The sequence below is a fragment of the Streptomyces sp. NPDC002784 genome (assembly GCF_053592135.1).
Genome location: NZ_JBSFVD010000005.1, coordinates 113,953 through 443,058, shown reverse-complemented (window position 1 = coordinate 443,058; position 329,106 = coordinate 113,953). Strand labels below are relative to the sequence as shown.

Below are 329,106 nucleotides of genomic sequence, written 5' to 3'. Positions count from 1 at the left end.
CCCGGGTGGTCGCTCTGCGGTCGGCTGCGATCCGGGACGAACTGGCCGGTCGTGGCGGGATGTTGTCGCTGGCGACCGGCCCGGAGCAGGCATCGGTGTGGGTGTCGTCGTATGGCGAGCGGGTGTCGATAGCCGTCTACAACGGTCCCGATGCCACGGTGGTGGCCGGTGATCCGGAAGCCCTCGACGAGATCTCGGCGAGGGCGGAGGCCGCTGGTGTACGGGCGCGGCGGGTCCCGGTCGATTACGCCTCGCACTCCGCCCATGTCGAGGACATCAAGGCCAAGCTGCTGGAAGCCCTCGCCCCGGTGGCACCGCAGACCTCCCGTATCCCGATGATCTCCACGGTGACTGGCGGGGTGTTGGACACCGAGACCATGGGTGCCGCGTACTGGTACGAGGGTCTGCGTCAGCCGGTGCGCTTCACCGAAGCGGTCCAAGTGGCCCTTGAACAAGGCCATTCCCGCTTCAGCGAGGTCAGCGCTCACCCCGTCCTCATCATGGGCGTGCAGTCGATCGCGGAGGCGGCGGAGAAGCCTGTCACCGTCGTCGGCACTCTGCGCCGGGGCGAGGACGAGAACGCCCGCTTCCTGGCGAGCGCGGCCGAACTGTGGGTCCACGGAACCGACATCGACTGGTCCGCCGTCTATGCCGGCCGTGCCGTGAACCGCGTCGATCTGCCCACCTACGCCTTCCAGCACCAGCGTTACTGGCTGGAGTCCGGTGGTACAGGCACCGTCGATGTCAGCGGCGCGGGTCTGGCCGCCGCGGATCACCCGTTGCTGGGGGCCGCGGTGAGCCTCGCCGCTGACGGAGGGCTGGTCCTGACCGGCCGACTGTCTCTGCGTACGCACCCTTGGCTCGCGGATCACGCCGTTGCGGGCAGTGTTCTCCTCCCCGGTACCGGGTTCGTCGAGCTGGCGATCCGCGCCGGGGACGAGGTGGGCTGCGGCCACCTCACCGAACTCACCCTCCAAGCCCCGCTCCTCCTCCCCGAGCAAGGCGCCGTCCACCTTCAAGTCGTCGTCAGTGCCCCCAGCGCCCAAGGGGAGCGCGGACTTACGGTCTACTCCCGGCCCGAAGGCTCCGCGTCCGACCAGGAATGGGCACTCCACGCCGAGGGCCTGCTCAGCCCGGAGCCGGTCAACTCGTCCGGCGCCGGTCTCACCGCATGGCCGCCCCCGGGTGCCGAAATTGTCGACATCTCCGGCTTCTACGCGGGCGTAGAGGCGGCTGCTTACGGCTATGGCCCTGCGTTCCAGGGTCTGCGCGCGGTGTGGAGGCGCGGTGGCGAGGTGTTCGCCGAGGTTGAGCTGGGTGAGTCGGAGCGGGCGGAAGCGGCACGCTTCGGGATCCATCCCGCGTTGTTGGATGCGGCGTTGCATGCCAATGGTTATGGGGACTTCGGTGGTGGCGGGGAGGTGTTGCGGCTGCCGTTCGCCTGGACGGGTGTTTCGCTGTTCGCGGCGGGGGCTGACCGGTTGCGGGTGCGGATCAGCGCGGCCGGTGAGGACGCGCTGGCTGTGGAGGTGGCCGACGGTACGGGGCAGCCGGTTGCCGAGGTGCGCTCGTTGGTGCTGCGCCCGGTTTCGGCGGCTGCGTTGGGCAGCGGCCGGGGCGCGGAGGACGACGATCTCTACCGTGTGGACTGGGCGCCGTTGCCGGTTCCCGAGGAGGTCACCGGGGCCGGGGTGTGGGCGGTGCTCGGGGCGGAGGACCGGTACAACGTCGGTGCTGCCGTCCAAGGAGCCGGGCTCGCCGTCGACTCCTATCTGGACATCGAGGGGCTGCGCGCGGTTCTCGACGCCGGGGTTCCGGCACCCGGGGTCGTCCTGGTCTGCGTCCCGTCGGCGGACGGCGGGGAGGGGCTGGCCGAGAGCGCTCGCCAGGCGGCGGCGGATGCGCTGGCCTTGGTGCAGGAGTGGCTGGCCGTCGATGCGTTGGCCGACACCCGGCTGGTGGTGGTGACGCGGGGCGCTGTCGCGGCTCGTGTGGGTGAGGACGTACGGGATCTGGTGGCCGCTCCGGTGTGGGGGCTGGTCCGGTCGGCGCAGTCGGAGAACCCGGGGCGCTTCCTGCTGCTGGACCTCGATCCGTCGTCGGAGTTGGGTGCTGATCTTGTCGCCGAGGGCGTGTCGGCGGCGCTGGAGGCGGGGGAGTGGCAGCTCGCGGTGCGGGGCGGGGACGTCCTTGTGCCGAGGCTGGCGCGCGCTTCTTCCGGTGCTGCGCTGGTTCCGCCGGCGGGTGAGCGGGCCTGGCGGCTGGACACCGTGGCCTCCGGCACGTTGGAAGGGCTCACTCTTCTGCCGGTCCCCGAGGCGACCGCGCCGCTTGCCGCCGGACAGGTGCGGATCGCCGTTCGGGCCGCGGGCCTCAACTTCCGGGACGTCCTCATCGGCCTGGGTATGGTGCCCGGTCAGACCGTGATGGGGAGCGAATGCGCGGGCGTGGTGGCCGAGGTCGGCAAGGGCGTCACTCATCTCGCCGCCGGCGACCGTGTCATGGGCTTCGTGACGGGCGGCCTGGGGCCGTTCGCGGTCACCGACGCCCGGGTGGTGGTGCCTGTTCCCGAGGGGTGGTCGTTCGAGCAGGCGGCCTCGGTCCCGGTGGTGTTCCTGACGGCGTACTACGGCCTGGTAGACCTTGCCGCCGTCCAGCAGGGCGACACCGTGCTGGTGCATGCGGGTGCGGGTGGGGTCGGCATGGCGGCGATCCAGCTGGCCCGGCACTTCGGCGCCGAAGTCCTCGCCACGGCCAGTCCCGGGAAGTGGGATGTGCTGCGGGGGCTGGGGCTGACGGACGACCGGATCGCCTCCTCCCGAGACCTGGGCTTCCGGGAGAAGTTCAGTGCCGAGCGCGTGGACGTCGTCCTGAACTCCCTTGCCCGCGAGTTCGTCGACGCCTCCCTCGATCTGCTGCCTCGCGGTGGCCGGTTCCTGGAGCTGGGCAAGACCGACATCCGGGATGCCGAAGAGGTCGCCTCCGAGCGCTCAGGTGTCATCTACCGCGCCTACAGCCCCGGTGACGGCGGCCTGGACCGCGCGAGCGAGATCCTGCGGACCGTCGTCTCCCTCTTCGAGTCGGGTGTGCTGGAGCCGTTGCCGGTGCGGACGTGGGATGTGCGCAGGGCGCCGGAAGCCTTCCGGTTCATGAGCCAGGCCAAGCACGTCGGCAAGGTGGTGCTCACCATGCCCCCGGCCCTCGACCCCGAGGGAACGGTCCTGATCACGGGCGGTACCGGCACACTCGGCGCGCTCCTGGCTCGCCACCTGGTGACCGAGCACGGCGTACGGAACCTGCTGCTGACCAGCCGCACCGGAACGGATGCACCGGGCGCTCAGCAACTCATCACCGAACTAGAGGAGTTGGGAGCCCGCACGACTGTCGCCGCCTGTGACGCCGCCGACCGCGATCAGCTCGCCGCCCTGCTGGACGGCCGTACGCTCACCGGTGTCGTCCACGCGGCCGGCGTCCTGGCCGATGGCGTGCTGACCTCGCTCACCCCGGAACAGCTGGCCACGGTCTGGCGGCCGAAGGTCGAGGCCGCCGTGAACCTGCACGAGCTGACCCAGGGCTCCGACCTTGCCCTGTTCGCTCTCTACTCCTCCGCCTCCGGCGTCTTCGGCGCCCCGGGCCAGGCAAACTACGCGGCGGCGAACGTCTTCCTGGACGCGCTCGCCCAGCACCGCCGAGCCCAGGGCCTGCCCGCCACCTCCCTGGCTTGGGGGTACTGGGAGCAGGCCAGCGCCATGACCGGCCACATGGAGAACCGCGACCGCGCCCGCCTCTCCCAAGGCGGCCTGATCGCACTCTCCTCCGCGCACGGCCTGGCCCTCTTCGACCGGGCCCACACCTTGGACGAAGGTCTGCTCCTCGCCAGCCCGCTGGACCTTGCGGAGCTGCGCGCCCACGCGGCGAGTGGTGCGCTGCCGACGTTGCTGCGGGGCTTGGTTCGTGCGCCGGCCGTGACTCGGCGGGTGGCGGCCTCGGCGGGGGCGGCCGGGGATGCGAGTTCGCTCGCGGAGCGGCTGGCTGGCCTGAGCGAGCCCGAACGGGAGCGCTTCCTGCTGGACTTGGTCCGTTCGCACGTCGCGGCGGTGTTGGGCCACGCCAACCCGCAGGCCGTCGACGCCGAACGCCCCTTCAGGGACCTCGGCTTCGACTCCCTCACCGCGGTGGAACTGCGCAACCGCCTCAACACCGCCACCGGCCTCCGCCTGCCCGCGACCCTCGTCTTCGACCACCCCACCCCCACCGCCCTCACCCGACAGATCCGTTCGGAGATATCCGGGCTGCCCGCCGCTCAGGCGCCTGGCGCCGTCGCTCGCCCGGCGGTCACCGGTGGCCTGGCGGACGAGCCGATCGCGATCGTCGGCATGGCCTGCCGCTTCCCCGGCGGTATCGAGTCCCCGGAGGAACTGTGGCGGCTGGTGCGCGCCGGGGAGGACGCCATCACCGCCTTCCCGCAGGACCGTGACTGGGACGACGACCTCTACGACCCCGACCCCGAGGCCCAGGGCAAGACGTATGTCCGGGGCGGCGGGTTCGTGGCGGACGCGGCCGGGTTCGACGCCGCGTTCTTCGGGATCTCACCGCGCGAGGCGCTGGCGATGGACCCGCAGCAGCGGCTCCTCCTCGAAGCCTCCTGGGAGGCCGTGGAGCGCGCGGGCATCGCCCCCGGCTCCCTGCGCGGCACCCGGACCGGCGTCTTCGCCGGGGCCTTGGCCTCCGAGTACGTGGCGCGACTCAACGCCGTACCGGACGGCATCGAGGGTTTCCTCGGCACCGGCAACATGTCCAGCGTCACCTCCGGCCGCGTCGCCTACCAACTCGGCCTGGAGGGACCGGCGGTGACCGTCGACACGGCCTGTTCGTCGTCGCTGGTGGCGCTGCATCTGGCCGTGCAGTCGCTGCGCCAGGATGAGTGCGACATGGCGCTCGCGGGCGGTGTGACGGTGATGTGCACGCCCACGGGATTCGTGGAACTGAGCCGTCAGCGCGGGCTCTCGGCGGACGGCCGCTGCAAGGCGTTCGCGGCGGCGGCCGACGGCTTCGGCCCGGCGGAGGGTGTCGGCGTTCTCGTGGTCGAGCGGCTCTCCGACGCCCTCGCCAAGGGGCACCGGGTCCTCGCCGTGGTGCGGGGTTCGGCGATCAACCAGGACGGTGCGTCCAACGGCCTCACGGCGCCCAACGGTCCGTCCCAGCAGCGCGTCATCCGTGCCGCACTCGGCAACGTGGGTCTTTCGCCCACCGACATCGACGTGGTGGAGGCGCACGGCACGGGCACGACGCTGGGCGACCCGATCGAGGCGCAGGCGCTGCTGGCCACCTACGGCCAGGGCCGGGACGCCGACCGGCCGTTGTGGCTGGGATCGGTGAAGTCCAACATCGGGCACACCCAGGCCGCCGCGGGCGTCGCCGGCGTGATCAAGATGGTGATGGCGATGCGGGCGGGCGTGCTGCCCCGCACCCTGCACGTGGACGAGCCGAGCCCGCACGTCGACTGGACGACGGGTGAGGTCAGGCTGCTGACCGAGGAGCAGGACTGGGCGGCGAACGGCCACCCGCGCCGGGCCGGTGTGTCGTCCTTCGGCATCTCCGGGACCAACGCGCACGTGATCCTGGAGGAGGCGCCCGCCGAGTCGGAACCGCGACCCGTGGTGGTGTCCGGCCCGGAAGGGCTGTCGGGCTCACCGGTGGTGCCGTGGCTGCTGTCCGGGCGAAGTGCGGGGGCGCTGGCCGTGCAGGCGGGTCGGCTGGCGGGAGTCACGGGTGAGCCCGTGGACGTGGGGTGGCAACTGGTCTCGGGGCGTACGGCCATGGAACACCGGGCGGTCGTCTGGGGCCGGGAGACCGCCGAACTGACGGCAGGGCTGGAAGCGCTGGCCTCCGGTGCTGCCGCACCCCATGCCGTTACGGGCACGGCTGTTGCCTCGGGCGCGCCGGTGTTCGTGTTCCCGGGGCAGGGGTCGCAGTGGCTGGGGATGGGACGGGGACTCCTCGACTCCTCGCCGGTGTTCGCGGCGCGGATCGGTGAGTGCGAGGCGGCGCTCGGGCCCTTCGTGGACTGGTCATTGACCGAGGTGCTGACGAGTGACGATGACGCCTGGATGCAGCGGGTGGACATGGTCCAGCCCGTTCTGTGGGCCGTGATGGTGTCACTGGCGGCCGTTTGGGAGTCGTTGGGCATCGAGCCCGCCGCTGTCATCGGTCACTCGCAGGGCGAGATCGCCGCGGCTGCGGTGGTGGGTGCGTTGAGTCTGGAGGATGCGGCCCGGGTGGTCGCTCTGCGGTCGGCTGCGATCCGGGACGAACTGGCCGGTCGTGGTGGGATGTTGTCGCTGGCGACCGGCCCGGAGCAGGCATCGCAGTGGGTGTCGTCGTATGGCGAGCGGGTCTCGATAGCCGTCTACAACGGCCCCGATGCCACGGTCGTCGCGGGTGACCCCGAGGCCCTGGATGAGATCGCGTCGGTGGCGGAGACCGCTGGTGTACGGGCGCGGCGGGTGCCGGTCGATTACGCCTCACACTCCGCCCATGTCGAGGACATCAAGGCCAAGCTGCTGGAAGCCCTCGTCCCGGTGGCACCGCAGACCTCCCGCATCCCGCTCATTTCTACTGTCACCGGTGCCGTGTTGGACACCGAGACCATGGGTGCCGCGTACTGGTACGAGGGTCTGCGTCAGCCGGTGCGCTTCACCGAAGCGGTCCAAGTAGCGCTCGAACAAGGCCATTCCCGCTTCAGCGAGGTCAGCGCCCACCCCGTGCTCATCATGGGCGTGCAGTCGATCGCGGAGGCGGCGGAGAAGCCGGTCACCGTCGTCGGCACTCTGCGCCGGGACGAGGACGAGAACGCCCGCTTCCTCGCCAGCGCCGCCGAACTGTGGGTCCACGGCACCGACATCGACTGGTCCGCCGTCTACGCGGGCCGCGTCGTAAGCCATGTCGACCTGCCCACCTACGCCTTCCAGCACCAGCGCTATTGGCTCGAAGCGGCGGGATCCACCGGCGACCCCGCCGAGCTGGGTCTGGGCGCCGCAGAGCACCCGCTGCTCGGTGCCGCGGTGAGCCTCGCCGCCGATGGAGGGCTGGTCCTGACCGGCCGGCTGTCTCTGCGGACGCACCCCTGGCTCGCCGACCACGCCGTAACCGGCACGGTCCTCTTCCCCGGTACCGGGTTCGTCGAGCTGGCGATCAGGGCCGGGGACGAGGTGGGCTGCGGCCACCTCACCGAACTCACCCTGCACGCACCGCTCCTCCTCCCCGAGCGTGGCGCCATCCACCTCCAAGTGGTGGTCGGCGCACCGGACGAGAGCGGGGACCGGACCGTGACCGTGCACTCCCGCGCGGAGGGCGCGGAGCCGGACGCCCCGTGGACGTGGCACGCCGAGGGGGTGCTCGGAGCGAAGGCGGTCGAGCCACTTGCGACCGACCTCACCGTCTGGCCCCCGCAGGGTGCGGACCCGCTCGATGTGTCCGGCTTCTACGCGGGCGCCGAGGCTGCCGGTTACGGCTATGGCCCCGCGTTCCAGGGTCTGCGCACGGCTTGGAAGCGTGGCGGCGAGGTGTTCGCCGAGGTTGAGCTGGATGAGTCGGAGCGGGCGGAAGCGGCACGCTTCGGGATTCATCCCGCGTTGTTGGATGCGGCGTTGCATGCCAATGGTTACGGGGACTTCGGTGGTGGCGGGGAGGTGTTGCGGCTGCCGTTCGCCTGGACAGGTGTTTCGCTGTTCGCGGCGGGGGCTGACCGTCTGCGGGTGCGGATCAGTGCGGCGGGTGAGGACTCGCTGGCTGTGGAGGTGGCCGACGGTACGGGGCAGCCGGTTGCCGAGGTGCGCTCGCTGGTACTGCGCCCGGCTACGGCGCTGGGCGACGCCCGGGGCGGGGAGGCAGACGACCTCTTCCGTATGGACTGGGTGTCCTTGCCGGTTCCCGAGGAGGTCACCGGGGGTGGGGTGTGGGCGGTGCTCGGTGCGGAGGATCCGTACGGCGTCGGCGCTGCCGTCCAGGGCGCCGGAATGGCCGTGGACTCGTACCCCGATCTTGGCGGGGTGCGGGTCGGGATGGAGGCCGGTGTACCGGCGCCCGAGTTGGTGTTCGTCTGCGTTCCGCAGGTGGACGGGGCTGACGGGCTCGCCGGGGCCGCGCAACAGGTGGCGGCGGACGTTCTGGCGCTGCTGCGGGACTGGCTGGCGGACGAGGGCCTGAGCGACACCCGGCTGGTGGTGGTGACGCGGGGCGCTGTCGCGGCACGTGAGGGTGAGGACGTACGCGACCTGGTGGCCGCTCCCGTGTGGGGGCTGGTCCGGTCGGCGCAGTCGGAGAACCCGGGGCGCTTCCTCCTCCTTGACCTGGACCCGGCCTCGGAATTGGGCGCCGATCTTGTCGCCGAGGGCGTGTCGGCGGCGCTGGAGGCGGGGGAGTGGCAGCTTGCGGTACGGGGCGGGGACGTCCTGGTGCCCAGGCTGGCGCGCGCTTCTTCCGGTGCTGCGCTGGTTCCGCCGGCCGGGGAGCGGGCGTGGCGGCTGGACACCGTGGCCTCCGGCACGCTCGACGGGCTGGCGCTGGTGCCGGCTCCGGAGGCGACCGAGCCGCTTGCCGCCGGGCAGGTCCGCATCGCCGTCCGGGCCGCTGGAATGAACTTCCGCGACGTCCTGATCAGTCTCGGGATGTACCCGGGACAGCCCATCCTGGGCAGCGAGGGCGCGGGAGTGGTGGTCGAGGTCGGGGAGGGCGTCACCCACGTCGCCCCGGGCGACCGAGTCATGGGTGTCGTCCCCCATGCCTTCGCCCCGTTGGTCGTCGCCGACGCCCGGCTCGTCGTACCGATCCCCGAGGGGTGGTCGTTCGAGCAGGCGGCGTCGGTCCCGGTGGTCTTCCTGACGGCGTACTACGGCCTGGTCGACCTCGGTGGCCTCAAGCGGGGTGACACTGTGCTGGTGCATGCGGGTGCGGGTGGGGTCGGCATGGCGGCGATCCAGCTGGCCCGGCATTTCGGCGCTGAAGTCCTAGCTACTGCCAGTCCCGGGAAGTGGGATGTGCTGCGCGGGCTGGGGCTGACGGACGACCGGATCGCCTCCTCCCGAGACCTGGACTTCCGGGAGAAGTTCAGTGCCGAGCGCGTGGACGTCGTCCTGAACTCCCTCGCCCGCGAGTTCGTCGACGCCTCCCTCGAACTCCTCGCTCCCCAGGGCCGGTTCGTGGAGATGGGCAAGACGGATCTGCGTGACGCCGAGCAGTTGGCGCAGGCCAATCCGGGCATGACGTATGCGCCCTTCGAGCTGGGCGAGGCGGGGCCGCAACGGATGGGCGAAATCCTGGCCGAGGTGATGTCCCTCTTCGAGTCGGGTGTGCTGGAGCCGTTGCCGGTGCGGACGTGGGATGTGCGCAGGGCGCCGGAAGCCTTCCGGTTCATGAGCCAGGCCAAGCACGTCGGCAAGGTGGTGCTCACCATGCCCCCGGCCCTCGACCCCGAGGGAACGGTCCTGATCACGGGCGGTACCGGCACCCTCGGCGCGCTCCTCGCTCGCCACCTGGTGACCGAGTACGGCGTACGGAACCTGCTGCTGACCAGCCGCACCGGACCGGATGCCCCGGGCGCTCAGCAACTCATCACCGAGATGCAGGAGTTGGGAGCCCGCACGACCGTCGCCGCCTGTGACGCCGCCGACCGCGACCAGCTCGCCGCCCTGCTGGACGGCCGTACGCTCACCGGTGTCGTCCACGCGGCCGGCGTACTGGCCGATGGCGTGCTGACCTCGCTCACCCCGGAACAGCTGGCCACGGTCTGGCGGCCGAAGGTCGAGGCCGCCGTGAACCTGCACGAGCTGACCCAGGGCTCCGACCTCGCCCTGTTCGCTCTCTACTCCTCCGCCTCGGGCCTCTTCGGCGCCCCGGGCCAGGCAAACTACGCGGCGGCTAACGTCTTCCTGGACGCGCTCGCCCAGCACCGCCGATCAAAGGGCCTGCCCGCCACCTCCCTGGCTTGGGGTTACTGGGAACAGGCCAGTGCCATGACCGGCCACATGGAGAACCGCGACCGCGCCCGCCTCTCCCAAGGCGGACTCGTCCCGCTCTCCTCCGCGCACGGCCTCGCCCTCTTCGACGAGGCCCTGCGCCTAGACGAGGGGCTGCTGGTGGCCAGTGGCATCGATCTCGCTGAACTCCGTTCCCTCGCCGCCCGCGGTGTGCTGCCGGGGCTGTTGCGGGGGTTGGTTCGTGCGCCGGCCGTGACTCGGCGGGTGGCGGCCTCGGCGGGGGCGGCCGGGGATGCGAGTTCGCTCGCGGAGCGGCTGGCCGGCCTGAGCGAGCCCGAACGGGAGCGCTTCCTGCTGGACTTGGTCCGCTCACACGTTGCCGCAGTCCTCGGCCACGCCAACCCGCAGGCCGTCGACGCCGAACGCCCCTTCAAGGACCTCGGCTTCGACTCCCTCACCGCGGTGGAACTGCGCAACCGCCTCAACACCGCCACCGGCCTCCGCCTGCCCGCGACCCTCGTCTTCGACCACCCCACCCCCACCGCCCTCACCCGACAGATCCGCTCCCAGCTCCCCCTCGCCGAGGCGGCCGACACCGCGCCGACCCTCGCGGCGGAGCTGGAGCGGCTGGAGCGGGTCATCGGTGCGGCCGACTCCGACGACGTCGTCAGCCACCGTGTCACCGACCGGCTCCGGGCGCTGCTGGCGGCCCTGGAGGGCGCGGCGACCGCCGCCGACCCGGCGGATGACGACGACCTGGACGGCGCCACGGACGACGAACTGTTCGACCTCCTCGACAGCGAGTTGGGGACAGCGTGAACCGATCCAGCCGACTCGACGCGCCCACGGGAGACCTCCGATGAACAACGAGCAGAAACTCCGCGACTACCTCAAGCGGGCGACTGCCGACCTCCGCCAGGCCCGCCGTCGCATCAAGCAGCTGGAGGAGCAGCCCCCCGTCGCGATCGTCGGCATGGCCTGCCGCTACCCGGGTGGCGTCGCCTCTCCGGAGGACCTCTGGCGGCTCGTCCTCGAAGGCGAGGACGCCATCGGACCCTTCCCCGAGGACCGCGACTGGGACCTCGACGGCCTCTACGACCCCGACCCGGACGCCGAGGGCAAGACCTACGTCAAAGGCGGCGGCTTCCTGCGGTCCGTCGGTGACTTCGACGCCGAGCTGTTCGGGATCTCACCGCGTGAGGCGCTGGCGATGGACCCGCAGCAGCGGCTGCTGCTCGAAGCGTCCTGGGAGGCCGTCGAGCGGGCGCGCATCGACCCGCACAGCCTGCGCGCGACCCCGACCGGCGTGTTCACCGGCGCCCCGTCGTCCGAGTACGTGTCCCGGCTGAACAGCCTGCCCGACGGCCTTGAGGGCTACATCAGCATCGGCAACGCCGTCAGCGTGGCCTCCGGACGGGTCGCCTACACCCTCGGCCTGGAAGGCCCGGCCGTCTCCGTCGACACCGCCTGCTCCTCCTCACTGGTCGCCCTGCACCTGGCGATCCAGGCACTCCGCAACGGGGAGTGCACCCTGGCGCTCGCGGGTGGCGTCACCGTCATGCCGACCCCCGCCACCTTCGTGGAGTTCGGCCGCCAGCGCGGGCTGGCCGAGGACGGCCGCTGCAAGGCGTTCGCGGCGGCGGCCGACGGCTTCGGACCCGCGGAGGGCGTCGGCGTCCTCGTCGTGGAACGGCTCACGGACGCCGTCCGCAACGGCCACCCCGTCCTCGCGGTGGTCCGTGGCTCGGCCGTCAACCAGGACGGCGCCTCCAACGGCCTCACCGCCCCCAACGGCCCCTCCCAGCAGCGTGTCATCCAGCAGGCCCTCGCCAACGCGGGAGTGGCCGCCGCCGACATCGACGTGGTGGAGGCGCACGGCACGGGTACGACGCTCGGCGACCCGATCGAGGCGCAGGCGCTGCTGGCCACCTACGGAGTGGACCGGGACGCGGACCGGCCGCTCTGGCTCGGATCCGTGAAGTCCAACATCGGGCACACCCAGGCCGCGGCGGGCGTCGCGGGCGTCATCAAGATGGTGATGGCGATGCGTGCGGGTGTCCTGCCGAAGACCCTCCACGTCGACGAACCCACCCCCCATGTCGACTGGACGACGGGCGAGGTCAAGCTCCTCACAGAGGCCCGCACGTGGACCACGGCCGACGAACGGCCCCGCCGCGCCGCCGTCTCCTCCTTCGGCATCTCCGGGACGAACGCCCACGTCGTCCTGGAACAGGCCCCCGCCGACGAGCACCCCGTACCCGAGCCGGTCCCGGCCGACGGTGGCCTCGCCGGTTCCCCGCTGATCCCCTGGCTGGTCTCGGCGCGTACCGCCGAGGCACTGGCCGCCCAGGCGGAGCGCCTCGCGGATGCCGTGGCCGACACCGACCCGATCGACGTGGGGTGGAGTCTGCTGACCTCCCGCGCCACACTCAACCACCGTGCGGCGGTGTGGGGTTCGAGGACGGAGGAGCTGACCTCCGGCCTGCGCACCCTGGCCTCGGCCGGAGTCGCGCCCAATGTCGTGACAGGTGCGGCGGACACGGGCGGCTCCGGCGTCGTGTTCGTCTTCCCTGGCCAGGGATCGCAGTGGCTGGGGATGGGGCGGGGACTCCTGGACTCCTCGCCGGTGTTCGCGGCGCGGATCGGGGAGTGCGAGGCGGCGCTCGGGCCGTTCGTCGACTGGTCGTTGACCGACGTACTGAAGGGCGATGACGACGCCTGGATGCGGCGGGTGGACATGGTCCAGCCGGTGCTGTGGGCGGTCATGGTCTCCCTGGCGGCGGCCTGGGAGTCATTGGGCATCGAACCTGCCGCCGTCATCGGCCATTCGCAGGGCGAGATCGCGGCCGCCGCGGTGGTCGGTGCGCTGGGTCTGGAGGACGCCGCCCGGGTGGTCGCCCTGCGCTCGGCCGCGATCCGGGACGAACTGGCGGGTTGGGGTGGCATGTTGTCGCTGGCGACCGGCCCGGAGCAGGCATCGGCGTGGGTGTCGCCGTATGGCGACCGGGTGTCCATAGCCGTCTACAACGGTCCCGATGCCACGGTGGTTGCGGGCGATCCCGAGGCCCTGGAGGAGATCGCCTCGGTGGCGGAGGCCGCCGGTGTCCGCGCCCGGCGGGTCCCGGTGGACTACGCCTCGCACTCCGCCCATGTCGAGGACATCAAGGCCAAGCTGCTGGAAGCACTCGCCCCGGTGGCACCGCAGCCCTCCCGTGTCCCGGTCATCTCCACCGTCACCGGCGGGGTGCTGGACACGACGACGATGGATGCCACCTACTGGTACGAGGGCCTGCGTCGGCCGGTCCGCTTCACCGAGGCGATCACCACCGCGCTCACCACCGGCCACACCCGCCTGGTCGAGGTCAGCGCGCACCCGGTGCTCACCATGGGCGTGCAGGCCATCGCGGAAGCCGCGGAACAGCCGGTCACCGTCGTCGGCACCCTGCGCCGGGACGAGAACGAGAACGCCCGCTTCCTCGCCGGCGCCGCCGAACTGTGGGTCCACGGCACCGACATCGACTGGTCCGCCGTCTACGCGGGCCGCCCCGCACACCGCGTCGACCTGCCCACCTACGCCTTCCAGCACCGCCGCTACTGGCTGGACGCGGGTTCCGCCGAAGCCGATGTCGTCGGCGCCGGACTGATTCCCACCGGTCATCCGCTGCTGGGAGCCGCCGCCGGGCTTGCCGCGGACGGCGGAGTCGTGCTCACCGGGCGGCTCTCCACGCGCACCCATCCCTGGCTGGCGGACCACGCCGTCGCGGGCACGGTCCTCTTCCCCGGTACCGGGTTCGTGGAGTTGGCGATCCGCGCCGGGGACGAGGTCGGCTGCGGGCATCTCGCCGAACTCACCCTCCAGGCCCCGCTGGTTTTCCCCGAGCAGGGCGCGGTACAGGTGCAGGTGTTCGTGGAACTGCCCGACGGCTCCGGGCGGCGTGCCGTTTGCGTGCACTCCCGGCCCGAGGGCTCCGAGGGCGCCGACGCCGCCGCGGAGGAGTGGACCTTGCACGCGGAGGGCGCCCTGCTGCCCGAACAGCCCGCCCCTGCCGAGCCGTTCGGAGAGGTGTGGCCCCCGGCGGGCGCGGAGCCGGTGGACGTCTCCGGCTTCTACACCGCCGCGGCCGACGCCGGCTACTCGTACGGGCCCGCGTTCCAGGGCCTGCGCGCCGTGTGGCGGCGCGGTGCCGACCTCTTCGCCGAAGTGGCGCTGCCCGAGGGCCAGAAGGGCGACGCCGCCCGCTTCGGCCTGCACCCGGCGCTGCTGGACGCCGCCCTGCACGCCCACGGCTGCGCTCCCGCACCGGAGGAGGCCGCAGGACCGCACGGGACGCTGCGGCTGCCCTTCGCGTGGAACGGGGTGACCCTCTTCGCCACGGGCGCCGACCGGCTGCGCGTCCGGCTCCGCGCCGAGGCCGCCGACGCCGTACGCCTCGACCTCGCCGACGGTACCGGCGCGCCGGTCGCCTCCGTCGACTCCCTGCTGGTCCGCCCGGTGACGGCGGCCCAGCTCGCGGCGGCCCGGACGCCGCGGACGAACGACATGTTCCGGGTCCGCTGGACCCCGGTGCCCTGCGATCCGGAGGCCGTACGCCACGCCACCTGGGCCGTGGTCGGGGACGACCCCTACGGCTTGGGCGCGGCGGTGCAGGGCGCAGGGCTGGCGGCCGACGCCTACCTCGACGTGGCGGGGGTCCGTGGCGTCCTGGAGTGGGGGGTGCCCGCCCCGCACGTCACCCTGCTCGCGGTGCCCCCGGCCGCTGACCCGGCCCCCGGCGACCCGGCGAGCGCGGCCCAGGAGACGGCGGAGCGGATCCTCGCCGTCGTCCAGGAGTGGCTGGCCGAGGAAGGACTGGCCGACTCCCGGCTGGTGTTCGTCACCCGGGGCGCCGTGCCCGCGGGCGGCGACGACACGCTGACCGACCTGACCGGCGCCCCGGTATGGGGTCTGATCCGCTCCGCGCAGTCGGAACACCCGAACCGGTTCCTGCTGGTCGACCTGGACCCGGCCGAGCAGCCGGGCGGCCCGGACGCCGATCTGCTGCCGGCGGCGGTCACGGCCGCGCTGGACACCGGTGAGGGACAGATCGCGGTGCGCGGCGGGACGACCCTGGTGCCCCGGCTGGTGCGGCCCGGCGCCGAGGAGGCCCTGGTGCCGCCCGCGGACGCGGATGCCTGGCGGCTGGACGCCACGGGCAGCGGCACCCCGGACGGACTGACCCTGGTGCCCGCCCCCGAGGCGGACGCCCCGCTGGCGCCGGGCGAGATCCGGGTCGCCGTGCGTGCCGCCGGTGTCAACTTCCGCGACGTGCTGCTGACCCTGGGCATGTACCCGGGCCGGCCGATCCTCGGCAGTGAGGCGGCCGGGGTGGTCCTGGAGGTCGGCGCCGACGTCACCGGCATCACCCCGGGGGACCGGGTCATGGGCCTGATGACGGAGGGCTTCGGCCCGCGGGTGGTGACGGACGCCCGGCTCGTGGTGCCGGTCCCCGACGGCTGGAGCTTCGAACAAGCCGCGTCGGTCCTGGTGGTGTTCCTGACGGCGTACTACGGCCTGGTCGACCTCGGTGGCCTCAAGCGGGGTGACACCGTGCTGGTGCATGCGGGTGCGGGTGGGGTCGGCATGGCGGCGATCCAGCTGGCCCGGCATTTCGGCGCTGAAGTCCTCGCTACTGCCAGTCCCGGGAAGTGGGATGTGCTGCGGGGGCTGGGGCTGACGGACGACCGGATCGCCTCCTCCCGAGACCTGGGCTTCCGGGAGAAGTTCAGTGCCGAGCGCGTGGACGTCGTCCTGAACTCGCTGGCCCGCGAGTTCGTCGACGCCTCCCTCGAACTCCTCGCTCCCCAGGGCCGGTTCTTGGAGATGGGCAAGACGGATCTGCGTGACCCCGAGCAGTTGAGGCAGACGTACCCCGGACTGACGTATGCGCCCTTCGAGCTGAGTGACGCCGGCGCCGAGCGGATCCAGGAGACCCTGGGCGAGCTCATGCGGTTGTTCGAGTCGGGTGTGCTGGAGCCGTTGCCGGTGCGGGCGTGGGATGTGCGCAGGGCGCCGGATGCCTTCCGGTTCATCAGCCAGGCGAAACATGTCGGCAAGGTCGCTCTGACCATGCCCGTGCCGGTGGATCCGGACGGCACCGTCCTGATCACCGGCGGCACCGGCACCCTCGGCTCACTCCTGGCCCGGCACCTCGTGACCGAGCACGGCGTACGGAACCTCCTCCTCACCAGCCGCAGCGGACCGGAAGCACCGGGCGCTCAGGAACTCATCGCCCAAATACAAGAGTTGGGGGCGACGATCCAAGTCGTCGCCTGTGACGCCGCCGACCGCGACCAACTCGCGGCCCTGCTGGACGGCCGTACGCTCACCGGTGTCGTCCACGCGGCCGGTGTCCTTGCCGACGGGCTGGTCACCGCCCTCACCCCGGAGCAACTGGCCACCGTCTGGCGCCCCAAGGCCCAGGCCGCCCTGCACCTGCACGAACTCACCCAAGACGCAGACCTCGCCTTCTTCGCGCTGTACTCCTCCGCCTCCGGCGTCTTCGGCGGCGCCGGACAGGCCAACTACGCCGCCGCCAACACCTTCCTCGACGCCCTCGCCCATCACCGCCGCGCCCAAGGACTGCCCGCAACCTCCCTCGCCTGGGGCTTCTGGGCCGAGACCAGCGCCCTGACCAGCAACCTCGGAGAGACCGAACAGGCCCGGATGACCCAGGGCGGGATGCTGCCGCTCACCACCGCGCGCGGGCTCGCCGTCTTCGACGCGGCCACCGGCTCGGACGGCGCTGTGGCCGTGGCCGCCGCTCTCGACACGGGCGGGCTGCGCGATCGGGCCCCCCAGCACGTGCCGCCGTTCCTGCGGGAGTTGGTCACCGTGACCCGGCGGCGGCGCGGCACCGCGGCCAACGAGGTCGTCGAATCGGCCTCCGGGCTGGCCAGGCGGCTCGCCGGACTGGACCCGGCCGGCCGGGACGAGGCGCTGCGCGAGCTGGTGCGGAGCCATGTCGCCGTGGTCCTCGGCCACTCGGATGCCGCCGCCCTCGACATGGCACGGGAGTTCGTCGCCCTGGGCTTCGACTCACTCACCGCCGTCGAACTGCGCAACCGGCTCGGCACCGCCACCGGTCTGGCACTCCCGGCGACGCTGATCTTCGACCACCGCACGCCGGAGGCGCTGGCCCGGTACCTCTCCAATGAGTTGGCGGGCAGCGGCGAGGCGGCGGACGGGGGACCGGTCGCCGCCGTCACCGCGGAGTCCCGGCCCGCGGACCCCGACTCGCTCAGCGGGATCTTCCTGCGCGCCTGCCGCGAGGGCCGGTTCGCGGAGATCAGCACGGTGCTGCGGACGGCGGCCGACTTCCGTGAGAACTTCAGCGGCCCGGCGGAGCTGGCCAAGCTGCCGCAGCTCACCCCACTGGGCCGGGGCGCCCGGACACCCCAGCTGATCTGCTTCCCGACCTTCGCCTGGAAGCCGAGCGTCTACCAGTACCTGCCGTTCGCCTCCGCGCTCAGCGGCACCCGTACCGTCTCCGCCCTCTCTCTTCCGGGGTTCATGACCGGCGAGGCGATCCCGGCCGACCTGGACGCACTGGTGCGGACGCTGGCCGAGGCGATCCGGCAGAACGCCGGGGACGAGCCGTACGCCCTGCTCGGCTACTCCAGCGGCGGCCTGATCGCCAGCGCGGTTGCCCGGCATCTGGAGGAGGCGGGTTCCGGTCCGGCGGCACTGGTGATGGTGGACACCCACTGGTGGGACACGGCGGGCGGTTTCGACCTCGATCCGTGGGCGAACAGCGTCCTCAGCGGGCTGCTGGACCGGGTCGGGGAGAGCGAGCACCAGGGGGAGAACTGGGGCGACGCCTGGGTCACCGCGCGCGCCCGCTACCTGTATCTGGACTTCCACCAGACGGAGTTGGCGGCCCCCACGCTACTGGTGCGGGCGACCGGCTCGCTCGGTCCGGAGGGCTCACGGCGGCGCGCCGACTGGGGCTACGACCACACCGCCGTCGAGGTGCCGGGCGACCACTTCACCTTGATGGAGGGGGAGTTCGCCGCCGGGACCGCCGATGCCGTGGACAGCTGGCTGCGGGCGCTGCCTGGCAACGAATGACCAGCGCCCGTTTTCACCGTCCTTCATCACCCCATCGACCACCACCCCATACACCACACGCACAGGAGAGGAGACGCGGTGTTCGAACTCGCGGGACGGACCGCCTTCATCACCGGCGGCGCCCAGGGCATCGGACTGGGCCTGGCCCGGGCGCTCGCCAAGGAGGGCGTACGGCTCGCCCTCGCCGACATCGACACGGAGGCGCTCGCCGCGGCCGACGCCGAGCTGTCGGCGCTGACCGGGGTGGCCACCTTCACCCTGGACGTCACCGACCGCGCCGCCTGTACCCGGGTGGCCGACGAGGCGGAGGAACGCCTCGGTCCGGTGACGCTGCTCTGCAACAACGCGGGCGTCGGCGGCAGTTACCCGGTCACCGCGATGAGCTACGAACTGTGGGACCTGTTCCTCGGTGTCAACATCGGCGGGGTGGTGAACGGTCTGCAGACCTTCCTGCCCCGCATGATCGCCCGCGGGGAGCCGGCGCACATCGTCAACACCGCCTCCACCGCTGGGCTGGCGCCCCAGGGCGGGCAGGCGGGCTACATGTACGAGGGGACCAAGGCCGGGGTGATCGGTCTGTCCGAGGGGCTTTCCCGGCAGTTGGCGCACGAGGGGCATCCCATCGGGGTGACCGTGTTCTGTCCGGGCCTGGTGGCCACCAACATGGTCGCCACCGGCCGGGCCGCGCGCCGCCGGATCGGCGGTGACCTCGGCCTCACCGCCGAGCAGGAGGAGGACCGGGAGCGGCTCCTCACCGAGCAGGACTTCTATCTGCGCCAGCTCGGGCACTCCCCGGACGCCGTGGGGGAGATGCTGGTGGAGGGGCTGCGGTCCGGAAAGCCGTACGTGATCACCGATCGGGGGGCGGCGGAGCCGCTGGCCGCCCGCTCGAAGGCCCTGTTCACGGCGCTGCCGCCGGAGACGGAGCACGACCGGCGGATCGCCCGCCATGTCGCGGCACAGCTGCGGGAGGCCGCCCGCTCGGGCAGCAAGACCCACTGAGTCGCCCGTGCGGAGGGGGCCACCGCGCGCGGCGGACTTGCCTGCGTGGTGGCCCCTTGCCGTTGCGGCGGCAGCGGCGGGGATGCCCGGGGTCGGACGCCGGGCGGTGCCCGGGGTCAGGCGACGTCGCGCCGCCTGAAGCCGCTCAGCCCCGCCGCGATCAGCGCGGCGGCCAGCAGCACCAGCAACAGCAGCGGGGTCGCCCGGAAGTCCGCCGACGGCAGATCGGGGACATGGGTGAACGGGGACAGGTTCATGACCATCTGGTCGAGCTTGAGCACCTCACCGAACTGGCCGATGACCAGGACGACGGCCAGCACCCCCCAGGCGACGGCCGTGTAGCGGGGCAGCAGCCCGAAGAGCAGCGCGCACAGGCCGATCAGCGTCCATACCGCGGGCACCTGCGCCAGGGCGGCGCCCAGCACCCGGGGCACCTCACCGGCCACGTCACCGCTGTTGATGCCGTGGGCCAGGCCGGCCGAGAGTCCCGCCGAGGTGAGCATGACGACCGAGCCGAGCGCGGCGACGCTGAGATGACTGCCCGCCCAGCTCAGCCGGTTGACGGCCGTGCTCAGCACCGGGTCGATCCGGTGGGCGGACTCCTCGCCGGACAGGCGCAGCGCCGACTGGACGGCGTAGGCGCCGACGACGACTGCGATGAGCGAGGTGATGGTGGCCAGGAAGACGTCCACGATGCTGCCGCTGCCGCCGAGGTCGCGCAGCAGCTCGTCGATGTTCGGGTTGTCCTCCGCGACGTCGACCATGCCGTCCGCGACCCCGCCGAACGCGGCGCCGACGACCACGAAGGCGAGCGCCCAGCCCAGCATGGCACCGCGCTGGAGCCGCCAGGCGAGCGCGAAGGGGGAGCGCAGCGCGGGGGTCGCCTCGGTGGGTCCGAGCGAGGGCGGCAGCACACCCGCGCCTACGTCCCGCCGGCCGATGAGCACGCCGACCGCGGCGACGAGGACGGCCGCGGCGGCGACGAACAGCAGGGCCACCGCCCAGTTCTCGTCGGTGTACGGGCGCATCATCTGGGCCCAGCCGATGGGGGAGAGCCAGGTCAGCCACGACAGGCCGCCGTCGGAGGCGCTGGCCGCGTCACCCGTGGCGCGCAGCAGGTAGGCGAGGCCGAGGACGGTGGCCGCGATGCCGTTGGCGGAGCGGGCGTGGTCGGTGAGCTGGGCGGCGATCCCCGCCACGAGCGCGAAGAAGATGCCGACCCCGGCGCAGCCGAGCGCGAAGGCCCAGGAGCCCGTCGCGGGCAGATCGGTGTTCTGCAGGCCGAGTCCGAGGAGCAGCGCGATGACCAGGTTCATCCCGGTGACCAGCAGCAGCGAGCTGGCGAGCCATGCCTTGCGGCCGAGGACCGCCGAACCGGCCAGTTCCGCGCGGCCGCTCTCCTCCTCGGCGCGGGTGTGCCGCACCACCATGAAGATGCTCATCAGGCCGATGATCGTGGCCATGAAGGCGACCAGCTGATAGGCGTTGACGCCGCCGGTCGTGGTCAGGTCGAAGGCGCGGCCGCCGAGGGCGAGCATCGCCGGGTTGGTCTCGACCGTCTCGGCGAGCTTCTCCCGCTCCTCGGCCGTGCCGTACAGGTCGTTGTTGCTCTGGGCCGATGCCGTGGTGAACAGCACGATGCCCAGGATCCACGCCGTGGCGCGGACCCGGTCGAGCCGGAGGGCGAGCCGCAGCAGCGTCCCGGTGCCTGCGTAGTCCCTCACCGCGCGGCCTCCGCCCGGTCGTCGGCGTCCTGGGCGTCTTCCTTGTCCTGCGCGGTGGTGTAGTGGCGCATGAACAGGTCCTCGAGCGTGGGCGGCCGGCTGACGAGGCCCCGCAGGCCCAGCGTCGTCAGATGCTGCACGGCGGTGTTGAGGTCGCCGGCGTCCACGTCGAAGGTGACGGTGTGGCCGTCCTCGCTGCCGATCCGCACGTCGTGCACGCCCGGGAGGCGGGAGAGGTCGCGGACGGGCTCGGTCAGTTCGGCGCGGATCGAGGTGCGGGTGAGGTGGCGCAGCTCGGTGAGGGTGCCGGACTCCACCGTACGGCCGCCGCGGATGATGCTGACCCGGTCGCACAACCGCTCGACCTCGGACAGGATGTGGCTGGACAGCAGCACGGTCCGGCCCCGGCCGCGCTCCTCGTCGATGCAGTCCTGGAAGACGGACTCCATCAACGGGTCCAGGCCCGAGGTGGGTTCGTCGAAGATGAGCAGTTCGACGTCGGAGGCGAGGGCGGCCACCAGGGCGACCTTCTGCCGGTTGCCCTTGGAGTAGGCGCGGCCCTTCTTCTTCGGGTCCAGCTCGAACCGCTCGATCAGCTCGTCCCGGCGCTTCTTGCTCGCCCCGCCGCGCAGCCGCCCCAGCAGGTCGATGACCTCACCGCCGGAGAGGGCGGGCCAGAGCGTCACGTCACCGGGGACGTAGGCGAGCCGCTTGTGCAGCTCCACGGCGTCCGCCCACGGATCTCCGCCGAGTAAGGACAGCCGGCCGCTGTCGGACCGCATGAGCCCCAGCAGGATGCGGATGGTCGTGGTCTTGCCGGAGCCGTTCGGGCCGAGGAATCCGTGCACCTCCCCGGCCTCCACGCTGAGGTCCAGCCCGTCGAGAGCCCGGACGGGGCCGAACGTCTTGACCAGTGAGGAGATTGAGATGGGTGGCGTCATGATTTTAAGAGTACTTGAACATTTCGAAATTTGCGAGAACTGGAAGAAGCTTGAATGGCCGGTTAAGGTGGCTGCAGGAGGTGCAGAACACGTGTCCACAGGCAGAGCAGAGTCAGCGAGCGAGGCGTCCACGGGACCGGAGGGGCCGGCCGGAGGCGAGAGCAGGGCCGTGGAGCGGCTCGCGAGCCGGTTCGCCGAGACGGGCCTGCCCCGTATGTCCGCACGCGTCTTCGCCGCTGTGCTGGTGTCCCCGAGCGGCGCGCTCACGGCGGCCGAGATCGGCCAGTTTCTTTCCATCAGCTCCGGCACCGTCTCCACGGCCCTGCAGAGCCTCGTCCGGATCGGCCTGATCAACCGGGAGAACCAGCCCGGCTCCCGCCGGGACCTCTACCGGGTGCGGGAGGACCCCTGGCCCGACGTCTTCGCCATCCGCAGCCTGTGGCTGCGGGAGTTCGCGAAGGGGGCCATGGAGGACATGGAACTGCTCGACGAGTCCAACACCGGCGGCCGCGCGCGCCTGATGGACATGCGGGACTTCGGGCTCTTCGTCATGCCCAAGCTGGAACAGATCGTCGTCGACTGGCGCGAGCACCGGGCCTCCGGCGCCGACGACGCCGGAGGCGCCCCCGTCTGACCGGCCCGTTCGGGGGAGGGGGCGACTCGCAGGCGCGCGCACTCTGTGCCACGGTGAGGAAGGAGCGGTGTTCGCCGTCTGCATGGCCGGCACCACGCTCCCGACCCCCCTCTACGGCCCGTACCAGCAGAAGTTCGACTTCTCCGAGCTCACCGTCACGGTCGTCTACGCGGTGTACGCCTTCGGGGTCATCGGCGTGCTGCTGCTCGCGGGCAACGCCTCGGACGCCGTGGGCAGACGCCCGGTGCTGTGGTGGGGCCTGGCCTTCGCGGCCGCCGGCGCCGTCTGCTTCCTGTGCGCCACCGCCCTGGGCCGGCTGTACGCCGGACGGCTGCTGTCGGGCCTGTCCGCGGGCCTGTTCACCGGGGCGGCCTCGGCCTACGTCCTCGAACTGGCACCGCCCGGCGCCTCCCGGGCCACCTTCGTGGCGACCGCCGCGAACATGGGCGGCCTGGGCTGCGGCCCGCTGCTCGCCGGAGTCCTCGCCGATACGCCGACCGGCCGCTGTACTTGCCGTTCGTCGTCCATCTCGCCCTGGTGGCCTGCTCGGCCGTCGTCCTCCTGCGGGTTCCCGAGACGGTCCGGGAGCGCCGGCCGCTGACCGCCGTACGGCCGCGGAAACCCGGGCTGCCGCCACGAGTGCGGGCTGTCTTCGGGCCGGCGGCGGCCGCCTCCTTCGTGGGCTTCGCCCTGTTCGGGGTGTTCACCTCGGTCAGCCCGTCCTTCCTCGCGTACTCCCTGGACGGGCACAACCTCGCTGTGAGCGGCCTGGTCGTCGCGCTGGTCTTCTTCGCCTCCACGGGGGGGCCAACTGGCCGTCGGCCGGCTCGGCGTGGCCCGGTCACTGCCGCTGGGCTGCGCCGCGCTCCTCGCGGGGCTCGCGTTGCCGGCGGGCGCGCTCCACTGGGATCTGCTGTCCCTGGTGGTGCTGAGCGCGCTCGTCGGCGGCGTCGGGCAGGGCCTGTCGTTCCGCGGCGCGCTGTCCGCGGTGGCCAGGGTGTCCGAGGAGGACGAGCGCGCGGCCGTGATCTCGGCGCTGTTCGTGGTCGCCTACACGGGCATCTCGGTACCGGTCATCGGCGTGGGCCTGCTGGTCGGGCCGATCGGTCTGGAGGGCGCGGGGCTGGTGTTCATCGCGTGCATGGCGCTGCCGGTGACGACGGCCGGCCTCTACCTGCTGCGCCGCCCCGTCCCGCGGAGCGAGGCCGAAGGCGTGCGCTAGCGTCCGCCCTCGGCCGACGGCCAGGTCTTCCGGACGAGCTCCAGCCGGTCGTACGCGTCGTCGAACCAGGAGTCCACCAGCGGCACGGTCACCGTGACCGACGTCAGGGATCCCGACGTGTCCCTGACGGTGACCCGCGCCCGCTCCTCCTCGCCGTCGCGCTCGACGCACAGGGCGGGCCCGCGCGCGAACTCCCGCCACGCGATGTCCTGCCCGGCGTCGAGCGCGTCCAGCGCCTCCTGCCACTCCCGCAGGTCCCGGGGGAGGACCCACAGGTCGAGACTGCCCTTCACGAACCGTGTCTCGACGACGAGGACACCGGTCAGGACACCGTCCGGGGCGCCCCCCGAGGAGTCCGTCCCGGTGATCCTCAGGACGACGCTGTTCCCGCCGCCCTCCAGCCGTACCAGGTCGACCGGCCCGTCCGTCATGCGTGCCCCGTTCGCTCACCTGGCCGAAGAGTAGCCGGGGGTGGCGGTGTCAGGGGACCGGAGGCATGTCGCTCGGGCGGGAGTCCAGGCCCGTGCGGTGCTTGACCCAGGAACCGCGGGTGAAGTCGGGGACCGCCACCGGACGGCCGCCCGCCGCGAGGGACTTGACGCTCAGCGGGATCGGGGAGCACCAGACCGCGCCGTCGTAGACGTCCATGTCGGGGACCAGTCCGGCGCGCATCAGCTGGACGGTGCGCCACTGCAGGACGTAGTCCATGCCGCCGTGGCCGCCGTTGTTGGCCGCGTCGTCGCCGATCTTCAGCCACAGCCAGTGGTCGAACTCCTTGCGGTAGGCGTCGAACGCCCGCCAGGTGTGGCCGCTGTGGTCGGGTTCGAGATAGATCCGGCCGCCGCCCGCGGACGTCACGCCCGCGTAGTCCTCGAAGATGCCGCGGCTGCCGGCGAGCGAGTTGATACGGCTGTACGGCCGCGGTGAGCTCACCTCGTGCTCGGCGCGGATCACCCGGCCCTCGGCGGTGTCGATCAGGCAGGTGACGAGGTCACCGTTGATGTACGTCTCCTTCCAGCTCGGGTGGGACTTGGGGACGAAGCGCTCCCGGTAGTCGGCCAGGCCCCGGGGCTCGGTGGCGGTGGCCCGCAGCGTCGTCATGCGGTCGCCGCGGTTGATGTCCATCGCCGCCGCGATCGGGGCCAGGCCGTGCATGGCGTAGAAGGACGCGGTGCTGCGGGTGTGCCACAGCCTCCGCCAGGAGTCGGTGTAGTAGGTGTCCGAGAACAGCAGGGCCCGCAGGTCGTGCAGATAGCCGCCGTGGCCGTTGGTCACCTCGCCGAACAGGCCGTCGTGGGCCATCTTCAGCATCGCCAGCTCGTTGCGGCCGTAGGAGCAGTTCTCGGAGAGGATCAGATGGCGTCGGGTGCGCTCGCTGGTGTCCACGAGGTCCCACAGTTCGTCCAGCTCGGTGGCGATGGGCAGTTCGACCAGCGCGTGCTTGCCGGCGAGCAGGGCGGCGCGGCCCTGCTCGTAGTGGAACTCCCAGGGCGTCGCGATGTACACGAGGTCGATGTCGTCGCGGCGCAGCATGCGCGCGTAGGCGTCGGCCGAGCCGCCGTACTCGGCCGGGCGGGGGCGGCCCTCGGCGACGAGCCGGTCGGCGGTGCGTCTGGCGCGGTCGGCGCGGATGTCGCACACGGCCGTCACCGTGCAGCCCGGGACCGCGGCCCAGCCCGAGGACATCCCGTGGCCCCGGTTCCCGAGCCCGATCAGGCCGACGCGGACGGTCGGGTACGCGCCGAACGGCACGTCGATCATCGATTTCTGCCCCGGACGCCGCGACGGGGTCACGTCGGCGGTCGGGGCCGTGGGGGCGGCGGAGGCCTGGGTGCCGAGTCCGGCGACGACGGCTCCGGAGGCCAGGGCACCGCCCATGAGGGTACGGCGTGAGACAGCAGGGATTTCAGGCATGGCGCGGATCGCTCCCTTATGCGTGGCGGCCGGCTGCTCTTGCTGCCGCATGACTTTGTCCACGCGAGCGCCCTGTGTCAATAGGTGCTTGAAAAGTTCGTGTTGCGAGCAGAAACGAGCATGCGGTTCTCAAGTGGCCGAAGTTCGCCGGTCCTTGCGGGCAACGCGAAGGCCCCGTCGCCGGTCGGTGACCGGTGACCGGTGACCGGTGACCGGTGAACGGGGCCTGCCTGCGGGCCGGTGGGGCCCGCCGTGCGGGGGTCAGCGGGCGAGTACGTCCCTGATCCGGCCGTGGATCACGTGCCGCGCGTCCGCGGGAAGCGCGCCGAGGTCCGTGTTCTCGATGGCGTGCAGGACCGTTTCGACGTCGGTGTCGCAGGCGGTGGTCGCGGTGAGGAACTCGTAGCCGTCGCGGACGGCGACGCGCAGGCGCCTGGTGCTGTCGGGCTCCGCGTGCACCGCGGTGGCGACGACGAACGGCGGCGGGCCGCCCGGGTCGCCCTCCTGCTTCAGGTAGCCGCTGACCAGCGGGGTGCGCCAGGTGATGCCCAGCAGGACGGGGCGCTTGGCCAGGAGTTCGGTCAGATCGGTCTCGTAGACGCCCGTCGTGTCCAGGACCGTCGCACGGGTGTCCAGGACGAGCGCGGCGGGGAGCAGACAACGCAGGGTGCTGCCCACGATGTTGCCGCCGACCGTGGCGGCGCGGCGCACGGCGCCGGTGCCTATGCCGCCGGCCGCCCGGCGCAGCACCTCCGGCACCCGGTCGTCGATCCGCTGGAGCACCACGGCCGAGCCCAGGGTCTCAGGCCCGAGGGCGTTCGCCTCCGGCAGGTTGCGCAGGGACATGGCCCGGTCGGGGAAGCCGTCGCGCTGGAAGGCCGCCCAGACGAGCGTCGCCCCGCCGATCGGCAACGCCCCCTCGGCGATGTGCTGCTGGACCTCGGACACGGATGTGGGCAGATGCAACAACACGGAGCGGCCTGCTTTCGCGACGGGTCTTCGGCACACGCGTATCGCATTCTCCCCGCCGGGCAGGGGGCGCATGCAGGGTTCACCGGGGCACTCCGCGCGCCCCTGATGCTGGACTTTCTGTATAGCGTCTGGACATGTAGTCTAGAAGCAGGCGGACGGACAGGAGTGAGCGATGGCGGGCGAACCGGGCCTGGATGCCGAGCGGGACGCGATCATCTCGGCGCTGACGCCGGTCGTGGACGGGCTCGTGGCGACCTTCGGGCCGCTGTGCGAGGTCGTGCTGCACGACTACCGCCGGCCCGAGCGATCCGTCGTCGCGGTCGCCGGTACGGTGACCGGGCGGACCGTCGGCGGGGCGATGAGCGAGATCGGCATGCGGATCGTCGCCCGCGGCGCCGCGGCGGACGACGACCTGAACTACGTCACCCGCACCCGGACCGGGAAGCTGGTCAAGGCGTCCACCCTGGTGCTGCGGGACTCCACCGGCGAGGTCTTCGGCGCCCTGTGCGTCAACCTCGACGTCACCGCCGTCAACGAGGCCCACGCCCTGCTCGGCGCCCTCGCCGGCGTCGGCCGGGACAGCGCCGAGGCACCGGTCACCACCTTCGGCAACGACATCGACTCCGTCGTCGACGCCATCCTCGACGCCCACCAGCTCCGCCAGAACCGCGGCTGGGCGGAGCTGGACCGCGCCCAGCGCCTGGAACTCTTCCGCGGCCTCGACGGCCGCGGCGTCTTCGCCGTGCGGCGCGCCGTCGAGCAGGTCGCCGCCCGGCTCGGCATCTCCCGCGCCTCCGCCTACCACTACCTCGCCCAGGCGCGCGCCGCGACCGGCCCGGCTTCCGACCCCGATGGAGGACCCGCGTGACCAGCACCCCGCCCCTCACCCCCGACGACGTCCGGGACGCGGCCGCACGCCTCAAGGGCGTCGCCCACCGCACACCGGTGCTGCGCTCGCGCACCCTCGACGGCCTCGTCGGCGCCGAGGTCTTCCTCAAGTGCGAGAACTTCCAGCGCGTGGGCGCCTTCAAGTTCCGCGGCGCCTACAACGCCGCCTCCCGGCTGACCCCGGACCAGCTCACCCGGGGCATCGCCACCTACTCCTCCGGCAACCACGCCCAGGCCGTCGCCCTCGCCGCCCGGGAACTGGGCACCACCGCCGTCATCGTCATGCCCGCGGACGCCCCGCCCTCCAAGCGGCGGGCCACCGAGGGCTACGGCGCCGAGATCGTCACCTACGACCGCTACACCGGCGACCGGGTCGCCCTCGCCGAGTCCCTGGCCGCCGAGCGGGGCCTCACCGTCATCCCGCCCTACGAACACCCCCACGTCATGGCCGGGCAGGGCACGGCCGCGCTCGAACTCCTGGAAGACGTCGGGCCGTTGGACGCGCTGCTGACCCCGGTCGGCGGCGGCGGGCTCATCGCCGGGAGCGGCACCGTCGCCAAGGCGCTGTACCCGCGGCTGCGGTTGATCGGCGTCGAGCCCGAGGCCGGGGACGACACCAAGCGGTCCCTCGAGGCCGGCCGGCGCATCGAGATCCCGGTGCCCAGGACCATCGCCGACGGCCAGGCCCTGCACACACCGGGCGAACTCACCTTCTCCGTCAACCGACGGCTCGTCGACGCCATCGCCCTGGTCGGCGACGACGAGATCCGGGACGCGATGCGCTTCGCCTTCGAGCGCCTGAAGATCGTCGTCGAACCGAGCGGCGCCACCCCCCTGGCCGCGCTCCTCTCCGGCCGCCTGGGCGCGCTGCCGCGCCGGGTCGGAGTCATCGTCTCCGGGGGCAACGTCGACGCCGAGCGGTTCGCCCGGCTGTGCGCGCCCGCCGGCTGACACCCGGGCCGTGCGACCGCCGTACCGCCGTCACCCGCATGGCGGCGCCGACTGGACAGGCAGACGATGGAGGGGTGGGGTCCGGCCCCCGCCGGGGCCGCTCGGCAGCGGTCGGGAGACGGAGACCGGCCCCGGCCGTTCCGACGCGGCCGGAAGGAGATCCGTGATGATCGAAGTGAAGACGCTCGACAAGCCGGACGAGCGGCGCGATTTCCCCAGGGGACACCTGGAGGCCGTCCACCTGACCGGACTCGACTTCGCCGTGGGCACCTTCGAGCCCGGCTGGCGCTGGTCGGAGTCCGTGGCCCCGATCGCGGGCACCGAGAGCTGCGAGGTCCACCACAACGGCTACGTCGTCCAGGGCCGTCTGCACGTCACGATGGACGACGGCGGCGAGGCCGAGGTCGGCCCGGGCGATGTCTTCGTGGTCCCGCCGGGTCACGACGCCTGGGTCGTGGGCGACGAACAGGTCGTCGTGTACGACTTCGCGGGCACCATGGCCACGGAGTACGCGAAGGCCAAGGAGTAGCGAGGAGGAGCGACGCTCAGACGGTGACGACGATCTTCGCGCGCGCGTGCTCCACCTCCAGGTGGCGGATCGCCTCGGCCGCCTCACTGAGCGGATACGTCCGCTCGACGACCGGCGCGATCCGCCCGGCCTCGGCCAGCTCCTTGAGGGTTGCGAGGTTCTCCCTGCTCTGGCGGGCGGGGAGTTCGAGCAGCCGCTGCCGTGTGAAGGGCGCCGCCAGCCGCCGCTTGAGGAACAGTCCCATGGGGCCGACGATGCTGCCGCCGTCGTAGACCCCGCCGCCGGACAGCACCAGGGTGCCGGTGGGGGTGAGCGCGCGCCGCAACGCCCGCAGTGAGTGGTTGCCGACCAGGTCCAGCACCACGTCGTAGCGCCGGCTCGCGCGGGTGAAGTCCTCGCGTGCGTAGTCGATGACATGGTCCGCGCCCAGCGAGCGGGCCATGTCCGCGTTGCGCGCGCTGCACACCGCGGTCACCTCCGCGCCGTACGCCTTGCCGAGCTGCACGGCGAAGGTGCCGACGCCGCCCGAGGCGCCGTTGACCAGCAGCGTCTGCCCCTGCCGGACACCGCCCACGTCCCGGACGCCGATCAGGGCCGTGTTCCCGGCGAGGGGTATCGCGGCGGCCTGCTCGAAGGTGAGGTTGGACGGCTTCGGGCCCACCGCGTCGCCCGGCGCGCACACGAACTCCGCGAAGGCGCCGTCGGCCTCGCCGAACACCTCGTCACCGGGCCCGAGATCGGTGATCCCGTCGCCCACCGCCGCCACCCGGCCCGCGAAGTCCCGGCCCCTGACCCGCGCCTTGGGTCCGCGCAGCCCCATCATCGCGCGCGCCACCTTCGGGTCGCCGTGCATGAAATGCCAGTCGTAGGCGTTGACCGACGCGGCGTGCACCCGCACCAGCACCTCGCCGGGCCCCGGCACCGGCCGCTCGATGTCCCGGAACTCCAGCACGTCCGCCGGGCCGTACCGGTCCTGCACCACTGCCTTCATGATCTCCCCCTTCACCGCTTTCGAGGCTACGGATCCGGGCCGGTCAGGGGCATCAGGGACGAACCCTGATTCTTCCCGGGGAGCGGAGCCCACGACCACCACCGAAGCTTCCCTCGCCCTGGTCACCGGCGGCAGCCGCGGGACCGGCCTCGCCGCGGACCTCGCCGCGCTCCACCCGCAGCTCGCGGCCTGAGGGCCCGTGTCACGGGCCCCGGTCACACCGGCAGCAGCCGGGACACCAGGTCGCTGAGCTGGCGGGCGTTGCGGCACTCGTGCATCTCCACCAGCTCGGCGTAGTCCGGCGCGGCGGAGTCGCCCGTGCCCCAGCTCGTGGCCTGCTCCGGGTTCAACCAGTAGACACGGCGGGCCCGTTCGGCGATCTGCCGCACGGCCGGGAGGTTCGCGTCGCTCATGTTGGTGCGCGCGTCGCCGAGCACGAACACCGTGGTGCGCGGGCCGACCGCGTCGCCGTACCGCTCGGCGAACTCGCCCAGCGCCACGCCGTAGTCGCTGCTGCCGTGCCAGCCCGTCAGGGTGGCCTCGGCCCGGATGCGGTCCCCGAGACCCTCCGGGTCCGCCGTGCCGTGCACGAGCAGGCCGGTCACCTCGTCGATGCGGTTGACGAACGCGAACACCCGCACCTTGCTGAACTGGTCGTGCAGCGCCTGCACCAGCAGCATGGTGAAGTCCGAGAACCCGGACACCGAACCCGACACGTCGCACAGCAGCACCAGTTCGGGCCGCACCGGCCGCCGCCTGCGCAGCACCGGCTTCATCGGCACCCCGCCCGTCGACAGCGAACCGCGCAGGGTCCGCCGTAGATCGATCGAACCGCGCGCGGCCCGGCGCCGGCGGGCCGCCAGCCGGGTGGCGAGCTTGCGGGCGAGCGGCGACACGGTCCGGCGCAGCTCGGCCAGTTGGGCCTTGCCCGCGAAGAGGAAGTCCGCCCGGTCGGCGCTCGGCGCCACCGCCCGCCGGGCGATCTCGTCCCGGCCGCGCCGCTCCGCCACCCGGCGCCGCGCCTCCGCGGTGACCAGGGCCCGGAACGCCTCGATGCGCCGCCGGATCTCGTCCTCCAGCAGCCGGCCGGCGAAGCCCGAACCGCCGCCCCGCGCCCGCACGTCGTCGCGGACCCGGGCCAGCAGCGTCTGCGGACGGAGCCGGTCGAGGGTCTGGTACGACGACCAGCCGTCCGACCCCGGGGAGGAGCCGTAGCCGCCGAAGCCGTCGACCGCCTCCACCGCCAGCCGGCCCAGCAGCGCCCGGTCGTTCGCCGCCAGCGCCGACGCCAGCCGGTCGCGCAGGTCCTCCCGCCCCGCCGCCTCCTGCTCCGGCGCGCCGACGCCCCGCGGGAAGTACAGGTCGAAGACCGGGTCGAACACCGGCCGTTGGGCCGTACCGTGCAACAAGGTCGCCGCCAGGCCCTCGCGCAGCCGCTCCCGGTCCGTCAGACCGAGCGCCGCCACGGCCTGCGCCGCGTCCACGGTCTCGCCGGTGCCGATCCGGATGCCGTGCGCGCGCAGGGCGGCCACCAGCGACGTCAGCCGCTCGGCGACCCCCGCGGGGATGGTCACAGGGCGTCCAGGTCGAGCTTGGCGGTGGCCTTCAGCACGTCCTCCTGGTGCTTGAGGAGGACGCCGAGACTGTCCCGTACGACGGTCTCGTCCAGGGTGTCGGCGCCGAGCGCGAGCAGGGTGCGGGCCCAGTCGATGGTCTCGGCGACCGACGGCAGCTTCCGCAGGTCCATGGCGCGCAGCGCGCCCACCACCCGTACCACCGAGCGGGCCAGCGCCTCGTCGAGCTCGGGCACCTTCAGCCGGACGATCCGGCGCTCCAACTCCTCTTCGGGAAAGCCGATGTGGAGGAAGAGGCAGCGGCGGCGCAGCGCCTCGGACAGCTCGCGGCTGGCGTTGGAGGTGAGGACGACGAAGGGGCGGCGGGTGGCGGTGACGGTGCCGAGTTCGGGGACCGTGACCTGGAAGTCGCTGAGCACCTCCAGCAGCAGGCCCTCCACCTCGACGTCCGCCTTGTCCGTCTCGTCGATCAGCAGCACCTTGGGGTCGTCGCCGCGGATCGCCGTGAGCAGCGGACGGGGGAGCAGGAACTCCTCGCTGAAGATGTCCGTGCGCGCCTCGTCCCAGGTTTCGTCGCGGCCCGCGCTGATGCGCAGCAACTGCTTGGCGTGGTTCCACTCGTACAGCGCGCGGGACTCGTCCACGCCCTCGTAACACTGGAGCCGGACGAGCCGGGCCCCGGCGACCTGGGCGACGGCCTTGGCCAGCTCCGTCTTGCCGACCCCGGCGGGGCCCTCGACCAGCAGGGGCTTGCCGAGGCGGTCGGCGAGGAAGACGGTCGTGGCGACCGCGGGCGAGGCGAGGTAGCCGGTCTCGGCCAGCCGCGCGGCGACGTCGTCGACGGAAGTGAACAACGGGGCCTCCAGGTCGGATACTGCGACCTATCTAAGCGCTTGTTCACCGCTTGTGTCACGGCGTCGAGGAGGCTCGCCGCCTGGAATGCGCTGAGCCCCCGCCATCCGTCACCCCACCGCGACCGCCGCCACCGCCGGAGTCCGCAGCACCCGGCGGGTCGTGACCAGGCTGGTGCCCAGGGTGGTCGCGGCTGCTACGGCGATGACCGCGGCGGCGATGCCGTAGAACTCGGTGGGCAGGAGCCCGTCGGAGCGGACCAGGGTGAAGGGGATGATGCCCGCCAGCGCCGCCAGCGTCCCGCACACCACTCCGGTCAGCGTGAGGATCAGTCCCTCGGCGCCCACCATCCCCAGCACCTGACCGGGCGTCGCCCCCGCCAGGCGCTGCTGGCCGAACTCCCGGACCCGGTACGTGGTCGCCGCGTACAGCGAGTTGACCAGCATCACGCAGACGAAGACCACGATGATGCCGACGACCGTGTAGTTGAGCGTCTCCAGGTTCTTCGCGTCGACCGACTTCACCGCGCCCGAGGCCGCGAGGGCGTCGCTCTCCACGGCCTGCACGGTGACCGTGGCCGTGGACACCGCCGTGAAGAGGATCAGCGACATCAGCGTCCCCGCCAGGTCGGCCACCCGACGGCGCAGATTCCGCACCGCCAGCCAGCCGCTCGCCCCCCGCGGCGCCAGCCGGTCCAGCACGCCCCCGAGCAGCCGGGGCGCCCGCAGCGCGAACCCCACCGACAGCAGGATCGCCCCGTACACGGCCGGCGCCATCAGCGCCTCGTCCGTCGCCGAGAACGCGAAGGTGGCGCTCGCCGACAGGGCACCGGCCGCGAGTGCCGCGTACCCGAGATACGTCCGCGCCCTGCCCGGCCGCCGGGACCCGCGCGTGGCCCGCCGTACGGCGAGGAACGCCGCGCCCGCCGACGCGAGCAGCGTGATGCCGACGCCGGTCACGAGCGCGACCGGGCCGAAGACGTGGTCGACGGAACCGGCCACCTGGCCACTGTCCTGGAAGACGTCCAGCAGCGCCCGCCCGCCGAGCATCGCCGCGCCGACCGCCGGCACCGCGCCCACCAGCGCCACCGCCACCGCCTCACCCACCACCATCCGCCGCAGCTGCCCCGGCGCCGCCCCCGAGCAGCGCAGCAGCTCCAACTCCGCCGTCCGCTGACGGACGTTGACCGTCAGCGTCGAGGCCACGGCGAAGAACACCAGCAGGCTGCCGTAGCCGCCGACGACACTCGCCGCCGTCGTCAACGTCCCCGCGCTCGTCGCGTCGACGCCGTCCCGCCCCGCGGTGTCGTGCAGGGAGTTGAACGTCATGATGATCGTCGCGCCCAGGAAGGCGGCGAGCAGCGTCGCCAGGAACCGTCCGGGCCGCTGCCGGATCGACCGCATCGCCAGCAGGAACATCGCTCACACCTCCGTCGCCACGGCGTCGCCCAGGTGCGCGAGGCGCTCGGCCACCGCGTCCGGGGTCGGCGCGTCCATCCGGCCCGCGAGCCGCCCGTCCGCCAGGAACAGCACGGAGTCGGCGTAGGAGGCGGCGACCGGGTCGTGCGTCACCATCACCACCGTCCGCCCGAGCCCCCGCACCGCGTGCTGGAGCAGCGTGAGGACGTCCCGCGCGCTGCGCGTGTCCAGGGCGCCGGTCGGTTCGTCCGCGAAGATCACCCGAGGTTCGGTGACCAGCGCCCGCGCGATCGCGACACGCTGCCGCTGGCCACCGGAGAGCTGGTCGGGACGGTGGCCGAGCCGGTCGCCGAGACCGACCGAGGCCAGCACCTCCCGGACCCGCCGCTTGTCCACCCGCCGCCCGGCCAGCTTCAGCGGCAGCACCGTGTTCTGCGCGACGGTCAGCGTCTCCAGCAGGTTGTACTGCTGGAACACGAACCCGATCCGGCCGCGCCGGAACTTCGTCAGCGCCGTCTCGTCCCCGGCCGTCAGCTCGGTGCCGTCCACCCGCACGATCCCGCTGTCCGGCCGGTCCAGACCCGCCGCGCAGTGCAGCAGCGTCGTCTTGCCGGAGCCGGACGGACCCATCACCGCGGTGAAGGTGCCGCTCCCGAGCCCCAGGGTGACCTCGCGCAGGGCGGTCACCGCGCTGTCGTCCGTGCCGTAGGTCCTGGTGACCTTGACCAGCCGCAGCGCCTCGGCGGCGGGTCCCTCGTCGTGCGCGGGTGTGCCCCTGCGGAACATCGTCATCACTCCCCGGTGGGCCACTCCCTGTGCCCCCGACCACGAACCTACGGAGACGGCAGGCGCGGCACATGGGGCGCAGAACCCGTATCGGGGGGTGTACTCAGGGACACCACGGCCCCGTCTCCAGGGCAGTGGCCCGCCGACGTGACACACCGGTGCCGAGTGGACGAGCGGCGGCGCCGCCCGGACTGCCGGGCCGCGTGGATCCACCCGGCGCCCCCCGGATACGGCCTCGCGCTGACCTGCGCATTCGCCTGACCGCCGGTCCGTCGTGTGGCCGGGCCCGTCCGGGGAACCCGGCCGTCATGGACGATCAGGCCCGCACCCGTAAGTCGCACTGGATCGAGACGGCGCCGCCCGGCGACCTCGCGCCCCCGCCGGACGGTGACCTCACCGTCGAGGTGGCCGTCGTGGGCGCGGGCATCGCCGGGATCAGTACGGCCTGGGAGCTGGCCCGGCGGGGCCACGGCGTCGCCCTGCTGGAGGCGGACCGGATCGCCACCGGCGTCACCGGGCACACCACGGCCAAGCTGAGCGCCCAGCACACCCTGATCTACGACCGGCTCCGCCGCACCCGCGGCCGGGACGGGGCACGGCTGTACGCGGCCTCCCAGATGGACGCGATCCGGCACGCCGCCGAGACCGCCGAGGAACTCGGCGTGGACTGCGACTGGGAGGCCACGGCGGCCTACACCTGGGCCGAGGACGCCGGCCGCACCGACGAACTGCGGGCCGAGGCCGCCGCCGCCCGGGAGGCGGGGCTGCCCGCGCAGTACGTGACCGAGACGGATCTGCCGTTCCCGGTCGCGGGAGCGGTCCGGGTGGAGGAACAGGCCCAGTTCCACCCCCGCAAGTACCTGCTGGCGCTGGTCGAGGACCTGCGGCGGCTGGGCGGTCGCGTGTACGAGCACACCCGGGTCGTCGGGCTCTCCGAGGGCGATCGCTGTGTGCTCACGACCGAGGACGGCGTGAAGGTGACGGCGCGGTCCGTCGTGGTCGCCACCCACTATCCGATCTTCGACCGGGCGCTGCTGTTCACCCGCCTCACGCCCCGCCGGGAACTCGTCGTCACCGCTCCCGTCGACGCGGCCACCGCTCCGACCGGCATGTACATCACCACCGAGCAGAACACCCGCTCCGTCCGCACGGCGCCCTACGACGACGGCAGGCGCCTGCTCCTCGTCACCGGGGAGCACTTCACCCCCGGCGCGGGCGGCGATGTCGAGGCCCGCTTCGAGACCCTGTCCGCCTGGGCCCGGGAACGCTTCGGGGACCTCGACTTCACCCACCGCTGGGCCACGCAGGACAACGACCCCACCGACTCCGTACCGCTCGTCGGACCCCTGCACCCCGGGAGCAAGCACGTCTACGTGGCCACCGGCTTCGGCGGCTGGGGAATGGCCAGCGGAATCATGTCGGGCCGCCTGCTGTGCGACCTGATCACCGGCCGGGACAACGCGTGGAGCGACCTGTACGACCCGCGCCGGGTGGCGCCCGTCCTGCGGGAGGGGATGGACTTCCTCAAGCACCAGGCCGACGTGGCACGGCACTTCGTCGGTGACCGGCTCCAGCACCTGCCGGGCCCCTCGGCCACGTCCGTGGACGAGATCGCCCCCGGGGACGGCGCCATCGTCCATGTGTCGGGCAAGCGTTGCGCCGTCCACCGCGACGAGGACGGCAAGGTGCACGCCGTCTCCGCCAAGTGCACGCACATGGGCTGTCTCGTGGCGTTCAACCGCGCGGAGCAGGCCTGGGAGTGCCCGTGCCACGGCTCCCGTTTCGCCCCGGACGGCCGCGTGGTCCAGGGGCCCGCGGTGCGGCCCCTGGAGCAACGGGACATCTGAGCCCGCCCCCTCAGCCGACCAGGATCACCTCCAGGGTGCGCGGCCCGTGCACCCCCTCGACCCGGTCGAGTTCGATGTCGCTGGTCGCCGAAGGGCCGGAGATCCAGGTCAACGGGCGGACGGGGTCGAGCCGTTCGAGGGCCTGCGGCACGGAGGAGACGACCTGGTCCGGCACCCGTACGACGCAGATGTGATGGTCGGGGACGAGCGTGATGCGGCGCCTGCCCTGGTCGGGGCCGCCGTCCAGGACGAGGGTGCCGGTCTCGGCGACGGCCACCGCGCACGCCGTGACCACGCTGTCGACGCGGTCCAGCTCGTGCGGGGTGCTCTCGACCCGGTCCGGGACCTGCTCGGCATCGGCCACCGCCAGCCACGACGGCTCCAGAGCGGGCGGCACGAGCACCGTCCTCGCCCCCCGCGCGGCCAGCAGCCCGGCGATCGTCGCCGGCAGGTCGTCGGGGGAGCAACGGTGCACGATCGCCCGGTAGTCGGCCAGGTTCTCGGCGAGCAGGACGATCGTCTCCTCGGCACTCCGCTCCCCGTGCTGCCGCAGATACGCGCGCTCGACCGGCCTGTCCTCGTCCGGTCCTACGTCCGCCAGCGCGCGCCGCACCCGCCCGAGGATCCGTTCCCTGCTGCTCACTTGGCGCCGTCCTTTCCGCCGTTCGTCCGCTGCCACCAGTCCCGGAACGGCTCCCGGGGCACCGCGGGCAGTTCCCGGGTGCCGCTCCACGCCTTCCCGGGCCCCGGCAGGCTCCGGGGATGCAGGCGCCGGGTGCGGGAGGCGAGCCGCTGGCCGGTGCGCAGGGCGGCCGGGTAGGTGAACGCCCAGCGGGCCGCCCGCATCGCCGCCCGTTCCGCCGCGTGTCCCTTGGCGGGCTTGAGCACGACCTTGTTGCCGCCCCGGGTCACGGGACCGCCCTGCACGACCCGCTCCCGCAGATGCACCAGCACCTCCGGGATGTCGATGGCCACCGGGCACACCTCGTAGCAGGCGCCGCACAGGGAGGAGGCGTACGGCAGGGAGGCGTCGATCTCGCTTGCCGTTCCCCGCAGTTGGGGACTGAGGATGGCACCGATCGGGCCCGGGTAGACCGAGCCGTACGCGTGGCCGCCCGCCCGCTCGTACACCGGGCAGACATTGAGGCAGGCGGAGCAGCGGATGCAGCGCAGGGCCTGGCGGCCGACCTCGTCGGCGAGGGTGTCGGTGCGGCCGTTGTCGAGGAGCACGAGATGGAAGGTCCGCGGCCCGTCCGCCGTCCCGGAGTCCGTGGTTCCCGTCCACATGCTCGTGTAGGGGTTCATGCGCTCGGCGGTGGAGGAGCGGGGGAGGGTCTGCAGGAACACCTCCAGGTCCTGCCAGGACGGCACGACCTTCTCGATGCCGACGACCGAGATCAGCGTCTCGGGCAGGGTCAGGCACATCCGGCCGTTGCCCTCGGACTCCACGACCACCATGGTCCCGGTCTCGGCGACCATGAAGTTGGCGCCCGAGATGCCGACCTTGGCGCGCAGGAACTTCTCCCGCAGATGCACCCGGGCGGCCTCGGCGAGTGCGGCCGGGGTGTCGGTCAGCCCATCGGGGGCCGGCCGGCCCCACTGGCTCATCTCCCGGGCGAAGATGTCCCGGATCTCGCCGCGGTTGCGGTGGATCGCCGGCACCAGGATGTGGGAGGGCCGGTCCTTGCCCAACTGCACGATCAGTTCGGCGAGATCGGTCTCGTAGGCGCGGATGCCCGCCGCCTCCAGCGCCTCGTTGAGCCCGATCTCCTGCGTGGCCATCGACTTGACCTTGACGACCTCCGACTCCCCGGTCGCCTTGACGAGTTGGGTGACGATCCGGTTGGCCTCGTCGGCGTCGGCGGCCCAGTGCACGGTGCCGCCCGCGGCGGTCACCGACTCCTCCAACTGCACCAGGTAGCGGTCCAGATGGCGCAGCGCACGGTCCTTGATCCGCGCTCCCGCGTCGCGCAGCGCGTCCCAGTCGGACACCTCCGCCACGGCCGCGGCCCGCTTGCCGCGGATGGTGTGCGTGGCGTGGCGGAGATTGCCGCGCAGGGTCTGGTCGTGCACGGCCTCGTGCGCGGCCTTCGGGAAGGCCGGCATCCCTACGAACGTCCCGCTCATCGGGCCGGTTCCTCCTCCGTGCTCGCCAGGATCTCGGCGATGTGGACGGGCCGCATCCCGGTCCTGAGCCGGGCCATGGTGCCGCCGATGTGCATCAGGCACGAGTTGTCGGCCGAGCAGAGCACGTCCGCGCCCGTGGACTCGGCGTTGCGCACCTTGTCCGCGCCCATCGCCGCCGAGACATCGGAGTTCTTCACGGCGAAGGTGCCGCCGAAACCGCAGCACTCGTCGGCACCCGGCAACTCGATCAGCTCAAGTCCCTTCACCGCCCGCAGCAGCCGCTGGGGCTTGTCACCGAGCCCCAGCCCGCGCAGCCCGTGACAGGCCGGGTGGTAGGTCACCGTGTGCGGGTAGTACGCCCCGACGTCCGTCACCCCCAGCATGTCCACCAGGAACTCCGTCAGCTCGTACGTCTTCGGCACCACGGGCGCGAGGGTGGCGGCGAGCGCGTCCCCGCGCCCCTCCGCCCGCGCCCGCTCGCCCATCCGCGGGTACAGCTCGCGCACCATCGCCCCGCACGACCCGGAGGGCGTCACGATCGCCTCGTACTCCCCGAAGACATCGGAGAAATGCCGGGCCAGTGGCTCCGCACCATGCCGGTAGCCGGTGTTGTAGTGCGCCTGCCCGCAGCAGGTCTGCGCCATCGGGAAGTCGACCTCGACGCCCAGCCTGGTCAGCAGCTTCACCACGGCGCGCCCGGTGTCCGGATAGAGCGTGTCGTTGACACAGGTCAGGAACAGAGCGACACGCATCGCGGCTCCTTGTCGTCGATCATCGGATGAGTGCAGGGTAGTGCGGGGCATCGGCCCGGGGGAGTCCCGCTCACCCGCGGGCGAGCCGGGCCTCGGCCTCGCGCCACCGGGCGGTGTCGCCCCGTGGCTCGTAGCGGGTCAACGGCTGGGTACGGGTGAGCAGTTGACGTCCGTCCGTGAGATCCCGGACCAGGCCGTGCGGGCGGGCCTGGACCAGGACGTTGCCGAGGGCCGCGGCCTCCGTCGGGCCCGCCACCACCGGCAGCCCGCAGGCGTCGGCGGTGAGCTGGCACAGCAGGGCGTTGCGGGTGCCGCCCCCGACGACGTACACGACGTCGACCGGCCGGTCGGCCAGCCGCCGGCCGTCCGCGACCGCCCTGCGGTGGGCGAGGGCGAGCGAGTCGAGGATGCAGCGCGTGACCTCGGCGGGCGACTCGGGCACCGGCTGCCCGGAGGCCCGGCACGCCTCGGCGATCCGCTGCGGCATCCGCCCCGGCGCGAGGAACGCCGCGTCGCCCGCGTCCACCACCGACCGCAGCGCCGGCGCCTTGGCCGCCCTCAGCAGCAGCCCGCCCAGATCCGGCTCGTCCCACACGCGCAGGCACTCCTGGAGCAGCCACAGGCCCATGATGTTGCGCAGATAGCGGACCGTGCCGTCCAGCCCCAGCTCATTGGTGAAGTTGGCGGCCCGGCTCTCCTCGGTCAGCACCGGCGCGTCCAGCTCCAGACCGGCCAGCGACCAGGTCCCCGTGCAGATGTACGCGAAGTGCTCACCGGCGCCGGCCGGGACCGCGGCCACCGCGGAGGCGGTGTCGTGCGAGCCGACGGCGGTCACCGGCACGGGTCCGGTGAGCCCGGTGTCGTCCAAAACCTCGGGCCGCAGCAGACCGGCCGGATCCCCGGGCTGCCGCAGCGGCGCGAACAGGTCCAGGTCGACACCGAGCCGGGCGGCGACGTCGGTGGCCCACTGCCGGGTCCGCGGGTCGATCAGCTGGGTGGTCGAGGCGTTGGTCAGCTCGGTGCCCTGCTCACCGGTGAGCCAGTACGTCAGCAGGTCGGGGATGAGCAACAGGCGCCGGGCACGGGCGAGTTGGTCCGTACCGCGGGCGGCCATGAGCTGGTACAGGGTGTTGAAGGGCGCGTACTGCAGCCCGGTCGCCCCGTACAGCTCCTCGGCGGGCACGGTCGCCCACACCTTCTCCGCGACCCCGTCCGTACGGGAGTCGCGGTAGTGGACGGGGTTGCCGAGCAGCGCCCCGTCGGCGTCCAGCAGGCCGTAGTCGACGGCCCAGCTGTCGATGCCGACGGAGTCGACCCGCCCGGCGGCCCGCAGGCCCTCCAGCACCCCCGCGTACAGCCCGAGCACGTCCCAGCGCAGCCCTTCCGGAACGCGCACCGGCCGGTTCACGAACCGGTGCGCCTCCGCCAGCTGGAGACTGTCGGGCCCCACGCGGCCGACCATGACCCGTCCGCTGGACGCGCCGAGATCGACCGCGGCGTACGACTTCACGGACCCGCTCACCGCAGGAAGGCGGCCGCGACGCCGGCGTCGACCGGGACGTGCAGTCCCGTGGTGTGCGTCAGCTCCCCGCCGGTGAGGGCGAAGACGGCGTTGGCGACATGCGCGGGCAGCACCTCCCGCTTGAGGATGGTCCGCTGGGCGTAGAACTCGCCCAGCTTGTCCTCCTCCACCCCGTACACGGCGGCCCGCTGGGCGCCCCAGCCACCGGCGAAGATCCCCGAGCCGCGCACCACGCCGTCCGGGTTGACGCCGTTGACGCGGATGCCGTGCTCGCCCAGCTCGGCGGCCAGCAGCCGCACCTGGTGGGCCTGGTCGGCCTTGGTGGCGGAGTAGGCGATGTTGTTCGGGCCGGCGAAGACGGCGTTCTTGGAGGCGATGTAGACGATGTCACCGCCAAGACCCTGGGTGATCATCACCCGTGCCGCCTCCCTCGACACGAGGAAGGAACCGCGCGCCATGATGTCGTGCTGCAGGTCCCAGTCCTTGGCCGACGTCTCCAGCAGCGGCTTGGAGATGGAGATCCCGGCGTTGTTCACGACGAGGTCGACCCCGCCGAAGGCGAGCACGGCGGCCTCGAAGGCGTCGGCGATCTGCTCCTCGGAGGTGACGTCCACCGTCACCGCGACCGCCTTGTCGGGCCCGCCCAGCTCCTCGGCGACGGCGGCGGCGTTCCCGGCGTCGAGATCGGCGACGACCACACAGGCGCCTTCGGCGACCAGCCGCTGGGCGATGGCCTTGCCGATCCCGCTGCCGGCCCCGGTCACCAGCGCGACCCGGGTGGCGAGCGGCTTGGGCTTCGGCATCCGCTGCAGTTTGGCCTCCTCCAGGGCCCAGTACTCGATGCGGAACTTCTCGGACTCCTCGATGGGCGCGTACGCCGAGACGGCCTCGGCGCCGCGCATCACGTTGATGGCGTTGACGTAGAACTCGCCCGCGACCCGGGCGGTCTGCTTGTCCTTGCCGAAGGAGAACATGCCGACGCCGGGGACCAGCACGATCGCCGGGTCCGCCCCGCGCATCGCGGGGGAGTCGGGCAGGGCGTGCCGCTGGTAGTAGGCGGCGTACTCCTCGCGGTAGGCGGCGTGCAGCTCCTTCAGCCGCGCCACCGCCTCCTCCAGGGGCGCCGTGGGCGGCAGGTCCAGCACCAGCGGCCGCACCTTGGTGCGCAGGAAGTGGTCGGGGCAGGAGGTGCCGAGGGCGGCGAGCCGGGGGTGCTCGGCGCGGGCGAGGAAGTCGAGGACGACGTCGGAGTCGTCGAAGTGCCCGACCTGCGCCCGGTCCTGGGAGGCGACGGCACGCACGTGCGGCGCGAGAGCCGCGGCCCGCTCCCGCCGCTCGCCCTCGTCGAGGGCCTCGTACCCCTCGATGACGGGACCGAAGGGCTCGGCCTTGCCCTTCTCCGCCAGGAACGCCTCGGCGGTGCGGATGATGTGCAGCGAGTTGCGCTCGCACTCCTCGGAGGTGTCACCCCAGGCGGTGATCCCGTGCCCGCCGAGCACGCACCCGATGGCCTGGGGGTTGGCCTTCTTCACCGCGGCGATGTCGAGTCCGAGCTGGAACCCGGGGCGCCGCCAGGGCACCCACACCACGGTGTCGCCGAAGCACTCGGCGGTCAGCTTCTCGCCGTCGGCGGCACAGGCGAGCGCGATACCGGAGTCGGGGTGCAGATGATCGACGTGGGCGGCCTCGACGAGCCCGTGCATGGCGGTGTCGATGGAGGGCGCGGCACCCCCCTTGCCGTGCAGGCAGTAGTCGAACGCGGCGACCATCTCGTCCTCGCGCTCCACGCCCGGGTAGACGTCGACGAGCGCCCGCATCCGGTCCAGCCGCAGCACCGCCAGCCCCGCCTCGGTGAGCGTCCCGAGATCACCACCGGACCCCTTGACCCACATCAGCTCGACATCACCCCCCGTGACGGGATCGATGCCGGTGCCCTTGGCGGAGGCGTTGCCGCCGGCGTAGTTGGTGTTACGGGGATCGGAGCCGAGCCGACGGGACCGGGCGAGGAGAGCGGCGGCTTCGGGATTCACAGCCATGGAAAATTCCTTACTTCTCAAAAAACGGCGAGTGCACTTCCCAAGGGGCGCGGGGAACTGCGCAACCAGCCACAAACGGCCCGCACCCCGCGACGAACAGAACCCGGCAGACGCTCACGCCCCCCAACCGGCCTGCTCCCCACCGACTCGCTCAGCAACGATCTTCTCGGCCCACCCGGACCGGGCATACGCGGCAAGGGGCTCGGGGTCCAGCCCCATCTCCTCCCGCACCTCCCGCAGCAGCGGCCGCACATCGGTGTTGTACGCGTCCATGACCACGGCATTCGCGGCCAGCACGTCCCCGGCGGCCTGCGCCTGGCCAAGAGAGACGCGATCCACCAGGAGCGCCTTCGCCGTGGCCTCCTGCACGTTCATCACCGACCGGATGATCGCCGGGATCTTCGCCTCGATGTTGTGGCACTGATCGAGCATGAACGCGACCTCGGGGCTGAAGCCCCCGCCGCGGATCACCTCGTACATGATCCGGAACAGCTGGAAGGGATCCGCCGCGCCCACCATCAGGTCGTCGTCGGCGTAGAAGCGCGAGTTGAAGTCGAACCCGCCGAGCTTCCCCTCCCGCAGCAGCGTGGCGACGATGAACTCGATGTTGGTGCCCGGCGCATGGTGCCCGGTGTCGACGACGACCTGGGCCTTCGGCCCGAGCTTGAGGCAGTGGGCGTACGCCGTCCCCCAGTCCGGGACGTCCGTCGTGTAGAAGGCAGGCTCGAAGAACTTGTACTCCAGCAGCATCCGCTGCCCGTCCCCGAGCCGCTCGTAGACCTCGGCCAGACCCTCGGCCAGGCGGTCCTGGCGCCCGCGGATGTCGTCCTGCCCGGGATAGTTCGTGCCGTCGGCGAACCACAGCTTCAGGTCGGTGGAGCCGGTCGCGTCCATGATGTCGACGCACTCCAGCAGATGGTCGACGGCCTTGCGGCGCACCGCCGCCTCGGGGTGGCAGATGCTGCCGAGCTTGTAGTCGTCGTCCTGGAACGTGTTGGAGTTGATCGCCCCCAGCTTCACCCCCCGCTCCTCGGCGAACTTGGCGAGAGCCGCGTAGTCCTCGACCCTGTCCCAGGGGATGTGCAGGGCCACCGTCGGCGCCACCCCCGTGAACGCGTGCACCTGCGCCGCGTCCTCCAGCTTCTCCTGGGGTGTCCGGGGCACCCCCGGTTGCGCGAACACCTTGAACCGGGTCCCGGAGTTCCCGTACGCCCACGACGGCGTCTCGACGGCCTGGGTCTTGAGCGCGGCCTTCACCGCGGCGAGGTCGGTCACTTCGGGCTCCTGTGACGTCGGGGCGGAAAGTCTTCAGAAACGCATCACTGTGAAACGATTCAAGACGGGAAGCTATGAGCCCCCCGAAGGGGTGTCAACCCCCAGGCCCAAGCCTGTTGCTCGTGACCCGGCCGTGACCTTCGTTCATCGAAACTTTTTCGACACGGACCCATTGACGTGACATGCGTCGCATGCCTAACGTCCCGGCAACCAAGTTGAAACCTTTCACGACGTCGCGAGGGCCGTCCCGCCGACGTCGTCGAGGAGCCCCCATGACCCACCCGTCCACCACGGGTCCGGCCCCGGTACTCGCGCTCAGGGACGTGTCGAAGTCCTTCGGCGCGGTCCGCGCCCTGCGGGACGTCTCCCTGGAGCTGTTCCCCGGGGAGGTGCACGCCCTCGCCGGAGAGAACGGCGCGGGCAAGTCGACCCTCATCAAAACGCTCGCCGGAGTGCACCGGCCGGACGCCGGCCAGGTGCTGCTCGACGGCGAACCCGTCGTCTTCCACGGCCCCGGCGACGCCCGGGACGCCGGTATCGCCGTGATCTACCAGGAGCCGACCCTCTTCCCCGACCTGTCGATCGCCGAGAACATCTTCATGGGCCGCAGGCCCCGGCGCGCGTTCGGCCGGATCGATCACAAGGCCACCCACGCCGCCACGCTGGCCCTGATGCGGCGCCTCGGCGTCGAGCTCGACCCCGACCGCCCGGCGCGCGGTCTGCCCATCGCCGATCAGCAGATCGTCGAGATCGCCAAGGCGCTCTCCTTCGACGCCCGGGTCCTGATCATGGACGAGCCGACCGCCGCCCTCACCGGCAGCGAGGTCGCCCGCCTCTTCGGCGTCGTCCGCACCCTGCGCGACCAGGGCGCCGCCGTGCTGTTCATCTCCCACCGGCTGGAGGAGATCTTCCAGATCTGCCGACGGGTCACCACCCTGCGCGACGGCGCCTGGATCGCCGGCGAGCCGATCGATGGCATGACCGAGGACGACCTGGTCCGCCGCATGGTCGGCCGCGACCTGGACGAGCTGTACCCCAAGCAGGACGTCACCCCGGGCGAGGTCGCCCTGAGCGTGCGCCGCCTCACCCGCGAGGGCGTCTTCACCGACGTCTCCTTCGACGTCCGGCGCGGCGAGATCGTGGGCCTCGCGGGGCTCGTCGGCGCCGGCCGCACCGAGGTCGCCCGGGCCGTCTTCGGCATCGACCGCTGGGACGCCGGTGAGGTGTCCGTCGGCGGGAAAGCCCTCGTCAACGGCGCCCCCTCCACCGCGATGGCCGCCGGTCTCGCCCTGGTCCCCGAGGACCGGCGCGCCCAGGGCCTGGTGATGGACATGTCCATCGAGCGCAACATCGGACTCACCGGCCTGCGCACGACCGTCCGGGCCGGCCTGATGGACCGCGGGGCCGAGCGCAGCCGCTCCCTCGACTGGGCCGTCAAGCTCCAGGTGAAGTACGCCCGGCTCGCCGACACCGTCTCCACCCTCTCCGGCGGCAACCAGCAGAAGGTCGTCCTCGCCAAGTGGCTCGCCACCCGGCCCGACGTGCTCATCGTCGACGAGCCCACCCGCGGTATCGACGTCGGCACCAAGGCCGAGGTGCACCGGCTGCTCAGCGGGCTCGCCGCCGACGGGGTCGCCGTCCTGATGATCTCCTCCGACCTGCCCGAGATCCTCGGCATGGCCGACCGCGTGCTGGTGATGCACGAAGGGCGGCTCACCGCCGAGATCGCACGCTCCGAAGCCACCGAGGAAACCGTGATGGCCGCAGCCACGGGGAGGGCCGCCGCATGACGGTGACCACCCCCCAGCAAGCCCCCGCCCCAGAGGTGCCCAAGGCGGGCGCGACCCGACTGGTCGACCGCGTCTTCAAGATGCGCGAACTGGCCATCCTGGTCGTCTTCCTGGCGATGATCGCCCTCACCCAGGCCGGCAACAGCGAGTTCCTCACCGAACAGGGCATCAAGGACCTCCTGCTCAACGCGACGATCCTGGTGCTGGTCGCCGTCGGACAGTCCCTGGTCGTCATCACCCGCAACGTCGACCTGTCGGTCGGCTCGACCCTGGGCATCAGCGCCTTCGCCGCCGGTACCTACCTCCAGGGCGGCGGCAACCCGGTCGTGGCCGTGCTGCTCGCGGTCCTGATGGGCATCGGCTTCGGCCTGCTCAACGGCCTGCTCGTCAGCCTCGGCCAGGTGCCGGCGCTCGTCGTCACCCTCGGCACGCTGTACATCATCCGCGGCATCGACTCCATCTGGGTCGGCTCCCGGCAGATCACCGCGGCCGACCTGCCGGACGGCTTCGTCGACTTCGGCTCCGGCGGCATCTCCGCGGTGCCGTGGCTGGCGCTGATCGCCCTCGTGGTGCTGGTGGCCACCGCCTACTACCTCAAGCACTACGGCAGCGGACGCGAACTGTACGCCCTCGGCTCCAACCCCGAGGCCGCCCGCCTCGCCGGAATCCCGGTACGCAAGCGCATCCTCGCCGCCTACACCTTCTGCGGGGCGCTGGCCGGGCTCGCCGGGGCGATGTACCTGGCGCGGTTCGGGAACGTCGACTCCGGCACCGGCAACGGCTACGAACTCACGGTCGTGAGCGCCGTCGTGGTCGGTGGCGTCGTCTTCACCGGCGGCTCCGGCAGCGTCTACGGCGCCGCCCTGGGCGCCCTGCTGCTGACCTCCATCAACAGTGTGCTGCCCGCCCTCGGCGTCAGCTCCGTCTGGGTGCTCGCCATCAACGGCATCCTGCTCATCCTCGCCATCGCGGTCGACCGGGTCGTCGCGCTGCGCGTGGCCTCGGCCCTGAAGAAGAGGAACGCCCGCCATGCCTGAGTCCCTGCTGCGCGCGGTCCGCTGGGACACGGTGGTCGGCGCCCTGTTGATCGTGGTGCTCCTGCTGTCCTTCGGATTCGTGGACGGTTTCGGAAACGCGCTCAACCTGTCGTTCCTGATCGGGAACACCCTTCCGATCGCCCTGATCGCGCTGCCCATGACCCTGCTGGTCGTCTCGGGCGAGATCGATCTCTCGGTCGCCTCGACCGCCGGACTGTCCGGAGCGGTCATGGGCGCCCTGTGGAACCAGGGCATGACGATCGAGGCGATCATTCCGGTCTGCCTGCTGCTCGGGGTGGTGTGCGGACTGATCAACGGGCTGCTGGTGACCCGGCTCGGGCTGCCCTCCCTCGCCGTCACCATCGGCACACTGGCCGCCTACCGGGGCATCGCGCAGATCGTGCTCGGCTCCGACGCGGTCACCGACTTCCCCACCCCGTACCTGGACTTCGCGTCCGGACGGATCGGCGACACCTTCATCCCGTACGCCCTCCTGCCCTTCCTGGTGCTGCTGGCCATCGCGTTGGTCGCCCTGCACGCCACCCCGTTCGGGCGGTCGCTGTTCGCCATCGGCGCCAGCCAGGAGGCGGCCCGGTTCGCCGGGATCCGGGTCAGGCGGCAGAAGCTCATCCTGTTCACGGTGACGGGCTTCATGGCCTCCCTCACCGGCATCTTCTGGGCCCTGCACTACGCCAGCGCCCGCTACGACAACGCCACCGGGCTCGAACTCTCCGTCGTCGCCGCCGTGCTGCTCGGCGGCATCGACTTCGACGGCGGCAAGGGAACGCTCGGCGGCGCGATCGCCGGTGTCTTCCTGCTCGGCGCGCTGCAGAACGTGATGAGCCTTCAGGACGTCTCCGCCCAGTCGCAGATCCTCGTCACCGGAGTGCTGCTGGTGCTCTCCGTGCTCGGACCCCGCGTCGCACGGCAGATCGCCGTCGCCCGCGCCGGACGCAGAGCCGCGGCCATGAAAACCCCCACCCCGACCTCGTAAATCCCCGTTACCCCAGCCTCCCCAAGGAAGAGCCCTCATGCGCAAGTCATCGCTCCGCCGTGCCTCCGCGGCCGTCGCCGCCGCCACCTCCCTCGCTCTCGCCCTCACCGCCTGCGGCGGCACCACCAAGGAGGACGTGGCCAACGAGGACGCCTCCGCCGCCACCGCCGGAAAGGCCGACCCGAACGCCGAACTCGAGAAGGGCCTGACCGTCGGCTTCCTGCCCAAGCAGGTCAACAACCCCTACTTCACCTCCGCCGGCAAGGGCGGCGAGACGGCCCTCGCGGAACTGGGCTCCAGCTACAAGGAGGTCGGCCCGTCCAGCGCCACCGACACCGCCGGGCAGGTCAGTTACGTCAACACGCTCACCCAGCAGCAGGTCGACGCCATGGCCGTCTCCGCGCAGGACCCCGGCGCCCTGTGCACCGCGCTCAAGCAGGCCATGAAGAACGACATCAAGGTCGTCACCTACGACTCCGACACCAAGGCCGACTGCCGCAACGCCTTCGTCTCGCAGGCCTCCGCCGAGGACCTCGGCCGCACCGAGGTGCAACTGCTCGCCGAACAGATCGGCTACAAGGGCGAGATCGCGATCCTGTCCGCCGCGCAGACCGCGACCAACCAGAACGCGTGGATCGAGTTCATGAAGGACGAGCTCGAGGACCCGAAGTACAAGGACATGAAGCTGGTGAAGGTCGCCTACGGCAATGACGACGCCCAGCAGTCCTTCCAGCAGACCCAGGGCCTGCTCCAGGAGCACCCGAACCTGAAGGGGATCATCTCCCCGACCACCGTCGGCATCAAGGCCGCCGCCCAGTACCTGTCGGGCTCCAAGTACAAGGGCAAGGTCAAGCTGACCGGCCTCGGCACCCCGAACGACATGCGCAAGTACGTCAAGAACGGCACCGTCGAGGCGTTCGAGCTGTGGGACCCGGCCAAGCTCGGCGAGCTGGCCGCCCGTACCGCCGTCGCGCTGGTGTCCGGGCAGATCACGGGCAAGGAGGGCGAGACCTTCACCGCCGGCGACATGGGCGAGTACACCATCGGCGAGGACGGCGTGATCAGCCTCGGCAAGCCGACCGTGTTCAGCAAGGACAACATCGACCAGTTCGACTTCTGAGCGACAGGGGGCTGTTGATGCACCGCGTGTGCTTTCTGCTGAAGGTCCGGGCGGACCGCCTCGACGAGTACCGCGAGCGGCACGCCGCCGTATGGCCGGAGATGCTCGACGCGCTCTCGGCCACCGGCTGGCACAACTACTCGCTCTTCCTGCGGGACGACGGCCTGCTGGTCGGCTACCTGGAGACCGAGGACTTCGCCGCCGCCCAGGCCGGCATGGCAGCCACCGAGGTCAACGCCCGCTGGCAGGCGGAGATGGCGCCGTTCTTCGAGTCGCTGGACGGCGCCCGACCCGACGAAGCGATGAAACCCCTCACCGAAGTCTTCCATCTAGCCTGAGCCGGAGTTGCCTCCATGAGAAGACGCACTGTCCTGGCCACCGCGCTGCTGGCCGCGGTGGCCACCCCGGGCACGGCGCGGGCCGCCGATCCCGGCCCCTCCGTCACCCTCACCGGCACCACCACGCTCGACTCCCAAGCCATCTTCTTCGTCTCCTACGACGGCCTGGTCAACAACAACTCCTTCCAGAAGAACGGCCTGTTGACCTACAAGGGATACCAGTACGCCGTCTGGTACACCGCCGACCGCAACGCCGTCGTCGGGCGGCGCGCGCTCGGCGCGAGCACCTGGTCGACCGTCAAGGTCGGCCACACGCTCCGCTACAACGACTCCCACAACGTCATCTCCATGGGCGTCTCCCGGGTCGACGGCCGACTGCACCTGAACATGGACTCGCACAGCGACGGCTTCACCTACGTCAAGTCGGTGGCCGGGCTGATGGACAACCCGGCCGGGCTCTCCTGGACCACCGCCCGCTTCGGCGCACCCCAAGCCACGCTGGACGGCCTGGCGTTGACCAGCCAGTTCACCTACCCGCAGTTCATCGCCACCCCCGAGGGCCGGCTCCAGCTCAGCTACCGGGTCGCCGTCTCCGGCAACGGCCGCAACGCCCTCGCCGAGTACGACGGCACCAAGTGGACCGCGCTGGGGGAGTGGACCAGCTCCACCGGCACGTACACCAGCGAGCACGGCTCCTCGACCGCCCGCAACATGTACCTGCACGGCATCGACTACGACCGGGGCGGCCGGCTGCACTCCTTCTTCACCTGGCGCGAACAGAACGGCGCCGTGATGTGCGCCGGCGGCGGCATCACCAACCACGACACCGGCTACGTCTACTCCGACGACCGCGGCCGCACCTGGCGCACCGACGCGGGCACGGTGGTCGGCACCACCGGCGGCTCCGACAAGGTGTCCGTCACCGACGCCGGCCTGGTCGTGGACCCGCTCAACGCGGACCACTCCCTGATGAACCAGGAGAGCCAGTTCACCGACTCCGCCGGCCGGCCGCACGCGATCATCTCCTACGTCCCCGGCCGCTTCGGGCAGTGCACCACGAACTACGTCGCCGACCGCACCGCCAACGGCCGCGCCTTCCACCTCCGCAAGAACGCCTCGGGCAGCTGGCAGAAGACCGAGATCCCGGTCCCGCTCAACTCCAGCCAGCGCACCAGACTGGTCCTCGACACGTACGACAACGCGTACGCGGTCCTCCCGTTCGGCCGGATCGCCGGCGCCTCCAAGGCGTCCGGCTACAGCGACTGGACACTGCTCTACGACGGCGCCGGGCTGAACGCCTTCGGCGAGGTCGTGATCGACGAGACGCGGATCGCGCAGGACCACGTCCTGTCCGTGATGTACCAGGTGAAGTCCAGCGGTACGACGCCCTCGGCACTGCGCGTCGTCGACTTCCGGCTCCCTGCCTGACCGATGCCGTCCCCGGGCGGCGTGACGGTAATGTGAAGACCCGCCCGCCGCCCCTCGTTCCCCCGGAGGTTCCTGCCTGATGGCCCAGTCGGTGGGTATCAAGGACGTCGCCCGCGCCGCCGGAGTCTCCGTCGGCACCGTCTCGAACGTCATCAACCGTCCGGACTCGGTCGCCACCGAGACCCGGGCCCGGGTGCTGTCGGCGATCGACCGGCTGGGCTATGTCCGCAGCGAGTCCGCGCGCCAGCTGCGCGCGGGCCGCAGCCGCATCATGGGGCTGCTCGTCCTCGACATGGGCAACCCCTTCTTCGTCGACGTGGCGCGCGGCGCGGAACGGGCCGCGCGCGAGGCCGGACTCGGCGTGATGGTCTGCAACAGCGCGCAGAGCGCCTCCGAGGAGGCCGACTACCTCTCCCTCTTCGCCGAGCAGCGGGTGCGCGGGGTGCTGCTCACCCCGGCGGACGCCACCGGGCGCAACATCGGCGCCTTCCGGCGGCACGGCATCCCCTTCGTCCTCGTCGACCGGGTCGCCGAGGGCGCCACCGAGTGCTCGGTCTCCGTCGACGACGTCGCGGGCGGCGCGCTCGCCGTCCGGCACCTCGTCGACGCCGGGCACCGCTCCATCGCCTACGTCAGCGGCCCGCCCAGCCTCAACCAGGTCCGCGACCGCCGTACCGGCGCGCTGTCCGCGCTCGCCGAGGCCGGCCTCGCCCCCGAGGTGCTGCGCGAGCTGCCCACCGAGCGGCTCGACGTCGCCGCGGGCCGGGACGCCGGCGCCCGGCTGCTCGGCCTCGCCGACCGCCCCACCGCCGTCTTCTGCGCCAACGACCTGCTCGCCCTCGGCGTCCTGCAGGCGATGTACGCGGCCGGGGTCAGCGTCCCCGACGACCTCGCCATCGTCGGCTACGACGACATCGAGTTCGCCGCCGCCGCGGCCGTCCCGCTCACCTCGGTCCGGCAGCCCGCGGTCACCATGGGCGCCCTCGCCGCCGAGCTGCTGCTGGAGGAGACGGAGGACGAGGGCGGCACGCGGGGCCACGAGCACCGCAGGGTCGTGCTCCAGCCCGAGCTGGTGGTCCGGCGCTCCAGCCTGTCCACCCGCTGACCGGAGATTCAGTACGATCTCATGATCCCGGGGAGCGGACAGCGGACGGACCTGTGCTGAACTGGGTCGCGTCCCGCACATCCGTCCGTCCCGGGAGCCCTGTTGACCGCGTCCTACCGCCAGCCCGGCGTCGTTCTCACCGACCGCCGCTTCACCGTGCCCCTCGACCACGACGACCCGGCGGGCGAGACCATCGAGCTCTACGCCCGTGAGGTCGTCGCCACGGAACGCGCGCACCAGCGTCTGCCGTGGCTGGTCTACCTCCAGGGCGGCCCCGGCTTCGGGGCGAACCGGTTCGTCGGCCGGGAAGCCTGGCTGAAGCGGGCGCTGACGGAATTCCGGGTGCTGCTCCTGGACCAGCGCGGCACCGGCGCCTCCACCCCGGCCAACCGCCAGACGCTCCCGCTGCGCGGCGGCCCCGCCGCACAGGCCGGCTACCTCGCGCACTTCCGCGCCGACTCCATCGTCCGTGACTGCGAGGCCGTCCGCCGCCAGGTCACCGGCGGTGCCCCCTGGACCGTCCTCGGGCAGAGCTTCGGCGGCTTCTGCACCGTGACCTATCTGTCCCTCGCGCCGGAGGGCCTGAGCACCGCCCTCATCACCGGCGGACTGCCCTCCCTCGACGCGACCGCCGCCGACGTCTACCGGGCCGCCTACCCGCGCATCGAACGCAAGGTCGCCGCCCACTACGCCCGTTACCCGCAGGACGTCGAGCGGGCCCGGCAGATCGCCGAGCACCTGCTCCAGCACGACGTCGTCCTGCCGAACGGCTACCGGTTCACCGTGGAGGCCTTCCAGTCCCTGGGCATCCTCCTCGGCCGCGGGGACGGCAGCCACCGGCTGCACTTCCTGCTGGAGGACGCCTTCGTCCGCACCCCGCAGGGCACCGCCCTCGCCGACTCCTTCCAGGAGGAGGTCCAGGGGCTGCTGTCGTACGCCGGCCATCCCCTGTACGCGCTGCTGCACGAGGCGATCTACGGCCAGGACCAGGGCGCCACGGACTGGGCCGCGGAGCGGGTGCGCGGCGAGTTCCCGCAGTTCGACGCCGCGAAGGCCCTGGCCGGTGACGGCCCGCTGCTGTTCACGGGAGAATCCGTGCACCCCTGGATGTTCGACAACGACCCGGCCCTGCGCCCGCTGCGCGAGACCGCGCAGGCCCTGGCCGGGAACCAGGGCTGGCCGCCCCTGTACGACCCCGCCCGCCTCGCCGCCAACGACGTCCCGGTCGCGGCGGCCGTCTACCACGACGACATGTACGTCGACACGGCCCACTCCCTGGCCACCGCCCGCGCCGTCCGCGGCCTGCGTACCTGGGTCACCGACGAGTTCGAGCACGACGGCGTACGCGCGGGCGGCCCGCGCGTCCTGGACCGCCTGCTGGCGCTGGCACGCGACGAGGTGTGACGACGCGCCGCAACCCGCCGCGCGCCTGTCCCGGCCGAGGCGGACGGCCCACGGCCACGGCTAGTCTGCGGACATGAGCGATCCGTCGATCACACCCCTGCGCCCCATGCCCGAGGACTGGCAGCGCGCCCTCGCCGTCGTCGCGCACCCGGACGATCTGGAGTACGGCTGCTCGGCGGCCGTCGCCGCCTGGACCGACCAGGGCCGTGAGATCTCCTACCTCCTGGCATCCCGGGGGGAGGCGGGCATCGACACCCTGGAGCCCGCCGAGTGCGGACCACTGCGGGAACAGGAGCAGCGGGCGAGCGCGGCGGTCGTCGGGGTGTCGGTGGTGGAGTTCCTGGACCACCGGGACGGTGTGATCGAGTACGGCACCGCGCTGCGCCGGGACATCGCGGCGGCCGTCCGCCGCCATCGGCCCGAGCTGGTGATCACCCTGAACCACCGGGACACCTGGGGCGGCGTCGCCTGGAACACCCCCGACCATGTGGCCGTCGGCCGCGCCACGCTGGACGCGGCCGGGGACGCCGGGAACCGGTGGATCTTCCCCGAGCTGACCGAGCAGGGCCTGGAGCCCTGGAACGGCGTCCGCTGGGTCGCCGTCGCCGGATCCAGCACCCCCACACACGCCGTCGACGCCACGGCGGGCCTGGACCGGGCAGTACGCTCACTGCTCGAACACCGCACGTACATCCAGGCGTTGACCGACGAGAATGTTGGCAAAGGACGTATGTCAGCTGAGGAGTACTGCCGGAACTTCCTGACTCAGCAGGCAGAGGCTGCTGCGCCGCGGTTCGGCGGGCGGCCAGCGGTCGCTTTCGAACTCTTCGGCCGGTGAGCGGCGTAGATATGCGACAGCGCCCCCGATCTGACGACCAGGGGCGCCGCAGCCCTGCCCCCACCGCGTGGCAGCTGGCATAGGGGCGGGCTGTCTTGGAGGGCCATTTCCGGCGAGTTACCCGCACCACTTCAAGATCATACAAAGCTGATTGGATTCAGCCGACAAGTTTTTGGGTCCCGTCAAGCGTTAGCGGGATGCAAGATCTACCCGAAGATGACACCTGGCTGATCGAGCGGCTACAGGCAATGGGCGAACGATTCCGAGCTGAGCGGCTTCACCAGAACCTCACGCAGGAAGCCGTCTACCTCGCCGCCGGCATCGACCGGCTGACGCTCCAAAACCTGGGTGCCGGCCGCGGCAACCCAACATGCCGAGTGCTGCTGCGGGTAGCTCACGTGCTGGGTGTTCCGCTCTCCCAACTCAGTGAGTGACCACTCGATGGGGAGCTGCGGGGCCCCGCCCGTCCGCCGCGGGGGACGCGGACGGGCGGGGCCGGTTCAGATGTCCCAGGCCTCCGTCGGCTGGTCGAGCCAGGCACGCTGGCTGTCCTGGGTGATGGTCAGCCCGAATCGTTCGTATCCGGGCTCGCCGGCCTTCCGCCACCAGTCAAGCGCGGCGGTCACTTCATCGAAGAGCCTGCGCGGTCCGGATTGCCAGACCTGGGCTTCCGCATCGCCGTCACGCAACATCACACATGCCCAGGACCGGTCGCCGAGGCCGTAGAACCACACGGGCCGGCTGCCATTCCGCTCCGCGGCCACTTGGCGGTAGCAGTCCCGAACGCGCAGCCCCACAGCGAACGAGCTGACGGCGAACTGGTCGCCGCCGAGCAGCTGCTCCTCCGTGACATCCGTGGTGGAGCGGTCCGCGCCGCTGACGCCGTCCGGAACGTAGAGGTCGTGCCCGGCGAACGGCAGGCGGTGAGAGCGCAGCTTCATGAACTCCACGGGCCCCGTGAACGCCCCCGAGGCGCTCTTGCCGTCCTCGGCGACCTGGAGGCGGACGAGGGCGTCCTGGTTGGTGTAGTGCGTGCCCCAGGGCGCCAGGATCAGTCCGCCGGGCCGTACCTGTGAGATCCAAGCGGGCGGGACGCTCCGCAGGCCGGCCGTTGCGATGATCCGGTCGTACGGTGCGCCCGGCTCGTCACCTTCGACGCCGTCCCGGGACAGGACTTGGGGCCACAGCCCCAGGCAGGCGAGCCGGTCACGTGCCGCGGCCGCCACCGTTGCATCGATCTCGATGCTGACGACGTTGTCCGCTCCGAGCCGGTGAGCGAGCAGGGCCGCGTTCCAACCGGTACCCGTGCCGATCTCCAGCACCCGCTGCCCGGCCCGCACGTCCAGGTCCCGCAGCATCCGGAAGACGACAGACGGCATCGACACCGACGACGTCGGCACTTCGCCGCGTTCCTCACCGGTGCGGTCGTCCCACTGCGTGACGATCGGCATGTCGAGGTCGGCGTACGAGCGCCACAGCTCCGGCTCCTGGCGCCAGTCAACGGCGACGGTGGTTCCGGAGTCCATGTCGTAGGGCCACATCAGCTCGGGCAGGAAGTCCGCCCGGGGCACGGCCGTGAACGACGGGATCCAGTCCGATGTCAGGACCTTGCGCTCCAGGAGGGAGCGGCCCAGTTCGGACCGCCCCTCGTCCAGTCCAGTGAACGTCATGTCAGCCGCAGGCCTTCGGTCCGCCGTCGGGGGACGGGGGCTCCTGCGGGCCGGGCCACGGCTCGCCTGGCAGGCTGTCGCCGCCGTCCCCGCCTCCGTCGCCTCCGGCCATTCGGTCGGTCACATCTGCCTTCATCGCGCTCTCCTCGAACGTGTCGGATTCATCGTGCTCACCGCCGTCCCCTCACGGAAGACAGCGGGCTGGCCCGCCCCCAGAGGAGCCTTCGGAACCTCCCCAGGGGGCGGGGGTTTGTGGGTGCGACCCTGTCCCGATTCGGTCGCCTGGGCCCCTCTATGCGCCGGGGAGGCGCCGCCGGTCAGCGGATGCGGACGGTGTTGCAGCAGCGTTCGTGGATCCGGCCGGAGACCGCCGAGCCCCCCGACTGGCTGCCCTGGTCGAACGGGCGCGTCGCCTCGCCCGGCTTGATGGGCTGATCGCAGGCCAGGCACATGCGCAGGCCGGTGAGCGTCTCGTAGTGGTCGCACAGCGCCAGGAGCGACCGGCCAAGTCTCCGCACGTGCGCGACGGCGTCGTAAGGCATTAGTCCGGGGCGGGCGGCCAGCTTCATGCTGGCTTCGCGGACACAGGCGAGCGCGCAGTAGCGCGGGACGTCGTCGGCGGGCAGCCCCACGGCGGCCTGCTCGATCTCCGGGATGAGCAGCTGCATGTGGCTGACCAGCAGGCCAGTCAGCGTCTCCAGCGTGCTGAGGTCGACGGGGGTCACATCCGGCGGCAGCACCTCGGCGACAGTCGCGCGCATCGTGACGGTGTCCACCGCGGGGGCACCCGTCGCGGTGCGGGTCTTGGTCACGACTTCACCTCGTCCTTGGTTCTGGCCACGGGCGGTCATGGCGGCATCACTCCCACTACGCTGAGTTGCCCGGTTGTCACCCACGACAGTAGGTATGCGTGATTACCGCTTGTAGTGACTGTGGGTACGGGTAAGGGCCCGCCGTGGGCGGGCAAGGGGACGCCATGGGGCAGCAGGCGAACGGAACCCTGACCGGTGGTCAGGTAACACCCGGGCGAGGGCGCGCGGGCACCATCTCGGGCTACGTCTTCCGGGTCATACGGGAGCAGTTGGGGCACACGCAGGACAGCCTTGCGGAGCTGTTCGGGGTGGCGCCGGACACGGTCGCTGGTTGGGAGACGGGGCGCCGGCCGCTGACCTCCCTGCCGGTGGGACAGATGCTGATGCATCGCCATCGGCTCATGCAGATGGGCACGGCGCCTTCCCTGCTCGCCGCCCTCGAACGTGCGATGGAGACTGACATGCTGCTGGCCAGAGCGCTGGAGGACGAGGCGCCCGCAGGGCCCAATCCGCTCGGCGCCTGGGTCATGCAGCGCGACCTCGTAGAGTTCCTGACCTGGCCGCTGAACGGCGTGCCGCCCACCCCTGTGCGCGACCTCCCGGCGCCGCCTCGTCCGCGCCGCGGCCCGGTGCCGACGGCGCCGGAACTGCCCACGGTCGACCGGCGCCGATTCTTCAGTCGCATGCGGGAGACGGCCGAGCAGGCCCGAGGAGGCCAGGACTTCCTGCTGCGCCGACAGGCCCTCTACCTCGCTGGGTTCGACCAGGACGCCGATACGTCCGAGTGGCTGGCGCACCAGCAGCGGACCGAGCGGCCGGACGACTGGCTGACGCAGTGGCTCAACTCGCGCTCCGTGGCCGCAGTGGCCACGCGCCAGGGCGACCGGGACCGTATGGCCCACTTCATCGGCCGCACCCTGGGCGACGACGACCAGGCCGAGGCGGCGAACCTGAACTACTGGGCGTACTGGGTCGGGGAGTCTGCGCACATTCAGCTGTCGGACGACTTCATTGGCGAGGCGCCCGGGCCCTGGCATGGCGACCGGCTGATGGCCCACCTGGTCCGCGGCCTCACGCCGCGGCACGGCTTCTTTGACCTCAACGTCCACACCCTCTGGACGCTGCTCGCCGCGCGCCCGAACCTGCTGCGCGCGCGGTCAGCTGCCGGGCGGGCCCTGCGCGAACGCCTGCCGGTGATGTTGGATGACTCCGAGCTTCGCCGCAGGCTCGGCGGGAGCTGGAGGGCATCCGGTACGCAATCCGCCTCGCCGAGGCGTGAAAGGGGACACCAGTGGGTGACCAGGACCTGGCGGACGTGGCGCACTTCCTGTGGGAGGCGGGCACGTTGAAGACGGCCCGACGAACGGGCTGGTGGATGGCGGGCGTTCGTGACCCCGAGAGTGTCGCCGAGCACGCATGGCGCACGTCCGTCATCGCCTCGGTCATCGCCACTCTGGAGGGCGCCGACGCCGCGCGGGCCGCGCACCTGGCGGTGTGGCACGACTCGCAGGAGACGCGTACGGGCGACGTGAACCACCTGGGGAAGAAGTACGCGGCCCCTGGCGACCCCGTGGCGGTGACGGAGGACCAGACGACTGGCATGCCCGAGGTCCTGCGCTCCGCGGTCCGTGCGGTCGTCGCCGAGTACGAGGCGCGCGAGACTCCGGAGGCCATCTGCGCGCGTGACGCGGACAAGCTGGAGTGCATGTTGCAGGGCCTGGAGTACAAGGCCCAGGGGTACGAGGCGGCCCAGCGATGGGTCGACAACAGCCGGGCCCGGATCGTCACCAAGTCCGGCCAGCTGCTCGCCGACCAGCTGCTGGCCCAGGCCCCGCTCGACTGGTTGCGCGCGGCCATGAGCGAGCGAGGCTGATCCGGAGACGACGAAACGGCCCCGCCCTCCCGAGGGAGGACGGGGCTGTGTTCATGATCCGTTGCCGTGAAGGAGTCTCAGCCGGTCGCCTACCGCATGCTCGGCTCGCCGCCGAGGTGGAGGACTTGTCCACGGCGACCTCGGCATGGTCAACGAGCCTGACGGCAGGCCGATGTCGATCATCAGGCTCACCATCGCCGACGGCCGCGTCACCGGGACGTACATCCTCGCCACCCCGAGCGGCCGGCCCCGCTGTACCTGCCTGACCTGCGGCACCGAGCGGCCGCAGCCGCCCGTAGGCTGGTCGGTATGCAAGACCTCACCCTCGACGCGGCCGGCCTGCGCGGTGACTGCGCGAACTGTTTCGGGCTGTGCTGCGTCGCCCTGCCCTTCGCCCGCTCCGCCGACTTCGCGGGCGACAAGCAGGCCGGGACGCCCTGCCGCAACCTCCAGGACGACCACCGCTGCGGTATCCACACCCGGCTGCGCAAGGAGGGCTTCAGCGGCTGCACGGTCTACGACTGCTTCGGCGCCGGACAGCGGGTCTCGCAGGTCACCTTCGGCGGGGAGGACTGGCGTGCCGGGCCGGCCGAGCGCGCCCGGAGCATGTTCGAGGTGTTCCCGGTGGTCCGCCAGCTCCATGAGCTGCTCCGGTACCTCACCGAGGCGCTGACGCTGCCCGCCGCCCGCCCGGTCCACGCGGATCTGCGCCGGATGCTGCGCACGACCGAGGAACTGGCCGGGGGCAGCCCCGAGGAGCTGTCCCGGCTGGATGTGGGCGCGCACCGGCAGGAGGTCGGCCCGCTCCTGCTGCGGGCCGGCGAGCTGACCCGGGCACCTGTGCGCGGCCGCCGGAAGGACCGCCGCGGCGCGGACCTGATGGGCGCCCGCCTCAAGGGCGCTGACCTGCGCGGGGTGAGCCTGCGCGGCGCCTGCCTGATCGCCGCCGACCTCACCGGCGCGGACCTGCGCGCCGCCGATCTCCTCGGCACGGACCTCCGCAACGCCGACTTGACCGACGCCGACCTGACCGACGCCCTCTTCCTCACCCAGCCCCAGCTGAACGCGGCCAGGGGGAGCACCGGGACCGCTCTGCCGGGGACGCTGACCCGGCCCGCGCACTGGGCGGCTGAGGTCTGAGGGCTGGGCCGGTTGCGGCGCGGGTCGCAGGGGGCACCGGTGCCTGGCCGGTTGCAGCCGGTTGCAGCCGGTCGCGCGGTGGCCGGTACTGTTCGCCCCTCGTGACCGGCCGGTTCGGGTCAGTCGCCCGTCCCGCCCACCGGATGCGGTTGTTCCCGGGCCGCCGGGTCCACCGCGGTGCGGCGCTCCAGGCCCATCCGCAGGCCCTCCGGCATGAGGGTGAGGCGTTCCGTCACCCGGAGCCGGTACGCGGGGTCCGGGCGCAGGGTGTAGCGGCGCAGCAGCAGGCCGAGGACCAGCGTGGCCTCGTGCAGCGCGAACTGGCGGCCGATGCACGCCCGCGCGCCGGTGCCCCACGGCTTGAAGGCATGCGGGGGCCGGGAGCGTACCGCCTTGGGGTCGAAGCGGTCCGGATCGAAGTGCTCGGCGTCGGCGCCCCACACCTCGGGGTCGCGGTGCAGCATCGGCGTCAGCACCAGCGCCCAGGCGCCCCGCCGCATGGGATGCTCCCCGGCCAGCACCGTGTCCTCGCGGGCCTCCCGGGCGAAGGCGGGCGCGGTCGGCCACAGCCGCAGCGACTCGTCCAGCACCCGCCGCAGAAAGCGCAGCTTGGCCACCTGGTCGTAGCCGGGCCGGTCCGTGTCGCCCCAGACGCGGTCCACCTCGGCGCGGGCGCGGGCGGCGACGTCCGGATGGCGGGCGAGGTAGTACAGGGCGAAGGAGAGCGCGCCCGAGGTGGTCTCGTGCCCGGCCACCAGGAAGGTGATGACCTGACGCCGGACGTTCTCGGCCGACAGCCGTTCCCCGGTCTCGGGGTGGGCGGTCTCCAGCATCCGGTCCAGCAGATCACCGTCCCCGCTCGTCGTACGGCGGGCCCGGACCAACTCGTCGACCGTGCGGTTGAGATACGCGATGTCGGCCTCGTTGCGCCGCGCGGAGCGGCGGGTGAGGAACGCCGCCGGGACGGTGTTCAGCCGCTGCGCGTGGGCGAGCGTCCCCACCATCGCGGTCACGAAGGGGTGCGGCCGTGCGCGTTCGAAGGAGCCGAAGTCGTGCCCGAACCCGGTGCGCGCGATGGTCTCCAGGGTCAGCTTCGTCATGTCGCCGGGCACGTCCACCGTCCGCCCGGACAGGGCCGCACGGTCCCAGTGGCCGGTGAGCCGCCCGGCCACGTCCAGCATCGCCGTGTGGTAGCCCGCCATGGCCTCCCGGCTGAACCCGGGGGCCAGAACGTCGTGCGCGAGCTGCCAGTTGGGCTCGTGGTGGTAGGCGGTGAACAGCGCGTCCCCGACGACCGGCCGCAGATTGGCGATGCCGAGGCCCACGTGCTTGGCGAACCGCGACTCGTCCGCGAGGTCGGCGGTCAGGTCCGCGCCCCACACGAACACGAACTCCTTGCCGAACGCCTTGCGCCGGAAGATCGGCCCCAGTCGGCGGGCGAGGCGCAGGGAGTCCTGGAGCGGTGTCGTCCGGCTCGCGCCCAGGAGGTCGCCCAGCAGCGGGATCCGGTGGGGCGGGTGCGGGATGCGGTGCAACTCGGGCCAGCCCTGCTCGGCGCCGCGGAAACCCTTGGGCAGCGCGGACCCGGTCGTCGTCTCCGCCATGACGCGATCTCCCTTGATCCTGCGGCACATTGAGAAGGCAGCGCGTGTTGTACGCCGGTTCAATAGCGCGTTTCAGTCTGGTCCGGTTGTTGAACCGGCGTCAAGTAAGGTGCGGACATGAGCGCGAACCAGGGCGAGCGCACGCGCCGTCGGCTCAGCACCGAGGAGCGCCGGGAGCAGCTTCTCGCCGTCGGGGCGCGGCTGTTCTCGGAGAGCCCGTACGACGAGGTGCGCATCGAGCGGGTCGCCGAGATCGCCGGGGTCTCGCGCGGGCTGCTCTACCACTACTTCCCGGCCAAGCGGGACTTCTTCGCCGCCGTGGTGGACCGCGAGAGCGCGCGCATGCTGCGGATGACGGCCGCCGTCCCCGGCCTTCCGGTGCGCGAGCAGCTCACCGCAAACCTCGACAGGTATCTGGCGTACGTCGAGGAACACGCCCACGGCTTCCGCGCCTTCCACCGCGCCGACGCGTCCGGCGACCGGGCCGTGCGCAAGGTCTACCGGCAGGCCCTGGCCGCCCAGGAGAAGCAGATCCTCGCGGCGGTGGCGGCGGACCCCGAGTTCGGCCCCGCCGTCGAGCGGCGCCCCGACCTCCGGTACGCGGTGCGCGGCTGGCTGGCGTTCACCACCGCCGTCTGTCTGGAGTGGCTGCGCGGCCCGGAGGAGTTGACCCGGGACCAGGTGCGCGACCTGTGCGCCCGCGCGCTGCTGGGCGTCGTCGCCCCCTGAACGCGTCCCCGTGACTCCGTGCGCGAGGGCGGGTGGTGTTGGCGTGCGCCCCGATCTTCGATAGGTTAGGCAAGGCTTACCTTAGGAGGTTCGGAATGGGTGACAGCCGGAGCTGGACGGCCACGCCTGCCGCGGCGGAACGCGCCCGGTCGGTGCTCGCCACCGCGTGGTCCTGCGCGGTGACCGCGGAGGGCGGCCGGGAGGAGTTCGTCGGCGCGCACAGCGTGGCCGAGGACGGCCGGGTGCTCCTGCACGTGCCCGAGGACAGCGCCCTGGTGACGGCCGCGATCTGCGCGCCGCGCGGAGAACCCTCCGCGGTGCTGGAGTTCGCCGACGTCGCGCCCGTCCCGGTCCGCCACCGCATCCGGACCCGGCTGTGGATCGCCGGCTGGTTCGGTGCCGAGGAGGACCATCTCGCCTTCCGGGCCACCCGCGTGGTGCTGCGGGAGCCGGGCGGAGCCGTCGTCGTCGACCTCGACGAGTTCGCCGCCGCCGCACCCGACCCGCTGGCCACGGCCGAGGCCCGGCTGCTCACCCACCTCGCCGACTGCCACCCCGACGCGGTCGAGCGGCTCACGCGGCTCGTCGAGCCCGAGAACCTGCACGGCGCGGTCCGGGTCCAGCCCCTGGCCGTGGACCGGCACGGACTGACCCTGCGCATCGAGCGCACCCGCGCCCACGGCGACGTGCGCCTGCCCTTCCACCGGCCCGCCGACGACGTCGCCCAGCTCACCGAGCGCATGCACGTGCTGCTCGGACAGGCGAGCGCCGCCTCCTGCCCGCGGGCGCTACAGCGGCAGCGCACAGACCGCGACGGGTGACGCGAACGGCTCACCCGCGCGCCGCAGCTCACCGCTGTCCTCGTCGACGCGGAAGACGCTGACGGTGCCCGACCGCTGGTTCGCCGTGAAGAGCAGCCCGCCGTCCGGCGAGAGGGCGAGCTGGCGCGGGAAGTCGCCGCCCACCGGCACCGTGCCGAGCAGCCGGAGCCGGGCCCCGTCCGCCTCCACCGCGTACCGGGACAGGCTGTTGTCGCCCCGGTTGGCCAGCCAGGCGTACCGGCCGTTCGGGGTGACCACGAGCTGCGCCGGGTAGCTGGTGCCGGGCCCGGTGCCCGTGGACTGCGCGTCGCCGACGGACATACGGCCGGTTGCCGGGTCGTAGGCGCAGACGGCGACGGTGTTGTCGACCTCGTTGGCGAGATACGCGTACCGGCCGCCGGGATGGAACGTCAGATGGCGCGGCCCCGCACCCGGGCGCGTCCGCGCCCGGGAGACCTCCGCGAGCGTGCCCTTCGCCGTGTCGAGCCGGTAGGTGTACACCGTGTCCGTGCCCAGGTCGACGGCGAGGACATGGCCGCCGTCGGGACTGGTGACGACCTGGTGGGCGTGCGGTCCGTCCTGGCCCGGACCCGGCGCCGGATCGGCGTGCGTGACCAGGTCGGTGCGCTCCCCGAGCGCCCCCGAGGCGGCCACCGGGTGCACGGCGACACTGCCGGTGCCGTAGTTCGCGCTGAACAGCCAGCGCCCGCTCGGATGCACCGACAGATGGCACGGTGCCTGCCCGCCGGTGCTCCGGCTGCCCAGGACCTCGCGGTCGGACAGCCGTACGGCGGTCACGGCACCGTCCGCGCGCTCGTTCACGGCATACAGCGTGCGGCCGTCCGGATGGACCGCGAGATACGACGGGTCGGCGACATCCGCGAGGATGCCCGCACCGGTGACCCGGCCCGTGCCCGGGTCGTACGACGCGACCCCGACGCCCTTCCCGCCGCCCTCCGCCGAGGTGTACGTGCCGAGGAACAGCGGGCGGGGGCCGGAGGGGCTCGCGGATCCGGGCGAGGTGCTCGGGTCCGCCTCGGGGGCCGCCGGTGCCGACGCCTCGTCGCACCCCGGGAGCGCCAGCACGGCGGCGGCACCCGCGACGGCGCCGACGAACCGGCGCCTGCTCACGCCACCCCTGCCCATGCCCACACCCTCCGCTCGTCCGTCGCCGCGACAGCCACCCTGACGCGGATCACCCGGCCGGTGCAACCGAGGACGCCCGGCCCGCCGCCTCGGTCACCGGGAACGGCGGACCGAGGCGAGGCGCTTGCGGCCCACCCGCACGCTGTCCTGCACGCGGGTCAGCCGCGGCATCCGCTCGCGCTGCTCGCTGGAGACGCGGTCCAGCTCCTCCAGCAGCCGGCGTGAGCGGTGCTCGGTGTCCAGCTCGTCGAGGATGCGGTTGACCTCGGTCAGCACCGCGCCGTGCAGCTGCCACTGGCGGGCGTCGCGCTGGACCTCCGCCAGCAGCAGCTGGGCGAGCTTGTCGCGGGTGGCGGCGGCATGGCGCAGATCGGAGGTGAGCCGCTCCTCCGCCGACTCGGCGTCATCGCTGACATGGGCGGTGACCAGCACCGCGAAGCTCACCATCGCGTCCGCGATCTCGGACAGCAGCTGTTCCACCGCGGCGCCGATCTCCGGTGTGAACAGCGGGTCGGGATCGCGTTCCTTGGCCAGGTCGGTGAGGGTGCGGGCGATCACCCGCAGCACCACGGTGCAGATCTCCAGGGTGTCCAGGCCGGTGCGCAGCACCACCCGGTGCAGCAGGCCCTCGCGGACCCGTGGATTGAGCCGCAGGCTGTCCTCGGCCTGCCGCAGCGCCGCGTCCACCTCGACGATGTGGTGGTCGAGCCGCCGCGCCTCGTGCAGCCGGGCCGCGGCCCGCTCGAAGGGCGTGCGGCCCGCGGCCTCCTCACCCATGCGCAGCATCAACTGGCGCACCCGGCGCGCCAGATCCTCGATGGACGCACCCGCCTCACCCACCCACACGGGCGGGGCCAGCAGCAGATTGCAGGCCAGGCCGACCACCGCGCCGATCAGGGTTTCCAGGACGCGCGCCCACGCGTAGTCGCCGACGGCCGTCACGCCGAGCACCAGCATCGCGCTGATCGCCACCTCGGGCACGTACTCGTCCACCCGGACCAGATGACCGACGGCCAGCGAGGCCAGGATCAGCAGGCCCAGACTCCACCAGGTCAGACCCACCAGCAGACTGAAGGCGATGGCGACGAAGACTCCGGCCACCACGGCGTTCACCCGGCGCACGCCGTTGGTGAGCGTCGCGTAGAGGGTGACCTGGACCACCAGCAGCGCGGTCAGGGGGGCGGTCAGCGGGGCCGCCTCGGGGCTCAGATGCAGCGCGATGACGTAGGCCACCGTGGCCGCGGCCGCCGACCGCACGGTCTGGACGATCACGGGGTCCCGGCGCAGCCTCACCAGCCGCTCCCGCGACACCCGCCACTCACATACGTCTTGCATCCTTGCGCTGTTCCCCTCTCACGGGGCGACGAACATGATCACCGCGACCGACTTTGCGGATCGCAACGGTCCGCCGCCCCTGCTCATCATCCTCGGCGCCCCGACGCCCGTCCTGCCGGCGGCCGGCCCCGTCCGCTGCCCAGGGGAAGGCTCGGGCCCCATCCGCTGCCCGGGGACGGCTCAGGCGTACAGCTTGTCCAGGAAGGCCGTGAGGTTGGCCTCGGTCCGTGCCACCTGTTCCGCCTGCGTGAGGCTCTCCTCGATCCGGGCCCCCGAGTCGGGGACCTTCTTGCCGCGGAGGTAGAGGGAGCAGGCGAGGTCGGTGCACATGTAAAGGCCGACGGAGTTGCCCTCGCGCCCGGCGGCACCGGCTTTGCGCGCGGTCATCAGGGACACCCCGCCGCCCCGGTGGGTCGTCAGGCACAGCGAGCACATGCTGCGGTGCAGGAACCCGCGCTGGGAGGACGGGAAGCGGAGCGTGATGCCGACGAGCCGTCCGTCCCGCTCGGTGACCAGATAGCTGCGGTCGGGCGCCCCCGGATCTCGCCAGCCCAGGAAGTCCAGGTCGGCCCAGGGCAGCCGGTCCAGGTCGCGGGGCACGGCGAGGCGCTTGGCCTCGCCCTTGGAGCAGTTGACGAACGAGGTGCGGATCTCCGGCTCGGTGAGGGGTCGCATGGGGGCCTCCTGGGGTGCTGTCCTTACGTGAACCTAGTGTCCCTAGGTTTCTGGCTAAGGCTAAGCGCGGTTCTCCGGGAGGGGCCAGTGAATTAGTTTCCGTAGGCTGTGCCGCGAGCGCACGGGGGTGCGCGGGGCGGCCGACCGAGGGGGCGAAGTGCCGGACTCATGGGAGCGGGCCGGACAGATCCTGAGCGTGGCGGGGCTGCCTCCGGGCGACCTCACCGGGGTCCGCCCGCTGACCGGCGGGACCTACAACACCGTGGAAGAACTCCTGCTCGCCGACGGCAGCCGGTACGTACTGAAGGTGCCGCCCGCTCCGACCGTGCCGGGGCTGCGGCACGAGCGGGACCTTCTCCTCTCCGAGGCGGAGTTCTACCGCGCGGCGGCGACCGTCGGCGTGACGGCTCCGCGGGTGGTGGCCGCCACCCCGGGCGAGCTGCTGATGACGGCCTGCCCCGGCGACGGCTGGGACGACTCGCTCACGGACGCCGAAGAGCAGCAGCTGCGCGCCGAGCTGGGCCGCCAGGTGGCCCCGCTGCACCGGGTCAGCGGGCCGGGCCACGGCTATCCCTCCGGCGCCCTCGGTCCGCTCGCCGCCGACTGGCGGACCGCCTTCACCGGCATGCTCGACGCCGTCCTCGACGACGCCCGCCGCTATCGCCCCTGGCTGCCCCGCCCCGTCGAGGACACGGCCCGCACCCTCCGGGCCGGATACGGCGCACTCGACGCGATCACCGTCCCCCGACTGGTCCACTTCGACCTGTGGCGCGGCAACATCCTGGTCGACCGCTCGACCGGCACGCCCCGCATCGGCGGGCTCATCGACGGCGAGCGGATGTTCTGGGGCGACCCGGTCGCCGACTTCGTCTCCCTGGCGCTGCTCGGGGACATCGAGAAGGACGAGGCGTTCCTCGCCGGCTACCGGGAGGCCGGGGGACTGGTCGAGTTCGACACGCCCACCCGGCTGCGGCTCGCCCTGTACCGGGCCTACCTGTACCTGATCATGCTCACGGAGACCGTGCCGCGTGCCGTCGACGCCGGGCGGCTGCGATGGACGCGCGAGACCGTCGGACCCGAACTGGTGGCCGCGCTCGACGAGATCGCCGAGCTGGGACGCTGAGCCGGTATCTTCCAGGTCGGACGGCGGGGCGAAGGGGGAGCCAGATGGTGGGCCGGAACAGGCGAACGGTACGTGATCTCCGACGGGCCAACCGCGCGGTCGTCCTCCAGTGCCTCTACTTCGACGGCCCCCTCAGCCGCTTCGAGCTCGGCCCGGCCACCGGGCTCAGCTCCGGCTCGGTCAGCAACGTCGTCGCCGACCTGCTCGCGGACGGCGTGCTGGAGGAGGCCGGAAACGTCGACTCCGACGGCGGACGGCCCCGCACCCTGCTCAGGGTGGCGCCCGCCAGCGGCCACATGATCGGCGTCGACGTCGGCGAAACCCGGGTCCGGGTCGAGCTGTTCGACGTCGCACTGACCGAACTCGCCCGCGCCGAAAGGCCGTTGGGGCCCGAGGGGTATGAGGTGGATGTCGTCGTCGGGCACATCCGGGACGCCGTCGCCGAGGTGCTCACCGCCGCGGACCTCGCCCCGGAGCGGCTGCTCGGCGTCGGCATCGGCGTCCCCGGCATCGTGGAGCACACCCCGGACCGCGGGGCCGTGGTGCACGGGCAGACCATCGGCTGGGACGCCGTGGCCCTGGAGTCGCTCCTCCGCGAGCGGTGCGAACTGCCCACTTCCGTCCCGTACTTCATCGACAACGGCGCCCGGACCCTCGGCCAGGCGGAGATGTGGTTCGGGGCCGGACGCGGCGCCCGCAGCGCGATCGTGGTGCTCTTCGGCTCCGGCGTCGGGGCCTGTGCCGTCACCCCGGAGGCCGAGGACGGACGGGCCGTGGAGGGCGGGCATCTGACCGTACGGGTCGGGGGCCGCCGCTGCCGGTGCGGCGCGCTCGGCTGCCTGGAGGCCTACGCCGGTGCGGAGGGCCTGCTCGAACGGTGGCGCGAGCAGGGCGGGCGCCCGCCGGAGGGCTCGGGGCAGGAGAGCGCCCTGGCCGCCCTGGTCGCCGATCCCGGGGCGCGCGCCCTGCTGGACGAGACCGCCGAGTACATCGGGGCCGGGCTGGCGGACCTGATCAACCTGTTCCAGCCCGAGCGCATCCTGATCGGCGGCTGGGCCGGGCTGCGGCTCGGCCCCGCGCTGCTGCCCGGCATCCGGCGCCACGCGGTGGCGTACGCGCTGCGGCACCCCGCCGGGCGGGTCACCATCGACCTCGGCGGGCTGGGCCCGGACGCGGTCACCGTGGGCGCCGCGATCCTGCCGCTCGCGGACTTCTTCGCCCACGGCGGCAGCCGCGCCGCCCCGGCCCCCGAGAGCCCGCGGCCGGCCTGGCAGACGGCGCTGGAGGAACGTACCCCGCGCTGACGTTTCGCCGCACGGCCCGGAGGTACTCGCGTGACCTTGGCCATGTGAGGGAAGGAGGACGCCGTGACCGACGAGAACGGCGGGCCCGTCCCGCGCGATCTGCCGGATCAGCAGGCGGGCGAGGGGGAGGACCACTGGGACGCGGACCCGGCCCCCGAGGACGTGGAACAGGGCGAGGACGTCCCGGAGTCCGACGAGGCCGGCGGCCGCCGCGGCGACACAGCCCCGTTGACCGATGACCCGGAGCCGGAGCAGTCGACGGCCTGAGACTTCGGAGCGCTGAGATCCGAGAGAGCGGGACGACCAATACTGGTCGTCCCGCTCTCGGCTAGCTGGCCTTACGACCCAGCAGGGGCGCCGTGTCCGCGCCCGCACCGTGCTGAAGGCCGTGCAGGAACTCCTCCAGGACCTCGGTCGTCGTGTGCCGGGGGCTCCAGCCCAGTTCCGTGCGAGCGCGGGTGCTGTCCATCAGGGGCAGCCGCAGCACGGCGTCGAACAGATGCGGCGAGGCCGGCAGCAGACGCAGCCCCCAGGCGGCGGCGATCGCCGAGCGGGCGGCCGTGCGCGGCAGCCGTACCGGACGGGCGTGGAACATCTCGCTCAGCAGGTGCGCGTCCACCGGCGGATCGGCCGCCAGGTTGAAGGCGCCGCGCACGTCCGAGCCGATCGCGAGCCGGTACGCCTCGGCCGCGTCGTCGGTGTGCAGCGCCTGCACGCGCAGGCCCGGGATGTCGGGCAGGAAGGGCAGCAGCTCCGGGCGCGCCAGCGGCCCCGGCAGGAAGCGGCCGCCGAAGATCCTGCGCTGCTCGCTCGCCGACTCCCGCTTGAACAGGAAGGCCGGCCGCATCCGCACCACGCGCACCTTCGGGTGCGCCCGGTCGAAGGCGTCCAGCGTCCGCTCCAGATACGCCTTCTCCCGGCAGTACGCGGCGTCCGGCCAGCCGTGCGTCGGCCACGACTCGTCCACCGGGTGGTCCTTCGGACCGGGGGAGTAGGCGCCGACCGACGAGGCGTGCACCAAGGTCGGCACCTTCGCCGCGGCCACCGCCTCGAACACGCGGATGCTGCCCAGGACGTTGGTCCGCCAGGTCACCGCCGGATCGTGCGTGGGCTGGAACGCCCAGGCCAGATGGACCACGGCCGTGGCGCCGTCGAAGACCTTCACCAGATCGGTCTGCGCGGACGCCAGATCGACCGCCGCCCACTCCGTCTTCGGCGGCGACCACTCGGGAACCCTGCGGGCCAGCCCCAGTACGGAGCCGACCTCCGGATCCTCGGAAAGCAGCCGCACCACACTCGTACCGACGTTCCCCGTGGCGCCGGTGACGACGATCCTGCTGCCGTGTGTGCTGGTCACCTTCGGCTCCTCTCGGCCGCTGCGGGGGAGTACCGAGTACCCGGAAATGCGCGAGGACACGAAGAGGACACAAAAAGGGGCCCCGACCGCGACGGGGGAATCACGATCGGGGCGATCAGGGGCGGCTGCCAGGGCGGTCGCCGGGGGTGTCACCTCACGCGAACGGGCCGTGCTCGAGGGAGGCCAGCAGGTGCGCGGGATCGTCGTAGACCTCGTCCGCGCCCGCCTCCACCAGGTCGGACCGCGGAATGCCCCCGCACAGCACGGCGACGCACCGCACCCCGGCGCGGGTGCCCGCGCGCATGTCCCACACGGTGTCCCCGACGAACACCGCCCGCTCGGCGGGCACCCCGGCCAGTTCCAGCGCGTGCTCCACCGGCTCGGGCGCGGGTTTGCCCTGTTCTACGTCGTCCGCGCTCGCCGTCGCGGCGATCGCGTCGTCCGCGTCGATCGCCCGTCGCAGCGCGCCCAGCTCGCCGCCGCCGGCCGAGGTGGCCAGCACCACCGTCCAGCCGTCCTGGTGCAGCCGCCGCAGCAGCCGTCCGGCGTCCGCCAGCGCGGGCAGCCGGTCGAAGTACTGCCCGTACAGCGCCTTGTGCGCGGCGCTCAGCTCCTCGTCGGCCTCCTTGTCCCGGTCGTCACCGAGGAGGTGGGCGATCAGGTCGTCGGAGCCGAGTCCGATCGCCCGGTGGATGGCGTGCATGGGCACCGTGTGGCCCGCCTGCCGGAGGGCTTCCCACCAGGTCACCGCGTGCAGGTGGTTGGTGTCGACGAGCGTGCCGTCGACGTCGAACACGGCCGCGCGTCCCATGCGCCGTCCCTTCGTCGTCCATACGTCCCGGAAGTTGTCGAGTACCACGTCAGGAGCCCGCCAAGCGTGCCGGCAGGCGCCCCTGCCGGGTCCAGGCCAGCAGGTCCTCCAGCGGCCAGGTGGTGACCACCCGGTCCGCGGGCACCCCGCACTCCTCGGCCCGGGCGCAGCCGAGGACCTGCCAGTCCAGCTGGCCGGGCGCGTGGGCGTCGGTGTCGATCGAGAACAGCACCCCCGCCTCCACCGCCCGCCGCAGCAGCCGCCGGGGCGGGTCCAGCCGCTCGGGCCTGCTGTTGATCTCCACCGCGGTGCCGCTCTCCGCGCAGGCGCCGAACACCTCGTCCGCGTCGAACTGGGACTCCGGCCGCCCCCGCCCGGTGACCAGCCGCCCGGTGCAGTGCCCGAGCACGTCGGCATGCGGATTGCGGACGGCGGCCACCATGCGGCGGGTCATCGAGCGGGCGTCCATCCGCAGCTTGGAGTGGACCGAGACCACCACCACGTCCAGCCGGTCCAGCAGCTCCGGCTCCTGGTCGAGCGAGCCGTCGTCGAGGATGTCGCACTCGATGCCGGTCAGCAGCCGGAACGGCGCCCAGGCCTCGTTCAGTGCCGCCACCACGTCCAGTTGCTCGCGCAGCCGGTCCGCCGACAGGCCGCGGGCCACCGTCAGCCGCGGGGAGTGGTCGGTCAGCACCGCCCACTCGTGCCCGAGACCGGCCGCCGTCCGGCCCATCTCCTCGATCGGGCTGCCGCCGTCCGACCAGTCGGAGTGCAGATGGCAGTCCCCGCGCAGCAGCGCCCGCAGTCCGGTGCGGTCCGCCCCGGACGGCGCCTCCGCCTCCAGCTTCTCCAGATAGCCGGGGACCTGCCCGGCCAGCGCCTCCCGCGCCACCTGTGCTGTCTTCGGGCCGACACCGCCGAGCGCCTCCAGCGTCCCGGCGGCGGCCCGCTCGCGCAGTTCCGCCTGCGGCAGCGCCGCCAGCACCCGGGCCGCGGTGCGGAAGGCGCGTACCCGGTAGGTCGGCGCCAAGGATCGCTCCAGCAGGAAGGCGATCCGCTCCAGTGCCTCGACGGGATCCATCGCCACCTCCGCCTCCAGGGTTCCCCAGCGGGGCGGCAGCCGCACGGCGGGCCCACCGTTTGCGCGCCACCCGCCCGGGTACTGCGATGCGCAACTTTCGTCCGCCCGAGGATCCGCCCGAGGATCCGTCCGAGGAAGAGGTCCGATATGTCCCTCCCCACCGAGTCCACCGGCAAGGTGGCCGTGATCACCGGCGCCGACTCCGGCATCGGCCGGGCCACGGCGGTCCGTCTCGCACAGGCGGGACTGGACATCGGCATCACCTGGCACGGCGACCGGCGGGGCGCCGAGGAGACCGCCGAGGAGGTCCGCGCACAGGGCCGGCGGGCCGCCGTGGCGCAGATGGACCTCACCCGGCTGCCCGAGGCGGCCGACATCGTCGACGAGCTGTGCGACCGGCTCGGCCGGCTGGACGTCCTGGTCAACAACGCCGGCATCGGCACCAGCACGCCCTTCCTCGACCTGAAGCTCGACGACGTCCGCGAGGTCCTCGACGTGGACCTGGTCGGGCCCTTCCTGTGCGGGCAGAAGGCGGCCCGGCACATGATCCGGCAGGGCGACGGCGGCCGGATCGTCAACGTCACCTCCGTCCACGAGCATCAGCCGCGGGTCGGCGCGGCACCGTACTGCGCGGCCAAGGGCGGCCTGGGCCTGCTGACCCAGGTGATGGCCCTGGAGCTGGCCGAGCACGGCATCACCGTCAACGCGGTCGCGCCCGGCGAGATCGCCACGCCGATGACCGGCCAGGAGGACACCGACCCGCACACCGAGCGCCGCCCCGGCGTGCCGCTCGGGCGGCCCGGGGACGCCCGGGAGGTCGCCGCCGTGATCGCCTTCCTCGCCGGACCGGACGCGTCCTACGTCACCGGTGCCTCCTGGAGCGTCGACGGCGGCATGCTGCGCATGGGACCGCAGGCCGGTTCGCACCTGACCGCGGACGACTGGCGGCGGCCGTGAACGGGCGGCCCTGCGCTCCTCACGTGCCGACCGGGTGACCTGCGAGGTTCGCGAACCCCGGATGCGATTTACGCTCTATTGCATGACCGAAATCGCGAGCCCGTACATCTCCCATCCACGGATCATGGTGCTCGGGGTCCAGCCGGGCACGCCCCCGTTCCGCATCATGGAGATCGACGGCATTGTGGTCGGGGAGGCGAAAGCCGTCACCGACGTCCTGTCCACCGCCGCCGCGTTCGGCATCACCGTCCATGACCTGGACGACCCGGACGTGGTGCGCTGGGTGGGCGGCGACAAGTTCACCTGGACCCGGCACTAGCCCATTCAACCGACCGTCCACTTCTGGTTGGCGGCGCCGGTGCAGGACCAGATCTGGAGCCGGGTGCCGTTGGCCGCGTTGTGGCCGGTCACGTCCAGGCATTTGTTCGCCTGCGGGTTGACGATGTCGCGGGCCGCGGTGACCGTCCACCGCTGGGCGGCGGTGCCATTGCAGTCCCACAGCTGTACGGGGGTGCCGTCGGCGGTGCCCGCCCCGGTGACGTCCAGACACTTGCCGAGCGCCCGGATCGTGCCGTCCGCGCCGACCGTCCAGCGCTGGGCGGCGGTGCCGTTGCAGTCGTAGAGCTGTACGGGGGTGCCGTCGGCGGTGTTCGCCCCGGCCACGTCGACGCACTTGCCCGCCAGGCCCCTGATCGCGCCGCCCGCGGGTGTGTCGCCCGTGGTCACGGTCACGTGGTCGACCAGCATCTGCTGCGGGAAGACGGTGGAGCCGTCCGGGTCGCCGGGCCAGTAGCCGCCGACCGCGAGGTTCAGGATCAGGAAGAAGGGCTTGTTGAAGACCCAGGCGCGGCCGCCCAGGTCGGCCGGGGTGCGCCGCTGGTAGACGTTGCCGTCCACGGACCAGGTGATCGAGTCGGGCGCCCAGTCGACGGCGAAGGTGTGGAAGGCGTCGGCGAAGGCCTGCCCGCCCGGGAGGGAGTAGCCCGCGCCGATGCCGCCCGCGCCGGAGTAGCCGGGGCCGTGGATCGTGCCGTGCACCGTGGAGGGCTCGAAGCCGACGTTCTCCATGATGTCGATCTCGCCCGAGTCCGGCCAGTTCACCGGGGTGCCGAGCATCCAGAACGCGGGCCACATGCCCTGCCCGCGCGGCACCTTGATGCGCGCCTCGATGTGCCCGTACTGTGCGGTGAACTTCCCCGCGGTGTTCAGCCGGGCCGAGGTGTACTGGCAGGTCCCGTACCAGCACTGGTAGTTGGCGGGGTTCTCGCGCCGGGCCGTGATGACCAGATTGCCCTGGCCGTCGAGGGCGGCGTTGCGGTTGCCGGCCGTGTAGTACTGCCGCTCGTGGTTGTTGACGTTGTCGCCGGTCTCCATCTGCCACTTCGAGGAGTCGACCGCCGATCCGGCGGGCCCGTCGAAGGTGTCGGAGAACGTCACCGCGGTGACGCCGGCGTCCGCGTCGGTGTCGGCCCGGGCGGGGCCGGTCGCGGCGGTCGCGACCAGTACGGCCGACAGGGCGGCCAGCAGCCAGGCGCGGGGACCGCGGGGTCTGCGCAATCTGCGGGATCTACGGGAAGAGGGCACGACTCTCCCTTCTGTCGGCGCCCCCCGGGGGGTGGGGGAGCCGAACCGAGGTGGGGGGTGAAGGTGTCGCCTCTTGATTTAAGGACTGAGGTAACGGGGCGTCAATACCTTGGTACGGACCAAGAGTTGACGCTACCGGCTACCGGCTACCGGCTACCGGCTACCGGGCGTGCACCGCCCGGCCCATCCGCCGGCCCAGCAGCAGGTAGCCGATGAGCGCGCCCGTGGTGTTCAGGATGACGTCGTCGATGTCGAAGGCGCGGCCGGTGATCATGGCGCCCTGGGCGAACTCGACCAGGAGCATCACCGTCGCGGTGAGCAGCAGCACCCGGATCACCCCGCGGGTCTTGGGGGCGAGGACCGGGGCGAGCACTCCGAAGGGGATGCCCAGGAGCAGGTTCCCGCCGATCTGCTTGACCGCGTCGCGCAGTTCGGGCTGGTCCAGATAGGCCCTGAGCGACCGGCCCGGACGCAGGTTGGTGTGCGTCAGGGATTCCGAGGCGGGGGACGGTTCGAGCGTCAGCTTGGCCAGCACCACCGCGAAGGCCACCATGAGCGTGAACGCGCACAGCATCGCCAGCATCCGGCCGAGGAAGCGGAGCGGGTGGGCGGAGCGCCGGGGCGTCCTCTCGGGTTCGGTCACCGGCGGGGGCTTGCGCGGGCGCGGCCGGAACATCTCGGCGCGGGATCGAAAGGCTGCACGGGCCATGCGTTTGGTCCTCCGGTCTTCCACGTCCCTTTGTCGCAAGGCGGTTACCCGCTGTCTGCCCGAGGATGCCGCCGAGCCTCCCTCGAACCCGAGGCCGCCGCCCGCGCCCTGAACGGCCGACCGCTCACGGCGGTCGTGATCCGCGGCACCGCGACCGAGCACGAGACGACCGCTCGCGACACGGCCGCTCACCACGAGCGCGGCGCCCGCGTCGCGCACGAGGCCGAGCCGGAGGACACCGCGACCGCCTCCGCCCACGGGACGCTGACTCCCACGCTGCGGGGCCCGGCGTCGCCCTCTGCCTCCCGCCGCGCTCACCACCCGCCGCACCGACCCACCAGAGCCAGCCCACCCGAGCCGGGTCGCCGCACCGGCCCTGCCGCACTGGCCTGGGCGGTCGGCTCAAGTGCCGGCAGCAACGTGCTCGCCGCCGCCGCGGTGGCGCCCGGCTTGCCGCAGCGGGCCCTGGGCGGATCTGCTGAGGCGTCTTCAGTCCGGCCCTCGCGGCCCGCCGCGGCAGCCCACCCGTACCGACCGGGGCGCTCCGCTCAGGTGCCGGTAGCAACATGCTCCCCGCCGTCGCGGTGGCTCGCCCGGGCCGGGCTTGCCGCGGCGGTTCGGGCGGCAGGTCGACCACCGGCCCTGCCCCGAGCCGGCTCGCCGCACCGGCTCCCCCGCACCGGCCTGGGCGGCCGGCTCAGGTGCCAGTAGCAACGTGATCGCCGCCGTCGCGGTGGCCCGCCCGGGCCGAGCTTGCCGCAGAGGCCCGGGCGGCTCCGCTAAGGCGCCTTCACGTCAGTGCCGGTGGGGACCGCTTGACCTGGTTGATCGGTGCTCTGCACAGGGCTCGGGGCACAGGGCTCGGGGCACAGGGCTCGGGTGTCCGGTCACGTGCTGCCGAAGACGACCTTCACCTCCTTGAAGCCGAGCGAGCGCAGCAGACCCTTGAGCATGCCCGTGGTGTTGCCCTCGGCGCGTCGGGTCAGCTCGCTCTCCTTCGCGGCGTCGCCGATGTGCTTCGCGGCGAGCTTCTGCACCGCCTGCTCGCTGTTGGGGTTGTCCGAGAACAGGTCCCCGAACCGGTCGAGCAGCCCGCGCTGCTTGGAGACGGCGTAGGAGCGGTCGGGGTCGAGCGCGGGCTCGCCGAGTGCCGCGTGCGGCAGCCGGATCGTGGCCGACGTCCGGTCCTCGTTGACCTTGACGTCGCCCTCGCCGACCTTGCCGAGGTCGACATAGGCGTCCACGGTGCCCGCCCCGACGTACAGCGTGCGCGAGCCGCGGATCGCGTCGGGCAGGTACTTGGCGTCCTTCTCCAGGTCCACCACGACCTGGAAGTTGCCCGAGGCGGCGTCGTAGCGGCTGATGTCCTGGATGGACTGCAGCAGCGCGGGCCCCGATCGGTCATGGGTCTCGGTGCCGAAGAGGTCCTTCAGGCCCGGGAGCACGGTCAGCCCGATCCCGGCGAACAGCACGGCCAGCACCAGCACTACGGCGCTCACGGCCTTCGCCCAGCCGGGCATGCGCCTGGGGAGGCGTCTGATGGGAGTCGACATGGCGACGGCCCTCCTTCCTACCGTTCGAATGCCCCCCAAAAGCCGTGCGAGACCCGGGGCTTGGCGTGAAGGGCACACCCGGTGGAGGCAGGCGGGGGCGCAGGGGCGCGAAGCCGCTCAGTAGCATGAGGCGCGCCAGCCGGAGTGATCATGCGAGGAGCGGTTCGTGCGAGACATCGCGGTGTTCAGCGGTAACGCCCACCCCGACCTGGCGGCGGAGGTCTGCGCGCACCTGGGCGTGCCGCTCAGCCCCACCCGGGTCAGCCGGTTCGCCAACGACTGCCTGGAGGTGCAACTCCAGGCCAACTGCCGCGAACGGGACGTCTTTCTCATCCAGCCGCTGGTCGCTCCGGTCCAGGAACACCTCGTGGAACTGCTGCTGATGTGCGACGCGGCCCGCGGGGCGTCCGCCGGCCGGATCACCGTCGTCATGCCGCACTACTCCTACGCCCGCTCCGACAAGAAGGACGCGCCCCGGATCTCGCTCGGCGGGCGTCTGGTCGCCGACCTGATGGTCGCGGCCGGGGCGAGCCGGGTGCTCGCCATGACGCTGCACTCGCCCCAGGTGCACGGCTTCTTCTCGGTACCCGTCGACCACCTGCACGCCCTGCGCGAACTGGCCGCCCACTTCCGCCACCACGACCTGTCCCGCACGACCGTCGTCTCGCCCGACCTCGGCAACGCCAAGGAGGCCGCCGCGTTCGCCCGGATGCTCGGCGCCCAGGTCGCCGCAGGCGCCAAGCAGCGCTTCGCGGACGACCGGGTCAGCATCAACTCCGTGATCGGTGAGGTCGCCGGCCGCGATGTCATCGTGCTGGACGACGAGATCGCCAAGGGCAGCACGGTCCTCGAACTCCTGGACCGGCTGCGGGAGCTGGGGGCGCGGTCCATCCGAGTGGCCTGCACCCATGGCCTGTTCACGTCCGGCGCGCTCAAGCGGATCGGTGAGCAGCCCGACGTACTGGAGATCGTGTGCACCAACACCGTGCCGGTCCCGGACGAGGAACGCACCGACAAGCTGCGGGTGCTGACCGTCGCCCCGCAGCTCGCCGAGGCCGTACGGCGCATTCACAACGGTGAGTCCGTCAGCGCCCTGTTCGACGCGCCGCGGAGCGAATAGACAGGAAGCAGCATCTCGATCGTGCACGTCGAGTACCGGACGGAACACCGGCACTACGCCCACGTCGACTGTCCGGGGCACGCCGACTACATCAAGAACATGATCACGGGTGCGGCCCAGATGGACGGCGCGATCCTCGTCGTCGCGGCGACCGACGGGCCGATGCCGCAGACCAAGGAGCATGTGCTGCTGGCCCGTCAGGTGGGCGTACCCTGCATCGTCGTCGCGCTGAACAAGACGGACCTGGTGGACGACGAGGAGATCCTGGAACTCGTCGAGCTGGAGGTGCGCGCGCTGCTCACCGCCTACGAGTTCCCGGGCGACGAGGTGCCGGAGGACGTGTTCACCATCACCGAACAAGAAGACGAGGACGACGGTCACCGGCATCGAGATGTTCCGCAAGATCGGTCATGCCCCCAGTTCTACTTCCGCACCACCGACGTCACGGGTGTGGTGACCCTGCCCAAGGGCACCGACATGGTGATGCCGGGCGACGACACCACCAGGTACGTCCGGTTGATCCAGCCGGTCGCGATGGAGGAGGGGCTGAAGTTCGCCATCCGCGAGGGCGGCGGACCGTGGACGCCGGACAGGTCACCAGGGTCGTGACGTAGCCGCCCGGTCACACCGAGCCGGACGTGGCCTCGGGCCGGCCCAGGGCCGCGTCCAGCGTCGGATGCGGAGGCAGCAGCCGGGAGAGCCCGGTCAGCCGCAGCACGCGCAGGGTGAGCGGATGGACGCAGACCAGGAAGAGCTGCCCGCCGTGGTCGAGGACCCGGCCGCGCGCCCGGTACAGCAGCCGCAGCCCTGAGCAGTCGAAGAACTCCGCGGGCCGCAGGTCGATCACGATCCGCGGGTGCGGTCCGGCCGTCAACCGGTCCAGCCAGGGGAGGAGTTCGACCGCCGCGGCGATGTCGATCTCGCCGTGGAACTCCAGGACCGTGTGCCCCCGGTCCTGGCGGACGCGCAGGTGGCGGGTGAGCGGCGCAGGCTCCTGCTGCACGACGACATCGCCTCCAACTTGCGGCCAGGGCGGCGGGGTTGCGGGTGGACCGAAAGCGTTCCCGCACTGCAAGTTACCCTCGATGGCGTGCATTTGAGCATGTTCGATTGACATATGTCTTTGAATCGCGCGCCGGAGTACGCCGGGTGGCACAGCCGACGGCTGAAACCGCACCGCCCGATCGGTGGCCGCCCGTTCGCGGACCTCGGTCAGGCGGTGCGGGAGACGAGCGCGCGGGCAGCGGCGATCAAGCCGGCGCCGCTGGTCCGGGCCCGGTCACTCGCCGAGCAGGACCAGCTTTCCGGTGGTCCGGCCCGTGTCGCCGAGCCGGTGCGCCTCGGCGGCGTCCGCCAGCGGGAAGGACCCGGCGATCGTGGCCCGCAGGGCCCCCCGCTCGACCAGGTCCGCGACGGCCCTCATCCCGGAGTGCGAGGCGTCGACGAGCATCCGCAGGGCGCGCACGCCCAGCCGCTCCGCCTCCTGGTACAGCTCGTCCGAGCCGACCGGCAGGATCGACACCAGCAGTCCCCCCGGGCGCAGCACCCGCAGCGAGCGCAGGCTGTAGTCGTCACCGACGGTGTCCAGGACGACATCGACGTCCCGCACGGCCTCGACGAAGTCCGTCGACCGGTAGTCGATCAGCTCGTCCACGCCGAGCTTGCGCAGGAAGCCGTGCTTGCCCTCGCTCGCCGTGCCGATGACGTAGGCGCCGCGCGCCTTGGCGATCTGCACGGCCACGTGCCCCACCCCGCCGGCCGCCGCGTGGATCAGCACCCGCTGCCCGGCCTGCAGGTCGGCCGTCTCGGCCAGCGCCTGCCACGCGGTCAGCGAGACCAGCGGCAGCGCGCCCGCCTGGGCGTGGTCGATCACGGCGGGCTTCAGGGCGAAGGCGCGGGCCGGACCGGTGACGAACTCGGCGTGCGAGCCATGGCCGAAGGGGTACGGCAGCATGCCGAAGACCTCGTCGCCGGGCCGGAAGCGGGCGACGCCGATGCCGACCTCCTCGACCACTCCGGAGACGTCCCAGCCGAGGACGAAGGGCGGCCGGCCCAGGAAGCCGCCGTTGGCGCGGTGCTTCCAGTCGGTGGGGTTGATCCCGGCTGCCCGCATCCGGACCAGGATCTCGTTGGGGCGCGGCGACGGCCGCGGCAGCTCGACTTCCTTGAGGACCTCGGGACCGCCGAGGACGTCCTGACCGATGGCGCGCATGGTGTTCACAGTGCTCATGGTCATCCAGCCTGGCGGGTGCCGCCCGTCCGGACAATGGCAACATTGCCACCGTTCGATAGGATCGTGCCATGCAGCGAGAACATGCGGAGCGGGGCGTGGAGCGGGTCGTCGTCCTGGCGCTGGAGGGTGTCTACCCCTTCGAGCTGGGCATCCCGGCCCGGATCCTGGGCGCAGCGGACGGCCGGTACGAGGTGCTGACGTGCAGCGTCGACGGACAGCCGGTGCGCACCAGCGCCGACTTCACCATCGGCGTCGCCCACGGTCCGGAGATCCTGGCCACCGCCGACACCGTGGTGATCGCCGCGATCGAGCCGGCGCACATCCCCGACGAGCTCCCGGACGAGCTCGGCGCCGCCCTGGCGCTGATCCGCCCCGAGGCGCGCGTGCTCTCCATCTGCACCGGCGCCTTCGTGCTCGCCGCGGCCGGACTGCTCGACGGCCGCAGGGCCACCACCCACTGGCAGGTGGCCGACTGGTTCCGCCGCAGATTCCCGCGGGTCGACGTCGACCCCGATGTGCTGTTCGTCGACGACGGCCGCATGCTCACCTCGGCCGGTGCCGCCTCCGGCGTCGACATCTGTCTGCACCTGGTCCGCAAGGACCACGGCAGCGAGCTGGCCAACCGTGTCGCCCGCCGCTGTGTCGTGCCGCCCTTCCGGGACGGCGGCCAGGCCCAGTACATCGAGCAGCCGGTCCCCGACCAGGGCGCCGCCGGCACCGCGGCCACCCGGGCCTGGGCCCTGGAGCGGCTCGGCGAGCCGCTGACGCTGGCCGACCTCGCCGCCCACGCCCGGATGAGCCGGCGTACCTTCGCCCGTCGCTTCAACGACGAGGTGGGCCTCAGCCCCGGCCGCTGGCTGATCCAGCAACGGGTCGCCCGGGCCCGTCATCTGCTGGAGGCCAGCGATCTGCCGGTGGACCACATCGCCGGCGAGGTCGGCTTCGCCACGGGCGCCTCCCTGCGCCAGCATCTGCACGCGGCGATCGGCGTCTCACCCCAGGCCTACCGGCGCACGTTCCAGGAATCGCGCCGCGCCTGAACGTTCCCGGTGCGGCGTGCTTCGAGACCGAGCAGCCGAATGTGCCTCGCACCGGCTACCGCGAGGTCGGCGGGGTGCCTTACCCAAGCCGGTTCCTGCTTACTCCCCTTGAGCCGCGTAGACTCGCGCGCCTCCCACATAGGTCCGTGCCACCCGGGCGTGCGCGATCTCCTCCGGCGGCCCGGCGAACGGGTCGCGGTCCAGGACCACGAGATCCGCCAGCGCCCCCGGCCGCACCGCACCGGTGTCGTCGAGATGGTTCACATACGCCGATCCGGCTGTGTAGGCGGTCAACGCCTGGGCGAGCCCGATGCGTTCGGCGGGCAGGAACACCGGCCCGGTGCCGCCGGGTGCCACCCGGTTCGCCGCCACATGGATGCCCTCCAGCGGGTCGGGGCTGCTGACCGGCCAGTCGCTGCCCGCCGCGAGCCGGGCGCCGGAGCGCAGCAGCGCACCGAACGGGTACTGCCATCCGGCCCGTTCGGGCCCGAGGAAGGGAATGGTCAGCTCGTCCATCTGCGGTTCGTGCGCCGCCCACAGCGGCTGGATGTTCGCCGTGGCCCCGAGCGCCGCGAACCGCGGTACGTCATCGGGGTGCACGACCTGGAGATGGGCCAGGTGAGGCCGTGTGTCGCTCGGCCCGTTCGCCCCGCGGGCCGCCTCGATGGCGTCCAGGGCGTCGCGTACGGCCCGGTCGCCCAGCGCGTGGAAATGGCACTGGAAGCCGAGCGCGTCCAACTCGGTCACGTACGCCGGGAGTCGGCCGGGGTCGATGAAGCTGGTGCCCCGGTTGGCGGTGGCGCAGCCGCACCGGTCCAGGTAGGGGTCGAGCAGGGCCGCGGTGCCGTTCTCGGCGACCCCGTCCAGCATCAGCTTCACGGTGCCGGCCCGGAACCGTCCGTGACTCAACTCGGCTCGGCGCTCGACGAGTTCGGGGATCTGCTCGGCGCCGCGTCCGCGGTCCCACCACAGGGCGCCGACGACGCGCGCGGTCAGCGAGCCGTCGCGGGCGGCCGCCAGGTACGCCTCGGCCGGGTCGTCCATGCCGAGGAAATCCCCGACGAGCGCGTCCTGCCAGGCGGTGATGCCGAGGGAGTGCAGATGGCGCTGGGCGTGCAGCAGCGCGGCGAGCCGGTCCCCGGGCGTGGCGGGCGGGGTGAGCCGGCCGACCAGGTGCATCGCCCCCTCCTGCAAGGTCCCGCTCGGCTCGCCGGAGGCGTCCCGCTCGATCCGCCCGTCGGCCGGGTCGGGCGTGTCACGGGTGACCCCGGCCAGTTCCAGGGCGCGGCTGTTGACCCACGCGCCGTGGTGGTCGCGGTTGGGCAGATACACCGGCCGGTCGGGCACCACCGCGTCCAGCAGCGCCTTGGCCGGCGTACCGCCCTCGAACGCCTCCATGGACCAGCCGCCCCCGGTGATCCACTCCCGCTCGGGGTGCGCCTCGGCGTACGCGCGCACGGCGGCGACCGAGTCGGCCGCGGTCTTCGCCCGGGTCAGATCGCACTGGGTGAGTTCGAGCCCGGCCGGTACCGGATGGACGTGCGCGTCCTGGAAGCCGGGCAGCAGCAGCCGTCCGGCCAGCTCCACCACCTCGGTGCGCGGCCCGGCGAGTTCCCGGACCTCGTCCCCTCCTACGGCGGTGACGCGGTCGCGGGTGACGGCCACGGCGGTGGCGGTGCGGCCCTCGGGGGTGAGGACGGGGCCGCCGGTGAAGAGCAGATCTGCGTGCATGCGGGTTCCTTGCAACTAGGAGGGTGACAGCGCCGCCTCAGGGGCGCGGGGAACTGCGCGACCGGCCCACCCGCACATAGCCGTTGCCCGCGTTCGGCTCGACGCGGTTGAGCCGGGAGCAGGCACCCGCAGCGCGGGCGGGTCCCCGGCTGGGGGAGTGACGGTCATGACGGGCTCCGCTCGCACCAGCGGGCCACGGCAGGCCCGGTCACCGCATATGAAACTGGCCGCCCGCTTCACAGGTCAACGGTGTTGTCATAAGGTGCGCCCGCCAGCCCGCCAGCCCGCCAGCCCGCCAGCCCGCCAGCCCGCCAGCCCGCCAGCCCGCCAGCCCGCCAGCCCGCCAGCCCGCCAGCCCGCCAGGCCCCGGCCCCCCGGCCGCCAGCCCACCAGGCCCCCCGGCCCCCCCAGGAGGAGGCACCCATGAGCGGCGACCGTGTCGTCCCCGCCGCCGACCGTCGGCGTCGGCGCCCGACCAAACAGGGCGTCGTGCTGTCCGAGGAGCTGATCGTCGCCACCGCGCTCCGGCTGATCGAGGAGCACGGCGCCGACGCGCTGTCCGTACGCCGGCTCGGCCGCGCCCTGGGCGCCGACCCCAGCTCCCTGTACCGCTACTTCCGGCACGCCGACGACCTGATGCTCGCCATCGCCGACGAGCTGATCGGCCGCACCCTGCGGACCTGGCGGCCGACCGGCGACTGGCGCGCCGACCTGCGCGACCTGGGCCTGCGCGTGCACGCGGGGGCACTCGCCCACCCCCGGGCCGCGGTGCTCAGCGCCTACCGGGTGACCGGGCGGGTGCACGAGATCCAGGCCGTGGAGACCATCCTCGGCGTGCTGCGGGGAGCCGGCTTCCCCGACCCCGACGCGGTGCGCGTCTACCACGCCTTCGTCGACCAGGCCCTCGCCTTCGGCGCCCTGGACTCGGCGAGCACCGCCCTGCCGAAGGCCGCCCGGGACGCCGAGAGCGCCGTCTGGGAGGCCACGTACGCCCGGCTGCCCGCCGACACCCACCCGCACATCGCCGCGACCGTCCGCCATCTCGTCGCCGACATGCGACGCAGCTCCTATCCGGCCGCGCTGGACCTGCTGCTCGGCGCGGCGGCGGCCCGGCTCGCGGAAATCCGGGGACGTACTTGATCACCCGCTGTCACACTGGCCCGCACCGACCGACGTCCCGCCAGGAGGCTGTCCCCGATGACCCCGCCGCCCGCACGTCCCGCGAAGCAGCGCAAGCTCGACACCCTGCACCGCCTGGAGCACGACGAGGACCTGTGGGTCGCCACCGCCGGCGCCGAGGCGGGAGCGCCGTACCTCGTGCCGCTGTCCTTCCTGTGGGACGGGGAGACGCTGCTCCTCGCGACGCCCGCCGCCAGTCCCACCGGGCGGAACCTCAAGGCCACCGGCACCGTGCGGATCGGCCTCGGGCCGACCCGGGACGTGGTGATGATCGACGGCACCGTCGACGCGCTCACGGCCGACGGACTCCGGGCGGGGGAGGGGGACGGGTTCGCCGCCCGGACCGGCTTCGACCCGCGCGAACTCACCACCGAGTACCTGTACTTCCGGGTGCGGCCGCAGCGCGTGCAGGCCTGGCGCGAGGCGAACGAGCTCGCCGGGCGGGAGCTGATGCGCGACGGGGAGTGGCTGGTCGCGGACTGATTTCCGCGGGCGGGGATATCCGAACGGGTAAGGGCGGCGGGGCAGTTCGGCTCCGCGCCCGCGACCGTACGGAGGAGACATGGCACTGGTGAAAGCGGGGGTCTTGGTGCTCGACTGCGCCGAGCCCGAGAAGCTCGCGGTGTTCTACAAGGAGCTGCTGGAGGCCGAGCAGACCGATGCGAACGCCAACCGGGTGGAGATCAGGGGCGCCGACGGCACCCGGCTGGCCTTCCGCCGCGACGTGAACGCGACCCCGCCGAGCTGGCCCCGCCCGGAGAACTCCCTCCAGACGCATCTGGACTTCGTGGTGGAGGACCTGGACGAGGCCGAGCGCAGGGTGATCGGCCTGGGCGGCCGTCCGCTGGAGACCAAGGACGCCTCGGGCCCCTTCGAGGAACGCGGATACGCCGACCCGGCCGGCCACTCCTTCACCCTGCGCCTGGTGACGCCGACGGCGCCGAAACAGGGTTAGGGGTTGTTGCCGTCCTTGTTGACGTCGGACGGCCACACTCCAGTGGTCCGTTCGACGGCCTTCGCGCCCGTACGGTTCAGGGCGCTGCGCACCACCGCGAAGATGGCGCCCTGAAGCGCGGAGGCCAGCAGGATCTCGCCCCAGCCGCGCTCCCGGTCCAGGGCGTCGGGAGCGTCGTCCTCGTCCCGGATCGCCTTCCACGTCTTCTGGAAGGCGAGGCCCGCGAGCGCGCCGCCCGCCCAGCCGATCGCGAACCCGAGGGGCTTGTAGGCGAGCGGAAGGTTCAGCTTCTTTGCCTTCTTCTTGGCCACGTCTGTCTCCTAAAGGGTCAGGTCCGGAACCTGCTCGGCCGCGGGCACCGGCCCGGGCGGGGTGCCGGTGCCGAAGGGCCGGCCGCCCAGCCTCTCCCGCCCGTGCGGGGCGCGCCAGCCGGACAGGCCCGGGCCGAGCGGCACGATGCCGGTCGGATTGATGCCGGTGTGCACCTGGTGGTAGTGCCGTTTGATGTGATCGAAGTCGACGGTGTCACCGAACCCGGGCGTCTGGTAGAGATCGCGGGCGTACGCCCACAGCACCGGGTTCTCCGCCAGCTTCCACAGGTTGCACTTGAAGTGACCGTGATAGACCGCGTCGAAACGCACCAGCGTGGTGAACAGCCGGATGTCCGCCTCGGTGATCGTGTCGCCGACCAGGTACCGCTGCCCCTCCAGCCGCCGGGACAACAGCTCCAGCCGCCGGAACACCCCCGCGCAGGCCGCCTCGTACTCCTTCTGGTCCGTGGCGAACCCGGCCGCGTACACGCCGTTGTTGACGTCCCGGTAGACCTCCGCCATGACCGTGTCGATCTCCTCCCGCGACTCGCGCGGGTACAGGTCCGGCGCCCCGTCCCGGTGCAGGGCCGTCCACTCGGTGGCGAAGTCCAGGGTGATGCGCTGGTAGTCGTTGGTGACCAGCTGCCCGCTCGGCACGTCCACGAGCGCGGGCACGCTCACCCCGCCGGGAGCGTCCTTCTCGCGCGCGTCGTAGGCCTCGGCGAGGAAGCGGATGCCGAGGACGGGGTCGCGGCCGTCCGGGTCGAGGGTGAAGCGCCAGCTGCGGTCGTCCTGGATCGGGTCGGTGACGGCCATCGACAGGACGTCCTCCAGGCCCAGCAGGCGCCGGGAGATCACCGCCCGGCTCGCCCACGGGCAGGCACGGCTGACGACCAGTCGGTACCGGCCCGCCTCCACCGGCCAGCCGTCCCGGCCGTCGGCGGTGACCCGGTCGGCGAAATGGCCCGCGGACCGGGTGAACGACTTGTGGCCGTAGGCGGCGTTGCCGTCGTCGGGCATCGCGCCCCTCCTCTCCTGTCGGACCTCCACCGGGTCCCCCGATTTCGCCGGACGGCACCGTGTGATCGGCCCGGTCCCGGGCATCCGCCGAAGCATGAGTGGCACGACTACAGAAGCGGACCGCAGGATTACGGAAGCGGACCACAGGACGCGGGTCACGGTGCTGGTGGCGCTCGCGGCCAATCTCGTCATCGCGGTGGCCAAGGCGCTGGGCGGGCTGGCCGCGCAGTCACCGGCGCTGCTGTCGGAGGCGGCGCACTCGGTGGCCGACAGCGTGAACGAGGTCTTCCTCCTCGCCGCGCTGCGCCGCAGCCGCCGCCCCGCGGACCGCCGGCACCCCTTCGGCTACGGCAAGGAACGCTTCTTCTGGTCGCTGCTCGCCGCCGTCGGGATCTTCGTCATGGGCGGCTGCTTCTCCTTCTACCAGGGCGTCGAGGCCCTCCGGAGCGGCACCGAGGAGGAGAACCTGGAGGGCTATGTGGCTGGCCTGATCGTGCTGGCCCTCGCCCTGCTCGCCGAGGGTGCCTCGCTGGCCCGGGCGCTGTACCAGGCGCACCGGCAGGGCGGCCTCGACGGCGGGCTGCGCGACCCGGCGCTGCGCACGGTCGTCGCCGAGGACGGCACCGCGGTGCTCGGCGTGACCCTCGCCCTGACCGGCATGGTCCTGCACATGGTCACCGGCCAGGTCGTCTACGAGGCGGCCGCCTCCCTCGCCATCGGCGCCCTGCTGGTCTACGTCGCCTACCGGCTGGGCCGCGAGGCACGCGACCAGCTGATCGGCGAGGCGGCCGACCCCGAGGCGGCCGAGCGGATCCGGGCGCTGCTCTGCGAACAGCCCGAGATCGACAGCGTGGAGGCGCTGTTCACCATGAAGACGGGCCTGGAGAGCGCGCTGGTCGCCGCGCGGGTCGATCTGGTGCCGGGCCTGGACAGCGAAGAGGTCGAGCAGGTCGCCGTACGGATCAAGCGGGCCGTCGGCGAGGCCGTGCCGGAGGCGGAGCAGATCTTCCTGGACATCACCGACCGGGCCGCCCAGGAGGCACGGCAAAGCCCCGCCGCGACGGGGGAGCGCGGCGGGGCCTGACGCTCGGGTGCCCGGCGGGCGGGGGTTCATGCGTCCCGGAGAAGAAATCTCCCGCGAGGCCACGATCCTGGAGATGCCGGAACTCCCGACCTGTACAAGGCTGACGGTCATGCACATCGACATCGACAAGGACGTCTGCATCGGCGCCGGCCAGTGCGCCCTGGCCGCGCCCGGCGTCTTCACCCAGGACGACGACGGCTTCAGCCTCCTGCTCCCCGGCCACGACACCGGCTCGGGCGACCCGGTGCTCCGCGACCCGATGCTCCGCGAGGCGGCCCGCGCCTGCCCGGTCGGCGCGATCACCGTGTCCGGCTGAGCCGCGGCGGACCGAGCACACCCGCCTCAACCCGGCTGAGCCGCGGCGGACCGAACACACCCACCTCCACAAGGCTGAGCCGGTCCGGGCCGGCGATCACCTCGTAGGAGCCGATCCGCTCGCCCTCGACGGTGACCCTCAGGGCCAGCAGCAGCCGTCCCTCCGGGGCGACGACGATCCCGGCACGCCCGTCGACGAGGGCCACCGCCGCATACCGGGAGCGCTCCCGCAGCAGTAGCGTCCCCTCCGCCACGGCGCGGGCGCCGCGCAGCTCGGGTGCCGTCCCGGGCGGCAGGGCCGCGGGGTCCGCGCGGCGCACCACGTCGGGGGCCAGCACATCGAGCAGCGCACCCATGTCCCCGCCCCGCGCGGCGGCCAGGAACGCCTCGACGACCCGTCGGTGCCGGTCGAGTTCGGCGCCGGACACCGCCGGTGTGCCGCGCACCTTGTGCCGGGCCCGGCTGGCCAGCTTCTTCGCGGCGGGCCTGGACCGGCCCACGACGGGGGCGATCCGGTCGAAGGGCACGCCGAAGAGATCGTGCAGCACGAAGGCGACCCGCTCGGCCGGGCCCAGCCGGTCCAGGACCACCAGCAGGGCGAGCCCCACCGAATCGCCGAGCAGCACCGAGTCCTCGGGGCCGTCCGCGGCGCGGTCCCGTTCCGGCGGCTGCTGCCCGTACGGCTCCTCCCGCCGGGCCGAGGGCGCCCGCAGCATGTCGAGGCAGATCCGGGAGACGACCGTGGTCAGCCAGGCCGGGAGGTTGTCGATGCCGTCGCCGCCGGTGCGGAACAGCCGTAGCCAGGCCTCCTGCACGGCGTCGTCCGCCTCGTCGGGCGAGCCGAGCATCCGGTGCGCGACGGCCCGCAGCCGCCCGCGCTCCGCCTCGAAGCGCCGCGCCAGCGTCTCGTCCCCGGCCATGGGTCACCTTTCCTCGTCGCGTGCCGTCACCCCTGTGACGCATCCCGGCCCACAGAGGTGACCGACATGAACCTGCTGCACATCGACTCCAGTGCCGACACCGCCGACGACTCGGTGACCAGGCGGCTGACCGCGCTGTTCGCGACCACCTGGCGCGCCGCCCACCGCACCGAACACCACCGTTACCGCGACCTGTGCGCCGACCCGGTGCCCCCGCTGACCGCGGCCCAGGCCGCCCTCGGCCGACGCGTGGAACTGGCGGGCTTCGTCGCGCCGGAGAAGGTTCCCGCGCTCGTCGAGAACCCCGCCGAGGAACACGCGTGGGCGCTGACCCGCCCCCTGATCGAGGAGGTGCGCACCGCGGACACCCTGCTGCTCGGCGTGCCGATGTACAACTTCTCGGTGCCCGCCTCGCTGAAGGCGTGGATCGACCGCGTCACCTTCCCCGGCGCCTTCACCGACCCCGGCACCGGCGAGAGCCTGCTGCGGGAGCTGCGGGTGGTGGTGGTCATGGCCCGCGGCGGGGGCTACGGCCCGGGCACCCCGCGCGAGCACGACGACTTCCAGACGCCGTACCTGCGGGCCTACTTCGGCCATCTCGGCGTACGACCGGAGAACCTTCACCTCGTCGCCGCCGAGCTGACGCTGGCCGGGCTGCTGCCGCACCTGGCCCCTTTCGCGCCCCTCGCGCAGGACTCCCTGGCACGGGCCCGTGAGGCGGTGACGGCGCTCGCCGCCGCCTGACCTCAGCGGGACTCCAGCAGCCGCCGCGCCGCCTCGCGGGCCTCGGCCGCGGGCTGTGCGCTGCCCGTGATGCCCGCCGTCACCATGGCGCCCTCGGCCAGCAGGAACAGCGGCCCCGTCAGCTCGTCCGGCAGGCCCGCGTCGGCCACGAGGGCGCCGAGGTAGTGGCGGAACGCCCGCTTGTGCGCCCGGACCTGCTCCGCCACCCGGTGCGAGCCGGCGCCGAGTTCGCCGTAGGAGTTGATCCAGGCGCAGCCGCGGAAGCCGTCCTCGGCGAACCACCGTTCCAGCCAGTCGAAGACGGCGAGGACCCGCCGGGCGGGGTCCGGCTCGCGTTCCACCTGGGCGGCGAGCCGGCCGCGCCAGCGCCCGTCGCGCCGCTCCAGGTAGGCCTCGACCAGCTGCTCCTTGGCGGGGAAGAGCTGGTAGAGCCGCTTGAGGGAGACGCCCGAGGCGCCGCGCAGCTCGTCCATGCCGACCGACTGGATGCCCCGGCGGTAGAACAGCTCCTCCGCGGCGTCCAGGGCCCGCTCCCGGGCGGTTGCGCTGTCCATGTCCGGCCACTCCCCGTCCGACGGCTCCTTGACGCGAGAACGTGCGTTCTCCTACCGTGCCGAGCGTAACGGAGAACGCTCGTTCTCCCGTAGTCAGGAGGCCCCGTGCCCGACCGCCCGCCCCTGCCCCCGTTCACCCGCGAGAGCGCCGCGCGGAAGGTGCGCGCCGCCGAGGACGCCTGGAACACCCGCGACCCGCACCGGGTGGCGCTCGCCTACTCCGAGGACTCCGTCTGGCGCAACCGCGACACCTTCCTCACCGGCCGGGCGCGGATCGTCGAGTTCCTCACCGCGAAGTGGGCCCGGGAGCGCGCGTACGCCCTGCGCAAGGACCTGTGGGCCTTCGACGGCAACCGCATCGCGGTCCGCTTCCAGTACGAGTGCCAGGACGCCGACGGCCAGTGGTGGCGGTCGTACGGCAATGAGCTCTGGGAGTTCGACGCGCACGGTCTGATGACCCGGCGGGAGGCCAGCATCAACGACCTGCGCATCGAGGAGCACGAGCGCCGGATCCCCGGCCCGCGTCGCGAGGAGCCGCTGCCCGTTCAGTAGGGTTCCGGGATGACCGAACAGGCCGGGAGACCCTTCCTCTACGTCATCGTCTGCGCCGCCGGAATCGCCGCCGGCGTCGGTGAACTCGTCCTCGCCGCACGGCAGCGGGGCTGGGAGGTCGGGGTCATCGCGACGCCCGTGGCGATGAACGGCTTCTTCGACACGACCGCCGTGGAGACGCTCACCGGCCGCCCGATCCGCTCCGCCTGGCGCACCCCCGGCGATCCGCGCCCCTTCCCGCCGCCGGACGCGGTCGTGGTCGCGCCCGCCACCTTCAACACCGTCAACAAGTGGGCGCGGGGCCTGGCCGACACCCTCGCCGTGGCCACCCTGTGCGAGGCCCCCGGCCTGGGCGTCCCGGTCGCCGCCCTGCCCTGCGTGGCCGACGCGCTCGCCGCCCATCCCGCGTACCGGGAGAGCCTGAACCGGCTGCGCGGGATGGGCGTCCGCTTCGGCGAGCCGTACACCGGCGACCCCCGACCGGACGGTGAGCGGCCGGAGTTCGGATGGGAGCGCGCGCTGGACCTGCTGGAGATGCCGTAGCGCGGGAAGCAAGTTGCCGAAATTTGCAGCAAGTTGTTGCAGCTACGGTGCCGGGCTGTTTGACTCGCCTCTCCGAGCCGAGAGGAACGACGCAACGCCATGAGCACCGAGACCGACGTCCTGGTCCTGGGCGGCGCGGGCGTGGACACGATCGTCCACGTCCCCGAACTGCCCCTGCCCTACGCCGACAGCTACATGATCCGGCCCGGCATCACCAGCCGCGCGGGGCAGAGCGGGGACTTCGTCGCGCTCGGCCTGACCGCCCTGGGCCTGCGCACCCACCACCTCGACATGCTCGGCGAGGACCCGGAGGGGGATCTGGTCCGTGCCCTCCACCGCGACCACGGCATCCCGCTGACCGCCGTACCGCAGCCCGCGGGCACCAAGCGCGCGGTCAACCTGGTCGACCCCGACGGCCGACGGCTGTCCCTGTACGACGACACCCGCTCCCGGGAGGCCGACCGCTTCCCGGCGGAGACCGTGCGCGCCCTGGCGGCCGCCGCCCGCCACGTGCACGTCGTCATCACCCACCCCTGCGCCCACGCCCTGCCCCTGCTGCGGGAGTCGGGCCTGACCCTCTCCACCGACCTGCACGACTGGGACGGCGCCAACCCCTATCACGAGCCCTTCGCCCTCACCGCCGACGTCGTCTTCCTGTCGACCACCGCCCTGTTGGACCATGAGCGCACCATGCGGGACATCGCCGCCCGCGGCCGGGCCCGGGTCGTCGTCGCCACCGCCGGGGCCGAGGGCGCCCACCTGCTGAGCGCCGGCACCCTCACCCACATCCCCGCCGTGCCCCCGTCGGCCCCGGTCGTCGACTCCAACGGCGCGGGCGACGCCTTCGCCGCCGGCTTCCTGCTCGGCTGGCTGAACGGCGAGGACCCCGTCCGGTGCGCCCGGTACGGAGCCGTCGCCGGGGCGTACGCCTGCACCGTGCCCGCCACCCGCGCCGACGCCATCGGCCGCGCCGAACTCCTCGCCCGCGTCGAGGAGTTGGCCGCGGACCGGGTATGACGCGGGAAGGTCAGACGCAGTCGACCGTCGGCCCCGCCAGCATGCCGCCGGTGTAGAGCGCCTGCCCCTGCGGCATCCAGTAGCCGAGCTTGGAGACGACCGTGGAGCAGGCGTCCCGCAGGGCGACCCGGACGACCACGGTGGCCGGGTGGCCCGGCTGCAGGTCGGTCAGTGCGCAGTCGAGGGCGTACCGGTTGCGGCTCGTCGAGGGGTGCCGGCCGACCAGCGGGTTGACGCAGCGGGCGTCGCCCGTGGCGAGCACCACCCCCGATGCCTCCTCGCCGATCAGCCCGAACCGCGCGCTGCCGTCCCCCCGTTCGCTGTCCCGGTGCACGGTGTACGTCAGCGTCGTCGCCGCACCGCGCCGCAGCGTCGACCGGTCCACCTCGACACGGTGCGTGGGCGCCGCCTTGGGCGCGCTGAGCGTGAGGGTGGCCCGGACCGTGCCGGTCAGGTCCACACCGGCGGGATCGGAACGGACCCGGACCTCGGCCTCCATGTCGTAGGTGCCGGGACCGGGGTACTCCCGCGACCCGGGCAGCGTCCCGGAGGCGACGGTCGCGCCGTTCCGCCGGGCGGTCCAGGAGCCCGAGGTCAGACAGGCCGTCCGCGCGGACGAACCGGCCCGCCGGCAGGTCGCGGGCGCCGAGACCGCCATCATCGGCGTACCGCTGCCCAGGCACAGGGACACCGAGGCCCGCTGCCCCTCCGAGCCGTGCAGCACCCCGGCGGGCGCGCACAGCGTGGCCGGGCCCGCGACGGCCGGCGCCGGGGGCGGGTCCGGCAGTCCCCACGCGGGTGCCACGAGCCCCAGCGGCAGCACCAGGGCCGCTCCGAGCAGAGTCCTCAGCCTGTCAAGACGCACCGCATTCCTCCCGCAGGGCCGTGACCGGCCGGTGGCCGGTCCTCTGCGCCGAGAATGCGGGAGCGATCCGGCCCGCGAGCCGCTCCCACGCCGCACGGTCACCTGCGGGCAGCAAAGCGCGGCCCGTCCGCGTCGTACGCTCCCTCTGATACCGACCCCGAAGGCAGGAGCAGCAACGATGCAGTACGTGAAGCTCGGTTCGACGGGCCTGGACGTGTCGCGGATCTGTCTGGGCTGCATGACCTACGGGCTGCCCGACCGAGGTGTGCACGAGTGGACACTCGACGAGGAGGCGTCCCGCCCGCTGATCCGGCAGGCGCTGGAGGCGGGCATCAACTTCTTCGACACCGCGAACGTCTACTCCGACGGCACCAGCGAGGAGATCGTGGGCCGGGCGCTCGCCGACTTCGCCCGGCGCGACGAGTATGTGCTGGCCACCAAGGTGAACGGCCGGATGCGGCCCGGCGCCAACGGTGCGGGCCTGTCCCGCAAGGTGATCATGACGGAGATCGACCACAGCCTCAGCCGCCTGGGCACCGACTACGTCGACCTGTACCAGATCCACCGCTTCGACCCGCACACCCCGGTCGAGGAGACCATGGAGGCGCTGCACGACCTGGTGAAGCCGGCAAGGTCCGCTACATCGGCGCGAGTTCGATGTACGCCTGGCAGTTCTCCAAGATGCAGTACACGGCGCGGCTCAACGGCTGGACCAGGTTCATCTCCATGCAGAACCACTACAACCTCCTCTACCGCGAGGAGGAGCGCGAGATGCTGCCGCTCTGCGCGGACCAGGGTGTGGGTGTCCTGCCCTGGAGCCCGCTGGCCCGCGGCCGCCTCACCCGCGACTGGGGCACCGTCACCGGCCGCAGCGCGACCGACGACTTCGGTGGCCGCCTGTACCGGGAGAGCGACCGCGCGATCGTCGAGGCGGTCACCCGGGTGGCGAACGACCGGGGCGTCCCCCGCGCCCAGGTGGCCCTCGCCTGGCTCCTGCACCGGGAGACCGTGGCGGCCCCGATCGTCGGCGCGGCCAGGCCCGGGCACATCGAGGACGCGGCCGCCGCGGTCGAACTCACGCTGAGTGACAAGGAGATCGAGGAACTGGAACAGCCGTACACGGCCCGGGACATCGTCGGCCACTGACACCCTGCGGTCGTGAGGTCCGTGCGGGACGCCGGTCCAGGTTCCGCACGGACCGTTCCTTTTTCACTTCAACAAAGTGTTCAACACCTTTATTGACGCGTATTCAATTGCCGCGGTGCGCACGCAATGCACGGAACCGCAGAAACTCTTGTTCCCTGTCGCTGACCTGTGCAAAGGTGAACCTCGCCCCCTCACCTCGCATGATGCCGCATGCCCTCCGGAGGAATGCCGCGTGCACGACGCAGGCTTGCCGAATTCCCCAGGAAACGCCCGCCTTCTCGAATTGACCGACGCGCAACTGAGCGCCGAACTCAAGAAGTGGACGGGCGCGTCACCCGCGCTCCAGCCCGTGGGTGAACTCCTCGACCGGCACTGGGCCGCGGGCTTCGCCTACGCGCGGCTGTGCACGAGTACGGCCCGCGCCGCCGGCATGCTCACCACCGCGGCGTTCACCAGGCTCTTCGGACAGACCCTGCGGCAGACCGGTCCGACCTCCGCCTGGCGCCCCCACCTCCTGGTCACCGTGCGGCGGGTGGCGGGGGAGTGGGACACCGACCAGCGGCGCGAACTGCTCCACCCCGAGCTGCGCTCCGACGCCCCCGGCGGCGAGCGTGTCGCCGCCCGACTGCTGCCGCCGGCCCACCGCCGTCTGCTGTCCGGCGCCTTCCAGCGGCTGCCCCAGTCGGCCCGCTGCCTGCTGTGGCACACCGAGGTCGAGGCCGAACCCCTGGAGACACCCGCGGGGCTGCTGGGCCTGGACGTGGAAGGCGCCCGCGTCGAACTCGGCCGCGCCCGCGACCGGTTGCGCGAGGAGTGCCTCCAGCTCCACCGCGAACTCGCCCCCGACCAGGACTGCCGCCGCTACCTGCGGCTGCTCGACGTCACCTACCGGCGCGGCGCGGTCGACGTGGACCCCGATCTCCGTGCCCACCTGGAGGGGTGCAAGCACTGCCGGGACACCGCCGGCCAGCTGGCCTGCTTCCCCCACGGACTCGGGCCGGCGCTGGCGGAGGCCGTCCTCGGGTGGGGAGCACGGGAGTACGTCGAGTCCCGGGCGCGCAGCGCGGACGACGAGAGCGCGCCGGTGGCTCGGGCGGCGACCGTCCTGGGCGAGGACTTCGGCGCCGGACAGGCACCCGAGGCACCCGCCGGGCCCGCCCCCGAGTCCTCCCCGGCGGTCTCGCGGCCCGGGTGCAGCCGTCGGGCCCGCAAGGCCGCCCGCCGTGCCGTGCGCCGACGCCATCTCACCGTCGCCGGGGCGGCCGTCGGCGCGCTGGTCGTGGTCCCCGTGGTGCTGTGGTCCGCCCTGGGCCCGAAGGACGGCACCGCCCCCACCGGCCGCGGCTCCGAGCCCGCCGGTTCCGAGGGCCCGACCCCGACGAGGGGGCCCTCGTGGGCCGGGGCCGAGGAGGCCGCGCAGGGCACGCTGACCGGGCGGCTGCACAACCTCGCCTCCGGGCTCTGCGTCGGCATCGTCGGCGGCGCGGTCCTCAAGGGCGCCGAGACCGGGCTCGCGGAGTGCTCCGCACAGGCCGGCCAGCAGTGGGTGTACGAGACCGACGGCCGCCTGCGCAGCGCCGCCGAGCCCGATCTCTGCCTGGACTCCCGTCTCGGCTACTCGGTACGGCTCGCGCCCTGCACGGACACCAAAGAGGTCCGCTACGACTTCACGCTCCAGGGCACCCTCGTCCCGCGCCGGGACCAGGAGCTGGCGCTGACGCCCGCCGCGACCGACGGCTCCGGCGCACTGGTCCTCAAGACCCGCACGGACGACCCGGCCCAGCGCTGGGTGATCGACACCTCCACGCCCGAGCTGCAGCTGAAGGCCGTCAACTGGGCCGAACCCACGACCCCGGCGGCGCCCACACCGAAACCGGCCCCCACCCCGTCGAAGCCCCCGAAGGCAACCGCCTCCCCGGCCCCGTCGCCCACCCCGACGCCCTCCGTCACGGACGACTGCGCCGCGGACCCGTACGCCTGCCGGGGCGACGACGACCACGACGGCTGGGGCGGCCACGGCCACGGCGGCGGACGCCGCTGACCTCGGGAGGGCCGGGCCGTCAGGGCCCCGAGCCCGGCGCGAGCACCGTCAAGGACACCGACGACGCGTTCCCGGCCACGGGCACCGCACCCGCCGTCCAGGGCACCTCGATCGGCTCCCGCTCGTCCGGCGGGGTCACCAGCAGCGCCGCCGGGCGAGCGGTGCGCGCCCCGCTGACCTCCGGACTGGAGTACGACAGACCCGCCCAGGCACTCTCCCCGGGGGCCAGCGTCACCCGCGCCGGTGAGCCGGGAGCGCGCTCGGGGTCCGGGCCGAGCTGCTCGCCGGACGCGTCGACGAACGCGGCGCCCGGATAGCCGTAGACCGTGCAGGTGCGCGCGGAGGTGTTGGTCAGGACGACCGGGAAGTTCCGCTGGCCCGCTCCGGGGTCCATGCGGCCGACCTCGGCGCGCAGTTCGCCGGTGCGGCAGCGGCCCGACTGCCGGTCCGCGGTCGTGGACGGCGCCGGTTCGGTCGTAGTGGCGGGTTGTTCGCCGGGAGCGGTTCGGTCGCTCCGGGCGGGCGGCTGCCGGGGCGCGGTCGCCGTGCCGTCCGCGCTGCCGCAGGCGGTCAGTGCGCCGAGCGTCACGACCGCACCGGCGAGCAGGGCGGCCCGGCGTCCGGAGGAGGAGGTGTTCGCCATGGTGTGCACGCTCCTGATGGTTCGTCATCTGCCCGGGTGTCCGCCGTGCGTACGGGGAAACGCGGGGAGCCCGCGCCCGCTCAGCCCTCGTCGAGCAGGGCGATGTCCGCCCAGATCGTCTTGCCCTGCGCGGTGTGCCGGCTGCCCCAGCGCTGGGTGAGCTGGGCGACCAGCAGCAGCCCCCGGCCGCCCTCGTCCCAGGTCTTGGCCCGGCGCAGATGCGGGGCCGTGTGACTGGAGTCGGACACCTCGCAGATCAGCATGGCCGCGTCATGGATGAGCCGCAGCCGGATCGGCTTCGAGCCGTACCGGATGGCGTTGGTGACCAGTTCGCTCACCACCAGTTCGGCCGTGAACGACGCCTCGCTCAGCCGCCAGGAGCCGAGCTGGTCGACGACCTGCTTGCGGATCGGCGCCACCAGCGCCGGATCGGCCGGGATGTCCCAGGTGGCGACCTGGGAGGCGGGCAGGCCCCGGGTGCGGGCCAGCAGCAGGGCCACGTCGTCGGAGGCCCCGCCGGGCGGCAGCAGCGTGCGCAGGACCCGGTCGCAGATCTCGTCCAGCGAGTCGTCGGCGGTCGTGAGCGCGTCGAGCAGCAGGGCGTGACTGGCGTCGACGTCGCGTTCGCGGTGCTCCAGCAGACCGTCGGTGAAGAACCCCAGCACACTGCCCTCGGGCAGATCCAGCTCGGCCGGCTCGAAGGGCAGCCCGCCGAGGCCCAGCGGTGGCCCGGCGGGCAGGTCGACCGACCGGGGCGCCCCGGTCGGCGGGACCAGCACGGGCGGGGGATGGCCGGCCCGGGCCAGGGTGCAGCGCCGCGACACCGGGTCGTAGACGGCGTACAGGCAGGTGGCGCCGACCTCACCGGGGCTGCCCTCGCCGCCGGCCTCCTCGGAGAGCCGTACGACCAGGTCGTCGAGGTGGGTGAGGAGTTCGTCCGGAGCCAGGTCGATGTCGGCGAGGGTGCGGACGGCGGTGCGCAGCCGGCCCATGGTCGCCGACGCCTGGACGCCGTGGCCGACCACGTCCCCGACGCACAGGGCGACCCGCATCCCGGACAGCGGGATCACGTCGAACCAGTCGCCGCCCACACCGGAGCGGGCGGCCGGGAGGTAGCGGGAGGCCGCGTCCACGGCGGGGGTGCGCGGAAGCCCCTGGGGGAGCAGGCTCCGCTGGAGGGCGAGGGCGGTCTCGCGCTCGCGGGAGTAGCGGCGGGCGTTGTCCACGCACACGGCCGCGCGGGCCGTGATCTCCTCGGCGAGCAGCACATCGTCGGGGGTGAAGGGGTCGGGGCGCCGGAACCGGGTGAGCACCGCGACGCCGAGGGTCACCCCGCGCGCCTGGATCGGCACGGACATCGTGGAGTGGATGCCGTGCTCCCGGACCCGGGCGCTGCGCTTGCGGTCCCAGCTCAGCCACGCGTCGAGATCGCCGGAGGGCACCGAGGCGACGACGGTGCGGCCCGCCGTCAGGGAGGCGGCCTGCGGGGACTCGGCCGGGTACAGCTCCAGACGGCCCGGCTCGACCACGGCCTCCGGGCTGCCGGGGCTGATCGACCGGTGCGCGGCGCGGCGCAGCCCTACCGGCGCGGTGATCGGCGCGGTCGCGGTCGTGCCCTCGTCGTCGGGGTCGAGCAGGTCGACGCTGACGAAGTCGCCGAGCGCGGGCACACACACATCGGCGAGTTCCTGTGCGGTGCGGGTGACGTCGAGAGTGGTGCCGATGCGCACGCTGGCCGCGTTGACCAGCTGGAGCCGTTCCCGGGAGAGGTAGTTCTCGGTGAAGTCGTGGGCGGCCAGGCACACTCCCCGCACCCGGCCCTCGGCGTCGGTGACGGGTGCCATCCGGGCCAGCCAGGCGTGCGCGCGGCTCTCGCCGCCGGTGCGCATGTACGTCTGCACGTCCCGGGGCCGGCCGGTGGCCAGCACGCCGGCCATGTGCTCCTCCAGCTCCTCGCTCTGCGCCCGGCCGCCGATCTCGGAGATCCTGAGCCCCTGGATGCGTTCCTCGGGCAGGCCGAGCACCTCGGCCATGGCGTCGTTGATCCGGCTCAGCCGCAGCCGCTCGTCGTAGACGGCGACGGCGCACGGCGACTGGGTGAGCGCGGCTGTGGCCAGCGGGTCGCCGGGGGAGCGGGGGCCTTCCGCCTCCAGCGGGGTGACCACCAGCCAGTGCGCCGGGCGGTCCTCGCCCGGCGGCCGGTGGTGGGCCAGCAGCCACACCCGGACCCGGTGGCCGTCCTGGTGACGCAAGGGGAGCGTGCCGTCCCAGCGCGGGCCCGCCGGGACGGGCACCGAGCCGTCGGCCAGCAGCTCGGCGGCCGGGCGCCCCACGACGTCGGCGGCGGACCAGCCCAGCAGCCGCCGGGCACCGGCGTTCCACTCCACCAGGGTGCCGTGCTCGTCGATGACGGCCCGAGCCGTCGCGGCGTCGTCGATCGGGTCGTGCGGGGTCATCGTCGCCACTCCAACGCGGACACTCACAGTGACCGGTGGTCACATGCGTTCCAGCGTAGTGCGTCCGCGCCCGGGACGGACCAGGAACCCCGGTGCGGGCGTCCGGAACCGTCAAGGCCGCATTCCGGCCGTTGTCCGGACGGTCCCCGGGGGCAGGGCAGTTGGACGAGCTCTGTCCGGACCGTTGACGGGATCTCGCGGCTGCCACAAGCTGTCCCCCGACCGTTTTGGGAGCGCTCCCATGGGAGCGCTCCCGCACCTCCGCCGAGGAGCGCAGACGTGAAACGAAGCAGAACCGCCGTGCTGTCCCTGACGACCCTGCTCGGAGCGGCCCTGGTCGCGCTGCCCGCCCCCGTGGCCGGCGCCGAGGAGATCGAGCAGGTCAAGAACGGCACCTTCGACACCACCGCGGAACCGTGGTGGACGAGCAATGTCACCGCGGGCCTGTCCGACGGACAGCTCTGCGCGGACGTGCCCGGCGGCACCACCAACCGCTGGGACGCGGCCATCGGCCAGAACGACATCACCCTGGTCAAGGGGGAGTCGTACCGCTTCTCCTTCACCGCCTCCGGGCTGCCCGACGCGCATGTCGTGCGCGCCATCGTCGGCCTCCAAGTGGCGCCGTACGACACCTACTTCGAGGTGTCGCCGCAGCTCAGCGTCTCCGGGAACCGCTACTCGTACACCTTCACCGCACCCGCCGACACCGCTCAGGGCCAGGTCGGCCTCCAGGTCGGCGGCAGCGCCGACCCGTGGCGGTTCTGCCTGGACGACGTCTCGCTGCTGGGCGGGGTGCAGCCGGAGCCGTACGAGCCCGACACCGGGCCCCGGATGCGGGTGAACCAGGTCGCCTATCTGCCCGCGGGGCCCAAGAACGCCACCCTCGTCACCGACGCCACCGAGCGGCTGCCGTGGCAGCTCCGCCGGGCCGACGGAACCGTGGCCGCCCGCGGCTGGACCGTGCCGCGCGGCACCGACGCCTCCTCCGGGCAGAACGTCCACTCCCTCGACTTCGGCTCCTACCGCACCCGCGGCACCGGCCTCACCCTGGTCGCCGACGGCGAGACCAGCCGCCCCTTCGACATCGACGCGAGCGCCTACGAGCGGCTGCGCCTGGACGCGGCGAAGTACTACTACACCCAGCGCAGCGGCATCGCCATACGCGATGACCTGCGGCCCGGTTACGGCCGCCCCGCGGGCCATGTGGACGTCGCGCCGAACCAGGGCGACGGGGACGTGCCCTGCCAGCCCGGCGTGTGCGACTACACCCTCGACGTCACCGGCGGCTGGTACGACGCCGGCGACCACGGCAAGTACGTGGTCAACGGCGGCATATCGGTCTGGGAGCTGCTCAGCACCTATGAGCGCGCGCTGCACGCCCGCACCGGGGACCCGGCGAAGCTGGGCGACCGCACCCTCGCCATCCCCGAGAGCGGCAACAAGGTGCCCGACCTCCTCGACGAGGTCCGCTGGGAGCTGGAGTTCCTGCTGAAGATGCAGGTGCCGGAGGGGCAGCCGCTGGCCGGCATGGCCCACCACAAGATCCACGACGAGAAGTGGACGGGGCTGCCGCTGCTGCCGAGCGACGACCCGCAAAAGCGCGAGCTGCACCCGCCGTCGACCGCGGCGACCCTGAACCTCGCGGCGACGGCCGCGCAGGCCGCCCGCCTGTACAAGCCGTACGACCGGGAGTTCGCCGCCGAGGCGCTGGCCGCCGCGCGCAAGGCATGGGCGGCCGCGCTCGCGCACCCCGACCGGTACGCCTCGGAGAGCGACGGCATCGGCGGCGGCGCCTACGCCGACAACAACGTCACCGACGAGTTCTACTGGGCCGCCGCCGAGCTGTACCTCAGCACCGGCGAGGCGAAGTTCCGGGACCGCGTCCTCAACTCCCCGGTCCACACCGCCGACATCTTCGGCCCCCTCGGCTACGACTGGGCCCGGACGGCGGCGGCGGCCCGGCTCGACCTGGCGACCGTGCCGAGCGCACTGCCCGGCCGGGACAAGGTGCGCCAGTCCGTCCTCAAGGGCGCCGACGGCTACCTGGCCACGCTGAGGGCACACCCCTACGGCATGCCGTACGCCCCCGAGGACAACCGCTACGACTGGGGCTCCAACCACCAGTTGCTGCACAACGCGGTGGTCATCGCGACCGCGTACGACATCTCGGGAGCCTCGAAATACCGGGACGGCGCACTGCAGAGCATGGACTACGTGTTCGGCCGCAACGCGCTGAACATCTCGTACGTGACCGGCTACGGCGAGGTCAACGCCAAGAACCAGCACGCCCGTTGGTACGCCAACCAGCTCGACCCGAACCAGCCGAACCCGCCGGTCGGCACGCTCGCCGGAGGGCCCAACTCGAGCATCCAGGACCCCTTCGCGCAGAGCAAACTCCAGGGCTGCGTCGGCCAGTTCTGCTACATCGACGACATCCAGTCCTGGTCGACCAACGAGCACACCATCAACTGGAACTCGGCGCTGACCCGGATGGCCTCCTTCGTGGCGGACCAAGGATGACCCGCTGAGGCCGCTCGGGCGGCACACTGGGCGCATGAACCCGCCCGCACCGCAAGCCGATCCCCGTCGCACGACCGTCGTCGTGGTGGGCGTCGACGCCTACGAGGCGGGGGCGCGCTGGGCACTCGACGGACCCGTGTCCGACGCGCTGCGGTTCGCGGACTGGTTCCTCGCCCGGGGTGTGCCGCCCGAGCGGATCACCGCGCTGCTGTCCGCGCCGCCCGAGCGGACCGGAGCCGCACACCAGGCGCCGTACACCGTCCTCGGCGCGGACCGGGCCACCGTGCACCACACCCTGCTGCGGACCGTCGCCGCCGAGCAGAGCGAGCTGCTGTGGGTGGTCTGGGGCGGGCACGGCGTGCTGGACGCGGAGGGCAGACGGCGGCTCTTCTACGCGGACGCCACCGCGGAGGACCCGCTCAACCTGGACTTCGACGCGCTCCTGGCGTACTACCGCGCCGTGCCCCGCCACCCGCGCCAGATCTGGCTGGTCGACGCCTGCCAGCTCCTGCACAACCCCTGGCGCGGCCGGCGCCATCTGCCGCGCGAGGACTACGGCACCCCGATGCCGCGCACCGCCCGCGACCAGGCGGTGCTCTTCGCGGCCCGCCCGGGAGAGGCCGCGACCAACCTGCGCGGTAACGGGACCGGCCTGTTCAGCCGGGAGACGCTGGACGTCCTCACCGGCGACCCGACGATCGGCACGGGCTGGCCACCGGACCCCGGCGCGGTCATGGACCGCCTGCGGGAGCGGTTCACCCGGCTTCGCGCCGAGGGCCGCGCCTCCCAGACCCCCACCTACCTGTGGTCCCGCACCTGGGACGGCGACGAGGGCCAGCTGCTGTCCCGCGGCGGCCCCGACCCCACGACCGCTTTCCACTCCGACCTGCCCCCCGAACGGCTCCGCGCCCTGACCGACGCGCTCCTGGCGGTGGAGGAGTTCGTGGAGCCGCAGGGCCGCGAGGAGATCCTCGGCCTGCTCAGGATCGGCGTCCGAGCCGCCATCCCCCGGCACAGCCGCCCCCGCATGGACACCATCAGCATCCTGCGCACCTGCGCCCGCCGCCCCGGCGCGCTCAGGGAGTTGGCGGAGGCGGTCCTGTTGTGCGCGGGGGGGAGTCCGCAGGCGGAGACGGCACACGAACTGATCGTCCAGGCGTCTGCGTGAGCCGTCCCGCTTCCCCTGCGATCGGGCCTCATGTACGAGTCCTGTGCTGCGGCTCAGGGCCGCCATGATGCCGGGGATCACCAGGATGTGCAGCGCGTAGAAGCGCGCCACGATGTCGTCACCGGGGAACTCCCCGCCGAACAGGAACATCGACAGGTACGTCCCCACGATCGGCACCGCCAGCAGGGCGCCGTTGACGAACCTCAGCCCGGTGCCGGAGAGCAGGTCGTCGGGCAGCGAGTAGCCGAACAGGCCCTCGAACATGCCGAGGAAGAGCAGCAGCCAGCCGAACAGCCAGTTCACCTCGCGGGGTTTGCGGTACGAGCCGGTGAAGAAGTGCCGCATCATGTGCGTGAGCATCCCGCCCACGAAGACCAGCGCCGCCCAGTGGTGCAGCTGCCGGATGAGCAGTCCGCCGCGCACCTCGAAGCTGATGTCGAGGGTGGAGGCGTACGCCTCCGACATCCGCACGCCGTTGAGCGGGACGTAACTGCCCTGGTAGGTGACCTCGTTCATGGACGGGTGGAAGAAGAAGGTGAGCCAGACGCCGGTCAGGATCAGCACCGCGAAGCTGTACAGGCAGATCTCGCCGAGCAGGAACGACCAGTGGTCGGGGAAGACCTTGCGCAGGTACTTGCGGCCGAGCGCGTGGATGCCGAGGCGCCCGTCGAACCAGTCGGCGACGCGTTCGCCGCGGGACGCCTGCTTCATGCCCCCTCCTCCGCCCCGCCCCGCTCGACGTGTGCGAGCTTGTCGGGGTTGCTGACGATGTAGACGCCCGAGATCCGGTCGCCCTCCGGGGTGAGGTCCATGACCATCACGGCGAACGGCGAGTCGCCCTCGAACAGCACCGCCGCGTCGTCGCCGTTGACGCGCCGGTAGCGCACGTCCAGGGCGCTCACGTCCGGCCGGGCCCCGTGCCCGGTGAGCAGCCGCACCACCTTGTCCCGGCCGTGCACCGGGCGCAGTCCCGACGGTTTGCGGTTGCCGCCGCCGTCCGACCACACGGTGACGTCCGGCGCGAGGATCTCCATCAGGGCGGCGATGTCCCCGCCGAGCGCGGCCCGGACGAACCGTTCCGTCGCCTCCCTGCGCACCCGTGGATGCGCCTGGTAGAGCGGCCGGCGCGCGTGCACATGGGCGCGGGCGCGCCGGGCCAGCTGCCGTACCGCCGCCGGGGTGCGGTCGAGGATGTCCGCGATCTCGGTGTGCGGGTAGCCGAACACCTCGTTCAGGACGAACACCGCGCGCTCCAGCGGGGACAGCGACTCCAGCACCACCAGCAGCGCCAGGGACACGGACTCGGTGCGCAGTGCCGGGTCGTCCGCGCCGTCGTCGGACGCGACCAGCGGCTCGGGCAGCCAGGGGCCGACGTAGGTCTCCTGGCGGCGGCTGATCGTGGCACGCCGGCGCAGGGCGTGGTTGACGGCGACGCGGACGAGGTACGCCCGCGGATTGTCGACCCCGGCCAAGGGGTCGCCGCCACCCCGGGCGGTCCAGGACAGCCAGGTCTCCTGGAGGACGTCCTCGGTGTCGGCGACGCTGCCCAGGACGTTGTAGACGACGCCGAACAGCAGCTCGCGATGGTCGACGAAGACGCCGGTGGCCTGGTCCAACCGGTCGTCGGTGTCGGGAAGGGGTGTCTCGGACATGACGGTGGCCTCCGCTGCGGTGCGCTCACCCCTGGGAGGCCACGAGGGGGTCCGTTTGTGACACCCGGGCGGGGTAATGTGACCCAGCTCTCACGCGGCGTCGGGGAAGACGAGTCACGCCGCGGCGGAGAAGACGATCCCGAGCGCGTGCCGGCGGCCCGAGCGGACGGTGCTCACCCCGTGCCGCATCGCCCCCGCCGACCAGCCCCGCCGGGTGCGCACGGGGCGCTCACGGGTGGTGAGGACCGGCAAGACGTGGCCCTGCCGCAGCGGCGTCCTGCGTCCCGCCGGGTACCGTTGCACACCACATCTGACCTGGTCGTATTTACGGGTAAGTACCCGCGCGGTACCGTGAAGTCATGCCAGCTCTCAACGTGGAGTTCAGCGACCGCGAACTTGAGGATCTGCGGCAGATCGCCAAGGAGCGGGGTACGTCGATGAAGGCGCTCGTACGGGAGGCCGCGGCGGCCGACATCGCCCGGCACCGGGCACTCCAGGAGGGCGCGGAAGCCTTCCGCCGGTTCTTCTCCGCGCACGCCGACGAGTTCGCCGCCGCGTTCCCGGAGGACGAACCACCCGTCAAGGGCGAGGGGCGGGCCGCCTGAGTGATGGCAGCCGTCATCCACATCGACGTGCCCTGGCTGCTCCAGCGGCACGAGGAGGTCCTGCCGGACCAGCCCGTCATCAACGACTTCTCCGCGCTGGTCGCCGCCGTGGCCCGGCACCGCGTCGACCCGCCGCGGCTCGGCGTGGACTCCGACCCGGCCTGGCGGGCGGCCGCGCTGCTGCACACCCTGGCCCTGCTCAAGCCGCTGCCCTCGGCCAACGCCCGGTTCGCCTGCGCCACGGCCGTGGCGTACATGTTCGTCAGCGGCGTCGGCATCGATCCGCCGTACGGCGCGCTGGTCGACCTCGCCCGGGACCTGATCGACGGCAGGGCCGATGTGTTCGGCGCCGCCGACCGGCTGCGGTCCTGGCAGATCTGAGGTTCAGGGGCCACCGGCCGGGCCCGCCCCCCTCGGCCCGCCCCCTCGGGCCCGCCCCTCGGGGCCGCCGACCGAGGGCGGGAGGAATGGGGTCGGCGGCCCTCGCGCACAGGAGCCGCTGTCCTGCGCGGGGCCTTCCGAGGGGCCGCTCCCAGTGCACCGCGCGCTCGTGCACGCCGGGAGCGTGCGTGGCGCTCCGGCGCGGGTGCGTGATTCACACGGGGTGCGGGGCAAAGCCGAAAGCCGGTGCGGGTGAGGGGAGTTGCCACTGTTTCTGACTTTCTTTCAACGATGCGGATGTTGCCCGAGTGCCTTGTTGGGCGTGAGTGGGTTGTGCGAGGGTTAAGTGCCCGTGCGGGGGGTTAAAAGCCGGGTCGCATTCGTACCGATGGGGGAATCGGGACCGGATGAGAAGTGGTGAATTCACGCTCCCCGCGCTGATCTCCGCGTGTGGGAAGGAATCCGCTCAGTGCCCACCCCCCACCCCCCTCGCCCCCCTTACCCCCCGCCCGCCGGCGCCCCCGAGGAATCGGACGACGGCCTCGCCGCCCGCCTCAGAGGCAGACCGGACGGCGCGACCTCCCCTACGGTCGCCCTGCTGATGGCGCGCCACTGGCGCCCGGCCCAGGAATACGCGGTGATCTGCCTGGCCTCCCGCGCGGAGGCCGCCGCGATGGTCACCTCCGCCGCCTTCCACCAGGTCCTCGACCGGCTGGCGCTCGGCGAACCGGGCACGGCGCTGCGGCCCCGGCTGCTGGTCGCCGTACGGGACACGGTCCGGGTATGGGCCGCCGAGGAACGGATATCGGCCGTTCTGCCGGACCTCGGGAAACCGGCCGGCGGTCGCGGTATACGGGCCGCGAAGTCGATGACCGCGGAAAATCGGAAGCTGGCCGGACGTTCATTCCACGCCCTTCCGGGACTGGCCCGGTGTCTGCTGTGGCACACCGAGGTGGAGGCGGAAGCGATAACCGTGCCCGCGGGACTGCTGGGCATGGATACCGACACCGCGTCGGTCGCGCTCGAACAGGCGCGTGAAAAATTCCGTGAAGGCTGTGTCCTCGCGCATCGGGAACTCGCCCCGACGAAAGACTGCCGCTTCTACAACCGTCTGCTCGATGTCCCCATGCGGCGCGGCGGAGCCCTGCTGCCGGACGTCCAGCAGCATCTCGCCCAGTGCCGCTACTGCCGTTCCGCCGCCGAACAACTGAGCCATTTCGAGGGTGGCTTGGGCACCCTGCTCGCGGAATCCGTGCTCGGCTGGGGCGCCCGCCGCTATCTGGACTCCCGCCCGGGCCGCACCCGGCCGAGCCCCCGTCCCCGCGGTCCGGCCCGGCACGGCGGCGGACGCCGGCGCCTGCTGCCCCGGGTCCCCCCGCAACTGCGCGGGGCGGCGGGCGGACCGCGTCCGTCCCGGGCGCTGCTCACCGGTGTGGGGATCGCCTCCGCCGGGCTGCTCGCGTCCGTCCTCGCCGCCAGTGTCTGGTCCGACGACGACGGCTCCGCTCCCCCCGGCTTCGCGACCGACGGCGGCACCGGCACCCAGGCCCCGCCCACCGTCTCCACCGCACCCCCGGGCACCGCCCAACTCCCCGTCCCGCCACGGCGGACCGGGCTGCGCAACGCCGCCGCCGACCTGTGCCTGGACATCCGCGACCCGCCGAAGCCCGGCGCCGGCACCGAGCTGGCCGTCTGCTCGGCGGCGGACACCCAGCAGTGGTCGTACGAGGAGGACGGGCTGCTGCGCAGCGCGGCGCAGCCCGGCCTGTGCCTGGACTCGAAGGTGGACGCCGGGGTCGTCGTCCTCGGGCGGTGCGCCGACGAGGACGACGACCGGGCCGACGACGTGCGCTACGACCTGACCGTACAGGGCGAGTTGCTGCCCCGCTGGGACGAACGGCTCGCCCTCACCTCCACCTACGGCACGGCGGGCGCCGACATCGTCGTCAAGGTCCGGGACGGCACCGACGCCCAGCGCTGGCTCGCCGATCCGGGCCGGTCGGCGCCCGCGGACCCGCTGTCGGTCGCCGCGCCGTCGGCTAGGGCTGACTGACCACGTCCCGGGGCGGCTCGCCCGACAGGAACCCGGTCACGTTCTGTACGGCGGCCAGGGCGATCCGCACCAGGGTCTCCCGGGTGACGCCGCCGGCGTGCGGGGAGAGCACCACGTTCGGGGCGCGCAGCAACCGCAGGGCCGGGGTGGGCGGTTCGGGCTCGAAGACATCGATGCCCGCCCCGGCCAGGGCGCCCTTCTCCAGGGCGTCGGCGAGGGCGTCCTGGTCGATCAGGGCGCCCCGCGCGGTGTTCACCACGAACGCCGTCGGCTTCATCAGCGCGAGCCGGGAGGCGTCCAGGAGGTGCCGGGTGCCGTCGGTGAGCGGGGCGTGCAGGGAGACGTAGTCCGAGGTGCGCAGCAGGTCGTCCAGCGGGAGATGGCGGGCGCCGCCGAGCCGGGCCTCCGTGCCGGGGTCGGCCCGGGTGCGTCCGGCGTAGACGACGGTCATGTCGAAGGCCACCGCGCGGCGGGCGACTTCGCGGCCGATCCCGCCGAGGCCCACGATGCCGAGCGTCTTGCCGGACAGCTCGGTCAGGGAGCCCTGGAGGCGGGGAAGGGCCCAGTCGGCTTCGGTGAGCGCGGTGTGGGCGGGGATCAGCTGCTTGGCGAGGGCGAGCATCAGGGCGAAGGTCTGCTCGGCGACGTTCTGTGCCTCCGCGCCGCTGGACCCGATGGTGCACACCCGCACGCCCCGCTCCCGGGCGGCGGCCAGATCGACGTAGTCGAAGCCATGGCTCGCGCACTGCACGAGCTGCAACTGCGGTGCGGCAGCGAGGTGTTCGGCGGTCACCGGGGCAAGGCCCGTGATGATCGCATGGGCCGCGCGCAGGGCGTCCGGGTCCTCGCCGGTGCTCTCCACGACGGTGACGTTCGCCTCGGCGGGGAAGAGCGTGGCGAGCCCCGCCCCGGTCCTGCGGCCCCCGACGTGCGCGGAGATGACGGCGAGGACGTTGCGCGGGGCGGTCATACGGACTCCTCGACGAGGTCGGCCGGGCTCAGGGAGGCCGGGCCCGCGTGTCCCGACAGCGCGAGGGTGAGGTCGAGTTCGGCGAGCAGACAGCGGATGACGTGCTCGACGCCGGCCTGTCCGTCCAGGCCCAGCCCGTACACGTACGGCCGGCCGACCAGCACCGCCCGCGCGCCGAGGGCGAGGGCCTTGACGATGTCGTCGCCGGTGCGGATCCCGCTGTCGAAGAGGACGGTGAGCCGGTCGCCGACCGCCGCCACCACCCCGGGCAGCGCGTCGGCCGCGGCGACGGAACCGGCCACCTGCCGGCCGCCGTGGTTGGAGACGACGACGCCGTCCATCCCGGCGTCGGCCGCCGCACGCGCGTCGTCGGGGTGCAGGACGCCCTTCAGGACGATCGGGCCGTCCCAGTGCTCCCGCAGGAACGCCAGGTCCGGCCAGGTCTTGCCGGGGTCGGCGAACATGCCCACGAAGTGCGTCACGGCGGCGTTCGGGTCCTCGTGCACCGGCTTGGCCAGGCCCGCCAGGAAGGCCGGGTCGGTGAAGTAGTTGGCGGTGCCCACCCCGTGCAGGAACGGCAGGTACGCCTGGTCCAGGTCGCGGGGCCGCCACGCCAGCAGCGGGGTGTCCAGGGTGACGACGAGGGCGGTGTACCCGGCCGCCTTCACCCGGTCCAGGAAACTCAGCGCCACTTCGGGGTCCTTGGGCCAGTACAGCTGGAACCAGCGCTCGGCGTCCCCCATGGCCTCGGCGACCTGCTCCAGGGGCGTGCTGGAGGCCGAGGACAGGATGTACGGCACGCCCTGCGCGGCGGCGGCCCGGGCGGCGGCAGGCTCGGCGTCCGGATGCATGATCGACAGCACGCCGACCGGGGCCAGCGCCAGCGGTGCGGGCAGGGCGCGGCCCAGCACCTCGACGGACAGGTCCCGTTCGTGCACGTCCCGCAGCATGCGCGGCACGATCCGGCGGCGCTTGAGGGCGGCCCGGTTGGCGCGGGCGGTACTGCCGTCCCCGGCGCTGCCCGCGACGTAACCGACCGGACCCGGGCCGAGGCGCTGCTCGGTCAGCTCCTCCAGCCGGGTCAGATCGGTGGGCAGCCGGGGTACGGCACCGGTCATGCCGTTGAGATAGATCTCGTACTGGAAGTCCGCCCAGTGCTTGGCCATGTCGTCCATCCCGCCTCTCGTCGCTGAGAACGCGCAGTACGCAGACCATACCGACCAGTAGGGAGGCGGGGTCGGTCAGGCTCCCCGCGCGGACTGCGCCAGGATTGCGGCGAGTTGGCGCGGGCGCGAGACCATCGGCGCGTGCCCGGTGCCGAGGTTGACCGAATTCCGTCCACCTCGCCCCCCGCCCGCGTACCCAGCCACCGGCACGACGTGCGTCAGGCCCGCACCGTGGCCGAAGGGTCCGGCAGCGGCCCCTCGGCGCCGGGTCCGGTGACGGGCGGCACCGGGACGTCCACGGTGCGGGCCAGTCGCGCGCCCTCGGGCCCGTAGACGGCCCGGGGTTCGGGGAACAGCCGCAGCAGCGTCAGGAACAGCACGGCGGCCACGGCCATGGACAGCGGCAGGCTGATGTCGACGCCGTCGGCGAGGTCGCCGAAGGGGCCGACGAACTGCCCGGGGACGTTGGTGAAGAGCACCCCGAGCAGCGCGGCGACCCACCAGGCGGTCAGGCCGCGCCAGTTCCAGCCGTGCGCGAACCAGTAACGGCCGCCGCGCTGACGGCGGTTGAACACCTGGAGCGCCTCCGGGTCGTACCAGCCGCGCCGGGTCCAGAAGCCCAGCATCATCACGACCATCCACGGGGTGGTGCAGGTGATGATCACCGTGGCGAAGGTGGAGATCGACTGCACCAGGTTGAGGCCGAACCGCCCGACGAAGATGAACGCGATGGCGAGCGCGCCGACCAGCACCGTCGCCTGCACCCGGGACAGCCGCGGGAACACCGAGGAGAAGTCCAGCCCGGTGCCGTACAGGGCCGTGGTGCCGGTCGACATGCCGCCGATCAGCGCGATCAGGCACACCGGAAGGAAGAACCAGCCCGGTGAGACGGCGAGGAGACCGCCGACGAAGTCCGGGGCGGCCGGATCGACGTACTCGGGCGCCTTGTTCGCGATGATGCTCGCGGTCGCCAGACCGAACACGAACGGCAGCAGGGTCGCGATCTGCGACAGGAACGCGGCGGCGATCACCTTGCGGCGCGGGGTGCTCGCCGGGATGTACCGCGACCAGTCGCCGAGGAACGCCCCGAACGACACCGGGTTGGACAGCACGATCAGGGCCGCGCCGATGAAGGACGGCCAGAACAGCGCCTGGGTCCCGGCGTCGGCGGAGTCGGTGAACACCCCCGCGTACGAGGGGTCGAAGTCCCCGGCGAAGGCCACCGCGCCGAGCACGAACAGCGCGCTCGCCGAGATCACCGCGAGCTTGTTGACGAACAGCATGAACCGGAAGCCGTAGACGCACACCGCGAGGACGAGCCCGGCGAACAGCGCGTAGGCCACGACGTACGACAGATCGCCGCGGCCCAGGCCGAAGAGCCGGTGCGCGCCGCCGACCAGGGCGTCGCCGGAGCTCCACACGGAGATCGAGAAGAAGGCGACGGCGGTCAGCAGGGAGAGGAACGAGCCGACCACGCGGCCGTGCACCCCGAGGTGCGCGGAGGAGGAGACGGCGTTGTTGGTGCCGTTGACCGGGCCGAACACGGCCATCGGGCACAGGATCAGCGCGCCCGCGACCACGCCGAGGAGGGTGGCGGCCAGGCCCTGCCAGAAGGAGAGACCGAACAGGATCGGGAAGGCGCCGAGCACGCAGGTGGAGAAGGTGTTGGCACCGCCGAAGGCCAGCCGGAACAGGTCCAGCGGGGTGGCGGTGCGGTCGGCGTCGGGGATGCGGTCCACGCCGTGGGACTCGACCTCGGTCAGGGACGGGGGAGTTGACGGCGACGGGGGAGTCGGGGACAAGGCGGGCTCCAGCGGGGACGGGGTCTGCCGACCGTACGGCCATGGTCAAGTCCCGTACCAGGTGGCGGTTCATCCATCTTTCGCTGCGTCAATGGATGAATCCTCCACGGCCTCCAGGGGCGGTTTCGATGTCAGGAAGTGATCGAGCGAGGGCGGAATCGGAATGTTTCAGGCCTATTGCAGAGCGCGGGGTATTCGGCCAGTTGGCTGCTTCGGGCGATCAAGATCCGGCCGTTGCAAGGGTTGGAACGTTCGAATTCCGTTACTTCACGCCACTGATTCAATACGCAAGGTTACTGAAACACATGGGGTCGATGTGTGTTCCGGCGGCGGACTCGGCAGACTCGCGGTCGCCGGTTCCGGCCCGATCGGGCGGCCTCCGGCACACCCCCGAATCGAGCGGAAGGATGCACACAATGCGGAACACCGCGCGCTGGACAGCAACCCTGGGCCTGACGGCGGCAGCCGTCTGCGGCCCTCTCGCCGGAGCCGCCCCCGCGGCCCCCGGCAACGCGCCCGGCTCGCTCTACGCCCCCTCCGCGCTCGTGCTCACCGTGGCGCACGGTGAGAGCGCGGCGCTCGCCGCACCGGAGCGCGCCGTGACCCTCGTCTGCACGCCAGCGCCCTCCGGCACGCACCCGGCGGCCGGCCGGGCCTGCGCCGAACTGCGCGCGGCCCAAGGAGACTTCGACGCGCTCGCGAGCGACGACGACATCCTGTGCACCAGGGAGTACGACCCCGTCGTCGTCACCGTCGACGGTGTCTGGCGCGGAGAGCGCGTCTCCTACGAGCGCACCTTCTCCAACGAGTGCGTGAAGAGCTCCCTCGGAGCGAGCGTCTTCGCGTTCTGAGGGACCGGGATCGCATGGCCGGCGTGATCATGTGCAGCGGCCCGTGACTGGGGAGTGCGAGTCCTGTCACAGTGGCCTGCGATCTCGTATCGGGGGCCGGCCGGGCGGAGTGGGGCCGCCCGGCCGGCACCTCGTGTGTTCAGCTCTTGACGGGGGTGAGCACCACGAAGTCCGCGCCCGCCGGGTCGACGCACACCGCGAGCCGGCCCACGCCCTCGGCGTCCTCGGGGCCCATCTGCACACTGCCGCCGTTCCCGGTGACCCGGGCGACCGCGGCGTCGCAGTCCTCGACGTCGAAGACGGGGTGCCAGTACGGCTTCCCGCCGGCCAGGGCGAGGGCCTCCGTGGGCAGGCCCATGATGCCGCCCTGCATCCGCTCCTCGGGCAGGTCCGCCGGGGTGATCAGGGAGTACGTGCCCCCGCCGCCCGGCAGTTCCATGTCGCTGTACCACCAGCCGAAGACATCGCCGTAGAACTTCTTCGCGCCCTCGGGGTCGCTCGTGTACAGCTCGGTCCACGACAGGGCGCCCGGGGCGTCCACCAGCTCCACGCCGCCGTCCGTGCCGGGCTGCCAGATGGCGAACTGGCCGCCGAGCGGGTCGCTGAGCTGTGCCATCCGGCCCCACTCGCCGAGGTCCCGGGGTGCCACCCGGACCGTGCCGCCCGCCTTCTCGACCGCCTGGGTGGTGGCGTCCGCGTCGGTGACGTTGTAGTAGATCATCCAGGCCGAGCGGGCGCCCTCCTCGGTGAGCTTGCCCAGACCGGCGACGACCTTGCCGTCCTTGCGGAACATGCCGCCTTCCATGTCCTCGGCGCCTTCCGTCTCCTCGCCGCCCTGCATGGCCTCGTACTCCCAGCCGAGCACGCTGCCGTAGAAGGCCGCGGCGGCCCGCACGTCAGGGGCGCCGAGGTCGAGGAAACACGGCACGCCGTGGACGGGGTCGGTGGTGATCATGAGGTTTCCCTTCGCAGGTCCGTTCCCGTCAGCCTGGCACCGGCCCGTCGGCCGCGCACGGCGGACGGGTGGCCAGGCTGACGCGTGTGCCTTACGAAGGGATGGACCCCGCGCGCCCGCGGAACTCATCGGTGGGCGGGAAACTCAGGCCTTCTTGCGGTGACTGGTGTCGCACCAGGGATAGCGCCGACTGCGCCGGCAGGTGCACAGGGCGACACGGAAGCGGTCGGAGACGACGGTGCTGCCGTCCTCCAGCTCGATCTCCACGGGCCCTTCCATCATCAGGGGGCCCGCGCGCTGGACCTTCACCCGGCGGGGCGGCTCAGACGGTGCGTTCGGCACGGACGACCACCAGCTCTTCCTTCTCGTCGGCGGCGGACAGCAGCCCCCGCTCCCGCAGCCACTCCTCACGGGCACGCATCACCGGCCCGAACGGGATCCGGCACCGCCGGGACACGGCGGCCTTCAGCCCGGCCGCCCGCAGCCACTCCACGGTCCGGTCGGGACCGCTGAGCGAGGAATGCACCAGCAGCAGGACCCCGCCGGGCCGCAGCAGCTCGGGCCCCTCCCGGCAGATGCGGTCCAGGACGAGCCGGCCGTCGTGGCCCGCGTCCCAGGCCCGGGCGCTGCCGCGCGGCTCGGCGTCCGCGGCGGGCGTCGGCATGTACGGCGGATTGGCCAGGATGAGGTCGTACGACCGTCCGCGCACGGGCTCGAACAGGTCGCCGTGCAGGAACCGCACCGGAAGGCGGGTCCGCCAGGCGTTCAGCCGTGCCGTGCACACCGCCCGCCACGACACGTCCACGGCGGTCACGCGCGCGCCGCGCCGTGCCGCCTTCAGGGCCAGTGCGCCGGAGCCGGTTCCCACTTCGAGGACCTCGGCGCCGGTCGGCAGCGGTTCGTCGGCCAGGGCACCGGCCAGCAGCTCGGTGTCCTCCTGTGGGGCGTAGACGCCCGGTAGCACCAGAAAGTTCACAGCGCTCGAGTACCCCGACATTCAGGAGATAAGGGAGGTTTTGGATGTTTGCGGGCGCCCTTCGGCGTCCAGCGGCTCGCGCAGCGCCGACCGGCCGGCCCGCCAGTGGGTGAGCAGGCGTTCGCCGAGCCGGTCCTCCAGATAGCCGGTGACGTCGATGCCGAAGGCGATGTCCGGCGCCAGATGCGGCTCGTCGGTCAGCAGGCCGTCGATGACCTCGTGCCGGACGACCTGCTCGTGCACCGCGTCCGCCTCGACGTGCTCGTCGTAGAAGTGCTCGGCGGCGGGTCCGGCGCCCGTGCGGCGCATCGCCTCGGCCAGCCGCCGGGAGCCCGGCGAGGAAGTGATCTCCACGGCGGCGAAGTGGCCGACGAGGGCGCCCCGGAGCCTTCGCTGCAGACCGAACAGGGACATCATGTTGACCGTGGCCAGCGTCTCGGCGTCCGCCGCGTCCAGGTAGTGGCCGTACGTCGTGTCCAGGCCGAGGTCGGTCATCAGGTCGGCGAAGAGACGGGCGTGCACCCGCTCGGCGCGTCCACCGCCGAACTCGTCGAACTCCACCGCCGCCATGGCCGCCTTGGCCCGCCCCCACAGCCGGGGCAGCACCCAGGCGTGCGGGTCGGCCTCCTTGAGGTGGTACAGGGAGCGCAGCGCCGCGTACTCGCGCAGCTGCCACAGCTCACCCTCGTCGCGCAGGAAGTAGGAGACGCCCGTGCCGTCGACCGGCTCGACCAGCAGGTCGTCGATCGCGTCCGGTACGCCGTCGTGGGCGGGGGTGTCCGAGCGCAGGGCGGACTCGAAGCGGTGCTCCAGCACCGCGCGGGTCCGCAGCAGGTCGGGGTCCCATTCACGGTCGGCGGACAGGCCGGCGAAACCGCGGTAGTGCAGCTCGTAGCAGACGTACAGGGCGAGCTGGAGATCGTCGCCGTAGACGTCGGCGCTCGCCAGGTCGTCCTCGCCGGGCAGGGGGCCCGTCCCCCGCAGATACCGGATCACCGCTTCGGAGACCGGGCCGCGGGCAGCGGGCAGACGTGGTGTGTCGTGCTGGTGTGGCATGTGGGCCCGGGTACCCGCGTGGGGCGCGGCCATCCGTGCCAGAACCATTACGGCGTGGCGCGCCCCGCGCGAAGCGGTCCCTCAGCCGCCCTCGGACTCCTCCTGGGCCTCGGACATCTCGCGCAGGACCTCGTCCAGCGCCGTCTCGGACTCCTGCGGAGCGTCGTGCCGGTCGTCGCGTACGGGATTCCCCTTGGCTCCGGTCCCGGTGCTCAGCCGCTCGCGCCCGCCATGCCGTTCGATCCCGCGAGGCGCAGCGGCACCGGTTCGGGCGGCGCGGGCTCCTCGCCGGCCCGGGCGACCCGCGTCCACCAGGACGCGCCGTCCTCGATGTGGCGCAGCAGGATTCCCTCCCGGATCGCCCAGGGGCAGACGGTGACCGTCCGCAGCCCCGTGAGCTTCATCGCGGTGTGCGCGACGACCGCCCCGGCCAGGCTCTGCGCGGCCCGGGGCGCGGAGATGCCGGGCAGCCGGGAGCGCTCGGCCGCGGGCAGCGCGGCCAGCCGTTCCACCGCCCCGCGCAGGTCGCGGCTGTGCAGCGGCCGTTCCACGAAGGGGCCGTTGCGGCCGGGCGCCGCCCCGCACAACCGACCCAGCTGCTGGAACGTCCGCGAGGTCGCGACCGCCGTACGCGGTCCCTCCCAGCGGATCCGGGCCGCGACGTCCCGCAGCTGATGACGCACCCGGCGGCGCAGCGCCCGCACCTGCTCGGGCGAGGGCGGGTCGTCGTCGCCGAAGAACTCATGGGTCAGCCGCCCCGCGCCGAGCGGCAGGGAGGCCGCGAAATCCGGCAGCCGGCCCCGGCCGAAGGCCACCTCCAGCGAGCCGCCGCCGATGTCCAGCAGGGCGAGCGGTCCCGCCCGCCAGCCCATCCACCGCCGCGCCCCGAGGAACGTCAGCTCGGCCTCCAGCTCGCCGGGCAGGGTGCACAGATCCACTCCGGTGCGGGCCCGGACCGCGCCCAGTACCTCGCGCCGGTTCGGGGCGGCCCGCACCACGGCCGTGGCGAAGGCCACGGGGTCGGTCGCCCGCCACCGGGCGGCGGTTCTGCTCGCCTCGGCGACCGCGTCGACCAGCCGTTCGACCGCCTCTTCCGGAATCGCGTCCCCCGGTCTGACGTGCTGGGACAGCCGTAGTCGCCATTTGGCGGTGTGCACCGGGAGCGGTACGCCGTCATTGGCGTCGGCCACCACCAGACGGACCGTATTGGAGCCCACATCCACCACGCTGATTCGCATGGCGGCGTGTGTACCCGTTTTCCCCGCGAACGAACGGGGAAACGCCGTCTCCCAGCGGACCGGGGTCGTACTTCGGCCAGTGCCGCGAACCGTCAGGCCAGCTGGCGTCGGACCAGCTCGCGCAGGCGTCCGCCGGTGTCCGCCAGGAGCTGCGCGGGCGGCCCCTGCTGGGCCACCTTGCCGTCCTCCATCACGATCACCCGGTCCGCGTCCAGCACCGTCGACAGCCGGTGCGCGATCACGATGCGCGTCGCCGCCAGCGCCTTCGTGCTCTCGATCACCGTGCGCTGGGTCTCGTTGTCCAGCGCGCTGGTCGCCTCGTCGAAGAACAGGATCCGCGGGCGGCGGATCAGCGCCTGCGCGATCATCAGGCGCTGGCGCTGGCCGCCGGAGACCGCCCCGCTGCCCGAGACGATCGTGTGCAGTCCCATCGGCATCCGCTTGATGTCCTCGGCGAGCCCCGCCATCTCGGCCGCCGCCATCGCCTCCTCCGGCGTGTACGGCTCCGTGCCGCAGATGACGTCCAGGATCGAACCGGTGAACGGCTGCGCGTGCTGGAGCACCACCCCGCACTGGCGGCGTACGGCGGACTGGTCCAGCGCGGCCAGATCCTGGCCGTCGTACAGGACGCTGCCGGAGACCGGCCTGTCGAAGCCGATCAGCAGCCGCAGCAGCGTCGACTTGCCGCAGCCGCTCGGGCCGACGATCGCCACGAACTCGCCCTGCCGGACCGAGAAGGAGACATCGTCCAGGACCAGGGGCCCGTCGTCGGAGTAGCGGAAGGACAGGCGACGGGCCTCGATCGCGCCGGTCAGCGGGCCGGGGCGGGTGCTCGCCGCGCGGACCTCCGGGGTCGCGTCCAGCACCGGCTTGATCTCCTCGAACAGCGGCAGCGCGGCCACCGCCGAGACGAACGCGCCGGTGAGCTGGGTGACCGAGGTCAGCAGCATCGTCACCGAGGTGTTGAAGGTGAGGAACGCCGCCGCCGACATCGAGCCGCGCGCCGGGCCCGCCAGCAGCATGAACATCAGCAGCGTGCACAGCGGGAGATAGACCGCGCCCAGCACCGCGGTGAGGTTCTTGATCCGGCCCACCTTCTGCTGGAGCTCGCGGCTGCGGGCGAACTGCGCGGCCCAGGCGGCGTACGCGTAGTTCTCGGCGGCCGCCACGCGCAGCTTGGGCAGTCCGCGCAGGGTCTGGAAGGCCTGGTTGTTCAGCTTGTTGCCGAGCACCACCAGTCGCCGCTGCCAGCGCACCTGCCACAGCCCGAGCCCCAGGAACACCGCGGCGATGACCACCAGCATGCCGATCGCCGCGAGCGCCATCGGGACGCTGAACCACAGCAGCAGCCCCAGGTTCATCGCGCCGACGGTGACCGACTGGGCGACCGTGGGTCCGACCCCCGCCAGCAGCCGCCGGATCGCGCTCACGCCCATCGCCGCGCTCGCCAGCTCGCCGGTGGACCGCTCGGTGAAGAACTTCGTCGGCAGCCGCAGCAGCCGGTCCCAGACGGCCGGCTGGAGAATCGCCTCGATACGGCCCTCCAGGCGCAGGATCGTCAGGTTCTGCAGCAGCATGAAGGCGGCGGCCACCACACTGCTGACCAGCACCGCCAGGCACACCTGCACGATCAGATCCGTCTGCGCCTTCGGCACGAACTGGCCGAGCACCTTGCCGGTCGCGACCGGCACCAGCGCCCCGATCGCGACCGTCACCAGGCCGCTCAGCAGCAGGTTCGTCAGATCCCCGGCGGTGCCGCGCAGGCAGAACCTGAGCAGCCGCAGCGGGCTGAGCGCACGGTCGGGCAGGGGCCGGTAGAACATCACCGCGCGCGGCTCGAACTCCTCCGCGTTGGCCTTCTCGACGGGTGTCTCGCGGCCCGTCGCCGGGTGCACGGCGACATATCCGCCGCGCCGCCACAGCAGCGCCACCGGCGCCCCGGACAGGGCCCGGCGGCCCACCAGCGGGCCGACGTTCTCCCGCCACCAGCGGCCGTCGAGACGGACCGCCCGGGTGCGGACGCGGGAGGCGAGGGCCACCCGCTCGACCGGGTCGAGCCGGTCGCTCTCGGTGCCGCTGTGCGCGGGGTCGGCCAGCGTGATCCCGGCCGCCTCGGCGACCAGCTTGCACGCCGCGTGACTGGCGTCCGCGTCGGCGGCCGTGGCCCGCGTGCCGCCGCGCTTGCCGATCGACGCCAGCAGCGTCCGGTCGGCCTGGGCGCGCACCGCCTCACCGGCCCTGATGCCCGCCGCGGTGCGCGTCTCGTGGGTGCGCTCCAGCTGCTCGATCCAGCGGTCCAGGGTGGTCAGCAGGCGGTACTGCTGGTCGACCATGGACTGCCAGACCGCCGGGTCCATCAGCAGGTCGGCGGCGGCTTCCTGGCCGTACAGGGAGCCGTACTGGACGCTGCCGGGCGGGACCTGCATCCAGAGGACGTCGTCGTCGGTGATCTCGGCGGCGCGTTCGGTGGCCATCGGGGCCTGGAAGAGGATGGACAGGCTGCGGCCGACACCGAGGGCGAGGGCGTACTCCAGCGGGCTCGTCGTCGGCGGGACGTACCGCGGGTTGCCGTACTCGTCGTAGGACCAGGTCTGGGTGGGGGCGGGCTGGTACAGCTCGCGCAGGCCGATGCGGTGCACGACGCAGTCACGCAACGGGCGTGCCACCAGGGTGTGGTGCGGGCCCGCGACCGGGCCCAGCAGCAGCGAGCCCGCCTCCAGGCGGCCCAGATGGTGCCAGTGGCCCTGCTGTCCGGCGTCCACCGCGAACAGGTCCACGGCCCCGGACGCCACCAGCCACAGCACCTGCGGGCCTTCGAGGTCGAGCCGGCTGAACCCGGCGCAGTCGATACGGCTGCCCATCGAACCGAGGGCGTTCAGGACGAGGTCGCCCTCGTGCACGGAGGTCATCTCACCGCTCCCTGACCAGTGTCGCGTAGGCGCCGCCGCGCGCGACGAGGTCCTCGTGCCGGCCGCGCTCCACGATCGTGCCGTGCTCCAGTACGACGATCTCGTCGCTGTCGCGCACGGTGCTCAGCCGGTGCGCGATGACCACACAGGCGCAGCCGCGCTTGCGCAGGTTGTCCATCACGGTCAGCTCGGTCTCCGCGTCCAGCGCGCTGGTCACCTCGTCGAGGACGAGGATGCTGGGCCGGCGCACCAACGCCCGCGCGATCTCCAGGCGTTGGCGCTGGCCGCCGGAGAAGTTGCGGCCGTCCTGCTCGACCCTGCTGTGGATACCGCCGGGGCGGCGCACGACCACGTCGTACAGGGCCGCGTCCCGCAGGGCCTCGGTCACCGCGTCGTCCGGGACGGAGGGGTCCCACAGCGCGACGTTGTCGCGGACGGTGCCCTCGAAGAGGAACACCTCCTGGTCCACGAAGGAGACCGAGGCCGCGAGCGCGCCGCGCGGGATGTCCTCCAGCCGCTGTCCGTCGATACGGATCACGCCTTCCCAGGGCGTGTACAGGCCCGAGATCAGCCGGGACACGGTGGACTTGCCGCTGCCCGAGCCGCCGACCAGGGCCACCTGCTGACCGGGACCGACGGTGAGGTCGAACCCCGTCAACAGCGGCTTGTCCAGCGGGTTGTAGCCGAAGGTGATGTTCTGGAGCTCCACGTGCCCGTGCAGCCTGCGGGTGGAGTCGGCGCCGCCGGGGCGGTCGTAGAGCGGGTCCGCCCGGAAGTTCTCCACGTCCTTGAGGCGGGCCACGTCGGCCGCGAAGTCCTGGATGCGGCCCGCGACGCCGTTGAGACGGGTCAGCGGGGCGGTGAACCGGGTGACCAGGGCCTGGAAGGCGACCAGCAGGCCGACGGAGATATGGCCCTCGACCGCGCGCATGCCGCCGATCCACAGGATCAGCGCGCTGTTCAGGGTGGCCAGCGTGGGCGCGACCACACCGAGCCAGGCGCTCGGCACCCCGAGGCGCTGCTGCTCCTCCAGGGTGGTGGCGTGCTGTCCGGCCCATTTGCGGAAGTAGCCGTCCTCGCCGCCGGTCGCCTTCATCGTCTCGATCAGCTGAAGGCCGGTGTAGGCGGTGTTGGTGAGCCGGGCGCTGTCCGCGCGCAGCTTCGCCGTACGTGTCGCGCGCAGCCGGATCACCACCCGCATCGCCACGATGTTCAGCAGCGCGACCCCGATGCCGACGACGGTGAGCTGGGGGTCGTAGGTGTACAGCAGCAGCGCGTACAGGACGACGACCACCGCGTCCACGCCCGCCGCCGCCAGGTCGCGGGCCAGGGTCTCGGCCACCGCGTCGTTGGACTGCAGCCGCTGCACCAGGTCGGCCGGGCTGCGCTGGGAGAAGAAGGTCACCGGCAGGCGCAGCAGATGGCGCAGGAAGCGGGCGCTGGAGAGGGTGGAGGAGATGATCCGGCCGTGCAGCAGGTTGGCCTGTTGCAGCCAGGTCAGCACCACCGTGAGCAGGACGGACGCCCCCATCGACGCGAACAGCACGCCGAGCAGGGAGGTCTGGCCCCCGATCAGGAACATGTCGATGTAGGTACGGCTGAGCGCGGGCACCGCCGCGCCGACCATCACCAGCAGCAGGCTCGCCAGCACCGCCGCGGGCAGCGTGCCCGCGGTGCCGCGCAGCCGGGCCGGCATGGCGCCGAGGACGCCCGGTTTGCGGCCGCCCCTGCTGAAGCCCTCGCCGGGCTCCATCACCAGTACGACACCGGTGAAGCTGCCGTCGAAGTCCTCCATGGGCACGAAGCGGCGGCCCTTGCCGGGGTCGTTGATGTACACCCCGCGGCGGCCGAAGCGGCGGCCCATGCCGTCGTAGACGACGTAGTGGTTGAACTCCCAGAACAGTACGGCCGGGGTCCGCACCTCGGCGAGGGCGGCCGTGTCCATCTGCATGCCCTTGGCCGTGAGGCCGTAACTGCGGGCGGCCTTGAGGAGGTTGCTGGCCCGCGAGCCGTCGCGGGAGACACCGCAGGCGATCCGCAGCTCCTCCAGCGGGACGTGCTTGCCGTAGTGGCCGAGGACCATGGCGAGCGAGGCGGCGCCGCACTCCACGGCCTCCATCTGGAGCACCGTCGGCGTACGGACCGTCTTCGCCCCGCCCTTGGGCACGGGTCTCTTCGGCGGGGCGGCGCGGCGGCGGCCCCGGGTGTCCTGGGCGGCGCTCACGGCAGCAGCCAGTCGACGGGACGCTCGTCGGCGAGCCGGACGGAGGCGTCGGCCAGGGTCATCGAGGTGAGGGCGAAGGGCGGACCGTCCGCGGACGACCAGCGGTAACCGCTCTTCGTCGTACGGGACTTGTCCAGCTTCACCAGCACCGCCACCGGCCTGCCGTCCTTCGTGAACTGTTCGCCGAGCTGGCTGTCGCCGAGGAAGGAGGTGATGGACTGCGCGGACTGGGCGCCGCGGTCCACCGACGCCACCCGGCCGCGCAGCACGCCGTACTCCTCGGTGGGCACCGACTGGACGGTGAGGTCGACGGCGGCGCCGTCGGGGACGGCGGCCGCGTTCTCGGCGGGCACGTACACCGTCGCGTACAGCGGATCCCCGGCGTGGGCGACCTTCTCCACCGCGGCGACGTTGGCGCCGGTCCGGATGATCTGCCCGATGGTGGCGGCGAGCGCGGTGACCCGGCCCGCGGCGACCGTGCGCACGATCGTGTCGCCGTCGGCCGTACGGACCTTCAGGACGGGGGAGTCGGCGGGCAGCCGCTCGCCCTGCTCGGCGAGGACCGCGGTGACCTGGCCCGCTACCGGGCTCTGCAGGAGGTAGCTGCCCTGCCCGTGGGTGAGGATCGCGGGCGCGCCGACCGTGGAGGCGACCGAGCCGGTCACCGCCCACACGGAGGCCGCCGCCATGACGACGATCGTCACGGACAGCGTGAGCCAGCCCTGCGGACGGGCGAAGCGCACCGGAAGATCGAGCTCCTCCGGCGACTGGAGCCTGGCGAGGGCCTGTTGGCGGAACTGCAAGGAACTTCCCTCACCTGTGCGGGAGAGCTGTTACGGCATACGGGAGAGCTGTTACGGCATTTACGGGAGCGCTGTGGCACCCGAAGAGCCCGGAGCCGGGGGCGGCTCCGGGACTCGACGTCACAAAAAGGCGCGATCAGAGACCGGCGACCAGGTTCGTGACCGGGGCGGTGTTCAGGCCGGTGGCACCCTCGACCGTGCCGACGACCGTGTTGACCAGGCCGGAGACCGGGGCGATGCCGTCCACCATGCCGGTGACGGTGCCGAGGGCGTTCACGGAAAGGCCGCCGGAGACGTTGTCCAGCTCGGCGTCGGAGATCTCGACGGTCTCAACCTGGGGGGTGGAGTTCATGATGGAACTTCCCTTCGTATGGGTATTTCACAAGGGGGGAGCGGCCCCCTCTGGGGACAGATGACGGCCGCGACCGCAGGGCGCTCGACGCCCGTTCCCGGGTGCCGTGGCGGCTCCCGCGGTGCGATGGATCAAAGCACGCAGCCGGTCCGCGCTTCCAATCAACCCACTGCCCCACCTGGGCACTTGAGCCTCAGGGGCGGTCATCCGTGACGGTGCGGGCACGGCTTGTCGGCGACTTCTTCACATCGGTCACGGCATCGGCTCGTGCCCGCTCTTGCGGGGCGGGAGGCGAAAGCGACACTCCCGCCCCAATGGTGTGACCGGCGGTAGCGGGTTGTGGGGGAGTCCGGCCCCCGGTGACGTGGTTGGGCATTCGATGTGCAGATTCGCTGAAGCAAGGATTCCGCTCCCTGGCCGCAGCGAAGCGTCACTGAACGGATGCGGTGCGTGTCAGCCCAGAATCGCGTAGATCGTGCTCACGTGGGCCGCGATCTCGCCCGTGGTGCCGTCGGTCATCGTGATGTCGGCGAACGCCATCCGGCGGCCCAGCTTGGTGACCACCGCCTCGATCAGGACATCCGAGCCGGACACCGCCCGCTGGAACGAGGTCGACTGCTGCACCGTCGTCATCGGCCCGTAGGCCCCGCGCGCCGCCGACACGGCGATCACCGTCGCGGTGTCGGCCGCCGCCATCAGGGCCTGCCCCGACATCGCCCCGCCCTCCCGGGCCAGCCGGTCCGACCAGGGCAGCCGCAGGATCGCGCGCCGGTCGTCCAGCCCCTCCACGGTCAGACCCAGTTCGAGGACCCAGGCAGCGAAATTGTCGGCGAGGATCTTGTCGGCTTCGGCGGTGGTCATCGTCATGAGGCGAGTGTTCCCGGCCCCGGCCGCCGGGACGCGGACCGTGGCCGGATCCGCGTTTCGAGTGGGGCGCGCGGCAACGGAATTGAACGCCCCGAGTGACCCGTGCGTACCACTGGCCATCCAGGCGCCCCGAACAGCCGTCGCACGCAAGGCGGCACGGACCCCGTCCCCCCAGGAGGTCGAGAAGGTTGAGTCACAAGCGAATGCCGAAGCGCAAGGCCGCGATAGCGGCGGGCGGTGTGGCGGCGCTCGGAGCGGCGGCCATCCTGCTGCCCCAAGCCAACGCGTCCCAGGACGGCGCCTCGGACGACTCCGCAGCGCCCCGGACCCTGAAGGCGGCGGACGCCTCGGACCTCGCCTCACAGCTCGCCGGACTCCTCGGCGACGCCTTCGCCGGTTCGTACTACGACGCCGGCAGCCGGCAGTTGGTCGTCAATGTCGTCCCCGGTGACAACAACAACGTCATCGTCCAGGCGAAGAAGACGGGCGCGAAGGTCCGCGAGGTCGACAACAGCCTGGCCGAACTCGACGCCGGCGCGCGGACCCTGACGTCCGAGGCGACCATCCCGGGCACCGCCTGGGCCGTCGACCCCCGGACCAACAAGATCCTGGTCACCGCCGACAGCACCGTCACCGGCGCCAAGTGGGACCGGCTGGAGTCGACCGTGCAGGGCCTCGGCTCGGGCATGGCGACCATCAAGAAGTCCCAGGGCACCTTCAAGACCTTCCTCTCCGGCGGCGACGCCATCTTCGCGGGCGGTGCCCGCTGCTCGGCCGGCTTCAACGTCACCGCGGGTGACGGCGCCCCGGCGTTCCTGACGGCGGGTCACTGCGGGGTCGCCGCCGCCGAGTGGTCCGACGCCCAGGGAGGAGCCCCGATCGCCACCGTCGACGCGGCCACCGCCACCTTCCCCGGCGCGGGCGACTTCGCCCTGGTCAAGTACGACGACCCGGCCACCGAGGCGCCGAGCGAGGTCAACGTGGGTGGCGGTCGGACCGTCCAGATCAGCCAGGCCGCGGAGGCGGAGGTCGGCCTCCAGGTCTTCCGGATGGGCAGCACCACCGGCCTGAGCGACGGTCAGGTCCTCGGCCTCGACGCCACCGTCAACTACCCCGAGGGCACCGTCACCGGGCTCATCCAGACGAACGTCTGCGCCGAGCCCGGCGACAGCGGCGGTTCGCTCTTCACCCAGGACGGTCTCGCGATCGGCCTGACCTCGGGCGGCAGCGGCGACTGCACGGTGGGCGGCGAGACATTCTTCCAGCCGGTCACGACCGCGCTCGAAGCGGTCGGCGCGACCCTCGGCGCGGGTGACGCGGCGGGCGGCGACGCCGGGGCGGGCGAGGAGGCGGGTGCCGGTGAGGAAGCGGGTGTCGGTGAAGACGCGGGCGTCGGTGAAGACGCGGGCGTCGGCGAGGACGCCGGTGCCGGTGCCGGTGGAGCGGACGACTCCGGGCTGACCGAGACGCACTGACCCCCGTCACCGTATGACCCCGGGTGGCCGGCCCTTCGGCGGGAGGGCCGGCCATCCGGATATGACGTAATCCTTACGCCCACCCGCGAGGGACTGACGTGGACGGATCCAGCGGTGTGAACTCTTGATCGATACGATCGTCGATCTTGCGATGGAGCACTCATGAGATGGATGCGTTACGTGGTCGCCGTGGCCGCGGGCCTGGCCACCGCCCTCCCTCGGTCTTCCGGGCGCCGCGTGGGCCACGAGTGCAACGGCACCGGCGCCCAGCTCTGGAAGCAGCTCACCCCGGCCTGACCACGCGCGCCCCGGGTCCGCGCGTCGTCCGCTTCATCCCCGGGCCCGGGCCCGCAGCAACAGCACCGCCACGTCGTCGATCCGGCCCCAGGGTGTCGCGCAGGACTCCACCAGATGGTCGGCCAGCTCGTCCAGCGGAAGATCACCCGCCTCAGCCAGCACCCGCCCGAGATCGGCGAGCGCGTCCTCGATGTCGGTGCCCGGCGACTCGATCAGCCCGTCGGTGTACAGGACGAGCACGGAGCCGGGCGCGAGATCGACCTCCGTCGTCTGGTACGTGGCCGAGCCGTCGATGCCCAGCAGCGGACCCCCGGCCAGGTCCAGCACCCGAACCCGCCCGTCCGGCCGTCTCAGCAGCGGCGGCGGATGACCCGCCCGGGCCATCACGGCCCGCCCGTGCTCCGGGTCCAGCCGCAGATACAGACAGCTCGCGAAGAGATCGGCGCCCAGGTCGATCAGCAGCCGATTGGTGCTGCGCATGACCTCCCCGGGCGACTGCCCGACGGTCGTGTACGCCCGTACGGCCGTGCGGATCTGCCCCATCAGACCGGCCGCCGTCACGTTGTGTCCCTGCACGTCCCCGATCACCGCCGCGGCCTGTCCCTGCGCGGGCACCAGATCGTAGAAGTCGCCGCCGATGTCCATGCCCTGAGTGGCCGGCAGATAGCGGGCGGCCGCTTCGATGCCGGGCAGCCGCGGCAGCGAGTGCGGCAGCAGCGCCGCCTGGAGGCCATGGGCGACGTGGTGCTTGGCGTCGTAGAGCACCGCCCGCTCCAGGGCCTGCGCGATCAGCCCGCCCAGACTCGTCAGCACCGCCCGCTCGTCGGCCGGGAACGGATGCGGCTCGGCGTAGGCGAGCACCAGCGTGCCCACCGGACGGCCGGAGGCGATCAGCGGCAGATAGGCCCAGGCGGCGAACCCGTCGGGCGTGGCCTGGCGCACCGGGTACAGCCGCTGCAACTCCTCCTCGTCCTCGTAGAACGCGGGCACCCCGGTGGTCAGGGCCTGGGTGCCAGGGGTCCGTTCCTGAAGCGGCAGCCCGTCGAACCGCTCGACCACGCGCGGGTCGGGATAGCCCTGGTGGCCCAGCACATGGAGGCGGCCCGCCCGGGAACCGAGCATCACCAGGGCCTGGCTGCCCACGGCGGGGGCGATCTGGTCCGCGACCAGCTGGACGACGTCCTGCACACTCACCGCCTCGGTGAGCGCCCCGGCCAGGCTCAGCACCTGGGAGATGGTGACCAGCCGGCTCGGGGCGCCGCCGGCCGCCGGGCGGTGCGCGCGGTTCATCTCGGTCACCGCCCGCGCCCGGGTGACCCGGACGGTGAGCCCGCTGGTGCTCGGGTACAGCCGGAACGACAGCCAGTCGCCCGGCGGACGCAGCGCCACGAACGAGGTGGACTGCTGACTGAACAGCGCGGCCCGGTAGCGGTCCTCGTAGACCGGGTCGTTGAGCCACGGCACCGACGCCCACAGCTGGGTGCCCAGCAACTGGCTCACCGGTACGCCGATCAGCTCGGCCGCCGCCGCGTTGGCGAACGAGATCCGGCCGTGCAGATCGAGCGAGCAGAGCCCGTACGGCAGCCGCGCCACCATCCGCGCCGACTCGACCGTGCCGAGGGTGCCGGCGGCACCGGCCAGGACGGGGGCGGCGAGCAGATCGGGCTCCGGCAGCAGCGGGACGCTCTCCTGCAGGGCCCGGGACAGCCGGGCGGCGAGCCGGTCGCAGGCGGCGCTCAGCGTGGTGCGCTCCCGGTCCGACAGCTCGGGCGGGTGCGAACCCGGCCAGGTCACGAAGACCGCGCCGTACGCCGTGGACTCGGTGGCCACCGGCAGCGCCGCGAGCGAGAAGGGGTAGGGCAGCACCACGGAGATCCGCGGATACAGGCGGGCCATCTCCTCCTCGCCGCCCACCCAGACCAGCCGCCGTTCGCGCAGTGCGTCGGCCACCGGGATCGGCGCGCTCAGCCCCACCCGCTCCCAGGGCGCCGCGAACGCCCGGGGGAGTCCCGCCATCACCGCCATCTCCAGGACCGGCTCCTGGGGCGCCAGCAGATAGACCGCGCCGGAGTGCGCGTGGACCTCGTCCATCATCGAGGCCAGCGCGAGCGAGAGCAGCGGCCGGCCGACCCGCGTCCTGGCGGTCGCCGGTGCCTGGTGGGACGGTTGCCCGTCGGACACGTCGACCACCTCCTCGCACGGCTGGCGACGGGTCCCAGAGGTCAAATCTGCCCCTTCGCGGCTGATACCGCACGGCGAGAGCCCTCGGCGGCGAGGAGCCGGGGCGCGCATGGACGCCCGTGCAGGGGGAGGCGCGCGTGATACCCCGTTGCCGTGAGCCCATGCCCCTACATTCGATGCGCGCGGTGGGGCGCGTGAGCCGGGTGTGCGCCCCCGCGCACCCCGATGGCCGGTTCTGCGCGCACGGGAGGTGTGAGGGCCGCTAAGAATGGGACACGCGCTCAACACCGAGAACCGGCGACACATGTTGAAGGGGCGGTAGTGATCACGGTGCTTCTGGTGCACGACGCGTGTCTGGTGCGGTCGGTCCTGGCGGAGTGGCTGTGCCGGGAGCCGGACCTCAGTGTGTTCGACAGTCCTTGGGGGAGCGCTCCCACGCATGTGAAATCCCTGCGGCCGGACGTCTGCGCGGTCGATCTGGAGTGCGCGGACACGTACGGCATCCCGCCACTCGGCGAGTTATGCGTGCGCGGCTCCGACCCGGTGCACCCGAGGCTGCTGGTCCTGGCCACCGCGAACCGGCCCGGGCTGCTGAAACGGGCGGTCGAGGCGGGGGCGCTCGGCTACGTCGACAAGGAAGGCTCGCCGGAGAACCTGGTCGACGGCATACGCCGGGTCGCCAAGGGCGAACGCTTCGTCAACGACTCGCTGGGCTACGGATTCCTCAAGGCCGCGCAGATGCCGCTGACCAGGAGAGAACTGAGCGTGTTGTCCCTGGCCGCCGGGGGCGCCTCGATCGCCGAGATCGCCGGGAGCCTGCATCTGTCCAGCGGGACCGTGCGCAACTACATGGCGGCCATCACCCGCAAGACCGGGGCCCGCAACCGTATCGAGGCCATCCGCATCTCGCAGGGCGAGGGCTGGCTCTGAGCGCCCGGCGGGCACGGCGGTCCAGTCGCCGGCGAGGTCCCGGTACGGCGCCGAGCGGGCCATCAGCTCCTCGTCGATTCCGTAGGCCGTGTGCCGGCCGTCCAGGACGAGGACCCGGTCCGCCCGGCGCGCCGAGCTGATGCGGTGCGCGACGACCACCAGCGTGCCGCCCCCACGGGCCGCGAAGGCCCGTTCCGCGCGTGCCTCCGCCGTCGCGTCCAGATGGCAGGCCGCCTCGTCGAGCAGCATGAGGGGCGCGGGCGACAGATAGGCCCGGGTCAGCGCGACGAGTTGCCGCTCGCCCGCCGACAGGGCCGCCGGGTCGACCGTCGCCCGCAGCCCGCAGCCCGCAGCCCGCAGCCCGCAGCCCGCAGCCCGCAGCCCGCATTGTGCCGCCCGCAGCCCGCCGAGCGTCTTCAGCAGCGGGGTCGGCCCCACCGCCCGCCCGCGCCGCGGCGAGCAGCTCCGCCTCGGGTACCGGGCTAGGGCTCCCCGGTGTCCGGGGAAGGCCAGTCGGCCCCGGCAGGGCATGGCGAACCAGCCGCGCCCGGTGAGCTGCTCGGCGAGCGGCTGGTCGCCGGTGCCGGGGGCGGTGGTGCGGGCCAGACGGAGGATCATTCCGGCGCGGCCCCGGAGGAAACGAGGCTTCGCGCCAGCACCAGCCCGAGGCCGGCGAGGCCGCCGTGCAGGTCGGAGGCGAGGTTCTGCCGGCGCTCGCTCGGGGTCGTCTCGACCACGTCGGGGCCCGCTGCCGGTGGCCGAGCCGTTCCAGGACGTGGGCGACGCCCCTGAGAGAGCGTCGTAGAGGCCGAGCGGGGTGCCGACAGGTGGCGACGCGGTACGGGCCGGCGGCCGGTCGCTCGCCCTCCTCCTACCGCTCGGCGCTGACCGCGTCCAGCGCGAGCCGCACACCCGACGCCGAACGACCCTCCCGGGTGCACGCGGCCTCGGTTACCCGTGCGTACTGCATGGGCGAGAGGTGACAGCGGCGACTGTCGGGGCCCTCCCGGCCCGTGACAACGTCGTTCCGTCACCGACCGAGGGAGTGCGTTGTGAACAAGGGGTACGCGGTCTTCTGCGACGCCGACCGTCACTTCTACGACGCGCCGCACCGTCTCGTCTTCGCCGACGGAGCGGGCGAGTCCCTCTACCCGGCCGCCACCCTCCCCGTGCCCGAAGGGTGGACCAGCCATCGCACGGGTGACTGGCTCGCCCTGCGTCCGGTGGGCTGCACGCTCCCGTCGCAGGGCTGGAAGATCCACGTCGCGGCCTGTCTCGACAACGCGGAGCGGGTCCTCGCAACGGTCCGGGAGTACTGTCTGCGGCACGAGGTGGCGTTCAAGTTCGTCCCGAGCCGGTACCTGCTGCACCAGCGGAACGCCAAGTACGCCGACCGGGCGGCCAGTGGCAAGTTCATCACGGTCTACCCGGCCGACGACGAGCAGTGCGAGCGCCTGGCGACCGACCTCGCGCGGCTGCTCGACGGCGAGCCGGGCCCGTACATCCTCAGCGACCTTCGCTGGGGGAAGGGCCCCGTGCACCTGCGGTACGGCAGCTTCACCCGCCGCCACTGCTACGACGAGCACGGTGAGCTGCGGCCGGCCATGGAGGACGGCTCCGGCACCCTCGTACCCGACCGGCGCGGGCCCGTCTTCCGCGTGCCCGACTGGGTCACTCCTCCGCCGTTCCTGCGACCGCACCTCGATGCGAGAGCCGCGGTGACGGTGGGGGAGATGCCGTACGAGATCGACAAGGCCCTGCACTTCTCCAACGGCGGGGGCGTGTACGAGGCGCGGCACCGCGAGACCGGACGGCGGGTCGTCCTCAAGGAGGCGCGCCCGTACGCCGGCCTGGCCGCAGACGGGGCGGACGCCGTGACCCGGCTGCACCGCGAACGTACCGCGCTGGAACAGCTGTCCGGGCTCGCCTGCACTCCGGAGGTCCTCGACAGCTTCACCGTCGGCGACCATCACTTCCTGGTCCTCGAGTTCGTGGAGGGCAGCTCGCTCAACACGTTCTTCGCCCGCAGGCATCCGCTGATGGAGTCCGACCCCCCGGCGGAGCGGCTCGCCGAGTACACGGACTGGGCCCTGCGGATCCACGGTCTGGTCGAGCAGGCCGTCGCCGCGGTGCACGCCCGGGGGATCGTCTTCAACGACCTGCATCTGTTCAACATCATGGTCTCCGAGGACGAGAGCTCCGTGGTGCTCCTGGACTTCGAGGCGGCCCAGCCGGCGGCGGAGGGCGGGCGGCAGACCGTCGCCAACCCGGCGTTCGTCGCACCCGCCGACCGGCGCGGCTTCGACGTGGACCGGTACGCCCTCGCCTGCCTGCGGATCGCGCTGTTCGTCCCGCTCACCAGTCTGCTCGCCGTGGACCGCGGCAAGGCCGCCCACCTGGCCGAGGTCGCGGCCGCGCAGTTCCCCGTGCCCCCGGGCTTCCTGGACGAGGCGGTGCGGGAGATCCTGCGGGAGCCCGGCGTCGCCTCCTCCCGCGTCCCCGCACGTCGCGCGACCGCGCCCGGCAGCGGTGTCCCGTTCCTGCCCGTGGAGCCGGGACAGTGGCCGGACAGCCGCGACTCGATGGTCCGCGCGATCCTCGCGTCCGCCACGCCCGACCGGGAGGACCGCTTCTTCCCCGGCGACATCGCCCAGTTCGCCACGGCCGGGGGCGGCATGTCCGTCGGCCACGGCACCGCCGGGGTCCTCCATGCCCTGCACGAGAGCGGGGCGGCGCGGATCCCCGCGGCGGAGGAAAGGCTCCTTCGGTTCGCCAAGCAGCCCGAGTCCGGCACACCGCTCGGCTTCTACGACGGGCTCACGGGCATCGCGTGGACCCTCCAGCGACTCGGGCACACGGCGTCCGCCCTCGAACTGGCCGAGCTCGTCCTCGCAGAGGACCACGACGCGCTCGCGTCGGACCTTTTCGGCGGTACGGCCGGAATGGGCCTCGCCCTGGACGCCCTCGCCGGCGCCACCGGCGAGTCCGGCCTGCACGCGGCGGCGCTGAGGTGCGCCGAACTGGCGGCCCGGCCGCCCAGTGCGCCGACGCGGTCCGCCCTGCCCGCGTCGCAGGGCCGGGTGCGTACCGGGCTGCTGCACGGTGCGGCGGGCCGAGCCCTGCTGTTCGTACGGCTCTACGAACGCACCCGGGACACCGCGCTCCTCGACCTCGCCGCCGAAGCGCTCCACGACGACCTCACCCGCTGCGTGCGCGGAGCCTCCGGCACCTTGCAGGTCGACGAGGGCTGGCGCACGATGCCGTACCTCGGCGCCGGCAGCGTGGGCATCGGCATGGTGATCGACGACTACCTCCTCCACCGCCACGACGAGGATCTCGACCGGGCCCGGCGCGACATCGTGCAGGCGGCGCAGGCCACCTTCTACGCCCAGCCGGGCCTCTTCCGCGGCGTCGCGGGCATGGTCCTGCACCTCGCCCGCACCCACGCCGACGGGCCCGGCACGGCGCCCGAGGACGTACGCCGTCAGGTCGGCTGCCTGACCTGGCACGCCATGTCCTACGACGGCCACCTCGCCTTCCCCGGCGAACAGATGATGCGGCTCTCGATGGACCTCGCCACCGGCACGGCGGGCGTCCTGCTGGCCCTCTCGGCAGCCCTGGGCGACCGCCCGGCGCAGCTGCCCTTCCTCCCGCCGCTCCGGCGGGCCCACGAACCGGCCCCACTTCGGGGTCGCACCGCACCACCGTCCCCTAACGAAAGGAAACGATCATGAACCTGTTCGACCTGCAGTCGCTGGAGACCCCCAAGGACGAGGCCATCGGCGACGTCGAGTCCGGCAGCCGCGCGAGCCTGCTCCTCTGCGGCGACAGCAGCCTCAGCGTGACGACCTGCAACTGACCTGATCCGACTCCGCGAACGGCCCGTCGAGGCGCCGGCGCGTAGTCACGGTGCCCCGGGAGCCCAGCTCCCGGGGCACCGGTCATCGCGCCACCGGCCGCCGTGGCGGGCGGCGCGGGAGCCCGGGCCGGGCCGCCCGCGACGATCGTGCCTGGCGCACTCGTCAGGAGAAAGGGCATCGGATGGCCTCCCCGACCGGGTCCGACCGGCTGCTGCGCGGCGCCGCACGGCACACCGCCGGCAGCACAGCGGCGCTTCTCGTCTGCTCGGTCGCCGGTGCGGCCTGCGCGCTCGCCGTCCCGGCGGTGGTCGGCCGCACGCTGGACCTGCTGCTGCATCACCATCCCGCCGGGGGTCGGTGGTTGGCCTGGGCCGCCGTACTGCTCGCTGTGGAAGTCCTGCTGGAGACCGCTTCGGTCCTGCTGACACAGCTCACCACCGCCCGCGCCACCGCCTGGGTCCGCCTCCGCGCGCTGACCGGTCTGCTGGGCACGGCCCCCCACCGGGCCGCACCGTACTCGGGCGGCGACGTCGCCGCCCGGCTGTGCGTCAACGCCTCGGACAGCGGCGCCGCCCCGGCCGCCCTCGCGACCTCGGTGTCCTCCGTCCTCGTCCCGGCCGGCGCCCTCGTCGCCCTGGCCCTGATCGACCCCTGGACCGCCGCCGTCTTCGTGGCCGGCCTGCCGCTGCTCCTGATGCTGCTGCGGACGTTCGCGCACCAGTCGTCCGACTCGGTCGGCCGGTACCAGCAGGCTCAGGGAGCCATCGCCGCCCGGCTCACCGAGGCGCTGAGCGGCGCGCGTACCATCGCCGCCGCCCACACGGCGCGCCGCGAGGAGGAACGCATCCTCGCCCCGCTGGAGGACATGACGCGGTACGGCACGCGCATGTGGCTCGTCCACGGCCGCGCGGTGGCACGCAGCGGCGTCCTTCTTCCGCTGCTCACCACGGCCGTCGTGGCGGTGGCCGGGGCCAGGCTGGCCGCCGGACAGCTCAGCGTCGGCGACCTGCTCGCCGCCTCGCGGTACGCCGCCCTCGCCGCGGGAATCGGAGGCATCGCGGCACCGCTCGGCACGCTGGTCCGCGCCCGCAACGCGGGCCGCCGTACGGCCGCACTCGCCGATCTGCCACCCATGGCCCACGGCCTCGCCGCCCTGCCGGCCGACGGGCCCGGCCGGCTGGAACTGAGAGGGGTGGGGGTGGTGCGCGACGGCGTCCCACTGCTCACGGACGTGACGCTCGCGATCGACGGCGGCTCGACGGTCGCCGTCGTGGGCCGCTCCGGCGCCGGGAAGTCCACCTTGGCCGCCGTCGCGGGCCGGCTGACGGACCCCGACGAGGGGCGCGTTCTCCTCGACGGGACGGACCTGGCCGAGCTGGCCCGCGCGCAGCTGCGCGGGGCGACGGCCTACGCCTTCGCGCGTCCCGCCTTCGACAGCGGCGCCACGCCCACGGTCCGCCGCGCGATCGCCGCAGGGCGCGGGCCCACCGCGCGCACCGCCGAGGACGGGGCGGAGGAGGTCCGTCACGCCGCGGTGGCCGCGAGCGCCGACTCCTTCGTCGGCCTTCTCCCCCAGGGGTACGACACTCCCCTGGCCGACGCGCCACTCTCCGGCGGCGAGAGTCAACGCCTGGGCCTGGCGCGGGCGTTCATCGGCGCCGGGCGGCTGATGATCCTGGACGACGCGACGTCGAGCCTGGACACCGCGACGGAGCGGCAGGTGGAACTCGCGCTCGCCTCGTCGCTGCGGCCGTGCACCAAGCTCGTCGTGGCCCACCGGGTCTCCACGGCGGCCCGCGCGGACCAGGTGGTCTGGCTGGAGGCGGGACGAGTACGCAGATGCGCACCGCACCGCCTGCTCTGGGAGGACCCGGACTACCGCGCGGTGTTCCTGGCCGAGTCCTCTCCGGTGCCCCCGGGGAGGGCCGGGAGTGAGGCGGTGGCTCCGGGAGCGGCGGTCGCGCAGGACACCCCTCGTGCCGGGCGGCCCGCCCACGACGACACCGGGAGCGGCACATGACGTCTGCGGCGGAGGCGGGCCGGACGACGACGGGCCCGAAGCCCCACCCGGGCACGGAAGGAAGCGGACCGGCTCCCCGCCCGAAGCCCCAGCCGGCCACGGGAGGCCCCGGGCCGGCGCCGGGCGGACCCGGGACGGGGGCCGGCGAGCCGGGGCCGGGCCCGGTGGCGGCCGAGACGACCTCAGCCGACCCGGGCCCGGTCACCGGCCGGACGTCCCGGCGGGTCATGGCCTCGGGGCGTACGTTCCTCGGGCGCCGTAAGCGCGTCCTGGCCAGACTGGCGGCATGGTCCGCGGCCGAGTCGGCGCAGACCTTCCTCGGCGGCTACTGCGTGGCCCGGTCGCTGGACGACGGATTCCTGCGGGGCAGCACCGCCACCGGTCTGCTGTGGCTCACGGCGGCGGCCGTGGTCATCCTGCTCGGCGCGCCGGTCGTCCGCGGAGTCTTCGCCCAACTCCCGCATCTCACCGAACCGTTGCGGGACCACCTGGTCCGTCGCTCGGTCGTGCGCGCGCTGCGCGTGACCACCGCCGGGGGCGGGACCGTGGACACCACCGCGGTCTCCCGGCTGACGAGCCAGACGGAGATCGCCCGGGACAGCTTCGCCGGGCTGGTGCTCGCGGCCCGCTCCTTCGTCTTCGTCGCCGCCGGAGCCCTGGTCGGCCTGGTGTCCCTCGCGCCGCAGTTCCTCCTCGTGGTCCTCCCGCCGCTCGTGCTGGGCGTCGCCCTGTTCACCGCCTCGCTGCGTCCCATGGCACGGGCCCAGCACCGCTACCTCGACGCGGACGAGGCCGTGGGACGGCGCGCGGAGATCACCCGTACCGCCCTGCGCGACATCGTCGCGTGCGGCGCCCAGGAGCCGACGGCCGCACGGAACCGCCGTGCGGTCGAGGAGGCCGCCGCCGCCCAGCGCGCCCTGGCCCGCTGGGCGGCGGTCCGTACGCTCTCCGTGGCGACGGCGGGGCAGTTGCCCGTGTTCCTGCTCCTGGCCGCGACACCGTGGCTCCTGCGCCAAGGCGTGACGGCCGGGGCGCTCGTGGGCGCGCTCACCTACGTCCTCCAGGCGCTGCTGCCGGCCCTGCACACGCTGATGACCGTCCTGGGTGCCGCGGGGGCGCGTCTCTTCGTCATCCTCGACCGGCTCACCGGGCCGCTCCCCGTCCCGTCGGCCACCCTCTCGGCACCTCCCCCCGCCGCGCCCGGCGAACACGGACACACCCCTGCGGCTCCGGCGACGGCGGCGCTGCGGCTGCGCGGCGTCCGAGCCGCGTACGGCCCGGGCGCCCGTGCCGTCCTCGACGCGCTGGACCTGACCGTCGAGAACGGGGAACACATCGCGGTGGTCGGTCCGAGCGGCATCGGCAAGTCGACTCTCCTGCAGGTCGCGGCGGGCGTGCTGGCGCCGGACCGGGGCGAGGTGCTCCTCTCCGGCCGGCCCGTCGGCTGCCTCCCGCCGTCCGAACTCGCCGCCCTGCGCATACTGATCCCCCAGGAGGCGTACGTCTTCACGGGCAGCCTGCGGGACAACCTCCGCTACCTGCGACCCGACGCCCGCCCGTCCGATGTCGACGACGCCGTACGGGCCCTCGCGCTCGAACGGCTGGTCGAGCGCGTCGGCGGGCTCGACGGACAGGTCCGGCCGGACGCCCTGTCACTCGGCGAACGGCAGCTCATCGCCCTCGCGCGCGCCCACCTCTGCGCCGCCCCGCTGCTGCTGCTCGACGAGGCGACCTGCCACCTGGATCCGGTCGCGGAGGCACGGGCCGAACACGCCCTGCAAACCCGGCCCGGGACCTTGGTCGTCGTCGCCCACCGGTTGTCATCGGCGTTGCGCGCGGACCGGATCCTCGTCCTGGACGGCACTCGCGCCCAGTACGGTACCCACGAGGACCTGCTCGTACGGTCGGCTCTCTACCGCGATCTGGTAGGGCACTGGAACGACGTCCAGCGCTGAGGCGGGGATCCGCCCGCGGAGACGTCACACACGGCGTCGTGGCGATCTCACCGACCGGGGCGCCCTCGGCGGCCAGCGAGAGCACGCTCAGCTCGCGCCGGGTGAGGGGCATCTCCGCGGCCTGGAGGAACCCGAGGGCGAGCGTGTCGTCGATGAAGCGCTCGCCGTCGGCGACGCGGTGCACTCCGCCCCGGAGGGCGTCGGCGACGTACACGTCCGGCGCAGGTTCGACGGCCTCCGAACCCGGTGGCCAGTGGGAGACCGCGAAGACGACCAGGACCTCGTCGTCCGACCGCAGCAGATCCACCAAAGCGACGCAGAAGCTGCGCCTCGTACACGACCGTCACTCTGAATCATTCCCAGCCCTTCGGTCTGCGTCACGCCCCCGGGGGCGTAGCGCGATCGGCCCCTCCCTCGGGCCACCCGGGTGCGGGGCCGGCAGTCGCGACCCGGAAATGTCCGGATCCCATCTCACCCACGTGGGCGTCTGCGGGTCGGGGTGCCGGGGCGTCGAGAAGGGGCCCCGCCGACGTCCGAGCCCTGGGACCGTACGGCGTTGAGCGGTCACAGGGGCTGCGCCGGTGTCTCATTAGCGCTGTAATGGCCAACGTGGGCGGTGAGGACGGGACGGGACGCAGATCGCGAAGGCAGCGTGCCGACGATGCCCTCATCACGGTCGGCGACGCCCCCGACGCCCCCGACCGGCTGCGCCGCATCCTGGAGCAGGCGCTCGTCTTCGCCCACGCGTCCCTCGCGGCCGTGTACACGCTGACCGAGGACGGCGAGCTGCTGTGCCTGGTGGAGTGGGCCGGCGCTCCGCGCACCCAGTACGGCCTGCGCGACAGCTACGCCGCCACCGGGGGCTCCGTGGTCGCCGACGCACACCACACCGGGCGGCCCGCCTTCCTCGGGCCGAAGGAACTCGCCGAGCGGGCCCAGTCCCGGCGGGCGACGGCGGGCGACTTCCAGCTGGCGGTGCTGCCCGCGCGGGGCCAGGACGGCGGTGGCTGTCTGGTCGCTGTGAGCGAGCACGCGGACGGGTTCGACGCCGAGGACCGCCGCTGTCTGGATCTGATCGCCCGCGCCCTCGCCTACCCCGTGCCGGTCCCGCGCGCCGAGGGCGGCGAGCTGCCCTCCAACGCCTTCAGCCTCGCCATGGACACCGGCCGCGTGGAGGTCGGCGACGACATCCTGGACCTGTTCGCGATCCCCCCGGACGCGTTCGACGGCAAGGTGGAGACCCTGCTGGGCCTGACCGTGCCGGAGGACCTGCCCTCGCTGATGTCCGTGGTGGAGGCCGACCACATGTCCATCGGCGACCGGGAGCTGGAGTTCCGGGTGCTGCAGCCGGCCGGCCCGCCGAAGTGGCTCAGGCTGCACGGGCGGCTGGTGCCCGGCGGCGAGGGCCGGCCCGCCCGGCTGGAGGGCACCGTCGCCGACGCCTCCAAGCTGCGCTCCGACGTCACCGACGTGGCCCGCGTCCAGCGCCTGGCCGCCGCCCTGGCCACCGCCGGCACCGTCCGCGACGTCAGCCATGCCGTGGTCGCCGCCCTGCGCGCCCCCCTGCGCGCCGACCGGATCGCACTGGCGGAGCTGGAGAACGACCGGCTCGTCGTCACCGTCCTCGACCCGCCCGCACCCGAGTCCTGGCCCGAGCTGTGGCGGCTGGAGTGGCGCACCGAGTGGCCCGACGCGCCGCTGCGCGCGATGCCCACCCTCGCCACCGCCCTGCGCGAGGGCCGCGCCCAGATCTGGCCCGCCGGCGCCACGCTGGAACCCGCCCTCGCCGAGGTCGGCCCCGGCGGTCTGGCGGTCCTGCCGCTGCCCGCCGGGGGCCGGATGGCGGGCGCCTGTCTGATCGGCTGGGACGCCCCGCACCACTTCGGCCCCGACGAACGCGCCCTGCTCACCGCCTCCGCCGGGCTCGCCGGGCAGGCCCTGATGCGCGCCCACGCCTTCGACGCCGAGCACGAGCTCGTCGGCATGCTCCAGCGCCAGCTGCTGCCGCGCAGACTGCCCCGGCTGCCCGGCGCGGAGGCCGTCGCCCGCTATCTGCCGAGCACCGCGGGGCTCGAACTGGGCGGCGACTGGTACGACGTGATCCCACTGCCCGACAACCACGTCGCCCTCGTCATCGGCGACGTGCAGGGCCACAGCGCGGCCGCCGCCACCCTGATGGGCCAGATGCGCACCGCCCTGCGCGCCTACGCCGCCGAGGGCCACCCGCCCGACGTGGTGGTCTCGCACGCCAACCGGCTGCTGATGGAGCTGGAGACCGACCTCTTCGCCACCTGCGCCTATGTCGACGTCGACCTGGAGGAGGGCACCGCCTGGGCGGTGCGCGCCGGACACCTGCCGCCGGTGCTGCGGCATCCGGACGGCAGCACGGACATCGCCGAGGCCGAGGGCGGCCCGCCGCTCGGTGTGATGACGCAGGCCGAGTTCCCGATGAGCCCGCTCAGGCTCCAGCCCGGCACCCTGATCGCGCTGACCACCGACGGACTGGTGGAGTCCGTCGAGGCCGACATCGACGCGGGCATGGACCGCTTCGCCCGCGAACTGGCCGCCGCCGACCCCGCCCACCTCGGCCTGGTCGCCGACGCCCTGCTCGGCAACGCCCGCCGCAGCGACGACGTCGCCCTGCTGCTGATGCGCTACGACGGGATGGCGCTGCGCCCGCTGCGGGAGAGCTGGACCGTGTGGCGGGTGCCCGAGGCGGTCGGCCACGCCCGCCGCTTCACCCGGCGCGCCCTGCGCTCCTGGGGCCTGACCGGTGACCGGGACGCCGTCCTCCTGGTGGTCTCCGAACTCGTCACCAACGCCCTGGTGCACACCGAGGGACAGGTCCGCCTCGACCTCACCCTGATCAACGGCCGGCTGCGGGTCGCCGTCGCCGACACCTCCCCGCGCAGCCCGGTCAAACCCACCAGCATCGGCTGGGAGGCCACCGGAGGGCGCGGCATCCTCCTGGTCGAGGCCATGTCGGATTCCTGGGGCACGCTCCCGGTCAGCGGCGGCAAACAGGTCTGGAGCGAGATTCAGCTGAACCGCTGAGGGGCGGGTACTCGGAGGTTCACGTCCCTTCGACGAAGGAGTACGTCATGACCCAGCACGTCCGCGACATCATGACCGCCGCCCCGGCGACGGTGGAACCGCAGGCCTCCGTGGCGTCGGTGGCCCGCCTCATGCGCGACGAGGATCTCGGCGCCGTCCTGGTGGTGGACGACGACCGGCTGCGCGGCCTGGTGACCGACCGCGACCTGGTGGTCAGGTCCGTCTGCGAGGGCGGTGACCCCGAGCAGACCACCGTGGCCGGAGCGTGCAGCGACGACCTCGTGACCGTCGGGCCCGACGAGGACCTGGACATCGCGGTGGGGCTGATGCGCGAGCACGCCGTACGCCGTATCCCGGTCGTCGACGACGGCCGCCCCGTGGGGATCGTCTCGCTCGGGGACCTGGCCATGGAGCGCGACCCGGAGTCGGCGCTCGGTGACATCAGCGTGGCCCGGCCCAACACCTGACCGTTCGGTTACGCCGGAACGGCGCTATGGTGAACCAGATGAAGGCTCTCGTGCTGTCCGGCGGAGCCGGCACACGGCTGCGGCCGATCACCCACACATCGGCCAAACAGCTGGTCCCGGTCGCCAACAAGGCTGTGTTGTTCTACGGACTGGAATCCATCGCCGAAGCCGGCATCACCGATGTCGGGGTCATCGTCGGCGACACCGCCGCGGAGATCGAGGACGCGGTGGGCGACGGCTCGAAGTTCGGTCTCCGGGTCACCTACATCCCTCAGGAACACCCCCTGGGCCTGGCCCACGCGGTGCTGATCGCCCGGGACTACCTCGGTGACGACGACTTCGTGATGTACCTCGGCGACAACTTCATCGTCGGCGGCATCAGCGCCCTGGTGGAGGAGTTCCGCCGCCATCGCCCCGACGCGCAGATCCTGCTCACCCGCGTCCCCGACCCCCGCGCCTTCGGCGTCGCCGAACTCGACGGCGCGGGGCAGGTGGTGGGCCTGGAGGAGAAACCAGAACACCCCAAGAGCGACCTCGCGCTGGTCGGCGTCTACCTCTTCACCCCCGCGATCCATGAGGCGGTGCGCGCCATCGAGCCGTCCTGGCGCGGCGAGTTGGAGATCACCCACGCCATCCAGCACCTCATCGACGCCCGCGCCGACGTCCGGTGCACCGTCATCAAGGGCTACTGGAAGGACACCGGGAACGTCGAGGACATGCTGGAGGTCAACCGGACGGTCCTGGAAGGGCTCGACCGGCGGATCGACGGCGAGGTCGACGAGGTGTCCGAGACGGTCGGCCGGGTGATCGTCGAGGAGGGCGCCCGGATCGTGAACTCCCGCATCGTCGGGCCCGCCGTCATCGGCGCCGGGTCGCTCGTGGCCAACTCCTACGTCGGCCCGTTCACCTCCATCGCCGAGAACTGCCGGATCACCGACAGCGAGCTGGAGTTCTCCATCGTGCTGCGGGACTCCTCGATCACCGGCGTGGGCCGCATCGAGTCCTCCCTGATCGGCCGGCACGCCGAGGTGACCCCGGCGCACCACGTCCCCAGTGCCCACCGTTTCGTCCTCGGCGACCACAGCAAGGTGCAGATCCATACATGAACCTTCTCGTGACCGGTGCCGCCGGGTTCATCGGCTCGGCCTACGTCCGCATGCTGCTCGCCGCCGACGCTCCCGGCGCGCGGCGGATCACCGTGCTGGACAAGCTGACCTACGCCGGCAGCCTCGACAACCTCCCCCTGGACCATCCGCGCCTGGAGTTCGTGCAGGGCGACATCCGCGACGCCGAACTCGTCGGCAAGCTCACCTCCCAGGCCGACCAGGTGGTGCACTTCGCCGCCGAGTCCCATGTGGACCGATCGATCACCGGGGCGTCCGACTTCGTACTGACCAATGTGGTGGGCACCCAGACCCTGCTGGAGGGCGCGCTGCGCGGCGGCGTCGCGACCTTCGTGCACATCTCCACCGACGAGGTGTACGGCTCGGTCGACACCGGCTCCGCCACGGAGGAGTACCTGCTGCGGCCCAGTTCGCCGTACTCCGCCTCCAAGGCATCCTCCGACCTGCTCGCCCTGGCCTACCACCGCACCCACGGCCTGGACGTGCGGGTCACCCGCTGCTCCAACAACTACGGTCCGCGCCAGTTCCCCGAGAAGGTCATCCCGCTCTTCGTCACCAACCTCCTCGACGGCCACCCGGTCCCGCTCTACGGCGAAGGCCGCAACGTCCGCGACTGGCTGCACGTCGACGACCACTGCCGCGCTGTCGAACTCGTGCGCACCAAGGGCCGGCCCGGCGAGGTCTACAACATCGGCGGCGGCACCGAGCTGAGCAACAAGGACCTCACCGGACTGCTCCTTCAGGCGTGCGGGGCGGACTGGGACCGGGTGACGCGGGTCGAGGACCGCAAGGGGCACGATCTGCGCTACTCGGTCGACTGGAGCAAGGCCCGCACCGAACTCGGCTACCGTCCCCGGCACGACTTCCGCGCCGGGCTGGCCGCGACCGTCGACTGGTACCGGGACCACCGGGCGTGGTGGGAGCCGCTCAAGCGACGCGTGGGTGAGGAGCACGGATGAGGTGGCTGGTCACCGGAGCGAGCGGGATGCTCGGTCACGACGTCGTCGGCGAACTGCGCGGCCGCGGCGCCGACGTGACCGGCCTCGGCCACACGGCCCTGGACATCACCGAACCGCACTCCGTGGAGCGGGCGTTCACCGCGCACCGCCCGGAGACCGTCGTCAACTGCGCCGCCTACACGGCCGTGGACGACGCGGAGTCCGACGAGGCCACCGCCCTGCGCGTCAACGGCGACGGCCCCCGCCTGCTGGCCCGCGCCTGCGCCGCGCACGGCGCCCGCCTGATCCACGTCTCCACCGACTACGTCTTCTCCGGCAAGGGCCGCACCACCCCCTACCCCGAGGACCACCCGCCCGCCCCGCGCACCGCCTACGGCCGCACCAAACTCGCCGGCGAGCGGGCGGTGCTGGAGGAACTGCCGGGCGCGAGCGCGGTGGTGCGCACCGCCTGGCTCTACGGCGTCCACGGCCGGAACTTCGTCCGCACGATGATCGGCATCGAGGCGAGCCGCCCCACCGTCGACGTCGTCGACAACCAGACCGGCCAGCCCACCTGGTGCGCCGACGTCGCCGCCCGCATCGCCGACCTCGGCCCGCGCGTCGGCCCGGACGCGCACGGCGTCTTCCACGCCACCAGTTCCGGCGAGGCCACCTGGTGCGAGCTGGCCCGGGAGGTGTTCCGCCAACTCGGCGCCGATCCCGAGCGGGTGCGCCCCACCGACACCACGCCCTGGCCGCGGCCCGCCCCGCGCCCCGAGTACAGCGCCCTCGCGCACGACCGCTGGCAGAGCCTCGGCCTGCCCCCGCTGCGCGACTGGCGTACCGCCCTGCACGAGGCACTTCCCCGCATCCGCAAGGAGTCCCCTGCGTGAAACGCCACGAGTTCCTGAGGGAACTGCACAAGGTCACCGCCAACCGCAACTACCTGGAGATCGGCGTCAACGACGGCCGCAGCCTGAGGCTGTCCCGGGTGCCCAGCATCGCGATCGACCCCGCGTTCAAGGTGGTCACCGAGATCCGCTGCGACGTCCACCTGGTGAAGGCCACCAGCGACGACTTCTTCGCCCGCGCCAACCCCCTCGCCCACCTCAAGGGCGGCCGCCACCCGGTCCGGAACCTGCGCCGTGGCCGCAGCCCGGTCGGCCACTGGCGGCGCACCACCCTCGACCTGGCGTTCATCGACGGCATGCACCTGTTCGAGTACGCGCTGCGGGACTTCATCAACGTCGAGAAGTACTCCGACTGGGCCAGCGTGATCGTCTTCGACGACATGCTGCCCCGCAATCTCGACGAGGCGGCCCGCGACCGCCACACCGGCGCCTGGACGGGCGACGTCTACAAGCTCACCGAGATCCTCGCCCGCCACCGCCCCGACCTGGTCACCGTCCTGGTCGACACCCAGCCGACCGGTCAGCTCGTGGTGTTCGGCGCCGACCCGCACAACACCGTGCTGCGCGACAAGTACGACGAGATCGTCGCCGAGTACGACGTGCCCGACCCGCAGAAGGTGCCCGAGGCGATCCTGGACCGCACCCGAGCGGTACGCCCCGAGACGCTGCTGGGCGCGGCCTTCTGGCGTCCGCTGGCCCGTGCCCGGAACATCGGCGTACGGCGCTCCCGGGGCTGGGAGCCGCTGCGGCGCGCCCTGGAGGAGGTCACCGGCCGCTGATCAGCGGGGGACCGCCTCCAGTACCTGGAAGTGAGTGGGCGTCAGGGGAGCGCCCACCGAGGTCAGTTCGAGGCCCGCCGAGTCGAGCAGGGCGGCGTACTCCGCCTCGGTGCGTTCCCGGCCTCCGGCCATGACCAGCATGTTCAGGTCGCTCAGCACGACGCTGAGGTCGGCGGCGGGGCCGTTCTCGTCGGGCAGGACCGGCTCGACCAGGAGCAGCTTCGCCCGGTCGGGCATGGCCTCGCGGCAGCGCCGCAGGACGGTGCGCGCCCGCTCGTCGTCCCAGTCGTGGACGACGCTCTTGAGGACGTACGCGTCGCCGCCGCCCGGTACGGCGGTGAAGAAGTCGCCCGTGGTGATCTCGCAGCGGTCGGCGACGCCGGCGTCCGCGAGCACCTTGGCCGCCTCCCGCACCCCGGTCGGCGTGTCGAAGAGGACGCCCCGGCTGCCGGGGTCCGCGGTGAGCAGGGCCGCGAGGAGGGTGCCGTTGCCGCCGCCGACGTCCACGACCGTGGGGAAGCGGGAGAAGTCGTAGCCGGCCGCCACCACGTCGGCCGCGCCCTGTGCCGTCTCCGCCATCGCCTTGTTGAACAGGGCGGACAGCTCCGGCCGTTGGCCGATGTAGGCGAAGGCCGGCATGCCGAAGACCGCCTCGAACGCCGTCCGGCCGGTGCGCACGCTGTGGTGCAGCTCGCCCCAGGGCCGCCACACCGCCGGGGAGGTGAACAGGTCGGCGAGCGCGTGGGCCGGTGCGTCGGAGCCGGAGCGCAGGACCTGGCCGAAGGAGGTGAGCGCGAACCGGTCGGTGCGGCCGGGGCGTTCCACCAGGCCCAGCGTCTCCAGGGCCCGCAGCAGCCGGCGCAGCGCGTCCTGGTCGGTGGCGGTGGCCGCGGCCAGTTCGGCGCAGCTCTTCGGGCTCTCGGCGAGCACGTCGGGGATGTTCAGGCGGACGGCGGCGCCGAGTGCCTGGGAGGCCATGTAGCCGTGCACCAACTGCAGGGCCCGGGCCTGGTGCGATGCGCTGTCGGTCACTGCCGTGTGTCCTTTCGGGCCGGGCGCTCGCTGGCCGCCGTCACCAGGCGACGTGCAGGGCGACGGGGGCGTGGTCGACGAACTGCCGTGCCATACGGACCTCGGTGCCGGGCACCAGGCGCAGTCCCGGCAGCCGGGTGGTCAGGGCCTCCAGCGTCACCGCGAGCTGGAGCCGGGCCAGCCGGGCGCCCACGCAGGCGTGCACACCGTGGCCGAAGGTCAGATGCCGGGTCATCTGCCGGGTGATGTCGAACGTCTCGGGCCGGTCGAACTCCTCGGGGTCCCGGTTGGCCGCGCTGTAGAGCGCCACCACGTCGGCCCCCTGAGGCAGGGTCCGCCCGCCCAGCGTCACCTCACGGGTGGTCACCCGGAAGAAGGCGTGCACGGGGGTGTCGTAGCGGGCGATCTCCTCCACGGCGCCCGCGATCAACTCCGGCCGCCGGCACAGTAGTTCCCACTGCTCTGGGTGGGAGAGCAGATGCCACAGGCCGTTGCCCAGCAGGGCGGTGGTGGTCGAGTGCCCGGCGGTGATCAGCCCGATGAACGTCCACACCAGCTCGGCGAGCTGCTCGTCGTCGATCGGCCCCGGGGGCGCGAGCACACCGGCGATCTCGCTGAAGGCGTCCGCCCCCGGCCGGTCCCTGCGCTCGCGCACATACCGCGCCATGACCTGCTGGAACTCCAGGAAGAGCTCGGCCGCCTCGACCTCTTCCTCGCGGGAGGCGCCGCCGGTGATGACCGCGACGCAGGCGTAGGCGCCGTCCCGGATGATCGCCCGGTCCTCGGCGTCGATGCCGCACATGTCGCTGATGGTCTCCACGGGCAGCACGCGCGCGTACTGGCTCATCAACTCGGCCGAGCCGTTGGCCGCGAGAGCGTCGACGAGCCCCGTCGCCCGCTTGCGGATCTCCGGCTCCATGGCGGCGACGGCGTCCGTGCCGAGCCGCTTGGCGAGCGGCGCCCGCACTGCCAGGTGCCGTTCGCCGTTGACGTTGATGATGGCGGAGGAGGGCGGGAAGCCGCGCTGCAGGACGGCGAGGGCGTCCGGGTGCAGCGGGAGCGGGGAGCGCAGGGCGTTCGCCGTCGAGAACGTCTCGTGCCGCTGCAGGACGGCGCGCACGTCGTCGAACCGCGTCACCACCCAGGCCCGCAGTACCTCGGAGTAGAAGACCGGCTCCTGCTCCCGGGCCAGCGCCAGGAAGGGGTAGGGGTCCTGCAGATGTGTGCCGAGGGGGTCGTACGCCGCACCGACGGAGCTCGTCATCGGGCCCGCCTCCTCACTGAGAATGGGCCAACACGCCGCGTCGACGGTGCCGCACCCCGCTCGCGGGAGGCTCGGACTCCGGTGGTGGGCCGGTGCTAGGCGCCTCGCAGCGACCTGTAGTGGGCGGCGCAGTCCTCGTAGGACGGCAGGAGCCCGGTGCGCAGGGCCTGGGCCAGGGACGGCGACTCGGCGTCCTTGGGGGAGAGCACCGGCTCCACGTCCGCGGGCCAGGGCAGGGCCAGGCCGGGGTCGAGGGGGTGCACGCCGTGCTCGCGGTCCGGGGCGTAGCCGGTGGAGCACAGGTAGATCACGGTGGCGTCGTCGGTGAGGGCCATGAAGGCGTGTCCGAGGCCCTCGGCGAGGAACACCGCGTGCCGGGTGTCGTCGTCGAGGCGGACCGCCTCCCACTGCCCGAACGCCGGGGAACCGGTGCGCAGATCGACCACGACGTCCAGGACGGCGCCCCGCACGCAGGTCACGTACTTGGCCTGACCGGGCGGCACGTCGGAGAAGTGCACGCCGCGCACCACGCCCCGCCGGGAGACGGAGCAGTTGGCCTGCGCGAGGGTCAGGTCGTAGCCGGTGGCCTCGCGGAACTCCTCGCCGTGGTACCACTCGTGGAAGGTGCCCCGGTCGTCCGGGAACACCTTGGGCTCCAGCAGCCAGGCACCGTCGATCCCCAGTGGGCGCACTCCGTCACCTCCGTCGGGCCCTGAGCAGGGCCTTCGCCTTGCGTCCCAGGCGGCGCAGCATCCCGGGCCGGGGAGTGCGCCGCACCCGCACCCCGTGCGCCCCGGCGCGCAGCGCGAACGGCAGTGCCAGCAGCCGCTGTTCGGCCGCGTCCGGGACGGGGACCAGCGCGGTCCGCCAGGTGGTGCCGCCCATCACCAGGGCGGGCAGGGCCGCCGTCAGCAGCGCCCCGGAGCCGTCGGGCGCCGCGCGGAGCGTGCCGTTGGCGTCCAGTGCCTCGCCCCGCGCGGTCAGCCGCACGAGTACGTCCGTGTCGTGCGGCACGTACAGCGGCACCGGGGCGCTGAGCCGGTCGTCCGTGACCGTGACCGACTCCGGCGCGACCCGGCCGAGCCCGAGGCTGCGGCTCGCGCGGTCGACGTCCAGGGCGAGCGAGAGGTGCCGCGCGGTCCAGTACGGCAGCACCACCCGCCCGGCGACGACTCCGGCGGGCACCGTGGGGCGTTCGGCGCGCGGGGCCGGGGCGAGCCGGCACTCCTTGGTCCAGCCGCCCAGCCTGACCCGGACCACGGCGTCCCACAGACCGCCGGCCGGCGGGGCGCCCTCGGCGGCCCGCGCCGGGTCCACGGTGGCCGTGGCCCGCAGCATCAGCCGGAAGCGTCCCGGGTCCTCGGTCGGCACGGTCTCCCGGGTGAACTGCACCGGCTGGAAGTACTGGGCGGCGTCGGAGCGCCGGCGCAGCAGCAGGTCCGCGGTCGCGGCACCGAACCGGGAGACGGTGTCGGCGCTCACCCAGGCGATGGCCTCGGTGACGTCCTTCGGCGGGGCCTGGAGCGGACCGCCGCCGCCCGGGGCGCCGAACGTCAGCGGCGCCCCGCCGGAGTGGTACTCCGCGGCGAAGGAGACCCGCAGCGTGCCGTCCGCCCACTGCAGCCCTTCCGGGACGGCCTTGAGGACGATGCCCGCCTCCCACTCGGCGAACGCCTCCACGTCGTCGTAGCGGTCGGCGGCGATCAGCGCCGCCACGACCTGCTGCGTGGGCTGCAGTCCGGCCGCCACCCCGGCCCCGAACCGCTCGACGACGACGGAGTGGATCTCCCGGAACAGCTCCTTGCGGTAGTCGGGGGGCAGCGCCAGCAGCCGCTTGCCGCGCATCCGTTCGACCATCTCCACCCGCAGCCAGCGGCGGAAGAGGCGGTCGCGCAGCGGTCCCGGCTCGGTGTGCCGCTCGACGACGTCCAGGGCCTCGCGCAGGTTCTTGAAGTAGCCGACCGGGTCGAAGCGCTGGAAGCCCGCGTTGGCGTCGTCGTCCCGGCGGACGTGGTAGTAGCAGACGTAGTCGCTGAGCACCGAGACGTTGTCCGCCCGCAGGAAGGCCTCGGTGACGAAGACGTGGTCCTCCAGGCGCCGTCTGCCCTCGGGGAAGCGCAGGCCGATGCGGTCCAGGAAGGCGCGGCGGAACATCTTGTGCGGGGTGAGGCTGTCGATCAGCGGCGCGCTCTCCACGGTGGCCCGCGGATGGTTGCGGCGGAACAGTTCCACCGGCACGCCACGGCCTTGGCCGGCCATCTTCCCCACGACGACGTCGGCGGCGTTGGCCACGCCGTAGTCGTACATCCGCTCCAGAGCCTCGTCGCCGAGGTGGTCGTCGTTGTCCACGAACATCACGTACTCGCCGCGCGAGGCGGCGATGCCGACGTTGCGGGGCTTGCCCGCCCAGCCGGAGTTCTCCTGGTGCACGACGGTCACCCGGGGTTCCTCGGCGGCGAGTTCGTCGAGCCGGCCGGGTGTGTCGTCGGTGGAACCGTCGTCGACGAAGATCACTTCGTACTCGTCGGGGGGCAGGGACTGTCGCAGCAGCGAGGAGATGCAGTCCTCGATGTACGCCCCCGGGTTGTACACGGGAACGATGACGCTGACCTTGACCGGCATCGCGCTCCAAGTCCCCTCGGGTCGTCGCCTGCGTCTGCTGGGTGCGGCACGGTGCGCCTCCCGATGCTAACCCGCTCCCCGGCGCTTGCCACCTTCCGCCCGGCCCGAGTCGTAGCCTGGCGGGGTGCGTCTGCTGCTGATGTCCGACACCCACCTGCCCAAGCGCGCCCGCGCCCTTCCCGGTCCGCTCCTCGCCCAACTCCCGGACGCCGACGTGGTGATCCACGCCGGGGACTGGGTCGACACGGCCACCCTCGACCTGCTGGAGAGCCGCAGCCGCCGGCTGATCGCGGTGTACGGCAACAACGACGGCCCCGAACTGCGCGCCCGGCTCCCCGAGGTGGCCCGTGCCGACCTCGGCGGCCTGCGCTTCGGCGTCGTACACGAGACCGGCGCCGCCCAGGGCCGTGAGGCACGCTGCGCCGCCCGCTTCCCGGACCTGGACGTGCTGGTGTTCGGGCACAGCCACATCCCCTGGGACACCACCGCGCCGACCGGGCTGCGCCTGCTCAACCCGGGCTCCCCGACCGACCGCCGCCGTCAGCCGCACTGCACCTACCTCACCGCGACGGTCGCCGACGGCTCCCTCACGGACGTGGAGCTGCACCGCCTGCCACCGCGCTGACGGGGCGGCTCTCGGGCGGGGTGTCAGGGTGCCGTATGGATCGCCCCTTCCGTCGCGGTCAGCGGGGCGCCGGTGCCGCCCCAGCGCAGGGCGACGATCTCGGCGGCGACCGACACGGCGACCTCCTCGGGCGTACGGGCCCCCAGGTCGAGTCCCACCGGTGAGCGCAGCCGGGACAGCTCGGCCCCGGTGAGCCCGGCCGCGGCCAGCCGCCGCATCCGGTCGTCGTGGGTACGGCGGCTGCCCATCGCCCCGATGTAGGCGGCGGGTCCGCGCAGCGCCTCCTCCAGCAGGGGCACGTCGAACTTGGGGTCGTGGGTGAGGACGCAGATCACCGTGCGGCCGTCGGTGTCCGTGCCGTTCAGATAGCGGTGCGGCCAGTCCACGACGACCTCCACGCCCTCCGGGAAGCGCTTCGGGGTGGCGAAGAGGGGGCGGGCGTCGCAGACGGTGACCCGGTAGCCGAGGAAGTCGCCGATCCGGGCGACGGCGGCCGCGTAGTCGATCGCGCCGAAGACCAGCATCCGCGGCGGCGGCGCGAAGGAGTGCAGGAACACGGCGACGGCGTCCTCGCGGCGCTCTCCGTGCGGCCCGTAGTGGCGCAGTGCCGTGACACCGAGGGCGAGTTCGCCGCGCGCGTCCGCGGTGACCGCCGCGTCGAGTCCCGCCGCGCCCAGGGTGCCGAGGACCCGGTCGGGCCAGACCGCGAGGGTCGCCCCGCGCGGCGCGGGCCCGTCGGTCACCGAGGCCACGGTGACCGGCTCGCCGGCGGCGACGGACCGCGCGACCGCGCCGAAGGACGGGTCGAGGGCGGCCGTCACCGGACGGACGAGCAGGGTGATCTCGCCGCCGCAGGTCAGCCCCACCGCGAACGCGTCCTCGGTGCTGTAGCCGAAGGTCTCCAGGCGCGCCTCGCCGCTCGCCACCACCTCCTGGGCCAGCTCGAACACCGCTGCCTCGACACAGCCGCCCGACGCACTGCCCACGACCTCGTCGTCCGGGCCCACGGCCATCGCGGCCCCCGGATCGCGCGGCGCGCTGCGGCTCGTCGCGACGACCGTGGCCAGGCCGAAGGGCGATCCCGCCGCGTACCAGGCGCCCAGCACCGGAAGTACGTCACGCATGGCCGGCTCCTTTCGCCTCCCGCCCCACCGAGTACCCCGCCAGAGGTCGTTGAACGTTAATCCATTGCCGGTGCGGGGCCGTTGCTGCTGCACTGCACAGGCCCGACATCGCACCACGAGGAGCTTCCATGCGCACTGCGTTCATGTCCCCCCAGGAAGGAATCACCACCTCATCGAAGGACATGACGCTTCGTGCCGTTGCTCAACCTCGGAATCCTCGCCCATGTCGACGCCGGTAAGACCAGCCTGACCGAGCGGCTGCTGCACTCGGTCGGGGTCACCGACGAGATCGGCAGCGTCGACGCCGGGACCACCCGGACCGACACCCTCGCCCTGGAACGCCGGCGCGGGATCACCATTAAGTCCGCCGTCGTCTCCTTCCCCGTCGACGACGTGACCGTCAACCTCATCGACACCCCCGGCCACCCGGACTTCATCGCCGAGGTGGAGCGGGTGCTCGGCGTCCTCGACGGGGCCGTCCTCGTCGTCTCCGCCGTCGAGGGAGTCCAGGCGCAGACCCGGGTCCTGATGCGGACCCTGCGCAGGCTGCGCATCCCCACCCTGATCTTCGTCAACAAGATCGACCGGCGCGGGGCCCGGGAGCGGGAGCTGCTGCGAGCGCTCACCCGGCGGCTGGGCGTCGCCGTGGCGCCGATGGGACGCGCCAACGGGCTCGGCACCCGCGAGGCCGCCTTCACGCCGGGGCTCGGCCCGTCCGCGCTCGACGTGCTCGCCGACCACGACGACGACCTGCTCACCGCGTACGTCGAGGACACCGTCGGCACCGACCGCCTGCGCGCCGCCCTCCTCGACCAGACCCGGCAGTGCCTCGTCCACCCGGTGTACTTCGGCTCGGCCGTGACCGGAGCGGGCGTGGACGCGCTGATCGGCGGTATCAAGGAGCTGCTGCCCCCGGCCGAGGGGGACCCCTCGGGCCCGGTCTCGGGCACCGTCTTCAAGGTGGAGCGCGGCCCGGCGGGGGAGAAGATCGCCTACGCCCGGATGTTCTCCGGAACGCTGCGCGTCCGCGTCCCCGTCCTGTTCGGCGCCGCCCGCCAGGACGGCAAGGTCACCGCGGCGAGCGTCTTCGAGCACGGCAGCGACGTCCGCCGCGACGAGGTCCCGGCGGGCCGGATCGCCAAGCTGTGGGGCCTCGCCGACATCAGGATCGGCGACGCGCTCGGGCGGCCCCGCACGGCGGAGAGCCACTTCTTCGCCCCGCCCACCCTGGAGACGGTCGTCGTGCCCGCCCCGGGCACCGACCCCAGGGCCCTGCATGTCGCGCTCACCCAGCTCGCCGAACAGGACCCGCTGATCGGCCTGCGCCACGACGAGGTGCGCCGGGAGACCTCGGTCTCGCTCTACGGCGAGGTGCAGAAGGAGGTCGTCCAGGCCACGCTCGCCGACGACTACGGCCTGGAGGTCACCTTCCGGGAGACGACCCCGCTGTGCATCGAGCGGCCGGTCGGATCGGGGGCGGCCGTCGAGTTCAACCAGAAGGACGCCAACCCCTTCCTGGCCACGGTCGGCCTGCGCGTCGACCCCGCCCCGGCCGGAACCGGCGTCACGTTCGCCCTGGAGGTGGAGCTCGGCTCCATGCCGTACGCCTTCTTCAAGGCCGTCGAGGACACCGTCCGCGAGACCCTCGGCCAGGGCCTGCACGGCTGGCGGATCCCCGACTGCGCGGTCACCATGACGCACTGCGGCTACTCGCCCCGGCAGAGCCACGCCCACCAGGGCTTCGACAAGAGCATGTCCAGCACCGGCTACGACTTCCGCGGTCTGACCCCGCTGGTCCTGATCGAGGCGCTGCGCCGGGCGGGCACCCGGGTGTACGAGCCGATGCACCGCTTCCGCGTCGAGGCCCCGGCGGACACCCTCGGGGCTCTGCTGCCGGTGCTGGCCGCGCTCGGCGCGGTGCCGGGGTCCACCGAGACCCGCGGGGCGGCCTGTCTCCTCGACGGGGCGGTGCCCGCGGCGCGGGTGCATGAGCTGGAGCAGCGGCTGCCGGGGCTCACCCGGGGCGAGGGCGAGCTGGAGAGCGCCTTCGACCACTACGCGCCGGTCACCCGCGGCACGGTCCCCGAGCGGGCGCGCACCGACCACAACCCGCTGAACCGGAAGGAGTACCTGCTGAACGTGACGCGCCGAGTGAGCTGACCGATAGTCAACTTACTTACGAGTCAGAAGTGTTGACGGCGCCCCGGAATCACCGGACCGTAGTGAACATGCCGACTACACGTGCGCGTGTGCTCGTTGTGCTGGTCCTCCTCCTCGGATGCCTGACGGTGACCGGCCCCCGGCCGGCCACCGCCGCCCCCGCCCTCCCCGACTCCCTGTGGTTCGACGAGACGGCCCTGACCGTGCGCAACGGCCGCTTCACCGACGGCCACGGCCGCGAGGTCGTGCTGCGCGGCTACAACGTCTCCGGCGAGACCAAGCTCGCCGAGAACAACGGCCTGCCCTTCGCCTCCGTCGCCGACGCGCGCAAGTCCGCCACCGCGCTGCGCGCTCTCGGCGGCGGCAACACCGTCCGCTTCCTGCTCTCCTGGGCCTACGCCGAACCGGTGCGCGGGCAGGTGGACCCCGCCTACCTGTCCGCCGCCACGGCCCAGATCCGTGCCTTCCTCGACGCCGGCATCCGCGTCTACCCCGACTTCCACCAGGACCTCTACTCCCGCCACCTGTTCGACGCGGACAGCTGGTACACCGGCGACGGCGCCCCCAAGTGGGCGGTCGACGCGGGTAGTTACCCGGACGAGTTCTGCGGCATCTGCCTGTTCTGGGGCCAGAACATCACCCAGAACGAGGCCGTCAAGCGGGCGACCTACGACTTCTGGCACAACGCCTACGGCCTCCAGGACGCCTTCCTCACCAGCGCGCAGACGACCATGGCGTACATCCGGCAGAACGTCAGCGCCGCGCAGTTCACCGGCATCGTCGGCTTCGACCCCTACAACGAACCGCACGCGGGCGTCTTCGACTCCGGGCAGACCAGCCGCACGTGGGAACGGGACGTGCTGTGGCCGTTCTACGAGCGGTTCCGGGCGCGCATGGACGCGGCCGGCTGGCAGGACAAGCCCGCCTTCGTGGAACCGAACCTCTTCTGGAACGCCAACCTCGACTTCCAGAAGCAGGAGGGCGGCCTGCTGGACGCCGGGCGGCTCGGACCGCGCTACGTCTTCAACACCCACTTCTACGACCAGAAGGCCATCTCCGGGGTGTTCATGTGGGGCAAGGCCCAGGACGGGCAGTACACGGGCGACTTCGGCACCGTCCGCGACCGGGCCGCGGCGGCCGGGACGCCCGCGATCGTCAGCGAGTTCGGGCATCCGCTCGCCGGGTCGGTCTCCGACAAGGCGCCGACCGTCCTCAAGGCGATGTACCAGGCCCTCGACTCCCGGGTGAAGGGCGCGAGTTGGTGGTCCGACCCGACCGGCTCCGGTCCCGTCCTGTCCGGCAGCCAGTGGCAGTGGGACATCTACCACGGCCGGCACCACGAGCTGATGAACGGCAACCCCGACAAGGTGCTCACCGCCGGCGACGCCTGGAACGACGAGGACCTGTCCGCCGTACGCCTCGACGACGCCGGCACCCCCGTCCTGCGCCAGGACGCCCGCCTCCTGGACCGCGTCTACCCGAGCGCCACCTCGGGCACCACCGTCGCCTTCACCTACGAGGACCGCTCCCGCGACGGCTCCACGACCCTGACCTGGAACCCCGTGCCCAGCTCGCTGCCCCAGGTGGCGCGGCTGGTCGGGACGGGCCAGTACGGTCTGCTGATGTGGCGCTCGGACAGCGGCTCGGCGCCCACCGAACTCCACCTGCCCGCGTCCTTCCCGACCGCCTCCACCACGGTCGTCTCCGACCTGGGCACGGCGTACGCGCCGCCGTCGTACACCCCCTCGGCCCCCGTCGCCACGGCCCCCGAACCCGGCGGCACCGGCAGCCGACGCCTGCTCCTCACGGACCGGGACTCCGGCGTCCTGCACTACGCCCTGGTGACCAACGGCGCCTCGGCGCCCTCCCCGGAACTGCTGACCGCGGCCCGCGCCGAGCTGTCGGCGTGGGCCGCCGGGCGGTGACCGGGCGCGTTCGCCAACTGCCGGCCATGCTGCGGCCGGCGGGGCGGGAGGCGGGATAGCGGCGACCTGGGTTCCTCCCCCGGCCTCGAACGGTGCCTCGCGGTCTCAGCCGCCCGCGATCGGGTTGCCGCCGCTGTCGCGTTGGATGTCCCACGTCACCCGCTTCTTCCGCGGGCCGCGCACGAAGCCCACGGATTCGGCGAACATGGCGGCCAGCGCGTTGAGCGTCCAGTACGCGAGGGGATAGAACGGCTCCAGCAGGTAGGACCTGGCCAGCACCGGGTCGCGGCGCAGGACGATGATCGCGGCCACGGTGAGCTGGATCGTGGACATCACGGCGATGCCCACACCCCAGCTCAGCGTCCACCACATCTCGGTCGCCTCCTGGAGGACGATCATCCGGACGATCTCGTAGAGGGTGGTGCCCAGCAGCGTCAGCACCCACAGGAACGACAGCAGCGCCTCCCCCGCGATCGGCCACAGGCCCAGGTGGCGTGGCTGGAAGACGGTGGTTCCGTGGGTGCGCAGTACCTCGCCCTGTCCTCGTGACCACCGGGCACGCTGTTTCCACAGGCTGCGCACGGTGACCGGGACCTCCATGCCCACCAGGGCATTGGGCTCGAAGCTGGTCCGGTACCCGTGCAGCAGCAGCCGCCAGGTGAGTTCGATGTCCTCGGTCGCCATCCTGGCGTCGTAACCGCCGACAGCCAGCACGGCCTCGCGGCGGAACAGGCCCAGCACTCCGGCGACGGTGCCGACCCGGCCGACCAGCGCGTGGGTGCGGCGCATCAGCCCGATCAGCGACGCCGTCTCCAGTACCTGCATCGCACTGATCAGCTTGCCGCGGTTGGTCACGAGCGGGCAGCCGGCCACGGCGGCGTACCGGCGGGACCGGGAGATCCGCGCGACCAGGTACTTCAGGGCCTGGGGGTGCACATGGGTGTCCGCGTCCGTCACCATCACCAGGTCGTGCCGCGCCCGCCGCATCCCGTCGTTGAGCCGGTCCGCCTTGCCGAGGTTGGTGCCGTCGTCCAGCACCGTCACGCGTGGATCGTCACCGGCCGCCTTCCGTGCCACGGCCACCGTGTCGTCACGGGAACCGTCATTGAGGATCAGCAACTCCAGCACCGGGTAGTCCATGCGGCGCAGGGCCTCGACACAGCGGGAGATCACCAACTCCTCGTTGTACGCCGGTACCAGCACCGTCACCCCGGGCCAGCCGCCGGGCGGGGTCAGGATCCTTTGCCGCTCCTCCAGCAACCGGAAGAGGATTCCCCCGGCGATCCACACGGCGGCGGTGGCCACCGGGTAGAAGACGATGAAGTCGAAGACCAGCAGTTCACCGGGGTTCACGGCGCTCCTCGCGTCGTCTCAGCCACACCCCGCCGAGCAGGACGGTCCACGCGACGGCGAAGGAGACCCCGGCGACGAGGAAGATCTGCTCAAGGATGTGCTGACGCCCCAGGAGCCGCAGCGCAAGCCAGATCGCCACGACCCACATGACGAGAGCGAGAGCGGTCAGCACCAGCGTCCCCTTCAGGGAGACGAGACGCGTGGGCTGGAACCTGATGTCGTAGTGCTCCTGCGCCCGCCCCATGCCGCACTCCGTTCCGTGTGCCGACCGGCCCGCAGCCGGTTCCAGGTAGGCCACCGGATCTGCCGGGGGTGGTCTCCTGACAAGGTAGACAGCCCCTCGCCCGGCGGCGACAGGACCGAGCGATACGGGTGAGACGCCCCGGCCCGCACGGCAGCATCACGCAGGGAGCGCCGTCCCAGAGCCGCACCGCCCCCGGCCGGGCGGGTGAACCGAGGTCGGCAGCCGGGTGCATCTCGAGCGCTGACCCGGGCGGAGCGCACCCGGACGGGTGGAACAGCGTGTGTGGGCGGCGGTGAACGGGGACCACTGGGCTTGACCAAGCACCACCGCGAGAGGAATCCCATGCGTATTCGTTCCGCTTTGGCCGTCATCGCCCTGACCGCCGCCGTGACCGCAACGGGTGCGGCGACCGCCGCGGCCGACGACAACGGCTCCAAGGACCGTGACCACGTCGCGTGCAGCCCGTACTTCGGTACGCTCGAGGCCGAGACCGCCGAGATCAAGTGGGGCGGCGCGGTCTGCCACAACGGCCCGTTCGACATCTGAGCCGGACAGGTCCGACGCTCCGACGGACCGGGGCCCCTCGCCGTGCACGAGGGGCCCCGGTCCGTTCACGCCAACAGCGGGAACTCGCCGCCTGCTCGAGAAGCCTGAGGCCCCGCTCGAGCGCCGCTCTGCGGGCTGAGGCCCCCGCGCCCTACCCCGCCAGCCGTTCCACCGCCGCCAGCACCGGTGCCGTGCCGTCCTCCGCGCGGATCCGTACGCCCAGCGTCCGCGCCCGCTCCCGGTGGCCGGGATCGCGTACGGCCCGGTCGAGGGCCGGGGCCAGGGCGTCCTCCGTCAGGCCGCGCAGCGGCACCGGGCGGGGCGCCACGCCCAGGGCGACCAGCCGCTCCGCCCAGAAGCCCTCGTCGAACTGGACCGGCACCGGCACGGCGGGCACCCCGGCGCGCAGTCCCGCCGCCGTCGTCCCGGCACCCGCGTGATGCACCACGGCGGCCATCCGGGGGAACAGCACGGAGTGCGGCAGCTCGCCGACGGTCAGCATGTCCTCGCCGTCCGCCGCCGCCAGCCCGCCCCAGCCGCGCTGGATCACCCCGCGCAGCCCGGCCCGCCGCAGCGCCCGCACGATCCGGGCGCTGAGCCCGCGAGGGTCGGGCACGGTGGCGCTGCCCAGACCCACGAAGACCGGCGGCTCCCCGGCGCCGAGGAAGTGCTCGACCTCGGCGGGGAGCCGGGTGTCGACGTCGTACGGCCACCAGTAGCCGGTCACCTCCAGTTCCGGCCGCCAGTCGCGGGGGCGGGGCACCACGAGCGGGCTGAAGCCGTGGAGGACCGGCAGGACACCGGCGCCGCCCGTACGCGGCAGCCCCAGCCGGGTCCGCACCGAGGGCACCGTGGACGCGAAGATCCGGTCCATCACCAGGTTCACCCCGTGTCCGGCGACCCGGTTGCCCACGGCGCCCCAGGAACCGCCTCCGAGCACCGGGGGTGCGAACTCCCCGGTGGGAGCGAGCGGTTGGAGGTAGACGCCGATGCCGGGCAGCCGAAGCCCTTCGGCGATCGTCCGCCCGAGCGGCGCGAGCGAGCTGGAGAGCAGCAGGACGTCACTGCGGCGCGCCGCCGCCACCAGATCGTCCGTCATCCTCCCCACCAGCGCCCGCGCCAGCGCGGACACCCGCATCAGCTTCCCCGCACCGGTCGCACTGCGGTGCAGCCCCCGTCCGCGGGCGGACTCCAACTCCGCCCGCGGATCGACGGGCAGCGGATGGAAACCGAGCCCCGACCCGGCCACCAGCCGCTCGAAACAGCCATGGGTGACCAGAGTGACCTCATGTCCCGCCCGGGCCACCGCATGCCCCAGACCGGTGTAGGGCGCCACATCGCCCCGGGACCCCGCCGTCATGATCGCTACGCGCACGGCCGCCAGTATGGCCCAGGGAACCGTCACCGCGTGCTCACGCCGCGGGGCCGCCCGCCCCGTTACTCGTCCCAGGCCTGGATCATCGTCTGCTCGACGATCTTGCCGTCCCGCACGGACGCCATCGACTCGGCGAGCACGCGTACCCCGTCCGCGTACTGGCACGACTCGGTGAAGGCGACGGTGTCGCCCTCGACGACGCACCGCTCCAGCTTGTGGGACATGTCGCGGCTGTAGACGTCCTCCAGCAACTCGCCGATCTCGTCCCGGCCGTGCAGCACCCGGGGACTGCTGGGCTGGGTGTTGCGGTCCACGACGCGCAGTTCGGCGTCGTCCGCGTACAGCGACATGAGCGTGGTCGCCGTGTGTCCCTCGATGCCCCGGCGCAGTGCTTCGGTGTCGAAGCCGGGGCCTGCCGCGCTGCCCATGGTGACCTCCTCGAAGGCCCGCGGCCTCGGGAGCGTGCCGCGAGAGCCTCTCCTTCGAGGCTCCTCCGCCCCGGCGGCCTCGGCAAGCCCAGCCGCGGCGGTCCGCCTGACGGGTGAGCCGCGCCCCGCGGCCGTGTCCGGCGGGGCCCCCGCGGCGTTGCTCCCGACATGATCTCAACACGACGTATCGTCGCCGCCGTCGGTCTGGCCGCCGCTGCCACCGGCTTCGCCGCTCCGCTGGCGAGCGCGGCCGAGGCGGAGGCCCCGCGTGCCGGGCTCAGCCCGACGAGGATGCTGGACTCGCTCACCGTGAGCGACATCCCCGAGGAGTACAAGACGGAGATCCCGCGGCCCTCCGTGCAGCTGAAGCAGCTCAACCGGGTCCGGGACCTGCAGCAGTTGCACCAGGTCACCGGCATGGCCGCCCCGCTCACGGGGCTGCTGCCCGGCATCAGGTCCTGACCCGCCGTACCCCCGAGGGCCGCCCGGACCGCCGGGCGGCCCTCGGCATGTCCTCCCGGAAGGGCGTGAGCCATGCCGCAGCCACCGGACCGGTCGGTGCACTGGCAGCCCGGCTTCCCCGTCGACGCCCGCCTGACCCTGAGCAGCCTGCGCCGGGGCCCGCGCGACCCCACGTACCGGCTGGAGCCCGACGGCACGCTGTGGCGCACCGCGCTGACCGCCTCCGGACCGGTCACCTACCGCATCCGCCAGCACCGCCTGGACGACCTCCGCATCGACGCCTGGGGGCCCGGAGCGGCCGAACTCGCCGACTCCGTGCGCCGCGAACTGGGCGCGGACGACCGGCCCGAGCTGTTCCGGACCGGCCACCCGGTCCTGCGCGGCGCCGTGCGCCGGCTGCCCGGTCTGCGGGTCCCGTGCACCGGACGCCTCTTCGAGGCCCTGGTGCCCGCCGTGCTGGAACAACGCGTCGTCGGCCTGGACGCCTTCGCGTCCTTCGCCCGCCTGGTCCGGCGGTACGGCGATCCGCCGCCCGGCCCCGCCCCCGACGGCATGCGCCTGCCCCCGCCCCCCGAGACCTGGCGGACCGTGCCCAGCTGGGAGTGGCGCCGGGCGGGCGTGGACCTGCACCGGTCCGCCACCCTCGTCGAGGCCGCCCGTCACGCGGCGCGGCTGGAGCGGGCGGCCGGTGACCCGGCACGCGCCTACGACCTGATGGCGAAGCTGCCCGGCGTCGGCGTCTGGACCGCCGCCCAGGTCGGCCACCGGGCCCTGGGCGACGCGGACGCGCTGCCGCTGGGCGACTACCACCTCGCCACCATGACCGGCCTGGCCCTCCTCGGCCGCCCCCTGGCGGACGACGAGGTCGAGACGTTCTACGACCCCTTCCGCCCGCACCGCTACCGCGTCGTCCGCCTCCTCGAACTCAGCCCCGGCACGGCTCCGCGCAGGGGCCCGCGCGCACCCCGTCCCGGGCCGTTCGCCTAGCCGGCCCTCCGGCGAGCGGGCCGCAGCGTGTCATCTCCGTCCGGCCGCACACCTGTCTGATACGGATCGATGGCCCCCTCGCCCCCGCAAGGAGAGTCACCATGGCCCCCACCTACGCCGTCACCGGCGCCTCCGGCCGCCTGGGCGGACGGATCGCCCGCCGCCTGGCCGCCGCCAAGATCCCCCAGACCCTCCTCGTCCGCACCCCCGCCCGCGCCCCCGAACTCCCCCTCGCCACCGCGGTACCCGGCGCCTACGACGACCACGACGCCGTCGCACGCGCCCTGCGCCCCACCGACCGCGTCCTGATGGTCTCCGCCTCGGAGACCCCCGACCGCGTCCGGCAGCACCGCACCTTCATCGACGCCGCCGCGGCCGCCGGGGTCGCCCACCTCGTGTACGTCTCCTTCTACGGCGCCGCCCCCGACGCCACCTTCACCCTGGCCCGCGACCACTGGCACACCGAGCAGCACCTGCGCGCCAGCGGGGTGCCGTTCACCTTCCTGCGGGACAACCTGTACGCCGACTTCATGCCCGCCCTGGTCGGTGAGGACGGCGTCATCCGTGGTCCGGCCGGCGACGGACACGCCGCCGTGGTCGCCCAGGACGACATCGCCGACGCCGCCGTCGCGGTCCTGCGCGACCCGGCCGGACACGTGGGCCGTACCTGGGAACTGACCGGGCCCGAGGCGCTCGGGCTCACCGACATCGCGGCCACGATCGCCGCCGTCACCGGCCGCCCCGTCTCCTACGCGCCGGAGACGGTCGAGGAGGCCTACGCCTCCCGCAAGGGTCACGGCGCCCCGGACTGGCAGCTCGACGCCTGGGTCTCCACCTACACGGCCATCGCCGACGGTTCCCTGGCCGGGGTGACCACCGCGATCGAGGAGCTGACCGGCCACCCCGCCACGTCGCTGGAACAGGTACTGCGGGGCTGAGCCGGATCCCGCGGTCGCGTGCCGTTTCCGATCAGTCACGCGTAGGGTCGGAAAGACGGACACCGCTTGAGGGAAGAGGGGTCGCCACCATGGCTCAGCAGGTACGCGGCGTGATCGCACCGGGCAAGGACGAACCGGTACGGGTGGAGACGATCGTCGTCCCCGACCCCGGTCCCGGCGAGGCCGTCGTACGGATCCAGGCCTGCGGTGTCTGCCACACCGATCTGCACTACAAACAGGGCGGAATCTCCGACGACTTCCCCTTCCTGCTCGGTCACGAGGCCGCGGGCGTGGTCGAGTCGGTCGGCGACGACGTCACCGAGGTCGCACCCGGCGACTTCGTCGTCCTCAACTGGCGTGCGGTGTGCGGGCGTTGCCGGGCCTGTCGACGGGGGCGGCCCTGGTACTGCTTCGACACCCACAACGCCGGGCAGCGGATGACGCTGACCGACGGCACCGAACTCTCCCCGGCTCTCGGCATCGGCGCCTTCGCGGAGAAGACGCTGGTCGCCGCGGGGCAGTGCACCAAGGTGGACCCGGCGGTGTCCCCGCAGGTCGCGGGGTTGCTGGGGTGCGGGGTGATGGCCGGCATCGGGGCCGCGATCAACACCGGGAACGTGGGCCGGGGCGACACGGTCGCGGTCATCGGCTGCGGGGGCGTCGGGGACGCGGCCGTCGCCGGGGCGAACCTGGCCGGCGCCGCGAAGATCATCGCCGTGGACATCGACGACCGCAAACTCGACAAGGCCCGCACCATGGGCGCCACCCACACCGTCAACTCCCGTACCACCGACCCGGTCGAGGCGATCCGCGAACTCACCGGCGGCTTCGGCGCCGACGTCGTCATCGAGGCCGTGGGCCGCCCCGAGACCTACCGGCAGGCCTTCTACGCCCGGGACCTGGCCGGCACGGTCGTCCTGGTCGGCGTCCCCACCCCCGAGATGAAGCTCGAACTCCCGCTCCTCGACGTCTTCGGCCGCGGCGGCGCCCTGAAGTCCTCCTGGTACGGCGACTGCCTGCCCTCCCGGGACTTCCCGATGCTGATCGACCTGCATCTCCAGGGCCGCCTCGACCTGGAGGCGTTCGTGACCGAGACCATCGAACTCACCGATGTGGAGAAGGCGTTCGAGCGGATGCACGAAGGCGACGTCCTGCGCTCGGTGGTGGTGCTGTGATGGCCGCCCGCATCGAACGTCTCGTCACCTCCGGTCAGTTCAGCCTCGACGGCGGCACCTGGGACGTCGACAACAACGTCTGGCTCGTCGGCGACGACCACGAGGTCGTCGTCATCGACGCCGCCCATGACGCCGACGCCATCGCCGAGGCCGTCGGAGACCGCCGGCTGACCGCCATCGTGTGCACGCACGCCCACAACGACCACATCGACGCCGCGCCCGCCCTCGCCGAGCGCACCGGCGCCACCATCTGGCTGCACCCCGACGACCTGCCGCTGTGGAAGCAGACCCACCCCGACCGCGACCCCGACGCCCACCTCCTGGACGGACAGGTCATCGAGGCGGCCGGCGCCGACCTGCGCGTCCTGCACACCCCCGGGCACGCGCCCGGCGCGGTCTGCCTGTACGACCCCGGACTCGGCACCGTCTTCACCGGCGACACCCTCTTCAAGGGCGGCCCCGGCGCCACCGGCCGCTCCTTCTCCCACTTCCCGACGATCATCGACTCGATCCGCGACCGCCTCCTGGCGCTCCCACCCGAGACGAAGGTCCTCACCGGCCACGGCGACCCCACGACGATCGGCGCCGAGGCCCCGCACCTGGAGGAGTGGATCACCCGGGGCCACTGACGGCACAGGTGTGACCCGCCGTAAAAGGTGACAGGAGATGTCCGGCTTGCCGGGGAGGGTGGAAGCAAAGCCGACACACGGAAGGCCGGACATGTCACAGCAGTCACTCAAGGACAAGGTCGCCCTCGTCGCCGGAGCGACCCGCGGGGCGGGGCGGGGCATCGCCGTCGAACTCGGTGCCGCCGGGGCGACCGTCTACGTCACCGGGCGCACCACCCGCGAGCGGCGCTCCGAGTACGACCGCCCGGAGACCATCGAGGACACCGCCGACCTGGTCACCGAGGCGGGCGGCCACGGGATCGCCGTACCCACCGACCATCTCGAACCCGACCGGGTCCGCGCCCTGGTCGAGCGCATCGCGGACGAACAGGGCCGGCTGGACGTGCTCGTCAACGACGTCTGGGGCGGGGAGAACCTCTTCGGCTGGGACACCCCGCTCTGGGAGCACGACCTCGACAAGGGCCTGCGGCTGCTGCGGCTCGCGGTCGAGACCCACGCCATCACCAGCCACCACGCCCTGCCCCTGCTGCTGCGCCACCCCGGCGGCCTGGTCGTGGAGATGACCGACGGCACGGCCGACTACAACCGCGACCGCTACCGCACCTCCTTCTTCTACGACCTCGCCAAGTCCTCCGTCCTGCGCATGGCCTTCTCCCTCGGCCATGAACTCGGCCCGCGCGGCGCCACGGCCCTGGCGCTCACCCCGGGCTGGCTGCGCTCGGAGATGATGCTCGACGCCTTCGGGGTGCGCGAGGACAACTGGCGCGACGCCCTCGACCGTGTCCCGCACTTCGCCATCTCGGAGACCCCGCGCTACGTCGGCCGCGCCGTCGCCGCCCTCGCCGCCGACCCGGGCGTGGCCCGCTTCAACGGCGCGTCCCTCTCCAGCGGCGGCCTGGCCCAGGAGTACGGCTTCACGGACCTGGACGGCAGCCGCCCCGACGCCTGGCGCTACCTGGTCGAGGTCCAGGACCCGGGCAAACCGGCCGACACGACCGGCTACCGCTGAGGCGGCACCGGCTCCGTCACCGGCAGCCGCCAGCGCGCCGAGTGGCCCGGCGGCAGGCCCAGGTCCCGCCGCACCGCCGTGTAGTAGCCCTCACGGCCGGCGCGCTGCCGTACCAGCAGCGCCTGCCACGCGTCCGGATCCCGCTCGCCCTCGCGCACGAACCGTTCCATCTCCATCACCGTCACGACCCAGGCGCGTGCCTTGTCCACCACCTCGACACTGCCCAGCATGAGCAGTGCCTCGCCCGACGGATCCCGTCCGTTGTTCGCCTCGGCCAGCAGGGGCTTGGCCTCCTCCAGCGGGAGGGGGTCGGGGTGTGTGCCGCAGTCCAGCGCGGCGGCGACCCGGTACGTCACCGTGACGGTCTTCTTCACCGACCGGGCGTAGTCGGAGTACACCGCGAGCCGCCGCTCCTCCCACCGCGCCGCCTCCTCCCGCCGGAACCGGGCCTGGTCGCTGCGGACGAGGGCCAGATACGAGCCGAGGGCCCCGATCACCACGCCTATCAGAGCGGGCAGTTGCTGGAGGAAGGCAGACATGGGTGCACGGTATCTGCCGAGTTGATCTCGACGGCATTACGGTGCTGCCATGACCGACACAACACGCTTTGAGGGGTACGCGGTTCTCGTCACCGGCGCCGCCCGCGGCATCGGCGCGGCCACCGCCCGCCGGTTCGCCGCGGAGGGCGCGCGGGTGCTGGTGACCGACGTGGACGAGGAGGAGGCCGAGCGCACGGCGGCCTCGCTGCGGGAGCAGGGCCTTACGGCCAAGGCGTACGTGTGCGACGTGGGGGACCGGGCGTCCGTCGAGTCGGCCGTGGCCCACGCGGTGACGGCCTTCGGCTCCCTGGACGTGCTGGTGAACAACGCCTACGGCTGCACCCCCGACGCGCCCCTCTTCGAGGACGAACCGGACGAGGTGTGGGCCCGCGACCTCGACCTCACCCTGACCGGCGCCTACCGCTGCTGCCGGGCCGCCCTGCCCCACCTGGTGGCCTCCGGCCGCGGCGCGATCGTCACCATCGGGTCCGTCAACGGCATCCAGAGCTTCGGCAACCACGCCTACAGCGCCGCCAAGGCGGGCCTCGGATCCCTCACCCGCACCCTCGCCGGGCACGCGGCGCCCCGGGGAGTCCGCGTCAACCTGGTGGCCCCCGGCACGGTACGCACCACGGCGTGGGCGGGCCGCGAGGACCAGCTCGAAGCGTTCCGCCAGGTGTATCCCCTGGGCCGGGTGGGCGAACCGGAGGACATCGCGTCCGCGGTGACCTTCCTCGCCTCCCGCGACGCCTCCTGGATCACGGGCACGACCCTGGTCGTCGACGGCGGCCTCACGTCGGTCAACACGGGCTTCCGGTCGGCCGTGCCGGCGGACGACCAGGAGTGAGTTCCGCCACCCGCAGGCGCGTCCCGAAGTTCACCGTTTCGTCACAGCCGGGTTCGCCCTACAACCTCCGCGCCCGCGCGCCTGTCTAGCTGGCAGAGATCGCGGGAGAGCGCGATGCACCGGCGAAAGGGAATGGTCGACCATGGGGGACATTCGCAGACGAGCAGCCGTCATCCTCGGTATCACCGCGCTGACGGCACCGCTGACGTTCGCGCTCGGGGCCGCGCCGGCGCAGGCCGCGAGCTGCACCTCGCAGACCGGGCCGTACCAGAAGCAGGTGGAGAAGTTCCTCGGGCTGCCCGTCGACGGCAAGCAGTCCAGCTCCGACTGCAAGGTCATCCAGGCCTTCCAGACCAAGCACGGCATCACGCCGAACGCCGGCTACGCGGGGCCCGTCACCTGGGGTGTGATGGACCTCATGAACAAGCAGAAGGCGGTCGGGAGCACGCCCAACAAGGACGGCAAGTGCCCGGTCAACAAGGGCCGGATCGCCTGCGTCAACCTCACCCTCCAGCTCAGCTGGATCCAGGACGGCGACAAGCTCGTCCACGGCCCCGTGCCGGTGCGTACCGGCCGTGACGGCGACGAGACCCGCACCGGCCTGACGAAGATCTACTGGCGCAACATCGACCACGTCTCGTCCCTCTACAACGTGCCGATGCCCTACGCCCAGTTCTTCGACGGGGGCCAGGCCTTCCACTCGGCCAGTGTCAGCATGTGGAACCCGCCCGGCTCCCGCGGCTGCGTCAACATGACCAAGACCACAGCCCAGAAGTACTGGTCCCTGCTGAAGAAGGGCGACGACGTCTTCGTGTACGGCCGCAAGCCGGGCACCTGAGCCGGTCCAGGGCACAAGCGGGGGAGTGGGGCTTGACGTATGGCCGTGATCGGACGTGATCAGCAACACGGTCCGTTATGTCCGAATTGGGCGTGCTTACTCACATGGCCTTCACCTCCGTGGCCGTATGCTTCACAGCATGTCCACCAGTGTTGAACCCGTTTCCGATCGATCGGCTGACGAGGTCAACGAGGAGATCCGGGCCCTGTGGCGCCGGGCGGGCGGGACACTGAGCGTCGAGGAGCGCGAGGAATACCAGCGACTCGTCCTGGAGTGGGCCGCAGTGGCCCCGTAGCCGGTACACACGGCCGGGCGCTCCCCGAGGACCGCTAAGCCTCGAAGACCCCCTGGGCACCCTGAGACACCACGGGGTGCCCCTTCACTTTTCCCTGCGGCCTTCTCCCGACGGCCTCATCCCCAAGTCGCCGAGTAGTACCGCTGATACGCCTTGCGGTCCTGCTCCGCCCGGAGGAACCGCGTCGCGACCAGGGCCACCAGCGACCCCGCGACGATCAGCAGCCCCGGGCCCACATTGCGCGGATCGGCCAGCCGTGCCAGCAACTGCGCCCCCTCGCCCCCGCCACCGACCGGCGCCGAGGAACCCGGCGTGGCCGCGCCGGGTGCCGCCGCGCCCTGCGGGTCCGACGGCTCCGGCGAGGGTGCCGTGCCCTGCTGCCCCGCGCCCTGGGGGGCCGTGATCAGCTGGACGCCGACCTCGGCCATCGCCTTCGTCACCGGCTGGAAGAAGGTCGTGCCGCCCGAGGCGCAGTCCCCGCTGCCGCCCGAGGTCAGGCCGAGCGCGATGCCCTCCGAGAACATCGGCCCGCCGCTGTCCCCGGGTTCCGCGCACACGTTCGTCTCGATCAGCCCGGTCACCGTGCCCTCGGGGTAGTTCACCGTCGCGTTCAGCGCGGTCACCGTGCCGTCGCGCAGCCCGCTGGTGCTGCCGCTGCGGAACACCCGCTGCCCGACCGACGGCTCACCCGCTCCGGTGATCCGCACCCCCTGACCGTCCCCGATGGCGACCACGTCGGCGCCCGCCCCGGCATCCCCGTCCTCGTACCGCACCAGCGAGAAGTCCGCGCCGGGAAAGTTCTGCCGGACCGTGCTGCCGACCTGGTCCCGGCCGCGGTTGTCGGCGAACCAGACCGAGCCGTTCGGGCCGCAGTGCCCGGCGGTGAGGATGAAGTCCCGCTGCCTGTCGGTGACGTTGAACCCCGCCGAGCAGCGCCCGGCGGTCGACAGGATGGGCAGCGCGCCGTTCAGACGGGTGGTGAAGGTGCCCTCGGTGCGCTCCATGCGGACGAAGGCGCCGATACCGCCCGCCACGTGGGTCAGCTTCGACCAGTCGCCCGCGGAGACGGTGCCGTCGCCGCGTACCACCACCTGGTTGGACCGGTAGTCCAGTGCCCAGGCCGTACCGGGCACCCGGGGCGCGGAACCCAGCGTCCGCGTCGCCGACTTGAGTTCGTTCATGCTGTGCGACACCGTCTTCGGCCGGCCGCCCGCGCGGCGTACCTCGGCGGCGGCCTCCTCGTCGGTCACCGCGACGACCGGCCGCCCGTCGGCGCCGAGCCAGCTGCCCGCCGTACGGGAGCCGCCCAGCCGTTCGACGAGCGCGGCGGCCGTGTCGCCCGCCGACCGCACGGTCGAGCCCTGGGCGGCGGAGGGGCCGGGAGGCTCGCTCGCGACGGCGCGGGTCACCATCGCCGAGCCGAGCAGCAGTCCGCCGACGGCCGCCAGCCGCGTCACTCGCCGGACGATCCGTCGTCGTGCGTGCCTCATGCCTGGCTCCCGAACCCGAGCAGCGCGGTGGCAACACCGCGAGGCACTCCTGGAGTTGAGCGCCCGCACTCCATACGTGGCCGGGAGCGGCCGCGTTCACCGCGCGAGGTCCGTGACGTTGCTGCCTAGACTGCCGCCCATGGACGACACGCCGCTGGAGCGGCTCGGCAAGGGTCAGTACCTGCTGATCACCACCTACCGCAAGAACGGCACCCCCGTCCCCACCCCGGTGTGGGTGGTGCGCGACGGGGACGCCCTCGGGGCGTGGACCGTCGCCGACTCCTGGAAGGTCAAGCGCATCCGGGCCCGCGCCGACGTCCTGGTCGGCCCCTGCGACCTGCGCGGCAAGCCCACCGGCGAGCAGATCCCGGCCACCGCGGAGATCACCGACCGGGACACCGTCGCCCGCTACCGCAAGCTGATCGCCCGCAAGTACGGGATCGTCGGTCGCCTCACCCTGCTCGGCAGCCGGATCCGCAGGGGAGCGGACGGCACGGTCGGCATCCGCGTCACGCTCGCACCGTAGTCACCCTGGGGGGCCTGACCGGCTCTCAGGTCCAGGCGCGGTAGGGCTCGTCGACCAGCTGGAAGACGGGCTCGCCCCGGACCGGGTCCTTCGCCTGCGAGAGCCGGACCCGGTCCCCGCTGTGGATGCCGATCGGGGGGCCCATCACCCGGCCCCGCACCACGAATCCCTCGGCCATCTCGATCAGCGACACATTGCGCGCGGCCGGGCTGTTGCGGTGCACCACCGTGGAGTGCCGCACCGTGCCGGTGCCCTGGCTGCGCTCCGTGCGCAGATCGCTGCCCTGGCAGACCGGACACAGCAGGCGGTGGTACATCGCGGTGCCGCACCAGGTGCAGCGCTGGAACATCATGGCGTCCGAGTCCTGGGCCGCGCCGGTTGCCTCCAGCACGCCGACCGCGGAACCGGCTGTCGGACGAGCAACGCTTCCTGAGTGGTGGTACACGCTGGTCAACTCCCTGCGCTCGGCCGGAAATCCACGCACGCGGGACGGCCGCGCACGCACGTGCCCGGTCGCTGTGCCACCGTGCACGCGGTCAGCGTATGGCACTCAGTGCCACAGGTAAAGGCACTGCGTACCCTCAATCTGCGGTGGTTCCGAGGGTGGTCTCGATCTCCTGGACGATGCGCCACAGGGGCGCGCCGCGGCGCGAGACCACGACCACCACGTCCTCGGGCTGTTCGTCGGCGCGGGGCGCGGACGGGGGTGGGGACGGGGCCGTGGCGCCGAAGGCGGACTGCACATAGCCGAGGGCGTGGTCGACAGTGGCGCTCGCGTCGCTGCGGCCGTCCGAGCGCAGCCAGGAGCGCAGCGCGTTGTTGTGCGCCGCCACCACGGCTGCCGCGATCACATCGGCCTGGAGCGTGCCCTCGCGCCGGGCGGCGAAGCGGGCCCGCAGATACTCGGCGAGCGCGCGCTCGTAGCGCCACACCACCGACAGCTCGTAGGCGCGCAGGCCCGGCACCTGCTTGGTGAGGCGGTAGCGCTGCACGGAGAAGGTCGGGTTCTCCGCGTACATGCGCAGCACCAGCCGGGCCGCGTCGCACACCCGGCCCACCGGCTCGGCGTCCGGCTCGCTGGCGGCCAGGAAGGCCGTCATGTCGGCGAGGCACCGCTCGTGGTCCGGGAAGACCACGTCCTCCTTGGACGGGAAGTACCGGAAGAACGACCGCCGCCCGACCCCGGCCAGCGCCACGATGTCGTCCACCGTGGTCTGCTCGTACCCCCGCTCCAGGAACAGCCGGAACGCCGCCGTGACCAGCGCCTCCCGCATCGGCGGCTTCGCGGCCGCCTGGTCCTTTCCCTCGCGGCCGGGCGCCGCACTGCTGGAGCTCATGGCCCGGAACGTAGCACCTGAGCACGGCGCGCATGGCACTCAGTGCTGCCCGGGAGCGGAACTGAGTGCAATGGGTCTGGACAGGCGAAAATGAAGCCCCTGCCGTCCGACCCCGGGTGGAGCGATGTGCTGGAGCGCGGAGGCCGACCTCGTCGCGGGCGTCGGCATCGCCGCCGTGGGCGTGGCGTGTGTGGCACGGGCGCGCCGCGTCCGGGACCTGCCACTGGCGGCACTGCCGTTGCTGCTGGGCGCCCACCAGATGGTCGAAGCGGCGGTATGGGCCCGGGACGGCGGTACGGGACCTGCCACCGCGCTCTGGGCGGTCATCGCCCTTCCCCTCCTACCGCTGTGGGTGCCGGCGGGCGTCCTCGCCGCCGCGCCCCGCCGGGCCCGGCGGCGGCTGCTCCTGCCGCTGGCCGTCGGCCTCGTGACTACGGCGGCGCTCTCCGTCGCCCTGGCCACGCGCCCGGTCAGGGCGGAGGTCCGCGGCCACACGATCGGCTACGTGGTGGATCTCCCGTACGCCGAAGGAGTGATCGCGGGCTATCTGCTCGCCACCATCGGCTCGCTCCTCCTCTCCGGCGACCGGGGGCTGGTCCGCCTCGGGTACCTGGTGGCCGTGGGGGCGCTGATCTGTGTGGGGCTGTGGCGGACGGAGTTCATCTCCACGTGGTGCGCCGTCGCGGCGGTGTGCTCGGTGGTGCTGTACGGGTGGGTGCGCGGGGGGCGGGGCCGGGGCGGGGTTGCGGGTCCTGTGGCGTGAGGGGCGCCGAAGCGGGTGGCTGGGCGGGGCCGGCCGCATCCCGGCTTGGCGGTAATCCGGGGTGGATGCTGCGGAGTGGGTGGGTGGGTGCGCGGAGGTTGGGGCCCAGGTTGCCGGTTTCTCGGCGTGCATGGCGCCGCGGTCATTGGGATGTGCGGGGCCGGGGCCTGGCTGCTGGTCCTTCGGCGGTGAATGGCGGGGGTACGCGGTGGCGGGCCGGGGCAGCCCGCAGGGGGGCGCATTCCGGCAACTGGTTCCTTGGCGCGCATGCCGCCTGGGTGCGTGGGGCAGGGCCGGGGCGGCCGGACCCTATGGGTGAGTACTGCCGGAGTCGGTGGGTGCGCGGCGGTCGGAGTGCGGTGCCAGTCCCACGGTGTGAGTGCTGCCGGAGTTGGTGGGCGCGTGGCCCTGGGGGTGCGGGGGCGGATCCCACGGTGTGCGTGCGCCGGAGTCGGTGAGTTCGCGGCGGTCGGAGTGCGGAGGCAGGTCCCGCGGTGTGCGTCGCCCGGAGTCGGTCCGGTGTGCGGCTCAAGGACCCCGGCGTGAAGGTCGGCGCAGCCGGGTACTCGGGGCCGCATCCCAGGCAGCACCTGCCCTGACCGGGGGCGATGCCCGGGACCGGCGTACCGCGAGGGAGAGACCATGACGCAGCAGAACGGTGAAAGCCCGACGCCCACCCGGCGGGCGGCGATCCCCGGGTTCCGCCCGGTCGGGGAGGGCGCGCCGCGCGAACCGGCCGCGCAGGAGACCGTACTGCTGCCGGTACACGGTCTGCCGGCCTCCGCCCCGCAGCAACCGCCGCACGACAGAAGCCAGGCCATCCTGGAGGCGACCAAGCAGATCGCGGCGCTGCTCAAACGCGGCGACCACCTGTTCGCCCTGGCCGGAAGCGTGGCCGCCTACGCCCACGGCGCCGGCGCGCGGCTCCGGCACGACGTCGACTTCTGCGTCCGGCGCGAGGACACCGAAGCGGTCACCAGGACGCTGGCCGAAGCCGGTCTGACCGTTCGCACACCGCCCGAGGACTGGCTGATGAAGACCACCTGCCTGGGTCAGGAGGTCGACATCATCTTCGAGCTGGCGCACCGGCCGGTCACGACGGAGATGCTCGGCCGGGCCGAAGAACTCGCGGTCGACTCGGTGCACATGCCGGTGCTCGCCCCGACCGACCTGATGCGGGGCCTGATGGAGGCCTTCTCCGAGCACTACTGCGACTTCGGGTCCGCGCTCGCCGTGGCCCGCGCCCTGCGCGAGAAGGTCCACTGGGAGGACGTACGACGGGACTGCGGGGACGATCCCATGCCCGCGGCGTTCTTCTTCCTCCTGGAGCGCCTGAACGTCATCGAACCCCCGAAGGAGGAGCGATGAACCACCCCCGCACCGAGCCCTCTCCCGGCCCCGGCCGAGCGCACCAGCTGGACTACCGGGTCGCCCACCTCAACGACCACCTCGCGGCCGGCCCCCTCGCCGAACTGGGCGTACGGATCGAGATCCGGGGCGGGGCGGTGCTGCTGACCGGTACGGTCCCCTCCGCCGACTGCCGCGACGAGGTGGTCCGGCTGGCCCGTGAGGAACTGCCGGACTGCCCCGTCCACGCCGACCTGGTGGTCGCGGACGCGTCCGTGCCCGACCACGCGGAGGAGCTCCAGTGATCCGGGTCGCGGCCGTCGGTGACATCCATCTGGGCCCCGAGAGCCACGGCGCTCTGCGGCCCTCCTTCGAGACACTGCCCGAGACCGCCGACGTGCTGCTGCTCGCCGGGGACCTCACCCGGCACGGCACCGTGGCGGAGGCCCGGGTGGTCGCCGGGGAGATCGAGGACCTCGGCGTGCCGGTGGTCGCGGTGCTGGGCAACCACGACCACCACGACGACCGCCCCGAGGAGGTCAGCGCCGTGCTCCGGGACGCGGGCGCGCACGTCCTGGAGGGCGAGTCGACGGTGGTCGCCGTCAATGGCGCGCGGATCGGGGTGGCCGGTACGAAGGGGTTCGGGGGCGGGTTCGTCGGCCGCTGCGCCGGGGAGTTCGGCGAGCCGATCATGAAGGAGTTCGTCCGGTATTCGCGCCGCTGCGCCGACTCCCTGTGCCGGTCCCTGGAAGACCTCGGTGAGCGGGACTGCGACGTACGGGTCGCCCTCACCCACTTCTCGCCGGTGCCGGACACCCTGGCGGGGGAGCCGCCGGAGATCTTCCCCTTCCTCGGCAGCTACCTGCTGGCCGAGGCGATCGACACGGCCGGCGCCGACCTGGCCGTGCACGGACACGCCCACCTGGGCACCGAGCACGGCATGACCAGCGGCGGGGTGAAGGTGCGCAACGTGGCCCAGCCGGTGATCGGCCGGGCCTTCCACGTGTACCACCTGCCGGTGCGCGAGCGGGGCGCTGGTGCGGACGACGACCGGGTCGGAGCGGCGGTGCCGGGGGTGTCTTGAGTGCGCAGATCGCCTGGCTCGGGCGGGGGCTGCCGGGTCGGCCCCGTGGCGCGTGAGGCGGGCCGCCATGCAGGGCAGGCCGAGGCCGGGTGGCGGCGCCCGGGGTGTTTTGAGTGCGCAGGTGGCCTGGCAACGGCCGGGCGGGTTGTCGGGCCGTGGTGCGTGCCCTGCCGGTGCCCGCATGGCCCCGGCCGTGAGTGATGATCGCCCGCAGGTCGCCCGGCTCGGGCGGCGGGCCGCCGCGTCGGCCCCCGTGGTGAGCGGGGGGCCAGTCATGCAGGGCAGGCCGGGGCCCGGTGGCGGCACCGACGGCTTCGTGAGCATGCAGATGGCGTGGCTTGGCCGGGTGGGTTGTCGGCCGTCCGTCGGCTGGCCGGAGAGGAGCGTGGGTGCCAGCGTTCAGGCGGCCGTGCCCAGGGCTTCCTGGGCTCGTAGGTCGCCCGGCTTTGTCGGGAGGATCGTCGGGGAGGGCAGTCGGCGGGTGCGCCTCAGCAGGCCCGCGCCGATCGTGGCCGCGATGATCAGCCCGCCCGCCACCAGCGCCCCGCGCGCTCCGGCCAGCTCCATGAGCAGCCCGAGGGCGGGCGGGCCGCCGAGGCCCCACACCGTGCCGATGCTGCCCCAGACGCCGAGCACGCGTCCGCGCAGGTGGGCGGGCGGGTCGGTTTGCAGGACGGCGGTTCCGGCGGTGTCGGAGACGGACTCCACGACGGCCATCGGCAGGACGAGAATCAGCAGTACCACCAGTGACGGGGACAGGCCCGCCGCCGCCTGGAGCAGACCGCCCGCGGCGGCCAGGGTGCCCACCAGCCGCACCGAGGGCCGGCGCAGCCGGGCCCCGAGCACCGCGCCGAGGATGCCGCCGACGGCGAGGACCGTGGAGACCGTGCCGAAGGCACCCGCACCGCCCGCGAGCGGCCCGGTGACCAGCACGGCCAGGGTGAGGCCGTAGTTGCGGCCGAAGACCGAGCTGAGCCCGGTGACGGCGGCGAGGGCGACCAGGCGGGGCCGGCGGGCGAAGAAGAGCAGGCCCTGGCGCACGGTCAGGTCGGTTTCGGCCGTCCCGCCCCGCACCTCGGGGGAGGGGGCCGGGGTCCGGTCGGCGTGGCGTACCGCGCCGGGGGCCGGGCGCAGGAACGGGATGACCGTGGCCACGAAGAGGAACGACAGACCGTTCGCGGCGTACGCGGCGGCCGTGCCGAGGAAGGCGACCGTCACCCCGGCCAGGGCGGTGCCCACGAGCCGGCCCGCGTTGTGCACCAGCGCGCCGACGCCGATGGCGGAGGGCACGTCCTCCACCGGCACGAGGTCGTTGCCCAGCAGGGCGCACGCCGGTCCGTCGACCGTGGCAATCATGCCGGTCACCGCGGCCAGCACCATCAGCGTGGTCATGTCGAGCCGGTCCAGGGCCACCAGCGCCGCGGTGGTGAAGGCGACCGCGCCGAGCAGCGCCTGGCTCACGGAGGCGGTCAGCTTCAGCGGCCAGCGGTCCACGAGCCTGCCGCCCAGCAGGCTCATGAACAGGGCGGGCGCGGCCTGCACGGACATCGAAAGACCCGTGGCCGCGGCGGAGCCGGTGATCTGCAGGACGAGCAGGTTCTGCACCGTCAGCTGCATCCAGGTGCCGGCGTTGGACAGGAAGTTGGCGACGGACCACCAGCGCATGGCGCGGTACCGCAGCGAGCGCCACGGCGAGCGGGAGGCTTTGGGCGCAGGGGAGGTCAGGGCGGGGGAGGCAGACACAGTGCGGTACTCGAACCAGGGGTCGGGGGAGGACCTGGGGAACGGAGTCACCGGCTGCGTTGCACGGTTTGTTCCACCGAATCGGTCACGGCGCGGACCATCGTGACAGACGCGGTCCCCGAGACGACCGGCCCGAGCCCCGCCGTCCGGCCCACCGGGGGCTGTCTGCGCAGGTGGGGGCCGCTGTCAGGGGTTCGAGTGCGGTTGCTCACAGCACGCTGAGCGGGCCCGTCGCCCCGAAGGCGTACGGGCCCGCTCAGCGGTTCGGCGGCACAGTGGGCCGCGCGGGAGTCAGTCCGTCTTGCCGCGTCCGCTCAGCGCGTCGCGCAGCCGGTCGACCAGGCCGACACCGGGCGCCAGCAGCTTGTTGGCGGGCGGCTTGTCCGGAGCGGAGGGGTGCGGGCGGGTGGGGGCCGTCTTCTTCGCCTGGCGGACCTTGTCGCCGAGCTCGTCCAGGGCCTCGGCGGGGCACGTCGCGCGCAGCTGCGGGAAGAGGTTCTCCTCCTCGTCCGCGATGTGGGCGCGGATCTCGGTCATGAGCATGCCGATCAGCCGGTCGAACTCGTGGTCGCCCGGGTCGCAGCTCTCCAGGTCCTTCATGATCTGTTCGGCCTTGGCGTGGTCCTCGAGCTCCTGGTCGGCCAGTGCGTCGCCGCCCACGAGGTGTTCCCGCACGGCGGGGTAGAGGTAGGCCTCCTCGGCCACCGAGTGCCGCACCAGCTCCATCGTGACCTGATCCGCGTACACCTTGCGGTTCTTGTCCCCGGGGGGCAGCGCCTCGATCTTGCCGAAGAGCTCCTCGACCTCCCCGTGATCGGTCATCAGCTCCTCGATCACGTTTCCACCGTGACCCATGTCCTTCACCTCCTGCCTGAGACGGCGGCCCGGTCGGACGCGCCGCGGGCTCCGAGTGCCCGCCCGCGGAGGGATCACACAGGAGTCGCGCTCATCCGGCTCACCCCGCACAGTAGGAATCAACATGTGAAACCAACTGTTCCCGGAAGACCGGAAGACCGACAGCCCAGCTTCATCCGGTGACCTGTTCTTTCACCCCTGACAACAGCTCGGAACAGCTCTCCGACGCCTTCGGTGGCTTTCCGCATCACTCCTGTGCCGCGCCGAACGGTGTGTGCCGGGGCCTGCCGCCCCCCGCCGTCGCGCGCGGACGAAGGACACTCCATGACTGCAATCTCGTCGTGTGCATGGCGGCGTGCCCTGGTGACCGGCGGCGCCGGATTCCTCGGCAGCCATCTGTGTGAACGCCTGCTGGATTCAGAGGTCGAAGTCGACTGCGCCGACAACCTCTGCTCCGGGACGCGCGAGAACATCGCCCATCTGGCGGACCGGCGCGGATTCCGCTTCGTCGAGTGCGACGTCTCCGCCCCCGACGCCCCCCGGCTGCTGTCCGGGCCGTACGACCTCGTCCTGCACTTCGCCTGCCCCGCCTCCCCGGCCGACTACCTCCGGCTGCCCCTGCAGACCCTCGACGTCGGCAGCCTGGGCACCCGCAACATGCTGGCCGTGACGGAGCGGGACGGCGCCCGCTTCCTGCTCGCCTCCACCTCCGAGGTGTACGGCGACCCGCTGGCCCACCCGCAGCGCGAGGACTACTGGGGCAACGTCAACCCGGTCGGCCCGCGCAGCGTGTACGACGAGTCCAAGCGGTTCGCCGAGGCGCTGGTCACCGCCCACGCCGGGACCAAGGGCACCGACGCGGGCATCGTGCGCCTGTTCAACACGTACGGGCCCCGGATGCGGGCGCACGACGGGCGTGCCGTGCCCACCTTCGTCACTCAGGCCCTGGCCGGTGAACCGCTGACGGTGGCCGGCGACGGCCGGCAGACCCGGTCCCTGTGCTACGTCGACGACACCGTCGACGGGATCCTGCTGGTCGCGGCGAGCCATTCGGTGCGGCCCGTCAACATCGGCGGCAGCGACGAGGTGACCGTCCGCGAGATCGCCGACCGGGTGGTCGAGCTGACCGGATCCTCCTCGCGGATCGTGTACGTCGACCGCCCCACCGACGACCCGCAGCGCCGCCGCCCCGACACCACCCTCGCGCGCGAACTGCTGGGCTGGTCGCCCCGCGTGCCGTGGGAGGAGGGCATCAAGCAGACCATCGCCCACTTCGCCGCGGCGCAGCCGGCCGGCGACCGGGTCCCGTAGCGCGGGACCGCCCGCTCCCGTACGCCGCTCGGAGGCATCGCATGCGTGTCCTGGGAATCAACGCTCTCTTCCACGACCCCGCCGCCGCTCTCGTCGTGGACGGCCGGATCGTGGCAGCGGCGGAAGAGGAGCGCTTCAGCCGGCGCAAGCACGGCAAGCGCCCCGTCCCCTTCTCCGCCTGGGAACTGCCCGAACTGTCCGCCCGCTGGTGTCTGGACCAGGCCGGCCTGAGCCCGGCGGACCTGGACGCGGTGGCCTACTCCTACGACCCCGAACTCGCCCGTCCGGCAGACCAGCTGGGACTGCACGACCCCTGGGACGCGCTGCGGCAGGAATACGCCCGCCGCGCCCCCGAGTTCCTCGCCGAGGCGCTGCCCGGCCTCGACGCCGGCAAGGTCCGCTTCGTCGCGCACCACGTGGCCCACGCCGCCTCCGCCGGGCAGGCGGCCCCGTACCCCGACAGCGCGGTCCTGGTGCTGGACGGGCGCGGCGAATGCGGCTCCCATCTCGCGGGCCGCTACGCCAACCGCGAGCTGACGATCCTCGGCTCCCAGTCCCTGCCCGACTCCATGGGCCTGTTCTACGAGGACCTCACCCAGCACCTCGGATTCCTGCGCAGCAGCGACGAGTTCAAGGTGATGGCCCTGGCCTCCTACGGCGAGCCCCGCTTCCTGGACCGGCTGCGCGCCTACGTCCACCTGGACGGCGAGGGCGGGTTCAGGGCCCGTCCCGTGCCCTGGGAGGAGCTGGTGCCGGAGCGGGCGAAGGGCGGCGGCTGGACGCAGGACCACGCCGACATCGCCGCCAGCGCCCAGGCCTGCCTGGAGGAGGTCATGCTCGGACTCGCCCGGTGGCTGCACGACCGTACCGGCGAGGACGTCCTGACCATGGCCGGCGGTGTCGCGCTCAACTGCGTCGCCAACACCCGCCTGTACCGGGAGACCCCCTTCCGGCACATCTGGGTGCAGCCCGCCGCCGGGGACGCGGGCACCGCGCTCGGCGCCGCGCTCCATGTCGCCCATCAGAAGGAGACCGTGGAGCCGATGCCCACCGCGGCCCTCGGGCGTGGCTGGAGCGACGCCGAACTGCGGGCCTGGCTGGAGAGCGCGGCCGTGCCCTACGAGGAGCCCGACGACATCGCCGAGACCGTCGCCGCCGCCCTCGCCGAGGACGCCGTCGTGGCCTGGTTCCAGGGCCGCAGCGAGTACGGCCCGCGCGCCCTCGGCCATCGCTCCCTGCTCGCCCACCCCGGCCGCGCCGGGAACCTGGAACGCCTCAACGCCGTGAAGGGACGCGAGGAGTTCCGCCCGGTCGCCCCGATGGTGCTCGCGGAACGGGCCGCGGAGCTGTTCGACGGGCCGCTGCCCAGCCCGCACATGCTGTTCGTGCACGAGGTCGCCGCCGCCTGGCGCGACCGCATCCCGGCCGTGGTCCACGTGGACGGCACGGCCCGCATCCAGACCGTGGACCGGCGCGACGAACCGCTCGTGGCCCGCATGATCGACGGATTCGAGCGCCGTACCGGCCTGCCCGTCGTCGTCAACACCAGCCTCAACACGGCGGGCCGCCCCATGGTCGACGACCCCCGGGACGCCCTGGAGTGCTTCGGCTCCGCACCCGTGGACCTGCTCGCCCTCGGCCCGTACGCGATCCGCCGCAAGGAGGTGTTCGCATGACCGGCGAACCCGCCTACTCCGTCGTCATCCCGACGATCGGCCGCCCCTGCCTGGCCGACTGCCTGCGCGCGCTCGCCGCGGCCGGCGACCACCCGCCCGAGGAGGTCGTCCTGGTCGACGACCGTCCGTCCCCCGCCGCCGAACTGCCGCGGGAAGCGGCCGGGGTGCTGTGGAGCCGGGTCCGCACCCTGCGCACCGGCGGCCGCGGCCCGGCCGCCGCGCGCAACGCCGGATGGCGCACCGTCAGCAGCCCGTGGACGGTCTTCCTCGACGACGACGTCCAGGTGCTGCCCGACTGGTCGCGCCGCCTCGCCGACGACCTCGCCGCGGCCGACGCCGGCACCGGCGGCGTCCAGGGACGGCTCTGCGTACCCCTGCCCGACGACCGGCGGCCCACCGACTGGGAACGCGGCACGGCCGGACTGGAGAACGCGGCCTGGGCCACCGCCGACATGGCCTACCGCACGGCGGCCCTCGTCGAGGTCGGCGGGTTCGACGAGCGGTTCGGCCGCGCCTTCCGCGAGGACGCCGACCTGGCCCTGCGGGTGCGCGACGCCGGCTGGACGCTGCACCGGGGCGAGCGCACCACCCGCCACCCGGTACGCCCCGAGGGCGCCTGGGCGTCGGTGCGGGCCCAGCGCGGCAACGCCGACGACGCCCTGATGACCCGGCTGCACGGCCCCGACTGGTGGTCCCGTGCCGAGGCCCCGCGCGGACGCCTGCCCCGGCACGCCCTGCTCACCTCCCTGGCGCTCACCGCCCCCGTGCTCGCGCTGGCCGGCCGGCGGCGCGCCGCGCGGATCGCCGGGACGCTGTGGGCGCTGGGCACCGCCGAGTTCGCGCTCGCCCGCATCCGGCCGGGACCGTGCACGGCCCGGGAGATCACCACCATGGTCTCCACCAGCGTGGTCATCCCGCCGCTCGCGGTGCGTTACTGGCTGCACGGGCTGGTACGCCACCGCCGGGCCACGGCCCTCAGGAGCACCCCGTGAACACCCGGCACCGCGACCCGAACCGGCCCGCCGCCGTCCTCTTCGACCGCGACGGCACCCTCGTCGAGGACGTCCCCTACAACGCCGACCCCGACCGGGTGCGCCCGCTGCCCGGCGCCCGGCAGGCCCTGGACCTGCTGCGCGCCGCGGGCATCGCGACCGGCGTGGTCAGCAACCAGTCCGGCATCGGCCGCGGCCTGCTCACCCACGCCGACGTCCACCGCGTCAACGACCGCGCCGACGCCCTCCTCGGCGGCCTGGACACCTGGGTGTACTGCCCGCACGCGCCCGACGCCGGCTGCGACTGCCGCAAGCCCCGCCCCGGACTCGTCGTCGAAGCCGCCCGGCGGCTGCGGGTGGCGCCCGCCGACTGCGTGGTGATCGGCGACATCGGCGCCGACGTCCAGGCCGCGCACGCCGCGGGCGCCCGGGCCGTACTCGTACCCAACGCCGCCACCCGGCCGCAGGAGACCGCGACCGCCCCCAGCACCGCCCCCGACCTGCTCACGGCCGTGCGCCGGCTGCTCGGCGAAGGGCCGGGTGATCGCCGGTGAAGGCCCTGGTCGTCCGGCTCGACAGCTTCGGCGACGTGCTGCTCGCCGGGCCGGCGGTGCGCGCGGTCGCGGCGCACTGCTCCGAGGTGACCATGCTGTGCGGCCCGCGCGGCGAACCCGCCGCCCGGCTGCTGCCCGGCGTCACCGACGTCATGGTGTGGGAGGCCCCCTGGGAGGGCTTCGACCCGCCCACCGTGGCGGCGGCCGACACCGAGGGCCTGATCCGGCGCCTGCGGGACGCGGCGTTCGACACCGCCCTCGTCCTCACCTCCTTCCACCAGAGCCCCCTGCCCACCGCCCTGCTGCTGCGCCTGGCCGGGGTGGCACGCATCGGCGCCGACAGCGTCGACCACCCCGGCCGCCTGCTCGACGTCCGCCACCAGCGGCTGCCCGGCCGCCACGAGGCCGAGGCCGCCCTCGACACCGCCGCCGCCATGGGCTGGCTCCCGCCGCCCGGCGACGACGGCCGGCTGCGCGTCGTCCCCACCCCCGACACCATCGCGCTCACCGGCAACGGCCCCTACGTCGTCGTCCACCCCGGCGCGAGCGCCCCCGCCCGCGCCTGGAGCCCCGACCGCTGCGCGGAGGCCGTGGAACTCCTCGGCGAGGCGGGCCACCGCGTCGTCGTCACCGGCGGACCCGACGAGGTGGGCCTGACCCGCGAGGTCAGCGGCGACACCGCCGTGGACCTGGGCGGCAGGACCGACCCGCGGACCCTCGCCGGTGTCCTGCGCATCGCCGACGCCGTCGTCTGCGGCAACACCGGCCCCGCCCACCTGGCCGCGGCCGTGGGCACTCCGGTCGTCTCCCTGTTCGCGCCGGTCGTACCGGCCGGGCGGTGGGCGCCGTACGGGGTGCCCTGCGTCCTCCTCGGCGACCAGCGAGCGCCGTGCGCGGACAGCAGGGCCCGCCGGTGCCCCGTACCGGACCACCCCTGCCTGGACGAGGTGACGGGCCAGGACGTGGTGGCCGCGGTGCACAAACTCCTTGAGGAGAGCCCATGAACATCCTCGTCTGGCATGTGCACGGATCCTGGCTGACGGCGTTCGTGCAGGGCCCCTACACCTTCCTGGTCCCGGTCACCCCCGACCGCGGACCCGACGGCCTCGGGCGGGCCCGCACCTGGCAATGGCCGTCCACCGTGCGGGAACTGAGCCCCGACGGACTGCGCGAGGCCGACATCGACCTGATGGTGCTGCAACGGCCGCACGAACTCGACCTCGCCCGGCACTGGACCGGCCGCCGCCCCGGCATCGACGTCCCCGCCGTCTACGTCGAGCACAACAGCCCGCACGAGTCGGCCGTGGACACCCGCCACCCCCTGGCCGGCCGCGGCGACATCCCCGTCGTCCATGTCACCCACTTCAACCGCCTGATGTGGGACAACGGCAAGGCACCGAGCACCGTGATCGAGCACGGGATCATCGACCCCGGGCACCTGTGGACCGGCGAGGAGCCGCGCGCCGCGGTCGTCGTCAACGAACCCCTGCGCCGCGGCCGTACGACCGGAACCGACCTGCTGCCGGAGTTCGCCCGCGCCGTGCCGCTCGACGTGTTCGGCATGCGCACCGAAGGGCTCGCCGGCCAGCTCGGTCTGCCGCCCGACCTCCTGCGCAGCCGCGACCTGCCGCAGAGCGCGCTGCACCGGCAGATGGCGCGCTGCCGCATGTACCTCCACCCCGTCCGCTGGACATCCCTCGGACTGTCCCTGCTGGAGGCGATGTTCCTGGGGATGCCCGTCGTGGCCCTCGACACCACCGAGGTGCGCGAGGCCGTCCCCGAGGGGGCCGGGGTGGTGTCCAACCGGCTCGACGTCCTGCGGGACGCCCTGCGCGGATTCCTCGCGGATCCCGTGGACGCCCGCCTGACAGGGGAGGCCGCCAGGTCCGCGGCACAGGCCCGCTACGGAGAACGGCGCTTCCGGGACGACTGGGAACGCCTGATCAAGGAGGTCACCCGATGAGTGCCAGCCACCCTCCGGCCCGCCGGGTCGCCATGGTGTCCGAGCACGCGAGCCCCCTGGCCGCCCTCGGCGGCCCCGACGCGGGCGGCCAGAACGTGTACGTGGCACAACTCGCCGGCCGGCTGGCCCGCCGGGGCTACGACGTGGTCGTGTACACCCGCCGGGACGACCCCCGGCTCCCGGACCACGTCACCACACCCGACGGGTTCCGCGTCGTCCATGTGCCCGCCGGACCGCCCGCCCCGGTCCCCAAGGACGAACTGCCGCCCTGCATACCGGCGTTCGGCGAGTTCCTGGCCCGCCAGTGGGCGGCCGCACCCCCCGACGTGGTCCACGCCCACTTCTGGATGTCGGGATGGGCCGCGCTCACCGGGGCGAAGGGCCTCGGGGTGCCCGTCGTGCAGACCTACCACGCGCTGGGCACCGTGAAGCGGCGCCACCAGGGCGCCGCCGACACCAGCCCGCCCGAACGCGTCGCGATCGAGACGGCCGTCGGCCGCGCGGCCGGCCTGATCCTCGCCACCTGCCGGGACGAGGTGGCCGAACTCGTCGCCATGGGCCTGCCCCGGCACCGGATCACGGTCGTACCCTGCGGAGTCGACCCCGACCGGTTCGCGCCGGTCGCCGACGCCCGGCGGTCCGCCGCCGCCCCCCGGCGGCTCCTCGCCGTCGGCCGGCTCGTGCCCCGCAAGGGCTTCGACCGGGCGATCCGCGCCCTGGCCGGCGTCCCCGACGCCGAACTCCTCATCGCGGGCGGCCCCGACCCCGCCCTCCTGGCCGCCGAACCGGAGGCCGAGCGGCTGCGCGCCCTCGCCGAGGAGCACGGCGTGGCCGACCGGGTCACCCTGCTCGGCGGGGTGAGCCCCGACCGGATGCCCCAGCTGATGTCCAGCGCGGACCTGGTGCTGTCCCTGCCCCGCTACGAACCGTTCGGCATCGTCCCGGTCGAGGCGATGGCCTGTCGCGCCCCCGTCCTCGCCACGGCCGTCGGCGGCCAGCTCGACACCGTCGTGCACGGCGTCACCGGCGAACTGGTCCCGCCCGACGGCGACCACGACCTCAGCGGCACGATCCGCCGCCTCCTGGACGAGCCGGACCTGCTCGCCCACTACGGCGAACGGGGACGGCGCCGGGTGCTGGACCACTTCACCTGGGACCGCGTGGCCGACGGGGTGACCCGGGCCTACGGCGCTGTCTCCTCCGTCCCCTCGCTCTCGGGAGCCGTCCGATGACACTCGCCACCGACGTCACCCACTGCGACGCCCTGATCAGGGCCCTCGAAGGGTTCCGCGACTACGGCGGCCCGCGCCTGGAACGCTGGGGCACCGACCTGGCCACCCGCCTCGGCGCGGGCTCCCGGCTGCTCGTCGCCGGCAACGGCGGCAGCGCCGCCCAGGCCCAGCACCTGACCGCCGAACTGGTCGGCCGCTACCGCGACGACCGGCCACCGTTCTCCGCGCTCGCCCTGCACGCCGACACCTCCTCCACCACCGCCATCGCCAACGACTACGGCGTCCAGGAGATCTTCGCCCGGCAGGTGGCGGCGCACGGCCGCTCCGGTGACGTGCTGATGCTGCTGTCCACCAGCGGTGCCAGCGACAACCTCCTCGTCGCGGCGAGCGAGGCACACCGCCACGGCATGACGGTGTGGGCGCTCACCGGCCCCGCCCCCAACCCCCTGGCCGACGCCGCCGACGACACCCTGTGCGTGGCCGCGGCGACGTCGGCCACCGTCCAGGAACTGCACCTGGTCGCCGTCCACATGCTCTGCGAGTACTTCGACCGGACCGTCGGAGCGCCCCGGCACGCGGAGCCCTGGGCCTTCGTCACCCAGGACGCGGCGGGGGAGGTCACATGAGCGCCCCCGCCGCCCTGCTGGTCGTCGGGGACGCCCTCCTCGACCACGACATCCGCGGCCGGGTCGAGCGCCTGGCCCCCGACGCGCCCGTGCCCGTCGTCTCCGACACCCGGCGCGCCACCCGCCCCGGCGGAGCGGCACTCGCCGCCTGCCTGGCCGCCGCCGACGGCCGGCCGGTCACCCTGGTCACCGCGCTGGGCGACGACCCCGCCAGCGCCACCCTGCGCCGGCTGCTGGCCGGCCGGGTCCACCTGGTGGAACTGCCGCTCACCGGATCCCTGTCCAGCAAGACCCGCGTCCTCGCCGACGACCGGCCCCTGCTGCGCCTGGACGACGGCGACGGCCGGACCCGCGAGAGCACCCGGCAGGCGTGCCAGGCCGTCGCCGAGGCGCCGGCCGTCCTCGTCGCCGACTACGGCCGCGGCACCGCCGACGCCCTGCGCGATCCCCTCACCGACGCGGCCGCGCGGGTCCCCGTCGTCTGGGATCCGCACCCGCGCGGGCATCAGCCGGTGGCGGGCGTACGGCTCGCGACACCCTCGGCGAGCGAGGCGCGGGCCTTCGCCCGCCGCGACGCCGAGGCCCGGCCGGGCGGCGAGCTGCACGCCGCCGCCCAGGACGCCGACCGGCTCGTGCACCTGTGGCGGGCCGCCTCGGTGGCCGTCACGCTGGGCGGCCGCGGCGCCCTGCTCTCGCACGGCGGCACCCCCCTGCTGGTGCCGTCGCCGGTCACCGCGGAGGGCGACGCCTGCGGCGCGGGGGACCGGTTCGCGGCGACCGCCGCCGGACTCCTCGCGGACGGCGAGATCGTCGAGACGGCCGTACGGGGTGCCGTGCACGCCGCCACCCGGTACGTCGCCGAAGGCGGCGCCGGATCCGTCCACGTGACCCCGGACCCCGCCGCCCGCCCCGCCGAGGCGGAACCGACGGACGACGCGCTGCGCACCGCCGCCCGGGTACGGGCCGCCGGCGGCACCGTGGTGGCCGCCGGCGGCTGCTTCGACCTCCTGCACGCCGGGCATGTCGCCCTGCTGCAGGCCGCCCGGCGCACCGGCGACTGCCTGGTGGTGTGCGTCAACTCGGACGCGTCCGTGCGCCGTCGCAAGGGCGGGGGACGCCCCTTCGTCCCGGTCGCCGACCGGGTCCGGGTCCTGCGCGCCCTGGAGTGCGTGGACGCGGTCGCCGTCTTCGACGAGGACACCCCCGAACGCCTCCTCGGCGAACTGCGCCCGCACATCTGGGCCAAGGGCGGCGACTACGCCCGCACCCCGCTGCCGGAGACCCCGCTGGTGGAGAGCTGGGGCGGCCAGGTCGTCCTGTTCCCCTACCTCGACGGCCGCTCCACCACCGGCATCGCCGAACGGGCGGCCCTGACCCCCTCCACCGCCACCCCGGCACGGAGACGACGGTGACCGGGCGCCCCGGATCCGCGCGGCGCGAGGGGGTTCCGGGCGCGGGGGTCGAGAGAAGCGGCGGAAGGAGGGCGGGGGAGGTGGGGGACGTGGGGGAGATGGGGGGCGCGCCGCGTCCGGGGGCGGCGGTGGCTCCGGGTTCGTGGCGGTCGGGTGGGGTGGGGGGTATGGGGGGCGCGCCGCGTCCAGGGTTGTCGGGGGCTGCCCCGGGGGTGGCGGAGGCGGGCAGTGGTGCGGGGCCGTCGGGTGGGGTGGGGGACATGGAGGGCGCGCCGCGTCCGGGGTCGTCGGAGGCGGGCGGTGGTGCGGGGCCTTCGGGTGGGCCGGGGCATGTGCGGAGGGCGGCTCGTCCGGCCGCGCCCGGCCGAGGCGGCGGTACGCCCTCGCGGCCCCGCCTGCTCGTGCTGCGGGCGCTCGGCCTCGGGGACCTGCTCGCCGCCGTGCCCGCACTGCGGGGGATACGGCGGGCCTTCGCCGGGCACCACGTCGTGCTGGCGCTGCCTCCCGCGCTCCGCGAGGCGGCGCTGGCCACCGGTGCCGTCGACGACGTCCTCCCCGCCGAGGCGCCGGGCCGGGCGGTGCCGTCGCTGGACCACTGGTCCGGGCCGCCGCCGGACATCGCCATCGACCTGCACGGCAACGGCCCGGCCAGCCGCGACGCGCTCGCCGCCCTCACCCCCCGCCGGCTCCTGGCCCACGCCGACCCCACCCGGCCCCCCGTGTGGCGGCCCGACGAACACGAGCGGCACCGATGGTGCCGCTTCCTGGCCTCCTACGGCATCGCCGCCGACCCCGGCGACCTGCGGCTGCCCGCCCCCGCCACCCCTCCCCCGGCGCCGGGAGCGGTCGTCGTCCACCCGGGCGCGGAGGCCGCCGCACGCCGCTGGCCGCGCGAGCGGTACGCCGAGGTGGCACACCGACTGCGCGCCGCCGGGCACCGCGTGGTCGTCACCGGCGGGCCCGCCGAGGGCGCCCTGGTCGCCGACGTCGCCCGAGGCGCGGGGCTGCCCCGGCGCGACGTACTGAGCGGGGGCCTGCCCTACGGCGAGCTCTCCGCGCTCATCGCCGGGTCGCCGCTCGTCATCAGCGGCGACACCGGACTCGCCCACCTGGCCGTGGCCCACGGCACGCCCTCGGTGACGCTCTTCGGACCGGTGGCGCCCCACCTGTGGGGACCGCCGCCCCTCGCCCGCCACATCGCCCTGTGGAAACCGGGCCCGCCCGGCGATCCGCACGGCGAGGTGCCCGACCCCCAACTGCTGCGGATCACCACCGGCGAGGTCGCCGCGGCGGCACTGACCCTGCTGCACGCCGACGCGCTGGACGAAGAGGCGCAGACCCGGGTCGACCCGCACGGGATGGCCGTACCGCCACCGGGGTGATCCCTGTTCCGCACGGATGCCAAGGGATATGACCCGGCATCGTCCCCGCGGGGCGGGTACCCGCCGAGAATCCGCCGCCGCGGAAAGGACGCGCGGCACATTGCCACCCATACTGTCCCTAAGGCCGCACCGCTGTCGGCCAGGCCCGCCGTCACGTTTTTCCCGCAGCGCCCGGGCAACCGGGCCCGACGCCATGAGGGCGTGCTTCGACCACCGGACCCAGCCGCAGCCACGTGCCCGGCCCCCCGGGTCCCGCACCTCCGTCGTAACAGGAGCTCCGGATGACCTACGACCACCTCGAGCCGACTGCTCCGCCCGACCTGCGGATCGGCCTGCTCGGCAGTTACGGCGGCTGCAACACCGGCGACGAGGCGATCCTCAAGTGCATCATGAGCTGCCTGCGCGCCCACCGCCCGCACGCGCGGCTCGTCGTCTTCAGCCGCAACGCAGAGCACACCCGCACCCACCAGCCGCAGGCCGACGAGGTCGTGGACTGGGAGGGCGTCCCGCAAAAGCCCGTGCTCGACACCCTCGGCAGCCTGGACCTGCTGGTCCTCGGCGGCGGCGGCATCCTCTACGACGGCGAGGCGCGCCGCTATCTGCGCCTGGTACGGGCGGCGCACGAACGCGGGGTGCCCACCTTCGCCTACGCCGTCGGCGCCGGCCCCCTGCGCGACGCCGACGACCGGGAGGCCGTCCGCGCCGTCATCCCGGAGATGACCGGCATCGTGGTCCGCGACGAGGAGTCCCGCCTGGTCCTGGAGGAGGTCGGCATCGAGCGGGACCTCACCGTCACCGCCGACCCGGCACTGCTCCTGCCGCCGGAGCCCTTCACCGAGCAGATGATGCGGCAGGAAGGGCTGCCCCTGGACGCCCGGCTGGTCGGCATGTCCGTACGGGAACCCGGCAGAGCGGCCGAGAAGCTCGACGAGGCCGACTACCACGCCCTGCTCGCCGACGTCGCCGACTTCCTGGCCCGGCGCCTGGAGGCGCACGTCGTCTTCGTCCCGATGGAACGCCAGGACGTACGGCACGCCCACGGTGTGCTGTCCCGGATGAGCGCCCCGGACCGCGGACGCATCCTCAACAACTCCTACAGCCCCGGCGAGATCCTCGGCTTCATGAGCCACCTGGACATCGTCGTCGGCATGCGCCTGCACGTCGTGATCTTCGCCGCGCTCACCGGGCTCCCCGTGCTGCCGCTGCCGTACTCGGGCAAGGTCTTCGACTTCGCCCGCCGTACCGGCGCGCCCGCCCTGGTCGGCGTGGCGCGGGAGCAGGCCGGACTGCTGCTGGCGGAGGTGGACCGGCTCTGGGACGAGTTCCCGCTGCGCCAGGACGACCTGCGGAACCGGGTGCAGGGCCTGCAGACGCTGGCCCGGGAGACCTGCGTGCGCTGCGGGACCCTGCTGGACAGCCTCGACGGCGGCACGGGCGGCGCACAGCACGCCGAGCACGCCCATCTGAGCCTGACCGGCCCGCAGGCGCCACCGGCCTGACCGCCCCCGACGGGAGCCCCCATGCCGATCCTCACCCCGCCCGAGCCCGACCGGACCGTCACCCTCCCGCCCCGCCCGGCCCGCCACGGCGGCCGGACGGACGTGCTGGTCGTCGGCGGCGGACCGGCCGGGACCGCGGCGGCGTACGCGGCGGCGGAGGCCGGCGCCGACGTCGTCCTCGTGGAGCGCTACGGCTTTCTCGGCGGCAACGCCACCGTGGCGCTCGTCATGCCGCTGATGTCGTTCCACAACGAGCAGAAGCAGGCCGTCTTCGACGACACCGGGCGGCTCGGCCGGCTGCTGCCCACCGACCACGGCGAGGGCGAGGCCGTGGTGGCGGGCTTCCTGTGGGTACTGCTGGACCGGCTCACCGCCCGCGGCGGCTGTGTGCCGCCGTCGCCCGAGACCGGCTACACCGTCCCCTTCGACCCGGAGATCTACAAACTCGTCCTCCTCGACCTGCTCGACGAGGCGGGCGTGCGGATGCTCTTCCACTCGTTCGCCTCCACCGCGCTGCCCCTCGACGACGGCTGGCGCGTGGTCTTCGAGACCAAGTCGGGCCCGGTCGTGATCGACGCCGGGATCGTCATCGACGGCACGGGGGACGGCGACATCGCCGCCGCCTGCGGGGCGCCGTACGAGATCGGACGTCCGGAGGACGGGCTCGTCCAGCCGATGACGCTCATGTTCCGCGTCGTCGACTTCCTCCAGCCGCGGTTCGCCGAGTACGTCCAGGACCATCCCGGCCAGTGGCGGGGCGTGCACGGGCTGTGGGACCTGGTGCGGGAGGCCACCGAGGCCGGTGAACTGCGCCTGCCCCGCGAGGACATGCTCTTCTTCGGCACCCCGCACCCCCATGAGGTCAGCGTCAACAGCACCCGCGTCACCCGGGCGCTGGGCACCGACGTGTGGGACCTCAGCCGCGCCGAGTTCCTGGCCCGCCGTCAACTCGCCCAGATCGACCGCTTCCTGCGCCGGCGCGTGCCCGGCTTCGAGGACTCCTACATCGCGCAGAGCGGCGTCCAGATCGGCGTGCGCGAGACCCGCCGCATCCTCGGTGACTACCACCTCACCGGCCACGACATCCTCGCGGCGCGGGCCTTCCCCGACGCCGTCGCGCACGGCGCCTATCCCGTGGACATCCACAACCCCCGGGGCAGCGGCACCGTCCTCAAGCGCGTCCCGCGCGGCAGCTTCTACGACATCCCCCTGCGCTGTCTGCTGCCCCGGGACACCGAACGCCTGCTGGTCGCCGGGCGCTGCATCTCCGGCTCCCACGTGGCCCACTCGTCCTACCGCGTCATGCCGATCGCCATGGCGACCGGCCAGGCCGCCGGCGCCTGCGCCGCCCTCGCCGTCCGCCTCGGCCGCACTCCCCGCGCGGTACCCCACCACCTCGTCCAGCGCACCCTCCTGCGCCAGGGCGCCCATCTGCGCCTCCAGCCGAGGGAACCGGCCCCGAGCGAGGACTAGACACGGCGGCGGGCCACCACGCTCTCGCCCCGGAACGGGCACCTCCTCTGATCGTTTGATCGCAAACGATCGATACGATGATGGGCGTAGAGTAAGGCACTCCGGGATCATGCCGCCGCCCGGATCTGTCACCGACCAGGGGGAACCCCATGCGACTCCATGTCGACCAGCGTCATGAGCGGGTGCTCGAGCTCGTCCGCGAACGGCGCAGCATCCGGGTCGCGGAACTCGCCGCCGAACTCGGCGTCTCCGCGGTCACGTTGAGACGGGACGTCGAGGCGCTGGCCGCCCAGGGGCGGGTCCACCGGCTGCACGGCGCGGTGGTGTGGCCGGAGGACACGGCGGTCGGGCCGCGCGAGCACCCCGAGGGTGCCGAGGGCGCGGTGATCGGAATGATCGTGCCGACCACGAACTACATCTTCGCCGACATCGTCCGCGGTGCCCGGGAGGCCGTCACGGCCCAGGGCGGACGGCTGGTCCTCGGGGTGTCCGGGTACGTCGACGCGGAGGACTCCGTCCAGGCCGAACACCTCATCGCCGGGGGAGCACAGGGGCTGCTCGTCGCGCCCAGCTGGTTCGGCGGCGTGCCCGAGGGCGGCCAGGAGAAGTGGCTGCTGGAGCATGACGTCCCGGCCGTGCTGGTCGAGCGCTCGGCCCCGCCCGGCAACCCCGCCGCCGTCCTGGACCGGGTCCGCACCGACCGCGCGCACGGCGCCGCCGTGGCCGTCGGCCACTTCGCCTCCCTCGGTCACCGGAAGATCACCGCCGTGCTCCAGGAGGGCCCGCACGCGGTGCAGATCTCCGCCGGATTCCGTTCCGCGGTGCAGGCGTTGGGGCTCGGCATCGACATCGACGCCCCCGCGGTGCGCGAGCACGGCGACTACGAGGCGAGCGTCGACCACCTCGTCGACGCCGTGCACAAGCGGGGCGTCACGGCGGCTCTGGTGCACAGCGACGAGGACGCGATCGTGCTGGTGCCGCGGCTCCAGGCCGCCGGGGTACGGGTCCCGGACGACCTCGCGCTCATCGCCTACGACGACGAGGTCGCCGGCATGTCCGACGTGCCGCTCACCGCGATCGCCCCGCCCAAGCGCTCGGTCGGGGAACTGGCCGCCAAGCTGCTGCTCCAGCGGCTCGCCGAGCGCCGGAACGAACAGCCGCCCGGCCCCGGCCAGCACCTCGATCTGCTCCCGGTGCTGAGAGTCAGGTCGTCCTGCGGCGGCGAAGCGATCACTCCGTGAGCGTTACGTTCGTTGCGCGATCGTTTTGATTGTCTTGGTCGAACGCTCTTGACGTCGATCGTCCTGACCCAAAAGATGTCCTGCGACCGCCTCTTTCCGTACGAGGTCTCGTAGGAGACGTGCCATGACGCGCACTACCCGTTCGTTCCGCAGCACCGCCGCACTCGCCGCCGTCGCCGCCCTCGGCCTGCTCGCCACCGCCTGTGGCGGCGACGGCGACTCGACCGACACCGCCGCCGACGGCAAGCCGGTCACCCTCACCTACTGGACCTGGACCCTCGGGGCCAAGTCGACCGTCGACGCGTTCAACAAGACGCACAAGGACATCAAGGTCGAGCTCACCGAGATACCGAGCGGCACCGAGGGCTACAGCAAGCTGGCCAACGCCGTGAAGGCGGGCAACGCGCCCGACGTGGCCAACATCGAGTACCAGATGGTTCCCGAGTTCGCCAGCCAGGGCAATCTGATCGACCTGACCGAGTACGCGGGCGAAACGGTCAAGACGAAGTTCCCGCAGGGGATCCAGGACCTGGTGACCTTCGGCGGCAAGACCTGGACCGTCCCCTACGACGCGGCCCCGCAGCTCTACTACTACCGCACCGACCTGTTCAAGAAGTTCGGCATCGAAGTCCCCAAGACCTGGGACGAGTTCAAGGCCGCCGCCGCGAAGGTCAAGAAGCAGGACAAGAGCGTCCGCCTCGCCTCCATGCCGAAGAACGACCCCGCCCTGCTGGCCGCCCTGTCCTGGCAGGCGGGCGCGAAGTGGTTCTCCGTCGAGGGCGACGCCTGGAAGCCCGCCGTGGACGACGCCGCGACCAACAAGGTCACCTCCTACTGGGACGGTCTCATCGAGGACGACCTCGTGCAGTCCTACACCGGTTACAGCCCCGAGGAGACCAAGGCCCGCACCTCCGGCAAGACCCTCTCCTTCCTCGGCGCCTCCTGGTCCGCGGGCGGCATGAAGACCGCGATGCCCGACCTCGCCGGAAAGTGGGCCGTCGCCCCCCTGCCCAACTGGGGCACCCCCGCCACCGGCAACTACGGCGGCACCTCCTACGGCGTCCTCAAGGGCAGCGACACCCCCGAGGCCGCCGCCGAGTTCATCACCTGGCTCACCACCGACAAGGCCGGCGTCCAGGCCCGCCTCGCCGACCTGGAGTCGCCCAGCAGCGCCCTGCCGGCCAACCCCGGGATGCGGGAGGTGGCCGCGGCGAAGTTCGACACCGGTTACCTGAACGGCCAGGACCTCTACGCCCTCGCCTCCGAGCAGGCCGAGACCATCGTGCCCGGCTGGACCTGGGGCCCGAACCAGATGGACGTCTACACCGCGGTCCAGGACGAGACCGCCAAGTCCGACTTCACCTCGGGCGTCAAGGCCGGCCAGCAGAAGGCCGAGTCCGGCATCACCGAGCGCGGCCTGAAGCTCGCGAAGTAGTCACACGGCCGCGGCCCGACGACGGCACCGCCGGGGCCCCCACCGTCCCGGCGGCCCGCGCCCCTCCGCCCCCACACCCCCGCCCGGCGACCCCAGGCACCCCGGGCCCGCCACCACCCGCCCGACGACCCCGGGCACCCCCGCACCACCCGACCCACGAGGCCGAGCCACATCCGCCCCACTCCGTGGCCGAGCCACCTCGCCCGAATCACCTCCACCGCCCAATCCCGCCACCCGTCCACCTCGGCAGTCTCGGCCCCGCGGCCGAGCCACCTCCGCCCAACTCCGAGGCCGAGCCACCTCCACCGCCCAGCCCCGCAGCCGAGCCACCGCCGCCCAACCCCGGGGCCGGACAACCCCCACCGCCCAGCCCCGCGGCCGGACAACCCCCGCCGCCCAATCCCGCGGCCACTCACCCCGCCGTCCACCAACCCCCCGCCCACCCGCCACACCCCCGCCAAGGAGCCCCTGTGGCAGCACCGTCCGCCCCAGTCGTGCGTCCCGTGGCCGTACGCGCGTCCGCGCCCCGGCCCCCGGCCGCCACCCGACTCCGGCGCAGTCAGCGCCGCGCCGCCGCCCTGTTCATCGTCCCGTTCTTCGTGCTGTTCGCCGTGGTCATGGCGGCCCCCATCGCCTACGCGGTGTGGATGAGCCTGTTCCAGGAGCGCTCCTCCGGACTCGGCTTCGGCGGCACCGAGCGGGTGTTCGCGGGCCTGGGCAACTACACCAAGGCCCTGGCCGACTCCGGCTTCCGCGCCTCCTTCTCCCACATCGCGCTCTACTGCGCCCTGTACATCCCGGTCATGATCGGCGGCTCACTCGCGCTGGCGCTGCTGGTGGACTCCGCGCTCGCCCGCGCCAAGCGGTTCTTCCAGCTCGCCCTGTTCCTGCCGCACGCGATCCCCGGACTGATCGCCTCGATCATCTGGATCTACCTGTACACGCCCGGTCTGAGCCCGGTGCTCGACTGGATCGGCGCGCTCGGCGGCTCCTGGGACTTCTACAGCAACGACCATGTGCTCAGCTCGCTGGTCAATCTGACCGCCTGGCAGTGGACCGGCTACAACATGGTCATCTTCTACGCCGCCCTCCAGGCCGTTCCGCGCGAAGTGATCGAAGCGGCCGTCGTGGACGGAGCCGGCGCCCTGCGCACCGCCCTCCAGATCAAGGTGCCGATGATCGCCTCCGCGGTCGTGATGACCGTGTTGTTCACCTGCGTCGGCGCGATCCAGATCTTCACCGAACCCAAGCTCCTCAACCAGCGCGGAGCCTCCTCCATCGACACCGAGTGGTCCCCGACCCTGTACATCTGGAAGGCCGGTTTCGTGCAGCACGACTACGGCCTGGCCGCCGCCGCGTCGCTGATGCTCGCCGCCCTCGGCGTCGCCCTGTCCTACCTCGTCACCCGGATCGGCAACCGGTGGAAGGCCGCGCAATGAGCACCCTCACCCAGGACACCGCACCCACCACCCGCCCCGAGGCACCCGCGAAGCGCGCACCGGCCACCCGCCGCCGGGGCCCCTCCGGCGCCCTGCTCTCCAAGGGCGTCGTCAACGGAGTGCTGATCGTCGCCGCGTTCTACACCCTGATGCCCATCAGCTGGCTGCTCTTCGCCGCCACCAAGAACCACCGCGACCTGTTCGCCACCTCCGGCTTCGCCTTCGGCGACTTCAACCTCTTCGCCAACCTCGAACGCGTCTTCACCTTCAACGATGGCATCTATTTGCGCTGGTTCGGCAACAGCATCCTCTACTCCGTCGTCGGCTCCGCCGTCTCCACCTTCATCTGCGTCGCCACCGGCTACGCCTTCGACAAGTACGACTTCCGCGGCAAGGAGAAACTGTTCGGCCTGGTCCTGGGCGGCGTCCTCGTCCCGACCACGGTCATCCAGCTGCCGATGTACCTGCTGGCCACCAAGGCCGGTGTCGTCAACACCTACTGGGCGCTGCTGCTGCCCGCCCTGGTCAACCCCTTCGGCGTCTACCTGGCGCGGGTCTTCTCGGAGGGCTATGTCCCCGGCGAGGTCCTGGAGGCCGCCCGGGTCGACGGCGCCGGCGAGATACGCACCTTCGCCCGCATCGGACTGCCCATGCTGGCACCGGGGTTCATGACCATCTTCCTGTTCTCGTTCACCGCCAGCTGGAACAACTTCTTCGGCGCCCTGGTGATGCTCAACGACGAAGAGCTCTACCCGGTCAACCTCGGCCTGTTCATGTGGAACAGCGTCACCCAGCAGCAGCCCGAGTTCTACTCGCTCGTCATCACCGGCTCCCTCGTCGCCGTCGTCCCGCTGATCGTCGCCTTCGTCTGCCTCCAGCGCTTCTGGCGCTCCGGGCTGACCGCCGGCGCGGTGAAGTGACGATGCCCGCACCGGAAGGCACCCCCCTGAACAGCATCCCCCGCCCCCACACGGTCCTGGCCATGGGCGCCGGCATCCACCGCCAGCTCCTCGACGGGACCGCCCTCACCCGGCTGCACGCGGTGGCGCACGTGGACACGACCACCGCGGTCACCGACCTCGCCACCGCCGACCCCCGGCAACTCGCCGCCGTCGAGGTCCTCTTCACCCACTGGGGCGCCCCCCTGCTCACCGAGGACGCGCTGGACCTGATGCCCCGGCTGCGCGCGGTCGTGCACGCCGCGGGCTCCGTCAAGCACCACGTCACCGACGCCGTCTGGCAGCGCGGCATCACGGTCTCCTCCGCGGCCGCCGCCAACGCCCTGCCCGTCGCCGAGTTCACCCTCGCAGCCATCCTCTTCGCCAACAAACGCGTCCTCGACGTCGCCCGCGTCTACGCCGACACCCGCGCCCACCCCGACCTGCTGCCGTACTACAGCGGCCACGGCAACTACCACCGCACCGTCGGCATCGTCGGCGCCTCCCGCATCGGCCGCCGCGTCATCGAACTGCTGCGCCCCTTCGACCTCGACGTCCTGCTCTACGACCCCTATGTCGACGCCCACGAGGCCCGCGCCCTCGGTGTCGAGCTCGTCGGTCTCGACGAACTGGCCCGGCGCGGCGACGTGGTGTCGATCCACGCGCCCCAACTGCCAGAGACCCACCACATGTTCGACGCCCGCCGCATCGCCCTCCTCAAGGACGGCGCCACCCTCGTCAACACCGCCCGCGGCAACCTCGTCGACACCGACGCGCTCCTCGCCCACCTGGTCACCGGCCGCGTCCACGCCGTCCTGGACGTCACCGAACCGGACGTGCCCCCGGCCGACTCGCCGCTGTACACGCTGCCCAACGTCCTGCTCACCCCGCACATCGCCGGCTCCCTGGGCAACGAACTCGGCCGGATGACCGACTGGGCCGTCGACGAGGTCGCCCGCTACGCCCAGGGCCTGCCCCTGGCGTACGAGGTCGCCCCCGACGAACTGATCCGCTCGGCCTGAACACCCCCCGCGAGAAAGGTCCTTCATGTCCGGCGCCGCACACCGCGTCCTGGTCGTAGGCATCGACGGCGTACGCCTCGACACCCTGAACCGGCTCGCCACCCCGCACCTCGACGCGCTGGCCGCCGAGGGGTTCCTCGCGCCGATCGAGGTGGACGAGGAGACGCCCACCATGTCGGGCCCGTGCTGGGCGACCGTCGTCACCGGCGTCACGGTCGCCCGGCACGGCGTGTGGAGCAACGACTTCACCGGCCACCGCCTCGACGTCTTCCCCGACTTCACGACCCGGCTCGCCGTCCAGGACGGCCTGCGCACCTTCGTCGCCGCCGGCTGGGAGCCCCTGCTGCAGTCCCGCGCCGGCGGCCCCCTCTTCGCCGCCCCCTCCCGGTCCGTGTACGTCTCACCGACGGCCGACACCGCCGAGGCCTGGGAGCGCTGCGACGAACAGGTCACCGAGGCGGCGGTACGCGTCCTCGCCGACACCTCCGACGATCCGGTCGCCTCCTTCGTCTACCTCGGCGCACCCGACGAGACCGCGCACATCCTGGGCTGCGGCGAGGTCTACGAGGCCGCGATCCGCCGGGCCGACGCACGCCTGGGCCGCCTGCTGGACGCCGTCCGCTCCCGGCCGTCGTACGCCGACGAACGCTGGACCGTCCTGGTCGTCACCGACCACGGCCACGTCGACGCGGGCGGCCACGGCGGCCGTACGGCCGTGGAGCGCACGGCGTGGCTGGCCGCCGCGGGCCCCGGCATCGGCACCCCCGCCCGGACGCTGCGCCACGCCGACGTCGCCGCCCAGGCGTTCGCCGCCCTCGGCCGCCACCCCGACCGGCACTGGACCCTCGACGGGGTGCCCTTCGCTGCCGCCCCGCACGCCGTGCTCCTGGACATGGACGGCACCCTCGTGGACACCGAGTCGCTGTGGCTGCGCACGGTCCGCGAGGCCGCGCCGGGCATCGAGGCGGACGACCTGTTCCAGGCCCTGGGCCGCTCGGCCGCCGACACCGCGGCCCTGCTGCGCCCCGAGGACCCGCGGACCCTGGCCGAGGAACTCGAGGCCCGCTTCCTGACCGCCGTCCAGCGCGAGACCACCGCACTGCCCGGCGCCCTCGCCCTCCTCGACCTGCTCCAGGAGCTGGACATTCCGGCCGCCCTGGTCTCGGCGTCCTCGCGCCCGGTCGTGGACGCGGTCCTGAAGACGCTCGGCGCCGACCGGTTCCGCACCACGGTCGCCGAGGGCGAGACGCCGCGCACCAAGCCCGCCGCCGACCCCTACCTCGCCGCCGCCCGCACCCTCGGCGTCGACCCCGCCGCCTGTCTCGCCGTGGAGGACTCGGCCACAGGCGTCGCCGCCGCCGAGGCCGCCGGCTGCCGCGTCCTCGCCGTCCCCTCGTACACGCCGATCGCGCCGGGGGTCCGGCGCACCGTACGCCGGGGCCTGGAGGGAATCGGCAGGCGGGAGCTGTGGGCGGCGGGACTGTGACGCCGTAACCCGACATTTGTTCGGGGCGTGGGGGCGTGCCTACGATCGCCTCCCGCCCGCCCCGAGGAGCCCGTATGCCGTCCGCCCGCCGCCGTCTGCTGTACGTCACCGACCTGGCCTATCCGGCCCGCGGGCGCCGGTACTGCGACGAGGACATCCACCTCACCTCCCGGCTGCGCGAGGACTTCGACCTCGCGCTGTGCCATCCGCGGGAGGCGGTGGCGCTGATGGACGGCTTCGACGCCGTCGTGGTGCGCAACAGCGGGCCGGTCCTGGAGTACCCGCAGGCCTATCAGGCGTTCCGCGAGCACGCGGCCGGCACCGGGGCGCTCGTCTACAACGAGCTGACCGGGCGGGGCGACATGGCGGGCAAGCGGTATCTGCTCGACCTGACCGCCGCGGGCTTCCCGGTCATCCCGACCGTGGACCGCGCCCAGGACCTGGACCGGCTGCCGGCGGCCGAGCGGTATGTCGTCAAGCCCAAGCTCGGCGCGGACTCCATCGGCCTGGAGATCGTCTCCGCCGGGCGGGCCCGCGAGCTGGCCGACAGCAGCGTCCTCGTCCAGCCCTGTATCGACTTCTCCTACGAGGTCTCCTTCTACTTCGTCGACCACGACTTCCAGTACGCCCTGTACGCCCCGGACCCGAAGCGGCGCTGGGAGCTCCAGCCGTACGAAGCCACCGGCGCCGACCTGGAGTTCGCCCGCCGCTTCATCGACTGGAACGCCATCGGCCACGGCATCCAGCGCGTCGACGCCTGCCGCGCCCCGGGCGGGGAGCTGCTGCTGGTGGAGCTGGAGGACCTCAACCCGTATCTGTCGCTGGACGCGCTGAGCGAGGAGCGCAGGGACGCCTTCGTGGTGGCGCTGAAGGCGTCCCTGCACGGGATGTTCAGGCGAGCCTGACGGTGATCCGCTGGGTGGCGCCCGCGGTGCCGCTCAGGTCGCCGAAGGTGAGCCGGAGGGAGGAGCCGGTCGTCGCCGAGGTCACGGTGGCCGGCTTGGACGTCACCGAGGCGACCGCGCGGTTCCAGGTGAGGGTCAGGCCGGTGCGCATCCGCATCGGATCGCTGACGCAGATCACCGCGGTGCCGTCACTGCGCTCATTGATCATCACGCAGCACGGGTCGCTCGCGACGAGGTTCCCCGCGGTGCCGCCGAACCAGAAGTTGACGGCGGTGAAGCCGAGCGAGGGAACGGCCACGCCCTGCTGGTCGTTGGTGTTGGCGAGGACGGTGAGCCAGCCGGTGGCGGCGGCCCGCGCCTGGGTCTGCGCCGCCGTGGCGCCCGGCATGAGCAGATAGGCGTAGCTGCCGGCGGTCGGGTCGGTGCCGTGGTCGACGTACATCGTCAGGTACTTGCGGTTGAGTACGGCCGTGGAGCCGCCCCGGTTGATGTCGCTCCAGCGGCCGTCGCGCGCCTCGCGCAGCGCCTTGACGGTCGCCCCGCCGGGGAAGACGTACCCGGCGTGGCCGCCGATGTGCGCCCAGCGGGCGCCGGTGAGCGTCTCCGACCAGGGGTAGGTGAGCGGCTTGGTGGTGCCGTCCACGGTGAAGGAGGTGTTGCCGGTGGGGCCGAGGTTGCGGTTCTCGACGGTGGTCTCCACGGCGGTGCCGTCGGTGCAGCGGATGCCGGCGCCGAGGCAGACCACGGTGTCGTCGAGGAAGAACCACGACTTCTTCGCCAGCAGCGTGGACTGCAGCCCCTTCAGGTACTGTCCGATCGCCGCCCGCTGCCCGTCCGTGGCGCCGCCCACCCAGTGCACGTCGGGCAGGGAGGCGCCCCAGTCGCCGCCCGCCGCGTCCGCGAGGACCTTGCGCGAGGCGGTGGTGCCGGGCAGCCGGTAGGGGTCGACGGTGGGCCAGAAGGCGTCGCTGTACTGGCCGTTGCCGAAGGTGTCGCCCCACCAGGAGAGCATGCCGGAGCCGGTGTGCCAGCCGCGCAGGTTCTCGCCGTTGCCGGTCTCGTAGTAGGTGATCCTGCGGTCCGCCATGCTGAGCGAGGCCGCCCAGCCGGGTCTGCGGTGGGTGGCCCGGGCCATGTTGGGGAAGAGCCGGTGGCCGGTCGGTTCGGCGAGCGGGGTGATCGTCGTGTCGTCCAGGACGGACTTCAGGCGGGCCAGGTTCGTCAGCCCGAGGGAGGGGTTGCTCATCGGCGGGCTGTAGTAGTCCCGCTGGAGCCAGCCCTTCACCAGCCCCCGCCAGCGCGTGTTCTCGGTGGCGCTCGCGCCCTGTCCGAGCAGCACGATCGACGCGAGGATCGGATGACCGCGCAGGTGATCGTCCTGCTGGATCCGCTTGCTGTCGGAGGCGGCCACCCCCCGGCTGATCGCCCGGCCGGACACGGAGTCCATCACCAGGCCGTTGTAGAGGAAGGGCGCCCAGGCGTTCTCCACGGCGTCGAACACGATCTGCCGCTTGGCGTCGGTGACCGCCCAGCTCGACCCGTTCAGCAGCGCGAACAGCATCCCGAGCCCGCCGAGCAGGACCGAGCCGTAGGAGCCGGTGTAGGGCACGGTGGTGTGCTGGACGAACGATCCGTCGGTGTACAGCCCGTCCCCGCTGGTGACGTACGGGAAGACGGGGGACAGGGCGTCCCGGGCGAGCGCCACCTTGGCGGCGCTGCCCCCGACGATGCCGCGCAGCGCCAGCACCCGGCACAGGTCGACGCGGTTGGCCCCGGTGCTCGTCCCCGAGTAGTTCGCGACCGCGGAGTCGGGCACGAAGTGGTCGACGGCCGCGCAGTACTGGGCGAGCTGCGTGGCGGTGAGCGAGGAGTACATCAGCACGCAGACGTCCAGCAGCGCCTGCGGGGCGCCGATCTGCCAGCTGTACCAGTTGCCGTAGCGGGTCTGGTTCGCGTTGTACACCTCGGCGTGGAGGTGGTCGAGGCCGGTCAGCACGGCGGTCCGGAGGGACGCGTTGCCGGTCAGTCCGGTGCCGGGCTGGCAGTACGCCTGGGCGAGCGTGAGGAGCCGGTAGTAGCTGGCGGCCAGGTTGCCCGAGTAGCCGTAGGACTCCTGGTCGGTGTCGGGTTCGGGGTCCGCGTAGACCAGGTCCGGCCACAGTGAGCCGGCGGCCGGGGCCATGGAGGACTGCAACTGGCTCGCGGTGCTGCCCAGTTCCGCGAGCCGGCTCTTGAAGGGCTCGGCGGTGGGGCTGAACCCCTCACCGAGCAGCAGGGTGCGCCACTTGGCCCGCAGGGTCGCGAACTCGTCGGCCTCGGCGGCGGCGCCGGCCGGAGCGGAGAGCGTGAGAGCGAGGGCGGTGGCGGTGCTCGCGGTCAGAAAGCCGCGACGGGACCAACGAGTCGTCATGACGGCGGTTTCTAGCACGCCATCGATCAAACGCTCAACAATTCTGACTGAATTGAGCGTTCCGATCGCTTTACGGGCCGGGGTCGGGTGAACCTCGGAGGCGGCCCTCCCGTATCACTCGGCGCAGTGCTGTCGCCCCCGCTCACGGGACGGAAGGAAGCGAACCGTGGAGCACAACGGCTCACCCCTGGAACCGGCCCGAGTCCTGCGCCCCCGCCGCACCGACACCCTCGCCGAGCTGTTCCGCGAGCCGGGCCGCGACCCCGCCGACTACGAGACCGTCGCCCCGCCCTGCGGCTCCGAGACCGTCTCCCCGCCCTGCGGCTCCGAGGACGACACCCAGGAACTGCCGCCCGTCCCCGCCGGCCCCGGCACCCCGCGACGCTCCCGGCGCCCCCTGCCCCGAGCCGCCGTCGCGGCGGCCCTGACCGCCGCGGCCCTGATCGGCTTCGGCAGCGCCCTCGTCCTGCCGCACGACCAGGACGACCGCCAGGACAGTAGCGCCGCGCCCCCGTCACCCCCGGCCGCGGCACAGCCCCCCGCCGCCTCCCTCTCGGCCGCCCCCGACCCCGACGGCCCCGGCACCCTTCGCGAGGGCGACACCGGCCCCGAGGTCACCGAGCTCCAGCAGCGCCTGCGGACCGTCCCGGACGTCTACGCCCCCGGCCCCACCACCGGCCGCTACGACGCCGGCCTCACCCGGGCCGTGGCCCGCTTCCAGTCTGGTACGGCATCCGCGGCGACGAGACCGGCGTGTACGGCGACGACACCCGCCTCGCACTGGAGTCCCGCACGGCGGCGTTCGGAAACTGACGCGCCCCGGCCGGCCCCCTCGAACGCCGGGCAAGGGGTACGGAAAACGGCGCGGCCCAAAGAGCGGCGGGCGTCAGCATGGGCAGCGGGCCCCGCGCACCCGGCGCCCGGCCCGCTCCGACCCGAAGGCCCTGCCGATGAACGGCTCCCGCATCCCGGGCCTGGTGCTGCCCGTCGTCTTCCTGCTGGCCGTCGTCGTGGGTGCCGTCTGGTACTGGCGGCACCGCCACGACGACTGACCGCGCCCGGACGTCAGCGCCGCTCGGCCAGGGCCTGGGAAACCGCCCGCACGCTGCGCGCGATGTGCTGCAGCTGCATGACCTCCGCCGCGTACAGCTTGATCGTGTGCTCGATGACCGACTCCGGCATGCCCAGGGCGGGAAGGTCGGCGCGCGCGGTCTGCAGCGCGGTGCGGGCGACCCGGATCTCCTGCTGGACCTGGAGCTGGGCATGGCGGGCGAGCAGCACGGGGTGGCGGATCAGCGCGGGGTAGCTGGCGTAGCGGGCCGGCACCAGTTCGCGCAGCCACTTGGCGGCCGAGCGCTCCCAGTCGTAGGTGCCGGGCATCTTGACCTGGCAGGGCCAGTCCGACGTGATCCGCGTGGTCATCAGGGTCATGGTGATCGCTTCCGGTGTGCGGCGTCGTGAGGGTGGTCCGACGAGGTCGGGGCGGCCCCGGCCTAGGGGATGACCGGGACCGCCCGGCCGAGCACCCTGGGCGCCGACGCGGGTAGGAGACGGCGGCTGCGGGTGCCCGTCGCGGAGCCCGCGGGGCTGACGGCGTGCGCACGGCGGATGGGGTGACGTGCGCGGAGCGGACCATCGGCTTGCCGCGGGCGGTGCGGCGTGGAGCAGTATTTATATATGCCGTCCGCTTTGCAAGACGTATGAAAACATTCATGCTCGAAAAGGGGTGGCTGCGGCCCCTGTGGCACGGTTTGGCGAGGGCCGTCGGGGAGGCCCGTGGGCCGTGGGCCCGGTCAGTCCCGGAGGAAGAACTGGTGCTGGTCGGAGATCTGCTCGTACTCCTCCAGCCGGGCCTGGGTGCGCTCCGGGTCGGCGTCGGTCATGGCCTGGAGCAGCGCGGCGGCCATCACGCCGGGCGCGGCGTAGGAGTCGAAGACGAGCCGTGATCCGGTGCCGGTGGCGAAGACGACGTCGGCCGCGTCGGCCACCGGGCCGAGCGCCAGGTCGGTGACGAGCGCGATCCGCAGCCCCGCGCTGCGCGCCACCCGCACGGCCGTGAGCGTCTCCTGCGCGTGCCGCGGCATCGAGAACGCCAGTACCCAGGTGCCGCCCGCCTCGCGCGACTGGAGCAGCGCGTCGTAGGCGACGCTGCCGCCCCGGGTCACCAGCCGGACGTCGGGGTGGATGCGGCGCGCCGCGTAGGCGAAGTACTCGGCGAGGGACGCCGAGATGCGCAGGCCCAGCAGGGTCAGCGGGGTCGAGCGGGACAGCTCGCGGCCGACCTCGATCACCTGGTCGGGGTTGCCGAAGTCGCGCCGCAGGTTCTCCAGGTTGTCGATCTCGGCGTCGACGGCCGCCTGGAGTTCGTTGCTGCCGTTCTCCTCGGCCGCGCCCCCGGCCAGGGCGCCGAGCGCGATCGACTGGAGCTTCTCCCGTAGCGCCGGGTAACCGCTGAAGCCGACCGCCCCGGCGAAGCGGGTGACCGAGGGCTGGCTGACCCCGACCCGCTCGGCGAGATCGGTGATCGACAAGAACGCGGCCTCGGTGATGTTCTCGATCAGGTACTGGGCGACGCGCCGCTGTCCCGGGGACAGATGAGGGCCGTCGAAGAGGGCTCTGAGCTGGGAAGTCGGGGATGCCTCCGCCTCTGCGCCGGTTTTCCCCGAGGTGATCGCGGATGCCTGTGCGCGTGCCTGCTGCGGCGATGGCACCGGTGCGCCTCCTTTGTCTTCCACAGTGCCTCAACATAGCTCACACACTGTGCTGGCCAGGAGGTTGGAAGCGGGCACCGGGGAAGCGGAAGGCGCATGCGGGGCGACGGATGCGCGGGACGAGCCGGATCGATCACCATGCTCATCGGCGGTAAATGGTGATCGAATGACCAACCGTGTCGATCGGACGACCGCTGCCGATCAACTCGGCGAGCCGGCCGGTCGCCTTGGCCACCGACGAGTCCGACACGACCAGCAGCCCGCGGACCTCCCGAGGGGGCACCGTCCGCGGATCGGTCGCCTCGATGCCGTAGTACGACGGCACACCGCTGCCCTTGTACACGAGCCAGATCCGCTCGCCCCGGTACCGCTCACGCAGCCGGTCCGCCAGCCGCCCCAGATCCTGCCCCCAGTCCACGGCGGCGTCGTGCAGCCGCAGATGCGTCTTGGCCGGCCCGCCGAACGCCTCATTGGAGTACGGCAGATAGTAGGGAAACGCCCGCAGCGAGCTGACCGCCACGAACACCACCGCGACCGCCGTCATCACCGCCGCGCGCACCCGCACCCGGCCGCTTCCCATCACCGGCACACAACCCGCCGCCACCGCCAGGAACATGGGCACGAACACGGCGTACCGCGTCCCGAAGTCCCGCGACCCCTGCATGGCCGCGGCCAGCAACACCGCCGTCGGCACGAGCAGATACGGCGCCGCGGGCCGCAACCGCCGTACCGCGACGACCGCCACCGCGCCCGCGGCCCACAACGCCAGCATGCCGAGCGGGGTCTTCACCAGCAGCGCGGCCGGCAGGTAGTACCAGAGCGAGCCGGTGTAGAGCCGCCCGAACAGGAACCCCTGCCACCGCTGGTTCTCGAAGGCGAACTGGATCCGCATCCCGTCCCGGTACGCCTCCGGGAACGGCAGCAGTTCGACGACCAGGCCCCGCAGCCCGTGCACGGCGGGCACGGGCTGCTCGGGCGCCCAGCGCAGCCGCGGATCGACCACCAGGTACGCGGCCCACACGACGGCCACCGCGGCCAGCAGCACGACCCCCGCGCCCCCCACGGCCCGCCCGAGCGCCACGCGCCGCCGCCGGGGCTCCGACGCCGCACCCCACACGGACACCGCCGCGAGAGCCGTCAGCACCGGTACCGCGGGCAGCGCGCTCATCTTCGTGGCCAGCGCCGCCCCGAGGGCCGCTCCGGCGAGGGGGAGGTACAGCCGTGGCCGCAGGCGCGCCCGCCACAGCAGCCACACCGACGTCAGCAGGAAGCCCGCCGCCGGTACGTCCAGCGTGGCCAGTGAGCCGTGGGCGATGAGGTCGGGGGAGAAGCAGTACAGGGCCAGCGCGGTCAGCGCTGCCGCCGCCCCCGCCAGTTCCCGGGCGAAGGCGAACACCACCAGCCCGAACAGCAGCGTCAGCACGATCACCGGCAGGCGCGCGAGCAGCATCAGCCGCCAGGGGTCGTTGCCCGACTCGTACAGCAGATGCCGCCCGACCTCACCCTGGTCGCCCTTGAAGGACGCGTCGTGGCGCGGGTCGGCGAGCGCCACCCCGGCCGCCACGACCAGCTTCCCCAGCGGGGGGTGTTCCGGGTTGAGACGCAGGCTGTGCTCGTGGAGGTAGACGGCGGCCGTGCCCACGTAGACCGGTTCGTCGATGGTCGGCGTCTGCCGCACGGCCGTCGTCACCATCGCGACGGCCATCTGGGCGAGCAGGACGGTCACCAGGAGCGGCACGAGCCAGGGCCGACGGGCCGTGGGCGGCGGCTCATGGGCCGCCGGGCGGGTCTCCAGGAGCTGGCGTGCCATCATCCGCCCACTGTGCATCAGCTCTCGCCGCCGGGTTGGTCACCGCGTCCGTGGAGGGATACGGCACGTGGCCGGTCGCGGTTCAGCTCGCCGAGCGATTTCTCGTCCGACGCGATGTTCCGTCCTTCCCGCCGGGGCCGTCATCGCCTCTGCGGGCCTGGGCCGTACGGGGGACTGCCTCGGCGCATATGAGAAGCCCCAGACCGTAGGGCCTGGGGCTGCCTCGTGGAGCGGGAGAACCGGTGGAGCTCAGGCTGCCTCGGTCCCCGCCCCGCGCATGCCCGGTTCGGGTGCCTGGGCATCCGTGAGCTGCGCGGTCTCGTCCTCCCCGAAGTCCGGGGACTGGAAGGGATTGGTCGTGGGAGGGGGCAGTGCTGCGGTGGAGCTGCGGGTCTGCCCTTCCAGCGAGGAGAACAGCGAGGTCAGGTCGATGAGAGGTCTCTCTTTCGGTACAGGTCCCCGGAGGGGCCTGGCGTGCCGTGTTGGTGCACGGCGGTCCTAGAGCTTGGTCATCTTGGAGTAGGGGCTCAAGATCCGCATTTGCGCGGAGCCGAAATCCACGAGGGCCGCGATTCCGTCCTCGATGCCGATCACCCGGCCGAGGCCGTAGACGTCGTGAGTGACCTGGTCACCCACGGCGAAGTGCTTGGGAGCCGGTGCCACCGGGGCCTTGAAAGGGCTGGTGGGCAGATGACGCTTCGGAGCAGCATGCTTTGTCATTGCTTCCCAGTATGTACCCAGGGCGGCCATCAGTTGTGTTGCAGTTTGGCTCACACGAGGCTCCGGCAGGTTGAAATGTCCGCATATGGGAGGTTTTGGATCGAAGGTTGGGACGCACGCCACCCCTCGCGCGGGGCGTCTCAGGCGTCCGCGTCCACCCTCGGCATCGCCTCGACCGGAACCACCAGATCCGCCCGGCCCCGGGTCCCCTCCACCAATTCGGCGTTCCGCTGGTCCGTCCGCAGCACCCAGGCCACCGCTTCCTGGTGGCTCTTGCCGAACTCCTCGTGGCGGGCGATCAGACGGCGCAGCCGTTCGTCCTCGTCCGGCTCGCAGAACCACACCTCGTCCAGCTGCGGACGTACCCGGGCCCAGGAGCCCGTGCCCAGCAGGAGGTAGTTGCCCTCGGTCACCACCAGGCGGGCCGTCGGCGGTACCGGGATCATGCCCGCGACCGGCTGTTCCAGGACCCGTTCGAACCCCGGGGCGTACACCACGTCCTCGTCCGTCTCCTCGCGCAGGCGCCGCAGCAGCGCCGCGTACCCCGCCGCGTCGAAGGTGTCGGGTGCGCCCTTGCGGTCGCGCAGGCCGAGCCGGTCCAGTTCGGCGTCGGCGAGGTGGAAGCCGTCCATGGGGACATGGGCGGCCCAGGGCGCCCCCGGGCCGTTCAGTTCCCGTACGAGGTGCTCGGCGAGCGTCGTCTTGCCCGATCCGGGGCTGCCCGCGATGCCGAGGATCGCGCGGTGGCCGCGGGACGTCAGCGAGCGGGCCCGGGCGAGGAGGTCGTCGAATGTCTGCGGCACGCGAGGAGTCTGCCATTCGCGGGTCACCGGACGCGGCCCGTCGCCGATGACTCGCGCCCGACGGGGCAGTAGCCATGGTGGAGGGGAAAGGAGGCGTGCCATGGGGCGTGAGGGGTGTCCGGGGCCGGGCCGTGAGAGGTGGCCGGGACCGGGCCGCGCACCTGGCCGAACCCGGCGCTGCGCTCCCGCCATCACGGCGTTAGTTTGTCCCTGTTTTCTCCGTTTCCCTGGCTGCCTGCTCCGGCCCGCCGGGCTGTGGGGTCGTAGCAGCCCTACGACGCGTAGCGGTAAGGGGTGGACGATGGCCCACGGCACCAACGCCCTGCTCGTCGGCAGGGGGCGACGCCACACGGCGGCCGTGTCCGGCAGGTCGCGGTGGATGCGCGGCACCGCCCTGCTCGCGGCCGTCTCCGGTGCCTTCACCGCCGCTCAACTCCTCCTCGTCCCGCCGTCCATGGGCCTCGGCTGGGACGAGGCGGTCTACGTCAGCCAGGTCGGCGACCAGGCCCCGCCCGCCTTCTTCAGCGCCCCCCGCGCCCGCGGCGTCTCCCTCCTGGTGGCCCCGATCGCCTCCTGGTCGTCGTCCACCGGCCTGCTGCGGGTGTATCTCGCCGTGCTCTCCGGCGCCGTCCTCTTCCTCGCCCTGCACGCCTGGCGAGGGCTCTTCCCGGCCCGCGTCCTGGCCGCCGCCGGCGCCCTGTTCGCCTCCCTGTGGGTGACCCTCTTCTACGCCCCCCAGGCCATGCCCAACCTCTGGGTCGCCCTCGGCGCCCTCCTCGCCGTCGGCTGCTTCCTGCGCGCCCGTGCCGCGGACCGCCCCGACCGGCGGGCCCTGTGGGGCGTGGCGGCCGGCGCCGCGCTCATGGCGGTGATGCGCCCGACCGACGCCGTCTGGGTCGCCCTCCCGCTGCTGGCCGCCGCCGCGGCCGTACGGCACTGGCGGCTCGGCCTCGTCACCGCCGCGGGCCTCGTGGCCGGTGCCCTCCCCTGGGTGGCCGAGGCGTACACGTCCTACGGCGGCCTGCGCGAGCGGCTGGCCGAGGCATCCCGGGTCCAGGGCGGCCTCGGGTGGCACTTCGCCGTCGACGACCAGATGCGCGGGCTGATCGGACGTACCCTGTGCCGGCCGTGCACCGGCTCCCTGCCCCACCCGGTGATCACCGCGTGGTGGTTCCTGCTGCCGCTGCTCGCCGTCCTCGGGCTGGTGATCGCCGTACGGGCCCGGCGCACCGCACGCACCCTGATCCCGCTCGCCTGCGCCGCCACCGCCGCCCTGCCGTACCTGTTCCTCATCGGGTACGCGGCTCCCCGCTTCCTGCTGCCCGCGTACGCCCTGCTGGCCGTCCCCGTCGCCGACGCCCTGCTGCACCTGGTCACCGCGCCGGACGGGCGATGGCGGCCGGTCGCCGTGTCCCTGCTCGCCGTCGGCCTCGCCGGGCATCTCGCGGTGCAGTACGTCGTCCTGGACCGCACCGCCGACCGCACCGCCGCCGACCGCCGCGCCTGGGCCAGGACCGCCGACGCGCTGCACGGCCTGGGCGTGCGCCCGCCCTGTCTGCTCACCGGGCACGAGGCGATCCCGCTCGCCTACTACGCCGGCTGCTCCTCCGGCGCGATCCGCGGCAACAACGCCAACACCACCACCGCGCAGATCCTGGCCACCGCACGCCGGGAACCGGTCGCCGTCCTCAGCGTGCCCGGCGGCCGGCCGCCCGCCTACGCCCGCGGCTGGCAGCTGCACCGGCTCGACGCGGTGGACGTCCGGATCGCGCCCTCGCCGCGCGCGGGCGGCACCGCATGACCCCCGAGCCCCTGCCCGCCGTCCCCACCCGCAGACGGGCCGCCTACGGGCACACCGCGCTCAGCCTCACCGTCCTCGTCGTCGCGATCTGGCTCGCCCGGCGGCACTGGCCGGTCCTGGAGACCGGAGCGGTGCGGCTCGCCGTGGCCGACCAGGGCTGGCTGCTGGTGGCCGGGACCGCCGCGATCGGCACCTGGCTGTGCGCCGCCCTCGCCCAGCAGGGCGCCGTGCCCGAGCGGCTGCCCCCGGGGCGGCTCGTCGCCGCGCAGTTCGCCGCCTCGGCCGCCAACCACGTGCTGCCCGCCGGACTCGGCGCGGGCGCGGTCAACCTGCGCTTCCTCATGCGCCGCGGACTGCCGGCCGCCCGCGCGGCCACCGGCGTGGCCGTCAAGGGCGCCGCCGGCGTGATCGTCCGGGCCGTCCTGATCGCCTCGCTCACCGTGGCCTGCCCGGGCGTGCTGCGGGCTCCGGAGGTCTCCCCGGCCGTCCTCGCCGCGGCGGCCGGCGCCCTCGGCGTCGTCGCGCTGCTGGCCGGGCCGCTGCGCCGACGCCGCCGGCGCCTCCTCGGCCCGGCCCTCGCCGACATCAGGGCCGTGCACGCCCGGCCCCAGCGGGCGGCGGCGCTGTGGGGCGGCTCGCTCGCCTTCGCCGTACTGCACTGCGTGGTGCTGATCTCCGTCACCCAGGCCGTCGACCTGCAACAGCCGCCGCTGCGAGTGGCGTTGCTCTACCTCGCCGCCAGCAGCGCGGCCGTCCTGCTGCCCACGCCCGGCGGCCTCGGCTCCCTCGACGCCGCCCTCGCCCTCGCCCTCACCGCGGCCGGGGCGCCCGCGGCCGGGGCAGCCTCCGCCGTCCTCGGATACCGGCTGCTGACCATGTGGCTGCCGCTGCTGCCGGGACTGCTGGTGCTCGGGGTGCTGATCCGGCGCAAGGCCCTGTGACCCGCACGGAGTTTCCGGTGCGGGAGGTTCAGGTAGGACTCCCGTTGTCGGCGGCGGACGAGGGGGAGACGGATGACGCAGGGCGAGTACGGCGGGGGACTGGGTGAGGAGTTCTTCACCCCGGGGTCGTCCTCCTTCACGGAGTTCCTCGCGGCCCACCGCCCGGAGCTGCTGATCACCCGCCGGGTCCTGCCGGACGGCGTCCGGACCGCACCCGGCCAGGTGCCGCACGGCACCACCGTGCTGGCCCTCGCCTACCGCGACGGCGTGCTGATCGCCGGGGACCGGCGGGCCACCATGGGCAACCTCATCGCCCAGCGCGACCTGGAGAAGGTGCATCCGGCGGACGATCTCAGCGCCGTCGCCTTCGCCGGGACCGTCGGTCTCGCGCTCGACATGGTCAAGCTCTACCAGGTGGAGCTCACCCACTTCGAGAAGATCGAGGGCACCCCGATGACCCTCAACGCCAAGGCGCGCCGCCTGGCGGGCATGATCCGCGAGAACCTCGGACAGGCCATGCAGGGACTGGCCGTCGTCCCCCTCCTCACCGGCTACGACCCGTCGAAGCCGGAAGGAGAGCGCGGGCGCATCTTCAGCTTCGACATCGCCGGAGGACTGTACGAGAAGCGGGACTTCCACGCCGAGGGGTCCGGGTCCCCTTACGCGCGGGGCGCGTTGAAGAAGCTGTTCCACCGGGGCATGTCCCGCCGCGAGGCGTCCCTGGCGGCGCTCCACGCCCTGTACGACGCGGCAGACGACGACTCCGCGACCGGCGGCCCGGACCTCAACCGCCGTATCTACCCCATCGTTTCGGTCATCACGGAGGACGGCTTCGAGCGGCTGGGCGAGTCCGAGACGGAGGAGCTGAGCCGTGAGATGGTCGAGCAGCGCACCAGCCGCCCCGGCGGGCCGACCGGCACCGCCTGAGGTCAGTCCTTCGGCGTCATTTCCTTGTGCCATTTGGTCAGTTGCCTGACCGGGTCACCGGTGTACGACCACGGGGTGCGGGTCGCCCGCCGCCCCGCCATCCGCAGCAGCGCGCCGCCCATGTCGGGCAGCCCCGCGAGACAGGCGGCATGGGCGAGGCAGTGCAGGTCGCGCAGTTCACCGGGGACGACCGCTGCCGAGGTGCGGCGGCCCATGATCCAGCGTTCCCAGGTGCGCCGTACGTCGCCGACCGCGCCGTCGTGGTCCCAGTGCTGGCCGAGGCCCATGGCGGCGGACTGGCCGTGGGCGGTGTCCAGGGCGTGGCGGTACTCCTCGACGCGGGCGTACTGGACCAGGACCGGCAGCGGGCAGCCCGGCGAGGCCGCACCGGCGGCGTCGCGCGCGAAGTCGTACATCAGGCCGTGCGTGCCGTGCCAGCGCGCCGAGTAGTAGTGCAGCACCTGAAGGTGCCCCTCCACGCTGTACGGGTCGCGCCGGTGCAACTCGTCCCACCAGAGCGCCAGTTCCCGCCGCCCCACCCCGGACGGGTACAGACGCGCCACCGAGATCAGCGAGATCCACGGCGTGGGATCCTCCGGGTACGCCTCGGCGGCCCGCAGACACGCCCGTACGGCCAGGTCGATGCGGTGCTGGTCGATGGGGACGCCCCGGCCCGCGGCGATGGCCACGGTGAACGCCCGGGCCGTCTCGGTGGCCGCCCGCAGCACCAGCGCGTCGGCGCTGTCCGGCTCGGCCGCCAGCCAGGACTCCATCGCCGAACTGTCCGCGCAGGCCTGCGCCAGGGTGCGCACCCGGTGGCCCCGGGAGAGCCAGTCGGGTCCGGTGGTCCGCAGCAGGTCGCGCAGCCCCTGCCAGCGTCCGATGACGATGTCCTGGCGGGCGGCGGTCAGGGGCGCGTCCCCGCAGGCGGGGTCGAAGTCGAAGGTGAACCGGTCTCGCGCCATCACGGGCCCCTCAGAAGTCGGTGGGCAGGCCCTCGTGGACGCGGTCATGCTCGGGCGGGCGGCCCGCGGGAACGTAGTCGGACGCGATCGTGTGGGAGGCGTCGAGCTTCGCGGGCCGGTAGTAGTCGCTGCCCCGGCGCCAGTACCAGAGCATCGGGACCAGTCCGGCCGCCAGCCCGCCGATGCCGATCGCGATCGCGGCGGGGGACAGTTCGGCGAGGGACTCCAGGAACACCCAGAACATGAACAGGGCGCCGAACAGCGGCCACACCCCGCCGAAGACGAAGTTGGCCGGGGACTTCAGCAGCATCTTGCGGTACGCGACCACCACCGCGATGCCGGTCAGGCCGTAGTAGACGGCGATCTGCAGACCGATCGCCGAGATCGCGTCGGAGAGGATCTCACCGACCGAGCCGAGCGCGTTGGAGGCGACGAACATCGCCAGCGCCACCGCGCCCACCACGGCGACGGCCACCCAGGGCGTGTTCCACGTGGGGTGCACCTTGCCCAGCGCGGCGGGCATCGTGCGGTCGCGGCCCATCGCGAACAGTGAGCGGGTGACCTGGATGAGCGTGGTCTCCAGGGTGGCGACCGTGGACAGCATCACCGCGACGATCAGCAGCCGGCCGCCCCAGCCCGGCCAGATCTCCTCGCCGAGGACGGCCAGCACGTTGGCCTCGTCGGACCGGATCCGGTCCGAGGAGAGGACGACGTTCACCGCGATCGTGAACACCTCGAACAGCAGGAAGACCACCCCGAGCCCGATCAGGCCGGCGAATCCGGCCGTACGACGGCTGTTGCGGGTCTCCTCGCTGAGGTTGCTGGTGACGTCCCAGCCCCAGTAGTAGAACGCGGCGATCAGCGCGCCCGAGGCGAAGCCCGACACGCCGTCGAAGTGGCCGAGGCCGAGCCAGGACCAGTCGAAGGCGCGGGCGTTGCCGGTGTGGAGGACGGCGAGCACCGCGAACAGGGCGAGCAGGGCGAGTTCGACGCCGGACATGATGAGCTGCGCGCGGACGGTGAGCCGGGCGCCGCCCAGCACCACCAGCAGCATCAGCAGGAACCAGCCCGCGCCCACCACCGTGGACAGCGCGGTGTTCGCGGCGAGTTCGGCGTCGAACAGGGCGAGCGTCATCGACCCGGCGGGCAGCGAACCGGCCACCATGAAGATGGTCGCCGACACCACCAGCGCCCAGCCGCTGAGAAATCCCAGGAAGGGATGGAGAGTTCGCCCCACCCAGGAGTAACTGGCGCCCGCGTTCACATCGATGCGCCCCAGGTAGCTGAAGGCCAGCGCGATGCCGAGCATGGGGATCGCGCAGTACAGCAGCGCGGCCGGACTGGCCGTCCCCACCGCACCGACCAGGACCGCGGTGGTCGCGGCGAGCGAGTACGCCGGAGCGCTGCCCGCGACGGCCATCACCACCGTGTCGAACGTACCGAGGGCCCCTGGCTGGAGTCCTCTGCCCCTGTTGTTGCTCATGGCCTGTGCTGCTTTCCGTCGTGCACGCCGCCGGGACGGCGACGGGCCCGGACGGCGTATGTGGGGGTGTGGGGGGACGCACCCGCCCCGGCCGGACGAGGACGACCTCGGCCGCGGGGCGGCGAAAACCAGCGAGCGGTGGCGCTCGTGCAGCCGCAGAGTCGGCAGACGATCACACCGTGTGCAAGTGATGAGTGATGATAGCCGTCCCCGCCGACCGCCCAGGACACGCCTGGTGGTTGGCTCGCGCGGAACGGGAAACGCGACAGGAGAGCACTGGAGAGGAACCAGCGCACACGAGGGAACCCAGGAGGTACGCATGGGCACCGACCGCAGCACCCCCGAGCCGATGGCGGACGACGCCTACCAGCCCACCGGCGGCAACGAGGAGCAGGAGGACGCCGCGCCCCTGGACCTGCAGAACGCGGTGGACGAGCGGACCTACGACGACACCCTCGACGAGGGCTACTCGCCGCCGGAGAAGCCCCTCGGCGTCACCGCGCACGGGACCACCGCGGCCGAGCAGCAGGAGGGCGAGAGCCTCGACGACCGGCTCGCCCGGGAGGTGCCCGACGTGTCCCCGCCGGTCGGTGACGGCGTGGGCGACACGCCCGACGGCGAGGGTGAGCCCGTCGACCCCGAGGCTGGCGGCGAACGGGCCGGCCGGCTGGTCGCCCCCGACGAGGGGGCGCACGGCGTCGCCACCAAGGAGGAGGTGGCCTTCGACCGGGGCGTGGACGGCGGAGCCGCTGGCGCCGAGGAGGCCGCCATGCACATCGTCGAGGACGACACCCTGCTGCCGGACGAGGAGGACGGGACCACCTGACGGGACGGACGGTCCCGTCAGGCGGACGCGGGGCCCGGCGCCCCGCGGCTACTCGCCCATTTGGTCGACGTGCCGGAGCCGGTTGGTCGCGTCGAGGGCGGCGACCTTGTAGGACTCGGCGAGCGTCGGGTAGTTGAACACCGCGTCGACCAGATAGTCGACGGTGCCCCCGCAGCCCATCACCGACTGGCCGATGTGGATCAGCTCGGTCGCCCCGGAGCCGAAGCAGTGCACGCCGAGCAGCGTGCGGTCCTCGGGGGAGACCAGCAGCTTCAGCATGCCGTGCGAGTCGCCGATGATCTGCCCGCGGGCCAGCTCGCGGTAGCGGGAGATGCCCACCTCGAACGGCACCCGGTCCTCGGTGAGCCGGTCCTCGGTACGGCCCACGAAGCTGATCTCCGGGATGGTGTAGATGCCGATCGGCTGCAGGTGGTGCATCCGGCCGACCGGCTCACCGAAGGCGTGGTACGCGGCGCTGCGGCCCTGCTCCATCGAGGTCGCCGCGAGGGCCGGGAAGCCGATCACGTCGCCGACGGCGTAGATGTGCGGCACCTCGGTGCGGTAGTGCTCGTCGACCGTGATCCGGCCGCGCGGATCGGCCGAGAGGCCGGCCTTGTCGAGGTCGAGTTCGTCGGTGAGGCCCTGCCGGCCCGCGGAGTACATCACCGCGTCGGCGGGGATCTTCTTGCCGCTCTCCAGGACGGTGAGCGTGCCGCGGGGGTGCCGCTCCACCGCGGCGACCGTCTCCCCGAACCGGAACGTCACCGCCAGGTCCCGCAGGTGGTACTTGAGCGACTCCACGATCTCGACGTCGCACATGTCGAGCATCCCGGCGCGCTTCTCCACCACGGTGATCTTGCTGCCGAGGGCGGCGAACATGGAGGCGTACTCCATGCCGATGACCCCCGCGCCGACGATCACCATCGAGCGTGGCACCCGTTCCAGGGCGAGAACATTGTCCGAGTCCATGATCGTGCGCCCGTCGAACTCGACGCTGGCGGGCCGGGCGGGCCGGGTGCCGGTGGCGATCACGATGTGCTCGGCGCTGAGCAGGCGTTCCTGCCCGGTCACCTCGCGCAGGGCGACCGTGTGATCGTCGACGAACCGGCCCGTGCCGGCGAACAGGGCGACCTGGTTGCGGGACAGCTGGCTGCGGATGACGTCGACCTCGCGGCCCACCACGTGCTGGGTGCGCGAGATCAGGTCGGAGACGGTGATGTCCTCCTTCAGGCGGTAACTCTGGCCGTACAGATCGCGCTGGGTGAGGCCGGTGAGGTACAGCACCGCCTCGCGCAAGGTCTTGGAGGGGATGGTTCCGGTGTGGATGGAGACCCCACCGACCATGTCGGGGCGGTCGATGACGGCCACCCGGCGGCCCAGCTTGGCCGCGGCGATGGCGGCCTTCTGGCCGCCCGGACCGGATCCGAGGACGAGCATGTCGAAGTCGGGCACCCTTGGGAGTCTGGCAGCCGCAAGACCGTTTCCGAAAGGGCGGACGGCGAACACGCCACCGGAGCAGGGAGGTTGGCCGCGCGCCCGGCCCCGGCGAGCCGGGGCGCCCCGGCGGCGGGACGAGGGCCCCCTGGGTGCCCGACTCGGTGCCGTGAGCGCGCCCGCCCGGCCGGCCGGGACGGCCGAGTGGACCGGGGTGCCGCTGCGGCTGCTGCCGGCCGAGGCCGGAGTCGGGACCGGTGCCGGTGCCGGTGCCGTCGAGGGGGTGTTCACCGGCGTCGAGCACGGAGTCGAGCGCGGGGTCGAGCAGGACTATCAGCGCGCCCTGCCCCTGGACGTGGGGGGTCCCGTACGCCATGAACGGGGCTCCGCTGCCCCCGCAGCACGGGTGGCCGCTGCGCCTGGTCGTGCCCGGCCGGTACGGCATGGCCCTCGTGAAGTGGCTGCGGGAGATCCGGGTCGTCGACGCCCCGTTCACCGGGTTCCAACAGAGCGTGGTCCGGCTGGGGGCCGGTACGCGGGTCGAGGTCGCTCGCGGACGACGGGTGCGGCCCGCAGGAGGCCGGACCGGAGATCGTCGCTGGGCGTGGCGGCGCCGGCGGTGCGCCTGACCGCGACGCCGGGCGAGTAGTACGTCCTCGGCGCGCGGGCCACCGACGCCGAGGGGCGCCCAGCCGCTGCGGCAGCCGTGGAACCGTGGCGGGTTCGCGGGTCCGGGCGGTGCCCGGACCCGGCTGGGCTTTTCCGAGGTCTGCGTTCGCTCAGGGGAGGATCTTGTCGAGGGCCGCGGGTCCTTCCGCCGCCAGCTTCCGCTTGGCCCATTCCAGATTGTGCGGGGTGATGTCCTTGCCCGAGGCAAGGACCAGGTCCTCCGGCGACACTTCGGTGCCGGTGCGGGTGTGGAGCAGGGCGTCCGGGGTGGTGCGGTCCTCGGACGGCCCGGACGCGGGCTGTGACGTCGGCATGATCTGCTCCTCGGGTCCGGATCACTCGGTGCGGTTCCCGGCGCTCGCGCGCAAGGGGTCCGCTATCACCATTCAACGCCTTGGCGCGCCGTGCATCCGGAGGAGCCGTCGACCGGGACCGGACGTAGTGATCGGAGCGGGGTGCTATGCGGGTAGAGCGGCTCCCGGCACGCGGCCGGCGTCAGCCGGAACCTGCACCGAGGGCCGCTCAAGGAGGTAGGGTCGCGATCTTCGGCGGGCGGAAGCCACCGGAGTCCCCCTGAGGCTGCCGACGACCATGACCCTCGACGACGCACGGCTCCGACTCGACCGAGCCCTGGACGACCTGACCCACACCTTCCGCGGCATGACGGCCCGGAGCGACGAGACACAGTGCACCTGCCACTGGGGCAGCGACGACGAACTCGCCCTCCTGAAGACCCCCGGCAGGGAGCTCGACCCGGACCTGTTGCGCCGCACCTGGGACGCCCCCGACTGGAGTGACCACGGGGCGGTCCTGCGCCGCATCCTGCCGCAGTTCGCCAGGGAGCTGGTCGCCGGCCGGATCGAGCCGATGTTCGGCATGTACGAGGTCGGCCGCTCCTTCGCACGGGGCCACTGGCAGCTGGGGGACGAGCTGCCCTGGCAGACCTGGGACGATGAGGACACGCTGCGCGCCGAACTCATCGCCTGGCTGGTGCGGTACGCCCCCGACCGCCTGCGCTCCCTGGACGGCACCGACGAACTCCTGCACCGCGTAAGGCTGCTGGGGCTCGCCGGTCCCGCTCGCTGGGGCTCGCTGGGAGGACCCGCACTATCCCGTCCGGGTCTATTGAGAGGTCAGCGGGTCTACTGACAGGTCAGCGGGTCTATTGAGAGGTCAGCGGGTCTACTGACAGGTCAGCGGGTCTATTGAGAGGTCAGGACCGTCTCCCACGTGTCCACCGCGTAGTGCACCGTCATCCCGTGGCGGGCGTACAGGCCGGGCGCCCCCGTGGTGTTGCCGGTGTCCACGCCGAGTCCCACCGTGTCCCGGCCGCGGGCGGCGAACGCGGCGAACGCGTGGCGCAGGAGCAGGCCGCCGAGGCCACGGGCGCGGGCCTCGCGCAGGACGCCGATGCCGCGGATCCAGCCCATGGCCTCACGGTCGTCGCGGGCCAGCAGGAAACCGGCATCCCCGTGCTCCTCGGTGCTCGCGATCCACACCAGGGACCAGTCGAGCCCTTCGGCGTCCACGTCGTGCAGCCACTGCTCGTAGGCGCGGGGGTGGAAGTCGAAGTGGTCGGCGAAGGTGGCCTGGTAGAGGGCGTGGACGCGCCTGCGGTCCGCCTCGTCGGCGCAGGCCCGCAACCGTACTCCGGGCGGCGGCTGCGGGGTGCGGTCCTCGGCGGGATCCACCGGGCGGCGCAGCACGTGATGGCGCCGTACGACGGACCAGCCGCGCTTCTCGATCAGCGCGGTGTCCAGGGTGGGCTCGATGTTGAGGTGGAGATGGACCACGGCCCGCTCCGCGCCGTTCTCCCGGGCCTTGGCCGGCGCCCTGGCCTCCATCGCCTCGAACAGCCGCTGCCCGGCCTCCTGGTGGTCGGGCAGCACGTAGTGGTCGATGTCGATGCGGTCGCCGCCCGACTCGTCCCACAGCAGCCCGTAGGCCACCAACCGGCCCTCGTGGAAGGCCAGCCAGGAGTTCCGCGAGAGATCGGCCTCGGAATGCCGGAGATCCGCCTCGACGGTGTGCTGGTCGGTCTCGGGGCGGCCGATCTCGATCAGGTCGACCTGGTTCAGCAGCTCGGTGATGGCGGGCGCGTCGGTGAGGCCGGCCGGTCGTACGACATAGGGCATGCGGAAAGGGTCGGGGGCGAGTCGGGCCACCGCAACGGGATTTCCCGGTCAGGCGTCCTCGACCCTGGCGGTGACCGGCGTACCCGCCTCGATGGTGCGGCTGACCGTGCAGAGCCGGTCGTGGGAGGTCTTCACCGCCCGGGGGAGGATCGCGCGTGCGCGGTCGCCGCCCGCGCCGGCGGGGAAGGCGACGGAGAAGGTGACCTCCAGGTCGGTCAGCCGGTTGCCCCGGTCGTCGCTGACCTTGTGGCCGGTCACCGTGACCGTGAACCGGTCGGGCTCCGCGTGCCGGGTGGTGGCGACGTCGACGTCGGCCATGGTGCAGCCGCCGATCGCGGCGAGCAGCAGCTCCACCGGGGTGAAGCCGGCGCCCTCGGTGCCGAACTCGACGGTGCCGCCACGGGCGTTGACGGCGGTGAAGTGGCCGGTGGCGGTCCGCTCGACGGTGACGGAGCGCAGGGAGTTGTCGGTCATGCCGCAGACCCTAATCGCGCCCGGTCCCCGAAAGGTGTGGACGCACCCGTGGAAGACCCCCTACGGTGTGATCATCACGCCTTGAGACGACGGAAGGAGGCGAGTGCCGTGCAGTTCACCTACTCCAGCGCTCCCCTCACCGCTGTCCCGGCGTGCTTCGTGTGATCCGACCGGGAGCGCTCTTCGCAGCCTGTATCCCGGAGGAATCCCCATGACCGATCTGGTCATCCGTACGCTCGACGAGAGCGACGCCCACCTGTTCGACGCCCTGCCCGACCCGCTGGGCGCGAGCGAGGCACACCGCACCACCGTGCACCGGCCCGACTGGAAGCGGGTGGCCCTGCGCGACGGCCGGGTCGTCGCGCGCGGCGCCTGGTGGGGTGGCCCCGACGACGCGGAGCCGATGCTCGTCAACTGGTTCGACGTGGCCGAGGGGGAGGAGGAGGCGGGCGCCGAACTCCTGCGCTCCGCCCCGTGGCAGGTCGAGCTGGAGCTCAACCTGCCCGCCGGCTGGCGGGAGGACCCGGCCGTGCGCCCCGCCGCCGACACCGCGTTCGCCGCCGCCCGCGCCGCCGGCTACGACCTCCTGGTCGAGCGGTACCTGTACCGGTGGACGCCGGAGTGCGGGCTGCCCGAGCGGCCCGGACGGCTCGTCTTCACCCCCGAGCCCGACGACGCCGTGTTCTTCGACGCGCTGCGCCGCATCCACTCGGCCACGCTGGACGCCCATGCCCTCAAGGCCATCAAGGAGGGCGGCCTCGATCAAGCCGCCCAGGAGGAACTGGACTTCTTCCGCTGGTGCCCCTCGCCGCGCGAGTGGTGGCAGATCGCGCGCACTGCGGAGGGCGAGCCCGTGGGCATCCACATCCCGGCCCGCAACCAGACCTCGCCCGTCATCGGCTTCATCGGCGTCCTGCCGGAACACCGCGGCCACGGCTACGCCTACGACCTGCTCGTGGAGTGCACGCACTTCCTGGTCGAGCAGGGCGCCGAGTTCATCAGCGGCGCCACCGACCAGGGGAACTTCCCGATGGCCGCGAACTTCACCAAGGCCGGCCACCCGGTGGTGCGGGAGCGGATCAACTTCCACATCCCCGGCGCGACCGCCCAGGCAAGCTGACTGTCAGTGCCGGATGACATGCTGATCCGGCACTGACAGTGACGGCGTACGGAGGCACGGTGGGATTCGACGGCACGGTGTGGCACATCCGCAGCGGTGACGAACCGGTGGGCGAGATCGCGATCGACGAGGCCGACTTCCCGTGGCTGTCGGGACGCTTCACCCCGGGTCCCGGCTATGCCTCCGTGCGTGACCTCTTCGCCCGCGAACTCGCCCTGGTGGCGCGGGTCGACGAGGACGTGGAGGAGTGGGAGGCGGCCTACGACGAGATCCGCAGACGCGTCTCCCTCTCCTCTCCCGACGGACCCGTGGCCGAGTTCCTGCTGCACATCGAGGGGGACCGGGCCTGGTTCCGGTGGAGCGACGAGCCGTTCGAGGAGTGAGGGGCCGGTCTCAGCCGCCGTCGTTCAGCAGGGCGTCGGCCTGCGCGAGGATCTCGGTCACGCGCAGGCCGAACGCCGCGTCGCACGGGTGCGGGCGCCCGGCGCGGGCGGCGGCGAGCAGGGCGTCGGTCGCCCGGACGAAGGCCGGTACCACCCCCCGCGTGCTCGCCGGAAGACGCGTCACCCCGGCCTCGCCGCGCAGTTCCACGGCCGCCCCGGAGGCCGCCGACGGCGCGGTCAGGCTCAGCGTCAGCGTGCTCGACGCGCCCCCGGCGTGGCCGAGGACCAGATGCGCGGTGTCACCGGGCCCGTGCGCGGCCGCGGTCACCTGCCGCACATCGCCCAGGACCGGCAGCAGTACGGACAGGGCATGCGGTCCTACGTCCCACAGGGCGCCCTTCTCCCGCCGCCACGGCGAGTTCGCGAACGGGCTGTCGCCACCGCTGAACACCGCGCCCAGCCACTGCGCGTGCGCCGTGAACCAGCCCTGCGCCGCGGCCTGTCGGGTGATCCACTCCTCGGTCTCCGACTGGAACCGGGTGGTGAAGAACACCACCGACGCGACCCCGGCCGCCTCGGCCGCCTCGACCACCGCCCGCCCCTGCCCGACCGTCGTCGCCAGCGGCTTGTCCAGCAGCAGATGGCACCCCGCCCGCGCGGCCCGCACCGCCAGCTCCGCCTGCACGGCCGGCGGCAGGGCGACGGCGACCGCGTCCACGTCGGCGAGGAGCGCGTCGACGTCGTCGTAGGCCCGGATGTCATGGCGGGCGGCGAGATCCTTCGCCGCGTCCGGGCGGCGGCCCCATACCCCGACGAAGTCCACCTCCGTGTGCTCGCCGAGCGCCGGGGCGTGGGCCAGCTGCGCCCACGGGCCGGTGCCGAGCAGTCCGATGCGCATACCGTCGCCTCTCCACGCTGCCGTCACGGTTGACGATCGAGCGTTTCACACCGACCCGGGCCCGGAGCAACCCGGCCCGCGCCCGGCACGGCCGGAACCGGGCGCACGAGACCGGTGAACTTGCCGGTCCCCGGCGCCGGGCCGGGCGCCCACAGTGGCACCGCCAGCCCAACGGCGGTCCCTGGCTACTCCCCAGCCAGCCGTCCGCCACGACAGAGAGGACCACCCCTCGTGCAGGTCCACCCCCACGTCCAGCCCCGCAGGACCGGAAGACTCGCCGCGGCCGCCACGGCACTCGCCGCGGTTCTCTCACTCGGCACCCTCGCCGGACCCGGCGCCCACGCGGCGGACAACCCCTACGAGCGCGGCCCCGCGCCGACCAACGCCAGCATCGAGGCGTCGCGCGGCCCGTACTCCGTCTCCCAGACGTCCGTCTCCTCCCTCAGCGTCACCGGGTTCGGCGGCGGCACGATCTACTACCCGACCAGTACCAGCGACGGCACCTTCGGCGCCGTGGCGATCTCGCCCGGCTTCACCGCCTACGAGTCCTCGATCGCCTGGCTGGGCCCGCGCCTGGCCTCGCAGGGCTTCGTGGTGTTCACCATCGACACCAACTCCACCGTCGACCAGCCCGACTCCCGGGGCCGCCAGCTCCTCGCCGCGCTCGACTACCTGACGCAGCGCAGCTCGGTGCGCGCTCGCGTCGACAGCACCCGGCTCGGCGTCATGGGCCACTCCATGGGCGGCGGCGGCAGCCTGGAAGCCGCCAAGACCCGTCCCTCGCTGCAGGCGGCGATCCCGCTGACGCCGTGGAACACCGACAAGACCTGGCCCGAGCTGACCACACCCACCCTCATCGTCGGTGCCGACGGCGACACGGTCGCTTCGGTCTCCAGCCACGCCGAGCCGTTCTACAACAGCCTGTCGTCCGGCCTGGACCGTGCCTACCTGGAGCTGAACAACGCCACGCACTTCACGCCCAACTCGTCGAACACGACGATCGCGAAGTACAGCATTTCCTGGCTCAAGCGGTTCATCGACAACGACACCCGCTACGAGCAGTTCCTCTGCCCGCTGCCGCGGCCGAGCCTGACCATCGAGGAGTACCGGGGCAACTGCCCGCACAACGGATGACCTTGTGCCCCCGCACGGCCGCCGCCCGGAAACTCTGGGCGGCGGCACAGTCCGTTCACCGCCCGTATCGCGCCGAACCGCAGGTCACACCGCCGATCCGGGCGGGAAGCGGAATCCGCGGACGGCTTCCGTCCGGCGTTACGCGCAAGTAACCTCGCGTGAATGACCGGTGACAGGAGCGTGCGGGCGACACAGCGCGGACGAGCCGAACTCGCCCGTGGAAGGGCGCAGTTGGCCGATGGGCCCGTCGATGACGCCCGGGAGACCCTGCTGGTGGCCGCGTCCTTGCTGGCGGCCGAGGAGCCGGAGCAGGCGGAGGCCGCGCGGCTGGCCGCCGTGGACGCGGCCTGGGCGGGCGGCGACGTGGCCGCCTGCCTGAAGGTCCTGGAGGAGCCGGCCGAGGCCGGTTCGGTCCTCGGCGACTACCGCGCCGGGATGCGGGCCCTGCTGGAGCTGCGCCCCGACCTGGCGGTGGGACCGCTGCGGCGCGTGATCGACCGCGAGGACGACCGGCCCGAGCACCAGCTGCGTTCCGCGACGGCCGCCCTGCTGCTCGGGGACGTCGTCGCCGCCCGCCGGGCCGGCGCCCGTGCCCTCGCCGTGGCCCGGGACTCCCCGTCCCTCCAGGCCCGGGCCCTGGAATACCTCGCCTACGCCGAACTGCGCGCCGGGCGGCACGCGCAGGCGCGCGCCCACGCGGAGGAAGGGGTGCGGACCGCTTACAGGGCCGGACGGCGCAACACCGCCGCGCACCACCAGGCCATGCTGGCGCTGGCCGCGTCGATCGTCGGCGAGACGGCCACCGTCGCGGGCCACGCCACGGCCGCGCTGGCCACCGCCCGCCGGCACGGCCTCGCCCAGGCGGCGACGCTGGCGGAGTGGGCGGTGGCCCGCAACGACCTGGGCTGCGGCCGTCCCCTCGACGCCGCCGACCGGCTCGGGCCGCTGGTGCTGCCCGGTGTGCGGCGCGGTCATTTCGCCGTCTGGATGCTCGCGGTGCCCTGTTTCGTGGAGGCGGCGGTGCTGGCCGGGCGGCCCGAGGACGCGCGGGCGGTCGTAGCGGATTTCGCCGCGTGGGCCGCGCTGGGGGCCGATCCGCACGCGCCCGCCCAGCTCGCCCGCTGCCGTGCGCTGCTGGCGCCCGGGGACGAGGCCGACGAGCTGTACCTGCGGGCGCTGGCCCTGCACGACGGCACCGGCGGTGACTTCGAGCGGGCCAGGACCGAGCTGCTGCACGGCCGGTGGCTACGGCGCCGGCGGCGGCTGCGGGAGGCGCGGCTGCGGCTCGGGGCAGCGCTGGTGGGGTTCGAGCGGTGCGGGGCGCGGGCCTGGGCGGAGCAGACGCGCGGGGAGCTGCGGGCCAACGGGGCCGCCGGGTGCGAGGCGGCGGGCGGCGGGCTGGCGCGGCTGACGCCGCAGCAGCTGCGGATCGCCCGCCATGTCGCCGAGGGCGCCACCAACCGGGAGGTCGCGCTCCGCCTCGCGGTCAGCACCCGGACGGTCGACTACCACTTGCGCAACGTCTTCGCCACCCTCGGCGTGCGGTCCCGGATGGAGCTCGCCCGCATGATCGATCAACAGGCCGGTGAGGGCCGACGTGCGGATCTGTGAGAGGTGGGCGGAAAAAGAGACGTGCACAACCCTAGGGACCGACCGGACGGTATGTCATCCTTCACGGCAGGACGAGTCGGGCGGCCGCCGCCGCCGTACGGGCGACGCGGGCGACCGGACACCGCAGAGTCTCCCGGCACGGGCGCACCGCCGGGAGTCCGAGGTTTGTGGGAGGACCGCGATGCATCCTGCCGTACGGACACGCGCGATGATCAGGACCGGGCCGGTGCCTGTTCCGCAGCCGCGGACCGGGCGGCGCGGCCGGTCATTGATCGACGCCGACGCGTTGCGTGTCCTGCACCGGGCCGCGCGCAGCCTGCTCGACGACCTGCCGGACCTCACCGAACACCTGGTGGGTCTGATCCAGGAGCAGGAGACCGCCTACCGGACCGCGCTGGAGTGCGACTACGCGGGCACCTGGCAGGAGGTGCACCGCTCGCTGCGGCACAGCGTGCTGTCGCTGCTCGACCCGCGCGGCAACCGGGACGCGGCACGCCGCTGCTCGTGGAAGATCGGCGTGCGCCGGGCCGAGCAGGGCGTGCCCCTGGACGCCCTGCTGCACGCGTTCCGGCTGGGCGGGTCCCTGGTGTGGCAGCGGCTGGTGGAGGAGACCTCCCGCACGGCACCCGAGGACGTACGGCTGCTCGTCCATGTCGCGACCGACATGTGGAACTTCGTCGACGAGCACTGCACCCTCGTCGCGGACGCCTACCGGCAGGCCGAGCGGCAACTGGCCTGGCGGCGCGAGAACCGGGTACGGCTGCTCGCGACCGCCCTCCTCGACGGCACCAGCCGCATCGCCGATCTGCCCGAGACCGCCGAGGGCCTGGGCCTGCCGGAACACGGCCGGTACGTCGTCGTCGCGGTCGCCGGCGGACGGGCTCCGGGACCCTCGGGCGCCCGCGCCTCCGCCGTCCCGCCGAGCACGCGCGTGCACTGGCACACAGGAGTGGAAGTGGACTACGGCATCGTCCTGGTCGGCGACGAGGATCCGGAGGGCGACGACGACCCGCTGGAGGGCCTGGAGCTGGCCCCGGGCAGCAAGGCCGGCGTCGGCAGCGTGGTCACCGGCCTGGCCGCCGTGGGTGACGCCCGGCGCCTCGCGGATCTCGCGCTGAGCATCTGCCCGCAGCAGGGCGGCACCATCCGGCTGACGGAACACCTTCCCGAGGCCCTGGTCGTCTCCTGCCCCGAACTCGGCGCGACCCTCGCCGACCAGGTCCTCGGCCCGGTGCTGCGCCTGGAACCCGCCGACCGGGACGTCCTGCTGGACACCCTGGCCGCCTGGCTGGCCTGCGACGGCTCCGCCCAGCGCGCCGGTGAACGCCTCTACTGCCACCGCAACACCGTCCTCAACCGCCTGCGCCGCTGCGAACAACTCACGGGCCGCTCCCTGGCCCGCCCCCTGGACGTGGTGGAAATCAGCCTCGCCCTGACGGCCCGCCGCCTGCTGCGCTGAAGGGGACACGACTCAGCGGCCGGGACCGACAGGGGCGGCGGGCCCGGCAGGTCCCGTGGGCTCGGCGGTCCGGCAGGTCCGGCAGGTCCGGCAGGTCCGGCAGGTCCGGCAGGTATGGCAGGTTCGGTGGCCTCGGCAGGCCCGGCGCGGTTCGGCAGGCCCGGCGGTTCGGTGGGTTCGGCAGGCCCGGCGGTTCGGTGGGTTCGGCAGGCCCGGCGGGTCCGGCGTTCGGCAGGTCCGGTGGTTCGGTGGGCCTGGCAGGCCTGGCAGTCGAAGCTGACGTCCGCGCGGGCCGGGCAGTCCGGCAGCCGAGGGAGACGTCCGCTCCGGGGTGGTGAGCCGGACGGCCGGGGAGGAGTCCGCTGCTCCGGCCCGGTAAGCCCGGAGGACGGGAGCAGACCGCTGCTCCGGCCTGTTGGGTCGGGCTGCGGGGGAATAGGCGTCTGCCCCAGCCCGGTAAGTCCGGCAGCCGGGAAGCAGGCCTCTGCCCCGGCCCGGTATGGGTCGGCCGGGGGACAGGCATCTGATCCGGCCCGGTGAGTCCGGAGCTGGGGAGCGGACCTCTGCTCCGCGCCTGGTATGGCGGGGAGCAGCCCCCAGCCCGGTAAGTCCGGCAGCCGGGAGCATGCCCCTGCTCCAGCCCGGTAAGTCCGGCAGGCCGGGGCAGGCCTCTGCTCCGGCGCGGTAAGACCGCCAGCCGGAGCAGACTTCTGCCCCCGGCCCTGGAAACCCCGCAGCCGTAGCAGACGCCTGTTCTCGGCCCGTCGGCAATCCGTCCCCGCGTCCCGTTCCCGCCTGCCTGAACAGGCCCCGGCCGACCGGTCTTCCGTACGCGCCGCCCTTGCGCGGCCACCGGTACCGGGCGTGGCACCGGGCGCCGCGGCCCCTGCGCGGGGCACCGGCGCCGGTCCGGCCGGCGGCGCTTCGTGCGTTCTCACCGGCCGTGCCTACCCGGCCCCCCGTCCCGGAACCCCCACCGCCCTCTCCCTGGGCACCCGCACAACCCCTGACCGCCCCGGTTGGGACCACGCAGCGAGCACGCCGGAAGACCTGTTCCGCGCGCCCGCGCCCGTGCTGTCGTGAGCTTCCCTTCCCCGAAAGCCCCGTGCCCGTTCCGGCACGGATCCGAGGAGCCGTGATGCCCGAAGCACCACCGGACGAGGACCCGGCCCTGCACGTCGAAGCACTCGACGTCACCTACGGCCGTGCCCTGTCCGCCCTTCGTTCCGTGTCGCTGACCGTCCCGCACGGCGTCGTCGTCGCCCTGCTCGGCGCCAACGGCGCGGGCAAGACGACCCTGTTGCGGGCGGTGTCGGGCACCCTGCGCCTGCACCGCGGCGCGGTCACCGCCGGCCGCATCCGCTACGGCGCCACGGAACTCGACGGCCGCGACCCGGTCGCCGCGGTGCGCGCCGGCGTCGTACAGGTCCCGGAGGGCAGGCGGGTGTTCGCCGGGCTCACGGTCGACGAGAACCTCCGCACCGGCGGCCTCGGCCTCGGCCGCCGCAGCCCCGCCCTGGTGCGCGAGTCCCGGGACCGGGTGTTCACCCTGTTCCCGCGGCTCGCCGAACGCACCCAGCAGGCCGCCGGGCTCCTCTCCGGCGGCGAGCAGCAGATGCTCGCCATCGGCCGCGCCCTCATGGCCGCCCCCCGCCTGCTCCTGCTCGACGAGCCGTCCCTGGGACTCGCCCCGCAGATGGTGGCCCGGATCGCGGACGTGGTGAAGGAGATCAACACCCAGGGCACCGCCGTGCTCCTGGTCGAACAGAACGCCGGCATGGCGCTCTCCCTCGCGGACAGCGCCTACGTCCTGGAGGTCGGCGAGATCCGGCTGTCCGGGCCGGCCGACGAACTCGCCCGCACCGACGCCGTACGCCGTCTGTACCTGGGCGAGACCGCCGACGGTCAGGGGGCCGCGTGAACGACCGCACCACCGCACCGCCCGTGCTCGCCGTACGGGACGTCACCGTCCGGTTCGCCGGACTCACCGCCCTGGACGACGTGTCCTTCACGGTCGCCCCGGGAACCGTGCACGCCATCATCGGGCCCAACGGCGCCGGCAAGTCCACCTGCTTCAACGTGCTCTCGGGCCTGTACCGCCCCGCCTCCGGCACCGTCAGCCTCGGCGACACCGAACTGACCCGCCTCGCCCCGCACCGCATCGCCACCCTGGGCGTGGCCCGCACCTTCCAGAACATCGTCACCACCGAAGGCACCGTCGCCGACAACCTGATGCTCGGCCGGCACATCCTGTCCCGCGCGGGCTTCACCGCCAGCGCGCTGCGCCTGCCCAGTGCCGTGCGCGAACAGCGCGAGCACCTGGCCAAGGCCCGTGAGATCGCCGAACTCACCGGCCTCGGACCGCACTTCGACTCCCCGGTCGCGCTGCTGTCCTACGGCGACCGCAAACGCGTGGAGTTCGCCCGCGCCCTCTGTCTGGAGCCCAGTGTGCTGCTGCTCGACGAGCCCGTGGCCGGCATGAACGCCGCCGAACGGGCCCGTACCGCCGAGACGATCCGCGCCGTGCGCGCCGAACTCGGCCTGTCCGTGGTGCTCGTGGAGCACGACATGGGGCTGGTGATGCGGCTCGCCGACGAGGTCACCGTCCTCGACTTCGGCCGGGTCATCGCCCATGGCACCCCCGACGAGGTCCGCCGTGACCCCGAGGTGCTGCGCGCCTATCTCGGCACCGAGGCCACCGAGGCCACCGGGGAGGACGCGGCATGACCGGCTTTCTCGACAACGTGCTCAACGGCCTCGCCCTGGGCTCCGTCTACGCCCTGGTCGCCCTCGGCTTCGTCATCATCTTCAAGGCCTCCGGCGTCATCAACTTCGCCCACGGCTCGCTGCTCCTGCTCGGCGGCTACCTCACCGCCGTACTCCACGACGACCTCGGCTTCGCCGGCGCCCTCGCGGTCGCCGTGCTGGTCACGGCGGGCGTGGCCGGGCTCATGGACCGGTTCCTGCTGCAGGCGGGCGGGCAGGACGCACACACGGCCCATGTGCAGACGATCGTGACCATCGGCGTCGACATCGTCATCCTCACCGACCTCTCCCGCCGCATCGGCGGTGACCTGCTCTCCCTCGGCGACCCCTGGGGCGACTCGGTCAGCGGCCTCGGCCCCATCACGGTGGCCGACAGCAGGCTCGCCGCGATCGTGGTGTCCAGCGTCGTCATCGGCGGCGTCTTCGCGCTCTTCCGGTACACCAACTGGGGCCTGGCGCTGCGGGCTTCGGCGGAGGACATGGAGGCGGCGGCGCTGATGGGCGTACGGCTGGTGCGGATGCGCACCCTCGCCTGGTGCCTGGCGGGCGGACTCGCCGCGCTGGCCGCGGTGTTCCTCGCCGCGTTCCCGGCCCCCGGCCTGGAGCGCACGACCGGCCAGATCGCCCTGAAGGCCTTCCCGGCCGCCATCCTCGGCGGTATGGCCTCGCCGCCCGGCGCCCTCGCCGGCAGCATGCTGATCGGCCTGACCGAGGCGCTGGTCGCCGGATACCAGTCCGATCTGCACGTCCTCGGCGAAGGGTTCGGCGATGTCGCGCCGTACGCCGTGATGGTCCTCGTCCTTTTGGTGCGGCCCAACGGGCTGTTCGGCGCGAAGGGAGCGGCCCGTGTCTGAACTGCTGCGCCGCTACCGCGCCTGGACCGTCCTGCTGGTCGTCGTCCTGTGCGTACTGCCCTTCTACCTGGACGCCTTCTGGCTGCGCATCGGCCTGTTCTCGATGGCCGCCGCCGTCGGCGCCGTGGGCCTCGGGCTGCTGGCCGGCACCGCGGGCCAGCTCTCCCTCGGCCACGCCTTCTTCCTCGCCGTCGGCGCCTACGGCTACGTCTGGCTGGCCGGCGAGCCGGGCCCCGGGCTGCCGCCCGCCGTCGCCGTCGTCCTGGCGGTACTGCTCGCCGGAGCCGCGGGCGGTCTGTTCAGCCCCGTGGCGGGCCGGGTGCGCGGCATCTACCTCGGCGTGGCCACCCTCGCCCTGGTCTTCCTCGGCCACCATGTGCTGCTCACCGCGGACTCGGTCACCGGCGGCTTCAACGGCCGCTCGGTGCCCCCGCTGGAGATCGGCGGCTTCTCCTTCACCGGCTCCGACCCCGACCTGACGGTGATGGGCATACCGTTCGGCGCCGAGGAACGGCTGTGGTACCTGGGGCTCGCGCTGTTCACGCTCACCTGGTTCACCGCCCGCGGCCTGCGCCTGGGGCGCCCCGGCCGGGCCCTGGTGGCGCTGCGCGACAGCGAGACCGCGGCCGCGGTGATGGGCGTGCACGTCGCCCGCTACCGCTCGGCGGCCTTCGTGGTCTCCTCCATGTACGCGGGCCTGGCCGGGGTGATGCTCGCCCTCGCCTTCCGCCGCGTGGTCCCGGACTACTTCTCGCTGGCCCTTTCGGTCGACTACCTCGCGATGATCGTCATCGGCGGGCTCGGCTCGGTGGCCGGAGCCACCGCGGGCGCCGTCTTCGTCACCGCGCTGCCCCTGCTGATGACCCGCTACGCCGACCAGCTGCCCCTCGTGGCGGCCCCCGGCACCACCGACGGAGCGGTCGGCCCCACCGAGGCGGCCCGCTACCTCTACGGAGCGGCGATCGTCGTGATCCTGCTCTTCGCCCCCGACGGCCTGCACGGCCTGGTCCGGCGCACCCGCGCCCGGATCCAGCGCCGACGGGCCGCACCCAAGGACGCGGACCCCGCGACCGAGACCCCTTCATCCGCCTCAGCTGTACGAGCCAAGGAGCCGACACCGTGAATCACCCCAAGCACCGCACCAGGACGGTTCTGGCCGCCGCCGCGACGGCCCTGCTCCTCGCGGGCACCGGCTGTAGCTCCAAGGGGGACGGCGACACCGCCGCGGACGGCGCCGACGGCGTCAAGGCCGGGCCCGGGGTCACCGACAAGACCATCAAGCTGGGCGCCCTGACCGACCTGACCGGCCCGTACGCCACCCTCGGCAAGAGCATCGTGCAGGCCCAGCAGATGTGGGCCGACGAGACCAACGCCAAGGGCGGCATCTGCGGCCGCAAGGTCGAGATCGTCGTCAAGGACCACGGCTACGACGTGCAGAAGGCGGTCACCGCCTACGCCGACATCGCCCCGGACGTGGTGGCGATGCCCCAGGTCATCGGATCCCCGGTGGTCTCGGCGCTGATCGACGACATCGAGCAGGACGAGGTCCTCACCTTCCCGCAGGCCTGGGCGGCCTCCCTGCTCGGCAAGGACTCCGTGCAGGTCCTGGGCACGACGTACGACATCGACATGATCGCCGCCGTCGACTTCCTCACCCGCACCAAGGGCCTGGCCAAGGGCGACACCATCGGCCACGTCTACTTCGAGGGTGACTACGGCGCGAACGCCCTGGAAGGCTCGGAATGGGCCGCGAAGAAGGCCGGGTTGAAGGTCGTCGGCCAGAAGATCAAGGCCACCGACACGGACCTGTCCGCGCAGGTCTCGGCGCTGCGCAAGGAGGGCGTGAAGGCGATCCTGATCAGCGCCGGACCGGCCCAGACCGCCTCGCTGGTCGGCGTCGCCGCCTCCCGCGGGCTGCAGGTCCCCGTCGTCAGCAGCGCCCCGGGCTACGCCCCGCAGCTGATGAAGACGCCCGCCGCGGCCGCCCTGGAGGCCATGCTGAACGTGGTGAGCGCGGCCCCGGCCGTCAGCGCGGACATACCCGGCGTGAAGAAGATGGTCGCCTCCTACCAGAAGAAGTACCCGGGCGCGCTCGTCGACTCCGGTGTGCTCTCCGGCTACAACGCCGCCCAACTCATGGGCATGGACCTGAAGAAGGCCTGTGAGGGCGGCAGCCTCGCCCGGGCGGACGTGGTCGCCGCGCACCGCGCGCAGAAGAACGCCGACGCCGGTCTCGGCACCGCGCAGGACTTCTCCGACGTGACGAAGCCCGCGAGCCGTTCCGCGTACGTGCTCAAGCCCGACGCGAAGGCGGTCGGCGCGATGGTGATCGCCGAGGAGGCCAAGGAGGTGCCCGGAGCGGAGGAGTACCTGTCCTCGAAGGGTTCCTGACCCTCCGGCAGCAGTCCTCGGCCCGCGGTGCGGCACCGGCACCGCGGGCCGAGGTGCGTGGTGGCCCGTTCAGGCGCACCATCGAAACCGGGGGTTGCTGCCGGGACGGGGACGCGGTCCCGTGAAGCGGCGGGCAGCCGCCGGGCATCAGCACCGTTCACCGCTGAGGAGTCGCCATGCCCATGCTTCTGATCAAGGGCTTCTACGACCTCAAGGGCTCGCAGCCGGACGGGGACACGGTGCATTTCACGGCCGACGACCCGGCGCACTGGAGTCTCGTCGGCGGCGGGCGCGGCCGGGGCGTCGAGCACAGTGCGGTGGGCCGGGCGAAACTGCGGCTGGACGCGGTCGACGCCCCCGAGACGCACTACGGCCCGAACCGCGTCCACCAGCCGCTCGCGTCCGCCCATGCCGCGCGCGACGAGCTGCTGCGCGAGCTGGGTTTCACCGACGTCCAGCGCCGCCCCGACGAGACGGTGACCGCCACGACCCCGGAGACGGTTCCCGGCTTCGTGCTCACCCGCGGTGCCGACGTCCACGGCCGCTGCATCGCCCTGGCCGGGAGCGGAGCGCCCGAGGGGACCAGTGGGATGGAGATCGACGTGGACGAAGCCGTGCTGCGGACGACGGTCAACCACCATCTGCTCGCGCAGGGTCTCGCGTACCCGACCTTCTACCGCAGCCTGTTCACCACCCTGCGGGTCGAGCTGGCCACGGTCGCCGAGCTGGCCCGGGACGAGGGCCGGGGGCTGTGGCCGAGCGACACCACCCTGACCGGCGCGAAGATCACCGGCCTGTCCTCGCTGACCGACGACGTCCTCGTCCTGCCCAAGCTGTTCCGCCGACTGGTCGACTACCTCCGGCTCGGCATGCCGCCGGCCTGCGCTCCGGCCTTCCTGGCCGGCATCGGCGACCGCTTCTCCGTGCTGTCCACCGGTGAGCGGTGCGTGGGCCTGCACCGTGTCGTGGAGATCACGAACGGCCAGACCCTGCGGATGACCCATCCCCCCGAGGACCTCCTCTTCGAGGACGCCTGACCCGAGGCAGCGGTCCCGCCGTTCACCAAGTGGGCTTCGCGACGCTGCCGTAGGACCAGGAGGAGCCCTTCGACATCTCGAAGTGCAGGTGCGGGCCCGTGGAGTTGCCCGTGCTGCCGACCTTGCCGAGCTGCTGGCCGGCGGTGACGCGCTGACCGGCTCTGACCTTGCGCTGCGAGAGGTGGCAGTAGGTGTAGACGTGGCCGTTGTCCGCGGCCAGCCCGATCCACTGGCCGTACGCCCCGCCCTTGCCGTTGGACCAGGCGACCTTTCCGCTTCGTACGGCGACCACGGGGACCCCGGAGGGGGCGGCGAAGTCCTGGCCGGTGTGCCGGCCGACGCCGTCGGGCTTCCAGGCGTAGGGGCCGCGCTGGAAGAACCCGAAGGTGACCTTGTGGCCGGGGACGGGGGAGGGGACCCGCTTCTTGGCGGGCGGCTTGCCGTCGAGGCGGAACAGTCCGGTGAGGCGGCCGAGGGTGGCCAGGGAGGTGGGGCCCGGGACGCCGTCCGCGGCGGATCCCCTGAAACCCTGGGCGAGTTGCTCGGCGCGGTAGGCGGCCTTGGTCTGGGGGCCGAAGCGGCCGGTCACCTCGTCGATCTTGCGGCCCCTTTTGATCAGGGCCTTCTGCACGAGGCGTATGTCGTCGTTGCGCTTGCCGAACTGGACGTTGTGCACAGAGACCATGACCGCTCGCTCCCCGGTTCTCCCTCGCGTCCCCCCGACTGCCTCCGGGTCCGAAGGTACGGAAGCGGCGTCAGCGCGGCGTCAACCCGCCGTCATCGGGGGCGCCGGGATGCCGAGTTGCCGCAGGTGAACGAGGGGCCGACAATAGTGACAGGTACGCCTCATCGGCAGGATGGGGCATGTGAGGCGGTCAGGCCGATGTCCGCTCCCCCTGTGCTGCGCCTGCTCGGCCGGTTCCGTCTGGAGCTGGGCACCGAGCCCGTGGAACTGTGCCGCAACGGCCAACGGCTGCTGGCGTTCCTGGGCCTGCGCGGGCAGGCGTGCCGCACGGTCCTCGCCGGCACCCTGTGGCCCGAGGTCACCGAGGGACACGCCAGGGGCAGTCTGCGCACCACCCTGTGGAAGCTGCCGCGGTGCGAGCCGCCCCTCATCGGCTGCCGCGGGGACGCACTCCTGCTCACGCCGGCTCTGCGGGTGGACGTCCATGCCCTCGCCCGGACGGCTCTCGACGTGGTGGAGGGCCCCGGCCCGCCGCCGGACGTCCGGCCGCCGCTGGACCTGCTCACGGGGGAGGACCTGCTGCCGGGCTGGGACGAGGACTGGGTCCTCCTCGAGCGCGAGCGGCTGCGGCAACTGCGCCTGCACGCCCTGGACGCGCTCGCCGAGGCCCTGGTACGCCAGGGCAGGCCGGCCCTGGCGATGGAGGCGGCCTGGGCGAGCGTGCGCGCGGAACCGCTGCGCGAGAGCGCGCACCGGGCCGTCGTCGCGGCGCACCTCGCGGAGGGCAATATCGGTGAGGCGGTGCGCCACTACCAGGGGTTCCGCCGTCTGCTGGCGGAGGAGCTGGGCGTCGAGCCCTCACCCCGGTTCGCCCGGATGCTGCCCGTGCGTCCGGGCCGGCCGGACAGGAAGGCGGCATCATGCACCAGAGCGTTCGCGACTACTGGATCAGCTTCAACGACCCGCTCGAAGGGCGCGTCCACTTCATGTACCTGGATGTGAAGGGGTATGTGAGCACCGGCATCGGCAACAAGATCGATCAGACCGCACGGGACAACTCCGCCCCGACCGCGGAGGAACGCGCCGACTCGCTGGCCGCCGCCCAGCGGCTCCGCTGGCTGGTCAACGACGTGGACGCGGAGGCGACGGCCGAGGAGATCGCCGCCGAGTGGGACACGGTGAAGTCCCGGCTGGACCTCGCCCCCCTCGGGCACGGCCGGTTCGCGCCGCCGCTGACCCGCCTGCACGTCGGCGACGACGAGATCGACCGGCACGTCTTCGACAAGCTCGACGAGATGGAGTCGGTGCTCGTCGACCGCGTGGACGCCTCCGGGCACCGGGCCTTCGGGGAGTTCGCCTCCTGGCCGGCCAACGCCCAGCTGGCCACGCTCAGCATGGCCTGGGCGATGGGCCCGAGGTTCCGCTTCCCCACGTTCCAGGGCCATGTGAGCGGCCGGAACTGGTCCGGTGCCGCCGACGAGTGCCACTTCACCCCGGACGTCGGCACCATCGTCATCCGCAACAAGCTGGACCGGGCGCACTTCTTGCTGGCCCGCGCCGTGGAGGACCAGGGCCTGCCCCTGGAGCGGATCGCGCTGGACGTGTCGGACGTGTTCGGCGTCCAGGGGGCACTGCTCGCCCTGGGCTTCACCCCGCTGTCGCAGGACGGTATCGACGGCCCCCGCACCCAGGGCAAGGTCAAGGAGTTCCAGTCGGCGGGCGGCCTCGCCGAGAGCGGCGCCTTCGACGACCCGGACACGGTGGCGGCGCTCGCCGCCCAGCTCGCGGGCCGCGGCTTCACCGTGCTCGGAGCTTGACCAGCGGTCCTCAGCACACCGTGTGCGGATTGAGGAGGTTGCGCAGGAAGGACTCCGGGTCGGGGATGACGTCGGCCACGGCCCCCAGATCCATCTCCGGCACCAGCGTCAGGGGCAGGGCCGGCGGGCCGAGGACCAGCGGCGCCAGCAGCTGCCAGTTCTCCATGTGCTGGACCGTGCGCAGCAGTTCGCGCACCGTCTCGCGCCAGTCCACGGCAGGAACCTGGGCCGGCACGGGGAAGCTGACCAGATGGCCTTTCTTGCCGCCCGCGGTGGGCATGCGCGCGAGACCCGCCAGCGGATCCTCGTGCAGCGCGGGGTCCTCGTTGAGGTGCTCGCCCCAGATCTGGGTGCGCAGGTCACGCACGGACACCCCGACCGGGTGCGGCAGGCCCCCGGCGGTGCCCTCCGTCAGCTCGGTGTCGAAGACCCCGAGATGAAGCTCCGAATCCGTGGTGTGCGAGCGGAAGTTCAGGTTGGCGCTGCCCGCGGCGACGTACTGGTCATCGACGATCATCAGTTTCGCGTGGACGTAGATCTGCTGCGCCGACGCGGCCTGCTCCAGGTGGAAGCAGTGGACGTTCCCCGGAGCGAGGGAGGCGATGCGCTGGAGGGCCTCGGCCCGCAGGGCCTTGTGGACGTCCTTCAGCCCCGGCGCGTCGAAGTCGCGGGCGCTGACCAGGACGACCTGGACGCCCCGGGCGGCGGCGTCGCGCAGGTCGTCGACGACGGGGGAGGGCCACAGGTACTGGTCCTCGACGTAGATGTAGTGCCGCGCCCGGCGCAGGGCCTTGCGGTAGGCGGCCAGGACGGTGAACTCGCCGCCCGGCAGGAACGAGTAGACGCCCTTGCAGGTGAGGGTGCGCAGCACTTGCACCGCCTGGGTGCCCGAGGGCGGCAGCGGCGCGGGAGCCTCCGACTGCTGGATCGGGGCGGGTGCGACGTCGATGCGGCTGGGCCGGGTGGGATCGTTCCAGCGCTGCACCAGGCTCTGCCAGATCTGGCCGACGGCCGGCCCGAACACCGCGCACTGCACGTCGTGCCAGCCGGGCAGGGAGACCTTGATGCCCAGGAAGTCCGGTTCCCGCTGCCGTACGGGCGGATCGACGTGGGCGGCGTTGTCCCAGCGGTCCAGGCAGACGTCGATACCGCCGACGAACGCGCACGGCCCCTCGGCGGCGCCCTGCACCACCGCGCACTTCTGGTGGTGGGAGCCGAAGTCGGGGCTGACCCGGGCGTCGAGTACGGCCTCGGCCCCGGCGTTGACCAGCCCGGTACGGAAGTCGAAGTTGTCCTTGGACGGCAGGGTGGGAACCCTGGGCCTGCGCACGGGAAGCGTGGAGAAGTCCGAGCCGTACAGCAGCGCACGGACGGTGACGCCGTCGGCCCGCAGCTTCAGGAGCCGGTCGAGGATCCCGGGCGACCCGGCGAACGCCGGACGCAGCATCTGCTCCGGTGAGAACCGCCAGCCCGCGAAGAGCACCCGGTCCCCGGCGGTCAGGGCGTCCAGCCGATCGGCCAGGGCGGTGTAGTACGTCTCGCCGTCGACGAGGAAGAGCACCCGGTTGTCCAGGGTGAAGGCGGGGGAGCGGAACGGGCCCATCTCGGCGTCGGTCAGGAGCCAGTCCTGGGGCGCGACGGCCGGGGCGGGCGGCGGGCGTTCGGCGGCCGCCCGCATCTCGTCCAGCTTGCGGACCGTCAAAGGCCCGACGTCGTCGATCACGTCGGCCGGCGGAACCCCGAGTACCTCGGTCTTGAACCGGGCCACGGCGCCCGCGGTCTCGTCGCCGTAGTCGCCGTCCGCCCCGAACTGTGGCAGGCAGTCGGGGTCCCAGCCGAGCAGCGCGATCTGCACCTTCCCCACGGCCGGATCATCGCGGTGCCGCGTGCGCGAGATGCGGTCCCGGTCCTGTGCGATGGCTTCCAGCAGCGGATCGCCGGCGAAGAGTTCGGAGGTCAGCATCCCGGTCTCCTTCCTGCACGGGCGGGCGGGCCTCGGGCCCCGCGGCCGGGTGTCACGGGCTCCGGGGCAGGCCCTTGCCCCCGGCCGTGCGGGGCGCTGTCCCGGACGGCATGGGCGGCAGGCCCGCGGCCAGGCCGGGCAGCAGCACCGGCTCCAGCCGCACCCGCTCCTGAGCGGCGAGGTACGCCTCCAGCTGCGGGGGCCGGTAGCCCGGGTCCCGGTCGTAGCGCTCCTTGGCCGGTACGGCCAGGAACTCGTTGCCGTCGGGTTCGCCCTTGTCGTTCACCGCCTGCCCGATCGGCCGGTGCAGCGGCTTGGACAGGCGGTACATGCGCGTGCGTGAGTCGTGCAGCCGGCCCGCGCTGTCCGGCCGTACCCGGAAGTCGGTGCTCTCCTCGGGCCGCATCACCTTCGGTCCGGCCGCGTTGAGGGCGTCGAGGTCGAACTCCAGGCCGTACCGGCGGGCTTGGTCGACCATCCACAGCAGGGCGATGTCGGACAGGCCCGTCTCCTTGTAACCGCCACCGGCATCGCAGTGCACCCCGGAGAACCACACCTGCTTCAGCTCCTGGCCCTGCCGGTCGGCTTCCGGGCGCTGGTGCCACAGTGTGGGCCGGAAGGCCGAGCGCCGTTCGTCCACGGCCAGCGCGTGGAAGGCCGCCTGGACCCCGCTGCCCAGCTCGGTGTCGTGAAACGCCCAACGCCGGTTGAAGCGCTGCCCGTACGGCTGGAGCCACGGCGCGCTCGGCGCGGGGATGCCCAGGGCGCCGACCGTGTCCCACACCCCGATGAAGCGGATCTCCGTCTCGCGCGCGTAGGAGCGGCGGAACAACGTGGCGGCGGCGCCGTTGGGTTGCTCGATCCGGTCCCGGTACAGCGCCCAGGCCGGCGGAAGCCGGTCGGCGTGGTCCCGGCGCAGGATGCCGCCGTTGTGGATCAGCCCCGCCAGGCTCCGGGCGGTGAACGCGCCCCGGCTGAAGCCGAAGAGGAACAGCTCGTCGCCGGGCTCGTACGTCTCGACGAGGAAGCGGTAGGCGTTCACGACGTTCCGGGACAGCCCGACGCCGAACGCCCCGCCGCGCAGCCGCTCGCGCTGATGGGTGCCCACGCCGCTGTGGTAGTAGACGCGCTGCTCCTTGCCGGCCGCCGTGCCCGGCCGCACGGACAGGGCGACCTTGGCGACATTGGTCTTGCTGGGCTGGTCGGCGAAGTTCCAGGTGCCGTCGCAGCAGACGACCAGACGCTTGGTCATGATCCCTCCTGCCCGAGGAGCGGAGGAGCGCACAGCGCCCCTTCCATGCTGGCACCGCGGGGAAAGCCATGCCATGCGACGGCTGCCCGCGCCCCGCGGGCAGATGTGGCGAGTGCGGACAATCCGACTAGGCTGGTGAGTTGCAGCAAACGTTTGCGCCCGGATGTGCACTGCGGCGTGAGTTCGAGAGTCCATCCCGTCGGATCGCCGGCAGCTTCTTCAAGATCGATGTCGACTTCGAAGGAGGAGCCGCTCATGAGCGATCCCGGTACCGTCGCGCTCCGCACGCCCCAGGAAGGCTCCGTCCGGGCGATCGCCTTCAGCCCCGACAGCAAACGTGTCGCCACCGGCGGGGGCGACCCCCGCCTGCGGGTGAGCACGATCGAGATCGGTCCGCCCCCGCTCGAAGTGTCCGTCAGCGGCTCCGTGACCGGCATCGCCTTCAGCCCGGACGGCAGCAGGATCGCGGTGGCCGACTTCGAGGACGTCTTCCTGCGGGACAGCTCGACCGGCACGGCCGTGTGGCAGGGACCCCTCGCCCCGGGGACCTCGGTGAACACCGTACGGTTCACCCCGGCCGGACAGGTCATCGCGGCCACCGACACCCTGATCGCCGTACTCGACCAGGCATCCGGGGCGACCGCACGGCGCATCACCGTCGACCCGCCACTGATCGCCGATGTGGACCTCAGCCGGGACGGCACCCGGATCGCGGTCGCCGTCGACGAGCGGCACGGCGGAAACCACCAGCACGCCGGATCCGCGCGGGTGCACGACCTGGCCACCGGCGCCCAGCTCGGGCGGCTCACCCCGGACGACGCCGTCTTCGCCGTGGCGTTCGACCCGGACGGCACCCGGGTGCTGTGCTGCTCCGCCGACGACACCGTCCGGATGTTCCGGGCCCAGGACGGCAAGCAGCTCTGGCGCGTCCCGGAGACGGACGACGACCAGGTCACCGCCCCGCACTGCCTGGCCTTCGACCCCAAGGGCACCTGGACCGTGGTCGGCGGCGCCGACGGCTTCGCCCGCATCCTGGACGCGGACACCGGCGACGAGAGAGGCCGCGCCCCCAAGCTGACCCCCAGCTCCCCGCCGGACCAGAGCTTCGGTGCCGTCACGCACGTGGCGTTCAGCCCGAACGGCAAGCACGCCGCCGGCGCTTCCATCGACAACGTCGTACGGCTGTTCAACCTCGACGGCAAGGAGCTGTACGCCGTGCCCACCGAGGAGGTGCTGGCGATGGCGTTCAGCCCGAACGGCCGCTGGCTGGGCGTCGGGACCATGAACGGCGCCCTGGTGATCGACAACGGCGAAGCCGGCCAAGGGTGAGCCGCCATGAACCCGCAGGACCTCCTCCAGCAGCTCGCCGGTCACCTGCGCGCGCTGGCCCAGGACGCCGTGAGCGGACTGGTCGGCGCCCTGCCCGAGCCGGGCGAGGACCCCTCGGCCGCGGGAACCGTGCTCGCGGGCCGGCTCCTCGCCGCACACGGCCGGCTGCCCGCCGGCAACTCCCTGGTGGAACTCGTACGGGAGACGCTCGGCGAGCTGGACGGCGCCTCTCCCGTACGGCTGCACGGCTGGCGGCGGGCGGCCGGCGCCCCGCTCGGCACAGCCCTGGTCCTCAGCGACCCGGACGGGCCGGCGGGCGGGCGTGCCGTCCTCGGAGTGACCCCGGACGGGCCGGTCTTCGACGTGGTGGTCACCCCCGGCTCCGCCCTGACCCTGCCTCAGACGGCCCGGGGACCGTGGACCGCGGAGGCGACCGTCACCGCCGCGCAGGGCTGGGACGCCGCGTTCGGGCCCGGCCTGCCGCCCGCGCCGCCCGGCGGCAGCGCGATGATCAAGCTGCGCCGCACCGGCAGGCTCAGCGCCGGAATGACCGACGGGCCGGGCATGAGCGTCGACGGCATCGCCCTGACGGTGACCGCCGAGCCCGGCACACCCGCCGCGGTCGAGCTGGAGCTGCTGGGGTTCACCGCCGCCGTCCTGCCGGCCGCGCTGGCCCGGCTCCTCGGCATCGGCGCCGCCGGCCCGATGTCCGGCCCGCCCACCGCGGTCGTCCTGCGGGCCGACCGGGCCGGGGGCCTGCGCTTCGCCCGGACCGGCGGACTGCACGTGCCCTTGCCGCTCCGGCTCGACAGCCCGGCCGTGTCCAGCCGGGGCGCCGCCCTGCAGCTGACCTCCGACGGGGGCGAGCCACGGCTGGCCATGTCCGTGTCGGCCAGCGCCCAGCTGCCGGGCCTGCCCCTGCGCGTCCACCTGGACCGGGCCGGCATCGACCTGCCCGTCGCGTTCTCCCCGGCCACCCGCCCCGGCCTCGACCCGAGCCGGCTGCGCGAGCTGTTCCCGGACGGCATCGGAACCGAGCTCAAGGTGCCGCCCGTCTCCGGCGGCGGCCTGGTCCGGCGCACCCCCGACCAGGGCTACGGCGGCCTGATCTCCGTCGATCTGGGCGTGCTGCATCTCCAGGCGGTCGCCCTGTTCCGGCCGCCCGACGGCCGGTCGGCCACCAGCTTCCTCGTCCTGCTCGCCGCCCGCTTCCCCGCCCCGGGCATCCAACTCGGCCTGGGCTTCGCCCTGGACGCCGTCGGCGGACTGGTCGGGCTGAACCGGCGCGCGGACGTCACCGCGCTGCAGCAGCTCGTCGGCGACGGCAACGCCGATCACGTCCTGTTCCCCGACCGTGCGGTGGAACGCGCCCAGGAGATCATCGGCTCCCTCGGCTCGGCGTTCCCGGAGGCCGCCGGGCGGATCCTGGTGGGGCCGATGATCCGCCTCAACTGGGGCGGCCGGATGGTGTCGCTGTCCGGTGCGCTGATCCTGGAACTGCCCGCTCCGGCGCGCGCGATCATCCTGGGCCGGCTGCTGGTCGGGCTGCCCGACCCCGAGGTGCCGCTGATCCGGCTCCAGGCCGGTGTGCTCGGCCGGGTCGAGCCGGCGGTGCCGCTGGTGGAACTGCTGGTGTCGCTGTCCGGGTCGTGGATCGTGGGACTGGCCGTGCGCGGCGAGATGTACCTGCTCGTCCGCGGGGGCCGGCAGCCGCAGTTCGTCCTGTCCGCCGGCGGCTTCCACCCCCGTTACCCCCGCCCCGCCCGGGTGCCCGCGCTGAACCGGCTCCAGGTCGACCTGGCACCCGGCAACGGCTTCGGACTGCGCATGGAGGCGTACTTCGCCGTCACCGGCAACGCCGTGATGTTCGGCGGCCAGGTCCAACTCGACGCCACCATCGCCGGCTGCGGTGTGCAGGGCTGGCTGGGCCTCGACGCGCTGTTCGTCTTCGACCCCGTCTTCGCGTTCTCCGTGCAGGTACGGGCCGGAGTGGCGGTGCGTGCCTTCGGCCGCCGACTGGCCGGGATCGCCCTGGACTTCACCCTGGAGGGGCCCGCGCCCTGGCACGCCTTCGGCACCGGCAGCATCTCGGTGCTGTTCTGGGACGTCGAGCTGGACTTCGACGTCCGCTGGGGCTCCCCGCCCGCCGTCGCGCCGAAGGCCGGCCGCGATCCGCGCGAGGCATTGGTACCCGTCCTCGCGCGGTCGAAGACCTGGGCGGCGGAGCGGCCGGCCGCCGAACGCACCGCCCTGATGTTCACCACCGCGGCGAACGAGAAGCTGAACCAGGGCACCCTCGTGCACCCGGACGCCACCCTGCGCGTCACCCAGCGCGTGGTGCCGCTCGGGGTGCCGATCTCCCGGTTCGAGCGGCGGCCGGTACCCCTGCAGACCTGGACGGTGAAAGAGATCAGGTTCGGCACGCCGCAGCCCGCCGCCGGACTGCCCACCCTGCCCGAGCGGTTCGTGCCCGGGGAGTTCTTCGACCTCACCGAGGAGGCACAGCTCACCGAGCCCGCGTTCGTCAGCCACGCCGGCGGGGTGCGGGCGCGCGCCGACGGCGTCGGGCTGGGCACGGGCCACCGCGTCGACGACGGCTACGAGACCGGCTACGAACCGCCGCTTGAGCAGCGGGAGTTCTCCGGCTGGCACGGCTTCTTCCTCCGCGAGGCCGTGTTCGGGGCCGGCGCCGCCGAGCGGCTGGAACGCTGGCGCACCGCCCAAGCGGCAGTGAAGGTGCGCCCGCCCACGCTGAGCGTGGTCGCCGCGGCCTCCCTGAAGCCGCTGCTGGCCGACGTCACCCTGGTCGACGCCACCGCCGACGCCTGGCAGACGGTGAGCGGACAACTCGCGCAGCCGCCGGGGGCGTTGCGGCTCGTCGAGAACTGGGAGCTGGGCCGATGACCGCGCCGGGCGCGCCCGGCACGCCTCACCGACCCGTGGGGAGCGACGTATGAGCACACGGTGGTTCTTCTCCTCGGCGCGGGTCGGCGCCGCCGCCTCGGCCGACGGCCGGACCCTGCAGACGTCGGTGCGGTTCTTCCGGGACATCGAGGGCCGCCGCGAGGAGCCGGAGGTGCCGGGGCCGACCCTGTCCCTGGTGGGGCCGGGCGACGTCCTCGGCTTCGACCGCGCGATGGTGCTGCGGGAGGAGCCCCCGCCCGGCACGCCCGACGCCGCGGAGAACATCCTCGCGAGCGTCGAGCTCGCCCACGCCGACCTGCCCTGGCTGCTGTCCCCGGCCACGGTGTCCACGCCGGGCGGGCCCACCCCCCAGCCCTGGATCGTGCTCGTCGTGCTGGCCGAGGACGAGGCGGCCGCCCCGCGCCCCGGGCACCCGCTGCCCGTCCTCACCGCACCCGTCGCCGCGCTGCCCGCCCTTGCCGAGCGCTGGGCCTGGACACATGTGGAGGCGCGGCTGCCGGACGACGTGACCGACGTCGACAGCGCGCTGCGGCTCGCCGAACAGGGGGTGCGCAACCACTCGGCGGGCGTCGTCGGACGTCTGCTGTGCCCGCGCCGACTGACCCCCGACCGCGGCTGGATCGCCGCGGTGGTGCCCGCCACCGCCGCCGGACGGGACGCGGGCCTGAACGCGGCATCCGGCGCCGCGGCCACCGCGGACGCCTGGCCGGTGCCCGGCCGGGACACCGTCGACCTGCCCGTCTACCACTGGTGGACCTTCCGCACCGGGAAGGCGGGCACCTTCGAGGCACTGGCCCGCCGACTGAGCTTCCGGCCCGCCGCCGCGGCGGGACTCGGCACCCGGATCATCGACGTCAGCGCCCCCTGGCCCGCCGAGGAGGCCGTCGGATCCGCCACCGTCGCCATGGACGGCGCACTGCGGCCACCCGGCACCACGACGCCCGAGACCTGGTCCGACCCCGCGGCCCAGGACCGGTTCCGGGCGCTGATCCGCGCACGGGTCGACGCACCCGCCCTGCGCCGCGAAGAGATCGTGCCGGCCGACGGCGCACCCGGCGAGGGCGAGGTCGTGCCCGCGGACGGCGAACCCGTCCAGGGTGGGACCGCCGTCGCCGTCACCCCGCCGCTCTACGGCGGCCACCACACCGGCGAGCAGACCGTACCGGCCGAGCCCGGCAGCTGGCTGGGCACGCTCAACCTGGAGGTCCGCCGACGGGTCGCCGCCGCCCTCGGCGCCCGGTACGTGCAGCTGGAGCAGGAGTTCCTGATGGCCAGGGCCTGGGAGCAGGCCGGGGAGATCCGGCAGGCCAACCGGATGCTGGCGGCGGGCGAGCTGGCGGCCGTCGCCGCCGAACGGGCCCAGCACAAGCACCTCGACCCGCTGGGCCCGGCCGAGCTGATCACCGTCATGGCACCGGTGAGCGGGCGGCTGCCGGTGTCCGCCCCGCAACCGGACGCGGAGCCGACCACCCTGGCCTCCCTGCTCGTCGCGGCCGAGGATCTGCCGGCCGCGACGGCCAGTACCTCGTTCGTCCGGCTGACCCGCGCGGGCGGCGCCCTGGCCCGGCGGGGCCGGCGCGCCACGAACGGCGACGGGCAGCCGGCCGAGTCGTTCCTCGCGGGGAAGCTGCGCGACCTGGACATGATCGGCGACGATGCCCCCGAGGGCGGCATGACGGGCGAACTGCGGACCGGCCTGAGCCCCTTGCCGCTGCAAGTGCTGCGGCTGGCCGACCGCATCCCCGCCGACTTCTGGGCCGAGCGCACCGCGGACGACGACCGTCCGCTGCGGCCGATCATGGCGCACCCGAGGTTCACCGTGCCCATCGCCGAGGAACTGCTGGCCCGCTGGCCGGACTGGGCGCTGCCGGGCATCGGCGCGCTGCCGACGGACTCGGTGACGCTGCTGGAGACCAACCCCGAATTCATCGCCTCGCTGCTGGTCGGGCTCAACCACGAGTTCAACCGCGAGCTGCTGTGGCGGGAGTTCCCGACCGACCAGCGCGGCACCCCCTTCGCCCGGTTCTGGCCCGGCGACGGCGCGGACGTCGAGGAGATCGCGCTGTGGCCGCTCGACGCCCCGCTCGGCGGGCGGTTGCGCACCGGCGGCGAGGGCGACCTGGCGATGCTGGTCCGCGCCGACCTGCTGCGCCGCTTTCCCGGCACCGCCCTGCTCGCCGTGCGGGGGGTCGGCGGCAAGCTGCCGCCCGCCTTCGACGGCATCCCGGGCACCGCGCTGGCGCTGGACGAGTCCACCGTGCTCTACCTGTTTACCGGTCTCAGCGAGGAACGGGCCCGCGCAGAGGACTGGTTCTTCGTCTTCCGCGAGCCCATGCGCGGCACCCAGTTCGGCTTCGACACCGACCCCCGGCCCGCGGAGACGGACCCCGGCACTCCGCCCCCGGTGATGGCCACCTGGGCCGATCTCACCTGGGACGACGTCCGCCTGGACGCCGGGCGCTGCGTCCAGCTCGGTCACGCGCCCGGTCCGCCCGTCGGGCTGACCCAGCCCGACCCGCCGGTCTGGGCCCGGGACGCGGCCGACATGGCCCGTATCGCCTTCCAGCAGCCCTTCCAGCTGGCCTACCGCGCCACCTCGTTGCTGAGCGAGCGGCTGACCTGAGAGTGCCGAGGACAGGAGCAGTGGGGACATGAGCGACGCCTTCGCCGCCCGCGCGCAGTGGGACCGGGCACGCACCGCGGCGGCCACCGCGCGGGCCCTCGCCGATGAGCAGCTGACCGTGGTGCGGCGCCTGCGGGCGCACATCCAGGCCGGGCTCCCCGACCCCGCCTTCCCACCGGGCAGCGCGGACGCCCTCGCCGCGGCCGAGGCCGCCCTGCCGGAACTCCAGCGGGCGGCCGACGAGACGGACGCCCTGCTCGCCGAGGCACAGGAGGAGCTGGCCCGCGCCGTCGCGGAGGGCGAGGCACTGTTCCCCGACGACAACACCACGCCCATCGCCCTGCTGCCGGTACGGGTCGAGACCATCTGGTGGGAGCCGAGGACCCTGCGGGTGCGGATCTACCCGGACGACATCCTGCTGTCCCGGTTCGACCCCGCGCTCACCCCCGCCGAACTGGCCGCCGGTACCGCCTACTGGCAGAACCCCGGCCCCGAAGCGTGGCAGCAGGTGCTCACCAAGTTGCGCCCGGCCCGCGCCTCCTGGGCGGTCCGGGCCTGCCGCCCTGGGGCCCCGGCACCCGCCGCACGGTCCGACGACCCGCGGGAGCACCCCGCGCACACGGTGGTGATGCCGCAGCGCTGGCGCTTCCTCGGACTGTTCGAGGGTGAGGTGGTGGTCGACAAGCCGGGCCGCCCGGTGCCCGACCCGTTGCCGATCGATCTGCTGCGCGCCGAGGAGGAGGGCTGGGAGACCGACTGGTTCCAGGCGGTCAAGGCCGGCATGGGCGTCGAGCTGATCGTCCCGCCCGAGAAGCCCGAGAGCCTCGACCAGTTGCTGGTCGTCGGCGTACGCGACGACGCCCCGGCGGACGGCGCGGCCCGGCTGCGGGACCTGCTGCACGGACACCGTTACGGCGGCGGCCTGGGCCTGCTGCCCGCAGGCACCGCCACCAACAACACCCCGCGCGCCCGCTCGGGCTGGTCCTCGGCCCCCGCTTACCCTGGCCCGGACCCCGACCCGGAGACCGGGGAGCGACCGCTCGCCGACGCGCTCGTCACCGCCCTCGGCCTGCCGGACGCCGGCTTCCTGCGCGGCTGCCCCGGTGCCGCCGACGCCACCCCGCCGGCCGTCGCCGCGCTGACCCTGCTCACCTGGCCCACGCTCGGCAAGGGCTTCGCCGAGTCCGCGCTGACGACGGTCCACCTGGGCACCAGACAGCCCAACGGCGCGGCCCCCGAGGGGCCCTGGCGCGCGGTCCGCGACCACCTCGCCGAACACGTCCGCGGCCGCGGGCCGCTGCCCATGCTGCGCGTCGGCCGGCAGCCGTACGGCGTCCTGCCTGTCAGCGCACTGGACGACTGGCGCGCCGCGCGCGCGGACGACGTGGACGGCGTGATCGCGCCCTGGCTGACGCGGCTGCGGGACCGCTGGCGGGCGGTGGTGGACACCCGCGTGGTCCACGACAACGGCGAGGAGGAGCTGACCATCCCGCGCGTCGAACCGGGCAAGCCCGTGGACCGGGTCGCGGTCGAGGCGTTGCAGCGGCTGCCCGTGGCCACCGGCCTGGCCATGATCCGCATGAACGGGCCGGCGCGCGCCGTACCGCATACCTCCCTCGACGCGCCCCCCGCTGCCCTCGGCCTGCCCGGTCTGCCGCCCGACAACCTGCTCCGCTGGACCACGAACAGCAACGGCTGGACCTCGCTCGGCTGGAACCTGGACGAGGCCACCGGCGTCCCTGAGTTCGTCACCCGGCTGACCCCGGACCCCGAGGCATTCCCGGCCAGGGCGACGGCCACCGCGGACTACCTGGGGGCCGTAAGGGCGTTCCTGGCCGGTGAGTTGGACGCCCAGACCTACGACCAGCAGTGGCCGGTGGAACTGTCCACCGGACGGGAGACCCCGCCCCGGCGCAGCACGTTCTTCGACCTACCGGCCCTGACGGAGGAACCGGGCGAGGAGGAAGAGACACCGGCCGAGGACGGGGAAGGGACCGGGGAAGAGGGCGGGCAAGTCCCGGGCGACGAGCGGGACATGAGCGGTGTGCTCGACGCGCTGCTGTTCCTGCCCAACTGGTCCACCTTCCTCGGCGACCTCGACCCCGCCGACGACCCCCTGCGCCGGGCGCTCGCCGTCGTCGGCGACGTGGACCAACTGGTCGCGAACGTGCTGGAGGGCCTGGACGAGGGCGAGCGCGCGGAACGCGTGGCCGCCGCCGCCCCGGCCGCGGTCGCGCTGCCCCGGCTGGAGCGGGCGCTGCGCGCCCTGGCCGCCGTACCGGTGACCCGGCTGCCCGAACTGCTGCTGGAGGTCATCGACGTCCACTCGCACCGCCTGGACGCCTGGATCACCTCCCTGGCCTCCAAGCGCCTGGCCGAGCTGCGGAAGTCCGGCACCGAGGGCGTGCGGTTCGGCTGTTACGGCTGGGTCGAGGATCTGCGCCCGCCGGAGCCGCGGGAACAGCTCGACATCGAGCTGGACGATGTCACGACCACCGTCGAGCGGTCCGGGAAGGACGGCTACATCCACGCGCCCTCGCTGCACCACGCGGCCACCGCCGCCGTCCTGCGCTCCGGCTTCCTCGGCAACCCGGACGAGCAGAGCTACGCGGTCGACCTCACCTCCCGCCGCGCCCGGATCGCCCGGTGGCTCCTCGGCGGCGTACGGCAGGGGCAGAACCTGGGCTCGCTGCTGGGCTACCGGTTCGAGCGGGCCCTGCACGACGCCGAGCTGGACCACCTCATCGAGCGCTTCCGCCGCCAGTTCCCGCTCCCCGTCGTCCCCGAGACGCCGGCCGACCAGACCGACGCGGACCTGTGGGCGCGCAGCGCGGAGGCGGTGGCCGCGCGCAACGTCGTCGACGGTATGGCCCTGGCGCGGGCCGGAGTCGGCGCGATCGACCAGGCCGGCGTGAGGGACGGGGCGCCGCTGGTCGCCGCGGACAGCGACCGGGCGGCGGTCACCCCGCTGCTGGAGGACCTCGCCGACGCGCTGGACGCCGTTGGGGACCTCGTACTGGCCGAGAGCGTCCACCAGTTGGTCGGCGGCAACCCCGTGCGCGCGGGTCTGACCGCCGACACCCTCGGCCGCGGTGAGGACGTGCCGGACACCTTCCGGGTCCTGCGCACCCCGCACCGGGCCCGCGCTCTGACCCACCGCACCGCCGTACTGCTCCCGGCCGAACCGACCGCCCCGACCGGCTGGCCCGCCGATCCACTGGCCAAGCTGCAATCCGCCCTGGAGTCCTGGACAGCCCACCTCCTCGGCCCGGCCCCCGCCTGGACCATCGAGGGCCGACTGGGCAACGGGCGGGGTGGGCAGGGCGGCCAGGGCGGCCTAGGCGGGCCGGATGGGCAGGACGGCCAAGGCGGGCAGGGCGGCCAGGGTGGTCAAGGCGGTCAAGGCAGCCAGGACGAGCAAGGGGAGAGCCGCCCGTTCGCCCTCACCGCCGACCAGCTGGGGCTGGGCGCGCTGAGCACCGTACTGGACGCGGCGGCCGCCGAACCGGCCGGGCTGCGCAGGGCGGTGCAGGCCGCGGAGGGGGTCTCGGCGGACACCCCCGTCCTGTTCACCGGGTCCGGCTGGAGCGCACTGCACGGCCGGGCGGCCCGCATCCGGTCCCTGCTGTCCACCGCGCAGCCGCTGCTGCCGTCCCACCTCCCCGACGGCGCCGCGGGCCGCTCGGTGGACACGGCGAAACTGCGCACCCGCCTCGCCGACTTCGCCGAGAGCCCGCTGCTCCAGGGACACCCCGCCCAGGACGCGCTGCGCGCGCTGGCGAGCGAGCGGGTCATCCCGGAGTCGTCCGCCTCCGGCCCGGCCACCGAGCACGTCCCCCGGGAGTCGTCCGCCTCCGGCCCGGCCACCGAGCATGTCCCCCCGGCGACGACCGGCTCCGGCCCCGCCACCGAGCATGTCCCCCCGGCGACGACCGGCTCCGGCCCCGCCACCGAGCACGTCCCCCCGCCGACGACCGGCTCCGGCCCGGCCTCGGAGCAGGCCACCCCGAAGACGGCCGAATCCTGGCTGACGCGGGTCCGGACGGCCCTGTCCGCGGTGCTGGGCGCGGACCTTCCGCTGCTGCCCGATCTCACCGGCCCGGCACCGGCGGAACGCGGCGACCTGCCCGGCGCCGCCGTCGAGGACTGGCTGCGCCGCAACGCGGCCGTACGCCCCGTCGTGCGCACCCTCCACGAGACGCTGCTGCTGGCCGGGAACCGGTCCGGGCGCGTGGAGCGGCTGCGCGCGGCCCAGCATCCGGCGGCCGAGGGCGACGCCTGGATCGGCGGCACCTTCCCGGCCGGGCGGCGCCCGCCCGCCACGACCCATCTGGTGTGGCACGCACCGGTCGACATCCCGGCGGGTGCGGCCGTCACCGGGATCGTCCTGGACGAGTGGATCGAGCTCCTGCCCGGCGGGGACCAGCCGCCGCCCGGGCCCGAGCCGGCGCCGCCGACCGAACTGACCGGCGTCGCCTTCCACTACGACCGCCCGGACGCCAAGGCGCCCCACAGTGTGCTGCTCGCGGTCCCCCCGGACCTGGAGCGCGGCTGGACCGCAGACGGTCTGGTGCAGGTGCTGCGGGAGACCCTGGAACTGGCGAAACTGCGGGCCGTCGACCACCAGGACCTGTCCAGGGTGAACTCGCTCCTGCCCGGCATCCGGATCGCGCAGCAGAGCGCGACCGGCCGGGCGCTGTCCAGGATCGAGACGAAGCGCGACGACACCGACCCGGAGGGCCCCTTCCAGCTGGAGCCCCGGCACCGGGCGAGCGACGTCGAGGCCGGACTGGCCGCCCGCGTGCACGACCCGCTGTGGCTGCTCACCCGGCAGTGGCAGTTCGGGGAGTTCACCGCGCAGGACGCCGGTTCCCCGGCGGTCGTACGGATGAGCGGCAGCAGTGCCCCCCTCGACGCCTGGCGCCCGGCCGGGGCCGCCGACTGGATCCCCTACGACCTCGGCCAGGGCCCGCTGGACACCCGGATCGAGGACGAGCCCGTCCGGGCCGACGACGAACGGCTGCGCGTCGAGGGCGGCGCGGCGCTGCTGCGGATGTGCGACGACGCGGGCCTGCTCGCCGCCGCCCGCACCCAGCTGGCCCCGCACGGGTTCCGGACCGCCGCCCCGGACGCTTCGGGCCTGGTCGGCCTGCTCGACGGCGGGACGCCCGACGCGCGGTCGGTGGCGGCGGCACTCGACGCGGGCACCTTCGACGCCGGGCCGGAGCCGCGGCTCGGGGAGGTGGCCGGCCGGTGGCGGACCTGGTGGGCCGCACAACTGGCGGAGCACGGCCCGGACTGCTTCGACCCGCATCGCGGCGAGTACGCCGCCGAACTGTCCACCGGCGGTACGGTGCTGCGCGCCGAGGAGTACCAGGGCGACGGCCTGGACTGGTACTCCCTCGACGTCCACCCCGACCCCGACATCGAGGCGGCCCCGGCGGGCCCCGGCCGGGCCTTCGCGGAGGAGGGCCTGCCCTCGACGGTGCGCTACGGCGGGCTGCCCGCCGACCGCTTCTGGGAGATGGAGGACGCGCGCGTCGACCTCGGCGCGGCGGACGTGTCCACGCTGGACACCGGGCGGCTGCTGCTGATCTCGTTCGCCACGGTCTTCGGCAACGACTGGTTCCTGGTGCCGCTGGAGGTGCCGACGGCCTCGCTGACCGTCCTGGACCGGCTCCTGGTGCGTGACGTCTTCGGCCGCCACCACCTCGTCGAGCGGGCCGGACGCGACGATCCGTCCTGGTCGATGTTCACCCTGCACGGCCCCGACCCGGACCACCCGGCCGGCTCCGGCCTGCTGCTGGTGCCCTCCGAGCGCGGCCAGCCGGGACAGCCCCTGGAGCGGGTGCTCCTGACCCGCGACGAACTGGCCAACCTCGCCTGGGCCGTGCAGCCCCACTACACCGACGACCGGGGCGAACCGGTCGACCGCCGCGACCACTGGGCCCGCACCGCGCCGCCCGAGTCCGTGCCCGGGGACCTGCCCGCCTACGCGGTCCGGACGATCGTCCCGGACTTCTGGTTCCCGCTGGTCCCCGAGGCGGTCAAGGCGGGCCGGATCCGCTTCCGCCTGGCCACCCTCACCGGCCCCGGGCTCGACTCCCGCCCCGAGGGCCGCCTGATCGCCCCGGGCCTGTGGCTGCACGAGGAGGAGGTTCCCCGCGAGGGCGTCCTGCTCGCCCGCCGCCCGGTGCTGGCCCGCTGGTTCGACGGCTCCTGGCACAGCTGGGTCCGCAGGGAGAAGACGCCCGGTACGGGCGAGAGTTCGAGCGGACTGGCCTTCGACACGGTACGGCCCACCGACCCCTGGCCGTGACCCCGGACGCCGACCGACGCCGCTTCCCAGGCGTCGACCGTCCCAGGGATGGGGAGAAAGCGCTTGCGCAGACGATCATCCCGCACCCTGGGAAGGAACACCGCCCGTGGCCTCGCCGCTGGAAAAACCGCTCGACCACCGCTACCGGGGCGAACACCCCGTCCGCACCCTCGCCTACCTGCTCCGCGCCGACCGCCGTCGACTCGCCGCCGCGGTCGGCGTGTTCACCGTCAAGCACAGCCCCATCTGGCTGCTGCCGCTGGTCACCGCGGAGATCATCGACACCGTCGTCGAGCACCACCCGGTCGGCCGCCTCTGGCTGAGCACCGGCCTGATCATGTTCATCCTGCTGGTCAACTACCCCCTGCACGTGCTCTACGTCCGCCTGCTCTACGGCAGCGTCCGCCGCATGGGCACCGCCCTGCGCTCCGCGCTGTGCACGCGGATGCAGCAGCTGTCCATCGGCTACCACTCCCGGGTCAGCGCCGGCGTGCTCCAGGCCAAGGTCGTCCGGGACGTGGAGACGGTCGAGCAGATGGTGCAGCAGACCGCCGAGTTGGGGCTCGGGGCGACCACCGTACTCGTCGGCGGTCTCGTCATCATCGCCATCCGCACACCCGAGTTCCTGCCCGTCTTCCTGGTCGTGGTGCCCGCCGCCGCCCTCGTCGTCGCCCGCCTGAGGTCCCGGCTGCGCACCCACAACGAGCACTTCCGCCACGAGGTCGAGACGCTCTCCTCACGGGTGACCGAGATGACCCGGCTGATCCCGGTCACCCGTGCCCACGGCCTGGAGGGCAAGGCCCTGCGCCGCATGGACGGCACCCTGCACCGGCTGCTCACCTCCGGGATGCGGCTGGACCTGGTCAACGGCCGCTTCGGCTCACTGTCCTGGGTGGTACTCAACGTCGTCGGCGTCCTGGTCCTGGCCGGCGCGGCCCTGGTCTCGTACTACGGCGTCTGGGGAGTCACCCCCGGCGACGTCGTCATGCTCAGCGCCTTCCTGACCACCCTCACCAACTCCACGACCACACTCGCCGGTCTCGCCCCCGTCATCACCAAGGGCCTCGAATCGGTCCGTTCCGTCGGCGAGGTGCTCCAGGCGCCCGAGCTGGAGGACAACGAGGGCAAGAGGGAAGTCACCGCCCTGCGCGGCGCCGTCACCTTCGAGCAGGTCGGCCTCGCCTACGACGACGACGGCCGGGCCGCGGTCCGCGACGTCACGCTGTCGGTCGCGCCGGGCGAGACCGTCGCCCTGGTCGGCGCGTCCGGCGCGGGCAAGTCGACCGTGCTCAACCTGGTCATCGGCTTCATCCGACCGACCACCGGCCGCATCCTCCTCGACGGCACCGACATGAACACCCTGGACCTGCGCACCTACCGGCGCTTCGTGTCGGTCGTCCCGCAGGAGTCCATCCTGTTCGACGGCACGGTCCGCGAGAACGTCGCCTACGGCATGGACGACGCCGACGAGGAGAGCGTGCGCGCGGCCCTGCGGGACGCCAACGCGCTGGAGTTCGTCGACCGTCTCCCGCAGGGCCTGGACACGCTGGTGGGGGAGCGGGGGGCCCGGCTCTCCGGCGGCCAGCGGCAGCGCCTGGCCATCGCCCGCGCCTTGATCCGGGACCCCAGGGTGCTGATCCTGGACGAGGCGACCTCCGCGCTGGACACCCGCTCGGAGGCCCTGGTGCAGCAGGCGCTCGCCCGGCTGATGCGCGGTCGCACCACCTTCGTGGTCGCGCACCGGCTGTCCACCGTGCGCGGTGCCGACCGGATCGTGGTGATGGCCGACGGGCGTATCGAGGAGATCGGCACGCACGAGGAGCTGCTGCGCCGGGGCGGCGCCTACGCGGCGCTGCACAGCGGGCAGGTGGCCTGAGGGACCGTCTCCGCCCGATCGCCGGGGAGGTCAGGCCGCGCTGCTGCGGGGGACGCGGTGCGGGCAGGTCCGGTCGTGGTCGCTGCCGAGGCTGGTCCACCAGCGCTCGCAGCAGGCGCCGTCTAGCTCGGCGCGCACGATGTGCTCGGCGGCGTCCTCGTCCGGCCCGGTGAACGGGTCGGACACCGCCCGCCGGGCCCACTGGGCCAGCGCCCGGTGCTGGTCGCCGATCACGCTCTCGCGCACCACCCCGATGAGCGGGACGATGCTGGCGGCCGCGAACAGGCAGGCGGCCCACATCGGCCCGTACTGGTATTCGAGGACCGCGGTCCAGGCGAGCCCGGAACTGGTGGCGATGTAGAGGGCGGCGAGGAGCCGGCTTGTGCAGTTCATGCGCGTACACCGTCCGTGGTGAAGGGGGATGCCCCTTGTCCAACGGCCCGCGGCGCCGGACGACTCGGGTGATTTTCCGCCCGGCCCCCTCGAACTGACGTCAGGTACCCGCCCGCACACGGGTCGACTTGGAGTGGAAGGCGGCGCGATAGGCGTACGGGGTGGTGCCGACGACCTTGCGGAAGCGCTCGCGGAACGCGGTGGACGAGCCGAAACCGGCCTGCTGCGCGATGCGTTCGACGGAGTGGTCGCTGTTCTCCAGCAGGTACTGGGCCCGCCGTACCCGGGCCCGCAGCAGCCACTGCAGCGGTGTGGTGCCGGTCTGCTCCCGGAAGCGGCGGCTGAAGGTGCGCTCGCTCATCCCCGAGCGGGACGCCATCGCCGCCAGGGTGATCTCCTCGGACAGATGGTCCTCGACCCATTCCAGCAGCGGCTCCAGGGTCGAGCCCCGGGGGACGGGCGGGTGCTCGTGCACGATGAACTGGGCCTGTCCGCCTTCCCGTTCGAGCGGCATCACGGACATCCGCGCCGCGTTGGCGGCGACGGCCGAGCCGTGGTCCCGGCGGATCATGTGCAGGCACATGTCCAGGGCGGCGGCGGCCCCGGCGGAGGTGAGGATCTGGCCGTTGTCGACGTACAGCACGTCCGGCTCGACCCGCACCCGCGGATAGCCGCGGGCCAGCCGGCCGGCGGCCACCCAGTGGGTGGTGGCGCGCAGCCCGTCCAGCAGTCCGGCCTCCGCCAGCACGAACGCGCCCACGCAGACCGACGCGATGCGGGTGCCGGCCTCGGCCGCCCGGCGCAGCGCGGCGATGACCCGGCCGGAGGGCGCGGGGGCTCCCTCGGCGCGGCCCGGCACGATGATGGTGTCCGCGTCCGCCAGGGCCTCCAGGCCCCGGTCCACCCGGAGGGCGAAGCCGCAGTCGGCGCGCACCTCCGGGGTCTCGGCGCACAGGCGGACCCGGTAGGCGGGGCGGCCGTCGGGCAGCCGCGTCCAGTCGAAGACCTGCAGGGGCGCCGCCATGTCGAACGGCACCACGTCGTCGGGAACCAGGATCGCCACCGTGTGCATGACGGCCACCCTAGGCGGATTCCCGCCGGGAGCACGAGCCCAGGTCAGCGGGGTGCCGCAGGCGAATGCGCAGGAAGGGCGTGTTGGCGGGAATCCGTTGGAAGCTGTCACTTCCGCCTCTGTGCGATCACCCGGGCGCCTCCTAGCGTGGCCGGGTACCCCGCACACCCGTGGACCGGAGACGGACGCCCCCTGATGACGAAGTTCCTGCTCGCCCTGCACGTCCTGGCCGCGATCGTGGCCATCGGCCCGGTCACGGTCGCGGCCAGCATGTTCCCGCCCGCCGCGCGCACCGCCCAGGAGGGCCGACTGAACACCGTCCGGCTGCTGCACCGGATCTGCCGGGTCTACTCCGGGGTCGGCCTGACCGTTCCCCTGTTCGGATTCGCCACCGCCGCCGCCATGGGTGTCCTCGGCGACGCCTGGCTGATCACCTCCATCACCCTCACGGCGGTGGCCGCCGGCATCCTCGTCGCCTTCGTCCTCCCCCGTCAGGATGAAATCCTCGAGCAGCTCGCCGCGGACCAGGCCGTGGAGCGGTCCGGAACGGTTCGACTCGCCATGTTCACCGGCGTCTTCAACCTCCTGTGGGCGACCGTCACCGTCCTGATGATCGTGCGTCCGGGCTCCACGACAGGCGCCTGACCGTCGTCAAGCCCGATCCCGGAATTAGCACCCCCGTGTGCCAGGGCGCCTACACTCGGCGGTCGTGCTCATGTGGATGGGCCACGACACGAAAGGCGCGTTGACGGGTGTTCCAGGATTCCCCCATTTACGACCGACTGATCTCGGAGCGCGGCGACGTTCCCCTACAGGTGCGTCGGGAGGCCGAACGCGTCAGCCGAGAACTGGAGTTCGTCATGCAGCCGCTGAACTCCTTCGGCGCTCCGCCGGTCGAACGGCAGCCCCACCCGGGTAACGGCTGGCAGCGCTCCGCCCTGCCGCCCGGGCAGCTCTGACTCAACAGGCCGCGGAGTTGGCGCCGTTGAGCCGCGCGGGCCGGGGCGGCAGGGGCCGGGACAGCCACTCGGCGATGGTCCGCGCGATCGGCTGGCCCGTGTCCACCTCGACGAACCCGAACTGGCCGGACTGGTTGCACTCCAGGAACCACCAGGTCCCGTCGCCGTCCTCGACGAAGTCGAAGGCGCCGTAGGCCAGGCCGGCGTCCCGCAGATAGGCCCGCACGCTCTCGGCGACGCGCGGCGGCACCTCGGCCGGCTCCCAGGGCGCCGTGGACGAGGAGAACCGGACGTCCACCTCGTCCGGGTGCGCGTCGGCCCCCACCGGCTTACGGGCCGCCAGCAGCCGCTCGCCCACGGCGGTCAGCCGGATGTCGGCCCGCTTGGCGACGCGCCGCTGGAGCAGGGTCGGGCCGAAGGCGACGGCGGAGAAGTCGGCGTCCGGGGGGACCCGGCTGGTCGGCACCGCCCGGGGCGGGTCCTGCGGATGGGCACCGGAGACCGGCTTGACGACCAGGTCCGGATAGCGGTCGGCGAACTCCCGGGCGGCCTGCGGGAAGGTCGTGATGAGCGTGGCCGGCACCGGCAGCCCGCAGCTCTGGGCCAGCCGCAGCTGCCAGGGCTTGTGCCGGGCCCGGTGGGCGGCGTCGGGGTCGTTCATCCACCGGGCGCCGCTGGAGCGGAGCATGCCGTACAGCGCCTGCGCGGACTCCTCCGTCAGCCACGGCGACGGGCGCGCGGCACGGGACGCCGGGATCCCCGGCCTGCGCACCCACACCGAGCGCAGCCCGTCGAGGCTCACCAGCCGCCCGCCGGACGACAGATGGCCGTGAAAGGCACCGTGCGCGTACTCCCCGGACAGCGCGGCTCCACCCGTCAGGTCGGCGGGGTCGAGCCGGACCACCGGCACCGCGCAGGCGTTGAGGCGCACCACCACCATGTCGGCGGTGACGTCCTCTTCGGTGGTGAGAATCAACACGGTCATCGTGGCGGGTTCCGCGTTCAGTCGTCGAAGTGCGTCTTCGAACCCGCCGTGGACGTCGTCGTCCCCAGCTCCTTGAGCAGAGCGTGGTCGCTGGCGGCGATCCGCCCGTCCAGGAGAACGTTCAACTGCAGTCCGGAGTCGTAGGCATAGACAGCGTTGACCTCCACATCCGCTGCCGGACGTGCGTAGTTGAGCGCGAACGGTTGCATCGTCTCTCCCTCGCCGGTGCTGCTTCGATCAAGCGAGCCACCCACTCTGGGACGTCGCCTGGTCCGCCGACTTCCTTCGGCTTCCACCCACTTATACGAATCGAACGGGTGATTGGTTTCCTTACTCTGCGTCACCATCGCCGGGGCGAGTCCCCGACGGCCGCTCCCGGCGGGCCCGTTGGGCGCCGCCAGGTTCAGGCGGCATCACCGCGCCGACCGGCCCCCGAAGGCTCCGAAAGGGCCTCGGGACCACGCCGGCCGACGGACCCGCGCATGGCGCGCAGGGCCAGCAGAAGTACGCCGATGTCGTCCAGGTACACCGGATCGGGCAGGAGATCGGCCGGCAGGACGAAGTACGCCAGGGCGCCCCAGAACGCCCAGCGCGGCCCGGTCGGCAGGCCCGCGCGCCGCAGCCGGCGCCGGGTCCGCACCAGCCGGACCAGCACCGTTACGGCCACGGCCAGCAGGACGGCCGCGAGGATCGCGGCGACGAAGAGCACCGCTGTGGTCGAGTCCACCGACTCCTCCTCACCTCTCGGGCGTGCGCCGGGCGGCTCGGGCGCCCGCGTCCCCTGACGGATTCCCCCCTCCGGCGCGGCTATGGCCCGCGCGCGGCAACCGGAGCAATCGCCCGTCCGCCGAAGCGGTGGTGAGGGTGACTCATACTCCCGGCCCACCCCGGTGGCGGGCCGGTTCGGCAACACCTAGTAATGGACTCCGTACAGCCGCGTGTCGCTTCGGGGGCGCAGCAGCGGCAGCGCACCCTTCCCTGGAGCCGAGGATGACTACCCCCTCTTCATCGCCCAGCCCGTACGAGTCCGACATAACGCCCATCGAGCCCGAACCTCACGGCGACGACCCGGTCGGCAACCTGGTGCACGCCGCCGTGGCCGACCGTCCCGTGGAGGAAGTCGCCCAGCTCATCACCCTGCTGGAACGCTCGCCCGAGCACGCCCGGGCCACGGTCGAAGCCCTCCGCGCGGTCGGCGTGGACCGGTCCGTGGAGGACGTCACCCGGCTGGTCGACCTGCTGACCAGACCACCGCGCGCCGCGGACGGCGCCGACGAGACGATCCGTGCCGCCGCCGAACAGCGTTCGCTGGACGACGTGACCCGGCTGGTGGCGCTGCTGCACCGCACCGACCTGGAGCCGCACTGCGGCCAGGAGGCGGTCCGTGCGGCGGCGACCGGACGCCCGGTCGAGGAGATCGTCGAGCTGATCCGGCGGCTGTCCGAGGAGTGCGACGGCCCGCCGACCATCGACCAGCCCGTGCCCGACGCGGCCATGCCCGAGGAGCCGGCCGTGGAGGGCGTGGCCCCCAGGCGGGTGACGCCCCCACGCCCGGCCCGACCGGCGAACCGGGCCCCCGCCTGGCCCGGCCGGATCGCCGTCGCCGCCCTCGTGGTCTGCGCGGCCGCCTACTTCCCGCTGTACCGCGACGGCGCCTCCCTGGCCTTCTACGGACTCGCCCTCGGCATGTCGGTGGCGTGTCTGGCGGTGGCCCTGCTGCTGACCCTGCGGATCACCGTGCCGGTCCTGGCCTGCGGCGTCCTGGTGCCGGCGGTGCTGGCGGCGGCGCAGCTCCTCGAAGGGCGGTTGCCCTCGGCGGGCCTGTCCCGGGCACTGGACCTCACCCTCGCCCCGGTCTGGGCGGCCGGAATGGCCGCCGCCTTCGCGTCCCTGGCGTCCCTGGCGGCCCTGCTGGTGCATCTGGCGGTGCCGGCACCGGCGCGGGAACAGGCGCCGGCACGGGAACGGGCCGCGGTCCGGTCCGCGGCGGAATGAGCGTCAGCCGGCGTCGCTCCCGCGCGCCGGCGGCCGCTCCTCCTCCCGCACGGGGTCCGTACCCGGCCGCAACGCCAGGGCGGTCTCCTTGAGCCGCCCGAACGTGCGGGTCAGCTGCTGGAGCGGCGAGTCGGGCTCCGGCCGCTGCTCGGGCAGGGCGCCGGCCGCCTCGCGGTAGGCGGCCAGCGCCTCATGGGCCTGCTCGGCGGCCTCCCGGTACAGGTCGCGGGACTTCGTCATCGCCTCCAGCGCGTCCGCGTACATCGCGACCAGGGCGCGCTGGCGGGCCAGTTCCTCCTCGACGGTGAACAGCCGCCACTGCTCGCGCAGCGCGGTGACGGCCTCCTCGGCGCCGTCCGGGAGGGGCCGCGGCAGCGTCGCGAACCGGGTGACGGCGGCGATGAGCTCGGCCGGTTCGGAGCCGTCGAGGAACACGGTGCGCACGGAGAACCGGTCCGCGTCGTACTCCGCGGGGGCGGGGGAGCCGGGCAGCACCACGGCGCCGCCCCTCGGCACCTGCGGACCGCAGTCCCGCAGCGCCCAGTTCACCACCCGCAGCTGGTGCGGGGCGGCGCGATGCTCCACCACCCGGTGCCGCAGACCCGGCGGCAGCATGCCCGCGAGGGGGACGAGGCCGCGCTCGTCGGGGGTCATCGCCTCGTGCACGACGACATGGACGGCCCAGCCGTCGCGGGCGGCGTCCTTGAGCAGGCGCCGGACCGCCTTGTCGTCCTGGGGGAGGGGATTGAGGTCACGCAGGCGACCGCCGGTGACCGGGTCCCGGTCCCAGGCCGCGTCCGCGTCCTGCGGCCAGAACATGGCGGCGGGCGACGGCCAGTGCAGACCCCAGGGGCGGTCGGCCTCCGCCGCCAGCACCCACGCGTGGCCGTCGCGGAGGGTCAGCCGGGCCCGTACGGTCACCGTGTCCTCGACCCGCCAGCGGGCCTCGAAGACCTGCTCGCCCTCGCTCCGGGCCTCGGCCGGTTCATGGAAGTCGTCGATGCCGCCGCCGTCCTTGTGCCGTTCCAGACACGCGCGGACCACCTCCCCGGGGGCGGATCCGGCGTGGTGGCCGTGGGCCAGCCACACCGTGGGGGGAGTCGGGGGGCGCACGTTCGGCGAGCTCAGCATGAGTCCTGGGGGCGACGGGGGCAGGTGTCCGTCCAGTATCGATGCCGCAGGCAGTCAGCTGTCACCGGGGGTGCGCACACGGGGTGTGCGCGGACCGCTCCGGAAGAGTGGCCTTCACCCGTGGCCGGATCCGGCCCGGGTCGCGAAAATGGCCGGTGCGCAGGGCCCGCCCACCATCCGCATCGGGGCGGGCCCTGCGCGCGGCGGATCAGCCGTGGTACTTGATGTACCCGTTGCCGTCCGGGTCGGAGCCGCCCTTGGTGTACGCGTGCGAGTCGGCGCCGGCGCCCGTGGGCTTGTACAGGTAGATCGTGTCCTTGTCGTTGTTCCAGATGAAGTTGCAGTTGTCGCGGTAGACCACGTTGCCGGCGTCGGAGTCGCTGCCGTGGCCGCCGCGCAGCTTCACCTGGTCGCCGGGCTGGAGGTAGTGGTTGGCGGTGAACGCGAACCGGTTCCCGGCGGCGTCCTTGACGATGTACCCCTTGAGGTTGACCGTCTTGCTCGACGAGTAGTTCTTGATCTCCAGGTACTCGGCCTTGCTGTTGCCGGTCGTGCAGTTGTTGGAGTCGCTGCCCGGCGCGTCGTACTGGACGCCCCGGATCTTCAGCGCCGACGTGTACTCGGTGGCCTGGGCCGGTCCGGCGGCGAGGGCGCCCAGGGCGCCCGCGGCGGCGGCCGTCGCGATGAGCAGGCGTATACGCATGACGATGCCCCCCTGTGAAGGTTCAGTGAAGAAGGGCGATCATATGCCCGCAGGGGGAGTTCGCGACCGCCGCGTCCGCAGGCGAAGGCGGAATTACTCGGGCCGGGGGGTCAGCAGGGCGCGCAGCAAACCCGGGAAGGCGTCCTCGAACTCCTCGCGGCGCAGCGCGTTCATCCGGGACGTGCCCACGTAGTACTGCCGGATCAGGCCCGCCTCGCGCAGTACGTGGAAGTGGTGGGTGGCGGTGGATTTGCTGACCGGCAAGTCGAAGGTGCCGCAGGCGAGTTCCTGGCCGCCGGTGTACAACTCGGCGACGATCCGCCGCCGTACGGGATCCACCAGCGCCTCCAGCGCCTGCTGAAGGCTGACCGCCCGGATGTCCGGATGCGCGGGAATCCGCTCGCCCCCGCCTCGCCGTGTCACCGTCATCGCCTCTCGACCTCCGCCGCACATCGTAGGTCACGGAAGTTCGGCGTGCATCGAAGTTTGACAAGCGTCGTACTTTCGGTTTGGGTGAGGCGAACGGTGAACCACCGGACCCGATGGGGGAGTTGGCGATGGTCAAGGCGGTACGGTTCCACGAGCTCGGCGGGCCCGAGGTGCTGCGCGTGGAGGATGTGGGCGTGGCGGACCCCGGGCCGGGGGAGCTGCTGGTGCGGGTGGAGGCGATCGGCCTGAACCGTGCCGAGGCGCTGTTCCGCGGCGGCCACTACATCGAGCCGGTCAAGCGGTTCCCGGCCGGCCTCGGCGCGGAGGCGGCCGGCGTGGTCGAGGCGGTCGGCCCGGGGGTCACCGGGTTCCAGGTCGGTGCCCCGGTGAGCGTGGTGCCCGCCTTCTCGATGAACGACCACAGCGTCTACGCCGAGCGCGCGGTCGTCCCCGCCGGCGCGGTCCTGCCCCGTCCGGCAGGGCTCGGCGCGACCGAGGCCGCCGCGGTGTGGATGCCCTTCCTGACGGCCTACGGCGCACTGGTCGAGGTGGGCGGGGCGCGCGCCGGGGACACGGTCGTCCTGACCGCCGCCTCCAGCAGCGTGGGCCTGGCGGCGATCCAGGTCGCGCGCCGGGTGGGCGCGGTGCCCGTCGCGACGACCCGCACCCGGGCCAAGCGGGAGGCACTGCTGAAGGCGGGCGCGGCCGAGGTGATCGTCACCGGGGAGGAGAGCGTCGTCGACCGGGTGCGCGCCGTCACCGGTGGCCGGGGCGCCGAGTTCGTCCTCGACGCCGTGGCGGGACCCGGCGTCACGGACCTCGCCAGGGTGGTGGCCCCCGGCGGAACCCTCTTCGTCTACGGCGCACTGAGCGGCGAGGCGACCCCGTACCCGGGGATCGAACTCGGCCTGCCCGCGCTGAACATGCGCGCCTACACCGTCCTGGAGACCACCCGGGACCCGCTCCGGCTGCGCCGCGCCGAGGCGTTCGTGGCCTCCGGCCTGAGCGGTGGCGCGTTCACCCCGGCCGTGGACCGGGTCTTCCCGCTGGAGGAGATCGTCCAGGCGCACCGCTATCTGGAGGCGGGCAGCCAGGTCGGCAAGATCGTCGTCACCGTCGGCCGCTGAACCGGCGCCGCCGGGACGTCAGTAGCGCCGGGCCTTGGCGATCTTCGCTGTCAGTCGGGGCTCGGGGGGCTTGCGGCTGATGGCGAGGGGCTGGGCCCGCTCGCCGGGCTTGAGGTCCTCCGCACCGACGTAACGGGTCTCCACGACCTTGCCGTCGGGGTCGCTGAAGTCGACCTGGACGGCGTAGGAGGCCGTCTCGTCCGTGCTGTTGGTGATGTTGACGACGACGGCGAGCAGTCCGCCGGTCTGGGCGCGGGGCTTTCCGGTCAGCGAGACGTGCGCGGTGGCGTTGCCCCGGCCCTGGACGTCCTCCAGCCGTTCCCTGGCCGCGGCGTTGGCGCGCTCGACCTCGGCGGAGACGGAGGCCTCGAACTCGGAGGCGCGGGCCGATGCGGAGGACGCCGCGGCGGAGACGGACGCCTTGACGGACTCGGCGAGCGAGGCCACGGCGGAGGGCGGGGTGCCCGAGAAACGGGAGGTGTCCGGCGCCGTGGGCGTGGCGCTGGCCGCGGAGCCGCTGTCGTCGTCGTCCGAGCCGCACGCCACGAGCGCGACCGCGCTCAGGGCGGCGACGAGGACTCCGGCCAGTGCCCTGGCGGCGGGCTGCCTCGTCGTTCGATGGGGACCTGTGCCCATGCCGGTGATCCTTCCCGTCGGACTCTCGCGCCCCCCGGCACGTCGTGCACGACGCGTAGTCGGGCAGCCACTCGACAGGGGCGCCCGGGAAGGATCAGGCCCGTTGGTCGTCGCAGTGTGAAGGGCCCGGGGTACTCAGGTGTCCCGGGCCCTTGCGGCGGTGAGGATCAGGCGCCGCTCTCGCGGAGCATGTCCTCCCGCTCGACGATCTTCACGCGCGCACGGCCCTGCGGCTCGCCCAGCGCCTTCTCGGCGGCGTCCAGCTTGTACCAGCCCTCCCAGGTGGTGAAGCGGATCTCGCGCTCGGCGAGGAACGCCTCCACCGCCTCCGGGGCGGGCGCGTCCGGGGTCTGGAGCCGGCCGTGGGCGAAGTCGTCCAGCAGGTTCGCGACCGTCTCGTTGGCGTCGCCCTTGGTGTGGCCGATCAGACCGACCGGGCCGCGCCGGATCCAGCCGGTGACGTACGTCGACGTCAGGTGCTCGCCGGTCTCCTGCATAACCCGGCCGCCCTCGTCCGGGACGGTGCCCGAGTCGATGTCCCAGGGCAGCTTGGGGAGCTTGTCGGAGAGGTAGCCGACGGCACGGTAGACCGCGCTGACGTCCCAGTCCTTGAACTCGCCGGTGCCCTTGACGTTGCCGGTGCCGTCCAGCTCCGTGCGCTCGGTGCGCAGGCCCACGACCTTGCCGTCCTCGCCGAGGATCTCCACCGGGGACTCGAAGAAGTGCAGGTACAGCTTGTGCGGGCGGTCGCCGACGTCGCGGATCGCCCAGTTCTCCAGCGTCTTGGCGACCATGTCGACCTGCTTGTTGGAGCGGCGCTGCTCGATGGAGCCCGCGTCGTAGTCGATGTCCTCGGGGTTGACGATGACCTCGATGTTCGGGGAGTGGTCGAGCTCGCGCAGCTCCATCGGGGAGAACTTCGCCTGCGCCGGGCCCCGGCGGCCGAACACGTGGATCTCCACGGCCTTGTTGGCCTTCAGGCCGTCGTAGACGTTGGCCGGGATCTCGGTCGGCAGCAGCTCGTCCGCGGTCTTGGCGAGGATCCGGGAGATGTCGAGCGCCACGTTGCCCACGCCCAGCACGGCGACCTTCTCGGCCTCCAGCGGCCAGGTGCGCGGCACGTCCGGGTGGCCGTCGTACCAGGACGCGAAGTCCGCGGCGCCGTAGAAGCCGTCGAGTTCGACGCCGGGTATCTTCAGCTCGCGGTCGGCCATCGCGCCGGTGGAGAAGACCACGGCGTCGTAGAAGGCGCGCAGGTCGTCGAGGTGCACGTCGCTGCCGTAGTTCACATTGCCGAAGAGGCGGACCTGCGGCTTGTCGAGCACCTGGTGCAGGGCCGTGATGATGCCCTTGATGCGCGGGTGGTCCGGCGCGACGCCGTAGCGGATCAGGCCGAACGGGGCAGGCATGCGCTCGAAGATGTCGATGGAGACACCGGGCTCGGCGGCCACATCGGACTTGAGCAGCGCGTCGGCGGCGTAGATCCCGGCGGGGCCGGCTCCGACAATGGCTACCCGCAGGGGGCGGGGCATGATCAGGTTCCCTTCGAGCGATGACAAGCAACTCGACGGGAAGCCTAAGCTAAGGCAACCCTAAGTCGGTACGCGGGTCCGGTCTATGGGCTCATAAGCCCGCCTTATGGGTCCCCAAAGTCGCACGGGGGAGTGGTGACCTACGGCAGCGGCTGCTCCGCCCAGATCACCTTGCCCGCCGGGGTGTAGCGGGTGCCCCAGCGCTCGGAGAGCTGCGCGACGAGGAACAGGCCGCGCCCGCCCTCGTCCGTCATGGCCGCGTACCGCAGATGCGGGGAGGTGTTGCTGCTGTCGTAGACCTCGCAGATCAGCGTCCGGTCGAGCAGCACCCGCACCCGGATGGGGTCGCCACCGTAGCGGATCGCGTTGGTGACCAGCTCGCTCAGGATCAGCTCCGTGGTGAACGCCAGGTCGTCCAGGTCCCAGTGGTGCAACTGGCGGCTGACCGAGGAGCGCACCTTGCCGACGGCCGCCGGGTCGGACGGCACCTGCCACTCGGCGATCCGGTCGGCGGACAGCGCCCGGGTCCGGGCGACCAGCAGGGCGATGTCGTCACCGGGACGGTCCGGGAGCCGGGCGTCCAGCACGGTCCGGCAGGTCTCCTCGGGGGAGTCCCCCGCCCGGGACAGGGCCGCCCGCAGCAGCTCGAGGCCCTCGTCGATGTCCCGGTCCCGGTCCTCGACCAGCCCGTCCGTGTACAGCACCAGCCGGCTGCCCTCCGCCAGATCCAGCTCGGCCGTCTCGAAGGGCAGTCCGCCGAGCCCCAGCGGGGGACCGGCGGGCACGTCGGGGAAGTCGACCGTGCCGTCCGGCCGGATCAGCGCGGGCGGCGGATGGCCCGCCCGGGCGACCGTGCAGCGCCGCGAGACCGGGTCGTAGACGGCGTACAGACAGGTCGCGCCGGTCACCGGCGCGGTGCCGCCCTCCGCCTCCTCGTCCTGGTCGATCCGGGCGACCAACTCGTCCAGCAGCGCCAGCAGTTCATCCGGCGGCAGGTCCAGCGCGGAGAAGTTGTGCACGGCGGTCCGCAGCCGCCCCATGGTGGCCGCCGCGTGCAGCCCGTGCCCGACGACGTCCCCCACGACCAGGGCGACCCGGGCGCCGGACAGCGGCAGGACGTCGAACCAGTCGCCGCCGACCCCGGCCTGGGCGGGCAGATAGCGGTAGGCGATCTCCAGCGAGTTCTGCTGGGGCAGGGTGCGCGGCAGCAGACTGCGCTGGAGGGTCACCGCCATGCTGTGCTCGCGGGTGTAGCGGCGGGCGTTGTCGATGGAGACCGCCGCCCGCGCGACCAGCTCCTCGGCGAGCTCCAGCTCCTCCGCGTCGAAGGGCTCCGGCTTCAGCGACCGCCAGAAGCTCACCACCCCCAGCACCAGCGATCCGGCGCGCAACGGCACCGCGATCAGCGAGTGGATGCCGTACTCCACGACCTGCGCGGAGCGCTCCAGGTCCTGTGCCTGCCAGCCGGGCGCCTCGGCGAGCACCGGCTCCAGCACCGGCCGCCCGTCGCGCAGACAGCGGCCCTGCGGCGACGACTCCACGAACGCGATCCGCTCGCCCACCGGATACAGCGGCGCGTCCTTGCGGATCCCGCTGAGGGCCGTGCGCCGCAAGGGGCTCACCGTCTCCGGCTGGCCGCCGCCGAGCACCGCGCCGAACAGGTCCACGGTGACGAAGTCCGCGAACCGCGGCACGGCCAGCTCGGCCAGCTCCTCGGCGGTGCGGGTGACGTCCAGGCTGGTGCCGATGCCCACCCCCGCGTCGTACAGCATGCTCAGCCGCTCCCGGGCGGCATCCGCACGCCCGGACAGGGCCCGCAGCTCGGTGGAGTCGCGCAGGGTGGCCACGCTGCCGTGCGGACGGCCGCGCAGATGGGTCGGGCGCTGGTTCACGGCCAGCAGCCGGTCCTTGACCCGGAGCACCTCGTCCGTGGCCAGCCGGCCGGAGTCCAGCAGGTCGGCGGTGTCGGGAGCGAGCCCGAGGTCGGCCACCTGGCGGCCCTCGGCGTCGGACGGCAGATCCAGCAGGCGGTGCGCCTCGTCGTTGGCGAGCAGCAGCCGGCCCTCGTCGCCGACGATGATCACGCCCTCGCGCACGGCGTGCAGCACCGCGTCGTGGTGTTCGTACATGCGGGTCATCTCGTGCGGGCCCAAGCCGTGCGTCTGGCGCAGCAGACGTCGGCTGACCAGTGCCGTACCGCCGGTGGCCAGGGCGAGCGCCGCCGCGGCCGCGCTCAGGACGAGCGGGAGCTGCCGGTCGGCGGTGCCGCCGACGGTCGCGGTCGTGATCCCGGCCGACACCAGGCCCACCACCGTGCCGTCGTCGTCCTCGATCGGTACGACGGCCTGCACGAGGGGGCCGATGGTGCCGGTGATCTCCTCGGTCACCACCTCGCCCCTGAGCGCGGGTTCGATGGTGCCGACGAACTTCTTGCCGATGCGGTCCGGCTTGGGGTGGCTGTAGCGGATGCCGTCGGTGTTCATCACGACGATGAAGTCCACCTCGGTCGCCTCCCGGGCGGCTTCCGCGCGGGGCTGGAACACCGACGAGGGGTCCGGATCGTCCAGGGCCGCACGGGTGCCGGGCGCGTTGGCGAAGGACTCGGCGACCGCGACCGACCGGTTGCGGGCCTCGCGCGTGCTGTCGTACCGGACCTGCAGCACCAGCGCCACCACCGCGGCGACGACCAGCAGCACCACGATGACGACCTGGAAGAGGAACACCTGGCCCGCCACACTGCGTGCGCTCAGCGGTGACCGCGGACGCCGGCCGGGCGCACTGCGAGGGCGCGGACCGCTGCGGCGACGGAGCGACCTGGCACCGGATCGACCCGAGAGTCGGACCATGAGCCATGTCTACACTGCGCGACCGCGGGAGGCGAGAGGCGCCGCCCGGTGACCGGCGCTCCGCGCTGCCCTCATGCGTCCCGCCGGGCCGTGAAGCGCCGGGTGGCGAGCAGCAGGGCGATGTCGTCGGGCCGGTCGGCGGTGTGCCGGGCCGTCGCGGTGAGCCGGTCGGCCAGCTTGGACAGGGACTGTCCGCCGGGCCCCCCGACCAGCGCGCCGTTCTTGGCCAGGGCCACCCGGAGCGCGCCGATGCCGTCGTCGATGTCCCCGCCCGGCCGCTCCACCAGTCCATCGGTGTACAGGGCCAGTACGGCGCCGGGGTCCATGACCAGCCGTGTCACCGGGTACCGGGCCTGCGGGTCCACGCCGAGCACGACTCCGCCGGGCAGGTCGAGGGCGTGCGTACGGCCGTCCGGGCGGCGCAGCAGCGGCGGCAGATGCCCCGCCCGGGCCGCCAGGGCCACTCCGGTGGCGGGGTCGAGGCGGATGTAGCAGCAGCTCGCGAACTGCCCGGAGTCGATGTCGATGAGCAGCCGGTTGGTGCCGCTCAGCACCTCGTCCGGCGGCCGGTCGCCGAGCGCGAACGCCCGGACGGCCGTGCGCAGCTGGCCCATGGTGGCCGCCGCCTGCACCCCGTGTCCCTGCACGTCGCCGATGACCAGCGCCAGCCCGTCCCCCGCGGCGACGACGTCGTACCAGTCGCCGCCGACCTCCATGCCCTGGGTCGCCGGCAGGTACCGTCCGGTGGTCTCCACCAGCGGGTGGGCCGACAGGCGCCGGGGGAGCAGGGCCTGCTGCAGGCCGCGGGCGAGGGCCGCCTCGCTCTCGTAGCGCTGCGCCTTCTCCATCGCGTGCGCGATCAGTCCGGCCAGCGCGGTGAGCGCGGCCCGTTCCTCGGTGCTGAAGCTGCGGGGCCGGTCGAAACCGAGGATGCAGGAGCCGACCGGCCGCCCGGAGGCGATCAGCGGCAGGAAGGCGCGGGCGCCCTCCGCGGCGTCCAGGGGGATGCCGGGGTAGGCGTCGGTGAGCTGCTGCATGGAGTCGAAGAACAGCGGGCGTCCGCTGGTCAGCGTCTCCACGCCGGGCACCCGGGCGTCCAGGCCGATCCCCTCGAAGCGGGCGAGGAAACCCTGCGGGAAGCCGCTCTCCCAGGCCAGGTACAGATGCCGTTCCTGCAGCAGGTAGATCGCCAGCCGGCGCCCGCCGAACGCGGGCAGCAGCTCCCGCATGACCACCTCGGAGACCTGGCGGGCGGTGACCGCCTCGGTCAGCGCGATGGCCAGGACGATCGGCCGGTACAGCGGAGCCATCGACGGGTCGGCCGCTGGCTCGGCGTGCGCGCGGGAATCCTCGGGCGGCGGCCCCGACGGCGCCTCGGCCACCCGGTGGGCCGGACGGACCGTGCAGGTCAGCAGGTCCCGCCCCGGGTTGAGGGTCAGGGCCAGCCAGTCGCCGTCGTACGCCTCGCCGGGCCGGGCGCCGGGCCGGGCGACGTGGCAGTGCAGCGGTTCCGGCGACAGCAGCGCCCCGCGCAGATGGTCCTCGCAGGCGGGCTGGGCCAGCCACGGCACGGCGTCCCACAGCAGCCGGCCGAGCAACCGCGGGCGGGGGAGTTCCAGCAGCTCGGCGGCGCGCGGATTGGCGTAGACGACGGTCCCCAGCCGGTCCAGCGCGAACACGCCCTCGGGCAGTAGATCGGCCGCGGCGTCGGCCGCGGTGCCGGGTCCGGGATCGATGACGACGCCGTGCACGGCCCGTGGGCCGGAGGCGTCCCGGGCCCCTCCGCAGGACTCCCAGAGCTCGACGAGCCGCAGCGACCCGTGCGCGCCGCGCACGGACAACGGCAGCGGTGGCGGGCGGCCCGCCGCCGTGTCCCGCAGGGCGGCCAGCAGCGCCGGCGCGTCGTCGGGGGCCGCGGCCGAGGCGAAGGCTCGCTCGTTCTTCCCGCACTCCTCGGCGGCCGCGCCCAGCACGCCGCGCAGCCGGTCGTCCAGGGTCATGGCGCCGGTCGTGGGATCCCAGGTGAAGGATCCGGCCCGGCGGGAGGTGTGATGGGCGGGCGGGCGTACGCACCGGGGCTCGCCGTCCCACCACAGCGCGCTGTCCTCCACACCGCCCAGCTGCCAGGCCAGCTCCTCGGCCAGCTGGGCGAGGCGCTCGCGTTCGGGCAGCAGCTCGGTGGCGTCGACCGCGGAGGGACGCAGGACCGTCAGGACGCCGTAGGCGGCCGTATCCGTGGCGACCGGCACGTACAGCGAGCCGAACTGGAACGGCAGGCCGGCCGCGAACTGGGGATAGCGGCGCATCGTGTCCACGGCGTTGGCGAGCACCACCTCCACGCCCAGCCGATGCGCGTCGGCGACCGGGAACGGGCTGTCGACGTGCAGCCGCCACCACGGCCTGAAGAGCCGGCCGGGCAGTCCCGCGAGCACCGACAGGCGCAGCAGTCCGGGCGTGCGGGAGCGCAGATAGACCCCGGCCGCGTGGCCGTCGGCCGCCGTGATCGCCTCGATCGAGGCGTCGATCAGCAACGACGTCGGCCGTCCGGGCGTCCGCTGTGCGTCCTCGGCGCTCCCAGTCATCGGCCCCTACCTGTCCGTGCGCCGTCCCACGGGGCGACACAGCAAGAATGCGCCACGAAGTACGCCCGGCGCACCCGGGCGGTACGAAGATCGTCGCCGAATTGCCCCGACTGCCGCGAAATGCGCGGGAAGAGAGGGCGCAGGGGGCCGGTGTGCAGGGTTTTCACCCACAGGGCGTATACGGCGGGACACCGTCACGGCGGGGCCGAGGAGGATCACGGTGAGCTGGAGGACGTCGCTGACGGTGTCCAGGCGGCCGGCGTCCACCCGGCCGGTGCGGTGGTCCTCGCGGCGGGCGGGGAGCGGCGGACGCGGACGCCGACGGCCCCCGTACCGCGCGGGGCTCGCCCGCGTGGTCTCGGCCCGTCGCCTGGCAGGCTGTCCGCGGAGCGTGGGCTCGGCCTGTCGCCCTGCACTCCGTCCGGGGGAGGTGGACTCCGTCTGCTCCCAACTGATCTGCTGCCTAGGAGAGTTACCCGTGCGGACCTCCCTCGTCCTGCTCTCGGCCCGACTGCTCGACCCCGTCACCGGCCGGTACCTGCCGCACACCGCGCTCGCCGCAGCCGGCGGACACATCACCGCTCTCGGCGACGACCCCGGGATCCGTGCGCTCGCGGACGCCTCCACCACGGTGATCGACCTGAAGGGCGCGGTCGTCACCCCCGGCCTGGTCGACGGCCACATCCACCCCGTCTCCGGCGCCGAACGCACCCACGGCCTGGACCTGTCCGGCTGCACGGACGTGCCGCAGGTGCGCGAAGCCCTGGCCCGCGCGGTACGCGAACTCGCCCCCGGCGCCTGGCTGCACGGGTGGGGCCTGGACCCCAACGTCTTCGCCGGGCACCCGGTCGAGACCGCCCCCTTCGACGCCGTACTGGACGGCGTGCCGGCCCTGTTGCTCCTCTTCGACGCGCACTCCACGCTGGCCGGCCGGCGCGCGCTGGAACTCGCCGGCGTCGACGGGCCGCGCACCTTCGACCAGGCCACCGCCGAGGTGGTGTGCGACGCCGACGGCCGCCCCACCGGACTGCTGCTGGAGGACGCCGCCTGCGAACTGGTCGAGCGTGTCGCCCCGCGGCCCGGTCGGCAGGAGCGCCGCGACCGGCTGGCCGCCGCGCTGCGTGCCATGTCGGCCGCGGGCCTGACCGGCGGCCATGTGATGGACGCGGGCGGCGACAGCCTCGCCTTCTACGGCGAACTCGACGCGGCCGGGGACCTGCCGCTGCGGCTGCGCGTCGCCCCGTGGTGCCGGCCCGGCACCGACGCCGACGGAATACGCGCCCTGATCGCCGGGCAGGGCCGGGGCGGGCGGCTGTGGCGGACCGCGGGCGTGAAGATCTTCATGGACGGCACGATCGACAACGGCACCGCCTGGCTGGAACAGCCCGACTGCCACGGCGAGTCCCGGCACGCCTTCTGGCCGGACCCCGAGGAGTACACGCGCGTGGTCGGTCGACTCCACCGCGCGGGGGTGCCGGTGGCGACCCACGCCATCGGGGACGCGGCCGTACGGCATGTGCTCGACGCTGTGGAGAAGGCGCGCGGCGAGGGCGGGGCCGCGGGCCGGGACGAGGGCGGGCTTGCGGTCGGCGCGGGGGGCGGGCGGCCCGTCGCGGCCGGGGCCCCGGTGCGGCACCGCGTCGAGCACATCGAGACCGTGCCCGACGCCACCCTGCGCCGCTTCGCCGAACTGGGCGTCATCGCCTCCATGCAGCCCACCCACTGCTGCGACTTCACCCGCGCCGACCACACCGACAACTGGTCCGTCCGCCTGGGCGAGGAGCGTGCCGCACGCGCGTGGCGGTGCCGCGACCTGTACGACTCCGGAGCCGTGGTCGTCCTCGGCTCCGACTGGCCCATCGCGCCCTACCCGCCGCTCGGCGTCATGGCGGGCGCCCGCCACCGCCGCCCGACCCGCGACCTGACCCGGCCGCCGCACGGCCCGGACCAGGCACTCACCGCCCTGCAAGCACTCCAGGGCATGACCGTCAACGCCGCCTGGGCGGCAGGCGAGGAGCACCACGCCGGGCGCATCCAGGTCGGCCACCGCGCCGACCTGACCGTCTTCGCCGACGACCCGCTGACCACGAAGGCGACCGAACTCCCCGAACTTCCGGTTCTGTTGGCCGTAGTCGACGGGACGCCGACTCACCGGGACCCGAGCGTGTGAGGGCCGCCGGCGACGCGGCTGTCGTTATCGCAGCGCCCGCGCGATCCGGTCGAAGACCGGGCCGAGTCTCCAGTAGGCGCTGTGGGACACCGGGAAGGGCTGGCGGCTGCGCACCTCGTGGTCGGTGACCCTGCTGTCGCCGGCGAAGACGGGCTCGGCGAGGTAGGCGAGCAGGTCCTTGCGGTCGTAGATGTTGAGCCAGTGCGGGAAACCGGCGGGCAGCGCGGCCCCGGGCCCGAGACCGGCGAGCGCGCCGAGCTCGTGCAGGAAGGGTGCCTGCGAGCCGACGGTGACCAGGAGCCTTACGGGCAGCGGGGATTGGCGTGCGGCGGCCAGGGCGAGGGTGTCCACCAGGGCGATGCCGCCGAGGCTGTGGCCGATGACGACCGGTGGCTCGGGGCTGCGGCCGATCACCTTCTCCAGATGGGTGCGCAGGGGCTCGCCGCGCGACTGGTAGCGCAGGATGTCGCCGATCTCGGAGGCCGTCTCGTGGGTGAAGTCCCCGCGCCAGCGGTCGCGTGCGGCTTGGGTGGTCATGCGCTGCGCCAGCTTGAACAGCACGCCGAGGGTGGCGGTCACGACACCCCGGCCCGTGCCGCCGAGCCGGTCACTGAGGAGGTCCACGAGCCGGTCCCGTTCGTCGCCGGTGCACAGCGTGGTGTCGCGGGCCTCGGCGAGCAGGACGGCGACGACGGCACGGCTGCTGAGGAGGACGAGTTCGGCGGCGACCGCGTCGTCCTCGGTGGCGAGGCACGCGTCCTGGAACTCCTCGGAGTCCGACACGGCGTCCAGGGCGTACCGGTAGCCGTCGGCCAGCCCGGTCTCCCGGAGCAGTACGGCCAGTTCGTCGCCCGGATCGAGGTCGCGGGGCAGTCCCCGCAGCAGGTCGCCCACCGCCTCCCCGGCGGACCGCACCCCGGGCGGGCCGAACCCGCCGTCCTCGGCGCCGGTACGGATCTCGGCGAGCACCCGGAGTTCGCAGAACGGGTCGGTCAGGAGCAGCAGCCACTCGGCTGTCCCGGTGTCGTCGTCGATGTCCGCCGGAGCGAGGGGTTCGGTCCCGGGCACGGAGGCGCCGCCGGCGCTCAGCTCGGCGCCGAACTCGTCCCCCCAGTAGCAGGGTTCGACCTCCGCCCCCGGGAACCTCTCCCACAACCCCGTACTCACCTGCCGGAACAGCTCGTCGAACCGCTCCCGCCGGACACCGGTGCCGTGAACAAAGACGAACCGCATGCGTCCCCCGCCCCCAACGTGGCTGTGCGGTAGGAGAATAGTCCTCGCCGACGGATCGTCGCAGCAGGACGGCAGGCGCCGACGGGCGACGCGGGGAGGTCGGTCAGGCCGTCGTCCTCATGGCGGCCAGCGGCACCTCGCACGCGGCGGAGTAGCCCTGCGACGTGATCCCGTGAGCCGTGTTGTTCCTGGTCGACATGTTGGCGAAGGCGATGATCGCGGTGAGTTCGACCATCGCCGCCGGGCCGAGCCGGTCCAGCAGGCCCGCGTACAGCTCGTCGGTGACCGTGGGCGGGGTGTTCGTCATGGCCTCGGCGTACTCCAGCACGTCCCGCTCCAGCGGCGTGAACACCTGCGACTCCCGCCACCGCGGCACCTGGCTCGCCTTGTCGAGGTCCAGGTTCTGGTGCAGTGCCTGGAAGTAGTTGATGTCGAGGCACCAGCTGCACCCGACCTGCGCCGCTACCGCCATGTGCGCGAACGTCTTGAGACTCTCGTCGGCCATGTCCCACGCGTTCGCCCTGGCCCCGAGCTCCGCGGCGTCCTCGGCGACCTTCGGCTGGTGCGCCGACACCTCCCACGGCTCGGGCACGGCCCCGAACTGCTCGACCAGACTCGCGCGGACCTCGGCGGGAAGGTCGGCCTTGGCAATGCGCAGCGTCATCGTGTTCTCCTTGTACGTCTGCTTGCGTGACGCCATGGAGACACCGCCGGGCCCGGATTTGTGACATCGGTGATTCGCCGGCGCTCGTGGAGAGGCGTTCAAATCGCCTTCCAGAAAAGGCAGTTCGGCGGGTGCCGACGGGATCAGCGAGTGGCGCGGTACGCGGCCTCGATGTACCGGACGACGGTGTCCGGGCGGGACATCATCACGACGTGCGAGGCACCCTCGGCCTCGACGACCTCGCTGCCCGCGCGCTCGGCCATGAAGCGCTGCGCGGCGGCCGGGATGACCCGGTCGGCGGTCGCGACGACGTACCAGGACGGCACGGTCTTCCACGCCGGTACGCCACTGGTTCCGCTCAAGCCGCCTACGCTGCCCGGCCGTTGGGCCGTCGCCATGATCCGGGTCTGCGAGCGGGGCAGGTCCTGGGCGAAGACGTCGTGGAACTTGGCGGGGTCGGTGTAGCCGTCCAGGCCGGGCTCGGCGCCGGGGATCGGGTAGGGACGCCCGACGAGGGCGGCCTGCAGTCGGCTGCCGGGGAACTGGCCCGCCAGCTGGAGCGCGCTTTCCCCCTCGTCGGGCGCGAAGGCGGCGACGTAGACGAGGGCCTTGACACCGGCATGGCCGCGTCCGGCGTTGGTGATGACCTCGCCGCCGTAGGAGTGGCCGACGAGGATGACGGGCCCGGGGATCGTGTCGATCACGCTGCGGACGTACGCCGAGTCCCCGGCCAGGTCCCGCAGCGGGTTGGCCGGGGCGATCACCGGGAAGCCGGACCTGAGCAGCCGGGCGGTGACGGCGCTCCAGCCGGAGGCGTCGGCGAACACCCCGTGGACCAGGACGACGGTCGGTCGGGCGCCGGAGCCCGTGCGGGAGCCGGCCGAGGCCGGAGCGGCGGTGCCGACGGTGAGGGCACCGCCCGCGGCGAGCATTCCGCCGAGGACGCGACGGCGGGGATGACGTGCGGAAGCCATGCGGGTTTCCTTCCGGGATCAGGAGTGCGGGACGTCGAGCGAGGAGCCGCTTCCGGTGCGTGTCCCTGATGCCGTGCGGGGCGCCCGCGCGGACCTTGGCGAAGCGTTCTCGATCCGGGCTGCCGACGCCTTGAAGCGACTCCGGAAGGGAGCTTGGCACCGGCGTCCACGGCCGCCTTTCCCGTGCGTGCCAGGCCCTGGTCCCTGGGTGCACGGCCTCCGCGATGTCAGCCGATACGGTGCACCAGCTGGTCGGTCAGCTCGTACCGCGCTCCCACGACGGCGAGTTCACCGGCCGACACCTTGGCCGCGAGGTCCGGTTCCGCGGTGAGGCGGTCGCGGACCAGTCGTATGTTGGCGTCGATCGTCGCGTCGGTGCGGGCGTCGCCCTCCTTGGTGTGGTCGATGGCCGGGGCGATCTGGTCGGCCAGGTACTGGATGTGGGCGGGCAGCTTCTCGCCGCTCCCCTCGGCCTCGACCGCGGCGCGTACGGCACCGCAGGACTGGTGCCCGAGCACCAGCACCAGGGGGATGCCGAGTTCGAGCACGCCGTACGCGACGCTGCCCAGCACGGCCTCGTCCAGGACCTCACCGCCGCTGCGGACGGTGAGCAGGTCCCCGGGGCCCTGGTCGAAGACGAGTTCCGGGGGGACACGGGAGTCGATGCAGCCGAGCACCACCGCGAACGGGTGCTGTCCGGAGACCAGTTCCTGACGGATCGTGCGCGTCTCGTGCGGGTGCCTCTGCCGGAAGGCACGCCAACGCGCGTTGCCCGCCGCGAGTTCACGCAGGGCCTCCTCGGGGGTGGCCGGCCGGGGCCGGTTCGGTGCGGCGGTCGCGGGGGCCGCGGTGCCGACGGCGAGGCCGGCGCCGAGGGCGGCGGCTCCGGTGAGTGCGCCGCGCAGCAGGGAGCGGCGGGCAGGCTTGGGCTCGGCGGGGCGCGGGGCACCCGCAGGGGAATCTGAGTTCACGGACAGAACGTACGTCCGGGAGTGTGAACCGCTGCCCGCCCTACGGAATCGTGGACGGGACGTGAACCGTCCATGGGGGAGTGTTGATCGGCTCTTGGGGTGAGCCTTGGGGGAGCCGTGACGTGAGTCTTTTGACGAGCGGCGAGGCGGCAGGTGCTGGAAGGTCAGCTCAGGCAAGCGGCGGCGATGGCGCGCGCGCAGTCGAGGGACTCGGTGCGGGTGGTGTCCACCTCCAGGTCGTAGACCACGCCCTCGTGCACCAGATCCGCCTGCGACCCGGCCATCCCCGGCGTGCGATCCCCGCGCGCGATCTCCCGGCCCGCCGCGACGGCGGCATCGCAGCGAACGCCGACCCACAGCACCTCCACGCCGACCAGCGCCTTCCGCCACCGCTGCTGGGACGCCGCCCCGCCGAGGAAGACGTCGTCGACGACGATCCGGGCACCGGCGCGGGCCATCGCCGCGATGCCCTCCATCCAGGCCGCTTCGAGCGCCCTGAAGTCGGCCCCGACACTCACTCCGCCATCCGCGGCGAACGTGATGCCCTCGTCCGAGGCTCGCATCCTCGCGGGCAGGGCGTCGACGAACCCGTCGACCCCGAACGCCGGCCACGGATCGGGCAGTACGGCCTGAAGGCAGCGCACGATCCCGGACTTTCCCGAGCTGGAGCCACCGTTGAGAATGATCAGCTGTGTCGTCACCGTGCCAGAGTAGGGGCGGCCGGCGCCTCACCACCCTGGGTCATACGCGTAGCGACAGGCGGCCGTACGGGAATGATCACGGCTCCAGGATTGGTTGACCCGTCACGCATGCCCGTCCGCCGACCAAGAAGGTGCACTCCGTGGCAACGACGCCGGCCCCTCCACTCGCCGCCCCACCCCGACTGATCGCCACGGACCTCGACGGCACGCTGCTGCGCGGTGACGGCACGCTGTCCCCGCGTACCAAGGCCGCCCTGGCGGCGGTCGAACAGGCCGGAATCCGCGTCGTGCTGGTGACGGGACGTCCGTCACGATCGGTCCATGTGCTGCTGGAGACCATCGGACCGCACTACGTCATCGCCGCCAATGGTGCCGCCGTACACGCCCCCGACGGAACCCTGGAACACCTCTCGCCGATCCCGCCCCCCGCGGCGGCACAGCTCGTGGCCCGCGTGCGCGCCGCGGTCCCCGGCGTCTCCTTCTCCGTGGAGTACGACCAGGACTTCGGCCACGAGCCGGACTATCCGAGCTGGTCGTACGGCGAGGGCGCCGTCGAGCTCGTCGGTACGGCGGAGGCCCTGGTGACCCGTACCCCGGCCAGACCCCTGCTGAAGATCCTCGCCCACCACCCGGCACTCCCGCTCGACGACTTCTACGCGCGGGCACTGCACGCCGCCGGCACCAGTGCCGAGACCACCCACTCCACCGGCCTGTCGCTCGTGGAGTTCAGCGCATCCGGCGTCACGAAGGCGAGCACCCTGATCGAGTGGAGCGGCCGGCTCGGCATCGCGAGCGACGAGATCGCCGCGTTCGGCGACATGCCCAACGACCTGCCCATGCTCACCGCCGTGGGCCGCTCCTACGCGGTGGCCAACGCCCATCCGGAAGTCCTGGCCACCGCACGTCACCGCACCTCCTCCAACGACGAGGACGGCGTCGCCCGGATACTCGAAGGGTTCATCGACGCGCTCGTCCCGTGAAAGGGAACCCATGCACGCGGATGACCCCATGAACGCGGATGCCCCCACCATCACCCACGACCCCACCGCCACCCACGACCCCGGCCGCTTCCCCGCCGGCCGCCCCTTGCTCATTCGCGGCGCCACCGTCGTGACCATGGACACCGGTCAGGGAGTCCTGCCGGGCACCGACGTCCTGACAACAGGCAGCACCGTCACGGCGGTTGGCGCGAACCTGTCCGCACCGCACGACACCGCGGTCATCGAAGCGCACGGCGCGCTCCTGATCCCGGGCTTCGTCGACACCCACCGCCACATGTGGCAGTCGGCCCTGCGCGGGCTCGGCGCCGACTGGACCCTGACGAACTACATGGACGCGTTGGGGCAGTTACTGCCGCACTTCCGCCCCGAGGACGTCTACGCCGGCAACCACCTCGGCATGGTCGAGGCGGTGGCGGACGGTGTCACCACCGTCGTGGACTGGTCCCACGGCTGCTCCACCCCCGCCCATGCCGACGCGGCGGTGGACGCGCTGATGTCCGTGCCCGGCCGGGCACGATGGGCGTACGGCCGTATCGGCACCGATCTCTCCTGGGTCACCGACGGGGAGGTGGACCGGATCCGGGCGGCGCGGTTCCCCGGCGACGACCAACTGGTCACCATGCAAGTGGCGTTGGACCTGCCACCGGACCTGTCCGCCGCGGACGCCGCCCTGGCTCACGCGGCGAAGCAGGCGCTCCCCGTGACCACCCATGCGGGCGTCTTCGGCATCGTCGGCGACGCGGCCGTCACCCACCTCGCCCGCCAAGGCGCCCTGAGCCCCAGCACGACACTCGTCCACGCCGCCTCCCTGAGCGACGACTCCTACCGCCGAATCGCCGACAGCGGCGCCCACTTGTCCCTGTCGGCGGAGAGCGAGCTGAACGCGGGCCAGGGCTATCCGCCCACCGGAACCGCCCGTCGCTTCGGTATTCCGCTCTCCCTGTCCATGGACACCGTGGTGTGGTGGAGCGGTGACATGTTCTCCGCGATGAGGTCGACGCTCAGCGCCGAACGCGGCCTGGTCTTCCTCCAGGCGCACGCGCGCGGGGAGCAGGTGAGCAGCCATGACTTGCGCGCCGCCGACGTCCTGCGCTACGCGACCCTCGGCGGGGCCGAAGCCCTCGGCCTGGCCGAGCGGATCGGCTCCATCACCCCCGGCAAGTGCGCCGACCTCGTCCTGCTCCGCGCGGACACCCCGTCGATGACACCGGTGAACAACCCCGTCGGACACCTGGTCTTCCAGGCCGGACGGGGAGACATCGACACGGTCGTCGTCAACGGCCGGGTGCTCAAACACCGCGGGAAGCTGATCGGCGTCGACCTCGCCCGCGCCCGCCGACAGGCCGAGGCCTCGCGCGACCACCTGCGTGACGCGGTAGGGGAAGCGGCATGGCGCCACCTCGTCGATCCGCCCGGCGCTAGAGGCTGACCGCCACCCGCAGCGGCGCCCGGAACGACAGCAGCCCCAGCATCGGGCCGCCCGCCACCGGCCGTGCCCCCGGCAGGCGGCGTGCCGCCGCGGCAAGGGCCACCGCCGCCTCCGTACGCGCCAGGGAAGCGCCCGGACAGCGGTGGCGGCCGACGCCGAAGGCCAGGTGGCGGCGGATGTTCCCCCGCTGTGGGCACATCCGCTCCGGACCGTCGAAGACCTCCGGGTCCGATCCGCTGCCCAGGAGCATCAGGAGCAGCTGCGCCCCCTCCGGCAGGTCCACTCCGCCCAGCTCGACCGGGCGCGCGGTGACCCTGCGCCAGGTGGTCACCGGTGGCTCACGCCGCAGTACCTCCTCCACCCAGCCCTGCGCCAGGCCCTCCTCGGACGCGACGCGGGCCCACATCCCCGGCTCGGTCAGCGCATGGCGCAGCACGGTGGCGATGAGCTGGCCCGTGGTGGACTGCCCGGCGATGAAGACGAAGAAGCACGCGGCGACGGCGGTCGGCACGTCGAGCCGTTCGCCGTCGGGCAGGCGGTGGTCGATCAGTGCCCGGACGAAGGAGCCGGGCCGGGCCGCCCCGCCCGCCACCGTCCCGGTCAGCCAGTGGTGGAACTCGCCGACCAGCTCCGCCAGTTCGAGTTGACGCTTCGGAGTGGGGCGGCCCCAGAACAGCTCCAGCGAGGCGTCACTCCAGCGGATCAGCGTCGCCGTCGGGACGCCCTCGATGCCGAGCAGCTCCATCAGCACCCGGCACGGCAGCACTTGGGCGAAGGACGTGAACAGATCGCAGCTGCCCGAGGAGGGCAGGGCGTCGAGCAGGTCGTCGGCGATGCGCTCGATCACCGGCACGGCTGCGGTCACGCGCTGCGCGTTGAAGAACCGGGTGACCACCCGGCGCAGTCCCGGATGGCTGACGGTGCCGTTGTTCGCCAGGGCGGGCGGGAGGTTGAAGCCCGCCCGGGCGAGCACCCGGAGCACGCCGAACGGCAGGGGGGTGACCGCGTGCTGGGCGTTGTCCGGCAGGAAGTCGTCCGGGGCGAGCAGGACACGGCGTACGTCCCGGTAGCGGCTGACCAGCCACAGCCCGGTACCGGCATCGAAGTGCACCGGCGCCTCGACCCGCAACGACTGAAGCCACGGGTACGGGTCGCGGGTGAAGTCGTCGCCGAACAGGTCCAGCGCATCGAGTACGGGGGCGGATGCGCCCGGAGCCGGGGAAGTCACGGCCGGGACGCTAACACGTGCCCGCCAGCCCACCGCGCCGGTGTGCGCGGCATCACTTACGGCACCCCGAGCAGCAGGCCTGGCGGAGCTTCGTGCGCCTCCAGGAGCGGCTCGGCGGCCGGCTGGCCCGGCAGCTCCAGTCGGACGCCAAGCTGTCGGCCGCCGAGCCATCGAGGCGGCCGCCCCGCTGCACGTCGAGGCGGTACGCGCACTGTTCCTCGACCACGTCACCCCGGCGGAGCTGAGGACACTGGCGCGGATCTCCGAGCGGGTCGTCGCACACCTCGACGAGGAACCGGCGTGACGGTGGCCGGCCACAAGGACCGAACAGCCGGTCACAAGGACCGAACAAGGGGGAGATGGGCCCGGTGAGCACGTACTCTCCGCCCGCGAGGTCCCGCTCGGCGGCCCGCGCGCGACGACCGTACGGCGCACCCTGCCCCAGCGCGCGCGGAGCCTGATCGGCGCCTGGTGCTTCGCCGACCACTACGGCCCCGACGACGTCGCCGCGACCGACGGCATGCGGGTCCCGCCGCATCCGCACACCGGTCTGCAGACGGTCAGCTGGCTGTTCAGCGGGGAGATGGAGCACCGCGACAGCCTCGGCTCGCACGCCTTCGTCCGGCCCGGCGAGATGAACCTCATGACGGGCGGCTACGGCATCGCCCACTCGGAGGTCTCGACGCCCCGCACCACCGTCCTGCACGGCGTGCAGCTCTGGGTCGCCCTGCCCGAGGAGCACCGCAACACCGCGCGCGCCTTCCAGCACCACGTCCCCGAACCCCTCTTCGTCGACGGCGCCGAGATCATCCTCGCGCCGCGTGCCACGGTCACCCTCGCCGTCGACCCCGGCTTCGAGCACGGCCTGCTCGTGGACTGCGGAGACGTCCGCGTGGCCGACACACCGCTCCACCGGGCGGAGCTGGGGTACGTCCACCCAGGAGTCGACGCCCTCACTCTGGTCAACGAGTCGGAGGAGCCGGCGCGGACCGTCCTGCTCGGCGGAGTGCCGTTCGAGGAGGAGATCGTCATGCGGTGGAACTTCGTCGGCCGCAGTCACGACGACATCGCCCGCGCCCGCGAGGAGTGGGAAGCCTCCTCCGACCGTTTCGGCGAGGTGGCGGGCTACCCCGGCGACCGGCTCCCCGCGCCGGAACCCCTCGCGCCACTGACCGCCGTACCCCCGGAATACGACCGCACGGGCCCACGTTGGCGCACATGGTTGATGCATCAACCTCATCGATGCGAGGACTGAGGACATGACGACCGAGCGTTTCAACGAGTACGCCGCCCACGACGGAGTCGCGCCCGACCGCTGGGCCAGCGCCCTGCACCTGTTCGACAACGGCGTCGGCGTCCCGCACGAGGAGACGGTCCTCGAGCGCTGGGAAAGGGCTCAACTCCTCTTCGAGGCCAAGGACTACATCGGCGCCGCCCGCCTCCTCGCCGATGTCGTCGAGGAGGTCCCGGAGCAGACCGGCCCCCGCCTCCTGCTGGCCCGCGCCTATTACCACTCGGCCCAACTGGGGCGGGCCGAGGAGCAGTTGCGCCGGATCATCGACCGCGACCCGGTCGAGCACTACGCCCACCTGATGCTGGGCCGCACCCTGGAGCGCCAGGGCCGTCGCGAGGAGGCGGCGCCCTGGCTGCGGATGGCGGCCGCGTTCGCGGGCGAACTGCCCGCGGAGGACTGAGCGGTACCTACTGGGCGCGCTTGTGCGGTCCGCCGGTGTGCGCGAGGGCGCTGGCGGATCGGCAGCCGACGATGGCCGGGGCCTCCTGGACCAGGCCGTCGTCGGTCAGCGCCTCGACCATGAACAGGGCAAAGTCCACCCTGCGGGTCAGGTTGCTGGCCAGCACCGGATCCCCCACATGCCGGCTCCACACGGGCAGCCCCTGGCTCTCGCCCTCCTCCAGGGAACTGCCGCGCACCACGGTCCACCGGGTGTCGCTGGCGAAGATCCGCCGGCAGGCCTCGACCTGGTCGTCGAGCTCGACGGCACGGACGAGCTTGGCCAGGACGGCGGCGATCCGTACCCCGGCCTTGAACAGCCATGAGTAGCGGTCCTTGCCGTCGCGCGTGATGTGCCAGCCGCAGGAGAACACCAGCCGCGCGCCCGGCCGGGCATGATCGAGCACCGCCTGGGCCGTGCCCGATGAGTACTGCCGCACCCCCCAGGGCACCAGCACCGTCAGCACCCCGTCGCACCCCGCGACCGCCTTCCGGATCACCTCGCGGTCGTCCGTCTGCCCGGGCACGACGGTGATCCGCCCTTCGAACTCGGCCAGCTTCGGCACACTGCCCTCACGGCAGACGCCGACCACCTCGTAGCCGCGTTCCAGCGCGTGCCGGACCATGTACCGCCCGAGCTTCCCGGAAGCTCCGACGATGCAGACCTTCCTCATCCGATCCGTGCCCATGGCGCAGCCCCTTCGACGGTCCTGCCTTACGTTGTAAGGAAGGTAGCCTTATGCCGTAAGGCAGTCAATGAAGGAGGGATGGATGCCCAAGACGGGCACGGCGGCCAAGGGCGGCGGGCGCGTCCCGCTCAGCCGGGAGCGAGTGATCCGTACGGCCGTGGCCGTGGCGGACGAGAAGGGCGCGGCCGCGCTCACCATGCGGGCCATCGCCGAACCCCTGGGCGTCGAGGCGATGTCGCTCTACCACCATGTGAAGGGCCGGGAGGACATCCTCGACGGCATGGTGGACGCGGTGTTCGCCGAGATCGACCTGCCGCCGCGCGACACGGACTGGAAGAGCGGCATGCGGCACCGCGCCCTCTCGGCCCGCGCCGCCCTCAAGCGCCACCCGTGGGCCATCGGCCTGATGGACTCCCGCTCCCGGCCCGGCCCCGCGACCCTGCGCCACCACGACGCCGTCATCGGAGCGCTGCGCGCCGGAGGACTCTCCGTCCCGATGACGGCGCACGCCGTCTCCCTGATCGACAGCTACCTGTACGGCTTCGTGCTCCAGGAGCTGAGCCTGCCGTTCACGGCCGAGGGCGACCTGGACGAGGTGGCGGGCGCCATCCTCAGCGACATGCCCGCCGACGCCCATCCCCACCTCATGGAACTCGCCACGGAGCACGTCCTCAAGCCCGGCTACGACTACGCCGACGAGTTCACTTACGGGCTCGACCTGATCCTCGACGCCCTTGGCGCACAAGGGCACCGGGGCCCGCACAGCTGACGCGGCTACACGGTGCCGAGATACGGGCCCTGCGCGATCTTCCGGTAGATACAGCCGGACCGCCTCGCGCAACTCCATGAGGTCGTCGGCCGTGTCGGAGCGCATCGCGGCATACCGGCTGAAGGGGACGTGGGAGACGAACAGGCCCCACCACAGGTTCACCGGCCACAGCGGCGCACGGTACGCCTGCCCGTCGGCCGGCAGCGGCGAGGCGGCGCCCCACATGTCGACGGCGACGCGGTACGGCACCGTCGTCGGCGTGGGGCGGGACATTCCGCGGACGTATATTTCAGGTGTCGCAGGCGCGCGGAGGCACTGATGGGCATACGGGACCGGATCGCCGACGAGCTGAAGGGGACCGTGCACGGCGGTGATCTCAAGCTGGAGCGCTATGCGGGGCCGCCCGGTGACCCCGGGCTCTTCGGTATCGCCCCGGACAGCCCCGCCTGGCGGGTGCACGGGCATCCGGCCGGGATGCTCACCGGCGGCTTCGCCGCGCTGATGCTCCAGTCACTGCACCCGCTGGCGATGGCCGGCGTCGACCAGCACTCGGACTTCCGCACCGACCCCGTCGGCCGCCTCACCCGCACCGCGCGGTTCATCACCACCACCACCTTCGGCTCGCAGCAGGCGGCGCGGCAAGTGATCGACGTCGTACGGCGGATCCACACGCAGGTGCACGGAACGGCACCCGACGGGCGGTCCTACCGCGCGGACGACCCGGCGCTGCTGACCTGGGTGCACACCGCCGAGGTGTACAGCTTCCTGACGGGCTACCAGACGTACGCCCAGCCCAGGGACCGTCTCACTCCGGCCGAACGCGACGTCTACTTCGCGCAGGTCGCCCCCGTCGCGGAGGCGCTGGGCGCGGAGCGCGTACCGCGCACGGCACGCGACGTCACGCGCTACCTGGCCGGTATGCGGCCCGAACTCCACGTCACCCCGGCCGCGTTGGAGGCCATGCGGTTCCTGCGCGGCTTCGGCCGCAATCGGCGGGAACGGCTGGTCGCGGGCGTGTTGATGAATGCCTCGCTGGGTCTGCTCCCGAGCTGGGCACGGGCCGAACTCGGCATCCGGCGGCCCGCCTTGGCGCGCGGCACCGTGGACCGGCCGCTGGCCACCGCGGTCGGCCGGGGCCTGGTGTGGGCACGCGGCCCGTCCCCGATCCAGGAGGCGGCCCGGACCCGTCTGGCAGCCATGGCGGGCAGCTGAACGGGGGCTGGAGTCCGCGCCTTCGCCGCGCCCAGCCCACAGCTCATGCAGCCGTCCGGCCGGTCTCACCCCGACGCCGGTCTCAGAAACGAGCGCGGCGTTGCGGGGACCCGCTCGGCTACTCTCGGCGCAACCGATGATCACACGGAACCGCATCACCACTCGGGGGACGCCTTCGCATGCGTACGCCAGACGAATCAGCCATCCGGATCGGCGTCCTCGCTCCGCTGACCCGGCCAGGCTGGATCGAGGCAGGCCAACACCTGCTCGCAGGAATGGAGTTGGCCGTCGGGGAGGTCAATGACGCCGGCGGCCTAGGCGGAAGAGGCGTCGAACTCCTGGTCCGGGACACCGCGGCCGATCCGCGGAGAGCCGTGGCGGCCGTGGAGGAACTGGCCGGCCTGGGAGTCGCCGCCCTGGCGGGGGAGTATCACAGCGTCGTCGCCCGAGCCGCCGCCACCACGGCCGACGCCCTCGGCCTGCCGTTCCTCTGCACGTCCTCGGTGCTCGACGCGCTCACCGAGCAGCCCACGGAGTGGGTCGCGCGCCTGTCCCCGCCGCAGTCCCGCGGCTGGCGGACCTACGCCGACTTCCTCCTCGGCGCGGGCCACCGCCGTATCGCCGTAGCGACCCAGCCGAGCCTCTACTGGGCCACCGGCACCCGCATCCTGGGGGACCACCTCGCCGCACGCGGCGGCTCCGTCACCGAGCTGGACACGAACGCACTCACGCCCGCCGCGCTCTGCGACGAACTCGCCGGGACCGGTGCGACAGCCCTCCTCCTGCTGGTCGGCCATCCGGAACCGGCAGTACCCCTCGTCCAGGCCGTCCGCCGGGACCAGCGCCTCGCCGAGGTCCTGATCGGCGCCCCTGCCGGGCAGCCGGAGTTCGCCGCATGGGCGACGCTGCTGGGCGAGGACGGCGCCGGGATCCCCTTCCTGCGCTACCTGCCCGAGCACCTCACCCCCCTCGGCGTGCGCGTCGAGACGGCCCTGCGCGAGCCGCTGGCCCCAGCGCCCTCCTTCGTCGCGTTCGAGGGCTACGACACGGTCGCCGTCCTCGCCGAGATCCTGCGGTCGCGCGGCACCGACAGGAAGCGGATCGCCGAGGCCTGGCCGAGCGTCGCGGTCGAGGGCACACGTGGGCGGATCGAGTTCTCCCGTACGGCGGACATCGGCGTGTGGCAGTGGGCCCGGCCGCCGATCCAGGTCGTCGACCGGGACCCGGCGCGACCGGATCGCTTCCGGGTCCTGCACACCGGCTGCGACACCCCGTGCCCGAAAAGCTGAACCGGTGGGCATGCGACGGGTGTTCGGACGTAGGTTGTGCGGTGAAAGATCCACGCCTTGGTTGAAGGACGGCCCCGACTCATGAATGACCCTGTGACGATGCCCGAACCGGCGGAGCACCAGAAGATCGACACGTCCGTTCCGCACTCGGCCCGGATCTGGAACTACTGGCTGGGCGGCAAGGACAACTACCCCGTCGACGAGGAGGCCGGCGACGCGTACACCGCCGTCTTCCCCGGCATCGTCAGCATCGCCCGGTCCAGCCGTGCCTTCCTGCGCCGCAACATCACGTACCTCGTCTCCGAGGCGGGCATCCGGCAGTTCCTGGACATCGGCACCGGCCTGCCGACCGCCCAGAACACCCACGAGGTGGCGCAGCAACTCGCCCCCGAGTCGCGGATCGTGTACGTCGACAACGACCCGATGGTCCTCGCGCACGCCCGCGCCCTGCTCTACTCCACCCCCGAGGGCGCGACCGCCTACATCGACGCCAATGTGACGGACCCCGACCGCATCCTCGAAGCCGCCGCCGCGACGCTGGACTTCGACCGCCCCACCGGGCTCATCCTCAGCAACATCCTGGGCCACGTCGCCGATTACGACCAGGCCCGCTCCCTGGTCACCCGGCTGATGGACGCCCTGCCCCCGGGCAGTCACCTCTCCATCAACGACGGCTCGCGCGGCATCGACCCGGCCTTCGAGCTGGCCCAGGACGCCTACAACAACAGCGGGGCCGTCCCGTACAACCTGCGCAGCGTCGAGGAGATCACTGGCTTCTTCGACGGCCTGGAGCTCATCGACCCCGGCGTCGTCCCGGTCACGCAGTGGCGCCCCGAGCCCGGCGCTCCCGCCCCGGAGGTCATCGCCGAGCACGGCGGTCTCGCCCGGAAGCCGTAACGGCGCATCGGGGCATCAGCAGGTGGCGCCAGGGTTCATCCCTGGCGCCCATGATCCCGATTCAGCCGTACGAGGGATGGGCGGGGCCGGCGCATCCCGCTTCACTGGAGGTGACAGTTTTCACCGGCCTGATCGGGAGAGACGGAACCTGTGACCCTGATGGCCCAGATCGATCCCCCTGGCCCCGCGGCAGCGGCCCGGTTGGCGTGCCTGCGACCTGTCGGGGGCAAGAACCTTCGAGGTGAACCGGTGTCCCCCCGGCATGGCGTGGGCGGGACGAACCGGCGCGCGTGGACCGGGACAGCCACCGCCCCACCGAGATCGGAGGACTGACCATGGCCGCTCCCCTCAAAGCCGACCGGCTGGTCGCGGCACTGCGTGCCGAAGGCTGCGCCGTCCGTGAAGTCGGTGGCTGGCGGACCAACAACCGTAACCACGTGGGCCCTTGGGGGCCGGTGCACGGCGTGATGATCCATCACACCGTGACCGGACCGAGCACGGACGTCGTGGGCATGATCTTCCACGGTCACAGCGCCCTGCCCGGCCCGCTCGCCACCGGCTGCATCACCAAGGACGGCACCGTCCACCTCACCGGCAACGGCCGCGCCAACCACGCCGGCGGCGGCGACCCCGACGTACTCGCCGCCGTGATGAACGAGTCGTACGGCGCCCGGCCGCCCGCCACCGACGAGCACCAGGGCAGTCCGGGCGCCGTGGACGGCAACAGCCGCTTCTACGGCTGGGAGTGCGAGAACGAGGGAAACGGCCGGGACCCGTGGCCGCGTGCCCAGTACGTCGCCATGGTCAAGGCCACCGCGGGGATCTGCCGTGCGCACGGCTGGAGCGCGAAGAGCGCGATCGGCCATCTGGAGTGGTCGGACCAGAAGCCCGACCCCCGCGGCTTCGACATGAAGGACTTCCGCAGCGACCTCGCCGTATGCCTGCGCCTGCCGGCCGGCGTATGGGAAGGAGATGACGACCCCATGCCCCAGTACGTCAACCTCGGCCTGGCGCAGCCGTACCAACTGGCGCCGGGCGCCTGGGACTCGGTCGAGCTGACCGCCGAGTGGGCCGATGAACCGGGCGGCCACGGCGAGGGCGGCAGCGTCTTCGTCCGGGGCCCGGCCCGCTTCACCGGCTCCCTGAGCCTGCGCTTCGACGGCCTGCCCGACAGGTGCGTGGTCCAGGCCCGGATGTCGGAGTTCGAGGGCGCGGAGCATCGCACGGACCACCCCATCGACGAGATCGTGGGGACCGGGGGTGACACGTTCGCCGTGGTGCCGCTGACCAAGCGCCTGGCGTCCGGCCGGAGCATGCGGGTGCGGCTCCTCAACCAGGCCGACGTGCCGATCACGGTCACCAGCGCGGTCGTCTCCGTACTCGTCTGGAAGGAAGGCTGACCCGGGCGGACCGAGCCGTCGGCGCCACGCGATGGCTCAGGCCCGGATGGGCCGTTCGGCGTGCCCGGCCGCGTCCGCCCGGACGACGCCGGGCAGCCGTCCGAGGCGAACAAGCCCCGCATCGGCATTCGGCAGACCCTCGCCCCGTCGGCGGGCTACTGTACGGACCCAGCGCGCTACGCACGGTCAGTCGAGGAGGCGTCCTGTGCCATCCCCCTGCGACCCCCAGTACGCTCCCGTCGGCGATGTGGACGCCGCGCTCATGATGGTCGACTCCCGCCTCAGAGCCATCTACAGCGCCAAGACCTCGACCGACGCCGAACAGCAGGAGCTGACCGACCAGTTCGCCGCGTCCTTGGGCCCCGGCGGGGTCGCCGACCTGCTGGACGGCGCCTGCACCCTCATCTACATGTACATGCAGTGGCTGCGGCGGGCGTACGAGGAGCACGGCAAGGACGTCATCGAGCGGGTCGTGCCCAACCTCGTCGCTTCGATGCGCATGATGCCCAGGAGCATCCGCCCCGAGGCCATCCCCACCATGGCCGGCCTGATCGTCGCCGCCGGCACAGGGCTGAGCCCCAACCTGTGGCGCAAGCGGTACGGGGAGTGGACCGAGGACGAGATGAACCCCCTCGAAGCCACCGCCTTCCTGCTCGCGGAGCACATCAACCGCCTCACCGACGACCGCGACTTCGCCACCCGCCTGATCACCGAAGCGCTCTCCCGGGCGGACGAACGCTGACGGCTCCTCGCCCGGGTGCACGGCCCGGCACCTGAACGTTCCGCCCTCGACCGGCGTCGTAGCAGCAGGAACCGTGTCGAAGGGACCGTCACCATGAAGCCCGCATGCCGCCGTGACCAAGGCGGTCGGACTCGACGACGGCGCACGACGCCTGGTCGCCCGTTCTCCCGAGCAAGTCCCCACCCTCGGCGCCCTGCTGACCGAACTGAACCAGGCCCGAGAGGAGAACGCGGACAAGGCGGAAGCCGAATACGCGGCCGACGGCCACCCGGAACGGATCACCATCGACTGGCTGGAGAACGCGATCGACGACGAGGCGCTGTACGTCATCAGCGACTACGACGAACCCGGCGCCGGCCCCACCTCCTGAAGCCGCCCCGCACGGCTATTCAAGTTTGATTAGAATGAGGGCATGGATGAGAAGACCATTCCGATCCTTCCGTGCCGAACCCTCCCACCCGTGCTCGACTTCTACACCGCTCTCGGCTTCGAGGTGACCTTCCAGCAGCGAAGCCCCAACCCCTACGCGGTCGTCGAACGGGGCGGGATCCAGCTGCAGTTCTTCGGAATGAAGCAGTACGAGCCGACCCAGTCGTTCAGTACCTGCTACGTGCAGACCGGTGACGTCGATGGGCTCCACGAAGCCTTCCGGGCCGGACTCAAGGCCGCGTACGGAAGGATCCCGACCCGCGGACTCCCCCGCCTGGGGCCGCTGAAGGACATGTCGTACGGCGTACGGCAGTTCCTCATGACGGATCCCGGCGGAAACTGCATCCGCGTCGGGCAGCCCACGAGTGACGACCCGCACCACCGGCCCGCGCCCGAGGAGACCTTCGCGCGCGCCCTGCACCACGCGTCCCTGCTCGCCGACTCCAAGGAGGACCCCGCGAGCGCCGCGAAGGTCATCGACCGGGTGCTGGGTCTGGAGGACGAACAGCCCACGCGGGTGCAGCTGTTGCAGCTCCTCGTGCTGCGGGCGGACGTCGCCGGGCGGCTCGGGGACGACGAGGCGATGGGATCCGCACTCACCCGGGCGGCGGCCCTTCGTCTCACCGCCGAGGAACAGGACGCGGCCCGGGACGCCCTTGCGCGCCTCGAAGATCTGCGATCCGGTGAGGGAGCCTGAAGCAGCCGCGCGCCAAAGTCGTTTGCTGCACCCCGCGTTGTGGGCCAGGCTCTGCGGCCATGGAGTACTTCTGCTACCACCGCGACCGGCCCCGCTCGCTGCCCTTGCGCGAGGAACTGCTGGAAGAGCACTGGTCGTACATGGACGGGTACGCGGCGCGGATGATCGCCCGCGGCCCGACCTTCGCCGCCGACGGCGATTCGCCGACCGGCAGTGTGCATATCGTCGATCTGCCCGATGCCGCAGCGGCCCGCGCGTTCGCCTTCGACGAGCCCAACTACCAGGCCGGTGTCTACCGGGACGTGCTGGTGCGCCGTTGGCGGAACCTGCTCGGGCGCACGATGTGGGACTTCCCCGGCGGCCGGGACGGCGGCAACCGGTACCTGGTGCTCGGCCTCGGCGAAGGACAGGGCGCCGACCTCACCGTGCCGACCGACCGAGGGAACGACCTCATCGCCTACGGGCCCCTGCTCTCCGACGACGGCTCCGCCTGGCTCGGAACGGCGGTGCTGCTCAGGGCTCCCGACGCGGCTGCGGCACGCACCGTCCTGACCCCGGGTCGATACGCCGACATCGAGGTGCACGACTGGCAGTTCGGCGGGCGCGAGGAGTGATCCGCGCGGCTGGGAACCCGTAGAGCGTCCTGGCTACTTACTCGATGTGGCCGGTAGCCGGATCGACCTGAGCAAGGAAGTCCCGTACGGCTTCTTCGAGTTCGGCGCGGCTGACCGGCGCCGGGGGATGGGTCTGGAAGCCGAACCCGTACTGCGGATCGGGCCCGGTCAGCCAGCTGAGGTCGTAGGACCCAGGGCTGTCGTGCGGCTGGACGACCTCGAACTCCTCGCCGTCGACCGTGATCCGTGTCCGCTCGCCGTCGGAGGTCATGGGCAAGCTCCTTTCCCCGGCGGTGAGCCTACGTCACCCTTGGCACAGCCCCGCCGGCGTCAGTCACGGGGCCGTGGACCTTCTGGCCGACCAGTTCCCCACGCAGCACGACGGGCGCTTCGGGGTCCGCCGGGCCGCGGCGGTACTTGATTCCGCCAGTGGCTGCTGCGCAGGCCCGCGGGCGCTGGAGGCCCGCGCCGGCCGGCCGCCGACGCGCTACTTCGCCTTCCGCACGGACGCCGCCACCTCGGCCTCCACGCCGCTGAGGGACGCACCCTGCTCCCTCGCGTATTCCGTGATGGCGGTATGGGCGTCCCGCTCAAGGTCCCGCCAGGCTCGCCAGGCGGTGTTGTACGTCTGCCGCTGCATCCCGGACCAGGCGTCGACCTGAGTCGCGGGCCCGTACTGCTCGAGCAGGGCCTCGACCCGGCGATGCGCCTCGTCCGCGGCGCGCTGCTTCTGGATCAGCTCCTCGAAGGTGTGTGCCACTACACGAGCGTAAGAACAGTCGCCCGTTATCGCGCGCCGAGCGCCGGGGCGCCGGGGTCCAGCGATCGCGTTAGTACTTATAACACCTGTTACGGATCGTAAGCAGGCATGCCACTACGATCACCGCCCATGGACTGGCTCGAACGCACCGCGAAGCTCAGACAGTGGGCGAGGAACGGGACGCGTGCTCCCCATAAGCCGCTGCTGCTCCTGTACGCCCTCGGCCGCTTCCAGGAAGACGCCGATGGTGAGCTCCGGTACAGCGCGGTGGAGGAAGACCTGCAACGGCTCCTGACCGAGTACGGCCCGCCCAACCGGACGACACCGGCCTACCCCTTCCACCACCTGGTCAGCGACGGCGTGTGGGAGGTGCACACCGACCGCGGGCCCGGCAGCCCAGGAACCGGACTGCGGGAGCTCCGGGAAACGCGTGCCGCCGGACGCCTCGCACCGGACCTCAGATCGGCCCTGCGACGGGACCCCCACCTCCTCGTCCGCATCGCACGAGTACTCCTCGACCTGCACTTCCCGCCCTCGCTGCACGGCGAGTTGTGCGAAGCCGTCGGACTGGAGCTGGAGCCCGCGGAGACTGAGCTGCTCACGCCCGCGCGGCGGCAACGGGACCGGCGCATGAGGGAACTGGTCCTGACCGCTTACGAGTACCGGTGTGCCTTCTGCGGCTACGACGGCAGGATCGGGATGGTCCCGGTCGGTCTGGAGGCCGCGCACGTGCGGTGGTGGGCGTTCGGCGGCCCCGACGAGATCGAGAACGGCCTCTGTCTGTGCTCGCTGCACCACAAGCTCTTCGACAAGGGAGTCCTCGGCGTCGGCGACGGCCACCGGATCCTGGTCTCGCAGGGTTTCGTCGGCCACAGCCCCGCGGCCCGCGAACACGTCATAGCCCTCGCGGGCCGCCCCCTCGTCGGCCCGCAGCCGGGCGTACGCCCCGTGGCGGACACCCATCGCGACTGGCACGCCCGCCAGGTCTTCCACGGCAGTCCGCGCCCCGCCGCTGCTCCCTGATCAGCGAGGCGCCGTACCAGCGGGTGTCGGGGAAGAATGTGCACCAGGGTCTCGACGACACCCATGGCAGCGAATCCCTCGGGATCGGCCGCGCCGAAGATGTGCTGCGCTCGGACCCGCCGGCCCGGCCTTACGGTCCGCGGAGACGGAGTTCGCGGGCCCACCCGGCCGCCGACGGGTCCAGTCGAAGGGGACGTGAGTGTCCAACGGCGGTGTCGCCGGAACCAGTCCCTCGCACGCAGAGCCCCTACGACGAGGAATTGCGGCGGACGCCTCGGCTGCCGGCGCCGCGGCTGCTGGCGGTGCCGCCGTTGCCGCTGGCGGCCGTAGCACGGCGCCCGCCGGACGCGCGGACGGCCTTCCCGGCGGCGGCGCCCTTCGCTGTGCCGCCCGTGGCCCTGGCCTCGGAGCCGCGGCCTCCCGCGGCGCCGGCGGTACCCGATCCCGTGCGGCGGGCCGTGCCGCGCCCGCCGGTCGTGGCAGCGCCACTCCCCGCAGACGCCCCGGCTCGGCGGTCCGTTCCGTTCGTGGTGCCGCCGCGGCGGCTGCGGGCGGACCGCTTGCCGGGCTCGGTGGCGGTCTTCCGGGCCGGGCGGGACGCCGCGGGCGTCGCCGGCTGGGGGATCTCGATGGTGACGGGGACGCCGGACGGCTCGCGGGCGCCGGTGATGGTGGCCAGGGCCGTGTCGCTGGAGGTGACGCGGGCCGTGCGGGGGCGGATGCCCGCGTTCGACATGAGCAGGGTGACGTCCCGCTTCTGGTCGGGGAGCACCAGCGTGACCACGCTGCCGGAACCGCCGGCGCGGGCCGTGCGGCCGCCCCGGTGGAGGTAGTCCTTGTGGTCGGTGGGGGGATCGACGTTCACGACCAGGTCGAGGTCGTCGACATGTATGCCCCGGGCGGCGACGTTCGTCGCGACCAGCGCGGTGACCTGGCCGGTCTTGAACTGTTCCAGGGTGCGGTTGCGCTGCGGCTGCGAGCGGCCGCCGTGCAGGGCCGCCGCGCGGACACCGACGGCCAGCAGCCGCTTGGTGAGCCGGTCGGCGGACCGCTTGGTGTCGAGGAAGAGGATGACCCGGCCGTCGCGGGCAGCGATGCGCGTGGTGACGGCCTTCTTGTCGGTCTCGTCCAGGACGTGGAGCACGTGGTGCTCCATGGTGGTCACCGCGCCCGCCGACGGGTCCACGGAGTGCACCACGGGGTCGGTGAGGAAGCGCTGCACCAGGCGGTCGATGTTGCGGTCCAGGGTGGCCGAGAAGAGCATGCGCTGTCCGTCCGGCCGCACCTGCTGGATCAGCTTGGTGATCTGCGGCAGGAAGCCCATGTCCGTCATCTGGTCGGCTTCGTCCAGCACCGTGATGCCGACGCTGCCGAGCACGCAGTCCCCGCGGTCCACCAGGTCGTTGAGGCGGCCCGGAGTCGCCACGAGCACCTCGGCGCCGCGCCGGAGCGCATTGGCCTGCTTGGTGATGGACAGGCCGCCGACGACGGTGGTCAGGCGGAGGTTCACCGCCGTCGCGTAGGGCGTCAGCGCGTCCGTCACCTGCTGGGCGAGTTCACGGGTGGGTACCAGCACCAGGGCGAGGGGGGCCTTGGGCTCCGCGCGCTGTCCGGCCGTACGGGCCAGCAGGGCGAGCCCGAACGCGAGGGTCTTCCCGGAGCCGGTGCGTCCCCGTCCCAGCAGGTCGCGGCCGGCGATCGAGTTCGGCAGCGTGGCGGCCTGGATGGGGAAGGGGGTGGTGACGCCTTGTGCGGTGAGGGTCTTCAGCAGCCCCGCGGGCATGTCCAGACCGGCGAAGTCCTCGACGGCGGGCAGGGCGGGTGTCGTGTTTTCCGGCAGCCGGAATTCCCCGGGCGACGACGCGGACGGCACGGGGGACGAGACGCGCCGGTTCGGCTTCTGGGGCCTACGGGACATGCAGTTCTTTGCCTTCCTGGAAACAGCACAAACCGGGGTCCGCACCAAGCGGTGCGGACCCCGGTCGAGCGGATACGCGTCCGGCCAATTAGGCGGGGACGATGTTCTCCGCCTGGGGGCCCTTCTGGCCCTGCGTGACGTCGAAGGTCACCCGCTGGCCCTCCTGGAGCTCACGGAAGCCCTGCGTCGCGATGTTCGAGTAGTGGGCGAAGACGTCGGGGCCGCCGCCGTCCTGCTCGATGAAGCCGAAACCCTTTTCGGCGTTGAACCACTTCACGGTTCCCTGTGCCATGACGTTCTCCTTCTGGGTAGGCAGAGGGCCCATCCGGAGATGCCGGTAAAACTAAATATGCGCCCGAAGGAGAAACATTCCCGTCAGGCGCACATAGGTTCATGGGTACCACAACTGCAACGAAGAAAACGGTAGCACAGCTTGGCGGCCCGTGGTGGATCTTCGCGCGATGAATGTTGATCAATGGCAGGAGCCGTGCCGGCCGAGGGTCTGGACGGGGCCGGCGCCGGGGCGGGTCCACTGCGGAACGGGGCGGCTGGTCGGGCCCCAGGTGGCGTTTCCGTCCGCGTCCGAGCGCCAGGACCAGCACGGGACGTCCCCCTCGGGCCAGCCCTCGGGCTTGTCCTCCCAGGCCTCCCCGCGGCCGTAGGGCGTCATGTCGAGCAGGCCGATGGACCCATTGGCCCGCTCGGTTCCGCGGCCCGTCGTGGAGTAGGTGAGGAAGGCGCGGTCACCGTCGCGCAGGTAGCTGGTCAGGTAGCCCATGGCGCCACCGACCGGCTCGTCCACGCCGCGCACCGAGTACCAGGGCTGGGTGTAGCCCATGAACCCGACGAAGGCGGCCACCTCCTCCCACGCGCCCGTGGTCACGAGGGCGAACGAGACACCGCGGGCGTTGAGGTAGACGGCGTCCTTGAGATGCCAGGCCGTGGTGGTACAGCCCTCGCACTGCCCCTGGGGCGGCGCGCCGTCGTACCACATGTGCTTGTAGACGACGAGTTCGTCGCGGCCCTGGAACAGGTCCAGGAACGGGACCGGGCCGTCGGGTCCGACGACCTCGGCCGTCCCGTCGAACTCCACCATCGGCAGCCGGCGCCGGGCCGCGGCGATGGCGTCGCCCTCGCGGGTGTGGGCCTTCTCGCGGACCAGCAGCTCGTCCCGGGCGGCCTGCCAGGCGGCCAGGTCCACCACGGGCGGACGGCCGGGCGTCGGGTCACTTGCTGTGCTTGTCATGGTGTCCTCCGTGGTGTCACGTTGCGGGCAGCGTCGTACGATGCCGCTACGACGGTCACGGGAACAGACTCCCGGCCCGGCCGGAACTCATCGGCCGGGCTCCCGTGCTCCTGTCACAGCAGCCCCTGGTCGCGCGCGTACAGCGCGGCCTGGGTGCGGTCGCGCAGGCCGAGGCGGGACAGGACGCGGGAGATGTGGTTCTTGACGGTGCCCTCGCTGAGGAAGAGGCGGGCGGCGATCTCGCGGTTCGTCGAGCCGTCGGCGAGGAGGCGCAGTACGTCGATCTCGCGGGCGGTCAGCCCGGTGGCGCCGGGAGGAGGGCCGGATGGGGGCCGTGGGGCCGGGGGCGGGGTCAGGTGAGCGGTCACCGCGGCGTCGAGCTGGGTGACCCCGGCGTGTGCCAGCCGCACCGCGTCGGCGAGCTGCGCCGCGGGCAGGTTCTTGAGCAGGTAGCCGCCGGCGCCCGCCCGCAGCGCCTCGACCACGTACTCCTCGTCGTCGAAGGTGGTCAGCATGACGACCTTGGACGTGCAGCCCCGTCGCCGCAGGATCGCCAGCGCTTCGACCCCGTCGATGCCCGGCATCCGCACGTCCATGAGCACCACGTCCGGCGTGAGCGCCAGCGTCTTCTCGACCGCGTCCGCGCCGTCGACGGCCGTGCCCGCCACCACGATGCCGGGCTGGATGCCCAGCAGTGAGGCGATGCCGTCCCGGACCAGCTGCTGGTCGTCGACGACGAGTACGGACACCGGCAGGGACTGCGACGTGTCGGTCATGCGTCCGGCTCCCGTCCGGTGCGGGGGACCTCGACGGTGATCCGCGTGCCCGCCCCCGGCGCGCTGTCGACCTCGACCGTGCCGCCGACCAGCCGCGTCCGCTCCTGGATGCCGAGCAGCCCGAAACCCGTGACGGCCCCGGGCCGGAACCCGCGCCCGTCGTCCGTGACGACGAGACGCGCGCTGTCCGCGCCGAACGTCAGGACCACGCGCGCGTGCCGCGCATCCGCATGCCGCCGCACATTGGTGAGCGCCTCCTGGGCGGCGCGGTAGAGGGTGGTGAGCGCCGCTCCGGCGGGGCCGTGGCCGTCGTAGGGCTCTCCGTCGATGCGCAGGGTCACCTCGACGCGGCCGTCGTCCAGCTGACGTACGAGGTCGGCCAGCGCGGACGGCAGCGGGAGGGGCGCCGAACGGTCGTCGCGCAGGGCGCGCACCGACGTCCGTACGTCCTCCAGCGCGCGGCCCGCCGAGTGCCGTGCGTCCACCACGGCCTGGTCGGCGGCGTCCGGATCGTGGCCGCGGAAGGCGGCGGCCTTCTCCAACTGGACGGCGACCGCGGTGAGATGGTGCCCGAGGCTGTCGTGGATGTCTCGGGCCAGCCGGTTGCGCTCGGCGGTGGCGGACAGTTCGGCGATCCGTGCCGCGTACTCCTCCAGCCGGGCCCGGCCCCGCTGCTCGCCGATCGCGACCGCGGCCATGGCGAGGGCGAGGACCAGGCCGATGAGGAGCATGAGCAGATCGGAGACGTAGGCGGGATCGGCGTACCAGGCGGGGTCGGACAGGGTGTAGAGAGCGAGGACCACGGCCACGCAGCCGCCGGCGAGGGCGAGCGCCGTCGTACGGCCGAAGGCGAAGCAGGCGGTGAAGGGGACCAGGACGAGCAGGGCCCGGGACAGGCCCGAGTCGTCGAGTGCGGTGACGGCGACGATGAGGCCGAGACGGGCCCCGAGCAGGGCCAGGGACCGGGGCGGGACCGGTATGCGCTCCAGCAGGAGGAGCAGCAGGAGCCCTGCGACGAAGGCGCCGGTGGGGGCGGTGGCGAGGGAGCCGTTGTGGGCCGCGGCGGTCAGGCCCGCGAGGAGGACGGCGAGGTAGAGCAGGGGCGCGACCCAGGGGACGGGCCGTGGGGACGCCCCGGGCGCGGAGCCCGTGCCAGGGCTCGTACGGCGGGCGCTCAGCCCCAGTGTCGCCATCGTTCCTCCCCGAGCCAGGCGCTCCAGGTTACGTGCCGTCGCCCCGCCACGGACCCTGCCGAAGGTCACATGACCTTCGGCCGCGCGGACTGACCGCCCGGCACTCACGGCACCCGCCCGGCCGCTCCTACCGTCGCCGTGTCCCGCCCAACCACGGGAACCGTCGTCGTCCTCATCGTCCTTGGAGTGCGCTGTGATGCTGTCGCCCCCTGCCCCCGCCCCTTCTCCCTGGCTCTTCCGCTTCGGCGCCGTCTGCGGCATCCTGTCCGGCCTCTTCATCGGCCTGCCCGGCGCCATCGAGGCGTTCACCGGCGAGACCGCCGCCACCAGCTTCGTACTGGGCCTCTCGCCCGCCCTCGCCACCCCGCTGCTCGTCGCCCTGCACCTGCGGCAGGAGCGTGCGGCGGGGCGCGCGGGCAGGGTCGCGTACGCGGTGAACCTCGTCGGCCTGGGGCTGTTCGGGGGTGCGGCGTTCACCTTGAACATGGCGCTGTTCGGCCTCGACGACGCCACCTTGGAGGAGGTGCTGACCGGCACGACCCGGGTGGCACTGCTCGGCGGCGCGGTCGTCTTCGCGGTCGGTACGGCGCTGTTCGGTCTTGCGATGGTGCGTACGGGGCTCTACCCGAAGCTGCCGTCCTGGGGGTACGCCGTGATGCTGGGCGCGCTCGCGCTGCTGGGGCCGCTGCCCGACTCGGTGTTCACCAGCCTGGTCCATGTCCTGGCGGGCGCGTCGGTGGTGTGGCTGTCGCTGGCCCTGCGCGGTACGGGGGCGGCCGGTCAGAGTGCCGCCCAGTCCAGGCCGAGGCCGGCCAGCGCCTGACGTCGGTCGGTGCTCAGCCGCGCCCGCCTGGTCTTGGTGTTCGCCAGCCATACGCCGAGCTTCACCTCGGTGCCGTCGTCAAGCCGCTCCACATGGGCCCGGGGAACCGTCAGGGAACCCGTGCGCGCCCGGTACTGCGCCAGGGCCGCGAGGCCCCGCTGGAAAGCACCGGCGCCACCCTGGCGAGGCATGGCGGGGGCCTGCGGCTCAGGCGGAAGCGGCGCGATGCCGAGCTGCTCCAGCCGCTCGCGCTGCCCGGCCGCCAGCGCCTGCCACACCGCGGGCCGACGCTGCTTGTGGAGCCACTTTCCTACGTCCATCCCGTGGCAGGTGACGCCAGGCAGCAGCTCGGGCCGGTCCTCCTCGCGCAGGAGCTCACGTACGGCGGCGTAGTGCCGTTGCCAGTCGGTGGGCCACGGGGGGTTCCAGTCGGGGTCGACGGCCCGCAACGCCTCTTCCCAGTCGGGGTGTTCGGCCAGCGCGCCGGGACGGCGGAGGTTGGACAGCCACTGCCCCAGCGGGCGGTCCAGGGCCGTCGCGGAGCGTGGCGCGCACAGGGTCCAGTGCTCGTCGTAGTACACGCGGGCCGCCGCCAGGTTCTCCTGGAAGCGCTCGTCCGCGAGGCTCCAGACCATGCCCAGCTGCTCCAGCCGCCGGGCCCGCAGGCCGCTCAGCTGCCCGGCCCCGTACGTCCGCCGCTGCTCCGCGACCCACTGGCCGAGCGGGTAGGCGCCCTCCTTGTGCTCGTACGGGACACGGGCGTGGCCGGTTCGTCCGGTGAACGCCTTCAGCCTCGCCCAGCCGCGTGCCCAGTCCTGCCGCTCGGTGTCGATCACGTTGAAGGACACCCAGGCCGCGACCGTCTCCGGGTCGCGCGGTGAAGCGAAGCGCAGCAGGAGCCGTGACTCCTCCTCACCCTCCTGGGGCGGCGGGCCGATGCGCGGCGACGGCTGCACCGCCTGCTTCTGCGGCTCCTGCGGGACGGCGAGGAGTTCCACCGCCTCTTCGTCGTGCGCGCGCAGACCTTGGAGCACCTTGACCAGCGGCCGGTAGGAGGCTGAGGTGAACATGTCCTCCGGCCGCTCCCCGGCCTGGAGGAAGACGGGCACGATGAGCGAGGCCACCTTCCCCTGCCCCGGCTTCTGCCGCAGCGCGCGGCCGATGGCCTGGACGATGTCGTGGGGCGCCCCCTTGGGGTCCAGCAGCGCGACCGAGTCCACGGCCCGGATGTCCACGCCCTCGCCCAGGACCCGGCAGTTGGACAGCACGGCCGGGCGGGCCGTCGTGGCGAAGCCGCCGAGGACCGCACGGCGGTGCTGCGGGTCGTGTTCCCCGCACAGCCAGTCGGCCCAGATCCGCTGCGGGTACTTCTCCGGCTGGTCGGCGTGGAGTTTCTCGGCGACGCGGGCCAGGCCCTCCGCGTAGGCCTGTGCTTCGATCGTGCGGTGGTGGAAGGTGATGCAGGTCTGGAGGTCGTGTTCCGCCATGGTGCGCAGCAGCGCCGCGTGGAGCGCGCCGAGCCGCTGGCCGCGTACCTCCTCGGTGCGCCGGTCCTCGCCCATCAGCCGCTCCGGGGTGACGACCGGGTCCCGCAGCTCCATGACGATGATCTGGTAGCGGGCGAGCAGACCGCGGGAGACCGCCGAGGCCAGGGACAGCTTGTAGAGCACGGGGCCGAAGACCCGCTCGTCGTCCATGGAGGCCGCCATCTCCTGCGGCAGCGGGTCCCGGACGCCGTCGACGACCTCGCCCTGCGCGGGCGGCTCCTGCCAGATCCGCGGCGTGGCGGTCAGATACAGCCGGCGCGTCGCCGGGATGACCGTCTGGTCGTGGACCGCGGCCCACGCCTTGCCCATCGACCCGCTGGTCCGGTGCGCCTCATCGACGCAGACCAGGTCCATCGGGGCCAGCTGCCTGCCGTAAGCGCCCTCGAAGGACTCCGCGAGGACGCCGAGCGAGGCGTACGTCGCGTAGACGGTGACCGGGCCGTCGCCGTGCCACAGCGCCAGCCGGATCGGGTTGGTGGTGCACCGTACGTCCAGGGTCCACAGTTCCGGGTCATCGGTGAGCGAACACACCGCCACCGCCGGGCCCTTGTGGCCGACCGCCCGCCACGCGCGCACGGTCTGGGTCAGCAGGTCCAGCGTCGGTACCAGCACCAGGACCCGCCCCCTGGGCGCGATCCGCTTCGCCGCCGCGGCGGCGATGACGGTCTTCCCGGTCCCGCACGCGGCATGCACCTGGCCCCGCAGCCCGCCCGCGGGAATCCCGGTGGGCGGCAGGTCCAGCCCTCGTACGATCGCGGCCACCGCCTCGACCTGGTGGTCCCGAAGCCGAACACCGCTCACCGACGTCCCTCTCTCGCGTGCCGTGCCCCCGGGCCTTGCGGCGTCGATCCTCTCGTACGCCAGGGGGAACACGGCTGAGGGTCCGGCGCCACGATCATCGAACAGATTGTCACATGGGTTAAATGGGAGGGTAAGACTGTTAGGGTCGCCGCGGAGGTGGGCGCGCATGGCATCCGAGGAAGAGCTGCTCCTGTCCGTGGAAGCACTGCTGGAGGAGGAGCCGCAGCTGCCGCCGCCCGCGGAGCGGGTACGGCTGCGGGAGGCCGCCGGTATCACCCAGGCGCGTACGGCGAAGGCGCTGGCCGTGACCGAACAGACCGTGAAGAACTGGGAGAACGGCCGGAGCGAGCCCCGAGGCCCCCGGCTCGCTGCCTACAAGCGGCTCCTGGACGGCTGGGCCGAGAGGCACCCCGCCCCCGCCCCCACCCTCAGTGCCACCTCTGCCGCGCCGCGCCCCGCCGCGCCGGCACTCTCCGTCCCGCCGGCGCCCTCGCTTCCGGACGCGCCCGAACCCGAACCCGAGTCCACGCCCGCCCCGCAGACGCGAGGCGCCGCGATCGTGCCGCAGCCCGGGCGCCTTGGGGGCCGAGCGGCGAGGCAGCCCACCGCGCAGTCCACCGCGCAGTCCACCGCGCTGCCCGCCGCCGACCCGCGTTTCCCGCACGGGCCGCTCGCGGTGGTGGACGGCGACGGATCCGCCTACTGCGTCGGCGGCATCGTGCTGGACTGCCCCGCGACCACCCTCCCCGAACTGGTGGAGTGGACCTTGTACGAGTCCGGCCTCGGCGCGCCGAAGCTGCACCGCCACGGCAAGGACGCCGACCCGCTGATCGCGCTCACCGCCGAGGCCGCCGTGCGGTTCGGGCTTCCGGAACGGCTGGAGGACCGCCGCAACCTGCGCCTGCCGGACGACCACCCCGTCGTGCGGCAGGTGGTGAAGGCGAAGTGGCAGTTGACGCAGCGCGGGTTCGGGCCGTGGGCGCGGGTCTACCGCAAGGCTCAGGGGAGCGCGCGGCAGTGCGTGCAGTTCGCGATCCTGCCGTGGGAGGCACTCGACGAGCGGTCCTGGCCCGGTGTGGCCGACATGGCGCCGGCCGACATCGCCCGCGTCCTGGGCGTGTACGCCCAGCGGGTCATCACCCCGCGCGGATCGACGGCCGTGTCCGGGCTGGAGCTGATGACCGCGCTGCGCCCGCCCACCCGCCCCGAGCGGGACGGGACGACCGGCAACTGGACCTCCGGCCACAACCCCGGCAGCCTCGGCACGCAGCCGATGGACCCGGCGCCGCCGGAGGCCACCCCGGAGCACCCGGTCGTCGTCAACTCCGGCTGGCGGGGCGGATTCCTGGACGAGGAGGCGTACCAGTGGGTCCGGCCCGTGGACCTGCTCACCGACGACGAGTGCACGCTGCCGCACGCGGTCGGCCTGGACCTCAACACGGCGTTCCTCGCCGCCGCGGCCCGCCTGGTCGTCGGCCTGTCCGCCCCCGACCACTTCCACGCCCCCGCCTTCAACCCGAAGATCCCGGGCTCCTGGCTGGTGGACCTGAGCCATGTCGAGCTGGACCCCCGCCTGCCCAGTCCGTTCACACCGACGGGAGAGCGCCCGCAGGGCCCGGCCTGGTACCAGACCCACACCGTCGCCTACGCCCAGGAGTTGGGTTACAACGTCCAGCCGCTGGAGGCGTACCTGCGGCGCGAGACCGGCGCCTACCTGGACCCCTGGCACGACCGGCTCAAGAACGCCTACGTCGACACCCTCGCCGACCTCGGCGTCACCAAAGACCTCTCCGACAGCGACTTCCTGGCGACGATGGAACGGCACAAGGACATCGACCCGGTGCTGACCGCCGTACTGACCGCGATCAAGGCCACGGTCAAGGGCGGGGTGGGCAAGCTGCGCGAGCGCCCCCAGGGCAGGCACTACAAGGACGGCGAGCGCTGGCCGGCCCTGGAACGCCCGACCTGGCGCCCCGACATCCGCGCCGCGGTCATCAGCAAGGCCCGCGTCAACATGCACCGCAAGCTGCTGAACATGGCGAAACTGACGGGCCTTTACCCGCTCGCGGTGCTGTCGGACTGCGTCGTCTACCCCTCACCCGGCCCGAGCCCCCTGGACTTCCTGCCGTACGCGGCCTCCGGCAAGCCCCAGCCCGGCGGCTTCCGGCTCGGGCCCACCCCGGGGCTGGCGAAACTGGAGGGCGTCCAGTCGATGCTCTGGGCGGTGGACCTGATGGAACAGGGCTTCAACCCGGCCCGCCACATCAAGGGCGGCGACGCCGTCCTCGAGGAAGGGGAGTAGCCCGGTGGGGGACATCGACGACGCCCTTGACCGCGCCGACCTCGAGCACGTCACCAAGCCGCCGCCGAAGACACCGGCCGCCCAGATGCGGCTGCTGACCCGGGCGGAGAAGGGCTCCACGAAGGCCGTGGCGCGCCGCCTTGGCATCTCCCGGCGCCAGGTGGAGCGCTACCTCGCCGGGACGGCCAAGCACCCGCGCCCCGCGCTGAAGGCGGCGCTGGAGCGAGAGGTCGCCAAGGCGTGGCAGCCGCGCGTGCGGCAGCAGGCCCGCAAGAAGGCGGCCACCAGCACCGGCCTGACGATCGAGACCCGCGCCCGGTTCGGCTACACCGCCCCCATCGGCACCACCGACGACCCCCGCATGCGTCGCCTGACCGTCCACCTGCCACCGGAATACGCCCACCGGCTCTTCAACGCCCGCCAGCAAGGCGCCGGGGACGCCACACTGCGCGGCATCGTCGCCGAAGGGCTCCAGGAGATCTACTTCAAGGACAGCGGACGCCGCGCGGACAACCTCGAAGTCGACATCACCGACATCGACTACTTCGACGTGTCCTTCTAGAAGCCCACGCCGCTGACAGGAGGCCGTCGGCTGCTGATGTATGAACCGGCCCAGTACGCCGAGCATGACCACCTCGCTGCCGAGCAGCAGGCGTTCCACCAGGCCGATGAGCTCCCGGCCGCCCGGACCGGCCGAGTAGGCCATCAGCGCGGCCCATGTATCGCGGCCCACGCCCATCCACGCAGCCATCGGGCGGTGCCGGCCGCCCGCAGAAGGGACGGCAGCCCGCGCACGGCCCTCACCCGCCCGCGCGCCACCACCAGCAGGAGCAGGGACATCCCATGCAACAACGCCATGGTCGTCTCGATCGGCCCCCGCGGTCCAGCGCGGCGAAGTCGCTGACGGTCAGCGACAGCGCATCGGAGACACCCCTGACCCAGCCCCTGGTCAGTAGACGGACAGCCCGTACGTGGCGAGGGGCTCCTGGATGGGCTGGTAGTAAGTCGTCCCGCCGGTCGTGCAGTTGCCGGAGCCGCCGGAGAGAACGCCGAGAACCTTGTCACCGGCGTAGAGAGGACCGCCGCTGTCGCCGGGCTCGGCGCAGATGTTGGTGCGGATGAGGCCGTAGACGATCTGGCCGCCGGCGTAGTTGACGGTGGCGTTCAGCGCGGTGACCACGCCGCAGCGGACGCCGGTGGTCGCGCCGCGGCGGCAGACGCTCTGGCCGACGTAGGCGGTCGCGGTGCCGGTGATGTCGACGGTTCCGATGGTGCCGGGGCGCGGCACGGACGTGTTGGCGTAGCGGACGACGCCGAAGTCGTTGCCCGGGAAGCTGGTGCCGGTGGTGGGGCCGATCGCCGTGGTGTAGGCGGAACTTGTGTACCAGGTGCCCGTGGAGCCGGTGCAGTGGCCCGCGGTGACGAAGTAGTACGTGGTGCCGCTGCGCACGTTGACCCCCGCCGAGCAGCGCACTCCGGAGGAGAAGACGGCGTCGCCGCCCGACAGCAGGGTCCGCAGCCGGCCGTCCTGCCGTTCGACGGTGATCGCACCGGCGGAACGGGCGGCGAGCCGGTGGAGGCGGGCGAGATCGGTGTCCGTCACCGTGGCGTCCGCGTGGATCCGGAGCGTTCCCCTGCGCTGGTCCTCGGCCCAGGCCGTCCCGGCGATGTCCAGGGCCGCGACGGCCGAGGCGGCGCGTGCCGGTGCGGTGGGCGCGGCCTGTGCCGTGCCGGTTCCGGACACGGTGAGGGCGGCCCCGACGAGCAGGCTCAGCGCGCAGGCGGTCGACCGGAGACGTCCCATGGCGGTACGGCGTGTTCTCATCGCCCACAACTCCCCGAGGACCGTTGGATGGTTGGCCAGGTGTGCCGGGTTCCGGTGCGGTGCTGCCGGTGTGACGCGACGTTTCCCCCGGCGTGTTGGTGCCGTCTGCGGGAAACGGGCAGCGCCCATTGTGCCGGGTGGCCGAGGGCGGGGGTAGGTCGGCTTCAGGCCGCGAGTACGGTACCGCCCCAGGCCCAACGCCCTTGCGCAGAGGAGGACTTCCATGTGGTGCGCACCCCGCTCCCCGTCCGGCTGGACCATGGCCGTGTTCGGCGCCCTGGCCGCCCTCCTGGGCGTCGTGGGACTGATCGCTCCGGACGTCCTGCTGGCCGTCATGGGCTTCACGGACCCCGAGGGCTCCGAGCGCCCGGAGGGGGACCACACCCTGGTCTTCGTGACCGCCTCCTCCATGGCGGCGGTCAACATGGGCGTGTACTACGTGCTGGCCGCCTGCTCGGACTGGAAGGCGTTCTTCCGCTGGACCGTTCCCTTCCGCCTGCTGACGTGCACGGTGTTCACGCTCGCCGTGATCGGCGGGCGGGCACCTGCCGGGTTCCTGGGCGTCGGCCTGTGGGAAGGGCTCGGCGCCCTGGCCACCGGCACGGCACTCCGCTACGAGGCCCAGCGGGCCCCGGCCGCCGAGAGGGTCGGCGCCTGACGCCCGGCGCGAGCAGCGCGGCGCCGCCCCCGTGGACGCTAGTCCGTCTTGGGCGCCGCCTGCTGGACGACCTCGAAGGACCACAGCGTGGACCCGCTGGCCGCCGGCCGGGGGCGCTCGCCCTCCGCGGCACCGCCCTGATGGGCCGCCTTCATCGGGCCCTCCATCCACGCCTGGAAGGACTCCTCGTCGCGCCAGCGCGTGTAGACGAGGTAGCTGTCGGTGCCCTCCACGGGCCGCAGGAGTTCGAACCACTCGAACCCGTCGGAGCTCTCCACGGCGTGGGCACGGGAGGCGAAGCGCTTCTCCAGCGTCTCGCGCTGCTCGGCCGGCACGGTCAGTACGTTGATCTTGACTACGCTCATGCTTCTCATCCTGCCGCACGGCAACCGGCGAACGGGCGCCGCCCCGCCCCGGACGCGCTGTCGGGCCCGCTCGGTCTCAGGGCTCTTCGTGGAGCAGGTCGCCCAGTGGCTCGCCCGCTCCCCAGCGCCGTAGCGCGGAGCCGTCGAGCAGGCAGGTGCGGCCCTCCCGTCGGGCCCATCGCCGGTCGCGGGCCGCGAAGGTGCCGCGGTGCACGACGAGGCGCAGGCCCTCCTTGCTGGGCTGTCCTCGGGGCGTGGGGGGATGCGGGGCCTCCTCGTCGGGCAGCGGCTCGGCCACCGGGCGGAAGGCCACGTCCAGGTGACGGCCGTGGCTGTTGCGCGCGCACACCCGTGGCCGGTCCGGGGCGGGTAACAGCCGTACCCGCCAACCGTCCCGGCGCAGCATGCGCGCCACGGCGAGCGCGAGGCCCTCGGTGTCGAGTTCCAGAAGGTCGTCCGGTGTGTAGTACCCGAGGCGGCGACGGGCCCCGGGGCGTTGACGGCGTACCCAGAGCGTCACCGCGCTGGCGATGATCAGGGCACCGGCGAGCGGCACGGCGATCCCCGCGGCGCGGTAACCCCAGGTGAGCAGTGCCACGAGGGCGCACACCGCGGCCACCACGAGTGCGAGCGCCGGCAGTACGTCGCGGAACCGGGGCCCGTACAGCCCTCGGGCGCGCAACAGGCGTACGGTCCGCCGTCGCCTCGCGCGACGTGACTCGACGGTGCCGGACGTCCCCCACTGGCGCGCCACAGTGTCAGCCCCCCTACGCCGCCCCGATGCCCACCGTGATGTCACTACCCACTGCGGCGCGAAGTGCCGTACGGGTGGCGGGAATTCGGCCATCGGTGCCCGCGCGCGGAAGCGCGCGGGGGGCGCACGCGAGGTGGTCGGCGGGGAGGGTGAGGCGACTGGCTACCGGAGTGAGGGTCGCAGCGTTGTTCGGGGGTGTCCTCTTGTGGGCGCAGACCGCGTACGGCGAGTGCTTCCGTACGGCTGGGGCTACTCGCCGCTCCTCCCGCCCGGCCGTGGCTCCGGGTTGAGGGCGCCGGGTCCGCCCGCCGCGCGTCAGCCCCCGCTGCTCTCCCGCACGATGACCCGGTGCCCGGCCACATGATCCTGTACCGGGCTGCCGTCCGGGTCGTCGATCCGCTCCAGCAGCAGCGAGACGGCCGCACGCGCGATCTCCTGCTTGTCCGGCGCGACGGTGGTCAGCGAGGGGACGCTGAAACGGGTGGCCTCGATGTCGTCGAAGCCGACGACGTCGAGATCGCCGGGGACCGAGTGACCCCCCTCGTGCAGGGCGCGCAGGGCGCCCAGTGCCATGTGGTCGTTGAGGCACAGCAGTGCGTCCGGGGGAGTGGCGCGCTCCATGAGAGCCGCGGCGGCGCGGGCTCCGTCCCACCCCGAACCGGCCGCCGAGGCAGGGCTGTTGACCAGCGACGGCGCCCTGGACACCGGAGCCTTCGACTCGCCCGCCAACTTCCTGGCCGCCGCGAAGGAACTCGCGAAGGCCTCCGGCAAGCAGGGCATCGCCTTCGGCTACGTCACCGACACCGCCCAGGGCTGGCGCCTGTTCTACGGCCTGTACCGGCAGACCGGCGGGGTCTTCCGGCTGCCCGAGGGCGGCCCCGCCGAGGTCGACGTGGACCGCATGGCCGAGGTGATCGCCTTCATGGCCCGGCTCGTCGACGGCACGGTCAACCCCCGCCGGCTGGACTACACGGCGGCCATCGCCGCCTTCGCCAACCGGCAGACGGCGATGATCCTTTCGGGGGAGTGGGAACTCGGCACCTTCCGCGCCGCGGACGAGAACGTCGGAGCGGCCCCCTTCCCCACGGTGTTCGGCACCCCCGCCGTGTACGCCGACTCCCACGCCTTCGTCCTCCCGCACCACCCCGACCCGGACGCCGAGCGCCGCCGCCGCACCCACCAGGCGGTCGCCGCCCTGCTCAAAGCGGGCCAGATCTGGGCCACCGCCGGGCACATCCCGTCCTACCGGCCCGTCACCCGCACCCCGCAGTACGAGGCGCTCAAACCACAGGCCCACTACGTGCAGGCGCAGAGCCATGTGGTGCTCGACCCGGCCGTCTGGTTCGCGGGCGCCGGATCCGACTTCCAGAACGCCATGTCCCAGGTCCTCCAGCAGGCCCTCCTCGACGGCCTCGCCCCCGACCGCGCGGCCCGCGCCATGGTGCGGCGCCTGAACACCTTCCTCTCCAAGCCCAGCCCGGCCTGACCCGGCTGCGAACGACCCGCGCAGGAGGCACCACGATGTCCTCGCCCCACGCCTCGCCCCGTCCCGGGGCCCCGTCGGTACGCCGGCTGCTCCCGCCCGGCCTGCTCTTCGCCCTGCCCTTCCTCAGCCTCTTCGCCGTCTTCATGCTCTGGCCGCTGGGCCAGGGACTGTGGATGAGCCTGACCGACCAGTCGCTGTCCGCCCACGATCCCTCCTTCATCGGCCTGGACAACTTCACCGAGGCCCTCAAGGACGCGGAGATGTGGCGCGCCCTCGGCCACACCCTGTGGTTCACCGCCCTGTCGACCGTGCCGCTCGTCGCCGTCGCCCTCGGCATGGCCCTGCTCGTGCACACCGGACTGCCCGGCCAGTGGGTGTGGCGGCTGGCGTTCTTCGCGCCCTACCTGCTGCCCGTCGGCGTCGTCAGCCTGCTGTGGCTCTGGCTGTACCAGCCCGACCTCGGCCTGTACAACCACCTCCTGGCCGTGCTCGGCCTGGACCAAGTGGCCTGGCTCAGCGACGAGTCGGTCGCCATGTGGGCGATCGTCCTGACCACCTTGTGGTGGACCGTCGGCTTCAACTTCCTGCTCTACCTGGCCGCGCTGCAGTCGATCCCGGACCACCTGTACGAGGCGGCCGCCATCGACGGCGCCGGGGCCTGGCGGCGCCTGTGGTCGGTCACCCTGCCCCAGCTCAGCCGCATCACCATGGTCATCACGGTCCTGCAGGTCCTGGCCTCGCTGAAGGTCTTCGACCAGGTCTACCTGCTGACCAAGGGCGGTCCCAACAACTCCACCCGCCCGGTGATCGAGTACGTGTACGACGTCGGCTTCACGGGCTACCGGCTCGGCTACGCCTCGGCGATCAGCTACATCTTCTTCGCCCTGGTCGTCCTCGCCTCCGCCGCCCAGTACGCCGCCCTCCGCCGCCGGGAGAAGTGACATGACCTCCACCCACCTGCCCGTCCGCCCGACTCCTCAAGCAAACGGCCACATAAGGGAGCTGACGGTTCGTCGGCACGCCGCACGAGGGCGTACGCATCTCAGCCTGGGCGAGGGCAGGACCTCCCGCGTGCTGGCCCTGGCCGCCCTCACCGTGACGGCCGCGGTGTGGCTGCTGCCCATGGCGTGGGCGCTGCTGACCGCGTTCAAGACCGAACAGGACGCGAGCGACCCCGACCACTGGTTCTGGCCCCGGCACGGACTGACCCTCGACGGCTTCAGCGCCGTCTGGCAGCGCGGCGACCTGCCGCTGTGGATGCTCAACAGCTTCCTCATCGCGGCCGCCGTCACCGTGATCACGGTCCTGGTCTCGGCGATGGCCGGATACGCCTTCTCCCGCACCCGCTTCGCCGGCCGGCGCAAGCTCTTCGCGCTCACCGTCGCCGCCGTCCTCGTCCCGCCCCAGCTGCTCATCGTGCCGTGGTTCCAGCAGATGCTCAGCCTGAACCTGCTCGACACCTACGCCGCGGTGATCCTGCCGCAGACCGTGGCACCGGTGATGGTGTTCATCCTGAAGAAGCACTTCGACTCGCTGCCCCGGGAGTTGGAGGAAGCGGCACGCATCGACGGCGCCGGACACTGGCGCATCTTCTGGTCGGTACTGCTCCCGCTGTCCCGCCCGATGCTCGCCGCCGTCGCGATCTTCGTGTTCATCGGCGCCTGGAACAACTTCCTGTGGCCGTTCGTGTCCACGTCCGACCCGGCCCTGATGACCCTGCCGGTCGGCATCACCTCGGTGAAGGACGCCTACGGCATCCAGTACGCCCAGTCCATGGCCTCCGCCGTACTGGCCGCCCTGCCCCTGGTCGTGGTGTTCCTGTTCTTCCAGCGGCACATCGTGAAGTCCGTGGCGACGACCGGCCTGGGCGGCCAGTGAGGCGGAGGTGTGCACGAACCGAGGCAGGCGCTCGGAGCGGGCGGAGCCGCGACTTTCCTGTACCACAAGTAACATGATCCACTTCTGTCGCGTAACCCTCCGCAAGCAATTTCGAGGACTGCGATGCCCACTGAAGGCGATGCCCTCCAGCAAGCCCGTACCGACTACGAACAGCACCTGCGCACGTGCCGGCAGTGTCATGCGGACTCGGTGCCGTGCCCGGTCGCCAAGCATCTGCTGCGCGTGTACAACAACGCCCGGCGCAACGGCACCGGCCGGCGGGGCTGACCCCCGCCGGCTCTGCCGCTCAGGAGAACGGGTCGAGGGTGACGTACGCCTGCCGGGGGCTGCCGTCGTGGACCAGGGACTCGTGGTGGCCGACGTCGTCGAACGCGAAGCCGTAGGCCTTACCGTCCACCATCCGCTCATGGATGATCCGGGAGTAGTGGTTGGTCACCGCGTCCTTGTAGAAGTTGGCCGCCGAGGTGTCGGGCTGGTTGGGGTTGGTCAGCAGGGTGGACCGGTTGAAGCCCGCGCACAGGGTGCGTGAAATCGGCCCGCGCACCAGGTCGTTGGGGGCGTTCAGGAGGCGGTGGCAGCCGAAGACACTGGGTGCGTCGGGCTTCTGGAAGCTGGTGACGACGGCCCCGGAGGAGTTGGTGAAGTTCATGACGCCGCCCGAGACCCGGCCGTAGTACTTGGTGTTCGGCTGGTCGGCGAACGGGGTGACCGTGAGTGTGGTCGTGGCGTACTTCTGCCAGACGCGATTGATGTAGTCGTCCAGTACGTTCGCCGGGAGCGCCCCGGTCTCCATGCCGTAGGTGGGGGACAGGGCCCGGAGCACGGTGCCGTCGGAGCGGGTCTGGATCAGCCCGCCCCAGCCTCCGGGCTGGGCGCGCAGGGCCGCGAACACCCCGTTGTAGCCACCGGACTTGAGACGGCCGGTGCTGGCGACGCTGCCGTCGGCGCGCTGGACGCCGACCGAGTAGGGGGCCGAGAACATGTCGACCTGGGTGCTGTTGATCCACAGGCCGTCGTTGTTGAGGGTGAACTCCGACCAGTTGAAGAGGATGTTGCGGTTGGGGTCGGACGGGTTCTGCACGGCGGGTTGCACCAGACCGCCGGTGGCCAGCTTGAACACGAGTTTCTGGCCGTAGGAGAAGTAGATGCGGCCGCCCGCGAGCTTGGGGATGCTGATCGTCCTGGACTGTCCGGCGGCGGGCCCCGGGATGGACGCGTCGGGTGCCGGGACGGGCGGATTGCCGCCGGCCGGCCACGCGTGGAAGATGCCGCTCGCGTCGGCCCAGCCCAGCTGACCGGTCGTCAGGGAGGTGCCGAGGACGTAGACATGGACGGCGTCCCCGCGGCCGGAGTTGTTGGTGATCTTCAGCGGGATGGTCGCGGGCACCGCGGCGGCGGCCGTCGAGGGGCTCGCGGCTGTCAGGATGCCACCGAGCAGGGCGGCCGCCGCGGCGAGCGCGGGCAGGCGGCGTTTGAGGCCTCTGAACATGCGTGTCTCCTGGAGGTGATCGGCTGTGGGGGTTGGTCCGGACCACTGTGAGAGCGCTCTCAATGTCTTGCGGGGGGCGGGTGCATGTCAATGGGGGCGGCGAGGGGAATGCGTGCGCCATTCTTCGCGCCGCGGAGCTGATCAGCTCTCCTGCCGAGTCCCGTAACAGGCGGCCAGGGCTGTTGCGCGGTGGTGCAGGGAAGTGCGCAGCGACTGGGGGGTCAAGGCTTCCGCGTCGGTGCCGAGTTGCCACAGGGCCCATTCGGCGTGGCGGAGGTCCTGGAAGGTGACCTCCAGGCGGAGCCAGCCGTCCGTGTCGGGTTCCGTGGCGCGGACGGCCACCGCGTGGCTCAGCAGGTCCTCGCGTCGCTCCGGTTTCACCCGTACCCGTACGGCGAGGTGGTCGCTGGAGAGGAACTGCGCGCAGCGCTCGCGCCAGGCCCGGTCCAGGTCGACGCGGTCGGTTCGCTGGGCCGGTTCGGGGAGTTCCTCGGCGGCGCGTACGCGGGACAGCCGGTAGGTGCGGTCCGCGCCGGAGCGGGTGGCCAGCAGGTAGCGCCGGTCGCGCACGGTGACCAGGCCGATCGGGTCGACCGTGCGCCACCGGGGTGCCTGGTCGGTGGCCTCGTAGTGGATGCGCAGTTTGTGTCCGGCGAGCACCGCCCGCCGGATTTCGATCATTGTGCTGTCGGGCACCTCGTCGGTGGCCGGCCGCCGGGAGAGCAGATCGGTCTCCGGTTCGACGAGGAAGCGCTGGGCCGCGTCGCTCGCGGTGGCCCGATGGTCCTCGGGCAGGGCGTCCACCACCTTGCGCATGGCAGAGGCGAGTGCCGAGCCGAGGCCGAACAGCTGCTCGGCGCGCCCTGATCCGGCGGTCAGCAGGGCAAGGGCCTCGTCGTGGTTCAGTCCGGTGAGTTCGGTCCGGAAGCCGGGCAGCAGCGCGAACCCGCCGTGCCGGCCGCGCTCGGCGTAGACCGGGACGCCGGCCGCGGACAGTGCCTCGATGTCGCGCAGCACGGTACGGGTGGACACCTCCAGCTCGCGGGCGAGCGTGTCCGCGGTCGTCCGGCCGCGCTGACGCAGCAACAGAACCAGCGAGACCAGCCGATCGGCGCGCATACCAGGACCCTACCGAATACATGACCGAGGGTGTCATGTTTTGTCGGCAGGCTCCTGAGCACGGACTTCACCCGTGGCGGCTGCCGCGCCGGTGGACGTTCGGACGTACTTCCCATGAGTCGAATGGAGCTGATGTCGCAGTGGAACGAACCGCGGTCAACCCGGTGACGTGGTCGGTGGAGATGGGCTTCAACCAAGGTGAGCTCGTCTCCGGGCACACCCGGACCCTGTACTGCTCGGGGCAGACCGCGATGAGCGGCGACGGCAAGCCCCAGCACGAAGGGGACATGGCCGCGCAGTTGGCGCTGAGCGTCGACAACCTGGAGGCCGTGCTCGGCGAGGCCGGCATGTCCCTCGCGAACCTCGTCCGGCTCAACGTGTACACCACCGACGTCGACCTGCTGTTCCCGCACTACGGCGTGCTGGCCGCGCGGTTGGGCGCCGCCGGGGTGGCGCCGGCCACCACGATGCTCGGGGTGACACGGCTGGCGGTCCCGGGCCAGCTGGTCGAGCTGGAGGGGACCGCGGTCGCGTGAGGACGGGTGCCGGGCGGAAGCGGTCCGCCCGGCACCCACGGTGCTTCACTTCAAGTAGGGGCCGGCGGTGCCGATCTGCCCGGGCCCGTTGAGGACATAGGCGCGCAGGTTGCCCTTGCCGGGCGCGGCGACGGGGAGGGTGCCGGTGGTGGCCTGGCGGACGTCACCGGTGACCGCGTCCACGTAACGGCCGTCGGGGATGCCGGTGAAGGTGGCCCCGCCGGTGACGGTGACCAGCGCGAAGCTGTCCGTCGAGCTGCTGGTGAAGCGGCGCTTGAACGCCATGCCGCCCGAGATGCCCTCGGTGGAGTACTGGCCCATCTGGGCGGGGATCGCCCGGCGGATCTGGTTGAGCCGCTGCACATGCTTGACCAGGGGCTTGTCCAGGGTGGCGGCGACGGCCAGTGCGGCGGTCACGGTCCCCGGAGCCGCGGTGGTGGCGATCTCGTACCGGGTGGGCTGCATCAGCGGCGCGAAGCCCAGCGCGAACAGCACGATGCCGATCAGTTTCAGCCATCACGGGTACGGCGGTGGCGCTGCTTCGATCCGGGCCGGCCGCCGCTGCGCCTCCGCGATGGCGAGCCGGCCCTCCCGCACGCCGGCGAGCAGGGTCTTCAGCGCGGCGGCCCGGTCCAGCCGGAAGACCTCGGGGAAGCCGCGCACGGTAACGGTCCGGGTCCGGCCGTCGGTGGCGGTCACGTTAGCGCGGCGGCCTCCGGGACCAGGAGGAGGCAGGCGTCGCCGCCGTACGCGCGGGCGGCGCCCGCGACGGCATCCGCGATGAGATGGGCGCCCTCGCCCGAGGAGCGCAGGGTCAGGGCGGTCAGCCGGGACAGGAACGCGGTCAGCTCGTCGAGACCGGCGGAGGTCTGTGCGGGTCGCGCCACGCCCGGCTCCCCGGCGGCTGGGTCACGGGAGCGTCCAGCGTGCAACGGTGCCCCGGCTCCGGCATCTTCGAGGGGCACGGGCCCCGCGTCGCGGCGGACCGGCAGTCACCCGAACGGAGCCCTCCGTCCTGCGCTTCCCCCGGCCTTCCATGACGGTTGCAGCAACACCCAGCAGGCCCAGGGAGGGCTCATGGCGTCGATGGACATCCCTGCTGACCAGCCGAGACAACTGGCTCGTACGGAAGCCGGAGGCGCCGCACCACCCGTGCTGACATGGGTGACGCTCGCTCTCATGACGACGGCGTCGGTGGCCAGTCTGCGGGCGGCGCCGACGATGGCCGTGTACGGCCTGGCCTGTGTCTTCCTCTACCTCCTCCCGGCGGTCGTGTTCCTGCTGCCGACCGCGCTGGTGTCGGCGGAACTCGCGTCCGGATGGCCGGGCGGTGTCTACCGGTGGGTGAGCGAGGGACTGTCGAAACCCCTCGGCTTCCTCGCCGTGTGGTGCCAGTTCGCGATGACGATCTTCTACTACCCCAGCCTGCTGGCATTCGTCGCCAGCACCATCGCGTACGTCATCGATCCCTCCCTCGCCGCCAACGGCCTCTACACCGCCCTCGTCATCATGGTCCTGTACTGGACCGGGGTATGGGTCTCCTCCCGAGGCACCAAGGCCCTCGCGGGGCTGTCCAGTTGGGGCCTGATCATCGGCACCCTGGTGCCGGGCACCATCCTCGTGCTGCTGGGCCTGGTCTTCCTGGGACAGGGCAATGAGTCGGCGGCGCCGATGACGACCAGCCATCTGATGCCCCAGTGGGCGGGCCTGGCCAGCCTGGTGCTGATCGTCAACAACTTCCTCTCCTACTCCGGCATGGAGATGAACGCGGTCCACGTCTCGTCGCTGAAGAACCCGGCGAAGGAGTACCCGAAGTCGATGTTCATGGCGATGGGCCTGGTGCTGCTGATCTTCATCCTTCCCGCGCTCGCCATCAGCTGGGTGGTGCCGGCCGACCAGACCAGCCTGACCGCCGGTGTGATGCAGGCGTTCCACGCGTTCTTCTCCTACTTCCACATCGGCTGGATGACCCCGATCGCCGCCGTGATGCTGGTGGCCGCCGCCCTGGGCGGCATGCTCACCTGGCTCGCCGGACCGTCGAAGGGCCTGCTGGAGATCTCCCGCAGCGAGGGCTACCTGCCGCCCTTCCTGCAGAAGCTCAACAAGCGCGGCATCCAGCAGAACATCCTGGTCACCCAGGGCGTCGTCACCACGGTCATCGCCCTGATGTACGCCCTGATCCCCAATGTCTCCAACGTCTACTGGATCTTCTCGACGATCACCACGCAGGTGTACCTCATCGTCTACCTGCTGATGTTCGTCGCGGCCATGCGCCTGCGCAGGAACCAGCCCGACCACCCGCGCGGCTACCGTGTCCCCGCCCTCGGCCTGGTGTGCGTCGTGGGCCTGCTCGCCTCCGTCGCGGCCCTCGCGATCGGCTTCGTTCCGCCCTCGCAGTTCAGCGGCGGCAGCGTCGGGGTGTACGTCGCGATCATCGGCGGCGGTCTCGTCGTCCTCGGCCTGCTGATCCCCTGGGCCTTCCTCAAGTTCCGCAAACCCGGCTGGCGCACGGAGGGGAGCGCGTCATGAGCCCCACCCGGTTCGCCTCCGAGCACAAGTGGATCTACATCGGCGCGATCGTCGTACTGGTCGCCCTCGCCGTCGTCGGAATCATCCAGTACGAGAGCGTCAAGTCCACCAACGAGAGCGCCCGGAAGGCGAACGAGCTGGCCGACGCCGCCGAGCGGGCCGGCTATCCCCGGCCGGACACCGGGACGATCGAGCGCGCGCTGGGCACCGACGGCGGGCTGGTCTGCGAGGACCCCGCCAGTGCCCTGCACTCCGCCCTGTGGAAGATCAACGTCTCCAACGGGGCCGCGTTCGTCGGCCAGCGCCCCGTCATCGGCGACGCCCAGGCGCTGCGGGCCGAGGCGAAGATCCTGGAGATCTACTGCCCGGACAAGCTCGACCGGTTCAAGGACAAGCTCGAGGACCTCGACACCGACGACACGGTGAGGCGATGATCATGAGTGAACTCGCCTCCAGGATCGCCGAGTTGATGCCGCGCGCGAAAACCGATCTCGCCGAGCTGGTCGCCGTCCCCTCCGTCGCCGACCCCCGCCAGTACCCGCCGGAGGAGTGCCACCGGGCCGCCCGGTGGGTCGCCGACGCCTTCACCGAGGCCGGCCTGCGCGATGTCCACCTGGCCGAGACCCCGGACGGCAGCAACGCCGTCATCGGCCACCGGCCGCCCCCGCCCGGGGCACCGACGGTCCTGCTGTACTGCCACTACGACGTCCAGCCCCCGCTCGGCGACGCCGCCTGGACCACTCCGCCCTTCACGCTCACCGAGCGCGACGGCCGCTGGTACGGCCGCGGCACCGCCGACTGCAAGGGCAACATCGTCATGCACCTCACGGCGCTGCGGGCGCTCGGCGACGACATCCCGGTGGGGCTGAAGTTCGTCGCCGAGGGATCGGAGGAGCAGGGCACCGGCGGCCTGGAGGCGTACGTCGCCCAGCACCCCGAGCAGTTCCGCGCCGACGCCCTGCTGGTGTGCGACACCGGCAACGCCGAGGTCGGCACCGGCACGGCGACCGTCACTTTGCGCGGCCTCGCCAACCTCGTCGTCACCGTCGACACCCTCCAGGGCGAGGTCCACTCCGGCATGTTCGGCGGACCCGCCCCCGACGCCCTTGCCGCGCTGATCCAGATGCTGTCCACGCTCCGGGACCCGGAGACCGGGGCGACCACCATCAACGGCCTGGACTGTGAAGGCACTTGGGAGGGCGTCGGCTACGACGAGACCCAGTTCCGCAAGGACGCCGGCGTCCTGGACGAGGTGCGCCTCATGGGCACCGGCACCGTCGCCGACCGCCTCTGGACCCGCCCCGCCGTCACCGTGCTCGGCATCGACTGCCCGCCGGTCGTCGGCTCGGCCGCCGCGGTGCCCGCCACCGCCCGCGCGCGCGTCAGCCTGCGGGTGCCGCCCGGCACCGACGCGGAGGCCGCCCGCGCGGCGCTCACCGACCACCTGACGCAGGCGGCCCCTTGGGGCGCACGGGTCACCGTCGAGACGGAAGGCACCGGCTCGGCGTTCCGTGCCGCCACCGACGGCCCTGCCTACACCGCCCTCGGCGTGGCCATGCGGCAGGTCTACGGCAGACCGCTCGCCTTCCTCGGCCAGGGCGGCTCCATCCCCCTGTGCAACGTTCTCGCCGCGACCTACCCGCGCGCCGAGATCATCCTCATGGGGGTGGAGGAGCCCCGCTGCCTCATCCACGCGCCCAACGAGAGCGTCGACCCGTCGGAGATCGAGCACATGGCGCACGTGGAAGCGCTGTTCCTCCGGGAGTTCGCCGCATCGGTCCGCCGCTGACGGACCCGCCGGCGCGTCCACCGCACGGGACCAGCGGCCTCCAATCCGATTGCCGCGCGGCGGGCCGGTCGGATAGGAAGCTCGCATGCTGCGGGGTAACAAGGTCGGGCTCAGGGCCCGCCACGAGGAAGACATCCCGGTCCTGCGGACCGAGCTCCACGACGACGTGGCCGGCGCGTCTCGGGCCGAGGCCGGGCCGTGGCGGCCGCTCTCGCCCGGCACCAAGGACCCGCTGCTCGGGGTGGACGACAAGGAGCAGGGGCGCGTCCCGTTCTCCGTGGTGGAGCTGGACGGCGGCACGCTGGCCGGCCTCGCGACGCTCTGGGGCCTCGACACCCACAACCGGTCGGCGCACATAGGGCTCGGGCTGCTGCCCTCCTGCCGCGGCAAGGGCTACGGCACCGATGTGGTCGCGGTGCTGTGCCACTACGGCTTCGTCGTGCGCGGCCTGCACCGGCTGCAGATCGACACGCTGTCGGACAACATCCCGATGCTGCGCGCCGCCGAACGCAACGGCTTCGTCCGCGAGGGCGTACTGCGCTCCTCGGCCTGGGTGATGGGGGAGTTCCTGGACGAGGTGCCGCTCGGTCTGCTCGCCGAGGAATGGAAGCCGGGCTCGGCGGGCTGACGGCACCGGCGCCGGGGGCCTGTATCGCGGGCGTATCGAAAAGCGCATACGCCACCGCAACGGCCCTCACCCTGCAATGGAGGGCATGGACTACAACACATCGGTGTCAGCGCCCGCCCGACGCACACGCGGGATCGTGAGCGCCGCCCTCGCCGTGCTCGGCCTGGCGGGCGTCTTGTTCGTCCTGCGGCGGCCGCTCATGATGGCCGCTCCGACGTGCATGGCCGGGCGGTGGCACGGCTGCTTCGACACGTTCAACGGCGTGGTGCTCATGACGCTGGTCACCGTGCCGGTGGCCTTGCTGGCGGCGTGGGTGCTGGCACGGTGTCGGCGTGCCGCCGGTGCCGGGTCGGCGTGGCGCAGGTCGGTGGCCGAGGTGGGCATGGTCCACGGGACGGTGCCGTTCCTGTGGTTGACCATGATGCCGGGCGGCGAGGCCGGGACCGCGCCCGCCCGGGTGAGCCTGGTGCCCCTGCGGGACCTGGTCACGATGGGGCCGCTCGGGATCATCGGCAACCTGCTGGTGTTCGCGGCACTGGGGTTCTTCGCGCCGATGCGGTTCGCGGCGCTGGCGTCCGTGCCGCGGGTCCTGGCGCTGGGGTCGGGCTGCTCGGTCCTGGTGGAAACCGCACAGTACGTCTTGAGCCTCGACCGGGTGTCCTCCGTGGACGACGTCCTCGTCAACGCCGCGGGCGCCGTACTGGCCGGCCTGGCGTCGCGCCGCTGGTGGCACACCGAGAGGGAAGCGGCACGGGACGAGCGTCGCCCGGGGCTGGTTGGGGCGGGCTGAGTGGGGGGCCGGGGCTGGCTGGGGTGAGGTGAGCTGTGCTCGGGGGTGGTTGGGGTGGGCTGGGCTGTGTTCGGGGGTGGCTGGGGTGGGTTGAGCTGTGTCCGGCGGTGGTTGGGGTGGGCTGGGCCGTGTCCGGCGGTGGCTCGGGGGGACCTGGGCCGCGTCCGGGGCTGGCCGGGGCGACACGGGCCGCGCCCGGGGCTGGCCGGGACGACCCGCCCCCGGCCCCGCGCTGGCAGCGGTGAGTTGTGCGTCACTGGGCTGGCAGTGGTGAGCTGAGCCGTGCCCGGCGCTGGCCGGGGCGACCTGGGCCGTGCCCGGGGCTGGCCGGGGGAACCTGAGCCGCGTCCGACGCAGGCCGGAGCGACCTGGGCCGCGTCTGGGGCGACACGGGCCGCGCCCTGCGCTGGCCGGGTGACCTGCCCCCCGGCGCCGCGCTGGCAGCGGTGAGTTGTGCGTCACTGGGCTGGCCGGGGCGACCTGGGCCGTGCCCGGGGCTGGCCGGGGGAACCTGAGCCGCGTCCGACGCAGGCCGGAGCGACCTGTGCCGCGTCCGGGGTTGGCCGGGGCGACACGGGCCGCGCCTGGGGCTGGCCGGGACGACCCGCCCCCCCGGCCCCGCGCTGGCAGCGGTGAGCTGTGCGTCACCCTGGGCTGGCAGTGGTGAGCTGAGCCGTGCCCGACGCTGGCAGCGGCGACCTGAGCGTCACCCCGCGCCGGCAGCGGCGGGCTGAGCCGCGCCCGACGCAGGCCGGGGCGAGCCGAGCCGCACCCCCACGCCGGAAGCGGCAAGCTGAGCCGCGCGCGTCGCGGCCTGCGCGGCCGTCGCGGACTACGGCGCTCCGGACGAGGCGGGCCCCGCCGCGGCAGCGCTCCGCGGCGTGCCCCGCTCCCGCATACGCCCCCGATATGCCCCGCTGCCTAGGCTGCCGACATGCGCGTACTGATCGTGGAGGACGAGCCGTACCTCGCCGAAGCCGTCCGGGACGGTCTGCGGCTGGAGGCGATCGCCGCCGATATCGCCGGCGACGGTGACTCCGCCCTGGAACTGCTCAGCGTCAATTCCTACGACCTCGCGGTCCTGGACCGCGACATCCCCGGCCCCTCCGGCGACGAGGTCGCCCGGCGCATCGTCGCCTCCGGCAGCGGCATCCCGATCCTCATGCTCACCGCCGCCGACCGCATCGACGACAAGGCGTCCGGGTTCGAGCTAGGCGCCGACGACTACCTCACCAAGCCGTTCGAGCTGAGGGAACTCGTCCTGCGGCTGAGGGCGCTCGACCGCAGGCGCGCGTACGCCCGGCCCCCGGTCCGCGAGATCGCGGGCCTGCGTCTGGACCCCTTCCGCCGGGAGGTCTTCCGCGACGGACGCTACGTGGCGCTCACCCGCAAGCAGTTCGCCGTACTGGAAGTCCTCGTCGCCGCCGAAGGAGGCGTCGTCAGCTCCGAGGAACTGCTGGAGCGGGCCTGGGACGAGAACGCCGACCCCCTCACCAACGCCGTCCGCATCACCGTCTCCGCACTGCGCAAACGCCTCGGCGAGCCGTGGATCATCGCCACGGTGCCGGGGGTCGGCTACCGCATCGACACCGACCGCCCCGGCCGTACGGATGACTAGGAGCCCAGGGCTCAGCGTCCGGCTGAAACTCACCCTCAGCTACGCGGGCTTCCTCGCCGTCGCCGGTGCCCTGCTGCTGGCCGTGGTGTGGTGGTTCCTGCTGCGCTACGTCCCCGACAACTCCCAGGGCCTGCTCGGGATCTCGCCCAACCGCTACCTCCTGGTGCGCACCTTCGCCCCCGCCGCCGCCTGGGCGATGGCCTTCCTGCTCGCGTTCGGCCTCGTCGGGGGCTGGCTCCTCGCCGGGCGGATGCTCGCACCGCTGACCCACATCACGGCCGCGACCCGGCTGGCCGGAAACGGATCACTGTCCCACCGCATCCGCATGACGGGCCGCCAGGACGAATTCCGTGAACTCGCCGACGCCTTCGACACCATGCTCGAACAGCTCGAGTCGCACGTCGCCGAGCAGCGGAGGTTCGCCGCGAACGCCTCGCACGAACTGCGCACCCCGCTGGCCATCTCGCAGACCCTGCTCGACGTCGCCCGCCGGGACCCCGCCCGGGACCGGGGCGAACTCATCGAACGCCTCCAGGCCGTCAACGCCCGCGCGATCGACCTCACCGAGGCCCTGCTGCTGCTCAGCCGCAGCGACCGCGGGAACATCGTCCGGGAGAGCGTCGACCTCTCCCTGGTGGCCGAAGAGGCCGCCGAGACGCTGCTGCCCCTCGCCGAACAGCGCGGCATCACGCTCGACGTCACCGGCACGGCGGCCCGGACCAGCGGCTCCGCGGAACTCCTGCTGCGGATGGCGACGAACCTCGTCCAGAACGCCGTCGTCCACAACCTCCCCACCGGCGGCACCGTGACCGTCCACACCGCGGCGCAGGGCGGCGCGAGCGTGCTGCGGGTCGAGAACACGGGCCACCCGATTCCCCCGGCACTGGTGCCGACCCTCACCGAACCCTTCCAGCGCGGCACGGAACGCGTCCGCACCGACGAGCATGCCGGGGTCGGGCTCGGCCTCGCCATCGTGCACAGCATCGTCCGCGCCCACGACGGCACCCTCGATCTGGCCGCCCGCCCCACCGGGGGCCTTGTCGTGACGGTCCGGCTGCCCGGCATGCCGTAGGCGCCGGGCCGTTGGCGGGGCGCCGTCGATCCTTTACCTTGTCAGCCTGGCGAACACGCCTGTATAACGTTGTAAAAGTCACGTACGGGAACTCGGCGCACGGCCCACGGTGACGACCCCGTACCCGCACCGGCCACACCGGCCGGGACGCTGTGAAGGGATTGCCGTGCGGGTCAGCCTCAAGGACGTTGCCGCGCACGCTGGGGTCTCCATCAAGACCGTCTCCAACGTGGTGAACAACTACCAGCACGTCACACCGGCCATGCGCGAGCGCGTCCAGCGGTCCATCGACGCGCTCGGCTACCGGCCCAACCTCGCCGCCCGGCACTTGCGCAAGGGACGCACGGGCATCATCGCGCTCGCCCTGCCCGAACTCGGCAACCCCTACTTCGCCGAACTCGCCGCCGCCGTCATCGACGCCGCCGCCGCCCACGACTACATCGTCCTGCTCGACCACACCGGCGGCCTGCGGGAACAGGAAGTCCTGGTCAGCCAGGGCTTCCGGGCGAGGGTGATCGACGGGCTCATCCTCAGCCCCATCGAGCTGGAGGCCGAGGACCTGCGCGACCAGTCCGAGCACGTCCCGCTGGTGCTGCTCGGCGAGCGGGACTACGACCTGCCCTACGACCACATCGCCATCGACAACGTGGCCGCCGCCCGCGCCGCGGTGCGCCACCTGCTCGACCTGGGACGGCGGGAGGTGGCGTTCATCGGCGCCCGGCGCGGTCGCAGCGAACCGGCCCAACTGCGCGTGCGGGGCTGGCGCGAGGAACTCACCGCCGCCGGACTGCCCGCCGACGACGCGCTGGTGGCCGCCACCGACGGCTGGGGCCATGCGGACGGGGCGGCGGCCATGGCGCGCCTGCTGGACTCCGGGCGGTGCCCGGACGCGGTCTTCGCCTACAACGACCCGATGGCCATCGGCGCGATGCGGGTCCTGCACGAACGCGGGCTGCGGGTGCCCGAGGACATCGCGCTCGTCGGCTTCGACGACGTGGTCGAGGGGCGGTTCGGCGCGGTGACGCTCACCTCGGTGTCACCGGACAAGGAGGCCATCGGCCGGCTGGCGGTGGAGTCGGTGCTGGCCCGGCTCGGCGACGGGGCACCGCCCGAGCCGCGCCGGGTGTGGGCGGACTACCGCCTGGTGCAGCGGGAGAGCACGCTGGGGCGCGCCCAGGGCTGAGTCCTGCGCCCGCTCCCCGCCGGCCTTCCGTCCCGGCGCCCCGTGTGAAGGCGTGTGCACAGGGGGTTTACAGCGTCCTTCCAACGATGTAAAAACCTCTGTGCGGCGGGCCGAACAACCTTTCCCGCCGGGGGAGAAGCACCACTGTGCTCGGCATCCGCTCGGTCTTCGTCCGTTCACCACCTCCCCCATTCCCTTCCAGCGTCGCCCGGATCGGGGTCACCATGCAGCGCACCACTCACCGCCGTCGCCTCCTCGCCCGTCCCGTGGTCGTCTCCCTCGCCGCCGCGGTCGCCCTGACCGCCACCTCCTGCGCGAAGTCGGAGGACGACGCGGCAGGCGCCGACACCTCCTCCGCGTCCGCGGCGGACGCCGAACAGAAGGTCGCCTCGCCCGCGCCGGGCGGCAAGACCTGCACCATCGACGCCTACGGTGCCGAGAAGCTCGACCTCAAGGACGCCACCGTCGGCTTCTCCCAGTCCGAGAAGGAAGCCAACCCGTTCCGTATCGCCGAGACGCGGTCCATCAAGGACGAGGCGAAGAAGCGGGGCGTGAAACTGCTGACGGCCAACGCCCAGTCGCAGTTCTCCAAGCAGATCAGCGACGTACAGGATCTGCTGGCCAAGGGCGCCGACCTGCTGGTCATCGCCCCGCTCAACTCCGACGGCTGGGACCCGGTCCTCCAGGCCGCCGCCGCCAAGAAGGTCCCCATCGTCACCATCGACCGCAAGATCAACGCCACGGCCTGCAAGGACTACGTCTCCTTCATCGCCTCCGACTTCGTCGAGCAGGGCCGGCGCGCCGCCGACCAGATGATCGAGGCGACCGGCGGCAAGGGCGAGGTGGCGATCCTGCTCGGCTCGGCGGGCAACAACGTCACCACCGAGCGCACCAGGGGCTTCAAGGACCGCATCGCGGAGAAGGCGCCCGAGCTGAAGGTCGTCTTCGAGCAGACCGGCGACTTCGCCCGCGAGAAGGGCCAGCAGGTCACCGAGCAGCTCATCCAGTCCAAGCCCGGGATCAAGGGCATCTACGCCGAGAACGACGAGATGGGCCTCGGCGCGGTCGCCGCGCTGAAGGGCGCGGGAAAGAAGGCCGGCGAGGTCAAGATCGTCACGGTGGACGGCACCCGCAACGCCGTCCAGGGCATCGTGGACGGCTGGATCAGCGGGGTCATCGAGTCCAACCCGCGCTTCGGTCCGTTGGCCTTCCAGACGCTGGAGACCTTCACCCAGGGTGAGGAAGTCGCCCAGGACATCGTTATCGAGGACGGTGCCTACGACGAGGCCAACGCGCAGAGCGACATCGGCAAGGCGTACTGACGTGCCCCGGGGGCCCGTCGAGCCGGGCCCCCTTCCGCCCCCGCAACCCTTCCCCACATCCTGGAGGCACAGGTGGCACCCCCCGCCGAAGTCCTTGCCGTCCGCGGACTGAGCAAGACCTTCCCCGGCGTCCGGGCCCTGGACGACGTGGACCTCACCCTGCGCGCCGGCGAGGTGCACGCCCTGATCGGCGAGAACGGCGCCGGCAAGTCGACCCTGATCAAACTCCTCACCGGTGTGTACCGGCCCGACGCGGGCGAGATCGTCTTCCAGGGCCGCACGGTCTCCTTCGGCACCCCCCTGGAGGCGCAGAAGGCGGGCATCTCCACCATCTACCAGGAGGTCAACCTCATCCCGCTGCTCAGCGTCGCCCGCAACCTCTTCCTGGGCCGCGAGCCGCGCAACCGCCTCGGCGTGCTGGACCTGTCCCGGATGAACCGCGAGGCCGAGGAGACCCTGCGCGGCTACGGCGTGCGGGTGGACGTCCGCCGCCCGTTGCGCACCCTCGGCGTCGGCGCCCAGCAGATGGTCGCCCTGGCGCGGGCCGTCGCCACCGAGGCGCGGATCGTCATCATGGACGAACCGACCTCCTCCCTGGAACCGCGCGAGGTGGAGACCCTGTTCGCGGTGATACGGCGCCTGCGCGACGCGGGCATCGCGGTCGTGTACGTCAGCCACCGGCTGGACGAGCTGTACGCGGTGTGCGGCACCGTCACCGTGCTGCGCGACGGCCGCCGCGTCCACCACGGCGAACTGGCCCGGCTCGACCGGCTCCAGCTGGTGTCGACGATGCTCGGCCGGGATCTGGGCGAGGTCCGCACGGAGGGCCTGACCAAGTTCACCGGCGAGCACGGCGCGAGCGACGCCGAACCGGTGCTTCAGGCGCGGGAGTTGACGGTTTCGCACAAGCTGCACGGTGTCTCGGTGAGCATCCGCCCCGGCGAGGTCGTCGGCCTGGGCGGTCTGCTCGGCTCCGGCCGTACCGAGACGGCGAAGACCATCGCCGGTGCCCTGCAACCGCGTTCGGGCACGGTCACGGTGGCCGGGGTGCCGCTGCGCGCGGGCTCCACGCCGGCCGCCATCCGGGCCGGCGTCAGCCTGCTGCCCGAGGACCGCAAGAGCGAGGGCATCGTGCCGGGCCTGTCGGTACGGGAGAACATCGCCCTCGCCGTACTGCCGCGCATGTCCCGCTTCGGCCTGGTCTCCGAGGCGCGGGTGGACGCGGTCGTGGACACCTTCATCAAGCGGCTGCGCATCAAGGCGTCCTCACCGCATCAGAAGGCGGGGGAACTCTCCGGCGGGAACCAGCAGAAGGTGCTGCTGGCCCGCTGGCTCGCGATGAACCCCAAGGTGCTCCTGCTCGACGAACCCACCCGGGGCATCGACGTCGGCGCCAAGGCCGAGGTGCAGAAACTCGTCGACGAACTGGCCGCCGACGGCCTGGGCGTCCTGCTCATCTCCTCCGACCTGGAGGAACTGATCGAAGGGTCCGACCGCGTGGTCGTACTGAAGGACGGCGCCGTCGTCGGCGAGTTGAGCGGCGACGACGTCACCGAGGAGAAGCTGATGCGGACGATCGCCGGGCACGACCCCGCCGGGGACGCCGACGAGGAGGCGGCCGCCGATGGCTGAAGCCACCCTGCGCACCGTCCCGTTGGACAAGGACCGCCTGCCGCACTGGCTGCAGACCTACGGCGCCTACGCCGGTGTGACGGTGCTGCTCGTCGTCAACGTCCTCATCACCCCGCACTTCCTGTCCGCGGAGAACTTCCGCACCCAGGCCGTCCAGGTCGCCCCCGTCATCATCGTCGCGCTCGGCATGGCCCTGGTCATCGGCACCGAGGGTGTCGACCTGTCCGTCGGCGCCGTGATGGCGCTGGCGGCCTCCGTCACCGCCCTCTACCTCGGCTACGGCCTCCTGCCGACCCTGCTCATGGTCGCCCTGTTCGCGGCCGGCGTCGGACTGGCCAACGGAGCGCTGGTGGCGTTCATCGGCGTCCAGCCCATCGTCGCCACCCTGGCGCTGATGGTCGGCGGCCGGGGCCTGGCCCTGGTGCTCCTCCCGCAGCTGGAGGATCTGCGCAACCCCGCCCTGGCCTCCCTGGGCTCCGGTGACGTCCTGGGCGTGCCGTACCTGTTCCTGATCGCCTCGGCCCTGGCGCTGCTCGTCGCGTTCGTGGTGCGCCGCACCACCTTCGGACGCCAGCTGCTGGCCATCGGCGACAGCCGCCCCGCGGCGCAGCTCGCCGGTCTGCCGGTGCGCCGCGTGCTGATCGTCGTGTACGTCGTGTGCGCGCTGCTCGCGGCGGTCGCGGGCGTCCTGGCCACCGCGCGGCTGCAGGCCAGCGACCCGACCTCGCTGGGCAATCTGATGGAACTGTCCGCGATCACGGCGGTGGTGGTCGGCGGCACCCCGCTGACCGGCGGCCGCGTGAACATCGCGGGAACCGTGGCCGGAGCCGTCCTCATCCAGCTCCTGACGGCCACGCTCATCAAGCACGACCTGCCGCCGTCCTGGACGCAGATCGCGCAGGCCATGGTGATCGTCGCCGCGGTCTACGCGGCGCGGGGACGGGGGAAGCGATGACCGCCACCGGGACGGACACGCCCGTGACCACCGTGAGCATCGAACAGAAGGAGGGCGCCGAGCCGGTCGGCTCCGCCCGGGCCGAACGCCTCAGCGCCCTGGTCCAGCAGCACGGCGCGCTGGCCGTGCTGGCGCTCGTCTCCCTGGTGGCGTCGTTCTCCTTCGACTCCTTCGCCACCGGCGACAACCTCTCCAACATGGCGACCAGTTCGGCCTTCCTGGCGATCGTCGCCCTGGGCATGACCTTCGTCATCATCACCGGCGGGATCGACCTGTCCGTCGGTTCCCTCTTCGCCCTCGGCGGCGTCCTGGCCGCCTGGGGATCACGCCACGGCACCCTGGTGGCGCTGCTGCTGCCCCTCGCGGCCTGCGGGCTGATCGGCGTGGTCAACGGCCTGCTGGTGGCCCGGTCCCGGCTCGCCCCCTTCATCGTCACCCTCGCCGCCATGCTGGGCGCGCGCGGCCTGATGCTCGCGATGACCGACGAGGGCGCCGACACCTACCTCATCGGCAAGGGCTCCTTCCTCGCCGAACTGGGCCAGGGCAGCACCCTCGGCCTCGGCAACCCGGTGTGGATCACGCTGGCGCTGTTCGTCGCGGGCGCCGTCGTCCTGCGCCGGACCCGCTTCGGGCAGCATGTGTACGCCGTCGGCGGCAACGAGGACGCGGCGGCCCTGATGGGCGCCCCGGTGGCCCGTACGAAAATCCTGGTCTACGCCCTGTCCGGACTGCTCGCCGGCCTGGCCGGCGCCCTCAACGCGGCCTGGCTGGCGTCCGGCGTCACCATCGTCGGCAACGGCATGGAGCTGGAGGCCATCGCCGCCGTCGTCATCGGCGGCACCCTGCTCACCGGCGGCCTCGGCTACGTCAGCGGCTCCCTGGTCGGCGTCCTGCTCCTCAAGGTGATCCAGAACGTCATCAACCAGATCGGTTCGCTCGACTCCTCCTACCAGCAAGTCGTCAGCGGCGTCTGTCGTCATCGCCCAGACCTGGCTGGGCCGCAGACGCCGACTGATGTGACGAGCCCCGGACGCGGCGGCCGTGCCTCCCCCCGGCCCCCCGGCCGCCGCGTCCGGTTCCCCCCGGCCGGCCGCGCGCAGTACGCGGCGGCCAAGCCGTCCCCCCCCCCACTCCTCGGAGGTCCAGCCATGACCGCACGATCGACCGGGATCCTCGGCAAGTCCTGTGCCGCGCTGCTCGTCGGCGGGCTCGTTGCCATGCTCTCGCCCTCCGCCGCCGTCGCCGCCCCGGTGTACGGCACGTCCGAGGCGGGCAACCCCTTCGTCGACGGCTGGTACGCCGATCCCGACACCGAGATCTACGACGGGCGTTACTGGGTCTACCCCACCACCTCCAAGCCCTACTCCGAGCAGACGTACCTCGACGCGTTCTCCTCCACCGACCTGGTCAACTGGACCAAGCACCCGAACGTGCTGTCGACGGCGAACATCCCCTGGGCCAAGTACGCCCTGTGGGCCCCGGCGCCGGTGAAACGCAACGGCAAGTACTACCTGTACTTCGCCGCCAACGACATCCAGAACAACTCCCAGCTCGGCGGCATCGGCGTCGCCGTCGCGGACAAGCCCGAGGGCCCCTACAAGGACGCGGTAGGCCGGCCGCTGATCTCGCAGTTCCACAACGGCGCCCAGCCCATCGACCAGGACGTCTTCATCGACGACGACGGTCAGGCGTACATGTACTACGGAGGCTGGCACCACGCCAACGTGGTCAAGCTCAACCCGGACATGACGAGCCTCGGCACCTTCGCCGACGGGACGGCCTACAAGGAGATCACCCCGGAGAACTACACCGAGGGCTCCTTCATGTTCAAGCGGAACGGCAGGTACTACCTGATGTGGTCCGAGGGCGGCTGGACCGGCCCGGACTACTCGGTGTCGTACGCCATGTCCGACTCGCCCACCGGCCCGTTCAGGAAGATCGACAAGGTGCTCGCCCAGGACCCGGCCGTCGCCAGGGGGTCCGGCCACCACTCCGTCGTCAACGTGCCCGGCACCGACGTCTGGTACATCGTCTACCACCGCCGCCCGCTCAGCGAGACCGACGGCAACCATCGCCAACTCGCCTACGACCGGCTCCACTTCAACGCCGACGGAACCATCCGCCGGGTGCAGATGCAGGTGAAGGACAACTTCGCCGACGGCAACGCGCTGGGCTGGAAGACCTACGGCGGGTCCTGGTCCGCCGGTGACGGGCGCTACCGGGTGAACCAGTCGCTGGGCAGCAAGGCCCTGCTCGACACGAACTTCGCCGACTTCACCCAGGACGCCGAGGTCACGGTCACGTCGGGCGGCGGTGACGCCGGGCTGGCCTTCCGGGTGACCCGGCCGTCGGTCGGCTGGGACAGCTACTCCGGCTACTACGCCGGACTCAGCCCCAGCAGCAAGGTGGTCCTGGGCCGGGCGAACGACAGCTGGACCGAGCTGGGCACCGCCCGGATGCCGATCGCGCCCGGCTCGACCCACCGGCTGCGCGTCACGGCCGTCGGTTCCTCGATCAAGGTGTACGTCGACGACATGACGACACCGAGGATCTCCGTCACCGACGGCACCTACCGCAGCGGCGCGAACGGCGTCCGCGTCTTCGACGCCGCCGCGTCCTTCGACAACGTGGCGGTGAGCCCGGCGCAGTGACCGAGCGCTCCCCGAGAGGCCCGGTGCCTCCCGGGGAGTCACGGGTGGATCAGGGAGCCCACGGGGCCGCGAGGTCCCAGCTGCTGTCGGCGGTGAGGGTCCCCGGACGGTCGAAGACGTCACCGCTGCCGTTGCCGGAGGCGATGTACACCTGCGAGGCGTGATGCCGCAGGAACGAGCCGGGAATGTTGATCGACTCGAAGGTGACACCCGTCCCGCCGATCCCCGGGCGGGCGCAGAAGGTGGCGTCCTGGCGGAACAGCGCCGAGCCGTCGTCGGGCGAGTTGCGCACCCGGCTGTCGGCGTGCCGCAGGAACTGGCCCGGGTAGTTCACCGACTCGAAGGAGTAGCAGGAGGCGTCGGCGAGCCCGCGCCGCACGGTGTACGTCGCGTCCTGCTTGAGCAGCGCGCTGCTGCCCGCGTCGACGATGTCGGTGCGGGCGAGGCTGTCGGCGTGCCTCAGGTAGCGGTTGGTGTGCCCCCAGGTGGTCACCCGCAGCGACCGCCGCACATCGGTGGGCAGCAGTGCGGAGCTGCGCCACAGGGCCGGGTCGCCGGTGTTCCAGGTGGCGTCGGCGGCGAAGGAGGCAGGGGTGTCCCAGGCGTTGGGGCCGCCGCTGCGGGCGAGGTAGACGCTGTCCGCGTAGTGCCTCAGGTAGTGGCCGGGGTGGTTGAGCGACTCGAAGGACGTGCCGCCCGCGGCGAGACCGGCCCGGCTGCACCAGGTGGCGTCCGCGGCGAACGGGCCGCCGGTGTCCGCGTCGACGCGGACCCGGCTGTCGGCGTGGCGCAGATAGCGGCCGGGCTGGTTGACCGACTCGAAGGAGTAGCAGCGCGGATCGGCCAGTCCGGCGACCGTGCGGAAGGAGGCGTCCTGGCGGGCGCCGTCACCGGAGGCGCTGCTCAGCACGTCGGTGCGGACAGTGGAGTTGGCGTGCCGCAGATAGCGGTCGGTGAAGCCCGGCGTGGTCACCTTGAAGGAGCGGACGTGCCCGAGGGTGAGGGCGACCGGGGCGTTGAGGTTGCGTGAGGCGCGGACGAGCGCGCCGTGGGCCGTGCGCAGTTGCCCGGTGTCGACCTTCTGCACGCGCCGGTCGTAG

The 329,106-nt window shown here is 72.8% G+C and carries 277 protein-coding genes and 15 pseudogenes (1 of these 292 only partly in view); 166 read left to right on the top strand and 126 right to left on the bottom strand.

From position 1 onward, the window contains the following. Positions 1 to 5: 5 nt before the first annotated feature. From ACWD1Z_RS14020 to ACWD1Z_RS14005, 4 genes and pseudogenes are all read left to right on the top strand, one after another. A complete protein-coding gene (locus tag ACWD1Z_RS14020) occupies positions 6 to 10,796 on the top strand; it encodes an SDR family NAD(P)-dependent oxidoreductase (protein ID WP_451118480.1) in 10,791 nt (3,596 codons plus the stop codon). Positions 10,797 to 10,848: 52 nt separating this feature from the next. Continuing rightward, positions 10,849 to 14,478, top strand: a pseudogene (locus ACWD1Z_RS14015) (type I polyketide synthase); the annotation flags it as partial. Positions 14,479 to 14,517: 39 nt separating this feature from the next. After that, positions 14,518 to 18,084: an SDR family NAD(P)-dependent oxidoreductase gene (locus ACWD1Z_RS14010; protein WP_451118479.1), complete on the top strand. Its 3,567-nt coding sequence runs from the start codon at positions 14,518 to 14,520 to the stop codon at positions 18,082 to 18,084. A 78-nt stretch (positions 18,085 to 18,162) separates the two neighbouring features. After that, positions 18,163 to 19,086, top strand: a complete 924-nt coding sequence (locus tag ACWD1Z_RS14005) for an SDR family oxidoreductase (protein WP_451118461.1) — start codon at positions 18,163 to 18,165, stop codon at positions 19,084 to 19,086. Positions 19,087 to 19,202: 116 nt separating this feature from the next. On the opposite strand, the gene ACWD1Z_RS14000 is transcribed toward ACWD1Z_RS14005, so the two are convergent. Continuing rightward, positions 19,203 to 20,810, bottom strand: a complete 1,608-nt coding sequence (locus tag ACWD1Z_RS14000; RefSeq protein WP_451118459.1) for an ABC transporter permease — start codon at positions 20,808 to 20,810, stop codon at positions 19,203 to 19,205. Further along, on the bottom strand, positions 20,807 to 21,751 hold the full coding sequence (locus ACWD1Z_RS13995; RefSeq protein ID WP_451118458.1) for an ATP-binding cassette domain-containing protein: 945 nt from the start codon (positions 21,749 to 21,751) through the stop codon (positions 20,807 to 20,809). Before ACWD1Z_RS13995 ends, ACWD1Z_RS14000 begins: the two co-directional genes overlap by 4 nt. A gap of 91 nt (positions 21,752 to 21,842) precedes the next feature. Here ACWD1Z_RS13995 and ACWD1Z_RS13990 point away from each other — a divergent pair, with 91 nt between their 5' ends. Next, the gene (locus tag ACWD1Z_RS13990; protein ID WP_451118456.1) at positions 21,843 to 22,385 is read left to right on the top strand and encodes a GbsR/MarR family transcriptional regulator; all 543 of its coding nucleotides are present in this window, start codon (positions 21,843 to 21,845) and stop codon (positions 22,383 to 22,385) included. An 82-nt stretch (positions 22,386 to 22,467) separates the two neighbouring features. Beyond that, a pseudogene (locus tag ACWD1Z_RS13985) lies at positions 22,468 to 23,607 on the top strand (MFS transporter). Here the strand turns inward: ACWD1Z_RS13985 and ACWD1Z_RS13980 are convergent. The 3 genes from ACWD1Z_RS13980 to ACWD1Z_RS13970 form a co-directional block, all read right to left on the bottom strand. After that, entirely contained in the window at positions 23,604 to 24,038 is a 435-nt protein-coding gene (locus ACWD1Z_RS13980; RefSeq protein WP_451118454.1) for a DUF5959 family protein, read from the bottom strand. The pseudogene ACWD1Z_RS13985 and the gene ACWD1Z_RS13980 sit on opposite strands and share 4 nt — an antisense overlap. A gap of 49 nt (positions 24,039 to 24,087) precedes the next feature. Further along, positions 24,088 to 25,521: a Gfo/Idh/MocA family protein gene (locus ACWD1Z_RS13975; protein WP_451118452.1), complete on the bottom strand. Its 1,434-nt coding sequence runs from the start codon at positions 25,519 to 25,521 to the stop codon at positions 24,088 to 24,090. Positions 25,522 to 25,782: 261 nt separating this feature from the next. Further along, positions 25,783 to 26,493, bottom strand: a complete 711-nt coding sequence (locus ACWD1Z_RS13970) for an FAD binding domain-containing protein (RefSeq protein WP_451118451.1) — start codon at positions 26,491 to 26,493, stop codon at positions 25,783 to 25,785. Between the two features lie 172 nt (positions 26,494 to 26,665). Here ACWD1Z_RS13970 and ACWD1Z_RS13965 point away from each other — a divergent pair, with 172 nt between their 5' ends. The 3 genes from ACWD1Z_RS13965 to ACWD1Z_RS13955 all read left to right on the top strand — a co-directional run bounded on the left by ACWD1Z_RS13965 (position 26,666) and on the right by ACWD1Z_RS13955 (position 28,861). Then, positions 26,666 to 27,361: a helix-turn-helix transcriptional regulator gene (locus ACWD1Z_RS13965; RefSeq protein WP_451118449.1), complete on the top strand. Its 696-nt coding sequence runs from the start codon at positions 26,666 to 26,668 to the stop codon at positions 27,359 to 27,361. After that, entirely contained in the window at positions 27,358 to 28,332 is a 975-nt protein-coding gene (locus tag ACWD1Z_RS13960; RefSeq protein WP_451118448.1) for a pyridoxal-phosphate dependent enzyme, read from the top strand. Before ACWD1Z_RS13965 ends, ACWD1Z_RS13960 begins: the two co-directional genes overlap by 4 nt. A gap of 166 nt (positions 28,333 to 28,498) precedes the next feature. Beyond that, complete coding sequence (locus tag ACWD1Z_RS13955; RefSeq protein WP_250076540.1) at positions 28,499 to 28,861, top strand: cupin domain-containing protein; 363 nt, start codon at positions 28,499 to 28,501, stop codon at positions 28,859 to 28,861. Between the two features lie 16 nt (positions 28,862 to 28,877). Here ACWD1Z_RS13955 and ACWD1Z_RS13950 read toward each other — a convergent pair whose 3' ends face one another. The 5 genes from ACWD1Z_RS13950 to ACWD1Z_RS13930 all read right to left on the bottom strand — a co-directional run bounded on the left by ACWD1Z_RS13950 (position 28,878) and on the right by ACWD1Z_RS13930 (position 34,488). Beyond that, positions 28,878 to 29,852 (bottom strand): NAD(P)-dependent alcohol dehydrogenase, encoded by a 975-nt coding sequence (locus tag ACWD1Z_RS13950; RefSeq protein WP_451118446.1) that lies wholly within the window; start codon positions 29,850 to 29,852, stop codon positions 28,878 to 28,880. A 215-nt stretch (positions 29,853 to 30,067) separates the two neighbouring features. Further along, the gene (locus tag ACWD1Z_RS13945; RefSeq protein WP_451118444.1) at positions 30,068 to 31,426 is read right to left on the bottom strand and encodes a vWA domain-containing protein; all 1,359 of its coding nucleotides are present in this window, start codon (positions 31,424 to 31,426) and stop codon (positions 30,068 to 30,070) included. Beyond that, positions 31,423 to 32,280, bottom strand: a complete 858-nt coding sequence (locus ACWD1Z_RS13940) for an AAA family ATPase (RefSeq protein WP_451118443.1) — start codon at positions 32,278 to 32,280, stop codon at positions 31,423 to 31,425. The genes ACWD1Z_RS13945 and ACWD1Z_RS13940 overlap by 4 nt, the downstream gene beginning before the upstream one ends. A 108-nt stretch (positions 32,281 to 32,388) precedes the next feature. Next, entirely contained in the window at positions 32,389 to 33,696 is a 1,308-nt protein-coding gene (locus ACWD1Z_RS13935) for an FtsX-like permease family protein (RefSeq protein WP_451118442.1), read from the bottom strand. Between the two features lie 3 nt (positions 33,697 to 33,699). Continuing rightward, positions 33,700 to 34,488 carry an ABC transporter ATP-binding protein gene (locus tag ACWD1Z_RS13930; RefSeq protein WP_451118440.1) on the bottom strand — a complete coding sequence of 263 codons (789 nt, stop codon included), beginning with the start codon at positions 34,486 to 34,488 and terminating at the stop codon, positions 33,700 to 33,702. A gap of 302 nt (positions 34,489 to 34,790) precedes the next feature. Between ACWD1Z_RS13930 and ACWD1Z_RS13925 the strand changes: the two genes are divergently transcribed. Continuing rightward, positions 34,791 to 36,329: an FAD-dependent oxidoreductase gene (locus ACWD1Z_RS13925; RefSeq protein ID WP_451118439.1), complete on the top strand. Its 1,539-nt coding sequence runs from the start codon at positions 34,791 to 34,793 to the stop codon at positions 36,327 to 36,329. Between the two features lie 10 nt (positions 36,330 to 36,339). Here ACWD1Z_RS13925 and ACWD1Z_RS13920 read toward each other — a convergent pair whose 3' ends face one another. From ACWD1Z_RS13920 to rhaI, 6 genes are all read right to left on the bottom strand, one after another. After that, entirely contained in the window at positions 36,340 to 36,972 is a 633-nt protein-coding gene (locus tag ACWD1Z_RS13920; RefSeq protein ID WP_451118438.1) for a LutC/YkgG family protein, read from the bottom strand. Continuing rightward, entirely contained in the window at positions 36,969 to 38,456 is a 1,488-nt protein-coding gene (locus ACWD1Z_RS13915) for a LutB/LldF family L-lactate oxidation iron-sulfur protein (protein WP_451118436.1), read from the bottom strand. Before ACWD1Z_RS13915 ends, ACWD1Z_RS13920 begins: the two co-directional genes overlap by 4 nt. Further along, positions 38,453 to 39,208: a (Fe-S)-binding protein gene (locus tag ACWD1Z_RS13910; protein WP_451118434.1), complete on the bottom strand. Its 756-nt coding sequence runs from the start codon at positions 39,206 to 39,208 to the stop codon at positions 38,453 to 38,455. The genes ACWD1Z_RS13915 and ACWD1Z_RS13910 overlap by 4 nt, the downstream gene beginning before the upstream one ends. A 70-nt stretch (positions 39,209 to 39,278) precedes the next feature. After that, positions 39,279 to 40,730, bottom strand: a complete 1,452-nt coding sequence (locus ACWD1Z_RS13905; RefSeq protein WP_451118433.1) for a rhamnulokinase — start codon at positions 40,728 to 40,730, stop codon at positions 39,279 to 39,281. Continuing rightward, positions 40,727 to 42,766 (bottom strand): bifunctional aldolase/short-chain dehydrogenase, encoded by a 2,040-nt coding sequence (locus tag ACWD1Z_RS13900; protein WP_451118432.1) that lies wholly within the window; start codon positions 42,764 to 42,766, stop codon positions 40,727 to 40,729. Before ACWD1Z_RS13900 ends, ACWD1Z_RS13905 begins: the two co-directional genes overlap by 4 nt. A 114-nt stretch (positions 42,767 to 42,880) precedes the next feature. Then, positions 42,881 to 44,041, bottom strand: a complete 1,161-nt coding sequence (gene rhaI, locus ACWD1Z_RS13895) for an L-rhamnose isomerase (protein ID WP_451118430.1) — start codon at positions 44,039 to 44,041, stop codon at positions 42,881 to 42,883. Between the two features lie 272 nt (positions 44,042 to 44,313). Here rhaI and ACWD1Z_RS13890 point away from each other — a divergent pair, with 272 nt between their 5' ends. The 10 genes from ACWD1Z_RS13890 (at position 44,314) to ACWD1Z_RS13845 (ending at position 54,529) form a co-directional block, all read left to right on the top strand. Then, positions 44,314 to 45,831, top strand: a complete 1,518-nt coding sequence (locus tag ACWD1Z_RS13890) for a sugar ABC transporter ATP-binding protein (protein WP_451118429.1) — start codon at positions 44,314 to 44,316, stop codon at positions 45,829 to 45,831. After that, positions 45,828 to 46,868 carry an ABC transporter permease gene (locus tag ACWD1Z_RS13885; RefSeq protein ID WP_451118427.1) on the top strand — a complete coding sequence of 347 codons (1,041 nt, stop codon included), beginning with the start codon at positions 45,828 to 45,830 and terminating at the stop codon, positions 46,866 to 46,868. The genes ACWD1Z_RS13890 and ACWD1Z_RS13885 overlap by 4 nt, the downstream gene beginning before the upstream one ends. Next, positions 46,861 to 47,862: an ABC transporter permease gene (locus ACWD1Z_RS13880; protein WP_451118426.1), complete on the top strand. Its 1,002-nt coding sequence runs from the start codon at positions 46,861 to 46,863 to the stop codon at positions 47,860 to 47,862. Before ACWD1Z_RS13885 ends, ACWD1Z_RS13880 begins: the two co-directional genes overlap by 8 nt. Before the next feature lie 37 nt (positions 47,863 to 47,899). Further along, positions 47,900 to 48,982: a rhamnose ABC transporter substrate-binding protein gene (gene rhaS, locus ACWD1Z_RS13875; protein WP_451118425.1), complete on the top strand. Its 1,083-nt coding sequence runs from the start codon at positions 47,900 to 47,902 to the stop codon at positions 48,980 to 48,982. A 17-nt stretch (positions 48,983 to 48,999) separates the two neighbouring features. Continuing rightward, positions 49,000 to 49,320: an L-rhamnose mutarotase gene (locus ACWD1Z_RS13870; RefSeq protein WP_451118423.1), complete on the top strand. Its 321-nt coding sequence runs from the start codon at positions 49,000 to 49,002 to the stop codon at positions 49,318 to 49,320. Positions 49,321 to 49,335: 15 nt separating this feature from the next. After that, positions 49,336 to 50,748: a BNR repeat-containing protein gene (locus ACWD1Z_RS13865; protein ID WP_451118421.1), complete on the top strand. Its 1,413-nt coding sequence runs from the start codon at positions 49,336 to 49,338 to the stop codon at positions 50,746 to 50,748. A gap of 79 nt (positions 50,749 to 50,827) precedes the next feature. Then, positions 50,828 to 51,853: a LacI family DNA-binding transcriptional regulator gene (locus tag ACWD1Z_RS13860; protein ID WP_451118420.1), complete on the top strand. Its 1,026-nt coding sequence runs from the start codon at positions 50,828 to 50,830 to the stop codon at positions 51,851 to 51,853. A gap of 102 nt (positions 51,854 to 51,955) precedes the next feature. After that, a complete protein-coding gene (locus tag ACWD1Z_RS13855; protein ID WP_451118418.1) occupies positions 51,956 to 53,257 on the top strand; it encodes an alpha/beta fold hydrolase in 1,302 nt (433 codons plus the stop codon). 73 nt (positions 53,258 to 53,330) lie between these two features. Continuing rightward, complete coding sequence (locus ACWD1Z_RS13850; RefSeq protein ID WP_451118416.1) at positions 53,331 to 54,095, top strand: PIG-L deacetylase family protein; 765 nt, start codon at positions 53,331 to 53,333, stop codon at positions 54,093 to 54,095. Between the two features lie 197 nt (positions 54,096 to 54,292). Then, on the top strand, positions 54,293 to 54,529 hold the full coding sequence (locus tag ACWD1Z_RS13845) for a helix-turn-helix domain-containing protein (RefSeq protein WP_451118415.1): 237 nt from the start codon (positions 54,293 to 54,295) through the stop codon (positions 54,527 to 54,529). Positions 54,530 to 54,595: 66 nt separating this feature from the next. Here the strand turns inward: ACWD1Z_RS13845 and ACWD1Z_RS13840 are convergent, their stop codons facing one another. Both ACWD1Z_RS13840 and ACWD1Z_RS13835 read right to left on the bottom strand, forming a co-directional pair. After that, a complete protein-coding gene (locus ACWD1Z_RS13840; protein WP_451118413.1) occupies positions 54,596 to 55,765 on the bottom strand; it encodes a methyltransferase domain-containing protein in 1,170 nt (389 codons plus the stop codon). A 317-nt stretch (positions 55,766 to 56,082) separates the two neighbouring features. Then, positions 56,083 to 56,577, bottom strand: a complete 495-nt coding sequence (locus tag ACWD1Z_RS13835) for a DUF6415 family natural product biosynthesis protein (protein WP_451118411.1) — start codon at positions 56,575 to 56,577, stop codon at positions 56,083 to 56,085. 164 nt (positions 56,578 to 56,741) lie between these two features. Here ACWD1Z_RS13835 and ACWD1Z_RS13830 point away from each other — a divergent pair. From ACWD1Z_RS13830 to ACWD1Z_RS13820, 3 genes and pseudogenes are all read left to right on the top strand, one after another. Beyond that, positions 56,742 to 57,856, top strand: a pseudogene (locus ACWD1Z_RS13830) (helix-turn-helix domain-containing protein). Positions 57,857 to 57,868: 12 nt separating this feature from the next. Further along, entirely contained in the window at positions 57,869 to 58,450 is a 582-nt protein-coding gene (locus ACWD1Z_RS13825; protein ID WP_451118409.1) for an HD domain-containing protein, read from the top strand. 309 nt (positions 58,451 to 58,759) lie between these two features. Beyond that, positions 58,760 to 59,590 carry a pentapeptide repeat-containing protein gene (locus ACWD1Z_RS13820; RefSeq protein ID WP_451118408.1) on the top strand — a complete coding sequence of 277 codons (831 nt, stop codon included), beginning with the start codon at positions 58,760 to 58,762 and terminating at the stop codon, positions 59,588 to 59,590. A gap of 119 nt (positions 59,591 to 59,709) precedes the next feature. On the opposite strand, the gene ACWD1Z_RS13815 is transcribed toward ACWD1Z_RS13820, so the two are convergent. Then, positions 59,710 to 61,194 carry a cytochrome P450 gene (locus ACWD1Z_RS13815; protein WP_451118406.1) on the bottom strand — a complete coding sequence of 495 codons (1,485 nt, stop codon included), beginning with the start codon at positions 61,192 to 61,194 and terminating at the stop codon, positions 59,710 to 59,712. A 117-nt stretch (positions 61,195 to 61,311) separates the two neighbouring features. On the opposite strand from ACWD1Z_RS13815, the gene ACWD1Z_RS13810 reads away from it, so the two are divergent. Further along, the gene (locus ACWD1Z_RS13810) at positions 61,312 to 61,923 is read left to right on the top strand and encodes a TetR/AcrR family transcriptional regulator (protein ID WP_451118404.1); all 612 of its coding nucleotides are present in this window, start codon (positions 61,312 to 61,314) and stop codon (positions 61,921 to 61,923) included. A 95-nt stretch (positions 61,924 to 62,018) separates the two neighbouring features. Then, on the top strand, positions 62,019 to 62,744 hold the full coding sequence (locus tag ACWD1Z_RS13805; RefSeq protein ID WP_451118402.1) for a DUF2470 domain-containing protein: 726 nt from the start codon (positions 62,019 to 62,021) through the stop codon (positions 62,742 to 62,744). Here ACWD1Z_RS13805 and ACWD1Z_RS13800 read toward each other — a convergent pair. The 3 genes from ACWD1Z_RS13800 to ACWD1Z_RS13790 form a co-directional block, all read right to left on the bottom strand. Then, positions 62,712 to 63,890, bottom strand: coding sequence for a lactonase family protein (locus ACWD1Z_RS13800; RefSeq protein WP_451118401.1), 1,179 nt, complete (start codon positions 63,888 to 63,890; stop codon positions 62,712 to 62,714). The two genes, ACWD1Z_RS13805 and ACWD1Z_RS13800, sit on opposite strands and share 33 nt — an antisense overlap. Before the next feature lie 93 nt (positions 63,891 to 63,983). After that, positions 63,984 to 65,225 (bottom strand): FUSC family protein, encoded by a 1,242-nt coding sequence (locus ACWD1Z_RS13795; RefSeq protein ID WP_451118399.1) that lies wholly within the window; start codon positions 65,223 to 65,225, stop codon positions 63,984 to 63,986. A gap of 180 nt (positions 65,226 to 65,405) precedes the next feature. Continuing rightward, on the bottom strand, positions 65,406 to 65,900 hold the full coding sequence (locus tag ACWD1Z_RS13790) for an FBP domain-containing protein (RefSeq protein WP_389417060.1): 495 nt from the start codon (positions 65,898 to 65,900) through the stop codon (positions 65,406 to 65,408). A gap of 157 nt (positions 65,901 to 66,057) precedes the next feature. Between ACWD1Z_RS13790 and ACWD1Z_RS13785 the strand changes: the two genes are divergently transcribed. The 3 genes from ACWD1Z_RS13785 (at position 66,058) to ACWD1Z_RS13775 (ending at position 68,594) form a co-directional block, all read left to right on the top strand. After that, positions 66,058 to 67,023, top strand: coding sequence for a phosphotransferase family protein (locus ACWD1Z_RS13785; protein WP_451118398.1), 966 nt, complete (start codon positions 66,058 to 66,060; stop codon positions 67,021 to 67,023). 44 nt (positions 67,024 to 67,067) lie between these two features. Further along, positions 67,068 to 68,327 carry an ROK family protein gene (locus ACWD1Z_RS13780; protein WP_451118396.1) on the top strand — a complete coding sequence of 420 codons (1,260 nt, stop codon included), beginning with the start codon at positions 67,068 to 67,070 and terminating at the stop codon, positions 68,325 to 68,327. Between the two features lie 63 nt (positions 68,328 to 68,390). Further along, positions 68,391 to 68,594, top strand: coding sequence for a hypothetical protein (locus ACWD1Z_RS13775; protein WP_451118394.1), 204 nt, complete (start codon positions 68,391 to 68,393; stop codon positions 68,592 to 68,594). A 61-nt stretch (positions 68,595 to 68,655) separates the two neighbouring features. On the opposite strand, the gene ACWD1Z_RS13770 is transcribed toward ACWD1Z_RS13775, so the two are convergent. From ACWD1Z_RS13770 to ACWD1Z_RS13760, 3 genes are all read right to left on the bottom strand, one after another. Continuing rightward, entirely contained in the window at positions 68,656 to 69,684 is a 1,029-nt protein-coding gene (locus ACWD1Z_RS13770; RefSeq protein ID WP_451118392.1) for an SDR family oxidoreductase, read from the bottom strand. Between the two features lie 154 nt (positions 69,685 to 69,838). Then, positions 69,839 to 70,495 carry an HAD family hydrolase gene (locus tag ACWD1Z_RS13765; protein ID WP_451118391.1) on the bottom strand — a complete coding sequence of 219 codons (657 nt, stop codon included), beginning with the start codon at positions 70,493 to 70,495 and terminating at the stop codon, positions 69,839 to 69,841. 49 nt (positions 70,496 to 70,544) lie between these two features. Further along, positions 70,545 to 71,576: a PHP domain-containing protein gene (locus ACWD1Z_RS13760; protein ID WP_451118477.1), complete on the bottom strand. Its 1,032-nt coding sequence runs from the start codon at positions 71,574 to 71,576 to the stop codon at positions 70,545 to 70,547. Positions 71,577 to 71,723: 147 nt separating this feature from the next. Between ACWD1Z_RS13760 and ACWD1Z_RS13755 the strand changes: the two genes are divergently transcribed. Next, positions 71,724 to 72,533 carry an SDR family oxidoreductase gene (locus tag ACWD1Z_RS13755; RefSeq protein ID WP_451118389.1) on the top strand — a complete coding sequence of 270 codons (810 nt, stop codon included), beginning with the start codon at positions 71,724 to 71,726 and terminating at the stop codon, positions 72,531 to 72,533. Between the two features lie 82 nt (positions 72,534 to 72,615). Next, positions 72,616 to 72,852, top strand: a complete 237-nt coding sequence (locus ACWD1Z_RS13750; RefSeq protein WP_451118387.1) for a hypothetical protein — start codon at positions 72,616 to 72,618, stop codon at positions 72,850 to 72,852. 5 nt (positions 72,853 to 72,857) lie between these two features. Here ACWD1Z_RS13750 and ACWD1Z_RS13745 read toward each other — a convergent pair whose 3' ends face one another. From ACWD1Z_RS13745 to ACWD1Z_RS13735, 3 genes are all read right to left on the bottom strand, one after another. Then, complete coding sequence (locus ACWD1Z_RS13745) at positions 72,858 to 74,090, bottom strand: lectin (protein ID WP_451118386.1); 1,233 nt, start codon at positions 74,088 to 74,090, stop codon at positions 72,858 to 72,860. Between the two features lie 187 nt (positions 74,091 to 74,277). Further along, positions 74,278 to 74,826 carry a VanZ family protein gene (locus ACWD1Z_RS13740; RefSeq protein ID WP_451118384.1) on the bottom strand — a complete coding sequence of 183 codons (549 nt, stop codon included), beginning with the start codon at positions 74,824 to 74,826 and terminating at the stop codon, positions 74,278 to 74,280. Between the two features lie 887 nt (positions 74,827 to 75,713). Continuing rightward, positions 75,714 to 76,379 (bottom strand): DUF4230 domain-containing protein, encoded by a 666-nt coding sequence (locus ACWD1Z_RS13735; protein WP_451118383.1) that lies wholly within the window; start codon positions 76,377 to 76,379, stop codon positions 75,714 to 75,716. Between the two features lie 166 nt (positions 76,380 to 76,545). Here ACWD1Z_RS13735 and ACWD1Z_RS13730 point away from each other — a divergent pair, with 166 nt between their 5' ends. Beyond that, positions 76,546 to 77,499, top strand: a complete 954-nt coding sequence (locus tag ACWD1Z_RS13730; protein ID WP_451118382.1) for a ribose-phosphate diphosphokinase — start codon at positions 76,546 to 76,548, stop codon at positions 77,497 to 77,499. Between the two features lie 3 nt (positions 77,500 to 77,502). Next, a pseudogene (locus ACWD1Z_RS13725) lies at positions 77,503 to 78,113 on the top strand (GTP-binding protein); the annotation flags it as partial. An 8-nt stretch (positions 78,114 to 78,121) separates the two neighbouring features. Here ACWD1Z_RS13725 and ACWD1Z_RS13720 read toward each other — a convergent pair. Beyond that, a complete protein-coding gene (locus ACWD1Z_RS13720) occupies positions 78,122 to 78,502 on the bottom strand; it encodes an anti-sigma factor antagonist (protein WP_451118380.1) in 381 nt (126 codons plus the stop codon). A 276-nt stretch (positions 78,503 to 78,778) separates the two neighbouring features. Continuing rightward, positions 78,779 to 79,729, bottom strand: coding sequence for an NADP-dependent oxidoreductase (locus ACWD1Z_RS13715; protein WP_451118379.1), 951 nt, complete (start codon positions 79,727 to 79,729; stop codon positions 78,779 to 78,781). A gap of 71 nt (positions 79,730 to 79,800) precedes the next feature. Here ACWD1Z_RS13715 and ACWD1Z_RS13710 point away from each other — a divergent pair, with 71 nt between their 5' ends. Continuing rightward, positions 79,801 to 80,772 carry a GlxA family transcriptional regulator gene (locus ACWD1Z_RS13710; RefSeq protein WP_451118377.1) on the top strand — a complete coding sequence of 324 codons (972 nt, stop codon included), beginning with the start codon at positions 79,801 to 79,803 and terminating at the stop codon, positions 80,770 to 80,772. Positions 80,773 to 80,871: 99 nt separating this feature from the next. Here the strand turns inward: ACWD1Z_RS13710 and ACWD1Z_RS13705 are convergent, their stop codons facing one another. Then, the gene (locus ACWD1Z_RS13705; RefSeq protein ID WP_451118375.1) at positions 80,872 to 82,503 is read right to left on the bottom strand and encodes an amidohydrolase; all 1,632 of its coding nucleotides are present in this window, start codon (positions 82,501 to 82,503) and stop codon (positions 80,872 to 80,874) included. Positions 82,504 to 82,926: 423 nt separating this feature from the next. Between ACWD1Z_RS13705 and ACWD1Z_RS13700 the strand changes: the two genes are divergently transcribed. The 3 genes from ACWD1Z_RS13700 to ACWD1Z_RS13690 all read left to right on the top strand — a co-directional run bounded on the left by ACWD1Z_RS13700 (position 82,927) and on the right by ACWD1Z_RS13690 (position 84,637). Further along, a complete protein-coding gene (locus ACWD1Z_RS13700) occupies positions 82,927 to 83,643 on the top strand; it encodes a TetR/AcrR family transcriptional regulator (protein WP_451118373.1) in 717 nt (238 codons plus the stop codon). A 57-nt stretch (positions 83,644 to 83,700) separates the two neighbouring features. Next, positions 83,701 to 84,165: a pyridoxamine 5'-phosphate oxidase family protein gene (locus ACWD1Z_RS13695; protein ID WP_451118371.1), complete on the top strand. Its 465-nt coding sequence runs from the start codon at positions 83,701 to 83,703 to the stop codon at positions 84,163 to 84,165. A gap of 79 nt (positions 84,166 to 84,244) precedes the next feature. Continuing rightward, positions 84,245 to 84,637, top strand: a complete 393-nt coding sequence (locus ACWD1Z_RS13690) for a VOC family protein (protein WP_451118369.1) — start codon at positions 84,245 to 84,247, stop codon at positions 84,635 to 84,637. Here the strand turns inward: ACWD1Z_RS13690 and ACWD1Z_RS13685 are convergent. Both ACWD1Z_RS13685 and ACWD1Z_RS13680 read right to left on the bottom strand, forming a co-directional pair. Next, positions 84,634 to 84,948, bottom strand: a complete 315-nt coding sequence (locus ACWD1Z_RS13685; RefSeq protein WP_451118367.1) for a DUF4235 domain-containing protein — start codon at positions 84,946 to 84,948, stop codon at positions 84,634 to 84,636. The genes ACWD1Z_RS13690 and ACWD1Z_RS13685 overlap by 4 nt on opposite strands. A 9-nt stretch (positions 84,949 to 84,957) precedes the next feature. Beyond that, positions 84,958 to 85,968 (bottom strand): glutathione S-transferase family protein, encoded by a 1,011-nt coding sequence (locus ACWD1Z_RS13680; protein WP_451118365.1) that lies wholly within the window; start codon positions 85,966 to 85,968, stop codon positions 84,958 to 84,960. Between the two features lie 160 nt (positions 85,969 to 86,128). On the opposite strand from ACWD1Z_RS13680, the gene ACWD1Z_RS13675 reads away from it, so the two are divergent. Together ACWD1Z_RS13675 and ACWD1Z_RS13670 are read left to right on the top strand one after the other, a co-directional pair. After that, positions 86,129 to 87,052 carry a cation diffusion facilitator family transporter gene (locus ACWD1Z_RS13675; protein ID WP_451118475.1) on the top strand — a complete coding sequence of 308 codons (924 nt, stop codon included), beginning with the start codon at positions 86,129 to 86,131 and terminating at the stop codon, positions 87,050 to 87,052. Between the two features lie 109 nt (positions 87,053 to 87,161). After that, positions 87,162 to 87,368, top strand: a complete 207-nt coding sequence (locus tag ACWD1Z_RS13670; protein WP_451118474.1) for a ferredoxin — start codon at positions 87,162 to 87,164, stop codon at positions 87,366 to 87,368. On the opposite strand, the gene ACWD1Z_RS13665 is transcribed toward ACWD1Z_RS13670, so the two are convergent. After that, positions 87,352 to 88,287, bottom strand: a complete 936-nt coding sequence (locus ACWD1Z_RS13665) for a sigma-70 family RNA polymerase sigma factor (RefSeq protein ID WP_451118364.1) — start codon at positions 88,285 to 88,287, stop codon at positions 87,352 to 87,354. The genes ACWD1Z_RS13670 and ACWD1Z_RS13665 overlap by 17 nt on opposite strands. Before the next feature lie 66 nt (positions 88,288 to 88,353). Between ACWD1Z_RS13665 and ACWD1Z_RS13660 the strand changes: the two genes are divergently transcribed. Then, on the top strand, positions 88,354 to 89,031 hold the full coding sequence (locus tag ACWD1Z_RS13660; protein WP_451118362.1) for an FMN-dependent NADH-azoreductase: 678 nt from the start codon (positions 88,354 to 88,356) through the stop codon (positions 89,029 to 89,031). 2 nt (positions 89,032 to 89,033) lie between these two features. Here ACWD1Z_RS13660 and ACWD1Z_RS13655 read toward each other — a convergent pair whose 3' ends face one another. Then, positions 89,034 to 89,585 (bottom strand): TetR/AcrR family transcriptional regulator, encoded by a 552-nt coding sequence (locus tag ACWD1Z_RS13655; protein ID WP_451118360.1) that lies wholly within the window; start codon positions 89,583 to 89,585, stop codon positions 89,034 to 89,036. 105 nt (positions 89,586 to 89,690) lie between these two features. Here ACWD1Z_RS13655 and ACWD1Z_RS13650 point away from each other — a divergent pair, with 105 nt between their 5' ends. From ACWD1Z_RS13650 to ACWD1Z_RS13640, 3 genes are all read left to right on the top strand, one after another. Beyond that, a complete protein-coding gene (locus ACWD1Z_RS13650) occupies positions 89,691 to 90,137 on the top strand; it encodes a nuclear transport factor 2 family protein (RefSeq protein WP_451118359.1) in 447 nt (148 codons plus the stop codon). A gap of 9 nt (positions 90,138 to 90,146) precedes the next feature. Next, a complete protein-coding gene (locus ACWD1Z_RS13645; protein WP_451118357.1) occupies positions 90,147 to 90,680 on the top strand; it encodes a flavoprotein in 534 nt (177 codons plus the stop codon). 99 nt (positions 90,681 to 90,779) lie between these two features. Next, complete coding sequence (locus ACWD1Z_RS13640; protein ID WP_451118355.1) at positions 90,780 to 91,697, top strand: adenosine kinase; 918 nt, start codon at positions 90,780 to 90,782, stop codon at positions 91,695 to 91,697. Positions 91,698 to 91,707: 10 nt separating this feature from the next. Here the strand turns inward: ACWD1Z_RS13640 and ACWD1Z_RS13635 are convergent, their stop codons facing one another. Next, a complete protein-coding gene (locus ACWD1Z_RS13635) occupies positions 91,708 to 92,562 on the bottom strand; it encodes a hypothetical protein (protein ID WP_451118353.1) in 855 nt (284 codons plus the stop codon). A 178-nt stretch (positions 92,563 to 92,740) separates the two neighbouring features. Between ACWD1Z_RS13635 and ACWD1Z_RS13630 the strand changes: the two are divergent. Both ACWD1Z_RS13630 and ACWD1Z_RS13625 read left to right on the top strand, forming a co-directional pair. Further along, a pseudogene (locus ACWD1Z_RS13630) lies at positions 92,741 to 93,708 on the top strand (aldo/keto reductase). Between the two features lie 232 nt (positions 93,709 to 93,940). After that, a complete protein-coding gene (locus ACWD1Z_RS13625; RefSeq protein WP_451118351.1) occupies positions 93,941 to 95,749 on the top strand; it encodes a ricin-type beta-trefoil lectin domain protein in 1,809 nt (602 codons plus the stop codon). A gap of 19 nt (positions 95,750 to 95,768) precedes the next feature. Here ACWD1Z_RS13625 and ACWD1Z_RS13620 read toward each other — a convergent pair whose 3' ends face one another. Together ACWD1Z_RS13620 and ACWD1Z_RS13615 are read right to left on the bottom strand one after the other, a co-directional pair. Continuing rightward, entirely contained in the window at positions 95,769 to 96,392 is a 624-nt protein-coding gene (locus ACWD1Z_RS13620) for a DUF4232 domain-containing protein (RefSeq protein ID WP_451118349.1), read from the bottom strand. Between the two features lie 80 nt (positions 96,393 to 96,472). Then, entirely contained in the window at positions 96,473 to 98,848 is a 2,376-nt protein-coding gene (locus tag ACWD1Z_RS13615) for a SpoIIE family protein phosphatase (protein ID WP_451118347.1), read from the bottom strand. A 279-nt stretch (positions 98,849 to 99,127) separates the two neighbouring features. On the opposite strand from ACWD1Z_RS13615, the gene ACWD1Z_RS13610 reads away from it, so the two are divergent. Together ACWD1Z_RS13610 and ACWD1Z_RS13605 are read left to right on the top strand one after the other, a co-directional pair. Further along, positions 99,128 to 101,368: a glycoside hydrolase family 9 protein gene (locus ACWD1Z_RS13610; RefSeq protein WP_451118345.1), complete on the top strand. Its 2,241-nt coding sequence runs from the start codon at positions 99,128 to 99,130 to the stop codon at positions 101,366 to 101,368. A gap of 34 nt (positions 101,369 to 101,402) precedes the next feature. Continuing rightward, on the top strand, positions 101,403 to 102,536 hold the full coding sequence (locus tag ACWD1Z_RS13605) for an effector-associated domain 2-containing protein (RefSeq protein WP_451118343.1): 1,134 nt from the start codon (positions 101,403 to 101,405) through the stop codon (positions 102,534 to 102,536). A gap of 54 nt (positions 102,537 to 102,590) precedes the next feature. Here ACWD1Z_RS13605 and ACWD1Z_RS13600 read toward each other — a convergent pair. The 3 genes and pseudogenes from ACWD1Z_RS13600 to ACWD1Z_RS13590 all read right to left on the bottom strand — a co-directional run. After that, positions 102,591 to 103,247 (bottom strand): annotated as a pseudogene (locus ACWD1Z_RS13600) (cytochrome b); the annotation flags it as partial. Continuing rightward, positions 103,244 to 104,188: an RNA polymerase sigma factor SigJ gene (gene sigJ / locus ACWD1Z_RS13595; RefSeq protein WP_451118341.1), complete on the bottom strand. Its 945-nt coding sequence runs from the start codon at positions 104,186 to 104,188 to the stop codon at positions 103,244 to 103,246. The gene sigJ and the pseudogene ACWD1Z_RS13600, both read right to left, overlap by 4 nt. Before the next feature lie 114 nt (positions 104,189 to 104,302). Further along, positions 104,303 to 104,464, bottom strand: a pseudogene (locus ACWD1Z_RS13590) (2OG-Fe(II) oxygenase); the annotation flags it as partial. 83 nt (positions 104,465 to 104,547) lie between these two features. Between ACWD1Z_RS13590 and ACWD1Z_RS13585 the strand changes: the two are divergent. The 3 genes from ACWD1Z_RS13585 to ACWD1Z_RS13575 all read left to right on the top strand — a co-directional run bounded on the left by ACWD1Z_RS13585 (position 104,548) and on the right by ACWD1Z_RS13575 (position 107,227). Continuing rightward, positions 104,548 to 104,793: a hypothetical protein gene (locus ACWD1Z_RS13585; RefSeq protein ID WP_451118339.1), complete on the top strand. Its 246-nt coding sequence runs from the start codon at positions 104,548 to 104,550 to the stop codon at positions 104,791 to 104,793. A gap of 3 nt (positions 104,794 to 104,796) precedes the next feature. Next, the gene (locus tag ACWD1Z_RS13580; protein WP_451118337.1) at positions 104,797 to 105,174 is read left to right on the top strand and encodes a toxin Doc; all 378 of its coding nucleotides are present in this window, start codon (positions 104,797 to 104,799) and stop codon (positions 105,172 to 105,174) included. Positions 105,175 to 105,643: 469 nt separating this feature from the next. After that, complete coding sequence (locus ACWD1Z_RS13575; protein WP_451118336.1) at positions 105,644 to 107,227, top strand: RICIN domain-containing protein; 1,584 nt, start codon at positions 105,644 to 105,646, stop codon at positions 107,225 to 107,227. On the opposite strand, the gene ACWD1Z_RS13570 is transcribed toward ACWD1Z_RS13575, so the two are convergent. The 3 genes from ACWD1Z_RS13570 to ACWD1Z_RS13560 form a co-directional block, all read right to left on the bottom strand. After that, on the bottom strand, positions 107,214 to 108,197 hold the full coding sequence (locus ACWD1Z_RS13570) for a 2-hydroxyacid dehydrogenase (RefSeq protein ID WP_451118334.1): 984 nt from the start codon (positions 108,195 to 108,197) through the stop codon (positions 107,214 to 107,216). The two genes, ACWD1Z_RS13575 and ACWD1Z_RS13570, sit on opposite strands and share 14 nt — an antisense overlap. Beyond that, positions 108,194 to 109,363, bottom strand: a complete 1,170-nt coding sequence (locus ACWD1Z_RS13565; protein ID WP_451118332.1) for a lactate 2-monooxygenase — start codon at positions 109,361 to 109,363, stop codon at positions 108,194 to 108,196. The genes ACWD1Z_RS13570 and ACWD1Z_RS13565 overlap by 4 nt, the downstream gene beginning before the upstream one ends. Positions 109,364 to 109,581: 218 nt before the next feature. Beyond that, complete coding sequence (locus ACWD1Z_RS13560) at positions 109,582 to 111,165, bottom strand: purine-cytosine permease family protein (protein ID WP_451118330.1); 1,584 nt, start codon at positions 111,163 to 111,165, stop codon at positions 109,582 to 109,584. 416 nt (positions 111,166 to 111,581) lie between these two features. On the opposite strand from ACWD1Z_RS13560, the gene ACWD1Z_RS13555 reads away from it, so the two are divergent. Next, entirely contained in the window at positions 111,582 to 112,016 is a 435-nt protein-coding gene (locus tag ACWD1Z_RS13555; RefSeq protein ID WP_451118328.1) for a protease inhibitor, read from the top strand. 139 nt (positions 112,017 to 112,155) lie between these two features. On the opposite strand, the gene ACWD1Z_RS13550 is transcribed toward ACWD1Z_RS13555, so the two are convergent. The 10 genes from ACWD1Z_RS13550 to ACWD1Z_RS13505 all read right to left on the bottom strand — a co-directional run bounded on the left by ACWD1Z_RS13550 (position 112,156) and on the right by ACWD1Z_RS13505 (position 123,396). Next, positions 112,156 to 112,971 (bottom strand): VOC family protein, encoded by an 816-nt coding sequence (locus tag ACWD1Z_RS13550; protein ID WP_451118326.1) that lies wholly within the window; start codon positions 112,969 to 112,971, stop codon positions 112,156 to 112,158. 144 nt (positions 112,972 to 113,115) lie between these two features. Then, complete coding sequence (locus ACWD1Z_RS13545) at positions 113,116 to 113,313, bottom strand: CDGSH iron-sulfur domain-containing protein (protein ID WP_451118324.1); 198 nt, start codon at positions 113,311 to 113,313, stop codon at positions 113,116 to 113,118. Continuing rightward, positions 113,294 to 113,968 (bottom strand): HemK2/MTQ2 family protein methyltransferase, encoded by a 675-nt coding sequence (locus tag ACWD1Z_RS13540; protein ID WP_451118322.1) that lies wholly within the window; start codon positions 113,966 to 113,968, stop codon positions 113,294 to 113,296. The genes ACWD1Z_RS13545 and ACWD1Z_RS13540 overlap by 20 nt, the downstream gene beginning before the upstream one ends. After that, positions 113,969 to 115,003, bottom strand: coding sequence for an iron-containing redox enzyme family protein (locus ACWD1Z_RS13535; protein WP_451118320.1), 1,035 nt, complete (start codon positions 115,001 to 115,003; stop codon positions 113,969 to 113,971). A gap of 212 nt (positions 115,004 to 115,215) precedes the next feature. Continuing rightward, positions 115,216 to 116,241 (bottom strand): Ppx/GppA phosphatase family protein, encoded by a 1,026-nt coding sequence (locus tag ACWD1Z_RS13530; RefSeq protein WP_451118319.1) that lies wholly within the window; start codon positions 116,239 to 116,241, stop codon positions 115,216 to 115,218. Between the two features lie 92 nt (positions 116,242 to 116,333). Next, on the bottom strand, positions 116,334 to 119,150 hold the full coding sequence (locus tag ACWD1Z_RS13525) for an NHLP bacteriocin export ABC transporter permease/ATPase subunit (RefSeq protein WP_451118317.1): 2,817 nt from the start codon (positions 119,148 to 119,150) through the stop codon (positions 116,334 to 116,336). A 1-nt stretch (position 119,151) separates the two neighbouring features. Continuing rightward, positions 119,152 to 121,374: an NHLP family bacteriocin export ABC transporter peptidase/permease/ATPase subunit gene (locus tag ACWD1Z_RS13520; protein ID WP_451118315.1), complete on the bottom strand. Its 2,223-nt coding sequence runs from the start codon at positions 121,372 to 121,374 to the stop codon at positions 119,152 to 119,154. After that, the gene (locus tag ACWD1Z_RS13515) at positions 121,371 to 122,177 is read right to left on the bottom strand and encodes an HlyD family efflux transporter periplasmic adaptor subunit (RefSeq protein ID WP_451118313.1); all 807 of its coding nucleotides are present in this window, start codon (positions 122,175 to 122,177) and stop codon (positions 121,371 to 121,373) included. Before ACWD1Z_RS13515 ends, ACWD1Z_RS13520 begins: the two co-directional genes overlap by 4 nt. A 136-nt stretch (positions 122,178 to 122,313) precedes the next feature. Then, on the bottom strand, positions 122,314 to 122,529 hold the full coding sequence (locus ACWD1Z_RS13510; protein WP_451118311.1) for a type A2 lantipeptide: 216 nt from the start codon (positions 122,527 to 122,529) through the stop codon (positions 122,314 to 122,316). Between the two features lie 453 nt (positions 122,530 to 122,982). Continuing rightward, the gene (locus ACWD1Z_RS13505; protein WP_451118310.1) at positions 122,983 to 123,396 is read right to left on the bottom strand and encodes a PaaI family thioesterase; all 414 of its coding nucleotides are present in this window, start codon (positions 123,394 to 123,396) and stop codon (positions 122,983 to 122,985) included. A gap of 188 nt (positions 123,397 to 123,584) precedes the next feature. Between ACWD1Z_RS13505 and ACWD1Z_RS13500 the strand changes: the two genes are divergently transcribed. Both ACWD1Z_RS13500 and ACWD1Z_RS13495 read left to right on the top strand, forming a co-directional pair. Then, a complete protein-coding gene (locus tag ACWD1Z_RS13500; RefSeq protein ID WP_451118308.1) occupies positions 123,585 to 124,871 on the top strand; it encodes a S1 family peptidase in 1,287 nt (428 codons plus the stop codon). 162 nt (positions 124,872 to 125,033) lie between these two features. Next, complete coding sequence (locus ACWD1Z_RS13495; protein WP_451118307.1) at positions 125,034 to 125,168, top strand: hypothetical protein; 135 nt, start codon at positions 125,034 to 125,036, stop codon at positions 125,166 to 125,168. Positions 125,169 to 125,201: 33 nt separating this feature from the next. On the opposite strand, the gene ACWD1Z_RS13490 is transcribed toward ACWD1Z_RS13495, so the two are convergent. Further along, complete coding sequence (locus ACWD1Z_RS13490) at positions 125,202 to 127,358, bottom strand: SpoIIE family protein phosphatase (protein ID WP_451118472.1); 2,157 nt, start codon at positions 127,356 to 127,358, stop codon at positions 125,202 to 125,204. 312 nt (positions 127,359 to 127,670) lie between these two features. Here ACWD1Z_RS13490 and ACWD1Z_RS13485 point away from each other — a divergent pair, with 312 nt between their 5' ends. Further along, the gene (locus ACWD1Z_RS13485) at positions 127,671 to 128,279 is read left to right on the top strand and encodes a LuxR C-terminal-related transcriptional regulator (protein ID WP_451118305.1); all 609 of its coding nucleotides are present in this window, start codon (positions 127,671 to 127,673) and stop codon (positions 128,277 to 128,279) included. A 614-nt stretch (positions 128,280 to 128,893) separates the two neighbouring features. On the opposite strand, the gene ACWD1Z_RS13480 is transcribed toward ACWD1Z_RS13485, so the two are convergent. Beyond that, complete coding sequence (locus tag ACWD1Z_RS13480) at positions 128,894 to 129,016, bottom strand: hypothetical protein (RefSeq protein ID WP_451118303.1); 123 nt, start codon at positions 129,014 to 129,016, stop codon at positions 128,894 to 128,896. A 315-nt stretch (positions 129,017 to 129,331) separates the two neighbouring features. On the opposite strand from ACWD1Z_RS13480, the gene lanKC reads away from it, so the two are divergent. From lanKC to ACWD1Z_RS13460, 4 genes are all read left to right on the top strand, one after another. Further along, positions 129,332 to 132,013, top strand: a complete 2,682-nt coding sequence (lanKC, locus tag ACWD1Z_RS13475) for a class III lanthionine synthetase LanKC (RefSeq protein ID WP_451118301.1) — start codon at positions 129,332 to 129,334, stop codon at positions 132,011 to 132,013. Next, positions 132,010 to 132,138, top strand: coding sequence for a mycelium formation morphogenetic lantipeptide SapB (ramS, locus tag ACWD1Z_RS13470; RefSeq protein WP_345491208.1), 129 nt, complete (start codon positions 132,010 to 132,012; stop codon positions 132,136 to 132,138). Before lanKC ends, ramS begins: the two co-directional genes overlap by 4 nt. Before the next feature lie 182 nt (positions 132,139 to 132,320). Beyond that, entirely contained in the window at positions 132,321 to 134,159 is a 1,839-nt protein-coding gene (locus ACWD1Z_RS13465) for an ABC transporter ATP-binding protein (protein ID WP_451118299.1), read from the top strand. Next, entirely contained in the window at positions 134,156 to 136,114 is a 1,959-nt protein-coding gene (locus ACWD1Z_RS13460; RefSeq protein WP_451118297.1) for an ATP-binding cassette domain-containing protein, read from the top strand. Before ACWD1Z_RS13465 ends, ACWD1Z_RS13460 begins: the two co-directional genes overlap by 4 nt. A gap of 40 nt (positions 136,115 to 136,154) precedes the next feature. On the opposite strand, the pseudogene ACWD1Z_RS13455 reads toward ACWD1Z_RS13460, so the two are convergent. Next, a pseudogene (locus tag ACWD1Z_RS13455) lies at positions 136,155 to 136,301 on the bottom strand (DNA-binding response regulator); the annotation flags it as partial. 413 nt (positions 136,302 to 136,714) lie between these two features. On the opposite strand from ACWD1Z_RS13455, the gene ACWD1Z_RS13450 reads away from it, so the two are divergent. Genes ACWD1Z_RS13450 through ACWD1Z_RS13425 form a run of 6 tightly spaced genes read left to right on the top strand, consistent with a single transcriptional unit; the run spans position 136,715 to position 143,387 of the window. Further along, entirely contained in the window at positions 136,715 to 139,168 is a 2,454-nt protein-coding gene (locus ACWD1Z_RS13450) for a SpoIIE family protein phosphatase (RefSeq protein ID WP_451118295.1), read from the top strand. 47 nt (positions 139,169 to 139,215) lie between these two features. Next, the gene (locus ACWD1Z_RS13445) at positions 139,216 to 139,635 is read left to right on the top strand and encodes a CBS domain-containing protein (RefSeq protein WP_383306536.1); all 420 of its coding nucleotides are present in this window, start codon (positions 139,216 to 139,218) and stop codon (positions 139,633 to 139,635) included. 38 nt (positions 139,636 to 139,673) lie between these two features. Beyond that, entirely contained in the window at positions 139,674 to 140,741 is a 1,068-nt protein-coding gene (locus ACWD1Z_RS13440) for a glucose-1-phosphate thymidylyltransferase (protein ID WP_451118293.1), read from the top strand. Then, positions 140,738 to 141,718 (top strand): dTDP-glucose 4,6-dehydratase, encoded by a 981-nt coding sequence (rfbB, locus tag ACWD1Z_RS13435; protein ID WP_451118291.1) that lies wholly within the window; start codon positions 140,738 to 140,740, stop codon positions 141,716 to 141,718. The genes ACWD1Z_RS13440 and rfbB overlap by 4 nt, the downstream gene beginning before the upstream one ends. Next, entirely contained in the window at positions 141,715 to 142,590 is an 876-nt protein-coding gene (gene rfbD, locus ACWD1Z_RS13430; protein ID WP_451118289.1) for a dTDP-4-dehydrorhamnose reductase, read from the top strand. Before rfbB ends, rfbD begins: the two co-directional genes overlap by 4 nt. Next, positions 142,587 to 143,387, top strand: a complete 801-nt coding sequence (locus ACWD1Z_RS13425; RefSeq protein ID WP_451118287.1) for a class I SAM-dependent methyltransferase — start codon at positions 142,587 to 142,589, stop codon at positions 143,385 to 143,387. The genes rfbD and ACWD1Z_RS13425 overlap by 4 nt, the downstream gene beginning before the upstream one ends. On the opposite strand, the gene ACWD1Z_RS13420 is transcribed toward ACWD1Z_RS13425, so the two are convergent. The 4 genes from ACWD1Z_RS13420 to ACWD1Z_RS13405 all read right to left on the bottom strand — a co-directional run bounded on the left by ACWD1Z_RS13420 (position 143,388) and on the right by ACWD1Z_RS13405 (position 148,305). Continuing rightward, positions 143,388 to 144,419, bottom strand: coding sequence for a methyltransferase (locus tag ACWD1Z_RS13420; protein WP_451118285.1), 1,032 nt, complete (start codon positions 144,417 to 144,419; stop codon positions 143,388 to 143,390). Between the two features lie 40 nt (positions 144,420 to 144,459). Further along, on the bottom strand, positions 144,460 to 145,683 hold the full coding sequence (locus tag ACWD1Z_RS13415; RefSeq protein ID WP_451118283.1) for a cytochrome P450: 1,224 nt from the start codon (positions 145,681 to 145,683) through the stop codon (positions 144,460 to 144,462). Between the two features lie 95 nt (positions 145,684 to 145,778). Beyond that, a complete protein-coding gene (gene rfbC / locus ACWD1Z_RS13410; RefSeq protein WP_451118282.1) occupies positions 145,779 to 146,375 on the bottom strand; it encodes a dTDP-4-dehydrorhamnose 3,5-epimerase in 597 nt (198 codons plus the stop codon). 4 nt (positions 146,376 to 146,379) lie between these two features. After that, positions 146,380 to 148,305: a glycosyltransferase gene (locus ACWD1Z_RS13405; RefSeq protein ID WP_451118280.1), complete on the bottom strand. Its 1,926-nt coding sequence runs from the start codon at positions 148,303 to 148,305 to the stop codon at positions 146,380 to 146,382. 124 nt (positions 148,306 to 148,429) lie between these two features. On the opposite strand from ACWD1Z_RS13405, the gene ACWD1Z_RS13400 reads away from it, so the two are divergent. Then, a complete protein-coding gene (locus ACWD1Z_RS13400; protein ID WP_451118278.1) occupies positions 148,430 to 148,930 on the top strand; it encodes a metallophosphoesterase family protein in 501 nt (166 codons plus the stop codon). Between the two features lie 23 nt (positions 148,931 to 148,953). Here the strand turns inward: ACWD1Z_RS13400 and ACWD1Z_RS13395 are convergent, their stop codons facing one another. Then, positions 148,954 to 150,054 (bottom strand): XdhC family protein, encoded by a 1,101-nt coding sequence (locus ACWD1Z_RS13395; RefSeq protein WP_451118276.1) that lies wholly within the window; start codon positions 150,052 to 150,054, stop codon positions 148,954 to 148,956. A 192-nt stretch (positions 150,055 to 150,246) separates the two neighbouring features. On the opposite strand from ACWD1Z_RS13395, the gene ACWD1Z_RS13390 reads away from it, so the two are divergent. Next, positions 150,247 to 152,214 carry a GTP-binding protein gene (locus ACWD1Z_RS13390; protein WP_451118274.1) on the top strand — a complete coding sequence of 656 codons (1,968 nt, stop codon included), beginning with the start codon at positions 150,247 to 150,249 and terminating at the stop codon, positions 152,212 to 152,214. Between the two features lie 68 nt (positions 152,215 to 152,282). Continuing rightward, the gene (locus tag ACWD1Z_RS13385) at positions 152,283 to 154,139 is read left to right on the top strand and encodes a cellulase family glycosylhydrolase (protein ID WP_451118272.1); all 1,857 of its coding nucleotides are present in this window, start codon (positions 152,283 to 152,285) and stop codon (positions 154,137 to 154,139) included. Between the two features lie 105 nt (positions 154,140 to 154,244). On the opposite strand, the gene ACWD1Z_RS13380 is transcribed toward ACWD1Z_RS13385, so the two are convergent. Further along, positions 154,245 to 155,492 carry a glycosyltransferase gene (locus ACWD1Z_RS13380; protein ID WP_451118270.1) on the bottom strand — a complete coding sequence of 416 codons (1,248 nt, stop codon included), beginning with the start codon at positions 155,490 to 155,492 and terminating at the stop codon, positions 154,245 to 154,247. Further along, positions 155,479 to 155,736 (bottom strand): hypothetical protein, encoded by a 258-nt coding sequence (locus tag ACWD1Z_RS13375; RefSeq protein WP_451118269.1) that lies wholly within the window; start codon positions 155,734 to 155,736, stop codon positions 155,479 to 155,481. Before ACWD1Z_RS13375 ends, ACWD1Z_RS13380 begins: the two co-directional genes overlap by 14 nt. 342 nt (positions 155,737 to 156,078) lie before the next feature. Here ACWD1Z_RS13375 and ACWD1Z_RS13370 point away from each other — a divergent pair, with 342 nt between their 5' ends. Next, positions 156,079 to 156,282: a hypothetical protein gene (locus ACWD1Z_RS13370; protein ID WP_451118267.1), complete on the top strand. Its 204-nt coding sequence runs from the start codon at positions 156,079 to 156,081 to the stop codon at positions 156,280 to 156,282. A 151-nt stretch (positions 156,283 to 156,433) separates the two neighbouring features. On the opposite strand, the gene ACWD1Z_RS13365 is transcribed toward ACWD1Z_RS13370, so the two are convergent. Beyond that, positions 156,434 to 157,642: a glycosyltransferase gene (locus ACWD1Z_RS13365; RefSeq protein WP_451118470.1), complete on the bottom strand. Its 1,209-nt coding sequence runs from the start codon at positions 157,640 to 157,642 to the stop codon at positions 156,434 to 156,436. Positions 157,643 to 157,719: 77 nt separating this feature from the next. Further along, on the bottom strand, positions 157,720 to 158,085 hold the full coding sequence (locus ACWD1Z_RS13360) for a nuclear transport factor 2 family protein (protein WP_451118266.1): 366 nt from the start codon (positions 158,083 to 158,085) through the stop codon (positions 157,720 to 157,722). A gap of 168 nt (positions 158,086 to 158,253) precedes the next feature. Between ACWD1Z_RS13360 and ACWD1Z_RS13355 the strand changes: the two genes are divergently transcribed. The 6 genes from ACWD1Z_RS13355 (at position 158,254) to ACWD1Z_RS13330 (ending at position 163,285) form a co-directional block, all read left to right on the top strand. Beyond that, positions 158,254 to 158,547 carry a hypothetical protein gene (locus ACWD1Z_RS13355; RefSeq protein WP_451118264.1) on the top strand — a complete coding sequence of 98 codons (294 nt, stop codon included), beginning with the start codon at positions 158,254 to 158,256 and terminating at the stop codon, positions 158,545 to 158,547. 72 nt (positions 158,548 to 158,619) lie between these two features. Further along, positions 158,620 to 159,534 carry a DNA-3-methyladenine glycosylase family protein gene (locus ACWD1Z_RS13350; protein WP_451118262.1) on the top strand — a complete coding sequence of 305 codons (915 nt, stop codon included), beginning with the start codon at positions 158,620 to 158,622 and terminating at the stop codon, positions 159,532 to 159,534. 101 nt (positions 159,535 to 159,635) lie between these two features. Further along, complete coding sequence (locus tag ACWD1Z_RS13345) at positions 159,636 to 160,472, top strand: SDR family oxidoreductase (RefSeq protein ID WP_451118261.1); 837 nt, start codon at positions 159,636 to 159,638, stop codon at positions 160,470 to 160,472. Positions 160,473 to 160,561: 89 nt separating this feature from the next. Further along, entirely contained in the window at positions 160,562 to 161,647 is a 1,086-nt protein-coding gene (locus tag ACWD1Z_RS13340; RefSeq protein ID WP_451118259.1) for an S-(hydroxymethyl)mycothiol dehydrogenase, read from the top strand. Next, complete coding sequence (locus ACWD1Z_RS13335) at positions 161,647 to 162,276, top strand: MBL fold metallo-hydrolase (RefSeq protein WP_451118257.1); 630 nt, start codon at positions 161,647 to 161,649, stop codon at positions 162,274 to 162,276. Before ACWD1Z_RS13340 ends, ACWD1Z_RS13335 begins: the two co-directional genes overlap by 1 nt. 91 nt (positions 162,277 to 162,367) lie before the next feature. Further along, complete coding sequence (locus ACWD1Z_RS13330; protein WP_451118255.1) at positions 162,368 to 163,285, top strand: SDR family oxidoreductase; 918 nt, start codon at positions 162,368 to 162,370, stop codon at positions 163,283 to 163,285. Here ACWD1Z_RS13330 and ACWD1Z_RS13325 read toward each other — a convergent pair. Further along, a complete protein-coding gene (locus ACWD1Z_RS13325) occupies positions 163,276 to 163,824 on the bottom strand; it encodes a hypothetical protein (protein WP_451118253.1) in 549 nt (182 codons plus the stop codon). The genes ACWD1Z_RS13330 and ACWD1Z_RS13325 overlap by 10 nt on opposite strands. Positions 163,825 to 163,873: 49 nt before the next feature. Here ACWD1Z_RS13325 and ACWD1Z_RS13320 point away from each other — a divergent pair, with 49 nt between their 5' ends. The 3 genes from ACWD1Z_RS13320 (at position 163,874) to ACWD1Z_RS13310 (ending at position 165,804) form a co-directional block, all read left to right on the top strand. After that, positions 163,874 to 164,671 (top strand): SDR family NAD(P)-dependent oxidoreductase, encoded by a 798-nt coding sequence (locus tag ACWD1Z_RS13320; RefSeq protein ID WP_451118252.1) that lies wholly within the window; start codon positions 163,874 to 163,876, stop codon positions 164,669 to 164,671. Between the two features lie 142 nt (positions 164,672 to 164,813). After that, positions 164,814 to 165,509 (top strand): L,D-transpeptidase, encoded by a 696-nt coding sequence (locus ACWD1Z_RS13315; RefSeq protein ID WP_451118250.1) that lies wholly within the window; start codon positions 164,814 to 164,816, stop codon positions 165,507 to 165,509. Between the two features lie 139 nt (positions 165,510 to 165,648). Next, the gene (locus ACWD1Z_RS13310; RefSeq protein WP_250071768.1) at positions 165,649 to 165,804 is read left to right on the top strand and encodes a hypothetical protein; all 156 of its coding nucleotides are present in this window, start codon (positions 165,649 to 165,651) and stop codon (positions 165,802 to 165,804) included. 116 nt (positions 165,805 to 165,920) lie between these two features. Here the strand turns inward: ACWD1Z_RS13310 and ACWD1Z_RS13305 are convergent, their stop codons facing one another. Then, a complete protein-coding gene (locus ACWD1Z_RS13305) occupies positions 165,921 to 167,294 on the bottom strand; it encodes a S1 family peptidase (protein ID WP_451118248.1) in 1,374 nt (457 codons plus the stop codon). A 139-nt stretch (positions 167,295 to 167,433) separates the two neighbouring features. Here ACWD1Z_RS13305 and ACWD1Z_RS13300 point away from each other — a divergent pair, with 139 nt between their 5' ends. Then, on the top strand, positions 167,434 to 167,820 hold the full coding sequence (locus ACWD1Z_RS13300) for a PPOX class F420-dependent oxidoreductase (protein ID WP_451118246.1): 387 nt from the start codon (positions 167,434 to 167,436) through the stop codon (positions 167,818 to 167,820). 25 nt (positions 167,821 to 167,845) lie between these two features. On the opposite strand, the gene ACWD1Z_RS13295 is transcribed toward ACWD1Z_RS13300, so the two are convergent. Together ACWD1Z_RS13295 and ACWD1Z_RS13290 are read right to left on the bottom strand one after the other, a co-directional pair. After that, a complete protein-coding gene (locus ACWD1Z_RS13295; RefSeq protein WP_451118245.1) occupies positions 167,846 to 168,265 on the bottom strand; it encodes a Zn-ribbon domain-containing OB-fold protein in 420 nt (139 codons plus the stop codon). A gap of 136 nt (positions 168,266 to 168,401) precedes the next feature. Continuing rightward, positions 168,402 to 169,157 (bottom strand): TetR family transcriptional regulator, encoded by a 756-nt coding sequence (locus tag ACWD1Z_RS13290; protein ID WP_451118243.1) that lies wholly within the window; start codon positions 169,155 to 169,157, stop codon positions 168,402 to 168,404. 124 nt (positions 169,158 to 169,281) lie between these two features. Between ACWD1Z_RS13290 and ACWD1Z_RS13285 the strand changes: the two genes are divergently transcribed. From ACWD1Z_RS13285 to ACWD1Z_RS13270, 4 genes are all read left to right on the top strand, one after another. Then, the gene (locus ACWD1Z_RS13285) at positions 169,282 to 169,920 is read left to right on the top strand and encodes a DUF6629 family protein (protein WP_451118241.1); all 639 of its coding nucleotides are present in this window, start codon (positions 169,282 to 169,284) and stop codon (positions 169,918 to 169,920) included. A 642-nt stretch (positions 169,921 to 170,562) separates the two neighbouring features. Then, positions 170,563 to 171,288: a hypothetical protein gene (locus tag ACWD1Z_RS13280; protein ID WP_451118240.1), complete on the top strand. Its 726-nt coding sequence runs from the start codon at positions 170,563 to 170,565 to the stop codon at positions 171,286 to 171,288. Further along, positions 171,285 to 171,572 (top strand): BON domain-containing protein, encoded by a 288-nt coding sequence (locus ACWD1Z_RS13275; protein WP_451118238.1) that lies wholly within the window; start codon positions 171,285 to 171,287, stop codon positions 171,570 to 171,572. Before ACWD1Z_RS13280 ends, ACWD1Z_RS13275 begins: the two co-directional genes overlap by 4 nt. Further along, entirely contained in the window at positions 171,569 to 172,351 is a 783-nt protein-coding gene (locus tag ACWD1Z_RS13270; RefSeq protein ID WP_451118236.1) for a metallophosphoesterase family protein, read from the top strand. The genes ACWD1Z_RS13275 and ACWD1Z_RS13270 overlap by 4 nt, the downstream gene beginning before the upstream one ends. Before the next feature lie 399 nt (positions 172,352 to 172,750). Here ACWD1Z_RS13270 and ACWD1Z_RS13265 read toward each other — a convergent pair whose 3' ends face one another. Next, entirely contained in the window at positions 172,751 to 174,016 is a 1,266-nt protein-coding gene (locus tag ACWD1Z_RS13265; RefSeq protein WP_451118235.1) for an MFS transporter, read from the bottom strand. Between the two features lie 369 nt (positions 174,017 to 174,385). Continuing rightward, positions 174,386 to 174,949, bottom strand: a complete 564-nt coding sequence (locus ACWD1Z_RS13260; RefSeq protein WP_451118233.1) for a hemerythrin domain-containing protein — start codon at positions 174,947 to 174,949, stop codon at positions 174,386 to 174,388. 324 nt (positions 174,950 to 175,273) lie between these two features. Here ACWD1Z_RS13260 and ACWD1Z_RS13255 point away from each other — a divergent pair, with 324 nt between their 5' ends. The 19 genes from ACWD1Z_RS13255 to ACWD1Z_RS13165 all read left to right on the top strand — a co-directional run bounded on the left by ACWD1Z_RS13255 (position 175,274) and on the right by ACWD1Z_RS13165 (position 197,535). Continuing rightward, on the top strand, positions 175,274 to 176,260 hold the full coding sequence (locus ACWD1Z_RS13255; RefSeq protein WP_451118231.1) for an NAD-dependent epimerase/dehydratase family protein: 987 nt from the start codon (positions 175,274 to 175,276) through the stop codon (positions 176,258 to 176,260). A gap of 41 nt (positions 176,261 to 176,301) precedes the next feature. Next, positions 176,302 to 177,936, top strand: coding sequence for a carbamoyltransferase family protein (locus ACWD1Z_RS13250; RefSeq protein WP_451118229.1), 1,635 nt, complete (start codon positions 176,302 to 176,304; stop codon positions 177,934 to 177,936). Further along, entirely contained in the window at positions 177,933 to 178,928 is a 996-nt protein-coding gene (locus tag ACWD1Z_RS13245) for a glycosyltransferase family 2 protein (protein ID WP_451118228.1), read from the top strand. Before ACWD1Z_RS13250 ends, ACWD1Z_RS13245 begins: the two co-directional genes overlap by 4 nt. Continuing rightward, on the top strand, positions 178,925 to 179,482 hold the full coding sequence (locus tag ACWD1Z_RS13240; protein WP_451118226.1) for a D-glycero-alpha-D-manno-heptose-1,7-bisphosphate 7-phosphatase: 558 nt from the start codon (positions 178,925 to 178,927) through the stop codon (positions 179,480 to 179,482). Before ACWD1Z_RS13245 ends, ACWD1Z_RS13240 begins: the two co-directional genes overlap by 4 nt. Next, entirely contained in the window at positions 179,479 to 180,486 is a 1,008-nt protein-coding gene (locus ACWD1Z_RS13235; protein ID WP_451118224.1) for a glycosyltransferase family 9 protein, read from the top strand. Before ACWD1Z_RS13240 ends, ACWD1Z_RS13235 begins: the two co-directional genes overlap by 4 nt. After that, the gene (locus tag ACWD1Z_RS13230) at positions 180,483 to 181,445 is read left to right on the top strand and encodes a glycosyltransferase (RefSeq protein WP_451118222.1); all 963 of its coding nucleotides are present in this window, start codon (positions 180,483 to 180,485) and stop codon (positions 181,443 to 181,445) included. Before ACWD1Z_RS13235 ends, ACWD1Z_RS13230 begins: the two co-directional genes overlap by 4 nt. Next, entirely contained in the window at positions 181,442 to 182,677 is a 1,236-nt protein-coding gene (locus ACWD1Z_RS13225; RefSeq protein ID WP_451118220.1) for a glycosyltransferase, read from the top strand. Before ACWD1Z_RS13230 ends, ACWD1Z_RS13225 begins: the two co-directional genes overlap by 4 nt. Continuing rightward, positions 182,674 to 183,303: a D-sedoheptulose-7-phosphate isomerase gene (locus ACWD1Z_RS13220; RefSeq protein ID WP_451118218.1), complete on the top strand. Its 630-nt coding sequence runs from the start codon at positions 182,674 to 182,676 to the stop codon at positions 183,301 to 183,303. Before ACWD1Z_RS13225 ends, ACWD1Z_RS13220 begins: the two co-directional genes overlap by 4 nt. Further along, positions 183,300 to 184,715 (top strand): PfkB family carbohydrate kinase, encoded by a 1,416-nt coding sequence (locus ACWD1Z_RS13215; RefSeq protein WP_451118216.1) that lies wholly within the window; start codon positions 183,300 to 183,302, stop codon positions 184,713 to 184,715. Before ACWD1Z_RS13220 ends, ACWD1Z_RS13215 begins: the two co-directional genes overlap by 4 nt. Positions 184,716 to 185,047: 332 nt before the next feature. After that, the gene (locus ACWD1Z_RS13210; RefSeq protein WP_451118214.1) at positions 185,048 to 186,097 is read left to right on the top strand and encodes a glycosyltransferase family 9 protein; all 1,050 of its coding nucleotides are present in this window, start codon (positions 185,048 to 185,050) and stop codon (positions 186,095 to 186,097) included. 281 nt (positions 186,098 to 186,378) lie between these two features. Further along, positions 186,379 to 187,596, top strand: coding sequence for a polysaccharide pyruvyl transferase family protein (locus tag ACWD1Z_RS13205; protein WP_451118212.1), 1,218 nt, complete (start codon positions 186,379 to 186,381; stop codon positions 187,594 to 187,596). A gap of 21 nt (positions 187,597 to 187,617) precedes the next feature. Continuing rightward, a complete protein-coding gene (locus ACWD1Z_RS13200) occupies positions 187,618 to 189,069 on the top strand; it encodes an FAD-dependent oxidoreductase (RefSeq protein ID WP_451118210.1) in 1,452 nt (483 codons plus the stop codon). A 149-nt stretch (positions 189,070 to 189,218) separates the two neighbouring features. Then, positions 189,219 to 190,310 (top strand): substrate-binding domain-containing protein, encoded by a 1,092-nt coding sequence (locus ACWD1Z_RS13195; protein ID WP_451118208.1) that lies wholly within the window; start codon positions 189,219 to 189,221, stop codon positions 190,308 to 190,310. A gap of 124 nt (positions 190,311 to 190,434) precedes the next feature. After that, positions 190,435 to 191,745, top strand: a complete 1,311-nt coding sequence (locus tag ACWD1Z_RS13190) for an ABC transporter substrate-binding protein (protein ID WP_451118207.1) — start codon at positions 190,435 to 190,437, stop codon at positions 191,743 to 191,745. A 470-nt stretch (positions 191,746 to 192,215) separates the two neighbouring features. Further along, a complete protein-coding gene (locus ACWD1Z_RS13185; RefSeq protein WP_451118205.1) occupies positions 192,216 to 193,184 on the top strand; it encodes a carbohydrate ABC transporter permease in 969 nt (322 codons plus the stop codon). Next, the gene (locus ACWD1Z_RS13180; RefSeq protein ID WP_451118204.1) at positions 193,181 to 194,104 is read left to right on the top strand and encodes a carbohydrate ABC transporter permease; all 924 of its coding nucleotides are present in this window, start codon (positions 193,181 to 193,183) and stop codon (positions 194,102 to 194,104) included. The genes ACWD1Z_RS13185 and ACWD1Z_RS13180 overlap by 4 nt, the downstream gene beginning before the upstream one ends. 2 nt (positions 194,105 to 194,106) lie before the next feature. Beyond that, positions 194,107 to 195,144, top strand: a complete 1,038-nt coding sequence (locus ACWD1Z_RS13175; protein WP_451118202.1) for a hydroxyacid dehydrogenase — start codon at positions 194,107 to 194,109, stop codon at positions 195,142 to 195,144. A gap of 25 nt (positions 195,145 to 195,169) precedes the next feature. Continuing rightward, the gene (locus tag ACWD1Z_RS13170) at positions 195,170 to 196,630 is read left to right on the top strand and encodes an HAD-IA family hydrolase (protein WP_451118200.1); all 1,461 of its coding nucleotides are present in this window, start codon (positions 195,170 to 195,172) and stop codon (positions 196,628 to 196,630) included. Between the two features lie 74 nt (positions 196,631 to 196,704). Continuing rightward, positions 196,705 to 197,535, top strand: coding sequence for a hypothetical protein (locus ACWD1Z_RS13165; RefSeq protein ID WP_451118198.1), 831 nt, complete (start codon positions 196,705 to 196,707; stop codon positions 197,533 to 197,535). On the opposite strand, the gene ACWD1Z_RS13160 is transcribed toward ACWD1Z_RS13165, so the two are convergent. After that, positions 197,522 to 199,945 (bottom strand): polysaccharide lyase 8 family protein, encoded by a 2,424-nt coding sequence (locus ACWD1Z_RS13160; RefSeq protein ID WP_451118196.1) that lies wholly within the window; start codon positions 199,943 to 199,945, stop codon positions 197,522 to 197,524. The genes ACWD1Z_RS13165 and ACWD1Z_RS13160 overlap by 14 nt on opposite strands. A gap of 166 nt (positions 199,946 to 200,111) precedes the next feature. Here ACWD1Z_RS13160 and ACWD1Z_RS13155 point away from each other — a divergent pair. Then, positions 200,112 to 200,758, top strand: a pseudogene (locus tag ACWD1Z_RS13155) (peptidoglycan-binding domain-containing protein). A 252-nt stretch (positions 200,759 to 201,010) separates the two neighbouring features. Here ACWD1Z_RS13155 and ACWD1Z_RS13150 read toward each other — a convergent pair. The 5 genes from ACWD1Z_RS13150 to ACWD1Z_RS13130 form a co-directional block, all read right to left on the bottom strand. After that, positions 201,011 to 201,376: a hypothetical protein gene (locus tag ACWD1Z_RS13150; RefSeq protein WP_451118195.1), complete on the bottom strand. Its 366-nt coding sequence runs from the start codon at positions 201,374 to 201,376 to the stop codon at positions 201,011 to 201,013. A 362-nt stretch (positions 201,377 to 201,738) separates the two neighbouring features. Beyond that, complete coding sequence (locus ACWD1Z_RS13145; RefSeq protein ID WP_451118193.1) at positions 201,739 to 202,656, bottom strand: MurR/RpiR family transcriptional regulator; 918 nt, start codon at positions 202,654 to 202,656, stop codon at positions 201,739 to 201,741. A 142-nt stretch (positions 202,657 to 202,798) separates the two neighbouring features. Beyond that, on the bottom strand, positions 202,799 to 204,469 hold the full coding sequence (locus ACWD1Z_RS13140; protein WP_451118191.1) for a phospholipid carrier-dependent glycosyltransferase: 1,671 nt from the start codon (positions 204,467 to 204,469) through the stop codon (positions 202,799 to 202,801). A 495-nt stretch (positions 204,470 to 204,964) separates the two neighbouring features. Continuing rightward, a complete protein-coding gene (locus ACWD1Z_RS13135) occupies positions 204,965 to 205,186 on the bottom strand; it encodes a CarD family transcriptional regulator (RefSeq protein ID WP_250071676.1) in 222 nt (73 codons plus the stop codon). 140 nt (positions 205,187 to 205,326) lie between these two features. Continuing rightward, on the bottom strand, positions 205,327 to 205,989 hold the full coding sequence (locus ACWD1Z_RS13130; RefSeq protein ID WP_451118189.1) for a nucleoside/nucleotide kinase family protein: 663 nt from the start codon (positions 205,987 to 205,989) through the stop codon (positions 205,327 to 205,329). Positions 205,990 to 206,290: 301 nt separating this feature from the next. Here ACWD1Z_RS13130 and ACWD1Z_RS13125 point away from each other — a divergent pair, with 301 nt between their 5' ends. From ACWD1Z_RS13125 to prcB, 3 genes are all read left to right on the top strand, one after another. After that, positions 206,291 to 207,790: a hypothetical protein gene (locus tag ACWD1Z_RS13125; protein WP_451118187.1), complete on the top strand. Its 1,500-nt coding sequence runs from the start codon at positions 206,291 to 206,293 to the stop codon at positions 207,788 to 207,790. Further along, entirely contained in the window at positions 207,787 to 208,731 is a 945-nt protein-coding gene (locus ACWD1Z_RS13120) for a lysylphosphatidylglycerol synthase domain-containing protein (protein ID WP_451118185.1), read from the top strand. The genes ACWD1Z_RS13125 and ACWD1Z_RS13120 overlap by 4 nt, the downstream gene beginning before the upstream one ends. 72 nt (positions 208,732 to 208,803) lie before the next feature. After that, on the top strand, positions 208,804 to 209,658 hold the full coding sequence (prcB, locus tag ACWD1Z_RS13115; protein WP_451118183.1) for a proteasome subunit beta: 855 nt from the start codon (positions 208,804 to 208,806) through the stop codon (positions 209,656 to 209,658). Positions 209,659 to 209,660: 2 nt separating this feature from the next. On the opposite strand, the gene ACWD1Z_RS13110 is transcribed toward prcB, so the two are convergent. After that, positions 209,661 to 210,623, bottom strand: coding sequence for a hypothetical protein (locus ACWD1Z_RS13110; protein WP_451118181.1), 963 nt, complete (start codon positions 210,621 to 210,623; stop codon positions 209,661 to 209,663). Between the two features lie 10 nt (positions 210,624 to 210,633). Next, positions 210,634 to 212,106, bottom strand: a complete 1,473-nt coding sequence (locus ACWD1Z_RS13105) for an APC family permease (RefSeq protein WP_451118180.1) — start codon at positions 212,104 to 212,106, stop codon at positions 210,634 to 210,636. A gap of 319 nt (positions 212,107 to 212,425) precedes the next feature. On the opposite strand from ACWD1Z_RS13105, the gene ACWD1Z_RS13100 reads away from it, so the two are divergent. Next, entirely contained in the window at positions 212,426 to 212,932 is a 507-nt protein-coding gene (locus ACWD1Z_RS13100; protein WP_451118178.1) for a DUF5709 domain-containing protein, read from the top strand. 48 nt (positions 212,933 to 212,980) lie between these two features. Here the strand turns inward: ACWD1Z_RS13100 and sthA are convergent, their stop codons facing one another. Next, the gene (gene sthA, locus ACWD1Z_RS13095; protein WP_451118176.1) at positions 212,981 to 214,384 is read right to left on the bottom strand and encodes a Si-specific NAD(P)(+) transhydrogenase; all 1,404 of its coding nucleotides are present in this window, start codon (positions 214,382 to 214,384) and stop codon (positions 212,981 to 212,983) included. 356 nt (positions 214,385 to 214,740) lie between these two features. Here sthA and ACWD1Z_RS13090 point away from each other — a divergent pair, with 356 nt between their 5' ends. Further along, a complete protein-coding gene (locus tag ACWD1Z_RS13090; RefSeq protein ID WP_451118174.1) occupies positions 214,741 to 214,995 on the top strand; it encodes a molybdopterin-dependent oxidoreductase in 255 nt (84 codons plus the stop codon). A gap of 150 nt (positions 214,996 to 215,145) precedes the next feature. Here ACWD1Z_RS13090 and ACWD1Z_RS13085 read toward each other — a convergent pair whose 3' ends face one another. After that, the gene (locus ACWD1Z_RS13085; protein WP_389417191.1) at positions 215,146 to 215,349 is read right to left on the bottom strand and encodes a hypothetical protein; all 204 of its coding nucleotides are present in this window, start codon (positions 215,347 to 215,349) and stop codon (positions 215,146 to 215,148) included. A 277-nt stretch (positions 215,350 to 215,626) separates the two neighbouring features. Between ACWD1Z_RS13085 and ACWD1Z_RS13080 the strand changes: the two genes are divergently transcribed. Further along, the gene (locus ACWD1Z_RS13080; RefSeq protein ID WP_451118172.1) at positions 215,627 to 216,184 is read left to right on the top strand and encodes a hypothetical protein; all 558 of its coding nucleotides are present in this window, start codon (positions 215,627 to 215,629) and stop codon (positions 216,182 to 216,184) included. 53 nt (positions 216,185 to 216,237) lie between these two features. Here the strand turns inward: ACWD1Z_RS13080 and ACWD1Z_RS13075 are convergent, their stop codons facing one another. Both ACWD1Z_RS13075 and ACWD1Z_RS13070 read right to left on the bottom strand, forming a co-directional pair. Beyond that, positions 216,238 to 217,170 carry a GNAT family N-acetyltransferase gene (locus ACWD1Z_RS13075; RefSeq protein WP_451118170.1) on the bottom strand — a complete coding sequence of 311 codons (933 nt, stop codon included), beginning with the start codon at positions 217,168 to 217,170 and terminating at the stop codon, positions 216,238 to 216,240. A 48-nt stretch (positions 217,171 to 217,218) separates the two neighbouring features. Continuing rightward, positions 217,219 to 217,644: an OsmC family protein gene (locus ACWD1Z_RS13070; protein WP_451118169.1), complete on the bottom strand. Its 426-nt coding sequence runs from the start codon at positions 217,642 to 217,644 to the stop codon at positions 217,219 to 217,221. Between the two features lie 211 nt (positions 217,645 to 217,855). Between ACWD1Z_RS13070 and ACWD1Z_RS13065 the strand changes: the two genes are divergently transcribed. Both ACWD1Z_RS13065 and ACWD1Z_RS13060 read left to right on the top strand, forming a co-directional pair. Then, positions 217,856 to 218,764, top strand: a complete 909-nt coding sequence (locus ACWD1Z_RS13065; RefSeq protein ID WP_451118167.1) for a GNAT family N-acetyltransferase — start codon at positions 217,856 to 217,858, stop codon at positions 218,762 to 218,764. A 59-nt stretch (positions 218,765 to 218,823) separates the two neighbouring features. Beyond that, the gene (locus ACWD1Z_RS13060; protein ID WP_451118165.1) at positions 218,824 to 219,147 is read left to right on the top strand and encodes a hypothetical protein; all 324 of its coding nucleotides are present in this window, start codon (positions 218,824 to 218,826) and stop codon (positions 219,145 to 219,147) included. 10 nt (positions 219,148 to 219,157) lie between these two features. On the opposite strand, the gene ACWD1Z_RS13055 is transcribed toward ACWD1Z_RS13060, so the two are convergent. Continuing rightward, positions 219,158 to 220,045: a Gfo/Idh/MocA family protein gene (locus ACWD1Z_RS13055; protein WP_451118164.1), complete on the bottom strand. Its 888-nt coding sequence runs from the start codon at positions 220,043 to 220,045 to the stop codon at positions 219,158 to 219,160. A 231-nt stretch (positions 220,046 to 220,276) separates the two neighbouring features. On the opposite strand from ACWD1Z_RS13055, the gene bdeA reads away from it, so the two are divergent. From bdeA to ACWD1Z_RS13010, 9 genes and pseudogenes are all read left to right on the top strand, one after another. Next, positions 220,277 to 221,179: a bis(hydroxyethyl) terephthalate hydrolase gene (gene bdeA, locus ACWD1Z_RS13050; RefSeq protein WP_451118162.1), complete on the top strand. Its 903-nt coding sequence runs from the start codon at positions 220,277 to 220,279 to the stop codon at positions 221,177 to 221,179. Between the two features lie 195 nt (positions 221,180 to 221,374). Then, a pseudogene (locus ACWD1Z_RS13045) lies at positions 221,375 to 222,790 on the top strand (helix-turn-helix transcriptional regulator); the annotation flags it as partial. A 181-nt stretch (positions 222,791 to 222,971) separates the two neighbouring features. Continuing rightward, complete coding sequence (locus ACWD1Z_RS13040; protein WP_451118160.1) at positions 222,972 to 224,249, top strand: PucR family transcriptional regulator; 1,278 nt, start codon at positions 222,972 to 222,974, stop codon at positions 224,247 to 224,249. Between the two features lie 1,138 nt (positions 224,250 to 225,387). Further along, on the top strand, positions 225,388 to 226,170 hold the full coding sequence (locus ACWD1Z_RS13035) for an ABC transporter ATP-binding protein (RefSeq protein WP_451118159.1): 783 nt from the start codon (positions 225,388 to 225,390) through the stop codon (positions 226,168 to 226,170). Then, positions 226,167 to 226,976 carry an ABC transporter ATP-binding protein gene (locus ACWD1Z_RS13030; RefSeq protein WP_451118158.1) on the top strand — a complete coding sequence of 270 codons (810 nt, stop codon included), beginning with the start codon at positions 226,167 to 226,169 and terminating at the stop codon, positions 226,974 to 226,976. The genes ACWD1Z_RS13035 and ACWD1Z_RS13030 overlap by 4 nt, the downstream gene beginning before the upstream one ends. After that, complete coding sequence (locus ACWD1Z_RS13025; RefSeq protein ID WP_389417202.1) at positions 226,973 to 227,869, top strand: branched-chain amino acid ABC transporter permease; 897 nt, start codon at positions 226,973 to 226,975, stop codon at positions 227,867 to 227,869. Before ACWD1Z_RS13030 ends, ACWD1Z_RS13025 begins: the two co-directional genes overlap by 4 nt. Continuing rightward, positions 227,862 to 228,992: a branched-chain amino acid ABC transporter permease gene (locus tag ACWD1Z_RS13020; RefSeq protein ID WP_451118156.1), complete on the top strand. Its 1,131-nt coding sequence runs from the start codon at positions 227,862 to 227,864 to the stop codon at positions 228,990 to 228,992. The genes ACWD1Z_RS13025 and ACWD1Z_RS13020 overlap by 8 nt, the downstream gene beginning before the upstream one ends. Beyond that, positions 228,989 to 230,260 carry an ABC transporter substrate-binding protein gene (locus ACWD1Z_RS13015; RefSeq protein WP_451118155.1) on the top strand — a complete coding sequence of 424 codons (1,272 nt, stop codon included), beginning with the start codon at positions 228,989 to 228,991 and terminating at the stop codon, positions 230,258 to 230,260. The genes ACWD1Z_RS13020 and ACWD1Z_RS13015 overlap by 4 nt, the downstream gene beginning before the upstream one ends. 176 nt (positions 230,261 to 230,436) lie before the next feature. Continuing rightward, positions 230,437 to 231,297 (top strand): nuclease, encoded by an 861-nt coding sequence (locus ACWD1Z_RS13010; protein WP_451118153.1) that lies wholly within the window; start codon positions 230,437 to 230,439, stop codon positions 231,295 to 231,297. A gap of 22 nt (positions 231,298 to 231,319) precedes the next feature. Here ACWD1Z_RS13010 and ACWD1Z_RS13005 read toward each other — a convergent pair whose 3' ends face one another. After that, positions 231,320 to 231,982, bottom strand: a complete 663-nt coding sequence (locus ACWD1Z_RS13005; protein WP_451118151.1) for a peptidoglycan DD-metalloendopeptidase family protein — start codon at positions 231,980 to 231,982, stop codon at positions 231,320 to 231,322. A 198-nt stretch (positions 231,983 to 232,180) separates the two neighbouring features. Between ACWD1Z_RS13005 and ACWD1Z_RS13000 the strand changes: the two genes are divergently transcribed. Both ACWD1Z_RS13000 and ACWD1Z_RS12995 read left to right on the top strand, forming a co-directional pair. Then, entirely contained in the window at positions 232,181 to 232,984 is an 804-nt protein-coding gene (locus tag ACWD1Z_RS13000; RefSeq protein WP_451118150.1) for an AfsR/SARP family transcriptional regulator, read from the top strand. Further along, positions 232,903 to 233,799: a peptidoglycan-binding protein gene (locus ACWD1Z_RS12995; RefSeq protein WP_451118148.1), complete on the top strand. Its 897-nt coding sequence runs from the start codon at positions 232,903 to 232,905 to the stop codon at positions 233,797 to 233,799. Before ACWD1Z_RS13000 ends, ACWD1Z_RS12995 begins: the two co-directional genes overlap by 82 nt. 10 nt (positions 233,800 to 233,809) lie before the next feature. Here ACWD1Z_RS12995 and ACWD1Z_RS12990 read toward each other — a convergent pair whose 3' ends face one another. Together ACWD1Z_RS12990 and ACWD1Z_RS12985 are read right to left on the bottom strand one after the other, a co-directional pair. After that, positions 233,810 to 235,762 (bottom strand): phospholipase D family protein, encoded by a 1,953-nt coding sequence (locus ACWD1Z_RS12990; protein WP_451118146.1) that lies wholly within the window; start codon positions 235,760 to 235,762, stop codon positions 233,810 to 233,812. A gap of 52 nt (positions 235,763 to 235,814) precedes the next feature. Beyond that, a complete protein-coding gene (locus ACWD1Z_RS12985; RefSeq protein WP_451118144.1) occupies positions 235,815 to 237,014 on the bottom strand; it encodes a DUF2235 domain-containing protein in 1,200 nt (399 codons plus the stop codon). A 255-nt stretch (positions 237,015 to 237,269) separates the two neighbouring features. Here ACWD1Z_RS12985 and ACWD1Z_RS12980 point away from each other — a divergent pair, with 255 nt between their 5' ends. From ACWD1Z_RS12980 to ACWD1Z_RS12960, 5 genes are all read left to right on the top strand, one after another. Further along, a complete protein-coding gene (locus ACWD1Z_RS12980; RefSeq protein WP_451118143.1) occupies positions 237,270 to 238,343 on the top strand; it encodes a WD40 repeat domain-containing protein in 1,074 nt (357 codons plus the stop codon). Positions 238,344 to 238,349: 6 nt separating this feature from the next. Beyond that, positions 238,350 to 241,247, top strand: coding sequence for a DUF6603 domain-containing protein (locus ACWD1Z_RS12975; protein WP_451118142.1), 2,898 nt, complete (start codon positions 238,350 to 238,352; stop codon positions 241,245 to 241,247). A gap of 49 nt (positions 241,248 to 241,296) precedes the next feature. Then, on the top strand, positions 241,297 to 243,891 hold the full coding sequence (locus ACWD1Z_RS12970) for a hypothetical protein (protein ID WP_451118141.1): 2,595 nt from the start codon (positions 241,297 to 241,299) through the stop codon (positions 243,889 to 243,891). 28 nt (positions 243,892 to 243,919) lie between these two features. Beyond that, positions 243,920 to 250,210, top strand: coding sequence for a hypothetical protein (locus ACWD1Z_RS12965; RefSeq protein WP_451118139.1), 6,291 nt, complete (start codon positions 243,920 to 243,922; stop codon positions 250,208 to 250,210). 106 nt (positions 250,211 to 250,316) lie between these two features. After that, positions 250,317 to 252,086, top strand: a complete 1,770-nt coding sequence (locus ACWD1Z_RS12960) for an ABC transporter ATP-binding protein (RefSeq protein WP_451118137.1) — start codon at positions 250,317 to 250,319, stop codon at positions 252,084 to 252,086. A gap of 30 nt (positions 252,087 to 252,116) precedes the next feature. Here ACWD1Z_RS12960 and ACWD1Z_RS12955 read toward each other — a convergent pair whose 3' ends face one another. Beyond that, the gene (locus ACWD1Z_RS12955) at positions 252,117 to 252,479 is read right to left on the bottom strand and encodes a hypothetical protein (protein WP_451118135.1); all 363 of its coding nucleotides are present in this window, start codon (positions 252,477 to 252,479) and stop codon (positions 252,117 to 252,119) included. Positions 252,480 to 252,579: 100 nt separating this feature from the next. Beyond that, the gene (locus ACWD1Z_RS12950; protein ID WP_451118134.1) at positions 252,580 to 253,551 is read right to left on the bottom strand and encodes a GlxA family transcriptional regulator; all 972 of its coding nucleotides are present in this window, start codon (positions 253,549 to 253,551) and stop codon (positions 252,580 to 252,582) included. 195 nt (positions 253,552 to 253,746) lie between these two features. On the opposite strand from ACWD1Z_RS12950, the gene ACWD1Z_RS12945 reads away from it, so the two are divergent. Next, positions 253,747 to 254,196, top strand: coding sequence for a hypothetical protein (locus ACWD1Z_RS12945; RefSeq protein WP_451118133.1), 450 nt, complete (start codon positions 253,747 to 253,749; stop codon positions 254,194 to 254,196). 107 nt (positions 254,197 to 254,303) lie between these two features. After that, entirely contained in the window at positions 254,304 to 254,510 is a 207-nt protein-coding gene (locus tag ACWD1Z_RS12940; RefSeq protein ID WP_451118131.1) for a hypothetical protein, read from the top strand. Between the two features lies 1 nt (position 254,511). On the opposite strand, the gene tgmB is transcribed toward ACWD1Z_RS12940, so the two are convergent. From tgmB to ACWD1Z_RS12925, 3 genes are all read right to left on the bottom strand, one after another. Continuing rightward, positions 254,512 to 255,495 (bottom strand): ATP-grasp ribosomal peptide maturase, encoded by a 984-nt coding sequence (gene tgmB, locus ACWD1Z_RS12935; RefSeq protein WP_451118129.1) that lies wholly within the window; start codon positions 255,493 to 255,495, stop codon positions 254,512 to 254,514. Positions 255,496 to 255,512: 17 nt separating this feature from the next. Next, on the bottom strand, positions 255,513 to 255,704 hold the full coding sequence (gene tgmA, locus ACWD1Z_RS12930) for a putative ATP-grasp-modified RiPP (protein WP_389417211.1): 192 nt from the start codon (positions 255,702 to 255,704) through the stop codon (positions 255,513 to 255,515). A 194-nt stretch (positions 255,705 to 255,898) separates the two neighbouring features. Further along, positions 255,899 to 256,222, bottom strand: coding sequence for a YkvA family protein (locus tag ACWD1Z_RS12925; RefSeq protein ID WP_451118127.1), 324 nt, complete (start codon positions 256,220 to 256,222; stop codon positions 255,899 to 255,901). A 263-nt stretch (positions 256,223 to 256,485) separates the two neighbouring features. On the opposite strand from ACWD1Z_RS12925, the gene ACWD1Z_RS12920 reads away from it, so the two are divergent. Then, positions 256,486 to 257,490, top strand: a complete 1,005-nt coding sequence (locus ACWD1Z_RS12920) for a hypothetical protein (protein WP_451118125.1) — start codon at positions 256,486 to 256,488, stop codon at positions 257,488 to 257,490. 3 nt (positions 257,491 to 257,493) lie between these two features. On the opposite strand, the gene ACWD1Z_RS12915 is transcribed toward ACWD1Z_RS12920, so the two are convergent. From ACWD1Z_RS12915 to ACWD1Z_RS12905, 3 genes are all read right to left on the bottom strand, one after another. After that, positions 257,494 to 258,621, bottom strand: coding sequence for a hypothetical protein (locus tag ACWD1Z_RS12915; RefSeq protein WP_451118123.1), 1,128 nt, complete (start codon positions 258,619 to 258,621; stop codon positions 257,494 to 257,496). Between the two features lie 208 nt (positions 258,622 to 258,829). After that, positions 258,830 to 259,324, bottom strand: coding sequence for a lamin tail domain-containing protein (locus tag ACWD1Z_RS12910; RefSeq protein ID WP_451118121.1), 495 nt, complete (start codon positions 259,322 to 259,324; stop codon positions 258,830 to 258,832). Between the two features lie 93 nt (positions 259,325 to 259,417). Beyond that, a complete protein-coding gene (locus ACWD1Z_RS12905) occupies positions 259,418 to 259,753 on the bottom strand; it encodes an ArsR/SmtB family transcription factor (protein WP_451118120.1) in 336 nt (111 codons plus the stop codon). Positions 259,754 to 259,881: 128 nt separating this feature from the next. Between ACWD1Z_RS12905 and ACWD1Z_RS12900 the strand changes: the two genes are divergently transcribed. Continuing rightward, a complete protein-coding gene (locus tag ACWD1Z_RS12900) occupies positions 259,882 to 260,880 on the top strand; it encodes a zinc-dependent alcohol dehydrogenase family protein (protein ID WP_451118118.1) in 999 nt (332 codons plus the stop codon). 18 nt (positions 260,881 to 260,898) lie between these two features. Here ACWD1Z_RS12900 and ACWD1Z_RS12895 read toward each other — a convergent pair whose 3' ends face one another. The 4 genes from ACWD1Z_RS12895 to ACWD1Z_RS12880 all read right to left on the bottom strand — a co-directional run bounded on the left by ACWD1Z_RS12895 (position 260,899) and on the right by ACWD1Z_RS12880 (position 268,476). After that, positions 260,899 to 261,516 carry a hypothetical protein gene (locus tag ACWD1Z_RS12895; RefSeq protein WP_451118116.1) on the bottom strand — a complete coding sequence of 206 codons (618 nt, stop codon included), beginning with the start codon at positions 261,514 to 261,516 and terminating at the stop codon, positions 260,899 to 260,901. Positions 261,517 to 261,683: 167 nt separating this feature from the next. Continuing rightward, positions 261,684 to 263,048: an FAD-dependent oxidoreductase gene (locus tag ACWD1Z_RS12890; protein ID WP_451118114.1), complete on the bottom strand. Its 1,365-nt coding sequence runs from the start codon at positions 263,046 to 263,048 to the stop codon at positions 261,684 to 261,686. A 140-nt stretch (positions 263,049 to 263,188) separates the two neighbouring features. Further along, positions 263,189 to 265,894, bottom strand: a complete 2,706-nt coding sequence (locus ACWD1Z_RS12885) for a SpoIIE family protein phosphatase (protein ID WP_451118112.1) — start codon at positions 265,892 to 265,894, stop codon at positions 263,189 to 263,191. Positions 265,895 to 265,965: 71 nt separating this feature from the next. After that, entirely contained in the window at positions 265,966 to 268,476 is a 2,511-nt protein-coding gene (locus ACWD1Z_RS12880; RefSeq protein ID WP_451118110.1) for a SpoIIE family protein phosphatase, read from the bottom strand. 478 nt (positions 268,477 to 268,954) lie between these two features. Here ACWD1Z_RS12880 and ACWD1Z_RS12875 point away from each other — a divergent pair, with 478 nt between their 5' ends. Further along, positions 268,955 to 270,646 (top strand): amidohydrolase, encoded by a 1,692-nt coding sequence (locus tag ACWD1Z_RS12875; protein WP_451118108.1) that lies wholly within the window; start codon positions 268,955 to 268,957, stop codon positions 270,644 to 270,646. Between the two features lie 24 nt (positions 270,647 to 270,670). On the opposite strand, the gene ACWD1Z_RS12870 is transcribed toward ACWD1Z_RS12875, so the two are convergent. The 5 genes from ACWD1Z_RS12870 to cpt form a co-directional block, all read right to left on the bottom strand. Next, positions 270,671 to 271,879 carry a hypothetical protein gene (locus tag ACWD1Z_RS12870; protein ID WP_451118106.1) on the bottom strand — a complete coding sequence of 403 codons (1,209 nt, stop codon included), beginning with the start codon at positions 271,877 to 271,879 and terminating at the stop codon, positions 270,671 to 270,673. Positions 271,880 to 271,982: 103 nt separating this feature from the next. Next, on the bottom strand, positions 271,983 to 272,543 hold the full coding sequence (locus tag ACWD1Z_RS12865; RefSeq protein WP_451118468.1) for a carboxymuconolactone decarboxylase family protein: 561 nt from the start codon (positions 272,541 to 272,543) through the stop codon (positions 271,983 to 271,985). Between the two features lie 143 nt (positions 272,544 to 272,686). After that, positions 272,687 to 273,517 (bottom strand): alpha/beta fold hydrolase, encoded by an 831-nt coding sequence (locus ACWD1Z_RS12860; protein ID WP_451118104.1) that lies wholly within the window; start codon positions 273,515 to 273,517, stop codon positions 272,687 to 272,689. 227 nt (positions 273,518 to 273,744) lie between these two features. Continuing rightward, positions 273,745 to 274,488: a carbonic anhydrase gene (locus ACWD1Z_RS12855; protein ID WP_451118102.1), complete on the bottom strand. Its 744-nt coding sequence runs from the start codon at positions 274,486 to 274,488 to the stop codon at positions 273,745 to 273,747. Between the two features lie 164 nt (positions 274,489 to 274,652). Beyond that, on the bottom strand, positions 274,653 to 275,189 hold the full coding sequence (cpt, locus tag ACWD1Z_RS12850) for a chloramphenicol phosphotransferase CPT (RefSeq protein ID WP_451118100.1): 537 nt from the start codon (positions 275,187 to 275,189) through the stop codon (positions 274,653 to 274,655). Positions 275,190 to 275,329: 140 nt separating this feature from the next. On the opposite strand from cpt, the gene ACWD1Z_RS12845 reads away from it, so the two are divergent. Together ACWD1Z_RS12845 and ACWD1Z_RS12840 are read left to right on the top strand one after the other, a co-directional pair. Next, on the top strand, positions 275,330 to 276,169 hold the full coding sequence (locus ACWD1Z_RS12845) for an HAD family hydrolase (protein ID WP_451118098.1): 840 nt from the start codon (positions 275,330 to 275,332) through the stop codon (positions 276,167 to 276,169). Positions 276,170 to 276,197: 28 nt separating this feature from the next. Next, positions 276,198 to 277,619 carry an amidohydrolase family protein gene (locus tag ACWD1Z_RS12840; RefSeq protein ID WP_451118096.1) on the top strand — a complete coding sequence of 474 codons (1,422 nt, stop codon included), beginning with the start codon at positions 276,198 to 276,200 and terminating at the stop codon, positions 277,617 to 277,619. Here ACWD1Z_RS12840 and ACWD1Z_RS12835 read toward each other — a convergent pair. Further along, on the bottom strand, positions 277,609 to 278,847 hold the full coding sequence (locus ACWD1Z_RS12835) for a cytochrome P450 (protein ID WP_451118094.1): 1,239 nt from the start codon (positions 278,845 to 278,847) through the stop codon (positions 277,609 to 277,611). The two genes, ACWD1Z_RS12840 and ACWD1Z_RS12835, sit on opposite strands and share 11 nt — an antisense overlap. Before the next feature lie 346 nt (positions 278,848 to 279,193). Between ACWD1Z_RS12835 and ACWD1Z_RS12830 the strand changes: the two are divergent. Both ACWD1Z_RS12830 and ACWD1Z_RS12825 read left to right on the top strand, forming a co-directional pair. Next, positions 279,194 to 280,102: pseudogene (locus ACWD1Z_RS12830) on the top strand (pirin family protein); the annotation flags it as partial. Between the two features lie 4 nt (positions 280,103 to 280,106). After that, positions 280,107 to 280,541, top strand: a complete 435-nt coding sequence (locus ACWD1Z_RS12825; protein WP_451118092.1) for a tetratricopeptide repeat protein — start codon at positions 280,107 to 280,109, stop codon at positions 280,539 to 280,541. A 7-nt stretch (positions 280,542 to 280,548) separates the two neighbouring features. On the opposite strand, the gene ACWD1Z_RS12820 is transcribed toward ACWD1Z_RS12825, so the two are convergent. Continuing rightward, entirely contained in the window at positions 280,549 to 281,268 is a 720-nt protein-coding gene (locus ACWD1Z_RS12820; RefSeq protein WP_451118090.1) for an NAD(P)-dependent oxidoreductase, read from the bottom strand. 82 nt (positions 281,269 to 281,350) lie between these two features. Here ACWD1Z_RS12820 and ACWD1Z_RS12815 point away from each other — a divergent pair, with 82 nt between their 5' ends. The 9 genes from ACWD1Z_RS12815 (at position 281,351) to ACWD1Z_RS12775 (ending at position 289,317) form a co-directional block, all read left to right on the top strand. Beyond that, the gene (locus tag ACWD1Z_RS12815) at positions 281,351 to 282,037 is read left to right on the top strand and encodes a TetR/AcrR family transcriptional regulator (RefSeq protein WP_451118088.1); all 687 of its coding nucleotides are present in this window, start codon (positions 281,351 to 281,353) and stop codon (positions 282,035 to 282,037) included. A gap of 318 nt (positions 282,038 to 282,355) precedes the next feature. Next, positions 282,356 to 283,249 (top strand): oxygenase MpaB family protein, encoded by an 894-nt coding sequence (locus ACWD1Z_RS12810; protein ID WP_451118086.1) that lies wholly within the window; start codon positions 282,356 to 282,358, stop codon positions 283,247 to 283,249. Positions 283,250 to 283,428: 179 nt separating this feature from the next. After that, on the top strand, positions 283,429 to 284,538 hold the full coding sequence (locus ACWD1Z_RS12805) for an ABC transporter substrate-binding protein (RefSeq protein WP_451118084.1): 1,110 nt from the start codon (positions 283,429 to 283,431) through the stop codon (positions 284,536 to 284,538). Positions 284,539 to 284,619: 81 nt separating this feature from the next. Continuing rightward, positions 284,620 to 285,435, top strand: coding sequence for an SAM-dependent methyltransferase (locus ACWD1Z_RS12800; protein ID WP_451118082.1), 816 nt, complete (start codon positions 284,620 to 284,622; stop codon positions 285,433 to 285,435). Between the two features lie 335 nt (positions 285,436 to 285,770). Continuing rightward, entirely contained in the window at positions 285,771 to 286,835 is a 1,065-nt protein-coding gene (locus tag ACWD1Z_RS12795; RefSeq protein ID WP_451118080.1) for a peptidoglycan recognition protein family protein, read from the top strand. Positions 286,836 to 287,040: 205 nt separating this feature from the next. Beyond that, positions 287,041 to 287,577 carry a hypothetical protein gene (locus ACWD1Z_RS12790; RefSeq protein WP_389417236.1) on the top strand — a complete coding sequence of 179 codons (537 nt, stop codon included), beginning with the start codon at positions 287,041 to 287,043 and terminating at the stop codon, positions 287,575 to 287,577. A gap of 112 nt (positions 287,578 to 287,689) precedes the next feature. After that, on the top strand, positions 287,690 to 287,947 hold the full coding sequence (locus ACWD1Z_RS12785; protein WP_451118078.1) for a DUF6174 domain-containing protein: 258 nt from the start codon (positions 287,690 to 287,692) through the stop codon (positions 287,945 to 287,947). Between the two features lie 42 nt (positions 287,948 to 287,989). Beyond that, positions 287,990 to 288,703, top strand: coding sequence for a bleomycin resistance protein (locus ACWD1Z_RS12780; protein ID WP_451118077.1), 714 nt, complete (start codon positions 287,990 to 287,992; stop codon positions 288,701 to 288,703). 59 nt (positions 288,704 to 288,762) lie between these two features. After that, entirely contained in the window at positions 288,763 to 289,317 is a 555-nt protein-coding gene (locus ACWD1Z_RS12775; RefSeq protein ID WP_451118075.1) for a YciI family protein, read from the top strand. Between the two features lie 37 nt (positions 289,318 to 289,354). Here the strand turns inward: ACWD1Z_RS12775 and ACWD1Z_RS12770 are convergent, their stop codons facing one another. Then, positions 289,355 to 289,588: a hypothetical protein gene (locus ACWD1Z_RS12770; RefSeq protein WP_451118074.1), complete on the bottom strand. Its 234-nt coding sequence runs from the start codon at positions 289,586 to 289,588 to the stop codon at positions 289,355 to 289,357. Between the two features lie 216 nt (positions 289,589 to 289,804). After that, on the bottom strand, positions 289,805 to 290,077 hold the full coding sequence (locus ACWD1Z_RS12765) for a hypothetical protein (protein WP_451118072.1): 273 nt from the start codon (positions 290,075 to 290,077) through the stop codon (positions 289,805 to 289,807). Positions 290,078 to 290,206: 129 nt separating this feature from the next. On the opposite strand from ACWD1Z_RS12765, the gene ACWD1Z_RS12760 reads away from it, so the two are divergent. Further along, the gene (locus ACWD1Z_RS12760) at positions 290,207 to 291,100 is read left to right on the top strand and encodes a phosphorothioated DNA-binding restriction endonuclease (protein WP_451118070.1); all 894 of its coding nucleotides are present in this window, start codon (positions 290,207 to 290,209) and stop codon (positions 291,098 to 291,100) included. A gap of 247 nt (positions 291,101 to 291,347) precedes the next feature. Here the strand turns inward: ACWD1Z_RS12760 and ACWD1Z_RS12755 are convergent, their stop codons facing one another. The 5 genes from ACWD1Z_RS12755 to ACWD1Z_RS12735 form a co-directional block, all read right to left on the bottom strand. Beyond that, the gene (locus tag ACWD1Z_RS12755; protein ID WP_451118068.1) at positions 291,348 to 293,018 is read right to left on the bottom strand and encodes a DEAD/DEAH box helicase; all 1,671 of its coding nucleotides are present in this window, start codon (positions 293,016 to 293,018) and stop codon (positions 291,348 to 291,350) included. A gap of 88 nt (positions 293,019 to 293,106) precedes the next feature. Beyond that, on the bottom strand, positions 293,107 to 293,310 hold the full coding sequence (locus ACWD1Z_RS12750) for a cold-shock protein (RefSeq protein ID WP_031486274.1): 204 nt from the start codon (positions 293,308 to 293,310) through the stop codon (positions 293,107 to 293,109). 180 nt (positions 293,311 to 293,490) lie between these two features. After that, on the bottom strand, positions 293,491 to 294,264 hold the full coding sequence (locus ACWD1Z_RS12745) for a DUF899 family protein (RefSeq protein WP_451118066.1): 774 nt from the start codon (positions 294,262 to 294,264) through the stop codon (positions 293,491 to 293,493). A 113-nt stretch (positions 294,265 to 294,377) separates the two neighbouring features. Next, the gene (locus ACWD1Z_RS12740) at positions 294,378 to 295,040 is read right to left on the bottom strand and encodes a response regulator (protein ID WP_451118064.1); all 663 of its coding nucleotides are present in this window, start codon (positions 295,038 to 295,040) and stop codon (positions 294,378 to 294,380) included. Then, positions 295,037 to 296,233, bottom strand: a complete 1,197-nt coding sequence (locus ACWD1Z_RS12735) for a sensor histidine kinase (protein WP_451118062.1) — start codon at positions 296,231 to 296,233, stop codon at positions 295,037 to 295,039. The genes ACWD1Z_RS12740 and ACWD1Z_RS12735 overlap by 4 nt, the downstream gene beginning before the upstream one ends. A gap of 196 nt (positions 296,234 to 296,429) precedes the next feature. Between ACWD1Z_RS12735 and ACWD1Z_RS12730 the strand changes: the two genes are divergently transcribed. Beyond that, entirely contained in the window at positions 296,430 to 297,056 is a 627-nt protein-coding gene (locus ACWD1Z_RS12730) for a hypothetical protein (RefSeq protein WP_451118060.1), read from the top strand. On the opposite strand, the gene ACWD1Z_RS12725 is transcribed toward ACWD1Z_RS12730, so the two are convergent. Then, entirely contained in the window at positions 297,014 to 299,404 is a 2,391-nt protein-coding gene (locus tag ACWD1Z_RS12725) for a Helicase associated domain protein (protein WP_451118058.1), read from the bottom strand. The two genes, ACWD1Z_RS12730 and ACWD1Z_RS12725, sit on opposite strands and share 43 nt — an antisense overlap. A 166-nt stretch (positions 299,405 to 299,570) precedes the next feature. On the opposite strand from ACWD1Z_RS12725, the gene tap reads away from it, so the two are divergent. Together tap and tpg are read left to right on the top strand one after the other, a co-directional pair. After that, positions 299,571 to 301,706, top strand: coding sequence for a telomere-associated protein Tap (gene tap / locus ACWD1Z_RS12720; RefSeq protein WP_451118057.1), 2,136 nt, complete (start codon positions 299,571 to 299,573; stop codon positions 301,704 to 301,706). A 4-nt stretch (positions 301,707 to 301,710) separates the two neighbouring features. Further along, complete coding sequence (tpg, locus tag ACWD1Z_RS12715) at positions 301,711 to 302,268, top strand: telomere-protecting terminal protein Tpg (RefSeq protein ID WP_451118056.1); 558 nt, start codon at positions 301,711 to 301,713, stop codon at positions 302,266 to 302,268. 387 nt (positions 302,269 to 302,655) lie between these two features. Here the strand turns inward: tpg and ACWD1Z_RS12710 are convergent, their stop codons facing one another. Beyond that, on the bottom strand, positions 302,656 to 303,531 hold the full coding sequence (locus tag ACWD1Z_RS12710) for a S1 family peptidase (RefSeq protein WP_451118054.1): 876 nt from the start codon (positions 303,529 to 303,531) through the stop codon (positions 302,656 to 302,658). Between the two features lie 223 nt (positions 303,532 to 303,754). On the opposite strand from ACWD1Z_RS12710, the gene ACWD1Z_RS12705 reads away from it, so the two are divergent. Then, positions 303,755 to 304,189 (top strand): hypothetical protein, encoded by a 435-nt coding sequence (locus ACWD1Z_RS12705; RefSeq protein ID WP_451118053.1) that lies wholly within the window; start codon positions 303,755 to 303,757, stop codon positions 304,187 to 304,189. 38 nt (positions 304,190 to 304,227) lie between these two features. On the opposite strand, the gene ACWD1Z_RS12700 is transcribed toward ACWD1Z_RS12705, so the two are convergent. The 3 genes from ACWD1Z_RS12700 to ACWD1Z_RS12690 form a co-directional block, all read right to left on the bottom strand. Next, on the bottom strand, positions 304,228 to 304,554 hold the full coding sequence (locus ACWD1Z_RS12700) for an antibiotic biosynthesis monooxygenase family protein (RefSeq protein WP_451118051.1): 327 nt from the start codon (positions 304,552 to 304,554) through the stop codon (positions 304,228 to 304,230). 76 nt (positions 304,555 to 304,630) lie between these two features. Continuing rightward, positions 304,631 to 305,236, bottom strand: coding sequence for a hypothetical protein (locus tag ACWD1Z_RS12695; protein ID WP_451118049.1), 606 nt, complete (start codon positions 305,234 to 305,236; stop codon positions 304,631 to 304,633). 387 nt (positions 305,237 to 305,623) lie between these two features. Continuing rightward, positions 305,624 to 306,013 (bottom strand): substrate-binding domain-containing protein, encoded by a 390-nt coding sequence (locus tag ACWD1Z_RS12690; RefSeq protein ID WP_451118048.1) that lies wholly within the window; start codon positions 306,011 to 306,013, stop codon positions 305,624 to 305,626. On the opposite strand from ACWD1Z_RS12690, the gene ACWD1Z_RS12685 reads away from it, so the two are divergent. The 4 genes from ACWD1Z_RS12685 to ACWD1Z_RS12670 all read left to right on the top strand — a co-directional run bounded on the left by ACWD1Z_RS12685 (position 305,928) and on the right by ACWD1Z_RS12670 (position 308,960). Next, positions 305,928 to 306,794, top strand: a complete 867-nt coding sequence (locus ACWD1Z_RS12685; RefSeq protein ID WP_451118046.1) for an extracellular solute-binding protein — start codon at positions 305,928 to 305,930, stop codon at positions 306,792 to 306,794. The two genes, ACWD1Z_RS12690 and ACWD1Z_RS12685, sit on opposite strands and share 86 nt — an antisense overlap. A gap of 35 nt (positions 306,795 to 306,829) precedes the next feature. Continuing rightward, positions 306,830 to 307,735 carry a carbohydrate ABC transporter permease gene (locus ACWD1Z_RS12680; protein ID WP_451118045.1) on the top strand — a complete coding sequence of 302 codons (906 nt, stop codon included), beginning with the start codon at positions 306,830 to 306,832 and terminating at the stop codon, positions 307,733 to 307,735. A gap of 1 nt (position 307,736) precedes the next feature. Next, positions 307,737 to 308,672 (top strand): carbohydrate ABC transporter permease, encoded by a 936-nt coding sequence (locus ACWD1Z_RS12675; RefSeq protein WP_451118043.1) that lies wholly within the window; start codon positions 307,737 to 307,739, stop codon positions 308,670 to 308,672. A gap of 123 nt (positions 308,673 to 308,795) precedes the next feature. After that, complete coding sequence (locus ACWD1Z_RS12670) at positions 308,796 to 308,960, top strand: hypothetical protein (RefSeq protein ID WP_451118041.1); 165 nt, start codon at positions 308,796 to 308,798, stop codon at positions 308,958 to 308,960. 19 nt (positions 308,961 to 308,979) lie between these two features. Here the strand turns inward: ACWD1Z_RS12670 and ACWD1Z_RS12665 are convergent, their stop codons facing one another. Beyond that, positions 308,980 to 310,182, bottom strand: coding sequence for a glycoside hydrolase family 64 protein (locus ACWD1Z_RS12665; protein WP_451118040.1), 1,203 nt, complete (start codon positions 310,180 to 310,182; stop codon positions 308,980 to 308,982). Between the two features lie 141 nt (positions 310,183 to 310,323). After that, on the bottom strand, positions 310,324 to 311,301 hold the full coding sequence (locus ACWD1Z_RS12660; protein ID WP_451118038.1) for a helix-turn-helix transcriptional regulator: 978 nt from the start codon (positions 311,299 to 311,301) through the stop codon (positions 310,324 to 310,326). Positions 311,302 to 311,441: 140 nt separating this feature from the next. On the opposite strand from ACWD1Z_RS12660, the gene ACWD1Z_RS12655 reads away from it, so the two are divergent. Further along, positions 311,442 to 311,837, top strand: coding sequence for a RidA family protein (locus ACWD1Z_RS12655; RefSeq protein WP_451118036.1), 396 nt, complete (start codon positions 311,442 to 311,444; stop codon positions 311,835 to 311,837). Positions 311,838 to 311,882: 45 nt separating this feature from the next. Here the strand turns inward: ACWD1Z_RS12655 and ACWD1Z_RS12650 are convergent. The 3 genes and pseudogenes from ACWD1Z_RS12650 to ACWD1Z_RS12640 form a co-directional block, all read right to left on the bottom strand. Further along, a pseudogene (locus ACWD1Z_RS12650) lies at positions 311,883 to 312,251 on the bottom strand (alpha-amylase); the annotation flags it as partial. A 102-nt stretch (positions 312,252 to 312,353) separates the two neighbouring features. After that, on the bottom strand, positions 312,354 to 312,536 hold the full coding sequence (locus tag ACWD1Z_RS12645) for a hypothetical protein (protein WP_451118034.1): 183 nt from the start codon (positions 312,534 to 312,536) through the stop codon (positions 312,354 to 312,356). Beyond that, positions 312,533 to 312,724, bottom strand: a complete 192-nt coding sequence (locus tag ACWD1Z_RS12640) for a hypothetical protein (protein ID WP_451118033.1) — start codon at positions 312,722 to 312,724, stop codon at positions 312,533 to 312,535. The genes ACWD1Z_RS12645 and ACWD1Z_RS12640 overlap by 4 nt, the downstream gene beginning before the upstream one ends. Before the next feature lie 190 nt (positions 312,725 to 312,914). Here ACWD1Z_RS12640 and ACWD1Z_RS12635 point away from each other — a divergent pair, with 190 nt between their 5' ends. From ACWD1Z_RS12635 to ACWD1Z_RS12575, 13 genes and pseudogenes are all read left to right on the top strand, one after another. Next, positions 312,915 to 314,366: an APC family permease gene (locus ACWD1Z_RS12635; protein WP_451118031.1), complete on the top strand. Its 1,452-nt coding sequence runs from the start codon at positions 312,915 to 312,917 to the stop codon at positions 314,364 to 314,366. Beyond that, the gene (locus ACWD1Z_RS12630; protein ID WP_451118029.1) at positions 314,363 to 314,800 is read left to right on the top strand and encodes a hypothetical protein; all 438 of its coding nucleotides are present in this window, start codon (positions 314,363 to 314,365) and stop codon (positions 314,798 to 314,800) included. The genes ACWD1Z_RS12635 and ACWD1Z_RS12630 overlap by 4 nt, the downstream gene beginning before the upstream one ends. Further along, positions 314,797 to 316,155 carry a M20/M25/M40 family metallo-hydrolase gene (locus tag ACWD1Z_RS12625; RefSeq protein ID WP_451118028.1) on the top strand — a complete coding sequence of 453 codons (1,359 nt, stop codon included), beginning with the start codon at positions 314,797 to 314,799 and terminating at the stop codon, positions 316,153 to 316,155. The genes ACWD1Z_RS12630 and ACWD1Z_RS12625 overlap by 4 nt, the downstream gene beginning before the upstream one ends. Before the next feature lie 85 nt (positions 316,156 to 316,240). Beyond that, a complete protein-coding gene (locus ACWD1Z_RS12620) occupies positions 316,241 to 316,783 on the top strand; it encodes a GNAT family N-acetyltransferase (protein WP_451118026.1) in 543 nt (180 codons plus the stop codon). Positions 316,784 to 316,868: 85 nt separating this feature from the next. Then, on the top strand, positions 316,869 to 317,573 hold the full coding sequence (locus tag ACWD1Z_RS12615; RefSeq protein WP_451118024.1) for a VanZ family protein: 705 nt from the start codon (positions 316,869 to 316,871) through the stop codon (positions 317,571 to 317,573). Between the two features lie 934 nt (positions 317,574 to 318,507). Continuing rightward, a complete protein-coding gene (locus ACWD1Z_RS12610; protein WP_451118022.1) occupies positions 318,508 to 319,191 on the top strand; it encodes a response regulator transcription factor in 684 nt (227 codons plus the stop codon). After that, complete coding sequence (locus tag ACWD1Z_RS12605; RefSeq protein WP_451118020.1) at positions 319,184 to 320,263, top strand: sensor histidine kinase; 1,080 nt, start codon at positions 319,184 to 319,186, stop codon at positions 320,261 to 320,263. The genes ACWD1Z_RS12610 and ACWD1Z_RS12605 overlap by 8 nt, the downstream gene beginning before the upstream one ends. Before the next feature lie 166 nt (positions 320,264 to 320,429). Further along, positions 320,430 to 321,446, top strand: a complete 1,017-nt coding sequence (locus ACWD1Z_RS12600) for a LacI family DNA-binding transcriptional regulator (RefSeq protein WP_451118018.1) — start codon at positions 320,430 to 320,432, stop codon at positions 321,444 to 321,446. A 224-nt stretch (positions 321,447 to 321,670) separates the two neighbouring features. Next, positions 321,671 to 322,768, top strand: a complete 1,098-nt coding sequence (locus ACWD1Z_RS12595; RefSeq protein WP_451118016.1) for an ABC transporter substrate-binding protein — start codon at positions 321,671 to 321,673, stop codon at positions 322,766 to 322,768. A 72-nt stretch (positions 322,769 to 322,840) separates the two neighbouring features. Continuing rightward, positions 322,841 to 324,400 carry a sugar ABC transporter ATP-binding protein gene (locus tag ACWD1Z_RS12590; RefSeq protein ID WP_451118015.1) on the top strand — a complete coding sequence of 520 codons (1,560 nt, stop codon included), beginning with the start codon at positions 322,841 to 322,843 and terminating at the stop codon, positions 324,398 to 324,400. Further along, complete coding sequence (locus tag ACWD1Z_RS12585; RefSeq protein WP_451118013.1) at positions 324,393 to 325,355, top strand: ABC transporter permease; 963 nt, start codon at positions 324,393 to 324,395, stop codon at positions 325,353 to 325,355. The genes ACWD1Z_RS12590 and ACWD1Z_RS12585 overlap by 8 nt, the downstream gene beginning before the upstream one ends. After that, positions 325,352 to 326,375, top strand: a pseudogene (locus ACWD1Z_RS12580) (ABC transporter permease). The gene ACWD1Z_RS12585 and the pseudogene ACWD1Z_RS12580 overlap by 4 nt, the downstream one beginning before the upstream one ends. 128 nt (positions 326,376 to 326,503) lie before the next feature. Beyond that, positions 326,504 to 328,006 carry a glycoside hydrolase family 43 protein gene (locus ACWD1Z_RS12575; RefSeq protein WP_451118012.1) on the top strand — a complete coding sequence of 501 codons (1,503 nt, stop codon included), beginning with the start codon at positions 326,504 to 326,506 and terminating at the stop codon, positions 328,004 to 328,006. 49 nt (positions 328,007 to 328,055) lie between these two features. Here the strand turns inward: ACWD1Z_RS12575 and ACWD1Z_RS12570 are convergent. Both ACWD1Z_RS12570 and ACWD1Z_RS12565 read right to left on the bottom strand, forming a co-directional pair. Beyond that, positions 328,056 to 328,493 (bottom strand): annotated as a pseudogene (locus ACWD1Z_RS12570) (AbfB domain-containing protein); the annotation flags it as partial. A gap of 60 nt (positions 328,494 to 328,553) precedes the next feature. Next, positions 328,554 to 329,106: pseudogene (locus ACWD1Z_RS12565) on the bottom strand (AbfB domain-containing protein) (its annotated part continues 1,781 nt past the right edge of the window); the annotation flags it as partial.

Coding starts and splice junctions, on each gene's coding strand:
- ACWD1Z_RS12625 (WP_451118028.1), top strand. CDS start 314,797: ATGATCATGAGTGAACTCGCCTCCAGGATCGCCGAGTTGATGCCGCGC.
- ACWD1Z_RS12825 (WP_451118092.1), top strand. CDS start 280,107: ATGACGACCGAGCGTTTCAACGAGTACGCCGCCCACGACGGAGTCGCG.
- ACWD1Z_RS14010 (WP_451118479.1), top strand. CDS start 14,518: ATGTTCCGGGTCCGCTGGACCCCGGTGCCCTGCGATCCGGAGGCCGTA.
- ACWD1Z_RS13205 (WP_451118212.1), top strand. CDS start 186,379: ATGACCTACGACCACCTCGAGCCGACTGCTCCGCCCGACCTGCGGATC.
- ACWD1Z_RS13450 (WP_451118295.1), top strand. CDS start 136,715: ATGGCCAACGTGGGCGGTGAGGACGGGACGGGACGCAGATCGCGAAGG.
- ACWD1Z_RS13345 (WP_451118261.1), top strand. CDS start 159,636: ATGGCCCCCACCTACGCCGTCACCGGCGCCTCCGGCCGCCTGGGCGGA.
- ACWD1Z_RS13815 (WP_451118406.1), bottom strand. CDS start 61,194: ATGGCGGAGACGACGACCGGGTCCGCGCTGCCCAAGGGTTTCCGCGGC.
- ACWD1Z_RS13285 (WP_451118241.1), top strand. CDS start 169,282: ATGTGCTGGAGCGCGGAGGCCGACCTCGTCGCGGGCGTCGGCATCGCC.
- ACWD1Z_RS13355 (WP_451118264.1), top strand. CDS start 158,254: ATGATCTCAACACGACGTATCGTCGCCGCCGTCGGTCTGGCCGCCGCT.
- ACWD1Z_RS12740 (WP_451118064.1), bottom strand. CDS start 295,040: ATGACCGACACGTCGCAGTCCCTGCCGGTGTCCGTACTCGTCGTCGAC.
- ACWD1Z_RS13965 (WP_451118449.1), top strand. CDS start 26,666: ATGGCGGGCGAACCGGGCCTGGATGCCGAGCGGGACGCGATCATCTCG.
- ACWD1Z_RS13840 (WP_451118413.1), bottom strand. CDS start 55,765: ATGACGTTCACTGGACTGGACGAGGGGCGGTCCGAACTGGGCCGCTCC.
- ACWD1Z_RS13190 (WP_451118207.1), top strand. CDS start 190,435: ATGACGCGCACTACCCGTTCGTTCCGCAGCACCGCCGCACTCGCCGCC.
- ACWD1Z_RS13310 (WP_250071768.1), top strand. CDS start 165,649: ATGTCCACCAGTGTTGAACCCGTTTCCGATCGATCGGCTGACGAGGTC.
- ACWD1Z_RS12905 (WP_451118120.1), bottom strand. CDS start 259,753: ATGACGGTGACACGGCGAGGCGGGGGCGAGCGGATTCCCGCGCATCCG.
- ACWD1Z_RS12955 (WP_451118135.1), bottom strand. CDS start 252,479: ATGAACTGCACAAGCCGGCTCCTCGCCGCCCTCTACATCGCCACCAGT.
- ACWD1Z_RS12620 (WP_451118026.1), top strand. CDS start 316,241: ATGCTGCGGGGTAACAAGGTCGGGCTCAGGGCCCGCCACGAGGAAGAC.
- ACWD1Z_RS13660 (WP_451118362.1), top strand. CDS start 88,354: ATGAACCTGCTGCACATCGACTCCAGTGCCGACACCGCCGACGACTCG.
- ACWD1Z_RS12610 (WP_451118022.1), top strand. CDS start 318,508: ATGCGCGTACTGATCGTGGAGGACGAGCCGTACCTCGCCGAAGCCGTC.
- ACWD1Z_RS13035 (WP_451118159.1), top strand. CDS start 225,388: ATGCCCGAAGCACCACCGGACGAGGACCCGGCCCTGCACGTCGAAGCA.
- ACWD1Z_RS13880 (WP_451118426.1), top strand. CDS start 46,861: ATGCCTGAGTCCCTGCTGCGCGCGGTCCGCTGGGACACGGTGGTCGGC.
- ACWD1Z_RS13810 (WP_451118404.1), top strand. CDS start 61,312: ATGAGCGCGAACCAGGGCGAGCGCACGCGCCGTCGGCTCAGCACCGAG.
- ACWD1Z_RS13900 (WP_451118432.1), bottom strand. CDS start 42,766: ATGGCTGTGAATCCCGAAGCCGCCGCTCTCCTCGCCCGGTCCCGTCGG.
- ACWD1Z_RS13715 (WP_451118379.1), bottom strand. CDS start 79,729: ATGAGCACTGTGAACACCATGCGCGCCATCGGTCAGGACGTCCTCGGC.
- ACWD1Z_RS13140 (WP_451118191.1), bottom strand. CDS start 204,469: ATGATGGCACGCCAGCTCCTGGAGACCCGCCCGGCGGCCCATGAGCCG.
- ACWD1Z_RS13335 (WP_451118257.1), top strand. CDS start 161,647: ATGGCCGCCCGCATCGAACGTCTCGTCACCTCCGGTCAGTTCAGCCTC.
- ACWD1Z_RS13370 (WP_451118267.1), top strand. CDS start 156,079: ATGCGTATTCGTTCCGCTTTGGCCGTCATCGCCCTGACCGCCGCCGTG.
- ACWD1Z_RS13645 (WP_451118357.1), top strand. CDS start 90,147: ATGACCGAACAGGCCGGGAGACCCTTCCTCTACGTCATCGTCTGCGCC.
- ACWD1Z_RS13220 (WP_451118218.1), top strand. CDS start 182,674: ATGACACTCGCCACCGACGTCACCCACTGCGACGCCCTGATCAGGGCC.
- ACWD1Z_RS13225 (WP_451118220.1), top strand. CDS start 181,442: ATGAGTGCCAGCCACCCTCCGGCCCGCCGGGTCGCCATGGTGTCCGAG.
- ACWD1Z_RS12975 (WP_451118142.1), top strand. CDS start 238,350: ATGAACCCGCAGGACCTCCTCCAGCAGCTCGCCGGTCACCTGCGCGCG.
- ACWD1Z_RS13000 (WP_451118150.1), top strand. CDS start 232,181: ATGTCCGCTCCCCCTGTGCTGCGCCTGCTCGGCCGGTTCCGTCTGGAG.
- ACWD1Z_RS13740 (WP_451118384.1), bottom strand. CDS start 74,826: ATGGCCCGTGCAGCCTTTCGATCCCGCGCCGAGATGTTCCGGCCGCGC.
- ACWD1Z_RS13250 (WP_451118229.1), top strand. CDS start 176,302: ATGCGTGTCCTGGGAATCAACGCTCTCTTCCACGACCCCGCCGCCGCT.
- ACWD1Z_RS12805 (WP_451118084.1), top strand. CDS start 283,429: ATGCGTACGCCAGACGAATCAGCCATCCGGATCGGCGTCCTCGCTCCG.
- ACWD1Z_RS13150 (WP_451118195.1), bottom strand. CDS start 201,376: ATGACCCTGATGACCACGCGGATCACGTCGGACTGGCCCTGCCAGGTC.
- ACWD1Z_RS13585 (WP_451118339.1), top strand. CDS start 104,548: ATGCCAGCTCTCAACGTGGAGTTCAGCGACCGCGAACTTGAGGATCTG.
- ACWD1Z_RS13360 (WP_451118266.1), bottom strand. CDS start 158,085: ATGGGCAGCGCGGCAGGCCCCGGCTTCGACACCGAAGCACTGCGCCGG.
- ACWD1Z_RS13890 (WP_451118429.1), top strand. CDS start 44,314: ATGACCCACCCGTCCACCACGGGTCCGGCCCCGGTACTCGCGCTCAGG.
- ACWD1Z_RS12950 (WP_451118134.1), bottom strand. CDS start 253,551: ATGCACACGGTGGCGATCCTGGTTCCCGACGACGTGGTGCCGTTCGAC.
- sigJ (WP_451118341.1), bottom strand. CDS start 104,188: ATGTCCGAGACACCCCTTCCCGACACCGACGACCGGTTGGACCAGGCC.
- ACWD1Z_RS13125 (WP_451118187.1), top strand. CDS start 206,291: ATGGCCCACGGCACCAACGCCCTGCTCGTCGGCAGGGGGCGACGCCAC.
- ACWD1Z_RS13375 (WP_451118269.1), bottom strand. CDS start 155,736: ATGGGGCGGGCGCAGGAGCACTACGACATCAGGTTCCAGCCCACGCGT.
- ACWD1Z_RS13750 (WP_451118387.1), top strand. CDS start 72,616: ATGACCGAAATCGCGAGCCCGTACATCTCCCATCCACGGATCATGGTG.
- ACWD1Z_RS13135 (WP_250071676.1), bottom strand. CDS start 205,186: ATGACAAAGCATGCTGCTCCGAAGCGTCATCTGCCCACCAGCCCTTTC.
- ACWD1Z_RS12895 (WP_451118116.1), bottom strand. CDS start 261,516: ATGGGCACAGGTCCCCATCGAACGACGAGGCAGCCCGCCGCCAGGGCA.
- ACWD1Z_RS13680 (WP_451118365.1), bottom strand. CDS start 85,968: ATGCCCGACGACGGCAACGCCGCCTACGGCCACAAGTCGTTCACCCGG.
- ACWD1Z_RS12630 (WP_451118029.1), top strand. CDS start 314,363: ATGAGCCCCACCCGGTTCGCCTCCGAGCACAAGTGGATCTACATCGGC.
- ACWD1Z_RS13975 (WP_451118452.1), bottom strand. CDS start 25,521: ATGCCTGAAATCCCTGCTGTCTCACGCCGTACCCTCATGGGCGGTGCC.
- ACWD1Z_RS13540 (WP_451118322.1), bottom strand. CDS start 113,968: ATGTCGGGGTACTCGAGCGCTGTGAACTTTCTGGTGCTACCGGGCGTC.
- ACWD1Z_RS13110 (WP_451118181.1), bottom strand. CDS start 210,623: ATGGCGCGAGACCGGTTCACCTTCGACTTCGACCCCGCCTGCGGGGAC.
- ACWD1Z_RS12615 (WP_451118024.1), top strand. CDS start 316,869: ATGGACTACAACACATCGGTGTCAGCGCCCGCCCGACGCACACGCGGG.
- ACWD1Z_RS12635 (WP_451118031.1), top strand. CDS start 312,915: ATGGCGTCGATGGACATCCCTGCTGACCAGCCGAGACAACTGGCTCGT.
- ACWD1Z_RS13105 (WP_451118180.1), bottom strand. CDS start 212,106: ATGAGCAACAACAGGGGCAGAGGACTCCAGCCAGGGGCCCTCGGTACG.
- ACWD1Z_RS12810 (WP_451118086.1), top strand. CDS start 282,356: ATGGGCATACGGGACCGGATCGCCGACGAGCTGAAGGGGACCGTGCAC.
- ACWD1Z_RS13055 (WP_451118164.1), bottom strand. CDS start 220,045: ATGCGCATCGGACTGCTCGGCACCGGCCCGTGGGCGCAGCTGGCCCAC.
- ACWD1Z_RS12890 (WP_451118114.1), bottom strand. CDS start 263,048: ATGCCCCGCCCCCTGCGGGTAGCCATTGTCGGAGCCGGCCCCGCCGGG.
- ACWD1Z_RS13670 (WP_451118474.1), top strand. CDS start 87,162: ATGCACATCGACATCGACAAGGACGTCTGCATCGGCGCCGGCCAGTGC.
- ACWD1Z_RS12770 (WP_451118074.1), bottom strand. CDS start 289,588: ATGACCTCCGACGGCGAGCGGACACGGATCACGGTCGACGGCGAGGAG.
- ACWD1Z_RS12795 (WP_451118080.1), top strand. CDS start 285,771: ATGGCCGCTCCCCTCAAAGCCGACCGGCTGGTCGCGGCACTGCGTGCC.
- ACWD1Z_RS12820 (WP_451118090.1), bottom strand. CDS start 281,268: ATGGGCACGGATCGGATGAGGAAGGTCTGCATCGTCGGAGCTTCCGGG.
- ACWD1Z_RS13040 (WP_451118160.1), top strand. CDS start 222,972: ATGCATCCTGCCGTACGGACACGCGCGATGATCAGGACCGGGCCGGTG.
- tap (WP_451118057.1), top strand. CDS start 299,571: ATGGCATCCGAGGAAGAGCTGCTCCTGTCCGTGGAAGCACTGCTGGAG.
- ACWD1Z_RS13395 (WP_451118276.1), bottom strand. CDS start 150,054: ATGCGTGACGTACTTCCGGTGCTGGGCGCCTGGTACGCGGCGGGATCG.
- ACWD1Z_RS13340 (WP_451118259.1), top strand. CDS start 160,562: ATGGCTCAGCAGGTACGCGGCGTGATCGCACCGGGCAAGGACGAACCG.
- ACWD1Z_RS13530 (WP_451118319.1), bottom strand. CDS start 116,241: ATGCGAATCAGCGTGGTGGATGTGGGCTCCAATACGGTCCGTCTGGTG.
- ACWD1Z_RS13800 (WP_451118401.1), bottom strand. CDS start 63,890: ATGGGCAGGGGTGGCGTGAGCAGGCGCCGGTTCGTCGGCGCCGTCGCG.
- ACWD1Z_RS12995 (WP_451118148.1), top strand. CDS start 232,903: ATGCACCAGAGCGTTCGCGACTACTGGATCAGCTTCAACGACCCGCTC.
- ACWD1Z_RS13710 (WP_451118377.1), top strand. CDS start 79,801: ATGCAGCGAGAACATGCGGAGCGGGGCGTGGAGCGGGTCGTCGTCCTG.
- ACWD1Z_RS13925 (WP_451118439.1), top strand. CDS start 34,791: ATGGACGATCAGGCCCGCACCCGTAAGTCGCACTGGATCGAGACGGCG.
- ACWD1Z_RS12870 (WP_451118106.1), bottom strand. CDS start 271,879: ATGCGGTTCGTCTTTGTTCACGGCACCGGTGTCCGGCGGGAGCGGTTC.
- ACWD1Z_RS12745 (WP_451118066.1), bottom strand. CDS start 294,264: ATGACAAGCACAGCAAGTGACCCGACGCCCGGCCGTCCGCCCGTGGTG.
- ACWD1Z_RS13215 (WP_451118216.1), top strand. CDS start 183,300: ATGAGCGCCCCCGCCGCCCTGCTGGTCGTCGGGGACGCCCTCCTCGAC.
- ACWD1Z_RS13075 (WP_451118170.1), bottom strand. CDS start 217,170: ATGCCCTATGTCGTACGACCGGCCGGCCTCACCGACGCGCCCGCCATC.
- ACWD1Z_RS13265 (WP_451118235.1), bottom strand. CDS start 174,016: ATGCGCTGGTGGTCCGTCGCCAACTTCCTGTCCAACGCCGGCACCTGG.
- ACWD1Z_RS13010 (WP_451118153.1), top strand. CDS start 230,437: ATGCCCATGCTTCTGATCAAGGGCTTCTACGACCTCAAGGGCTCGCAG.
- ACWD1Z_RS13935 (WP_451118442.1), bottom strand. CDS start 33,696: ATGTTCCTGCTGGCGATGCGGTCGATCCGGCAGCGGCCCGGACGGTTC.
- ACWD1Z_RS12965 (WP_451118139.1), top strand. CDS start 243,920: ATGAGCGACGCCTTCGCCGCCCGCGCGCAGTGGGACCGGGCACGCACC.
- ACWD1Z_RS13555 (WP_451118328.1), top strand. CDS start 111,582: ATGCGGAACACCGCGCGCTGGACAGCAACCCTGGGCCTGACGGCGGCA.
- ACWD1Z_RS12900 (WP_451118118.1), top strand. CDS start 259,882: ATGGTCAAGGCGGTACGGTTCCACGAGCTCGGCGGGCCCGAGGTGCTG.
- tgmB (WP_451118129.1), bottom strand. CDS start 255,495: ATGACCGTGTTGATTCTCACCACCGAAGAGGACGTCACCGCCGACATG.
- ACWD1Z_RS13805 (WP_451118402.1), top strand. CDS start 62,019: ATGGGTGACAGCCGGAGCTGGACGGCCACGCCTGCCGCGGCGGAACGC.
- ACWD1Z_RS13440 (WP_451118293.1), top strand. CDS start 139,674: ATGAAGGCTCTCGTGCTGTCCGGCGGAGCCGGCACACGGCTGCGGCCG.
- ACWD1Z_RS13995 (WP_451118458.1), bottom strand. CDS start 21,751: ATGACGCCACCCATCTCAATCTCCTCACTGGTCAAGACGTTCGGCCCC.
- ACWD1Z_RS13565 (WP_451118332.1), bottom strand. CDS start 109,363: ATGGCCAAGCACTGGGCGGACTTCCAGTACGAGATCTATCTCAACGGC.
- ACWD1Z_RS12970 (WP_451118141.1), top strand. CDS start 241,297: ATGAGCACACGGTGGTTCTTCTCCTCGGCGCGGGTCGGCGCCGCCGCC.
- ACWD1Z_RS13980 (WP_451118454.1), bottom strand. CDS start 24,038: ATGACGGACGGGCCGGTCGACCTGGTACGGCTGGAGGGCGGCGGGAAC.
- ACWD1Z_RS13200 (WP_451118210.1), top strand. CDS start 187,618: ATGCCGATCCTCACCCCGCCCGAGCCCGACCGGACCGTCACCCTCCCG.
- ACWD1Z_RS12775 (WP_451118075.1), top strand. CDS start 288,763: ATGGAGTACTTCTGCTACCACCGCGACCGGCCCCGCTCGCTGCCCTTG.
- ACWD1Z_RS13955 (WP_250076540.1), top strand. CDS start 28,499: ATGATCGAAGTGAAGACGCTCGACAAGCCGGACGAGCGGCGCGATTTC.
- ACWD1Z_RS13350 (WP_451118262.1), top strand. CDS start 158,620: ATGCCGCAGCCACCGGACCGGTCGGTGCACTGGCAGCCCGGCTTCCCC.
- ACWD1Z_RS13330 (WP_451118255.1), top strand. CDS start 162,368: ATGTCACAGCAGTCACTCAAGGACAAGGTCGCCCTCGTCGCCGGAGCG.
- ACWD1Z_RS13795 (WP_451118399.1), bottom strand. CDS start 65,225: ATGCAAGACGTATGTGAGTGGCGGGTGTCGCGGGAGCGGCTGGTGAGG.
- ACWD1Z_RS13510 (WP_451118311.1), bottom strand. CDS start 122,529: ATGAACTCCACCCCCCAGGTTGAGACCGTCGAGATCTCCGACGCCGAG.
- ACWD1Z_RS12800 (WP_451118082.1), top strand. CDS start 284,620: ATGAATGACCCTGTGACGATGCCCGAACCGGCGGAGCACCAGAAGATC.
- ACWD1Z_RS12760 (WP_451118070.1), top strand. CDS start 290,207: ATGGACTGGCTCGAACGCACCGCGAAGCTCAGACAGTGGGCGAGGAAC.
- ACWD1Z_RS12730 (WP_451118060.1), top strand. CDS start 296,430: ATGCTGTCGCCCCCTGCCCCCGCCCCTTCTCCCTGGCTCTTCCGCTTC.
- ACWD1Z_RS13195 (WP_451118208.1), top strand. CDS start 189,219: ATGCGACTCCATGTCGACCAGCGTCATGAGCGGGTGCTCGAGCTCGTC.
- ACWD1Z_RS13100 (WP_451118178.1), top strand. CDS start 212,426: ATGGGCACCGACCGCAGCACCCCCGAGCCGATGGCGGACGACGCCTAC.
- ACWD1Z_RS12910 (WP_451118121.1), bottom strand. CDS start 259,324: ATGCGTATACGCCTGCTCATCGCGACGGCCGCCGCCGCGGGCGCCCTG.
- ACWD1Z_RS13275 (WP_451118238.1), top strand. CDS start 171,285: ATGAACCACCCCCGCACCGAGCCCTCTCCCGGCCCCGGCCGAGCGCAC.
- ACWD1Z_RS13415 (WP_451118283.1), bottom strand. CDS start 145,683: ATGACGAGCTCCGTCGGTGCGGCGTACGACCCCCTCGGCACACATCTG.
- ACWD1Z_RS12665 (WP_451118040.1), bottom strand. CDS start 310,182: ATGTTCAGAGGCCTCAAACGCCGCCTGCCCGCGCTCGCCGCGGCGGCC.
- ACWD1Z_RS13950 (WP_451118446.1), bottom strand. CDS start 29,852: ATGAAGGCAGTGGTGCAGGACCGGTACGGCCCGGCGGACGTGCTGGAG.
- ACWD1Z_RS13550 (WP_451118326.1), bottom strand. CDS start 112,971: ATGATCACCACCGACCCCGTCCACGGCGTGCCGTGTTTCCTCGACCTC.
- ACWD1Z_RS13915 (WP_451118436.1), bottom strand. CDS start 38,456: ATGAGCGGGACGTTCGTAGGGATGCCGGCCTTCCCGAAGGCCGCGCAC.
- ACWD1Z_RS12605 (WP_451118020.1), top strand. CDS start 319,184: ATGACTAGGAGCCCAGGGCTCAGCGTCCGGCTGAAACTCACCCTCAGC.
- ACWD1Z_RS13175 (WP_451118202.1), top strand. CDS start 194,107: ATGCCCGCACCGGAAGGCACCCCCCTGAACAGCATCCCCCGCCCCCAC.
- ACWD1Z_RS13690 (WP_451118369.1), top strand. CDS start 84,245: ATGGCACTGGTGAAAGCGGGGGTCTTGGTGCTCGACTGCGCCGAGCCC.
- ACWD1Z_RS12680 (WP_451118045.1), top strand. CDS start 306,830: ATGTCCTCGCCCCACGCCTCGCCCCGTCCCGGGGCCCCGTCGGTACGC.
- ACWD1Z_RS12685 (WP_451118046.1), top strand. CDS start 305,928: ATGAGAGCCGCGGCGGCGCGGGCTCCGTCCCACCCCGAACCGGCCGCC.
- ACWD1Z_RS12670 (WP_451118041.1), top strand. CDS start 308,796: ATGCCCACTGAAGGCGATGCCCTCCAGCAAGCCCGTACCGACTACGAA.
- ACWD1Z_RS12980 (WP_451118143.1), top strand. CDS start 237,270: ATGAGCGATCCCGGTACCGTCGCGCTCCGCACGCCCCAGGAAGGCTCC.
- ACWD1Z_RS12660 (WP_451118038.1), bottom strand. CDS start 311,301: ATGCGCGCCGATCGGCTGGTCTCGCTGGTTCTGTTGCTGCGTCAGCGC.
- ACWD1Z_RS12990 (WP_451118146.1), bottom strand. CDS start 235,762: ATGCTGACCTCCGAACTCTTCGCCGGCGATCCGCTGCTGGAAGCCATC.
- ACWD1Z_RS13160 (WP_451118196.1), bottom strand. CDS start 199,945: ATGACGACTCGTTGGTCCCGTCGCGGCTTTCTGACCGCGAGCACCGCC.
- ACWD1Z_RS13465 (WP_451118299.1), top strand. CDS start 132,321: ATGGCCTCCCCGACCGGGTCCGACCGGCTGCTGCGCGGCGCCGCACGG.
- ACWD1Z_RS13780 (WP_451118396.1), top strand. CDS start 67,068: ATGGTGGGCCGGAACAGGCGAACGGTACGTGATCTCCGACGGGCCAAC.
- ACWD1Z_RS13300 (WP_451118246.1), top strand. CDS start 167,434: ATGGACGACACGCCGCTGGAGCGGCTCGGCAAGGGTCAGTACCTGCTG.
- ACWD1Z_RS13640 (WP_451118355.1), top strand. CDS start 90,780: ATGAGCACCGAGACCGACGTCCTGGTCCTGGGCGGCGCGGGCGTGGAC.
- ACWD1Z_RS13820 (WP_451118408.1), top strand. CDS start 58,760: ATGCAAGACCTCACCCTCGACGCGGCCGGCCTGCGCGGTGACTGCGCG.
- ACWD1Z_RS13525 (WP_451118317.1), bottom strand. CDS start 119,150: ATGACCTCCGTGCACGAGGGCGACCTCGTCCTGAACGCCCTCGGTTCG.
- ACWD1Z_RS13765 (WP_451118391.1), bottom strand. CDS start 70,495: ATGGGACGCGCGGCCGTGTTCGACGTCGACGGCACGCTCGTCGACACC.
- ACWD1Z_RS12860 (WP_451118104.1), bottom strand. CDS start 273,517: ATGGCTTCCGCACGTCATCCCCGCCGTCGCGTCCTCGGCGGAATGCTC.
- ACWD1Z_RS13260 (WP_451118233.1), bottom strand. CDS start 174,949: ATGGGTCACGGTGGAAACGTGATCGAGGAGCTGATGACCGATCACGGG.
- ACWD1Z_RS13305 (WP_451118248.1), bottom strand. CDS start 167,294: ATGAGGCACGCACGACGACGGATCGTCCGGCGAGTGACGCGGCTGGCG.
- ACWD1Z_RS13245 (WP_451118228.1), top strand. CDS start 177,933: ATGACCGGCGAACCCGCCTACTCCGTCGTCATCCCGACGATCGGCCGC.
- ACWD1Z_RS13495 (WP_451118307.1), top strand. CDS start 125,034: ATGAGATGGATGCGTTACGTGGTCGCCGTGGCCGCGGGCCTGGCCACC.
- ACWD1Z_RS12750 (WP_031486274.1), bottom strand. CDS start 293,310: ATGGCACAGGGAACCGTGAAGTGGTTCAACGCCGAAAAGGGTTTCGGC.
- ACWD1Z_RS13790 (WP_389417060.1), bottom strand. CDS start 65,900: ATGCGACCCCTCACCGAGCCGGAGATCCGCACCTCGTTCGTCAACTGC.
- ACWD1Z_RS13870 (WP_451118423.1), top strand. CDS start 49,000: ATGCACCGCGTGTGCTTTCTGCTGAAGGTCCGGGCGGACCGCCTCGAC.
- ACWD1Z_RS13255 (WP_451118231.1), top strand. CDS start 175,274: ATGACTGCAATCTCGTCGTGTGCATGGCGGCGTGCCCTGGTGACCGGC.
- ACWD1Z_RS12700 (WP_451118051.1), bottom strand. CDS start 304,554: ATGAGCGTAGTCAAGATCAACGTACTGACCGTGCCGGCCGAGCAGCGC.
- ACWD1Z_RS13910 (WP_451118434.1), bottom strand. CDS start 39,208: ATGCGTGTCGCTCTGTTCCTGACCTGTGTCAACGACACGCTCTATCCG.
- ACWD1Z_RS12985 (WP_451118144.1), bottom strand. CDS start 237,014: ATGACCAAGCGTCTGGTCGTCTGCTGCGACGGCACCTGGAACTTCGCC.
- ACWD1Z_RS13580 (WP_451118337.1), top strand. CDS start 104,797: ATGGCAGCCGTCATCCACATCGACGTGCCCTGGCTGCTCCAGCGGCAC.
- ACWD1Z_RS13320 (WP_451118252.1), top strand. CDS start 163,874: ATGACCGACACAACACGCTTTGAGGGGTACGCGGTTCTCGTCACCGGC.
- ACWD1Z_RS12840 (WP_451118096.1), top strand. CDS start 276,198: ATGAACGCGGATGCCCCCACCATCACCCACGACCCCACCGCCACCCAC.
- ACWD1Z_RS13460 (WP_451118297.1), top strand. CDS start 134,156: ATGACGTCTGCGGCGGAGGCGGGCCGGACGACGACGGGCCCGAAGCCC.
- ACWD1Z_RS13705 (WP_451118375.1), bottom strand. CDS start 82,503: ATGCACGCAGATCTGCTCTTCACCGGCGGCCCCGTCCTCACCCCCGAG.
- ACWD1Z_RS13700 (WP_451118373.1), top strand. CDS start 82,927: ATGAGCGGCGACCGTGTCGTCCCCGCCGCCGACCGTCGGCGTCGGCGC.
- ACWD1Z_RS13180 (WP_451118204.1), top strand. CDS start 193,181: ATGAGCACCCTCACCCAGGACACCGCACCCACCACCCGCCCCGAGGCA.
- tgmA (WP_389417211.1), bottom strand. CDS start 255,704: ATGCAACCGTTCGCGCTCAACTACGCACGTCCGGCAGCGGATGTGGAG.
- ACWD1Z_RS12585 (WP_451118013.1), top strand. CDS start 324,393: ATGGCTGAAGCCACCCTGCGCACCGTCCCGTTGGACAAGGACCGCCTG.
- ACWD1Z_RS13280 (WP_451118240.1), top strand. CDS start 170,563: ATGACGCAGCAGAACGGTGAAAGCCCGACGCCCACCCGGCGGGCGGCG.
- ACWD1Z_RS13735 (WP_451118383.1), bottom strand. CDS start 76,379: ATGTCGACTCCCATCAGACGCCTCCCCAGGCGCATGCCCGGCTGGGCG.
- ACWD1Z_RS13405 (WP_451118280.1), bottom strand. CDS start 148,305: ATGCCGGTCAAGGTCAGCGTCATCGTTCCCGTGTACAACCCGGGGGCG.
- ACWD1Z_RS12880 (WP_451118110.1), bottom strand. CDS start 268,476: ATGACTGGGAGCGCCGAGGACGCACAGCGGACGCCCGGACGGCCGACG.
- ramS (WP_345491208.1), top strand. CDS start 132,010: ATGAACCTGTTCGACCTGCAGTCGCTGGAGACCCCCAAGGACGAGGCC.
- ACWD1Z_RS13065 (WP_451118167.1), top strand. CDS start 217,856: ATGACCGATCTGGTCATCCGTACGCTCGACGAGAGCGACGCCCACCTG.
- ACWD1Z_RS13315 (WP_451118250.1), top strand. CDS start 164,814: ATGGGGGACATTCGCAGACGAGCAGCCGTCATCCTCGGTATCACCGCG.
- ACWD1Z_RS12780 (WP_451118077.1), top strand. CDS start 287,990: ATGGATGAGAAGACCATTCCGATCCTTCCGTGCCGAACCCTCCCACCC.
- prcB (WP_451118183.1), top strand. CDS start 208,804: ATGACGCAGGGCGAGTACGGCGGGGGACTGGGTGAGGAGTTCTTCACC.
- ACWD1Z_RS13085 (WP_389417191.1), bottom strand. CDS start 215,349: ATGCCGACGTCACAGCCCGCGTCCGGGCCGTCCGAGGACCGCACCACC.
- ACWD1Z_RS13080 (WP_451118172.1), top strand. CDS start 215,627: ATGACCCTCGACGACGCACGGCTCCGACTCGACCGAGCCCTGGACGAC.
- ACWD1Z_RS13665 (WP_451118364.1), bottom strand. CDS start 88,287: ATGGCCGGGGACGAGACGCTGGCGCGGCGCTTCGAGGCGGAGCGCGGG.
- ACWD1Z_RS13845 (WP_451118415.1), top strand. CDS start 54,293: ATGCAAGATCTACCCGAAGATGACACCTGGCTGATCGAGCGGCTACAG.
- ACWD1Z_RS13005 (WP_451118151.1), bottom strand. CDS start 231,982: ATGGTCTCTGTGCACAACGTCCAGTTCGGCAAGCGCAACGACGACATA.
- ACWD1Z_RS13865 (WP_451118421.1), top strand. CDS start 49,336: ATGAGAAGACGCACTGTCCTGGCCACCGCGCTGCTGGCCGCGGTGGCC.
- ACWD1Z_RS12595 (WP_451118016.1), top strand. CDS start 321,671: ATGCAGCGCACCACTCACCGCCGTCGCCTCCTCGCCCGTCCCGTGGTC.
- ACWD1Z_RS13325 (WP_451118253.1), bottom strand. CDS start 163,824: ATGTCTGCCTTCCTCCAGCAACTGCCCGCTCTGATAGGCGTGGTGATC.
- ACWD1Z_RS13695 (WP_451118371.1), top strand. CDS start 83,701: ATGACCCCGCCGCCCGCACGTCCCGCGAAGCAGCGCAAGCTCGACACC.
- ACWD1Z_RS13605 (WP_451118343.1), top strand. CDS start 101,403: ATGAACCCGCCCGCACCGCAAGCCGATCCCCGTCGCACGACCGTCGTC.
- ACWD1Z_RS12675 (WP_451118043.1), top strand. CDS start 307,737: ATGACCTCCACCCACCTGCCCGTCCGCCCGACTCCTCAAGCAAACGGC.
- ACWD1Z_RS12815 (WP_451118088.1), top strand. CDS start 281,351: ATGCCCAAGACGGGCACGGCGGCCAAGGGCGGCGGGCGCGTCCCGCTC.
- ACWD1Z_RS13170 (WP_451118200.1), top strand. CDS start 195,170: ATGTCCGGCGCCGCACACCGCGTCCTGGTCGTAGGCATCGACGGCGTA.
- ACWD1Z_RS12710 (WP_451118054.1), bottom strand. CDS start 303,531: ATGAGAACACGCCGTACCGCCATGGGACGTCTCCGGTCGACCGCCTGC.
- ACWD1Z_RS13165 (WP_451118198.1), top strand. CDS start 196,705: ATGCCGTCCGCCCGCCGCCGTCTGCTGTACGTCACCGACCTGGCCTAT.
- ACWD1Z_RS13535 (WP_451118320.1), bottom strand. CDS start 115,003: ATGCCACACCAGCACGACACACCACGTCTGCCCGCTGCCCGCGGCCCG.
- ACWD1Z_RS13850 (WP_451118416.1), top strand. CDS start 53,331: ATGAGCGATCCGTCGATCACACCCCTGCGCCCCATGCCCGAGGACTGG.
- ACWD1Z_RS12945 (WP_451118133.1), top strand. CDS start 253,747: ATGACGAAGTTCCTGCTCGCCCTGCACGTCCTGGCCGCGATCGTGGCC.
- ACWD1Z_RS13070 (WP_451118169.1), bottom strand. CDS start 217,644: ATGACCGACAACTCCCTGCGCTCCGTCACCGTCGAGCGGACCGCCACC.
- ACWD1Z_RS13505 (WP_451118310.1), bottom strand. CDS start 123,396: ATGACGATGACCACCGCCGAAGCCGACAAGATCCTCGCCGACAATTTC.
- ACWD1Z_RS13025 (WP_389417202.1), top strand. CDS start 226,973: ATGACCGGCTTTCTCGACAACGTGCTCAACGGCCTCGCCCTGGGCTCC.
- ACWD1Z_RS12575 (WP_451118012.1), top strand. CDS start 326,504: ATGACCGCACGATCGACCGGGATCCTCGGCAAGTCCTGTGCCGCGCTG.
- ACWD1Z_RS13570 (WP_451118334.1), bottom strand. CDS start 108,197: ATGACCGCCCCGCGCAACGTCCTCGCCGTCATCTCCGCGCACGTCGGG.
- ACWD1Z_RS13655 (WP_451118360.1), bottom strand. CDS start 89,585: ATGGACAGCGCAACCGCCCGGGAGCGGGCCCTGGACGCCGCGGAGGAG.
- ACWD1Z_RS13090 (WP_451118174.1), top strand. CDS start 214,741: ATGAACGGGGCTCCGCTGCCCCCGCAGCACGGGTGGCCGCTGCGCCTG.
- ACWD1Z_RS12865 (WP_451118468.1), bottom strand. CDS start 272,543: ATGACGCTGCGCATTGCCAAGGCCGACCTTCCCGCCGAGGTCCGCGCG.
- rhaS (WP_451118425.1), top strand. CDS start 47,900: ATGCGCAAGTCATCGCTCCGCCGTGCCTCCGCGGCCGTCGCCGCCGCC.
- ACWD1Z_RS13120 (WP_451118185.1), top strand. CDS start 207,787: ATGACCCCCGAGCCCCTGCCCGCCGTCCCCACCCGCAGACGGGCCGCC.
- ACWD1Z_RS13615 (WP_451118347.1), bottom strand. CDS start 98,848: ATGACCCCGCACGACCCGATCGACGACGCCGCGACGGCTCGGGCCGTC.
- ACWD1Z_RS12885 (WP_451118112.1), bottom strand. CDS start 265,894: ATGGTCCGACTCTCGGGTCGATCCGGTGCCAGGTCGCTCCGTCGCCGC.
- ACWD1Z_RS13760 (WP_451118477.1), bottom strand. CDS start 71,576: ATGGATCCCGTCGAGGCACTGGAGCGGATCGCCTTCCTGCTGGAGCGA.
- ACWD1Z_RS12915 (WP_451118123.1), bottom strand. CDS start 258,621: ATGCTGAGCTCGCCGAACGTGCGCCCCCCGACTCCCCCCACGGTGTGG.
- ACWD1Z_RS13860 (WP_451118420.1), top strand. CDS start 50,828: ATGGCCCAGTCGGTGGGTATCAAGGACGTCGCCCGCGCCGCCGGAGTC.
- ACWD1Z_RS13620 (WP_451118349.1), bottom strand. CDS start 96,392: ATGGCGAACACCTCCTCCTCCGGACGCCGGGCCGCCCTGCTCGCCGGT.
- ACWD1Z_RS13930 (WP_451118440.1), bottom strand. CDS start 34,488: ATGACGATGTTCCGCAGGGGCACACCCGCGCACGACGAGGGACCCGCC.
- ACWD1Z_RS12705 (WP_451118053.1), top strand. CDS start 303,755: ATGTGGTGCGCACCCCGCTCCCCGTCCGGCTGGACCATGGCCGTGTTC.
- ACWD1Z_RS13755 (WP_451118389.1), top strand. CDS start 71,724: ATGTCCCTCCCCACCGAGTCCACCGGCAAGGTGGCCGTGATCACCGGC.
- ACWD1Z_RS13230 (WP_451118222.1), top strand. CDS start 180,483: ATGAACATCCTCGTCTGGCATGTGCACGGATCCTGGCTGACGGCGTTC.
- ACWD1Z_RS12735 (WP_451118062.1), bottom strand. CDS start 296,233: ATGGCGACACTGGGGCTGAGCGCCCGCCGTACGAGCCCTGGCACGGGC.
- ACWD1Z_RS13290 (WP_451118243.1), bottom strand. CDS start 169,157: ATGAGCTCCAGCAGTGCGGCGCCCGGCCGCGAGGGAAAGGACCAGGCG.
- ACWD1Z_RS12920 (WP_451118125.1), top strand. CDS start 256,486: ATGACTACCCCCTCTTCATCGCCCAGCCCGTACGAGTCCGACATAACG.
- ACWD1Z_RS13365 (WP_451118470.1), bottom strand. CDS start 157,642: ATGACGGCGGGGTCCCGGGGCGATGTGGCGCCCTACACCGGTCTGGGG.
- ACWD1Z_RS13385 (WP_451118272.1), top strand. CDS start 152,283: ATGCCGACTACACGTGCGCGTGTGCTCGTTGTGCTGGTCCTCCTCCTC.
- ACWD1Z_RS13885 (WP_451118427.1), top strand. CDS start 45,828: ATGACGGTGACCACCCCCCAGCAAGCCCCCGCCCCAGAGGTGCCCAAG.
- rfbD (WP_451118289.1), top strand. CDS start 141,715: ATGAGGTGGCTGGTCACCGGAGCGAGCGGGATGCTCGGTCACGACGTC.
- ACWD1Z_RS12755 (WP_451118068.1), bottom strand. CDS start 293,018: ATGTCCCGTAGGCCCCAGAAGCCGAACCGGCGCGTCTCGTCCCCCGTG.
- rfbB (WP_451118291.1), top strand. CDS start 140,738: ATGAACCTTCTCGTGACCGGTGCCGCCGGGTTCATCGGCTCGGCCTAC.
- ACWD1Z_RS13445 (WP_383306536.1), top strand. CDS start 139,216: ATGACCCAGCACGTCCGCGACATCATGACCGCCGCCCCGGCGACGGTG.